Raw genomic sequence first — 461,373 nt, forward strand, 5'->3', positions numbered from 1 at the left:
GCTGCCGGTCGGTGCGGTTAGATAGCCGACATCCAAATGAATCGCCGCCAATTCCTGTAAATCCTGGATTTTCTGTACTTCTTCCGGCGTCAAGGCCTTGATCGCAACCTGAGGCACGGTTTCGCCGGGCGGATGCGCCAAACGCCAGTAAATGCTGAATCCGCCGGACAGCGCCACCAGCACCGCCGCGCCCCACAACGCGAAGAAGGCCGCCGAACGCGGCGCCAACGCCGCCAAAAACTCGCGTATCGTCGCGGTGCGTTTGTCCTGACGCAAGGCCAAGGCCTTTTGCAAGCCTTTCCACTGCCGCCGACCCAGCTTGGGAATGGCCTTGGGCTGCAAATTGACTTCCAGTACTTTCTCCGCCGACAGTTTGCCGAACGGGTGTTTGCCGGTCAGCAGCTCGTAACTGATACAGGCCAGCGCGTAAATGTCGTCGCGCGGGTCCGGATCGCGGTTTTGCAATTGCTCCAAACTGGCGTAAGCCGGCGTCAGCGCGCCCAAGTCGCGGGCATTGAACACGGTCGCGTCCTCGCCGCCGGCTTCGGAACGGCCGATCGCGCAGGCGATACCGAAGTCCAACACCCGAATTTCGCCGTCGTCGCCCAGAAACACGTTACCAGGCTTGAAATCGGAATGAACGATCTTCTTCTTGTGCGCGTAACCCAGCGCTTCGGCCATCGCGTGAATGATCGGCCAAGCTTTCTTGAAGGGCAAACCGCTATCGACATGATCCCTGATCAAATGGCTGAGCGGCCGGCCTTGCAGATATTCCATCGTCATAAACACGTGGCCGGCGTCGTCGCGGTCGAAGTCGTAGACTTTAATGATATTCGGATGAGCTAGGGTCTGAGCACGCTTGGTCTCGCGCTGCAAGGCCACCAAGGCCATCGGGTTGAACTGAAAATCCCGGTTCAGCACCTTTAGCGCGACAAAGGGATCCTTATCGGCCGCCTCGACCTTGCGCAGGTCGGTGGCCTTGAATACCATCCCCATCCCGCCGACGCCCAGCAGTTCCTCGAGCACGAAACGTTTCTTGACGGTATCGCCGACCACCAGATCGGTGCGCGGCAAATTGGGGTCCAGACCTTGCAGCAAGGACTCGGTATTCAAGGTCGGCGTCTTGGTGGTCGAAGCCGGCGCGGCTTCCGGCACCACGGTCTCGCCAACTCGAGTCGCGTCGGCGGTCGCCGCCGGGTTCAGAATTTCGGTGGCGTCCCCGTCGCCGGCCGCTGTTGCCACCCACGTCGGGTCGTCGCCCGCCTCCGGTTTTTTGGCTTGGGCGAGTTTCCGGCCATCCGCCGGCATCGCCACCAAGGTTGCATCGTCGGCCGCGGTCGGCGGCGTACTCGTGCTCTCGGCCAATCGGGTCCGGTCATCCCAAATGCCGACAAGTAGTCGGTAGGTCGCGCCTTCGAGTTCACCCTCGGCTAGCGCTTGCTCCAGGCTCAGCCGGGCGGCGGCCAAATCCGCTTCCGGTCCGGCGTTTAAGGCCTCGGCCGCCGCCAGCAATTGCGCTAAGCTGATTTGCGATTGCCGAAAGGCGGTGAATGCGTTATCAAAGGCAGACATGACAGTATGCAAAGTTTAAAGACGATGATGGATTTTAGCCTGTTTGGCTCAGGCCGTCGGCAAACCGGCGACCGCCGATGCCGATAAACCTTGCGCCATTCCGCCGAGCTTGCGCGATTAGGCGGCGGCTGGCGGCACTGCTGTTGACGGTCGTCACGGCCGCTTGCGCCTCGCCCACCGCCAAGCTCCAAAATCAAGCCCGCCAATTCGGCTTAACCGCCGAAACCGTGATCGCCAACGGCTTCCGGCTCGATACCTTTTCCCGGCCCGGCTCGACGGCATCGGAACCACTGCACGTTTACCTGGAAGGCGACGGCCGACCCTATGAAGCCGGCATCCTACCCAGCGCCGATCCCACCACCCGCGCCTCGGTGGTATTGCCGTTACAGGCGCTCGATTCGGCCCCCAGCCTGTATCTCGCCCGCCCTTGCTACAACGGCCATGCCGCCGATCCCGGCTGCGCGCCGCCGCTGTGGACCGACGCCCGTTACGGCGAGATCGTGGTGCAAACTCTCGCGGACGCCTTGCGCGACTATACCGAACGGCGCGGTTTCAAAAAACTTCTACTGATCGGCCATAGCGGCGGCGGCAGCTTGGCGCTGCTATTAGCCGAACGCCTCCCGCAAACGCTGGGCGTCGTCACGGTCGCCGGTAACTACGACATCGACGCCTGGACCGATCTGCACCATTACCAAGCCTTGACAGCTTCGCTGAACCCGGCGCGGCGGCCGGCCAGCGGCTTGCCGGAATGGCATTTTCTGGGCGCCGCCGACCAAAACATTCCGCCCGCGCTAGTCCAAACGGCCTTACGCCGACGTCCGAACGCCCGCGTCGAGATCGTCGATGCCGGGCACGCCCAAGGCTGGCCCGGACTTTGGCCCGGCATACTCCGGAAAATCGCCGACGATTTGGCCGCCGGCGGCCGTTGATTTGCAGCGCGGGGGTTTTCTGCTATGGTTCCCGCACCGTCCCCACACCCGATAGGTGTCCGCATGAAAGCATCGCATCTTCGTCACCGCGGCTTGGCCCTGGCCATCGCCGGCATTCTGCTCGGCGCCTGCGCCCGCGACGTCAGCCAGGAAGAAATGGCCAAGGCGACCGAAGGCTACATCGTCGCCGACACCAACAAACTCCTGGTCGTGGACTGCCTACTGCCCGGCCAAGTCCGCAAACTCGGCGCCGAAATGACCTATCTGTCCGCCCGCCGGCCGGTCCGCACCACCGCCGCCGATTGCGAAGTGCGCGGCGGCGAGTATGTGGCTTACGACCGCGCCAACTACGCCAGCGCGTTGAAAATCTGGCTGCCCAAGGCCCAGGAAGGCGATGCCGCCGCCCAATTGACGGTCGGCGAGATCTTCGAAAAGGGCTTGGGCACCACGGCCGATTATAAGGCGGCCGCCCAGTGGTATGAAAAAGCCGCCGCCCAGGGCAATTTTCAGGCGCAACTGAATCTCGGCCATTTGTACGAGAAAGGCTTAGGCGTCCCCCAGGACAAGGATGCGGCATTGCGCTGGTACCGCAAGTCGGCGGGCCTCGATCAAACCGACATCCAGTTCGCCCCGGCGGTCGATGCCAAGGAACTGGAAACCCTGCGCGGCGAAGTCGCCGAATCGCGCAAGGAAGCCGAGGCATTGCGAAGCCAGTTGCAGGACATCCGCCAGCAGGCGCTGGACCAGCAAGACAGCCTGCGCAAGGCCCAATCCGAACTGGAAACGCTACGCCATAAGCTACAACAGCAAAAAGCCGCGCCGTCCGGCGGCGACACCTCGGCGCTGGAACGGCAGTTGCGCGATAAAGAAGCCCAATTGAAGGAACAGCAAGCGCGACTCGGCACGCTGACCGAAACACTGAAGCAGGAACGCCAACGCCAAAAATCGGACGATGCCCCCCGGAGCGGCAAAACACCGGAGGTCATCAAGACCAACGATGTCGAAAATCGATTGAACGAAAAGATCGAAGCCTATCAAAAACAATCGGCCGAATTGACCGCCTGGCTGACCTCGCCGGACAAACTGGACCGCGCGCGCATCGACGCCCGCAAACAGGCGCTGCAACAACAAGCCAAGGACATCGCCGAACTGAAACAACAATTGGAACAGCAAAAGTCCACGCTGCTGGCCTCCGGCTCCGGACCGAACATCGAGTTGATCGAACCGGCCGTCACCGTGACGCGGGGCATTCCGGCGATCCAATTCAGTAGCGGCGAACGCAGCAAGCGCCTGGTCGGCCGCATCGACGCCATCAAGGGCTTGAGCAAACTGATGCTGAACGACAAAGCCATCAAGGTGGATAGCGACGGCCGCTTCGAAACCGACGTCAGCCTGCAAGGCGACGAAACCCTGGTGCAAATCGTCGCCACCGACAAACGCAACCAAAGCAGCAACCTGAATCTACGCCTGCTGGCCGGCGACAATCAGGCCCAAACCAGTTATCCGAGCAGCAACGCCAACGAAATCAAGCGGCCCGGCGACATTCAGTTCGGCAAGTTTTACGCGCTGATCATCGGCAACAACGATTACGGCGCCTATTCCCCACTAAAAACTCCGATCGCCGACGCCAAGAGCGTCGAACTGCTGTTACGCGAGCGCTACGGCTTTAAAACCAAATTGCTGATCAACGCCAATCGCCACGCGATCATGTCGGCGTTCAACGAACTCAATCAAAAGCTCACCGACCAGGACAATCTGCTGATTTATTACGCCGGCCACGGCGAAATCGACGCCAAAAGCCAGACCGCCTATTGGCTGCCGGTCGACGCCGAAGTCGGCAACAGCGCCAACTGGATTTCCAGCCAAAGCATCACCGAATTCATCGGCATCATGCCCGCCAAGCACATCATGGTCGTCGCCGATTCGTGCTACTCCGGCGCCTTGACCGGCTCGGCGATCGCCAAATTGCCGGACGGCATGGACGAAGCCAAGCGCGAACGCTGGCTGAAAGCGATGAACGCCCGCAAAGCCCGTACCGTACTGACCTCCGGCGGCGTCAAACCGGTGATGGATCAAGGTGGCGGCGATCATTCGGTATTCGCCAACGCCTTCTTGAAAGTGCTGCGCGGCAACAAGCGCATCATCGAGGATTACGACATCTTTCGCGACGTCGCCAACCAAGTTCGCACCTCGGCCTCGCGCGGCGGTTTCGAACAAACGCCGCAATACGCCCCGCTGCAACACGCCGGTCACGAAGGTAGCCCGTTCTTTTTCGTACCGGAGGCTTGAGGCCGGACCGCCTTCCATTGCCGGGGCGACGCGGCGGTTCACCGCTGGCTGAGCGAAGTCGAAGCCAGCCATTTCGCTTCGACTCCGCTCAGCGAACGACATAGCTAATATCGAGGTGTTTATCCCCCGCTCCGTCGGGAGAGCAAACGCCGCAATACGCCCCGCTGCAACACGCCGGTCACGAAGGTAGCCCGTTCTTTTTCGTACCGGAGGCTTGCGGCCGGACCGCCTTCCATTGCCGGGGCGACGCGGCGGTTCACCGCTGGCTGAGCGGAGTCGAAGCCAGCTTTTCGCTTCGACTCCGCTCAGCGAACGACATAGCCAATATCGAAGTGTTAATCCCCCGCTACGTCGGGAGAGCAAACGCCGCAATACGCCCCGCTGCAACACGCCGGTCACGAAGGTAGCCCGTTCTTTTTCGTACCGGAGGCTTGAGGCCGGACCGCCTTCCATTGACCGGGGCGATGCGGCGGTTCAGCGCTGGCTGAGCGGAGTCGAAGCCAGCTTTTCGCTTCGACTTCGCTCAGCGAACGACTTAGCCAATAAGGTAGCCCGTTCTTTTTCGTACCGGAGGCTTGCGGCCGGACCGCCTTCCATTGGCCGGGGGCGATGCGGCGGTTCACCGCTGGCTGAGCGGAGTCGAAGCCAGCCAGTTCGCTTCGACTTCGCTCAGCGAACGACATCACTAATATGGAGGCTTACGCTATTCGACATCGGTTGCGGCTCTCATCAGCGACCGACATAGCTAGCATCGAGGTGTTTATCCCCCGCTACGTTGGGAAAGGGCGTTTTTAGTTCGCGCTGAATAATGACCGCTCTTTTTACTCTGAACGTCGTTAGGCAAAATCAGGACATCCCTGTCGTTCAAACCGCTCCCTATCCCCTCTATTTCATTGTTCCGAGTGAAACCTCCACCATGATCGTTACCTGATATTCCCGCTATCGACCTATACTTCGCATTCCGCTTGGGCAATACCGATTCTCGATCGACCCACCGGCTATTTATTCCAAAAACTCATAAGCCACGGAATTTATCCGTAAGCTCGGTGACCGCACCTGAGCCGGCCACAAGACCGATTGCGGCATCGCAAGCGGCCACACGGCACCGCAATTAAACTGTGGCATTTCACACACATGTCAAACGTTTTACACCAGTCGCCTTTAGCAACCGACCGCGCGCCAAAGTGGCCCGCAACCTCGGTCGAACGTGCAAACCAGGCCAATAGAACGTCTCAAACTCCCCACCGACCGCGTCTGCTTTTTTCACTAACGCCGAATACTTGGCGGCTGCGATTATTTCTCTAATTGTTCTACGTTATTTGCACAGCGTGATTCAAATCACATAATTTTTTAATGGAAATTAGCCATTTAACATAGCTGCAATTTTCAGGTTTTCCATTTAATTGAAAACTATAGCTTTTATGAATGGCACACTTCTTGACTTTATCCAGAATGCCGATCACCGGCCATCGCGCCAACCACTTGCCGCGATGGCCGCCGAGGCGCCGGAAATGGGCGATCTCGGCTGTTCTGAGGGGGGCAGACGTTCGGCATTTACGATATCGCACCACTTACAAGGAATACCCATGTCTTATACCAAAACCAAATTTTCCTCCACCCGCAAAACCATGCTGGCACTCGCGGTTTCGCTAGCCGCATCCTCCGCCGCGCAGGCGGCCGTGGTCACCGGCACGATTCGCGCCGCGACCGACGCGACCTACGGCGCCGGCACCACCATCGATTACTGGGCGTTCGATTTAAGCGCCGACGCCAACATCGTGATCGATGTCCGTGCTAACGAAGGCTATTCCAACGGCTGGGGTTCACATCCGAACGCTTACGTGGACTTGAACGGCGACGGCGAAATCACACTGGCCGATACCCAGTTCCGTCTGTATCAGGATACGGTGTCTATCGATACCGAGATCACCAGTGCCGACGACGGTTCCAGCTACACCCCGCCGGGCGACAGCAACGGTTGGGCGGACGGCACCCTGATGTCGCGCGACTCCTATCTATCCACCGCGCTGGGCGCCGGCCATTACATCATTGCGTTCGGCGACTACAAACTGGATTCCAACGATGGCGCGCAAGGCTTCAACTCCGGCGACACCATCACCGCCGCCACCGGGATCAACCCCTTTACCGGCGCTACCGGCCAAGACCATTTCGACTACCAATTGACCTTCCTGGCCAGCGACTTCACCACAGGCGACAGCCTGAACGTCAATGCCTTCCAAGTCAACCTGAACGGCGATCCGATCGACCCCGCGCCGGTGCCGGTTCCCGGCGCGGTATGGCTGTTCGGTTCGGTCCTGGCCGGTTATCTGGGTTCGGCCAAACGTAAATCGGCCTAACCATCCCCACTCGGAGTAACCGCAACCGGGCGAATCGCGTCGATTTGCCGTTGGCGGTTACTCCCGCACCCTTGGAATCATTCCGGCGCCGTTCGATTCGGCACCGAAACAGGAGACTGTAAGCATGTCTATCAATAAATTATTCGAAACCACTTTACTGGCATCAGCGTTGACCCTGGCGTTCGCGCAACCGGCCTCCGCCGCGTGGACCGGCAACGACAACAGCGTCGAATTGGGCACGACCATTACCAACCCTGCCTTCAACGGCAGCACCGTCGGTTTTTCCGGTAACCCGGCGCTGACCAACGACGCCTGGGGGATGCAAGCCGCGTTCACCAATTTCTATCTACCGACTTCCGCGCAAAGCGTCATCATCGACGCGCGTTCGTCCGCCGGCAATTACCCGGCTTTCTCGATCTTCCGCACCAACGTGGCCTATTCCGGCGACACGGTCGGCGTAGACACACCCGCCGAGGTCACCGGACAAATCCATAAATTCAACTCGGTCGGCCAAGCCGGCGATCCCGGCATCATCTGGGCCACCGGACCGGACGGCATCGTCGAAACCCTGGGTTACGTCAGCTCTTCGTCCAATAACTACGTCAACTCTTACGGCGGCGTCATCGACTCGGGCGCGCACGACATCAGCAACGACGACTTGTACGAAACCGGCGTCACCGGTGCCATCGGCGTCACCGGCAACCCAGCCTTCGCCACCACCAAACGCTACGCAACCTTGACTTTGACCGACCTGCAAGCCGGCTGGTACGCAATATTCGTCGGCGGCGCGGACATCGCCGGCACCGGCGGGGATATCACCGTCAAAGTCACCGCCTCGGCGGCGGCATCGACCTACACGCCACCGGCGGCCGTACCCGTTCCGGCCGCGGTTTGGTTGTTCGGTAGTGCCCTGGTCGGCTTCCTGGGTCTGAATCGCAAATCGGTACGCGTCTGACCGACGGCTGCCCCGCCAACCTTCGGTTGGCGGGAAGTCGGCAAATGTAGCGCTAACAAAATGTCGCCAAGGATGGCGGCCCTTCAATCGGCTATCTGAACCTTCAGACACGCCGCCGTAATGAATTCCGGGCGACGGCCGATCGGCTCAGCGCCTATTCCTCTTGTTTAAATTCGCAGAGTAAGACCATGCGCATAATCCGCACTATCCGTTTATCAGGCTTGATGGCCGCCGCAATCGTTTTCAACACACCGCTGTCGGCGGCGGAATTGGCTCTGGGACCGATGCCGATCAGCCTGAAAACGCTGCCGGTGCCGCCAGTACCAGGCCTGGTGGACGGTAGCGCCCCGATTGTGGTCAATAAAGCGGCGGCCATCGCCCTCGGAAAAGCCTTATTCTGGGATAGCAACGTCGGCAGCGACGGCATGGCTTGCGCCTCCTGCCACTTCCACGCCGGTGCGGACGGCCGCACTAAAAACCAAGTTTCGGCCGGCGGCCAATCGGCCTCGATCGCCGAACAAATCTTCGACGCCACCGCCGACGCCACCCCGTTGGGTCCCAACCGGCCGCTCAGCGTATTCGACTTTCCGCTACACCAGCGTGAAAACCCGTTGGCCGATTCGACGGTGATGTTCGATACCGACAACGTGGTCGGCTCCGCCGGCACCTTCGCGGGCGATTTCAAAGCGGTCACCCGCTATAGCAGCGGCATCGACACCTGCGACCGCGCCCCCGACCCAATATTCCGGGTCGGCGCGAACGGCACCCGGCGGGTAACGCCGCGCAACGCGCCGACCGTCATCAACGCGGTCTTCAACCACCGCAGCTTCTGGGACGGCCGCGCCAACAACATTTTCAACGGCAGCAGTCCTTGGGGCGACCGCGACCCCAATGCCGGCGTCTGGGTGCTGACCGGCAGCCGAACCGTGCAAAAACAACGCTTGCGTTTGATCAATTCGTCGTTGGCCTCGTTGGCGGTGGCACCACCCACCAATCACACCGAAATGAGCTGCAACAATCGGACTTTGCTGGACTTGGGCCGAAAACTGCTGTTCCGCCAACCGCTACAAAACCAGTCGGTGCATGCCTCCGACAGCGTGTTGGGTCCCTATAGCTTTAGCGATGCCGACAAGTTGAGTCCGGGACTGAACACCACATACGCCGGCCTGATTCGGCAAGCCTACAACGCCAAATATTGGTCGTATTCGGGTAGAGTGCCGGTTAGCCCGCCGGTCGGCCAATCGCCTTACACCCAGTTGGAAGCCAACTTTCCGATGTTCTTCGCATTGGCGATTCAGCTTTACGAAAGCACTTTGATCTCCGACGAAGCACCATTCGATACCAGCGCCCGCGATGCCAACCATCAACCGATAGACCTGAGTGCCGAAGAATTGAACGGTTTGAAACAATTCAGAAGCAATCAATGCGGGCTATGCCATTTGGGGCCGAACTTCAGCTCGGCCTCGATCGCAGCCAACGCCGCCATCGCCCAAACCCACCCCGAAGCCTTCGGCGAACCGACCTTCCGCATCAGCGCCAGTCCGAACGTGGTCAACCGTATTCCGCTGATGGTCGGCAACCAAGCGGTCACCGCGTTCTACGACACCGGCTTTTCATCGAACGGCGCCGCGCGCGAGGCCAACGACATCGGTGCCGGCGGCGTGGACGACTTCGGCAATCCATTGTCTTTCAGCAGCCAATATTTACAATTGTTGGCCGGCAATACCGCCGCCATTCTGGACAGCGAAGTCAATGCCGTGCGCGCTTGCGATTTTCAGAATGCGATGGCGACCAATATGACGCTCCGCTATTCCCTACCCAATTTGTTTACCCAAACCGACGGCCTGCTGCCGCAACCGCAAACCACCGCGAATTGTTTCCTGCCGTTAAGCAACGCCTTCATCCCGACGCCGGCGGCGGCGCAAGCGGAGCTAAACAAAGCGGTGAATAAACGTATGGTCGCGGCGGTCGCCGCCACGTTTAAAACGCCGACGCTGCGCAATATCGAATTGACCGGTCCCTACATGCACAACGGCGGCATGGCGACCTTGGAGCAAGTGGTGGAATTTTACAGTCGCGGCGGCAATTTCAACCTGGACAGCAAGCACGTGACCCGGGTATTTCCGCAACCCACCTTACAGTCCAATCCGCAAAACCGGGCCGATCTGGTTGCCTTCCTGAAAACCTTGACCGACGAGCGCGTGCTTTACCAACGGGCGCCGTTCGATCATCCGGCTTTGAAAATTCCGCATGGACAGGTCGGCGACGAAACCGCGACCGTCAGTGGCAATCCGCTCAACGCGGCCTTGTCCAAGGACGAATATCTGCAGCTCCCGGCCGTCGGCGCGGACGGCGTCGCCGAACCGCTGACCAGCTTCGAACAGCGTCTGGCGCATTGAGGAAATCGAGAACCGCTTGAGCCTCGCGCGTTACCGGAGCGTGACCGCGACCCTGATTTTCGGACCGCGACACCGGCATTGCGTCGGGGCGGCTTCAGCCGCGATCGAAAGCGTTTGGCGTGGGACACGTTTCAGTCGCCGCTAAAGCGCCTCCCACAACTTGATGTTTGCGCCGGCACATTCCCGCGCCACGCGCGGGAATGGCCGAACGGCTTGACTTACTTCAAACCCATGCAACTGGCGTAATAGCTGACGGTGCCGGACCAATCGGAAAAGATGCCCAAAATACCGACTTCCCGCGCCAACACATCCAGCGTGGTCATGATATCGCCGTCGTTTTCCAACGCATCCAGCGTGGATTGATAATAAAACGACGGGCTGGCCGTGCCTTTGGTCGGCAACACTTCCTCGACGATACGGCCGGAACGCTCCAAGGTCCAGGTAATGATGCCCAAACCGGCGGCCTTGGCGTCCTTGGCGTATTGCGAAGGCACGATTTTGCCGGCGGCGTCCACGCTGAGCAACATCCACATCGGCGGCGCGACAATCTTGATGCCTTGCGCGGCGTATCCCTTCAGATCCGCTGCGGTCGGAACGTCGGCCGGCGTGTTGGCGTCGTCCAGATAAACCGCTTGCTGGCCGAAAGCCGGTTCATGCTGAATCCAATACAGCACATCTTCCTTGTTAAACGACTGCGCCCAAACGGTTTTCGGCGAAACGCCGGCCGACTTATATTCGTCGATCATGGCTTGCGCATACGCGGCCTGACTGCCGAAAACGTCCTCGACCTGCAATTTGGCGTTGCGGTTGGGGCTCTTCAATTCCGGCGTATATTTACTGCCTAGCTTTTTCAACAGCGCGATACTCTCCTGGTGCGTCAGCAGCGTGCCGCCGGTCGAGTAAAGATCGGTCCGCCAGTTGGCGGTACCCGCCAAAAACTGTTCCGGCGTCACCGCGTTGGGGTTGGACGCATCCATCTTGCCTTTCAGCGACTTGAACTCGGACAAGCTCAAATCGCTGGTGCAGCACAGCGCCGACGCGGCCTTGGTGCGCTTGCCGGTCGCATCGAACTCGGCCGGCGAAAACGGCTTGGAGCAGGCGGCTGCCAACGGCGTGACCAAGATATTGGTCGTGGTATGCAAATCGCATTGGTCGTGACGGCACACTAGTTCGCCGTCCTTGGTAAAGGTCACGTCGCATTCCTGCACGCCCGCGCCCATCCGCGAGCCGGCTTCATGGCTTTCCTGGGTGTGTTCCGGAAATTGCAACGTGCCGCCGCCGCGATGGCCGATCGAAAAATGGGTTTTATGGAATGGCCCGTCGCCGCAGCTCTCCAGTTTGGATTTCAAGCGGCCGGGGCTCATTTTATCGATCAAATAATAAGGCCGCGGCCCCACTTGCACGCTTTCGTCTTGCTGCCAGCGATCGGCATCGCGCCCCAAATCCTTACCGTCCGCGCCGGCCAAGGCCGACCACAGACAACCGCTTAACAGCAGCATTCCGGCTGCATGACGCGTCAATCTCTTGCTTATCAACATTGCAATCTCCCAGGGTTCTCGAATAGTTTGCGCCGGCCCCGCCCCGTTGCCGCGACAGCGAACGGGCGCTCTAAAACAGATAGCCGGCAATGCGTTACCGCGAACACTGTGTATCACGCCAATATTTCAACCGCGTTAATCGCAACGATCAGCGGACCTATCGCGCGATGCGCGCGATGGCGAACGACCGCGACGCGACGAGCCGCGCTCACCCTTTGCCCGCGCCAACAGACAGACGACAACAGCCCAGCTCGCCGGAGCAATAGCGAGCGTCCTGTAATCGACACGGAACCTTCTCTGGCGAACATCGAGCGATCTCCGATCAACACCGGACGTTCTACGATCAACACCGGACGTTCTCCAATCAACACCGGGCGTTCTCCGATCAACACCGGACGTTCTACGATCAACACCGGATGTTCTCCGATCACCACCGGGCGTTCTACGATCAACACCGGAAGTTGTACGATCAACACTGGCCTCCGGCTAAAAATCACTGTTGCTTGCCTGACAAACAATCGACGTTGCGTGTCCGCGCTAAATGCGTGCGTCTTCAGAATAAAAACCCGGCTGCTAAAACAGGATTGCCGGATATTGATCGGCCGACGCCCGATGTTCACCACACACCGTTGCATGTTCAAAATAGAATGCCGGCTGTTCGGCACGGAGCGCCGGAGAATGCGCGGTGCGTCTTGCCGCTTTATCTGATCAGTTCGCCGAACTCGGGCAAATCGATGTCGTTCGAAACATGCCAAGTCGCCCGTGCGACAACGCACAACCCGGTGCCTGAGCGAAGCCGAAGGCCATCCGGCTAAGCCGCCCGTGCGCTGGCGGACGACCCGGTGCCTGAGCGGAGCCGAAGGCCATCCGGCTATGCCGCCCGTGCGGCGGTGGACGACCCGGTACCTGAGCGAAGCCGAAGGCCATCCGGCTATGCCGCCCGTGCGGCGGTGGACGACCCGGTGCCTGAGCGAAGCCGAAGGCCACCCGGCTATGCCGCCCGTGCGGCAGCGGACGACCCGGTGCCTGAGCGAAGCCGAAGGCCATCCGGCTAAGCCGCCCGTGCGCGGACGACCCGGTGCCTGAGCGGAGCCGAAGGCCATCTGGCTATGCCGCCCGTGCGCGGACGACCCGGTGCCTGAGCGGAGCCGAAGGCCATCTGGCTATGCCGCCCGTGCGCGGACGACCCGGTGCCTGAGCGGAGCCGAAGGCCATCTGGCTATGCCGCCCGTGCGGCGGCGGACGACCCGGTGCCTGAGCGGAGCCGAAGGCCATCCGGCTATGCCGCCTGTGCGGCGGCGGACCAAAAGCAGCACCTATGCCTGGTTGACCCAATTTTCTAAACCGCCTGTGCGGCGGCGGACAACTCAACCAATTTTTAACCAGGATTCATCATTTTCTAAGCCGCCTGTGCGGCGGCGGACGGAATCGGCATGCAGAAACTGGCCTTGTTCCATTTCTAAGCCGCCTGTGCGGCGGCGGACCGCCAAAGCGGGATAAGCGCCGGCGAGGTATTTTTCTAAGCCGCCTGTGCGGCGGCGGACGATATTCTTCGTGCGTTGTTCTGGAACCCTGATTTCTAAGCCGCCTGTGCGGCGGCGGACGGCGCTGGAGCACCAGCGCCGGGGGAGTTTGGTTTCTAACAGGCTGTTGAAATTTAAAAAGCTGCTCCACTTTTGCCCCAAAAAACGCGTTTCCCTTAAAATAAAACTTTGTAAGTCCTTGATTGTTCGTTGCAGCCAAATGACTTTTAGTAACAAATTGGAGGATTTTGGAAGATTTTTTCCACCGAGTTTCATTTTTCAACAACCTGCTAAGCCGCCTGTGCGGCGGCGGACGGGATCTGGAAGCGCTGATGAACATGCCGGAATTTCTAAGCCGCCTGTGCGGCGGCGGACTGCTGAGCCCGTTCCATCATTTTACCGCTGGCTTTCTAAGCCGCCTGTGCGGCGGCGGACAGCTGTAGCTTGGCTATTTGCTCGTCTGCGTATTTCTAAGCCGCCTGTGCGGCGGCGGACCAGACCGCGCCGACGCTTGGATTCTGACATTCTTTCTAAGCCGCCTGTGCGGCGGCGGACAAGGCCGGCCAGCTGGGTTCCCTCGCTATTACTTTCTAAGCCGCCTGTGCGGCGGCGGACCGCTTCGACGGGCTTCGGCTTAGCGTATTGCTTTTCTAAGCCGCCTGTGCGGCGGCGGACTGAAAAATAAAGAAATGTCTATTTATTTTTCATTTCTAAGCCGCCTGTGCGGCGGCGGACTGGCCACAAGGCATGGCTTTGGCCGGCGGCAATTTCTAAGCCGCCTGTGCGGCGGCGGACTGACATGTCGCCAATACGTGTTAACCGATGGCTTTCTAAGCCGCCTGTGCGGCGGCGGACAAGCGTCGGCGCCAACTGGAGCATTTCCCCTTTTTCTAAGCCGCCTGTGCGGCGGCGGACGCGAATTTTCAGCTTGTTTCGACGACCACGCCTTTCTAAGCCGCCTGTGCGGCGGCGGACGGCAACGGCGGCCAAGAGTGCCGCTATTCGCTTTTCTAAGCCGCCTGTGCGGCGGCGGACGCATCGGCCACTCATCGGGTGTATCAAAACGGTTTCTAAGCCGCCTGTGCGGCGGCGGACACCGTCGCTAACTTCACGTTGATCACGCTGCTTTTCTAAGCCGCCTGTGCGGCGGCGGACTAATTTAGCCGCCGCCATGACGGTCGCGCGTTTTTCTAAGCCGCCTGTGCGGCGGCGGACACATCATTTGCTCGGAGAAGGCGTTTAAATACTTTCTAAGCCGCCTGTGCGGCGGCGGACATGTTCTGCTCGGTTTGTTGAGCGTTCATGCCTTTCTAAGCCGCCTGTGCGGCGGCGGACGAGGATACGAACACCGAGAGCGGTAGCCAATCTTTCTAAGCCGCCTGTGCGGCGGCGGACAAAGCTGATTGGCTGGGATCGTGTTTGACGATTTTCTAAGCCGCCTGTGCGGCGGCGGACGGTTTAGGCGTTTCGCCGACAGACCCCACCGATTTCTAAGCCGCCTGTGCGGCGGCGGACCGCCGCGCGGTGGGCTGCCGGCGGATTATCAATTTCTAAGCCGCCTGTGCGGCGGCGGACATATGGCCGCCAACCTAGCGGCGTCCGGCCTTTTTCTAAGCCGCCTGTGCGGCGGCGGACTAAAACGTCGCCATTTTTGCGAAATCGCTTTCTTTCTAAGCCGCCTGTGCGGCGGCGGACCGTTATCCATATTAGAGCCGTTGGTATCGATTTTTCTAAGCCGCCTGTGCGGCGGCGGACTCATCATCGGCGAGGCGCTGGCGCTGATGGGCTTTCTAAGCCGCCTGTGCGGCGGCGGACTGGCCGCGGGCCCAGCGCTTGAACCAGTGCGCTTTCTAAGCCGCCTGTGCGGCGGCGGACTGACGTTGACCGCGCCGTTGCTGATATAGCTGTTTCTAAGCCGCCTGTGCGGCGGCGGACGGTGCCTATCCGCGAGACACGCTCGGCGGGCGTTTCTAAGCCGCCTGTGCGGCGGCGGACTGGGTCATGCCGGTGGTGGGCGGCGAGTTGCCTTTCTAAGCCGCCTGTGCGGCGGCGGACATCGGTTGCCGCCCCGCTAACGCGAAACATCCTTTCTAAGCCGCCTGTGCGGCGGCGGACGTGGGCGGCGAGTTGCCGGTAGCCTTTGTAGCTTTCTAAGCCGCCTGTGCGGCGGCGGACGTGCTGATCAGCCCGGACGGCGGCACTACGCCTTTCTAAGCCGCCTGTGCGGCGGCGGACTTATCGCCGGACGTGCTGCGGGAATGGTTATCTTTCTAAGCCGCCTGTGCGGCGGCGGACAGATACGGCCACTTAGAGACCGTCAAAAGAATTTTCTAAGCCGCCTGTGCGGCGGCGGACAATTATCTGAGCTGCGGCGTGGCGAGTTGCAATTTCTAAGCCGCCTGTGCGGCGGCGGACACGCCTGTCCAAATTGGGGCTTGGGACATATTTTTCTAAGCCGCCTGTGCGGCGGCGGACGTAAACCGGGCAGCGCGCACATCGATCGCGCCTTTCTAAGCCGCCTGTGCGGCGGCGGACGACACACCCTCGAAGTTCAGCGAGCCGTCGGCTTTCTAAGCCGCCTGTGCGGCGGCGGACCGCAAGCATTGGCTCTGCTGGGCGGGGCAATGTTTCTAAGCCGCCTGTGCGGCGGCGGACTGATTATAAATAAACGGGAAGCCGGTTGCGACAAGGGTAGCGGACGGATTAACCCATTTTTACCATCCGTAAAACCAATACCCGTAACCGGCTGATTTAGTTCACATTGTTAAAGAGCGAAAAAAATTGGGTCAAAACTCGGGGACAGTGGCCGTCCGGCTCAAACCGTAAGCGCTGAAATGACCTGCCAGCGGCGCCGCGACGGCCGATTTGCCAATCCACAAACAAAAGCTTTGGCCGTTGCTGAGACTTTGCAAGCGAATAAACGGCGTGGCGTGGCGATACGCTCGGCGCCTACTATATTGCGCCACCGAAAGCGGGCGTTGGCGAGATTGGCTGCATAACGTTTGGCGGCTGCTAAGCAATTCTCGGGATTACAGCATCTGCCGACATTATTAGCAGCGTTCAGCGATAAGAATCATGAATTCAAGAAATGGCCTTTATTCGCAATAACTTACAGATACAATACTTCCAATCATCAGTAGGTAAACCATGAAAACCAACGCCGACAACCGAAATGTTATTCAGGTATTCATAGCCTCCGCTATTCAGTGGATTAAGCGCTTTGTTAGATTGGACCAAAGCAACATCAGCCCCCAAATTACCCTGACCGCAAAAGACTTGCAGGCGCTTTTTGATTTGGAGGATCATCCACCCGAACCGACCGAGCGCATGAAAAAAGCCTTGCAAACTTACAAAAAAATTGTCGCTGAGAAAATATGAGCGGCAGCGGTTGCTAACCATGAGTTAAAAGTACCGGTAACTCTATGCCCAAATTGAACGACAAAAGGCAAGTAACCTTGCCGAAAGCCATTTGCACAGCTATTGGTTTGCATCCTGGCGACTACATCGCTGTGTTCGCCCGCGATGGCATGGTTCACGTCGTCAAGATGGACGCCAGCGAAATCTCCGGAAAAATTCTAGCCCCCATCCAAAGCGAAGTTTGCTCGACCAATGAAAACATCGAGACGCCGGGCAAAACACGCGTAGCCGACGACCGTTTATCCGATAGCAACGGCTAGGCCGAGCGCGCATTTAGCGCGACACTCGGCCGGTGTTCCCCTAACAGCGTTTGACGCATCGAGGCGACGACATCAACAGTCAGAACTCAGGCACGGTAGCGGTCGCGCTAAGCCCGTAACTACTAAATTCGCCGCTCGACGACTCAGCCACCGTGACCTTTTTAATCCACAAACAAAAGCTTTGGCCGTTGCTGAGACTTTGCAGGCGTATAAACGGCGTGGCGATGCGCTTATCCGACATGTCGCAATAGCGAAACGACTTGGGATAAGTCTCCCCACCCTTCGAATCGGAGCGAAGTTCCACCACGCCGTTCCATGCGGCGTCGAAGTCCAGGTCGTGCCGCTTGGCATAACGCCGCGCCAAGCGCTCCGGGTTGGTTTTGGCATGTTCGCGCCGGTAAATCGCATAACCCGCCACCTTGTCCGGCACCGGGCGAATACTGGTGCAATGCACGTAATCGCTCAACCGCGCCAGCCACTTCGGCGCGTCGAAGCGGGCCAGCGTGGCTTCGTCTTGGGCAAACAACCGGCACTTTGCGCCGAGCACGCTGTATTTCTCGCCGATCACATATTCCGGAAACGACACGCCAATCGGCACTTGCTTTTGCTCGTCCTGCATTTCGACTAAGCCCAAGTGGATTTGCTGGACGACTTTGAACCACAGAAAATTCAGCCCGACCTCGGGATTGGGCAGCAAGGTGATTTCCAAATAAAACCGCATGGCTCAGTCCTTGCCGCTTTGGCCGAACACGCCGCCGCGCACCAATACCGCCATCACGTAATGCTCTTGCTCCTTGCTGGCAAGCGCTTCGCCGAGTGCGAAGCGGTCGAACAGCGTGTAAAAGTCGGCTTTGTCTTTAGGGGTACGGAAGGCTTTTCCCAGGTTGGTCACCGCGCCGTAAGGTTCGATGGCGATTGGGCCGATGCCAACGGTGCCATCGTCGTGGCCGGGATACCAGGTGTCGATGGTGCGCAGCGCGTTGCCGATTTTTTGCGAATGCAAGGCAGCGGTGCCGTTGACGGCATACAGGATTTTGCTTTTGTCGCCCTTGCCGTTGCCGAGGATCAATTCCTCGCTGGGGTAAACTTCCTGCGCCTTGCCGATTAAGGCGTAGGCCTCGACGCTAATCAATAAATACGGCAAGCGACCGCACAAGGCATCGGCGATTTTTCCGGCCAGTTTTTGCAAATCCGGGGTATCGGCATTGAAATCACGCAGGGAAAATTGCTTGGCGTCGAAAACCAATGCGTCCCCGTCGCCGGTATCGACCACCACTTCGATTTTTTCCGCGCCGACTCGATTGCGCCATAAATAGCGGGCGTTGGCGATGTTGACGGCGTAACGTTTGGCCAGTTCCGCAAAGCCTTCCTGTTCGATGTAGGCTTGGGCGACGCCTGGATAAACCGCGTTGAAATTCGGCCCATTGCTGGCCGACGGTTTATCCACGCCGCCCAACACTTTCAGGGTAAAGCTCAGTTTTAACGTGTCTTGATCCTCGGCCAACGCGCAGGCGTCGACGGTTTGCAAGTTGGGTTTTTCGACTTCGGCGTTGAGTTTTAAGGGGTCGTTTTGCAACGCGGGTTTCAAACGATTGGAAATCGTGCCGCGCACGGATTTTGGTGTTAAACCAAGCGGCTTGGGTTTGCTACGGTCGTCCCATGTAGTGCCATATAGATAACCGTCGGAAGGCACCAATTTTTTTTCGAAAGCCAATACGGTTGCGTCGTTTTTTGCTGCCATGTTTTAGTCTCCAATAAGATTTGCTGCTGTGAGGGTTCGGCAAAGGTATAGATTGCGTCCGGTATCGACGTGGTATTGCCATAGCACGTCGTCCAGATTGGTAATGCGGTACGGCATTTTGAATTCGCCCAGCGTGACCACGCTTTCGGCGAAGCGGTGCGGTGTGTCAAGGTCGCGTTGGTTGGCGGCTTGGCCCAATTCGGAAATACCCTGAAAGCCCACCGCAATCGGCACCAGCCAACCCGGCGCCTTGCGTTGACTGCTCCATGTGACTTTGCCGCTTTCGTCCTGCTCGCTGCGGTGCATGACTTTCAGATAATCCAGCAAGGCATCCAGCGCGTCCCGCTGCTCGTCGCGCATGGCCTGCACCATCAGTTCCCGGCGCTCGACTAGCACGTAACCGAGCATCAGCCGGTTGAGTAGTTTCCTGACGCTGCGATCGTCATCTTCATCGACGATATGAATTTCCACCGGCTTAACGGTCAGCACGTCGCCACCGGCCCATTTCATCCGCCGCAGTTGCTGGTTAAGCGTGATTTCGAGACGCTCCCGTTCGTCGGTATCGAAGCCTTGTAATTCCACCAACAGCGACACGTCCAAGTGACAGCGGGCTTCTTCGACGAAGGCTGGCCTGCCACCGTCTTTATCCAACGGATTGGCGGTGCCGACAATGGAATGCACGAAATCGCCTTGGCCTTTGTAGGTCTGTAAATCGAAGCGATGGCAGCTTAACGCCACGCCGGTCAGCTCGATGTCGGTCAATCCCTGTTGTTGTAAATGGCGTTGGACGGCATGCACGCCACCCAACCAAGCGGTCATGGCCGGAAAGCCGATGGTGTACGGACTGCTCATCGCGTTGGCGTTGTGAATGCGCAGATGCGGAATTAACAGAAAACGGCGCGTCATTTGAAAAACTCCTGGTCGGCGGCAACGGCTTGCTCGGCCAACGCTGCCAACTCATGGAATTCGTCGTCGCCGAGCTTGGTGCGGCTGTCCTTGCACAGGTATTCGTAAGTTCGAATGATCCAACGGGCAAAATCGCCGGCCACCTCGTCCAGCCATACTTCGGATTGCTCGCGCTGTTCCAGATAGGCGTCGTCGAGCCAAATCCGTTGCGCTAGCGGTAAGTCGCGGTAATGCTCGGTTTGCGACCAGCCGGGACCGGTGGCGCGAATGGCGAAGGCTAGTCGCAAGACTGCGTCGATCAGGTATTTGAGGGTATGACGGATGCCGTCGCGAACGTGCATGTTGTTGACGCCGCTGCGCATCAAGCGGTCCAGGGTCTGGAAGCTGTCTTGGAAACGGCGGGCGGATAGCGAGTTTCTGAAGAAATGTCGAGTCGGTAATCTCACCTGCCGCTGCTCGAAGATTGGCGGCACACTGCTTAACAGATATGCCCGGCCGGCATTTTGATTGTTCAGGACACTGATATTCTGCGGCTTGGTGCCGCCGTACAAGGTAACGGTCAATCCCAGCATGTCGTCGAAACCGTCGGCGTGGTGTTCATTTTTACGCCGGCTGTCCTTGGCCTGTTTGGTGGCTTCGGAAAAGCGCATTGCATCAATGCGGCTTTTGGTTTGGGTTAGCATACCAGCTGGAGTCAGGATAGACAGCAGGTGATAGTCGGCATCGACCGGAAAATAGACTTGCTTGACCAAGCCGTCGGTCCGATTGCCGTCGTCGCTTTGTTTAACCGTCAAAAACCCGGAACGCAGACTGTCGTAATTTGCAGTCGGCACCGTCAACAGGCGCTTCGCTTCCTCGCTGTCCCGTTCCAGGTGCTGCAACAGCGTTTGCCCGTCATTCAGCGGCAGAGTCAAAAACTTGTAAACATCCATCGCCGCCGCGTTGCCGAATACGTCCAACTCGTAATCCACATTGCCGGTACGCAGGTAGCCGTCGTTCGCCTGTTGGCCTTGGGCGATGACCGAACTGGTTTTGGCGCTGGGATGGCTGAATTTGCCGGGATGGCTGACCATGGATAACCAGGCGGCCCGCCGCGCAGCATCCGGCAACCAGGTCGGTAAGGAAAATTTGTCCTCGGCTTCTTGTTGGATGGCGGCTTGTTGATCCGGGTCTTCCGTGGTTTTTAATTTGGTTTTCAGCCAAGCTGCTTTGCGGTCGGCGAAAAACGTTGTGATCGATTCGTGCATTGGCAATAGCCTCCTTTGAAGCGTGTTTTTATGGTTCCTGCTAATTCATGTCTTGATACAAGCCGAATTGATCCGAATAAAACCAAGGATTGTCGCTATTCGGACGAATCATGATTTCGCCGTAACGCTCGGATGCGGCTTGTAATAGCTGTTCGGGATCGACGTCGGCGCCGGCCGCTACGCTATCGGCGTGTTGGCGCAATATGCTTTGGTAATCGCGCGTCATCCATGATCGGGCCTGGGCTTTAGCCGAAAAGGGTTCCGCCGGCACGATGTTGTATACGGATTGGCGAGGGATGAATTGCCCGCGTTCGTCCTTCTCGCAAAACACCGCTTTACCGTCTCGCCAGACCAAAAATAGCGATGTTTCCGGATTGCCGGCTCGAAACGGGTTGATTTGCTGCGGCACGGCGGTTAGCCACCAATTTTCGTGCAGCCAGGCCTGCAAGGCTTGCGGGCCTTGTTGCCGGTAATCGGTCAGGCTTTGATGTAGGGCTTGGTGTTCCAGGTCAGCTAAGCGCTGTTTCGGCTCCAGCTTTTCCGGGCGTTGAATGCGCGGCACGGCATTAACGACTTTGTTCAATTCGGCTTCGTCCACCAATTGAGCAAAGTCGTGGCTGGTCAACCTTAGACTTTTGCCGTTTTCGTAACCCGGTCGGCAATAGGCCGGGCCGCCCGATTGCCGCAAGGCTTTCAGGTTGTATTGCATCACGGCGATATTGGCGTGTTCGATATCGGCCGATAGTCGACGATGGCGTAGCACCCGGCCTGCCAACTGGATGATGGAACGAAACGACGACGGTTCTATGACGGCCCAATCGAAATCGTGGTCGCGCCCCACTTCTTCCACCGGCGTCGCCACCAGTATGAACAATACGTCATCGGCTGCTGTGGAATCCAAATGCCGGCGGATTGCGGGGACCTGAAATGCTTTCGCTGTTTGGCCTGGTTTTTCCTTGCGTTGCAAAATTTCATCCAAATGTTTTTCCTGTTCATGACGTATTAGCAGCACTTGCCGGCTATGGTAAGCCATGATTTTCGGCTCAATGCTGCAGCCCCATTCCGCTTGCAACATGTAGCGTGTCAGCGCGACGCAAGGCGGAATGTTCGCCATCCGCACTACGCCGAACGATACGCGCTTTCCGGTTTTGGCATCGATGCTGTGATGATCAGCGTGCAGCCGTTCGGCGGCTAGCCGAATTTTGGCGAAATACTGTTGCCGTTGCTCAACAGGCTGGCTTTTCAAGGCAAGCAGTTCGTCGCATCGTTCGATAATGGCTTTACGTTTGACAAGTTGCTTGTGCAGATGGCCGACCCGTTTGCCAATGAACTGCCGGTGTAGCTGCGCGTATTGCCGGCAACGGCTATCGGAATCCGTGTTGTCCAGTCGCTCGACTTGCGTACCGAACTCGTCGATCCAGGCGCAGGCCACTAGCGGATGGGCGGTTTTGAAATGGCTGTGCAATTGCCAACCGGCTTGATACGCATGGAAAAAACCTTCCGCCAAATCCGGTGGAATCGTGGCGGAGGAAATCATCACCTTGCGGCCCAACATGCCGGCCAAATGGATCAAACGGCCGATGGCAATCAAATCGGTGCCGTCAAAGTCGTCCACTTCGTCGATCACCAGATCGGAGGACAACAGGCGCAGACAAGGCAGGATGAATTTGCCGCCGCGCCGGGTTTCGGTGGCGACGATGATGTGGTCTATCGTGCAAGCTAACACCGGCTTGTATAAAAATGCCTTGTGTTTTTCGGTCAGCCGGGGTTGATGCTTGGGAAACAGCACGTCGAGAAATTCGGCATGCGGCATGTCGCCAAAATCCAGATCTTCCGCCAATAGTTGTTCTCTGGATTCGGACCCGATGTCTTCGTAGCCGGGCGGCTGGTCTTTTTTCCGCGCGGCTTTGTCGTAAAGCTGTTTGATTGCCGCCGAGCCGATCAAAACCGCCAGGTCCTGGTCGGTCAAACCCAATCGATTGCGGTATTCGTTGCCGGTTTGCAAGGTCAAGGTCCGCAAACCCAAGGCCAGCACGTAGCGCAAACTATCGCCGTCGTCCGCCAGTGCGCGCATGACTTTGGCATTAGCCACGGTTTTGCCGCAGCCGGTGCTGGCCATATTCACCACGAACCAGCCGTAGCCTTGTTCTTGCTGGGCTTGATGTTGGGCTTTGAAGCGGGCGATGCCGTCCACGGCCTTATCCTGCCATTCGAAACCGGCGGGACTTTTTTGCTTGAGGCTTTTAATGTCGTAGGCGGCATCCATCTCGCTACTGAAGCGCGACAGGGTTTGGCTGATTTTCAAAGCTTGATCGCCGACGCGGACCAAATGCTCGTCCAGTTTTTGTTTGAGCCGTTTTTGGCTATCAGTGTTAGCGTAAAGATCGATTACCGACTGCCAATTGCCGTCGGCTTGGCAGGACGAGTAATAGTGATCGCCCAGCATCAGGCACAAACGCGCATGGTGCAGCAACAGCCGGTAGGCGCCGTTGTCGAGCAAGGCTTGGATCGGCACTTGGTTCTGTAGCAACTTGGCCGACCATTTTTTCAGTTGTTTGCGCCATGGATCGGATTGCGACAACAAACCGTCTGGAAATTCGAAGCAGGCTTTCAGGCGCTTATCGTCGTCGTTGGGATTTTGGTAGCCCCAGTCCGCGTTCAAGCTTTTCAGCATGCGCGCCAGACTTTCTCGATTCTGTCCCGACTCGTCGTTCGGTTTGAAGCGACTCGGCAAGCGGTGATGACTCATGATCAACCAGCCGACGAGTTGTGCAATCGGCGGTAAGTCGGCCAATGGATTTTTCAGGTTTTCGGCGGTCAGATTTTTTAACGCTGCTTCGTCCCAGTTGTCATCGCCCAACAGCCTCAGCCAAGTTTTGTCTTCATCACCCGCAAGCCGTACCAAACCATTCAACAACAGACAGGAAATCCATTCGTGGCGTAGCGGATCGCCTACGCAAGAGCTGGATTTGAGTTTGCTTTGGAACAAAGCAGTTGCCTTGCCCCAATCGTGTAGTAACGCCGCAACTGCGACCAAGGCTTTGATGGCCGGCAAATAGGTCCAGTTGTTTTCCCATTGGCTGTTCAGCAGATTCTTTTGCGTGCTGTTGACCGGCACAACCCCCTCGGCATTGAAGCGCTTGCGATTGCCGACTATCCAAACCAATTCGCTCCGGCTCCGTGACCTAATCCAATGGCAACTAACCGCCGTATTTTTGGTGGCGGTCTTGCGCAGCAGGGTTTTGACGGCGATCAGGCCTTCTTCGGTAATCACGGTTTGCCAGGTGTTGTCGCCGATGCGGTTGGCGAAGGCGTCCAGCACGCGGCGGGTGCGGGCCAGGGCTTTTTTCTGGCATTGGCTGACGAAGGTGACCATCATGGGCGGTCGTCCAGTTGATGTGTTCGTGGTTCGACTGGCTCACCACGAACGGTTTTGTTTACGTCATCAGTTTGTGGTTCGACAGGCACATCACGAACAGTTTTGTTTACGCCGTCAGTTTGTGGTTCGACAGGCTCACCACGAACAGTTTTGTTTACGCCGTCAGTTTGTGGTTCGACAGGCTCACCACGAACAGTTTTGTTTACGCCGTCAGTTTGTGGTTCGACAGGCTCACCACGAACGGCATTGTTCACGTCGTCGGTTTGTTGTATGGCGGCTCGCTTGACTTGCTCGAACATAAAATCCAGCGCTTTGTGGTCGGTGAATTTTTGCAGGATTTGCTGGCGGAATTCCTGTTCGCTCATTTTTTCCTTGGCGCAGACGAAAGCCCAGGGCAGGACGATGGCGTCCTTGACCAGGTCGGCAACGTCGAACACCAGCGCGCCGCGCCGGGTTTTGCCGTGCATGACCGCGAAACCGTGCGGGATGCCCAGTACCCATAAGGTGGTGGCGGCCAGGCCGTAGGCCAGGTAATTGCCGTGGTTAAGGAAACCGTTGGCAAGGTCGGTGGCGTCGTGGTCGCGGCTGAAATCGCCGTGTTGGGTGGCCTTGGCGGCGTAACGGTAGAGCTGTTTGGTCAATAGCGCTTCGCGTTGCAGCAGGTCGCCGGTTTTTTCGGCGCTGCCGAGCTTGCCGGCGTAATTGTCCAGCGCGGCAGCTATGGCGCTGTCGTCAGCGAAGATACCTTCAGCCTGCAGTTCGCGGTCCTTGCTCCATACCTTACGAATGTAATCGACGCGGGCTTGTTGAAAAGCCTTGGCGACTGTCAGACGTTGCGCGTCGTCGAACCAGAATTTCAGCCAGCCCTGGATGTATTCGGTGGGGCGGTATTCGCTTTGCGGGGTGAGCCATTCGATTTCGCAGCCGCTAAACAAGGGCGTGCCTCCGCCGCCGCAAAATCCCACCAGCACGCCGGCGCTGGCCAGCATCCGCATCGCTGCCTGGGTAATCGAGGTGCCGGTGCCGAGCAGAATCACCGTGGTATTGGCGATGGGGATGTTCCAATACAGGTTTTCGTCCTTGGCTTCGGTCAGGTACAGCACGCGGCCGTCCTTTTGCATCACCCGGCATTTTTCCAGGTAGTAGATGTTGGCGCGCTTGGAGTGGAGGATGGCTTTTAGGTCGGTGAGTTGTTCCATAACCGTCGGATGATTGTTCCAAAACGGCCCGGATTATTGCCGCGTCGGCGCGCCAGCGTCAAGGCTAGACAAAGGAAGGGAGAACGGCCTGCCGTGCCGGAATATCAGCCATCACGGTTAAAGCCGTTGCAAAGGGTCGAATTTGCGTCGGGGCATCGGAGCGGCGGGAATGCGTAGCTGTCGGTCGAGTCGAGTGCCGCGCCTATTATAACGGCCCTTAGTTACCGTTCGCCCTGTGCCTGTCGAAGGGCTCGCCAGCGGGTTTCGACGAGCTCGGCCCGAACGGACTACCCGTGGTCAATAGGGCCGAGTTTGCGTTTGACGATACCGATTCGGAACGCGTTCCAGTGCTATTGAAGCCGTTTCCACGCCGCGAAATTTTTGCCAAAAAAAGCCCCACGAAGTCAGTGGGGCTTTTGGGGGACTGGGCGGACCGGAGCCGCCCTATTTTAGGTAGCAATCAGCGATTAATCCTCGCCGCCGAACACGCCCAGCAATTGCAACAAGCTGGTAAACAAGTTGTAAATCGAAACGTACAAGGACACGGTGGCCAGAATATAATTGGTCTCGCCGCCGTGGATGATTTCACTGGTTTGGTACAGGATCATCGCCGACATCAACAGGATGAACATTGCCGATACCGCCAAGGACAAGGCCGGAATCGAGAACAAGACCGCCGCCAGACCGGCCAGGAAGGCCACCATGATGCCAACCATTAAAAAACCGGCGATGAAGCTGAAATCCTTGCGGCTGATCAGCGCGTAAGCCGACAAGCCCAAAAAGATCACTCCGGTACCGCCCAACGCGGTCAAGACCAATTGATGACCGTTGCTGTAGGCCTGGATGTACATGTTTAAAATCGGTCCCAGCGTCATGCCCATGAAGCCGGTCAACGCGAACACGAATACCAAGCCCAGCGCGCTATTGCTGAACCGGGTGGTCAGGAACAACAAGCCGAAATAGCCGACCATCGTCACGATCAGGCCGGGATGCGGCAGATTCAGCATCATCGCCAACGCGGCGGTGCCGGCGCTGAACAATAAGGTCATCGACAACAACAAATAGGTATTCTTCAAAACTTTATTGGTCGTCAGAATGCGGGATTCCGAACGAACGGTTGCAGTGTTTAAACGCATGATTGGTTATCCTCTTGAGTTGAACAAGTGTCGCTGTGACCGTTTAATCGCGCCGGAGTTTCCCGGCATCGGCAGCGCCGTCTGCTAGTATACCTAAACAATTTGCAAACTAGAGGCTAAAAGGTGATGACAAGCACCACCCCCTACGAACTGGCCGGCGGCGAAGCGGCGCTGCGCAGTCTGGTCGACCGTTTTTATTTCTACATGGACATTCTGCCCGAAGCCCAAGGCATACGGGCGATGCACGCCGAGAATCTGGCGTCGGCCAAGGACAAATTGTTCAAGTTTTTCTCGGGCTGGCTGGGCGGCCCGGATCTTTTCATGCAGGAGTTCGGTCATCCGATGCTCAGAGCCAGGCATCTGCCGTTTCGAATCGGCGAGTCCGAGCGCGACCAGTGGATGCTGTGCATGAACAAGGCGTTGGACGAAATCGCGATGGACCCCAGACTCCGGGACAATATCCGCGCGGCCTTGCAAAATCTGGCCACGCACATGATCAATCAGGACACCTAGGAAACCCTCCCATGTCTTTATCCAAACAATTGTTAATCCTGATCTCGGCGCTGTTTTTGATGATATTCAGCGTCAACTTCGCCCTGAGCGTCGGCAACATCAAGGATTATCTGGAAGGCGAGTCGAAAAGCCATGCCCAGGATACCGCGACCTCGCTGGGCTTGTCGCTGAGCCCGTACATGACCAACCCGGACGATCAAGTCATCCAGTCGATGGCCAGCGCGATTTTCGACATGGGCTATTACAAGGAGATTCGCATCGTGGACGCCGAAAACCGCGAACTGGTCGAACTGATCAGCGAAAAGCGCGTGGAGGGCGTGCCCGATTGGTTCATCGACCGGCTGCCGATGACCTCCGCCACCGCCGAAGCCGAGATCAGTACCGGCTGGAATCTGGCCGGCGTCGTCTACGTGACCGTCAATCCCGGCTTTGCCTATCTGAAACTGTACGAGCAAGCCAAATCGGCATTTTACTATTCGTTGGCGGCATTCCTGGTGTCGATCAGTCTGCTGGTGTTTGTGTTGCGGATGACGCTGGCACCGTTGAACAAGATCGACTGGCTGGCGCGCCGTATCAGCGAAGGCCACTACGAGACGATACACGCGCTGCCTTGGACCCGCGAGGTCCGCAATGTCGCCGCGTCGATGAATACGATGTCGCAAAAAATCAAAACCGCGATCGCCTCGCTGCAAACCAAGCTGGATCGGATGGGCGCCAGCCTGTTGCGCGACGATTTGACCGGTTTGTACAAAAAGTCGGTGTTCGAAACCGACTTGAAACCGCTGTTCGCCGAGCACGGCGACGCCCACGTCGCCTTGATCCGCCTGGACAGTCTGTCCGAATTGGTCAAGGAACACGACAGCGCGGCCATCGACGATCTGCTGAGCCGCTTCGCCAAACTGCTGCAACACACCGCGGATAGCGCGGCCCATCCGGTCAAGCCTTACCGGTTCTACGGCGCCGAATTCGCGCTATTGATCGAAACCGCCGACCAAGGCTTCGTTGAAGATTTGTTAAGAAGCTTGGCCGTCGATATCGCGCAATTGGGGGAACAGTACCGTAAACCCGACTTGGTCCACATCGGCGTCGCTCGCCTGAACCCGGTCGGCAGCGCCGAATCGCTGTTGGAAGCCGCCCACGAAGCCCACGAACAAGCTCAGCTGATCGGCGCCAACAGTTATTTCATTCGGGCCGGCGACAATATCGCCCGCGACATCACGGCCTGGAAGAGCTTGGTGTTCGATTGCGTGGACCGCTGCGACTATTCCGTGTGGTATATCGGCCAGACCGCCGCGTTCGCCACCGGCGCGCTGTTGATGGAAGAAGCCTTTATCCAGGTCCACGACCGTCACGGCGAACTGGTCGCGATCGGCCCGTTCATTTCGATTGCCGAGAAGTTCGCCAAAATCGTCGACTTGGATCGCGGCATCATCGAACAAGTCGTACACCACATCCGCGACGGCCACCTTGCCCATAGCATCGCCGTCAACCTGTCGACCCGCACCGTCAGAAACGGCGAATTTCGCCGTTGGCTGGAAATTTTGTTAAAGCAAAGCCCGATCGCCGCCAAGCAACTGGTCTTTAGCCTGTCGGCTTACGCGGTCGCCAAGGATGTCGAAGCCTACCGGGATTTTATCGCCGACGTGCATAGCCTGGGCGGCCGGGTCATGATCAAACGCTTCGAAACCCAATCGCTATCGGCCGAGACCGTCAAGCGTTTGCGGCCGGACTTCATCCGTTTGGCCCGCGACCTCGGCAACGGGGTCTGCGACTCGGCGCAAAAACACGTGTTCGTACAGACCGTTCAAGACATCGCGGCCCTAATGGACATTGCCGTTCTTGCCGAAAACGTTCAATCGGAAGCCGACTACCAAACCTTGAAGGCGATGGGTCTCGCCGGTGCTAGCCGTTAGTATCCGGGCGCCGCGCGGTCTGATCGGCGCGGTATTCGCCGCTTTTTGGCTGGCGTGTCTGGCCTTGGCCCAGGATTTCGGCCTCGATCCGGAAATGCTGGCGGCGGTCGAAAAAAAATACGGCGCGCCGGCCAAGCAGCGGCTGTTGGACTGGCAGCAACTGATCGCTTCCGGCCGCGACCTTTCCGAAGATGAGAAAATGCGCCGGGTCAACGACTTCTTCAATCAAAACGTCGAATTCGTCGACGACATCGCGCTGTGGCACAAAACCGATTATTGGGCCACGCCGACGGAGTTTTTGGTCAAGGGCGCCGGCGATTGCGAGGATTACTCGATCGCCAAATATTTCACGCTGGTGGAAATGGGCGTCAGCGACAGCAAATTAAGAATCACCTACGTCAAAGCACTGGAGTTGAATCAAGCGCACATGGTACTCACCTATTTCGAATCGCCGCGCGCGGAGCCGCTGGTCTTGGACAACTTGAAAACCGCCATCCTGCCGGCCGGCAAGCGCCGCGATCTGCAACCGGTCTACAGTTTTAACGGTACCGGCTTGTGGCTGGCTAAAAGCAAGGGCTCCGGCCAGCGCGTCGGCGGCTCGGACCGGATCAGCCTGTGGACCGAGCTGAAAGACCGCATGATGGAGCCGCCACTGTGACCGCCGCCACCGAATTTCATCTGCGCCGCAGCAGCCGAGCCAAACGCACTCGCATTGTCGTCAAGCCGGGCCGGGTGGAAGTGGTCGCTCCGCCCAAGGTTCCCGAACGACAAATCCAAGCCTTCGTCGCCGCGCAACAGGATTGGATCCGCGCGGCGCTACGACGGGTCGCCGAAAAAACCCGGCCGGCGCCGGCTTGGGCACCGGCGCTATATTCTGACGGCGCGGCCGTCCCGTATTTAGGCGAGCGGATTCCGCTGCGGATCGAAACCGCCGCCCGCAAAACGGTTGGCGTAGAGCTACGCGACGGTAGCGGCTTTCACGTACGCATGCCGGCCGGCGAGACCGGCGACGAATCCGAACGCATCCGACTGGCGCTCGGCGACTGGATGAAACGCCAAGCCCGTATCCAAGCCCTGCATTGGATAGAACGCCACGCCCCTCGTCACGGCTTGATGCCGCGCGCCGTCCGCATCAAAACCCAAAAAAGCCGTTGGGGCAGTTGCGGACCGAAGAACGACATCAATTTGAACTGGCTGTTGATGCTGGCACCGCCCGCCGCGCTGGAGTACGTCGTGGTCCACGAACTGTGCCATATCCGCCATAAAAATCATTCGGCCGATTTCTGGCAATTGGTCGAAGCGCATTTGCCGAACTACCGGGAGCAACGGCTTTGGCTGAAGCAACACGGCGCCGCGATCATGCAAGGTTTGTAGCATGCGAAATTCGGTTTTTTACTTGTTCGCGGCCGTGTTGATCTTCGGCGGCCAATTTTTGGTCAGCCAGGATTTGGTGACCGGCAAACCGCCGGCGATCGAACAACGCACGTTGCAAAACCGCGACGCGCTGGCCGGGGTCGCTCAAGGCCCGGCGCTGATTTATTTCTGGGCCGGTTGGTGCGGAGTCTGTCGCGGGATTCAGACTCAAGTGGATAAGGTGTTGCGCGATTATCCCGGCCTGACCGTGGCCGAGCGCTCCGGCGATGCCGCCGAGGTGGCTCGCTATCTCAACGAACGCGGTCTGGATTGGCCGGTGGTCAACGACCCCGACGGCGAGTTGGGGTTGCGCTACGGATTGCGCGGGGTGCCGGCGCTATTTTTTCTAAACCGTACCGGCCGAATTGTGTTTACCACGGTGGGTTATACCAGCGAATGGGGCTTGCGCGCCCGTTTATGGCTGGCCGGACTGATCTAGCGCGATTTAGGAAAAGTCGCCGAGCGCCGCCAAATCGCGCTCCAGCAATTCGCTGTCGCCGAGATTCAATTCGACCAAGCGGCGCAAATAGGAAATGCTTTCGATGTCGATGTGCTCGCATTTGAAACCCACTTGCCCCTCTTCGGCATGGGTGGCGCTGACGGCCATCTTGATCGCCGCGTCGTCGGACAATTCGAAACTCAAGGTATAGTCCCCCCCCAGACCGGCGGTCCAGGCTTGATCGAAGCGCAACAGACATCCGCGCAGGCTCAAATCGGCAATCTTGCAAGCCAGCGGACCGTCCGGACCGGTCAACACCGCGCCGGCATGGTAAAAAATCCGTTGAAACCGGCGTTTGTCTTCGCTTTTTTCGAATGCCATGGCGCTATTCCGGGAAAAATTTCATTTCGACATTGTCGACGACAATCACATCGCCGGCGTTTAATCTGACGATCCGGTCGCCCAGCGGCTCCCGGTTGACGGCCAAGCCGTCGTGACCCTGCAGCGCCGACACGAAATAACCGTCCTTGCGACGGGCGATGACCACCACGCCAGCGCCGTCGTGGCCTATCCGGGTCATGGCTTTTCTAAGCCGCAACACCCGACCGATATGAATACCGTTCATCACCTGCAAATTCGCTTCGGTACTTTTAGCGGCCTCGTCCAAGCGGCGATTCAAGGCTTCCACGCCCGCGTCCGGATTGGCGACCGGCGCCGTGAACACCGCTTCCTGAAACCGGCCGGTGGTCTGATAAAGAATGTAATGCTTGCCGATGTTGACGATATCGTTATTGCGCAAATTCCATTCCTTGGCGCGCTGATTGTTGACGACCAGCGGAAACTCCTCGTTCAGCTGCTTGATCACGCAGTCGTCGCCCTTGACCACCGCCACCGCATGGGCCGGCGCGACCGCCAGACTGTCGACGACCACGTCGTTGGTATCGTCGCGGCCGATATGCACGATGCCGGAATCGAATACGCCCGCCTGGATCGCCTTGTCTTTAAAATAAACGGTAAATTTCGCCATCGTCGATAGTCAATTAGTCCCTGCGCCGGTTACCTAGTATAGCCACTATCACTTCCGTTGCAGAGCAAACCGGAATTTGAAAGCGATCCGGCCCGTTATTGGAAAAAGAGATGTTTTACAACAAAATGACTCGGGATGTTTCCCGATTCCGCGACGGCACGAATAATCGCCTTTCGGTCCGCCGTCGCGTTCTGCGCTAAACTTGCCCTATCACCCAGTCAACCGCGACGACCGCCATGCCAGATCTATCCGCGCTCCCGAATCCCGAACCGTTGATTGCCCAGGACATCTATATCGCCGGTACCGACGAGGGCAGCGGCAAGTCCTTGATCATGCTGGCCGTGATGGAAATGCTGTCCGGTTTCGCCGGCCACATCGGCTTTTTCCGGCCTATCATCCAAACCAGTCCGGCCAAGGACGACATGATTCAATTCATCAGCCACCGCTACGCGCTGCCTTGTCCGCCGGAAGCGATGTACGGCTGCAATGCCGACGAGGCCCGCGAGCTGCTGGCCGCCGAACAATACGACGAACTGCTGAAATTGATTTTGGCCAAGTATCGAGCCTTGAAGGCGCGTTGCGAACACATTCTGTGCGTCGGCACCGCGCCGCGCCGCGACAACGCGGCCTTCGCCTTCGAATTCAATCTCGACGTCGCCAACAATTTGGGTTGCTTGCTGATGCCTGTCATTCAGGGCTCCCATCGTACTCAGGAGCAAATCCTGCATAGTCTGGTCAGCCTGAAACACACGTTGCACGAACACGATTGCGAGTTGCTGGCCACCGTCGTCAACGGCGCGTCGCCCGAGCTGACCGACACCTTGCGCCACACCCTCCCCCACGATCCGGAATTTCCGGTTTACATCGTTCCCGGCGATCCGGCCCTGGAGAAACCCAGCGTCGGCGACATCGCCTGGGCCATCGACGCCAAGGTATTTTCCGGCGAGAACGGCGCGATGGGCCGGGAAGTGTCGCATTACAAGGTCGCGGCCATGCTGGTACCGGACTTTCTGGATTACGTCGAAGCCGGCGATCTGATCATCACGCCCGGCGACCGCTCCGACATCGTCATGGCCAGCCTGATGGCCTACCATTCCAAAAACTACCCGCAAATCGCCGGTTTGCTGCTGACCGGCCACCAGGAGCCGGCGCCACAAGTGCGGAAATTGATCGACGGCCTCGGCGAAACCCCATTCGCGGTACTCGGCGTCGATTCCGACACCTTCACGACCGCGATGCAAGTCAGTCAGATCGGGCCGCGCTTGCATAGTCAAAACGAACGCAAAATCGCCAAGGCCCTGGGCTTGGTCGAAGCCAATATCAACATGGTCGGCTTGCGCCTGCGGCTAAGCAGCAAAGTCAGCGGCAAGATCACGCCGCTGATGTTCGAATACGATTTGTTGCAACGCGCCAAGGCCAAAAAGCAGCACATCGTGTTGCCGGAAGGTAACGAGGAACGCATTCTACGCGCCGCCGAAATCCTGCTGCTGCGCGATGTGGTCAAAATCACCCTGCTCGGCAACGAAGCGGAAATCCGCCAAAAAATCCAAAGTCTGTCGCTGAAACTGGACGGCGTCGACATCATCGATCCGATGACTTCCGAACTACGCCGGCTCTACGCCGAAACCTATTACGAAGCCCGCAAGCACAAATGCATCGTCTTCGATACCGCTTACGACTTGGTCGCCGACGTCAGCTATTTCGGTACCTTGATGGTCCACCTCGGCCACGCCGACGGCATGGTATCGGGCGCGGTACATTCCACCCAGCACACGATCCGCCCGGCTTTCGAAATCATCAAAACCAAGCCCGGCGCCTCCATCGTCTCCAGCGTGTTCTTCATGTGTCTGGAAGACCGGGTACTGGTTTACGGCGATTGCGCGGTGATCCCCAACCCCAACGCCCAACAACTGGCCGATATCGCCATCAACGCCGCCGATACCGCGCGATCCTTCAATATCGAACCGCGCGTGGCCATGCTGTCCTACTCGACCGGCGAATCCGGCAAGGGCGAGGCGGTCGATAAGGTTCGCGAAGCGGTGCGCATCGCCCAATCCTTACGCCCCGATCTGTTGTTGGAAGGTCCCATGCAATACGACGCGGCGGTCGATGCCAGCGTCGCCAAAACCAAATTGCCGGACAGCCAAGTCGCCGGCAAAGCCACCGTGTTCGTGTTTCCGGACCTGAACACCGGCAACAACACCTACAAAGCCGTGCAGCGCTCGTCCGGCGCAATCGCGATCGGCCCGATTCTGCAAGGCTTGAACAAACCGGTCAACGACTTGAGCCGCGGCTGCACGGTGACCGACATCGTCAATACCGTCGTGATTACCGCGATCCAGGCCCAGCAAGCCGCGCCGGCGTGACGCTGCCGATGAATTCCGCGAGACTAACAATCTGGGCCTGGCTGCTATGGGCCGCGCCGCTAACGGCGGAAACCCGCATCGCGATTCTGAACTTCGAGCTCAAGGATATGACGCTGGCCCCCGGCCTACCGGCCGAAATCCAGCGGACCGCGTCGTTAAAACCGTTGCTGGAACGCGAATTGGCCGGCGCCGGTTATCGCATCGTCGATATACCGGACGCCGAACAACACGGCGCCGACAGCGGCGTCGGATATTTGTTCGATCATGCCGACGCGGCCGCTCAACTCGGCTCGCGCCATGCCGCCGATTACGTGCTGGTCGGCCGCTTGCATAAACCGTCATTTTTGTTCGTTTACTTGATGGGCCACTTGGTGGAGGTCAAGCAGCAAAAAATAGTCGGCAACTACATCACCGAATCCAAGGGCGGCGACGCCAAATTGACCGGCAAGGCCGTCGAGGCGCTGGCCGCCAAAATCGATCAAGACCTGGAGCGCCGCTACTCGCCGCCACCGCCCGATTCGGCGCGCCGAAGCCAGCCTGACGATGACGAATTCGCGTCCGCGCCTGGCCGAAAATGAAGTGGCCGTGGGAGCGGCCTCAGCCGCGATCGGCGGCGCTTCACCGGCAAATGACTTTAAACCATCGACCGCCATCCAATCACCGCAAACCGCCAATTACTCGCGATGAAAATTCTGGTTCTAAATGCCGGCAGCTCGTCGGTTAAATACAGCGTCGTCGAAACCGACGACCATTCCGTCTCGATTTCCGGCTTGCTGGAACGCATCGGCAACGCCGATGCCCGCCATGCCTACCGGATCGGCGCCGACAACCGGCAAATCGACACCGCCATCGCCGACCACGGCCAAGCTCTTGGCTTGTTGTTCGACACGCTGACCGCCAGCGGGGTCGTCAATGGTCAGCCGCTGGCCGGCATCGGCCACCGCGTAGTACACGGCGGCGAGAAATTCCGCGAACCAGCCCTGATCGACGCCGACGTCACCCGGCAAATCGCCGAAACCATCCCGCTGGCACCGCTGCACAATCCGGCCAATCTGTCCGGCATCGAAGCAGCGTTGCGGCAGATGGGCGAGATTCCGCAAGTCGCGGTATTCGATACCGCCTTCCACCACACCCTGCCCGACTACGCCTTCCGTTATGCCCTGCCCGGCCAGTTGTACCGCGAACACGGCGTGCGCCGCTACGGTTTTCACGGCACCTCCCATGCTTATGTCGCCAAACAAGCCGCCAAATTGCTGGGTAAGCCGCTAGCCGACACCCACTTGATAACCCTGCACTTGGGTAACGGCGCCAGCGTAGCGGCGATCGCCGGCGGCGTCAGCGTCGACACCTCGATGGGCATGACGCCGCTGGAAGGCCTGATGATGGGCAGCCGTTGCGGCGACATCGATCCGGCCATCGCCTTTTATCTGGCCCGCACGCTGGGCATGGACTTGAATGCGATCGACCAGCTCTACAACAAAGCCAGCGGTTGCCTGGGCGTCTGCGGCGAAAACGACATGCGCGCCATCCACGCCAAGGCCGAGCAAGGCGACGACTCGGCCAGGCTGGCCTTGGCGATGTACGCCTACCGAATCAAGAAATACATCGGCGCGTACTTTGCGGTGCTGGGCCGGGTGGATGCGCTGGTCTTCACCGGCGGCATCGGCGAAAACGACGCCTGGCTGCGCCAAACTTGCTGTGCCGACCTAACCGGCTTGGGCATCGCCGTCGATCCCAAGCTCAACGCCGCGCCGGTCAAGCCGACCGCGATCCACCCGGCCGGTACGCCAGTCGCGGTGCTGGTCATCGCCACCAACGAGGAATTGGAAATCGCGTTGCAGACTGCGGACTGTCTGGCAAAGCGGGCAACGTAAAGAGCGATAGTCCGGCAGCCTTTTCGCCTGCCGCGTTTCCGTCACTGGAAAGACCGTGAATTTGACTCGGGCCGGGGAATACCGCCGACGCTTTGCTCCCCCGGTTCCACGCTGGAACCGCTAGCCGGATTGCGGATCGGCCGCCCCCTCCAAATCGTCCAGCGGGGAGACGACGCCTTGCCCACCCTGATGCAGCACATGGGTGTAAATCATCGTGGTTTCCAAATCGTTATGCCCCAACAACGCTTGAATCGTGCGAATGTCCTTGCCGCGTTGCAGCAAATGCGTGGCGAAGCTGTGGCGGAAAGTGTGCGCGGATACCCGCTTGGCGATACCGACTTGCCGCACCGCCACCCGAATCGCCTTATTGATGAGCGACTGATCGTAATGATGCCGCCGTGTCGCAGCGGATAAAGGATCGGCCGACAACGAACGCGCCGGAAACACGTATTGCCAACCCCATTCGCGCTCGGCATTCGGGTATTTTTTCGCCAACGCATAAGGCAGATAAACCGCCCCGTAACCGTCGGCTAAATCCTGATCGTGAACCGCCTTGACCTTGTCGAGATGGTTCAGCAACAACGGTGCCAGCGAGGCGGCAAACGTCGTCACCCTGTCCTTGTCGCCCTTACCGGAACGCACGGTTATTTGCTTGTAGGCAAAATCGATGTCCTGCACCCTGAGGCGGACGGCTTCGCTAATTCTCAAACCGCTGCCGTACAACAGCTTGACCACCAGTTGCGGTAAGCCCTCCAGCCGCGCCAAGACTTGCTTCACTTCGTCCACCGACAACACGACCGGAACATGGCGGCGATGCGTTTTGGAGCGGATCGCGTCTATACGCTTGGTCAAGGGCTTATTCAGGACATGCTTATACAAAAACACCAAGGCATTCATCGCTTGGTTTTGCGTTGCCGGCGCGACCTCACGCTGAGTCGCCAAGTGAGATAAAAAAACTTCTATCTTGGCCTCGCTGTCATCGAACAAAGCCTGCCGTTCCGTCATCCGATGAAACTTGACGAACTGCTTGATCCAATCGGAATAACTACGTTCGGTATGCAAGGAATAATGTTTCAGCCGCATCACGCGACGCACATCGTCCAATAAGGTTGGCGATTTTGTACTTGACATAAAACACCTACCTGATAAAGTCAGTTGCAACATAATACGCAGGCAAGATTGCCTGATTTCCAGGCTAATAGCGAGTTATCGAGGCAAACATGCCCACTTTTCCGGATACGCAGGCAAAAGTGCCTGAAAAGGCGGTTAATATCAACTTATACGGGCAGATTTGCCTGATAATCAATAGTTAAATGCGGGGCCAATCTCGAAAGGCTTGGAAAGCAATTAATTTATCGTAAAGAAATAGCAAATAATGGCTGAAGAAATCATGAAAATATGTTATTACCTGGAGGGAAAAACCTTGCAGGTTAACATGCGTTCAACCAGACAAGGTTTTTCCCTCCAGGTTAAGCCATGATTTTCAGCGTCATTCGTGTTTCTTTGCTTGAATCAAAATTATTGTTTGGAAATGTCATCAAGGCATTTAACCAGTCGTTAAACCTGACCAAAACTCCGCTTCGCTCCGTTTTGGCAGGTTAACTCTATTCGTTATGGCTCAATAAAAAATATGCGTAAATTACACCTAATCGCCTTATTTACCCTTTCGCCCGTGGTATTGGGGGAAAATATAAAGAATTTCAGTACGCCAGAGCAAGCCATTCAATTTCTTGAGGAAGCGTACCGAAGAAAGAGCATTGATGACGCCGTCTCAGCAAAAGATTTTTTCGAAGAAGGCCGCCTCATGTTACAGAATATAAATCCGGAATTTTCAAAAGATGGAGGGCTAGTCAAGCAGGCTGCAGAAACGCTTGAATTAGCCTATCGGAAAGAAATGGAAACGAAGGGGTTCCCCGATTTAGAAGGCCTTAAATGTTCTTTCCCTGCCAAAGAAACACTGGAAACCGATCTTGTGAAAGTCACAGAAGTGTGCATTTTTCCGGACGGACGGAACTCACGTCAGAATATACTCGTTAAGAAAGGAAATAATGGATGGCGTGTCCTAAATGTCACCGACTAAACCATAACGATTGCGTCAACGTGACCGGTTTTCCGCTAGCGCTCCAAACCGGCTCGTTACGCTGGCGTTAGGCCGAACAACACATGAGCCTCTTCCCCGAAACCGATGATCCCGAAGTCGTCCTCGCTGCCGCGCTCGAACGAGCGATCGAGAGCCATCGTGCGGGTGCTTTCGACCAGATCGGCGCCGAGTACGATGTTATTGAGTGCGAGGTGCTGCCCTTCTGGCACGTGGCTAAGGAGAACCTAGCCCTTGGGTTTCGCTTCTGGGACGACTGGATCGATGCGAGCAATCATCGGTGGCAATATCATCCCGGCATTTCGGAGGCCGACTGGCCTCTCCACGCAGCCGTGGTCGTAGCGGCCCTTCGGTCTCACTCGCTCCCAACTGACCCCTTCATTCTCCAGGCATTCACTCCGCCTCCTCCATCGTGGCTTCGGCGCTGGCTAAACCGTGTTCAGGGCCTCTGATCCCACGGCGCAGCCTGGCCTAAGCAGCGGGGCCGACGGTCCAGCGGAGGCAACCGTAATGAGGTCACCCACAGCGTTCGGCCTAATCGGGTAAGGGCGAGTATCTCTCCCGCCCTCCCCACACCACCTAGCATGCGGGTCCGCACTAGGCGGTTGAAACAGGGTAATGAAAACGTACCCACTGGTCTTTGATCGACACCAAGCCCTGCGCTTTTAACCACTCGTTGTTCATCGCCATTTGCGTGATCGGTGTCCGCGACATGGCGTAAGGCCCTTTCGAGCTGACGCCAGTTTTAATCGCTTCCTTTAAGCTGACGCCCAAACTGACCAGATGGCTGATCTTGGTGCGCGGCCACCGCCACTGTTTGATCGCCAAGGATGGCGTGAATGCAGATATTGCAGGAGCATATATCTGTCCAGTAGCAGCAACGCATTCGCCGCCGTAGCCATTCATCCAATTCAGGGATTGGCCGGTAATATTCCGATAACGCAAAGTAGTTCATCCAACCCACGATATAGCGGCGCAGTTCGCGGTAGCGATAAACCAGGCTGACGCCCCACGAACGCCCTGTGAGTTGTTTGATACGACGTTTAAAGCGGTGTAGCGCCTTGTCGCTCCAGACGATTTTGTTGCCTCGGAAGCAAAACCCGAGAAACTCCAATTCGTTGCTGGTACAGATACGACTTTTGTTGAGATTGACGTGTAGTTTCAACCGCTGCTCCAGAAACCGGGTGATGTTGGCCTGCACTCGTTGTGCCGCCCGTAGGCTGCGCACACAGATGACGAAGTCGTCGGCGTATCGGGCAAACCGATGGCCGCACTGGTGCAGGTAAACGTCCAACTCGTGCAACACGATATTAGCCAGCAACGGCGATAGCGGACCGCCTTGGGGAACGCCCTTAGTGGTCGCTTGCCATTGGCCGTTTTCGATAACGCCGGCGCGCAAATAACGACCGATCAGTTGCAGCACCCGCTTGTCGCTAATGCGTTGACCGAGCAGTCGCATCAACACGTCGTGACTGACGTTGTCGAAGAAGGCGGCCAAATCGATGTCCACCACCATCCGGTATTTCGCCCGGATATAGTCGCGCACTTGCCGGATGGCTTGGTGGGCGTTACGTCCGGGACGGAAGCCGTAGCTGTTGTGGCTGAACTCGCGTTCGAAGTGCGGCGCGAGTTGTTGCGCGATGGCTTGCTGGATCACGCGGTCGGCGATCGTAGGTATGCCCAAAGGTCGTTTATCGCCGTTGGGTTTGGGTATCCACACCCGCCGAACTGCTTGCGGTTGGTAGTCGCCGCTCATCAATTGGGTCTTGATGGTCGGCCAGTGTTGTTGCGCCCAGGCCGGAAAATCCGCCACGGAAATCGCGTCAACCCCAGCCGCGCCCTTGTTCGCCTTCACGCGCTTCCAAGCACGTTGCAGGTTATCGCGGGCGACGATGGTTTCCAGTAGTGGCTGGTCCAAAGCGTGCACGGTTGTCATACGCCGGTAGCTACTTCCCGCGGGCGCGGGCTACGTCAATACCGAGTCTGACAAGGCGCTGCCTTGTCCTGTTTCTTTGGTCCTTCGCGCTGAGGGCACTCCCGCCGCCAAGACTACTATGACCGCTGCTGACTTCTGAAACGTCACGCATCGCATTGCTACGCTGCGCGCGGCCCTTCACGAGCCGCCGGCGTTTCAGATCTCCCCAGATAAGAACATGAACTGTCACGACACCACCGCCGGATTTACTGTATAGCGCGAATTCATGGCCTTCGTTGTCCTGTGTCAACTCGGCCCTGCTGCTCAGCCTTATATCCAGTTTCTGTTCGTCGGCTCGTCGTTTTGCACTTAGGCTTCCTTCAGACAATCCCTCACGGGCTTGCCTTTGCCTTCGGCTAGTCGTTATGATCGCTAACATGATTAACGTTGAATTCTCCGACAGGGGACTTGCACCCCATAAGTTCATGCCCATGCTGGGCGTACACCCTGCGGTCAACCGGACGCCCGGCAAGCTGCGCTTGCCGGTCCCCTCCGGCCTACGGCCTCCGGTCGCCGGTTACCTTGAACGCTAGGCATTATATGGGAAGCTTGTTCACATGAAATATCTGTTCTTGGTGCTCATCGTCATTAACAGCTCGGGGATTGCGCGGGCCGAAGGATATGGCGTTACAACATCTACGGATTTAAAAGCTGAAGGTGCGAAGGGCTCACAATTTCGAGCTCGTGTGCTGCAATTGGTAAGTCTCGTCAAATCCAAGCACTTCGATGAAGCGGAGACTTTTGCAGCTGAATTGCGACGCACCTTTGAGTCCTCATTTGATCGATCGTTAAAACAGTACGTATTTCAATCCAATATTGAGTATCAAGAATTCTTAAAAAATTCTAGTGAGTCATTCGAATGGATCGATTGGGGATACAAGGAGTGCATTCAGATGCAAGCGTTCATTGCTTCTGACAAACGGTTATTTTCTGTGGCGATAGACCGCCTGAAGGAATTGCAGTCTATAGCCCCAATGTCTGCTGATACCTCAGTGGAACTTGGATTTGCATTTAATCAATCTCACCACCCAGATGACGCACTTGCTGCTTATGAACGGGGGCTACAATTGGCAAGAAGGTACCCGTCACAACGGTCTTTTGAAGGGGCAGCACTTCGAGGAAAAGGGTATTCGCTGGTTGAGCTTGGAAATCTGCATGAAGCAGAACTGGCCTACGAAGAATCCCTTATGGTTGAACCAGGTAACAAGGTCGCACTTAGGGAACTGGAATACATCAGGCAATCCTATGCTAAGCAATAGGCCTAACCAGCGGGTGAACTTGACCGGCAAAAGCTTCGCCACTATCGTGGCTACGCTTTCGCCGTCAAGTTACCCTTATCGTTATAAAGCTTAAGCATGAAGTACGACGCTAAAGTTGAACATAGTCACGAGAAACATACTGAATTCACGCAATGGTTAATTCGGGAAACGGTTTCAGGACTACTCAAATCGAAAGGCAATCCTGAAGAAATTAAGTCATGTGTGTTTTTATTTCTTCATAGGGCTTATGAAGCACATTTCGATCCTGATGAAATAGTAGATTTGCTGGGAGCCAAAAAACCGAGCATTATTGATAAAGCTGAGTTATTTGGTGCAGATGAGGAGGCGGTGCTTGCTGCGTATGAATTATTGGATCCAGTCATTAGTCAGATGTATGAATAATCGGCTTTATAACACGTCGCTCAAAGGACGCTCCGCTTCGCTGCGCGCCCCTTAGCTCTGCGTTATATGCTCAAATTACCCGGTCTAAGAAATGAATAAATTTGAAGAATTTGAAAAGGCTCAAAGCAAAATCAGAGAGCTCGACTTTCAAGGAAAAGACCAATTTAATAATGAGGTACTTGAACAGTACAAGTTAAGGAACTCATTTGGTTTAGACCCATCGAAAGAAATACATCGAATTTTCCAAAAAGATTATTATGAAAAAGATGTATCCGAAGGATATCTAACCCTGCCAATAGCATCTTCTACTGTATGGAACGATCCTCTCGAGAACCCGTTAGAAGATGTAACCGGTATCGACACGGTAACGGGCGGGAAAATCGACTATGGCACTCTTGTCAGATCATTCTATGCATTATGCTGGACGGAACGATCGAATCCAAACACTGCTGAGTGGGCCAGCTTTTCTCATGGGAAAAAGGCAGTAAGAATATCTACTACGGTAGGTAAGCTATTAGATCGCTTGATGTTGAATAACGACCGTCTTTACATGCATAGAATTTGGCTCACAAGTGTCGAATACACGAACCCATCTTTGATTCAAGCAATGAAAACGCCGGCCGTAGTTCTCAATCACATGGAGAGCACCGGTTCAATGCTTGCGGCTAGCGCAGCCGTTGTTCGCACGCAATTTTCTGGGGAAGATGAGGTAAGGCTTTTATTTGATGCCTCGATAAACCCAGAATTGCCTGGAATTGTATATTTGAATAATAATCAATTGTTACGCATCCCTTTTAACTGGAATGGCTTCGTTGATGGCCAGATTGAGAATTAGCTGGTTCACATATAACAATGCAAATCAAGCCGACGCAAAAAACATCACGGCTTATTTGCGGCGTTAGCCAGCGAAACAGATAACCATGCAACAGTTCTTTGAAACCAACTGGCTGTCGATTTTTTCGATTATCATCGGTATAGTCGTAGCGTATTTCTTTTACCGTTTGCAAAAGAAGGACGCGGCTTCCGCATCCTTAGAGCGCAAAAAGCACGCGACAGCAGAGCTACTTGATGTTGTAGAGAGTTACATCATTAACAAGCGGCGAATATCTGAGCAGGTAATTGAAAACTTAATCCATGCCTCAGAACGCGACCATTCCGTCGCGCTGCGCCCTGCCTGTACTGGAGTTTCCCTTCTACAAGATGTTGCCCTGCGACTTCAGCGTAGCCGTCATCTGGATATTCCTCAAAAGTCTGAGTATTCAGAGAAAATTGAACAGCTGATTCTGGAAATTCGGGAACATCGCGAGCCAATTCGGTTGGATGAATTGAATTCCGAAATGGCAGAAAAATTTGCTGAGATTGAAAGGTTATTGCAGCCAGAGCGTAGAGAACAAGGGAAAGATATTTTGGAATCAATCGCCAGCCTCGGAGAACGAAAACGCGAAGTTTCGCTTCGAACTGAGGAAAGTAGGGAGCGAGTAATGGCTGTTGTAACAACTCTTCTTGGTGTAACTACCGCGCTTGCAACATCCCTTATCGGAAGTAAGTTTTTCGACACAGTGTCTAGCTCACCGGTTACTTTAATTGTTGGCAAGCTCTTTCCGCTGATGGGTGCGCTTTTAGTTGTGGTAGTGGCACTTCAGTTTTTACTTACTACGCTGCGGATAAAACGAAGAGCAGCAGATAGCACATTACGCCAGGGAAAGTCCGATGGCTAACCTTGCGTTCGAAGGGACGCTCCGCCTATCGGAGGCACGCCCCTCAACTTCACGTTAGCATCAAAATGGAACAAGCCACTGCGCCAACACTCGATGAATTCAAAGCGGCCTGTAGGGATGAGTTCGGATTCCTACAGAAGGAATTTGGATTTATTGAAATTGGGCCGACTAGAGAAGAATATTCTAATTTGTATGAAGCTAATTTCGAAAAAGATGGCTGGCGCATCGTTGTTGCTGGATATTCGTACGGTTTTTCCGCAGGCATAGATATAAGAAATAAAAAAGGGATTTCCGTGCCTTTCCATCACTTGGTGCCTGATGGATTTTGGGAGGCGAATCGGCAAGGCTATGGACGCGGACAAATAGGAGATATTCGGTTTCAAGCGCTGTGCTTGAAAAGATTTGGAACACGTTTTCTCAATAATGACTGGAGCCAATTTCAGTTATTAAGAGATCTTGAAGAAAAATGGAAAGAAGAAAATACAAAGGCATGGGAGGAAGATGAACGAGAGTGGGCAATGAAAAGAGCTATTGAGAAGGCTGATAAGGCATTCAAGGCAAAGAGGTATTCAGAGGCGGCGGATAATTTAAGCGAATTTAAAGAATATTTGCCCCCTTCCCAAGCAAAGAAGCTTGCAATCTGCCTGAAACGAAGAAATGCTAACAAATAGCTTCAACGGACATCAAAAAGCGTCGCTCTGCTTTTTGCTGCCGCTGAGCATGGCGTTATATTTTTTCTCCGGTTTATGAAATTTTGAGAAAGCGTCGATAAACTGTTTTTGTAAAAATCTTAGTAGTACTAATAATCTTATAAGGGGATAGCCATGCCTACTGGAGTTCGAGGTGGAAATAAAATGTATCAGATGTATCGCGGAGGTTGCGCCGGAAAATTCGATCTTGACGGGATTAAAGCGGGGTATTTGATTTCCAAGTTGATGCGAGAGTGGCAACAGGAGGATGACCAAGCTTCAGTTGCGTCTAGTTTGCCAAGTGAATCATTGGTTAACGTGGGTAAAATTATCTATAAAAAACCCGTATTACTCGAAAGCTATGCAGACATGTCAATAATTAATCTCTCTATGAAATCTCTAGCTGCGGCGGACGAATTTGCCCGAAAGCAGCATAGTCAATCTAGCAGTAAAACAGATCTTACAAATCCACCTTGTGGCAATAGTGCGTATGTCGGGATGACTGACAACCTTAAGATTGCTAAAGCATTTGCAAGCAATCCTGAAGGCTGGGTATGGAGATTCGATATTCCAGGTGACAAAATATGGAAGGGAGGGACTGAAGACGAATGGCTCGCTCTTGGGGGAACCAAAATATACAACCTCTTTTTATCGAAAGATTCAGGAATTACTTTTACCCCTTTCTAACGATATAAAATATAACAAGGTTTTTGTGTGTGAAGGCTAGGGTATTAACAAAGGATTCAGAAATCAGGCATTGATTAAGTGCTTGTCAGATCGGAACGTATCCCTGATGTTCTTCTATGAAGAGGAATTGGGAGAGGGAACTCCCCATGAAAAAGCTGGCAAATTCATAACATTAGTTCGTCCCCCATACAATTACGGACAGTTCGAAAAGTGGCTTTATCTTGGTAATTGGCAAGCCATTTTTCCAGCCAACAAGAAATATCAGCCTTTCAATACTTTCAAGACGAAAGGTCCAGAAATCGAGAAACGAATGAATGAAGCTAAAGTAACTCTTATCATCGATTCGTTCCATGATGACATCGAGTGGAATGTTATCGAAAAAACCTAACCAGGCGCTTCACCCGACCAAAAACCGTGATGCGGTTTTCGTCGGCTGAGCTTTACGTTATGCGCTTTAGAGACAGTTCGGCATGGAAGATCTTACAAATAGGTATCTAGCAAGTTGTTCACCATATATCAGCAGCTTGGTCTACGATATTGGTAACAGAACACTGGTCCTTGAATGTGTACCGGACCCAAATAGCTTAAAGCCGCACACCAAAGTAATTTTTACCGGTATCCGCTCCTACTCCGAAGAAACTATCGATGATGAATACGACGACATGTGTATGGATGGTGTTGTAGGCATGCATTGGATTCGTGATCATATTTTTTGTCTTCGTACAGATACGAAAGAAATCATCCTGGAATTAGAAAATGAGCCGCACAGGTTATGCACCGCATACCCTATTCAAGGTTTCCGATGAATCAAACTCCCAAGAAGGTACGCGATGCGTACCCTACATCGCTTGCAGCTCAGGCCATAAAATGCGTGCCATCTACGTTCTGTTTGCAATCGCTGCCGCCTTGAATTCGGCGATTGCGGCTACGGCAATCGAAACGGATGATCCATTGAAAGCGTTTGTGTTGGATCTATACCCCCGTGGCTCCGATTACTTCATCAACGGTAAGCACGATACCACCTTGTTCCGTTGCGTCGCCGACTTCAATAGCGACGCGCGACTTGACATCGCTTTATCGGAATTGAGCATTTGGGGAAATCGAACGGGGCCTTTTGATATTTTCGCCCGAGAGCCGAACGGTCGATTCAAGTATCTTCGCACATCCGATTATGAGTCAAAGCTCAAAGCGCTCTGCCGCGAACGACTCGAATCGTGTTTCTCGAACGATTACCTGTCAACCGAGAAGTGTCAATGGAAAAAAGAATTTGCAGAATAAGCACAGCCCTGCAATCAGAAAGATGTTTTATGCCGGTTCAAATCCAGCGGAGCGTTCAATGGATTTGACGGGTTACCAAACTCCAACTTTCAATCAAATCAACGAATACCGAAGTTACTATTTCTGCTCGCCGGTAACGATGTCGTTCATGGCGGGCGAATTCGACCGTTCCAAACGGAGGCGGATTTTATGTAAGCGGTCCTTTAACAGCATCTGTATAAACAGCTCGAAAGGAACGAAGATAGTGTCCACTTATAATCAGGTGGACACCTATGAAGGAGCATAACACGCGATTATCGCGGCCATTAATCGTGGGGCACGGGCGAGACGGCCGTTGCCTTTATGATCCGGAAGCCAAGCGGGAGCTAGTGAAAGTTTGCTTGCATTCGGGCACATCGGTTGCCAAGATCGCTCTGCAATACGGTATCAATGCCAATCTGCTGCGCAAGTGGATGGGGCATTACCGAGAAACAGGACATCCGAATCCGAACAGTCCATTAACGTTGCCGGCTTTTGTGCCCGTTCAGTCGCTGAGCGCAGAGAAACCGGCTGAGTCAGCGCTCAGTGCGGAGTTGCCCAACGGCGTTAAACTCGCGTTACAGCCTGTCGCACTGAGCGACCTGCCGGTGATTTTGAAGGCGTTGGCCGAGCTGCCATGTTTCGTTTCGACGCAGGATTGAAGGTCTACCTGCACCGCGAGCCGGTCGACGGCCGCAAGGCCATCAATGGTTTAGCGCTGCTGGTTGAGCAGGCATTAGGCTTGAATCCGTTCGAGCCGGCCATCTACGTGTTCAGCAACCGCCGGCGGGATCGGATCAAACTGCTGTTGTGGGACCGCACCGGTTTTTGGTTGATGCTCAAGCGGCTGGAAGCCGACCGTTTTCACTGGCCGAAAGAGGCAGCAGTTGTGATGTTGACGGTCGAGCAACTCCACTGGTTGTTAGCCGGTATTGACTTGGCCGCGATGCGGCCGCATCCGGCACGAACCTATACCCAAGTGGGCTGAAACGCGGATGTAAAGCCGGTAAAATAACGGCATGACGCCCACCATCACGCTGTCCACCGAAGACTACCAAGCCTTGCTGGCCGAGCAGCAACGGCTGGCGAGTCAACTGCGGTTGGTGACGGTCGAGCGGGATTTATTGAAAGAACGTGTGGATGCCTTTCTGCATAGGCTGTATGCCGCAAAATCCGAGGCGCGGGCCAATCCGGCCCAGCGCGACCTGTTCCTGAACGAAGCCGAAGTGTTGGCGCCGAACGGTGCTCCAATCGCCGAGGAAGCCACGCCCGAAGCGGTCGAGGTGGCCGGTCACCGCCGTAAGAAACGCGGTCGCAAACCGCTCGATCCGCATCTGCCGCGTGAGATCGTGCGCCATGAATTAGCGGAAGCCGAACGCATCTGTGCGCATGACGGTACTCGTCTGGTGGAAATCGGCGCTGAAATCAGCGAGCAGCTCGACATCGTGCCGCAACAGGTGCGAGTCATTCAACATCACCGCGTCAAATATGCCTGCCCGTGCTGCGATGAAAGCATTCGCGTGACGCCGGCACCGGTTCGCATCATCCCCAAAGGCTTACTCACCGAAACGGCATTAGCCTGGGTCGTCACCGCCAAATACCAGGATAGCCTGCCGCTGTATCGGCAAGCCGCGCTGTTGAGCCGTTTCGGCGGCGATCTGTCGCGCAACACGCTGGCGGCTAGCATGGTGCGGGTTGGCGACGCAGTGCAACCCATCATCAACTTGCTGCGCGACCATCTGCTCGATGCCGATCTGATCCTGGGCGACGAAACCGTGGTTCAAGTGCTCAAAGAATCCGGCCGAGCCGCGCAAAGCAAAAGCTATCTGTGGGCACAAATGACCGGCTCCGGACCGCCGATTCGGCTGTTCAGCTACACGCCGGGGCGCGGCGGAACGCATGCGCAGCCGTTGTATGAAGGCATCAAACCCGGCGCGGTACTGATGAGCGACGGCTATGAGGTGTATAACGCCATTGCAGCCAGCCGGGGTGCGATTCACCTCGGCTGTTGGGCGCATGCGCGGCGTTATTTTGTCGAGGCCGAAGCCGCCATTCCTAAAGCCGCGCGTGGCCCGGAGCAACTGGCGACGCAGTTTATCGCGGCGATGGGTGAACTGTACGCGATTGAAACTCAGACGGAAGACCTGAGCGTCGAACAGCGTGGGCAGCGGCGCCAGGAGCAAAGCCGACCGGTTTTGGTCAAAATCGAAGCCCTGCTGCTACAACATCTGCATGCGGTAATCCCCGGTAGTTTGCTGGGCAAGGCTTTGCATTACTTGTCATCGCAGTGGTCCAAACTGATCCGCTTCGTCTACAACGGCGCTTGGCCCATCGACAACAACCTCTGCGAAAACGCCATACGCCCCTTCGTGGTGGGCCGCCGCAATTGGTTGTTTTGCGATACGGTGGCCGGCGCCCGTGCCAGCGCTAATCTTTACTCGTTGATCGAAACCTGCAAGGCCAATAGCGTCGACCCTTACACCTATCTGGTCGATCTGTTCCGAAAGCTTCCCACCGCAAAAACTGTCGAAGAGTTCGAAGCGCTGTTGCCTTGGAATCTCGACGCCCTAACGGACTAATCGTACGCCAACGGTTAAGTCATTGTCCGTTTCAGTTCTAGTGCGTCCTTCAAAGATCGCTTACGATTTTATGGCGGGGTTTCTACCGCCTGCCGTCGAATTGTTAGGCGATATGCCGAGTTACACCGATCGAATAAGGTATGGCTTTGCTCGAGGCCGGGCGGCGAATGTTAAACGGCTAGTGGAACGCGGACGTATGATCGGCTTGGTCGCCGCCTGCCGGGGATAGCTCGTCTGATAGGCCAGCCGTCGGCTGTTCTACGACCGCATGCGCCGCACGTAAATCGACTATGCTGACCCGATGATCGACTCTCCTTTTTTCAAAGTTCAGCCTGACGGATCGGTCGATATTGGCGCGATGAACGTCAAATCAGTCACCAAACAGGACTTCCCTCGCTTGAGGCGGCCATTCGCGGTTTGGTTGTTCTTGGCGTTTGCGCTCGGCACGAACGCGGCGGCGAAGGATAGCGGTGCGCCCTCGGGGAGAAAAGCCGCCCGCAATTTGCCGGATATTGATGCGACCGAACCCGATGCCGTCGATATTGAACACGAAACCAATATTTTCCATAATGCGGCTGTCGCCAATCTTTCCGCGAATATCGGCCTGGCGCCGGGTTGGGATGCGGGCCTCAGTGTGTTGAACGCGCAATTTGCCTCGACGGCTTCCTCGGCGGCATCGTTCCAGCCGGATATTTTGGTGAATTTGGAAAAACATTGGACGGCTGAAAACGTACAAGTGATCGCGGGGATGCAGAACGGCTTGGGCATTGCCGCGTCCGGCAACGCTTTCATGAATCTTGCCTATCTGGAATATCAACGCCATCTACCGGATTGGGATGTCGATATCGACACCGGTCTTTATTACGCCAACGCGGCGCTCGCCAATCACGATAGCGCGGGTTTGCATCTGAATGTCGAATTGCCGGTATCGGGAGAACTGAGGTTTGACGCCGATTATTGGTCCGGATTCAACGCCTTGGGCGGTACGACTTTCCGATTGTTGTATCCGCTGTACCGGAATTGGCGGGTCGGCTTGGGCGTGCAGTGCCCGACGCTGGACGCCGGCGATCCTGTCGTCGGCATATTGGGTGTTTATTGGCGATAATTCCGACCTTGGCCAACGTTGATTGGGATTCGCGCGTTTTTCCGGCTCGGTCGGTGACGGGAATGACAGCTTTAGTCGCACTGGGATCGAACGGCCGTTCCGCCGTCGAACTAAAATATCGGGCGTTCGTTACCTGACGATGCTCCGACCCAGCGGCTTTCGAGCCGACCGAAGGACTCTTTCACAGCTTTTGTTAACGTTGGTATCCATTAATCTCTACCCACCATTTCACGATGACCGAATTTATGTACGACATTGACAGCGTACTGATAGCCGGGGTGCTATTGGTTTCCATGCTTTTGGCCATAGAAAGCGGTTATCGACTGGGCTCTCGCTCCGAGCATGTCACCGGCGAGGATTTCAAGCAACACGTCAATGCAACCTCGGCGTCGTTGCTGGGGATATTAGCGCTGTTGCTGGGATTTACATTTTCGTTGTCGTTACAGCGTTACGATAGCCGCAGCGAGGCGGTGGTCGACGAAGCTAATGCGATAGGCACGACCTACTTGCGTTCGCGGATGCTGCCGGCCGGCGTGCGGGACGAAGTCGGTAAGTTGTTGCACGAGTATGTCGATCTGCGGGTGAAGGCCGGGGAAATCAATTTGACCGCCCACCAAACGCTTAGCGAGATGGCCGCCGAAACCGGCAGGCTGCACTCGGCGTTGTGGGACTATGCGCGGCGTGCGGTGGAACTCGACCCAAGGCCGGTGACCAGCGGTTTGTTCGTGCAAACCTTGAACGAATTGATCGACAATTACGGTAAACGCGACGCCGAACTTGCGCGTCATGTACCCGAATTCGTGCTGTTCCTGCTCTACATCACGTTCATCATGACCGGGGCGGTAGTCGGCTATGCCACCGGGCTCGCCGGACATCGTCCTTCGTTCGTTACCCACATTTTGGTGGGATTGATCGTGATTTTGGTATTTATCATCCTCGATTTGGACCGTCCGCGCCGCGGCTGGATTCAAGTGAGCCAGAAAAGCATGCTCGATCTGCAGACCGATATTCGCGAACTCTCCGGCGTCGGCAAGCAATAAGGCAATCCAAGCCAAGGTCATCGCCGGACCCATACGCCAGATTACCGGTTTTTGGATGCTTCGTTTCCCGACTTCATCGACAAGCGTGCGGCATCAAGCCCGCCTCCAAACAGGCGTCGGAACCACGCTTGATCTCCCGAATAATTTCTAGTAGTGTTCCTGAGTCGAAAAAATGTGCCCCAGGTCCGTTTGCGTTGTTCGGCGAAACCTCTAGGAAAACCTATCAACCGGGAGTTTTTATGAACCAGAATGTTTTAAGAGCAGGTGTGTTGCTGTTGGCGAGTTTATCGAACGCGGTCGGTGCCGCGGTGTTGGATTTGTCGACCGACGGTTCCAATCCTACTCCGCTCAGTTTTTCCGCGGGCGACAACGTGGTCGACGTGAAATTGGACCCTAGCGCCGGCGCGGATTCGCGTTTTTTTAGGTTCGACATCGGAGCTGGCTATCGACTGACTTCTATTCAATTACAGGCTTTCACGTTTAGCCAGATTGGCGGCAACCCCACCGCTACCGGCGTGGCGTTTTTCGGCTTGAAGCAAGGTACGACGATCACGCCCAGCGTTGTCGACCCGTCCGCTGTCGATGGCTACGCGCTGCTGGGCGCTCCGGTCGGAACAACCCCGATCAACGGCGTTATTCCCACGAATGTCGGGGAAGATGTGTTTCCAAGTCTGATCGCTACCGGGGCCTTTACCGGCACCCAATTGCCCGCCACCTTAGGGGTGGGCAGCTACACGGTTTGGTTGCGTGAAAGCAGAACCATGGACACGTTTTCGTTGAACTTTAAAGTCGCCACCGTTCCATTGCCCGGCGCCGCTTGGTCGATGGGGTCGGTGTTGCTTGGCTTGGTCGGTTGGGGAAATCGACGCTCTCCCCGCTCGAACTCGGTTGCGGCTTAATCGCGGATGGGTTTACCCGTTCGTTAACTATTCTCGAACCTCGTCCCATCGGCTATCGCGCCGATGGGTTTTCAAATATTTCCCAGCGTGCCTGAATTCGGAAAGGTTCTGGTCGTTCCTGATTGGGGTAGGCGTCCACGCCATCGAGCGAAGCCGGAGCCCGGTTGATGTGGCCAATCGCTGCTGGCCAGCCACCCGTGACGGCGTCCCGACGCGCGGTTATGGACGTCAGTGTGGCGAACGGCTTTTCAGCAAAATCAATGCCTTGCCATATTAAACCGCGACCAAGCCCCGGTTTCGCGGAATAACTCGCCGCGCGGCCCCAAAAAGCCCTATCATATTAGCTATCTCTTATGTGAGACGGACTGAAAGGCGGTAGGGATTGCCGAAACTTTATTTCTCAATTGGAAATAAACAATGTATTCAGCATGGTATTGTAAATTAATGCCTGAGAGTTATAGTGAAGCCGTCTTCACTAACTCTGCGACTGAATTCAGTCCGGGATGTAAATATGAATGCTTCAAACAGCTTCTATAAAGATATTACCACCGGTTTATTGTTTATTATCGGTATGCTCGGTTTTCTGTCGGGCCAATTCGTAATCTCTACATTGATGTTCGGCGCGGCTTCAATTTTCAGCAATCTAACCTAAGTGATGCTGTCCGGCCGTTATGGTTTCAGTTACACAACTCAAGGCGCTGGCGGTGAAAGTCCATGTCTTTCATCATCGGGTTGGGCGCCAATTCGCGTAAGGAGTATCACATGAAAATTCGAAAGGGCCGCGCAACGGTTAAAGTGAATGGGCTGGATTTTTTTAGGGCGTTGAGTATCTGGCGAATACCGACGCGACATAAATTAAACGCGGCGATGCTGGTTTTGTTTGGCTTATTGCACATCGCCGATGGCGTGATTACTTATCTCGGCTTGAGCTTTACCGATGTCGACGAGGTCAATCCCATTTTGAATTACTTTGCCGGCTTGGTGGGTTTGGGACTGGCCATTACATCGCTGAAAGTGGCGATACTTCTGGTGATTGCTTTTATCTTCTTCGACCGTCACTCGATCAAAGGGCGTTGGGGTACGGCCACCTTGGTTTGGGCTGATGCCTTTTACAGTTGGGTGGTAACCAATAATTTTACATTGGTCATGGGTGCCTGATTCCATCCTACGCATCCGTTTGAAAAGCGTGGGCTCGGTTCTTTAGGCTCACGCGGTGTTGATGTAAACCCCGTATTTCTATCGTCCGTTGCCTCGAATCCCGTTTCCCGCTCTGGCGGGAGGGGGTTCCGGATTCGAAATCCCGCTTTTATTCCGATTCGTTAGCCACGACAAGGCAGCCCTAAACCGTTCAATGTTGGACGCGGCAACCTCTTGCTCCTATACTGCGAACGCTGAACCGCCTGTCCAATTGACGGCCATTTCGAAACGCCGCCGGCTACGAAAAATCCCACATGAAAATTCCGTTCCTGACCTTGTTTGGCCGATTTTGCGCGGCCCTGTTTATTGCCGGCTTGACCGGATGCGCCTATGTCACCGAAGGCAGCAAACTGCGGCCGATCACGCCACAGGCTAACGCGATGAGGCCGATGATAGAACATACGGTCGGCGACTTCGCGTTTACGATGGATGGCGGTGGTCTGGTGACTGACCATCTGGCTGGCGTGTTGATCAACCAGAACGTGCTGAATGCCTGGGTGGACAAAGCGTATATCCGCGATCACGAAGCGGTGGCGCCGGGCGAGTTTACCGAACGGACCGATTATCGTCTGACCTTGTCCGGCAGCCAGCATGGCGAGTCTAGTATCGCTATGCAAATTATCAGCGGACTGACGTTGTTTATAATCCCTTATACGGTTACCCAACATTACGATATTCGCTTTACGTTGGTCGATGCGAAATCCGGGATGTCTTACGCCGCTAAGGTCGAAGAAGCGAATAAAGCCTATATGGAATTGTTTTTGTGGCTGGCATTGCCGTTTGCCGCACACAACGAGCAGACCCTATTCGAGCGGATAGCCGACCATCTTTACGATCAGCTTTACCGGCAAGGCGCGTTTCAAACGACCAGAGCCCCGGTCGGCTTACCGTGAGGGGATTCGATTCCTGGACACTGTTAGGTCAATGCGAGCGCTATCCCATCGCCCAAGCCTCGTCGGATTTGAATCCACGTTGGCGCGAAAGTCCACGCTCGGACTGGATTTATCGTTTAGCCATCCATTAATACTAAAGCCACTATGCATATTTGGGTTGACGCGGACGCCTGTCCGAAGCCGGTCAAGGATATCTTATTTAGAGCAGCCGAGCGTTGCCGATTAGGGACGACCTTGGTGGCCAACCAACCGATACCGGTTCCACCGTCGCGCTACATCAAAATGCTGCGCGTCAGCAGCGGCTTCGACGTGGCGGATAACGAAATCGTCAAACGGCTGAAACCTGGCGATCTGGTGATAACCGCCGATATTCCATTGGCTGCCGAAGTCGTCGCCAAGGGCGGTCACGCCATCGATCCGCGCGGCGAGCGCTATTCCAACGAAAACATCGGCGAAAGACTGCAAATCCGCTCGATGATGGACAGTCTGCGCGCCAGTGGTATCGACACCGGCGGTCCAGCGCCCTTGCATCCGCGAGATATTCAAGCATTCGCCAATCAATTGGACCGTTTTTTGGCGACCTTAAGCCGCGCCTGAAGGCGGTAATCATCCGCCACGCCGTTCGGCGAGGTGTTGTCGCGATCACCAGCAAGCCCCTTAGTGTTTCCGTGTCTAAGCGCTCCAACGTACCGACGTCGCGTATCGGACGCGCTAGTCTGTCGTTGGCTTTATGCCAAATCGTGTTGATCGCTGCCGGTATTCGGGCTGAATTGCCGTCGAATTGCCGGGAAGACATTAACATTTCGATGTTCCTGATTTAGCTTCAACACCAAGGACAGAAAATGGAAAAAAAGACTTCGTTGACCATTGTAAAAGCGGGATTCTGCTTATCGCTGCTTTCGCCGTTGCCGGCGTCAGCGACAAACGTCTACATCGACGTATCGAGCGGAACGCCGGTCGTATCCAGCAACGATATTTGGTTTGCGCCGCTAGGTGGCGGCACGTCGGTGACGCAAATCATACCGGGCGGCTGGGCAATATCGTTTAGCATGGGAGGGGTATGGAACGGCTTTGGTGGTCCAAACAGGGGATTGGAACTGACGGATCTTTATACCGGGAAGTTAGTCGACAGTTTTGGCGTCGATTCGGTATCTTGGTCGGGTTTCCTGGATTACACCACGGTTTATTCTCAGTTATACATCCAGGACAGTGCCGGCGACGTCACAGGACGGACCCCCAGGATCAACAACGCTCCGGTTTCCTCCGCAGTTGAAATTCCCGGGGAATTTCAACTGGCGATGTCGAACATGCACACCGCCTACACCACGTTTGATGTTTATCTGAAAGGTTTCACCGTCAACGCATCGCCGATACCGCTACCGGCGGCTGCATGGTTGTTCGGTTCGGCGGTTTTCGGATTCGTTGGTTTGTCGCGCGGTCGCGTGAAACGTTCCGCCGGGTAATCGGCGAATAACCGCATTTTGAAAAGTCGCTCGGTAGCCTCGCGACGAACGCACCATCGTTGATGTTCATTCGCGGTTTTACGGTAAGTTTGCCGGCATATCGGCGCGACCTTGGCGTCGCCGTCGAGAGATTGTCCAAGCCGAGCCGATTGGCGAACGGTATAGGTTAACGGCGTTAGGCCGTGCCCGGAATGGTTGTTACGATCCCGTTCCATGCGTTGAAGCGGGATCGAGCACCGTGCGGTACTTATTTCTTGGTCATGAAAAAGTAGATGGACTGACATTTCAAGACCATTTTCGCGCCGTCTTTCTCGACGGCGGTGCAGGTTTCCATTTTAGAGCGGCCCGGTGCGGCTTGCTTGTTGAGTTTGCCGTTTTCCACCGAATAATTCAGTATCGCCTTCAACTGGTCGATTCGGGCATGAGAGTCGGAGTCCTGGGTAATGCCTTCAAGGGTGCCGTCGTTTTTGAACGTCCAGGTGGTGTTCAGGCCGCGGGCGCCGCTGCCGTCGGCGTTCAAGGATTCCTTATCGATCTGCCAGGTGCCGAGCAACTCGGCTTGGGTCAATGGCTGTTCCGCCGCGCCGGCACCGAAAGAAAGAGTCAACAGCGCCAGCGCCGCCAGTTTGCGATAGGACATGATAAATTCCTTGAATTACTTGTGGGAAAGGCTGCGATTGTAGCACGCTGGGTGCCGCTCGCTCAGTTGGAATGCCGCCGAAGCGTCGGTGGCGGGTCGCAATCGGCGAACAGCGCGCCGAGCGTCTCGGCCAGCGCATCCGCCGGACCGGCACCAATGAAAATCAAGCGGCCGCGCCTATCGTCGTTGGCGCGGGCCGGCAGCGGCGTTGCCGGGTAAAGCCGACCGGAAGCGGCCTGGATCGCGACCGGCCCGCCGAGATCGGGCGGATACACGATGCCCTTGATTCGGGGCAGCGTCGAACCTAGTTGGACGATAAGTCGCTGTAATGAGCTTTGCAATCGCGGCCAGTCGGGCGTTTGTTCGAAGTACAACGATACGCTTTGGAAGGCATGTCCGATCGGATCGGCATTTGCGGGCAGGCGCCGAAACAGCGGCAACGGCGCATTCAGCAAGTCGCCGGTATCAAGTCGTGCCAAGGTCCCGGTCCGGATTGGCGTGGCTGGTGCCAGGGTTTGCAGGTGCGCTTCGAGAGCGCTGATCTGCGCCGGCTCGGCCAGATCGGCATGGGTCAGCAGCAAGGTGTCGGCCCAGACCGCCTGGGCTTTGGCTTCGGCATAGCGTTGTAAATGCTCGACGGCCGATGGAATCGCCAAGGTCGCGATCACCTGCCGGAGCCGGTAGCGTTTGCTCAGCCACGGTTCGCGCAGCAAGGTGTCCAGAATCGGCTCAGGGCTTGCGATGCCGCTGGTTTCAATGATGACTCGCTCGAAAGGTTTGACCGTCGAACCGTCCCAGGCCATGCGCAAATTTTTCAAAGTTGGCGCCAACGCACCCTTGATCTGGCAGCACAAACAGCCGCCGGACAGTACCGTCATTGGGATGTTCTGGTTTTCCAACAAATCCTGATCGACCGGCGAGCCGCCGAATTCGTTGATGATCACCGCCGTTTTCACGCCGTCCGCCAGCAACCGGTTCAGCAGCGTGGTTTTGCCGCTACCGAGAAAGCCGGTGAGGATCAGGACGGGGATGGGTTGGGGCATATTGGCTGGCATGATCGCGGAAGACGAAAGTCAAAGAGGAATCGGTGGAGTACAAACCTAGGTTTGTACTCCGGCTAACGCTAAGAGCTACCCCACGGTAACTAGATAGCAACCGCCCTCAAACCGCATCCAACGCTTGCTCCAAATCTTCGACCAGATCGTCGATGTGCTCGATACCGATCGACAACCGCAGCATTTCCTCGCTGACCCCGGCCTTGGCCAGTTCTTCCGGATTCAACTGGCGATGGGTGGTCGACGCCGGGTGAGTGGCCAGCGATTTGGCGTCGCCGATGTTCACCAGCCGGGTGAACAATTTGAAGGCGTCCAGTACCCGCGCGCCTGCCTCGCGGCCGCCTTGTTTCAAACCGAAACTTAAAATGCCCGAGGCCCTGCCGCCCATGTATTTTTGCACCAAGGCGTGGTCGGGATGTTCCGGCAGGCCGGCGTAATTGACCCAAGCCACTTTCGGATGGTCTTGCAGCAGTTTGGCGATTTCCCAGGCATTCTCGCAGATGCGGTCCATCCGCAACGGCAGCGTTTCGATGCCTTGCAATACCAGGAACGCATTCATCGGCGCGATCGACGCGCCCATGTTGCGCAAGGGCACGACCCTGGCTCGGCCGATATAAGCCGCGGCGCCTAGCGCTTCGGTGTAGACCACGCCGTGATAGCTAACATCCGGCTCGTTCAGACGCTTGAAGCGGGTCTTGTGTTCGGCCCACGGAAATTGGCCGGAATCGACGATGATGCCGGCCACCGAGTTGCCATGGCCGCCCATGTATTTGGTCAAGGAGTGCACGACGATGTCGGCGCCGTGCTCGATAGGTCGGCACAAATACGGCGACGGCACGGTGTTGTCGACGATCAGCGGAATGCCGTGGGCGTGGGCGACCTCGGCCAAGGCCGCGAAATCGGTAACGTTGCCCAGCGGGTTGCCGATGGATTCGCAAAAAATAGCCTTGGTGCGGCTATCGATCAACGGCGCGAAACTACCCGGCTGACGCGGATCGGCAAAGCGCACTTCAATGCCCAGTTGCGGAAAAGTATGGGCAAACAAATTGTAGGTACCGCCGTACAAGGTCGAGGCCGAGACGATGTTATCGCCGGCTTCGGCGATGGTTTGGATGGCATAAGTGGTGGCCGCCTGGCCGGAAGCCAGCGCCAGCGCCGCCAAGCCGCCCTCCATCGCCGCCACCCGCTGTTCCAACACGTCCTGGGTCGGATTCATGATGCGGGTGTAGATATTACCTTGCACTTTCAGGTCGAACAAATCCGCGCCGTGCTGGGCGCTATCGAAGGCATAGGCGACGGTTTGGTAAATTGGCACGGCGACCGCCTTGGTGGTGGGGTCCGGCGCGTAACCGGCATGGACGGCCTGGGTCTCGATTCTCATACACACTCCTGTTGTTTATTATGGTTTGCTAATCCTCGTCGAGGAAGGCGGGATTATACAAGCCGCCGCCCCCCACGCCAGCCCGGTTCTCGCGATTTGCGGACGATAGGAAAGGCATGGCGGTAGCTCGGACAACCCGAACGACCGTTCGGGGAGCGGGATAGGCTAGACGGGACGCGGGCGGGCGCTCGATAAAAATCGGGACTTTCTCACCTGCCGGGTTAGCGGTTTATCCTAGAAAAATCAGTTGAGCATTCCAAACCCCGTTCGCCCCGAGCCCAGTCGATGGGTGGGCAGGATTGGAAATGCTCGCCAAATGCGGGAGGTTTAACTTCCGCACAGTCTTTGGAAAGCCCGACGAGAACGGATTTACGCGTTCGAACTGATTTTTTAGGTTTATTTGCGTTTGGCCTTCTTGGCCGGCGCGGGCGCGGGAGGTTCGGAGACGGGCGGCTTGGTTTCCGCATTAGCCGAACAATCCTTGGGTTTAGGCTCGACGTAGGGAATTTTGACCGACAGATCCTTGCCGTCCACCGGATAATCGCTTTCCAAGTACTTACCGCAACTGACGTGCTTGGGCGAATAATTGTCCACGTAGATTTGTTGAGTGTTGTTGGCCGGATAGAATTCGCCGCTCGGGCAGCGCGCCGACTGGGTGGGGCCGATAGCGATCAGGGTGCCTTTCTTCAGGGTACATTTGGCGACCCATTTGAGTTCATTCCAAGCGGGGCAGATCGCATTCTTGGCGCGGTAGTCCTGGTCCGTGCCGGACGGGCGTTCCGCAGTCCACCAAGGGCCGAGCCGGTTACTGCCGCCGTAGGCGTTCAAGCCGCCGTCCGGGCCATTCCACATCCGGTAAACTTCGACGTCGTCGGTAATGCGGAGCAGATAAGCCGACGAGATTCCGCCTTTTTCCGGTTCGGCGACCGCGCTGGCGAGAACGTCGTTGTCGCAACTTTCGACGCAGTCCTCGACCAATTCGACCTTGCCGGCCATCGCCGCCGGCAGAAAAATCGGCTTTTGCTGACATTCGCAGCCGGCCGCTAATAACACTAACGCCAACAAGCCGATTTTCGCGCCGGCGCCGATGCCGGCCGCGGTGCCGCCGAGTACGGGATTGGCGGCACGAGGATTTTTCATGAGTCGAGGAGATTGTTCGGTCATCGCAAGTTGTCCTGGATTTGGCTGAAGTTAACGGGGAAGAAAGCGCTTATTTATCCGCGTCGGCAGCGGGCGGTTTGCGGCCGGAGCCGCGAATCGCAAACAGTTTGGAGATCGCGTCGAACCAAAACGGCGCGCCCAAGGTCCCGGTCATCGCTGTGATTAGCCAGCCTAGCCAGGGAGCTTTTTGGTCGTCCAAGCGTTGGATCGCGCAAGGTGTGCCCTGGCTGTCGTATTTGACGTTCCAACCGATCGGTAACGACAGTTGCCGAAAATGATCGAGGTCGCGGCGCAAGGCTTCGATACTTTGCCGCAGTTTGACTTGCGCTTCGCTGTCGGCGCCGTCCGGATTCAGCGGCCCGGCCGCATTGTCCGCCCGCTGGGCGGTTTCGACCAACGCCGAGACCATGGCCGGATTCGAGCGTAGATAATGGGCGATGTGCAGAGTATCGACATTCAGGGCGGCGGCCAATAAAAAGCCGACCGCGAACATCACCGCCTGACTGCGGCGTTTGTACCAACCGCCGACTCTGTCCATCACCAGCGAAAAATGTTGCTCGACCTTGGTCTTGAAAGCCACGAGATCGCCGCCGGCGGTTTCCAGCATCGGCCCGAACAAGGTTTGCAGATGCGGACTCAGTTCGGCCAGGCTGGCGGCAATCCGTTCCGGGGTGCGCTCGCCCTTGGCCAAAAATTGCACGAAGACCTCGGCGAAGCAGGCCGGCTCGATGTAGGACGGTTTGGAGCCGGGCTGCGACAAGGTATCGATCAAGGGATGGGCGAACAGCTTTTGGGTCAATGCCGGCAAGCCGGGCACCGCCGCCAAATCGGCGGTATCGTTCAGCACCTCGTGGATTTTGCGATCCACTTGTCCCAGCCAGCGCCGCCAGCGGGCGCTGCCTTCCAGTTCGCCCATCAACAACGCGACGCCCTCGAACAACACCTTGCCGCGCATTTCCAGCAATTGGGCGACCACTTCGTTGACGCTGCTCACCAAGCCGGCGAACATCGCGAATACCAAACATAAGCCGATTAAAATGTCGATCATGCGCTTTACGTCCCCCTAATTGAAAGGGTGTCGGAATGCCCCTCTCCTCGCGAAAGAGAGGTCGGGGCGCGGGGAAATGCAAGGTAACGCATTGTTTTTACCCCCTCCCCCTGCCCTGTCCCGCGAGGATAGGGTTCTGTTTTGACTTTTACGACAGCCTGTTGACGCTTCAATGACGAATTTAGCCGCCGAACACGATCGGCTGACCTTCGGTCCTCGCGGCATCGCGAGTATAAGCCACGCCGTCCACCTTTAGACCGCGCTGGTCCAGCAACGTGATGGTACCGCCTTTGTTGGACAATTGCGCGCCCTTGCCGCTCAGCATCACTGTCAAGGCGCGGCCGGGGTCGATTTTGCCGGCAATCGCTTCGGCCTTGTCTTGCTGATCCAGAATTTTCCAGCCGGCCAGATCCAGCGTATGCCCGGACGCGTTCAACAACGTCACGAATTCCAGGCCGGGATCGGCGCCGGGCGGATTGACCATCGCCGCGACGATACGGGCCAAATGATAGGGCGAATCCGGCGCGACCACCGGCCAGGGATCGACGCCGCCGGTATCGGGAATCGGTACTTCGGGCACGGCAGGCGCGTCGCCGATCGGATCGGCGGTCTGGTCGTCGGTATGCCAAACCTGGTTTTGAAATTTGATGAACAGCCCGACCGCGCCGCCGGAGCCTGAGAAATCAAAGATCAGACCGCCGTCGTGGAAAGTGCCGTTGCTCTCGCCGGCGCCGCCCTGATTCATGTGGATCAAATGCACGCCGTTGCCGGGTTCGAAATGGAAATACTGGTCCGGTTTGCCGGACTCGGGACCCCATTTTTCGCCGAAGGCGTAAACCACCGCGCCCGGATCGGCGATTGCCCGCTGCGCCAAGTCTTCGACGAATTCGAACAAATCGTTGTTGGGGCCTGGCGCCAGATGCGGGATGGGCTTCATGTCTTGGCCGCGAAACAGATTGCCGCGGATGTAATCGATCGCCGCGCCGTCGGCGACGCCATCCGCCAGATTGCTCCAACCGTTCGGCAGTTCGCGGGCCCGGTCCAGCACCGGATGCTTCAGATCGTGCACGATCAGGTATTCGACCAAGCGCTGCGCGACCGGACCTCGGCTGGAACGCACATTGATCGCGATGCGGTATTTGACGCCGCCGACGCTGACCAGCAGTTCCGAGTGCGGATCATCGTCGCTATCGCGTTGGTAGTCGATGGCCTTGGCTTTTAATACGCCGTAATTCTTCATTGTCATCTCTCCTGGAGCATGCCGGCTATGTTTGGGGGCTCGCGTGGGTTCTATTCGCCGTCCAACGGCCCAAGGGTTGCGCCGGTATTCTCGGCCAAGTTCCGCCATGGGGCAACGGGGATTTCGTACTAGTACAAATGTACTGGGCTCGCCGAGATTCGCGGCGAAGCGGGCATATGATCGCGCCGAGCGCCCCAGCTGGACAAACCAAACGCGGAACATTTTTCCCGCCCGACCCGGCTCCTCGGCACACTGCCGGACATCCGTGCCGACCGGCATCGTTGGGCTTGGCTCGGAGGCAATGTCGGGCGGCCTGAGGCGAGCGCTTCCAACCCGGCAACCCGCTCGAAAGCGAGTACCACGAAAACGATATTTCGTAAGCCAGACGAAATATCGTCTCCAAACTCCCCGGCATTTGCCGCGCTTGGGCTTGAGCGCCAGGCGTCGATTCGTGCAAATTTGATTGATATCAATCCTTTGTGAGGTTCTAAGCGGTTGACTTCCCAATTGGCACGCTATTTGACTGAAGTATGCCGTCAGCCGCCGAGCGGCTTCCTGTAACTTTGGCTTAATCAGGATTTTATCTATGAATATCGACTCCGTAGGGACCAGTGCCGCCCCCATGTCCAGCCGTCAATCGGCCGCGATTTTGCGGTCGAATCTGTTTGCCGAGCGCCGGACTCGGCCGGAAGCAACACAGGTGTTCGCCCCCGACATCCCGATCGCTTGGAACGACCGCGCCGGTACCGAGTCGGTGGCCAATGCGGAGCAGGCTGGCGGCGAACGAAATTGCGCATTGCATGGCGATTGTTTGCATTTGCATCAAGTCAACGCCGAAGTCGCCGAACTGAAACGGGCGCTAGCCATCAGCCAGCAGGAATTGGCCGCCGCGCGGCTGACCATTGCCGAATTGACCAAAACCGAAGCGAATTTAAGCCGGCAATTGCAGCAAATCGCCGAAAGTTGCGAGCAAGCCTTGCATCTAGCCCACCATGACGAATTGACCGGTTTGGCTAATCGCAGCCTGCTGCTGGACCGCTTGCAACAAGCCTTGGCGCAGGCCGATCGCCAGCAAAAACCGGTCGCCGTCTTGTTCATCGATCTGGACGATTTCAAGACCATCAACGATAGCTTTGGTCACGATGCCGGCGACCGTTTGTTGCGCGAAGTCGGCCGGCGTTTGTCGGCCGATATTCGTTGCGGCGACACCGCCTGCCGCTACGGTGGCGACGAGTTTTTGTTGCTGTTGACCGACATCGACGGCGAGGCCGGCGTCAATGCGGTGATCGAGAAAATTCACGCTTGCCTGGCGGCCCCGTATCAATTGGCCGGTCGGGAAATCTCGGTCAGCGCCAGCATAGGCGCGGCGCTGTATCGCAGGGACGGCCTGAACGGCACCGAATTGTTGAAACAAGCGGACCGGGCGATGTACCGGGCCAAACGGCGGCGGGGTTTAGGCGATTCAGTGTGTTAGTCGGAATGACTTTCCCGTTTCGGCAAGCCGGCGAAACGGGAATGCGTCGCTAGCCGGGGCGGCAATGTACTCCGGCCCCGGCTTTACTTGAACACCTTAGCGCGCAGCTATCCAGCCGCCAACCGTCGCCGGCCGGTCAACCAGCCCAGCAGCATCGTGCCGAACAACCAAGCCGAAGCCGGCACGGGGACTGGGTTAATCGGCCCGGAGTCTTCGGGACGGCTGATCATCGTCCGGGCTGACGCGGTGGCCCCGAAAGATCCGCTCACCAAATGCTCGCCGTCGCCGGAAATCACGAAGACAAAGCTGCCGTTTCGCGTTTGCGGTACCGCATCGTAGCTGTTGGTGGACACCAGAACCGACTTGTTGGCGCCCGCGCCGTCGCTGCCGTAATAGTTGGCATAAATACTGGTCGTCGCGTTCGCCCAATTGTAAATATCGCCTTCGCCGCCGCCGCTGACCGAGTGTTGCCAGTCCAGCGTCAGTATGGCCAGACCGTTACCGCTCAATTCGAAGTCGCCGTTGTTGCCGGCAGTCGCAAAGCCATTGGTATAGTAATCGGTCGCGCTTTGCGAATGGCTGTCCAGCGAGTCGGCATTGCGAGTCGCGCGGCTTTGCGAAAGCGTGGTGGCCGTGTCGGTAGTCAATGCGCTGCCGAAATCCGCCGCCGTAACACTTTGGTTCGGATAATCGTTGCTGGGTGGATTGGTCCACACGAAGGCCCAGGAGTTGGCGACGCCGCTTTGGGCGGTCCAGCGAAACGCCGGCGCGTTAGTGCCGTTCGATAAGTCGATAAGTTGGATGTTGAAACTGCTCCAGTCTATCGTCGAACTGGCGACGACCGATGCATTGGCGCTAGGCAGGCTCCCGACCGCGCACAATGCGTATAGCGCCGCGACGGCGGGGATAGATAAACATTTCATAATGATATTCCTTGAATAACGAATGGGGTTGAGCAACGGGCCAACGGCCGATCCGCGATGGGATGGTCAGCGCCGACCGGCGACGATAAAAGAGTCGGTTGGGCAAGGCCGCCGGATCGCACGTCGATGCGTTGGTGATCCGGCCTTCGGGGCACGCGCACTAACATGAAGCCGATAGCGATTTGCGCTTCAGGCCGCCCCATGCGGCAACGACCGTGCCGCCGAACAGCCAGAACGCCGAAGGAATCGGCACCGTACTGACCGTGCTGGTATTGACATCGGCCATGACGCCAAAATTGCCGATGACCACATTGACGCCATCGCCGGTGACGGCAAAGCGAAACCTGCCGCTTTGGCTATCAGAACCCTGAGAGAGACTGATGGATGCGCTCTTGCTACCGCCGCCGTTGGCGCCGTTTTGGTCGGTATAATTGCCGGACAGATTGACGCTGGCATAGCCGTATGCCGACAAATGGTCGGTGAGTTCGGCGCCGCTGACCGCCAATGTCCAATCCAGCGTGATCAGCGCAACGCCTTTGCCGCGCATCTCGAAGCTACCTTGGTTGTTGGCCTGGGTCGCCGCGAAATTGTTGCCGAGCGCATCGCTTTGGGCCTGGGCTTGCACGATCTCGTCGCCGCGTTCGGCGTGGCTGCCGGAGTGTGTGCTGTTACTCGCGGAGCTTAGCTGAGTCGTGAAATCCTCGACTCTTTGGTTGTCGGAGTTGCCCTCCACCAGATCCGTGTAAGCACTGCTATTCACACTGCCAAACGGCGAAATCCAACTAAATTGCGGCGTATCGAATCCGCCGGACAAGTCGATAATTTCCACGTCTAACGGGTTCCAATGAACGGTGGCGGTGGCGACGACCGTCGCGCCGGCGGTTTGCGGGCCTACGCTTAGTGCAAGCAAGCCGAGAGTCAGTAAGGGCTTGAAACTAAAAAATGTCATACGATGGTTCCTGAGGGTAATGTTGGGGGTATGCGGCGCTTGTTCCGCGCGATTTAACGCGCATTCGGACTTAAGCGTTGCCGGCGCGAAATGCCCATTAGACCCAGCATGGCCGAGGAAAACAGCCACGCGGCGGCCGGCACGGGTACCGGGCTGGTCGGCGTCGTCAGTGACGGGTTGAGCGAGAAATGGCCGATGACGCGGGTGTCGCCGTCTAAATTAAAAAATATTCGCGAGTACAGGGAGTCGCCGAATTTTAAATCGGCGTCGATACTCAACAAGCCGTTATCCGGATTTACGCCGATAACCGGATCAATCAGTTCGAAGAATGCTCCGCTTGCTGGACCGGCATCGTTGCCGATATACCAACTCTCGGTTTCGCCGCGATGCTCCAACGTCAAGCCCCGCATCCACAGCACGCCGGAAGGCGAGTTGAAATCGCTATGCAGGCGTAGCGAGCCGCCGAGCGCAATCTTGCCGACCCCGGTGGTCGGGTCGAAATCGGTCGGGTGATAGCCTTCCGCCCAGCCGGGGTCCAGGCCCTCGTCCAGCGAATCGACCGCCATGGCCCAACCGCCGGCCGGTTGCGCCGCCGGAACTTGCTGCGCGGGATCCAGCACCCGCCATTCGGCAAGAGCCGCCGCAGTCGCGGTACCGTTGGCAATCGCGGCATTGGTGGCCAACCACCAGGGTTGCAATTTGGCGGGCACGCTGTTGTCGACAAACAACTGCGGATAAGCCCACCGCCGCCCGGCTATGTCGGCGGTGGGTATCCGCTGACCGCCGTAGAGCTCCTGATAGTTCATGTTTTTATAGCTTTCCAGCGGTTTCAGCGTCGCCCAGGTTGCTTGATCGTAACTGAGATAGGCTGTGCCGCCGATGGAGCCCTCCAGCGCCACGGCGTTGGCCGACACGGCGATTGCCGCCAAGCCGCAGAGAGAAAGTTGCCGGACCCTGCTCGACGGTCCGATACGTGAAGTATGCATTGTCATCATGTTTGCTCGAGTAAAGACGTTTTTAGGAAAAGTCGTGAATCGCTAACGGGTATTGCCATCAGCGTATTAACCCGGCCCTATTGATCACGGGTATTCCGTTCGGGCTGAGCGCGTCTCAGCCCCCGCTGGCGTGGCCTGAGACAGGCTCGCGGCGAACGGTATTTAAGAACCGGGTTAATAATTCAATAGGCATTAACCATGCCGTTAGAAATAGATTCTGAAATTTTTAGTTCGCCATTTGTTAGCAACTGATTTGATTAGGCAATTTTTCTATTTAGACCGATGGGTCTCGACGAGTATCTAGGCGTGATTGCTGTCTAGCGGAGACAAAGTGCGGCATTTCACGTTTGATGCGGGATATGCCGTATTTTGGGCGATTCCCGAAGGTGCGCAGGTATTCGCCGGAGACAATGACGATCATCGGAGAGACTTGCGGGGCGGTTGCGGCGCTTGAACGCCCCTAGCATTTAAGGTTTAGCGCCAGGTTTTACCGATTAGTGCTTTAGCGAAGTAGAGCGCGATAACTCGAACAATCAGCGCAATCCCCCTGCCCGTGATGCAGGCGCTCGCATAGGCTAGGCGCGGCATTCAACCGGCGCACAGGGCTTTGCAGGAAAATCGAAAGATCAACAGAACGATCCAAATCAGCGCTAGGCTTGGCGGGAGAATGTTCAACGGCAACGCGCCGGCCCAATGGGTCCAGTGCAAATCGGCTTGGCGGTTGGGCCGGCTCGCGCCTATCAGCGGAATGGAGCTGCCCGCGACCGCATTGATTCGCCCGGTCAATTTGGCCCGTTCTTCCGCCAACGAACGGACGACCGATTCGGCCGCTTTCGCCGAGAAGAACACGATAACGCTCGACACCAGTCCGAACAGCGGCATCGCCCAGAGCAGGAACTTGAAATCTCTTCGCACGTGTGCGCTTTGGGCCGTGACCAGCACCGCGTGCGTCGCCAAGCAAAAAGTCTGGGACATATAAAACCACGACAGCCGATTGGATATCCATTGATGCTCCGCGGCGATAATCTGCTCGACATATTGAGCGACCGCGCATAGATCGGCTATTTCGGTTCGATCGGCGTTGTTGGGCTGATTTGGAGTCATGGCGCTAGTCCGAGTTTGGTTGCTTAATACCGAATCGTTGGCGTTCCGATCGGATCCGCGCCCAATATAAGCTACTCCGCCACCCAGCCGCATCGCAAAATCCAACCAATCACAGCGGCCAATCGCGCGCCGGAGTACAAACCTAGGTTTGTACTCCAATCAGCAGCACTCGGCCGAGTCTTAGGCTAGAAAGAAAACCGACCAAGCGGTTTAGCCGGAGTGCAAACCTAGGTTTGTACTCCAATCAGCAGCATTCGGCTGAGTCTTAGGCTAGAAGGAGAATCCAAGCGAGCGCTGAGGTTTAAATTTGGCGGAGACCGCGAATCAGACCGCGATCTGTGACTGTTTGCGCCGCAAGCCCAACCAGCCCATCAGCGCCGACAACATCAGCCATGCCGACAGCGGTAGCGGGACGATGGCGGCTTGGCGGTAATCGAAACTACTGGAAGCACTTAAGCTAAAGTCGGAAATGGCATTTCCGTGATCGTCGAACAAGCTGTCGATGCCACCCCACAACAAGGTGTGCGATAGATCGGCCACGGCATTGACGCCGCCGCTGCCGGCGGTTTTGAAGTACTGAACATCAGACAGCGCATGGCTGGACACCGATAGACTGTAACCGATGGTTTGGGCGATGCCGAACCGAAAATTTATCGTGACGGGTATTGTGATTGAGGCGGTGCCGCGATGGTAATCGACATTGGGAATCGGACTGAACCCATAAGAGGTATTGGCGCATGCCAATTGTCCGCCGCCGCACGCGTCGTCCCAAGTTTGAGTGGGCCAATTCAATCCGCTGCCGGCCAATGAAACCGACGACCGGCCTTCATTGGATGCCAACAGCAGGCCGCCATCCGGGCTCTTAAGCATCACGCCGGGGTCGGTGTGGACCAGCGCATTGCCCGAGACGACGATACTCGCCGTAAAACTGCCAAGACGGCCGTTCATGCCTGGCGCGTTGATTGTCAACAAGTCGTACCAATTGGCGCTGGCATGGGTATCGGCGCTGCCGCCGCCGGCTCCACTAAGATTGCCTTGAGCATCTTGGTGTTTGGTACTGTACATGCTATCGCTAGCGGCATAAACCCCAAGGTGGCCGGCCGAGGCATGAGCGGAGGCGGTCGAGCGCGCGTAACCCGATTCGCCGTCGGCCGACAAGGTATAACTGGCAACCGCCGAGGACGGCGTGTAGCCAGAGTGATTGTCGATGACATTCTTCGTCGCGTTGGTTCCTGGATTGGGAACGCTGTACTTGTTGGTTTGGGCAATAGTCGTACTGACCGAGGCGTTGGTGGACGCGCTTGCGATCGGGCTGGCCAGCACGACGCTGAATATAGTTAAATAATTTTTGATATTCGGCATAGTCGTTACTCGTCGGATTGGATTTTAAATCGATTGTCTTTTAAAACGGTTGTTCTATTCGGCCTAGATTATTGTTTCTGGGTTTCCAATTCTGGTTTTGGTTCGGGTTCGCGTCGCACGAAAAATAGCCCAAGGAATTATTGGCTACTTGGGTCAAGCAAGAAAAGTTATTGACGTTTCTAATGACAAAAGCATTGTCGTTTGGCACCGGCATGGCTTCCCAAAGCTGGTTGCGGTCGGTCGAATCGCAGATAGCCAAGTCAATTTGATTCGAGTCGCCCACGCGTAGGCATAAGCAGGCGTTATCGACGCTGGCGATCATGCCGATCTGTTGAATGCTGTATACGGTCATAAAATCCCAACGGCTAGCGGGCGAACCTGAGTCGGCGGTCATTTCCAAGCCATCGTTGGCGGTTTTTCCCATCACCGCACCGCTCGCTTCGTTGATTAACGTGTAATTTTTTTGTCCGGCGGGCCAGGTTTCCGGGGCGACGCAGATATTCGCTGTGTCGACGAAATGCGTCGGGTTGGGAGAGCAATACCAGCAGGGAACATCCGCTTCGGCGGTTATGGTGTGTTTGCCGGCCGGCAATTGCATACTACCCGTGCGTTCGCTGTCCGAAATATAAGGCACTTGATGGGTAATATCGATCTCTCGAACCGTGCCGACGTCCAGTTTTACCGAACTTCGGTCGATACTGGGTGTTGCTTTAATATCGATACGGGCGGCGGCGGGCAGTTTGATAGTCGATAGATCCTTGGGAGCATATATTCCAAAACTGGCACAGCCGTTCGCTAATATCGAGGCAACCAAAAATAGCAGAACGTATTTTATATTCGGCATATCCGCAATCTCCGTTGATTTGGGACTTTCATTCACGGCCGAGAAACCCAATGGAAAACCCATTCAATACAAACGATACTGGAATTGAATTCTATATCAGGCTAAATCGGGTTTTTGAGGTAATTTTTCACAGCCATGATATTCGTGTCGATTCGCCAATCTGCACGGAATTGCCGAACTGAATCTCTCTTGGACTTACCCACTCTTTCCGAATCATTGGTTTGCGGCCATCGGTTGTGGCCGCCATTGCGTTTAGCGCATGCCTCATGCCGCCATTAAGCTCGTTTCCGGACACGGAATTGAGGTTTACCGCCGAATTTAAAACGCCAATCATCGCGCCATAAACACTCACAACGACTTCGGGAACCTTCCTGGCGAGTTCGGGGACATTTTTTTCGGCGCCGGGGTGTCCCCAAAAACGGCCGGGAACCTCGCCAAGACTTCTGGGAAAGCCCCCAAGATGGCTGAAAACACGGATGAGAGCGCTGGGAACGTTGCTAAAAGTTCTGGGAGCGTTCCCTGAGTCATGGTGAACGTTTCCGACGGCGTAATTCGCATTTATTTCGCCACCGGGAACCGCAAAAAAGCCAACCCGCGCGGTTAAATTGGCGCGAAGTACACTTTAACCGCCGTAAATCGCAAGCCTGGCCGTTTTGGCGGTCTGGCCCCGGCGCGCATCGTCAACGTAACCGCTCGCCCTCTTCCCGCAATTTGCGCCGTTTCCGCTCCCTGGCTTTGTCTATGACCGGCCGCAACCGTTCGGACACCCGACACCAGGCTTGGTCCGGATTGGCGGCGTTGCCGATCCATTCCTCCGGCGCGCCCTGAATCTCGGCCAGCGGCAAGCCTTGCCAATCGGTTTCCCGTAAGCGGATCGGCATGACGAATTGCTCGCCGCGCCGGTGCGCGGCCAAGGCCGCTTCGAATTCCTGCAAGTAGCAAAAATCCGATGCCACGAAGTCGGGGCTGACCAGACATAGCACGATGTCGGCCTGGGCCAGTTGCTGCAAGATCTCCGGCCGCCATTCCTCGCCGGCGTCGATGTCGCGGTCGTGCCACAGGCTGAGCTTTTGCAGGCGCACCAGCGGCGACAAGGCGCTTTGCAGGGTTTTGACAAAGGCCAAATCTTTGTGCGAGTACGAGACGAAGGCTTTGACCGGCAGTTGCAGATCCTCATCGCGCATCGCCGCTTCCTCGACGCCGTCCAGCAGATCGGCGATCGCAACGCGGGTTTTCAATTCCTTGACGAAAATGCTCGTTTCGCCGGCTTTTTCCGCTTCGACCAATTCTTCGTAATCTTTGTACGCGCCGCAACCCGGCACCGGCACCCATTCTTCGAAAGCCAAACCGCTAAAGTCGGCGACGATTTCCTTGATGGTTTCCCGGATAAAACTTAGCAAGCGCCGCCGCTCGTCACCGCAAATATCGATCAACAGCTTTTGGTCTTCCTTGTCCCAACGCACCCTGGCCAGCGCATCGAACACCGAAGGTTTGTGCAACACCATGCCGGTGCGCCAGCGCTCTCCGCCGCGAATGAACGCATGCAGTTTCACCATCAGCCGCGGAAATACGCTGTTCGGCAAAAAGCTGGGAAAGTGCACGACAAAACGCAGCAGCGGGCCGTCGGCCTGAAATTCCGGCGCGTTGGCCGGCAACAATTGCGGCACGATGAAATCGCCGGGACCGGCCGGGAAGCACAGCTCGAATTCCTGCATCACCCGCACGATGTACAGCAATTTGGCTTTGGGATACACGAATTCGCGTTCGCCGGTATTGTGCTGTTTGTAGCGCGGATCGTTGATCACCGCGTCGAAGTCCGCTTCCCGCAGCACGCCGCCTTGGTCGGCGACCAGCGCGGAATTGACGATGCGGTAAACGCCGTTGGTCAACCACAGCGGATTGAGGATTTGCGTGTCGAAATTCTGCAGGTTGCGGAAATTGATCAATACGCCCAGATCGTGCAGAAACTGCAGCAGCACGTCCTGGCTCAACGGCCGGTTGACGCCGAGTTCTTCGCAAACCCGGCGGTAGGCGTCGGATTCGATAAAGTCGTAATCCTGCTGCATTTCGACGAAGCGTTGCTTGACCGCCAGCCAATGTTTGGGGAACGGCGTGCGGCGGGTGTCGGCGGCTTCGATCTGCCGGCGCAAGGCTTCGCGAAACTCGATAAAGCCAGGATGTTCGGCCTCGGCGCAGGACAACCGGTAAAAACCTTGGATGCGCGGGTATTTTTCCTGGAGGCTTTTGCGTTCGACTTCGAACGACGGGTTCTCGTCGATTTTGTTCAACACCACCAACACAGGCGAACGGCCACCGAAACTGTCGGCGTGCTTCAGCCATTTTTCGGCCTGGTCGTCGTTGCGGCTGTTCAGCAGCAGCACGTAGACGCTACGCTGCGACAGAAAAAACTGGTGGGTGGCGTGCATCACTTCCTGGCCGCCGAAGTCCCATAAATGCGCGGCGACTTGCTCGCCGTCGCTCATCTCGAAGTTGGCCTGGCGAATGCGAATGCCGTGGGTCTGGCTTTCATGGTCATCGAACGGCTCGTTCATCAGCCGTTTGACCAGCGAGGTCTTACCGGCCGAGGCCTCGCCGAGAAAGATCACCTTGACCTCGTTGAGCAGCGCGCCGTCGTCGCCCAATTCCTCGAAATAATCGCGCACCGCCTGCGGCGAGTCGCGGGCGATTTCAGCCGGTGGGCAGACTAGCGGACAATCTTCGATACAAATGACAGAGCTATTCTCATAAAATTCTCCAGAATTCCAAGATACATCTATTCGATTTTGAATAAGGCCAAGAAGCGGCCAAAGATCGGTAATTTCAGTAAAACCGGCATCCAGCTTTTTTAAATTATTTAAGCCGGTCAAAGGCGTCAAATCGTTGATTTGGGTGCGGTAGCAGTCAAGTTGCTGTAGCTGGGTCAAGCCTTTCAATAGCGTCAAATCGTTAATTTGAGTGGCATAGCAGCGAAGTTCCTGCAGTTGGGTCAAGCCTGCCAGCGGCGTCAAATCGCTAGCTTGGGTTGCGGAGCAATCAAGTTGCTGCAACTGGATCAGGCCCGCCAGCGGCGTCAGATCACTGATTTGGGCCTCGGAGCAGTCAATTTGCTGCAATTGGATCAGGGCCGCCAGCGGCCTCAAATCGCTAATTTGAGTCTCGGAGCAGTCAAGTTGCTGCAACTGGATCAGGCCCGCCAGCGGCGTCAAATCGCTGATTTGCGTCGAGGAGCAGCCAAGTTGCTGTAGCTGGGTCAAGCTTGCCAACGACGTCAGATCGCTGATTTGGGTCCCGGAGCAGTCAAGTTGCTGTAACTGGGTCAAGCCTGCCAACGGCGTCAGATCGCTGATTTGGGTCCCGGAGCAGTCAAGTTGCTGTAACTGGGTCAAGCCTGCCAACGGCGTCAGATCGCTGATTTGGGTCCCGGAGCAGTCAAGTTGCTGCAACTGAATCAGGCCCGCCAGCGGTATCAAATCGCTGATTTGGGTCCCGGAGCAGGCAAGTTGCTGCAACTGGATCAGGCCGGCCAGCGGCGTCAAATCGCCGATTTTGGTCGCGGTGCAATAAAGTTGCTGCAGCTGGATCAGGCCCGCCAGCGGCGTCAAATCGCTGATTTGGGTCCCGGAGCAGTAAAGTTGTTGTAGCTGAGTCAAATCTGCCAACGGCATCAGATCGCCGATTTGGGTCCCGGAGCAGTCAAGTTGCTGCAACTGGATCAGGCCAGCCAGCGGCGTCAAATCGCTGATTTGGGTCTTGAAGCAGTCAAGTTGCTGCAACTGGATCAGGCCCGCCAGCAGGGTAAAGTCGGCAAGTTCGTAATTAAAATTTAGATTTAACGACTGCAGCCAAGTGCATTCTTCAAGCTGGTCCGGCAAATGGACTAAATCGCAGTTACTTAAATCCAGCTCCGGATTTTGCGTCAACTTATTCTCGGCAATTCGCTTCAGGGCTTGTTCGGACATTCGGGCAGTTCCTTTGATAACGGTGCCGATAATCTAACACGGAAGGCAATGGGGTTTGTCGACTCAGACGAGGATGATCTAATCCAGACAGACCGCAATTTCCGGGAAAGCGCGCAACCGCTTCGTTCCGGAACCGCAACGCTCGCGGGGTGGGACTTTCGCCGCGACCGCCGACGTTTCGATAAGCCCGTGACTTTAAGACCGCCGCCCAGCCCCAAAACTGGCGAACCTTGGCAAAAGCGCGGCGCCGCCCGGCGGCTTGCCGAGACCATCAAACCTCGGAGTACAAACCTAGGTTTGTACTCCAATCAGCGGTGCTCCGCATATCCGACCCCGACGCCCGGCTACTGTATTCGTCAGGTCTAACCAATCCATTACCGCCGGTAAGCATGCGGAAAGTTCCGGCTGGACGGCGGCGGCCGATCGCCGGTCATTGCAACCGCTGAACGCTCAAAACTTGAAATTCCAAACCGGCTTGTTCGGTCGCCGAACGAGCCGTCGATATTGCCTAACGGCGGGTAGCGGCAAGCAAGACGGCGATGCAGATGCCCAATCAGCGGTGTCCAAACGCCGGAGTACAAACCTAGGTTTGCACTCCCGGTTGTGCCCGCTCAGGCGACTTGGCAGGAGGCCAGTGCTTCCAACATCTCTTGCCTGGGCAGGTTGCGGCCTATGAATACCAGCCGCGAGGCGCGGGTTTCGCCGGCGGGCCAGGGATTGCCGAAGCTTTCGGTCAGCAGCATGTGTACACCTTGATAGATGACTTTCTTGTCGCAGCCGGCGATGTGCAATATGCCTTTGTAGCGCAGCAGGTCGTTACCGTGATCGCGGACCATGATGTCGAGAAAGGCCAGAATCCGCGCGGCGTCCAGCGCGCGGTCGGTTTCGAACACGAAGGAAGTGATGTCGTCATCGTGTTCGTGGCTGAGGTCTTCCAAGAAATCCGGCTCGATATTCAGGATGTCGTCCAGTTTGAAGCCGTCGATGTCCAGAATGTTGCTCAACTCGGTTTCGCCGAAATGTACGCGCTTGATCGGTGCCCTGGGATTCATCGCCCTTAGCCGGCTTTCCAGGTCGGCGGCGATTTCGGCTGCGACCAAGTCGGTTTTGGACAGCAAGATTCGGTCGGCGAAGCCGACTTGTTCCTGGGCTTCGTGGTGTTCCGCCAATTGTTGATGGGCGTGCGCGGCATCGACGACGGTGACGATGGCGTCCAACTTGTAGTTTTCGGCGATATCCTGATCGATGAAAAAGGTTTGGGCCACCGGCGCCGGATCGGCCAGACCGGTGGTTTCGATGACGACTCGCTCGAAATACAGCTCGCCGCTTTCCCGGCGCTCGGACAATTCGCCGAGGATGCGTACCAAGTCGCCGCGCACCGTGCAGCAAATACAGCCGTTGTTCATCGTGACGATTTGTTCGTCGGCTTGCACCAGCAACTCGTTGTCGATGCCGGCCTCGCCGAACTCGTTTTCGATGACCGCGATGCGCCGGCCGTGGTGTTCGGTGAGGATGCGGTTGAGCAACGTGGTTTTGCCGGCGCCGAGGAAACCGGTCAGGATCGTGACCGGTATCCGGTCGCTGTGTGTCAACTTGGTTTGCATGAGGCCTCCGGGATTAGAGCCGCGGCTTGCGACGCTCGATCAACGCGTAAGCCGAGTGGTTGTGGATCGATTCGAAGTTTTCCGATTCCACGGTGTAGGCGCTGATACGTGCTTCGGCGTCGAGGCGGGCCGCCACGTCTCGAACCATGTCCTCGACGAATTTCGGGTGGTCGTAGGCGTATTCGGTGACGTATTTTTCGTCCGGGCGCTTCAGCAGGCCGTAGATCGGCGACGAGGCTTCGGTTTCGACCAATGCAATCAGATCTTCCACCCAAATAAAGCTGTCGGTCGCCACCGTGACCGTCACGTGGGAGCGCTGGTTGTGGGCGCCGCGCTCGGAAATTTCCTTGGAGCACGGGCACAAGCTGGTGACCGGCACCACGACTTGTACCTTGGCGCGGCAGCCGGCAGCATCGATTTCGCCGATGAAACCGACCTGGTAATCCAGCAGGCTGCGCACGCCGCTGATCGGCGCGGCTTTCTCGATAAAGTACGGAAAGCGCATGTCGATATAGCCGGATTCGGCTTCCAGCCGGTCCAGCATTTCGCGGAGCATGGCCGGAAACGAGGCGATGCTGATTTCCCGGTCGTGGCTATTGAGGATTTCGACGAAGCGCGACATGTGAGTGCCCTTGAAGTCGTGAGGCAGATTCACGTACATCGCGAAGCGAGCCACGGTGCGTTGTTCGCCGACGCTTTTGTCCTGAACCCGCACCGGATGCAGAATGTCCTTGATGCCGACTTTGTCGATGGCAATGCGGCGATTGTCGGCGCGGGCTTGGATGTCTTCGATGGGCGTCATGGGTTTGGTTTACAGGTAATGAAAACGTGGCCGCTCGCCGAAATCGCCGTCGTTGACCGCGTATTGATCGAGTTTCAGGCTGTAGAAGCGGTCGAAATGCTGCTTGACGGTGCGGGCGATGCCGGCGTCGTAATCCGGCGAGACGGCCTGCGCTTGCCCCTCCGGGCGGTCGACCACCACGCCGTCCTTGACCACCACTCGACCGTTTTTGAACACCAATGCGGCATCGGCGAACATGGCCCGGTAGTCGGGACGAGCGCCAGCAATTTGGCCCGGATTGTAGACGGCGATGTCGGCGACCGCCCCCGGTGCCAGGTTGCCGCGGTCGTTTAGGCCCAGCAACTTGGCGGCGGCGGAGCGGGTCATCGTGGCGATTTCGGTCAGCGTCAATTCGCGTTTCAGACTCGGCAACAAAGTCAGGGCCAGGGCCTCCTGGTTCAGGTGCGCCATGCATTCCCGCCGGTAATCGGCGTCCATCAACAGGCGGATTAATTCCGGGTAGGCGGTGAACGGCGCGCCGTTGGGGTGGTCGGTGGTGAAGAACAAACGTTCCGGCGCGTCGGCCAGTAAGAACAATTCCAGGCCGATCGCCCATTGCAAAGTGTTGACGAAACTGGCTTCGCGGTAACGATACGGCACCACGCCGCCCGAGCCTTCGTTCTCGGCGTCCCACATCACGTATTTGCTCGGGCTGGCATCGGCGTGGCGGCTGTATTGGGCGATCACGTCGCCGGAGATCGTCACGGTTTGGCCGAACAGGACTTGGCCGACATCCATCGTGATATTGGGATGGCGGTTGAAGGCTTCCAATAATCGCGCGGCCGCCGACGAAAAGCCCTTGGCGCCTTCCGCTCCGTAAGCGTAAAACTGAATATGGGCCAGATGCATGGGCAGGCCTTGCGCGGCCTCCATCGTGGCGACGGCGGTTTCGACGTTGCCGGGCGTGCCCAGATTGTTGCAGTGCACGTGTACCGGATGCGGTACGCCCAATTCGCAGGCGGCGCGTTGCAGGGTTTGCAGAATTTGTCGGGAACTGACGCCGTAATCGGGCACGATGTCGTCCAGATCGAACTGGCGGACGTTGCTTTTGAAGGCGTTGGCGCCGCCGGCATTGATGACTTTCAATCCCAAAGCCCTAGTGGCATTTAAAGTCCAGGCCACGTAATCGTTGATTTGATTTTGGCCGGCCTTGGCACGCATCAGCCGCAACAGCAGATCGTCGTTGCCGAGTATCGCCAGCGCGGCGGTGTCGATGATTGGGATGTCGGCCATTTGCAGATGCACGTCCAGCGCGCCGACCGGTAGCATGGCCGGTTCGGCCACGCAGGTGTAGCCCATCCGGGCGTAGCGATAGCCGATGTCGGTACTGGACCATTTGGCAGTGGAAAACGGATGATTGAGCCGCCGCACCATCCGGTTGCGGTGCTGCTCCGGCAGTAACAGTCTGGCGGTGTTGACGTTGCCGCCGGCGATGTGGCTGTGAATGTCGATGGCGCCGGCCATGACGATCTGGCCGGTGGCGTCGTAAATCGCATCGAAACGCGCGTTCGGACCAGGGTCGGCGACGATGATGCCGTCGCGGATGAACAGGTCGCCGATTTGGCCGTGCAGATTTTGCGCCGGGTCGTAAATGGCGCCGTTGTGGAGCTTAATCAACATAAGATGGTAGGGTACTCACCGCGTACCAAGCTTGAGATTCCCAACGAATCAATGGCCGAAAGCCGGGTATAGCCAAACACGGCTGGCTTCGACTCCGCTCAGCCACCGGAGATTGGCTCCGCTTGATCAACAACCATAGACTCCGCACAGCCAACGGAGATTGGCTCCGCTTGGTCAACGACCATAGACTCCGCTCAGGCAACGGAGATTGGCTCCGCTTGACCAACAACCATAGACTCCGCACTGCCAACGGAGATTGGCTCCGCTTGGCCAACGGCAATGGATTCCGCTCAGCCACCGGAGATTGGCTCCGCTTGGTCGATGGTGATTGGCGCCGTTCGAGCCGCAGCCTTCGACGACGATAGGCCGGAAAGCGAGCGGCAACGCCCCGGCGGCTCACAACATATCCAAGGTCAACAACAGCCGCCGCGGCTGGACCGCGGTTGGGGTTGGCGAACGGTGGACCAAACCGCGGCCTTCATTGCCTACCCAGTGCTCGCCCTTCATCAAACCGACCGCGTAAGCCGGCATTTGCCGAATCGCGGTGGCGTCGGCGATCAACCCGGATACTTGATCCGGTACGCCGCACCCACCCATGCCCAGTTTGTCGCGATCGACCGCGTATTCCGGCAGCCATTCGGTGCCGATGCCGCCATAACTGCAAATCATCCGCGCCGGCACCCTATCGACGTGAAAACGCGGGCACATCGCGTTATCCAGAGTCCGCAAGCGCAGGCCGGCTTCGCGCTGGCCGAACAATTCGCAAAACGCCGAGGTCAACCAGACCACGTCGTCCAGCCAAGCCTGGAAGCCGTCCAGAGCGGCAACTTGCGGCCAAATGGCCCCAAAGTCGTAACGGCTGGGATCGACAGCCTGGCTGATTTCGATTCTGGTCTTGTTGCTTAGCGCGGCGTAGACGAAGCCTTCGATCTCGAGCGGTAACGGTCGGTCGATCAAACACAGATTGACGTCCTCCTCGTAGATTCGGGCCAGATCGGCAAATCGATCGGACATCACGGTTTTGGTCGCGGGGCGTCGCTCCAGCGGTTGAAAGCTGTTGGGCGGTACCCGTGGCGATCCGACCGTTTGAGCGAAAGGTGCGCGGGCAAACATGGGTCACTCCTTAGTGGGCTAACAGGGATTGTTCGAAAACGACGATACCTTGCATGAAGGCAATCCCGAGCGCGAACGACGCGCTTTGGCCGCCGAGATGGCGCAAGGTCGAGCGCTCGTGCAGCACCGGAATCAGGTCGGAAGCGGCAATGTAGATGAAACCGCCGGCGGCGATCGGCAACAACACGACCAAGGACGATGCGGCGACCTGACTGAGCAGCAAGGTAAACAAGGCGCCGGGCACGACGCTCAGCGAGCAATAAAAGTTGTACAACACCGCCTGCCTAGGCGCATAACCGCCGCGCAGCAATGCGCCGACATCGCCGAGTTCCTGAGGCACTTCGTGGGCGACGATGGCCAGCGTGGTGGTCAGGCCCAGCGCCGGATCAGCCAGGAAACTGCCGGCGATCAGAATGCCGTCGACGAAGTTGTGGATGGCGTCGCCGATCAAATTCATTTTTGCCAACGGCAGGATTTCGCTACCGGCAGGCCGGGTGTCGACGTTGTGGTCGTGGCGCCAGCGCACCAGCTTTTCCAATACGAAAAAACCGAACACACCGATCAACGCGGTCATGCACACCGTACTCACCGAACCTTGGCGGGCGACCGCGTCCGGAATCAAGTGAATGAAGGCGTCGCCCAGTAAAACCCCGACGGCCAGTGCCACCAGGAACGGCACGATGCGCTTCAAACTTGCCGCCGGTAGCCACAATGCAAACGCGCTGGATAGCGAGCACAGGCTGACCGCGAGACTGGCGGCGATGGTGGCTAAATAAGTATTCATGGCGGCGCTACCCCCGATGTGGAAACGAAAGGTGTTGACGGTGCGGGTGGTCGATAAAGTCGGCGACCCGCCGGGACTGAGCTTGAAAGAGCACCCCTGCGACGGTGCAACCCAGTATCAGCAGATAGGCGGAGATCAACGCGTCTCGCCGCGAGGCTTGGTCGCGCAAGCGCAGCACGACTCCGAGCATCGACGGCAGTTCGCCACCGGTCAACGGCGGAAAGCCATCAGTGTCCGCCATCGCTAAACCACCGTGGGAAATCGTCCCGAAGTTTTCGCCACACATCCGGCCCCGCCGCTAATTCGGCGTCGGTCAGCAGGCAAGCGTCCAGTTCGCGACGGAGCTTTTCGGCATCCACATTCTGACCGATGAAGACCAGTTCCTGGCGGCAATCGCCGTAGGGCTCGACCCATTGTTCGCGGATGTCGTCCAGATACTCGGCCGGCCATTGCTCCTCGGGTGCCGAGGCCCACCAGCGCCCGGCCAGGCCGTGGCGCATGATGCCGCCGGCTTGCGACCAGTTGCCGGCGTATTCGGGGCGCGAAGCCAACCAGAAAAAGCCCTTGGAACGCAGCAAGGTGCCGTTGTCCCATTCGCCTTCGTGCAAGTGGCGGTAAAAGCGCTCGGTATGAAACGGCCGGCGGGCGCGGTAAACGAAGCTGGAGATGCCGTACTCCTCGGTCTCGGGAACGTGCTCGCCGCGCAACTCCTTCAGCCAACCCGGCGCTTGCTCGGCTTTTTCGAAGTCGAACAGACCGGTGTCCAGCACCTTACCGAGATCGACTTGGCCCATGACCATCGACACGATTTCGGCATCGGGATTCAGACTGCGCAAAATCGCTTGCAGATTGGCGATTTCGTCGCCGGCGATCAAGTCGATCTTGGAAATCAAAATGACGTTGGCGAATTCGATCTGGTCGACCAGCAGGTCGGCGACATTGCGCTCGTCGTCTTCGCCCAAGGCTTCGCCGGCTTCCTTCAAACTCAAGGCTTCCTGGTATTGGCGCAGGAAATTCACGGCATCGACCACGGTCACCAGCGTATCCAGCTTGGCGATGTCGGACAGGCTGATGCCGCTGTCGTCGCGAAAGGTGAAGGTCTCTGCAATCGGCAGCGGTTCGGCAATGCCGGTGGACTCGATCACCAAATAATCAAAGCGGCCGTCCTTGGCCAGTTTGCCGACCTCGATCAGCAAGTCCTCTCGCAGGGTGCAGCAAATACACCCGTTGCTCATTTCGACCAGCTTTTCCTGGCCGCGATTCAGTTGCACCTCGTTCTTGACCAGCGCGGCGTCGATATTTACCTCGCTCATGTCGTTGACGATCACCGCCACTCGCCGGTTTTCCCGGTTACCGAGAATATGGTTGAGTAGTGTGGTTTTACCGGCGCCGAGAAAGCCGGACAAGACCGTGACGGGCAGCTTGGATGGAATTAGTGTAGTCATGCCGATGTTATACTATAACAATTGCAGTCCAAAAAAAGGGCGCCAGCGAATCGCGGCGCCCTTGCTTATTAATAGCTCAGTCTAAATCCGACTTCCGCGCCGCGACCGGCCTCCGGCGCGAAATTGCGCAAATACGACGTGGCGTTGCGGATGTTTTGATCGAGCAAGTTGTTGCCCTTGGCGAATACCAACAGCTTGGCGTCGCCGGCGGCTTTGATTTGGTAGTTGACGCCAGCGTTCAGCAAGTAATAGCCGGCCGTCGAAGTCTCGAACTCGCCGACGTGGGTCTGATCGTCGGCGCGGGTCAGGCGCAGGTAGCTGGAGACCTTGTCTTTGTTGTAGTCCAGTTGCAGCCCGTAGCGTAGTGGCGGCATGCGCGGCACGTCGCCACCGGTTTTGAATTCGCCCCGGGTGTAATCGCTGAACAAGGTCAGCTCCACCAAACCCAGGTGATTTTCGACGACCGGGAAAATCAGCTTGGCCTCGTAGCCTTTGAAAATGGCGTCTTGCTGGCTGCTTTGCACCACCGGTTTACAGTCCACGGCGCAAGGGTTGCCCTCTTCGTCGACGAAGGCGCCGGTGCGGTGCTGGTAAATGTAATCGCCGGCCCAGTTGTGGAACAAATCCAACTCCGCGCGCAGCCAGTCGCTTTTAAAACGGTAGCCCAGGTCCAGGTTATAAGCGGTTTCTTCCTTCAAGCTCAAGCTGCCCAGTTCGAAGCTGCGGGTGGCGTCGTGATAGCCGTTGGCCAGCAGTTCCTGGACATTGGGCGCCCGCGACGAGCGGGTGATTGCCAAATTCAGACTGTTGCGGCTGTCCAGCTTCCACAGTGCCGACACCGAGGCGCTAACCGGCGTGTAACTTAATGGGGCGAAGCCGTCAGGATGTATGTCGGTTTGCTCGACACGGGTGCCGAGTTGGTAGGTGACCGGGCCCAAATCGAAGGCCTCGACGCCGAACACACCATAGCTATAGGTGTCCGAGCGCGGTACGATGCTGGCGCCGGTCAGTTTCTCGACGGCGTTGAAATCGCTGACCTGAGCTTGAAAGCCGACCGCGCCGCGCAACGGGCCGATGTCTTGATGGTTGAGTTCGACGCGGCCTTCGTAGCTTTTATTCGTGAAAAAAGCGCCGGGTTCACCGTTGGCGATTTCGGTGTGTTGGTAATCGGTGTAGCCCAGCCGGGTGCGCAAGGTTTTCGCGAACGGTAGCGGATTAGTCAGTTCGCTCTTGAAATCGTATTTGTTCTGGCGCATCGCGATGCGCACCGTTTCCGTGCCGGTGCCGTCCGGGGCAATGCCGTAGCTATTGTTCAAGTTGTTGATCGACGCGCCGGCGAAGCCGTTGTCGCCGACCCAGGACAAGCCGGCCGAACCGCTGATCGCCTCGGCACCAGTGTTGTTCAAATAGCCGCGCGGGTTGTCCACGACTTCCAACGAAGGGTCGGTGATCGCTACCTTGGCGGTATCGATACCCTGGCCGCCAATGTCCAATTTATTGCGATGCCGATAAAAGCCGTCCAAGTGATAGGCAATGTGATCCTTGCTGCCTTCGACTTTCATCGTGGTGCTGGTTTCGTCGCTGGTCGAGTCGAAGCGTTGCTCCAGCGCCGCGTTCAAGGCTTTGTCGAAGGCCTTGCCGGGAATCCGGTTGTCGATCACGTTGACCACACCGCCCATCGCACCGCTGCCGTACAGCAGTGTCGCCGGGCCGCGCAGCACTTCGATGCGCTCGGCCAACAGCGGCTCGACGCTGGTAGCGTGGTCCGGACTGATCGCCGACACGTCATTGCTGCCGATGCCATTGCTCAACACCCTGACCCTCGGGCCGGCTTGGCCGCGTATTACCGGCGTGCCGACGCCGGGGCCGAAAGACTGACTGGAAATGCCCAGTTCGTTTTTCAAGGTATCCCCTATGCTGTGGCCGGTTTTCATCCTCAACTCGTCGTCGCTAAGCACAGTGACCGGCGATCCGGCCTCGGCTTTTGTCACCGGCAACGGCGCGGTGACAATAACCTCGTCCAGCGGGATGTCGGTTTGGGTTTCCGCGTGAAGCAAACTCGCGGGCAGCATCAACAAGAAAAAAGCAGTTTTATTCATCGGTGGAACAGGAAAAGGGAGCCGGCAAAAATGTTATATTATAACGAATGCGAATGCAACAATATAACACCCAGGTTTCTCAGGTAACGCCGAGTGAGTTCCTTACCATGCAATAAAGGTGCTCCGTAGATCGTTACGAAAATTATTTGAACGGGCCAGTCGGAGGCCCAAAAACGTTGAAAAAGCGGCTTGAGCTAACAATGCCTTCAAAAGCGGGAGCTAGCGAGTAGCAGATTCAATACACCGACACATCCGTCCGACTGGGGCCGACCGGATAGGCTTTGCCGAATGCTTAGTCCGGTTCAACGCCGGTCATTTCATAACGCGACTGTTCGGCGACTTTCGGCCATCCTGGTGTAAGCCGCTATACTCTAACCGCTAGCCGAACTCGCCGTTCATCGGCCAGGCTTCTCGCGTTATTCAACCCAAAGTCATTCGATGACAAGGAGACCACATGCCCCAAAATCCGTTGGTTTGCATCCTGTTTGCCGCAACGTCGCTTTTCAGTTGCGCTGTCGCGGCAAGCGATCCCGCGCCGGATACGCAAGCGCTCAGTAATCCGGCTATCCCGGTGGGCGTTTACTCCATGCCCTCCACGAACGAATGGTCGCTGCTCAAATCCTTCAACGCGACGCTGATCAATCGTCTGGCCGGACTGGCGGTGCCGGATGCGCAAGGCGCGCTGCAGCGAAATCGTCCGGGCTATTTTTCGGTGCGCTTTCAGGACGGCGTGACCTGGACCATCGTTCGCGGCTTGTATCTGCGCAACGCCGCCGTCCTCGAATCCGGCATCAAAGCGTTGGAATACGCCTTCGACCATCAAAATCCCGACGGTTCGTTTCCGATCGTGGTTCCGCCGACGCTACCGGCCAACTTGATACCCTATCCGCAAGACTACGCCGACGCGACGACATTCTTTTTCAGCGAACTCGGCCGCTCGCTGATTTTGCTGGACGGCAACGCGTGGTTTCGAAGCAGCGTCGACACCGCCGACCTGCGTCGCAGGATAGACCTCATTAAGGAACAGGCGGACCTATCGATTGACTGGTTGTTAACCCAGCAGGACTTGTTGATCGATTACGATACGCCGCTCTCCAATCACCTGTATTACGACGGCGCCGGCTTCTATTTGGTGGGCCGCGCTCTGAACCGCCAGGACGCGATCGATGTCGGTATCGCGTTTACCGAACTGGGCTTGAACGCCCAATGGCCGAACGGCGTGTTGCCGGAACTGGATGGCTATGACAGCAGCTATCAGGGCGTAAGCTTGTTTCGTTTGTTTATTCTGTATCTGAATGCCGATCCGGCGGACCAGGCGATCAGGCAAAGGCTGTGGGATGCAATAAGCTCGGGAATCGCTTGGGAACAAACCCGCATCAAGCCCAGCGGCGAAATCCTGTCCGACGGCAATAGTCGGGTCTATCCCGGCGGCGACAAATTTCTCGGCGTCGAAAAAGGCATTTCCTACGTGAACATCGCGCTGTCGTTCTATTACTACGCGGTGCTGACCGGCGACGCCGGCGCCAAGGCCGTCGCCGACAAAATCATTGCCTATTACACGACCGCGCACTGAAGCAGGAGCATCGGTGATGTCGGTAAGTCGAATCGCTCAATGGATCGCACGATCATGAAAGCACTGCCTCCCCCCGGAGAATGAAACAGCTGGGCTGGTAAAGCTTTAACCGCGATCGATGGCATTGCGATTCGATGACGACCGGACTTTGCCCAACGCCTTTTTGAGTGAACTGAATCATTCGCTTCAATTCCACTCGCTGACCGACCCCAGCTACGATATTTCGTCATCACTACTGAATATCGTAGCCAGAATCCGCAATAATATCGATTTTGTTCAACAGCGAACTTAACTATTCCAAGGTAAATCAGTTATTTAAAATAATCTCGCCAAACTGGCACAGCGTTTGCCCCTCATATATCGATCGTTTCACTTAAATATCTTTTTTAAAACATCAATATGAGGATCCAACCATGAAACTAAAATCCACTTTCGCTGCTTTAACATTTGCCGGTATAGCTTGCTTCAGCGGCAACGTATTTTCGGGTATCGATACGGCGGCCTATTCTCACGATGCCTATATTGGCGTTTACAATAACGAGCAGTGGATGAAGACGCTACCGGATACGTTAAAACTCAGCGAACTTTCGCTGCCGGGGACACACGATTCCATGGCTCGTTACGGTGACGACGATATACAAACCCAATCAATGAGCGTCGCCGATCAGTTAAACTCCGGAATCCGCGTGCTGGATATACGCTGCTGGCATAAAAACGATAATTTAATTATTTCTCGCGCAGGGGTTACCCAAAATGCCACCTACCAGGACGTGTTGAACGCTGTGGATGACTTTTTGGCGGCTAATCCCAGCGAGACCGTGATTATGCGAGTTACTGAAGATGTTGTCGGCGTGAATAATACCCGCAGTTTCTCCGATACCTATAATTACATCGTCGGCAAGTTCCCCGGCCTGTTTTTGGATCTGCAAGGTACTACTAATCCCACGCTAGGCGAGATACGGGGTAAGGCGGTATTGTTACAAAATTATTCCGGTTCGCCCATTGGTATTAACTATTCCGAAATCTACAAGCAAGGTACCGTACAGGACAATTACAAATTGAAAACAAACTGGGATTTGTACGGCAAATGGGAACAAGTCAAAGCGCATTTCATGGCCGCTTCAACCGGCGATGCCAATAAAATTTATATTAACTTCCTGGATGGCGGCAACGGCTCATTCCCTTATTTTGTCGCCAGCGGCCACAGTTCGCATGAAACCAATGCAGCGCAATTATTGACCGGTTTAACCACGCTAACCAGTCCGAATACCTATCCGGATTTTCCTAGAGTCGGCTGCCTGGGTAAATTGTGCTCCATCGCTTTCCTGGGCACCAATCAACTCAGCAGCAAATTCCTGGCGGATTTGGCGCTTAATTACCAATCCATCAATCAGTTGTATAAAAACTTGAATATCAATCTCAAACTGACCAAACGGATGGGTATTGTCATGATGGACTTCCCGGGTAGAAGTTTGGTGAACAACATTATTGCAATGAACGAAGTGCTTCTGAAAAAAACCAATTAACCCATAATACACGGATCGCCCCTCGACTCTCCGCAATGAGAGAAAACACGAGGGGCGGCTTTATTTTAACAGCTGATTATGATGAATATTTTGGCTTCGCCACCGAAAATTAAAGTCAGCTAGTGTTTTTACGAAAGTAGCGACTTTCCACTATCAAACCCGAGGTGTTCCATGAACGGCAATAACGCGGCATTTCGTCTCAACCCGGCAACCTATATGGGCCAAAAACTCATTTACAGTTATAACGCCGGAAAAACCATGGATGGTAAAGACAGCTTAAACGAAACTATTAATGCCAAACATTTGGCTAGTCAATTTAGCGATAGTAAACGAAAATGCCGGATTCCATTGGAGTTCGACTTAGTACCCATCGCCAAGTATCCGGCCGTCGTCGATTTAAAAATACTTGGCGCACAAGGTGCGTACGCGCAAACGTCGCGCAAGGGCGCGCCGATCATCGCGGGTTGGATACCCTTCATCAACGAAGACACCAACGACGCCAGCAAATTCGGTTACATACCGGCCAACAGCGTGCCGGGAACCGTTCAATATATCTTCACGGTGGGCTTGGGCGGCTGCACCATCGTCGCGGTCGATCGCGGACCCAAAGGCATTTATTTTTATCACGAACCCACCAAGGCGGCGTGGAATAACTTACCCGTTTACCCCGACGGCAATCAGGTGTTGGTCCGAGCATTGCCCGCACTGGCCGGTAGCGCAATCATTCGGCGGAGCACAACGGCCGCACACGGATGGGAAATTTTGGTACAGGACGCCAACGGCTTCACGTCCGGCGGCGTCACCGCGTATCCTGTCTAGTCCGGCGGCCTGCTAGACAAGGCCGACCCTGTCTTAACGAAGCAAACTTTTTACGATCGATTTCTCTCGAAATGCTTTAAGGAATATTCAGGCATCTCTACGCAAACCTCCGAGCAATAAACGCAGAGAGCGGCGATTCCCAAACGCCAGTTTGGGAATCACGCCTTGATAACTCCAGCTTTCATTGATTTGACCGGAAATCTGACGCTTCCAAAATCGGGTAACCCAGCTCAAGCTTGATTACCAATCGAAATCAAGCATCGCGGCAGCCTGTCGGCGAACCGGCATTCAATTGATCTTAGCGATAGCGAAACAATATCCTGCCGTTTTAATTCCGCGCGGGCACATAAACCGTGCCCACCCTACCCTGCTGGTGGCGCAACAGTGATACGTAACTTAGGGCCTTCTAAAATTTCAGATTCGTTTTCCATCGTTACAGAAATATATTTGCAATCTTCAGGTAATTCAACACCTAATATATTCATGCCAAACATCATCAACATTGTTTTTGCATCACCAATATCACCTAATTGTTCCGCCATATTTTTACAGTTATCTATTTTCATTTGAGCTAAAACAGTCCCATCATCACGAGCCACTTTAACATCTATTTTTTGGAATGGTTTCTCAATACAGGTAGATGCCCAGACGTAAGCGCAAAGTTTTGGTAGAAAAAAAGGCAAAATCGGCACGGTAATTCCACTGACATAAGTACCCATGAAAGAAGGCTTGTTACCGATCTCTTGTCGAATATCGTCGCACCAAATGGCATGTAAATATCGATCAGTCATAAATTTTCAGCACGTTGCTGTATTAACACTATTTGTTTTTGGCAAATTAGTTGGATTGACAGGCCTAAAGCTGTCAGTAGAATTTCCGCAATAAATTAGGATGGCTCTATTAGCACTCTCTAAGGGTGTTGGCTGATAATTTTTGAGTTTCTGTGGAGCTATATCAATATGTAATTGACCATCAACCGCTCTAGCTAGCTTAACCATAGTTTCGATAGTAAAATTAGCATCACCTCGAAACACCTTAGTAATATAAGCAGGACTGGTATTTAGTTTGCTCGCTAATTCTTTTTGAGTTTTACCGCTACGCTCAAAAAATTGGTTAAGGGCGATGGAAAAGTCTAATTTAGCTTTTTCCACCCAGTAACTATCACGGAGTTTCGCTTGCAGTACTAACTTTTTGAAAGATTTAATAGCCATTTCATATCCTCCTATTCATCAACCAGCTCGATATTGCATGCATCGCAATCTTTTTGATACTGTTTTTTACGGCGGATTGCTTTATTTTTTTCATTATCTGGGGTCTTCTGAGTTTTCTTAATGAACCCGTGTGAGGCAATCACTAATAAGTCGCCTGGACCTTTAAAAAACAGTAACCGCAAATCACCCTTAATTAGTTCATAAATTTTGTTATCTTTGTCTACTAAATGCCAAACATGAGGTGAAAGGCCATCTAATCCGTCTTTTGCAATGCGTTCGATCAATACAAATAAACCTTCAGCACTAGCTTCGTAGTTAGAGTTCGAAATCGACTCTTCAAAGAAAGCTTCTACCTCACACTCTGTACCATTCATAGTGGCGGCAATTTTGAATTTGTCGTGATGCAGCACTTTCAGCTTCATATGTTAACTTATAGGTTAATTTTTGCAACCTTGCTAATTTTAAAATTGGAGGTAGTTCATCAGCGAACGTGTAACCCTAGCAGTTGTGGGCTCAAATCACCGTCACAAGCAACATCACCCACACTTCGACTCCCCACAATTCAAACAAGTCATACACCCATCCATCAACACCATCGCCTTGGTCGAACACTTGTTACACAGCACGGCCTTTTCCGGAAACGCCTGCCCCTCGCTGGAACCGTGCAAAGCCTCGAATTCCCGGCGTTTCTCGTCCAACAACTGCTGGTGATGGTCGCTGAGTTTTTCCGGCTTGATCATGCCGATGTGCTTCAGATGCGACTCGATGGCATGACCAATTTCAGCGACCAAGGACGGCATGAACACCCCACCCTTTTTGAAATAACCGCCGCGCGGATCGAACACCGCTTTCAGCTCTTCGACCAGGAAACAAGCGTCGCCGCCCTTGCGGAACACCGCCGAGATGACCCGCGTCAACGCTAATACCCATTGAAAATGCTCCATATTCTTGGAATTGATGAAAATTTCGTAAGGCCGGCGCTCTTCGTGGGCGGTGTCCTGATTAAGGATGATGTCGTTGATCGTGATGTACAAGGCGTGCTCGGATTGCGGCGTCTTGATCTTGTAGGTGGAGCCGACCAGCATTTCCGGACGCTCGACGTTTTCGTGCATCGATTCCAGCGACGGCTTTTCCGCTTCCGCTTGTTGAACCGCTTCGGCGCTGTCCTTGCTCAGGACTTTGTAGCCGACGATTTTTTTGCTGATTTTGTGTAGGGTCATGTTGCTTGCCTTTAAAATTTTGTCTGTTGAATTCGTCAGTTACCGAGCTTGACTAAACAAGTTGCCAAACAGATAATGCTTCCAAGGATTGAGGATACTCGGTCGACAGAAAGCCTCGGTGGTTACATCGGGGCTTTTTGTTTTTTAGGGGTAGCATTTCAGTCCGTAACCATGCTTGTCGCCCCGAGCGTTGGTATAAAATTTTTCGTTTACGATTTCGAATGCTCTATTGCCTTGCTCCGGCCGTAAGTAATGCAGCCCGATGGGGCGTGCTACCAGATCTGCCAGTTGCAAGCCGGCGGAATTACTTTTCTTGTCGGCAAATACCAATTGAAACGGCAATGGCTTGTGCAAATAGTTATCTCCCGCGCAAATACGTCGAAACTCTAATTCCAATTCATCGTCTTCTACTTTGCCGCGTTGTTCTACAACGATATGGGTCAAAGACGGTTGTCGCAAACAATAAAAAATCCTTTCCAAACCGAAACGCAGGCCAATATGGTAAGGGTTCTCCACAGCCTGATGTTTTTGCCGGTAACGCTGCTTATCGATCACGGAACTGATTAAGGTAAAAGGTGATTGTTGAATGATTAACGTCAATTCGTTCAAAAATTCGGCTTTCAGCTGCCGACTTTTCAAGAAAGCAAAGCTGCCGCGATCCCTGCGAATATCGGTTTCGTGTAAAACAACCTGATCGTGACCAAAATGCTTGAGTTTGAATTCTTGAATCAACGGCACGACGGTACGCACATAATCGTTCTTCTTAAAAATACAAAACACCAATACGAATATCGGATAACTCGGGTCGATACTATTTAGACCATGATCACCGCTTTCATCGACATAAACGATGTAATCTGAAAATGAACCGTTCATGTCGATTCGTTTATTTAATTAAAACTTGCCGTAATAACCTTCCTTCAAAGCATCGAACAAGTTGGCTGCGGTATGGACTTCGCCGTCGTATTCCACGTCTTCGTTGCCTTTAAATTCCACCACATGGCCGTCTTCCAACGTGAACTGGTAGGTGGTGTTTTCCAGATCGGACTCTTTCACCAACACGCCCTGGAACACTTCCGGATTGAAGCGGAAGGTGGTGCAGCCTTTCAGGCCTTGTTCGTAGGCGTATTCGTAGATCGACTTGAAGTCTTCGTAGGGGTAGTCGGTCGGCACGTTGGCGGTCTTGGAAATCGACGAGTCGATCCAGCGTTGCGCGGCGGCCTGAATGTCGACGTGCTGTTTCGGCGAGATGTCGTCGGCGGCGATGAAGTAGTCCGGCAGTTGTTGCGCGGGATTGTCGCTATAGGGCATCGCGTCCGGGTTGACCAAGTGGCGGTAGGCCAGCAATTCGAACGAGAACACGTCGATTTTTTCCTTGGACTTCTTGCCCTCGCGGATCACGTTGCGCGAATAGTGGTGGGCAAAGCTGGGTTCGATGCCGTTGCTGGCGTTGTTGGCCAGAGACAGCGAGATGGTGCCGGTCGGCGCGATCGAACTGTGGTGGGTAAAGCGGCAGCCGGTTTCGGCCAGTTGCGCCACCAGTTCCGGCTCGACTTGCGCCAGCTTTTGCATGTAGCGGCTGTATTTGGCGTGCAACACCTTGCCGGGCACCTGGTCGCCGAGCTTGTAGCCGTCGGCTTTCATTTCCGGGCGTTTGTGCAGCATTTCGCCGCTCACTTCGAACAACTGCTCCATGATCGGCGCCGGGCCTTTTTCCTTCGCCAGTTCCAGGCCGGTTTTCCAGCCCTCCACGGCCATGACTTTGGTGACTTCCTCGGTGAAGTCCAGCGACTCGGCGTTGCCGTATTTCAGACCCAGCATCGTGATCGTCGAACCCAAGCCCAAATAGCCCATGCCGTGGCGGCGCTTGCCGGTGATTTCGTCGCGCTGTTTTTGCAGCGGCAGGCCGTTGATCTCGACGACGTTGTCCAGCATGCGGGTAAAGATGCGCACGGTCTTGCGGTAGTCGTCCCAGTTGAAGCGGGCTTGCTCGGTGAACGGCTGCTCGACGAAGCGGGTCAGATTGATCGAGCCCAACAGGCAGGAGCCGTAAGGCGGTAGCGGTTGTTCGCCGCAGGGGTTGGTGGCGCGGATGTGCTCGCAGAACCAGTTGTTGTTCATCTCGTTGACCTTGTCGATCAGGATGAAGCCGGGTTCGGCGTAATCGTAGGTCGAGGACATGATGATGTCCCACAGGCGGCGGGCCGGCATCACTTTGCTGATCCGGCAGGCCACCAGACCGGCCTCGTTGACCACGTAACCTTTCTTATTGGGCAGATCGCGCCAGATCACTTTGGCGCCATCGTTCAAATCCAACTGGTCGGCGATCTGTTCGCGCTCGGTAATCGGGAAAGACAGCGACCACGGGCCGTTGTTTTTGACCGCTTCGACGAATTCGCTGGTAATCAATAACGACAGGTTGAACTGACGCAGCCGGCCGTCCTCGCGCTTGGCGCGGATGAAATCGACCACGTCCGGGTGAGCGACATCGAAGGTCGCCATTTGCGCGCCGCGCCGACCGCCGGCGGACGACACCGTAAAGCACATCTTGTCGTAGATGTCCATGAACGACAGCGGTCCGGATGTGTAGGCGCCGGCGCCGGACACGTAGGCATCGCGCGGCCGCAAGGTCGAGAATTCGTAGCCGATGCCACAGCCGGCTTTCAGGGTCAAACCGGCTTCGTGGACCTTATGCAGAATGTCGTCCATCGAATCTTCGATGATGCCGGACACGGTGCAATTGATGGTCGAGGTAGCGGGCTTGTGCTCCAACGCGCCGGCATTCGACACAATCCGCCCGGCCGGAATCGCGCCCTGGCGCAAGGCCCACAGGAATTCCTTGTAATGCTGTTCGCGCAAGACCTTGGTTTTCTCGACATCGGCCAACGCGCGGGCAACCCGTTTGTATGTGTCGTCGATACTGGCGTCGATGGCCTTGCCGTCCTTGGTTTTCAAACGATATTTGCTGTCCCAGATGTCCAGGGAAGCGCTTTGCAGCGGAATATCGGTATCGGTGGACGGTACAACGGAAAGTTTTGCGGTCATGCGCGGATTCCCTTTTGGTCTGATGGTTACTGGACGAACCCGCTCGTCGGAGCGAGTTTCACAAGCCGACAAACGCGCCGCCGCGAACCGATAGTGTCCGAACCGGCGAACTCGGCGACGTTTGTGCTTGTAAGATATTGATGTTTATTACGAATTAAAGCGAAGACACTGTGCGGGCTTGCGCCACTGCATGTAGTGCCATTGGAAAAATGTTAGCACAATATATTGTGATACCGGCAGAACTTTTTACGCTACGCCCAAGGAAAAACGCGCAGCCTTTTCAGTTCAAGGAGTTAGCGCGCGCAGTTGAAACCGAATCGATTTCCCGGTTAGCCGGCAGGGTTAAGAAAGGTTTAATGGTAGCGACTAAAATGGGCCCGCCGGCTTGAAGCAAGCCGGCGCCCGGCCGATACGCCGAGCTCACTCAACTCACGAGGAAAACCACCGATGAACAACATCGCCAAGATTGTTAGCACGACCGCCCTGTTGGCGGCGATCGGGTTCTGCCAACCGGGCGTGGCCGGCACGCCGGGCATCGATCAGCGCCAAATCGATCAAGAACGTCGTATCGAACAAGGCGAAGCCTCCGGCGCGCTGACCACCCGCGAAGCCAATCGTCTGGAACATCAACAAACCCGTATCGAACGCCAGGAAGCCAATGCCAAGGCCGACGGCGTGGTGACGAATACGGAACGCGCCCGCTTGACGCATCAACAGAATAAGGCCGATCGGGCGATCGCTCGCAAGAAGCACAATCTAAGGCGGCAATAAGCCGCTATGCGACTTCGGCCTTCATCAAATCCAGCAATTCGTTGGCCGTGACCTTGCCGCTCAAGTCGGCGCCATCCAACAGACTATCGGCCAGGTCGCGCTTATGGCCATGCAGCGCGACGATTTTTTCCTCGATGGTTTGCTTGGCGATCATCCGGTAAATCGTCACCGGCCGCTGCTGGCCCATCCGGTGGGCGCGGTCGGACGCCTGATCCTCGACCGCCGGATTCCACCACGGGTCCATGTGGATCACGTAGTCGGCGGCGGTCAGGTTCAAACCGACGCCGCCGGCTTTCAAACTGATCAAAAACAGTTCTCCTTCGCCGCGTTGAAAGGCATCGACCCGCGTCTGGCGTTCCTTGGCCGGCGTGGAGCCGTCCAGATACTGGTAACGAATGCCGCGCCGCTCAACGTATTGCTTGATTAATTGCAAATGATCGACGAACTGGCTGAACACCAGCGCCTTGTGTTTGTTATCCAGCAATTCGTCGACGATCTCGCCGAAGGCGGCCAATTTACTGCTGGGCAGTGCCAGATCCGGGTTGACCAACTGAGTGTTGCAGCAACTGCGCCGTAATTTGGTGATCGCGGCCAGGATCTGCAGATGGCGTTGGCCGGCCGGTCCTTCCGCCGCGCTGAGCACGCGCAGACTGTCGCGGCGCAAGGCCTCGTAATAGGCGGTTTCTTCCGGACTGAGTTCAACGTAAATCGGGATTTCGGTGCGCGGCGGCAACTCCTGCAACACCTGAGTCTTGGTCCGGCGCAGGATGAAGGGCTGGATCAATTTCTTCAAGCGGAAGCGCGCTTCGGCGCTGCGTTCGCGTTCGATCGGTCCGGCGAAGCGCTGATTAAATTGTTCCAGCGAGCCGAGCAGGCCCGGATTGATGAAGCGAAACAGATTCCACAGCTCGCCCAAATGATTTTCCAACGGCGTGCCGGTCATGATCAACTTGAAACCGGCCTGTAAATTCATCGCGCCTTGCGAGCGGCGAGTGGCTACGTTTTTAATGGCCTGCGCCTCGTCGAGAATCACGGTGCCGAACTCGATTTTCGCCAGCATTTCGGCCACCTGCTCCTGCTGCAACAAGCCGTAGCTGCAAATCAGCAGATCGAAGGCTTGCAAATTTTCCAGCAAGCGCTGGCGGTCGCCGGTACCGAGCACGATAGGGTTCAGAGTCGGCGCGAAGCGGATCGCTTCGTTCTCCCAGTTGGCGCACACCGAGGTCGGCGCGACGATCAAGGCCGGTCCCAGCGGCGCGCGCTCGACCAGCAAGGCCAGACCCTGCACGGTCTTGCCCAAGCCCATGTCGTCGGCCAGACAGGCGCCCACACCCCATTGCGCCAGCCGCGCCAGCCAACGATAACCGTCCATCTGATAGTCGCGCAATTCGGCCTGAAAGGTGGACGGCACTCGCGGCTGGTAATCGCGGGACGCCTGCAAGCGCTGCATATGCGCCTGCCAATGCTGATCGGCCTTGAAGCCGACCTCGTCTTCCCAGTCTTCCAAGGTCAGCGCCGCCAGCGGATTGATGCGGACCTTCTTGCCGCTAAGATCGGCGTAGGCTTTCAAATCTTCCAGCCGGCGGCGAAATTCGTCGGTCAACGCGATGAACTGGCCGTCCTTCAGTTGCAGAAAACGGCCTTCGCGGTTGTCGAGCAAGCCCAACAATTGCTGCATGTCCAGCACGGTGTCGTCGCCGACTTTCAGCTCGCCCTGTAGGCTGAACCAATCGTTGTCGCGCTTGATTTGCAGGCTGAGGCCCTTGCCGCTGGAGTGACCCAACACCTTGAACCGCACGCCTTCCGGCCACTCCAGAATCGCCTGACCCTCCGGCAAGGCCTGGATTTGCAGCAGCAACTCCAGACAGGTTTCCGGATGATCGAGCAGCCAGTCGCCGGCGCTGTCGCGCTCGCCGTCGCCGAGAATCGGACAGGCATCCAGCACCGCCTCGGCCCGGCGTTTTTCCAAGCGCAGATTGCGCGCGGCCTGCAAGGCCTTGCCGTCGATCTCGGCCAGCACGCTTTCGCCGCCCTGGCCGGGCTGAAAATAGGCGCCACCGTTGGCGAAGGGCCGCACCAGCAAGGCTACCCGCAATCCTTCGCCATGCGGCAACAAATGTAGGCGCGGGGTCGGATCGGCTTCGACCTGCTCGGCGCTGCTGGAACTGCCGCCGATGTCGGAATGCACGGTCAGCAACCCGGAAATGCCGGTCAGGGTTTGCAACACCCGCTCCTGGGCGGACATCGGCACTTCCAAGCCCTTGGGGCCCAACACGCCGTAAATTTTGTGGTGCTCGGCGGTAAATTCCACCACCTTCAAGCGGGTCGGCGCTTCCTTGGCGATATAAAACTTTTGCTCGAAACCGGGCGCCGGCTCCAGACTGATTTTGATTCGGTCGTCCTTGCCCAATTTCTTGACCCGCAATTCCGCCTCGCCCTTAACGATTTCGACTCGAACTTCCGACGCATCGGCCCAAAATACCAAGGGATGGCCGATCAAGGCTTGCGGCGTGCCGGCGTCGAACGCGAAAAAGGTGTTGCTGCCGTACCAGCCGCTGTCGCGGTATTCCTTGATGTGGGCGCAGATTTTCAGGTCCTGGTCGGTCAGGTAATCGAAACCGGCGGTTTCCTGGGCCAGGCGCTTCAACGCCACCGCCCGGCCCTTGCTCCAGCCGCCCTTGCCCTGCTGTTTTTGCTCGCGCGGCTCGATTTCGATACGGTGATTTTTCTCGTCGTGACTGATCAGCCAAACCAGCCGCAATGCCTTGTCGCTGGCGGCCGAGTCGGGCTTTTTGTCGGCCAGCGGCAAATTCAGCAGCGCATCCAAGGCCACTTCCCAATCGGCGCGACTGACGAACAACGTGCTCAGCGCGGTCCGACCTTCCAAGAAACCCGCATCCCATTGCTTGGCGCGCGGCAAGTCGATACCGGCGAAGATCTTGGCCAGCTCCGCCGCCGGCCAGCGATAACCGTTGGCCAGCAAATGACTGTAAAGCTTCTGCTCCAACGGATCGACCTTATCGACAAAGTCGGTTTTGACCCAGGACTTGATGACCAACAACAACACGTATTGAAACAGCGACGTGGCGTGCACGCCGTCCGGCGTGCCGCTGTCGCGAAAACCGCCGCTGAGCCGAAACGGCAGCTCCAGCCGCAACAGTTGATCGCGAACCGACAGGTCGCCTTGCAAAAACTGGTTGAAGACCGCCAGATAGTGATAGATGCCTGTCCAAGGACCGCCCAGCTTGCCGGCCTGATTCAGCAAGGTCGCCAATTTGGCGCGCTGCTTGGTGTCGCCGTATTTGAGAATGGCCAGCGGATAAAACACCCCCGCCAACCCGTAAAAGTAAATGTTGCGTTGGCCGCTGAGCTTGCGAAACGCCGCCAACGCCTTATCGTAACCGGTCAGCGCGGCGGAAGCTTCGCCACGCAAAAAAGCCAGCATCGCCGCGACCGCCTGCAACTCGGGATCTTCGGTACCCCGCACCGCGCCGGCCACGCCGTCCCAGTCGCCCTCCAACAACTTCAACTCCAGTACCACCCGCGGCAACAAGGCATCCTCGCGGCCCTTGTCGGTATCCAGCAAATGCCGGTAAAGCTGTTGCAAGTCGGAGTTGGCGTAAAGATAAACCAACTGGTGCATCGCCGCGAATCCGGCCATTTCCAGTAATAGCGGGCCGTGTTGGCGGGCGAATCCGGCCAAGTCCAGCGGATTCAGAAACCAGGACAGGTATAAATCGATCGGGTCCGGAATTTTGCCGGGATAGTGATCGCCGATCTTCAAACATTGCGCGACTTGCGCGTAATCGCCGCGATGAAAAAACAGTCTGGCCTCGCGGATGCAATCGTCGACGCTGTTATAGCGGTAATAACCGTGACCGGGCGGATTATGGGTGGTAACGACGGCCGCGTAGCGTTCGAATTCGTTGTCGTCGACCATTTGCCGAACGATCACTTCCGCCAGGGCCCGCGAACAACGGGTACCGCCGGGCCGGGGGTTTTCCTCGAGCAATCCGGCGGCGATCAGCGGCTTGATCCTGGCCTTGACCGACTCGGACTTCAACACCTTGCCGCCTTCCTTGATGCCCAGACTCGCCAGACATTTAGCCAACGTGGTTAACGAGCAGTATCCGTAATACATCGCCAGCAATTTCACGATCGTCTGGTGTTCGGCCGGCAGACGGCGGTAATGGTCGAGACACTGGCCTCGTTGCGATGCGGATGTCATAACTCGGATCTAGGCAAAAGGAACATTGGAAATAAAAAAGCCCGCATCCCGCGGGCTTGGTGGCGGCTGGCCCGGCCGGATTTACAGCTTGGCCAGTACTTTGGCGATCGTCTCGCCCATTGCCGCCGGTGTCGGCGCGATCGTCACGCCCAGTTCTTTCAGCCTTTCGACTTTCTCCGCCGCCGACTCACCGGTCGAGGAAATAATCGCGCCGGCATGGCCCATGCGGCGGCCTTTCGGCGCGGTCAGACCCGCGATATAGGCCACCACCGGTTTACTCATGTTTTCCTTGGCGAATACGCCGGCTTCGACTTCTTGCGGTCCGCCGATCTCGCCGATCATCATCACCACCTTGGTCTCCGGATCTTGCTCGAAACGCTCCAGAATGTCGCGGTGCGAGCTGCCGTTAATCGGGTCGCCGCCGATACCGACCGAAGTGGACACGCCGATACCCAGCGCCTTCATTTGGTCGGCGGCTTCGTAGCCCAGCGTGCCGGAACGGCCGACGATGCCGACGCTGCCGGGAATGTAAATGTGGCCCGGCATGATGCCCAGCATCGCCTTGCCTGGGCTGATGGTGCCGGCGCAGTTCGGTCCGGTCAACACCATGCGTTTTTCCTTGGGGAATTTGCTCAGAAAGTTTTTGACCTTCATCATGTCCTGAGTCGGAATGCCGTCGGTAATCGACACGCAGTATTTAATACCGGCGTCGGCGGCTTCCATGATCGAATCGGCGGCGTAAGCCGGCGGCACGAACACGATGCTGGCTTCGGCGCCGGCCTGCTCGACCGCTTCCTTGACGGTATTGAACACCGGCCGGCCCAAATGGGTTTGACCGCCCTTGCCCGGCGTGATGCCGCCGACCACGTTGGAACCGTAGTCGATCATTTCCTGAGCGTGAAAGCTGCCGATCTTGCCGGTAAAGCCTTGAACGATGATGCGGGTGGATTTATCGATGAAAATTGACATAGTGTTTCCTTATCCTTGCGCGGCCACGACTTGGTTGCGGGCGGCGACGGCTTTTTCGGCGGCTTCCGCCAAGGTATCGGCGGTAATGATCGGCAATCCGCTATCCTCGATGATCTTGCGGCCCTGCTCGACGTTGGTACCGGACAGGCGCACCACCAGCGGCACTTTCATGTCGATGTTCTTGACCGCTTGCACGACGCCCTCGGCGATCCAGTCGCAACGGTTGATGCCGGCGAAGATATTGACCAGCATGGCTTTGACGTTTTTGTCCTGCAACACCATCCGGAAGGCTTTTTCGGTACGCTCGGCCGAAGCGCCGCCGCCGACGTCCAAAAAGTTGGCCGGCTCGCCGCCCGCCAGTTTGATCATGTCCATCGTCGCCATCGCCAGACCGGCGCCGTTGATCATGCAACCGATGTCGCCGTCCAGGCCGACGTAGCTCAAGCCGCGGTCGGCCGCCGCCATTTCGCGCGGATCTTCCTGGGTCTTGTCGCGCAACTCGGAAATTTTTTGACGGCGGAACAAGGCGTTATCGTCGAAACCCATTTTCGCGTCCAGCGCGATCAATTCGTCGTGACCGGTAATCACCAGCGGATTGATTTCGATCATATTGGCGTCCAGATCGCGCATCGCCCGGTAACAACCTTGAATCAATTTAACCGCTTGCGGCACTTGGTCGGCGGTCATGCCCAACGCGAACGCCATCTCGCGCGCTTGAAAATCTTGCAAGCCGACGGCCGGCTCGATGTGGATCTTCTTGATCGCGTCCGGGTTGGTCTCGGCCAGTTCTTCGATTTCCATGCCGCCTTGCGCCGAGCCGACCATGACGATGCGCTCGTGGGCGCGGTCGATCAGCAGGCTGAAATACAGTTCCTTGACGATGTCGGCGCCGGCTTCGACATACAGGCGCAAACATTGTTTACCGGCCGGACCGGTTTGATGGGTTACCAAACGTTTGCCGAGCAAGGCTTCGGCGGCGGCGCTGACGTCGTCGTGGGTTTTGCACACCTTGATACCGCCGGCCTTGCCGCGCGCGCCGGAATGAATTTGGGCCTTGACGACCCAGACGTGGCCGCCGATTTCGCGCGAGCGTTGCACCGCGTCTTCCGGACTGTAAGCCAGACCGCCCTCGGCGATTTTCACGCCGTATTCCGCGAGCAACTGTTTTGCTTGGTACTCATGAATGTCCATGGGTTCTCTCGTGATATTGGAAAATGTAGGTTGGGTTAGCGAAGCCTAACCCAACATTAAAGCCTTCGTGTTGGGTTAGGCCCTTAGCCTTCGCTCAGGACTTACCCAACCTACAAGAATTGAATTATTTAGTTTTCGCGGCGATCGCTTCGGCGGCGCGCACAATGTTGTTGGCCATCCGTTCGGACGCGGCGTCGATCAAACGACCGTCCAGCGCGGCGGCGCCCTTGCCTTGGGCGGCGGCTTCCTTCAAGGCTTGCAGGATACGCTTGGCTTTTTCGACTTCGGCCGGCGGCGGGGTGAACACTTCGTTGGCCAACGCGATTTGCGACGGATGGATCGCCCATTTGCCTTCGCAACCCAGCGCGGCGGCACGGCGGGCGCCGGCTTTGTAGCCTTCCGGGTCCTTGATGTCGCCGAACGGACCGTCGATCGGCCGCAGGCCGTAAGCCCGACAAGCCACGGTCATCCGGCTGATCGCGAAATGCCACTGGTCGCCCGGATAATCCGGATTCAAACCGCCGATGTTGACGGTACGGGCGCGATTGCTGGCCGCGTAATCGGCGACACCGAAATGCAGGGCTTCCAAACGGCCGCCGATGGCACCCTGCTTGGCGATGTCTTCGACGTTGGCCATGCCCAACGCGGTTTCGATCAAGGCTTCGATACCGATTTTATTGGTCAGGCCCTGCTGCATTTCCAACTGGCTCAGCATCGCATCGACCATGTAAACGTCGCTGTAAACGCCGACCTTGGGCACCAACAGGGTTTTGATTTTAGCGCCGGCCTGCTCGACCAGATCGACCACGTCGCGCACCATATATTGAGTGTCCAGACCGTTGATCCGCACCGACAAGGTGATGCCGTGGCCCTCCCAGTCCAAATCGTTGATGGCTTGGATCACGTTTTTACGGGCTTGCAGCTTGTCGTCCGGCGCGACCGCGTCCTCCAAATCCAGGAAAATGAAGTCCACACCGCTTTTCAGGGCTTTTTCGAACATGTCCGGATTGGAACCCGGCACCGCCAGTTCGCAGCGTTGCACGCGTTGCGCGTTGGCTTGGTAAAGAGTGTGGCTCATGAATCAATTCCTAAGGTTAGTGAGAGAACGGCTGTTTTTGCTGTTCCGGCAATGATTTAAATAGCCAGCCATTTTACTTTCGGGACGTGCAAAGTCAACGCTTGCGGACGGATGCGCGCACTATCATGGAGCAAACGCCGACGCCCTAGCCAGCGGTCCGTACGCACCGACTGCAGGTAGAGTAAATGGCTTAGCCTGAAAATCGTCGAATAATACGCCGGCTAGCGGTGCCGCGATGCCAGCGATCGCGAGTGACGTGGAGATGGCGGCGCCGATAGGCTTAGCGCCGGCCGGGATTTCGTATGGCCGAGGGAAGTCGAACGGGACTACTCAAGACCGACAAATTCATTTTAGGATGCACGACGAACCACGAGTCATGCCTGGGCCAAACGGCGCGCATGGCCCAGGCGACTTAAATACCCCCGGCGCTCATGGCGCGCAATTCACCACCAGTTCCTGACTGTACTGGCCAACTTCCTGGTCCTTGGACATGAACACGGCGGTGTAACGGCGCAGTTCCGGCTTGCCGGGCGTCAGCAGCGGCCGGCGATCGACGAAGGGCGAGACGGTGGCGCGGCCCAGCAACACCCAGTCGGTGTCGATGTCGCGCTGGCAATAGAGATTCACGCCATCGCTGCGGTGCTTCACAAAACTCAGTACCACCACCCCACCGGTTTGATCGTTGCCGCTCAATTTGGGGTTGGCCGTGGACAGATCGCCGGTCCGGCTGCTGCTGTCGATACCCAATTGCGCACCGATACCGTCGGTGTAATTGGCACGCGCCTTGATGCGCCGCACTTCCGCCCGAATCAGGTTTTCGGATGCTTTACGACTGTCGCTCTTATCGGCGGTCGCCTGCTTGGCGAGCGCGGCGGCATTGCCGGCCAGCCGCGACTTATCGTGAAAATCGGCGTTCGCCGCCGTCAGCGCCGCCAAGTCGGCATCCGCCACGCCGTGTTCGGGTTTCAGATTGGCCAGGAAATGGTCGAACCAGGCCAGAAAGTCGTGATCGGCGTTCGGGATAAACGTGGATTTGGGCATGTTAAATTCCTCGATGAATGAATTGAATCCGCCCACCTACTCCAGTTTCGCCACCGGCAACGCCCGCGACGAGGGTATCGGCGTTTCCATGCCGTGTTTTTATGTTGGAAACGCGTCCTTCCGCTTTCCAGTGACGTGCTTCCAAGGTTCCGTGACGTCCTTCCAACCTTCCGTGACGTCCTTCCAGCGCTCCGCGACGTGCCTCCAGCCTTCCGTATCGTCCTTCCAACGTTCCGTGACGTCCTTCCAGGCTTCCGTGTCGTGATTCTACAGCTCCGTGAAACCCGAATCGCCGGAAGCCTTGCCAGCCGTAGCCTGCAGCGGTTTTCCCCCAACGTTGGAAACACGTGTAAAAACCGTTCAGGGACGGGCAAGCACAGAGGCTTACCGCCAGCCGCGTTGAGATGCGCGCCTATTCGCTCGCCAGCGAGCTAACTTATGCAGAAAAGCTAGTGGATTAGCAGAGGCGCGCACTCCTTGAGCGTTCGAAAGAATAGTCTATAAATTGATAACAGCATAGAATAGCCACTAACGACTTCGCACGGACATTTTTCCACGCGCTATGATTGCGGCTCGTTGCGTTTGGAAAGTTAGCGGGCGGCTTACGACCCTTTGCGGAATGTCGCTCGATCTGATTAAATGGCAACAGTCTGGCCGTTACCGGTCATTGTTTCTCTGTCGAATGACAGATATACAGAAAGGAAGATCATATGCAGTTCAATAAATTATCTTGTCTAAGATCATTTTTCGGTAGATATATGGAAACCATCTGGTCAAATAAGGAGCGATAGCGTGACAAAACGAAGAACACGATTAAACGTAACGCCATCAATCAGATCAAGCAGACGCTTAGACGCTCCTTATCTGACCAGTTAGGTCCAACGAAACCCATTGAACCGCGTCCCAGATCAGGAGCACTCTTTGTCAGAAACAAGCGAACTGCCAACAGCAAAAGTGCCGCCTGCGTCAGATCTTGTTTTCGGGGCCTCCGCTGACCTCGAACGCATCGTTCGACAAGAGGTTGAGATCCAACTCGCCAAAGAGCAAAAGATATTGAAGGAATCTGTTGCCATTGCTGCGAAGATTATTGGGGCAGCGGCTGCTTTGTTCCTCGCGATATTCACCGTGTTCGGTCTGACGACTTGGCGAGACATCAAGCAAGAAGCAACGCAATTGGTAAAGAAGCAGGCAGAAGAACTAATTCAACAGGCAGACTCTGAAAGCAACATAAAGGATACGTTAAACGACCTTCTGAACAAGACCATTGTGACGTCGCATCTCGCGAGTCACACCAATGTTAACAGTCGCGAAGTCGAACTCGCATCTAACGATTGGGGACGACTGAGGGGATGGATAAAGAAGGAAGAACTTCCGTTGCAGGATTTCTTGGACACCCTGGCGCTGCTAAACCTCCAATCGGATGAACGCAAGAAGGTCGACGCCAATCGACTCATAGCCGAGATGCTAAATCCTCCTGAGAAATCCCCCTACCGATGGATCACTAAGCAGCCAGAAAAGACTGAAGCCATCCTAGCGAATTTCAAGCATAAGGATTTGGGCTCATCAGCCGTTGAACTAGTTGCCTCTGCCGCCCTCACTGATTCCGTTAAAGCTCAAGCGGCGAGGTATGTTGGCGAAGTTAGCTATGACGAGGGTGTAGAGAAATTGCTCACCACTTATCGCACCTTGCCCTGGGGCATGGCGAAGCAGAGCGCGTTGAAGACCTGCGTCGAATTGCGCCCCGATCAATCTGAGGTAATTGAGGAATTGAAACGCCTGATCGGAGAGGAGCCGCGTAGAGAAAAGATAGATACGATTGTGAATATCTTAGCCGCACTACCTCATATCAAATCGACCCTTGATTTGTCGATAAACCAAGACGAACTAAATACCCTTTCCAAGGACTTACTTCGGTACGCCGCCAAGAATGGCCTCTACTTTAATTTGGAGTACCCAAATGTCGATCTGTGGTCCAGGAGCAGATTGTCAGAAGACGATGTGGGGCCAGCCAATCAGGTGACCCCGAGGCCTTTCATTTCGTGGATGGTCACTACCTCCAAGCATTCAGCGTCTGGCGCAGGCAGTATGTCAATCCGCGAATTTCGCGAGTTTGAAACCTACTGGCAACTGCTTGCTGAGTGGGCCAGCGCCAGCGACATAGAACGGCTTCGCTCGTTTTTCCTTAGGGCCGGTTTCCCAGTTAGATCAAACCCGTCAAGCCCACAGCTAAGAGTTATGGTTTCTGCTGACTCCGGCGCATCAATAACCGTGAAGAGAAAGGGGCAGGGGCTCAAGGAGCTAGATCTCCAGTCTCTTAAGAGCGCACACATCATAGCGACTAGTGAAATTTCCGATCCTGAGGTTCGAATCACATGGCTCGACGACAGGAACCAGCCAGTTACCGCTGAAGTTGTAGGCTTTAAGGGTAAGGGCTACAAGTTCGCTCTAACAATGGTCAACGACGTGAATTAAGAGGGGCCTAACTTACGCTTGGAGGGGACGCCTAACGGCGCCCTTCAAACGTAGCGTTGATCGACTGCTCTGAGACCATAACCTTCCATTGATTTAAAGGGCGTGGTGGTCGGCTTTTGGCCGATTTTTACTTTCAGCCCGGAAGTGTGTGCTGCGGTACGAACCGCATCGATCAAGAAAGTGAAGTAGGTTGCAACGATGACAGACCAGCAACCGGCCTTATTCAAGCTTTCATCGTTACGTGAAATTAGGTGTTTATTCCGAGAATGGGGACATGAAATCGATTTGCCTAAGATAGCGGCTAGAGAATTACGCGATCGATGCGGTTGATTTTAGCCACCGTATCTACGTGCTTACGATTCTCGTCACCGGTGTCGGCAGTCCCGCAGGGTGAATCCGTGCAATTCCCTTTGCGCCATCCCTCCATCGCTCGGCAAACCGGCTTTAGCGGGCGAACCTCAAGCAGCCAAGTCCAGAATTATTAACCCGGCCCTACTGATCTGGTATTCCGCTCGGGCTGAGCTCGGCTAAGCCCCGACCGGTGCGCCCTACGACAAGCTCGGGGCGAACGGTTTTTAAGGGCCGGGTGAATAGAAGATACGCAAAAATCGGAAAATACCGGTATACCAGTCCGTGGCGATTTTGGAAAGTCATGACAATTCCAAAGCCTCCCAGTAACGAGGAAACATGCTGATGCGCCGCTTCAGGGCCAGCGGCAAGGCCTTGTGTATCCAGCCTAGCCGATACCCCAACAATTTCAGCGCGGAACGCAAAATGCATTCGGGTATGCGCCAAGTTTGCCCCAACTGCATGATGTGCTTGATCTCGGAAATCACAAAGCGCCGCCCTTCGCCGCGCGCCTTACCGAATTGGCGCTCAATCCAGTCTTCCTGCCCGTAAAACACGCCGATATCGAAATAGCGCCGAAATTCTTGCCAAAGAGAATAACTGTGCGAATGAACGACGAGAGCGTCGGCTTCATAACGGACGCTCCAGCCGGACAGCAGCATTTTAGCGGCAACATAGGCGTCTTCGCTGCCGATCACGTCGAGTGGAAATCCGCCGACCGCATCAAGGGCCGTGCGTCTGTACGCCGCGAACGAGTCGGAGCTGAAGCAAGTCTTGATACCCAAGCTGGCGGAATCGGAAAGTTTCTTGGTTCTGCTTCGCGCGGGGTAGTTGAAATAACGGGCGTGCGCTTCAAGAGTGCCGGCTTCCGGGCGCGGCAACTGCCGCCCGTATGCCACGCCGACATTGACATCCAACAACACCGCATCCCGCAACTTACGCAAACTTTCCGTATCGGCCAAGATCGCATCCTGCGTCATAAAGATCAGTATGTCCGCAGACACCAAGTGGCTGGCCCAACGCCGAGTCCCGCCATGGTTGAATGTTCCCGGCGGAATCGTTTCGACTCTAGCGCCCGCCGCTAAACAACGTTGTACGGTGTCATCCGTCGAGTGACTATCGACTATCAGCCATTCATCGGGTTGCAAAGACTGGCTCGCCAGTGCCGGCAACAGCCGATCCAAGTGCTGACTGGCATTCCAAACCGGAACAATGACTGCGGTTCGTACTAATTCAGTATTCATCTACTTACTCCTAGGGTTCAAAAATAAATTCAAAATTTCAACGACGTCTGTGATGGCTCAATGCCGGGCATTTGCGTGACGTCCAAAACCAACTGCTCGCTTCTCGCTGAATGCAAGTCGCTGCCTATCTGAATCCGTACTCCCGCTGACTTAAACGCCTCGCTCTCATCGAAAGAACTCGTGCTGTAATAGCAAGACCCTGGCGACGAATTACCGAGATCGTCGAGATCTTTGGCCAGGTTGAGTGCTTTCAGTAAGGTGATCGGCATACGCAGAGTCCCACAATTTGTTTGATTAATCTGTTAACTGCGACCTCTAATCGAGGTCATGACGACGGTGTCGTTTATGCCCGCCGGCCGCTGACGAAATCATTGGTTGAGGCGTTTCCGACCCACTTGTTAAAAACAACGCAAACCCCATGCCGATTTATTTGAAATACATAAGCAGTTGAATTTAAATAGACAAATTGATCTTTGTAGGAAAGATAAGGCTTATGACAACATCAAACCGAGACGACATGTCGTATATCTGCGATATTTCGCCCCGGTTTGTCATGACTACTGTCATCGGTGTCAAACCGCTTCGACAGGTCACTCAACCCAAACAGTGAAGGCGCGTATATTTGGGCGGCTCTATTGGCCGACTTTTACCTTCAGTCTAAAATCGCCGCGATAAATCCAATTCAATCCTGCCATGGACACACCATCCCATCCGTTACCGCCGGCTGACCGCGCTCAAACCCGGCTGTACTATTGGGTCTTGGCGGCGATTGTATTGGGTGGATTATTCGGCCATTTCGATGCGGCGCATGCGGTGGCATTGAAGCCGGTCGGCGACGGTTTTATCGGCTTGATCAAAATGCTGATCGCGCCGGTGGTGTTTTGCACCGTGGTGCTGGGCATTGCCGGGGCGGGCGACATGAAGAAAGCCGGGCGCGTCGGCTTTAAAGCCCTGGTGTATTTCGAATTGGTATCGACCTTTGCGTTGGCCTTGGGTGTCATAATGGCCAACGTGCTACGGCCGGGCCAGGGCTTTAACGTCGATCCGGCCAGCCTGGATGCGCCGGCGGTCGCGGGTTTTGCCAAGCAGGCCGATCAACAAACCGTCGCCGAGTTTTTCTTACACATCATCCCCAAAACCTTTACCGACGCCTTCACCGGCTCCGGCGATTTGCTGCAGGTGTTGCTGGTCTCGGTGCTGTTTGGGCTGGCGCTGCATAAAATGGGCGAAGCCGGGCGTTTGGTGCATCGCTTTGTCGAGGAATGCGCCCATCTATTCTTTGCGATGATGAATGTGGTCATGAAATTGGCGCCGATCGGCGCGGGCGCGGCGATGGCCTTTACCATCGGCAAATACGGCATAGATGCCTTGAAACCCTTGGCCGCGTTGATGGGCTGTTTTTATCTGACCTGCGCGCTGTTCGTGGTGCTGGTGCTGGGCGGGATAGGTAAACTGACCGGTTTCAACATCTTCAAGCTGCTGCGTTACCTCAAGGAAGAGTTGCTGCTGGTGCTGGGAACCTCGTCGTCGGAATCGGCACTGGTGCCGTTGATGAATAAACTGGAGCGCTTGGGTTGTTCGCGGTCGGTAGTCGGCTTGGTCGTCCCTTCCGGCTATTCCTTTAATCTGGACGGGACCAATATCTATCTGACGCTGTCGGCGCTGTTCGTCGCGCAGGCATTAAATGTCGATTTGAGCTTGTCTCAGCAATTGACCTTGCTGTTGGTGGCGATGTTGACGAGCAAAGGCGCCTCCGGCGTGACCGGCGCCGGCTTCATTACGCTGGCCGCGACGCTGGCGGTGGTGCCGGCGGTACCGGTGGCAGCCTTGTCGCTGATCTTGGGCATAGATCGCTTTATGTCGGAAGCCCGCGCCTTGACCAATCTGATCGGCAACGCCGTGGCAACCATCGTGGTGTCGCAGTCCGAGCGCGAGCTGAATCAGGCCCAACTGCGGGCGGAATTGGAGGGCGGCGTTCGCGGCTAGAGCCGCTTAGCCTGCTTCAGGCCGGCGCCGAACGCCGGTTTTCCCTTCGGTAGAAGTGCGGTCTAGGGCCGATTTACCGAATCGCGCCTTAAAATCTCCATCGACTGGGGCTGCTCAGAACAACAGGAACGAAGCCGAAGCCAAGCCTGGAAACTAGACCGTTACTTGCGTACCGACTTGCTCAAAACCCGCTTCTGTGGCACTATCCGGCGATTTTTCACGAAACAATCAATCCCTTTAAGGAGTCAGCAGATGGCGGGTCGCAATCACCTTTTTGTCCCAGGTCCAACCAATACCCCACACGAAATCTTGAGCGCGATGCACGTGCCGATGGAAGACCACCGCTCGCCGATCTTCCCCAAGCTGCTGGCGCCGATTCTGGAAGACCTGAAAAAAGTGTTCCGCACCGAAACCGGCCAATGCTTTGTGTTCCCGGCCACCGGTACCGCCGGCTGGGAAGTGGCAATGACCAACTGCTTGAATCAGGGCGACAAAGTGTTGATTTATCGCTTCGGCCAATTCGGCCATTTGTGGGCGGAAGCCGCGCGCAAATTGGGCTTCGACGTGGAAATCCAGCAAGTCGAATGGGGCAAGGGCATTCCTTTGGACCACCTGGAAGCGCGCCTGAAAGACGACAAAAACCACGAGATCAAAGCCGTGTTGGCGACGCATAACGAAACCTCGACCGGCGTCACCAGCGACATCCCCGGCGTGCGCAAAGCGCTGGACGCGGCCGGCCACCCTGCCCTGCTGTTCTCGGACGGTGTCAGCGCCATCGGCAGCATCGATTTCCGCCAAGACGAATGGGGCGTGGACGCCAGCATCGCCGGTTCGCAAAAAGGCTTTATGCTGCCGGCGGGTTTGGCGATTTTGGGCTTTAGCCAAAAAGCCCTGGCGGCGATCGACAACAGCAACTTCCCTCGCTCGTTCTTTTCGCTGAAAGACATGGCGGCCTCCAACAAGGATGGCTACACCCCTTACACCCCTTCCACGCCGATGTTGTACGGTTTGCGTAAAGCGCTGGAATTGTTGCTGGAAGAAGGCATGGAGAACGTTTACGCCCGCCACTATCGCTTGGGCGAAGGCGTGCGCCGCGCGGTAGCAGCCTGGGGCTTGCAAACTTGCGCCCAAGCAGGCTGGGCTTCGGATACCGTCACCGCCATCGTGGTACCGGCCGATAAAGATGCCCGCCACGTGATCAGCACCGCTTACAGCAAATACAACATTTCGCTGGGCGCCGGTTTGAACGAAGTCGCCGGTAAAGTATTCCGCATCGGCCATGTCGGCGACATGAACGACGTATCCTTGCTCGGGGCGATTGCCGGTGTGGAAATGGCGATGCTGGACAACGGTTTCGATATCAAGGCCGGTAGCGGCGTCGCGGCCGCCGTCGAGTATTATCGCTCGACCGCCAAATAAGTCGGCCACGCCTGGGCGACCGAATCGCCGCCCAGGTTGTTAACATGGTCAGGCTATGTTGCCGGTTGCGGAGTGTCGCAACCGGCACCAAAACGCGACAACACTGCACCAAAGTACAACCCACTGCCGGACTGGCGCCAGCTCAGCCGACACGCGATACTGATAACAATCAATAACTTATAAAACTGGCACCTGAATTGCTTGATGCTTTGCAACGTAAAACAGGAGCATGCCATGAAACTCAAGCAGTTATTGATAATGCTGTTCGTCGTTACACCCGCGATTACCCAGTCCCGCGCCGATTCCCCGTACAGCCCGTTCGCGCCGGAATTCGCCGACACCGTACACCTGCCAGACCAATCGGCATGGCAAGCAAAGTCCAGCGGCTGGACTGCCTTCTGCGCATCCTCGGCCTGCCGCGGCGAAGACTCGGTGTCATCATACTTGCCGAAATCGTCCGCGCGAACCGGCGTTCCCGCCGGCGCAACCGGTCGGTCCTTCGAAGTCGATTGGTTCGATTACCCGGCCATCAGCAGCGGTGCCTGGGCCTTACTCCCGGATTTCAGTTACCGCCTGACGATAGCCGAGTCGGCAAACCCGCCTCGCCAAAACCGACTGGCCGCGCTACCCAATTTGCCGATTGCTACCGCCTGGTTCGGTTTAGGGAGCTTGCTGGGCTGCCTGGCCTTACAGCGCAGGCGCTACCAAACTTCGCGCAGCCGTTAAGCTTCCTGTAGCCCCCGAATGCGCTGAGCGCGGGGCAATGGCGACTAATGATAGGTAATGGGCCATAACACCCACGAGGTTTGCGGGTTTCTAAGCACCTGTTAAAGCTAACTCAAGCTCCGCGGGCTTCGTCAGCCGGACCGACCGAGGTTATACTGAAGACTTCTCCAGTAAACTCAAGGTGTCCCGCATGCCCAAGCCCAAGGTATTGATCAGCCGCCGCTGGCCGGCCGGCGTCGAAGCGAAGTTGCTCAGTCTATACGACGTGACGCTGAACCCCGAGGACCAGCCTTTGGATGCCGACGCATTCCGTGGCGCCATGCAAACATACGACGCGATTTGTCCCAGCGTCTGCGACACCCTCGGGTCCGACATTCTGAATGCCGCCAACCGGCGTTGCAAAATCATCGCCAACTTCGGCGTCGGCTACAACCATATCGACATCGATGCCGCCCGCACCAACGGCTTGGTCGTCACCAACACGCCGGGCGTTTTAACCGAAGCTACCGCGGATATCGCGATGACCTTGCTACTGATGTCGGCGCGGCGCGGCGCCGAGGGCGACCGGCTGGTACGGAGCGGGCTATGGAGCGGCTGGTGTCCGACCCAAATGATGAGCAGCGACGTCACCGGCGCCACGTTGGGCCTGATCGGCTTCGGCCGTATCGCTCAAGCGATGGCCCGCAAGGCGCACCACGGCTTCGGGATGAAAATCCTCTATGTCAAACCCACTCCCGCCGATCCCGAAGTGGTCGACGATCTGCATGCGGAACGTTGCGCCAGCATCGAAGAGCTGCTGCCGCGCTGCGATTACGTCTCCTTGCATTGCCCCGGCGGCAATCAGACCCGTCATTTGATGAATGCCGAACGTTTGCGACAGATGAAGCCAACGGCGCATTTGATCAATACCGCGCGCGGCGACGTGGTCGATAGTCGCGCCTTAATCGACGCGTTGACCGAAAAACGCATCGCCGGCGCCGGCCTGGATGTCTACGAAAACGAACCGCATCTGGATCCCGGCTTCTTGAAGCTGGACAATGTCACGCTGCTGCCGCATCTGGGTAGCGCGACGATCTCAACGCGAACGGCGATGGGGGAAAAAGTGCTGCGCAATCTGCAGGCGTTTTTCGCGGGAGCCGAACCGCCGGATCGGGTCGTCTAAACGCTGGCCGCCGCGCCGACTCCGTTTAGCGACTTATTATTGGCAAGCCTCGATCGCGGTGGCTTGGAACGTCAAATGTCCGTGCAAATTGGATAGGTTAAACGTACCCGGATTAGTGCCGTAACCTTGGGCACCGAGCGCGCCGGACGCGGCAATGATGTAATTGCCTGGCGCCAGTTTAATGGTCAAACTTTCCAAGGTGTCGTTGGGATTATTGGAGAAGCCATCGGCTGGATTATGCGAATTGACCGCCGCGACGAAGGACACCGCGCTCCAATTACCCGCTTGGTTGCCGCAGCCCCAATTGTCGAGCGCGTTGAATTGGCCTATGTAGTTGCCGGGACCAGATGCGGTGGTATTCCGGTAGGCCGAGGCGATTCCCTGCGCATCCCGCACGGTACCGGTATCCAGCGCGCTTTGCACCTTGCCGACGCCGAACGTCGTCGGATTTAAGCGTTCGCTGGAGTCGTCGTGAGTTTGGTAATTCATCACGCCGCGAAACACGCTAAAACCGTTGTCGATATAGTTTCCGTCGGCGTCGTTGACATTCCAGGTGATCGTCACCAACGACGCCTTGGCCAGCCGAAAATTAAAGAAATCTACCTTATGAGTATCGCCCAAGGTGCCGATAGGCCCGGTCGCCAAACTATGGGTACCGTCGCCCCAGCCCCAGTCGGTGACATCGTCGACATCGACGGTCGCGCTGCTAAGATCCGCATCGTAATGCACGTTACTGAAGGTACCGACACCGGTGTAAGACTGGTAGGTGCCGTTCCAGTAAGCCGGATCGTTTAGCGGCCGACCGGAGGTCGTATTCAAGGTCACCCCCGGTCCGGTGACGGATGGATTCGCGCCGTATTGCGCCGTGGACTGGGTCTTGCCGGCCACCGTTAAGTCGCCGATTTGCGCCCCTTGATTCAAATCGTAGTACTCGACATGCGCAAGCGCCGGCGTCAACGATCCGCTCGCGCCAAGCCACAAACCCAACAAAATTCTAGATACGTTGGCGCATCCGCGATGCCGCCCTTGTCTGCCATCGGAATCTAACACGGTATTCTCCGTTCTTGCTTCATCATCGTTTACTTGCAAACAGCCCGCTCGGGCCGGCATTCGATCGGCCAGCCACTGCCTCAAAACATATAGTTCCAGCGCGCCGAAAACGCGCCGGTGCGCTCCAGCTGATAACCGTTGACATAATCCTGAATCGGCTGCAGCCATTCCAAACTGAAGGTATGCCCGGCGAATTTGCCGCCCGGCACAGCCACCTGAAGCCCCAAACCGATGTCCCAGTAATGGCCGCCGGAATTTTGCGGGTAATCGACGGTGGAGGTCAGATTATGCGCCAGTTGCGTAGTCTGGCCTTGCAGCAAAGCGGTCGGATTCAATTGGTATAAATCGCCCTTCAGCTTGTTCTGTTGGGTGTAAACGCCTCGTACCGTACCGGACAGCCAAGGCGTGACTTTGTAGCCGGCCCAAGTCGAACCCTGATAGGTATCGCCGAGCGCATAACCCGATTTGTTTTTATCCTGCAAGCGTTTGACCGCGCTAAATTGAGCGCCCCAGAACACGTCGTCGTGCTCGCCGGTGTAGGTCAGCGTCGGCTTGAAATCCCAAGTACCGCTGCCCGATTGCATGCCGTAATCTTGCAAGACCTTGATATTGGCTTGATAGAAATGATCCGCCCCCAGGCTGTCCGGCACGTTGACCGTGCTCAGCGTCGTATGCGGAATCGCGACATTGCCGGTCGGCGCGCTAACGCCGATACCGGCGTGCAGATGGTGGGCCGTGTCGTCGAACAGCTTGACCAGCGCGATCAACGAGGTATCGCCAAGATCGAACACGGTGTGATGCATGCCGGCATAAAACGAACTGGTATCGGTGACGTAATGCTTTTCGGTGTAGGTCGAGTTCGGCGTGTAGTTCGCGGCACGCAGGTCGTCGCTCATGGTCATATCCATGTCCATTAGCTGCGGCATCACCATCAAATTCAGCCAGTCGGTCGGCGCATACATGATGTCAAGCATATGCATGCCCATATGCATCGACGCCGGCTTGACCAAACAGCCGTTGAAGGCCGGTACGCCGGAACCGTAACCGGGGCAACCGCCCGCGACGATTTGGGCGTCGGATACCGCCTGGCTGCCGTGCAGCATGGTGCCGGCTTGGCCGTTGTACATATACATGTAGCCGACCATGACATCGTCGGCCTTGGGCATCATATGCCCGAACATCACGCCGGCCGGCACCGGCGCGCCGTGATGATGATGGTGGTGATGCGCATGCGGATCGCCATCGCCAAACAAGCTGTCGATCAAACTGCCGTCGCCGCTCAGTAAACTGCCGGGCGCCGACAAATTGATGTTGACGCCGGCGTGGGCGAGATAGTAGCTGTAGTCCGCATAATCGCTGCCGCCGCCTCCGCCCAGCTTGAAAGCGCTGGCACGCTGGTAATATTCGAAGCCGGCTTCCAATTTAACCGCCTTGCCGATTTGCTTGGACAGTATCACGCCGCCGCTTAATGCGCCGAACCCCGATAAGCGAAAATCGCTGGAATAGAAGCCGTCGGCCCGCGGTGCCAAGTAATAAGGCGCGAAGAAATCGGCCTTAGATTGCGAGTAATAACGAACGCTGGGCGTCACCGTGATGCCGAACGGCAGCGATTGCAACCATTTCATCTCGAAGGTATGGGCGTCGATTTTCCAATCGTCGTGGTAGTAGCGGTAATCAAAATGCAGCGCCGCATCCAGCGCCGGAAAGTAATGATTGACGCCCCCCGAAAACGAAAACAGATTGCGCTGACCCGGCCGGTTTTCCCTGAACAATTCCGGGCCGACGATTTCCAGCTTGCTGATAGCCTTCCAATCGATTTCGGAATTGGCCCCGGTATTCGACAAGGCCAGATATTCTTCCGGGGTGATTTCACCGCGCACATAAACCGTCTTGTAGGCATTACTCAGAAAGCCGGACTGGTGCGTGAACGAGCCGGCCAAGTTCAGCAAGGTATTCTTGTCAAGCACGTGCGAAATCGCCAAGTTGACGCCGTGAAACAGGCTGTTGGCGTTCAGACTGGAATAATCCGTACAGGTACTGATTTCGCAATCGGCCGGGTGAATGTGGCCCAGGCCCAAGCCGGACGGGGTATGGGAATGCCCGCCATTGCGAAAAATCGCATTGCGAGTAACCGAATATCCGCCAGACACGGTAGTCAGTTTGTCGTTGAATTCGTGACTGAAGTTCAGGCTACCGAAGTTGGACTGAAAGTCCGGCTCTTCGGACTGACCGCCGGTAATGCCCAGCGTGGTGTCATCGAAATAGTATTTGAGCCCCAAAACCGGCTGGGTTCGCGTTTCCAGCGGCTGGGTCTGAAACCGCTGCACGGCTTTGTCGTTGGCGGGTATGAAATTGTTTAAGGCCGCGTCGAAACCCGCCAAGCTGGCGATCTGTTGATTGTTGGCCAATACATCTTGCGGAATGTTATTACCGTAGATCGCCGCATCGGCGTCGTTCAGCGACGTCAAAATGCTGTTATAGGCCTCTTGATAGAACGACGAAGTTTGTAACAGACTCTCCGCGCCGGACAAGGTGGCCGCCGAAACCGCCGATGCGGCGGATACGACGTCCGCGTAGTCCTTGCCGTTTTCGGTGGTCTTGATCGCTACCGGCTGGTTGGTCATCGCCGACGGCAAACTGTAAGCCGGCGACGCGCCGGTGTAGGTGTCGCGGTCCAGGCTAAAGTTGAATTCCAACCGGTCGTTCAACGGAATAAGGCCATCCGCGTGAAAGATCTGGACGTTCATCCGCCCGCTGCTTTCCTGATAATAACCGTACTCGGTATTGCCCTCGGCCTGAGTGGAAGGCACGCCAGCCGCGCAATCCAGCCCCGGCAAACTCAACGCGGCGGTCGTCAGAGCCGCCAGCGCCTTGGATTTTTCAGTACTAATTACAGCCACAACCGCCTCCCGATCCTGAACGGCCGCCTTGCGCGGCTTCCCTGCTGGTAAAGATATGGTCGCGGATGTGATTCAGATTGGGGTTCGGGTCCAACGACATAATGTCCTTGGCCATCACTCCTCGTTCCCACGGCGCCACGTCCGCACAAGCTTGGCAGCCCAGCCACGCTAGGGCCAGGTACGCCGCCCGCTTTAATTTCCGCTGCTTATCCATGAATACTACTCCGCCAACAAACCGGCAATCTTTTCCGAGAGCGCCGTTTGATCCTCTTCCCTAAATCCCAAATGTACATAACGAATCTTGCCGGTTTTATCGACCAGATAGGACGACGGCATGGCCTTGACTTGAAACGCACTCGGACAAGCGCCTTCCGCATCGAAGGCAATCGGATAGCTCACCGGATGTTGCTCGATAAATTGCCGCGCTTGTTCGGTGTCTTCATCGACATTGATCGCCACAATTTGCAACCCTCGTTGCTGAGATTGACTGAACAAGCGATCGAAAAACGGCATCGACTTCAAGCAGGGTCCGCACCAAGTCGCCCAAAAATCGACCAACACCACTTTGCCGCGGTAGGCGGAAAAATCCAACGGTTCCTTGCCGGCAAAGCTCGCCGCGCAGGACGGTAGCGCTTGCCCTACTTCTGCGCCAACCGCGTTTAGCGACAGCGCGATGCCCAACACAAAAATCAACACGGACGAACAATAGCTCTTATTCATAAATTACAACAATGCCCAACAAGCCTTAGCGAAAGTTAACGTTTAATTTGCGTCGCGAACCAAGCGAACGTAATGTGCGGACGTTTTGGCGTTCAAGACATAACCGCCGTCCTCGAACGACACCCCCCACGCGTTGCCGTCGGACGAATCGGAATTGGACCAATAATCCGCCGTTTGGCTATTCGGATAAAAATCGTAGTCGATCAGGCGCGTGACCCGCGCCGATGCATCGTCGGTTCGGGCGCCGACTAGGCTGAGCAATTCCTCGGCGGTCGGCAAGCGCCAATCGAAAGCACCGCACAAACCTTGGGCGTTCACCGATTGCACATAGGCCTGAGCTTCGCTCCAGGTGTACACGTTATCCTTGTCGCGTAATCCACCATCATCGCTTTTTACCTCCCAAATCAGGCCGCTGCTGTTATCCTTGACGCAAGACCAACTGGCGCTACTGGCAATCGCCGCCACGCCGTTCGTATTCAATTTGGTCAAACCAACCAGGCTTGGGCTAGCGCTGACCTCGCAAGACAACGGCGCGGTCGTCAGACTAAAACTCACAGTCTGATTGCCGTCCAAATTTAGCGGATTGCCATCGAGGGCCAAACTCCATACCTTGCCGTGACGGCCCGACAACACGCCGGCACCGGCGGAAACGGCAACCGAGAAGGTTTTGGTTTCGCCTATCCCCCAAGTATTGGCCACCGCGGGCGAAATGGCGCCTATCGTCAAATTGCCGGTCGCCGAACCGGGCGACAAGCTAACATTGTTCAATACCACGCTGCTGTCGTTGCGGATATCCCATTTCACGGTACGGCCGCCCCCCTGAGCGATCTGGCTACCGTCGACCACGGCGGCATTGTTTTCAAAATAGCGCCGCACCAACACCAAATGAATATTCGGATTTGGCGTTTGCAAGCTGAAACCGATTTGCTGGCTATTATCCAACGTCAACGCTGTACCGCCACCGTAACTCAAATTCCAGTTTAACGCATGACTTCCACCTAAATCGTCGGCGGGCGCGGTCACCGTGACCGAAAAGGTCTTGCTTTCGCCGCTCGCCCAACTGGCGACCGACGCGGGCGAGATTGCCGCGACCTGCAAGTTACCGGTCGCCGTACCCGCCGCGAGCACGACGCTGTCGAGCGAGGTGTTGCTATTATTTTTCACAACCCAATTCAGCACCTTAGACGTGCCTTGAGTGATCGAATCGCCGGCATGGTAAGTGTCTGACGCGTCGCTACCGTAATACGCGTTCAGCAACGAAACGCTGACGATGGGCGCCACCGAAAGTTGCGCCGACAATCCGCTGTCGTTGCCGGCGATCGGTAAACTCTGGCCGCTGTCGTAACTGAAGGTCCAAGCCTGTTGATAGCTACCGGCCGGTATCGTCGCCGGGGCTATCGCGCTCACCGAAAAGTCCTTGGTAACGCCGTTCGCCCAATCATCGGTACTCTCCGGCTGAATCGTTGTATACGTCAGACCACCGGTGCCGTTCGCAGCGACCAACGCAATTTTACAAGAACTGATGCCGCCTTCCCTCGCGCACAAGGTGTAGCCGCTGTCGTTGCGCACGCTCCAAGTCAACACCTGGGTCTGACCGGCGGCTATCGCCTGATTGGCGTTAAAATTTTGCGAAACCAGGGTCAAACCCGGCGCACTCGGCACGACCGTGACGCTGACGACCGCGTACGCCTTGGGCTTGGCTTTGTCGGTGACGGTCAACATGAATTTCAGCGTCCCGGCAACCGACGGACTAACGAAAGTAGCGGACGCGCGATTGGCGTTACGCAACTTGACTTTCTTGCCGCTAATCTGCCGCCATTGCCAGCGCTTAACGGCCTTGGTCACATCCCATGCGCTGCCGCTCAGCGTGACGGTCGCGTTGTAGAGCACGGTCTGATTCGAACCCGCACTGGCGGACAGAACGGCCCAACAGTTCTTCACGGGCCCCACCATCAAAAACAGAGCGAGCCAGATTAAGCGAAACCAAACTTTACCAGTCAAAAATCGATTCATAGTCACCACGGCCAAGCTTACTTTATGCTATCGAAGCGTCATTCCTGCGGACGATTCGGCGAGATCAAACGGTTATTCGGTATTAAAGCAACAATAATTCGGGTGCGATTCGTTCCATGAAAATTTTCCGGTAGCTCTCGGCCTTCCTGACCTGCATGCTTTCCATCGGATTATAATCGTCGGTAATCAGAATACCGTTGGCATCGGTCATCGCATATTCGTGCTCCGACAACCATTGAATCGGCCGAGCGAGTTCCGGCTTATTGCGATCGAATTCGATGCCACCCCGCGAAGCCAGAAAAATAAAATCGGTGAATTCGCCTTTTTCGGTGGTGAAAACGCGAATATTCGGGAACAGACTGGCCAACGTTTTATAAACCGAGGTCACCGCGTTCGCGCCTTCGCCTTGCGTGAAGCCGACGTAGTTCAGCGCCAGAATACCCTGCTCGTTCAACATCGCTCTCAAGCCGCTCAACATCTCGACCGTCAGCATATGTGTCGGCTCTGAACCGCCGGTAAAACAGTCGTGGATGATGAAGTCGTAGCGCTTATTGAGCTTTTTGACTTCGTAACGCGCATCGCCCACCAAAAATTCGCCGGTCGGCTGAAAATTGAAATACTGCTTCGCGGCATCCGCGACTACCGGATCGATTTCTATCGTGTCCGTCGCCAGTCCCTTAGCCTTTAAATCGCGAGCAACATGGCCGCCGCCCAAACCGATCAGCAAGGCTTGATTGGCCTCGGGTCTGAACAACGGCGGCACCAAACCCAATATCACCTGATACCCCAGCAAACTGCGACCTTGGGCTTTTTCGACCGCACTCAGCACCGAAGAATCGGACAACAGCAAGCGAAAGCCCTTGCGCTCGTCGTCGACGACTCTAACCCAGCCGTAGATGCTTTCCTGTTCGTGCAACACCTTAAAGCCGCCGACCGATTTGACGGTCTTCGCATAGCCGTTCGCCGCCAACGTACAAGTCAGAGCGGCCACCAATACCACCGAAAACGTCGCCCCACCCGTTGACGGCGCCGGCCTGTCGAAAACCAGTAAACCGATCACCACCACTAATAACGCCAGACTCAAGCTGAACACGATCGCGCGGGTACCGAATTCCGGCAACAAATAGAAAGCCAGCAACAGTGTGCCGATCACGCTGCCGACGGTGCTAACCGCATACACCGAACCGACTGCCCTACCCACACCCCGCAAGTCGCGGGTGGCCATTTTGATCACATAGGGACCAACCATCGCCAACGAAGTCAGCGGCAGCGTAAACAATAACAACGCACTGACAAACGCGCCGCCGCGTATTCCCAGTGGATTGGTCCACGTCATTACCGGACCGCCGAGAAACGGAATCAGCGCCGTTGTCACCGACGCCAGCGCCAAAATATGCGCCAGCCGCAAGGCCGGATAACGATCCGACAAATAACCGCCCAGGTAGTAACCGATCGCCAACGCAATCATCGTTACCGAAATCAGCGCGGTCCAAACGTATAAACTGACCCCATAAAACGGCGCGATAATCCGCGTCCCCAGCAGTTCTAAGATCATCACGGCGCCGCCGCTAAGCGTCACCAGGGCAAACAACGCGGCGGTGCTCAATGCGCCGCTCCGCGCTTTAGAATCTGTTAAACCGTTTTCAGACATGACTGACCAAACTTTGAGTAAGAAGTAAAAACCTATTGATCGCCGCGAACTTCCTAACAAGTACTCGATCGGTAATCGGGCCGGGCATTATAAGCGCGAAAAACCAAATCGTCCGTTGCCGGCATCGAATCGACAGTATGCCGGCGACTAAAGAAAAACGCCTCGGCCATCGAATGTCATTTAAAGCGGCATCCTTAAGCGTCACAAACCGGCCCGATGGCATCAAAACAAAAACGAGCGCTTGCCCCAATTCCTGGGGCGAGCGCTCGCGAATGGTTGGCATCCCGCCAATACGTTATCGAATCAATCTGATAACCTTCCTTGAATTAAGTGCTACGCGCGCGGCGTTTCATGCCCAGGAAACCCATCAATGCGCTACCGAACAACCAAACCGCACCAGGAACGGGAACGGTGGTTACGCTGAAGTTGCTGATAGTCAAACCGCGGGCCAAACGGTCGGCTGTGTAGGCTGCCGCGTACTGGCTACCGGCGGTGGCGCCGCCGTTGACGATGTCGTTGAACAACTGGGTGTACTCCGCGACATTGGCGCCGCCGATTGCCAGGGTATAGACGCCGGCGTGCAAAAAGCCATTCCAAGACACGCTGTTATCCACCGTACCGTCGGCCGCTAAAACGCCAGTAGTTCCGCCTGATGAGTTGGTGAAGCTGGAACCCGCCACGGCGTCCGCACCCGATTTGCCGGTATAGGTAATCGTTGCGATCTTAGCAGTATCTAAATTACCCAAATAGTTTGGTCCATGGGTATCGGTCGCGCCGGCAGTGCCATTGTTGCCTGTGGTAATACTGCCGTTGGTATCGAACACGCCCCACAAACCGGTAGGGTTAGCGGCTGTGCCGGCCGCCGCGCCACCGCGAATGTCATTGACACCCGCGAACGGCGACCAAGAAGCAAAATCAGGCGCTCCCGCCAAATAGGCGGCGGTATCGGGATCAGCCGCGGTTGAAGCGACATCGCCCACGCCGTCGTGCGAGGAAGCTGGAACCACGCCGTTGTACAACGAGAAGCCTGGGTTCAAGGTGCTTGCACCATTGGCATTGGTTGTACCGGTAATGGTGAAGCTAACATTCGCGTCTTTTTCCAGAATGAAATAACGGAAGCGGATGTCGTGAGTATTACCCAAGGAATCCGGGTTCAAACCGGCCAGATAACCGCCGTTGCTGGATACGGTGGGTGTAAAGTTTGCCGCAGCGCCATAGGTACTTGTCGCGCCTTGGGTGTTACCTGTCAACGGATCGTAAGTGCCCGCGCCCCAGTACAAAGCGGAACCGTAACCCACGTGCGCCATCGCTTGACCGGACATTAATGCCATACCGCCAACTAACGTTAAAACCGAAGCTTTTAAAGTCATTTTTTTCATAGTTATTTTTACCGTAATAATTATTATCCCTCTGACAGACCTTGAATTCGCAGTGAACCCCAAATCCGTCCCTTACATCGATTGCAACCCGGCCGTCCCTTCCCCCTAAGAGGACCCGTGGCTTTCCGGCTTCGCCTCGCGGCGAATGTGGCGAACCATCCCTGGCAAAACGTCCTGTTTTCTCCTCATTTCCCAAAACGAAAGTCAACCTTTGGCGCTATTGCGTTTCCTTGCCGTTGCCGTCAAACCCGCCAAGACCGGAGCGAACAACCATACTGCCGCCGGCAAAGGCACCGCCGTCACGCTTAAGGAAATCTGGCCGTCCAAACCCTCCAGCGCGGTTGCAGCGTCATAAACCGTTCCGCCGCCGGCCGCGATCGTATAATCGCCGGCGCCCAACAGATAATTCACCAGCGACACCGAATTGCCTCCCGCAGGACCCACGTGAGTCAGATATTGAATCACCGCCCATTCGCCGCTGTTATTGGCCATGCTCCAGGAATCCAGCGCATCGAACTGGCCGCGATATTCGACGTGCTCGGTATCGCGAAACGGCGACAACACACCGTTATCCACCGGCGAAGCCAACTTGACGACATGCGGCGTTGGTGTGGAAACCAATACTTTAGGGTTCAACGGGTCTACCGTCGTATCGTCGTGCGCTTCAGCCGCGAAAAGCCCCGAATACAAACTGAATGCCGGATTCAACGCATCTGTTCCACTGATATCGCTAAAAGTGATGGTCACTAACGAAGATTGGTCCAGATGAAATTTAAAAAATGTCCCGCCGGCCAACGAATGACTATCGCCCAACACCGCCTCGGTACCGTTATGCCAACCGAAATTGGTAAACGTTCCACCATTGATGCCACCCGGCGACGAAATCGGATCGCTTAAATCCGCGTAATCGACATGCGCCTGCGCCTGTCCGGACAAACCGCACAGCGACACGACAGCTAGCGCCGCCCAATTAAACCTATTCATATTCAACATAAATCCCCCAAGTAAAAAGATCCAACGTCCGTGCCGATGAAAACCAACTTTCATCAATCGTCCGACAACACAATAGCCAATCCAAAAATCTTTTCTATACTTCGTCGGCTAAGCTAGCCTGTACGGATGCAAGTCGTATGCCATGCATTTTTCCCGCATAGAGCCTGGGGAAGACACAGGTAAAATAATTAAACTATGTTATTTACAATAATAATATCGGCAAATCGCACAACTTTCCTTCCTCGACAAGCTCCCGCTCAAGAACAGCTTTCATAGGCAAAAAAAACGGCCCTTTCGGGCCGTTCACAACCGATAACACATCCTTGTGTCTTTTATTCATCGGTTACATATCGAGCTTTCCGAGTCGGAAATTTAGGCAAATAATACTTTGCGGCGATTCAAACCCACGAATCCAGCCAAGACAGTGCCGAACAACCAAACAGCACCCGGCACCGGCACGGCGGCTGCGGTAGCAACAGCCGAGAACTCCAAATGACCATGCAGATTTGACAGACTAAAATCGCCTGGATTCACCGCGCCGGAAGCCCCAATTGTGTAATTGCCGGCACCCAGAATTAAGGTCAGAGTCTCTATAGTCTCGCTGGCGGAAGTACCGGCACCGCCAGCCGGGTTATTGTCGTTCACGGCTTGTCGAAACTCGATATTACCCCAGTCGCCCGAGACATTAGCTTGCCCCCAGTTCGCCAAGGCATTGAATTGACCGACATAGTTGGTAGCCCCCATCGTCGCGAAACTGGTATCGCGAAATGAAGAAGCGATACCCTGAGCATCGACCGGCGCATTCGCCGAGTCGAGAGCGTCCTGAACCTTGGTGCTATTTGCCAAACCGGTCTTCGGATTCAACTTCTCATTGGCATCGTCGTGCGCTTGGTAGTTCAGTACACCGTTATATAAGGTAAAGGCCGAATCGATGTAGTTACCGGTACCATCATCGACAGTCCAGGAAATCGTCACCTTCGATTCCTGATCCAGGCGGAAGTTAAAAAAGTCGACTTTGTGACTATCGCCGAGCAGCGCCGTCGTACCGTTGTACCAACCATAAGACGTCACATCGTCCACATCTACCGTCGCCGAACTAGCAGCGGATGAGTAATTGACGTTGGTAAAGCTGCCAACCCCGGTATAGGCCTGATTAGCCGCATTCCATTGAGAAGGGTCGTTCAGGGGACGGTCGCTTTGGCCGCTAAGCGCGGAGCCAATACCATTAGCGGAACGCTGCGCCGGGGTAAGCCCAGCACCGCCCAACGCCAATACCGCCGCCGGCGTGCCACCGTATTGCGCGGTTGAAAGCACCTTACCGGCCGCCGTCAGATCGCCAATCTGCGCCCCCTGATTGAGATCGTAATACTCGACATGCGCTTGAGCTTGCTGAGCCACGCCAGCCAGCGCCAGCGCAATGCCCAGACCCAATTTAGATGCCGATTTGGCATTCGATTTGTAAAAAATTTTATTTTTCATGTGTTCTCCACTGAAGGATTGATAAATTTCAACGATTCTTGCAAGTAAGGACGTAAGCAACCCAGTCCTAAAACTAAAGCAAATAGCAAGCCAACAACACCGCTAGAGAATTCCGGCCCGACAACACCCGAGCAAATCTAAACTGTGTTAAATACCGCATCTATTAGGGCATTTAACGCACTCCTTGCGTATCCTGCTGACACAGCCGACTCACTTGGTTCCTGAAAATTTGCCAAGACCGGGCGGTAAGCGATTCCAATCCGCACCCTTTAACCGAGTTCGGCTATTGAATGTGACAGGATTGCGCAACCCTGTTATCGGGACTGATCCGCGCCGCCCCATGTTCGGAACGGCGTTTTTTTATTCCGAGAAGCCCCATCAAACCGGCCAGAAAAGACCATGCCGCCGCCGGTAGCGGGACTGGCGACGCTTCCAAATGACTTTCGATCACAACATCCGCGAACAGCCCCTGAGCTTCGCCCGCCGCCAATTCGAAATTGAAGACGTCGGATTGGCCGATACTCGCCGCGATCGGCGCGCCGAGCCACGCGTCCGCTCTCTCATATCCCGCTAGCGTTTGCCCGTCCGAACTAAAATAATCGACACTCACCGAACCGGTACCGTTTTCACCGGTAACGGCAACCTGCAAGTCGTAATCCAGTCTCACGCTGATCGAATACACATCGCTGCCGAGATTCGTAAACTCCAGCCCATACCAGCCCAAATGATGGGAATTGAGTGCTCCGCTGTTCAAACTGGTGTCCACCGCAAAACGGTAAGAAAATGCACCGGCAGCACTCAAGCCTGGATTCTGTGCGCTAACACTTCCGTCTCCAACGATATCGGACCATGAGTAATCGCCGCCATCATACACCGGCGTATCGATCTGTTGAAACGAACCCGCAATTTGTAAACCCGATAAATCTCCCGGATTGGTCAGATTCACGATGCTCGCCACCGAGTAACTCAAATTCGCCGATGCGTTTTGAGTGGCGGCCGCCATGACGGGTTGCGCCCCGCACAACCCGACCGCGACGGCAACCCAAGGAATTGGACTGTATTTATTCGCTATTTTCATTGTTAGAACCCTATTTAGACGGATCGTCAAGACGACCGAGACCCGCTGCCAATTCACTATTCCCTAGCCGCCGGCCCAATTTACACTGGCGGCGGCCGGCTATTTTTATTGCGCTAATAACTGATCGAAGCGCAAGGTCGGCTCGGTCGATCCGCTCGCCCCAACCGCCGGGACGACCATGACCTCATCCTTCGCGAAATTCGCCAACAATGGATTGCCGGCCGTTACAAGGCCCGCATCGCCAACATGACCGTTCGGCACCACCACCTCCGGATGATCGAACGGCGCTTTTTGGTATCGCACCCTCTCGTCGGTGAAGGATTTCAAGAAAGCGATCAAATCCGCGCGATTGGTAGCCGTGTTCAAGTCCGATGCAATCGTATTGATTTGTTCGTGCAAGTTGTCGTTATAAAAGTTGCCGTGTCGCGTGTAAAACTCGATCACCTGCTCCAGTGTCGCCATGCCGCCGTTATGCATATACGGACCGGTCAATTCGATATTCCTAAGAGTCGGCACTTTGAACGCGGCGTAGGTAGCCACAGCTAATTTAGGACCGCCAACCGCCGCCCGAGCCGCCGCCACCGACGGCAAGTAGGCCCACGCGGGGTCTGCGCAATTGACGTTTCGTAACACGCCTTCCTTGCTGCCGTCGGCGATCAGGTCATCAACGGTCGTGAAATAGCTTGGAGACACATAACTGGTATTCACCGCGAATCCGGCGAGAAAATCGCAAGCCCGAGTGGTTGTAACCACGGCATCTTTAACCCCTGCCGTCTCACCCAATACGTAATTGACGTATTGCGCGCTAAACGACAGCGGATTCCCGAAATCATCGACGCCGCCGACACCGGGATCATCGTCGGGATCGGCAACGCCGGTGTTAACAAAACCCAAATCCATCAACGTCGGCGTGGTGTTGGCGGCGTAATCGCGCGTTACCACGTTGACATAACGTGTCAACCCTGCGTATCTGACCGCGTTGTTGGGTCCAAAGGCGTTCGGACCGTAAGCGATAGGCGTCGCGTCCGGCCCAAAGGTTTTACCTTCGGTCGGCGTCAACAAGGCCGCGCTAGACGCCAACGCCGCCAAACTCATGGTCGGCCCGGTATGGCACAGATTGCAATGGTTATTGAAAAACACGCCATTACCTCTCGTCAGGGACGCGCGCAACGCGGTCGTCTCGGCGGGCGTGGCACCGTTCACGTTGGTCCAGGTCGGCCGCAATTGCGCGTTGAGCGGACTCAAGTCGAACGGCGATTGGTCGGAGATCAAAGTCGACTGATAAAGCTGCAAGGCCAAGCCAAAAAACATCGAGAAGTTGGCTTCCATCTGGCTGTAAGGCGTCTGCCCGGTTGGCGCGCCGAAAGGACCTGTGCCACTGAACGCCCAATATTTCGCGTTAAACGCTTTGATAATCAGGTTTTTATACGTCGTGTTCAAGCCGGGTTTCAAGTTACCGGCACTACTCAGACTCAACGGCCCAAGCACGCCATCCTCGGGATGAACCTTTTGATTTTGCAGCGGCTGCCGTTGAAGCAACTTACGACCGATATCCGACCATTTGCGCTTCTGGCAACTCATCTCTGTATCGCTAAGCGCCGGACCGGTCGCCAGCGATGCCAACGAGGAGTTTACCAGGCGAAGTTTTTGCTTCTCGACGCTACGCGCGTTTAATTTAACCCAAACGCCGGCATCGGGGTCGCGGTCGCCCCACGGGCTGCTACCGTTGAAAATATTGTTGGCCCGGCCGTCCCAAAAATTTCGGAAATTAAACACCGAGTTAATCACGGTCGGCGCATTGCGCGGTTCCACCCGCCGGGTACCGACATGATTGACGTTAAACACCGGATCGGCGCCACGCGCGCAATCGTCGTTACCGCCCGTCAGCCGGGAAGAACCTTTGAACGTGCCGCTAAAAGTACCCGACGAGGCAACAACATCGTCGGTCGTTGAAATCACGTCACTGAATTGATCGGCCGGATTGCTCAGTTGATGCAGCGGAAAATCGCTAAGCGACAGGGTATGATTAGGACCGCCGCCGCCGGAAGCTAGTGTATCGAAAGTCTGCCCGCTAGGCCTGGTACTCTTGGCACCGGGATTGATCTGGTTTTTAACCCGACCGTCGGCGCCCGCATGAAAATGACAAGATCCGCACGCCATGCCGTCGCTGCCCAAGTTGGTATCCCAAAACAAGGCCTTACCCAACGCAATCGCGGCGTTTTTATCGACGACGATGGGGTCGCCGCCATCCAGCAAGCCAGGCACTGGCGGCACCGGTACGTTGCGCAACGAAACCGGCACCGGACCGTGCGCCAGCGCGGGCCGCACCATCGCTCCGAGCAACAGCGCAATCTGTAACTTAACAAAAAACTTCATGGAAACCTCGTAGGAACCCGCTCAAGTTCCAGTAAAACCGACCGGAAAGCGGCACGGTGTTTAGCAGCGATAAAAAACCGGGTTTGCCCGACATGCGATCAGCTCGCGTCAGACCATCGACCATCCGGCAACTCTGGCGGAATACTCTTAAAACAGCTAAGTTCAAACGTCGCCAAGCAGTTCCCCGTCAAACAACGAGGCGACCGCCTGGGAAAGCGAGTCCAGGCTCCGCCATGCCTGGACTCTCGGTAAACGATCGCGAATCAGGCAACTCGCGACTTGCCGCGCCGTATACCTAAAAAGCCGGCTACCGCCGAACCGAACAACCAAACCGCGCCCGGCACCGGCACCGTGGTAACACCGTTATTGCTGATCGTCAGTTTATAAGCGTTACCCGCGCCAAATTCGCAACCCTGACCATTGGCGTTGTTGTCCGGGCAAGCCCCGGCGTAACCGATCAGATAGTAGCCGGCTTTCAGGCCGGTCAAGTTCAAGATGGCTTCGCCCAAACTCAAAACCGCCTCGCCTGAACCGACATAGGGCGAATTTTGGTTGTAGTTGTATAGCGCCGTACCGTTCAACGGGTCGCTAGCGCCACCGCCATATTCGCCGAGATTCTGCGGATTGCTGGCACCGGCATACAAACCCTGAATCTTGTCGCCGTCACCGTTGGTAAACGAGTAGCCGGCGTTGGCGTAGCCTATCCAACCGTCATGCCCATCCAGAATGTTACCGACACTCCCAGTACCCAACCAACCGTTACTGCCCAGAGCGCAATCGCCGCCCTGACCGCACGGATCGTCGGCAGTGCCGCCGTCGCCATAACCGCCGCGCACTTGGTTCCAGGAATGACCGTATCCGTTGTTTGCTTTTCCTGTCACCAACGGATCGCTACCGCTAGTCCAGATCGAAAACGCGGGGTAATTCATCGGAGCCACCGAAGTAGGCCCGGTCACCACGCCACCCGTTTTCTTGTAGGTCACAACGCCGGACTTCGCTTGAAGGTCCACGGTCACGTTGAAACGAGTACCGGCGGCAATGTCGGCCTCGTTGCCGACCTGAAAAATCTGAAATCCCGCCGTGTGCGTCCAACCATAGTTAAGATTTGTACCGTAGTCCGACCACGCGCGGTTTGGCGCGGTATTCGTCGCCGCGACACTGGATGCCGCTGGGTTGCCTGACGCCGACTCGACCGTTGCGACGGCACCCGCCGTCAAAACCGGCAGCGTCGCGGGGCTAATAGCAGCGGCCTGATTGGAATACGCCGCCATGCCGGCGACACCCAGCGTGACCATAATCGATCTACGTAATACGTTGTGTTGTTTCTTCATTAAATTTGCCTCGAATGACATTGGTAACTTCCCATCCCAAATCTGTTTACCGGGGCAGTCTGGCAATCTTGAGGCAAGATCCAGATTTTCCGAGGCCCGCTCACACAGGCATTGGCTTTTTCCTGGTAACGACTAGGGTATTTTATTTCAATGAGTTTCAATCAAAAAACATGCCACACTTTAGCGCTATAAAAATTAATGGATTAGCTAGAAAGTGTATTTAAACTATGTTATTTAAAGAATGTGCTACGTCATATGCCTTACTTGAGCGTTGGTAAGCGATGTTCCGGCGAACTTGCAGCCAACCCACGAAAAACTCAAACATGGCAAAGCAATCGCCCTCCGCGCGTTTAAGCCACGCTCCGCTAACGACTCACCGCCGCGCACAGTCAATCAGCCATTGACGCTCAATCACGCGGCACTCACCGCCCTAACGCTCAAACCTATACGTCGCTAATAATCCAAGTTCGCCGTCAACTGATACGCTGTCTTCTGACGATTGAAATACCGGCGATCGCGGTCGCGAATAACCAAACCGCCCCAGGCACCGGCACCGTCGTAACGCCGTTGTTGCTGATCGTCAGTTTATAAGCGTTACCCGTAGCAAAGTCGCAACCCTGGCCATTGGCGTTACCGTCCGGGCAGGCACCCGCGTAACCGATCAGATAGTAGCCGGCTTTCAGACCGGTCAAATTCAGGATGGCTTCACCAAAACTCAAAACAGCGTCGCCTGAGCCGACATAGGGCGAATTTTGGTTGGCGTTGTACAGCGCATTACCGTTCAACGGGTCGCTAGCGCCGCCGCCATATTCACCAAGGTTATCCGGATTGCCAGCACCGGCGTACAAACCCTGAATCTTGTCGCCGTCGCCGTTGGTAAACGAGTAGCCGGCGTTGGCATAGCCTATCCAAGCATCATGCCCATCCAGAATGTTGCCGATACTTCCCGAACCCAGCCAGCCGTTGCTGCCCAGCGCGCAATCGCCGCCGGCCCCGCAGGGATCGTCAGCGGTGCCGCCGTCGCCATAACCGCCTCGCACTTGATTCCAGGCGTGACCGTATCCGTTACCGTTTGATTTTCCCGCCACCAGCGGATCGCTACCGCTAGTCCAGATCGAAAACGCGGGATAATTCAACGGCGTTACCGGCGTGGGCCCAACCAAAGTGGTCACACCATCATCTCTTTTCCTCGTGTAAGTCACAACACCCGCCTTGGCTTGCAAGTCGACTGTTATGTCAAAACGGGTGCCGGCGGCAATGTCCGCTTCACTGCCGACCTGGAAAATTCGAAACTCCGCGTTGTGCGTCCAACCGTTGTTGTGTATCACTGTGTCGGACCACGCGCGGTTCGGCGTGGTATTGGTTGCCGCAACACTGGATGCCGCCGGATTGCCGGACGCCGACTCGACCGTCGCGACGGCACCCGCCGTCAGCGTCGGCAGCGTCGCGGGGCTGATCGCCGCAGCCTGATTAGAATACGCCACCATGCCGGCAACGCCCAACGCGGCCAAAATTGATCGACGCAAAACGTTCTGTTGTTTCTTCATTTAATTCACCTTGAATGAGTTATTCACTTCACATCCCAAATCTCGGTACCGGAGCCGTCCGGCAATCTTCGGGCAATATCCAGATTTTCCACGACCCGCTCGCGCGGTCATTAGTTTTTTCCTAGTTAAAGATTGCGACCTTCAGTCTAAAAATATGCCGATGGCTAGTGCGTGCAATTCAATGGTTTACCGAAAGCGCGGTTAAATAGATCCTAAAGGATTGTCGCGCGACATCCCTGGGCTGAAAGTTCGCAAACCAATTTTCCGGCGGATTTTCAGCCAGCCCATGGCAATCTCGAACGCGGAGGAACAATTAGCCACCGCGCGCAAAGCCACGATCCGTTGACAATCCAACGCCACAAGCAATGCCGCGCCTGCGGCTCTAACGCCAAAACCTGTACGCCGTATAACAATACAAGCGCGCCATCAACCGGCGCGCTGTCTTCCAACAATCGAAATTCCGGCGATCACCGATCCAAATAGCCATACCGCCCCAGGCACCGGCACGGTGGTTAACCCGTTGTTGGTGATGGTCAATTTATAGGCATTGCCTGTGGCCAAATCGCACTGCTGACCATTGGCATTACTGTCGGGACAAACACCCGCATAACCGATCAGATAGTAGCCGGCTTTCAGGCCGGTCAAATTCAGGATGGCTTCGCCGAACCGCAAAGTTGCCTGGCCGGATTCGACATAGGGCGAATTTGCGTTGACGTTGGTGACGGTCTTGCCGTTCAACGGATCGCCAGCACCACCGCCGTATTCGCCGAGGTTATCCGGATTGCCGGCGCCAGCATACAAACCCTGAATCTTGTCGCCGTCGCCGTTGGTAAACGAGTAACCGGCGTTGGTATAGCCTATCCAACCGTCGTGGCCATCTACAACATTGCCGCCGCCACCGCTCCCGAGCCAGCCATTACTGCCCAGCGCGCAATCGCCGCCGACGCCGCACGGGTCGTCGGCATTCCCGCCATCGCCGTAACCTCCGCGCACCTGATTCCAGGAGTGACCATAGCCCAGGCCATTCGGTTGGCCGAAAACCAGAGGATCGCTGCCGCTGGTCCAGATCGAGAATGCAGGATAATTCATCGGCTCTACCGGATTGGGTTGAGCACTTCCGCGTCGGTAAGTCACAACGCCGGCCTTGGCTTGCAAGTCGACCGTCAAATCGAAACGGGTGCCGGCGGCAATATCGGCTTCACCGCCAACCTGGAAAATACGGTACTGAGCGATATAGGTCCAACCGTAGTTGTAATCTGGGCCGTAGTCAGACCACGCTCGGTTCGGCACGATATTGGTTGCCGCGACGCTGGAAGCCGCCGGATCCCCGGAGGCCGACTCGACCGTCGCGACCGCGCCCGCGGTCAAAACCGGTAGTGACGGCGGACTGATCGCCGCCGCCTGACTGGAATATACCGCCATACCAGCGATGCCCAGCGCCGACGCTATCGACCGGCGCAATATGACTTGTTTACCCTTGTTCATCAATTTCCCTAACACCATTTTGATATGTTGAAAATACCCAGCGAGCAATAACCAAACCGACGCCAACTTATCGGTGACCCAATTCCTCGAACGCTCCACGCGCCCTCGGACGTTAGAACATCCTAACGCAAATGTTAATTCAATAAATGTGCCAGATATTTTTAATATACAAATTAATATCTTATAAAAATAAAATAATTAAACTATGTTTAATCGCCATATTGCTGCGGCATATCCCTTAATTTACAATTCGGTCTATCAATTTTAACAATTCTGTTTTCTCTGCAAAGCCTCTAAAAGGACCATCCTTTCTCAAATAAGCATCGATTCGACAAAATTAGCTCGTCTTTTGCTCGCGTCTCTATTTCTCTAACTTGATAATCGGCCTACCATCGAGTGCTTCAGACAAGCGGTAATGCAAGATAAAACTCAAACTTAAACCGTACCGCACACTAATTTATAGATTGCGGCGCTATAAGCGATCGCAAGGCCTATTTACGGCCTTTGTAATACTCCATGAAAATGGGGTATATCAATTACCAAGCAACAGGGGCAATGCATCGGTTAAGAAAAATTCACAACTAAAACCATGAAATTCACCCAATGGATTTGCAATACTCCCTACCCTAAACTTCGACCAACCTTAAGGAACCTCTGATTATTCAATTTTTCAAGACAAATTGATGTTTACGTCATTGATTTAATTGACTCTGAAATTTAAGGTTACGAATTAATCAGATGATCCTTAACGAGTTCCCAGCACATAACGGCAAATCACCCAAAACCGTTACCTTTCTAAGCTATTTAACAAAGATAACTTTCGCGACACTCATACAGCACATGATCCACGCCTATTCTCAGGTGGCATAAAACCTGCGTCAACTCTCGTGACTATTCAGCATAGGCTTCACAAGTGACCTCAAACCAAGTTTCCCCCTTTGAAAAACGGGGACTGATGGGGTTATTTCAATAATCCCTCTATCTCTCTTTTTCTAAAGAGGGGCGACAAATCACTGAGCACTCTCTGAACAGTTACCAAATATATAGCCTATGGCACGGAGATTAAAAATATAGTCGCACTTTAGACACAAGAGAGTAATTTAGCTATATACACCATCAAAAACGAGAGAAAAACCCATGAGATTTGAAACATACAAAAACCGTTTAATTTTCAATCGATCCTTGATAACGGCAGCCTTGCTAATATTGATTATTGCCGAAGCGGAAGCAGCACTTGTAACTCTGACAGGTAACGTTGCCGCTGGTCAAACTTACACTATCAACAAAGGAGATACGTTGATCATTGGAGACATGGCCGACCCCACCAAACAGGGTAGAACCATATTGGGATCTCTGATTAACAATGGCTACACAATTTCCAATGCCGCGCTTGCTGTACTTACGAATGGCGAAGTCCGCAACAGGGGCTTCATGCAACTCAACGGATCATCGTGGACATCAGGCCTTGGCTCCCGAAAAATCGTCAACGAAGCCGGCGGCATCATGATTGTCTCGGGTTATTTCGATTCCTATCATTCCTCGGGAACCGGTCTCGAGAATTTCGGAACACTCCGATTTGTCGATAAGCTATATGGCGGTATTGACGGCTTCCCGCTCATCCGCAATACCATTGCTAACCACGGCAGCTTGACGATCGAAGCATCCGCCGACAACTGTCAATTCGACGCCACTCCAGAAAACCCGAACCCCGGCATTCTGAACGATGGATATTTCGAGGTGCACTCGTCGGGACACTGCTTAACAAATGATCCCGACAATTATCCGACTTTTACCCAAACCGGGGGTAAAACCGTCATCAATGGGACGTTCGGCGCAAAGAATCTAAACCTGCAAAACGGCGTATTATCCGGCAACGGTACGATAACCTTAACGGGAGACTACAATACGGTTCAGTTTGGCGGCACAATATCCCCCGGCGACGACTTAGGCACGCTAACGGTGGTTAATGATTTGACCATCGACGGAGCGATCGAAATGCAGCTCGGCGGCGCGGCCGGTAATGACAAACTGGTCGTCAACGGCAACCTGAACCTGGATCGCGCCCGACTGTACGTCTCGTTTCGCGAACAATATATGCTGGGGTTTGGCCAAGAAGTCACGCTGATCACCGCCGACAACATTACCGGATACCCGGTTTTAGCGAGCTATCCAATATTGCCTGGGAACTTGGGTTACGAGCTGGTGCAAACCGCGACATCGATAAAAATGCGTATCAGCACCAAGCCTCGCTGATCGTCCACCGTTAGCCTGAAACCGCGCCATATCCGTCCGCGATATGGCGCGATCGCTTACCGCGTCGCGCGCTAGGCGCATCGTTCGAGCCAACGCTGGCATCGCCGCGCAATGGGCTCGGCAGTCTCAAAAATCAACGCTGATCCACCGCGCGGCAAATTCCATTCACACATCCCACTAATCCAATTTAAACTTGCGGTTTTTTTTGCGAATTCGAAATGGCGTCATTCATGGAACGCGGCCAAGCCGCAGTGCAACAAAAAGACTTCGCGGCCGCGGCCGAATGCTTCGGCAAGGCCCTGACCGAAAGCCCTAAAGATCCGCAAATCGCCGCCTGTCTCGGCCAGTCCTTATGTTGGTTGGGCGATCGCGACGCAGGGCTGAAATACTTGCGCCTATCGGGCCAATGGCTGCTGAAAAAAGCCAAAAAAAGCCGCGACACCGGCTTAGCCTTGGACTTGGCCGATCAGCTACAGCACTGGAGCGACTACGACGGCGCACTCGAACTTTGCAAACAGGCGGTACAAATCGCGCCCAACCACGTTCGCGGTTTCCAACTGTTGGCTCTGAGCCATTCCCGGCTGAATCAAAAAAAGCCGGCACTGGCCGCCGCCAAACAAGCGTTGAAATTGGTGCCTGACAATCCGATGCTGACGATACTCGTCGCGACGCTGGAAATATCGGATGGCCAATACCACCCGGCGCGCGAACGTTTAGCCAAGGCCTTGAGCCATCCCCTGTTGAAGCCGGAAGAAAAATTTCGCGCCCACAAGGAGATGGCCCGGTTGCTGGATAGGCTGGGCGAGTTTTCCCAAGTTTTCGCCCACTTGCGTCCCGCCGCCGATATAGCGCCGCAACTCGTCGAGGTCAAACGGCAAGACGCAACCTTGGTCCCCACGATGTTGGCTGACTATAAAACAGCCTACACCCGCGACTTGCTTGGCCGCTGGGCCGGCCGCGAGTTTCCGGCCGACTTGCCCCCACCGGTCTTCGTGCTGGGTTTCATGCGTACCGGAACCACGCTGACCCAGGAAGTGCTGGGCACTCACCCCGATTTATTCGTTGCCGACGAAACCAACCTGATCGCCGCGACGGTCAAGGAGCTCAGGCGCGTCAACCCGCAAAGCACCCGACAGACCGAATTGTTGGCCGGTTTGGATTGGGACAGCGTATTGCATCTGCGACGGTTTTACTGGGATCGGGCGCGAGCACTGTTCGGCGACCGGATCGGCACGAAGCGCCTGCTCGACAAAACCACGATGAACTCCATCGATCTTGGCTTCATCAACGCGATCTTCCCGGATGCCAAGCTGGTGTTTTTGCTGCGCGATCCGCGCGACGTTTGCCTGAGCTGCTTCATGCAAACCATGGTTCCCACGCCGTCCACGGTGCCATTGCTGACTTGGCTCGGCACGGCGCGCTTTTACGGCCAGGTGATGGATTGGTGGCTGACCGTCAAGCCAATGTTGACGATGGACTTCGTCGAACTGCGTTACGAAGATGCGGTATTCGACTTCGAAGCGAGTTTCCGACGGGTGTTCTCGCTGATCGGTCTGGATTGGAACCCCGCTGTCGCCGAATTCCACCAGCGAGCGGCCGGCAAATACATTGCCAGCCCAAGTTACGAGCAAGTCGCCCAACCCTTGTATTCGTCGTCGGTCGGCCGTTGGCGCCATTACGCCGATGAGTTCGAGGAAATTGAAGCCGAACTGAAACCCTTTCTGGCCGCGCTGGGCTACGACTGAAGAATCGGCCGGCGCATCGCGGGCGCTCCGGCCAACCGCAATCGCCGGACGCGACAGCGATGCGTTACTAGGGAATCGTTGAGCAAATGACATACATACCGGTGTCGGCACACCATTGATCGCGACCGAAGCCGCTCCCGCCGAAATTTTCCGCTCGGGCAATACCCGCGCGTTAGGCCAGGCCGACAAAAGCCAGTAATTCCTGCAATTCCTTGGCTTCCAGTTCGTAGAACGAATGGGCGCGCACCCGCTCCGGCAGTACGATATCGCCGTAACGCACCCGTATCAGGCGACTGACTTTGACCCCTTGCGATTCCCACAAGCGGCGCACCAAGCGATTACGGCCCTGCTTGACCGTCGCGTAAAACCACTTGTTGGCGCCCTCGCCGGCATAGAAACTCACCTCCTCGAAATGAGCGGGGCCATCTTCCAGTTCCACCCCGTTTTTCAGGCGTTCCATCATGTCGTCGCCGACCTCACCGAGGATGCGCACCGCGTATTCGCGTTCGACCTCGCGCGACGGATGCATCAAACGGTTGGCCAGCTCGCCGTTATTGGTGACCAACAGCAGGCCGGAGGTGTTGATGTCCAAACGGCCAACGGCAATCCAGCGGCCGACGGCCAAGCGCGGCAACTGGGTAAAAATCACCGGCCGGCCTTCGGGATCGCGACGGGTCACCAATTCGCCAACCGGCTTGTGGTACACCAACACGCGGGTCGGTTGCTCGGCATACTTCTCCCACTTGACGATGCGGCCGTTAACCGCCAAATGATCGCCAGGTTTCAAGTGATAACCCGGCTGGATACGGTTGCCGTTGACCGTCAGCTTGCCTTCCTCGATCCAACGCTCGATTTCTCGCCGCGAGCCCAAACCGGCCCGCGCCAGGAACTTCTGGATGCGTTCGCCGCTCGCGTCAGTGGAGAGTGCGCTCGGGAGTGTCGCCGGACCGGGTTTCGTCGAGCCGGGCTTCGTCGGACTCGGCTTCGGAAGGTTGGTTTTGCGCTTGGGCGGTTGGGCCTTCGCCGACTGGGGTTTGCTCGGTTTGCGGTCTTTCACGGGGTTCCTGTGGTGCTGGCGGTTGAGCGGACGAGCCGAGGTCCATGTCGACAATCTCTTCCAATGGCGGTAATTCGCTCAACGACGTTAAATTGAAATAATCCAAAAACTGCTTGGTTGTGCAGTAAAGCGCCGGCCGGCCGGGCACTTCCTTATGGCCGACCACCTTGACCCACTCGCGCTCCAGCAGCGTCTGGACGATGGAGGTACTGACGCTGACGCCGCGAATGTCTTCGATCTCGCCGCGCGTCACCGGTTGCCGGTAGGCGATAATGGCCAGCGTTTCCAGCAGAGCTCGCGAATAACGCGCTGGGCGCTCCTCGAACAGCCGGCCGACCCAATGAGCCAAACCTTCCCGCACCTGAAAACGGTAACCGCTGGCCAGGTGTTTCAGGCCGACCGGCCGATCGGCGTAGTCGCGGGCGATTTCTTCCAACGCGATCTGAATCGCCAGCGTATCCGGTTGTTCCAGTTCGGGAAAGGTTTCCTGAATCTGTTTGACCGTCATCGGCCGATTGGCGGCGAACAGAATCGCTTCGACGATGCGCTTGGTATTCACATTGGCCTCCAGCGGATAGTCGAAGACCGCCGGCCTTGGCTCGCTCCGCTCGGTAACCGCCACCCGCCACCCGTCGGCCAAGGCCAACGGCAATCTCGGCACGTGCTTGCGCGGGCTAACGGCGGGCGCGGCCGGCCACTGCGTCCGCCAGTCACCGCGCCGGTTGGGCGGCAAGCGCGCCGAGGACTTATTGCGCCCGACCGATGTGGCAGCGGATGTCGGGCATCGCCAATCGCCGCGCCGGCCGGCCGCCAGGCGCGCCTTACTGGGTCTGAAACCACGCGAAACGTCGGCATCGATCGCCGCCGGCTCCACCGATTCGACGTTTGCGATTGCTTCGGTCGGCGCGGCGATGCCGACATGGCGCTCGACCGACCAACCTCGCGGAAAACGCACGGCTCGGCGCCGGACCTGCACATAGATCGTGACTGGCTCCGGCTTGACTCTGGGCTTGCGCGGTTTGGCTCTGACTGGAACATCGGCGACGGTAGCGGCGAACGACGGCGAATCAGTCGCCTGTAGCGGTATTGGCTCTAAGCCGGACGTGGATGCCGGCGTAAGGCTCGGGCTGGAAGATGTCGAGGAGTCGCTCCTTGGAGAGCTCAAGGATGGCAAGAAACGCGACAACCACCCCGTTTTTTCCTTCACTTCGGGTAAAACACGCTGAGAAATGGAGCTGATCTGCTCCGTCAAGTTTTTCCAAAATGGCTGCCATTCGTTCACGGACTGATAAAGGCTCTTTACTGATATGGTGGTGACTAAGTCGTTCGGCGCGCTTCAAGACATCCTGGAGGGACAGTAACAGCTCGCCGAGCTCGATGTCCGGCAGAATCTGCCTGATGCCGATCGTCGAAACGTCGACAACCGCTTCGAACGTATCGCGTTCGTGGCGCGGCAAGCGGTCGATTTCCTCGGCGACTTTTTTGATCGCTTCGTATTCCTGCAATTTACGGATCAGGAAGGCGCGCGGGTCCTCCTCCTCTTCCTCGCTTTCCGGCTGGCGCGGCAGCAGCATCCGCGATTTGATTTCCGCCAGCAGCGCGGCCATCACTAGATATTCGGCCGCCAGCTCCAGACGCAAATTGTCCATCATGTCGATGTAGGCGATGTATTGCTTGGTGATTTGGGCGATCGGGATATCGAGAATATCCAGATTCTGTCGGCGGATCAAATACAGCAGCAAGTCCAACGGCCCTTCGAACGCATCCAGAAACACTTCCAGCGCATCCGGCGGGATGTACAAATCGTCGGGCAAGGTTTGGAACGGCTCGCCGAGCACCAGCGCAATCGGTTCCGGCGCCGTTTCCACCGGTAACTCCACCGCATTCATCGGTTTAAGCGAACATCCGCTCGGCGCTTAAAAAACCCATCCGAAACCGCTTCACATGCCGGCGAGCGTGAAAAACAATTGCTGCGCATAAAACATGGGATAGGCCAGTAAAAAGCTGAGCACGTCGGTCGCCAGTAAAATCAGCAACACGATGAAACCATAACGTTCGAATTGGTTATAACGCCATGCCCAATAATCCGGCAACAATCCGGACAATACCCGGCTGCCGTCCAACGGCGGAATCGGTAGCAGGTTGATCATCATCAACACCAGATTGATGGTAATGCCGGCCACGCCGCTGTAAATCAACGGCATCGAGACGAATTCGAACTCCAGCGCGACCCCTATCCTAGCCAGCAAGGCCCAGGCTATCGCCATGCACAGGTTGGCCAACGGACCGGCCAACGCCACCATCATCATGGCTTTTTTGGGCTGCTTGAAGTTGCGGGCGTCGATCGGTACCGGCTTGGCCCAGCCGAAGATAAAACCGGTAAACGTGATTAACAGCAGGCCGGGAATGATGATGGTGCCGAGCGGGTCGATATGCCGCAACGGATTCAGCGTCAAGCGGCCTTCCCGTTCGGCGGTTTTGTCGCCGTAGCGTTTGGCCATCCAGCCATGGGCGACTTCGTGGCCGGTAATCGCGAAGACTACCGGCAAACTCCAAACCACGACACGTTGCACCAAGGTCAGTTCTTCCATCATAGTCTCAAGCCTCCAGCATCGGCGCGATGCCTATGCCCTGTCTGACGATTTCGATGCCGTTGTCGCCGCAGGCGATCACAGTCGTGGCGCGCGCTTCGATAGTTCCCGTGCTCATCACCAAATCCAGTTCGTGTTCCAGGCCGAGGCGGATTTCGTAAGGGTCGCTCAGCGCCTCTTCGTCGCCGGGCAAAATCAAGGTTGCCGTCAGTAGCGGTTCGCCCAGTTCTTCCAACAACATCGCCGCCACCCGGTTGTCCGGAATTCTGACGCCGATGGTTTTTTTCTTGGGGTGTTGCAAGCGCCGAGGCACCTCACGGGTGGCGTCCAACAAAAACGTAAACGGTCCCGGCGTCAACTTCTTGATCAGCCGATGGGCGTCGTTACCCATCTTGGTGAAGGTCGACACCTGGGTCAGATCGCTGCAGCACAGTGTGAAGTTATGCTTGTCGTCGAGCCGGCGAATCCGGCGGATGGTGTCCATTGCCGCCTTGTCGCCGATATGGCAACCCAGCGCGTAGGAAGAGTCGGTCGGATAGGCAATGACGCCGCCCTTCCGAACGATTTCCGCCGCCTGCCGGATCAAGCGCTGCTGCGGATTGTCCGGATGAATCTCGAAGAACTGTGCCATTGACCCGATGAAACTGCCGCGTAAGGGCGGCATTGTACCTTATCTTTCCGATTCCTTTTTCGCCACTTTGTCGCGCAGGTAGACCGGCATGGCCTCCTCGACCGGCACGGCCAGCCCCTTCATAAAGTCGCGCACGCCCAATTGAGCGATACAGGCGGCCCTCGGCCAAACGTCGATTTCGACGCCTTGCACCAGTTCGCCCAGGCATTCAGCCAACTGGGCACAATACACGCCCCAGCCCGAACCGACGCCAAAACCGACGGCTTCGGGAAACGCCACCTCTCCCGCCGGCGTCACGACTTCTATGCCAAGCAATTTGGCGAAATGTTCGGTATCTCGCTGATACACCGCCCAGTAAATTTCATCCATCCGGGCGTCCATCGCGGTAAACGCCAACTCGGCCAATGATTGTTTGTTGAAAAAATCCTGGGCGATCGCGGCCAAGGTCGATACCGGCACCACCGGCAGATCCGCGCCGAACGCGATGCCCTGAACGAGGCCGCCGGCAATTCTAACCCCGGTGAACGACCCCGGCCCGCGACCCACCGCGACCGCGTCGAGTTGCCGAGGTTTTAGTTCGGCGTCGGCCATCAGCTCGTCTATCATCGGCAAAATCAGTTTGGTGTGGTCGCGCGGCGCGACGGCGAAGCGCTCGACGATCTCGCCGTCGAAAAACAAGGCGGCCGAACAAGCATCGGTGGAAGTTTCTACTGCCAGTAATTTCATAATTCAGTTCGAGTAACAGAGTTGATCAAAAACGCGTCCGATGCTTCGCTGGCCCGATCGGGCCCCAGTATCGAGCTAATCCGATACTTCGTTAAAAAACCGCCGCACATCTTCGATGTCGCGACTACGCCGCATCGCCGGCACGCTATCCAAAAACATCTGTCCGTAGGAACGCTTTAACAAGCGCGGATCGCAAACCATCAGCACGCCGCGATCGTTGACGTCGCGAATCAAGCGCCCGACGCCTTGCCTGAGCATGATAATCGCACTGGGTAATTGGTGTTCGAAAAACGGGTTGCGGCCCTGCTTTTCGATGGCGCTCATCCTGGCCTTCAACACCGGATCGCCGGGCGAGGCAAACGGTAGTTTGTCGATAATAACGCAAGATAAGGCATCGCCGCGCACGTCCACGCCTTCCCAGAAACTGGCGGTGGCCAATAGTACCGCGTTGCCCAGTTCCTTGAACTGGTCCAATAGGGCAGCCTTGGACCGGGTACCTTGCACCAGTAGCGGATGATCGATCCGACCGTCCAGTAATTGGGCGGCTCGTTGCAAAGCCCGGTGACTGGTGAATAGAAAGAACGCCCTGCCCCGGCTGGCTTCCAGCACCGGCAGCGCGAATTCGACGATTTTGTCGGTGAAATCCTGATCGTTAGGTTGCGGCAAGCCCTTGGGGTGATAAAACAGCGCTTGATTCGGGTAATCGAACGGACTTTCCCAGCTCTGGCTGTCGGAGCCGCCCAAACCCAGACTGCGCGAGAAATGCGCGAAATTGTTGGCGACACTCAACGTCGCCGAGGTGAATATCCAGGCCGCTTTGTGGCGGGCCATGAAGCCTCGAAACTCCTTGGCGATGTCCAGGGGTGTACGGCTGAGCGTGAACGATTTGTTATAGGTTTCGTACCATTTGATCCACTGCCCGTCCCGGTCGTTGATCAACGTTTCCAGCTGCGCGTCCAAGGTTTCGGCGCGATCGAAACAAGACTCCAGCCCTTTGCTACGCACCGAAGCGCGTTCGAGTTGATCGGTCAAGCGCGCCAGTTGCTTTTGCAAGGACTCCAGCGCGCCGGCGATTTTCGGGTTGGTCTCGATATCCTGCCAGTCGCCGCGCCGCAATTCCAAGCCGAAGGCCAGACGCATGTCCTTGACCTCGTGCTGCAAATCTTCGCAAGCGGTGCGTAGATCCGGCATATCCTTGGCGTCGGTAAAATATTCGGCCAACGCATCGTCGGCCAGATCGGTCAACTGTTTGCCGCTGATCGTCACACCTAGGAAATTGGATGCGGTATCGGCCAACTGATGGGCTTCGTCGATGATGACGACTTCGGCGTCCGGCAACAATTCGCCGAAACCGGTTTCCCGAATAGACCAATCCGCGCACAACAAATGGTGGTTGACCACGACGACGTCGGATTCCTGGGCCTGCTTGCGGGCCTTGACCAAAAAGCAATCGGCGTAATCCGGGCATTCCTGGCCAAGGCAATTGTCGGCGGTCGAGGTGGCGTGAAACCAGATCGGATCGCCGTCCTGGACGTCGGCGACTTCGGAAACGTCGCCGACCTTGGTGCGCTTACCCCAGGCATGAATTTTGGCCAGCGCCGCGGCGTCTTCCTGGCTGTAGCCGAAGGCCGAATTCAAAGCCTGATCCAGACGGTAAGTGCATAAGTAATTGGCGCGTCCCTTCAGCAGGCTGGCTTTGAACGGGGTGCGGGTCAGCGCCTTGCGGATAACCGGGATGTCCTTGTTGAACAATTGGTCTTGCAGATTCTTGGTGCCGGTCGAAACAATGACTTTCTTGCGCGACAGGATGGCGGGAATCAGATAAGCAAAGGTTTTACCGGTCCCGGTGCCGGCCTCGGCAATCAAATGTTGCCCGGCGGAGATGGCGTCGGCAATGGCTTGCGCCATTTCGATTTGCGCGGCACGCGGCGCGTAGCCGGGGATGGCCTCGGCCAACGCGCCGGCATCGCCAAAGATGTCGGCGAGTTCGGCCATTTGCAAGTCAGCGCGGCGCGAAAATCAATGCCCGAAAAAGCTGTCCGCCTTGGCCTTGGCTTCCTTGGCACCTTGCGGATTTTGCTGCATCTGCCGGGCTTCGGAGATCAGCAGCCAGCTTTTGCGTTTCAAGCTCAAATCGCCGCCGGCCAACAATGCGGCCTTACCAGCCAGCTCCTCGGCTTGCGGCGCCTTATTCTGCTTGAGCCGCAACAAGGCCAATTTGTAAGTCAATAGCGGATTACGCGCATCGATGCGCAAGGCCCGCTCCATCACCACCACCGCGGCATCCAGGTCGCCGGCATTACGGCTACGGTCGGCTTCGCTAACCAGCGCGACGACGGCCGGCGACGTGCCGCTGGGAATCTGCGCGTCTTCGATATTCAGGCGCACCGCCTCGGCGGTCGGCGCCACCGGCGTGGTGGCGGCCGATTCAACCGGCGGCGTCAACGGCTCGGCTCGAAACGCCGGCAGATTCGGTTCGTCCTTAAAATTGGTGGTTACCTCTTCGATGGCGTAGGTACCGGTACCGGGCACACTGGCTTGCGCTTTCTTGGCGACCGGCGGTATCGGCGCCTTATCCTTGGCGGCCGGATTTTTCTTGGACTGGGCTTTCTTGGCGGCGACCTGGCCCGCGGTCGGGCTGGGCCGTTCGGATTCCGAAACGCCGGCGCAAGCCGACAACAACAGCACTAGCGGGAACAGGACGAGCAAGGATGATTTCTTCATTAAACCTTATGCAATGGAGGTGTGGATTTAAAACAACTGGATGTCCGGATCGCCACCGGTCTGATTGGCGGCCTCGAACAACGCCAGCGCTTCCTCTATGGATTTGCCTTGATGAATCGCGTCGAACATCACCTTCTCCGCCTCCATCGTATAACGGCCGCGAATCGCATCCTGCAATGCGCACCATTCGGCGGGATTATACAACCTGTGCGGGGTTTCGATCATCGCCGACAAATCCTTCAGGTTGGCCGACACATGCTGGAGGCATTGTTGTAGCCGATCGTAGAATTGGAATTCAACGATGGCGTCGTCGATCTTGCGGCGAGCGGCATCGCACTGCGCCAAGGCGTTTTCCCGATTTTCGCTCTCCGCCAAACCGGTCAATTGTTCGCGAATCGCGGCCAGATTTTCGACCATGCCGGTAAACGCCGTGGCCAGCGCATTGACCGATGCGTCGCCGTCTTTCATGCTGCCGTCCATCTGCGCGGCGGACACGGTCAACAGTTTGATGGTTTCTCTAATCTGGCTCCAATCCAAGTCGGGCCGGCTTGCGTCTGAATAGGTCATAGTCATGGGTGTAGCGGACAAACCGTAATGAAAGTGCGGTGTTGGGATTCTAGTTGAATCGCCGAAGCAACACAAATCACGCCAACCGACGGACGCGGCGGCGACACTCAAAAAACGTACGCGGCTTCGTGAAGAATTTGACGCTGGCTCGGCGGATGAGTTAGAAAGGTAGCTGAGCGGAAAGCCGCCCAACGTTACTTCACCCCATCGTTCAAGGACTCCATGAATATTCAATCTTCGGGCAAAAAATTGTTTGTGCTGGACACCAACGTTTTGATGCACGACCCAACCGCCATCTTTCGCTTTCAGGAACACAATATTTTCATTCCGATGGTGGTCCTCGAAGAACTCGACCATGCCAAGAAAGGTTTATCCGACGTTTCCCGTAATGTCCGCCAAGTCAGCCGTTTCTTGGACGAACTGATCCGCGACGCCAATCAACAGACCATCAACGACGGCCTGCCGCTGTCCCGCATCGAACACGGTTTAGCCGTGGACGCCGATTACGACGGCCGCCTGTATTTCCAAACCAAGCAGTTGTCGCATCTGCTGCCCGATAATCTGCCCGGCCAGATTGCCGACAATTCGATTTTGAGCATCGTACTGGCCTTGGGCAAGGAATACCCTGACGTCAACGTCATCCTGGTGTCCAAGGACATCAATATGCGCATCAAGGCCGCCGCGCTGCAACTGAACGCCGAGGATTACCACAACGACCAGACCATCGAAGACATCGATCTGCTATACAACGGCACGATGGCGCTGGAAGCCGATTTTTGGGAAGAAAACGGCGGTAAGATGGAGTCCTGGCAGGAAAACAACCACACTTACTACAAAGTCAGCGGGCCGGCGGTGGCCGACTGGTTTCCCAACCAGTTTGTGTATATGGACGACGAATCCGGCTTCGAAGCCATCGTCAAAACTTGCGACGGCCAGAGCGCGGTCTTGCAACTGGCCCGCGATTTTCGCACCAAGCACAACAGCGTTTGGGGCGTGTGCGCCAAGAATCGCGAACAAAATTTTGCATTGAACGCACTGCTCGACCCCAATATCGATTTCGTCACGCTGCTCGGCACCGCCGGCACCGGCAAGACGCTGCTGGCGCTGGCCGCCGGCTTGTCGCTGACGATGGAACATAAGCTCTACCAGGAAATCATCATGACCCGCGAAACGGTGCCGGTCGGCCAGGACATCGGCTTTCTGCCGGGCAGCGAGGAAGAGAAAATGGCACCCTGGATGGGCGCATTGATGGACAACCTGGAACTGTTGGGCAGCCGCTCCGGCAACACCGAATGGGAGCAAGGCGCGTCGCAAAACGTGCTGATGAACCGGGTCAAAATCCGCTCGCTGAACTTCATGCGCGGCCGGACCTTTCTGAACCGTTTCTTGATCATCGACGAGGCGCAAAACCTGACGCCCAAGCAGATGAAAACCCTGATCACTCGCGCCGGTCCCGGCACCAAGATTATCTGCATCGGCAACCTGGGACAGATCGATACACCCTACCTGACCGCGACCAGTTCCGGTTTGACTTACGTCGTCGACCGCTTCAAGGCCTGGGCAAACAGCGCGCACATCACGTTGCGGCGCGGCGAGCGTTCGCGGCTGGCGGATTTCGCGTCGGACAATTTATAACCACGACCAGGATTGACCCTGACCCTGCTGCGGAGCCAGGCAGACGCGGTTTTTATCGTCGCGGCGCGGATTGTTTACCCAAGCCCCGACCTGGGTGACCGCCATCGCCATGTCGGCCGCACCGGCAACATGGCGCACGCCCGCGCCGGGTCTATCAATGGCTTAAACCAATCGGCATAAGCTTCCGGCTGAATCACGACCGGCATCCGGTCGCGTATCGGCGACACCGAGGTTTGCGCGACCGTGGCTCGACAGCCGGCATTAAACGTCGACGCTTAAGCCGTCCGAATTGGGCCAGGCCGTCAATACCGCATTGACCACGGTCGCCAACGGGATTGCGAAGAACACGCCCCAAAATCCCCACAAGCCGCCGAAAAACAGGATCGCGACAATGATGGCGATCGGATGCAAATTCACCGCCTCGGAAAACAGCAAGGGCACCAGAATCACGCCATCCATCGCCTGCACCACGGAATAAGCGACGAACACGTACATAAAATGGTCGCCGTTCGCCAAACCCCATTGCAAATAGGCCACAGCCAGCACCGGCAGCGTTACCAGCGTGGCGCCGATATAGGGAATCACCACCGACAGGCCCATCAAGACCGCCAGCAGCATCGCGTAATTCAGATCCAGCCACCAAAACACCAGAAAACTGACGGCCCACAAAATGAAGACCTCAACGAATTTACCGCGCACGTAGTTGGCAATCTGCCTATCGACTTCCCGCCACACCCGCAGGCTCAAATGCCGGTCTTTCGGCAAAAACTGTTGAAACCAACTCAATAGGACGGCCTTATCCTTGAGCAGAAAAAACACCATCATCGGTACCAAAAACAGATAGATCACCAACGCGACCAAGCCGACGAAGGACTGTGCCGAACCGGAAATCAGATCCTGGCTGTATTTGAGTAAATCCTGCTGAACCGAAAACATCAATTGGCGAATCCGCGCCTCGGTAATCAACTCCGGATGGCGCTCCGGAAACCGCATGATTTCGGCTTCCGCGCTATGTATGAAGTCGGGAATGTGCTGGACCAATTGCACGGTTTGTTCCGAAACAACCGGAACGAGCACGAACAACACGAAGCCGAAAACGGTCAGAAACGTGAAATACACGAGATGTACCGCCACGATGCGACTGACGTTCCGCTCGACCTTGACCACCATGCCCTCGAGCAGATAGGCCAACACGATGGCAACGAATACCGGCATCAGCAAACCCAACAGACTGTAGATCAAGACCGAGCCGACCAATAAAATAATGGCCAACGATACGGCTTGCGAGTTAGGCAAAATCCGCTTAATAAGCCGCGTCAGCAATCGGGAATTGGCGTGGTCGCCGTATAGCATCATTCAAAGTCTCCAGACGACGGCCGCAACCGCCACCGCGATCGGAAACCGCCTAGTAATGCGGAAAAGAAACAGTACGGCCTGTTTGGCGCCGGTCGAAACTCGATCAACGCGTCAAGGCCAAGATTTGCGCGGCGATCCGTTCCAGCGGCACGACGTGATGAGCCGCTCCTAGCCGATAAGCTTCGCCGGGCATCCCCCAAACCACGCTAGTCGCTTCATCCTGTACGATATTGACGGCGCCGGCGTCTCGCATTTCCAACATGGCCTTGGCACCGTCCGCGCCCATGCCGGTCAACATCACGCCGATCGCGGCCGAGCCGGCCTGCTCCGCCACCGACTTGAACAAGACTTCCACCGACGGCTTATGCCGATTGACCGGCGGCCCGTCCAACAAGCGGCAAACCCAGCCGTGCCGTTCCAGCGCCACGGCCAGATGGCGATCACCGGGAGCGATATAGATATGCCCCGCCATTACTGGTTCGCCGTCAATGGCCAGACCAGCCCGCATCTCGGTCGCATCGTTGACGTGTTTCGCAAACGACGCGCTGAAGGCAACCGGTAAATGCTGTACGACCAGAATCGCCGGCGCGGTACTGGGCAAACCGCCGACCAGCAAGCGCAAGGCTTCTGTACCGCCGGTCGACGAGCCCAACGCGACAATTTTGCGAGACGACGCCGTAAACCGCCGGCCGGTCTCCGAGGATAGCGCCGTCGCGGGCTCAGCCGCGCGCGCTCGATTGACATCCCACACCTTCATGTTCGCTTTTGCAGCTGTTCTTATTTTGTTAACGATTTCATCGGCGTATTGCCGCAGGTTTTCGACACTGTTCAATTGCGGTTTGGTAACGAAATCCACCGCTCCTAGCGTCAGCGCCGCCATGGTCGCCTCCGCGCCTTGCGCGGTCAAGGTCGAAATCATCACTACCGGCATCGGCCTGAGCCTCATCAAATTACCCAGGAAGGTCAAGCCATCCATCCTAGGCATTTCAATGTCTAACGTTAACACATCCGGATTCAGCGTCTTGATTTTTTCCCTGGCTTCGTAGGGGTCGCCGGCGGTACCGATCACTTCGATATCGTCGACTTCTCCGACGATTTTTGCCAATAGCTGCCGAATCAATGCCGAATCGTCGACGATCAATAATTTTATTTTCTTCATCCGATCACCCTGTGAACAGTTCGACACTACCTTCCGGCGCCATGCCGTTGACAATTTGCTGGTAACTGGATTCGCGCCGCACGATCGTATCGTTGGTCAATTGCTCGAGATTTTTCAGCTTCACCGAGCCGGTACGCGGATCGAAAACAATCTTGCGCGGAAACACGCCGCCCAAATCGTAGGACACCAATGCCATGCCTTCCCGCTCGACATAGGCCAACACGAATTCGACATTGCTAACGCCAACGCCGCCAAGATTGGCGACGACGCTGGCACCGCCGAACAGTTTGACTTGCAGGTCCCGCCGACATCCGCCATGGCGCAATACCCCATTGATCAAAAACTCCATCGCGAAATTGCCGTAACGCGAGGCGCGGCTGAGACAACGTTCTTCGGGAGAGACAAAGCGAGCATGGTCGGTGTGCGGCAACATGAAATGATTCATACCGCCGGCGCCGGTGCCAGGGCAGTAAACGCAAGCCGCGACGCACGCCCCCAAGACCGTCGTGATCAGCTCGGCCCGGTCGGTAACGTAATAATCGCCGGGCAGCAACTTGGCGGCTTGTATCCCGCGCTGGCGGTCCCAATAGCGATTGATGTGTTCGAACCCTTGAATCGGCGCCAACGCCAAGGTGTCCGCCGTCATCGTTCCGGCTTCCGGTAAACCGTCTGTCCCAACGCTTCGAACCCGGTATCGAGCTGGTGTAACGACTCGGAATGACCGATGAACAAATACCCACCGGGGCGTAGCGCTTGCCAATAGCGTTTTGCCAAGGCTTCCTTGGTGCTTCGGTCGAAATAAATCAGCACGTTTCGGCAAAAAATCAGATCAAAGCCGCTCAGCTCCGGCCAATCCCGCATCAAGTTGAGCTGGCGAAACTCAATGGCCTCGCGCAACTCGGCCTTGACCCGCACTCTACGATCTTGCCGACCGACCCCTTTTTGAAACCACTGCTTCAATCGTCGCTCGCCCAAGCGCGCGACCGCTTCGAGCGGATAAACTCCGGCGGCGGCCGTCCGTAAAACCTGGGTATCCAAATCGGTCGCCAGCACTTGAAACCGCCAATTGCCCGGTAAATGTTCGTGCAGCGTCATTGCCAACGAATACGCTTCCTCGCCGGTCGAACAGCCGGCCGACCAGGCACTCAACGTTTTACGCCCCACGGACTGCTTACAGATTTGCGGTAGGGCTTGTTTAGCCAGAAATTCGAAATGATGGTTCTCGCGAAAAAACGCCGTGAGATTGGTCGTCACCGAATTTATGAATTCGGTAAATTCGAGGTCGGGATGGGCGCTCAAATAATCCACGTAAGACCGAAACGTCGACAAGCCCAAGGCCCTCAAGCGTTTGGCCAAGCGCGAATAGAACATATCGAACTTGTCGTCGGGAACCTGGATGCCGGAATGATCTCGAGACAACTGCCGGAGTCGGTCGAAATCGGCGCGCGTGTAGGCAAATTCGCGCTGGCTATCGCGCACTGGCCATGGATTATCGGTCAAATCCAGCTCCCGACCGGTTTAGAAAAAACCGGCGTAAGCCTGGTCGACCTCCAACAACTCGGCAACGCCGAGCAATCGAGCCGCCTCGACAAAACGGTCCGACGGAAAATCGAAACTGACTTGCTTGCCGGCATCCAGTGCGGTCCGCTTCAACACCAACAGTAGTTGCAAGGTCGCGGTATCGACCATACTCACCGCCGACGCGTCGATTTCAATGGCCTCGGCGTCCGCCAGCGCCGTCAAAAGCCGCTCATACAAATTGCAAACGTTCTGGATGCTTTGCACCGCCTCCAATGCAATACGCGTGGCATGGGCCATCGACATTGTCGCGCTATCGGCAACGCCGTCGGCGTCGGCTTCCGCCAAAACCGGCTGCTTGGGTTCCGGGATAGCCAATACCTCGCTCGGTTCGGACGATTTGGCCACGCCGGGCTCGCGCAACCAAGCCAGAGGGTCGTAACCGATCAAACTGGGTTCGTGTTTATCCGCCATCAGATCACCGTTCCGCTCAAAAAGTCACGCGCCAACGCGTTAAAATCCCGCGCCGAGCGACAACCCGGCCGGTACTCGAAGATCGTTTTGCCAAAACTTGGGCATTCCGCCAAGAATGCGGTCTCGCGTATCGGCGTCGCCAGAATCTTGCCGCTGAAATACTCGCCCAAGGTCCGCAACACATCTTGCGACAAACGCCGCGTCGGCACGTAGCGGGACATCACCAAGCGCAGCAAGTAATGTTTATTTAACGCCGCCTCGAATTTCAGCAAAGTCCCCATCAAGTGCGACAAACCCTGCAAGGCCAGATAATCGCTGGTCATCGGTATCAAAATCTCGTCGGCGGCCATTAACGCATTCGCCACCAGAATGCCGGACGACGGCGGGCAATCGATGAACACCGAGTCGATCTCCGTCAGGCTATTCGCCAGCGCGATCGCCAGCAAATCGCCACGGTGAGTTTCACCCTGGCTGAGCTGTTCGATTTCTTGCAAGCGCGGCCCTGGCGGTATCAACCACAAATTTTCCCGCGCCTGGACCGCGCAACCCTCCAGATTAGCGCCGCCCAACATCGCTTCATCGACGCCTGACCGAGTGTTGGACCTGACGCCCAACGATACCGAGAGATGGCATTGCGGGTCCAAATCGATCACGGCTATCCGTTGACCCATCCGAGCCAAGGCGTGGCAAAGATTAACCGCGGTCGTGGTTTTGCCGACGCCACCTTTTTGATTCAGGATCGCGACGATGCGCCGACTCATGACGCGGCGCCGAGACCGACGAATTCTTCCGGGTCCAGTAATTTATCGACATTCAGGACCATCACCATGTGCTGCTTGGCCACGTAGATTCCGCGCATGTAGCGGGTATCGATCCTCGCGCCCAGATTCGGCGCTGGTTTGATCTCGGCGGGATCGACATCCAGCACATCGGAAACCGCATCGGCAATGACGCCCATCACCACTTGGTCGTGCGCGGCGGTCTCCACGCATGCCACAATCACCACCGTGGTCGGCGTGTACTCCGCTCGCTCGATTCCGAAGCGAATCCGTAAATCGACGACCGGCACGATCATGCCGCGCAAGTTGAGCGCCCCGACGACGAAAGCCGGCGTATCCGGCAGTTTGCGCACAGGTTCCCAACCGCGAATTTCCTGGACCTTCAAAATGCTCAGCGCATAGGCATCGCCGGCCAACTCGAATGTCAAAAATTGTTCGATATTGCGGTCGGTCGCGTTACTGTCGTTCATATTGAATTGGAAGGTTAAGGCCGCGATGACAGGCTGCAATTAGAAGTCTTGCCATTCGTCGTCGTCGCTCGCCGGTTTAAACGCCGGAGAAATCGGACGCTTGCTGAAAGCCGGCGCGGCGTTATTCGCAATGTCGGGCGTTACCGCGGACTTTTGCGGCGTGTTCGCCTGCCGCTGCTGGCGCTCGTCCAGCTTAAAAAACGACAGCAGTTCTACCATGTTCATCGACAAATCGCTCATCGATACGCTGGCCGCCGAAGCTTGCTCGGCCAACGCGGCGTTTTGTTGAGTGATCTCGTCCATTTGCGCCACGGCTTGGTTCACTTGAGCAATGCCGGCCGATTGTTCGGCACTGGCATTCGCTATTTCGGCGACGATATCGCCAACCTTTTTGACGCTGGCGACAATTTCGACCAGAGCCTTACCGGTTTGATTGACAAAATCGGTCCCGACCCGAACTTTTTGCACGCTGGACTGAATCAGTTCCTTGCTTTCCCGCGCGGCGGTAGCGCTACGTTGCGCCAGATTTCTAACTTCAGTCGCGACCACCGAGAAGCCACGGCCTTGTTCGCCGGCTCGGGCCGCTTCCACCGACGCGTTCAACGCCAGTAGGTTGGTCTGGAACGCAATTTCGTCGATAACGCCAATAATGTCGGCGATTTTATTGCTGCTTTCGTTGATATCCTGCATGGCCTTGACGGCCGCGGTCACCACGTTTCCGCCCTTCTCGGCGAGTTCTCTGGCGTTGTCCGCCACCAAATTCGCCTGCTGGGCGTTCTCCGCGTTGTTTTTGACGGTACTGGTCAATTCTTCCATGCTGGCCGCGGTTTCCTCCAGGTTTGCGGCCTGTTGTTCGGCGCGTTGCGACAGATTATTGTTGCCGCTGGCGATTTCCCGCGACGAATTGTTGATGAAGTTCGCCGACTCGGTAACTTCGCCGAAGATGTCGCCCAACTTATCGATCGTGCTGTTGATGTCGTTCTTACAGGTCAGGTAGACCCCCTGATAATCGCTGGTAATCCGGTTACTCAGATCGCCTTCGGCCATGCTTTTCATCGTGCTGCCGACTTCTTCGAATACCCGTTCGATCACATCGGTCAGGTCGTTGATTTCTTGGCTTAACTTGGCGAAAAAACCTTGTTTGTCGTCGAGGGCCAAGCGCTTATCCAGTTGTCCGGTCTTGACACTTTGAACGATGGCCTCGATCTCTCGTTCGACCTTGACCTCGCGCGTGCGATCTAGCCATTCGACCACGACACCGATACGGGCGCCTTCGTCGTTAACCACCGGATTCGCGACGATATTCATATGTCGGCCACCGATGACCAATTGCGAGCTAAAGGTTTGCACCAAGCCGGCCATTAATCCGCGCTGGTGCGCCGGGTGTTGGTGGAACTGATCGATATTGGCGCCCAGCAAGGCGTCCGCGTCGAAATTCGGCAATTGCCGACGAATATCGGCCTCCGCGTTTTTGAACATCGCCTTGACGGTGTTATTCATATAGATGATGTCCAAATCGTTATTGGCCACCATCACGCAAGACTCGACATTGTCCAAAGCCTGTTTGATGCGGGTGGCTTCGTAGGCGACCTGCTTCGAGTAAGCCAAATCGGCGATCAGTTTGACTTGGGTGGTATACAAAGCCCGGTTGAACGCGCCGATCTGATCGTTGCGGTTCAACTCGATCTCGTTCCGGAATTGGTCGTCGGCTAGGCGGTAACAAATCCGCGTCGACTCGCGTAAATGTTCGAGAATGCGGCGCACCGCCGATACACCTATCCAGCCGCCAACCGTGATCATCGCGCCTGCCGCGGCCGCCATCGGATATTTTTGCTCGGCAATCGCTTGCGCAAGCCAAATCAGCGTGGGCAAGGCCAATAGCAGCCCGGCGATCGCCAATTTAGTACCGATACCGATGTCGGCCAATTTCGCCCGCGCCGCCCGCAAGCCAACCGGCCGGATCGTGGCCTGCTTGTTCGCCAATTTTTCATAGAACGCTTCGGCCTGATTGATTTGCTCGCGACTGGGCGCATAGCGAACCGACAAATACTCGTGGACTTTACCGTTCTTCCGGACCGGCGTGACATTGGCTTCGACCCAATAAAAATCGCCGGACTTGGTGCGGTTCTTGACCGGCGCGGTCCAGGGGAGGCCCGCTTTCAGGCATTGCCAAAGATCGGCGAATGCCGCCTCCGGCATGTCGGGATGGCGAACCAGATTGTGGTTGGCACCGATTAATTCATCCCGACTGAAACCGCTAATTTCAATGAACGCTTCATTGGCGTAAGTGATGATGCCTTTCAGGTTGGTCCGCGTCACCAGCACCGTACCCGGTGTCATCGTGACTTCGCGGTCGGTCACAGGTTGGTTCACTCTCATTGCAATTTCTCCGTTGAAATTCGGCCTTGCGCGTCACGGGGTCCGACCATCGTCGGCGTCTTCCAAACCTTCAAGCTTTAACAATCGATCGACATCGAGCAACATCACCATCTCGTTACGCACCGACGCGAGTCCTGCGATAAATTCGGTACTGACCTTGGTGCCAAAATGCGGCGCGCTTTGGATTGCATTTTTTTCAACGTCAACGACATCGGATACCGCGTCGACGACCACGCCCATGATTTTTATCGCGGCCCCTACATTGACCTGCAACACGACCACGACGGTCATCGGGCCGACTTGGCCGGTACCCAGCTGAAAGCGCTCGCGTAAATCGATAATGGGTACGATGGCGCCACGCAAATTGACGACGCCTTTTTCGTAAGACGGGACGTTGGGTATCCGCGACACCGGCTCCCAGCAGCGCAGTTCCTGAACCCGCAAAATATCGACGCCGTAACGCTCGTCGCCCAAAACGAAAGTCAGAAATTGCCGAATATCGCCGGCCTTATTGGCGACCGCTAGCGCTGCATCGCTCATATTGCCTCCATTAGCATGCGTAAGTTTCGCTCATTGATTGGCCAAGGCGACCAACCCCGGAATATCCAGAATGAGCGCCACGGACCCGTCACCCAGAATCGTCGCGCCGGATACGCCGTCGATCCGCCGATAATTGGCTTCCAGGGACTTAATCACCACTTGTTGCTGGCCGAGCAGATCGTCGACAAACAGACCGCAGCGCACGCCATGACTTTCCACGACCACCAACAACCCGTCGGTCAATTTGGTCGCTTTGGCGCCCGGCACCTGAAAAATTCGATGTAGGCGGATGATCGGCAGATATTGGCTGCGCAGGTGGAAGGTCTCGCCTTTGCCGGCTACCCGATTGACTCTGTCTTCGCTGATATTCAACGATTCGACGATCGCACCCAGCGGCAGGATGTAAATCTCGTCGCCGACCGCTACCGATTGACCGTCCAGTATCGCCAAGGTCAGCGGCAAATAGATTGCGAAGGTGGAACCCTTGCCCAATTCCGAAGCGATTTCTATATTGCCGCCCAAGGCTTGAATATTACGCCGCACCACGTCCATACCGACGCCCCGCCCGGAAATATCGGTCAACTTGTCCGCTGTCGAAAAGCCGGGCAGGAAGATCAGGTCGTACAACTGCCGTTCGGATAGCGCGGCGTCCGCGCCAATCAATCCTTTCTCCACCGCTTTGGCGCGTAGTTTGGCGCCGTCCAAACCTTGGCCGTCGTCTTTGACTTCGATGACAATATTGCCGCCGCGATGATAAGCCTGTAGCGTAACGGTGCCTGTCTCCGGTTTGCCGGCCGCCAGACGAACCTGGGGCATTTCGATGCCATGGTCCAAGCTGTTGCGAACCAAATGGACCAAAGGATCGGCCAATAACTCGACCACGGTCTTGTCGACCTCGGTGTTTTCGCCGATCAGCTTCAATTCGATTTTCTTGCCGAGTTTAGTGCTTAAATCGTGTACCAGGCGCGGAAAACGGCTGAACACAAAACTGACCGGCAACATCCGAATGTTCATGACGCTTTCCTGCAACTCGCGGGTATGGCGTTCGAGTTGAGTCAATCCGTTGCGCAATTGGTCCAGTTTGCCGGCCTCGAAGCGCTCGCCGACCAAACTGAGCATCGATTGGGTGATGACCAATTCGCCAACCATGTTGATCAAATGATCGATTTTCGCGATATCCACCCGAATCGAACCCGCGCTCTTCGCGGCGGGCTTAGCGTCTTCGTGAGCGGTCGGCTCGGCGCTGTTAGGGATGATTTGGAAAGGCGCCGCTTGGATCGTCTTGACCGCCTCCGCTTCACCCTGCCGCTGCTCGGCCACGACAGCAGCCGAATCGTGTTTTAGTAACGGGTAGATGGCCAGATCGCAATCATTTTCCACCCAATCGAAAACCTCGGCGACATCATCCCGCCCGACATCGCCGGTTAACGTCAACTTCCAGGACAGGTAGCATTCCTCGGGGTCCAAATCGAAAAAATTTGGCACGCCCTGCAAATCGACGGCAACCTTCAAATCGCCCAAACCGGCCAATTCGCGGAACATCCGTACCGGTTCGTTGCCGGTTTTCAATAAATACCGATGCGGGCTGAACGCGATCGCCCAAGCGCTCCCCGGTAAATCGGTCGCGTCGGCATCATTGGGTAGAGACAAGGCCGGTAAGCCACTGCCAGCGTTTGGATCATCGGAATGCGAACCGGCCAATTCGGCTTCCAACACGGCTTTGGTTCGAGCGATGCGCGCTTGATCCAACGGCTCGGCGCCTTTCAAGCGGCCCAGCATGTCTCTTAGGCAATCGACCGATTCCAACAATGCCCTCACCGTCCCATCGGCGACTTGCCGACGACCGTCGCGCATTTCGTCCAGCAAGGTTTCCATGACGTGAGTAAAGTCGGAGACTTCGGTGAAGCCGAATGTGCCGCTACCGCCCTTGATCGAGTGGGCCGCCCGGAATAGAGTATTGATCGATTCGGCGTCCGCCGAACCAACATCAAGGCTTAACAACCCGGATTCCATGACATCAAGCCCTTCGAAGCTTTCTTCGAAGAAGACTTGATGAAACTGGGACATGTCGATAGTCAACGGCGCCTCGCAGACAGCGGCTTAACCCAAAACCTTTTGGATCGTTTTCAACAACTGCTCCGGATTGAACGGCTTGACGATCCAGCCCGTCGCCCCTGCCTCCTTACCCAGTTGCTTCTTATCCATACCGGCCTCGGTGGTCAGCATCAGCAACGGCGTATATTTGTAGTTCGGCAGGGCGCGCAAATCCCTGATCAGCTGGATACCGTCCTTGTTCGGCATGTTGACATCGGTGACAACACAATCGAAGGCTTGGCTCTTGGCTTTATTGAGTCCGTCGACGCCATCAACCGCTTCCACGACGTCGTAACCCGCCCCTTTCAAGGTAAAACACACCATTTGGCGCATGGATGCGGAATCGTCCACAGCAAGTATCGAGGTCACTGAGATTTCCTCCAAATTAAAGATTTTGTCATCCGCCGTTCGCAACCCGGCGAAACGTTTTATCGCCTGGAATAGGCGAGCAGGCGATCTTAGAAGTCGGTTGACAGTATAGTTAACCGAAACAAAGTTTCCGGCGAAACTCATGGGCGCTCCTGATCATTAGCTGAATTTTGCGAAGATGTCGCCAGATAAACAAACAAAACCGGCTATCGGCCTGATTACTCGAATTGGGAAAAAGCCCATTCGCCATCGAAGTAAGTACCTGAGCGACCGTAGGCGTTGACGCTCGCAGTCGCTAAGGTCTTACCGTTTTGCCTCAAGCTTGAGGACAGTTCCGCTTGCGAACGGACCTTAGGGCCAGCCAAGCCTGTATATTTCTGTGATCGACACCGCATTTAGCCGTATCAATCACGCCACCCAACCTACTACTCTGCATCAAGATCAAGCATTAACTAACTGATTGAATTAACGTTACAAATTCACCACTTTTGTTGCGAATAAACATATTGAAAATCTTATCGAAAGTCTTGACACTTAGCGCCCGCCGACCTGATTGGCGGTGATTTCGAGTCATAACCCTAAGTAAGTGGAGGACAATATGAAAGTCGTGTTGATGCTGTTTGCCGGATTCTCGATTGGCGCCATATTAGCGGTCGCCGCGATTCAATTGGTGCGCGCACTCTATCTGGAACTCTCGGCCTTTTTCTCTGAAGCTTGGCACAGCGCAGATACGCGTTAGCCACCCGCACTGACTTGAGATAGAATTCGATTCGGCAGGCCTGCTCACCGATATGCCGGCCGCCCTCACCCCCTAGCGGGCGTCGTATAACGGCCATTACCTTGGCTTCCCAAGCCAAAGACGTGGGTTCGACTCCCATCGCCCGCTCCAAGCCGCCTAGCTCAATAGATCGAGCGCGTTGACTTTTGAAACGCTAGCGTTCGAGGTTCGGCATTTTTTACGCGGAAATGTCGCTTTCGTTGGACCGGTGCGGGTCGCGTACCGAACTCCTCAAATCATTCTCCGCTTCATCTACGCGTAGCTTGGCAACCACGGATTCGCCCACGACACTAGACGCTAGCGAGTCGTGGCAACTATTCTCGGTTTGCTCGGAATTGCCGACAAGCTTACACATTCTGATGCGTTCGAAATAAACCGGCGCCTTACCGCCGTCGGACTTGATATCAACGCCCCATTTTTCGGGGGCCTAAATCTGCTCCCCGCGTTCCCTAGCTCTCAACAGCGTCGGGGCGTGACGGATGTTCCAGCCCTTTGCCCCAGTAATTTCCTCCAAAAACCTCGGCTTGCCGACAATCCCCTTGCTCGGAGTGGTAACGCGTAACGAAAGTCTTGCCTGGAAAATCGCTGGCGGCTCGCTGGCAGACTCGTAGCGAAACGTCCTTGAGTGCCCCAAAATCTCTACGGTCTACTGAGCTATTATTCTTGTTAGAATCGCTCCAGCCATCGCCACACCGGGAGACTTCGGGATTGTTATCGACACTGCGCTCCAATGCGAAATGCCTGTCGCTGTTGTTTGTGCTCTGGTGGCAGATGGCCGCCGGACAGCCGCGCATTGCGGTCATCGTTCACCCGGACAACGGTTTCGCCGACATGTCGCGCAAGCAAATCGTCGACATCTATTTAGGCCGGTTGGTGAGCCTTCCCAACAACCGCATCCCTCTGCCGTTGGACCAGCAAGGCGGCTCGCCGTTACGCGAGCGTTTTTACGAAACGCTAACCGAAAAGCCGTTGGCGCAAATCAACGCCTACTGGGCCCGACTGATGTTCAGCGGCCGCGCCACGCCGCCGCGCATGTTGCCGGACAGCGCCAGCGTGTTGGAAACGGTATCCCAAAACCGCGACGCCATCGGCTATGTGGAAGACGACAAAGTCAGCCCGTCGGTACGGGTTCTGTTTTATCTTGAATGATCGGGAGCCCAGAGATGAAAACCAACACGCTACCCCGAGTCGCGGCGGTCGGACTACTGTTCGCGGCGGGTATTCGAGCGGAATGGAATATCGACCTTAGCGACGAATCCCGACTGCGCATCAGCGGCTTCGGCACATTGGGTCTGGCGACCAGCGATCAATCCCAAGCCGAATTGACGCGCGACATCGCCGATCGCGAAGGCATCAGCAGCAACAGTTCGCCGCTATCGGCCGATAGCCGTCTGGGTCTGCAGATCGACGCCATTATCAACCCGCGCTGGTCGGCTACCGTGCAGGCGGTGTTGAAGGACAGACCCTCGCAAAGTATCGAGGAAAGCCTGCAGTGGGCCTTCATCAGTTACCGCCCGGACAGCCATTGGCAGTTGCGGGTCGGCCGGGTCGGCCTGGATATGGGATTGGTATCCGACCAACGCAACATCGGCTACAGCTACCTATGGGTAAGGCCGCCGATCGAATTTTACGGTCGTTTGCCCTTGTTTCATTTCAACGGCGGCGATGCCAGCTACAGCTTCGACGTCGAAAATCTGAATATCAGCATCAAGGCCTTTGCCGGCGAAGCCTCGCCGTATTACCCCGCCCGGCCGGATTACAACATCAATATCGCTCCGCTGTGGGGCGGCAACGTGAATTTGCGCTGGCAGGACTGGCACGCTCAAATGTCCTACGTGGGTACCGAATTGCATAGCGACCATCCCGGACTAACCGAATTGCGGCATGCGATCGATCAACTGGGCGCGGCCGGTTTTTATCCGGACGCCAACAATTTAAGCAGCCGCTATATCCTGCGCGGCACCCAGAATCACTTTCTGTCCGCCGGCTTGGGTTACGAAGGCGATCCGTGGCGGGCCCAACTGGAATTTGGTCATCTGTTTCACGGCAACGGCTTTGTTACCGACCTTTACATGATTTACGCCACCGTCGGTTATCGGCTGGGTTCGGTCACGCCGTTCATCGGCTACAGCAGTCTGTGGCCGTCCGAGAAACGACCGCAAGTGCCCAGTCCTCTGCCCGATCCCCGTCTGCAAGCCGCTGCCGAAACCCCGTTCTTAGAAGCCTATTCCAACCAGGAAACCTTATCGCTAGGCGGACGTTGGGACTTTTACAACAATCTGGCTTTGAAATTACAGTACGATCTGGTTCACGTCCGCAATCATAACGGCATTGGCCTATGGCATACTCAGGCGGCCGGACTGCCGGCCCCCGCCGAATTTTCCAATCTGTTTTCGGCGACACTGGACTTCGTGTTTTAACGGCGAAGCGCCTTCGCCCCACTTTTCAAGCCTTCGCCATGAAAGGTCACGTCGTCCACAGCCTGAAAACCCGTCTGTCGATTCGTGTATTCCTTGGCATGTTGGTTCTCAGCGCCGCGATTGTGTTGGGGGCTTATATCCTGACTTTTGAAGGCGCCGAACAGGACGCCAGACAACAAACCGGCGAATTGCTGGACGCCATGGAATATTCGGCCGCGATCGCGTTGTATGCCAGCGATGCGCGCATCGCCGACGACGTGGTGCGCGGCGTTCTGCGCGGCAGCTTCGTGGCCTCGGTGCGCTTAGCCAACGACACTGGTCTGGATGTCAAGCTGGCCAAGGCCCCGGACGCCCCAAACCAACCGATAATCGCACGGGCATTAAAATCGCCGTTCGATAACAACGAAACGCTAGGTCAGTTGCAAGTCGCCCTGCATCCGCCGGCGATTCATCAGCGTGCCGCCGCCACCGCCAGAAACATGGCACTGGCGCTGGGCGGAATCGTCTTTTTCCCCACGCTGCTGTTTTGGGTGGCAATTAGCCGGCTGGTCACCACGCCTTTACTGAAATTGTCGGCGCAACTGGCCGCCATCAAGCCCGGCGACCAACAATGCTTGAGCCTGAGCGGCGACCGCCAGGACGAGCTCGCCGGGCTAACCCAAGACATCAACGCCTTGTTAAGCGCCGTATCGGTTTCGATGCGGAAAGAACGCCGGCTCCGGCAACACGTCGAAGCCCTGGAAAAGCAGTACGAAGCGATTTTTACCCAAGCCTCCACCGGCATCCTGCTGCTGAACCCGGACGGCCAATGTCTGATCGCCAATCCGGCGGTCAGTCTTCTATTCGAAGATTGGCGGCATGCGGTGGACAGCGTGTTCTCGCTGTTACCCAACTGGGAAGTTCAATTGTTTTCGGAACCCGACGAATTTCGAGCCTTGCTGGTGCAAGCCGCATTGACCCAAATTCCGCAGGCCATGGATTTACGCTTGCAACGCCAGAACGACGAAGTCCGAGAGTGGATGCATTTGCTGGTGTCTTGCTATCCGCATCCGGAACACAAACTGGTCGCCGAATGCCTGTTTATCGACATCAGCCAACGCAAACAGCAGGAAGACGAAGCGGTATTTCAATCGCATCACGACATCTTGACGCAACTGTTGAATCGGCGCGGCCTGGAAGCCCGCCTAAACCTGAATTACGCGGCCAGGGAAAACGACACGCTGTCCTTGCTGTTGCTGGACCTGGACCGCTTCAAGCAAATCAACGACCGCTGGGGACATATGGCCGGCGACCGGGTGTTGATCGAAGTCGCCAAGCGCATGAAGAATTTGGTGCGCGGCGCGGACCTACTGACCCGTTTGGGCGGCGACGAATTTTTGATTTGCTTGCGCCGGTCGCGCAGCGAACCCGCCTTGCACCAGTTTCTGTTGCGCTTGATCGAAAGCATCAGCGCCGACATCGAAATCGAAGCGACCGCTCGAGATTACGTGGGTGCCAGTATCGGCGTCGTCGAATACCCCAGGGACGGCACCGATTTGGTCAGCCTGTTGCACAAAGCCGATATCGCGCTGTACGAAGTCAAACGCCTGGGCCGTAACGGCTACTGCCTGTACGGCGACTGCGGCTTGTCGCCGGTAATCATCGCTCGAGAAGACACTGCCGAATAAGCGCCCGAGAGCGGTTAAAAGGGGTCGTGGGTTGGCCGTCTTTGGACCAAAACCCGCCATAGCCTTTGACGGGTCGGCGGATGTACCCGAAATCACCGCCAACCGAATCGGCGAGCGGTTTTCGTGTTTACCGACGGTAGCCGCTATAATGTCGGGCTTTTTCGACTTGTCCCAGCCGAAATTCGTTACGCGACCGACGCCCATGAATTTATTACTAAAATACCTCTCATCCTGCTGGTTTCTGAACGACCCGACCGAACTGACGCCGCCTAAGTCGTTCATGTGGAAGAACGTGACCTTTTACTTTATCTCCGGCTGCATCGTCGAAGGCTTGATCGCCGATCCGGCCGACGGCACCCTGGAAGTGACCGGCCGCACCATCATGGCGTTTAGCAGCGTGGCCCTGCTGCTACTGAAGGAAAAGCAATGGCCGCGCTTCAGCCAGTTGTACACCTCGATTTTCGTCTGCGAAAACTTCATCATGACTCTAGCGGTGGCGGCCGAAGGCCTGGACTTTTGGTTGGTGATGAAACATTACCCCTACCGCGAGGAAGTCGGCATCGGCCTCGCGGTATTTTTGGTCATTTGGTATATCGCCATCGTCAGCTACATCTTCCGGCGCTTTTTTACCTACCCCACCGGCACCAGTGTGGCCTTCGCGTTCAGCTATTTCGTGATGACGTACGGCATCCCGATGTTGCTGATGGACATCTAGGATTCCGAGTACTAGACCTCGGTTTGGCGCCACACAAACGCCGTCATTTATTCGCTTGGCGTTAGCCTGGCAAAGACAGGATAATGCCGGCCTTTTTCATCTGATTTGCGGTTCATGGAATTCAAACTCAAAACCCACGACGGCCAAGCCCGCCGCGGCCAATTGACCTTCGCGCGCGGCGTGGTCGAAACGCCGATCTTCATGCCGGTCGGCACCTACGGCACCGTGAAAGCGCTGACCCCCGAGGATTTGGAAGCGCTAGGCGCGCAAATCATCCTCGGCAACACTTTTCACCTGTTACTGAGACCCGGCATGGAGGTGATGAAGGCGCACGGCGATCTGCACGACTTCATGCGCTGGCAAAAGCCGATTCTGACCGATTCCGGCGGTTTTCAGGTGTTCAGCCTGGGCGCGCTACGCAAGATCAGCGAGCAAGGCGTGACGTTTAAATCGCCGGTTAACGGCAGCAAGATTTTCATGGGACCGGAGGAGTCGATGCAGGTGCAACGGGACCTGGGGTCGGACATCGTGATGATTTTCGACGAGTGCACGCCCTACCCGGCCACCTACCAGCAAGCCGCCGATTCGATGCGTCTGTCCCTGCGCTGGGCGGAACGCAGCAAGCGCGCCCACGAAGGCAACGATTCGGCCTTGTTCGGCATCGTGCAAGGCGGTATGTTTCCCGAACTGCGCCGCGAATCGATCAACGGGTTGACCAACATCGGCTTCGACGGTTACGCGATCGGCGGCCTATCGGTCGGCGAACCCAAGCACGAAATGCTGGCGACGCTGGACGCGATCATGCCGAATATGCCGCAAGATACGCCGCGCTACTTGATGGGCGTCGGCACACCGGAAGATTTGGTGGAAGCGGTGCGGCGCGGCGTGGACATGTTCGACTGCGTGATGCCGACCCGCAACGCCCGCAACGGCCATCTGTTTACCCGCTACGGCGTCATTAAAATCCGCAATCAGCAATACCAGTTCGACACCCGGCCGCTGGACGAGAATTGCAACTGCTACACCTGCCGCAATTACTCGCGCTCGTACCTAAAGCATCTGGACAAATGCAAGGAAATGCTCGGCGCGCGCCTGAACACCATCCACAATCTACATTACTACCTGGAATTGATGCAGGGCATCCGTGATGCAATAGAAGCAGGCCGCTTCGACGAATTCGTCAGGGCGTTTTACGAGTTGCGCGGCGTAACCATGCCGCATTGATTGCGGTGTGTAGGGGCGGCGTTTGCCGCCCCTACTCTCGGTGTTTGCTCTGTCAGAGCACGGACCGAAACGGCCCGGACCAACCTTATCTTATTCTTGATCCAGCCCGAACGCGGTGTGCAGTGCACGCACCGCCAGTTCCAGATATTTCTCGTCGACCACCACCGAAATCTTGATCTCCGAGGTCGAAATCATCTGAATATTGATGCCTTCGTCCGCCAGCACCTTGAACATGGTGCTGGCGATACCGGCGTGCGAGCGCATGCCGACGCCGACAATGGAGACTTTAACAATCGTGTTATCGCCGATGACGGCGGTATTGCCGCCCAGTTCGACACGCAAGCCCTCCAGGACTTTTTGAGCGCGGGCAAAATCGTTACGGTTGACGGTAAAGGTAAAGTCGGTGGTGCCGTGCGCGGAAATATTTTGCACGATCATGTCCACTTCGATGTTTTCGGCGGCGATCGGTCCCAGGATTTTCGACGCCACGCCCGGCAGATCGGGTACACCGGTCAACGTCAGTTTCGCCTCGTCGCGATTGAAGGCAATACCTGAGATTAACGCTTTTTCCATTTCTGATTCCTCGTAGGTGATAAGCGTGCCGTTGCCTTCCATGAACGAAGACAACACACGCAGTTTGACGTTGTATTTACCGGCGAATTCGACCGAACGGATTTGCAGGACTTTCGAACCCAGGCTAGCCATTTCCAGCATTTCCTCGAACGTGATCCGGTCCAGCCGGCGGGCCTTCGGCACCACGCGCGGATCGGTGGTGTACACGCCATCAACGTCGGTATAGATATGGCATTCGTCGGCTTTCAATGCCGCCGCCAATGCCACGCCGGTGGTATCCGAGCCGCCGCGGCCCAGCGTGGTGATATTGCCGTCCTCGTCCACGCCCTGGAATCCGGCGACGACAACCACCCGGCCGGCGTCCAGATCGGCGCGGATATTGGCTTCGTCGATCTCGCGAATCCGCGCTTTGGTGTGAGCGCTGTCGGTCAGAATCCGCACCTGCGGACCGGTATAGGACTTCGCCTCGACGCCCAGGTGGTGCAAAGCCATCGCCAACAACGCGATCGTTACTTGCTCGCCGGTGGACAGCAACACATCCAACTCGCGGTCGGTCGGTTGCACCTGCACTTCCTTGGCGAGCGCGACCAAACGGTTGGTTTCGCCGCTCATCGCCGAAACCACGACGACAATCTGATCGCCCTTGTCGTGGGCTGCTTTAACTTTCTCGGCCACCGCCTTGATACGTTCCACCGTACCAACGGAAGTGCCGCCAAACTTATAGACGTACAATGCCATGTTTTCTTAACCTTATTGGCTTTTTGAAATCGAATTTCTTGGCGAACCCTAAAGTCCGCCGCTTGATTTATCCGAGTTTGGTTTTGACCCAATCCGGCACCGCCGCCAACGCCGCGCCCAAATTAGATGGATCGTTACCCCCAGCTTGGGCCATATCCGGCCGGCCGCCGCCTTTGCCGCCGACTTGGGTCGCGACGAAATTGACCAAATCGCCGGCCTTGACCTTGTCCATCGCATCCTTGGAAACACTCGCGATCAGGCTGACTTTATCGCCGCTGACGGCAGCCAATACCAGCGCGGCGCTGCCCAGCTTGTTTTTCAACTGATCGGCCAAATCGCGCAAAGCTTTCGGATCGACGTCGTCGAGTTTGACGGCCAAAACCTTGACACCATTGACGTCGACGGCCTGGCTGGTCATCTCGTCGCCGGCCGAGCTGGCCAGTTTGGATTTGAGTTTTTCCAGCTCTTTTTCCAGGCCGCGAGTTTTTTCCAGCAACTGATGGACTTTGTCTGCGGCTTTATCCGGCGCGGCTTTCAGCAGGCCGGCGATGCTGAGCAAGGCTTGCTCGCGATGGGCGATCCATTCCAACGCGCCTTGGCCGGTCACTGCTTCCAGACGGCGGACGCCAGCGGCAACGCCGGTTTCTCCAACGATTTTGAACAGACCGATGTCGCCGGTACGTTGCACGTGAGTACCGCCGCACAGCTCGGTCGAGAAATCGCCCATCGTCAACACCCGCACTTCGTCTCCGTATTTTTCGCCGAACAATGCCATCGCGCCAGCCTTGACCGCCTCGTCTTTCGCCATGATTTGCGCGCAGACGGCGTTGTTGCCGCGGATTTGTTCGTTGACGATGCGCTCGACGCTGGCGATTTGTGCGGCGCTCATCGGCTCGAAATGCGAGAAGTCGAAACGCAGCCGTTCGGCATTGACCTGCGAACCTTTCTGGGCGACGTGTTCTCCCAACACCGCGCGCAAGGCCGCGTGCAGCAAGTGAGTCGCGGAGTGGTTACGTTCCGTGGATTTTCGGATGTCGGCGTTGACACTGACTTCGCAAGCCATGCCTTCGGCAATCACACCTTTGACCACTTTGCCCTTATGCAGGAACAACTGGCCGCCCTGCTTTTGGGTGTCGCTGACTTCGAAGGTGCCGCCGGTGCATTCGATCACACCGCTGTCGCCGACCTGACCGCCGGACTCGGCATAGAACGGGGTTTGGTCCAGTATCACGACGCCTTCGTCACCGGCTTCCAGGCTTTCGACCGGCTGGCCTTTTTTGAACAAGCCGATGACTTGCACAGAACCGTCCAGATGCGAGTAGCCGGTAAATTCGGTGACGCTGTCGTGGCGAATGTCCTGGTCGTAATCGGCCGCGAACTGGCCGCCGGCCCGAGCCCGGTCGCGCTGGGCGCTCATTTCGATTTCGAAACCGGCATGGTCCACGCTCAAGTTGTGCTCACGGGCAAAATCGGCGGTCAAATCCACCGGGAAACCGTAAGTGTCGTACAGCAAGAACACCACGTCGCCGGGAATCACATGACCATCCAGCTTGGCGACGCAGTTTTCCAGGATGCGCATGCCCTGGCCCAGTGTTTCGGCGAAGCGCTCTTCTTCCTTCTTCAACACCCGCTCGACCTGATCTTGCGCCTTGACCAATTCCGGATAGGCTGCGCCCATTTCGTCGGCCAGCGGAGCGACCAGTTTGTAGAAGAAGGTGTCCTGGATGCCCAGGCGATAACCGTGGCGGATCGCCCGACGGACGATGCGGCGCAACACGTAACCCCGACCTTCGTTGGACGGCAACACGCCGTCGGCCACCAAAAATGCGCACGAGCGAATGTGGTCGGCGATCACCCGCAACGAGCTGTTGGTAAGATCGGTCGTACCGGCCAATGCGGCGGCGGTTTTGACCAGATTTTGGAAAATGTCGATCTCGTAATTGCTATGCACGCCCTGCATCACCGCCGCGATCCTCTCCAAACCCATGCCGGTATCGACCGACGGCGCCGGCAGCGGCGTCAGGTTGCCGTCCTTGTCGCGCTCGTATTGCATGAACACCAGGTTCCAAATTTCGATGTAGCGGTCGCCGTCTTCGTCCGGACTGCCCGGCGGGCCGCCGGCCACGTGCTCGCCGTGGTCGTAGAAAATCTCGGTGCACGGGCCGCACGGGCCGACATCGCCCATCGACCAGAAATTGTCCTTGGCGCCGATGCGCGAGAAGCGGGTCGGATCGATTTTGACCTCTTCCAGCCAGATCGCTTCGGCTTCCGAGTCCTCGTCGAACACCGTCACCCACAACTTAGTCGGCGGTATGCCCATTTCCTGGGTCAAAAAGTCCCAGGCAAAATGGATCGCATCGCGCTTGAAATAATCGCCGAAGCTGAAATTGCCCAGCATCTCGAAGAAGGTATGGTGGCGGGCGGTATAGCCGACGTTCTCCAGATCGTTATGCTTGCCGCCGGCCCGCACGCAACGCTGGCTGGTCGCGGCGCGGCTAAAGTCGACTTTCTCCCTCCCCAGAAACACGTCCTTAAACTGAACCATGCCGGCATTGGTGAACAGCAAGGTCGGATCGTTGCCCGGCACCAAGCTGCTGGATGGACGCACGGCATGGCCGCATTGGCGAAAGAATTCCAAAAAGGCGGCGCGGATTTCAGCGCTGGTCATGTTTTTCATGGTGGTTAGGTCGTTAATGTTTATATTCTTCAAAAATATTCGTTCGTTGGTCGAGTTTGATTCTCGCATTTAGCCTTTCGAGGTTTACCCTAGGACTAATCTAAGGCTCGCTAATATGATTCAACGTTACAAATTCAACGGCTACGCGATCATTGACTCTGCCGCCCATGTCGCTCATTGTCCAATCGGGTTTGAATATTGGTCGGATTGCGGCGACAATCCAATACCGCAAAAACCGAAACAAACTCGCTATCGAAGGTATAGTAAATTGCATAGGGGAAGCGCTTGGCCAACAGCCAATAAAAATCGCCAAACTTTTTGGGATGCACGCCGGCATATAGCGCCAAAGAGTCGATATCAGCAGACAGCGAGTCTAAAAAGTACTGACCGACACCCTTTTGCTGTCGTTCGTAAAACTCGAAACCGTCCAACAAATCAAACTTGGCATTGTCAAAGATGCGAATTTTCATCGAATCCTATCTTGAATTTCCTTTTTTGCCTCGTCCCAATCGGTAAACCCCACCAAGCCGGCTTTCGCCAAACGCGTTCTCTCCATCAATATTTCACCATGCCAATCAGGAGATGAATATTCAGCGGCCTGAATGGATAAGTCATTCCATAAAGCTTCCATCGCGGCAATTTTCTCGGCGACCGACATTTCATTTAATGGTAGCGTCACTTTCATATTCTCTATCCTTTAATGCAACAACATACGGTCGTACTTAGTTACCAACTTCCGTTATCCGAGCTATTACCATCGCTCTTCAAATTTCGGTTTTTTGATGCCCTCACCCCGTCCCTCTCCCGGATGGCGAGGGAGCGGATGCGCAGAAATTTGAAGTGCGAAAGGTATCGCTTCACTATTCGGAGTCAAGAACTCCGCATTTTAATCTTCAACACCACAAACACCCGCTTAATCGTCTCGCCGCTAAAGCCGCGCTGTTGCAAGAACCGGCTGCGTTTGGCCCATTCGTTGGGCGGCAGCGAGGTTTCATCGCCGTATTTGCCCGCATAAACATCCAAGGCCAGATTCAGCCAACCGCCTTGTTCCTCGGCTTGCGCATCCAGATCGGCGTCGGCGATGCCGCGCTGCTGCAATTCGTAAGCAATCCGCAGCGGTCCGTAGCCCTTGGCGATCCGCTCGCGGATGTAGCATTCGGCGTAGCGCGCGTCGTTTTGCCAGTTTTGACGGCTCAAATCGTCGATCACCGCCGCCACCTCGTCGCGCGCGAAGCCGCGCATGGCCAGTTTGTCCAGCAACTCGCGGCGGCTGTGCTCGCGGCGCGCCAGCAAGCGCACGCAGATGGCTTCGATGCGTTGGCGGCGTTCCAGCGGGTTGGCTATCGATTCGTCCGTCATTCGGCGCGGGCCGCAAAATGCGGACATTATCACACAGATAGCCGCCCCCTTAAACCGGCATACCGGCCCGATGCGCGCGGGCGCGGCGACCGGGCAGCGGCTATAATCGCGCTAGCAAACTCCGGGAGGCGGCTGATGAAGCTGAAAGATTGGTTCGAACAATGGGGCTTGACCAAGATCAAGCTGACGGCCGGCTTTTTCGAATCGGAATGGCAGGCGCAAACCGCCGACCGGGACGCGGCCTGGGAACTGTACGTGGAACTGCTGACCCGCATCGTCACCCAGCCCTTGCCGGACCGCGACGGCGACGAGCAAGCGGCGCTGAACAGCGTGCATAGCCTGTTCGGCATCACCCGCGAGATTCTGCGCCGCCAGGGCCGCAACTGCGAACAATTCAGCAAGGTGGCGATCGTGGTCTTAAACCAGGTCGTCCGGCCGTTTACCGCGAAATGGCACAAACTGGCCTTGGCCGGCGCCTTCGAACAACCCCAGCATTGCCGGGAGTTCCGCGACGAATTAAAAGCGCTGCAACTGGATTTGCTGATTTACGCGAAAGCGCTGGCGGCGATTGCCCAAGTGGAAGACCTGACGGCGGCGGCCTTCGACAACCCGGCCGACCGCTAAAAAATCGCGAGCGGCCTGCCGGCCGCTCGACAAGCAGAAAACCAAAGCCGAAAAGGGTAAAAGCACCAAGGGCTTAGGGTAAGTCCTGGGCAAGACGGAAGCCGAGGAAATTGAAACGGTATTCCGGACTGCTCCAGAGGCGGTGAGCCGAGCGGAGAGCGGCCGAGCTATTGCCACAGGAACCGCTCCGGATCACTCGCCGGCCGCCGTAGCCCCCTATCCGGGCCGAGCCGTCGTTCGGCGCGCCTTGATAGTCTTCGTACCAACCATCTTGCAGCCATTCCCAGACATTGCCGGCCATATCGTACAGACCGAATAGATTGGCGAGCTTTAGCCCAACCTCCTGGGTTGTGCCTGCGGCATTTTGGTCGAACCAGGCATAGTGTTTAGCCAGGCCCGCGTCGTCGCCCCAGAAAAACTCGCTTTGGGCCCCGGCGCGGCAGGCATATTCCCATTCCGCTTCGCTGGGCAGCCGGTAGGCTTTGCCGGTCGTTTCGCGCAGCCAGACGGCATAATCGACGGCGTCTTGCCAAGTAACATTGATCGCCGGTCGCCGCCCACGACCCCAGCCTTCGTCTTCGGGCTTGACACGCGCGGTTTGTTCGACAAAAACGTCGTATTCGGCGAAGGTCACCGGGTATTTACCCAGCTTGAAAGGTTTGGCGAAGGTGACGGTGTGAATCGGTTTTTCGTTGTCGTATTGATCGCCGCCCATAGCAAACGAGCCGGCGGGGATTGCGATCATTTCGGGTTCGATGACCCAATCGGGGCTATGTGCCGTCCCAGGGAGAACCGATGGCAGGGGTTCGAGCGCCACCGTCGGCAGCAAATCCTGAATGACCTCGCATAACAGCTTCAGCCCGGCTGACTCGTTATCGCCGTGCCAATCGAGCAAGTTGGCGGCTTGAATGCTGCGAAAACCAAAAGGTGGCTTCACGTCGTCCAGCAAGCACGGCACCAATATTCCCCGCTCGCGCCCCTCGTCGGCCTCCTCCAGCACCCAGTGCGAATCGATCGAAGACTTAGACCATGCCACCACCATGCAAGAGCAGATACTCAATTCGGTTTCTATCTTCTGCCGCCAGGTTTTGCCCGGAGGTGTGGTGCGGTCATAAAACACCGACCAGCCGCGCGCGCTCAATGCGGCCGCCAACGGCTTGATTCTTGCCAAATCGTTCTTCTGATAGCTTAAAAAAATGTCGGCCACGTCGTCCTTAATGTTTCTGATTAAATTTTCTGTCAAATCCTAAAGTATTGCGAATACCAACCCGAAACATCCAAATCACAGGTGAAGTCGCATTAGTAAAGTAGTAAAAATCGGCGCGGATTTTCGTCCAGTCTGCCAAGCCCGCGCGTGGCTAATATCTCGGAAAACCGGAGCGACCGCAAGACCGGGCGATGCGTTGGGTGTGGGATGGAAGTTCGCCTGGCTTGCGGCATTGGTGCTGTCGTGGGGGTGGCCTGTTCCCTTCGACTCCGCTCAGGGAACGGCGCTCTAACCGGGGAACGCCCCCAACCAAAACCAACCAAAACCAACCAAAACCAACCAAAACCAACCAAAACCAACCAGGACAAACTAGAATCAACCAGGGTCAACCATAATCAATCTGTACCGCGTTACGCAAGGGCGCTCAAGTCGGCACGCTTCCGCTAGCCAATCGAGCACGTCGCATTTTCGCCGCCGGCTGCTATCCGCGCTTCTCCGACTACTCACCGATTCAGTTTCGGTCTTCCGACACTCCGCAACGTTCTCCGCCCGTTAGCAGTGCGGAATCCAGCTTTTCAGGTCGCTCAGACCTCGCCGGCTGAGTGGAAAGCAAACTTGCAGATCGTTTGGAGCTCATCGGCTCAACGGAACTCAATCTTTCAGGTCGCTCGGACCTCATTTGGCTGAACGCTGCCCAATATTGCCGGTCGTTTGAGCCCCATTGGTTAAACGAAGTCCAATATTGCAGATCGTTTGGAGCTCATCAGCTTAACAGACCTCGATATTTCAGGTCGCTCTAGCCTTATTGGCTCAACGGAGCCGAAAATTTCAGATTGCTTAGAATTTCTTGATTTAACGGAACCCGGCGTTTTACGTCACTTGGAACCGTTTGGCGAGACGGCACCCTGTATTTCAGGTTCTTCGGAACCCGTCGGCTGAGCGAAGTGGGATGTTTCAGGTTGCCCGGAACTCGTTGGCTGAGCGGCGCCGGGCTTTTCAGGTTGCTCGGGAGTCGTTGGCTGAGCGGAGTCAGGGACCGTTGGCTGAGCGGAGTCGAAGCCAGCGTTTTGGCTATGGCTCGCATTCCGGCACTCGGCCAATCGGTGCAATAAGTTACTGTCGCCCGCCATCAGCGCCTGCTTCTTGTTGCGGCTCCAGCCTTGAATCTGTTTTTCCCGGATATAAGCGTCTTCAATCCGCTCGCACATCTCGCAATAAACCAATTGGACCGGCAATCGCTTTGCGGTGTGCTTGGCGCCCAAGCCGTTTTGGTGTTCCCACAAGCGGCGCTCCAAATCCCAGGTACTGCCGGTGTAATAGCTGCCGTCCGAGCATTGCAAAATATACAGGTAAGGCATTGAGTCGCCCCCCCAAAAAAGATTCGGCTAGGTTCGCCGAGTTGAGCGGCGAACTGCGTTAAGCCGGAAGCGCCGTTCGCCGTGCAGAGTCGCGTTCGCTGAGCGGAGCCGAAGCGATCGCCGCAGACAGCCAACCCGACTCCGCTCGGCTTCGATTCCGCTCGGCTTCGGCTCCGCTCAGCCGACGGAGTTAGTCGGCGTCGTTGAACTCGGCGTCTTCGTCGTCGGCCGGCGCTGGGGCGTTGGTCACCCGGCTGACGAAGGCTTTTTCGCGGATGGCTTTTTCCAATTCGGCGGCGGCCTCCGGGTGTTCGCGCAGGAATTGCTTGGCGTTGTCCTTGCCTTGGCCGATTTTGTCGTTGTTGTAGCTGTACCAAGAGCCGGATTTTTGGACGAAGCCGAATTCGACGCCCAAATCCACCAATTCGCCGAAGAAGGACACGCCTTCGCCGTACAGAATTTCGAAGTCGGCTTGCTTGAACGGCGGCGCGACTTTGTTTTTGACGATCTTGACGCGGGTTTCGTTGCCGATCACTTCGTCGCCTTTCTTGATGGCGCCGATGCGGCGAATGTCCATCCGCACCGAAGCGTAGAATTTCAGCGCGTTGCCGCCGGTAGTGGTTTCCGGGTTGCCGAACATCACGCCGATTTTCATCCGCAGCTGGTTGATGAAGATCACCAGCGTGTTGGAGCGTTTGATGTTGGCGGTGAGTTTGCGCAAGGCTTGCGACATCAAGCGCGCTTGCAGGCCCATATGCGAGTCGCCCATGTCGCCTTCGATTTCGGCTTTCGGGGTTAACGCCGCCACCGAGTCGATGACCACGATGTCGACCGCGCCGGAACGGACCAGCATGTCGGTGATTTCCAAGGCCTGCTCGCCGGTGTCAGGCTGAGAGACCAGCAGATCGTCGATGTTGACGCCGATTTTCTGGGCATAAACCGGGTCCAGCGCATGTTCGGCATCGACGAAGGCGGCGGTACCGCCCAGTTTTTGCACTTGCGCGATGGTTTGCAAGGTCAACGTGGTTTTACCGGACGATTCCGGACCGTAGATTTCGATGATCCGGCCGCGCGGCAAACCGCCGCAGCCCAGCGCGATATCGACCGACAGCGAGCCGGTCGAGACGACTTCGATGTCGCGGGTCGCGGCGACGTCGCCCATCCGCATCACCGAGCCCTTGCCGAATTGTTTTTCGATTTGGATCAGCGCCGCGCCCAGCGCCTTTTTCTTGTTCTCGTCCATTGTTGCCTGCCTTGGTTTGGCTACTGAAAGCCGGCGATTATCCCATAGGCCAGGGCCTTGAAACAGCTTTTCTCGCGGCCGGCTCAGGCGAACAACGCGGCCGCCTGGCATGGATTGAACGGAAAATACAGATGTAGATAGGAGGCTTGCAAGCGGCCGACCCGGTAAAACGCTTCGGCTTGACCGTGATGGCGGCGGGTAGTGGATTGGGTGTGCGGCGCCAGCGAGGTTTGCAAGGTCGAGAAATGAAAGCTGTGGCCGCGTATTTCGCCGTGCTCCAGTTCCAGACTGTGCATGCCCAGATTAGCGAGTTGGGTCTGCATCCGGGCCTGGCCGGGCAACAGGCCGACCATCTCGGCGGCCTGTCCGTCGCGGTCGGCCAGGCTGTCCAGCAAATACAAAAAGCCGCCGCATTCGGCGTAGATCGGCTTGCCGGCTTGGTGATGCTGGCGCAAGGCCTGTTTCATTGCCTGGTTGCCGGCTAGTTCGGCCAAGTGCAATTCGGGATAACCGCCGGGCAGGTAAACGGCGTCGGCCGCCGGCAAGTCGCTGTCTGCCAACGGCGAGAAGAAGGTCAAGGTTGCGCCCAAGGCTTGCAGGCAGTCCAGGTTGGCTGGATAGAGAAACGAGAACGCGGCATCCCTGGCGACCGCAATGGTCCGGCCGGCCAACAGGCGCGGCGGCGGCTCGCTCGTGACCTCGGCGAACCCCACCGGATCGGGCAAGCGGCAATCGCTGAGCAGGTCGGCGGCGCGGGCCAAGCGCTGATCGAGGTCGGCAATTTCGCCGGCTTGGTGCAAGCCCAAGTGACGCTCTGGCAAACCGACCGAAGCGTCGCCGCGCATAGCCGCCAACAACGGCATGTCGTCCGGAAGGGCTTCGGCCAGCAGATTGGCGTGGCCGGCGCTGCCGACCTTGTTGGCGATGACGCCGGCGAAGGCCAAGCCCGGCCGGTAGTGGGCCAAGCCGTAAGCGACCGCCGCAAAGGTTTGCGCCATGCCGTGAGCATCGATCACCGCCGCGACCGGCACAGCAAGCGTTTGGGCCAGATCGGCGCTGCTGCTGTCGCCGTCGTACAAACCCATCACCCCTTCGATCAGGATCAAATCGGCTTCGCCGGCCGCGCGATACAGCAACTCGCGGCAGTGGGCCTCGCCCATCATCCACAGATCGAGCTGATAGGCTGGGTGTCCGGATGCAAAGGCCAAAATCTGCGGATCGATGAAGTCCGGCCCGGTTTTGAATACCCGCACCTCGCGACCAAGCCGCCTATGGTAATAGGCCAGCGCGGCCGTCACCGTGGTTTTACCCTGGCCGGACGCCGGCGCGCTGATTAGGATGGCCGGACAGGATCGCGCCGGCTGGCTATTTGCATGAGTCAACGTTCAATCCCGACGATAAAACCACATCTGATACACGCTGAGCAGGATTTGCACGCCCATCGACAAGCCCATCAGCGCGCCGCTCAGCACGACGACGTAGGCGAACTCGCGGACATGTTTGGTGACGAACCAGGAGCCTACGTCCAGCAGCATCGCGACGAACGGAATCACCACCGCGATCCGTTTGACGTAAATATTCATGTCGCACAATAAAAAGATTTTGCCGATGAAAAACAGGATGAAGGCGATGCCGAACAAATGGATGTGCGATACCCTGACCAAGGCGGGAATCGACGCGCCGCCGGTGTGGGCGACTTCGGCGACGCCCGTAAAGGTAGTCAAATCCGGCAGCGACGGATTGGCGGCCGGATTGTGGCAATGTACGCAATCGCGGTTCAGAATCGGCGCGATTTTTTCGTCGTAGCCGTCCTTTTCCGCGCCGTCCTGTAACCATTTTTGAATAACTTCCTTGTCGCTCTTGTATTTCAGGTTAGGTTCCATGATGCCGTTGATCGCCGCGCCCAGGCGGGTTTGGCTGTTGGAACCGTGGTACATGATGACGATGTCGTCGATCGACAAGCCGCGCTTGCCGTCGCGGCCCTGGTGGGTGTAATACATGTTGACCAAGGCCATCAAATAACCCAGGCCTATCGTCAATAAAAACACGGTGTTGAGGATACGTTCGCTGACGGAAATATCCTTGAAACGGGTGTATTGCTTGCCCATGCGATCCCTCGGAGATTGATTGGATGGATAGTTTAACTTGGCAAAAAAAGACCGGCACGCAAAGTGCCGGTCAAGCGGGAGCCACGAGGTTTATCGAGGTCTTTAAGGACGACTTTAAAAACTTAACCAGGTATTGAAATACAAGGTGTTGTTGTCGCTGGCGTTACGTCCCGAGCCGTCGTAATTCTTGTCGCCGCCGTCGAAACGCGTGTAAGCCACATATTGGGCCGCGAAACGCAGATTCAAGTAGGACTCGGCAACACCCGCCGTTTTACCGAACGGGATGTAATTCAACTCGAAGGTAAAGTAGTCCGAATTCGGCCGCCTGTTCGGCGATGCTTCGTACAACACCGCGTCCTGATTACCGTGGATATGGTTGTATCCAACCGTCAAGCCGTAGGTTTGCTCGAAGGTGTAAGCGCCGTTCAAGCCCAAAAAGCCTAATTGCTGGTTGCGCTGTGCCGCGGATGCCGCGGCCGCGCTGGCCAGTAGATCTTGAGATTCGCGGATGTAGCTGGCTTTGAATTCATAGATATGCTTGGGGTTGGCCAAGTATTGGTAATTAAAATCCACGCCCAAATCGGTGTAGCGGTCGCTGACAGTCAACGTGGGGTCGGGCTGAACGTTGGCCCTGAAGCCGAAATGCCCCAACGATATATAGTGGCCTTGCCAATCTTTTTGCAAACCGATCCGCCAATACGGCGCTCCGCCATCCACTTTGACCGCGCCGTCGTCCCACTGCCCCATACCTTTTTGGGCGTACTTGGCAAAACTGGTATAGGCACCGGCTTCGAGGAAAACCGTATCGTCGATCATGCTGTACAAGGTGGCCCCGCCGATCTGGCCGCCCAGCGCGGCCAACGCCGGTTCGGCGCCGGGCGTACGCGCCAACGGCGATCCGGAATACGGGAATCCCCAAGCCGGCGTGGTGTTCCACAAATCCTGAACGGTCGGACTGTTATTGAACGACACGCCGTAGACAAAATTGCGCCCCAGCCAATCCGCTTCGTCGGCAATCCGAATATCGGTGTTGTCCAACGCGAAACGACTGGCCACGCCATCGTAGGTAAACTGCACGAAAGCGCCCATGTTGCCGTAAACCTTTCCGCCGTAAAACAACGAGGCCTGATCTAACGCCAGGTTGTTGTTGCTGTTAAAGTCGCGCCGCGCCAATACCGGGTCGGCGGGTATATCGCTATCGTTGCGCTTGGTATTGGTCAGCGAACCGACGGCCATGCCGCCGAAACGGCTGATGGCCGAATCGTTGTTACCCCACACGTAACCATTTAATTTGAATTGCCGGCCGTAAGGCGTCAAATTCGGACCGAAAGCTTGCGTATGACACATCGCGCAGGCCATGCCAGTTTGCCTGGCAAAACTCGGCAGGGCTTGCGCCTGACCGACGAAACCCCAGTACAAAACCGAACAAAACAACCAAAAGAAACGCCGAATCAATCGTCTCGTTATAATATGTTTTTCCATAAGTAACTCCATTAAAATAGAGTTTAAATTATAGCCAAGCCAAGATTAATCCAATATTAAAAATACGTTAATTTACGTTAAAAAACAGCAAGTTATAAATACGAAAAGCAAATAAAACCCCAAGCGCCGACAAAAATCAACGCCTTTCCAATTTTATAAAATTATTATCGACAATTCGCTGAAACAGTGACGGAACTAAAGCTGGTATAAACAGGCAACCCCGTTTATCTTTTAATAAACGACATTAAAACCATTAAAAATTAATAAATACGGAAGCCATCCCTAAATGATGCATCGTCATATTCACGTGCTTGGCATCTTCCAGATATTGATTCATATAGCCGATTTCGGTACGGACATGACTGTTGAAATTCCAGCCAAACCCGGCGAATACCCGGTTCTGATCGAAACCGGATTTGCCGCCCCAATCGGTGGTGTTGACCCGATAAAACGCTTCGTCCCAAGCCACCAGACTAAAACGCGGCTCGAACTCGAACGGATGCACGAATTTGATCATTTGCCGGGGGCGTTCGCGGACTTGGTTGCCGCGCAGGAAGTTGCTTTCCCACATGGTCCTGAAGGTAAAAGTACCGATGTCGGTCGGCAGCACGTAACGGAATGCCGGCCAGAAATCCTGTTGGGCGATGTACGGCTTGTTTTGGTTTTGGGTCGGCAGCCAGGTGTAGCCCAGCCAAATCGTGGCGCGATCGCTCAACGAGTAGCCCAGCGCGCCGCGCACCATGCCTTGGTACCAGTGCTCCCAGTTACCGTCGAAACGCGTCTGACCTTCCACCCAAACTCTGGCCTTTTCCAAATCCGGGTTGACGGCTTTCAGACTGCCTTCGCCAACCATTTGCAACCAGGCCCCGGTATCCTCGGCCAACTCGCCGGCTTGCGCGCTGGAGATACCCGGTCCGGCGACGAAAAACGCGGTTAACGTAAGCGTTGCCAATATCAATCGATTCGATGTCATTTCGGTCCTCCGACGACAAAACTAAAGTTTCAATACCCGTCTCGCGGGCATGCCTCCGGCCTGGGCTGCATGACTGCGCCTTAGGCGGAAAAGGTGATTATTCGAGGTGGTGTCGGCGGCCGGCCCGCACGCCGACCGGCCACCGGTTAAGACCGCTCAGACACTCAATTTTCGGCGCGCGGCCAAGTGGTGATCCGAGTAGGAATGGTGATCGTCCAATCCGAGGATCTGGCAACGGCCGCCCGCATGATTGTATTCCTCGGTGTAGTGATGGATGAACTCCATCACGGTATGATCGATCAAATCGACGTCCGTCAAATCAAAGAACACGTTTTGTTTTTCCGGAAAATCCGCAAGCAAACTCTTCAGGCTGATGAAGTTCGAAAACACCGCCGCGCCGCTGACCGCGATATGGTAGGTATCGGCGTTGGTTTGATTGACGTGGTAAGCCATCGAGAAGATATTGCCGGGTTTCAAGCCGCGGCTGACGTGGATCAATAACTCGACAACGATGCCGATTGCCACGCCGACCAACAAGTCGGTGGCAATCACGCCGATAATCGTGATCACGAAGACCGCGAAGTTGTCCAAGCCCACGGTCAGGGTTTTGGCGAATTCCTTCGGAGAGGCTAAACGAAATCCGGTAAATACCAATAAGGCCGCCAACGAGGTCAACGGAATTTCGTGTATCAAGCGCGGAAACAAGGCGACGAAAATCAGCAAGAACAAGCCGTGGAAAAAGTTGGCCCAGCCGGTTTTAGCGCCGTTGTTAATGTTGGCGGAGCTACGGACAATTTCGGCGATCATCGGCAAGCCGCCTATCATACCCGACACCAAATTGCCGACCCCAACCGCCGCCAAATCGCGGTTCAAATTGGAGTTGCGTTTGTAAGGATCGAGTTTATCGACCGCCGAGGCGCTCAACAAACTCTCCAAACTACCAACCAGCCAGATCGTGACGACCGAAATCCAAAATTCGTGGTCGGCGATTTTCGAAAAATCCGGAAAATAAAACCCGGACATGAAGTTTTCCGGTACCGCCACCAAAAAGGCCGGACCCACGGTAAATTCGTGGTGCGGCAAAATTTCCGCATCGGGCAAGAACAGGTATTGATGGATATGATCCAAATCGAAAAACTGGCCCAGGGCCAAACCCAACATCACCACCAACAGCGGCGCCGGAATCATTTTCAAAGTCGGCTGTTTGATGACAGACCACAGGATTAATAAAGCTAATCCGCACAAACCAATCAACGAAACTTCCGGGTTCATTTCGACGATCGAATGCGGGATTTCCGCTATGGTCCCCAATAAGGTCTTGGCTTCGGGCTTAACCCCCAACAAGGTATGAATCTGCTTGGCCATGATGATGATACCGATCGCGGCCAGCATGCCATGCACCACCGAGGACGGAAAAAACGCACTCAGCTTGCCGGCCTTGAATACACCGAGCAACACCTGCAACACGCTGGCAACGACAATGGCCGCCAAGGTGTAGCGGTATCCGGCCATCGCATCGCCTTGTCCGAGCGATTGCACTGCGTCGACGATGACGACAATCAAACCGGCGGCCGGGCCATTGATCGTCATATAGGAGCCGTTGATCCGCGAGACCACCACGCCGCCGATAATCGCGGAAATAATGCCGGCCATCGGCGGAAACCCGGACGCCATCGCTATCCCTAAACATAGCGGCAGCGCAATCAAAAACACCAAAAAACCGGACAGCAAATCGCTACGCCAGTTTTCGACCAACCCCGGTATACCTGTTTTAGGTAAAGCTACAGTGGATGCTTGCGACATGGTAAATCTCAGCTTAATGGAAAACCTTTGTTAAGCCAGAAATATGCCAAGCACCTCAACCTCCCGCAAATACTAGGTTTGCACGGCTTTGGTTCGCGTCCAATCGCTTGGCATTCGACCAGGCTGGTTTATTAAAACCACGCACCTTGGTTGAAATCCACCACGCGCGCGATTTGCACCACTCGCGGTGCAAACTCTTGCTGATTGCCGGCGAATCGCCCGGTCCACGCCCCTCAAATCCACGCCAACAGAGCTCGCTGCACGGCGTTACGAAAACGCTCCCTATCATTCGGGACAAGACGGTGCGCGCGCCGCACCAAACCGAACAAACGCTGCCTGGCTAGCGGTCTATTCAAGCCGCCGAACTGAGGCCGGCGTCCGGTTGAAATCAACCAGCTACCCCGGCGATTTGCACCGAAGCCTATCGATATTCTAGAATTAGATATTACGATTCAATGATTTACGAACAGGCATGACTTGTGCATTACTAAATTAAAGTCCGGCATGCCCCGAGGTAAACCGGACCGCTTACTCGTGGTCGCCCACCCGCGCATCGGGCAACCCACGGAACTCAGGTTTGCCGGCTCTTTTCTTTTGATACGAGGTTGATGTACCCATGACGGTTTCCAAACCCACTACACCGCTAAACGATCAGCTTCTCGGCAGTACCGGAGGCTTCGATCTGGATGCGGCGATCGAACACATAGCCCATTGGCTGCCTACACAAGGCCCGCTAAAAGATTTTATCCACCACAATACGCTGCACGCGGTGCAGGACAAGCCCTTCCATGAAGGCGTGGCGATTGCCGCTCGCATCTTTGGCGCCCGCAGCTATTTGCCGTTAGCCGATTATCAAAGCCGCTACCGGCAAGGCCGTATTCGCGACGATGCGATCGACTGGGCCTTGGCGCACTGCGATTGCCCGGAGGCCGAACGCGCCGCGCTACGCGAACGCCTGTTCGAAGACGACAAGCACAGTCACTATCCGCCGATTTCGCTCGCTAACCACGGCATACGCGCGCATTGGATGACGGCTCTGGAAGTCGATTTGAACGCGTTGGCCCATCCGGTGGTATTCCGCCTGCTGGGCAATTTTCTCGACCAAGGTATCAGCCGCTGGACCTTGGCCAAGGACGGCGAAAGCTTCTGGGATTGCGTGCTGCGCTTGACGCAAAACAGTTTGCTGCCGCTCTATCCTTTTCATATCGCCGAAGTGCGCGAATTGTTAAATCAAGGGCCTGACGGCGTCACCGCTCATTGCCTCGAACGCATGGTCGGCGCGGAGTCCTGGTACGAACAATATCTGTTGGAGTTGCTGCTCTCTCACCCCGGTTGGGCCGGCATGGTCAGGTTGATCGAGCTCAATCCGCAAGCCTTGCTGGCTAAACGGACGATTTCGTTGAAGCAGTTGATCGCTTTCGAAATGGCCTGCGAGCTGGCATTTCTGACCAAAAAACGCGGCAAGCAGTTTAGCAACATCGCCAAGCTACCCCAGTTGGACACCTTACCGCGCTTCGAACACCAGCTTGCCGATTTGGCGATCCCGTTGCGTTTACGGGTCTGGCACGAAGCGATGGAATGGTCCATGCACAGCGAGTTGCTGGCCGCATTGGTCAACCAGCCGGTAACGCGAGCAACTCCAAATACGACCAAAGTCAGCCCGACCGCCCAGGCCCTGTTTTGCATCGACGACCGAGAATGCTCGCTGCGTCGGCATCTGGAAGAAATCGATCCAAGCATCGAAACTTTCGGCGCCGCCGGTTTTTTCGGCATCGACTTCTTATATCAGGGTTTGGACGACGTTTACCCGGTCGCCCAATGCCCGGCCGTCATCACCCCCAAGCATTTGATACGCGAGGAAGCCCCCCATCAACACCGGAAAAAAACCAAAACCAAAACCAAAAATCTGGCCGGCATGCATTTCTCGGCGCATTCGATGTTTCGGGGCTGGCTATTTACCCAAACCATCGGCTTGGGATACGCGATTCGTTTGGCCTGGAACGTGTTTCGTCCCGGCGCCGGCGTTCCCAAGGTCCAACAACTCAGCGAAGTCGAAGCCCACTCGCATCTGCACCTATTGCGAGAAAACGACGAGCCGACCGAGGAAGGTTATTTGCTGGGTTTCTCGTTTGCGGAGATGGCCGACCGAGTCGGCGGTTTACTGCGTAACATTGGCCTGACCCAGGGGTTCGCGCCATTGGTAGTCATCGTGGCTCACGGCTCCAGCAGCGTCAACAACCCGCACTTCGCCGCCTACGATTGCGGCGCCTGCTCCGGCAAGCCGGGCGCGCCGAATGCCCGCGCCTTTGCCTGGATGGCCAACCATTCGTCGGTACGCGACATTCTGCGCGAACGGGGCATCTCGATTCCGGACGACACCTATTTCGTCGCCGCACTGCACAACACCAGCCGGGACGAAATCAGCTACTTCGATCCGAACGCCTACCGGCACCGCGATCTAAGCAAACTGCATACGTTCAAGCATGCGATGCAACATGCCTTGCTCAGAAACGCCCGCGAACGCTGCCGTTGGTTCGAATTGGGACCGCAATCGCATTCCAATAAGGAGGCCCACCGCCACGTGGTAGCGCGCGCCTCGTCGATTTTCGAGCCGCGTCCGGAATACAACCATTCCAACAATCTTTACTGCGTGGTCGGCCGCCGAGAACTGAGCCGCCAATTATTTTTGGATCGCCGTTCATTTTTGCATTCCTACGTGCCGGACAGTGACCCGCAAGGGGAAATCCTGGCCAAAATCCTTGGCGCCATCATTCCGGTGTGCGGCGGCATCAACCTCGAATACCTATTTTCCCGCGTCGACAATTCGGTCTATGGCGCCGGCACCAAACTACCGCACAACGTGATCGGCCTGCTGGGCGTCGCCAATGGCGTCGAGGGCGACTTGCGTACCGGACTGCCGCAGCAAATGATCGAAGTTCACGAACCGGCCCGACTGCTGATGGTGATCGAGCAGCGCCGGGACATCGTCGATCAAGCCCTGGCCTTAATCGGCGATCTGAAGGAATGGCTGGACAACGAGTGGATACGCTTTGCCTGCCAAGATCCGCTCAGCCACGAACTGTTTTATTACTCGGCGCGGGGCTGGGAAGCCGTACGCCTACCGGCGTCGTTACAGCCGCCCGCCGCGCCGCATTCCGAACGGATTATCGTCGGTAAAACCGAAACGATACCGGTCCATCAATTGCTTGGGAGACCCGCATGAATGGCTTGATACTCGCCAGCCTGTTTTTACCGATGCTCGGCTTTTTGCTGATTCTGGCATCGGCGCCGAACGAACACCGCATCGCCAGAATCAGCCTTTGGACCGCGCGTCTGATGGGCTCGTGCGTTTTGACCCTGTTGGCGACATGGTCCGCTTACGGCTTCCCGAACCACGAATTCATTTGGTTCGATCTGTACGCTCGCGGCGACTACCACTTCCCGATACTGTTCTATTTGGACGTGGTCGGTGCGACCTATCTGTTCTGCGCCTGGGCGATATTCGCGATCATCGTCCGCTATTGCCGGGTCTACCTGCACCGCGAATCCGGCTATAAGCGCTTTTTCCTGACCATCTTCGGCTTTAGCTTCGGTTTAAATCTGGTGATTTTGTCGGGCTCGATCGATATGTTGTTCGCCGGCTGGGAAATTGTCGGCGTTTGTTCGTTTCTGCTGATCGCCTTTTATCGACATCGGCCGCAACCGGTCCGTAATGCGTTGCGCGCCTACACCATCTACCGGTTTTGCGACGTCGGTCTGTTGCTGGGCGCCTGGATGAGCCATTTGCTGTTTCACGAGAGCCAACACTTCAGCGAGCTGGCCAACTTGTTCGATCACGCGGCCATGCCGCCGGCCGGCTATGCCTCGTTGCTGTTTTTGTCGTGGTTGATTGTGATCGCCGCTTCCGGCAAATCGGCGCAGTTTCCGTTTTGTTTTTGGTTGCCGCGGGCGATGGAAGGTCCGACCCCATCCAGCGCGATATTTTACGGTGCCTTGTCCATCCATTTGGGCGTGTTTTTGCTACTGCGGACGATGCCGATCTGGAGCTACCATTATTTGAGTCGTCTGGTCGTGTTGGCGATCGGCTTGCTGACCATCGTCGTCGCCAGCTTGTCGGAGAAAACCCAATCCAACATCAAGGGTCAGATCGCCTATGCATCGATTACCCAGGTTGGCTTCATGTTCGTCGAACTGGCATTCGGTTTGGAACCTCTGGTTTTGATGCATTTTCTCGGTAACGCCTTCTTGCGCTGCTACCAATTGCTGGTCTCGCCGTCCATCGTCGCTCACCTGTTAAGGGTCGAGGGATCGGTGGATACCGACTTCGTCATCAAACCCAGCGCGATGCGCGACCGTTTGCCCTACTCGATTCGCGACACCCTGCCGGGTGTGCTGCAAAACACCTTGTACGTGTTCGCGTTGCAGGAAGGCAATCTGGAGCGGCTGGTGAGAATGAGTTTGTGGGACCCGTTGAAGGCCATCGGCAGTCGAGCGAACGCCGTGCGGCCGGCGATTAAATACTTGGTGCTATTTTCGGTACTGGCGCTGATTCCGGTGTCGAAACTGCAACAATCCGTCGATCCGGCGTATTTGTCCATGCCGGTCTCACTGGCCATGGTATTGGCGACACTGGGCGCATTCAGTCAAAACCGCAATCCGCTGCGGGTTTGGCACGCAATTGCGCTAAGCTGCCTACTGGCCGGCGCGGCGGTGTGGATGATGACGCCGGAGGCCGCCCCCGATGTCCTGCTGTTTGCCAGCGGCATTGTACCGTCCTGGCTGCTCGGCATTTTCGTCCTGAAACGCCTGCTGCGCGACGAAGATTTCGCGGCGATGCCGTTCCGGTATCGGGCGTTGGCCGAAACCCAACCCGGCTGGTCCTTGCTGCTGTTTTTGAGCTTTTTGGGCTTGGTCGGTTTTCCAATCACGCCGGCCTTTTTGGGCGAAGACCTGTTACTCGCGCACGCCACCAATCAACATCCCTGGTTCGCGTTACCGATCACGATCGCCTTCGTCGTCAACGGCATCGCCGCCGCCCGCGTTTTCGTCAGATTATGCATGGGCCGGCCCGCCGAGGTTAGACCGTTGGAAACTTGATCCGACAGTGTGGCCGAAGCCATGGGAAACGCTACAGTGTGGCGGCCAGCGCCGGATAGAGCTGAAACAGCGTGAACAGACAAGCACCGCACACCAGCAAGGCCAGTAGGCTGAGCTTGGCGAGTCGCCGCCACAGTCCGTTGGAAACCTTGCCGGCCAGCAACACGCCGGTACTGAACACCCCGCCCATGACCGCGGCGGGCAGCCCCCAAATGCCGAGGTAAGCGGGCAAGGCCAGCAATAACACCGCTTGCACGCCGCTGCCCGACAATTCGCACAACAACGGCGTGCGGGTATCGGCGCCCGCGTAAAAATAGCGGGCCAGCAAGGCGTTCCAACTGCCGAATACAATGGACAGCGCAAACAAGGCCAGCAATAACGGCAACGGCCCTTGACTCAAGCCGGCCGGCAATAATTTGGCTACCAATAGCGGCGAGATCAACATCAGTCCGGCCACCGGCAACAAGGTCAGCCGGGTGCAAATCGACAAGCCTCGCTGCATCAGACGTAAACGGCTCTGTTCACCTTCGCCGCTCATTTTGCCGAGCAGCACTTGGTTCAAACCCATTAACGCAATCAGCGGAATATTGACCAATTTACGCGCCAGATTGACCAGCGTCACCGAGCCTTCGCCGAGCAAGGACGCAGTCAGCCGCTCTAACAACGCCAAACCTTGGCTGGCGCCGCTACTGAGCAACAAGGGCCAAAGCTGGCGCCAAACCTGAGCAAACTCGCCTTTCGCGCCTGCCAACCAAGGCCGCCAGCCGAATCCCCAGGCGGAGGGAAACAATACCAGCGCCATCAGCGCACTGCCGACCAGAAAACTCTGCGCCAACCAAATTTCATCGGCCTGTTTACCGGCCCACCCCAAGTACACCACCGGCGGCAAATTGAACAACAGAGAACCCAAGCCCGACAGTAGAAAACGGCCGGCGGCTTGCAGCGGCACCGTCAACACCGCCTGCGTCAGAAAACCGGGAATCGTGAAAGCCAGCCAGATTAAAACCTCGGTGCCGCGTTCGCGGTCCGCCGCCGCCAAACCGGGACCGATCCAGCCGATCAATAGCGGAGCGGCCGCCGCGATCGCCAGCGCCAGGCCAAGGCCGGCCGCCAGCCAATGGGCGATTTGGCCGCTCAACCAACGCGGCTGAATCTGAGTATCCGCGCGTTGCCACAACGGCAACATTGCCGCCGACAATAGGCCGCCGGCGAGCATGACCCGAATCGCCTCCGGCAAAAACATCGCCACCAGAAAGGCATCGGTCTTGGCGCCCGCGCCCCAATCGGCGATCAATAGCCACTCCCGACCGAAGCCGGCAACCAGGCCGGCCAGCGTGGCCAGCGTCAATAACAGCGTGGATCCCAGCATTTAGTAGAACAGGCAGAACAGCCCCTTGCCGCCGACCTTATAGGTGAGATCGTGAGGCCGTTCGCCCATCGGTTTGGCCCCCATACCGCCGACGATCTTATACGGTGCGATTTCCTTGCTGACCACGGTGTTGGCGGTCACGACCGCGCCCTTGCCGATCTTGGCACCGTGCCCAACCAAAGCTCCGGTAGCGATCCAGACGTAGTCTTCGATGTAAATCGGCGCCGATACCGACCAAAATTCCGGTGCTTCCAAATCGTGGGTGCCGGCAATGATCTTGGCGTGCGAAGCCACCGCAACGTGATTACCAATGATCAAACCGGCGCGGGCATCGATCTGGCAATGCCAAGCAATGCAGGTATCGTCGCCGATCACCAAGTTTTCGACGCCGATAATTTCGGTATTCCGCCAAATCGACGATCCCTTACCGATCTTGGCGCCCCCCAGCCTCAGCCAAGCGATGCGTAGATGGTGACTGGGAATCTTGTTGATCAAAATGTTGTACCACTGCTCCCAGGCCCGCAGCCAACGGTCCTTTAACGTCGGCCAATTGATGCCGTAGGCCGGCACGAAGGTGGTCGGAATTTCATCGCGCAATAAGGCGTAAAACCGCCGCGCCAGCGGTTGCTCGATCCGCATTTCAATGTTGACCGAGCAAATCGACACCCGCGGACGGTCAGCGTCGCCTTCCTCGAAAGCAACGTCGTTAGCCAACATCCACTCATAGGCCACGAGTAACTCGCCGGCGTCGACCGCCAGTTTTTCGGCGTAGTCCACCAGACGATCGCGAACGGCGTTGGAATGGTAAATGCGGTGTTTCATTGCGTATCTCTCCTGTTTTGCCCGGTAAATAACAAAGGATCGCCCTCAATCGCCAAGCGCCGCGCCGAATGCAGGCCGAGGGCCATGATCATCCAGAACAGAGCGACTAAAACCATCGTAAAACTGTAATAGTGATCGAACAGACCGGTCAGCAAGGCCGACAGCAAGCCCGCGCTGCTGCCGATCCAAACCGCCCGTTCGCGGTTCAACAGATTCAGCCAACCGCGGGGTTTGATCTCTCGCCACCAGGCCACCGTTACCGCGATAAACAGCAACATGCCGGGAATGCCGGTTTTATAAATAAAATTGAGCCACAGATTGGAAATGCCGAGTAAACCGGTATTCGGCGGCGGCGGATCGGTTTTGAAGCCGATGCCCAACGGATAGCGGGCCATCGCATCCGGAAAACGCCGGTACTCGTCCATCCGAATTTCGGTGCTGGCGTTGGTGGACGAAAAGGTGGTCGACAAACGCTCTTGCAGCGGCGGATAAAACAACACCAAGCCGACGACCAATACCGTCGCAGTGCCGATAATTCGCCCGGCGCCCGGCACTCGCAGCCAAGTCAGCCACAACAAGACTAGCGCCAGACTGACAATGGCACCTCGGGACATGCTGAACAACAAACCGGCCGCGCCCATCAGCGCCACCGTCCAACCCAGCAGGCTACGCCAACCGTTTTGAAAACGGGCATAGAAATAGGCCAACGGCAAAAATAACACCAGTACGCCACCGGTCAGATTCGGATGCACCCAAGGCGAAGCCATCCGGCTGAAATTGGCCGAGAAAATGTCCTTGACCGCCTCGGGATGTGCGTATTTGAGTTTTTCCAACACCGGAATGAAAGTATTGGCGTTGCGATCCTTCAAAAAATAAAAAATCGACAATGTCAGCATCGCCAGCGTCCCCAGCAGCAAGGCCACCAACAGTTTGTCGCGCTTGCGATCGTCGTCGATCAACATCGGCACCAACAACAACGTCGAAACGTTCATCAGCCAACGTATCCAGTTGACCAGTCCGCTACCCTCGGCCTGGATGGTCAGTTGCCCGACCGCGAACGGAATCGTCGTAAACAGCATCAGCCAAATCAGCTGCCGCTCGGTGCTGCCGACTACCCAGCGGCAGCGGCGTATCGTCAATTGCCAGAAAACGCCGAGCCAAGTCAGCGCCAGCAAGGCTTCGGACACCGTGATCCGTATTCCCAACTGAACCGTCGTATAAGGAATCAAGGTGGCGAAGAACGCAAACAGCAACAGGCCCAGCAGCGGACGACGCATGACGGCAATCGTCATCGCCAGCGCCACCAACGCCAAAACGGTTTTCGCCGGATCCAACAGCGTCAGCAAGCCACCAAACAGCAAGCCCAACGCGACGGCCAGGAATTTGCCCTGTACGGCCATCAGTGGTTGGCGTTGATCAGGTCGTCAACCAAGGCCCAAACCCGCCGGGTGTATTCGGGCATGGCGTAGCGGGCCGCCCATTGCCTCGCGCTATCGGTGTCGCGACTAGGCGCGTCGCCGGCCAAACCCCGCATCATAATTTGCAGGGCCTCGCCGTCCAACGGCGAAAACCTCGGCGCGGACGGCGGCGCCACTTCATCCAGCGCGGAACCGATCGCGACAGCCACCGGCGTGCCATGGCCCAATGCTTCGACGACAGGCAAGCCGAAACCCTCCGCCAGCGACGGCTGCCAAAGGCGATCGGCGTGCGCATAAAGCGCCCCCAATTGGCTATCGCTCAAACCGCTTATAATCATCAAACCAGGCAAATCGCGCTGGTCGGCCGGTATATCCTGGGGATGACCGACCAACACCAATTCCGGGATTACCGCATCGCTACTCCTAGCCAGCCGCCAATTTTCGATGAACCAAGGGATGTTTTTTCGCGGCTCGCGCGTCCCAACCACCAGCCAATACCGATCGGGCACACCATCCGGCGGGGCATCGGCGGCATTCGCCGATGCCGGCACGGCATTCGGCAATACGGAAATACGCCGCGCCTGTTTGGGAAACAATCTCGCAACTTCGCCGGCGGTAAAAGCGGAAGGCGACCAGATTACATCGGCCAGTCGCACTGAATGAGCAATCCCTACACGGTCTATCCACCGGTAAACCAGCGCTCTAACGCGGCTCGCATGATAGTTTTGCATCGTCAATTGAAACACGTCGTGCAACAGTAACGCGTAGAGGGTCCCCGCCACGCGTTTGACCGGCAAGCCGGTGTTCGCGGTCGCGACATACAAATCTAAACACTGAGCTTCGACAGCTTTCGGTAAGAATGCCCATTCGAACTTGAGGCGCTCTCGCGGCCGGTGCAAACCTTCGGCTGGGCTAGGCTCATCGGGACACAGCAACCGTTGCCGCAACGGGTGGTCGGCCGGAGCCGGACTAAAGCGGAAGACTTCGGCTCCGCCGTCGATCAAGGCTTGCTCCAAGGCCAACACCTGTCTGGCGATGCCGGAATACGGAGCCGCCACCACCGGACGATAATCAATTCCTACGCGCATCGGTCATTTTCCGGTAAACAGATTCCAATTGATCGGCGGCAACTCGCCAGTCATGATGATTAGCGGCATAAAGCCGCCCTGCCTTCCCCATGTCGCCGGCCCGATCCGGATCGCGCAAACTGTCGATCAAGGCTGTCGCGAGACCGTCGGCATCGTCGCCGCGCGCATACTCCACATCGGCTTGCAAGCTCAATCCGGACACACCCTGGCTGGTACTGACCAACGGCAAACCCGCCGCCAGCGCCTCCAGCACCTTGAGTTTGGACCCGCCGCCTTCGCGCAACGCGGCCAGAAACACCGCCGAGCGCCCTTGCTCCAAGGTCAAATCGTTAACGAAACCGCACCATTCCACGCGGGGGTCCGGCCATTGTCCAGCCCATTTCTCGGGCATCGCGTAACCGCAGACCGCAAGCTTCGCCTCCGGCATGCGCGCCCAAACCTTGGGCATGATGTCATTCAGACACCATTCCACCGCATCGCGGTTAGGCGGATACTCGAAATTGCCGACAAATAAGATACGCTGGCTAGTCAAATCCGGGACGACGCTAGCGAACCCTCGAGTATCGACGCCGTTAATCACCACGTCCACGTCGCGCCCGGCAATTCTACCCAACTCGGCGGCATCACTCTCGGTGACCGCGATCAAACGGGCCGGCGACTTCAATGCCGACTTCTCCCAACGCCGGTAGCGCCATTGATCGTAAACCACGAAAGGCCAAATCCATTTGGGCAAATGCTGATAGGTTGCCGCACCGAGCGAGGACTCGACGTTGTGCTCGGTCAATACGAAATCTTGCCGACGATCCCGCAAGGAGTGCAAATAGGGTTGCAGTGCGTAACTGTGTTCAATCTGGACGACATCCCAAGGCTCTTTCAGCAATTGCGAGAACTGATGCTCCAATGCCGGTGCCAGTCCGTTAACGCTGGTTAGCAACGGATAAGGAGCGAATGCGGCGGCCGCCAGCGAGTAGGGATGCTTCAACGGTCGCCTGGGCAACACGATCAATCTTTCGACGACCGATTCCAACTGCTCCCGAGCCGATTCCGACAAGGTCTCCTTGCTTTGCACCAACAAGGTAATCCGATGGCCGCGCTCACTCAGGCTACGCAGTAAATGGTACTGGCGCACCTTCCCGCCGCTGGTGGTCGGCCACGGCAGATACGGTAAGGTCCACAATATTTTCAGTGCTGGCATCGTTGAATTTGCTGAGGCGATCATGGACTAAAGGTCGCAGCGATTAGCGCCACTCCAAAATTTGTAACTGCTGGGCTACCGGCACGGACACTTTGCCGCCATTCACGGTTAATGCTTTCGAGGTCTGCTTGAGCGGTTGATGCAAGATCGCCGACTGGATATTCGCCAACTCCATCGTGCCGGCATTCTTCGCCCAAAACATCAACAACTGCGTGCCGTCCGGTTTCATCCAACTGACGCTGAACGTTGCCAAGTCCTTGGGCAAACTGCTGACTTTCGGCATGGTCCCCGGATTAAGACGCGGTCCGGTAATGGCCAGAAATTTGGCTAATGCGGTATAGGCCGGCTTGGGATTGCCGTTCAGGTCCAGTAGACCATAATAGCGATCCCGGTAACTGGCGCGCTCGTCCAGGTCGGACAGCGCAAACAAAAATACTCGATCGAAATCGACGGCGCTGATCAACGCCAAACGCCGCAATAGATAGTCGGCTTGGCCATCCACGCCGATCAAGTCCTGCTCTTCCTTAGGACCGTCATAGCTTGACCATCCCCATTCGGTGGCCCAAATCCCAAGCGGGCTGGTAGCGCGTAAACGGGCATTCAGAGTTTTGGTGCGGACGACAAAATCCGCAACGCTCGGGTCGTCCCCTTCCGGGGACAAACTGTAAGGGTGATAAGCGACTATCGATCCTCGCCACGGCGAACCGATCTTCTGAGCCAACTCTTCCAACATCAAACCGCTGCGCAACGGCATTTGACTGTAATACGCCATGCCGGCCATCACCACCGTCTTGTCCGCAGCGCCGCCGCGCAGAGCCTGGTAAGATGCGTTGAACAATTTGCCGTAGTCGTCCGGACTGGCCAAGGGTTGCCAGAACGCCGGCAAATTCGGCTCGTTCCAGACTTGCCAGGCATTGACTACAGGATACCGTTTGGCCAGGGTCACCATCCGATCCGCAAAGACATTGACATCCTTGGGCGGATACTGATCGGACTGCCCGAACGGTAAAATAGAGCTACTGGCGAACGGTGCCGAACCAACCAGATAAACAACCGATTTAACCTGCTGTTGTTGCAACGCATCGGCAACGCCGTCCAAGGGTTCCCACACAAATTTTTTCTCTTCCGGCTCCAGGCGATCCCAATGTACATCGATCCTGACCCATTCCAGCCCGAGCGCCTTCAGTTGACTCAACTGTTGGCTGTATTGCGCCTCATTGAACCATAGCAGGTGGGCATTAACACCCAGGAAATCCTTCCAGACTAATGGCTTGGGCGGAATCAAATACAGGTCCGCGGCCCTTGGCTGGTTAAACGCCATTCCCGCAAACAAGAAGACCAAGCCGATTAAACGCCAAAATTTGCTAATCATGACTTTTCCCCGAAACTGATTTAAACATCGCGCTGAAGGCAGACGCGATCCGCGGCCAAGCCCGAGCTTGGCCCATTGCCGTCGCCGAGCGGCTCCACGCGCCAATCGTTTCCGGCTGATCCAATAATTTGACCAATTCGGTCGCCAACGCCACACTGTCGCCTTGCGGAAACACGGCACCGTTGCCATGGGAAACTTCTTCGACGAATGCGCGGGCATCGGAGCTGATCACCCCCCGACCGCAAGCGTTGGCCCAGGACAAAGCGCCGCTGGTGCCCAACATGCGCCCCAAAAAGGCGAGTTTTTTCGACTCCTTATAAGGCAGCACCAACACATGATGCGCCTGGATGATATGGGGAATCTCGGCAGCCGGCACATCCAACTGCCAATGAACATGGCTTTCCGCCAAGCCCGCTTCCGTCAATTGGCGTTGCAGCCCGGCAATGTAGGAATTATCGTCGCCGAATGCGATGTCTGGCGCGGTTCCGCCAGCCAAGGTCAAACTCAATTTCTGCTGGGCTTCCGGTCGTTGCCGAAACAGTAAGGCAATCGCATCGATCAAGTCCTCGATCCCTTTGCCTTTATAAATAAAACCGAAATACAACAGCTTTAACGGCCCGTCCGGTGGCGCTATCGGTGGAGCTTGCTCGTCGATCGTAAAGTTGCCGTGCGCTATCGTCGTCACCGCGCCGCTGGCGAGCTTCATCCGCTGCTCCAAACAACGCGCTCCAGTTTCGGTCAAGGTGACAATTCCCGACAAACGCCGCGCCAAGCGCCGCTCCCTCGCTAACGTCAACGGATCGGCTAGCAATACCAAGGCTTGATAAACGGCGCGCGGTAGTCGGGCCGCCATCGCCAACGGCCCCGGCAAACTGGCGGGCTTCCAGATTAAGCGCTCGGGATCGTGCACGGTGGCGGTTAACGCCACCGTCGGAGCATGCGCGGCTAGCCATTCCAATGCCAGAAACTCTCGTATCCGTCCTCCGCCCAACTCAGCATGCACCACGTCATAAACCGCCCAATCGATTGCCGCCATGTACCGGGCCACGCTTTCCGGCGTACCTGCGATAGCCATCCCGGAAAAAGGCACGTCGACAGTGACGCCCTGCCCTTCAAGCGCATTTTTGAACGCGGCCGCGTAATCGGCAATGCCGGTTTGCTCGGGAGGCAATGGCGAAATCAGAGCTATGCGCATCAGATTGCTCGCTTCAAATTTTCGAACCGAGCCAATAAGCTGGCCGGAACCTCATAACTGCGACGATTGACGATCACGCCGTCCACCTTTTGGAACGCGGTTCTCAGGATCGACAACGCATTTTCGATGACGGGCACCGTTGATTGGCCAGCTTGAACGACCAGCAGAATCAAATTGGCATTCCTAAGCATCAGAAATGCCGCTCTGTTGCTGGACAGGGCCGATGCTTCAATCAACACGACTTCGCCGGGTTTCGCGACATCCGATTCGTTTACGGCGATTCGGGCGCCGATTTTGCGGTCAGCCAATACCTGCAGAAACGCATGGGCGATAAAACTGACGCCTTCGCCATGCCTAGCCGAGGCTATGCCTATCGTCAATCCTTCGTTCGCAAGTCTGTCCCTGGGTAGCAAACTATAAAAGCGGTAAATGGCGGCGTCGAAAATCGCGGTTTGGCTATCTTCCGCACGCTGATCCGGTATCGAGCACCAAGTCGGTACGCCGAACGCGGTTTCGATCGAACTGCCGTCATGGATGCGCTGGTCGAGCAGATAGCTCAGATAAATCACCAGAAAACCAACCGCGATACCGGCCGGAAACGCCGCCAGCAGTATCGTCAAACTTTTGGGAAACACTCTGGCCGGACTAAACGTAGCCTCCTCAATGACCGCTATGTTGCTGATCCGGCTTTTATCCAATTCTCGGTCGATTCGGGCTTTTTCCAGACTGCTTAAATACAAGGCATGGCTCTTTTCGGCCTCTGCCAAGGTGCGTTCCAATCGGGAAATTTCCGGTTCCATGGTCAAGATGCGTTGGTAGTCGCCTTTCAGTTCGGCCAGTTCGTTGTCGTATGCGGCAATCCGCGCGGCAAGCTCGTGGACCCGCGTACTGCTTTGCAAGGAATTCCGTTGCAATGTCGTAAACAACTCGTTGGGCGCGCGATTTTCCATATTCTGGATGGAATGGTTTTCCAAATCGATTTGAGCCTTCAGCGAATCGATGGCCGCATCCAGATCGTTGATTTGCGGAGCGTCAGACTTATAAACTTTCAGCGCCTCTACCCGATCAACCTGCATTTGATTCAGTTTGATCAACAAATCCTGACGAACCGGGTTCAAACTCAATTCCCGCAGAGTGGTGACTTCCTTAGGCAAGCCCATCGCCAATTGATTGGCGCTGGTTACGCCTTTTTGCAGGCCGGATTGTTCCGCGATGGCTTCAGACCGTTCGGCATTCAACTTGTTTAAGCGGTTACTAATGGCTTCCAACTTTTCCTTGGAGCTGATACCGTCGATGCTCATCAGCAATGTCGCCAACGTATTTTTATCTTCGGCGATCTGTCTTGCCAATTTCCGGCTCTCGGATTCGTAAAATTCGTAAAGACTCTTGTCCCCGAGCGCTCGCGCGCGCTCTTCTTGATAAAACTCAATCCACTTGGAAACCACCTGCTGGGCTATGTAAGGGTCGTCCCAGGTAAAACCCACTTCCATCACGTTCGAACCGGCGGCGTGAGTGACCTCGAAGGCTTTCTCCAATTTTCCGACCAATCGATCGACTGGCGTTTGGTCTTCGGACAAACCCACCGAGACCAAGCCACTTCGCAGTTTGTCCAATACCCAACCGGCGGCTTCCTTCATATGATGCTTGAGGGTTTTCCAGAATCCCTGTGGCGCTTGACCTTCCATCTGGGTCAAATAATATTCCGCGACCTTACGTATGATGGGCCGGCCGGTCAGCATTTTTTCTTCGTCGACCACCGGATCGCGCTGCGTGCTGGGCGCCACCAAGGTTTGCCGGTCTCCAAACTCGATCGGTAAAATACTGGTTTCACGGCCCGGCTTGACCAATAACCGCGCTTCGGACTCGAATCGGGACGGCAATAAAAACGCGCCGAGAACGGCCACGCTAACCGTAACGACGACAGCCAGCCGAAATTCGTTGTAAAAAATGAAAAATAGCCGTGCGATGTCTCTAAATGAGCGGATCTCAATCATGGCGTCAGAAATTAATTTCCATTGGAATTGTTAACGGCGTTTGTCGTGTTGTTGTTGGCCGGCGTCCAACTGTAGCTGGCGCCCAACCCGATGGATTTGGTGAAGGGCAGTAACTGATTCATGTACAAATCCACGACTTCGATGGCATTGCCCAACGCGGATTTGGGCACGAACACAATGTCGCCGCGTTTTAACATCAACGGACGACGCTGGGCCTGAATTTCCAAAAGCTGACCGAAATCGGTAAAGTACGCTTTGTATCGATTCGTTGCGTCGAGCCGCAACAATGCGACGTGACTAGCATCGGCCGTAGAAAGTAGTCCGCCGGCACCGACAATGGCTTGGTCGAGGCTGGTTGGCGTCGTAATGTCGATCGATACCGGATTCTGCACCGCCCCACCGACTTGTACCCGGTTTCCCGGCGCGCTCATGATGTTCACGGTAACCTTGGGATAACGATAAATTTTGGCAAGCCTGCTGGAAATATCGTCGGCAATTTGTTCCGGAGTACGGCCAACGGCTACTATGGTACCGGCGTCCAGATAGGAAAATCCACCGTCCGGGCGGACTTGGAAGCGGGTATTTTCTTCAGGCTCGACCTTTGGTGCGATGTCGCGGACGATTTGCAACACGTCTCCGGCCATGACGTGGGTTTCCGATTCGGGTAAATCTCTGATATCAGCCACTTGCAATTCCATGGCATCCAAAGCTATTTCTTCGGGCAGTGGTATTTGGCTGGGTGAACTACAAGCAGTCAAACCCATACCGCTTAGGCAAAGCGCAAGGAGTAAGGTTTTCGGAAATAGTGGGATCAACAACTGCTCGAATGCCTTCTCGCCCACACAGATCGAAGTCCGCCGCCTCGATCCGCCAATGCCGGCTAAGGTCGGTCGGCTGGCGTCCAACCAGGCGATTTGGATGGAACGGTATCGGTTTCCGTGAATTGTGCTCATTTTAAAATTCGCGGCCTATTGGATGTAGCCGTAACTGAAGTAACTCAGCCCGAGGCCGACGGACTTGCTAAACGGAATCAATTGTCTGAAATACAAATCCACCACTTCTATCGCGTTGCCCAAATCGGATTTCGGTGCGAACACGACGTCGCCGCGCTGCAACAATAAACGCCGTTGCCTGGAGGGGTCGTCCAGCAACCGAGCGTAGTCAATAAAGTAAACTTGGTAAAGATTGTCCTCGCCTATCCTGAGCAATGCGACGTGTTCACCATCCGCCGCCGCTTGCAATCCGCCGGCGTCCAGTATTGCTTGTTCCAAACTCGTGGGCGCGCTGACGTCAATATTGGTGGGTTTGGCGACGGCCCCACCGACAAACACCCGATTGCCCGACCCGTTAGCAATGTTGACCGCCACCAATGGATAACGATAAATTCCGCTTAGTTTTTCGGTAATTTCGTTGGCAACCTGCTCGGGGGTTCGGCCCACCGCTTGGACTAAACCCACATTCGGATAAGCAAACTTACCGTCCGGACGCACGAGGAACATCGTTGGTTCGCTTTTTGAAATCGGCGTTGGAGACTGCCTGAGGACACGTAGGGTGTCCCCGCTTACGATCCGGGTAACCGGAACCGGCAATTCACTAAGATCGATCCTTCGCAAATCCCGTTCCGCCATTGCTTCCTCATCAGGTAAACCGACTTTAGCAGGCGAACCGCAAGCAACCAATCCCAGAGTTAGAAGATATGCAAGAACCGGAAAATGCCGCCGTACCCGTCCGTAGCGGTTTTCAAAAGTCATGATAGATCCAGAGACTCCCAATAACGAGGAAACATGCTGATGCGCCGCTTAAGGGCCAGCGGCAAGGCCTTGTGTATCCAACCTAGCCGATACCCCAACAATTTTAGCGCGGAACGCAAAATGCATTCGGGTATTCGCCAAGTTTGTCCCAACTGAATGATGTGCTTAACTTCTGAAATGACAAAACGCCGCCCTTCCCCGCGTGCTCTGCCGAATTGGCGTTCAATCCAGTCTTCCTGCCCGTAAAACACGCCGATATCGAAATAACGCCGAAATTCTTGCCAAAGAGAATAACTGTGCGAATGAACAACGAGAGCGTCGGCTTCATAACGGACGCTCCAGCCCGCCAGCAGCATTTTAGCGGCAACATAGGCGTCTTCGCTACCGATCACGTCGATCGGAAATCCGCCGACCGCCTCAAGGGCCGTGCGTCTGTACGCCGCGAACGAGTCGGAGCTGAAACAAGTCTTGAGACCTAAGCTGGCGGAATCGGAAAGTACCTTGGTTCGGCTCCGCGAGGGGTAGTTAAAATAACGGGCGTGCGCTTCGTGAATATCGGCTTCCGGGCGCGGCAACTGCCGCCCGTATGCCACGCCGACATTGACATCCAACAACACCGCATCGCGCAACTTACGCAAACTTTCCGTATCGGCCAAGATCGCGTCCTGCGTCATAAAGATCAGTATGTCGGCGGACACCTGCTGGCTGGCCCAACGCCGAGTCCCGCCATGATTAAATGTTCCCGGCGGAATCGTTTCAACCCTGGCTCCCGCCGCCACAAAACGTTGAACGGTGTCGTCCGTCGAGTGGCTATCTATAACCAACCATTCATCGGGTTGTAACGACTGATTCGCCAGCGCCGGCAACAGCCGATCCAAGTGCTGACTGGCATTCCAAACGGGAACGATGACTGCAGTTTGTACCAAATCAGTATTCATCTGCTAACTCCTACGGTCTTAGGTAACATAAGGTTTCGACGGTGTTAGGCGGCCTTAAATTGAGCCCGAAATTGCTCTAATGCCGGCATCTCCCGCCAGCCTCACCCTGAACACGAGTTAACAGTCTAACTAGGTATTCAAACGAAGCCGCGACTTTTAACTATGTTATTTAACTGAATCACACAATACCGCCTTGGTAATTTCTTTAGCAAAAACAAAGCCACCTATAAAAGTTCTCCAGGCTTGAACGAACAATCCCGGCTGCACTGCTTCCAAAACCACGGGTTACCGAGCGCTTGAAGTGAATATCGTAGACAGGAGGAACGCAATGCGGCGCGAGATGTCTGACCGTCAAAAGTCGCGTATTAAACGATTGGCATTTAAAATGTCCGGACACAAACAATCACCACAGGAGCACACATGCACCAACTTGTAGCACCCCTCATCGTTGCCGCGCTAACAATGTGGATCACCAACACTTCCGCAACGGAAACCATAACCGTACCAGACAAGGTCCGGACCAATGTTCTGAAACGGCACCCACAAGCCGAGGAATTAAAAGCCACCGGCAATGAAATCCATTTCAAAAACCAATTGCTTGCCATCAGCTATAAAACTGCGGAAGGCGACACTAAAATGGAGCTGTTTCGTAACAATGGCGCCCTGTTCACGAATAAGATGGCATTAGAGGCGCCCAGCGAAGGCCTCCCGCCTGAGTTGAAAAAGGCACTGACCGAGCAATTTCCGGGAGGCCAGATTAAAAAGGCCGAACTCATCGTCAATCCTAACGGCATCGGCGAGGAATACGAAATTCATGTCGATGTCGGCGGAACTCTCTGGCACGTTGCTGGTACCGATAACGGTGAAATCACAGAAAAAATTAAGGATTGAGTGAGTTGCCGCTAACCGAAATCCTTACCGGTATTTGGGAGATGGAAAGTGCCTATCCCTCATCCGCGGCGCCACTAGCCCCGCCTCCCACCAGAGTCGAGGCGGCAGGACTTGCACCGGGTTTTGACCACTTTTGGATAAACGGCTATTGGGATTGGGTTGGTACCGGGTATATTTGGCGCCCCGAATATTGGCAAGCCCCACGAGCTGGTTTCGAGTGGCAACCCCATCGCCGGGAACCTGCGGGGCCGCGTTGGCAAGGCCGCGCCGGGCATTGGCGGCAACGCTAAAGACCCACCCCAGCCGAGCGTCCTCCTACATTTAACAGGTGCAATTGATGAAATTTCGAACCTTACTGACGCTGTCGTTCGTTGTCGTCGGCTTTGCCTTTCATCAAATCGGCTGGACTCATGGCAGAGGCGGCTGGCATCCGCACGGCCATTCCAGTTTTGGGTTTTACTTTGGCGGCCCCGTGTACCCCTTCCCCTATTACCGTTACCCCGACCCTTACTATTATCCACCAGCAATTATCTCTGTCCCACAGACACCACCCGTATATATCGAGCGCTCACAACCCTATGCGCCCCAGTATCCGGCAGGTTACTGGTACTATTGCCACAACCCGGAAGGCTATTATCCTTATATCAAGGAATGCCCCGGAGGCTGGCAACAGGTGGAACCGACACCACCTCGCTGAGGACGACCGCAATGTACCGTTCCCCACAACACATACTAGCCTGCAAGCAGGACGGCAGAAACAGCACCGGTCAACTTGCGGCCCATATGCGAAATAACGAAAACCGTCATCCCGAATCGAATTTGCAGACCATGGCTAAGATTTGCCCGATACTCGTGATGCTTACCTTTAGCGGTTGTGTCAACCTACCTACGATTCCGAGTGTAATGGCTCTACCAGGCACCAGCCTATCATTCGAACAGTTCCGCGACGATGATGCAGATTGTCGCCAATACGCTTACATTCAAATCGGTGGGACCACGGCAACTCAAGCCGCAACCGAAAGCGGCGCAGCCAGTGCCGCGATCGGTACGGCCGTGGGCGCGGCGGCCGGCGCGGCGATAGCTGGAGGCGGCGGCGCGGCGATAGGTGCCGGGACGGGCTTGGCAGTCGGGAGCATAGTTGGAAGCACGACCGCCGAACAATCGATATACGCAACACAACATTACTATGATATGGCCTATATCCAATGCATGTATGCCAAAGGACATAGAGTCCCAGTCTCTGGCGAATTCCGTGACAACTTCGGCCAACCTCCCATCACGCGGGCCGTCAATATTCCACCCCCGCCACCTGGATCGCCGCCGCCTCCGCCCACTCGCTGAACGATAGCTTTCGGCACTAGGGTTCCGGGCTGATTCGACTTCATAAATCCTTTTCCAATTGAATATGAGCGAACACACAGAGCTGGCGCTATCTCTGTTCCCTGATTTTACAGGCGATGATCGCCTCCGTATTGCCGACGCACTCAACCTGGTCGACGAATTGGGCATGGCAACTCCCGCTGACGCCTTGCCTCCACGCCCGAAAGGTATCGATGTCGCGGCGATTCTGACTTCAGTACATATCGATCTTGAAACCATTCTGGCGGCGGTTCTCAGCGATTCTCGCCTTACCGGCCTATTGAGTGATACCAAGTTGCGCCGACGCTTCGGCGACGTCGTTGCAGACTTGGTTAAAGACGTGCATTGGCTGAATAACGTCAGCATATACAGCCCGGACATGGCGAACGAGCCGAATCAGACCGAAACGCTGCGCCGCATGCTGTTGGCAATGACCCACGACGTCAGGGCGGTATTAATCAAGCTGGCCTATCGCATTCAACGCCTGCGCAACTTATTCCGCGAACAAACGGAAATCCGCCATTTCATCTCGCGGGAATCCCTGGACATCTACGCACCACTCGCCAATCGTTTAGGCATTAGCCAATTCAAGTGGGAGCTCGAAGATCTGGCATTTCGTTATTTGGAACCGGAACAATATCGTGCAATTACCGAATCTCTCGCGAGCAAGCGCGAGGAACGCGAGGCCTGCATCGAAGCGTTTCTGGCAATGTTGCGCCAGACATTGGACCGGGAGGGAATCGCCGCAAAAATTTACGGGCGACCAAAACATATCTACAGTATCTGGCACAAAATGCGCCGCAAGCAGTTGGCCGTCGACGATCTTTACGATTTGCTGGCGGTCCGCGTCATCGTGGACACTTTACCCAGCTGTTATACCGTACTGGGTGTGGCACACAGCCACTGGCGCCACATTCCCAAGGAGTTTGACGATTACATCGCCAACCCAAAAGAAAACGGCTATCAATCACTACATACCGTGGTTTTGGACGAAGCCGGCAATCGGATCGAAATTCAAATCCGTACCCAAGCCATGCACGAATTCGCCGAACTAGGGGTTGCCGCGCATTGGCGTTACAAGGAAGGCAGCAAATTTAACGCAGCCACCGAGAAGAACATTGCATCACTTCGTCAGTTGCTGGAAGACAAAGACAACGGCAATCTCCTGGAAACTTTTCATACGGAATTGTTTTCCGACCGAGTGTTTGTTTTAACGCCAGCCGGTAAATTGATTGACTTGATAAAGGGCGCGACACCACTGGATTTTGCTTATGCGATTCATACCGAAGTGGGTCACGGCTGTCGTGGCGCCAAGATCAACGGTCAAATCAAACCGCTGACCTATAAGTTACAATCCGGCGAACAGGTCGAAATCATCACAGTCAAAAACGGCAACCCTAACCACAATTGGCTAAATCCCAACCTTGGCTATCTGAAAACGCCGAGGGCAATCAGCAAGGTGAAGAGTTGGTTCAGATACCAACAACAAGCGGCGAATATCGCATCTGGAAAACAGACTCTGGAAAAGGAAAGCAAACGACTGGGCATTAAAACGATCGATATCGACGAATTGATTAAGCACTTCAAGATGCAGGACACCGAGCATCTATACGAAGCACTCGGGCGCGGCGATATCAACAACAGGCAATTGGCCGGCGCATTGAAAATTCCTGAGTTGGAACCAATGCCGATAAAGCTTGCATCAGCCCAAAGTGCTCCACAAGCTGCGGTGATCATTGAAGACATCGACAATGTCGTCACCACGCTGGCCCAATGCTGCTCGCCAGTGAAAGGCGATGAAATCGTCGGCTATATTTCCCATAAACGCGGAATCACGGTTCATCGAAGCGATTGCGAAAACATTCGCCACTTGACGCCGGAACAACAATTGCATGTGATTAAAGCGGATTGGAGTGGTCACCACAAGGTTCGCCATAACGTGCCAATCCTGATTCACGCTTATAACGCGCCAAATTTGCTGGGTGACGTTTCGCAAATATTGACTGCTTCGAAAGCCCACATCAGTAACGCATCGTTGAAGACTCACGATGATTTGTCGGCAATTCTGCAAATGTCGATTCAGATCGAAAATACCGCGCAACTGAGTTCTATATTGGCTCGAATCAGTCATCTGCCCAACATTGTCGAAGTCAAACGCAAGGTTTGAAGTACTGAAACCCTTAAACGTCTTATCGTTAGCCACAGCACCTCTCACCGTGCTAACATAGGCGTTTTAATTTAAGGGCTTTTACTATGGCGAAAGAAGATCAAATCGAAATGGAAGGTAAGGTCATCGATACTCTACCGAATACGATGTTTCGAGTCGAGCTGGAAAACGGACACATCGTTACCGCACACATTTCCGGCAAGATGCGCAAGCACTATATTCGGATCCTAACCGGCGATAAAGTTCGTGTTGAGATGACTCCGTACGACCTGACTAAGGGGCGCATCACGTTCCGCAATCGCTAACCCGTTAGGGTCAGCGATTGCTCTGTCTTTATAACACCTGATTCAACTCCGAAACCATCATCTGTTTGCCCTCAATCGCAAACGCCAAAGCTTCATTCTCAACATAGATACGCACATGCCCACCGTTGGCTAAGCGACCAAATAACAAATCCTCGGCAAGTGGTTTCTTGATTTTTTCCTGTATCAATCTGGCCATGGGTCTGGCTCCCATTTTTTCATCGTAGCCACGTTCCGCCAGCCAGGCTCGCGCGGTAGGCTCGAGCGTCAGGGTGACGTTCTTATCCGCCAGAACAGCTTCTAGCTCGAAAATGAACTTATCGACCACACTGCCAACCACAGTCATATCCAGCGACTTGAATTGTACAATTGCGTCCAACCGATTTCGAAACTCCGGCGAGAAACCGCGCTCGATCACCTTCATGCTGTCGGAAGCGTGATCCTGCTGAGTAAATCCGATAGAAGCCCGACTACCTTCCTCCGCACCTGCATTCGTGGTCATAATCATTATGATGTTACGAAAATCTGCCTTACGCCCGTTATTATCGGTCAACGTACCGTGATCCATCACTTGCAGCAACAAATTAAAGACATCCGGGTGCGCCTTTTCTAACTCGTCCAGCAACAACACAGCATGGGGATGCTTGGTAACGGCTTCGGTCAACAAACCACCCTGATCATATCCAACATAACCGGGAGGCGCGCCAATCAGCCTCGATACGGTATGCCGCTCCATGTATTCAGACATATCGAAACGAATCAACTCTATACCCAATACCTTGGCCAACTGTCGAGTTACCTCGGTTTTACCAACACCAGTGGGCCCGGCGAACAGGAAGGAGCCAATGGTTTTACTGGTATCGCGTAATCCAGCACGGGACAATTTAATCGCGGTTGCCAACTCGCAAATCGCTTCGTCTTGGCCAAAGACCAACATCTTCAAGTTTTTCTCTAGATTGGCTAGTTTTTCTATGTCGCTGGACGACACCGACTGGGCCGGTACTCTAGCGATTTTAGAAACGATTTCCTCAATTTCCGGGATGTCTATCGTATCCTTGCGCCCCTCGCCAGTGAACAACCGCTGCCTGGCACCCGCTTCGTCAATCACATCGATCGCCTTGTCTGGCAGGTGTCGATCTGTAATATACCTCGCCGACAGTTCAACGGCGACTCGCAATGCTTCCTGGGTGTATTTCAGGCCATGATGTTCCTCGAAGCGCGACTTCAAGCCTTTCAAAATCAGCACCGTATCTTCAATAGAAGGTTCAACGACATCGATTTTTTGAAAACGTCGGGCTAGCGCGTGGTCCTTCTCGAAGATACCTCGGTATTCCTGATAGGTAGTCGACCCGATGCAGCGCAACTGACCGGAGGCCAGCACCGGCTTGATCAGATTTGATGCATCCATCACGCCACCGGAGGCCGATCCGGCCCCAATAATCGTATGTATTTCGTCGATGAACAAAATCGAATCGGGTTCCTTTTTTAACTGATTGATCAGGGATTTTAGGCGCTTTTCGAAATCCCCCCGGTATTTGGTACCGGCGACCAAAGCACCCATGTCTAATGAATAAATAACGCTGTTCAGTAGAATATCGGGAACGCTTTCCTCTACGATACGTTTCGCGAGCCCTTCGGCAATCGCCGTTTTCCCAACACCGGCCTCGCCAACCAGTAGCGGGTTGTTCTTCCGGCGACGGCATAGCACCTGTATTGTGCGCTCGACTTCCAACTCCCTACCGATCAGCGGATCAATATTGCCTTTTAGCGCCTCATCATTGAGATTGGTTGCATATTTTTCTAACGGACTTCCCATGGCTTCAGAACTGCCACGCTCGGCTTCCGGCTCCTCAGTATTTTCCTTTTTATACTGCTCGATCTTCGAAACGCCGTGAGCCAAATAATTGACGACATCCAAACGGGTAATGTCCTGCTTATTCAGAAGATACACCGCATGCGAGTCCTGCTCACTAAACAACGCGACAAATAAATTCGCGCCTGTGACTTCTTTTTTATCGGACGCCTGAACGTGGAAAACCGCCCGTTGAAGCACCCGTTGAAATCCCAAAGTTGGCTGTGTTTCTCGCTGAACGCCTTCCGGTATCAACGAAATCGTTTCGTCGATAAAGCGAGTCAACTCAGCCCGCAGGGCATTCACATTACAGCCACAGGCAATCAGTATCGGTATCGTTGTCACGTTGTCCAGCAAAGCCAACAGCAAATGCTCGACTGTGATGAATTCGTGCCGCTTGGCATGCGCCACGGTAAACGCGGAGTTCAAAGTTACTTCAAGTTCTTTACTTAACATGACTACCTCTTACGCCTCTTCCATTGTGCACATCAGCGGATGATGATGCTCTCGGGAATATTCGTTGACAATATGTACTTTAGTCTCGGCTACGTCTTTAGTGTAGGTTCCGCAAACCCCGACACCTTGGGTATGAACTTGTAACATGACCTGCGTCGCCTTCTCTTCGGTCATGTTGAAAAAATGGGTCAATATTTCAACGACGAAATCCATCGGCGTAAAATCATCGTTCAACAAAATCACCTTGTATAGGGGCGGCCGCTTCAACCGCGGCTTGGCTTCCTGTAGCGCCGTGTTAGCGTCGTTATCTCTAAAGGGTTCAAATTCGGACATAAGCTCTGGTGCTACAAGTATTACGTATGTTTCTAAAAATAGCGTCTTCAAAAGCAAATTTCAATCTTTGCGCAGTTAAAAAACATTTCGAGTAAAATGCCGGCCTTTTATCGTCAAATGTCAACAGGATGGTCTGGAAACCACACGTTACCGTTGCCGCGGTTATCGAGCGAGACGAGCGTTTTCTTCTGGTGGAAGAGACAACAACACGCGGGCTTGCGTTCAATCAACCAGCCGGACATCTGGAAAACGGCGAAGACCTGATCGACGCCGTCAAACGAGAAGTCAAGGAAGAGACTGCCTGGTGCTTCGAGCCTGAAGCCGTCATCGCCGTGCAACTCTGGCGGCGAGCCCCCGAAACACCGAGCTTCGTGCGCTTCTGCTTCAGCGGTAGCGTTAACAATCACGACATGGACCAAACGCTGGACGACGGCATTATCGCGACTCACTGGCTCAGCCGCAACGACATTTACGCTCGACAACAGCAACTGCGCAGCCCGCTGGTACTGCAAACCGTGGACGAATACCTTAAAGGCACCCGGCACCCGTTGACCCTGTTGCAATCATTTCTCGATTTCCCATGAACAAACACATCATCGTCGGCATGTCCGGCGGCGTCGATTCTTCCGTTACCGCTTTAGCGCTGCAAGAACAAGGCCACAAAGTCACGGGCTTGTTCATGAAAAATTGGGAGGAAGACGACGGCACCGAATATTGCACCGCAATGGAAGATCTGGCCGACGCACAGCAGGTTTGCGACACACTAGGCATAGAACTTAAGACTGTAAACTTCGCCGCCGAATACTGGGACCAAGTCTTCGAAGTGTTTTTGTCGGAGTTTAAAGCCGGTCGCACACCCAATCCCGACATTCTTTGTAATAAACACGTCAAATTCAAAGCGTTTTTGGATTACGCAATCGAAGACCTGGGTGCCGAATATATTGCCACCGGCCATTACGCCCGCGTTCGCGAACAAGACGGCGAATTCCAATTATTAAAAGGCCTGGATCCCAACAAGGAACAAAGCTATTTCCTGTACGCAATGGGCCAGAAAGCTTTGTCACAAACCCTGTTCCCGATCGGCCACCTGCACAAACCAGAAATCCGGGCGATGGCCGATAAAGCAGGCTTCGCCAACAGCCGTAAGAAAGACAGCACCGGTATCTGCTTCATCGGCGAACGTAAATTCAGGGAATTCCTGGAACGCTATTTGCCCCACCAGCCCGGCGAAATGCGCACTCCGGAAGGTAAATATATAGGCAAGCATCACGGCTTGATGTATTACACGCTGGGCCAGCGACAAGGCTTAGGCATAGGCGGGGTCAAGGACGCGCCGGACGAGCCGTGGTTCGTGTTGGAAAAAGACCTGATCAACAATGTGCTGATCGTCGGCCAGGGCCACGATCACCCTTTGATGCTGCACAGCATATTGGAAGCCGGCCAACTCGACTGGTGCGGCATCAAACCCTTGACCGAAACCCTGCGTTGCGCCGCCAAGACCCGTTACCGTCAGCCCGACCAAGATTGTGTCGTCGAACCGATAGATGGCGGCCGCCGCGTCAAAGTCCGCTTCGACGAACAACAACGGGCGATTACGCCAGGGCAATCGGTGGTGTTTTATCAGGGCGAGGTTTGTTTGGGCGGCGGGATTATTGAATCGAAGTACAATGAATCGAATTGAATGGCAGCCTAAAGTGGTCAAGCAACTACGAAAAATAACCGATAAAGTATTGCGCGAGCATATCTACGATTCCACTCAAGTTTTGAAAGACTTCCCCGATTGCTCCCAAGTAAAAAAGCTGACCAAACACGCCTACAGCTATCGCTTGCGTATCGGCGGCTATCGGGTATTCTTTGAATTTGACGGCATCGTCAAGGTTGTTTCGATTGAAGAGGTGAAAAAACGTGATGAGCGCACTTACTAACGTACAAATTATCAACGGCATCGACGGCAACCCGGCTTTTGTGGTGATTCCCTATGCCGACTATCTGAAAGAACACGCGGCCAACAATGCCACTATTCCTAATGAAGTCGTTGGCGCCGTTATTAAACAAGACATTACCCCCATTAAAGCTTGGCGGGAATATTTGCATTTATCGACAGCCGAGCTAGCCACGGACTTAGGTATCTCAGAAGCCGAATATATTGATATTGAAAACCAAGATAAACCTCGCAGAAATATATTAAAAAAAGTCGCAACAGCATTAAGGATTACCGTTGCACAATTGACTGTTTAACAGGCTGTTGAAATTTAAAAATCTGCTCTAATTTTGTCCCCAAAAACGCATTTCCCGCAAAATAAAATTTTGTAAGTCCTTGATTGTTCATTGCAGCCAAATGCCTTTTAGCGACAAATAGAAGAATTTCGGAAGATTTTTTCCACCGAGTTTCTTTTTTCAACAACCTGCTAATGCATGGTTTGGAAGGCATTTCGAAGTGGCGTTTTGATGAAGTAATTTCAAATACGTAAAATTAATTTTTAAGCTTTATTTTTAGGATATACCAGCAATGACCCATTCCGCCCTCACCGCCATCTCCCCCATCGACGGCCGCTATGCCAGCAAAGTCGACGCCTTGCGCCCCATTTTCAGCGAATACGGCTTGATCCGTTACCGGATCGAAGTGGAAGTGCGCTGGCTGCAAGCTTTGGCCGCCGAAGCCAAAATCGTCGAAGTCCCAGCCCTTTCGGCCGATGCCATTGCCGTATTGAACGGCATCGTCAGCAATTTCTCCGAAGCCGACGCCCAAGCGGTCAAAGACATAGAAAAAACCACCAACCATGACGTCAAGGCGGTCGAGTATTTCCTGAAAGAAAAGATCAAACACAACACCGAACTGCACGCCGTCAACGAATTCATCCACTTCGCCTGCACCTCGGAAGACATCAACAACCTGTCTTACGCCTTGATGCTCAAAGAAGGTCGCGGCCTGATCCTGGCCGAGATTGATGCGACCATAGACGCGATCAAAAAACTGGCGCTGGACAGCGCCGATCAACCGATGCTGTCGCGCACTCACGGCCAATCGGCGACACCCACCACGGTCGGCAAGGAATTCGCCAACGTCGTCGCCCGCATGCAGCGCCAACGCGAACAACTCGCCAAGGTCGAACTTCTGGGCAAGATCAACGGCGCGGTCGGCAATTACAACGCACATAGCGTCGCTTACCCGAATGTCGATTGGGCAGCGTTTGCACAAAATTTCGTCGAGTCGCTGGGTTTGACCTTCAACCCTTACACGATACAGATTGAACCGCACGATTACATGGCCGAGTTCTTCCATGCCCTGTCGCGCTTCAACACCATCTTGCTGGATTTCGACCGCGACGTCTGGGGCTATATTTCGCTGGGCTACTTCAAGCAGAAAACCGTGGCCGGCGAAGTCGGTTCCTCGACGATGCCGCACAAGGTCAACCCTATCGACTTCGAAAACTCCGAAGGCAACTTGGGTCTGGCTAATGCGATCTTCGGTTTCCTGGCCGACAAATTGCCGGTATCGCGCTGGCAGCGCGACCTGACCGACTCGACCGTGTTACGCAATATCGGCGTCGGCATCGCCCACACCAGTATCGCGATACAATCCACCTTGAAAGGCATTTCCAAGCTGGAAATCAATCCAGCATTGATTGATCAAGATCTGGATCAAAACTGGGAAGTGCTGGCTGAGCCGATCCAAACCGTAATGCGCCGCTACGGCATCGAAAAGCCTTACGAAAAACTGAAAGAACTGACCCGCGGCAACCGCGTCACCGGCGAAGGCATGCGCGCTTTCGTGGAGAAACTGGAGATTCCAGCCGCTGCCAAGGCCGAATTACTGGCGCTGACGCCGCACAGCTATACCGGCTACGCAGCTGATTTAGCCAAGAAAATCGGCTAATCATTAGGACAGGTTGTTGCTGAACTTCATCTGGATATTCTTCTTCCTGAGCGCCTTCGCCACCGCCGCCTTCAAACTGCTGGTGCTGGGCGACACCCAGGTGTTTTCCGAGTTGATGAATGCGATGTTCAGCCTGGCTAAGACTGCGTTCGAGATTTCGCTGGGGCTGAGCGGCGTGTTGGCCTTGTGGCTGGGCCTCATGAAAATCGGCGAGCATAGCGGTTTCATCGACTTGCTGACCAAAGCGCTGAATCCGCTGTTCAACCGGCTGATGCCGGAGATACCGAAGGATCATCCGGCACTCGGCGCGATGGCAATGAACATCGCCGCCAACATGCTGGGCTTGGACAACGCCGCGACGCCGATGGGCATCAAGGCCATGCAGGAAATGCAGAGTTTGAATCCGCATCCCTACAAAGCCAGCGACGCGCAGATATTGTTTTTGGTGATCAACACCTCGTCGGTGACGCTGTTTCCGGTGACGATCTTCGCCTACCGGGCCCAACTCGGCGCCGCCAATCCGACCGACGTGTTCATCCCGATATTGATCGCTACCTATATGTCGACATTTACCGGCTTACTGGCCGTGGCCGCCGTGCAAAAGATCAATCTGCTGGACAAGGTGGTACTGGCCTACTTGGGCGGCATTACCGCCTTGGTCGCCGGCATACTGGCTTATTTCGCAGGATTGGATCAGGCCGAAATGCTGAAACAGTCGGCGCTGGTCAGCCATGTAATTTTGTTCAGCTTAGTGATTTCCTTCATCGCCGCAGCAGCTTACAAGGGGTTGAATGCTTACGAGTTGTTCGTTGAAGGCGCCAAGCACGGTTTTCAAACCGCGATCAGCATAATCCCCTATCTTGTGGCGATGCTGGTAGCCTTTGGGGTGTTCCGGGCCAGTGGCGCGTTGGAATTAATCACCGATAGTGCCCGACTGTTAATCAATGTTGCCGGCATTGACAATCGCTTCATCGACGGCCTGCCGACCGCCTTGATGAAGCCATTCAGCGGCAGCGGCGCGCGAGCGATGATGATAGATACGATGCAAACGCATGGTGCAGATTCCTTTGCCGGACGCTTGGCATCGGTGGTGCAAGGCAGCACCGAGACCACGTTTTATGTGTTGGCGGTGTATTTCGGTGCGGTCAACATCAAGCAGATACGCCATGCCGCCGCCTGCGGCATCGTCGCCGACCTCGGCGGGATGATTGCCGCGATTTTGGTAACGTATTGGTTTTTTGGTTAGGTCGACGCTCGATGCCATTTATTTGATTTTGTTGGATTACGTTTCACTAACCCAACCTACATTTTTTGATATTTCATGCAGATACATTTAAAAACCCTCGGTTGTCGCCTCAACGAAGCGGAACTGGAAACCTGGGCTCAAGCCTTTCAGGCCAAGGGCCACGCTATCACCCGCACTCTGAGCGACGCGCAACTGGTAATCATAAATTCCTGCGCGGTGACCCAAGACGCCGTGAAAAAATCCAAGCAAATGATACGCCGCATTCACCGCGACAATCCACAAGCCAAACTGGTGGTTAGCGGCTGTTATGCGACGCTGAATGAGGAAGAAGCCGCGCAATTGATGGGCGTGGACTTAATCGTAGGCAACCAGGACAAAAACCAGCTGGTCGAAAAAACCCTGACCGAATTGAATCTGGACAGCATGCCGACGATGTCGACCGAGCCCGGCGAAGTGTCCTTGTTCAGCCGTGGCCGGCAACGCGCCTTTGTCAAAGTACAAGATGGTTGCCGTTACCGGTGTACTTTCTGCATCGTTACGGTTGCCCGTGGCGAAGAACGCAGCCGACTTATTCAAGAAGTGGTCGACGAAATCAATGCCTTACATAAACAAGGCATCAAGGAGGCCGTGCTTACCGGGGTTCACCTTGGCGGGTACGGCAGCGACATCGGCTGCAATCTGGTCGAATTGATTACAGAGATCCTGGACAAAACCCAGATTCCACGCCTGCGCATGGGCTCCCTGGAACCGTGGGAATTACCGGACGGCTTCTTCGAATTATTCAAAAATCCAAGATTAATGCCGCACCTGCACCTGCCCTTGCAAAGCGGTAGCGACAGTGTTCTGAAACGCATGGCGCGGCGCTGCAAGACTGAAGAATTTAGGCAAATTGTCGAGCTGGCCAGAACAACGATCCCTCACTTTAATATTACCACCGATATCATCGTCGGCTTCCCGGGAGAAACCGAGCAAGAATGGCAGGAAAGCTATGACTACATAGAGCGCCTCGGCTTCGGCCATATTCATATCTTTAGTTATTCTCCCCGCGAAGGCACGGCAGCAGCGAATTTCCCAGGCCCGGTCGCCCAAGACCTGAAAAAACGGCGCAGCAAGCAATTGCACGATTTGGCAATGATTCTGAAAGAGCAATTCATCATCGAAAACATCGCCTCTCTGGCGGATGTACTTTGGGAAGGTCAAACGCAAACACTAGACAACGGCGATATCCGCTATTTCGGTTACACGCCGAATTACTTACGGGTAGCTTGCGATGTCAACGCCGATACGGCGTTGGAGAATCAAATTCAAAAAGTTCGGTTATCTACAGTTGAATCCGATTTTATTCGGACTGAAATAAACTGAAAGGCTAGGGACGGCGTTGTGCCGCACCCAGCCTTTTGTAGACGCACTTCAATAAGGATTCGGAGCAAGTGGACCAAAACCATCGTCTTTTTGTTCCTCAAACTTCAGCACATCGTCTTCAGGCACATTGCCATCCTTAATCAAATAATTCCGATTCGAGAAATATGCATCTCTGAAAAACTGGTACCGATCAATCGCTGCTTCGGACGCTACTTTTTCCATTCCCAACAAATCAGCACGGGCATCTATAACCTTCAATGTCCCAGCGCCGGTGGAAACGGCGGCACCTATCCAGTTCGGATTGATATAAAAACCAACGTACGTGAAGGGGTTCATCGCCGCATCGCCCACTAACCCAATGACGCCGCGCGGGGAACTAGGGCCAAAGAACGGCAGCACAACATAGGGTCCTGTTGGAACACCCCAGACCCCAAGAGTCTGATCGAAATCTTCGTTATGTTTCTGCAAATCCAACATACTTCCAACATCGACAAATCCGGCGACGCCTACCGCGGTATTCACCAGAAACCGCGCGCTGTCCTGGCCGGTTTGCAAAAACTTACCTTGTAACGCATCGTTAGCGATCACCCCGATATCGTCAATATTACTGAAGAAATTCGTCACCCCCTGATCGACGAAACTCGGCGTAATCCACCGATATCCGTTAGCAACCGGTTTCATGACGTAGTCGTCGACGCTATCGTTAAACGATTGGACGTTTCGATTCCATCCTTCCCAGGGATCCTTGGGATCTTTGCTATTGGTAGCCGCGCATCCGTTCAGCAGGGCAAGCGCCACGGCAGCCAGCCAAACTGTTTTCCCGTTTTGCATAATATTTACCTCGTTAATTGAATATTGTTTAAATCTATCCAAAACTCACGTAACATAACACACAACAGACTTATTTCGCCATTCACGTTCGATGGAAATTACTACCAACCCGCTAGGCAATCGGTTTCGCGGCTATCTGCCGGTCATCGTTGACATAGAAACCGCCGGGTTCAACCCCAAAAAAAACCCGCTACTTGAAATTGCCGCCATCATAGTAGAACCGGATGAGCAGGGTTTGCTTCGGATTACCGAAAAACACCAGAGCAATATTATCCCTTTTAAGCATTCTGAATTAGATGAAGCGGCTCTCAAATTTACCGGCATCGACCCATATCATCCGTTTCGGATGGCGGTGGACGAAAAAGAGGCGCTCACAAAACTGTTTACGCCGATCAAAGCCGCTGTAAAACGTAACGAATGTAAGCGGGCCATTTTAGTGGGCCACAACCCATCTTTCGACGTCAATTTTCTCAATGCCGCGATTGAGCGCACGAATTTTAAGCGTAGCCCTTTTCACCCATTTAGTAGCTTCGATACCGCTACGCTTGGCGCTTTGGTTTATGGTCAGACCGTTTTAGCAAAAATAGCACAGGCGGCCGGACTAAGTTGGGATAACGAAAAAGCCCATTCCGCACTGTATGACGCCGAACAAACGGCCGAACTTTTCTGCTTGATAATTAACCGATGGAAGCGGTTAAGTGAACTTGAAGTGATTTAGAGTGATGGAGTCTGCCAATTCCTTCTCCGAAACCGGCAGATTTTAGAAAATCTCGACTACTGCACCGCACCAGCATTAGCCAACATGCTAGTCAGTTCCCCTCTCGTATAAAGGTCGGTTACAATGTCGCAACCACCGACCAGCTCGCCCTTAATGTACAGTTGTGGGTAGGTTGGCCAATTAGAATAGACTTTCAAGCCTTCACGAACCTCTGGATCTTCAAAAATGTTGATATACGTGTATTTTGCGTTGCAGGCACCCAAAATCTGAACAACCTTGCTCGAAAAGCCACACTGTGGAAACTCTGGCGAGCCTTTCATATAAAGCACGGCCGCATCGCTAGCCAATTGATTTTGAATTCGTTCGGTAACACTCATAGGAACTCCCTTGCTTATCAATTTAAGTTAGGTAATTCTATCAACCTACAGGCTTATTACATAGTATTGTTGACGCAACAAATTGTATTCGAAAATCGAATTACGCAAACGCAAAAAAAGCCCGTCTATTAGATTAATAAGCGGGCTTTTGGTATAGGCGCTTGGCGATGACCTACTTTCACATGGCAACCTGCCACACTATCATCGGCGCTAAGCGGTTTCACTTCCGAGTTCGGGATGGGATCGGGTGGTTCACGCTTGCTATGTTCACCAAGCAAACTGGTTAAGTCGGTTGTTGACCAACTGTCATGCAACAGGTCGGTTAAGCCGTTTGGCTTAGCCTTCAGGCATTATTTAATCTAACCACAGCTTGTGCGGACATTCGCGCTTACGTGGTTTTGCCTTTGACCTGCTTTTCATGGAAATCTGTATCGAGTTCGTTCTCTTGCGTTGTTTTCAGCGATTGTCTTAGACAACCCAAACGCATTGGGTGTTATATGGTCAAGCCTCACGGGCAATTAGTACACGTTAGCTACGCCCATTACTGGACTTCCACACCGTGCCTATCAACGTTGTCGTCTCCAACGGCCCTTCAGGGGACTTAAAGTCCCAGTGAGATCTCATCTTGGGAGGGGCTTCCCGCTTAGATGCTTTCAGCGGTTATCCTGTCCGAACGTGGCTACCCAGCAATGCCCTTGGCAGGACAACTGGAACACCAGAGGTTCGTCCACTTCGGTCCTCTCGTACTAGAAGCAGCTTCCCTCAAATCTCAAACGCCCACGGCAGATAGGGACCGAACTGTCTCACGACGTTCTGAACCCAGCTCGCGTACCACTTTAAATGGCGAACAGCCATACCCTTGGGACCTGCTTCAGCCCCAGGATGTGATGAGCCGACATCGAGGTGCCAAACACCGCCGTCGATATGAACTCTTGGGCGGTATCAGCCTGTTATCCCCGGCGTACCTTTTATCCGTTGAGCGATGGCCCTTCCATACAGAACCACCGGATCACTAAGACCTACTTTCGTACCTGCTCGACTTGTCCGTCTCGCAGTCAAGCACCCTTATGCCTTTGCACTCATTGCCTGATTTCCGACCAGGCTGAGGGTACCTTCGTGCTCCTCCGTTACTCTTTGGGAGGAGACCGCCCCAGTCAAACTACCCACCAGACACTGTCCCTAATCCAGATAATGGATCGAGGTTAGAACTCCAAACATACCAGGGTGGTATTTCAAGGTTGGCTCCACAAGAACTGGCGTTCCTGCTTCAAAGCCTCCCACCTATCCTACACAAGTAGGTTCAAAGTCCAGTGTCAAGCTATAGTAAAGGTGCACGGGGTCTTTCCGTCTAGCCGCGGGTACACTGCATCTTCACAGCGATTTCAATTTCACTGAGTCCCAGGTGGAGACAGTGTGGCCATCGTTACGCCATTCGTGCAGGTCGGAACTTACCCGACAAGGAATTTCGCTACCTTAGGACCGTTATAGTTACGGCCGCCGTTTACTGGGGCTTCGATCAAGAGCTTCGCTTACGCTAACCCCATCAATTAACCTTCCAGCACCGGGCAGGCGTCACACCCTATACGTCCACTTTCGTGTTTGCAGAGTGCTATGTTTTTGCTAAACAGTCGCAGCCACCGATTTTTTGCAACCGCCTTACGCTCCATCCGCGAGGGACTTCACTTATCAACGGCATACCTTCTCCCGAAGTTACGGTATCATTTTGCCTAGTTCCTTCACCTGGGTTCTCTCAAGCGCCTTAGAATTTTCATCCCACCCACCTGTGTCGGTTTAGGGTACGGCCACTTGTAACCTGAAGCTTAGAGGTTTTTCCTGGAAGCAGGGCATCTATCACTTCGCGTTTCTTTCGAGACACTCGTCATCACGCCTCAGCATATAGCATCCCGGATTTGCCTAAGATGCCTGCCTACACGCTTAAACGGCCACTTCCAACCGACCGCTGATATAGCCTTCTCCGTCACCCCATCGCAGTTACAACTGGTACAGGAATATTAACCTGTTTTCCATCGACTACGCCTTTCGGCCTCGCCTTAGGTGCCGACTAACCCTGCGTCGATTAACGTTGCGCAGGAAACCTTGGGTTTACGGCGAGGGGGTTTTTCACCCCCTTTATCGTTACTTATGTCAGCATTCGCACTTCCGATACCTCCAGCCGACTTCTCAATCGACCTTCGCAGGCGTACGGAACGCTCCTCTACCACTCACGCAAAGCGTGAATCCGTAGCTTCGGTACATAGCTTAGCCCCGGTAAATCTTCCGCGCAGACCGACTCGACCAGTGAGCTATTACGCTTTCTTTAAAGGATGGCTGCTTCTAAGCCAACCTCCTGGCTGTCTGTGCCTTTCCACATCGTTTCCCACTGAGCTATGATTTGGGGACCTTAGCTGACGGTCTGGGCTGTTTCCCTTTTCACGACGGACCTTATCACCCGCCGTGTGTCTCCCGTGCTGACACTTGCTGGTATTCGGAGTTTGCATCGGGTTGGTAAGTCGGGATGACCCCCTAGCCGAAACAGTGCTCTACCCCCAGCAGTGATACACGAGGCGCTACCTAAATAGCTTTCGAGGAGAACCAGCTATCTCCGAGCTTGATTAGCCTTTCACTCCGATCCACAACTCATCCCCTACCTTTTCAACGGGAGTGGGTTCGGTCCTCCAGTGTGTGTTACCACACCTTCAACCTGGTCATGGATAGATCGCCCGGTTTCGGGTCTACACCTTGCGACTCAACGCCCTATTAAGACTCGGTTTCCCTACGCCTCCCCTATTCGGTTAAGCTTGCCACAAAATGTAAGTCGCTGACCCATTATACAAAAGGTACGCAGTCACCCCACGAAGGGGCTCCCACTGCTTGTACGCATACGGTTTCAGGTTCTATTTCACTCCGCTCTCCGCGGTTCTTTTCGCCTTTCCCTCACGGTACTGGTTCACTATCGGTCAGTAAGGAGTATTTAGCCTTGGAGGATGGTCCCCCCATATTCAGTCAACGTTTCACGTGCGCCGACCTACTCGATTTCACTAAAAAAAGGTTTTCGTGTACGGGGCTATCACCCTGTATCGCCGGACTTTCCAGACCGTTCCACTAACCTTATCCTAGCTTAAGGGCTAGTCCCCGTTCGCTCGCCACTACTTAGGGAATCTCGGTTGATTTCTTTTCCTCCGGGTACTTAGATGTTTCAGTTCTCCGGGTTCGCTTCAGTGAGCTATGTATTCACTCAAAGATGACGAGGTTATCCTCGCCGGGTTTCCCCATTCAGACATCGCCGGATCACAGGTTGTTTGCCACCTCCCCGACGCTTTTCGCAGGCTACCACGTCTTTCATCGCCTCTTACTGCCTAGGCATCCACCGTATGCGCTTATTCACTTGACCATATAACCCGAATACGTCTGTATTAAGGTTTTTAGTCGCTGACATGTTCGCTGATGTTGCTTGAGAACGTTTTACGGAGGTTTTGGGCCGCTTTCTTTCGAAAGCCGCTGGCTACCGCCCGCAACTCGTTTTTAAGTATTGATCGTTAGCCGATCAAGACTTAGGTTACAGATTTCCATATTGTTAAAGAGCGTATTGATACGAATATCAATGCTATCGAGCCTTGGGTTATTAACCGAAAAGCTGTATAGCGTTGATGTTGATATCTTGGCTTAAGATCGACGTCACGTGATGGTGGAGCCAGGGAGGATCGAACTCCCGACCTCCTGCGTGCAAGGCAGGCGCTCTCCCAGCTGAGCTATGGCCCCGAATAGATTCAGACTTTCGCCTTTTCGTTAGTTGGTGGGTCTGGGAGGATTTGAACCTCCGACCTCACCCTTATCAGGGGTGCGCTCTAACCAACTGAGCTACAGACCCAGGTGCGTCTTTCAATCGAAATAATTTGTTGTGAGTACGTGTGACAGTGTTCTGTCTTTGTAAGGAGGTGATCCAGCCCCAGGTTCCCCTAGGGCTACCTTGTTACGACTTCACCCCAGTCATGAATCACAAAGTGGTAAGCGCCCTCCCGAAGGTTAAACTACCTACTTCTTTTGCAACCCACTCCCATGGTGTGACGGGCGGTGTGTACAAGGCCCGGGAACGTATTCACCGCGGCATTCTGATCCGCGATTACTAGCGATTCCGACTTCATGCAGTCGAGTTGCAGACTGCAATCCGGACTAGGATCGGCTTTTTGGGATTTGCTGGCTCTCGCGAGTTTGCTGCCCTCTGTACCGACCATTGTAGCACGTGTGTAGCCCTACCCATAAGGGCCATGATGACTTGACGTCGTCCCCACCTTCCTCCGGTTTATCACCGGCAGTCTCCCTAGAGTTCCCGACTTGACTCGCTGGCAACTAAGGATAAGGGTTGCGCTCGTTACGGGACTTAACCCAACATTTCACAACACGAGCTGACGACAGCCATGCAGCACCTGTCTCTCGGTTCCCGAAGGCACCAAGTCATCTCTGACAAGTTCCGAGGATGTCAAGGGTAGGTAAGGTTCTTCGCGTTGCATCGAATTAAACCACATGCTCCACCGCTTGTGCGGGCCCCCGTCAATTCATTTGAGTTTTAGCCTTGCGGCCGTACTCCCCAGGCGGTCAACTTAATACGTTAGCTCCACTACTAAGTTCTTTAAGAACCCAACAGTTAGTTGACATCGTTTACGGCGTGGACTACCAGGGTATCTAATCCTGTTTGCTACCCACGCTTTCGTACCTCAGCGTCAGTTTGAGTCCAGAGAGCCGCCTTCGCCACTGGTGTTCCTTCAGATCTCTACGCATTTCACCGCTACACCTGAAATTCCACTCTCCTCTACTCAACTCTAGTCTTCCAGTATCAAATGCAGTTCCCAGGTTAAGCCCAGGGCTTTCACATCTGACTTAAAAAACCGCCTACGCACGCTTTACGCCCAGTAATTCCGATTAACGCTTGCACCCTCCGTATTACCGCGGCTGCTGGCACGGAGTTAGCCGGTGCTTCTTGTATAGGTAATGTCAGTCTATCGGGTATTAACCGATAGGTATTCCTTCCTATTGAAAGTGCTTTACAACCCTCAGGCCTTCTTCACACACGCGGTATTGCTGGATCAGGCTTTCGCCCATTGTCCAATATTCCCCACTGCTGCCTCCCGTAGGAGTCTGGGCCGTGTCTCAGTCCCAGTGTGGCTGATCATCCTCTCAGACCAGCTACGGATCGTCGCCTTGGTAGGCCTTTACCCCACCAACTAGCTAATCCGACATAGGCTCATCTATTAGCGCCAGGCCCGAAGGTCCCCGGCTTTCATCCGTAGATCGTATGCGGTATTAGCGTGAGTTTCCCCACGTTATCCCCCACTAATAGGCAGATTCCTATGCATTACTCACCCGTCCGCCACTCATCCGGGTGCAAGCACCCTTCAGCGTTCGACTTGCATGTGTTAAGCATACCGCCAGCGTTCAATCTGAGCCATGATCAAACTCTTCAGTTTAATAATGCTTGATACTAAATAAGATTAGTATCCAATCTTGGCTCGACTACAGAACGTCGTTTCTTGCGAATTGACGTGGATTCTCTGCGCCGATAATTTCTAACAGAAACGTATCGCCACACATACCCACACAAATTATTTCGATTCATCTTGTTAAAGAGCCAGAGCATCTCGCCCTGTTGAGCCGACATATTCTACAGAACTTTCAGAAAGTGTCAACACTTTATTTTCGAAGCCAGAAACCAACAACTTCCGAAAAACCAGCCACCACAACACTACCGCAAGCCCGGCAAATCTTGCCGCTCTTCGTCGCTAACTCAGTCAGTAACGAAGAGCCGCTCATTATAGCGGTTTTCTAATTCGCGTCAAGCGTTATTTCTGCTCTGATTTAGATCAGCTCAATCAATAGGCCTTAAACTGCCCTTGATTTTCCACAAACCACTGATAAGTCGCTTTTAATCCGACTTCCAAGTTGAATTTTGGCTGCCAACCCAATGCTCTGATCTTGGAATTGTCCATCAACTTGCGAGGTGTTCCATCAGGTTTGGTTGTATCCCAAACGATCTCTCCTTCGAAACCGACAATCTTACCGACTGTTTCCGCAAGTTCACGTATCGTCACATCGACCCCGGTTCCCACATTGATATGGGACAACATGGGTTCGGTAACCGATTGGTAATGCTGCTTGTCCAGCCCCATGACATATATGCAAGCCGCCGCCATATCCTCGACATGCAAAAATTCACGCATTGCTTTGCCTGTTCCCCAAACGGTAACGCTAGCGTCACCGTTGACCTTCGCGTCATGGAATTTACGGATCATCGCTGGAATTACATGGCTATTGTCCAGATGAAAATTGTCGTTTTCTCCATATAGATTGGTCGGCATAACTGATCGAAAATCCGTGCCGTATTGTCGATTGTAAGACTCGCAAAGCTTTATCCCTGCAATTTTTGCGATAGCGTAAGGCTCATTAGTCGACTCCAATATGCCAGTCAGCAATGCGCTTTCAGCCATTGGTTGTGCGGCAAACTTCGGATAGATACACGAACTTCCTAAAAATAGGAGCTCTCGGCAGCCGGCACGCCACGCTTCGTGGATTACATTGGCTTCCATCATCAAATTTTGATAGATGAACTCCGCTGGATATTCATTGTTCGCGTGGATCCCACCCACCTTAGCCGCCGCTATAATCACCAGCTGCGGACGCTCTTGCCCCATAAATCTGCGAACCTGCTCCTGGTCGGTTAAATCCAACTCAGAGTGGGATTTGACAATAACGTTTCGATAGCCACCATTCAGCAGTTGCCGATGTATTGCCGACCCAACCATGCCGCGGTGTCCGGCCAAAAAGACTTTTTTATCCACATCGGCCACCGCATTACTCCCGACTTACCGAAACGTTGTAACCTTGATCTTTCAACAAAGCGTGTTTGCGAGCTTGCTCCAGATCGTACGCCACCATTTCCGCCACCATTTCCGAGAGCGTAATTTGAGGCACCCAACCTAGCTTTTCTTTGGCCTTGGTCGGATCGCCCAGCAAAGTTTCAACCTCTGCCGGCCTGAAATATCTCGGATCGATCGCAACTATATTCTGCCCAACTTGCAATGCGGGTGCCTTGTCGCCAGCGATAGACTCAACATAACCTTTTTCTTCGACGCCACTACCCTCCCAGCGAATCGTCACGCCCAATTCGCCGGCCGACATTTCAATGAATTGTCTTACAGAATATTGAACCCCAGTAGCAATAACAAAGTCGTCTGGCTGTTCTTGCTGCAACATCATCCACTGCATGCGGACATAATCCTTCGCATGCCCCCAATCCCTAAGTGAATCCATATTTCCCATGAATAAGCAACTATCCAAGCCAATAGCGATATTACTGAGACCGCGCGTGATTTTACGCGTCACGAAGGTCTCACCCCGGCGCGGGGATTCATGGTTGAACAAAATACCGTTACACGCATACATGCCATACGCTTCACGATAATTTACGGTGATCCAATAGGCATAAAGCTTGGCAACCGCGTAAGGAGAGCGCGGGTAAAATGGCGTAGTCTCTTTTTGTGGAATTTCCTGTACCAAGCCGTAAAGCTCGGACGTCGAAGCCTGATAAAACCGAGTCTGTTTCTCCATGCCTAAAAAGCGAATGGCTTCGAGCAATCTAAGCGTGCCGATCGCGTCGACGTCCGCAGTATATTCGGGCGATTCAAAAGATACCGCGACGTGACTCATAGCCCCCAAGTTATACACCTCATCTGGCCTAATTTCGCTCAAGATTCGAGTTAGGTTGGAACTATCGGTCAAATCGCCGTAATGCAGAAAAAACTTCGGATCGCGAATATGCGGATCCTGATAGATATGGTCGACCCGCTCGGTGTTAAACAACGACGACCGCCGCTTGATCCCATGCACTTCATAGCCTTTTTCCAACAAAAACTCTGCCAGATAAGAACCGTCCTGCCCGGTAATCCCAGTGACCAATGCTTTCTTTCTATTCACTATTGCTCCTCTACCATGTGGGGTACTGTTACAAAACCTTTAACGAAACTTGATATTAACCTGCCGACCGAACAATCGGAACGACATTTTTACCCGGCAAGTACTCGGGCAACACCGGCAGTAGTGACTTCATAAAATCCTGCAAGCGCCTGTCCGCGAACGAGATATCCTCGACTTTATCGACCGGAGTGACCAGACGAATCAGCGCCCCATCGGTGCGATTTAACGTAATCGCATCGTAAAACAAATACCATTTGACCAGAAACTCGTTAGTGACCTGCCGGCCTCGTTGATGAAACCAAAAATAGACCAATTGGCGACTATCGCCTTTTTGAATGATCGCGCGGCTGAGCTTGATGGAATCATCGCCTATCCGCATTTCCGGAAATTCGCGCTGTTCAAAACTAACGATCTGCCAACCGTCGCCCGGGATACAACTGCGCGGCGAATGCACAACCGCGCCTTTACGTTGCGATTGATAATAGGCACTATAAAAGTTGATTGAATTATGGGTGCCTTGTTGAACAAAGTTAACGATGACGTAATCCGTTAACTTCAATTCGTTCAGGTAATATTGAGTCAAATAGTCATTATGTCCGCGCCAGTCGCCTAATTGCGTCGGGAAATGCAGAAAAGCTTTACGCTGAGGGATAATATCCTCCCTACCCTTGAACTTCTCCGAAGCGAGCCCTCCTAAAACTACTAAGCATAGCACTGCGTAGACTGAGATATTTAGCACTGCGGGCGGCATTCGAGATTCGGCCCGCCCCCATTCTTCAGGGATTTGCACCAACTCGTTCATCGACAGGCGACGACCACTAATTCGGCTAAAGACCCACATTTCGACGAACAGCAGCACCATACACAACAGAAACACAGCCCAACCTTCGAAATCATGCAAAAAACCCTCGGCCATATCAGTCCCCCAGTTATCGACTAGCACGCCAATAACACCGATGCGAAAACTGTTCATAAAAATGGTCAGCGGCATGGATGACAAAAAGATCAGCAATTTTTGCCAAAACGGCCCCTTAAAGAGATAGGCGCATAAAAACGCCAAACTAGCCAGCGGAAACAGATAGCGCAAGCCGCTACAAGCATCAACCACTTGTAGCTTATAGACCCCTAGATCGATAACGTTTCCTTCTAAATACACCATGATGTCGCAGGCACGGATAAATTCCACGCCGAGCCAGGACGAGATCAATTGCAATTTAGAAGACAAATTGTTCAGGATGAAGTCCGGAAACGGCACCATGAAGATTAAGAACAACAGCGGCACCGCGCCGGTGCGTAAGCCCTGTGTTCCGAATGCCGCCGTAAAAATTGCGAACAAGGCCAGAATCAACCCGTACTGTTCCAGGGTTTTCACGGTAGCCAGGCCGCCGAGTACCAACAGCAATAAAGCGATGACCAACAAACCCAATCCCGCTAGGGACTGCCGAACTTCGCCAACCCAGGTCAGCTCATGCCGGCGAATCCATAACAGATAAGCGGAAATACAGGGGATAAAAAATCCATGACTGTATTCCTCCCTTTTCGTCCAAGTTGTCATCATTTCGTCGATACTGCCGCGAAACGCCAAACCCAGCAATAGAAGAGCTCCGCCCCATAACGCCCAGACCAATATTGGTTTATTTGTTTCCGTATTCATTCCGTTTGAAATTCCAAAAATTAAAAAAGCCACCGTCCGTCAGGGCGTCCAGCTGAACATCCACCATTTTCCCAGCTCAACGTGAATCGCGGATGACATCCGGATTAATCTTCCGCAGTCTCTGAAAAAATGGGATTGTTTTTATCGTCTTCGTGCAATTTCGCCTTTTCTTCCGGATAAATATGCCAAAACGATTGATCGATCGCACCGTTCGTGTATCCGTTTTTGCGATCGTGGGTGAACGGGCACCACCAATTTTCGACGACTTTGACCATGTAGGCGTGCCATTCGAACAGCGCAACGCTGTAAGGGCAATACCAAGTGCAATTCAAGATCCAAAACAATTTGGACTGGGCCAGGCTGAACTTAAACGACCCATCCATTGTAATTTGGTTTTTTAAGTTATAACGATGACTGGCCCGCTCCGGCAAAAAGTCACTCCAAGATTTCACGTTTTCGGCGCCGACCAGTTTTAAACTCCAGTAGGTCAGGTAGGCACTGAGAATCACAAATGGGAGCGTCAAAATCGGCAGATAAATGAATAGCAAACCAATCGCTCTGGAAATAACAGGCATTTGCTGGTGACGGCATCCGATGTTGACGCGCTCCGCGCAGGATTGGCAGGCTTTCATCTAAGTTTCTCCTCGGGTATTGTTGTTATGGTTTGCTCGGCATTGAGCAATTGGAAAATACTGCGACAACCCTCGCAGCAAAACCGTTTCAGCCCATCTCCGGTCAGCAGTTTAAAACCGCCAACCTTTACCGGTTGGCCGCACAAGGCGCACGGGTTAGGCTTCGCTGATGGCATCGCTAACTCAAAGACTCGGCGAAACAGCGCAAAAAAACGTTTTTAGATATTCTGTTTCCGGAACGGCCGGATGTATTGGGTGGTCGCTTCCCTGGCCATCCTCACCGAAAAACACCAAATGTCGATCAATATGCCTGGCCGAAGACCTCAGAATCTCGTGTAGATTATCCCGGCTCAAATGGTGAGAGCAAGAAGCGGATACCAGAATGCCGTCGGCTTCCAACACTTGCAACGCCAGATGGTTCAGCCGGCGGTAGGCCTCGTAACCGGACTTGAAATCTTTTTTGCGCTTGATCAACGCCGGCGGATCCAGGACGATGGCGTCGTAGTGCCGCCGTCCTTCCCGAGCTTGCTTGAGAAATTCGAAAACATCGCTTCGGACAAAGCCCATCTTATCGGCAACTCCGTTCAAGCCCGCACTGGCGGCCGCCAAAGTCAGGGCAGAGTCCGAGCTATCGACGCAACACACCTCGGCGGCGCCGGCCACAGCGGCCTGGATTCCCCAACCGCCGGCGTAACTGAACAAATCCAGCACTCTGGCGCCTTTGACTAGCGAGGCGAAGCGCGCCCTGGCATTGCGATGATCGTAAAACCAACCGGTCTTTTGCCCGGCCGCCACATCGATCAAGAAGCGGGTACCGTTCTCGACAATTTCCAACCGGTCGGGCAGCACCCCAAAAGCTAGCCGCGCTTCCGTGTTCAATCCTTCCAACTCCCGTTGCCCCGTGTCGTTCTTCAGCAGGACTGCTTCCGGGGCCAAAAATTCAACCAACAGCTTGACCAAAAGCTCGATGTGACATTCCATACCCACCGTGGTGATTTGAACCGATAAAACCGAACCGTAGCGATCGATCACCAAACCGGGCAATCCGTCGCTTTCGCCGAACACTAACCGGTAATAAGGTTGATCGAACAGACGTTCGCGCAATGTCAATGCCTGCCGCAAGCGTTGCCTAAAAAATTTCTCGCCGATTTTGACATTGGCTTTCCGAGTGAGTAGCCGAGCGCAAATCAAGGCATTCGGATTCAAATAGGCTGTACCCAAAGCATTGCCCGCATGATCGACCACGCAAACCAAATCGCCGGCCGCGAAGCCGTCCATTGGTGATTTTTGGCTGTCGATTTCATTACTAAACACCCAAAGGTGGCCTTGCCGCAGGCGCTTGTCTTCGTGCTTTTTTAGAAAAAGTTGCGGGTAAGTCATGCAGAGTCAAAGTAAATTTAATGCATAACCAGCGACGGATGTCGTTGGCGCGGCAAACTGTAAACGAAACGGCTTGGTCTGATCCGGATACAACATCCCCGACTCGAAATATTGTTCGGCCCAGAACACCCGCTCCGCGATCACGTTTCCGGATAAATCGGTCAACGTCAACCGTAAATTTGGCACCGCTTGCGGAAAGAGCCCATGATTGGAAAGAGCCCCGCTGAGCAAATAACTGCGGTCCGCCCCGGCTTGCAAATTCAATTGACGAAAAGTCATTGCCTTAAGGTTTCGATATGCGGGCAGCTGACAATGCACTGCCGAACATACGGCCGCCAAAATACTACGAATCGAGGGCCGATTGCTCAAGGCGGCGCCTTCGAAATAGAACATTTGCCCAATCAACAAGACCAACATTGCCAAAGCAGCATAGCCCCAAAAGCTAGGAGACCCGCTCCGCCCCGCAGTCACTTCGGAAAACCGCTCCGACCCAATGCCCGCGCCGCCATCCGAAGCGACTGCACTCAGCCGCGGTAACGCGTCGAAACAGCGGCCACACCCGCTACAAACCAGCAGGTCCCAGCAATTTCTTAATTCATCGATACTGATCGCTTGACTAAACTGGCAATGCGGGCAGCGGACGAACATGCATCACCCGACTTTGCGGGCATCCAGCCTACACCAATCGTCTTTGCTAATCGGCATCCCAACCTCCAATCCTTGCTGCCGATAGGCTTCGGCTACCGCCTCCGCCTGTTCATTCAAAATCCCAGACAAGATCAGCACTCCGCCCGGCCGAACTAGGCTTGTCAGTAACGGCGCCAGTTCGATCAGCGGTTTCGCCAATATATTGGCGACGACCACATCGCCGATAACGCCGGAAAACTGCTCGGGCAAATAATAATTGATTCTGGCTTGGACAGTATTTTTCTCGGCATTGTAGCGACTCGCTTCCAGTGCTTGCGGATCGATATCGACGGCGTGAGCGTACTTACCTCCCAACAACAATCCGGCAACCGCCAAAATCCCCGATCCACAACCGTAATCGATCAAATCCATGGCTTCGACCGAATGCGTGGCCAACCATTCGAGACACAATGCCGTGGTCGGATGCGTACCGGTACCGAAGGCCAAGCCGGGATCCAGCGTCATACACACCGAGCCGGATTCGCTCCGTTCCTGGCCGCTAGGACAAACCCACAAGCGTTCACCGAACTTCATCGGTTGAAAATGCTCCATCCAGGCCCGCTCCCAAACCTGATCTTGCAACACTTCCGCTACCCATTCCTGTAGCGGCCGCCCGACAAACTGGTTAAACGTCAAGGTATGGACGATGTCCGGATCGGTGTCCAACTCAAACAGACCGGTCACTCGGGTACGAGTCCATATTTTAGTTTGATCGATGGCTGGTTCGTAAACTGGCTCGTCTTCGGCGTCGCTGTAAGTCACTGAAACAGCGCCCAACTCGCTGAAGAAGTCGGATACTTCGGGTGCGGTGACTTCGTCGGTCACGACGGAAATTTGATGCCAGGCCATAAAGACGTCGAAGCAGGAGCTTCCGGCCTGTCATCGTCAAGCGATAACAGACCGGAAAGCGGTTTAATGGATACCCAGTTTCTTTTCCAGATAATGGATGTTCTGGCACCCTTGCGCAAATGCCGCGTCCGCCATGATACTCTGCTGCAACGGAATATTGGTTTTAATACCGTCAATCACCATTTCGCTGAGCGCGGTCTTCATTCGGGCAATGGCACTAGCTCTATCGTCGCCGTGAGCGATCAACTTCCCTATCATGGAATCGTAATACGGCGGCACTTTATAACCGTTGTAAATATGCGTTTCGCAACGTATCCCCGGGCCACCCGGCATATGGAATTGTTCTATCACGCCAGGACAAGGCATAAAAGTCTTGGGATCCTCGGCATTCAAGCGGCATTCGATCGCATGGCCGGTAAACACGACCTGTTCCTGAGTAATCGAAAGTTTCTCACCGGCCGCGATCCGCAGTTGTTCCTTAACGATATCGAAGCCGGTGATCATTTCGGTCACAGGGTGCTCGACTTGAACCCGCGTATTCATCTCGATAAAGTAAAACTCGCCTTTTTCGTATAGGAATTCGAAAGTGCCGGCACCCAAATAACCGATCTCACGACACGCCAATGCGCAACGTTCACCCATCTGTTTGCGCTGCTCCGGCGTAATACCCGGCGCGGGCGCTTCCTCCACCACTTTCTGGTGACGGCGCTGCATCGAACAGTCGCGCTCGCCCAGATGTATGGCGTTGCCATGGGAATCGGCCAAAACCTGAAATTCGATATGCCGAGGATCTTCCAGGAATTTTTCCATATACACCGTACTGTTGCCAAATGCGGTCCCAGCTTCGGCTTTGGTCAGGTTGATGGCGTTCAACAACGCGCTCTCGGTATGCACGGTACGCATGCCGCGTCCGCCGCCACCGCCCGCCGCCTTGATGATCACCGGATAGCCGATTTCCCTGGCCATTTTCAGGTTGGTGTCGTCATCGTCTCCCAACGGATCCCCGTTGCCCGGCACGCAGGGAATCCCGGCTGCCTGCATCGCTTTTTTCGCGGAGATCTTGTCGCCCATCATCCGAATGGTATCCGGTTTAGGGCCTATGAACACAAAACCACTCTGACTGACTTTCTCGGAAAAATCGGCATTTTCCGATAAAAAACCGTAACCCGGATGTATCGCCTCGGCATCGGTCACCTCCGCCGCGCTAATGATGGCCGGGATATTCAGATAGCTTGCCGACGACGCGGCGGGACCGATACAGACCGCTTCGTCGGCCAAGCGAACGTGTTTCAGATCGCGGTCGGCTTCGGAATACACCGCCACGGTTTTGACGCCCAGCTCTCGACAAGCTCTCAAGATGCGCAATGCGATCTCGCCGCGATTGGCGATAACTATTTTTTCGAACATAGCCCCCCCTATAGTCCGTTATTCAATAATGAACAAAGGTTGGCCGTATTCGACCGGATGGGCGTTTTCAACCAGAATTTGCTTAATCTTGCCGCTCTTGTCCGCTTCAATCTGATTGAGGATTTTCATCGCCTCGATGATGCAAAGCGTTTGGCCAACGCTGACAGTTTGTCCGAGCTCGACAAAGGCCGCGGAGCCCGGCGACGCGGAGCGATAAAAGGTACCGACCATCGGCGATTTGACGACATGGCCGCTCACTTTTTCCTCGACCGGAGCAGAAACCGGCGCCGATGCGGCTGCAGGCGCGGCGGCTACCGGAGCCGGAGCTTGGGTAAACACCGGTGCCGGTGCCGATGAAGAATAACGGCTGATGCGTACCGACTCCTCGCCCTCGCTAATTTCTATCTCAGCAATATCGGATTCTTCGATAAGATCGATCAATTTTTTTATTTTTCTAATATCCATTGTTCTGAGTTCTCGTTAATAAAATCTGATGGGCGGCTTGCAAAGCCAATTCGTAACCGTGCGCTCCCAATCCGCAAATCACACCGACGGCGATATCGGAAAAGTAAGAGTGACTCCGGAACGGCTCGCGGGCATGCACATTGGACAAATGCACTTCGATGAAGGCAATCTTGGTGGCTAACAAGGCATCGCGGATTGCCACGCTAGTATGGGTAAAAGCGGCCGGATTGATCAATATAAAGTCAACGCCGCGCTGGTATGCCTGATGAATATGGTCGATCAGTTCGTGTTCGGCATTGCTCTGCATGAAATCCAACTCATGGCCCAACTCGGAGGCCAACCGATCGAGTTTTTCATGTATGTCGCTCAAGGTTTGCTTGCCGTAAATTCCCGGTTCCCGGACACCTAACAGGTTCAAATTGGGTCCGTTTAGAACGGTGATGATCGCCATGCAAAGTGAAAACGAAGGTTGATCGAATAGGCGGGAATTCTGCCTAATTTGTGTGTTTTTGTCCAGATAAACTGATTTATATCCATTAACACGACATTTTCCGGACAAATCGCTTATTTTTTCGACAGCATTCCTTCCAGCACTTCCAGCGCTTGGGTTCGAGTCAATTCGCCGAGCTGACGATGCACGATCCGGCCTTGTCTGTCGATGATAACCGTGAACGGCACGGTATTAATCACGTTACCGAGTTGATGAGCCAGCGCGATACCGTTATCGCCGCCGATTAAAATTGGATAGTTGACCGGCCGGCGCTGCAAGTACTCGAGTACCGGCGGCTTGTCTTCGATCGCGACACCGACAAAACGCACGCCGCGACCGCCAAATTCCTGCTGAATTTTGACGAATTCCGTCATCTCCTTTAAGCAGGGCGGACACCAAGTCGCCCAAAAGTTGACGATGACAATATCGCCGCGCCATTGACGGAGGGCTTGCGGCTTGTCATCCAAATCCGGCAACGTGAAATCGGCCGCCAGGGGAACCTCGGCTTCGGCCCCAGGCTGAACCGAGCGGAAATACCAACCGCCGCCCAAGGCCAGAAGCCCGATTAGAATTCCAACCGACACCATCGCGAATTTTCGGGTCATAAGCCTTTCAATGTTTGTAAAAAAGTCTCGGCATCTTGATATCCGATCACTCGGCGATCAGCTTTCTCGCGACCGTCGGCTCCGAAAAATATAATGCCGGGCGGCCCGATCAAGTCGAAGCGTTTCAGCAAAGCCTGATCGGCATCGCTATTGTCGGTCACATCCGCTTGCAGTAACACGAAACCGGCCAACGTTTGTTTCACAGCCGAATCCGCAAAGGTATAGGCTTCCATTTCCTTGCAGGAAATGCACCACTCGGCATAGAAATCCAGCATGACAGACTTGCCGGCCGACGCCGCTTGCTGGATACGCTGCTCAAGTTCGGCCAGCGTCTTAACCCGTTCGAACAGCGGCTTGGACGCGGCTTCTGCCCTACCGCCCGCAAATACGCCCCGCATCGGCTGGAGGGGATTAGTGTTACCGGCGCTCAACCCGATTAACTCCAAGATGCCCAACACCAACAAAATGATGCCGACGCCCTTCCACAACTTGCGCCAACCCGACGCCGAATCGGGCAACGGGTCGATGGCGTTCAAGAAGATCGCGGGAATGACCAACAGCATTGCATACAAAAACATCGACGCTTGGGCTGGAATCACCCGCGCCAACATCCAAACCGCCACCGCCAGCATTAACACGCCAAACACGCTTTTGGTCGTATTCAGCCAGGCCCCGGCCTTGGGCAACAAGCGGCCCGCGGATGCCCCCAGCAGCAACAGCGGCATTCCCATGCCCAAACCCATCGCGAACAACGCCGACCCGCCCAGCCAGACATCGCCGGTCTGACCGATATAGATCAACGCAGCCGCCAACGGTGCGGCAACGCACGGGCCGACCACCAGCGACGACAAAGCCCCCATGATCGCCGCGCCCCAATACGAACCGTCTCGATGGCGGTCGCTAGAGCGATGCAAGCGTTCCTGCAACGCTTTCGGCACTTCCAGGTTGTAAAAACCGAACATCGACAACGACAGCAACACAAACAAACCGGCGAATACCGCAATCACCCAGGGCTGCTGAAAAATTACCTGCAAATTGCTGCCGAACTGGGCCGCCAACACACCGAAGACGGTGTACATCGTCGCCGACGCCAAAACATAGCTCAACGACAGCAAGAACGCCTTGCGTGTACCGATGTCGCCATGACCGACAATAATGCCGGACAAAATCGGAATCATCGGAAATACGCAAGGGGTAAAGGCCAGCAATAGACCAAAACCGAAGAAACTCAGCCAAGTCAGCGGCAGACTGTCGCGGCGCAGGGCATCGACGATACGATCCTGCTCCGACACCACCGGCGGCGTTGACGCGACAACGGCAGAAAGCTCGGCCGATTCGGCGGCTTCCGGCAACGCCACCTCGACGACTTGTTGCATAGGCGGATAGCAGACGCCGCGATCGGCGCAACCTTGAAACTTGGCCAGTACTTGCAAGGTCTCGGCGGCACGATTGTCTCGCGTCAGCGGGATATCCACACTGACATTCCGTCGGTAAATTTGCACCTGCCCGAATTCCTCGTCGTGGTACGCCTCGCCTTCCGGCAATTGCAACGGCGTCAAGGCGGAGTGGGCCGGCGTTTTAAGTTGCACGGCCAGCTTATCCTTGTACAAATAATAACCGTCGGCAATCCGCCAATTCACCCGTAGCACGTTGGCGCCCACCGCCTCGGCAAAAAACTGAAAGGCTTGCTCCGGCGGCAATAATTCGCTGGAAAACAATCCCGGCGTCAGACCTTTCAGACCTTGCACGAATTGATTTAAGCCACCGGTCGCCGAGGCCCCGACAGTCGCAACCGGCAAGTCGATATCCAGCACCACTTTCTGCGGCGGATAACACACCCCGACATCCGCGCAACCTTGATATTTGACCAACAACTTCAACTGCCGCTCGTGCGTGCCGTTGATCAACGGCAGTTTGACGTCCAGATTGTCCCGATAGACCACGACATCGCCGAGTGTCGCGTCATGCTCTTCCGCGCCGGTCGGTAATGGCACCGTAGCGAGGGAGATTGACTCGGTCCGCGACTGAATCTTAATTTTGTCGCGGTACAAATGATAGCCGTCGGCAATCCGCCAGTTCAGTGCGACATGCTCCGTATCGCTGGCGGCGACAGTCAAACGAAAGGCTTGGTCGGGAGGCAAAAAATCCTGACTGTCCAAGGCCACCGCGTGAGTAAAAAACCCGAACAGCAAAAACAGCGAGATCAATCGATAGCAAGGCATGAATTCATCCAATGTAAATAATCCGCCGAACCGCGTTCGATCGGCAGCGCGATAATTTCGGGCACGTCATAGGGATGCAGTTGCTTCAGCAAAGCCTCCAATTCGGCGTAGCGTTCGCGATGACTTTTAATCAGCAGTAAATGTTCCCCGGCCGATTCGATGGCACCCTGCCATGCGTACACCGAGCGAACGCCCGGCAAGATGTTGACGCAAGCCGCCAATTTAGCGGCAACCAGTTCGCGCGCCAGATGCTCGGCGATGTCGGCATCCGGGCAAGTACAAAAGATTAACAATGGCATATCGATATTATCCTGGAAATCCGCCGGATATGCTTTTAGTATTGCTGGTTTTTTCGCTGATCGAGACCGCCATGAAACCCTTGCCCTTTCTGTTAGCCGCCATTTTGATCGTCCCGTTCGTGGAAATTTATCTGCTATTGATGGTCGGCGGCATCATCGGCGTCTTGCCGACGATATTTCTGGTGATTTTTACCGCCGCACTGGGGACTTGGTTGCTGCGTACGCAGGGGTTCGCCACCTGGCAACGCTTTCAAGCGGCATTGCGGCAAGGCGAGATTCCGGCTTATGAAATGATTGAAGGTCCGATTTTATTGGTTGGCGGCGCACTGTTGCTGACACCGGGCTTTTTCACCGACGCGATCGGCTTCGCCTGCTTGGTGCCTGGATTGCGCCGAAAAATTGCTCAATACGTGTTGGAACGCTATTTGGTACCGATGGCGGGTAGTTCCACCGCCGGTGCTCAGCGGGTGGTCATTGACGGCGAATACAAAAAACAGGACTAAGCCGGCGACCCAGGGCTCTCGCCATCGGCCGCCGGAACAATATTATTGGCTGTCGGCGTTTTGGTTCAATGTGTTTTTATCGAAGCCGGAATAGGCGGGACACCAGCCGAAATAACTGGTCGCGATCAGAACGCCGCCGACCAATAACATCAGGATGCTGGCGGTAAACAGGGAAACAAACACCAGTACGATGCCGGAAACCATGCGGACTTTCTTATCTTTGTCGCCGATATTGTGTTCAAACTTGATCAAACGTTTATAATCGAAGCTCATCTCCAATCCTCTCTGTGTAGTATTTATTGTTAGTCCTGACGCAAGGCTTTCCCTCAAGAGCTCGCAAATATACACAGCTCCCCAAATTCTGCAAGTTATTAAAATGGACGTCTCAACGATAATCGCGCCGCTGAACGACGATCAGCGCCTGGCCGTTTCCGCGCCGATGCAGGCCATGCTGGTCCTGGCGGGAGCCGGCAGCGGCAAAACCCGAGTGTTGGTACACCGCATCGCTTGGCACGTACAAATCAACCACATATCGCCCTATCACATCCTGGCCGTCACGTTTACCAACAAAGCCGCCAATGAAATGCGCCACCGCATCGAGGAATTGCTGAATACCTCGGCGCGCTCGATGTGGATAGGCACCTTTCACGGCCTGGCTCACCGCCTGCTACGCCAACACGCCAAGCAAGCCAAATTGCCAGACACCTTTCAGGTCATGGACAGCGACGACCAATTGCGCATCGTCAAACGTTTGCTAAAAAGCCTGGAGCTGGACGACAGCAAGTGGCCGGCCAAGCAAGTGCAATGGTTCATCAACGCCCAAAAGGACGAGGGCATCCGCGCCCGCCACATGTCGCAAGCCGACGACTTTTACCACCGGCAAATGCAACGCATCTATCTGGCCTACGAAGAACTCTGCGACCGCTCCGGCTTGGTCGACTTCGCCGAGCTGCTGCTGCGCGCCCACGAACTGTTGCGCGACAACGAAGACTTGCTGGCCTTTTACCGCGAGCGCTTCCGGCAAGTCCACGTCGACGAGTTCCAAGATACCAACACGATCCAGTATGCTTGGCTACGCCTGCTGACCGAAGGCAACAACAATCTGTTCGTCGTTGGCGACGACGACCAATCCATCTACGGCTGGCGCGGCGCCAAGATCGAAAACATTTTCGCCTTCCAAAAACATTATCCGGAACACGGCATCGTCAGACTGGAGCAGAACTATCGCTCCACCGGCCACATTCTCAAGGCCGCCAATGTGTTGATCGCCAACAACGAAAACCGGATGGGCAAGGAGCTGTGGACGGCGGCCGGCGACGGCCACGCAATAGGGGTTTACGCGGCTTTCAACGAACAGGACGAAGCCTATTTTGTCGTCGAAAAAATCAGACAATGGGTACGCGACGGCGGCCTGCGTAGCGAAGTCGCTATTCTTTACCGCTCCAACGCCCAATCCCGACAATTCGAGGAGCGCTTAATGACCACGGCCGTGCCCTACCGGGTCTACGGCGGCTTGCGCTTCTTCGAACGGATGGAAATCAAGAACGCTCTGGCCTATTTACGCCTGTCCAGCAATAGGGACGACGAAGCCTCATTCGAGCGAGTAGTCAACACGCCGACGCGCGGCATCGGCGCGAAAACGCTGGACGACATGCGTATTCTGGCGCGGGAACGCGGCGTTTCGCTTTGGCGAGCCGCCGAGTGCATGCTGGGCGAAAAGCAACTGAGCGCCCGTGCCGCCAATGCCCTGCAAGGCTTCATGAATCTGATCGAGGCCATAGCCCTGGCGACCGACGGCATGAACCTCTACGAGACCGTCAAATACGTCGTCGAGGCCAGCGGCCTGATCGAACTGTATAAAAAAGAAAAACAGGACAAGGGCGAAGCCAGGGTCGAAAACCTGGAAGAGCTGGTCAACGCCGCCAAGCTGTTCGATTACGACAGTGAAAACGCCGAAAACCTGTCGGAACTGGATATGTTCCTGGCGCATGCCGCGCTGGAAGCCGGCGAAATGCAGGGAGAAGCCGACCAGGACTGCGTGCAATTAATGACTTTACATTCCGCCAAGGGCTTGGAATTCAAACTGGTCTTTCTGGTCGGCATGGAGGAAGGTCTGTTTCCGTCGCAGCAAGCGGTTGACGAACCCGGCCGTTTGCAGGAAGAACGCCGGCTGTGTTATGTCGGCATCACCCGCGCGATGCAACAACTTTACCTGACCTATGCCGAGTCGCGCCGCTTATATGGCAAGGACAGCTATCCGAGACCGTCGCGCTTTCTTCGGGAAATCCCCCCGGAAGCCCTGACCGAAATTCGCCTGCGCGCCAACGTCACCCGCCCAGCCTCATCCAGTCCGGCCACGCTAGGCTCGATGGTCGATCAGAACGCCAGTTTTCGGCTGGGTCAGGCGGTCAGGCACGAGAAATTCGGCGAAGGCGTGGTGTTGCAAACCGAGGGCAGCGGCGACCAAGAAAAGGTACAGATCAATTTCCGCAACGCCGGCATCAAATGGCTGATGTTGGCTTATGCCAAATTGGACAAGGCATAAAAAAGCCGCCGTCCGAAAACTCTCGGACGGCGGCTTAAGCAGTAACGTCGATTAACCGGCGAAATCTTCGTGCACGGTAATGACTTTCAACGAGTTGGTACCGCCGCTATGACCGGTGGCATCGCCCTTGGTGATGATGAAAGAATCGCCGTCGGCAACTAAACCACGATTTCTTAATTTTTCGATGATGTAACGGTTGACCTCCGCGTTCGCCATTTTTTCGTGCGTGAACGGAATCGGGAACACACCGCGATACAGAGTAACCCGGCCCAAGGTTTTCTCGTGACTACTGAACGCGTAGATCGGAATGCCCGAGCTGATCCGCGACATCCACAACGGCGTCGAGCCGGTTTCGGTCAACGAGGCGATCCCGCTGATCTTGGTGTGGTTGGCCATGTACATCGCCGACATCGCAATCGCTTCGTCCACATGATCAAAGCTATCGGTCATCCGATGCTTGGACTTGATCACCGCAGGCTGCTTCTCGGTTTCCATGCAGATGCGCACCATCGCTTCGACCGTTTTGACCGGATGTTTGCCGGATGCGGTTTCCGCCGACAACATGATCGCATCGGTTCCGTCGACGATCGCATTCGCAACGTCGAAAACCTCGGCGCGTGTCGGAATCGGGTTTTCGATCATCGACTCCATCATCTGAGTCGCCGTGATCACCGCCCGGTTCAATTCGCGAGAACGTTTGATCAAATGCTTTTGTGCCGCCGGCAGATTGGCGTCGCCGATCTCCACACCCAAGTCGCCTCGGGCCACCATGATCACATCCGAGGCCATGATGATTTCGTCGATGACCTCCATGGCTTCTGCGCGCTCGACCTTGGCCACCAAGCCCGCGGTAGAGCCGGCGGCCAACAGCAAGGCACGCGCTTCGTGCATGTCGTCGGCGGTACGCGGAAAGGAAATCGCCACGTAATCGGCCTGGATGATCGCGATGGTCTTGATGTCTTCCTTGTCTTTGTCGGTCAATGCCGCAGCCGACAAACCGCCGCCCAACAAGTTGATGCCCTTGTTGTTGGATAGATCGCCGCCGACGACGACCTTGGTATTCACCCGGGCGTTGTCCACGACATTCACGACGTCCAGCACCACCCGACCGTCATCCAGCAGCAAGCGCGTGCCCGGCTTGACTTCCCGAGCCAGCGGCTCGTAGCTGATGCCGACCTGGGTGTTGTCGCCGTCCAGTTTGCCGAGGTTGATGTCCAGCGCAAAGTCCTGGCCTTCTTCCAGCCAAACTTTGTTTTCCTTGAAGCGCTCGATACGGATTTTAGGGCCTTGCAAGTCGGCCAAAATGCCGACCCGGCGACCGCTTTTTTTGCTCAACTCGCGAACCCGGTTGGCGCGATCAATGTGATCTTGCGCCGAACCGTGCGAGAAATTTAAACGGACAACATCGATGCCTGCCTTGAACAAATCTTCAAGCACGCCGGGTTTGTCCGTGGCGGGTCCCAGCGTCGCCAGGATTTTTGTTCTACGTAACTGCATGTATTCCCTTTATTTGGCGTTGTACAAAGCGACGGTGGTGTCCAGCATCCGGTTAGAGAAGCCCCATTCGTTGTCGTACCAGGACAGTACTTTGACGAAGTTTCCGCCGGTGACTTTGGTCAGACCCGCTTCGTAAATCGAGGAATGCGGATTGTGGTTGAAGTCGGAAGACACCAAAGGCTCGTCGTTGATCGCCAAAATACCTTTCAAGGAACCGTTGGCCGCTTCGCGCAAAATGCCGTCGATTTCTTCCTTGGTGGTATTGCGAGACGCCTGGAAGCACAAATCGACCACCGAGACGTTGATGGTCGGAACCCGCATCGCGAAACCGTCCAACTTGCCTTTCATTTCCGGCAACACCAAGCCAACAGCGGCGGCGGCACCGGTTTTGGTCGGAATCATCGATTGGGTGGCGGAACGCGCGCGATGCAAGTCGCTGTGATACACGTCGGTCAGTACTTGGTCGTTGGTATAGGAATGAATCGTGGTCATCAAGCCATGATCGACGCCGATGGTATCCATCAGCGGTTTCACCAGCGGCGCCAAGCAGTTGGTGGTGCAAGAAGCGTTGGAAATGACGGTATCGCTCGCTTTCAAGCTGGTGTGGTTAACGCCGTAAACAACGGTCGCATCGACATCGTTACCGCCCGGCGCGGAAATAATGACTTTTTTGGCGCCGGCGGAGAGGTGGGCGGACGCTTTGGCTTTGCTGGTGAAAAAACCGGTACACTCGTGCACGACGTCGATACCCAACTCGGCCCAAGGCAATTTAGCCGGATCGCGTTCCGCCAGAACCCGGATGCGATCGCCGTTGACCACAATGTAATCACCATCGACGGAAACATCGAACGGGAATTTACCGTGCACGGTATCGTACTTGGTCAAGTGTGCATTGGTTTTGGAATCGCCCAAATCGTTGATCGCGACGATTTGAATCTCGTTGGTGCGACCAGATTCGTACAACGCGCGCAAGACATTGCGACCGATACGACCGTAACCGTTAATTGCAACTTTAATTGCCATAGAGTTTTCTCCGGGATGAGTGTGAAGGACTAACTTCAAGATGTGCGGAAAGCACTAAAAATAGCGCTGATTGTAGCAAACCCCGACAAACAACGTCTACCGCGCAACCGCGCGGCAAAGCCGGAACCGGCGTTGGCTTGCGTTACAATGGGCGCCGATTCCGCAAATAAGACCCAACCATGAATATCCAGTGGTACCCCGGCCACATGCATAAGGCCAGCAAAGAGATCAAGGAAGCCCTGCCCGACATCGACCTATTGATCGAAATTCTCGACGCCCGCATTCCCTACAGTAGCCAGAATCCGATGCTAGCCCGGCTGCGCGACGACAAACCGACTATACGCATCCTCAATAAGACCGATCTGGCCGATCCCGAGGTCACCAAACTTTGGCAGGACTACCTGGAACGCGAACAAGGCGTCAAAACCCTGGCCCTCACCAGCCAGCAAACCGACAAAGTCAGGCAAATCGTCGATCTGTGCCACAAAATGCTGGCCGACAAACTGGCCGCCGGCAAAGTCCTGCGGACCATGATCATGGGCATCCCCAACGTCGGCAAATCGACGATCATCAATATCCTGGCCGGCCGCGTCATTGCCAAGACCGGCAACGAACCTGCCGTCACCAAGCGCCAACAACGCATCAACCTGAGCAACAACTTGGTGCTGTCCGACACGCCGGGCGTGTTATGGCCCAATGTCGAAAACCGCCACGGCGGTTACCGCTTGGCCGTGACCGGCGCGATCAAGGACACCGCCTTCCAGCACGACGACATCGCCCTCTATGCGTTGGAGTACCTGACCCAGGCATATCCCGAGCAACTGAAAACCCGCTACCGGTTGGAACCACTGCCGGGCGAAGCGCTGGCCGTGCTGCAAGCGATCGGCGCCAAACGCGGCTGCCTACGTAGCGGTGGCATCGTGGAACTGGACAAGGCCGCCAAACTGCTGTTGACCGAACTCCGAGCCGGCACGCTGGGCCGCATCAGCCTGGAAACCCCGGACATGATCGAGCGCGAACTACTGGACGTCGCCGCATTGCGGGAAGAAAAAGCCGCCAAGCAAGCGGCGAAGCGGCGCGGCAACCGACCGCAATAGGCCGCTAGGCCCCGCGCCAGCGGAAACTCGAGCGGCTCGATCCAGCTAGGCCTTCATCACCTTATAAATATAATGCTCGCCGGCATGATTAACGGTGCTTTCCTCCAATGTCACCGAAAAACCGAATTCCGGGGCGATGTGTTTCGGATCGTGTTCCTCGCCGACGAATTGCGAATAGGGAATATAGATGCGGGTATGTTCGCTAATGTAGTCCTTCACTTGATGAAAAAACCGTTTCAATATCTCGCGGCCACCGTCCTCGTTCAGGCCAAAAGTGCCGTCGCACGGGTAATAATTGAAATTGAATACGATCAGGTCGAACAGCCGGTGCGGCACGTCGGCGAATAAATCGCTGTGCAGGAAATCGATAGGCGCCAGATTGGGATTCAAGCGGGTATTTTCCAAGGTACACAGCACCGCGTCCCGATTAAAATCCACACCCAACACGTTCTCGCAACCCATCTTTTTCAATAAAAACGCGAAATAGCCGCTACCGCAGCCCATGTCCAACGCCGTTTCGGCGGGCGGCTGCCGCTGCATGAAATTGCCGAAAAACGAGCTAGTCAGTCCGAAATCGGACGGAAACACGTTTTTGGCGATTTTCAAGGTAATGCCGTCCAACTCGGTGATGTACGGCTGTTTGTCCAAGTAGTGGGAAAGCTCTTGTTTGCGAGCTTCGATGCTCATATCCAACGGATTCATAGGCGGCAAAATTGGGTAGTTGAAGGAGACTGTCGATTACTTGGGCATGCTACCGCAATTCCCGGCGCCAGCTCAAACCCGAACCTACTCGCCGTTCCGCCTCGAGCCCCGAATCGAAACACCTCCGCCACCTCCCGCGCCGCTCGCGTCGGGCGCCAATCGACTGCGGGCAATTTGCCCGGCAATTTCGGGCAAATCTCGGCTTACCGCGCGCCGCTAGCCCCTTAAACTCCGCGGGTCTCGACCGCACGCCGGCCGGACGATCTCCTTCAACCCCTATTCGAGAACATCCCAATGAACACCCATTTATTCGACGACAGCCGTATCCGCTGGCAAACCCTGGCCGGCTTCGACCACTTGCACTATTTCATTCTGCACATCGATAGCGAAGCCCAGATTATCGATGTGCTCTTTAAATTCGCCGCCGGCCAACAAATCGTGTTGCATCGCCACAAGGCGCCGAATTACATTTTCGTCATTCAAGGCGAGCATCGCCTATACCACGCCGACGGCAGCTTGAAGGAAATCCGGCCGACCGGCCGCTACACCGTCAGCCCCGCCAGCGACGAGCCGCACCGGGAAGGCGGCGGCGACATCGACGTGGTACTGTTGTTCAGCATACGCGGTAGCGGCGTGCTCTACGAAATCCTCGACGACGACGCCAACGTGATCGGCACGCTGGCAATGGCGGACTTCATCGCTTTGCACAATGCGCAACCAGCGTTAACCGATGGATAAGCACCCTGCCACCAGCTCCCGAGGCCGGGCGATCTTCGCGCGGCCATTACGATTCGGCACTGCTCAAGCGGCCTTCGTGCTAGACTCGCGCGAATTTCCAACACCGCCGAGATTAACGCCATGGCCGGAACGCGGACCAGCCACACCCACCCGCTGCAAATTGCCGAAGTGCGCGCCAGCCCGTCGCACGGACGGATCGGCATCACCTTTTGCCCCGGCAAGCACGACCGCTTTGCCCACACCGGCGTCTGGGAGCGCGATCTCGGCGTCGATTTGGATGCCATCGCCGCCTGGGGCGCCAAACTGATATTAACCCTGGTGGAACCGGCGGAACTGACCGCGCTTAAGGTTCCGCAACTCGGCCACGAAATTCGTAGACGCGGCATCGAGTGGCTGCATTTGCCGATCGCCGACTATTCGGTTCCCACCCACGCTTTCGAGCAACAATGGCTAACCCAAGGCGCCGACATCCGCCGGCGCTTACGTAAGGGTGAAGACTTGCTGGTACATTGCAAGGGTGGCCTGGGCCGGGCCGGCATGATCGCCGCGCGGCTACTGGTGGAACTAGGCATGAACCCGGAAGCAGCAATTCATGCGGTGCGCCACGCGCGCAAGGGCGCCATCGAAACCCCGGCGCAACTGGCGCTGGTCCGCCGCACCCAGCCGATTCCCTAACCCGCCGACATGACTGCCCTCGATACCGCCAAACTTTCACGGGTAGGCGGACAACTGGGCAGCAATCCGGCCGGCGTTTTTCAAGAGGGTAACGGCCAACGCTATTACGTGAAGACGCTAGAATCGGCCGCCCACGCCCGCAACGAATGGCTCGCCGCCCAGCTCTACCAACTGGCTGGCGCACCGACCCTACGCTACGTAAGCACCTCGGCGCCAGACCAAATAGCGACCGAATGGGTCACACTGGAAAAGAAATGCCTGGCCCATTTCACCGACCGCGAGCGCGAACAAGCGCGGCAATGGTTCGGCGTGCACGCCTGGACCGCCAACTGGGACGCCGCCGGCTTCAACGGCGATAACCAAGGCGTTGCCGGCGGCCAAGTCCTGACGCTGGACGTCGGCGGCGCCCTGGCCTTCCGCGCCCAGGGCGACCCCAAGGGCAAGGCGTTCGGTATCCGCGTTGACGAGCTGGACGTCTTGCGCCGCGACGACGCCAACCCTCACGCCGTCAAGCTGTTCGCCGAGATGACATCTGAACAAATCGAACAAGCCATCCTGGTCGTCGTTCGCATTCCGGACGATGAGATTCGTCAGGTCGTCTTAGCCAGCGGCGGTTCGCCAGCGCTAGCCGACAAGATGCTCGCCCGCAAAGCCGATATGGCTCGGCGTATCGCCTGGAATGAATAACTCAGGGATACCGGAATATCTAGCGGAGACGGCGTAATCGGAGCAATTTCTAAGCCCGGTGTAAAAAGGTCCGATTAGCGGAATTACTGAAATAGAGGAAGGCATCCTGGGTCAGAAATCGGCCAATTTCTGCCTGTCGCAACCGGCTGCTTTATGGCGAGAGATTAGCCCGGAATAAAGTAATTATCCCAAGAACGGTCAGTCGCGTATTAAGAAGGTATGTAGCTACCCATCCAGAAAAATAAACAGTTAAAATTCGTAAAAAATGCCTAGATTACTGCGGTAAGTGATGATATACAGAAACCATATAAACAATCGTTAGATATTTTTCCCATGCAGACGAACGAAATCATTCGTGCTCTCGGCAATCCGAACACTCTTGAGAATCTATATCAGACCAAACCAACTGAATTCATAGCTTGGTTAGTCGAAGCAACGGAGCAATATCCCGAATCCGAAACTCTACGAGTTTGGAATGCTCGCGTAGCTTATTCGGAATATCCATCTTCGGATAAGTCGGGAACGAAAAAGTTTTACGTTTTCCTCATCTCTATTCTCGCAGGTTCTTTGGTAAAACTACATGCTCTCCCATTCATAGATGCGGATTGGTATCTGGCACGATTCGTTCCTGTCATCTTGATTGGGTCATTAATAAGCTACTTCTTATCTTCGGAGCCGAATCAAAACAAGGCTGTTCCTATATTAGGGATTCTGGTTTGTATAATTGTATTGTTATTTCTACCAGATATAAAAGGATCGGCATCGATAAAAATGTCGCTGATCCATATGCCTCTAGTTTTATTGTCATTGTTAGCATTGACTTTCATGGGTAGTGATTGGCATTCCAACAGATCAAAGGTTTTATTTGTGGCTTACCTCGGTGAGGTGCTGATTTACGCATCCGTAATTTTGCTGGGTGGAATGGTTCTTACCTTTCTGACTTTTGCACTATTCTCGCTGATCCATATTGGAATGGAGCAATGGTATCTGAACTACGTTGTTGTCTTCGGCTTGGTTGCATCACCCGTTGTTGCGACTTATCTTTACGATGTTGTATTGGGAAGAGGGAGTCGCTTGGCAACCACCATCGCTAACATTTTTTCGCCATTGGTTCTTGTAACGATTTGTGTGTACTTGCTGGCAATCATTGCCCAAGGGAAAAGTCCGTATTCCGACCGAGATTTTCTGATCACAATTAATGGGCTTTTGCTTGTTGTTCTGGCGATTACAGTTTATTCGGTGTCAGGAAAAGACTCGATGGATAACCGACGTATAATCGATTTCGTAAATATTTGTTTAGTTACGGTAAGCGCTTAACAACAAATCACCATGCATTAAAATAGCGAGATTTCAGGTGTGGTGGTAGCGACAGAATGCGGGCAAGAGCAATAGAATTGAACGAAAGCGAACGAGAGCAGCTCCAGCAAATTATCAAAAAAGGGAGCGATTGGCGAGAACGGGAGCGGGCACAGACCATTTTGATGTTAGCCAATGGCCAGACAGTCATTGCGATTGCAGAACAGCAAGGCGTGAAACCGGAAGCTATACGGGAGCGGCGGCGGAAGTGGTGGAGAAATGGGCTGAACAGTTTACCGGATCAACCCCGCAGTGGTGCACCAAGTAAATTGACTGACGCGCATCGATGCCGGCTCAAAGAATGGATCGATGCGGAACCTTTAAACTGCCGGGCATTGGTCAGTCGTCTAACGACGGAATGCGACGTGACGATTAGCGCCAGCACCTTGCGGAACGAGTTAAAACGGATGGGCTATGTATGGAAGCGCACCCGTTACAGTTTAAAAAAAAGCGTGATCCCGAGCGCTTCGAGCGGGCCCAACACGACATTGCCGCACTGATTCAGCAAGCGCAAGCCGGCGAAATCGAATTGGCCTATGTGGATGAGGCCGGATTTGCACCACAACCACCGAATCGTTCGGCTTGGACCAAAAGCGGAGAAGTTCATGCCATTACCGCTAAACGCGCGCAGCGGATGAACGTCATTGGCGCTTTGCTTTCATCGGGTCGATTAATGCTGACTAAGCTGTGGCAAAGCGTCAATGGTCTGTGGTTTTTTGGCTTTCTGATGGCATTGGTCCAACGCGTCAGCAAGCCATTGGTGGTGATTTTAGATAATGCGTCCATTCATACGGCCAAAAAACTGAAGCCGTATTGGGATTTGCTGGAAGAGAAAGGTATTCGATTTTATTTCCTGCCGCCCTATAGCCCTGAGTTGAATCGGATTGAATTGCTGTGGCATAAAATGAAATATGAATGGCTGCCATTCAAAACATTTATGCCGGATGAGCTTGAGCAGGCTATTGACGAAATTGGCCGAGGGTTTGGCTCACAATACACGCTAACTTTTTGCTAAGAGCTTAACACTCGTAATCAATACTTACGCACTTTCCGCAATACTTTTCAGGTGGGCGGAATATGGTGTAACTCCCAATCGCGTATCTGTAACTGGCGCTAATATACTCATATTTTGGCATTTAATCTTTATTCTGAGGGATTACATTGCGCAAATCAGGCAGCAATGCTCATCAGAACGATTGCTCAATACTGTTACTAAATATCTTCCACTTTATACCGGTTGGTCTATCTTAATGGTTATCGGGTTACCTCTGGCATTTAGCTTCGAATGAAAATACTTATTACCCCGGCCAACACATGGCGGCTTTGTTAACATTAGAAGTCAATATTGTACTGATCCGCTTTCAGCATTGAATAGATAGCGTTACTTTGTAAATGACCGATATTAGGATGTTTAAATCCATATCCGAATGTCGCTTCTGGGTCGGTAACCGCCCACCAACTCCTCCTCGACTCATCGTAACAACTCTAACGCGTAGAAAAAATCTCCGCTCGAATAAGTTGGCCAGCATGGCGTTCGGAGAGATTACAAACCGCGCGAGTCGCAAACGGTGCGGCGGTTGTTATTTTCCAAGACCCCGAATTTGGCAATGCCGCGCGCTGGTTGTGTTTGCGGTAACGGCTAAATCCAACAACGATTTGCCAGGTTTTTATCGCCAATGCGGATGCGTTCAGTCAAAGGGCGGGAACTAGTGTTTCTGGCTTTAGACGCTTTAGTTCCCTTCGGCTCCGCTCAGGGAACGACCGGCTCCGCCCAGGGAGTGATCGACTTCATTCGGGGGAACAATCGCCTCCTCTCGGGGAACAACCTGCGCGCTCTCCGAACGGAGTCGAGGCAAACGTCCTGCGTTCTCGGAACCGAATCGAGGGGGATCGCGCCGGTCGGTTCAATCATTGCAAGCCCGAATCAATACTATCGGGGCGATACGCGTTAAAAACTTACCCTGGCGGTAATTCCCGCCCTCTAACGAAACAAAATCCAATCGCTAAATATGCCTGCTACCCAACCCGCCCGCGCCGTTTTAGACCCAACAATCCCACCAGGCCACTACCCATTAACCAAACAGCCCCCGGTATCGGCACGGCCGACAATCGTCCGGGAGTCACCGCCCATACGTAGTGTTGATAAGTCTTCCGGTGGTTGGCCTGACTACTGTAATAGGCTTCAAAAAACCACGCGCTACCGGGGGAAGCCGCATTCTCGGTACCTGACCAGTACGAAGAGGCTTGCTCGTGGTCGAAGCTACTGGTATTGGGAATGGAATTAGACGCCGAACCGTCCAATTCGCCGTAAACCAATTGGCCCAGTTCGTTGCCGGCGCTGCCGTCGTATCCGTCGGTGGCATTACTGGTTGGCAAGCGCCATTGCGAGCTGCCGCCATAGTTGACGCGATTCAGTAAGCCAACGAAAGCTTGCGCGCCAAACCAGTTGGCTCTACCGTCCGACGAAAAATCGGTGGTTTTCACGGTGTAAGAACCGGTGTAACCGTCGAAGCTGTTGGGCGTGTCGCTAACGGTAGGGCTAGCGGCGATAATGGCTTGGATGACGTTTCGGAAACCGTAAGTGCTTTCCAGCGTAGCCAACAGATTGGCGTCTTGCGTCCAGGTCACGTTGCCGACGCTGCTGTAGACCAAACCAACGTCATCGGCACCGGTAAAGCTGGTCAGCGTGGCGTTGGCGTTGAACGCGGCGGCGCCGAGCAAAACGCCGAAGGTAAGTAGCCTGTGTGTCATGAGTAAACTCCTTGGATATGGGTTGCGCGCGACAGTTAGAGTTCATATCGACCCAGCCCAACGATCGAAATACATAGGGCGTCAACGTCGCGATTTTGGGATTTAAGTGCCTAAAAAAGAATTGGATTCACTGCCGTATTACCAGAGACGACGGAAAGTCATTTTCTCCGCAAACCCAGCAATCCCATCAGCCCAGTTCCAAACAACGCTAACGCGCCCGGTACCGGCACCGAGGTCACTTGCCCAGGGCTAACGAGCCAAACCAGATGCCCGCGACCCTTTTCATCGTAGCCCTGGGCACCTTTTCGAGCGTCAAAGCCCCACGCCGCAGCCTGGTTGGAAGTGAACTCAATACCAGACCAGTAGGCTACCGGCGATTCGTTGTCGAAGGCTGGGGTGTTGGGAATAAACTTGCCGGCGGTACCGTTCAATTCGCTATAAAACAATTGGCCTAGTTCGTTACCGGCGGTGCCGTTAAAACCGACAATGGCATTGCTGGTCGGCAAGCGCCATTGGTGGCTGCCGCCGTAGTCGATGCTGTTTAAGTAATTGGCGAAGGCGATAGCCCCCCACCAACTTAGGAAGCCTGAAGAGGGAATGTTGACATTGAAACTGCCGAAATCGCTCGCCGTCAAGGTTACTTGCGGCCCGGATGAGGCGTAATAATTCGTTGTAGGCGTCAACGCGATAACCCGGCTGATTAGCGAATGGTCGGCATTGGACAGGGTTTTGAACAAATTGGCGTCTTGCGTCCAAGTCACGTTGCCGACGCTACTGTAGACCAAGCCAGCGCCGTCGGTACCGGTGTAACTGGTCAAGCTGGCGTGGACGTTTAACGTCGCGCCGCCGAGTAACAATCCCAAGGCAACTAAAGTTTTACGGGTATTCATGAATTTCTCCTTTCAATCAATGAGCAAAAAATGACAATCGACTATTGCTTAGAGGCTATCTTGAGTCAGGACAAACAGGTTTCGAGCTCGTCCTCGTCCTCCGCGCCTCAATTTCAGAGCCCAAATCACGCGGTACTTGCGAGTGGATATTCGAGTTATCCCAACAACAGCGCCACTCCTCGTCATGACGCGAGTCGCGGCAACCGTAGGCGATAAAAACCGGCCTAACGCTCCTCCGGCGCGGCTTAATCATAGCGCGCGAAAAATATCTCCGCTCAATTAATTAGCGCCCACCATATGCTGTTTTAGCAATACAGACCAACTCTACAGGCAGTCAATGAAACTGCGACACTGTTAGGGTGCTAGGTTAATTGCTTAATATTACAGTTGATCGCGCGGATCGGCGCGCAGCTTTAGGGTAATGGCGGCACGACGACTTCGACGCCCGTCCCGGAACCGTTTTTACGCGTGTTTCCAACGTTGGGGGAAAACCTCTGCAAGCCACGGCTGGCGAGGCGTACAGCGATTCGGCAGTCACGGAATCGTGGAAACACGGCACGGAACGGTCTATACCCTTGCTGTCGGCATTGCCGGTGGCGAAACTGGACTGGGAGGGCCGATTGATCGCTGATCGACCCCGTCTAAGCCTTTGGTGTTACGCCCTTCTACTTACTCGGGGCCAAAGGGACCGGGTTAAAATTCAGTAACTATTCAACACAGGCTTCAAGCGGCCCCAATCCAAGTAACCTCTTTGAAAAAGGGAGCTGAGGGGGATTTATTCAAATAGTCTTCCCTGCTCCTCTTTTTTCAAAGAGGGGCTACAGATCGCTGAAGACTTACTAAATCAGAAGATTGGACGCTAAGAAGCACGGCGGCTGGACGGATAACCATTCGCGAGGACCGAGCGCTTACCGCCGAACCGGCGGCAAACGCCTAGCCCGCGCGCTATCAACGCATTAAGACGCCAGCAGCATATTATCCAGCGCCAACTTAGCCAGCGCGGCCTCTTCGGCCGGGACCGACACTCGGTTGACGACATGGCCGGCGGCCAGGTTTTCCAACACCCAGCATAAATGCTGCGGATCGGTGCGGAACATCGTCGAGCACATGCTCAAGGTCGGCGCCATGAAATGGACCTGCTTGCCCTGCGCCTTGGTTTCCTGGGCCAGCCGGTTGACCAGATTCAATTCGGTGGCGACCAGCCAGCGGGTATTGGGCTCGGCCTCGCGGACAATTTTTAAAATCATCTCGGTGGAACCAATGTAATCCGATTTCTCGCACACTTCGAAACAAGCTTCCGGATGCGAAATCACGATGGTTTCCGGATATTTTGCCTTGAAATTGTCGATTTGCTCGGGTTGAAAAGCCTGATGCACCGAACAGTAACCCTTCCACAAAATCATTTTGGCGTCGCGGATTTGTTGCTCGGTCAGGCCGCCTTGCGGTTTGTTGAAATCCCAGGTGACCATGTGTTCCAGCGGAATACCCATCCGGTAACCGGTGTTGCGGCCCAAGTGCTGGTCGGGGAAGAACAGGACTTTTTCGCGGCGCTCGAAGCTCCAATTCAGGATTTTTTGCGCATTGGACGAGGTACAAACGATACCGCCGTGCTGACCGCAAAAGGCTTTCAAGTCGGCGGCGGAATTGATATAGGTCACCGGCGTCACCGAATTTTCGACGTCGATGATCTTAGCCAACTCGTCCCAACATTGCTGGACCTTGATTTTATTGGCCATGTCCGCCATCGAACAACCGGCGGCCATGTCCGGCAAAATTGCGATCTGCTCGGGCCGGGACAGGATGTCTGCCACCTCGGCCATGAAATGCACGCCGCAAAACACGATGAATTCGGCCGCCGATTGCGCCGCCTCTCGCGACAACTTCAGCGAATCCCCATAAATATCGGCATGCTGGAATACTTCGTCACGTTGATAATGATGGCCCAGCACGATGCAGCGGCCGTTTAATTGGGCTTTGGCGGCGGCGATACGTTCTGCGCATTCGGCGTCGTCCAACAAGGCGTAATCATGGATAGGTAATGCGGCAGTCATGTTTCAACCCGGCAATCAAAAGAACACATTGTAACGGCTTGGGCCGCGAAATCGGTAGCCGGTTCCCGGCGTTGGCTAACCCGATCGTCAAACCGTTCGAAGACGGTGGCGGAGCGAGCCAGGATGCGGGCGTCGTCTCCGCTCAACCGGCGCCAAACGCCGACGAAAAACGCAAACCGTAGCAACGCCGAGCGGCGACCAACCCGCCGAAACTAACGGTACAAAGCTTGCTCCAGCAAGGCCATCGCCGAAGCCCCGCCTTGATTTTGCACGTATTGCAACACCACCGGCACGAATTGGCCGATCATGCTGCTGTTCATCCCCAAGCTCTGAAACGACCCGGCCAAACCCAGCAAACCGCCGGCCGTGCCGAGTAGCGACGACCCGCCGTCATCGCCAAACTTGGGCTGATTCGAAACCGCACCGAGATAGCGGTCCATATTGGGCACATTGGAGCTGAGTAGCGAAAAGTCGCCCGGATTCAGGCGCTGTTGCGCCAACGAGAATATCGAACCCACTCCGCCCAGCGCTTGCTGTGGGGAGATACCCAGTTGACCGACCAACAGGCCCACCAAGTCCATCTCGGCGCCCAGGTTTCCCGCGGCAGGCACCGACGGCAGCGCCGGGGTTTGCGCGAACGTTTGCCCGGTGTAGGGCTGCGGCGCATTACAACCGGCCACAGCGACCGCCGCGGCTAGAAAAAATCCTTTGCTGAAATTGAGTTTGCTCATTGTGACTCCCGTGAAAAAGGCGATTCCGGTTGGCGTTCGCGGCCTTTCGCGTTGACAGCGCCAACCCGGTGCCGCGCGCATGATACCGAAATCGCAACGGTTTTCCCGGCATATTTGCCAGGGGCTAGGCAAATCCGCGAATTACCCGCCGACAACCGGAGCGACGAACCTCGGCGGCGGCGGTTAATTCAGTATAATCGCGACTTTACACACCCTCACCTTCGGATAATAAAAAATGCAAAACATACAAGCCAAGCTCGAGGAATACTACCTCCGTCTCCAAGCCCATCCACGGTATCTGAAAATCATGACGCTGCCCACGCTACAACGCTGGGGCGTTCTGGCTGGTTTGTTTTTGCTGTCGCAAGTCGTGGTGTTCGGCGGCTTGTACCTAATATTCGACGGCGTGGTCGTGATCGGCTTTATGGCCAGCATTCTGGCGGGCTTGGCGACCGGCGTCGGCGCATTGCCGGCGTTGTTTTTCAAGGACATCTCAGAGCGTCTGTTCAACAGTATGCTCGGCGCCGCCGCCGGTGTCATGTTGGCCGCCACCGCCTTCTCGCTGCTGGTGCCCGGCATCGATTTCGGCGACCAGATCTGGCCCGGCAAGGGGTTGTGGATCGTCGCGGCCGGCATGCTGCTGGGCGCGGTGTTTTTGCATTTTGCCGACGAGCGCCTGCCTCACCTGCATTTCGACGCGGTCAGCGACGAAAGTTTGAATTCGCTGCAAAAAATTTCGCTGTTCATCATCGCCATCACCATCCACAACTTTCCGGAAGGCATGTCGGTGGGCGTCAGTTTCGGCTCGGGAAATATGAATAACGGCCTGGTGTTGGCCATTGCCATCGCGCTGCAAAATTTGCCGGAAGGTCTGGCCGTCGCGCTACCGTTGGTCGGCTTGGGCTACAACAAATGGAAAGCGGTTGGGATCGCCACCGCGACCGGCTTGGTCGAACCGGTCGGCGGCCTGCTGGGTATTACGATGGTGACCGTGTTTTCGTCGATACTGCCGATTGCGATGGGCTTTGCGGCGGGGGCGATGTTATTCGTGATCAGCGAGGAAATCATTCCAGAAACCCATGCCAAGGGCCGCTCGCGCATCGCCACGTTTTCGTTGATGGTCGGCTTCATCATCATGATGATGCTGGACAAAATCCTCAGCTAAGCGCACCAACGCCATGGATCATCTGATCGAGTTTATCAACCGATTGGCGCCGGCCGACCCTGCCGGCTTTTCGGCCGCCGCCGGCACCAGTCTGGCCTTGATCGCCGCCGCCGAAATCGGCGACAAAAGCCAATTGGTGTGCATGACGCTGGCTTCGCGCCACCGGGCCGCACCAGTCTGGTGGGGGGCGCTGGCCGCGTTCGCGCTGCTGAATACGCTGGCGGTGGTGTTTGGCGTCGCCATCGCCAATTGGCTGCCGGAGTACGCGGTATCCGCCGGCGTCGCCTTGTTGTTCGCCGGTTTCGGTTTACACGCCTTATTCAATCATGAAGACGAGGACGACGACGACGCTGTCGTCGAAAAAAGCGGTCACGGCATTTTTCTGACCACGTTTTTATTGATTACCGTGGCGGAATTCGGCGACAAGACCCAGTTGGCGGTGGTCGGTTTCAGCAGCAGTGCGCCGGCGGCGGCGGTTTGGCTAGGCTCGACGGCGGCGCTGGGCTTGACCTCGTTGTTGGGCGTGGTCGCCGGCCGCACCGTGTTGCAAAAAATGCCGCTGGGCTTACTCCATAAGCTCAGCGGCGGCTTTTTCCTGATACTGGCGGCGGTCGCCGGCTATAAAACTTATCTCGGCCTGAACGCGGCCGGACTGATCGCTCTATGAATCGCCGCCGCATCGCGCTTTAACGCGACGGGAAACGGCGGCTTTACGATCTAACCGGTTTGGGCAACCCCACACCAACGTTAAAACCGGCAACGAACTTGTGAGTTTCATTTTCGACAGTTTCCGCTTCTTTCTATTCTGATTCGATGGCGACACCTCTTAACCGCCGACGCGATTTGCCGGGCATCCTTAGCTTGGCCCTGCTATACGGAGCAATCGCCAAAATCACTTTGAGCTACTTTTCGACCAGCGGCAACGTCACGCTAGTCTGGTTTTCCGGCGGATTGGGACTCGCGGTGTTGCTGTTGAAAGGTCTAAGGTTTTGGCCGGGCATTTTCTTGGGCGCGCTGGCCGCCGGTTTAATGGTCAACGATTCTCTCTGGCTTTCGGGATTGATCGCGGCCGGCAATACCTTGGAAACTTTAACCGCGGCGCGATTGCTCGGCAACAATCGCAATTTTTCAGTCACCTTATCCGAACCCAAACATTTTTTAACACTGGTGCTGGTTGGCGTGGTTTGCTCCGCTATTAGCGCGGCGATCGGCCCGGCGGCACTGTTGGCAAGCGGTTACGTACCCGCCAGGGAACTCGGCGAATCGATGCTGCACTGGTGGATGGCCGATGTGTTTGGCATCGTCTTCGCCACGCCGGCCACGTTGATTTGGCGACGCTGGCCAAGCAATTGGTTTCACGGCAAACGCTGGCCGGAAACCGTGATTTTCGTCGGACTCTCCTTTCTGGTCGGCCAGATTCTGTTTTTCGACTGGTTTACCGACCATCTGAAATTCGCCCCACACACTTATTGGCCATTTTTCTGCGTCCTGTGGGGCGCCCTGCGGTTTGGGCGGCACGGCGTGGTACTGGTGATGGTCCTCACCGCCGCGCAGGCCTTGCTGGGAGCCGCCCAGCACGTGGGCAAGTTCGCCCACGATTTCGAGCAAAGCGATCTGTTCAATTTCTGGCTGTTCATGGCCGCGTTGTCGACCTGCGGCATGGCTTTGGCGTTGACATTACACAGCAGCCGACGCATCGCCGAAGAACTACTCGACAGCGAACTACGCCTACGGCATATCGTGGACGCTTCACCAGTACCACATATCCTTTACGACCGCCACGACAATGTGGTCTTCTTCAACTCGGCCTTTTCGGCGACTTTCGGCTACACCCAAGACGATATTCGCTGTCGCGACGATTGGTGGCGCTTGGCCTACCCCGATCCGGCTTACCGGGATTCGATCATGGCCGTTTCGCGACGCCATCTGAGCGCCAGTCTAAACCGGCAAGACATCGCACCGGAGAAAGTCGATATTCGTTGCCGCGACGGCGCTACCCTTACGGCCCTTGCCAATACCACCGCGCTTAGCGACTCTCTTCAGGGCGGCTATCTGGTCACCTACTTCGATATCACCGAAAGGATGCGCTACGAAAAAGCCTTGACCGAATCCAATTTATTGCTGCAAACCATCCTGGAAACCTTACCGGTCAGGGTGTTTTGGAAAGACCTCAACTCGCGATATCTGGGCTGTAACACGCTGTTCGCCAACGACGCCGGCCGGCGGCGCGCCTCGGAAATGCTCGGCAAGGACGACACCCAAATGACTTGGCGAGACCAAGCCGATTTATACCGGAGCGACGACGTGGCGGTCATGTCTTCCGGCACGCCTAAGTTGAATTTCGAAGAACCGCAAACCACGCCGAGCGGCGATACCATCTGGCTGCGCACCTCGAAAATGCCGCTAATCAACGGCGACGGCGTCACCATCGGTATCCTCGGCTTATACGAAGACATTACCCAAAACAAGCAGAGTCAACAACAACTGGCCGAATCGCTATCGATGCTGCAAGCCACGTTGGAAGCCACCACCGCCGGCATTTTGGTGGTTAGCCTAGACGGCTACATCCGCGGCTTCAACCAGCGCTTTCAAGCGCTGTGGCAAATTCCGAGAGACATGTTACGCGAGGGCGACCACTGCCATGCCTTGCTGGAATTCATCCTGAAGCAGATGAAGGACCCGGAACTGACGCGCGCCCAAGTCAACGAATTGCGCGAGCATCCCGAACGGGAAATCAAAAACCTGCTGGAACTCATCGACGGCCGGCTGTTGGAACGTTATTCTCGCCCCCAACGCATCGGCGATCGAATTATCGGCCGGGTCTGGAGTTACACCGACGTCACCGAACTGCGCGGACTGGAAAAGCAGTTGCAATGGCGCACCGCTTTTCTGGAGGCGGTATTGGAATCGACGCCGGACGGTATCGTCGCCGTCGACGCCGAAGGTCGCAAGGTGCAGCAAAACCTGAGGATCGGCGAATTGTGGCGGATGCCGCCGGACCTGGCGAACCAGGACTGTATTGCCGCGCAGTTGGAGATGGCACGGCAACAAATGAAACACCCGGAACAGATGACCCGGAGCATCGCTTTGGTTCAGGCTCAACCGGATGCTATCGCCCGCGACGAAGTGGAACTGCTCGACGACACGATACTGGAATTCCACACCGCGCCGATTTGCAGTAAAACGGGCGCTTATCTTGGTCGTATTTGGCAATTCCGGGACGTTACCGCAACCCGCCACGCGGAAAGAACATTGCGGCAAAAGGAATACTATCAACGCGCCTTGCTCGACAACATTCCTCACGCAATCTGGCTGAAAGACCGCGACAGCCGGTTTCTGGCGGTCAATCAAGAATTCTCCGCCATCTTCGACGCCGGCACGCCGGACGAATTGGTCGGCAAATCCGATCTGGATATCGCACCGCCGGAACTGGCCGAACGCTATCGAGCCGACGACCGCACCGTCATGGCAACCCGCGCCAATCTGGTCGTCGAGGAAGAAATCATCGATCGCGGACTTCGCAAGTGGTACGAAACCTATAAGGCCCCGGTCATCGATCAGAGCGGCGAATTGCTGGGTAGCGTGGGCTTCGCTCGCGATGTCAGCGAACGCCGCAAGGCCGAGGAAAATTTGCGGCTGGCCGCGCTGGTCTATCAGAACAGTAGCGAGGCGATGGTCGTCACCGACGCGGACAACAATATCCTCAGCGTCAATCCGGCCTTTACCTTGATGACCGGCTATGCGGCCGACGAAGTCGTCGGCCGAAATCCACGGGTGTTAAAATCGGATCAACACGATGCCGGGTTTTATCGGGAGTTGTGGCGGGCATTGGAAGAGACCGGCACGTGGCACGGCGAAATCAAGAATCGCCGCAAGGATGGCCGCATTTACGTGGAAGAATTGACGATCAACACCATTTACGACGCCTCCGGCCATCCGCAACGGCGGGTGGCGTTGTTCTCGGACATTACGCAACGCAAGCAATCGGAGGAACAAATCTGGCGGCAAGCCAATTTCGATCCGCTCACCGGTCTGCCGAATCGCCGGATGTTTCGCGACCGGCTGGAACAGGAAATCAAAAAAGCCCACCGCATGGGCCAGATGTTCGCGCTGATGTTTATCGATCTGGACCGCTTCAAGGAAGTCAACGACACTTTGGGCCACGACATCGGCGACCAATTGCTCAAGGAAACCGCGCAACGGCTGCAGCTTTGCGTCCGCGAATCAGACACCGTCGCCAGACTGGGCGGGGACGAGTTCACGATCATCCTGGGCGAACTCGACGAACCGCGCAGCGCCGAACCGATAGCCCGGCATTTGCTGGAGCAATTGAGCGCGCCGTTCCAACTGGCCGAGGACACCACCTACGTCTCGGCCAGCATCGGTATCACCTTCTACCCGACCGATAGCACCGACCTCAGCGAGCTGTTGAAGAACGCGGACCAGGCGATGTACGCCGCCAAAAACCGGGGCCGGAATGCCTATAGCTTTTTTACCAAGGCTTTGCAGGATGCGTTGCAGGCACGCGCGGCGCTACTGGCCGATTTGCGCAACGCCTTGAGCGAGCGGCAACTATCGCTCCACTACCAACCCATCGTGGACTTGGTCAGCGGCGAAGTCCATAAATCGGAAGCTTTGCTGCGTTGGCGACATCCGACGCGCGGCGTCGTTAGCCCGACGGAATTCATTCCGCTGGCCGAGGAAACCGGCTTGATCAACAAGATTGGCGATTGGGTGTTCGAAACCGCCGCCCAGCAGGTATTGGAATGGCAAAGCCGCTTGCACCGCGAGTTTCAAATCAGCATCAACAAATCGCCGGTGCAATTCCAAAGCGCCGGTCAAGCACCCCGTCATTGGTTCGATTATTTGCACTCCCTCGGCCTGTCGGGACAAAGCATCGTCGTTGAAATTACCGAAGGCTTGCTGCTGGACGCCAATACCAACGTTCAGGACCACTTGATGGCGTTCCGGGACGCCGGTATGCAAGTCGCGATCGACGACTTCGGCACCGGCTACTCGTCGCTGTCGTATTTGAAAAAATTCGACATCGACTATTTAAAAATCGACCAGTCCTTTGTCCGCAACCTGACCGAGGATTCCAGCGACTTCGCACTGTGCGAAGCGATTATCGTGATGGCCCACAAGCTGGGCCTGAAAGTGATAGCCGAAGGCGTCGAAACCGAACGCCAGCGCGATTTGCTGAAATCGATCGGTTGCGATTACGGTCAGGGCTATTGGTTTTCGCCGCCGGTACCGGCGGAACTGTTCACCCAGCGTTTCAGTTTGGGTCGAGACCGCGAGAACTAAGCGGAGACCGGACTAATCTCGACGGCATCGTCGCGCAAACGCAAACTGTAATCACCGCGCAGCAAACCTTGCAATTCCCGTCCGGCCATGTTGTAGCGCCAACCCTGTAGCAGCAGACAATCGTCGTCGCCGGCCAGCAATTGTTCCAGATCGTTGCGGGTCGCCAAAATAATCGGATTCAGCGAGTTTTCCTCGGCCCGAATTCTGACGACCGCGCCCAGCACATCCAGAATGGCTTCGGTTTGCTGGGTTTTCTTTTGAGGTTTGCCTTTTTCGACCAGCGGTTTAGGCGGCCGTTGGCGAGCGACATCAATTAGTTCGCACAGGGTTTTACCGTAGCGGTTGACGGTGCGTTCGCCGATATTGCGGACCTTGGCCAGATCGGCGACCGTCACCGGCTGCAATTTAGCCAACTCCAGCAACATATCGTCGGCCAACAACCAGTTGCGCGGTTTGTTTTCCTGCTGCGCGGTACGTTCGCGCCATTCGGTCAAAGCCTGCATGATGGACAATTGCTTGCCGGTCAATTTGTTCTTGCCGCGTATCCGCAACCAGGCATTTTCCGGCGATAGTTGATACAACTCCGGATTGTTCAACAACGCGAAATCGGCATTTAGCCAATCCAAGCGACCTAGTTTATCCAACTGCTCGCACATCAAGGTGTAGATCTTGCAGAGGTAGATCACGTCGTCGGCGGCGTACTCGATCTGTTCCGGACTCAAGGGACGCACCGACCAGTCGGTGCGGGTATGGGCCTTACTCAGGTTAACGTTGAGGAAGCTGGATACCAACATCGCATAACCGGGATTTTCCTGAAACCCCAGCAACGGCGCGGCGATTTGGGTGTCGAACACCGGCATCGGAATTTTGCCGCTCAGTTGATAGAAAATCTCCAAGTCCTGGCGACAGGAGTGCAATACCTTGACGATGGCGGGATTGTAAATAGCCTCGAACAGCGGACTCAGATCGGCGATCGCCAGCGGATCGATGCAGGCCACCCAGTCCGGCGTGGCAATTTGCAACAAGCAGAACTTGGGGTAATAGGTTTTCTCCCGCAAAAACTCGGTATCCAGCGCGATCCAGTCGTGACGGCCGATCTGTACGCAGAGAGCCTGAAGTTGTTCCGGAGTATCGATATATTGAATGGTCATAGTGTGTTATTGCGTAGGGGAAAAGAAAACCTGGGCGGTATTAAGGGAGCTGGCGCACGGTCCGGCATTGCCTGAACCGCCAACAAAAGCGACCCGCGATCTTCCTCGTGAATCCGTCGGGCCGCCAGGGTAGACACTCGAAGCCAGCATCCGAGCTTCCAATCCCAGCTGAATTCGCACAATCGTCCTTAAAGCCGATCATTTTACCGTGCCACGCGCCGAATGGCTCACCGAATCGGCGGCGCCTGGCCATTAGCCGCTTATCGGGAAATTTTCCTTTTTCCGTTTTCACCTCCCCCACCTGTAAGCTGTTAGGTATCATCCGTCGGCTGAAGCTAACTTGAGTCGATCATGAAAAAACTTGCGCTTGGCATCCTGCCTTGCTTCGGTCTGTTGCCAATGGCAAAGGCCATAGCCGAGGAAGTGGCCCCCGCCAATCTGGACAGCGTCGAAGTCGTCGCGGTGACCCCGCTACAATTCGGCGGCGTCGATATCAACAAAATTCCCGCCCACGTTCAAACCGCGACTGCCGAGAAACTTCAAGAATCGCAGGCCCTATCGTTGGCGGACTACATGAATCGCTATTTGGGTAGCGTCAACGTCAACGACGCCCAAAACAATCCGTTGCAACCGGACATTCAATACCGCGGCTTCAGCGCCTCGCCGCTGATGGGCCTGCCGCAAGGCCTGGCGACTTACGTGAACGGCATTCGCTTTAACGAACCGTTCGGCGACATGGTCAACTGGGATTTAATCCCCAACGGCGCCATCGACAATATGAGTCTGCAGCCAGCATCCAACCCGGCCTTCGGCTTGAACGCACTGGGTGGCTCGATCAACATCAACACCAAGACCGGCTTTTCGGCGCCCGGACACAGCTTTGAAGCGCAAGGCGGCTCCTGGGACCGGCATTCCGAGGAAGTCACCAGCGGCTGGAACGATGGCACCTGGGGCTATTTCCTGGACTTTAAATATTTTAACGAGAAAGGCTGGCGCGCCCATTCACCTAGCGAAGCCAAACAAGGCTTCGGCACGCTGAGTTGGCGCGGCGTCAAATCCAGCTTGGACTTGAGCATCGCCGGCACTGACAACACCCTACGCGGCAACGGCGCCCTACCCCAGCAAATGCTGGCTTACGGACGTGATCAAATCTTCACGCACCCGGATATCACCCGCAACCGGATGCTGCTGGTTTCTCTGGACGGCGATACTTGGCTGAACGACCATAACCAGCTGTCCGGCACGCTGTACTACCGGCGCAATAAAATCAGCACCTACAACGGCGACGGCAGCGAGTTCGCGCCTTGCAGCGGCGACCCGACCGCCTTGTGCAACGGGGACGACGAAGCTCTACAGGCGTTGGGCGGCGGAGGCATACAAGCGGACGACGCCTTCGAGGGCGGCACCATCAACACCTCCAGCACCTTGCAACAATCGTTCGGCTTCGCGTTGCAGGATGCGATCGATCACAAAGTTTTCGGCCGGAACAACCACTTGATCGGCGGCGCCAGTTTCGACCACGGCAACGCCCGCTATCACGCCGACACCGAATTGGGCGCGCTGACCGGCGATCGCGGCGTCGCGGCCGGCGGCGTGCTGCTGCAGGATTCGCATGTCAGACTCACCGCCGAAACCGATCATTACGGCCTGTTCCTGACCGACACGTTGAATCTGGCCGACAAACTGGATGTCACGGTGTCCGGCCGTTACAACCAATCGCACGTCAAGTTACGCGACCACTTCGGCGAAGATTTGAACGGCAGCCATTCCTACGACCGATTCAATCCGGCCGCCGGCCTGACTTATGCGTTCATGCCCGAACTGACCTTCTACGGCAACTACAGCGAATCGTCGCGAATTCCGACACCGATGGAATTAAGCTGCGCCGATCCAAGCGCACCGTGCAAATTGCCCAACGCCTTCGTCTCCGATCCGCCGTTGAAACAAGTCGTCGCCAATACCTGGGAAACCGGCTTTCGCGGCCGCTTGAGCCGTCTATTGGAAGGATACGTCGATTGGAACGCCGGTTTTTTCCATACCATCAACAACAACGACATCATTTTTCAAAGTTCGGGCAGCGTGATCGGCAACACCGGCTATTTCGCCAATGTTGGTCAGACTCAACGCCAAGGCGCGGAATTGGGATTATCCGGTAAGTTTTACGAACGCTGGCGCTGGTCGGCGAACTACAGCTACATCGACGCGACCTTTCAGACGCCGTTTCTATCCAGCAGCCCCAACAATCCAGCCGCCGACGCAGACGGCAATATCCGGGTGGATGTCGGCGACCGGATTCCCGGCATTCCGGCGCATCAATTCAAATTCAGCAGCGATGTGGACATTCTGCCGCAATGGACCCTGGGTTTTGACATGAACTACAACAGCTCCCAGGCGCTGCGTGGCGACGAAGCCAATTTGACCGGCAAATTGCCGGGCTTCGTCGTGTTCAATTTGCGTAGCGAATACCGCTTCAACCAACATGTGACGCTGTTCGGCCGGGTTAACAATCTGTTCGACCGCGAATACGCCAATTTCGGTACTTGGGGCAATACCGGCGAGGTGTTGGATGGCGTCAATTCCGGATTTAACGACGTGAACGCTCGCTTCGTCGGCGTTGGCGCGCCGCGGGCGGCCTGGATAGGCGTTCGTCTGACGATGTAGAAATTTGCTTGGTGGCGCCAGGGAGGCGCCGCTGCGACACAAGGTCGTGTCGCCAAAATCGGCGGTTAAACCGCCGATTTGCAAGCCAGGGATTAGCCAGCCGATTCCGCCGAGGACTTACCCCGCGCTTGGCGAAATTTATTGGGCCTGACCCGGCGAATATTCAATTTGTGAGGCCCAATCGCAGCCTCGGTCAACAACTGAAAAATATCGGTCGGCATGCCGTCCGGCAACTCCACCAAGGTATAGTGCTGGCGAATATCGATGCGGCCGATGCGGCGCTTATCGACGCCGGACTCCTGCACCAGTATGTCTTGAATCTGCTCGCGCGCGACCTGATGCTGCAAACCCACGTCCAAACGGTAACGCACCATCTTGTAATCCAGCCAGGGCAGCTTAGCCGTGGACGTCTCGACCGCCGTCGATTTAGCAGGCACTGGCGCCCCGGCGGCAACAGACCCGCCGAATAGTTGGGGATGACTCAGATAAATCAACGCAGCCGCGCAAGTCAAAGCGTCCATGCCCTGTTCGGCCATCGCTCCTGCCACGAACTCGCGTTGCTGGGTCAAATCCTGCTCTTTTACGATGCGCTGCAAACGCCGCTTCAGTTTTTCTTCTCTGCGTTTTTCGGCCGACATCGTTGCCCTCGTTACAGGCGGTCGGAATCGATTTCAACGTAGGCTTCGTCGCGTAAGCGCCGTAACCACAACTCAGTCTCTTCCTCGATTTTACGTTTGCGAATTTCCTCGCGGATCTTGTCCTTCTTGAATTGTTCGCTATTGTCCTGATTTTCGCGCCCCAAAACCTGGATCATGTGCCAACCGAACTGTGTTTGCACCGGCGCGCTGATTTCGTTGATGCCCAACTTATTCATCGCCTCCTCGAACGGCGGCACCAGCGCGCCGGGACTGACCCAGTCCAACGAACCGCCGTTGATCGCGGAGCCCTTATCGTCGGAATGCGCGCGCGCCAATGCGGCAAAGTCGTCGCCGTCGTTGATGCGTTCCTTCAACGCCAGCAAACGTTTTTGCGCCTCGGCGTCGTCCACCAGTTCGTTGGTCTTGATCAGAATATGTCTGACCTTAGTCTTGGTCACGATGTGCTGCGCGCCACCCTCGGTTTCCAGCATTTTAACGATATGAAAACCGCTGGGGCTACGAATCGGCTCGGAAACGTCGCCTTGCCCCATCGTCGGCACCACATCGGCGAATAAGGACGGAATCTGCCCAAGGCTACGCCATCCCAAATCGCCGCCTTTCAGCGCGTTATTGTCGTCGGATACGCTAACCGCGGTTTGCTTGAAATCCTTGCCGCCGCGCAAATCCGCCACGATTTGGTCGGCCTTGTCCTTGGCTTTCTGAATCGCACCGGCCGACGCGCCCTCGGACACCGCCACCAGAATATGGCCTAAATGGTATTGCGACGAGACTTGACCGGCCTTGCCCTGGGTTTCGAGATAGTGCGCCACTTCGGCGTCGGTGACCTTGACCCGGCTGCCGATTTCCCGGCCGCGTAACTGGTTAATGACAATTTCGTTCCGCAGATTGTCTTCGAAACTCTTGTAATCCATACCCTGCCGCGTCAGCTCGTCGCGAAAGGCCTCGACCGACAATCCGTTCCGCGAGGCAATGTCGGCGACCGACGACCTGAGCATTTCCTCGCTGATCTGCACCCCGGAGCGGGATGCCAGTTGACGTTGCAACTTGTCGACGATCATTCGTTCCAACACCTGCTTGCGCAGCACGAATTCCGGCGGCATCGTCACGTTATTGCTGGACAGCTTGGCGGTAATTGCCTCGACTTCCCGGTTCAGTTCCCGTTCCAAAATCACGTCGTCCTCGACCACCGCGACGATCCGGTCCAACACCTGCGTCCAACCGACCGTCACGTAAGCCAGCAAGGCCAGTATCCAAAATCCCTGTTTGATCATAGGCAATTTACTCGAAGAAACTGGCTTTACGATAGCCGTTCAAGTTGGTATTCAAGAAAGTATCGACGCTATCGCCGAAACTGCTTAGACCTTTCAACTCCAGTTGCACGAAGAATGCGGTCTCGGGCTTGGTACTCGGATCGTTCAGCACCGTAATGTTATTGGCGGCATTGATGTACCGGCGACCGATAATCCTGAAACGCCAGCAGCAATTTTCCTTCTCGATGCCGATGAAACTTTCGGTCGTCTTGTCGAAATTCAACGAGTATTGCCAACGCCCCAAACCGTACCATTCGCCGAATAACGGCAAACGGAACGACACGTCGGTTTGCGAAATCGTCTGCAAACTATCCAGCGGGTTACGCCGATACCGATAGCCTAGGTTCAAGATTTCGTTGGGCTGATTTCTGAATTTCAGCACGGCCTGACCGCGGGCTATACCGTTGCGCTCGGGATCCCACTGCGCACCGGTCGAATAGGACCAATTCCGGTTCATCTGGCCGCTGATTTCGCCAATAAAGTTTGAGGTATTGCTAGTCAGAGCCGCCGTGTTGCTGTTCAGATAATCCAGATCGACGTTTCTATCCTGAAAATAGAGGATTTGTCCCAAATTCAGTTTCAAAGGCTCCAAACCGGTCGTCGAATCGATAAACCGCGAAGTAGCCGCCAAGGTCACTTGATTAGCGTCTTGCACTCGGTCTGCACCGCTGAAACGGTTTTCCCTGAACAAGCTATAAAAGTTGGTATCGAACAAATTGGTATCGAATATCGGAATGTTGCTCTGGTCTTTACGCGGGATGTATAGATAGAACAGACGCGGTTCCAGCGTGTGAGTATAAGGTGTTCCAGCCAAATTCATTTCCTTATCGAACATCAAGCCGGTATCGACCGAGAAGATCGGCAGAAACCGACTGACGCTAGACGGTTGAGCCGAATTGGTAATATTGTTCAACTGGTACTGCGTATATTGGCCGGTCAACTTGGGTATCAAGAACCCCGCGCCGCTCTCAAGCGGCACACTCACCGAAGGCGCAATGTTGTAGCGCTGGCCGTTGACCAGGGTATCGTGGCTGAAATACACGAATTGGTTGTCCAGCGCCAAGTTGACCGGGAGATTGTCGAACTGATGCGCGTAATTTAAATTGATTCTAGGCAGCATATCGTAAGGCATGCCGGCGTCGGTTACGGTTTTGTCCACCGACTGATAGTGCTGCACACCGGCCTGTAGCGAGACGTCGGAGATACCGTAGTTTACGTACGCGTTACTCGACAAAAACCGGGTATCCTGAAAGCCCAGCGCATTGTTCAAGTCGTTGAAATAGGTTTTGTCGGATACGTAATTCAAGTTAACCGAAGTCCGCAGATTCTCGGCCAGGACGCTCTGATCCTGCCACGACCCCGAATATCTGGATTTGTCGGCGATTTCGTCGTACGGCAGCAGTTCCGCCGAAAAAGTCCCTTGCGAGGTTTCAGTCAAATACCGGAACTTGTTACGAATCTGCTCGCCACGCTTGCTCATGTAACGCAAGGTGATAATGTCGTCGAAGTTGGGCGCGATGTTCCAATAAAACGGCACCGAAGCGTCGAAGCCGTTCCGCTGGGTAGTACCCCAGTTTGGTGCCAGCAGGCCCGACAATCGCCGGCTGTCGGTCGGAAAAGAGATGTAAGGGGTGTACAACACCGGTACTCCCTTGAATTCCAGCCAGGCATTCTTGGCCGAGCCTTGCCCGGACTCGCGGTTAATCTTTACCCGCGACGCATGCATGATCCAATCCTGATTACCCGGCGAACAACTGGTAAACGCCGCTTCGTTGTAACGCGATAAACTTTTACTATCCCGGTATACCACATCGGCGCTACCCCGGAACGGCGCCTCGGGAACGACGAATAGGGCCTTGCGCAAGCGGGCCTCGTCCTTGCCCAGACTCAGGGAAGCCGTTTCGCTGAACAGCGCCAATTGATCCTCGCTATACAAGACGTTGCCTTGCGCGTCCAGGGTTTCCGCGACGGTATCGTAGCTGGCCTTATCCGCGATCAAGTGCTGATCGGCCCTGGTCAAATCGACGTTACCGGCAAAATTGAGCACCTCGCCGTCGTACACTTCGGAAAAATCGGCGGTCACATCGGTGGTTGCCGCGTCGCGCGCCTCTTGCGACGTAGCTTTGATTTTGCGTTTCTTGCTGCCCCAAGTCGAACAGTTCTGCCAGGGATCGCGGTCGAACTCGCCCCGCAAGGTCTGGAAGGATCGCTCTTGCTGATATGAAAAAGTCGGCGTCAGCCAATAGGTCGCGGCAAGCTCCGTCTCGACTTCGCTGACGGGCCTGGCCTCGCCTTTCGGGTCGGCACCAACCAGATTGCAATTCCAACCGCTTTTATCGTCGCCGGTCTTACAAGTCCAACCGGGAACCGTTCCGGAAGATGCCATCTGGCTTTTCGCTTGCACTGGCTCGGCGGCAGGCTTTTGCGGCTCGTTAACCTTAACCCGAAGTTTTTGGGCCTCGCTGACCGCTTTTTCGACCACTTTGACTTTTTCCCGTTCAGGCGGCACGGCCGGAACAGGCTGAGCGACTTGCGGGATCGGCGCCGGTTCCGTCTCCACCGGCTTGGGCTCGGCTTGCCGAACCGGCGCGACCTCTGGCTTGACCTCCGGCTGCGCTGGCTTGGCTTGCTGGGCCGGTACCGGCGGCGCGGGCTGGGTTTTGATGACCTGAGGTTGAGGCGGCGTGGCACCCGCGGGGGTTTGATTCAAACAAGTCCATTCGCCGCTTTGCGACTGCTCGCAATTCCAGGCGCCGTTGCTCGCCGCGGAAACCGCACTGGCGGTGTACAAGGACAATGCCAACGAAATGGAGTGAACCCGAAAATTCATGAAGTGGCTTGAGCGGCTAATTGGCTTAGCGGAACGGAAATCGAATAAAATGCATGCCCATCATTTTACCTTAGGTTGCTCGGCAATAAGTAACTAATGTATTTTTCCAGTTCAGACTCAAGACTCGCGGAGCTCAATGCCTGGCTAGTCAACGACTTGGCATTGGACGTGCGCGGCATCGCCCCCGCTTCCAGCGACGCCAGTTTCCGGCGCTATTTCAGGGTCAGCCACGGCCTTGGCAGCCAAATCGCCATGGACGCTCCGCCGGACAAAGAAAACACCGAGCCCTTCGTCAAGGTTGCCGAGTTGTTCGCCGGCGCGAACATCCACGTGCCGAAAATCTATCGCCAAAACCGCCAGCGCGGTTTTTTACTGTTGGAAGACTTCGGCAGTACCAGCTATCTCGACGCGCTGACTCCGGACAACGCCGACACGCTATACGGCGATGCGATCGACGGCCTACTGACGCTGCAAACCCGCCTTCACGGCACCAACCTTGATCTACCGGCCTACGACGCAACACTGCTACGCCGGGAACTGGGCATTTTCCACGAATGGTTCCTAGCCGGCTTGTTGAACCTGACGATGGCAAGCGATCTGGCCGACGCGACGCACAGCCTGTTGATCGATTCGGCACTCGAACAGCCGCGGGTATGCGTGCACCGCGACTACCACTCTCGCAACTTGATGTTACTGGCGCAAGCGTCACCCGGTGTCATTGACTTCCAGGACGCGGTGATTGGCCCGTTGACCTACGATCTGGTTTCCCTGCTGCGCGATTGCTATATCGCCTGGCCGGAACAGCGGGTTGATACCTGGGTCGATCACTATTACCAACAGGCGCTGACGCTGAACTTGACCGACGCCGACTTCGGGCAATTCCGGCGCTGGTTCGACCTGATGGGGATGCAACGCCACCTGAAAGCCATCGGCATCTTCGCCCGCCTGCACTTGCGCGACGGCAAATCCGGCTACTTGCAAGACATTCCCCGCACCTTGAACTACGTGGAAGAGGTTTGTCGCCGATATCCCGAGCTGGAAAAAATGGGGCACTTCCTGCAACAACACGTCCTGCCGCGTTACGCCAAAACCCTATGAAAGCGATGATTCTGGCCGCCGGCCGCGGCGAACGCATGCGGCCGTTAACCGACCACACGCCGAAACCCCTGCTCAGAGCCAACGGCAAACCGTTGATTGAATATACCATTGAGCACCTAGCCTCGGCGGGCTTTAACCAAATCGTGATCAATTTGGCCCATCTTGGCGAGCAAATCGCCGCCTACTGCGGCGACGGCGAGCGCTGGGGGGTGCGAATACGCTATTCCGACGAAGGCGACACCGCTCTCGAAACCGCCGGCGGCATTGCCAAGGCGCTGCCCTTGCTGGGCGAGGCTCCGTTCGTGACCTTGAATGCCGACGTCGCCTGCGACTTTCCGCTGGAAAAATTGCGGACGGTCGATGTCGATCTCGCCCATTTGGTGATGATACCCAACCCGCCGCACCACCCCGCCGGCGACTTCGCAGTCACGCCGACCGGCCAGCTAAGCGAGGTCGGTAGCGGCAAACTGACCTACAGCGGTATTGGTGTATATCGCCCAGCTCTGTTCGCGAATCTTGCGATCGAACCGTTGAAATTACGCCCGGTTTTGAACGGTGCCATTCAGGCGGGCCGAATCAGCGGAGAACGTTATAACGGCTACTGGTTGGACATCGGCACGCCCGAGCGGCTACACGACTTATCGGAGCGGCTGACCAAAGCCGCGGAATCGGCCGCCTGAGCCTAAAAAGGTTTAAGTACTGCCAGCCAAACGATCGAGAACAAAAACAACACCGGAATTTCGTTGACCCACCGAAAGTACACATGGGAATGGCGGTTGCGGTCGAGTTTGAAGTCCAACAACCACTTACCGCACCAAACGTGATAGATAGCCAATAGGCCCAACAGCGCCAGCTTGGCATGCAACCAGCCACTACCGGAATATAGTGTCCAGGCATAATCGCCCAACATCCAGATCCCGAAACCGAAGGTCGCGACCATGCCGGGGGTCATGATACCGAAGTACAGCTTACGCTCCATAACCTTGAAGCGCTCGCGGCTTACCGCATCGTCGCTCATCGCGTGATACACAAATAAGCGCGGCAAATAGAACAAACCGGCGAACCAGGTCACCATAAAGATCAAATGTAGTGCTTTCAACCAAAGCATAGTCGTGTTCCTGTGTCGCGAGATGATGAATGGTCCAGCAGCAAAGCCTAACCCACAAACGAAACGACCGGCACTTAACGGCCGCCAACTTTCCCCCGCCGCTCGGACGAGGGCTTAGCGTCGACATCGTCGACCGGCTGATTGGGAGCCTCGCCGGGCCGCCGGTCATGTTCATGGTGATGCTGCTGGTCGCCCGAATATCCCGGAGAGCCGCCTAACCCAGGCAATCCGGGAATACCGGGCATCGGCGCCACCGGCGCATAAATTACCGGCGCGCCGATATAAGAATTGCGCCGCTCCAAGGCCTCGGCCTGGCGCCGCTGCGCATCGGCTTGTTGTTGCTGGGCCAGCGCGCTACGCTTCATGGCCTCGACTTCCTCGATCTGGCGTTGCTGTTCGGCTTGCTGCTTTTCGGCCTCGAGCCGAGCCGCTTTTCTGACCTGATTTTCCTCACGCAAGGCTTCTAATTTCGCTTTGGCTTCCGCCTCCCGCGCCGGATCGGCATGTATGTCGAGTTGCCGGCCACCTTCTTGCGAGCAAGGCTTTTGCTGGTAAACCGTTTTGCCGGACTTACCCGAGCATTTAAACACCTCGGCTTGCGCCGAAACCAAACCGCACAGACCTAACAACAGCCACGCTAACCGCATATCCACCTCGCAAATCGAATTTTTGGCGGCGACGATAATTCCTCCGACTTAAACCGGGATTAATGGCCGCTCGCCAAGCGATCCAATCTAGGCCTGACCGGAGTCGTCGCCGGCGCGCGGATGGCGCAAAACAAAGTACAAGTTACGAAAATAGATCAACAAGCCCATACCCTGCCCTAGAATGAAGACCGGATCCTGCTTATGGATCGAATACACCAGTAAAGTCACGCCGCCAAAAATACTGAAATACCAAAACATGGTCGGTATTACGCTACGCTTTTGCCGTTCGCTGGCCAGCCACTGCACCAGAAACCGCGCGGAAAACAGACCCTGCCCCAGAAATCCGACGATTAGCCACAACGTATCGTTATCCACGCGCCACCTCGCTAACTATTGGCCGACTGTAACGACGCTTTAACCACACCACACCCAACAAATCGACGATCCCCGCCAACAGGCGATCCAAGGTGCCGTATTTCGACGTTCCGTGGCTACGCGAGCGATGATTGACCTTGACTGAAATCACCCGACCGCCGGCCATACGCACCAAAGCCGGCAAAAACCGGTGCATATGATCGAAATAAGGCAAGGCCAAAAAGCGGTCGCGCCGGAACAACTTCAGACCGCAACCGGTGTCAGGCGTTTCGTCGTGTAAGATCGCCTGACGGACCGCGTTGGCAAACTTCGATGAAAATCGCCGCCAACCGGTATCGTTGCGCCGATGCCGAAAACCGGCCAGCATCCACAACTGCTCGTCGTCAGCCTCCTGTTGCGCCGCCGCCAAACGGGGTATGTCGGCGGGATCGTTCTGACCGTCGCCGTCCAACGTAGCGATCCAAGCGTAGCGAGCCGCGGCCACGCCGCTGTGCACGGCGCGGCTTTGACCACAACCGCGTTGATGATTCAACACTCTCAAGCTGGGATAACGCGGCATCAGCGCCCGCAAACTAGACGCGGTGTCGTCGGTGCTACCATCATCGACAAAAATCATTTCGAAGGCAAATCGCCCTTCCAGCGCCTGCTGTATCTCTTCGATCAACGGCCCGACATTGTCGGCTTCGTTGTGAACAGGGACCACCACGGAAATCTCCATAACACCACTTTCTCTACTAAAACAATCGATTATACCAAACCATGCCTACGCCTGGCCGGTCTGTTAAAGTGCCTTGATTTCGCCGGCCCGATCGGCGCGACGCACCACCAACCAGTATTCCCGATGGCCTTGCACTAAAAACTCGCCGCCGGGCGGCTGATTTTCCAACGAAACCAAATAACCGTCCGGATGTTCGGCGGCCCAAGCCTTGGCCCGCTCGGCGGGAATGACCGGCAGCGGCCGAGTCAGCTTACCCAAAAAATTCAACTGGCCTTGATAGTTACCGACATAGGCGCACGGCACCCCGGTATCGGCGAAGTTCTTGACTTGTCGAGCCGTTGGCGACAAGTCGTACGCGGCGCCGTTATCTCGAAAAAAGCAAACGAAACCGACGGCGACCGACAACACCAGAGCCGCCGACGCCGCGAACGGCGACAACCGCTGGCGACGCCAAGTCCAAAATCCCAAACCGCCCGCGATCAGCAACACGCTTGCACCCCAGTCGGATTGCAAGGCCCGAACCCAGCTCCACTTCGCCAGACCCGGTATCGTCGGCATCGCCAATAAAAATACGCCGACCGCTAACAGCAGCCCAGGAATCACCATCTCCGAATACCGCGACCGCATCTGAGCGGATTCGTCCCAAACTCTGGCGGCAAACAGTGCGAACGCCGGCATGGCCGGTAACAAATAGTGGATCTGCTTGCTGGGCACGGCGGAAAACACGACAAACGTCGCGCCAAACCAAACAAGGCAAAACCGCGCCCCGGCATCTTCACCGAGCCGCATCGCGCGCAAATTACGCCAAAACCGCGGCGCATAGCCCCACGGCAACAAAAATAGCGGCAGAAATAGCAGATACCAGAACGGCGAGCGAGTATGAATTTTGGTGCCGACGGTCCGGTCGGCAGTCTGATGCCAAAGTATCGCCCGGCCGTATTCTTCGCCGCCAGCCTGAGCGGCTGGAATCGCCCAACTTAAAGCCAGCGCCGCGCCGACCAATACCGCGCCGATCACTCCAAGCGACCAGTTCGAATAGGTCGGCCGGCGCCGGTCGGCCCAAAAACCCACGGCCAACGCGGTCGGCAAAACATGGAGCAACACCACCGGTCCCTTAGCGAGGATGCCCAAGCCCAAGCCCAAGCCGGCCAAGCCCCAAGCTTGCCAACCGCCACCGCGTGCCGCCGCTAATACCCCCAGTAGAACCAGTAGCACGCAGTCGGTCAACAATACGTCGAACATCGTCGAACTGGCGAACAAGGTCCACAACAAGGTCGAGATCAAAATCCAAGGGGCTAAACCAGCGACCCCGCGCCGCTCCGGCCACAACGCTTGCGCCAGCCTCCGCAGCAGCACCAAGTTCGCCAACGCCGCCAACGGTCCGACCAACCGCGGCCACCAATCGTTAACGCCAAACACCGCCCAGCCGGCCTGCATCAGCCAAAACAACAGCGGCGGCTTATGGCTGTAGCTTGCACCGTTCAGATGTGGCACCAGAAAATCGCCGCGCAACCACATTTCCCAAGCCACGCTCAAATAGCGGGTTTCGTCTATCGGAATCGGCGCGCGAAAAAAAACCGTAACGGTCAGCACTAGCCAGAGCGGATACACGCCCCAGCGAGCGATAAGCAAATGTCGATCAGTCATGTGATTGGAATGAGTTTGAAAATGCCGGCACTTAGAGAACACGAACCGGCGAGTGGAAATCGGCAGGGAAGCGAATATTGTGCCGCCGAGTCCGACACCGGAAACCGCCGGTCAAACCGAGCCGATACCTTGAAACGCTCCGGTTCAAATCCCCCACCAGCCCGGTGGATTTGAACCACGCGTCAGTCAATCCGCGACGCGCCAATTCAAGGTTTCACCGGCCCGCAACGGTGTCAATGATTGCTCGGCTTCGCCGTATTGTTCAGGCAGTGCCCAAGTCCGTCTTTCCAGCGTGATAGTACCGACGTTACGCGGTAAACCGTAGAAGTCGGCGCCGAATTGGCTGGCAAACCCTTCGAGCTTATCCAGCGCACCGATTTGCTCGAACGCTTCGGCATAAAGCTCCAAAGCCGCATGAGCGCTGTAACAACCCGCGCAACCGCATGAAGTTTCCTTGGCGGCGGTCGGATGCGGCGCACTATCGGTGCCCAGAAAAAATTTGGGATTTCCCGAGCCGACCGCTTCCAGCAAGGCCTGCCGATGATGTTCCCGCTTCAAGACCGGCAAACAATAAAAATGCGGACGAATGCCGCCGGCCAAAATTGCGTTACGGTTGTACAGCAAATGCTGTGGGGTGATCGTCGCGCCGACATGAGCCGGCGCTTCACCGACAAACTGAACGGCTTCGCGAGTCGTCAAATGTTCGACAACAATCCGCAAGGACGGAAAGCGGCGCACGATCCCGGTCAACTGGGTATCCAGGAAAATCTTCTCGCGATCGAAAATATCGTACTCGGCGGCGGCGACTTCGCCGTGAACCAACAACGGCACCGCGAACTTTTCCATCGCCTCGAATAAGGGATAGGCGGCTTCGATATTCGCCACACCGGCGTCGGAATTGGTGGTCGCCCCGGCCGGATACAATTTGAAACCCTGGACGTGCTCGCTCTTCGCCACTTTCTCGACTTCGGCGATCGGCGTATTACCGGTCAGATACAAGGTCATCAACGGCTGAAAGTCGGCGCCGGCCGGTAGAGCCTGCAAAATTTCGTCACGATAGCGCAGCGCCTGCTCGACAGTAACCACCGGCGGCTTCAGATTCGGCATCACGATCGCGCGGGCGAATTGCCGCGCGGTATGACCCACCACGGTCCGCAACATCGCACCGCTACGCAGATGCAAGTGCCAATCGTCGGGCCGGCTTATCGTCAATTTGTCCATTTCCAGCGGGATTTCGATTAAAATGCCGGCAATTCTATCACTGCCGACCTTGAAAACTTCAAGAGTCGGCCCTATAGACAACTTGATTTCGATTTTTTGGGAGTAGCTCATGCCTATCTACGAATACCAATGCAATGCTTGCGGTCACGAACATGAAGCCCTGCAGAAACTGGGTGCGGAGCCTTTGGTGATCTGCCCGGCCTGTAACGAAGCCGAGTTGAAAAAGAAAATCTCTGCGGCCGGCTTTCGCCTGAAAGGTGGCGGCTGGTACGAAACCGACTTCAAAAGCGGCAACAAGAAAAACGTCGCCGGCGAAAGTGGCAACTCCTCCAGCAGTAGCAGCTCCGGCGGCTGCGGCGGCAGTTGCGCCTGTCATTAACCCTGTCCAACGTCGCTAGAAAGAACGCGCCGGACGCCGGTCCGCGCCTGGCGCTTTCCGTCCTTATTTTTTGAAATATTCCTTTTCCGATCAACTCGAGAACCATTATGCGTAGCCACAAATGTGGAGAATTGAACACCCAACATCTAGGCCAGACCGTCGCGCTGTGCGGCTGGGTCCATCGCCGCCGCGACCACGGCGGGGTCATTTTCATTGATCTGCGCGACCGCGCCGGTCTGGTGCAAGTGGTGTTCGATCCCGACGCGGCGGAAAGTTTCGCGACCGCCGAACAGGTGCGTAGCGAATATGTGCTGCGCATCGAAGGCGTTGTTCGCGACCGGCCGGCCGGCACGCACAACCCGAACATGGCCACTGGCGAGATCGAAGTACTGGGCAAGCATATCGAAGTGTTGAACGAGTCGGAAACCCCGCCGTTCCCGCTGGAAAGCGACATAGAGGTCAACGAGGAAACCCGCTTGCGCTTCCGTTACATCGACCTGCGCCGCACCGCGATGTTGGAGAAGATGAAAGTGCGCCGCGACGTCACCCGCAACCTGCGCCAGTATCTGGACGAACACGAGTTCTTCGAAATCGAAACGCCTTATTTGACCAAGGCCACCCCGGAAGGCGCGCGCGACTACATCGTACCTAGCCGGACCCATCAAAACTCGTTCTTTGCGCTGCCGCAATCGCCGCAGCTGTACAAGCAGTTGTTGATGATTGCGGGCATGGATCGCTACTACCAAGTAGTCCGCTGCTTCCGCGACGAAGACCTGCGCGCCGATCGCCAACCCGAATTCACCCAATTGGATATCGAAACCTCGTTCATGAACGAGGAAGACATCATGGCGGTAATGGAAGAAATGATCCGCCGCCTGTTCAAGGACATCATCAATGTCGATCTCGGCGACCCGTTCCCGGTAATGACTTACGAGGAAGCGATGCGCCGTTACGGTTCCGACCGTCCAGACCTGCGCATCCCGCTTGAACTGGTCGACATCGCCGACGAAATGAAGAACGTCGAATTCAAGGTGTTTTCCGGTCCGGCCAACGATCCGAACGGCCGTGTCGTGGCGATGAAACTGCCCGAAGGCGGCGAGCTGAGCCGTAGCGTCATTGACGAACTGACCAAGTTCGTCGGCATCTACGGCGCCAAAGGCCTGGCTTACATTAAGGTTAACGACCTGGCGGCGGGTATCGACGGCTTGCAATCGCCTATCGTCAAATTCGCCCCGGCCGACGTTTGGGCTAAAGTGATGGACAAAGTCGGCGCCCAAAACGGCGACTTGATCTTCTTCGGCGCGGACAAAACCGGCATCGTCAACGAAGCGATGGGCGCGTTGCGCGTCAAACTCGGCTTGGATCGCGGTTTGTTGACCGGCCCGTGGAAACCGCTGTGGGTTATCGATTTCCCAATGTTCGCCTGGGACGACAAAGCCCAGCGCTACACCGCCATCCACCATCCGTTTACCGCGCCGAAATGCGGCATCGACGAACTGAAAACCGATCCGGGCGAGGCGTTGTCCCGCGCTTACGATTTGGTCCTGAACGGCACCGAAGTCGGCGGGGGGTCGATCCGGATCAACCGCACGGCGATGCAACAAACCGTGTTCGATATTCTGAGCATAGGCTACGAAGAAGCCCGCGAGAAGTTCGGTTTCCTGCTGGATGCGTTGAAATACGGCGCGCCCCCGCACGGCGGCATTGCTTTCGGCTTGGACCGTCTGGTGATGCTGATGACCGGCGCCAGTTCAATCCGCGACGTCATCGCCTTCCCGAAAACTCAAACGGCGGCCTGCCCGCTGTTCAACGCGCCGGCTCAAGTCAGCGAGGAGCAACTCAAGGAGTTGGGCATCCGTTTGCGCAAACCAGCCGGCAAAGACGAAAAAACACAGGAATGACCCACACCAAGGCGGACAGGTTATCGTACGTACCGGCCCGCCAAAACGACCACAAAATTTGCCGAATTAAATTCGGCAAATTTTGCCCTGCTTTTCCGCCGCAATCTTCTAAAAAAGCCCATTGACATCGTTTCGGCGATGTTGCACCCTGAAGACGTTATCTTCGATAACAGGACTCGGGAGCGAGTCCTCCGCCGTTCAAGGATTGCTGTCAAACACTCATCTCCGAGAGGCTTGCCATGAATAAAATCACACCTCGTCTGATCCGCGATTTAAACGAAACCTTGCCGGAAGGCACGGAATGCTATTTGTGCGAAGCGGTTAGAAACGCGCTGTTCAATTACCGCAAGGGCCGAGAACCGTCAAATTACATTGATAAAGAACAAGCCTTGCCGATGCTTGCACAAAGGCTGGGGCGTGGCTTGAAAAATTTCTTTGTCGACGATGTCAGGCAAGCGCTGGACGCCTATGAAGACGCCCGCGTGGGTAGAAAATTCAGCTGGCCGACATAAGTTCCCTGAACGGTGATTTCGAACCGACCGAGAACACCGAGTTACGACGTGCTCCCCCTTCCGGAGAGGGGGACATTTTAACGATCGAGACAACACGGTTTTCAAGCATGCGCCACTGGAAACGCAAGAACTTGGTCGATGGCTTTGCAGTCCGTCAATAACATCAACAACCGATCCAAACCCAAAGCGACCCCGCTACAATCCGGCACCCCCTCTCGAAGCGCTGCCAAAAACCGCTGGTCCTTGTTAACGACCGGCAACTCCTGGCTTGAACGATATGCGATCTCCCGATCGAAACGCCGCTCCTGCTCGTCGGCATCGGTCAGCTCGTAAAATCCGTTACCGAGTTCGACGCCATCGACAAACACTTCGAAGCGCTGGCTAAGCCTCGCGTCGTCCGCTTCGATCCTAGCCAACGAAGACTGAATCGCCGGATAGCCGTGGATTAGATGCACTCGGTCGCCAATCAACGCCGGCTGAACATAGAGACTGAATATAAAATCCAACCACAACGAATGATCGTCGCCGCACAACTCGCCGGCCTCGCAAGCTCCGTGAGCCGCCGCGAAAGCACGGTAGCCGGACAGGTCGAAAACCAGGGGATCCAAACCGGTCCGAGCAGCAAACACCTCTCGGTAGCTCGAGCACTCGATAGCCAAATCGGGGCGCGCGGCTGAAAACAGCGACAACAAGAGTTCGCCAACCTCGGCCATCAGTTGTTTCATATCGAAACCGACCCGATACCACTCCAATATCGTGAATTCAGGATTGTGATAACGCCCGGCCTCACCATTTCGAAACGCTTTGCAAATTTGATAGATGCAGCCGCTTCCGGCCGCCAGCAAGCGCTTCATCGCAAATTCCGGCGACGTTTGCAAAAACAGATCGCGCGATTGTGGAGGGAAATCGAATTGGCTACGAAAGAAATGCAGTTGCGGATCGGTGCCGGTTGCCCCGCATAGCAGCGGCGTTTCCACTTCCAGCACTTGCCGATCCGCGAAAAACCGGCGTATATCGGCCAACATCGCCGCCCTCGCGCGCAACTGTTCGAGAGAGCATGTCGGCCGCCAGATGTTCGACACTATTCCTTGACGCGGGAAACGTATTCGCCGGTGCGGGTGTCGACGCGTATCACCTCGCCGATTTGTACGAACAGAGGTACCCTTACCACCGCACCGGTTTCAAGCGTCGCTGGTTTGCCGCCGCCACCCGAGGTGTCGCCTTTCAAACCCGGGTCGGTTTCGGTAATCGCAAGCTCGACGAAGTTGGGCGGCGTCACCGACAGCGGCGCGTCATTCCACAAGGTCAGGATGCACATATCCTGCTCTTTCAGCCATTTCAAGGCTTCACTAACGGCGTTCTTGTCGGCTTGGTATTGCTCGAAGGTATCCGGCACCATGAAATGCCAGAATTCGCCATCGCTATAAAGATATTGCATGTCTTTATCGACGACGTCGGCACTCTCCACGGTATCGCCGGACTTGAAGGTACGCTCGATGACGCGGCCGGTTTTCAGGTTTCTGATCTTAACCCTGTTAAACGCCTGCCCCTTGCCCGGTTTAACAAATTCGTTTTCGATAATCGAACAAGGGTCGTTGTCGAGCATGATCTTCAATCCGCCCCTGAATTCGTTGGTGCTGTAAATCGCCATTTTTTCCTCGTGAAACAAACAATAATCCGCCGATTATAATGGATTGGAATTTCAATCGGAAACCGGAGCTAAATTGACACCCAAAACCGCCCGTTGGCAACGGTCGCTGGCCGATGCTTTCGACAGCGTCGATGCCTTGTTGACATACCTGGAATTGACTCCGGACGAACTTCCGATACTTCGCGACTACCCAGCCTTCCCACTCAAAGTACCGCGCGGATTCGCCGCCCGCATGGAACTGGGCAATCCCAACGATCCGCTGTTGCGTCAAGTTCTTCCGCTTGGCGCCGAATTGCACGCATATCCTGGTTATAGCCGCGATCCGGTCGGCGACTTGCACGCAATCGCCGCTCCCGGCGTCATCCACAAATACGCCGGCAGGGTGTTATTGGTCGCCACCGGCGGTTGCGCGGTACATTGCCGCTATTGCTTCAGGAGAAACTTTCCTTACGCCGAACAGCAGTTGTCGCGGAGCAAATTAGCTCTGGCGCTGGACTATATCGCTGAACGCCCCGATATACACGAAGTTATTTTGAGCGGCGGCGATCCGCTGTTATTGAGCGACGACAAACTTTTCAATTTGCTGACTGCGTTAGCCGGTATCGGTCATATCCGCCGACTCAGAATCCATAGCCGTATCCCAATCGTACTACCGGAACGCATGACCGATACATTATTGGACTATTTAAGCGGACTGCCCGTTTCTATCGTTTTGGTGGTGCATGCCAACCACGCCAATGAGCTGAGTTCCGACGTTGGAGCGATTTTAAACCGCTGGCGACGGCGCGGCATAACACTGCTAAATCAAAGCGTACTGCTCGCCGGTATAAACGATAATGTCGATGCGCTCTGCAATTTAAGTGAAAAACTATTTGGCTTCGGCATTTTGCCCTATTATTTACATCTGCTGGATAAAGCCGCCGGCGTTGGTCATTTTGAAGTGGCCGAAGACACGGCCAAACAGCTGCTACAACGAATGCAGCGAACCCTGCCGGGTTATCTGGTTCCGAAACTGGTTAAGGAATGCGCCGGCGAACCCAATAAGACCTCGATTCTTTGACAAGCGCGATCCGCTGACAACCATTTCGGCGAATTACGCGAATTCGAGTCTCGTCAGCGATCAATATCCGCCTCATCCGCACCGATATGCAAGAGCCGTCCGCCAACAATGCCAATCCGATTTCCAGGCTAGCGCTGATAGTAGTCTGCCTGCTGTTGCTAGGCAATATCGCATTGACGTTTCTTCACCACCTGCGGACACCGCACGAACTACCCGTATTCGGCACCGATGTCGCGCTACCCGGCTTGGCGATTCTGCTGCTATTGATCTTGATGCTGAAAGACGACCGACGTCGCGGAATCTCCACCGGTTACGACATTCAGGATGCGTCAAGCCAAACTTTGATTGTTGTCGATACCCACTGCATTATCCGTTCGGTCAACAAAACCGCTGCCACTACGGTCAACTTGCCAGTCGAAGAACTGATTGACCTACCGGTGCACGAACTGTTTCATCCCGCCCAGTTCAGCGAAAACGCCTGTCCCATCTGCCAGCACATCCGGGCTGGCCAGGAAATGCCCGCTACCGATTTCAGATACGCCAACGGCCATTGGCAAGAAATTTCGCTAACTCGACTGCCACGACCGGCGTATCCTCGATTGTTGCAAATCCAGACCGACATTAGCTCTCGCAAACAGGTCGAGGAGCAATTAGCCCTTGTGATTGACGGTGCCGAACTCGGTTATTGGGATTGGGACTACCTGACCGGCAAGCATTCGGTGAACCAACGCTGGCTGGACATGCTGGGCCTGCGCGCCGCCGACCTCGACCATTACATCTCCGACTGGGCAAATCGGCTCCATCCCGACGATCGCGAACGCGTTCATCGCATCATTTCCCAACATATCGAATCTGGCGAACCCTACGTAATCGAATTCCGGATGCAACACCGGCAAGGACACTGGGTTTGGATTCAAGGCGCCGGGGCGGTGGTCGCTCGCGATCCGGCAACCGGCAAACCGACCCGATTGTGCGGCACTCACCAAAACATCAGCGCCCGCAAGCAATCGGAAAGCAGCCTGCAAGCGGCCTACCAAATCATCAGTCACAGCGCGGCGGTGGTGATGAAATGGAATAATGCCGAAGGCATGCCTATCGAATTCGCCACCGAAAACGCTCGCCAATTGTTCGGCTATAGCGCCGAACAATTGGCAACCGGTGACATTTTCTACATGAACTTGATTCACCCAGACGATTTGGACGGTTACATTCGGGAAATTAGCAGCTGCGGCAACGATGCCAATTGCCGGGAAGTGGTCCATCAACCCTACCGGATCATCGCCAAGAACGGCGGCGTCAAATGGGTGCAAGATCGCAAAGTTCTGACCCGCGACGAATTCGGACGCGTCGTCGACTACCAGGGCTTGGTGACCGACGTCACCCAGCAACGCCAGCAAAGTAGCGCGATTCGGAACATCATCACCAGCTCCGCGCAGCATGCCGGCGGCTCGATGCTGGATAACCTAGCCCTACTGGCGCTGGAAACCCTGGGCGCCGATTACGCACTGATCGCGGAGCAGTGGGAACTAGGCCGTGCCCGCAGCCTATCGCTGTGCGCTAAGGGTCAAATCGTCGAAAACCTCGAATTGGACCCGCGGGATTTTCCAAGCCCAGACCTTCAAAACGGCACCCGGTGCTGTTACACGCAGGCGGTCGCGGACCGTTTTCCCAAGTCCGAGTGGTTACGCGATCGAGGGATCGTCGGTTATCTAGCGATCCCGTTGCTCGACAACCAGCAACACGGCTTCGGATTCGTGGCAGTCGCCTATTGTCGTCCCATTCCGGACGTAAATCCGGCAAGCGACATATTGACGCTATTCGCGGTACAAATCAGCGCGGAATTGGAGCGTAGCCGGGCAATTGCCGCGCTCAAGGATCAAAAACAGCGCCTCATGGACGCGCAAGCGCTTTCCCACATCGGCGACTGGTGCTGGCATTTGCAGGATCAACACTTTAGCTGGTCGGACGAAATGTATCGGATCACCGGCACCGGCAAGACCGGGTTTATTCCCAACTATGCCAACCTCTGCGAGCAACTGGTACATCCAGACGACCTGAATCTGTTCAAGACGGCAATGGAGCACCCCGAAGCCGAGAACGGCATCGATTTTCGCCACCGCATCGTGCTTGGTGACGGTCAAATTCGCCATGTTCACCAACGAGGGAAGCCGATACTCGCGCCAGATGGCCGCTGTATTGCGATACAGGGTACGATGCAGGACATCACCGATCGACTTCAAACCGAGCAGCGCCTGCTGGAAGCCAAACATCAGGCGGAACAAGCGACCAAGGTCAAATCAGAGTTTCTGGCCAACATGAGCCACGAAATCCGCACCCCGATGAACGCTATCATCGGCTTGGTCGAACTTTGCCTGAACAGCGCCGTGACCGCCAAGCAACGCGATTACCTGGAACGCGTGGAAACCGCGGCGCGCTCTCTTATGACGATCATCGATGACATTTTGGATTTTTCCAAAATGGAAGCCGGGAAGATGCATTTGGAATCGCTGCCGTTTTTATTGGAAGAGATGTTGGACCAAGTGTTTTCGACGATGTCCGAGCTGAGCGCGCGCAAAGGGGTCGACTTGATCCGCCCCAACCTTCAGGGCGCCAGTTACGCGGTCATCGGCGATCCGCAACGGCTCAGGCAAATTTTCATCAATTTGATCGGTAACGCCATCAAATTTACCGATTTCGGCGAAGTGCGAGTCACGCTGACCGAAATCAGCCGTAGCACCCAACACGTCTGCCTGCAATTCAGCATCGTCGACACCGGGATAGGAATGAGCCAGGAGCTACAGTCCAAATTGTTTCAAGCCTTCAGCCAAGGAGATAGCAGCGTCACGCGCCACTACGGCGGCACCGGACTGGGCCTGATCATTTCCAAACAACTGGTCGAACAGATGGGCGGATCGATCAGCGTCAGCAGCCAGGAAAACCTAGGCTCGACTTTTACGTTCACCGTGAACCTGGGTGTCACTAATCTTGCATCGATACGTTTGGCCCAGCACCAACAGCAAAACCCGGTCGATACCAGCAAGCTTCAATACATTCGCGGCGCGCGCATCTTGTTAGTCGAGGACAACGAGGTCAACCGCATCGTCGCGATCGAATTACTAGAACAAGCGCATTTGTGCGTCGATATCGCCGAACACGGCGAAATTGCTCTCGCCAAACTACGTGGGCAAAGCTATGACTGCGTATTGATGGATATTCAAATGCCGGTATTGGACGGCTACGAAACCACCCGTCAGCTGCGCAAGCTGTCCGGCTGCCAAACACTGCCGGTCATCGCGATGACGGCTAATGCAATGAGCGACGACCGCAATAAATGCCTGCAAGCGGATATGGACGATTTCATTAGCAAACCGATCTTGCCCGAAACGCTGTATGCGATGTTAGTAAAGTGGATTCCGCCGCGCCACGACGAGTCGGCCGAGAGTCCCACCGCTTCCGCGGAGGCCTTAATTCCCTATCTTTACGGCATAGACAGTGCAACCGGCCTATTACATACGGCCGGCAACCACGCCGTATACCGAAAAGTTCTGCAAAAATTCGCCGAGAACCATGCCGATACGATGCTGGAAATCGCCCATGCCTTCTCCTCCAACGATTACGACAAGGCCTACCAACTGGTTCACACCCTGAAAGGCTTGGTCGGATCGCTGGGCGCCCTACAATTACAAAGCCAATTGGTTCGTTTGGAGGAATCGTTGAAAGATCACAAGCTCGATATTGCGCACGTGCCGAATATCGACAGCAATATCGCGACGATTACGCTGGAAATGGCCAAGCTCGTCAACAGCATCAAAATCACGCTCCCCCAGGAAACGTCAATGGAAATAGCGCCTTTGCCGTTGTCGTCGCTGGAAACTCGTCAACAACTGGCAATCCTGATCAATAAGCTTCAAGTGTTCGATTCGGACGCCGATCAGCAACTGGACCATATTTTGGCGCACATTGACGATAGAAACCTAATCTCCGCGCTATTGCCCATTAAAAAACAAATCGCCAATTACCAATTCATCGACGCGGCGCAGGCGATAAACCATCTTCTCGATCACGGGATTTAAGTTCATGGAAAACATCAATCAACACAAGATTCTGGCAGTGGACGATAGCCCGGAAAATCTCGACTTGATAAAGAACATCCTCGAACCGCACTATCAAGTCAAAGTGGCCGTGCGCGGGGATTTGGCGTTACAAATCGCCAATACGCAGGATCTCGACTTGATCTTGCTGGACATCATGCTCGACGACATGGACGGCTATGAAATCTGCAAACGTCTCAAATCGCACGACAAAACCCGCAACATTCCGATTATTTTTTTAACCGCCAAACGATCCGAAGAAGACGAAGTCCACGGTTTTCGGATAGGCGGCAACGACTACATCACCAAACCGTTTTCGCCGTCGATCGTCCTGGCTCGGGTCAAAACTCAAATTCAGTTGAAAACCAAATCCGATTTGCTGGAAAAACTGGCATCCTTGGACGGACTGACGGAAATCCCCAATCGGCGCGCCTTCGATGCCGCGTTGGAACGCCAATGGAATCAAAGCAAACGTAACGGCATGCCATTGTCGTTATTGATCGCCGACATCGACCACTTCAAGCAATTCAACGACTACTACGGCCACCCGCTCGGAGACGACTGCCTTAAAAAAGTATCCGCGTCGTTGCGGACTACAACCCATCGTCCCGAGGATTTGGTGGCCAGACTAGGAGGCGAGGAATTTGCGATTCTCTTACCGAACACCGATGCCATCGGAGCGATGATCCGGGCCGATCAGTATCGTCAAGCGGTCGAAAACTTGAAGACCCCGCATATTCTCAACGAACCCTATCGACTGGTAACGATTTCGATCGGCGTCGCCACCCTGCAACCGCACGCGCGCGACGACGTTTCGACATTACTCGGCGCGGCCGACAATGCACTATACCAAGCCAAACACCAAGGCCGTAATCGAGTTTGCGGTCACAATAAACAGACGTTCGACACGCCGAGTGGCGACGTCAACACTTAGTCCCAAATAAAAACGACTATAATCGCGCGGTCGCCTGTCTCCGGTTTCATCATGCACCTCTATCTCGATTTCAACGCTTCGTATTTCGCCGCCTTTGTCATGGGATTGCTCAGCAGCCTGCATTGTATCGGCATGTGTGGCTCGATTATCGGATCGTTGACTTACAGCCTGAAGCCCGAATTACGCAACGACAAACTCAAATTATTTAGCATCGTCCTGAACTACAATCTCGGCCGAGTGTTCAGTTACACCGTGGCGGGCGCTCTGGCCGGCATGCTCGAGACCTTTCTAAGCCTGCCTTTAAGTCAAGGCGATGCTCACCGGGTATTGCAATTGCTGTCGGCGATCATCATGGCCGGCGCCGGTCTGTATATAGCAGGCTGGTTCCCGCGCTTCGCCTATATTGAGAAAATGGGCTCACGTTTCTGGAAACTGATAGAACCCTTCGGCCGCCGTCTGATACCGGTAAAAAACCGTACTCAGGCCTTCCTATTCGGGATGGTCTGGGGGTGGCTACCTTGCGGTTTGATATATACGGCGCTCGCTCTGGCCGCGACGACCGGAAATGTTATCCATAGTTCCTTGACTATGCTCACTTTCGGTCTAGGGACTTTACCTGCGGTGATGGGTGTCGGTATAATGACTACGCTCTTAACAAGGCTTTACAAATCCCGACAATTAAAACATCTCGCGGGCACCTTGTTTATCATCTTCGCTTTGTTGGCGGCCTTCCCCTGGCTTAATCCAATGCGGGTTGAACATATAACGACGTTTTGAGAGGTTAGCAGTGGATAATTTCGATCCTATTATCGGTCAATCTCCGGCTATCGAGGCGCTAATCCGTAGCGCGCGCATCGTTGCGGCAACCGACGTAACCGTTTTGATCAAAGGCGAGACCGGCACAGGCAAGGAAGTACTTGCCACCGCCATCCAAAAAGAAAGCCCTAGAGCCAACAAACCGTTCATCACACTAAACTGCGCGGCATTGCCGGAAGGTTTGGTGGAATCCGAGATCTTCGGACATAAAAAAGGTGCGTTTACCGGCGCGGTGGGCGACAAACAAGGCCTGTTTCAAGCGGCCGACGGCGGCACATTATTTCTTGACGAAATCAACTCGTTGCCCTTTTCGATTCAGTCCAAATTGTTGCGTTTCTTGGAATCCGGCGAATGCCTTCCGGTCGGAGGCACTAAACCCTATAAAGTCAACGTCCGTGTCATCGCCGCTTCCAACGCCGATCTGAGCAAACTGATAGATTTCGGCGAATTTCGGCAGGACTTGTATTTCCGCCTGAATGTGGTTCCTCTTGAAATTCCGGCTCTTCATCAACGTACCGACGACATTGAGCTGCTCGCCAATCACTTCTTTACCCATTTCTCGGCGGCCCACAGTCTGGAACCGCCAACTTTCAGCCGGCACGCGTTAAGGACCTTGAAATCCTACAAGTGGCCGGGCAATGTTCGCGAGCTGCGCAATCTGTGCGAGCGCCTCAGCATTTTGTTGTCAGGCAAGGTCATCGAACCTGAAAACCTGCCCCATGAATTTAATCGCGGCCCCGCCAATCCAAGTTCAGCATTTACCTTACCCGAACTTGGCCTGCAATTGGACGCATTGGAAGCGGACATGATCTTACAGGCACTGCGCCGAACCAAGGGCAACCGCAGTAAATCGGCGAGGTTGCTGGGCATCTCTCGCGATACATTACTTTATAGAATTCAAAAACACGGATTGGCAACACATTAAGCGTCTGCCTATATTATCCGACCAACCGACAAGGCCGAACCGCTCAGCGAGCGGCTCGGCCTTTTTCACGCCCTAAGGCAAAATGCCGCACGACGTTTGCCTTAAAGCTTGCGCACCCATTGAACAGTGACGTTATCGCTGTGGCCTTGCGCGCGCAACACCGCCATTTTCGCCATTTTCCTAAGCTCTGCTTTTCCGCTGTCCGGTTGCGATAAGGTCAGCATCTCTTGCTCCTTGACGAACTCCCAAAACCCGTCGCTGCACAATACGAACGTCTCCCCTTCCAACATCGGCGGGCAACGCACTACGTCAACCTGAGCCGGCATCAACACATTGATACTGCGGGTCAATTTATGCTGATCGGGATGCGCGCCCATTTCCCACTCGCTAATTCTGCCCTCGTCATACAATTGCTGCGGCACCGAATGATCCTTGGTGCGCCAAAGCACCCGCTCGGGATTGATCCGGTAAATTCGCGAATCCCCGCAATGCGCGGTGATGGCCTGACGCGGGTCCAGATACAAAATGGCACAGGTGGTATGGGCGTTGCTACCGTCGGGATCGCCGGCGAACAATTCGCGCATTTTACCTATCGTGTCGGCGATCCAAGCCTGCACGGCCGATTCGCCGCGCAGATGAATCTGCGGCTGGTATTTGTCGGCCAACGCCACCAGTAAACGGCAAAAAAACTGCGACGCCTTTTCACCGGCATGGTGCCCCCCTAAGCCGTCGGCCACCACGAAAACCGCATAGTCGGCGCACACCCGGTGCGCCATGCAATCCTGATTGACGTCGCGATTGCCTATCGCGGTCAATTGATAAAACTCCAGCTCTGTCAGCATCGGGCTAAACTTGGGCGCGCGCCTCACGCATAACCCGCTTCATGTCGCCGACCGCTTGCGCCAATCCGCCAAACAATGCTTGGGCGATCAACGCATGACCGATATTCAACTCGACTATGGTTGGAATTCGACAAATCGCCTCAACGTTGTTCAAGGTCAACCCGTGGCCGGCATTGACTTGCAAGCCCTCGCGATAGGCGTACTCCGCCGCGACCGTTATGCGCTCCAATTCCGCCAGCCGACTATCTCGACTGTCGGCATCGGCGTAACGACCGGTATGCAATTCGACAACCGGCACGCCCGCCTGCACAGCCGCATCGATCTGCGCCAGCTCGGGATCGATGAATAGCGAGACTTCCACGCCGACGTCGGCCAAGCGCCTACACGCCCCTCGCATCCGCACCAAGGCTCCCGCGACATCCAAACCGCCTTCGGTCGTCAATTCCTCACGGCGTTCCGGTACCAAACAACACGCTTGCGGCCGCACCCGGCAAGCGAGATCCAACATCGCATCCGTGACCGCCATCTCCAGATTCAACTTGGTCTGCAACACCTGCTTCAGCAAGTCGATATCTCTATCCTGAATATGGCGTCTATCCTCGCGCAAATGAGCGGTAATTCCGTCGGCTCCGGCCTGCTCGGCCATCAAGGCCGCATGCACGGGATCGGGATAGCGGGTACCGCGGGCTTGACGCACCGTGGCGACGTGATCGATATTGACACCCAGTAGTATCGGTTGCTTAGTCATTCGCTGCAATTACCCATCCTATCGTGAATTTATTCATAGATGTTTCAACATCGTCGCCAGCACTTCGCGACTCTTCAACGGCCGCCCTCGCAGATGACCGTCCAGAAGCTGGCGCAATATCACCTTGGCTTCGGCGGCAATGCCGTCCTGAAGCCGATCTCGCTTGGCCAAGGCCAGCAAGGTTGTCCCGCTCGCTCGGCCACCGGCATCAAGTACCCAGCCCTGATCGGCGCGATAGTCGTAGCGCTCGCGCGGCGAAATCGGCGCACGATCCGCCGCGACCGCCAACTCAACCTCGTACCCCGCCTCCCTGAGCAAATCCAATTCGAAATAACGCAAGGTTTGCTCGATACCGACACCCAAGGTCAAATCTCGCAATGCTGCCCGGTAAACCGCAAACAATGCCGGGTGCGGGTCGTGGCGATGTAAAAACAATTGGACCAGTTCGTTCACATAAAAGCCGCAATACAACGCCAAGCGCTCGAGGGGATACTGGCGGACAAACTCGCTACCCACCAGAGTCTTCAATTCACCGCGATCGGAAAACGACAATTTCAACGCTGTGAACGGTAGCAAAAGCCCGGCTGATTTGGATTTTTGCTTGCGTACGCCTTTCGCCAACATCGACACGATGCCATAGTCCCGGGTGAAAACCTCGAGCAGTAGACTGGTTTCCCGATACGGCCGGTGTTGCAGGATATAAGCCGGCTGCAAATAAACCGTCGAGTCGGACATCACTCCGCGCTGTCGAGAAATCCCAAACTTTGCAAGGCGCGTTCGTTGTCCGACCAGCCTTTTTTGACTTTGACCCAAAGCTGCAAAAACACTTTTTGGTCTATCAGTTTTTCGATGTCCACTCTCGCTTCGGTACCGATTTTTTTCAGGTTTTCGCCCTGTTTACCGATAACGATGCTTTTTTGACTGCTACGCTCAACCCAAATATTGGCGTAAATCTTCGTCAGACTGGGATGTTCTTCGTATAACTCGATTTCAACGGTCAATGCATACGGCAATTCGTCACCCAATCGGCGCGTCAATTTCTCGCGGATGATCTCGGCGGCAAAAAAGCGTTCCGAGCGGTCTGTAATTTGATCTTCCGGAAAGATCGGCTCGGCCTCCGGCAACAAAGCCATAATTTGGCGCTCCAGTTCTTCGAGATTGGTGCTTTTCAACGCCGACACCGGCACAATGTGCTTGAACGGAAACTTTTTGGCCGCCTCGTCAAAGAAGGCCAGCGCGGCCTGCTTGTCCTTCACCTTGTCGATCTTATTCACGACCAAAATCACCGGTAAACCGGCCTGCTCCAGCTTTCTGAAGATTTGTTCGTCGTACTCGTGCCAATACAAACCGTCCAACAGCCATAACACCAAATCGACACCCAGTAAGGAGCTGTCGGCGGTTTTATTCAAATAGCGGTTCAGCACTTTTTTCTCATCACGGTGCATACCGGGCGTATCGACGAAAATAGCCTGCCCGACACCGGTGGTCTTGATGCCGAGGATACGATGACGCGTGGTTTGAGGTTTACGGGAAGTGATGCTGAGCTTTTGTCCCAGCAAGTGATTCATTAACGTGGATTTGCCGACATTCGGCCTACCGATTAACGCGACATGTCCGCAGTTCATTGATCCGTATTCAAAAGTAAATTCAACATTTTCTCGGCCGCGGCCTGTTCGGCTTTCTTACGGGAAATACCGCTAGCCTGGGAAACCTGATCGGTGACGGCTACTTTACACCTGACCTCGAAGGTTTGCGCGTGGTCGACACCCGACATCGCGACCAATTCGTAAATCGGCAAGGGTTTGCGTTTAGCTTGCATCAACTCCTGCAAACGGGTTTTAGGATCCTTGACCCAATCGTCGGCTTTCAGCTCGGCCAATTTGTCGGCGAACAAGCCCAATATCCAGGTCCGGCAAGCCTCGACGCCCTGATCCTCGACCAAAGCGCCCATAATCGCTTCCAGCGCATCGGACAGTATCGAATCGCGGCGAAAACCGCCGCTTTTCAGTTCGCCGGACCCCAGTATCAAGTACTCGCCCAGATTATGCTCACGCGCCAATTCGGCCAGTGAATTCTGATTGACCAGGCTGGCACGCAAGCGGCTCAATACGCCTTCGCCGGCCTCGGGAAACGATTCGTACAACTTTTGCGCGATGACAAAACCGAGCACCGAGTCGCCCAAGTATTCCAGACGCTCGTTATTCTTGGCACCGACACTGCGATGCGTCAGGGCCACGGCCAGCAATCCGGGATTTTGGAAGGTCAATCCCAATTTTTTCGCGAGTATTTCCGGCTTTTTTATCACTTGTTCCCGGCTTCGAATCCTTCGTGAAACTCCACCAGCACGCTTAAGTTCCCAAAGATGGGTTCCACTCGCTCGTAATCGATCTCGACGCTGACGTAACCGGGTTGGGCAACAATCTTGACATCTTCCGGCTTAACGTATTCCACGTAGTTCAAGTCGAAACGTTTTTCCAAACTGGACTTGATCTCGGCTTTGGACTTGCTGGCGATATCGGTGGTCGCTTCCACAGCCTTCAAGGCGTTCATCACCCGACTATGATTGATATAAATTGGCGCGATTTTCAACACCAATAGCGTAAAGAATGCGATCAGCCCGAGAATAAAAACGATGGAAATAAACGTCAGCCCGCGCTGATGCTTGATCGATGTCGGCATAGGATGTCCCCAAACGAGTTAAATAGGAATCGACCGTCGGTCGGCTTAGCGTAGCCTAGTGCCGAGTCGATCGAAAGCAATGCCCTTATTTTCCCAATCCCAATTCATCCAGATAAAAAACGCCTTGCCGACCAAGTTAGCTTCAGGCACAAACCCCCAATAGCGGCTGTCGTTACTGTTGTCGCGATTGTCGCCCATTACAAAATAGTGACCTTCGGGCACGACGAATACGTCTTGTACCGTCGACACGCCGCGGCTGATCAAAATCGAGTGTTCGACGCCCATTAAATCTTCTTCCAGACGCTCGGCTCCACTCATGCCGACACCTTGACCGACGCCCTGATAACGCCCCAGCGAGACTTGTTTGATCGGCTGGCCGTTCACATAAATCACTTTTTCGAAATAACCGATGCGGTCGCCCGGCAAGCCGATCACGCGCTTGATGTAATCGACCGACGGTTGTTTCGGGAAGCGGAACACCACAATATCCCCGCGTTTTGGCTCGTTCATTTCGATGATTTTTTTATTAATCACCGGTAAGCGCACGCCGTAGGTAAATTTGTTGACCAAAATGAAATCGCCGACCAACAGCGTCGGCATCATCGAGCCGGACGGAATCCGGAACGGCTCGAACAAAAACGAACGTAGCAGCAACACGATCAACACGACCGGGAAAAACGAGCGGGCGTATTCCACCAACACCGGTTCTTTCTCGACCGGATAGGGCTGTTGAGTCTGGCGCAGATACAACCAATATCCGCCCCAAATCACACCGGTAACGAAGGTTGCCGCCACCAGAAAAAAGGAAAAATCGTAATCCATGCTAATAAACCGTCACTATTCTTTGTTGACCTGCAACACCGCCAGAAAGGCTTCCTGCGGAATTTCGATACTACCCACTTGCTTCATCCGCTTTTTGCCGGCCTTTTGTTTTTCCAACAGCTTTTTCTTACGGGTGATGTCGCCGCCGTAGCATTTGGCGGTCACGTTCTTCCGCATCGCCTTGACCGTGGAGCGGGCGATGATTTTGGAACCGATCGCGGCTTGGATCGCCACTTCGTACATCTGGCGCGGAATCAGGTCTTTCATTTTCTCGACCAGATCGCGGCCACGATTCTGAGCCTGATCGCGATGCACGATAATCGACAAGGCATCGACCTTGTCGGCGTTAATCAACACATCCAGTTTCACCAGAGGCGCCGGCTCGAAACGGACAAACTCGTAATCGAACGAAGCGTAGCCGCGACTGACCGACTTCAGACGATCGAAGAAATCCAGTACCACTTCGCTCATCGGCAGTTCGTAGTTCAAACTCACCTGACCGCCGACGTATTGCATATTTTTTTGTACGCCGCGCTTTTCGATACACAGATTGATCACGCTGCCCAGATAGGCTTGCGGCACCAGAATGTTCGCCAAGATGATCGGTTCTCGCACTTCGGTAATGGTGCCTGGATCCGGCAACTTCGCAGGATTATCCACCATCAACACTTCGCCGTTATGCGTCTCGACTTCGTAAACCACCGTCGGCGCGGTCGTGATCAAATCGATATCGTACTCGCGCTCCAAGCGCTCCTGAACGATTTCCATATGCAGCATGCCCAGGAAACCGCAGCGAAAACCGAAACCCAAGGCTTGCGAGGTCTCCGGCTCGAAATTCAACGCCGAATCGTTAAGACGCAACTTGTCCAGCGCCTCCCGCATCGCGCCGAAATCGTCGGAACTGACCGGATACAAACCTGCGAATACCCTAGGCTGAACTTTTTCGAAACCGGGCAAGGCTTCCGCGGCCGGATTGTCGGCGCCGGTAATCGTGTCGCCGACCGGCGCTCCGAAGATATCCTTAATCCCGGCAACAACGAAACCGACCTCGCCAGTCCCCAAATCCTGCTTTTCCAGTTGTTTGGGGGTAAACACACCCAGTTTTTCCGCCAGATAGGACTTGCCGGTCGACATCACCGTGATCTTTTGCTTGCGGCGCAGGCTGCCGTTGACGATGCGCACCAGCGACACCACCCCCAAATAGTTGTCGAACCAGGAGTCGATGATCAAGGCCTGTAACGGCCCTGCTTCGTTGCCGCTGGGCGGGGGAATCTTGTGAATCAACTGCTCCAGCACCGACTCGACATTCAAACCGGTTTTGGCGCTGATCCGGCAAGCCTCGTCGGCTGGAATACCGATTACATCCTCGATCTCGGTCATCACCCGCTCGGGTTCCGCCGACGGCAAATCGATTTTGTTCAACACCGGCACGACTTCCAGGCCTTGTTCGATCGCGGTATAGCAATTGGCGACGCTTTGCGCTTCGACACCCTGCGCGGCATCCACCACCAACAGCGCGCCTTCGCAGGCCGCCAGCGAGCGGGAAACCTCGTAGGAAAAATCCACGTGGCCGGGCGTATCGATGAAATTCAGTTGATAGGTTTCGCCGTCGCCGGCTTGATAATCCAATGTGACGCTTTGCGCCTTGATCGTGATGCCGCGTTCGCGTTCCAGATCCATCGAATCGAGCACCTGCGACTCCATCTCCCGGTCGCTCAACCCGCCGCAAATCTGGATGAAGCGATCCGCCAACGTCGATTTACCGTGATCGATATGGGCGATGATGGAGAAATTTCGAATATGTTTCTGGTCCACTGAGTCAGGTGATTTCGTTTGAGTTATTTCGGTTAAAGAGCAGACCGCCGTCGCGGCGAGGGCGGAGCGTTCAGGAAGCCTTAATCATCAGTTGTCGGAAATGATCGACGGTTTCGGCGGTCAGCGGTTGGCGCTGATTATCCCAAACCACGCCGTCCAATTCTTCGGCCAAGGTGTCCATGGTTTCCATGAAGTCGTCGAAAACCGCCAACGGTGCCTCGACCTCGCGCGGCTGCATGAAGAACACAATACCGGGACAATAAAAGTTTTCCAGATCGTCGTCGGGGAAGGTACCGGGATCGACCATGCTGGCCACCGCGAAATCCACCATCCGGTTCTTATCGACGCGCTCGAAAACCTTAACGCTGCCGTATTTCAAACCGACGCGTTCGAAAGCCTCGAACAAGTCCTCTCCCTTGAAACCCTCGTCGGCGCGGGCAACGATGCTGAATTCGATCAGCGCCGGCAACTCGGAACGCTTTACGCTAGGTTGCGGTTTTACGCTCGCGCTCGGCTCCGGCCGCGACGGCGTGCTCTGCTTGGGCGTCGGCTGAATCGCCCTATCGTCGAGCAAGGCATCGCCATCCACCAGATCTTCGCCGACCCGGAACAAATCCATTTCGTCTTCATCGGCTTCGACCTCGAATTCGTCGTCTCTTTCGTCGTAGCGATCGTCGTCGTAATAATCGTCGGCCGCGCGTTTGTCGCGCAAACCCTTGACGAAATGCCACAACACCATGCCGATCATCACCAGCACGCCGATCAAAATAATCACGACTCTGAGTAGTTCTTTATCCATTAGCTTTCCGCCATGCTTACCGCTTCATCGATATCTACAGCCACTAAACGGGACACGCCCGGTTCCTTCATGGTAACACCTGCCAGATGTTTTGCAATTTCCATAGTGACTTTGTTGTGTGAAATGTACAAGAATTGGACGGTAGACGACATGTCCTCGACCATCTTGGAAAAGCGCACCACGTTGGCGTCGTCTAGCGGTGCATCGACTTCGTCCAGCAAGCAAAACGGCGCCGGATTCAGGTCGAAAATCGAAAACACCAGCGCGACGGCGGTCAGCGCCTTCTCGCCGCCGGACAACAAATGTATCGAGCTGTTGCGCTTGCCGGGCGGCCGGGCAATGATGTTGACGCCGGCCTCCAGTACGTCGTCCTCGGTCAATTCCAGATAAGCCTGGCCGCCGCCGAACAGGCGCGGAAACTTTTCCTTCAGTCCGTCGTTGATTTTGTCGAAGGTTTCCTTGAAACGCTGCCGACTTTCGCGATCTATCTTGCTGATGGCCTGGTCCAGCGTGTTCAACGCGTCGACCAAGTCGTCGTGCTGCTCGTTCAAAAACTTCATCCGTTCGGATTGGGTTTTATATTCCTCGATCGCGGTCAGATTAATCGAACCCAAGCGCTCGATTTGCTCGGCCAGATCGTCCACCTGGCGTTTCCACTGACTCTCGCTGGCTCCGTCCGACAAAGCTCTCAAAATAACTTCTGGGTCGGCATCGACTTCGGCCAATTGTTCGGCGACGGTCTGTTGCCTGACCTTGCTGTCCTGCTGCTCGAAGCGCACCTTGTCCAAGGCTTCTTTCTGCTTTTCGAGCTCGCGTTGGTTGCGGGAATATTGCTCGGCCAGCTCGCTGACAGTTTGTTCGCTGGCTTGTTGAGCCCGGCGTTCCGATTGCAACAGATCTTCGATCTGGCGTTTACGCTCCAGCAATTCCTCGAGCTGCATTTTCTCGTCGTCCATCGGCTCCAGTGCGAACTGCAATTTGCTTTCCAGTTCGGCGATGCGATCGGCCGCTTGCCGATGCTGAGACTGTAAACGCTCGATTTGTTTGACGGTCAGCACTTCGGACGACTTCATCGACTCGATCTGCGCATGCAAGCGCTGTAAATGATGCCGGGCCTCGCCGACCGAGGCATCGGTATTTTGTTGTTGAGCCTGAATTTGCCGGTTCAACTCTTCCAGTTGCGCTTTCTTCTCGCCCAAATCGCCCAGTGCCTGCTCGGCATCTTGTTTAATCAGCTCCGCTTCGGAAATACTTTCGACAATTTCGCCTAGATGCCCGCTCAGCTCTTCGATTTCGTGATCGAGCTGGGCGGCGCGGCGTTGCTGCTGTTCCAGACGAGCCGATTGGGCGCTGAATTCGGCGCTCTTGGCCGAATGTTCCGCACCCAGCAGTTTATCTTTTTGTTGATATTGTTCGCGATGGCTCTCGGCGGCCTTCAATGCTTGCTCGCAGTGTTCCAATTGCTGCTCATCCTCGGCAATCGCCATCTGCAATTCGCCCTGGCGCAGCTTCAGTTCTCGCAACTCTTTTTCGCGATGCAGCACCCCGGCCTTGCTGTCGCTACCGCGACTGATTTTGATCCAGTCCCGGCCCAGCCAAGTGCCGTCCGCCAACACTACCGACTCGTGCGGCTGCAAGGCCATTTGGCGGGCTTGCGTCATCGAATCGGCACAGTAGATGCCGCTCAACAAACTATCGAGGCACCAACGGCTGTTTACCTTGCCGGCCAACGCGTTTAAAGCGGCGACCGACGGCACGGTGTGAGTTTCGAACACGATCAGCGACTGCTTGCTCAATTCCTGCAACTCTCCAAGAATCGTTTCGGTGCTGTCGACGCAAATCGCTTCCAGATAACTGCCCAACACCGTTTCGACCGCAGTTTCCCAGCCCTCATCGGCCTCAAGAAACTCGGCCAGCCGCGGTTGTTGCTCCAATCCGACCTGTTCCAGCCATGCCGACAAGTCTTTTTTGTCCTTGCCCATGGCGTGTTGCTGCAGCAATTCCAACGAGCTGATCTTGCCGTTGACTTTCTGCAGCTCGGCGCGATTGGTGTGCAAGCTATCGTGTAATTGCTTAATCTCCGGGCGCAGTTCGGCGATGCGCTGCAACACCGCTTCCAGTTGCCGCTGTAACTGTTCGCGTTCGGTTTCGATCAGTTCGATACTGCTATCCAGCGTATCCAAAGCCAGTTGCAACTGGGTATCGGCCAACTCACCGCGCTCGCCGCGCAACTTATCCAAACGGGCCTGCAACTGACGATTCTGATTTTCCAACTGCACCAATTTGGTCCGCTGGACTTCGGCCTGCTCGCGGTAACCGGCGTTCTCGGCCAAGAATTCTTCCCAACGCAACTGCCATTGCTGTTTTTGCAGATGCGCGTCCTGTTGGATGCCGAGCAAGTCTTCCTCACGTTCCTTGGCGACGATCATCGTCTCCTCAGCTTCCAGCAAAGTCTGGCGGATTTCTTCCAGTTGTTGCCTATCCTGCTCGCATTCGATGTTCGCCTGTTCCGCTTGTTGTTTTAAGCGCTGGATTTCGATCAAGGTTTCTTCGTGGCTTTTTTGATTGTGCTTGATCGCCTGTTCCAGCCGGCTGACTTCGGCCACGACGGCGGTATATTCGGCCTGAGTGCTATCCAGATGTTGTTGCTGGGCTTTTTGCTCGCCGCGCTTCAGCTCCATCGCCTTTTCGGTATCGCGCAGCGACACGAACAAGCGGTTATGCTCCTCGGCGATCGTCTGTAGCTTGGCTTCGAGTTGCTGAGCGTTGCGCTGAAAGCTTTGCCAACGCATCGCTAGCAATTCCTGCTTGAAGCGGCGCTCCTGCTTTTTGAGTTCGGTGTATTTTTCGGCCTTTTCCGCCTGCTTGGCCAAGTTCTTAATTTGCTTGTCGACCTCGTCGCGTAGGTCGTTCAACCGCTCCAGATTCTCGCGGGTATGGCGCATCCGGGTTTCGGTTTCCGAACGCCTTTCCTTATATTTGGAAACGCCGGCGGCTTCCTCGATATGCAGCTTCAGATCTTCCGGCTTGGCTTCCACCATCCGCGAGATCGTGCCCTGCTCGATGATGGCATAGCTGCGAGAACCCAGGCCGGTGCCCAAAAACAAGTCGGTGATGTCCTTGCGCCGGCATTTACTGCCGTTCAGCATGAATTGCGACTGGCCGTCGCGACTCACCTGGCGCTTGATCGAAATCGTCGCGTATTGCGCATACTCGCCGCCGGCCTTGCCTTCGGCGTTGTCGAACACCAATTCCACCGACGCCACGCTCACCGGCTTGCGCCCGGACGAACCGTTGAAAATCACATCGGCCATATTGCCGCCGCGCAGATGCTTGGCCGAACTCTCGCCCATCACCCAACGCACCGCGTCGATGATGTTGGACTTGCCGCAGCCGTTAGGCCCGACGATCGCGGTCAGGTTGCCCTGAATCGGAATCGTGGTCGGATCGACAAAGGACTTAAAGCCCGCGAGTTTGATTTTTTCCAGCTTCATGACTGGGATTTAGAGGTCCGGCGACAATGACAAAGCCGGATATTATCGTCGAAATGGCGGCGAGATGGGAATCCGATTTCAGTCGCCAAACTTCTGCAAAGTGTGTGCGGGCAATGTCGCTAGATAAACCTGCCCAAGGCATGCCGGCAATGTCGCCGGCATGCCCGAGCGCGCTTGGCAATCAAATCGGCGATCAAAACCGCTGAAAGTGCTTTCGAAGCCGCGCGCCGCTCAATCTGGAACATTTACAACGCAAACAGCTCGCGCAACAATTTCAGTAATTTCGGGCCGACGCCCTTGACATTGGAGAGGTCGTCGAACGAGGCGAACGGTTGCGCAGCGACAATATTTTCGACGGTCTTTTTCGGCACGCCCTTTAGCGCGCCCAATTCGTCCAGGGTTGCTTGGTTGATCGACGCTCTCGACGCCTGCTCCGCGCCGGCAAGCGCTACCGGCTCGACTGGCGTGACTGTCGATTTTTTGGTGTCGCCGAACTGAACATTGATGACATTGTCCGACTCTTTGCGAACCGCGACCGGTTTCGGCGCCACTGTGTAAGGGACCGCGAAATTGATGCAATCCCGAGTTTCGTAAGCCACTCCGTTCCATTCCCGCAACATGAGACTCAAATGCCAGCGACCGACCGGCGGCTCGCAAAATTCGGTTTCCAGACTCAGCTCGCGCAAACCTTGCCGACCGGCCAATTCGCCGACCCGGACGCCGGCCACCGCGTAACCGTCGAAATGCCCGCCTTGATAGGCTTGATCGAGCGCCCATAACTCCAACGCCAAGGTACCGCTGATATTGTCCGCGCCGCGCCGGTTGGCAATTTCACCTACATTCAACCGAATCCGCCCATTTTGAACGTCATAACCGCAATTGCCCAGTAACAACAGTTCGGCGGCCGCCGGTTTGAGCGCCTGGGCTTGCAAGAAGTAGTCGTTCTCGACAAAGCGTCCCGATTGGTTATCGCTGGCTTCGGCATGCTTGTACTCGATGAAACTCACTTCGATGACATTGTTCGAAGCTTGCCGGACGGCGGTTTTAACCGGACGGTACGGTGCCGCGAAATTGACGAAATCGCGCGTCTCGTAAGCCATGCCATTCCACTCGCGCAACATCAGCGTCAGTTGCCAGTATCCTTCGCCGGGCTCTTGGAACGCCAGATCCCACGAAGCAGGCCCAATCGCATGTTGACCATGCAATTCGCCGATAACGACGCCAGCCAACGGAATGCCGCTGAAACCGCCGCCCTGATACGCTTGATTCAGCGCCCAGAGTTCCACCGAAAGCGTGCCGCTTAGATTCCCGAACGACCGGTGGTTGGCAATTTCACCAATATTCAGCGTAATACGGTCGCCTAGAATGGAATAACCATTAATACCGCTTAACCGCAACTCTGGAATATCGGTATCAAAAACAGGGTTTTGTAATGCATACATAGATTATGACTCAGTGATTAAGGAAGGAAAATTATATATCAAGCCTAGAATATACCGCCATTATTTCCAACCTTTTACTGCTTATAAAACAGCCGCTTAAGCACCAACTAGGTGCAATTAAGCTGAATTTAACGCTCTATTTTGGTGAATACCGCAAAACTCAAACCCCGCCAATTCGAATATACTGGATCCGGAACGAGCGCACAGGCTTTTAAGAGAACACAAAACTCGCAAAGCGTCGATACGAACGTAGGTCAGCCGACCTCGGCGCATCGGTCGCCTGGCCAAATCGCGTGCTTCATGCGCGACCCTCAAATGCGCCCCGGCTACGGACGTAAACGATAATCCCGGCATGGATGGCAACGGCAACCGCGATGCCGGTCGCGTGCGCCACAAATCCCGCGACCCCGGCCATATGAAACTGCCAAATACTGTAAGCACCTACCGGCAAGAACAGCGCCGCGCCGGTCGCAAGTCCGGGATTGTACATTTTGAAAGCCAAGGCGTGACCGATGTGGACCAGACCGTTGACGACGGCCAGATAGACTGCGATCAAACCCAGACCCGGCTCGTGGAGCACCGCCAAATAGGTGGCAATGACGATGACGCCCCAAACGCCGGGGACATTGATGATAAACACGGCCAACGACGACAGCACGGGCTTGCCGCCGCCGACGGTCCGGTTGAAAAAAGTTCGGAAGCGGTCTTGATCGTGTTCCTCGTACTGATGCAGCATATACATCGGCAGATGCAGAAACGTCAGCGCGAGCGGCATCGACCACCCCGCGGTCAACAACGGGAATAACATCAATAATAGTAACCCGGCCAACGCGCCGCCATAAACCCAATGCGTTATCAAGCGCTCGAACATGAAATGTTTCCGACAGTCGATTAGAAGTCGTTAACTCTAGTCCAATTCGAAAGTTTCAGCGCCGACAAACGGCCGATTTCCGTGTTGGAATCGCCAAGTAAACAACGCAGCCCCCCCCCGACTGGTCGTATCCTTGGAAGACCGCAACAAAATAAATAGCGAATAGCGTGACAAATGTGGAAAGTAATCAGCGAATAGGAACCCATCCCGCCCGAACCGGACAAACTGGATCGAAAGTTCGCGCAACGCCCTTCGCTGAAACGGCTTCGAGACCTCTTGCTCCCAGTTTAATTCGCCATGCATCGCTTCATGACGATCGACCCTAAATTGCAGTGTCGGCAAAATCCAAGCGAAACCCTGGGTTTTCCTTGACGAAAACGACCAAAGACAGTAGCTTATCCAACCTTTTTTGTAAATCCGTATCCGTGCGATCCGTATTGTTTTCGAGGGCTTAAAATTGGAACTCAGTGGCGGGCAAATTCTTGTCCAATGTCTTAAAGATGAAGGTGTCGAATTCGTATTTGGCTATCCGGGTGGCTCTGTATTGCACATCTACGATGCCATATTCCATCAAGACGACGTGAAGCACATCCTGGTCCGGCACGAACAAGCCGCGGCCCACTCGGCGGACGCCTACGCCCGCGCCACCGGCAAGCCCGGCGTGGTGCTGGTGACTTCCGGCCCCGGCGCCACCAACGCCGTCACCGGCATCGCCACGGCGTATATGGATTCGATTCCGATGGTGATTATTTCCGGACAAGTGCCGTCGCCGGTGATCGGCAGCGACGCGTTCCAGGAAGTCGATACGGTCGGCATCACCCGCCCCTGCGTCAAGCACAACTTTTTGGTCAAGGACGTCAACGATCTCGCCGAGACCATGAAAAAAGCCTTTTACGTGGCAACGACTGGTCGCCCCGGCCCGGTATTGGTCGACGTGCCGAAGGACATCACCGACCCAAACATCAAGGTACCTTATAAGTACCCGAAAAAAATCGTGATGCGCTCCTACAACCCGGTGGTGACCGGCCACAAGGGCCAGATTAAGCGGGCCGTCGATATGCTGCTGGCCGCGCAACGCCCGATCATTTATTCGGGCGGCGGCGTAATCCTGGGCGAGGGCCATCAAGAATTGACCGAGCTGACTCAATTGCTGGGCTTTCCGATCACCAACACCTTGATGGGTCTGGGCGCTTATCCGGCCACCGACAAGCAATTCGTCGGCATGCTGGGCATGCACGGGACTTACGAAGCCAACATGGCGATGCACGAAAGCGACGTGATCCTGGCGGTCGGCGCGCGCTTCGACGACCGGGTTACCGGCAAGTTGACCGAGTTCTGCCCGTACGCCAAGATCATTCATATCGATGTCGATCCAGCCTCGATTTCCAAGACCGTGAAAGTGGACGTGCCGATTGTCGGCGAAGTCAAACCGGTGCTGAAGCAAATGCTCGAGTTGATCCGCGACAGCAAGGACAAACCGTCAAAGGCCTCCCTGGAAAACTGGTGGAAGCTGATCGACAGTTGGCGCGGGGTACGCTGCCTGGAATACGACCGGGAAAGCCGGATCATCAAGCCGCAATACGTGGTCGAGCAATTGTACGAAGTCACCAACGGCGAGGCCTTCGTGACCTCGGACGTCGGCCAACATCAAATGTACGCGGCGCAGTATTACCATTTCGATAAGCCGCGGCGCTGGATCAACTCCGGCGGCCTGGGTACGATGGGCTTCGGCTTGCCGGCCGCGATCGGCGTAAAGCTGGCGTTTCCGGAAGCAGACGTGGCCTGCATCACCGGCGAAGCCAGCATTCAGATGTGCATACAGGAGCTTTCGACCGCGTTGCAATACAACACGCCGGTCAAGATCGTTAATCTGAATAACCGTTACATGGGCATGGTCCGGCAATGGCAGGAATTTTCCTATCAAAGCCGCTACTCGCACTCCTACATGGACACGATTCCGGACTTCGTCAAACTCGCCGAAGCCTACGGCCATGTCGGCATGCGCATCGAGAAACCGGAAGAAGTGCGCGACGCACTGAAACAAGCCTTTGAAATGAAGGACAGAACCGTGTTCCTGGATTTCATTACCGATAGAACCGAGAACGTATATCCGATGATAGAAGCAGGCAAGGCCCACCACGACATGAAATTGCGCGTCGCGCCCGGCACTCCGGTCGACAGGGAGTTATCGTGATGCGGCACATTATTTCCATCCTGATCGAGAACGAAGCCGGCGCGCTATCGCGCGTCGCCGGACTGTTCTCGGCGCGCGGCTACAATATCGAATCGTTGACCGTGGCGCCGACCGAAGATCCCAGCCTGTCGCGGATGACCTTGGTCACCAGCGGCAGCGACGAAATCATCGAGCAGATCACCAAGCAACTGAATAAATTGATCGATGTCGTCAAATTGATCGACCTGGCCGAATCGGCGCATATAGAGCGCGAGCTGATGCTGGTCAAAATCAAAACCAGCCACGACACCCGCGAGGAAGTCAAACGCATGGTGGATATTTTTCGCGGCAAGATCATCGACGTCACCCACAACAGTTACATCGTGGAAATGACCGGCCAATCCAATAAATTGGACGCCTTCATCCACGGCTTCGAGGAAGGCTGCATCATCGAAGTGGTGCGCTCCGGCCCGACCGGCATTTCCCGCGGCGAAAAAGGCTTACACCTATGAGCGTCGCCGGAGTACCGCGCTAGATTGGTACTCCGCGTGACGGCGACTCCCAGAAAGTCGATAAAATTTTTAATTCACACCAGAGTAACGAGAGAACCTATGCAAGTTTATTACGACAAAGACGCCGATCTTTCGATCATCCGCAGTAAGAAAGTCGCCATCATCGGCTATGGCTCGCAAGGCCATGCCCATGCCAACAATCTGAAAGACTCCGGTGTCGACGTCGTCGTCGGCTTGCGCGCTAGCTCCGCGTCCGTCGGCAAGGCCCAGGCCAGCGGCCTGACCGTCAAGGACGTACCGGAAGCCATCGCCGGCGCCGACGTGGTGATGATTCTGACCCCGGACGAATTTCAATCCAAGCTGTACAAGGAAGAAATCGAACCGAACATCAAACAAGGCGCGGCCCTGGCTTTCGCCCACGGCTTTGCGATTTTATACAACCAAGTCGTGCCGCGCGCAGACCTGGACGTGATCATGATCGCCCCGAAAGCACCCGGCCACACCGTACGTTCCGAGTTCGTCAAAGGCGGCGGCATCCCGGATTTGATCGCGATTCACCAAAATGCGTCCGGCATGGCCAAGGAATTGTGTCTGTCCTATGCCTCGGCGATCGGCGGCGGCCGTTCCGGCATCATCGAAACCACTTTCCGCGACGAAACCGAAACCGACTTGTTCGGCGAACAAGCGGTATTGTGCGGCGGCGCGGTCGAACTGGTCAAAGCCGGTTTCGAAACCCTGACCGAAGCCGGCTATCCGCCGGAAATGGCCTACTTCGAGTGCTTGCACGAACTGAAACTGATCGTGGACTTGATGTACGAAGGCGGCATCGCCAACATGAATTACTCGATCTCCAACAATGCCGAGTACGGCGAATACGTGACCGGTCCGAAAGTCATCAACGAAGAAAGCCGTTGGGCGATGAAACAAGCCCTGGAAGACATCCAGCAAGGCAAATACGCCAAGCAATTTATCCTGGAAGGCCAAACCGGCTACCCGGAAATGACCGCGCGCCGTCGCTTGAACGCCGAACATCCGATCGAACAAGTCGGCGCCAAATTGCGCGCGATGATGCCGTGGATTAAGGCCAACCAAATCGTCGATAAAAGCAAGAACTAAGCTGATCGACTAGACTTAAAAGCCCATCTTCTCGATGGGCTTTTTTTTTGTCCGCTAGATCGAATGAGCATGCCCGAGTCGCTGCGTTCGCATACGCTGAAAACCGTCATCGCCGCCGCGGCACTGGGCGCGCCGACCGCCAGCGTGGCCGAACGGCTGGACTGGAGCACCAGCGAAATTCAATATTTGCACGGCCCGACCTACTCCGAACCGTTTAACGCCAACGATATCGCTCGCTCCATCGTCACCGTGACCCATACTCACGGCTGGCGTTACGGCCGCAACTTTTTCTTCATGGACACGCTGTTCACCGAAAGCGGTCAACCGGCGCAAGTCAACCTATACGGCGAAGCGTACAGCACCCTTAGCTTCGGCAAAATCAGCGGCCTGGATCTGTCGTTCGGCATCATCAAGGATGTCGGCGCCACGGCGGGCATCAACCTGGGCGAAAACGTCAATAGCCCGCATAGCGGCTATCGGGCCTGGCTGTATGGCATTAGCGTCGATTTCGATTTGCCGGGTTTCGAGTACTTCAATGTCGATTTTTTACGGCAACGCGTCACCGAACCCGCCGACATCGGCACTTCTTGGCAAATCACGCCGGTGTGGAAACTGCCTTTCGAAATCGCCGGCACAAAATGGAGCTTCGAAGGCTTCGCCGATTTCATCGGCCGCAACCAAACCGCCGCCCGCCAAGCCCTAGCCCAACCACAACTGCGCCTGGACCTCGGCGATCTATGGGGCGCGGGTAACCATTTGTTTATCGGCATCGAATATCAATACTGGCACAACAAATACGGCATCAAAGGCCTGCATGAAAGCCTGCCGCAGGCGCTGGTGGTTTGGAAGTTTTGAGGAGCCCGTGACATCAACGATTTGCACGACAGACCACGCCGGTTTGGAATCCTCCGTTTAACCGGCCAAACCGCTGATGCGTCGATGCAGGCCGAGATCGTTTAACTGAACGGCCCGCAATCGGCATTTCCTCAAGCAACCGTCATATTCACCATGTACAATGCCGCCAAATCGAATTTCCCGTCCGACCGAGATGATAAAAAAACCAGCAATTGCGCGTCACAGAGGCATTTATCTGCTGCCCAACTTGTTCACCACCGGTGCGATGTTCGCCGGGTTTTACGCGATCACGTCGGCGATCAACGGTCGCTTCGAAACCGCCGCGATTTCGCTGTTCATCGCGATGGTGCTGGACGGCCTAGACGGCCGAGTGGCCCGGCTGACCAACACCCAAAGCGAATTCGGCGTGCAATACGACAGCTTGTCCGATATGGTTTCGTTCGGCGCCGCGCCGGCCATCGTCATGTATTTGTGGACCTTGTCCAGCATGGGCCAGGCCGGCCTGTTCGCCGCCTTCGTACACATGGCCGGCGGCGCGTTGCGCTTGGCGCGTTTCAACACCCAGGTCGAAGTCGCCGATAAACGTTATTTTCAGGGCTTGCCCAGCCCGGCGGCGGCGGCGATTCTGGCCGGCGGCCTGTTGTTTTGCATCGAAAACGGCTACGACGTCGAGAATTTCAAATATCTGGTGCTGTTTACCACGATCAGCACCGGGCTACTGATGGTCAGCAACTTCCGCTATTCCAGCTTCAAGGAACTCGATTTCAAGAACAAAGTGCCGTTCATCGTCGCGATTATCGCGATGCTGGTGATCGGTTTCGTGATGGCGCAACCGCAACGCATGCTGTTTTTGTTGTCGGTCGGCTACGCGCTGTCCGGCCCTATCGTCACGCTGGTGGTGCGCAAACGCCGGCTGCAAAGCCGCAAGGGCTAAACAGTCATGGCCGGGGCCGGCAAGTTCTTACAACACGCCCTGGACCGCCACTGGCAACTGTATCGCAAACGCCTGCAAACCTGCCGACAAAGGGCCGACGAAGACAACATCCACAAATTACGCACCGGCATCCGCCGGCTGGTGTCGGTGATAGACCTGATCCGCGCCTTGGCGCCCTGCCCCGCGTTACGCAAAGCCCGCAAAGTGCTGAAGGCGCAACTCGACCGCTTCGACGATTTGCGCGATACCCAAGTCATGTTGCTGACCATCGACGCGGCTATCGTCGAACTGCCGGAATTGCGCGATTTCCATGAGCACTTGCGTCGCCGGGAGAACCGATTGCTTGGGCGCCTGGAACCCGAGATTGCCGCTTTTAGCACCGGCAATCTGCGGCGCAAACTGAAAAAGTCCGGCCGGCGAGCAAACCGGCGCGCCGCCGACATCGATCTCGCCCAAGCCATCCCGGCCGTCGTCGATCGGGTTTATGCCGATGCGCTGGAGCGCCATGCCGCAATAAATGACAGCCATCCGGCCACGATCCATCAACTGCGGATCGCGCTGAAAAAGCTGCGTTACATGCTGGAAGCCGCGCCCGATCAAATTCCTGGACTGAAGCCGGACTTACTGGAACGCTTGCAACGCTATCTAACCGCGATGGGCGATATTCAGAACGCGGAAGTGCTGGCATCGGCCTTGGCTGAGTTCTATCGAGGCGCGCCGCCCGCACCGGTCGCCGACTATTTTCAGCGGCAACATCGGCAGCTGATGGCCGAATTTATTGCGGACCGTTACGAGATCTTTCGATTCTGGCGAGCCGCGCCCGACCAAGCTCAACCCTGGCAACACGACCTCGCCGTTTAGGCGCAACGCCGCACTTGAGCCGCGTGGCGACTATGCAGTATAGTGCGGCCCCATGAACATCAAGACGACTTTTCCGCAGCCTACCGAATTCGCCCGACCAGTATCCGGCCATCTTGCGCTCGCCCCGTCTCCAAGACTGCTGCCCTGAGGGGCTAGCAATCATTCCACGACGACTTCAATAAACACCACTTTTTCCGCTTTCTCGGCGAGATGCCGAACGTTTCATGAACGGAGCCCTCATGAAAGATTCATTGATTATTTTCGATACCACCTTGCGCGACGGCGAACAAAGCCCCGGCGCGTCGATGACCCGCGATGAAAAAGTCCGCATCGCCCGCGCCCTGGAGCGCATGAAAGTCGATGTCATCGAAGCCGGATTCCCGGCCGCCAGTCAAGGCGATTTCGAGGCGGTGCAGGCCGTCGCCGATGCGATTAAAGACAGCACGGTCTGCGGTTTGGCCAGAGCCTTGGACAAAGACATCGACCGGGCCGGCGAGGCTTTGAAAGGCGCGAACAGTTCCCGCATCCATACCTTCATTGCCACTTCGCCGATCCACATGGCGAAAAAGCTGAACATGCAGCCGAACCAAGTGATCGAGTACGCGGTCAAGGCCGTCAAACGCGCGCGGCAGTACACCGACAATGTCGAGTTCTCGCCGGAAGACGCCGGCCGCTCGGAAGAGGATTTTTTGTGCCGGATTCTGGAAGCGGTGATAGATGCCGGCGCGACGACCTTGAACATCCCGGACACGGTCGGTTACAGCATGCCGCAGCAATTCGGCGCGATGATCGCCAATTTGCGGCAACGGATTCCGAACGCCGACAAGGCCGTCTTCTCGGTACATTGCCATAACGACTTGGGACTTGCGGTCGCTAATTCCTTGTCGGCGGTGATGAACGGCGCCCGTCAGGTCGAATGCACGATCAACGGCCTGGGCGAGCGCGCCGGCAACGCCTCGCTGGAGGAAGTGGTGATGGCAATCCGCACCCGCCAGGATTTTTTCCAATGCGACACCCGCTTGGACACCCGCGAGATTGTCACCTGCTCGAAGCTGGTGTCGTCCATCACCGGCTTTCCGGTACAGCCCAACAAGGCTATCGTCGGCGCCAACGCCTTTGCCCACGAATCCGGCATTCACCAGGACGGCGTTTTGAAAAACCGCGAGACTTACGAAATCATGCGGGCCGAGGATGTAGGCTGGACCACCAACCGGATGGTGCTCGGCAAGCATTCCGGCCGCAACGCGTTCAAAACCCGAATGGCGGAACTCGGCGTGCAGTTCGATAGCGAAGCCGATTTGAACGATGCCTTCTTCCGCTTTAAGCAGTTGGCCGATAAAAAGCACGAAATCTTCGACGAGGATTTACAGGCGCTGATTTCCGAGCAAAGTTTCGAGGCCGAAGACGAACACATCAAACTGGTGGCGCTGAAAGTCTGTTCCGAGACCGGCGAAGTGCCGAACGCCACCGTAACCATCCTGGTGGACGGCAAGGAAGTCACCGGCAACGCGACCGGCGGCGGGGCGGTCGATGCCAGCCTGAAGGCCATCGAAAGCCTGGTGCAAACCGGCGCGACCTTGGCTTTGTACTCGGTCAACAATATCACCACCGGCACCGATTCTCAGGGCGAAGTGACAGTCAGACTGGAAAACGCCGGCCGCATTGTCAACGGCTCCGGCGCCGATACCGACATCGTCATCGCCTCTGCCAAGGCTTACATCAACGCGGTCAACAAACTGCAAAGCCCGGATCAGCGCCAGCATCCGCAAAAGGGTGACGTGTAACAGCTCGCGATGGAAAAGTCGGTCCGCTTGCAATACCTGGAGGCGATGGGTATCGATGCCTGGGAACTTCGGCATCCATCTATCGTCACCGAGCAAGCGGTTGCCGCCCCTGTAGGGTGGGCATCGCAAAGCGAAGCTCACCACTTCGACGCTGCCGATAACGAAGCCGCGCCAACAGCGGAATATCCGGCCGTAGACGAAACTACCACCGATCACCGGCACGCTGAACCGGCACTGCAAACCGCCGCATCCGACTCGTCTTGTATATCCGAAAGCGATGCCTTCGCACCATTGCCGCATCACCCCAAGTCTCACACCGACGTCCATGCCTGGAAAGACCTGCAGCACGAAGTCGCTATCTGCCGCGCCTGCGCTCTCTGCGAGACCCGCACCCAGACCGTATTCGGCGTCGGCAACAAGCATGCGACTTGGCTGCTGATCGGCGAAGCGCCGGGCCGCGACGAGGATCTGCAAGGCGAACCCTTCGTCGGGCGGGCCGGCCAATTGCTGAACGAAATGATCCGGGCTATAGGCATGCGCCGCGAGCAGGTCTACATCGCCAACATGCTGAAATGCCGACCGCCGAATAATCGCGATCCGCGGGCCGAAGAGGTCGATGCCTGCCACGATTTTTTAAAACGCCAGATTGAACTGATTCAACCCAAGCTCATCGTGGCCGTCGGCCGCATCGCCGCGCAAAATCTGCTAAAAACCCAGCAACCGCTGGCGCGGCTGCGCGGCATCCGCCACGAATTGGCCGGAATACCGTTGACGGTGGTACACCACCCCGCTTATTTGCTACGCTCGTTGCCCGAAAAAGCCAAAGCCTGGGAAGACCTGCAATTCGCGCTTTCCGTTTATCAATCGCTGGAAACCTAACCCCATGTGGAAATTGCTACACAAGCTGAAAGATGCCGTGATTTACGACGCCGACCGCGAGTTTTACGCCAAGGTATTTCCCGATTCGGTCGCGCCGCGCGACTTGCTGAGGCTGCGCAAGATGGACCACGCCGATTTACCGCGCGTGCTGACCATCGAAAATGAAAATTACGAGTTTCCGTGGTCGGAAGGCATTTTCAAGGATTGTTTTCGCGCCATCAATTACACCAACTGGGTCTGCGAAGCGCCGGACGACAGCATCGTCGGCTATTGCATCATCTCGGTGATGGCAGGCGAGGCCCATATCATGAATATCAGCGTCAGTCCCCGCTTTCAGCGCCAGGGCGCCGGCCGCAAGATGCTGGAGCATTTGATCGAATACGCCCGACCGCGCGCCGAAAAAATCTTTCTGGAAGTCCGCCCCAGCAACCCCGGCGCGATCGACCTGTACCGCAAAACCGGTTTTCGGGAAATCGGCGTCCGCAAGAATTACTATCCCGCCAAGCAGGGCCGCGAAGACGCCATCATGTTCGAACTCGATCTGGTGCCGCGACTCTAACACGGCCGCTTGACCGGGCCGGAAACGATGAGGTAAAACCCCGCACCAGGGTATCCACGAGACTTTCCGATGACTGTTTCAGAAATTGACGGCCTGCTGTTCGATCTGGACGGCGTTCTCTACGTTGGCGACGCGGCGATTCCCGGCGCGGCGGCGGCGCTGGCGCACATCCAGTCGTTGGGCTTGCCCCGCCGCTTCGTCACCAACACCACGACCCAATCGCGCGCGCAATTGGCGGCCAAACTGCAAGCCATCGACTTGCCGATCACCGCCGACGAGATATTGACGACTCCGCACGCCGCGCGCCTCTACCTCAAACATCGCGGCTACCGCAGCTGCCATTTTCTGGTCGCCGACGCGGTCAAGGATGAATTCGCCGAATTCAACGCCGCCGCCCAACAGCCGGACGCCGTCGTGATCGGCGATATCGGTTCGGCCTGGAATTACGACATTCTCAACCGGGTGTTCGAAATGGCCATGGCCGGCGCCGAGCTAATCGCCTTGCACAAAGGCAAATTCTGGCAAACAGCCGACGGCCTCAGGATGGACATCGGCGCTTTCGTCACCGGCCTGGAATATGCGACCGGCAAGACCGCCGCAGTCATGGGCAAGCCATCGCCGGCCTTTTTTGCGCTGGCCTTACGACAACTTGGGCTGCCAGCCAGCCGGATCGCTATGATAGGCGACGATATCGATTCCGATGTCGGCGGCGCTCAGCGCGCCGGACTGCAAGGTATCCTGGTCAAGACCGGCAAATACCGCGAGGCCTATACCCTAGCATCGTCAGTGCAACCCGATCTGATACTGGATTCGGTCGCCGAGCTGCCTCGGCATTTAGGACGTTAGCAAGCTTGCTGTGCTGAAACAGAACACTCGATTGCGAGCCGGCGTTTGGAAACGCAGGCATTGACGCGTGCAGCAAGCCGGGCTCGGCGGACAAGCCTCCGCCTTCACGGCCGGCGTAAGTCGCAGAGGTACCTAAACCGACTGTTTTCATCACGGCCACCCCTCGATTCTAACAAACTGAATTCGTTTTAACTCCCCGCCAAAGCCCATCGGCGCCGATGCCGATTTCCACACTCTAAAACCGGAAGGATTCCGTTTATTTGGGATTTCTGTTTCATCTAAGGCCATTCGAAAAGCCGAGGCCCGAACAGAATGCTGTTACCGAAAACGCATCCGATAATATAACAAGTTATTGACTTACCAATCTTTTAAACCTGCTCATTATTATTAACCTGGATTCGCGCCGAGATACGCAAATTTAGCGCGCTTATTCCCCTGAATACACATGCTTTAAGGCACTAGAAAAATCAACAAGGAATTTTCCCAAGTGATGCCGGGAATTATTCTGTCTGGACCTGATAAGTTTCGTCCATTTTGACGAAAAATATTATCATCGACGGAAGAGCTGTCAGCGTGACAAATTGTCGCATTTTCAATAAATAATCGGAGTGCTATATTTTGGATTGGTTAATTTTTACGAAAAAAATAACCTCGCCCCTGCGGCTGATCACTTTTATTTCAACACCCTTGATAATCAACAGGAAATTTCAAATGGAAAAAATTACAGCACTATCTCTGAGCATCGGCATTCTTTCTGGAGTCGCCACGTATTTTGCGGTGGGCCCCGCGGCGGGCGTGTTTTTTATTTGGGCTGCAACGATTGCATGGGCGGCTTATTTCTTATTAGGCGCGGACCGAGAGGCGGCAATTAACACGATAATCAATGGAATTTTCGGAGTGTTCATGGCCTGGGTCACCGCATTATTGCTGCTGAAAATAGATCCGGAAATCTCATTGGGCGTCGAAATTACCACGGCATTAATCGTGGCGGGCGCGGTGATTGTACTGTGTCTGTCTGCGAATTTACCGCAATTCGCGATTATACCGGTTGGCGTTTTGGGTTACTCCTCCACCTTCGCTTATTTACTACAAACTCCCGATAAATTGAATCAGGAAGTTCTTTTAGGCGCATCGCTGAATAACCCGCTGTTGGTCATATCGATTTCGTTTATTCTCGGATCGGTATTTGGACATCTTTCGAATCAATTGGCCGGAAAACTTAGCAGTATTCCAAGCCCTCTGGTTAGAAAAAGATAAAACAGGATTAGCACCACCAGGCAAGGATGCCGAAACGCTTATACATTCAGCGAAGTCGAACAGCGAATTTGCATCCGCCCGCCGACTTCGCTCGAAGCTTTCCCCGCAACGATAGCCATCACGGCTTAGCATTGCTCAGCTCGAGGCCCTAGCACTCTGATGTGCTTGCAGGCGCTTCGACATCGTTGCCGCGAATATCCGCAAACATTGATACGCTTCGGGTAACGTCGGCAACACGGCAGCAAGAATCCGTTCGTCGCTGGCGCCTCCTTCAATATTACTGCCGATCCGCGACTTCAGTTGTTCCAAATTATCCAAATAACTAAGGTCTTCGGTCACCAATGCGGTAATAATATTAATACTTCCCTTGACCAGATCGTAACACTGCCCGGTTTCCTTGGCGATAATACCGCTTTGCCAGAAAGACCAGCGCAAGTTAATGCCCCTCAAAAATCCATAACACCAATGCCAAATATCAGCCATCGTCTCTTCGTCAATCTCGGAAAAATCGTACGGAAACTCTAGTTTATCGGCCAGCATCGACTTATTTGCCGACTTAACCACGGCGACTACCGCTTTTTTCAAGCGCTTAACTTGTCTTCCGTTTAAATCGGGTCTATCCCCCAAAAACAACTCCGCCATCCACTCGGATGGATCGATTATGCACGGCGTGATAGTCAGCGCATAAAAAAAACCGGTTAATCCGGCTTTGTTCAAATGCAATTCCGGAAGAACGCATTCATTTAAAGAGAATACTAGCGTGTTTAATGCTTTATTATCGATCATAGCCTTAAATTTACTTGAGATCCCAAGAGGATATTGCTCAAAACTAGCGGTCTTGAAAGGACTTTCGTCCCTGAAAATGAAGGTAGCTGGAGCGGCTTTAGCCGAGATCAAGGCGTTCCTGACCTAGATATATCGGTGATTTTCCTAACGACTTTCATAGTAAAAGACAGCATTGTTAAAATGACTCGCCACGATTGCCAAAAAACCTGGATATGGTTTGTTTGACTTGCAACAGTAAAATCAATAAAACGTCCAAATCCGGATAAATCGGACCAACGACAGGCTCACAAATTTCACCGTCTCTTGAATAACCTCGATTTGCTCTATTAACTAAACAGGCGATGCTTTCGCCAGCCAATCCGTGGACAAAACGACTGTTTACCGCCGGCATCTATCGTTCGCCCTAGTCGTTAATTTGCCGGGATAAACTCGGTCGATGAAAATATCACAATCGGACGAAAGTTCGCGGCAGGGTAGCGGGGATCAAACTCGCCCTGATTGGCGGAAACTTCAGTTGTTTGCGCTTGTTGATCGCTCTCGTTGCCATCGGCGCTGTATATCAGCTTGGGCTGAAAGTAAGCCGCCGGATAGCTTTCAGAATGCACTGAAAAACTAAAGCCCAGCAGTACCAAACCTATCGCAAACCTCATCAGAAACCTCGCCATCGTTAATCCAAGAAACCCAAAACCGACATATTACGCCGGAGAATCAGCGCTTAAACGGCGTCAATCAGCCTAGCGTCACGGCCCGCCCGATCCGAACGCCGAGTAGAAACGCGCCGCCGTGCGGCCAAAGCGCCAGTACCCAATAACGCCGCCATACCAAAGCAGGAAAAATGCCAGATCCCGCCAGCACCTATAGCATTGATTTTTATATTTTTTTAAAAATAGAACAATCCAAGCCCGCAATCCATCCGTTTATTTTTTATGCACCTGTTAATTTTATAAACAATGATTTGTACAGTTTGCACGATGCCTTTGGCAGACCCATCTCGAATCCGCCGTGCGCCATACGCAACTGTCACCTTGGCGCTGTCGCAGCGACTCGAGGTTGGACACACGGAAGGCTCCCGAGTCAAATGAATCAACGCAAGACGAATTTGGACTGCGACAGGAGTGAATTTCGGTTCGGGAAGAATTCGAGCGCAAATTGACCAGACACCGACTTCGCCTCACACCGAACGACGATGATCCGATGGAATTTACGGCACGAGCGGCCGCGCCGCCTGCTAAAACGACGTGAACGGCGATTTGATTCGCGAGAACGTAAGCCGCGAACCGGAAACCAATCCACCCGGCACACCGTTCGCCCCGTCGATCGCCAACGCGTAAGCATGCGGGTCCCAGCGGACAGTTCTGTTGGGGAAAATATCGAGGCCGATCTCGGCGCGCTGAACAGCCGGGACGCTGACAACCTTAAATTGCCGCAAAATCTCACGCTGGGCGGATCCGAGTCCGGCGCGTCCGACGGCGCTCGTGTTATTGGCGGAGGGGGAATAGCGACGTTTGCCGGCAATCACCGGAAGACTCGTCGCCAAGCGGTTTAGTTGACGTCCAATGATTTGGCTGCGCCGCCTTGGATTTGACGATCGCGGCGGCCCGAAGTCCGCCCGACGGCAGGTTGCATACAACGGAAGCCAGCGACGCATACCCTCCAACAAGGCGTGTCCGCCAGCCCAATTGGCTGGCGGAGCGGCGTCTAAGGCCGATCCCAAGCTAATCGGCCGAGCCGGAGGATGGGGCTTATTCAGCCCTTTTTGCCGAATTTTCCGAACAATCCGCGCAATTGGCCCTTGGCCTTTTCGGCGGCCTGCATCGCGTCGGCGGTGACGGCTTCGAGTTGTTCGATCAACGGTTCCGCTTCGTCATCGTCGGCATTCGCTTCGCTTTTGCCCTTGCCGAGCAAGCCCTTGAACTTGGACATCGCGCCGCCAGCGGCCGGTTTTTCGGCGGGCTTATCCGCCGCGAGAGTCGGCGCGATTGGTTCCGGTGCCGGTTCCGCGCTCGGGGCCGGTGTCGGTTCGGCTTCAGCTACCGCGGGCTTCGGTGTCGAACCGCCGAATTTTTCGTCCAGCTTGGCGAATTTCTGCATCGTGCTGCCGAACAGCTTTTTCAAGCCACCGCCGGCCGGCTCGGCTGGTTTGCCAGAAGCCGGTTCGACGGCGATCGGACGCGGCGGCTCCACCGGTTTGGCGACGACAATCGGTTCGGGTGCGCTGATCTCGACGGGCTCCGGTGCCGGGATCGGTGCGACCGGACTGGCGACCACCGCCGGCTTTTCAGGCTCCACGGCCGCTCTAACACTATCGCCGATACGCTCGCTAACCGGCGCGGGGGTTTCCGATTTTACGGCCGTCACCGGAGCCGGAGCCGGCGCGGGTACCACCTTGACCGCAGTGGCGGTGGCTAGCTTCGCTTCCAGCTCGGCGACGCGCGCGGCGTCGATCCGCTGTTGTTGCGCTTGACGTTGCTGTTCGGCCAAGGCCGCTTCCAGTTCGCCGATTTGTTGAGTTTGCGACTCGACGCGCGCCCGCAATGCGCCGAGCAAGGCTTCCTTCTCGCCCACCTTGGCCGCCTCGTCCTCGCGGGCCTGTTCCGCGTCGGCCTTGGCTTGACGCTCGGCGGCCAGTACGCCGTTCAATTGCTCGGTAATTTGCCGATGCTGATCCCAAACCTCCTCGGGGTTGCCGCCGTCGCCGCCGGGTACCGGCAATCCAAAGTTCGCCGCCAGCGCCTTGTTGACGTCGGCGAGCCTTTGGTTGGCTTTAAGCATTTGCTGCTCCAACGCGTCGATTAATTGTGCCCGATTGGCGATTTCGGCATTGGCGGCGGAGACTTGCTCGCCGCTCTCGGTCAATTGCTGCTGTAAGCCTTCGATTTGCAGTTTAGCTTCGGCCAGTTCGGATTGCAGTTGTTGCAACGCGGCGGCCAGCCGGCGAAAACGGCCGTTCAGAAAACCGATTCGGATGCTGTAAAAAATCGCGGTCAACAGCCAGACCGCGACGATCAGCGTGATCGCGTATTCCTGATTGGCCAGCGTCAACCGGTACCAGTCGGCGGCGATGGATTCGAGCATCGGCAAATAATCTTGCATAAAATATCCCGGTAGTTGTCGTTATTATTAAAAGGCGGGAAGACCGCGATGACTTCCGAATCCGATCGGGCCGGTTCGGAACCGGCGCAGTATATCAGTTTGTCGCGGTACCGACGCGGAGCGCCCGTCCGGTGGCGGCCTTCAATATAGCCAAGGCAACAGGCGCCAGCGCACCGCGCAATAGTCGGCGTGAGCCGCGCCGAATTCGGCCGCCAACATCGCTTCCTCGATCGCGATTCGGCCGCGCACGGCCAGGCCGATCGGCAGGGTTGCCGCCAATATGGCCAGACCATCGCCCATCGCCAAGCCGGCTCCGGCCAGCGCCAGCAGTAAACCGGTATAGGCGGGATGGCGCAGCCAGCGGTAGGGCCCGTCGACGATCAACTCGTGACGGGGCTGTATCGTGACGTCGGTGGTAAAAAATCGGCCTAGACGCTGGACCGCCAGATAGCGCAAGCTCAGACCGGCCGCGAAAATCGTCAGCGCCAGCGCCTGCCTGGGCAAATAAGCCACCGGCAGCGGCCACCACCATAGTTGTTTGGCGTACAGCGCCGCAATCAGACCGGCCGCGCCGGCCAGCCACAGGCGGCGTTGCGAATCGCGTTCGGCGGCGACACCATCGGTTCGGCCGCGCGCGGCCTGGGCCAAGCAAATTTCCGCCGCCAGCCAAGCCAACGCCAAAACCAACCATAGCAAGCGTACCGCCAACATATTTTCTCTCCAGAGACTCTCGAAAACCGGCGCGCGCCCGAAAGCCGCGCGTCGTGTACCATACCCTAATTTGACGGCCGCCATGCAACCCATCATCCGACTTCGCCAGGTTTACAAAGATTATCCGCAGGCCGGCGGCTTGCAGACGGTGTTGCACGGCATCGACCTGGACATCGCCGCCGGAGAATTCGTCGCGATCGTCGGCCCGTCCGGCAACGGCAAATCGACGTTGCTGAATCTGTTGACCGGCATCGATCATCCCAATCGCGGCGAGATTTTCGTCAACGGCGCGGCGCTACACCACCTGAGTAACGCAAAGCTCACCGCCTGGCGCGGCGCCAATGTCGGCATCGTGTTTCAATTTTTCCAATTGTTGCCGGCTTTAAATTTGTGGCAAAACGTAGTGCTGCCGATGGATTTTCTCGGCAAGCTAGACAAACGCCGGCGCCGGGAGCGGGCCATGTCTCTATTGGAGCGAGTGGGTCTGGCCGATGCCGCCGACCGCCTGCCCAGCCAGGTTTCCGGCGGCCAACAACAGCGGGCCGCGATCGCCCGCGCGCTGGCCAACGACCCACCGTTGATCGTCGCCGACGAACCGACCGGCAATCTGGACATGGCCACCGCCGATGCGGTGTTCGAACTGTTCGCCCATCTCAACGACCAGGGCAAGACGCTAGTGATGGTCACCCACAACGAAGCGCTGGCCGACGCCGCCAGCCGTAAGTTGGAAATTCGCGGCGGCCGCATCCATGCCGACGTGACTTGGCACGCGGCCGAGCGGAACGGATCGGGCTTGGAAGCACCGGACGATCCAGCAGCGGACCGCGGAGCCGAAAGCGCTTGAACGTGTTGCGTTACAAGATCCTGGCCGACTGGCGTGCCGCCAAGGCGCGCAGTCTGTTGGCCGTCGTCAATATCGCGATCGGCATTTTTTGCGTCGGAACGCTGTTCGGGATGGTCGCATTGCTGCTCGACCGCATGGACGCCGCTCATCGACGCTCGCAGCCCTCGCATATCAACCTGATTCTGCGCGGCACGGCCGAGCCCGAACTGCTAAGCCGCTTACGCGCCGTTCCCGGCGTGGCGGGTATCGACACGCTGACACCGCTGTCGGTGCGCTACCGCCAAACCGGCAGCGGCGAATGGCAAAACGCGACCTTAATCGTTCGCCCGGATTACGCCGCCCAGCAATTCGACCTGACCACGCTGGAAAGCGGATCTTGGCCAGGCTCAGGCCAAGTCGCCGTCGAAAATCTGTCCCAGCAAGCAACCGGCTTGACGACCGGCGCGATGCTGGAGTTCGACACCGCTAACGGCCCGACCGGTTTTCGGATCAGCGGCGTCGTCCGCCATCCTTTCGTCAAACCGCCCAAATTCGGCGGTCAGATACATTTTTTCGCCGACCGTTCCAGCGCCGCGTCGTTCGGCGTAGCGGACGGCTATTTCCGGCAGTTGCTGGTGCGCATCGTACCGCCGTACGACGCCGAAACCGCCCGAGGCGTCGCCGCCCAACTCCGAAACTTGCTGGCCGAGCGGCATCTGCCGGTCAGCGTCACGTTGCTGCAAGACCCGGAAAAGCATTGGGGCCGTCCCTTTGTCGCCGGTATCAACTCGGTATTGCAAGCGATGGCCCTGGCGTCCCTGGCCTTGGCCAGCCTGTTGATTTTGAATACGGTATCGGCCCAGATTACCCAACAAACCGACCAGATCGGCGTCATCAAGGCGCTGGGCGGCGGCGGCGCGACCGTGGCCGGGTTATATCTCAGCGAAGTTGCTTTGCTGGCGGTGGCCGCGACTTGCATGGCGATTCCGCCGGCGCTGTTCGGCGCCGATTGGGCCGCTCGCAAGTTGCTGGCCTTGTTCAACATCGCCGGCGGCGCGTTCTCGGTCGCACCCGACGCACTGGCTTGGATGATCGGCGGCGGTCTGATTGCCCCGCTACTGGCGGCGTTGCCGCCGGTGTGGCGCGGCGCGGCGATGACGGTACGGACGGCATTGGCCAGTTACGGCTTGGGTGGCGACTTCGGCGGGAACCGCTTCGACGCCTGGATCGAAAAACTCGGCGCGCGATGGTTGCCGACGCTGTATGCGGCGGCGCTGGGCAATTTATTCCGCCGCAAGGCCCGATTGCTATTAACCCAAGGCGTGTTGATCGTGGCCGGGATCATGTTTTTGGTATCGACCAGCCTGATCGCCTCCGTGAACCTGACGCTGGACAACGAAATGGCGCGTAGCCGTTACGCGGTTAAATTGGGTTTCAGCGTCGACCAGCCCGCGGCTAAGGTCGCCGAATTGGCCAAGTCTCTGCCGGCCACCCGCGATCTGGCGGTTTGGCAACGACTACCGGCGGAAATCAGCCATCACGGGCAAACCTTGCGGCAAACCGGCAGTCTGGGCTTGCAGATGCTGGCGGTACCGGCGGCGTCCACTCTTTACCGGCCGCTGATCGAAGCCGGCCGCTGGTTAGCGGAAGACGCCGGCGAGCGGGAATTAGTCATCAGTGCCGACACCGCCGCGCTGAACGGTCTAAAACCCGGCGACAGCGTGGACGTTAAGCTGGGCGGCCGCCATGATTCCTGGCGAATCGTCGGGGTCTACCGCTGGCTGGCCGGCAACAATCCGGCGGTCGAACCGGTTTACGCGCCACTGGCGACCGCCCGCGAACTGGCCGGGACCGGCGAACTCGCTTCGTTTGCGCTACTGGATGCCGACATCGCCGACGCGGCCGGCGAAGACAACTATTTGCGCCGACTCAAGGACCGCTATGACAGTGCCGGCCTGACCTTGGACGTCTACAGCACCGAAGCCAAGCTGGCACAACGCCGCTATGCCCGCAACCAGTTCAATTCGGTATTGGGGACCTTGGCGGGATTGGCGGCGATGGTCGCGGCCATCGGCGGCATCGGCCTGTCCGGCACGCTGACGATCGCCGTGTTGCAACGCACTCGCGAAATCGGCGTGATGCGCGCCATCGGCGCGCCGACGCCGGCGGTGTTTCGGCTGTTTGCGATGGAAGGTTTGTTGCACGGCGGCTTGGCGTGGCTAATCAGCGTGCCGCTGGCCTGTTGGCTTGCCCAACCGATCGCCGAACGCTTGGGCACCGTCATGCTCGGCATTCGGCTGGATTACCGCTTCGACTATACCGCAGCGTTCTATTGGTTGGTATTGGTACTGGCAATCGCCGCGATCGCCGCCTACTGGCCGGCGAAATCCGCCGCCAAATTGACGATACGCGATTGCCTTGCGCATTGACGCGCTTGGACGCCGGCTAATAGCGCACGAATTGCCCTTCGTTCGGTAAAAAATCGGCTTCGAAGCGATCGCGCGCCGGCTTGGTTTTCGGCGGCCGTTCCGTAGCGAACTGGCGGGGGCTCGGCGGCTCTTCGTCCGCCAGCCGGAAGAAACTCATCAGATTTTGTAATTGCTCGGCCTGTCCGCTCATTTGTTCGGCGGTCGCCGCTAATTCCTCGCTGGACGCGGCGTTTTGCTGGGTCACCCGGTTCACTTGATTCATCGCCTGGTTGATTTGCCCGACGCCGACCGCTTGCTCGTGCGAAGCCGCCGCGATTTCCTGCACCAAGGCCGAAGTCTTGCCGATGGTGGGGATAATCGAATCGATCATCCGCCCGGCCAATTCGGCGTCTTGCACGGTTTGTTCGGCCAACTTGCCGATTTCCTGGGCAGCAGTCTGGCTGCGTTCCGCCAATTTACGCACCTCGGCCGCCACCACCGCAAACCCCTTTCCTTGATTTCCGGCCCTGGCGGCCTCGATCGCCGCGTTCAAGGCCAGCATATTGGTTTGATAGGCGATGTCGTCGATGATGCCGATCCGGGTCGCGATTTCCTTCATCGCCTCCACGGTTTGCTTGACCGCCGCGCCGCCCTCGACCGCCTCCTGGGCGGACTTGCCGGCCATCGCGTCGGTGACGGCGGCGTTCTCGGCATTCTGGTTAATACTGGCCGCCATTTGCTCGACGCTGGCACTGGTCTGCTCGACCCCGGCGGCCTGCTCGCTGGCCGACTGGGCCAAGACTTGCGACGTGGCGCTGACTTGCTCGGCGGCGTCGCTCAATTGGTCGGCCGCGACCGAAACCTCGTTAATCGTTTCCGACAAACGGATTACCGTTGCGTTGGCGGCCAATCGCAATTCCTGCAATTGGCCTTGATAATCTTCGTCGATCCGCCGGCTCAGATCGCCTTGCTCGACACAGGTCAACAGCTCGCGCACCCGGTCCAACGGACCAACTACCGCGTCCAACGTGGCATTGACGCCTTCGATGATGCGCCGGTATTCGCCGCTATGCGCGTTGGCGTCGGCCCGCACCGCTAGTCGCCCCTCGACGCCGGCGGCGGCCAAGGTCATCGCATCGGCCGCCATGCGCCGTAAATTGACGACAACCATTCGCAAATTGGCGGCAATGCTCAAGGTGTCGCCGGGCACGACCGGCACGTCTTGGCTTAAATCGCCGGCCGAAACCGCTTGCGCCAGTTCCGCCGCCGCGCTGGGTTCCATGCCGATCTGGGCCTTGATCGAACGGCCGACTTTCAGTGAAAACCAAACGCAAACCACCAAACCGGCCAGCAACATCACTGCGGTCAGATTGCGAACCGTCGCGTAATTGGCCTCGGCCAGATCGTTTTGCTGCTTGGCGACCCGCAATTGCAAATCGACCAGCGCGGATATTTTTTCGGAAATCGGGTCTATGGCCGGATACAGGCGTTGCACGGTAAACGCCGCCAGCGCGTTGCGGTCTTCGCGCTGCAAGATGGTCAGCAAATCGGCGAGTTCCCGGTTGGCGTTGGCAAATAGCGGTTCGATCTGCTTGATCAAATCACGCTCTTCATCCACCAGAGACGTCGACGTATAAGCCCGCCAAGCCTTTTCGACGACGGCGCCGGACTCCTCGATGTTCTTGCGAGCCTCTGCCCAACCGATGTTGCCGTTGCGGGCCTTGTGCGCGGTATCGACGATATTAACGGCATAGCGGTCGGCGATGGTCTTCAAGCTTTGTAGCGGGACGACCCTGTCGTTGTAGACGCTACTCAAGACCGCGTTGACTTCGGCCAGATTGCGAATGCCGAAAATGCACAACAGGACGGCCAATAGGGCCATGATGCCCGGCGGCAACAACAGCCGGGTATTCAGTTTCAACTCCGACAACGGCATACGCATCTCCAATAGTTCCGGTCAAATCAACCATCATGCCGTCTAACCGTGCAGCTATTCGGCGTGAACGAAGAGTTTAAAACCGACGACGGAACTGAAAGTCCTATGTAAGCCTGGACTTACAAAAGGTTTGCGCAAGTTCGAATAACCTGGGCCTTACCGAATCCGCCACCCGCAACGCAGTCATAATACTAGCCGATTTGAAGCTTTTGTCAGCAACATCGCCGAGCCTCGCCAGGCATTCAGTGCCGGATTTCGCGAGCGGCGACGGCACGAATCCAGCCAACGGCGCCGGACAAGTCGGCATGACCAGGCGTTGATGACCTATACGGCGGCGCTCCCCGGTAGTGGTAAAATCCGTTATCCCGTCTTTTTTGGAATCGCCGCGATGCTGGAAATTTTGCTGCTGCCCGCCCTGACCGACAATTACATTTACTTGCTGCACGATCCCGCCGACGGCGCGACCGCCGCGGTCGACCCCGCCGAACCCGAACCTGTCGAAGCCGCCTTGCAAGCACGAGGTTGGCGTCTAAATTACATTTTCAATACCCACCACCACGGCGATCATGTCGGCGCCAATCTGAGCTTAAAACGCTCTAGCGGATGCCGTATCGTCGGCGCCGCGGTTGACCGGACCCGCATCCCCGGTCTGGACCTTGCCGTCGAAGACGGCACGACCTTTACCCTCGGGCGCGAGCAAGTACAGGTCATCGCCACGCCTGGCCATACCAGCGGCCACATTGCCTTTTATTGTCCGGACAGTTCGGCGCTGTTTTGCGGCGACACCTTGTTTTCGCTGGGTTGCGGGCGTTTGTTCGAAGGTAGCGCCGAGCAGCTTTGGCAATCGCTGCAACGATTCAAAACGCTGCCGCCGGAGACGCGGATTTACTGCGCCCACGAATATACCGAAGCCAATGCCCGTTTCGCGGTGGAAGTCGATTTCGACAACCCGGCCCTGCGCCGGCGCCAGACCGAAGTCATCGCGCTCAGACAAGCCGGACAACCGACCCTGCCCAGCACGATGGCGCAAGAACTGGCCACCAATCCCTTTCTGCGCGAGCAGGATCCGGCGATTCAACGACACTTGGGCCTGACCGGCCGGCCGGCGCCCGCAGTGTTCGCCGAACTGCGCGGCCTGAAAGACCGGTTTCGCTAAGCGCCGACGATGTTAGCCCGCGCGAATTTCTGCTAGACTCGCCGTCGATTCGCAGCGTACCCCACCGCGCCGCCACCGCCCAAACCCGCCGTTTTTTACCCACCCGCGCCCAACATGACCGCCCAACCATTGCTCAGCATCGTATTGCCCGCCAAAAACGAAGCCGAAAACCTGCCGACCTTCTTGCCGAAATTGAAGGCGCTGTATCCCGACGCCGAAATTCTGCTGATCGACGACGGCTCCGACGACGATACGGCCCAAGTCGCCCGAGCGGCCGGCGCCAAGGTCGTCTCCCACCCCTACGGCATGGGCAACGGCGCCGCGATCAAAACCGGCGCCCGCCATGCTCGCGGCGACATTCTGGTATTCATGGACGCGGACGGCCAGCACGATCCCGCCGACATTCCGATGGTGTTGGCCAAACTGGCGGAAGGCTACGATATGGTGGTCGGCGCCCGCTTGTCGAGCAGCCACGCCTCCTGGTTTCGCCGCACCGCCAACCGCTTTTACAACAAACTGGCGTCGCTGATGACCGGCCATAAAATCGACGACTTGACCTCGGGATTTCGCGCGGTCAGGGCCGACAAATTCCGCAAATTCCTGTACCTGCTACCCAACGGCTTTTCCTATCCGACCACCAGCACGATGGCCTTCTTCCGCTCCGGCTTCCCGGTCGCCTACGTCTCGATACACGCCGGCAGCCGGATGGGCAAGAGTCACATTCGCCTGCTCCACGATGGCTTGCGATTTTTCATCATCATCCTGCGCATCGGCGTGTTGTTTTCGCCGATGCGTTTGTTTCTGCCGATCAGCGGCTCGATCTTCGGCGTCGGCGTAGCCTATTACGCCTATACCTACCTCACCGAAAATCGCTTCACCAACATGAGCGCGGTGTTGTTTCTGTCGGCACTGTTGATCTTTATGATCGGCATCGTCTCCGAGCAAATTTCGTCCCTGCACTACAAAAACATCGAATGAACCGCGCCGGAACTTGGTCCAGGCGCCGGCCAAGCCGAACGCGCCAATCGGCTCAAGCCCGGCGGCGGCGCGAGATTGAGCCAGCCTAATACTTTGGTACTACGTTGGCTGGCTCGATTTATGTTAGAAATTAATCGACACTCGACAGTCTAATCGACCGAGCTACCGACTGACTTCTACCCCGATCCGACCATGTATATACAAAACCGCTCCGAAACCTACTTCGACCCCTACTGGCGTACCGCCGCCAGCAAAATCATTCCCGGCGAATATTGCGTCGCCCAAGCCGGCGCGGTCATCGTGACGGTGTTGGGCTCTTGCGTTACCGCTTGCATCCGCGACCGCGTCAAAGGTATCGGCGGCATGAACCACTTCATGGTAGCCAATCTGAACGAAGACCAACCGGTCGGCGAACGCCTGACAAATCTGGCCAGCGAGGCGATGGACAAATTTATTCAGCACCTGCTCGACATCGGTGCGGAAGCGCACCAGTTGGAAGCGAAAGTGTTCGGCGGCGGCAACGTGCTAAACCGCCTGAGCCGTAACAATGTCGGCGCCCGCAGCGCAGACTTTCTCCGCGACTACTTGGACGAACGCAATATCCCGATCGTCGCCTCCGACACCTTGGACATTTATCCGCGCAAAGTGTATTTCTTCCCCGCCTCGGGCAAAGTCCTGGTCAAAAAACTGACCGACGTCAAAAACGAAACCATCCTGATCAGAGAACAGGAATACAGTAATCGCCTGCTCGCGGGCGCTCTGATTTGATTCGCGGGGGGCCGACCGGGCTCGCGATAACACGGCAATGCCGTGACGGTTACCGCCTAACCCGGCCTAGCGGCGAACCCCAGCTCTTTTATCCCGCCGATTCAAGTACTCGAAGGTTAACGCGATTTTTTTCGCAACCGGCAATCCCCCTTTCCGCAGGGCATACCGGCATCGTCGCCTGCGGCGAGATCGGAAAACCAACACCATGCGCGCGGTGCCGCTAAGCTAATCGTATTTGCCAGGAAACCGCCATGCGAAACTTGAATCTCGCCGTGCTCGTGCTATTCGCCACCGCGACCTTCACCGCCCAAGCCACCCCACCCGCCAGCCGCACCCTTGCTCTGGAGGACATCAGTCTCGAACGCATCGAAATTCAAGGCCAAATCCAGACTTGGAAACTTAACAAAGTGTGTATCGACCAGCAGGCTTATCTATTGCTGCTCAGGGGCCTCACCGAGCAGGTCGGCATCTCGCCGTCGTTCAAAAACGGCAAGCCGGAACAGTGTCGGCAAACCCTCAACGACAGCCCAATCGACGAATAACCGCGATCGAGCTACCGGACTCGGCATCGAGAATGCGTTAGCGGCTTCGCGATCCGCAAAGAAACCACGTCACCCCAGAACGGTTTTCCGAACGAAGAAGCCGTTCCGGCTATCGGTCCGAGACCCGACATTAAGCCCATCACGCGATTTAAATGCCACGCCCAGGATTAAGCAACACCGCGCGTGCTCGCAAACCGGGCTCTCCGGTTAAATACAATAGAGTAATCGATCAAAGCCGAAAGCACCTCAAGCTTGCTCGTTGGCAACCGCCGGATGTGATAAATCGAACTATTCTCGACCCAAGCTTTCAGCTAGATTGTACGTGCAGTTGTTGAGTAATCAACCTGTTCCGCCGCCGACTGCGGTTAGCGGCAATCTTCCGAGCCTTACTTCTTCCAAGCCTTAATAAGGGGGCCATATGATCGCTAAATCCCGATATCTTCTCTACCTGTCCGTGGGATTATTCCTGAACAACACCAGCTATGCCGCACGGTTAACCGAACCGGGCATTAGCGTGTCCGGCAGCGGCACGCACTGGTTTAAGGTTTGTTCGACGTGTCCGGACGACGGTTCCAGCGCGTCCGATTCAAAGGGCGGAAATGGTTATCCAACGGCGACGACCGAATTCAACGACATTTATTCTTGGTTTGCCGAAGGCTCCTTAACCGGGGCGCAATCCTTACCCATCCTGAAGGCTTACGCTAAAACGGACGTCCCCAATACCATCGGCTATGTCTCCGCGACCGCCACCGCTCAGGGCCTGCAAGCCTACCACTACGCCGGAACCGAGTCCCAAACCTACACCATCACGTTCTCGGTCAGTGGCTTGCTTAGCGGCGATACCACCGAATCCATCACCGCCGGCATGAACGTCTGGGGGGGAATTTTCGACCCTTACGCAGAACTTCCCGGCTCAATGCTTGGCGGAGACTTCGTCAACGCGCACGCCGATCCCCTGGTTAACAGTACCGCGTTGAACGAAAGCCGAGCTATCAGTTTCGATCTGGTGCCCGGTCAAGACTTCTTCATCACCAGCTATATCACCGCCAGTGCGTTTTGGGCGGACGGCAGCGATATCGCCGGCACCGCGGACGCGGCGCATAGTATGACAGCGCAATTCACGGCAGGCGATTCAACGATGCTGAATACCCTGACAACCAGCGTTCCGTTACCGCCTTCGGCTTGGCTTTTGCTCAGCGGCATCGCATTCCTCACCTTTTCACCGAACAAAAATCGCAAAGACTCGAAAATCTAGGCCGTCTAGGGCTAACGCCGGTAAACCCCGGCCATACCGGGTTTTACCGGCGTTAATAAAAATGAATCATGAAAAACCCAGTGCCGCGCCCCATGATTCAGCCAATTCGCTGGTCACAAAGCCATTTCTACCCTCGGCTAACCTCCAGCCACACGTGGCGTCGAGCATTTTTGCCTAGCCGACCAATGGCGATTCGACCCCACCAGCCGGAGCGACTCACTCCAATCCGACGATTTCCGGACGTCACACTCCGTAACAAGAAATTGAGAGGATTGGCTTAACAACGTCTCAGTCAGGGCCTACGCCGCCTATTCGAATGCGTTTTTTGGACGATTCAGGGACAAGCTTTACTCGCAAGTGTACCGTTTCCAAGGTTTCACAGTAAAAGCTTGCAAAGAAAAAAAAAACCGATATAATGATCGAATTGATTGGGGTCGTTAGCTCAGCCGGTAGAGCACCGCACTTTTAATGCGATGGTCGTGCGTTCGAATCGCACACGACCCACCATCAAACGCTATATAAATCAACCAGTTAGCTTTCGCGGGCAGCTGGTTTTTTTATGCTCAAAATTTCCTTGCGTGACTTTTGCGTGACCTGGGATTTTATCCTAGCCAGTTTTTGCTCTTTTCAGCACGGTAAGCGAAACACCACTTCCCATGTCGCAAATACTGTTTACCGCATCAATCAATTCTTTCAGCTCAGCCGAAGAATAGTGCGTGGTAACATCCCCCGTCGTATGATGCAAAAGTACTTTACGTGTTTCAAATGAAACCCCTGCGGCTCTTAATCGTCTTCCAAAAGTGTGCTTCAAGTTATGAGGCCCCTTATTGAAAGAACCATTGCAAGGCAGACTTGCATTTTTCCAGGCATTTTTCCATGCCGTGGTGTGCATACGTTCCAAACGTTTTTCTTTATAAGGAAAAACATACCTCGAATTAAGTCCTCGCTGCCCATCCACGACCGACTGGGCGATACGGTTTAAAACCACGATTTGATCTTCCTTATTTTTTTCGCCCGGCCAAATACCATCGTCATAAGCAACCGGTTTGCCGGGTGTTATGAAAATCGATGTATTTAGAGCTGGAACCTTAACTTCCCAATCCCATCTCAGCCAGCAAACACCCTGTTCTCGCAGACCTGTGTTTACTTTAAAGAGCGCCATCTTGTGAAGATAATCAGGCATCAGCTTGAAAAATCGCCTCTGTTCTTCCCAGGTCAATGGATAAGGTTCGGCAGAATCTTCCCAGTCCGGTAGTTGTAACAGAGGCGGCGTATCAATCCAGGGTAGATTATTTTCATCCCTCCAAACTCGCGCTGAAAGCGTGAGAATTCGCCTAACAACAGCCAAATCTCGTGCAACTGTTCCGCTTTTTATCCCCTGCGCCTTTCTAGTTTCGATGTAGGGTTGAAGCGTACCCATATGCACTTTACTGATGTCCATATCGCCAATGAATGCATCCAACTGCTTAAGGCAATCTGCATCCCGATCCAAACTGCGCTTGGTTGATTCATTGAGGAATTTCGTCGCCGCCATTCGAAAAGTCCTGACAGGCCTTACGCCGTAGACGGAGGCTTGCCGGATTTCTTCAATTTTGCGGGCGAGATACTCTTCCGCTTTGCCAAGGTCGCTTTCTCCAGTGCTTTCGCAAAGGCGTCGACCTCGGACTTGTTTGTCGATGTGCCAGCAATCGCCACGTTTGACGAGTCCCGGTGTTTTTTTGCGTCCCATGATGAACCTCCATCAGGTTGATCAAGACGCCCGTTGCGGGCGATATAGTCGTCTGCCCAGGCGTCCAAGTCAAGCCTATCAAATGCAATACCCTGCTTGCCGATTGGTATTTCGGCAAGCAGGGGACGCACAAGGTTATTAAATCGATTTCTGTCCATGCCTAAATAAAATGCCGCATCTCTTAACCTTATGAGCCTCGGCAATAATTTAGAGATTTTTGGAACTGATTTGCCCATAAACCAGATACTTAAAAAATGCTCGCCATATGCATGTTGGGAGTTATTTGGCTTTTATAAGCTCTTTACAGACGCCACACCGCTCAATATGATTCGGGCGGGCGCGCAGCAAATTCCAGCAATTACAAACAGGACATCGCGTCAGTTCAATCGTATTGGCTTTAAGCTCTTCAACAATCACACCGGTTTCGGAAAAACCAAGTTGGCTGATCGGGTGTATTTTTTTGAACGCATCAAAAGCATTGATGACTTTGTAAATTTCCACCTGTTCAACAACTAACTCAGCATGCCTATAACAAACTGCAAAGGCTGTCGCCTCCTTGTATTGCTTGTTAGTTCGCGTGAGCGCGTGGATCGATTGCTTGTTATCACCGGATCGCGCAGAAATCCCATGATATTCACGATAAGCTTTTCGCAGCCATTTGATTGAAAGGGTTGTTTCTTGATGAATCATGGTAATACGGGCCTTGCGCTTGATGAGTTCAAGGGCCAGTGTTTGTTGCTTGTAGTTATCTAACATGACCAACCCCCCTTTACGCTGCCGTGAAAGCCAACAACAAATCCACCAGATCATGGCGCCGCTGTCCAAATCCCTGAATAAATTGCGAAGTAAAGCGTGGCGCAAAACATAAGCAGCCAGATCGAGCCAGTGTTTGCATCTCGTCCATGGACAAATTCGCAATTGCCAGACGCAATTTTTCATCGGCAACCCCCATGATCAACAGCGCTTGTAGGGCATTCTCTCGGGCGAGTGCCCGCACCTTTACCAGCCAAGCCAAATTCAGATCGTAGAGCTCTTGATCAACCACGTCCTGTTGCCGGCTCATCAATCGCTCAATAAATTCATCCACATGGGTCAAATCATCTTGCATGATGGCTTCAACAGCAGAAGTCATATTGACCACCCGCAACTTGCTTTTTAGGAAGTCAGCCCCGAATTCGTTTAGTAGTGTGAAGATAGCTTCCTGAAAAAATCCTGTGGCGATGGATTCGACCGCTTCAAAATCCAGCGTCAGGCATTCGTTGCGTAAAAAACATTCTTGCGCCCGTTGCACCAACTGCTTGCCATGGCAGGCTTGGGGTGTTTTCAGTTTGGTGAGGTGTTTGATTACGACATACATAACAGTCTCCTTGTCGGTTGTTAAGATGTCGATAACCGTGAATCTGAGGCTGAGGTGCGTTGACAGCCAAGACAAGCCGCCTTGTGGCGACGTATGTTTTTTTCAGCCCAAACCTCACATATTGGGCAGCGTTGATAAAATTTCGGCAATGTATTCAGCACGATATGACGGGACTGACAGGTTGCACACAGCACAAGTCGACTTTCACGACTATTAACCTGCTGAATAAGATGCCAGGCACGGTTGATACCCAAGAAATTACCCTGGTCACTGCTAACGTCTAATCTATCGTAATTAAAAACACGCCCAACAGTCTCACGGTACAATCCATAGGCCGTCATGAATCGGGTGGCGTGGATAAGGTTCTGACTGACGAGTTCGGCGATGTCAGCAAAAATACTCAGAAAAATCGAAGCATGCAGTGCATTCATCGATGATCGCGCAATCCAATAGGAATCGTAAGGCAACATGCCAGATTTAGAGGGGCCGTGATGGACTTCCTTGTACAGGCGGATCGCCACTTTTCGACCAATGCCGCACAGATGCTGAACAACTGGCGGCCTAGCGCCTAATCGAATGAGTTTGTTGGCCATGGAAAGGGTTTCCAAAAACTCAGGCAACGCAGTTTCGCTGGGTAACCGGTACATTTAGGCATCCTCCCCGTTGTTATGAGTGGGCAATAACAATGCGCTATGCAGGGAAAGCGCTATATGCTGTGGCGTCTTTAGGGGTAATAAGCGAATCATTGCCCGACTGTTACTCGCCAATTCCCGAATCTTTTCCAGTGTCAGTGTTTCCATGATACTGAGTTGTTTCTGATTCAAACCAAAACGCCAAGCGGCTTCCAGCGCATTGCTGCGGACAGCCTCGCGGGCCAGCATCAGATATTCAAAATTGAGTCGGGATAAATCCTCTTCCAGTGTCGACATTAGCGTTATCTCTGCGTCAAGTGGTTGCTTTAGGCGATATGCTAGGGGGATCAATTGGAAAAAGCTCACACGGAAAGTGGTCTGTTTTGGGGTACCTTCCTCGCAAGGCTTTGCGGGGCGTTGGCTGGAAGACGGGGGAAAAACGGGATAAAACGCAAGGCGTTAGCAATATTTGTGAAATATTTCACAAATATTGTCTCGTGATGGAGAAATGCGCCACCGTCTCAAGGACGGGGCGCTGTTGTCAGATTTTTTTAGATAGCCTATTGGGCAGAGACCCACGTTCTGTGACGTGTAGACCTGCCTTGATTGCCTATGCGCAAGCTCACAACAAGCTATGTTCAGCGAATGAATACACGGTTTCGCCGACGATGAAGTGATCAAGTACGCGAACGTCAATCAAGGCCAAGGCTTCTTTAAGTTTTGCTGTAATCACGCGATCGGCCTGACTGGGATCGCTGATCCCCGACGGGTGGTTATGCGCCATGATCAGAGCCGCGGCATTGTAGTGCAGTGCAGTTTTGACGACTTCGCGTGGATACACGCTTGCGCCATCAATCGTACCCCGGAATAATTCATCGCAAGCGATGACCCGATGTTGATTGTCCAAGAACAGGCACACAAATACTTCGTGCTCGTATGGCGCCAATTTCAATTTGATACAGTCCTTCGCCTTGTCCGGACTGGTCAAGGCTTCCCCTCGACTGAACGTGCGGTTGTAGATCTGAATGGCCTCTAAAATGACATCCTGTTCATCGGCCATACGGTAACGATTATTGGTTCCTCGAATGTATAACATGGGCTTTCTCCCGTAATCTTAAAATGTGGAGAAAGCCGTCCCCTTCCGGGGTGGACTTTCTCCGGAAGGGTTATCAAAAATGTGCAAAGCCTCGTCAGCGATGTCTTCCGACGTTGACCGTCGGCAGAACACATTTTGCTAAAGAGGCTTAAGCTGAGGCCATGATTGCGTCAGTGTTTTGGGTTAATGCTTGTTACGTGGTCGTTGGCCAGAAAACCAGCCAAAAGCCACGCGCTAACACAGCCGCAGCCATCGGCCCGATTGGGTTTAGACTACATTTCCGCAACGGTGACGACATCGCCATCATTGCCGAGCACGATTTGAAAGGTCCTGGAAAACAGCGCCGGACAACTGCCAAATGTCGGCAGCAGTCGTTGCAATGCGTCCGCAGGCTTATCTGCCGTATTGGCCACCACGAAGTTATGAAAATCCCATTCATCGGCTTCCTTGGCGGATTCCATGAAGGTATCCCATTCGTCGTAGTAGGACGATGCCTGGCAAACCACCAACCCGGATGACTCCCGATTAGGTACGATGAAGCCGTCCTGATCCTCGTCATAGACGGCATCGTGATCGATGTCGACAGACTCGCCATTCAGGGTTAACCGGTACTGCTCACAGAATACCGCCTGACCACTCACCCATTGCCCTGCAAAAAACGCGCGGTGCGTTTCGTTGACGATGTCCAAGGTGATGGCCGGTGCATTCAAATCGACCAGGTACGAAAATAGCCAATGCTTGGCATCCAACCCCGGCCGAAATACCCGATAATCGCGGTGCCAAGCGAACATCCAGCGTAGCGCACCGACCTCATCGAGATCATCCAGATCGGCCACTTTGACAAGGCCGTTTTCCACATCGCTTCGACTGACCGGTTGTGAAACCGCTGTCAAATTCACATTGTTGCAACCTTCCTTGATCGGATAGTCCTGAATAATCGCCAATACCTGTTGGGGCAATAACGGTACGTCATTCAGTAAATCCAGGCAGCGGTAAGTTTTCAAGGTGTCGTAGCCAAGGACAAATTTCTCAGCAGACAGTTCGCGTTTGATCGCTTCCAGTCGTTGTCTGGCTTCCCGTAGCAGAACGTGCTTAACCTCAGCAATCACCTGCGCTTCATCGATCAACTTATCCCGATCCGGCAGCCGCGCGAAAAACCGGCTTGAATCCAAGTGGATGACATGACCCGGATCGCGTTCGTGATGACTGTGATAGACCGGCAAGCCTTGCAGATACAGATGAAAATACTCCGATTGCTGCAACCAGTCTTCGCCCTGGGATAAGCCATACACATACAGATCACCCAGTTCGGTCTCGATGAACGGTAATGTTGAGTTAACCGCTCGCGGCCTATCCAGGCTGGCACCGTTAAAGCGTACTTCAATCGGAAACCCCCGCGCCAAGCGACGCAACTCGGATTCAATCCGATCTACTTCCGGTTTGAACTGGGTCAACGTCAAACGCGTGATGCCTTGCCAGTCAACTGGCTCGATCGCAATCGGTTGGAAGGCCAATAGCTCAGCCGTATCCACCGAAAAGCGACCGCCCTTGCTGTCGACGCTGATGGCTTCGCACGAAAACAGCGCTGATAAAAAGCCAATCCCAAACGCATGTTCGCGATCAATCAACTCTATATCCCAGCCGGACTCGGCTACGGTCAGTAACGTTTCCAAACAGGCGATGCCGCAGCCATCGTCACACACCGTCAAGGTTCGAGTGTCTTCAGCATACTCGAAGCTGACGAAGGTAGCGCCGGCGCGGCGGGCATTTTGCATCAGCTCTCCCAGTACCGTGGTGGACTGGGTAAAGCTGAAACGCAGGTTGTTGATCAGTTTCTCGGGGTTGACCGATAATTGTGTGGTGTTCATGTGAGTTCCTCGAATAAAAAAGCCCCGAGGAAACGACACAGTCCAACCCCGACGGAGAGAACGGATCATCTCCCCGAGGCGGGTAGTACTGGCTAGGCCAGTGGTTAAGTTAAAGACCTGTATAACACCGGATTACGATGCCAAAGCTAGGTCTGTAGTCGATGGTAAAGACCCCGTCCATTCCAGCAAGCTGGATTGTTCGTTTTCCAATACCGCATCGGGATCGATGCCATGATTCGCCAATACAGTGTTCATTGCTCCGGTGAGCATGGCATTGCCACGCTCCCGTTCCGACTCGCCGCCGTATTTGACTGCCCAAAAGGGATCAAAGTGGACATGCCGGCCATCCCGTTTACCGTGTTTATTGACTTCGGTACGGAAGGCTTTATCAAGTTTTTCCGCTTGGTCGAACTGCTGCCAAAAACCGTTTCCTGCTTTGGTCTCCGCCGGCGGTAGCCAACGGCGATGATTGCCAACCAGACGATTCATCCGATCAATTAGCGTTTTGTTGGTTGGAAAGAAATGAATCGTGCCCACGCCGGGATAGTAGCGAACATCAAAATAGCTGCCGCTCATCCGTTGCCCAGAACGCAGGGCATGGAAGTGATTTCGGAAAACCGATTCCAGCCCTATAGCCGCTTCATACTTACCATCCAGCATCGCAAACACTTTGTCAAAATCCGCCAGCATCCGTTGGGATTCCCACGGTAAATCGTTTTGATACGATTCGGTGGCATGACCAGGAAGGACAAAGCGGGTGGTTTTGATCCGCATGCCTAACGTGCGATGTTTATCGTTCGACTTCCAGCCCATATAGAAGACGGTATTGTCACTATGGTAGCGGGTGATCAAATCGAATATGTCGCACGCCATGCTCAGCTGAATATCCCCTTGCTGATCGATGATGCCTTGCAGAAAGCCGTAGATATTCGGCACGGTAAATTCCAAGGACTTCACTGTTTCGAAATCTGACTCCAGACGTTTTTGCGCCGCCGATGACAAGCGCGAAGTGACCTGCGTGGATCGCAAAATACCGGACCAAGCACGATCTTTTAGATCGCTGTAATCGGTATACAGCTGAGTTTTTACCCAATCCAGCGTGGTGCCAGAGGATTTGACTGCCGCATCGCCATTCAATTCACCGAGCGTTTGTCCTAGCATCTTACGATAGCGCATGGCACGGGCCTCGCTAAACACCGATTGCCGGGCCGCTTCGACGGCGGCATTGAACATCAGCACCGCATTGTCGATATAGGCATTGGCTAACGCCAGTTCATGCATAGGCTGGCAATCGCCCGCCAAATCCTCGGCGCTCACTTGGTCGCGACGTAAGTCGTCGAGGATGTTGCCTAACAGCGCCTCTTCAAAGGTTGAGGTTTTCTTCAACCAGACCAGGGCGATGTCCACATCCGTTTTGCGCTCGGCATCCTGGCTGGCAAACATGTCCGATAAGTATTCCACTTCGCCAAACTGTTCAACCAATCGAAGCAAATGCTTTCGTTCCTTGGAAAACGGGTTTTTCAAGGTTTCAGCATTGAGAATAGCCACGATCTCACCGTCGAACAAAATCTCCCACGCCTTCAGCACATGCTGTACGCCGTCGGCAAACGGGGGATTCATCAACACATGGGAATACAGACTGCCACTTTTGAACTGCATAAAATCCATACCCACTACCGAAAACCCAAGCGAACGCAAGATCGGGTGTTTACTGATATCGATTTCAATGCAATCGACTGGAATTTGCTGCCAGCGGTTATAAGGCCTGGGTTTTAATAAATGACCTTCCCCGGCAGAGGGTTCCAATACACGCACAAAATTCTTGTTCTTGAAGGTTTCCCAAGCCTTGATACTTAACGCTTCCGGCGTTGGGTAATATTGAAGATTGTCTATCATGGTGATCTCCGATAAGACCCCTGACGACCGATGTATCCCTGGCGGGATAAAATCATCCCGCAGGGGTAGTGTGAAAAACCCGGCTTAACCGAGTGTCAAAATCAAAACGGTGCGTCAGATCAACGCGAACCGCTTGCCTTGTATGAAGTCCTGATACTGCCGGGCTTCGGTTTTTACTTTGAACCGGGCATGCACGCTGCCGTCGATCCAGATTTCCCACGGCAAGCGGTTAAGCTCACCTCTAACCAAATCCACCTCGCCAACCCGAAAATCATCGTGTTGGTAAAGCACTTGGCGAGGACTATCAATGCGAACGATGCAATGATCCAATAATGCTGGACCACCAACATCACCCGGTTCGATCAACAGCGGCACTTTGATGGTGCCGGTCGAGCGGCCGATCCAGCCGATGACATCATGCTCATCGTGCCAGGACTGGCCGGTTTGGATATCGCCGTAATACAGCCGGATTTTGCGTCGGCTATGGCGAAGCTGTTCCAATAACTCAACCACCGGCTCGGGTGTGTCGGCGTGGTAACAGGTGCCGGACGGTAATCGCTGATAGTGGATGCAATGACCCGTGCTAAAGGTGTGTTCAAAGATTTGATTCATGATGTTGTCCTCAATGAAAAACGGAAACATCACGATTCCCCAGCGGGAATAGGACATTCCCGTGTGGGTGGATAAAACTGAGCGCCGAATCGAGTGACTTGGCTAACTCAGGCATTTACATATTGCGCACATTACTTCCTGTGCATTTTTAGGCATGAATTTCCAGCGCAGGTTTTCCTAAGGCTTCGGGCATGGCATTGGCCAAGGACGGTCCATCGCACGGCAACTCGGTTTCCGCCGAGTCACCCGCGATCAATGCGCTTTCATAAGGCTCGATTTCCTTGTTGCAATCCGGACAGCGATCGTTACAGCCGCAATCCCAAACATCCTCCCATTCGGTCTGGCAGTAGGGACAGCGGTAATGATTTAGATAGCGAACCGCGCTGTTTTCGGCAGGGGTTGTGCCACTGCTGGATAGGTTGATTGTTTTCATGGTCATGTCCTCCTAAAAACGCAGGAACGACCACCCGTCAGGATGAGGTTCCCGCAGGTAAAAAACGCTGCTCAAAGCCGAAAATAGGCTCGCACAGCGTGGTTGAATTCACACAAAAATCGGTATATGGTGACTAAAACTCATTTAAAAGCAGAGAAATAGCCATGTTTGACGATATTTTGCGCATTTTTGATTTCCTAAGTCCTAAGCGGACAGAGGAGCCGTATCCAAGGCGAAAACCGATGGCGATTCCGGTCGACGAACCATTGAAAGTCGTTCGACATTGCCAACAAATTTTCCAAAAATTGGATGTTTTGGAAGCCGACGTGCTCAAGCGGGTTGATAACCCTGAACAAGCCTGGCCGTTTCTAAACAAGATTCGACAAATTCGCCGAGAAACCCAGAACGATTTGTTGTCGTTATTGCCCGAAGGCAGCTGGGTAATTGCCGATGAATCGAATCAACACGAGATTCCAGTTCGCCGTATCAATACGGCAACCGGAACCACGTTGCGGGTATTCAATGGCGGGCTTGCGGATTAACCGGTAACGCGTTGGCATTACCTTTCAGCGCTTCCCGCAATTGAAAAACCTGTTGGGCAGTTTTAGCGGATTTGTTGTCCACCATAGCTGGTCCGCTCGCTTTTTTTGTACGCCGACGCGGTTTAGGCTCGATTTCGACCGCAACAGTCATCGGTTTGATTTTAAATAGCTCCCGCTCCAGTTTGGCGATTTCAATATCCGCCTCGTAGAGTTTGATTGTTTTCTGTTTGGCTTGATATTGAAGCTCCAATCGCTCCAGCTCGCGATTCGTTTCACGATTGCGACTATGAATTTCCTGACGCACCGAATCCGATATCACCAACCAATCCATATCCTCGCGGCTACGTGGCATGATGACCGGTAGCCGTTTACTTGCCAAACGCTGCGCACGATATCTGTGAAACGTTTGAGTTGTGTGTTTCAACGCACCCAGCAGTTGCAACGCCGTTACCCAAATCACCCGCAAGGCGAGGATAAACATAGCCAGTAGGATGATGCCGAAAATAAAGTTCATTGAAGTTCTCCTTTAAAATTTAAGAAAACACTTCGAATGAACAGCACCCGGGCGGGCGATGGTCGCCCGAAGCGGGTTTTAGATTTGCAGCAGCTAATACCACTGCGATTTACATCGGGCTTAACGCACCCGACACGATCACGATTTAACGTGCTCGCCGCCTAATGACGGAACGCCGACCGAGGTCGGATTCAGCATTCATAAAAGAACGCATGAAATGTCTGTTTGTCGAATGGACTCCAGTAAGTGAGTACATTCGACAAACGGCAGTTGCAATCAGCTACCCATAGCCACAATCCAAGGCATTAAGCCAAGGATTGGGCTACGGATAATTGACTGGTCGATACTTACGCCGCCAACAACACCGCTTTCGAGAGTTCGAACAATTGCGCTCTCAGCTCTGAAAGATCGTTAATGGTGATGGCAACCGGGAATAGATGACTCACATCCAATCCCAAACCGACACCGACCGTTTCAATACCACTATCGCGGCAACGCTGTAACAGTTCCAGCGTGCTCAATGTATCGTTGGGCTGACCATCGGTCATCACCATCAATACTTTGCGCGGTTCCCGGCATCGCAGCAGTGACGCCGCACCAAACCAAATCGCTTCAGTCATTGGTGTGCTGCCGGCGGCGGCCAGCGAAAAGGCACCGGTTCGGGCATTGACGCGTTGGCCATGTTCCAGCAACCGAAATACCGAGTCATCGTGAGAGCCAGGGAACGCGGTGACGCCAGGATTGACTCCGGGTATACCTTCAAACGCCATCGCCAATGCCAAGGTGGCTTCCAACGCAATCGGCATTCGCGATCCGATGGGTTGGCCTTGGCTATCGGTGACCTGATAACCCATGCTTTCGGATTTATCGAGTAGCAGATGGATGGCCGTATTGGGTGCCACCTTGGACTGTTTGCGTTGAAACACCTTGGTTTCGCCCAGCGGAAGTCGATGTAAACGCTTCCCATCCATCCGCCGACCACGACTGGCGTGTTGTGAGCGGTTGAGGGTTTGCGATTGCACCAGGCCTTGCAATGCGGCACGGATTTTTCCCGATTCGCTTTGCACCTTACGCAGTAAAAACTCACCGGCTAGCTCGTCCATGGGTGGCTCGTGGCCACTGGGCATCAGCAATTCCGAACCATTTTCCGCCGCCAACGACAAGGCCGATTTCAGCGATTCAAACACATCCTGCTCGATGTCACTGTCACCAGCGGACAACAAGGTTTGCAAGACACCCATCGGATCGGCAATCTCCGCAGTTTCTTCATATTCACCTTGCGGGGTGGATGTCGAACTGTCGGATAGCGTTGCCGGTTCATCGTCAGGTTTTTTGGAAGCCGAATCATCGTTACCGGCTGGTTCTGACGACGTTTCGTCATCAGTGTCGTTGGGTAACTGTTCATCGGGCTCCATGTCATACTGGGAATCCAAGCCGCTCGAATCGTCCGAATCGGTTGATTCAGCATCCTGATTCGTATCATCCGGTTCAGGCGTGGTTTCCTCATCCGCCGTTGGTTGCGCTTGATTACGCTGCCGTTGTTGTTCGAATTCCTGCTCAATCATGGTCAGGATGCGATCAGTCAATTGCAAACAATCACTCTCCGATTGCAAGTCATCCGGCACTTCGTACAACAAGCCTTTAAGTCGCGTTACCGCACCTTTCGGAAACGTTGCCTTCAGTGCCGCTTCGGTTTGCTCGACCAATGGCAATAACGCCGATTGACCCAACACCTTGGCCCGCAAATATTTCAACACGAAGCCGTACAGAATATTAGCCGGATGATCATCAATGCTGTTGGCCACAAAGTCGCCTTTGGCAATCATCTTTTCAATCATGGTGCGAATGGTCAGCCGAGTACCTGGAAAGTCCTTGGCCAGTTCGTGCTCAATGCGAACATCTTCGATGGCATTACATAAGCGCCTGCGTAATACCGAATGCCCAAAGCGCAGCGTAAAATCCGAATAACGAATATGCGCCGCCTCGTGGGCCAACAGTCCCCAGGCGACATCCTGATAATCCGCATCGTCGCCCTCATAGGCCGGCAGCCAAATGGTTTGGCCATCGGTTTCGGCTTTATCACCGCCGACACTGACTTTGACGCCAAAGCGATTGCCAATGGCCGCTGCGACGATGGGAAATGCGTTGTGTAAGGTTCTATTTTTCATGGTGTGCTCCAAAAGTTGGGGCAAACCACGGCCCCAGCGGGACATGAATTTGCCCCAGTGGGTGAAGTGTTAAATGGCGTAGGATCAGAACCAGTAATCCTGGTCGTTATCGTCCGCCTCCTCATCGTCTCCTGCCGTCACCGGTTCCGGTTTCGCTGCGTTTTCCAAATCATTGGCTCGATCGGCATCGTTACCGGTTTCCAGATTGGTCTGGCTTTTGTCCAGCAAGACCTCAAGCGCCCAGTCATCCGATGCCGATTCCGCGTCCAATTCATCATCAAAGATCCCGTCAAACAGATCGGTAAAATCGTGGCTGTCTGAAACGGTTTCAACAATGACAGGTGGAGGTGTTGTTGGTAGAACTGATGGCTCGGCCTCCGCTTCATCATCATCAACATCAACGTCAGTGTCTGCATCCGTTGTGACCTCCAGCGCTTGCGCCGCCAACAAACCTTCACCGTGCCGCCGGGTTTTATCCGGATCGGCCAGCAACATCGCTGTGGCGAGGATTTCTTGCAGTAAACCGCCCTCGATCGATCCCCGAATCGGGATTTTGCCGAGCAAGTCGTCAATGGTGGCGACCACCGGTGCCACCCGATGATCCAGAAAACTCAAGCCATCGAGTTTGTCGCGGATGCGTTTGATCGGCCTGAGCGCGTTGCGGGTGACTTGTTCCTTGCCGAGTAACGAGTGCTCGACCAGCAAGTTGGCATCCACCGCAATTTCATGGAACATCTGCTCGCTCAACGAACCGATTTTGTTTTCCAGCCGTTCGACCTCCTGTTTCGGCAACTGTTCGGGCAATGCGACCGAGACCACCAGGTAATCAAAGGTCAAGCGAGTGGCAACCAAGGCCACCGAGTCGATGGCTGTTTCGATGATGCCGGCAAATTCCGGATGTTTGACCATCCAGTCTTGTACCGCCGCATCGTAGCCATCCAGAAACTCGGCCCGTGCCTGGGCAAAATCCCCGGCGATACGATCCAGTTCCGCCGTGACCTGCGCGGCTGCCGCGACCGGTACGATGAAGCCGCCGAGAAAGCGGGTACCGACGCGTAAACAAATGCGTTCAGCTTCCTTCTTTAGACGGTTGAACACCGATAACCGGTCAGGATCGAGTAGGCGCTTCGACCCCAAACTGGCCAAATCCTCCGGCGGCAACTTGCTACCGTCGGCCAGTACCAGATCCTCCTTGTTGAGCTTCTTACGCGCGCCGTAAATCGTGGCGTCGACTTTGATCAAGACCACTTGATCTAAAATGAGTTGGGTGTGTGTCATGTGTACCTCCTTTGGAAGCAGGCACACCGACCCCATGGGGGCAAATGGCCCCTTCCGGGTGAATGTTAAAAATACCTGCATCGAACCCGATACAGGACTAAACGGTTTGGCCGTCAGTCAATCAAAACCAGTGATCAGTTTGATCGGACATGGCCAACGCCAGATCAAGCCGGGGTTTCAGTAGCCCCAAACTTTCCGCCAGCGGCCGTATGGCCTCGACGTCGGTATCGAATAATGCTAATACCTCTGTTTCGGCTTTCAGGTTAGCCGACACATCTCGACCGCTTTCGGTGGCAATGTCTACCGAAACACCAGGAAAAGCGGCCCGCTTCAAGGCCATCAGCCACAGCCAGGGCAATACTCCGTGTTCGAGGTGGATTTGCCCGCTGAGATCGAAGGCTTCGTCGCCCAGACTGGCATCGACCAACCGCTGCCAACCGGACCAGTTGCTTGTGGCAAGGCCTTGAGCCTGAGACCAGGCTTCCAAATCGCCCAACCAAAGCCGTAGCGCGATCCCCATGTCAAGCAAGGTCGCGTGGCCGGCACGACAATCGACATGCCAATACAGCTTGTCGACCGTGATCGGTGGCGTTTGGGTCAGCATGGGCCTGGACTGGGGTAACCGGATATTGCCGTCATCATCGATTTCGACTTCTCCGACAAACACATAGCCCTTGGCCTGTTTTTGCTGTTCGATATCGTGCTGGCGTATTCCCGTTCGCGTATTGATGCTCGGCAGACGAGAAGCTGTCTTGCCCCAACGCGTCGAGATCGAGCCGTCAGCATGGGTGGTAACCGCCCAGTCTTTGGAACTGCCGTCAGTATTACGATGACGATAGAGATTCCAGGCAGCCATGACTAGATCTGCCAGTCATCGCCAAACACATCTTTGGCGATGCGATGAATCGCTTCGCGTTCGGCGGGTTCGGCTCTAAAGGTCAAGGCCCGGTCCAGTGAATAGGCCAGGGCATTGGGCGCACTTTTGAAGGTGGCCACCAACGATGCCCAGCGCACTAAACCGCGCGTCGATAACGTGACTGACAACATACCGCCGCCATCCGCGCCGCCGATGAAGACTTTACGAATCTGATTGGCCACTTTGATCATGCTTTCTCGCACCGTTTCCGGCATGGTCGGCACCACATCGGCCAGCAGTTTCATTTCGTCTTCCGGTTCGGGGTAACCGACTTCCATCAAACGGAACCTGTCTAAAAACGCAAGGTTTTGCCGCAACACCCCTTGATACAATCCCGACTGATCACCAGATCCAGCACTATTGCCGGTGGCAACCAAGCGGAATTTAGGGTGCGGCGTAATCACATCGCCGGTTTGCGGAATTGTTAGAGGTTTCCCTTCAACAATTTCATTCAGGCCAATCAGCTCGGCAGGATCAATGGCATCGATTTCGTTGATCAACAACACATGGCCCAGGCGTACTGCCAGGGTCAAAGGTCCATCGATCCACTTCATCGCGCCGCCGTCGACCAGCATGTACTGACCCAACAGATCGTTGAGTTCCAGCCGACCGTGACCGGTGACCGAATGCACGCCCCAATGGAGACGCGCCGCGACTTGCTCCAACAACGAGGTTTTTCCGGAACCGGTGGGGCCGGTCAGGTATAAGCCGTCGCCATTGTGTGCGCCTAAAAACGCCAACACATCGCGCAAGTGATCCTTGCGAAACACATAGGGTTTTTGCGCCGGTACATAGGCGTTTTGTCCTGGTTTGAAACCTTCCACTTTCATGGACGCCGGGGCCTGAATGCCGAAGGTGTCAGCAATGGAATAGTGTTGATACATGGTGAGCTCCTCGAGGACTAGCCTCAGAAAACAAGGGGCGCACCGGCCCCGAGGGGTGATGAGCCCCAACGGGTGATTAAAACCCTGGCAAACCAGGGTAGATAAAGAAATTAACGCAACTGCATCACGCAGTACATTGCCCATTCGGCGCGGGCCAACAGCTCCCGATCCATCAAACGCAGGATGCGCTGAATGTCGCTTCTCAAACCGGGGTCCGCGATTTGACGGTGCATCTCCAGCAGCAACCGCTTTTTGGCCTGGATGTCGTCGCTATGGGCAACGTTCAGCCAGCCGTGCAAGGTTTTCCAAAAGTCGTGATTCATAATGACCTCCTTCAAGAGTTAAAAGGGGTCACCGAGTCCCGTGAGGGTGATGAACCCCAACGGGACAAACTAAACACACCAGGCTTGACGCACCTGGCACACGAGGCAAACGCTCATGCCGCTTAACAACGGAACGCCGGTCGAAACCGGATTCGGGATTCCACGAAGGGAATACCTGAACGATGCGGGTTTTGGGTTGGACTTTTTTATAAGTCCAGCCTAAAACCGACATGCGTAAACTGAAGGAGTCCATGAGGTGTCCGGCGTCAACTCTCTTAGCCGACCATCATCAATGAACACCCCGTAACCACTAGGGTTACAGGATGTCTTGAAACGAACCCTCAAAACCAAAAGTCCACACCCGCCAGGTCTTTCAAGGCTTGTGCATCGAACGGTACTTCGGCATGTTTACCGTCGTCATCCCGGCAGGTCACGCGAACTCGCGTGGCAGACGGTTTACGATAGAGTTCCAGTGCCGCAGCCTGAACATCCGGTTGCAACGCTTGCAGTGCCGCCTTGTAATCGATAGCACCCTGGCTTTGAAACCGGCTGATCCGCAACCCGGAATGTTCCGCGGCCACGTAATCACCCATTAGCAACACCAACGTGTTTTCAATGGCCGCCTGATTAGCCTCCAAGGTGGCTAGCTCCGCTTTCAAATCCGCGATTTTCACGGCTCGATTGCGATAACTCGCCGCCAGTTGTTGCCATTGCTGCTCCGCATGACCTTTAGGTAAATACAAATCACGTTCGGGATCCTTGCTCGGCTCCTTTTTGGACTTGACCGCCGACCAGAAATCCATCGCTGTATCGACCAGCTCGGTGAGAAAAATCTCATCGCGCTGAATTTCAAACTCGATGTCCTGGCCTTGGTGGTAGAAAAACAAAAAGCCGCGTTGCGCTTCGGACACCAGCAGCTGCTGTTGCACCTGGCACCAATACAGTTGATAGGCCTCGGACGCTTCCCGATTCAACAGCACATCCAAAAACGTGGTCTCGTACGGACATTTGATTTCCACGGGCTCATTCGCGTCGGACAAGCCGTCGAACGATGCCCGCATCAAGGGGTACTGTTCCGACTCGCCGCACAGCGGCAACAACATCAGCTCGTGTTTATCCTCGAAGCGTTGTAAAGCCTCGGGCTCCTGCTGGATGCCGGCGCGGATCAAGGGGTTGTTGTCCAGGCTGGCTTCCAGTACCAGGCCGATTTTCTCAGCCCAGAGCCGCCAAGGGGTTTTGTAAGGCGAGCGGTTCATGACGATGGCCGCTTCACTGGCACTGACGCCTTGTGAACGCCAGTGCCGCCATGCAGCGGACCGTTGCGAAACGTCGACGACGTTCATTGCCAGGCATCCGGCAACTGAATGTGGCAGCCTAACCGCAACGAAGGCACGCCGCGTTGGGTTAAATGCTGTTCACAGCGCTTGGCCCAATGGAAATCGGCAAATAGCAACAACACGGCATCCGCAGTTGGCAATACCAAGCCGCCAAAACTTTCCACCAAATGGTGTAATTCCGCTTTGGAGGGTTTGTCGACCTCTGCCACGGCTACGCCCGGTTTAAAGCTGCGTTCTAAAAAGCCGCGCCCATGTCGGCGAATTACCGTGGGTGAGTCGTAACGCCGCCAATCGGTATGACATGGCAGACGATTTAATGATTGATCGATTGCATTCATGATCTCTCCTTAACTAAAACTCAGAGCATCATGAATCCCCACACGGGCGAGTCATGACGCCCTGAAAGGGTGGTAGTTGAATGTGATGGATGCTGAAATCCAGCACACATCAATATGAAAATGGCCTAGCCGATTGCGTGATTAAGCAACAGGACAGCCCTATACAGTGAAATGACTAACGGTTGGCATTCAAAGCCTGACGCGCCTGCGTCATGGCCATGTCTTTCGGTGTCAATGGCGGCATGGCCGTCGCTTCAGATTGTTCCAATGCCGGCGTAGTCCTGGGTTCAACCTCCGATACCTTGTCCAACTCGGCTAAGGCAAACGTCAGATCGATGCCTTTGAACTTCTGATGGGCATAGTCGTAGGCCGCTTTCCAGGCTCCTGCCGCCGCAGTACGTCTAACCAGTTCAGCGACCGCTTTTTGCACCTTGGGATGGATTTGCGACAGATCGATAACGCGGTTTGTATCAACGCCAGCATCGCCCATCACATCATGATCATTACTGCCAGAAGCAGCATCATGTATATAAGTGGCACTGCCATCGATCACGCTACCGTCGGCAATATCGTCAAGGGTTTTGCCATCCATTTCCTCGGCGGCATAACCGCATTCCTCTGGAAAAGCTGCACGTAGCGAGGCGGCTTTACCGCATTTGGATAATTGCCCCTTAGGGCGTTTGATCCACATGGCGGTTGGCACTTGCGAGTGTTTACCGCCGGCCGTGCTATAAGCCTCCAGCCAGTAGACCTCCTCGGTAAAGGCGCAACGTTTGCCGCCGACAATCCGGTACACGGTGACTGCTACCCATTCGGGAAAGGTCACGGTGATACTAGATTCTTGCCATTGCTCGTTGTCGTCCTTGTAGCGGCCGGTAAAGGTTTTGGTGACATCAGGGCCCCAGACGGGTCTGTCCATGCCGGCCCAAACACCGGTTCTGGACGCGGTCGTCTGGATTTCCATGATGGACGGCCAGACGGTTTCGACATTACGGCCTAAAGCGGCACTCCACATCGGTACGATATGCACCGGCTTTTTAAAGATGTCGAGCTTGCGGGCCTTGCAATAATCCAGCGCCATCAGGATGGCTTCAGGGGTTTTTGCCGTCGGAAAGGTGACTTCGGTCAATACCTTCCAGGACTGCTCCGAAATACCATAGCCTTGCTGGGCTGCCATCGGCATGGGTAAGTCGCGCGACTTAGGTTGATAGTTTCGGTTTTGATTGCTCATGGTGGGTCTCCTTATCAAAATGGGGACGCCATGGCCCCAACGGGGATAGTCGTCCCCTTTGGGTTGAAAAGCCGTCACCGTAAAAACGGGTCGGCAGTCCGTTAAAATTTACCGGCGCTTGCGGCAGCTCATGTAACGCCTGGATTTAGTTGAGCGGCATGTCGGCATACTCGTCGTCCCAATCGGCGTCTTCTGATGCCGGGTTCGATGATGAACCGTTTACCGATGCAGGCGCTGTTGGGCGATCGAGTAGTTGCAACTCATGCACAACCACTTCCGTGCGGTAGCGCTTTTCGCCGTTCTTATCCCATTGCTGGGTGCGAAGAGCGCCTTCCACATAGATCTTGCTGCCTTTCTTCAAAAGATCGCCGGCGGTATCGGCCAGTTTTTTAAAAAACACGACCCGATGCCATTCGGTACGTTCCTGTTTGGCGTTTTTTGCATCTTTCCAAACCTCACTGGTTGCCAAACGCATTGCCACGACTTTGCCGCCGTTATTCGGTAAATAGCGAATATCGGGATCGGCGCCGAGACGGCCCAGTAAGATGACTTTGTTTACACCACGATTGGCCATGATGATGTCCTCCTATCGGCCGCGCCCGACAAGTGAAAATAAAACCCACCTGCGCGGCGATGGGTCACATCCGGCAGGCACATTCCCGGCTAGGAATACGCACTCCCAGACAGGATGAAAATCTAAAACACAACCATTACATCAGGCTTGACGCACCTGACACGCCGATGGTTAACCACCGTCGCCGCTTAAAAACGGAACGCCGACCGCAGTCGGATCAAGGCAATCCTGAAAGATCAGCCGAGAAAATTAGAAAAATAGGCAAGCAAAAAGCTAACCGATTCAATTGGCAGGCATTGAAACAGAAAAATTTAAGGGTGCTCGTACAATAAAGGTCGAATTCGACCTTTATTGTAAAAAGGCCAAAAAAAATTTGGCTTACGATCATGGCTCATTTATCCAACAGGGGAAACGGTCATGTCCGAAGCAGCTCCACAGTCCAAACCAGCCCAGCGTCGCGCCATTAGTCGGCCGATATTTGAGCGCACGTTTAGTATCAACAGCGAACAAGCCATTCGGGTCATCAGAGATAGCTATCACCGACTGATGGTGTCCTTGTATGCGATTGACGTGATCCTGCGCATTATCGGCCGGGAGGAAACGGTCGACGAAATCGAAAGCATCGTGAGTCAGATGATTGCCGAATGCGCGGAGCAACTGCAGCAGGAAAAACTACGGTTAGAAAAACTCAAGGCTGACAACGGTATCAATGAAACGCCGACTTACACACATCCCAGGGAGTTTGTCGCCAAGATCGCCTCGCCACAGATTGCCCAATTCGTCGAGTTAATTCGGTTACTGGATCAGTTGATGATTGTCATGGACACCTTGTGGCTATGCCAAGTTATCTCCAACAAACATTGCATTGCCGCCCGCCTAGAGTGGCAGCAGCGATTGCAGCGACTAGCCAATAAAATTGTAACGATGGAACGGCATGCGCATCAGGCAGCTTATGAACAGGGGCATGGAGAGGAAGTTAGATTGGCCCGACAGGAATCTGGACTAATGGATGAGTCAGCTAAACTTTCCAAGGATGATGACTCATTGGTTGATGAGGCCGACCCTGATAAAGCGGGTTTACAATAACAATTATGCACTAATTAACTCTAGCGATTCAGCATTACTGACGATAAACAATATTGATTTTGCTCTTGAAATACCCACATACATTAGGGAATCATTTGACAAAGATTGTTGATCCAACCATAAAAAAATAACATCGCGTTCTAGTCCCTTAAATCGCTTTACCGTATCCATCAAAACACCATTGGCAATAAAATGTTCCTCCCTTGACCACTTTGCGGGTTTGGGTAAGGTTTCCTTTTCGAGCAAGTTGTAAAATGATTCCTTTGGTTGACCGGCTACGAGTACGGCGATTGATTCAGGCATTAACCTCTCATCATGAATAAGCTTTGTGATATGCCTAGCGACCTGCTTAGCTTGAGTTTCGATTGTCGGGGACGGAATCAGTGTAGGATTTAAGCCTTCGATACCTGAATCGTCAGTTGGCTCTCCCTCGTAGTATCGGTACGCAAGGGCATGAACTGGCTTGGAGTTTCTACAATTCTTGGTAAGTGGGTAAGTATCTGGCTCAGGGATTGGGAAAGAGGATACGCGAGAATAAAGACGTTGGTTTTCATCATAGAAGATGTATAGCCAAGATTTCTCGGAATTCCGCAGTGCCATTTCGACTGGCAACCAGTATTCTTCACCGAAGTCCTGGCCTTCATCAATTATGATTGCATCAAATTGCAATTTATCTCCAAGCTCTTCGATCGCATAGAACGCTGCCAACGGAAGCTGAACTTCATAGAGATCATCATTTGGTACTTCCGCCCGAACTCTATCCAAAGGATTCTGCCAACCATTTTTAACAACCTCATGGCAACAATGGTGGCAAAACTGGTGGAAGGTAAATACAAATAGAGATTCCGATTGCGGAAACTGGCGACGAAGAGTGACACCTAAGGCCTTGTTGTAACACAACAGCAAAACCTTAGCGCCATTTTCGAGCATCATACGGGCTTTTTCGACGGCAAGTATTGTCTTCCCAGTGCCGGCAGCTCCTACGATAGCAGCCCTTTTATGGCGGCTTAGCGTTCGTAGAACAGAGGCTTGTTCATTGGTCAATTTGATGCGAAGCTGCTCATCCAAGTTAAGAATATCGCGAAGCAAAGGTCTCACAATGACTGGACTGCATAATACTTGCTCGACGACTTTGAGCCCATCAAGACCCAGAGGGGTGTCATTATTTCCCGTCCAATAATCGTAGATCTGATCTAACCAAGCAGTCATGTGATCAAGTGCAGATTTGCTCCCAATAATCTCATTTGGGCATTCCGATAAACCCAGCTCTTTAACTGACTCGATATCAGGCAGTAAAACCGCATGTCCCGAAGGCATTCGCTTACGCAGATCAGTCCATGCGCGATTAGAACCAAGCTGATTGAGGATGGCGTATTTTTGATTTTTAGCCTGTGCTACAGGGTTTTTGATCTCATGAATTTCGCCTGCCCTGTCAATTGATTGCCAGCCTTTCGCCGGATCAAAACGAATGCCGCCACCCTTAATCTCAAGAACAAGAAGTCCATGTTTCGCTGAAAAAATTACGAAATCGGCTTCACCATCTTTGTGACCACCGTTTTTTCGAGGTGCAATAAATGATTTTCCGTGGATGACAAGATAATCATCATTCAGACAGTCTCGAAAACATCGATATACTTTTGCTTCCGCCTGAGAGGACAACTCAAGCAACATAGATTCTGTTAGCTCAGGATATATGCGGGCCATCACGCCTGCCTCGGACGAACCGTAATATCTGCCAGTAGCTTTCGCTGCTGAACACCATTTAAGTCTCTATATAACACCAGTGGAAACTTTCCAAATGGGCGAGTGGCTTCGACCATCCCAACAAAAATACCATTTAAGTAAACTTCGTCCCCGGGCGAAGGTTCCACAATTTCAAGTTGCTTAGCGTTATCGCTATCTGCAATTTGCTTCCAGCCACCATCAAACACAAAGCGATCGACCAATTTACTTGGGTTGTGGATCAGGTGAATCTTGGGGGAATTTGAACGTACACCTTCTACAACATATAACCAATGATCTCGATCAGGATTTTCTCTAGCGTAGAAAAACTGAGCCGGAGTCATATAAACCCCGCGCTCACCCCACGCTGCTTCAGTACCTTTCACTTCTATAAATCGCTTTCCATCTTCGCCTTCAGCTATGACGTCAAATCCAGCATTTTGATGGGCCATGGATCTGGCATTACGACCTTTACTTCGTTCATACTCAATGACAAGTTCCACAGCAATCTCTCCAGTCTTGAGCTCCCGCTCATTAGCCGCTGCACTTGATCGCTCCGACAATTGGTCCAAATTGCTATGCGATACGTAAGAAACGAGCCGGCGTTGCCCTGAAGATTGATGATTCGAACTAGTTGAGCTTTGAACCGTTTGACGAGTAATATCGCCAGAGTATTCCTTCTCCATATCAACATATTGTCTCTTGCTATCGCCAATATCGGATATTAAAGATCGGGTTGATTCATTATTTTCAGGGCGTTCCAAATGACGAGCTTCTGCTGGCCTGTCATTCAAAGGCGCTGCTGTGAATGACTTGGCGGACGAGGATGTAGTTGATTCATATGAACGGTTAGATTGCGAAGTATTGTTCTCAGTAATTAGAGCTGACTCTGTCTGATCTTCATGAGGATTTTCAATATAAATATCTAAACTTGGGCCAGGAAAGACTTCACTTTCTTGCAATAATGCTTCATTGCTAATCGCTGCTGAATCTAAATCATATTCGGGGAAGTTCTGAGGGGTTATTTCAGCCCGTTCTCTAGGCCCTTCTTCAATATCCAATGCATACCTCCTTATTTTTAGCGCATCCAGTGTCTCGGATATCTCGTGTGCACAACAACCCAGTATGCGCACTAAAGGGGCTAGATTTCTAAGAGAATTTTCCTTCAGCGTCCGGTTGATTTGATCGGCTAGGTCATCACTAAAATATTTCCCACGGTGTTCAGCAAGCATCGCTACCATGTCATCTTCATCAATATACGATTCGGCTTCTGCATCGCCTAAAAAGCGCTCTCCGTCATCCGTTTCTAAAGAAAGGCACGTTTGGATAGATTGTACGCATCGAACTTCTAAATCTTTGAGGAAAGCCAATGACATACAGGACACCTCAAGTCCCTCATGACGGAGCAAGCGTTGCAAACCAATAATAAAATCATCAGAACGTAGCAGAGATTGAAGACGGAAACATTCGGAAGACTCCCTTTCTAAAACGCTTCCAACAGGATATTTAGTAAGTCGCTCCTTTATGGAAGCGGCAAGGCTAGAAATATTTAACAAACTCTGTATACGAGATACTCCAGATACAGAATCAGAAAGAACTGGGATGTCCCAGGAATCGAGCATCGCTTCATACCACGGCGCATCGGCAATATAGACTGTCTTTGCAGCCAAAAGTATGCCGCTTCGAGTCGGAACCAATACTTCGTCATCTACGATTTTTTCATCATCCAGGTCGTCGACAATTCGGCGTATAACCTCCCGAACAACACGGCTTACCTCGCTTTGTGAGATGTCAATCTTGCTATCGGAAATTTCCTGCAGTACTTGTTTCCAAACGGAAATTGAAGGTGATTGTCTTCGCCCAAGGGCGGTGTAGCCTCTCTCAACGGCTTCATCGCTATTTCGAATTGTCCTCCGCCAAGGTTCCATGTAGCGAACATCACCTGAAAACACATGGTCTGGTCGCCAAAACCGTTTTTGCTCTTGATCCCAAATGCATGGAGTGTCGAAAAATTTGGTTTCCAGGTTTAAAGTACCATCGCTATATGTGGCACCAACAATTTCGTCGGTTTCATCGACCTCTTTCGGAATGACGCCCCCGAAAAATCGATAAATCTGAGGAAGTGCCTTGATGATTAGCGATTCCTGCGGCGAGTTTGCCTCGTGAGCGCATTGTGCAAGAACTTCTTCAAAGTGGTCTACGACTAAGTCAAGTGGTGGCTTGATTGGAAATCCCATCGCTTCGCGAGCCAATTTGCTTGGTTCGGTTCTGAGATCAGCAATTGGAGCTTGGCTTGCTACCAGTTGTCCGACCCTAGGGAAATAGACTTCTATTGGGTAACCATACGATTCTTTCGGAGCGGAAAAGCAAAGGAGGTCTTTTGACTCATTTCGGAGGGGAATCCAGGCTATGTCTGATAAGTCATTGATTGCATCTGAAAGCTCATTAGAAAGCTCTTTATTATGTTTAAGATCAACATCAACGCGTTCTTTAATATATTCGAATACTGTCCGGAGTCGGTCAAAGATCGCTTTTTGGGGCGGTTCATCAACCAACATTTGAACGTAAGAAACTACATCCCGAATTCTTGGTTCAATCGGCATATTGAGTTGACGGAAAAACTCAAGCCATCGTTCTTTGTTTTGCGCATAGGCTACGGTCATATCAGGAAATGACGCTTGATCCCCAAGTATGTCGGCAGCGAGTTTACTATCAGGCTGGTACACATTGTGTGGTGGACGCAGTGTTTGATCATCACAGATAATTATCGGTGCCCCTTGCACAGCCTCAAAAAGGCTGGCATCTGTTCCTTGCTCATCCTCACTTTGTGCAATACTCAAATTGTCCCTTAGCCAAGCAGTTGCAATGATTCTGTCGGTTGAATTCAGAGTATCGAAACTTGGGAGCAATAATTCTCTGATAAGACGGGAGCGAGACAATTCTGGAATTTTAAGCAGCAAAAGAAGTTCACGCCAATGATGCTTGGGACCGTCATCAAGTAAAATCACATCTAAATCGATTCGCGGAAACGTAAACTCTTGGGGTATGTAAGCGGTGGTTTTTAAGTCTACAAGCAGGTCCGTTCTAGATGGAAAGATTTTTAGCTTTTTAAGGGTATCTTGCCTATCGGTATGCTTCTGGAGTACTGTAATAGACTCCTCTTTACTTAAGTAATCAAGCAAAGCTCGGTGTATGTCAGTTAAGCGGTCATACGATTGAAGAGTTTCGTTACAAACACAATCAAGAGTGTCAATTAGGTCTCTTGGGGTTACATACCAAATGCAATCTTCTTTTCTTGAAAATTCACCAATCAGCTGGAATAACTCATTGCTGACACCCTGAACCAAAGGAATATTTAATTCATTGAGTGCATTTCTTAATTCTTTGGCTCCGACTAATAAAAGTGGTGTGGCGGCTGAACCCATCTCATGAAGCTCACCCTGTTGGTCAGGGATTAGGGGAATCGACTTTAATTCATCTTTGAGCCATCCAAGTTCACAATCAAGTAGCCGTTTAAATACCGTTCTTAGCCAGGAATCACTTAGAGTCCCTACAGAACTCCTTTTCAAATTTGTCTGCCCATTTTGCGAATTTTTAGAAACGTATTTTCCTAATTCCTGGACAAAGCACTCGTCATCCATATCAAGCAGCTTTGCATCATCTGTTGCGGACAAACCTACTGCATTAGCGAATTCCATGTCGACAAACCAATCTTGACAATCCCAAAAGATTTGGAGATCCAATGAGTTCTTCGCCAAATACAAAGGTAATTCGGTAAATCCAATTGTGCGAAGATGTCCTCGACAATCAATCACTAGCGGTAAGCCAGTTATCTTCTCGCCTGGTTGGTCTTTTAAACAGAAACGAAATATCTTTTCAACGTTTTCCCGTTTTTGGAGACAGGCTCTCGGAGCCAAATGAAGGGGGGCATCAATATCATGTCGTACCTTAAGTTGCGTTCTTAATTCCGAGGGTTGCAACGGAGTAATTTCAATATCGCATTCAGCAAATCCGTTTACCACGTGAGCAGGCAATTGTGGTTGTTGTATTGGAAGGAACTGTTCTGAGATCAACAAATCGCCAAGTGATATTAGCTCGTCAGGCAAAGATCGAGTTTCGGATAGTTCTAACCAAGGAATATCACCTGCAGCCCTAATCATCGGAACTATTGCGGCTTGCTGATAAAAGCCGAAGGTAAGCCATTGTTCCCAGTCATCTTCGCTAGTAACTGCTAAAGGAAAAGCTCGGTAATATGAGTCAATACCTACCAATTCAAGATCAAATCTAATCTCTTCGATAAGTTGAACATAAGCAAGGGTAATCGAGGTCTCCAGTAATATTTGGTTCCATTCAACGCGAAGACGGCTAGCCCCATGGGTCGATTGATCCAGAAATATATTTTGTCTTGAATCATCCAGATCAAAATAACCATTGATCATTGCAGGCAGAGTTGTCTGCATTGGAATTGGCAAAAAGCAGAAAATGCGCCCTGATATCTTTTTATTTGGGTCAAGAGGCCAAGCAGCACCTGCATAGGGAATTGCTTTCTCGCCTTTCTCTAACATCTCACGACAAGTGCTAATGACCCTTTGGTCTTCATCGATGAAGAAGCCGTCGATCACCCTCCAGGTTTCTGTTCTCTGAGCGCCTTGGTTTACAACCTTATATTTGTGGAGACAGCTAGAAAAGATGCTTCCGAGTTCCGTAAGTTGATCCAATATGAAATTAGGGTCTGCATTATTTAAGATCGCATTGACCTTTTCTCTTTCATGAACGATTTCATTGGAATTGGTAGCTTGTATAGACAACAGGCACAGTACAGAGCCGTCACGCCTTCTGTGTTCAACTTTCAAATGTCGAACGTATTTCAAAAATAAAAGTATCGCGGAACCCATTTGGGCTAGTTCCTGCACCGCCTCAAGCGCGTCCGCGATTGTATATTCTTCCTTTTTGATGCTGCTTGCATTAGCCTGCTCCGCACTACGAAATGGCAACCGAAAAACCGTCCCTTCAAAATTGCTGCCATCACCGACAATTGCGGAAAGCGAATCTAGAATTGGCCATCCAGCCTCTATAAGTTCGGTAACGTAAAAGCTTCGTCCGGGGCTCTCGATTGATGCTCCGGGAACAGTGTAAAAATGTGGATCAAAAAAGAACAGTTCGTTCCTTGTAAAAAAACATGGAACATCAGTTACGTTGTAACAACCGTTAAAACCCAAGCCAAAACGACCGGCTTTGCCAACTGAGCGGGATTTACCGCTTTGGCCAATGTTCTGAATCCCTGAAATATCGCGGTCACTAAAGGACTTATTGTTATATACCAGCAATGCAGGGGTGGTATGTAACCAACACATACTGTCAGGCAACCCCCTAATGTCGTATTCGTGTTCGTCAATGACGAATACTATTTCACTGGCCTCCGCATCGTCAGCATTCTGGATGAACTCCTTGAGGATCCCCAGGCCTTTAGGGTAACTCCGTACCAGATTGTGTAAGCGTGTCGTTAACGGTTCATGCTGACCAAATTCTCTTCCAATCGATTTATTGTTCACTGGTGTAAATCCTTAAGGGCTGTATCCGTTTTACATTGGGCATCATAAGAAAGCGCAAGCCATACAGATGGGGGTTTTCGAAGTTGCACTTCGATTTATCACATCAAGTTACGATGGTTCTAAAACATTCGAATCCATCTTATGTTCTAAAGGCTAAAAAACATTCAAGCAAGATAGTACATCATCATTATGATGATGTCAGTTATTCATTAGTGTTGCTTTATAAGGCAAACGCTTTAGAATGCCTAATCATGAATAACACCAAACAAATCCAGTCAACGATTGATACGCTGAATTATGCTCAGCGTGAACGTTTGCTGTTTATCGAATTTCGATTGTATTTTTTGGGCGATGTGGGCCGACAGGATTTAATGCAACGATTCGGTGTGGCACCGGCTGTTGCCACGAGAGACTTTGCACAATATCGAGAGTTGTTCCCGGACAATATCCATTTCGATAACAAATCCAAATGCTATGTGATTGGAAAAGCTTTCTCGCCGGCGTTTACTCACTCCGCAGAACGTGTATTGACAGCATTAACACGTGGATTCGGTGAAGGTAGCGTGGCAGGTAGCGAGTTTTTGCTGACTTGTGAATTACCGAAACTGCTTAACCAGCCATCCGTGGCGATACTGGCTCCGATTACCCGTGCGATACATCAACAAAAAGTCGTCAGCATCGATTACACCTCTCATAGCAGCGGATTGTCGACGCGAGAAATTATCCCGTTCGCCTTGGTGAACGATGGTTTGCGCTGGCACGTCCGCGCATTTGATCGGAAGCGACAAACATTTTTGGACTTTGTCATTACGCGTATTTTGAGAAGTGATCTCGTCGAAGACAGTCCGGTTGTGTCGCATGAACAATCGGGTGCAGACATTCAATGGAATCGAATCGTCGAATTGGATCTGGTACCACATCCCAATCAGGAGCATCCTGAGATCATCGAAAACGATTATGGTATGGCGGGCGGTTTGTTACATCTCAAGTTGAGAGCAGCAGTCGCCGGATACGTATTGCGTCAATGGTTGGTGGATTGCTCGGCCGAACATAAGCTACCAGGAAAGGAATATCGATTATGGTTGAAAAATCACTTGGCCCTGTATGGTGTATCCAGCGCAGAGTTTGCTCCTGGTTATGAGGCACCGAAGAATTAATGAGTCAGCCAGCATCAGGATAAGACAGTATGAGCAAGCTAGCAACGATTGATGCAGTGATCAACAATCTTAAACAAGAAGCCATGACGTTAGAGCAAATATGGCAAGACTATGGCCTGGCCTGGCAGCAACTTGGCTGGAATATGGCGCAAGTTAAACTTTGGCTGCTTTGCCAACCCAGCGTGCATATCAAGCTGGCTGTGAACGGCGAACAAGCCTTTCAAATAAATTGCGCCCAAACTAACGAAAAAACTAATTTAGGTGACGAATTGGTCGCCTTATTAGAAAAAGCCGGTCGCCCAATGCCCCTGTCGCAGCTGATCAGTAAATTACCAGCTGGCAGAGTGGTTACCGAACCGATGTTGCGCGCCGCGGCTCAACACGATGCACGACTGGAATTAAAAGGCCCGCTGTTGAAGCTGGCTTAATGGACTATCACAGGATACAAAATACATGGCAACCGAACAAACCCTAGATCAACGCTACCAAGCAATTCGCAATCAATACCTCAGCTATACCGAACACACTCCGCTCAATACTGATCATGACTTTTTAAAAGCTGGTCTTATTTGGGGTGAAGATCAAGGTAATCAAACGCCATCGGTATTGCTGGTTGCGCTGGAGCCAGGTCATTGGGACTATTCCCGCGAAGACAAGCTGGACCAACTGGCTTACGAATTACTGGCCAGTGTGAATGGTGACTGGCCAGTGTTTGCCCACTTGCAAGACGACAAGAATGCCCGCTGCTACAGTCTGTTTGGCGTCGATGGTAGCGATGGCACGCACTCGGTTGACGAGGTACCCTCAATTGAGCTGATCCGTAATTACGAAAAGTTAGAAAAAGACCCTACCTTTCGCTGGTCGATGAGGATTTATACTCGGCTGATGCATCGTTTTGATATGTTTCACGAACAAGTGTTTCATACAGTCAAAGATCGGCTAGACGGCAAAAACGAAATTATTGAAGAAGTCGCCAAACTGCTGTTTCTGGAAACTTTCCGGGTCCATCATGGCGAAGAACTAAGCTTTACCGATCATGAGGGTAAAACACAGCGCTTTCGCGAAGTGTTTGACTTCAATTACGTTGCCAAGCACGGCAGTGTCGCCGTAGAGCAGATCAAGGCTGCATTTGAAGCTTTTAAAGGGCATGACGATTATGTAGTGGTTAGCGACGACGGCCAACGCAATGCCATCTTCCCCAGTGACACGCATTTGAGGATGGCTCAGCCCAAAAACTACGAAACCCTGCTGGAAGCCATGCAAAACCTGGGGCCAGTCACCGACAACCAAGGTCGTATGATTGCTGGTAAGGAAGTGGGCACTTTGGCCGATGTTGCCGGTGACTTATTGGGCCGTGTGTTTGACGTCTTTCTGCGGGCCAATTTCGAGTCCAAGGGTGGCCTGGGGGTTTACCTCACGCCCAACCCCGTCAAGCAAGCGATGCTCGAAATCGCCATGCATGATATCCAGCAAGACAACGAAATGATGGAGCGGCTGACGTCCGGGGCTTTTCGGTTCTGTGATGCCACCTGCGGCTCATTTGGCTTTGGATCAGTCGCGCTCAGTCATATTGAACGAGTGGTTGATCATCTGGGCGGTATCAGCGATGCGCAAAAAGCCAAACTCAAGCAGACCCTACGCGATAACGCCTTTACCGGTGCCGATGCGGCACCGCGGATGGTGATGTTGGCACGGGTCAACATGGCCTTACAAGGCGCGCCCAAAGCGAAGATTTTCTACACGGACAATTCGCTGACTAGCCAAGCCTTCAAAGCCAACAGTTTTGATTTGATCTGTACCAATCCGCCATTCGGCACGCCCAAGTTCAGCAACGACAAAAAGGGCAAGGAATCCAAAGAACATTATGAAGCGCAGATGGAGCAAGTGCTCGGTGGTTTTCGCCCCACGGAAAAAGTGGTGGATAGTTACAACGCTTACTACGACCATCTAAAAATGAAATGGCAGGATACCGGCGATTTGTATTTGGATGACAACGGTACACCCAAGTGGCCCGGCTATCGCACCGATTTACGCAATGTCTCCACCGGCAACAAACCGCAATACCATCTGTATCCCAGCACCTCCGGTCTGGCTTTAGGCAGTAAGCCGGATGGCAAAGGCCATTGGAAGCCGGTCGGCGCCACCATTGATCCTGCTGTATTGTTTATCGACCGTTACCTGCAACTCTTGCGCCCCGGCGGGCTGTTGCTGATCGTATTGCCGGACGGCGTGTTATGTAACTCCGGCGACCGCTATGTGCGCGAATACATCATGGGCAAAAAGGACGAAAATACCGGCCAATTTGTCGGCGGCAAAGCCATCGTCAAAGCAGTGATCTCGCTACCGGCCGACACCTTTAAGCTGTCCGGCACCGGCGCCAAAACCTCGATATTGTTTTTGCAAAAACGCCACGCCAGCAAGGACCATCCCGAGCAATTCCTTCCCGAACCGCAAGGCGATGTGTTTATGGCCGTGGCCGAAACACTTGGCTACGTGGTGAAAAACAATATCGAGGACTATTCGGTGGGTGTGCCCAATGACCTTGACAAGATTGTTGGCGCTTATAAGCGGGGTGAGTAATGCCGACTATTTATCGAATCAAAAGTGAAAATCTCTCAACAAGAAGGATAGATCCCTGGCATTACCAGCCGGACTTTTCCAAGCAAATTTCTAAAATTACTACTAGGTTGTGTGGTAATGAGCTTTATTCATTGATAGATCAGAAGCGTGAAGTTGCTGGTGGAGCAACTCCACTTGGCGCTAACTATCTAGAAACTGGCAGAGTGCGCTTCTATCGGACCTCTGAGGTTGATGAGCTTCAATTGGATGCAGATGGTGCTGTTTTTATAACAGATCAAGATGACGAGAAATTGGCGAGAAGCCGACTTGCTGCGGGGGATGTGTTACTTACCATAACGGGAGCTAAATTCGGAAAATCTGCGGTCGTCACCGATAAGCATTTGCCGGGCAACATAAGCCAACATTCGGTCAGATTCTCACCAAGGGCAGATAAGCTTGATTCTTACTTTCTTATTGCTTACTTGAATGGCCCCACTGGTCAGATTGCAATCTGGCGAGAAGCATATGGAGCAACGCGACCCGCTATCGATTTTCCAAGTGTTCGGTCGTTGATTGTTCCGTCAGTTTCAGACTTGGCACAAAAATACATCGGCGACAAAGTCCGCCAAGCTGAGCGGCTGCGAGCTTGGGCGAAGGAGACTGAATCCTCAGTCACTCGATACCACCAAGCCCTTGTTCCGTCTCAGTCAACACTTAACTTTGCCAAAAGGGTGCGCCTTGTATCTCCTGCTCGCATGAGCGAGCGCTTGGATGCACATTTTTATCCAGGTGTCGTCGACGACTATCTACGATTACATCAACAGAAGTTCAAACCCCTTGGAGAGCTTTGCACAACCATTTACAACGGCCAAACACAATCGGAAACAAGCTCCGCTATTTCGTGTAAGCAAATCACGGTCACCAATCTTTCTTCATCATTTTTGGGTGGTACACCTAGAGATGTCGAGATGCCCGGCAAGAAGGAGAAATTCCTCAAACCCTATGACATCCTGATGTGCAATGCGGCACACAACAAAACCTATATTGGCAAAGACTTAACCTTTGTCCATTCCGATTCCGCCATTTTGCCTTCAACGGAGGTTATGACGCTTCGCGTGGATCGCAATCAGGTTCCTGCCTCGTATATTCGGGCTTATCTGCTTACCAAGCTCGGATATGTACAGATTCAATCGACCATTCGCGGCATCACTGCCCATTCGTACCCAGACGACATGGCGCTACTCGATATTTTTGTGCCAGAGCTTCAAGATAAAGATAAGGACGAATGGCTTGCCTGCGATGAAAAGCTCGCTTTAGCCGGTAAGGCTTGCGAGATTGCAACTCAACTGACCCATGTTGCTAAGTCCCTCGTCGAAGCCCTCATTGAAGGCCAGGTCACCGAAGTTGAGCTGATCGCCGCCGAACATGCGCTGCAAGCCGGAAACGACCAACCCGACCGCCACATCCTAAATCGCCTGAAAACCGACGGTGTCGATGGTCAAGGTCAACCGTTATTAAGCGATCTCGATCAACTCTACAGTTTGCTTCAACAAGCAGACCATTCCTGATTTTGTACCCGGGCAACATGGATAGTCTTTCTTCTCGCAACTATTCTAAATTCGGCTTGCCGCCCCGGCTCGATCATGATTTGCCCACCCTGTTTGCGTGGTTGCAAGGCAACGGCTTGACATATAACGGCGAGCGTTTCGACCGTCCGTCCAATGCCTCGCTTTTGGGGCCGGAAGAGTTGGATAACAGTCTAGCGTTTGCACAGGCCACCGGTCGGCACGCGTCGCAGCCACTGACCAGCGAAGAACTCAAAAAACTGAAAGACTCGTTCAAGGATGTTTCTCCGGGCGTTAGCCAGGAAGCCCTGTGGGGAGCTTTGCTTGATGCCTCTTCAAGCATTCGCAGTTTGTCGTGGCAGAAGCTACCCGCTGAAGCCATGGCGTTTTATCGGCCGTTTCATTTGCCACCGGTAGATCAGTGGGGGATTTACTTATTGATCGAACCCTTGCTGAATTATCACAACGAACTGTTGCGCTTGAGTCAGCCGCTAAGGTTGTTTTCTGCCGAAACCCTGATGCACCTGATCGTGTTTGAGATATTCAATCACGAATTTTTTCACCATCTGGTCGAATCGACGGCTACCACGCTGGAATTGATTCTGGCGACCCAAGGCGAGCCGCAACCGGTTTATCTAAGGCATTGGCATCAACAAGCCAATAATCATTTTGAACATCCTCACGCGCCGTTGGAAGAAGCCCTGGCCAATGCGTATGCTTACAACGCCCTGGGTTTTATTAGCCGAATGAAGGTTGGTTGTAAGACGGCCAGTGTTAAAGCCTATCAACAAGCCATTATTGAACATTGGCATTTCGAACCTGCGGGCTATCGCGATGCCTGGCACTACAAAGGCGGCGGTTACATCGATGGCGGAACGCAATTATTGGAACAGTTACTCGACCAACCGTCCATCGCGACAAAGGTTCCAATCAGTATCATCGCCAAACACGTCATGCCGACCGGATTTTCGGCATTGATGGCAAAACCGTATATTCCCACCTGGCTGGTCGGTTCCCCTGAGCAATTGAAATTATTTTATCAGTTAGTGCCAGCGCCCAACGAGGCCTATACCCAGTTATTTTGGCCTTACAACACGGACGCTATCGATACCTATATCGCCAAAAAGAAGGAAGAGGAAAAGGCGCGCAAGGCAGCATTAAAAGCCGCGCAAACGCTGAGCAGACAACGCAGATGAGTATAGGGATGAATAGTCAGGTCGTCGCAGCATTATCGCGGGTGGTGGCTCGTGGCTACGTGGCGGATGGTGAGCAGGCGTTGACCGAAATACTGACGAACATCGCGCATTCGACGGCGAGCGGTTGGGTGTTGAGTCGACCATTACTTCAGCAACGCCAATTGTTGAGTGATGATCAAGAGCTGGTATTGGCGCTGTTGGGGCTTTTAGCAGAGGTTCGCAAACCGTGGTTGTCGATCATGGCAGCCCGTTGTCAAGAAGCCGGTCAAATGCCGGATAGCGGTGTTTTAGTGCAGTTGATTACGCAGTTGCAAGGCGCGGCCGCCTGGGTGGAATTGGCATTGTCTGATGCCCAACTGGCGACCAGCCCCCATGCTGCCGTGGAGCGGGAGTTGTTGGGCGTCAGTCTGGAACAGGCGGCGGCCACGCCCAGATTAGCGCGGATACTGGCTGCGAGTTTTGCGCTGCAGTCAGGACGAGCGGGCCCTTTGCCAGCGATGCCACTAATTGATGCGAGTGGTATGCAAGCGAACGAAAATTGGACCGGTGGCCGGTTATTGGCGTTGCCGGGTGTATCAGCCGATGCGACGTATGTCTTGGCTAATCCCATGGGTACGCCGGATACAACTACCACGATGAATTGGGTGTTTAGCCAGCCTTGGGCATTATTGCTGGCCATGGTGACCTATGCCCAATATAACTGGGCGGCGGAAGCACGCGGTGGCTTATTGTTGGAATTGTCGCCGGGTCAGAATGCGGTTCAACCCAGTCAGATCAGCGTTTTGGTTCAAGGCCCTGAAGGCGATGAAATGTATTGCGGTAATCTGGCGGAATTGATTCTGAGGGTGCTGGATCATTTAGGGATGCATTGTTTTCCTGAGCGCCCGACGCCTGGATCCCTGGATACAGCAATTGCCAGCATGATTGGGCCATTGCTGGTAAAAACGGTTTGGCGCTATCAGGATGGCGCGAGCGGGCAAAATGGCCAGTATTTGATTCACCCCGATTTTGCCGATGCCTGTTTTCGGCTTCCAGGTAACAAAGTCTTCAACCGTACAGGCAAGCATATTTGGCAAGCCATTAGAATAGTGGCTGAACAATGGCGTGATGAATTGCGCTATTCATCACGCGAGGGAGCATTTAATTGAATTCGAACCAAAGCATTCTGACGGACGATCAGGTCATCAATTTAAGCAAACGCCATGCTTGGGCTGCGACCGGTGTGTCTGATTATCCACCGCGCGACCCGTTGGTGGGACAAAGCCGTTTCTTTAAACGCTATCGCACCTTTATTCACACCGTCGATCAAGATGCCGATCATTTCGCGCATGTGTTTGCCGTTGAGGCTGAATGGGGGCGCGGTAAGTCGCGGTTAGGGCATGAATTGATTGCCCAAATCAACGGCTGCTCCAAAGGCTGGTACATTCGTGACGAACATAATCAGCTAAAAGATGAGGCATTGTTCGACCAAACGACCCAAGATAACTATCTGGCGTTGTACATCCGCTATTCACAAGTGGCATCCGACTACCAAAACTCAGACAACTGGTTTGGTTATGGTCTTTACAAGGCACTGTTGCCACTGGCAACCGGCAAGTTTGATGGTTCGATCCAGAGCAAAATTGCAGAGCAGGCGCTACATCGTTTGAACCCGGCCGGATTTGATGCCAAGCAGCTGGCTCAATGCCTTGAACTTCACCAAAACTACAGCGAAGAAGCCCTGTACGAAGAAGAAGGCCTGGTGGTGCGCTTGGTGCAAAGCGCCTATATCTACTTGCAAAAATTTGGCATCGAATACGTGCTGGTGGTGTTGGACGAGCTGGAAACCGTAGCCGAAGCCGCGACCTTTGGCTTGGAGCAAGACGATGCCAAACGACTGGATGGACAAGCCATCCGCTTGATTGGCAAAGCCATTAAAGAAGAAGATCCGCGCCGCAAGCTGCCATGGCTACGCTATGTGGCGCTATGCTCGCCGCTTTTGGGGCAGCAATTGCGCGAAATTCAGTCGGTGGCACGCCGTTTTGAATTGGTGGAACTCGAGCATAACGCCTTTGCCGATGTGTCGGATTACGTAGGGCAGCTCAAAACCGAGCGTAAATTGGCACACGATTACCCCACCGGGTTGGTGGAAGCTGCCTACGCCATGAGCGGCGCTAACTTTGGCTGGTTTAATGTGATTATGGCCAATGTGGATGCGGTGTTGGCCCAGTTTGAAATGGCCGGTAAGCCTTTGCCTGCGATTGGTGAGTTGTTCGATGCAGTCACGGAAAGCTCGGGCCGGGTGGCTGAGCATGTCTTGGATAAACACGCCATTGAAGGCATCAAAACCACGGATCACGATCTGCGCACCGTGGCACAAGCGCTGCTTTATGGTCAGCTACCACTGGCATTGAACGCATGCCCGCCGCGTTGTAAAGAGCTGTTATCGCTGGCCAATGAAGATGGCGAACCCGTTGCCAGTCTGTATCGCAAAATCCCCTACGATGCTCTGAAGTGCCGCCAAGCCCTGGAGGACGCCAAGTTCAAGCGCGAGAAGGACGAATGGTTATACCCCGCTGTAGAACAAGCACTGAGTTTGACTGCCTTGCTGCAAAACCTGCGCACCTTTGCCATCAATGAACCCGAGAAAGATGTTTTGTTATTGCCACTATCACGGGGCGAATTCAAGCATCTGTTGAGCTTGTTGTATGACCATCCAGCAGTGGAATTTGCCGCCGATGCGCTGTGGCAAAAGCTGATTGGTAGTGATCCGTTTGTGCCGGATGATGAGGCGACGCACATTGGCCCCAGTGTGGCCATGTTGTTGCGGCTGGACTTACGCTATCGCAATCAGCAGCACAACTCGATGATTTTCCGCGACCCGGCTGATGCGGATGTGCATGAAACTGCGATGAAAGCCTTTTTGCAGGCCAGCAGCCACAACCCTGGGCTGCGCTGGACTGCACGCTTGATCGGGCTGATGCGTTTGCTGGACAAGAACTGGCAATACGCTCAACCTGCACTCAGCAACAAAGAGAACCTGAGTATTCAAGCCAGTTCACGCGGGCAAGGTGCCGGTCAAAAGGGTGGTTTGGTGTTTTGTGATGCTTTGAAGCTGCATCCGGATAATCTGGCGTGGTTTGCCTGGGTGAATAAGCGTGACGAACTGGATCGTTTGCATCAATACGCGGCGATGCGCCACGCCGATGAAGGGCGTTTCCCCGTAATGGCCTTTACGGCATCGACGCACTTGATGGAGCAATACAATCGGGGCGATGTCAGCGAGAAGCTCAAAGACGATCTCTTACTTTATTACCTGAATCCGAGCGAAGTCGATCAGCTCGAACGCATTGGTCTATTACCGGAACAGTGTAAGGGCTTGTCGCTGGATGAGTCTCGATTTACCAGCAAGTTTAAAAACAAGCTCAATGCCCTGCGCGACTTTACTTATCAGGCCATAAACCAATGGCGCGGCCGCTTGAACGAACGCGGTTTGATTGCCTGGCCGTTGAGGCCGACAGGCAAGATCAATATGCAAGATCGTGATCTGTTGTTGCGAGCCTGGACATTATTCGCCGTTCGGGAGCCTGGACTTTCGAGCTTGAACGATTTGGAAACCCGGCATGGCATCGATGGCGAAGAAGTTGCGTCCTTGATGCAGCGTTTGGCCTTGCCAAATAAATTCCTGAGCCTTGGTTATGGCAAGGATGAACACGCCGGTTTATTCTCCGATTTGGCGAATCCACAACAAGCGCAAGTGCAGTTACCACACTTTTTGGCTCGCATTGCCAATCCGGCCATCTCGCAGGACTGGACTTTGGAGAAAGCCAAGCGAGATTGGTATTGGGGTTATCTATCGCATGCCGGGGTGACACCGAAGAATGTATTCGATGATTGGATGTGGTGGTGTGGGGAGTTGCATCTGCTGCAACTTCTGGATGCTACCGCCAGTGTGGCCAAGTGGCAAACCTTGCCGCGCGCGAAACTGGACAATGCCATTGTCGAGGCAAAAAACTGGTTTGATGGCAATGCAGCCGATGGCTACAAGGCCACAGTCGTAAAATTGGAGCGGGTTTTTGGTTATGACCGTATCCCTGGTCTGTTTGCACCCTTGGGCAAGTCGCCCATCGGTACAGAAACGGTGGAGGCGAACGATCAACTGCAAGCAGCACGCACTGCCTTCGAGAAACTCAAGGTCGATGAAGAGGCACTGAGCCAGGTGGGTGGCGATGCTCTGGATACCATTGCCGAAAAATTACCGGCTCTACTTGCCGGACGTGCCGAAGTATTGCAACGGGTGGCCCGAGTCAAGCCAGAGATTGGGCCTGTCATCAGTTTGGGCAACATCAATACTTTACGTCTCGACGATAAGGAGCAATCACTCTATCTGCGCATTGAACAAGCTCGATTGTTTGCGGAATACGTGGATAAGGCGGCGTCGCAAATCAAGCAACGCATCAACGACCTGATCACGGATATTGACTCGGATGCGCAGGGGCTCGTGTTATTTCCACGTAGTCTGTTTACGCTGTCTTTACAGACGGTGGCCAACATTCTCGATGGCGCCCTGCAACAGCAGAACGACAGTGGCACCACAACGACCGAAAGCACTGCCAGTTCGGACACTTTATTGCACTACCTGCGTTCTTTGCAGTTGGATAAGGCTGCCGAGCGCTTGCACCTGCTGGCCGAGGAAGCTGGCGTCAACATCGACACTGGCTCCCAACTTGGTTTTACAGAAAATGTCGGGCATATTCTGAGTGCCTACCGTGCGGGCAAGGAAAAGTTTGTCAAAGTCACAGACTATCTCGCTGATCTCAAGGCGCGCTGTACCGAAGCTGGCCGTATGCTAGATCCACTGCCCCCTGACTATGCCGAATCCGACCACGCAAAGGAAGCCAGTGACCTGTCTCAGAAGCTGGTGTTAATTGGCGATGCGTTTGAAGATTTGGCGGATTTAGCCAAGAGTGAACGCGAGAAATTTAGAGAACAGGCACGCAAGGGTCAGTTCAGCGCTATCCGCGATGTACCGGATCGTTTGCTCAACCCGCTGCAAACTCAGTTGAATGTTGTTGGCGGTGCGATTAACAAGATCGAAAACGCGATCCAAACACACCGTGAAACCATGGTGACGGCGCTGAATTCGCAATATATTCCGGTTCTAACCCCTTTGTTTGTTGCCTGCAAAGAAGCCAAGCCAGAACCGGTTGCACTAAATGCAGTGTCGACTCTTAGTCTGCACGATCTGCAGATGACACTGGATGTGCGACGCACTCAATGGGAAAACAAAGCAACCCAGTTATTGAGTGGCACCGGGCTTGACTATGCGGACTGGCAGCTTTTGGCGAAAGCAATTTCTGAAGGCAAGAGCCCAACGCTTACGCCATCTGTACAAGAAGCTCTGGTTAACAAGGGTATCTTGAAAATGCAGCTTTATTTTGGGGCCGGTGCGTGAATCTCTATCTGACCCCGGAACTGCAAGCCAATCGCCGAGGCCGATTCTTAACAAGCCTGTTGGCCATTTCGCCCTCATCGGAGCAGACATTTCCCAAGGAGGGGTTTGTTTTAATGACGGGTGAGCAGTTGCAGGCATCGCCAGAGCAGCAAGCGGAAAGCATAACGTGGGGACGTCAGCCCGGCTGCACACTGCTTTTGCTGCCACCCTACAAGGAGGGGAGTATTTTCCCTTTTCTGGATTGGGTGATTGAGTTTAAGTCTTCCCCGCTTGCCAATGCCGATCAAACGTCTTTGGAGACGATTCTCGCGGGAGAGCTATCGCACCAACTGCTGGGTTCTGATGGTGACTGCATTACCAACTCGTCATTAGATAATCTGGCTTGCCATACTCGTTATTGGAAAGCACATTCCAACAGTGGCTTGATTGCGGTTACGACACTGCCCCTTTGGTCCATTAGCTTGCTGGATCACGCGGACAAGGTATTGGCTTTCCTTGCCGAACTCGATAAATACACAGGAAAACCGTCTGCCACCATAGCAAGGGACGAGCCGCAGACAGAGCCCTTACATCCCGAAGATATCACCGTCTTGGTTTGCTGCTATGGGTTTGGTCTGGCTACAGCAGACGGCTTGTCGGATAGACTGCTTGGGTATGCGGTACCCTTGTTGAATTTGGCTAGTTTTGATTTGCCGGAAAGTCTTCATCGTTTACGGTGTGAAGGTTTGATAGACGACATGGGCTTAACCGAGACCGGCTTGGCATTTTTGCGTGCTTCGAGATACTGGCCATTTGCAGAAAATTTGAAGGGAGAGGCCTAGCCTATGAAGACAACCAATCTCGCACAGGCATTGGCTATCGATAGCCAATTGCGATTGCCTGGCAGCGCAGGTCGCCTGCTAAAGCAGATTCGCGATATTGAACAGGTAGCCCCCTTGTTCCGAGACGCCGGGCTAATTAAAGCAGTGAAAGCACCGTCGGTGGTAAACCTGACCGTTTCAGGCATTGCCAGTCATTCATGCATTCACCGGGCGTTGGGTGGTTTTATCTACGCGTCTGCAGCGGTACGGACTGACCTTGCAATACAGGATAATAAGGTTAGCACCACCGGATCTGATTCAGTCTCCGAGCTGGATGATATTGACTTTGAGGCCCAACGAAAACGCTTGGATTTGGTCGAGATGCGTCACTGCTATGCCCTCGTCGAGCGGCTATTGCAGCAAGGAGCAAGTGCCAATCTGATCCTGATCGATACGCCGCTATTTATTGATCGCGATATGGTGCCGCTGAAGCGGAATGTGCGGCATTGGGCCGAATATGAGAAGACGCGGGATGCCATCGAACGCTTTTGGCAGAACCACCGAAAGGATCTATTTCCTTGGAATCCGGATGGTCCGGTGCTCGCCAGCATTTTGGCGGAGCGGTTTTCCGCCATCGTCAGTATTGCGCGGCAGGATTTACGCACCGAAGACGGTCGCAAGCACATTTTGACGGCAGATGGGTTTGTACCGGAGGCCACATCAATGTTTGAGGGATTGGAAGACCGTTTGATGGGTATTGGCGATACTCGGTTTATCAACGGCATATTGGGCAATTTTGCTCGGACCATCGCCTTTCGGATGACTGAGAACCGATCACGGATGGAACCCGCGAGTGAAGTAGGCCAAGGTGTTATTGGATTTCATTTCCGTAGCGCACGCGCAAGCCAAATCAAGATGGCCCAATTGGCAGGTGAAGAAGCAGATTGGAACGCCTCTTTGTTGGATACCGTGGCATCAAGACTGATGATTCTGGACATGCAGAGCCAGAAGAAAGCCATGCCGTTGCCACAGCTGCTCAGTCGACAACAATTGAATATTTTAGAAAAGTTCTCCGCCTACTACCGGCAGGGATTAAACGAAGCACTACGGAATAATGACGTCGAGAGCACGTGGTTGTCCGGTCTCGACGAAGGATTTGAATCATGAAACATAAAGTACTTGGAAAACTGGTTGGCAACACCGGTGATGCTTCACAACTGACGATGGTTGTTCAGAATTCATTTTCGGTGCGCCGTGGTGAGTTTGTTCGCATTATGCATCAGGAGCGTGCTGATGAAGGTGTGGTGCCTGTACTTGGTCGAGTTACTCGGATCACCCGAACTAACATGCTTTTTAATGCGGGCTTTGGTGACGGCGTGACCGAATTGGAATTGCTTCCCGGTGCCAGTGTTACGGGGGAGAACCTCTATGCCAATGTCGAACTGGTTGGCTATCGAGACCCGGTTTCACGGCAGATCAAAATTCCGCGACGTCCACTTGACCCCGGCGCTGCCGTTGAAACGGTGGATTTTCAGTTTTTAAGTGACTTTTACGAGTTCAATGAACACACCAGTTTGCACTTGGGAAATCTCGTTGGTTATGAACGTGGTGAAAACACGGTACCGGTCTTTCTGGATGTAAACAAGCTGGTTACCGAGCATATGGCTGTATTGGCGATGACGGGGTCAGGTAAATCGTACACAGTTGGCCGGATTATTGAACGTTTGGTTGCACTGAATAATGGGACCGTTGTGGTTTTTGATCCGCATGGTGAGTACGGCAAGGCCCTATCCAAGGGGACATTGAATTTTTCCGATGGTCTTACCAATGCTGAGGATAGTCGTGATCGGACTGTGCTTCCCAAAATCCGCGATACATTAGAGCGCTTGCAAAATGCAGGAGCAGGGATTCAGGTGTATACACCGCAAAACGAGTCGTTTAAACACAAGTATGCCGGCAAGAACACCCAACTTGCCTTACAGTTCGATCACTTTGAAATGGACGATGTTGCGGAAATTCTGCCCGGCTTAACCGAGCCACAGCAGCGGGTCCTTGATGTTGCGCTCCGCTATTGGCGCACTGCTGATAAGACGGAGCCGCGAGACATCAATCGCCTTCGCCACTTATTGGGAGACGGAATTGATGAACTAAGGGAATGGGATGACCTGTCTGAAGCCGAAGGCAAAGCGTTGAACGGTCGCAGTGCGGCGGTGACCTCAATGAAATTGTCGCGGGTACTTAATGAGGCGCAGAGTTTCTATTCAGCCGCTATGTCTGAGCCTACCGACATTTACAAAATGGTCGGACGTCCTTCGAATAAGCAAGGCCGGCTTGTTGTCATTGATCTGCAAGGGTTGAGTGATACGGCCAAACAGGTCATCTGCGCACTGCTCTCTAGCGAGATTCTTCGAGCAGCTTCTAGTAAGACTGATCCACTCCGTCCTTGTTTTCTGGTTTATGAGGAAGGACACAATTTTGCACCTGCCGGTGGAAATGCTGTCAGCCACCGTATCATCAAGAAAATTGCTGGCGAGGGCCGAAAATTCGGCGTTGGCTTTGCCATCGTGAGTCAAAGGCCATCGAAGCTGGATGCGGATGTGACTTCGCAGTGCAACACCTTGATCACCATGCGACTAAAAAACCCCGATGATCAGCGCTTCATCGCAAAGGCATCCGATATGGTCAGCAAGGCCGATTTGGATGAATTACCCAATCTATCAACCGGTGAGGCGTTGGTTTGTGGCCGATCTATTCCAGCACCGCTTTTGGTTAAAGTTGGTGGTAAAGCTCTAATTCACGGTGGTGAATCGCCCGAGGTTCTGCGCGTTTGGGGAAGTTTTGGTGACTGATCTCCCTGCGCGTATCTGCGCCGAAATGTCGTCGTTGGATTTTGTTGATCACAGCTATCCAATGTTAAGCAACTGGGGCGTTCGCGACCAAGATGTCTTGGTTCATAGTCTTGGCTGCAGTGCCTGGAATAAGCTTGGTTCTGATCTTGGCTTTATGGCTGTGACTGAGTGTCCTGTACCTATGACGCATGGTGCGGATATTCGTTCCGACTCTACCTGGTTTAATCGTTCTCAGCGAACACCGGATGTATTAATTGAATTCGAACGCTTCGATGGAACTGATCGGGGACAGAAAAAACTCGACGAAAAGCTTTGCAATCTACTTGAAGCATCCATGAGGTGGGGAAATGTCCCTTCAGTGCTGATTCTTTCGGCATGGAGCAAAGGTGTTGTCTCTGCACCGGACAAAGAGGTATTTCTGCAGAGATGTCGCCAAGGCTTTAAATCTTCGGTCGGCGCCCAGGTGCCTGCAATACGTAACACAGCAGTGCTGTTTAGTCGGTTTATTTTTGATATTGAACGCAGTGGGGTTTTGCTTCTGAAACAGATCCGTTGTGAGAGGTTGCTGTGAATATAAAGTCTGCGCATTTTTTGCCCGGTACCAACAAACGTCTGGGCGATAAATATCTTTTGCTGGAATGTCTAGGGGATGGCAGTCATGGCTGGGTGTGGCGGGCCGAAAGACTGGCTGATGGCGCGATCGTGGCGGTGAAGATACCCAAGGATCTAACAAAAGACGACCGCCTGCTTGCTGAGGGCAAAGAACTCCTGACAATAGATGCCCATCCCAATATTGTTCGCATTTACGATATGGGGCGAATTCCGCCAGAGAACGAGTGGTTCTTTATCGAGATGGAGTATTTTCCAAGCCAAAGTTTCGCTCAAAAACTGGAGCAAAGGAATCAAAACTTTGGCAACACATTCGAGCGATTGTTTGGAATGTATGCACAAGTTCTTGATGCGGTCGGATTTCTGGCAACGTTGCCTACGCCCATCTCGCATGGCGATATAAAGCCGCACAACATTTTAGTGGGTGCAGCAGATTTGGTGAAATTAACCGACTTTGGAAGCTCCGCGCTGCCAGAGGAAATTTATGTCCGTACCAGAGAAAATGGCGGCACGGTTTTGTACGCCGCGCCCGAATTCTCGGATAGCGTATCGCGTAAAGGGTCGTTTGAAGAATTGCTGAGGGGCGATATCTACAGTCTTGGTGTTCTTTTGTACCAGTTACTGACCGGACAGCTTCCCCATGACACGCCGTCCCAAGTGCGGCGCCATGCACCATTTAAGCGTCCAAGCGAAATCAACGCTAATATTGTCATTTCAGTTGACGAATTAATTCTTCGCTGTATGGCAAGAGAGCCATCGGACAGATTCCCTGATATTGAAACCCTGAGCTCCGCTTTTGAGTTGGCAAGACAGCACCAACTAAATAACCCGCAATACGCAATTTCACCATCTAGTGGAAATGTAATTACTGATTGGTCGACTTCAGTAATTAATGCCTTGGAAACGCAGGATTACCTAAAAGCGGCAAAAATAGCTGAGTCAGAATTCTCCCGTACGCACGACTTTGGCGCGCTGCTTCAGCATCTGAATGCACTTTATCGTGCGAATAGGTTGTTTGAGTTTCAGGAAACATTTGATCGCGAATTTAAGAGCAACATTGAAGGCACCGATTTCAAAGCGATACGGTTGCTCGCTATCAAGGTGTTTTTGACCCTTCGAAAAACTGACCGCGTAAAAATACTCTTAAAGGAAGCTAATGCGTTGGATGGCGAATCATTGGAACTGGATTTTTTATTGGCAACCTTGTTTGGCTTGGAAGCCAACTTCCCCGCAGCACGTGAAACGCTAGAGACAATCAATCGTAAGTCTCCGAGCAAACCACAGGTTTTGATCCGACTAATTCAAGTTTGCGAGCAAATGCGTGACTATTCTGCCGCCGTCGGATACTTAAAACATGCTCTGCGTGTGACTAGAGAATCAACAGAGTTGGAAGCCAAACGGCAGCGCTATCAGGAATTGGGTTTGTGGTAATAGGATCAAATTGCCGCAACAAACTGGATCTGGGTTGTGAGTACCGGGTTTAGTTTGGAATGGGTCTAAATTCTTTACGATTTGCCTGACGCTGCCTGGCAAATTCGAAGATGCCTGCTCGAATTAAGGTACTAATCGCCTCTCAGATAATTTAGGCCACATCCAGTTAATGGAATTAATATTCGTTGGAGCATATAAATGATTATTCAGGAAGCAATCGTCCATCGGTTTGATAAGGACAGGCACAAACCGTCGGTAGCTAAAATGCGGGATGAGATCTTACCAAATGAAGACAATCTACAAAATTTGGTGGGTGGGATTCGAGATGTATTTAATCGAACCATGACTCGTGGTTATGGTGCCTTCATAATCGGTGAGGTTGCTTACCCCTTTCCGGATTTGCTCGATAAATACCTAACAGACCAACAAGGGCTTGGGGTATTCACTCTGGGGCTGAAAACCTGCTATCAGAAAGCCATCGACAGTGCGTCACTTGCCACTGGGGGCTACCTATTTTTTGCTCGTTACCAAGAAAATGGCCATGATTTCATGTTCGTGGTGTCACTCAAATTAAAGGCTGGCACAGGCATAGACGACACCACGCTAACTATTAATAAAACGGTCAATTTCGATATTGATCATCTTCATGAAGCGGCAAGAATTAATATAACAGCATGGAAAGCCGGGAGCGAACGGTACGTGACATTTATTAAAAAACGACGTGGTGGTGAAGATAGTAAAAGTGCTACGGAGTATTTTCGGGATTTTCTTGGTGTCACAGAATTAACCGAATCGGCCGAGCAAACCAAACTTTTACTCCAGGTTGTCAGGGACTATTGTGAAGAAAAGCAATTTGATGTCGACAAAGCGCGAGAAATACGCCAAAGGGTTCATGCCTACTGTGTCGAATGTACCAAGGAAAAGAAAGGCATTAGTCTGGACGCATTGTCTATGCGGCTCGACGACCAACAGCCTGCAAGATTCTCTGAATTTGTTACGAGTAAAGAATACCCGCTTGGCGATGGCTTTGAACCGAATAGTCGAATCTACCGCGGTTTGCGACGCCATCGGATTAAGGATTCAAAGTTGACATTGGATTTCGAAGAGTCGATTCTAGGCTCGCGTGTCATCTATGATGACCTTACGGAAACGCTGATTATCAAAGATTTGCCTTTGGAATTTAAACAACGCTTGAAACCGACATCAACTGAAAGCGATGACCCAACTTGATTTGGTTGTAAGACTATGCCGAGAATTGACTGCTTCCTATGTGGAGGACGCGTTACTTCATGGTTGTATCGATAGTCTTACGGCCGAAACACTTACAGTTCTGAGGAAATTAGATGCTGACGGCCATTACATGTTGCCAACAGCCTTTGATGAACAGCGAGCGCTTGGTCAGCCATTTAAAGTTAGAGACGTTGCGGTTCCACGTCTACCCGAGATGTTTTTTGCGAGTACTTGGGATGAGCTTTTACAACATCATAGCTTTCGTTTTGTTAAGCCGAAATCATATTTTGTCCTCGAAACAAATTTCTATTCGGCCGACGCCATTCAGGATCAATCTGCCGATCGATATTCACAAGTTGTCGATTTAATAAAATTGCTGGAAGAGATTGCCGATGTTTCTAAGCCTAGTGCAGGTCGCCTTGCATTAGTTTTCATGGTCAAGGAGAAATTCGAGTTAATTATTGATTATGGGGCAGCCGACCTTAGAGAGCTTTCCGAGTTAGACAGCGTGCGTAACGAATTTATCGTTGACGATGCTCATACTGAGCAGCGTAAAAGTATTCTCAAGTCTGCGCTGGTGGAAATGCTGAAAAATGTACCCGGTGATGAGCGATTTAGGCATCTACTTACCGTGTTTGACGAACTCAAACGGCGGGCTCGCGATAACTACCAACTTTATGTTGCCGGATTTTCTTTTGAGAAAGTGCGAGAGGAAGTTCAGGAAAACCGCTTGGAATACACCTTGAAATTGAACAAGGTGTTTGCGGAGATTCAAAATCAGCTTTTAGCCGTTCCTGCTGCGCTGTTGTTAGTGGGGTCTCAGATGGACGAGAAAGCGGGAGATTCATTAAAAAATTGGGCTCTTTGGTTTGGAGCGCTAATTTTTACTGGCTTTATGAATATGCTTTTAAGGAATCAGCGTCATAGCCTGAAAGCGATTAATGATGAAATAAGCGAATTAAAAGAAAAGTTGACAGTTGAACACGCCGCGTTGGCTACTAAATTGATGCCAATGTATGGCGAACTCGACAAACGCTATAAACAACAGAAAAACTCCTTGTTATTTGTGGAAATTTTGATAGCGGGAGTTTTGCTCTTTTGCACTTTCTTGTTTGGTCGATACAGCAAATTTTGGTAAAAATGCCGATCAAATTAATGACAGAACAAATCTATTTTTATATCCCTTAGGAAATTATTCAATGAACAAATCCGACCTCATAGACGCCATCGCCAGCCACGCTAACCTGACCAAAGCTGACGCCGGCAGGGCCTTGGATGGTATTACCCAATCTATCCAAATCGCATTAAAAGCCGGCGACTCCGTGGCTTTGGTGAGCTTCGGTACCTTCGAAGTGAAAGAGCGTGCCGAGCGTTCGGGTCGTAATCCCCAAACCGGTGAAGCGATTACGATTGCCGCCGCAAAATTGCCATCCTTCAAAGCCGGTAAAGGCTTGAAAGATGCGGTTCAGTAACTTTTAGGCCTCTCATTGCGGCCCCATGCCCCAGCCCTCCAGTTCCGATTGCCGTTTGACCGTGGGGACATCCAGATCAGTCATGCGGCCTTGGGTGCGGGTTAAGGTATCCTGTCGACCACTGGAGGCTGCACCGTATTTCTGCGGATTGAGTCGGCTGCCGGTTCCGGTGAGTTGATCCAGATTGAGCATGGACGCGGCATTGGCGGCGGATGGCAAATGCCCTGTCTGCGCCAGAATTGCCAACCATTCGTCGAGATTAACTTGAGTCCAGTCCACGCGGTCCAGGTCCGTGACTTTGATGCCGGTACAACTGGGACTTTCCGGCGCACCAAAGTCCATGCCCAGCTGCGGTTTGATTTGTTCGTTGAGGATACGTGCTAGCGGTGAGTTGTAGCAGCAGTAGCTTTCCTTGCGGACCATGCAAACGCCCAATACCTTGCTTTCACAATAGGTACCCAGATCCTTGCAGACTTTCAGTTGCTTCTTGGCCGCCAGTTCATATTCGGGTTCCTCGCAGGCATACACCATCTGGATAATCATGATGATGATCATCACTACCGTATAAGCTGTCATCAAGGTGCTGAGCAGTTGTCCTGCCACTGCCGCGCCGCCGCCTAATTGCACACCACCCGATTGTGCGGCGGGCGTCAGATTGCCTGCAGCATCAAAGGCTGCCTGGCCACCGGCGCTGAACAAGGCATTACCGGCGGCTTCACCAAAGGTCTGGCCAATCCATTCTGCAACGGACTTCATCAATTCACCTTTGAGTGAATCCAGTAAACCTTGCGAGGCAATGTCGCTGGTACTGAGCATGTCGGTACCGACCAAGTCATTTACCGTCGAGGCAAAATCCGCCTGAAAGCTGTTCCAGGCATCGCCGGCCAACGTGAATGGGGTACGCATAGTTTCCCAGGCGCCGCGAATCGCCGAGGTACTGTCCATGGCCATTACCGCGCTGTCCATTTGACTAGTGGCGATCAATAAATCGATGTAACGTCCCAGCCCCATCGCACCCGAGGGCGTTTCGCAGCAATCGACCAGACTGAGTGCGCCGCCGACCATTTTGCAACTGGCGGGTTTGCCTTGAAATACCTGACAGGTAGTCGGATCCTTTTGCTGCAAATCGGCATTGGCATAGTCACAATGTAAATCCATCGCCATTTGCTGGGCGCTATTGAGTAAGGCGACCGCCTTGCTGAAATCCTGGCTTTGTGTGCGATTCACGCTGATGCACTCTTCGCCCATACAGCGGATCGGTCCGGCGCATTGTTGTTGGGTGTTGCTTTGAATGCCGGGAATGCCCACCGTTTGCCCGCAATCGTAGGTATCGACGCTGTCCCAGCAAGTGCCTGAAGCCAGCACACTGGTACATTGGCTTTTGATGAACGAGCAGCCTTGGGTTTCCAACGACGCGCAGGTTTTGTTGGGTATCCCGTTCGCCGGCGGCTCCAAACAGTGGGTGCCGGCGGTATCGGTCCAACATTGCCCATACTGATTCAAATCGCAATGCCCTGAGGCCTGAATAGCCATGCAAGTATTGCGAATCCCTGACGAACTGGCCACTGGGGCTTGCGCCAAATCCGAGCCGCAGACCATGACTTGCGACGTAGGATCGACGTAACAACCCGACGCATTGGCCGGATCGTTCGTGCAACTCAATTGGCTGCCAGCCTGGCAAATGCCATCGCTAATCGCATTCGCCAGATTCTGGCAATTCGGTCCGTTCCAGCTCCATTGATCCTGGGTAATCAGTTTTGACAGGTCATAACGCAGCCGAATCCGCGAATAACCTTCGCCGCGTCCGGACACGCGGGTTTCTTCCTTGAACACCTTGATGCCGCTACTGTTGAAGGCATACAGCACATTGGTGTTGGGGTATTCGTTCCAACTGGTGTAAAGCTCGCAATCGCCGAACCAGCCGCTGGCACCGGTATAGATCAATTGATTGTCGTAATAGACACGGGTGTGGTCATCGTATTTGACGTACTCCAGCGTGGCACTGGTGATGGCTTCCGGATGCAAAACCTCGTATTTGACCTGCCAGGTAAACAAGCCACAATCCGATTCCCAGTAATTGTCACCGACCCGGCCGACATACAAATCCATGCAGCCCGGCCCGCAACTGGAAAAACCGCCATCCCCACTGACAAAACGGATCAAGGGCTGTACATTGACTTGGTGGGTAGCGGTACAGCTTTGCGGTACCGTCGGTTGCCGCAGACAGAGCTGATAATCCGGGACTCGCGCCGATTGCAGGGTGTCGGTTTGGGTCGTGGTGGTCGTGCAGTCCGAGAACGACTGTGCCCATGGGGTAAAATCGGCAAACACCTGATCGCCGGCTTGCCAGATCGGATCGGCATGTAAGTCCGGATGCGACTGGTGAGCGTTGTCGATCAGGGTACGGTAGGCTTCACCGGTGAAGCTGGTTTCGCCGTTCAGAGCAGTCTGTGCGTCCAACCCGGCTGCGATCGTTCCGGGGTTGTTGCCGTAGAGATTAGCAAAATCGCTGGTCGTGGTAGATGCGCTATTTGTATCCGGAAACAGCGTGCCAATCGAAATGGCGCTTTCCTGAGCCGTCCCCGGATTCAAGGTCAGCGTACCGTTGCCGGTATCGAGCGGGAATGCAAAACCGCCGATGACTTGCTGACCCAGTTGCTGGCCATCGCGCCCAGCCGCCTGAATCGCATCCGCCCAGGAAACACCATATGGTGTCCAGGCCATGGTTACGCACAACACGGCAGCCAGGCTTTGTATGGCGAATGCTTGGGGATCAAAGAATTGTTTCATCGCCTCATAAACCCACGCAACAGTTTCTATTGGACGAAGGTGTCCACGAAACACCTGTATCCCTTGCAGAGCATGGGTTACAGCAGTAAGTGCCGGATCTAAACTGTTCATGGGCCAATCCCAACATGGGAACTTGCCGAGACCGATGATAGCCGGTGGATCGGTGCCGGCGGAAGCCGGTTGATGCTTTATATGAGATAAATAATTGCACTCACTCCTCCTGGGGTGTCGGAAAAGGTAAAATTTCGCCGCGTTCAGATGGAATGCTCGCGCCGGCAAGCTGATCTGATGGTTTTTCGGATCGGTTGGCCATGCGTTCGGCTTTGCGCAGCGCCCGTTGGGTGTCGATTTCCAATTGACGGAGCCGGACTATCAGCGCAGCATTTTCCGTGTCGCGTTGACCCAGTTTTCTCCGTAGCTCGGCGTTCTCTTCGCGCAGGTGCCGGATGACCATTTCGGCGTTTGTTGTTGGCGCAACTGGTGCTTTCAATGCCATGATGCGTGTCCTGATGCGAGGGTATTTGCAACCGTCGTGTCCAATCAGGGTTCGGCTGTGACCGGCTTCCTGGGCAACCACCGAAACGTTGATTTTGAGCGTGCCTAACTTGGCTTGTTTGGCGAGCTTTGGGTCTAGCGGTGCACCTCCCTCCAGGCGTTCAAGCGCATCCTGGAAGTCTTGCTCGATCGGGTCGATGGGGGGTGGTGTTTTGGCGTTACGCGTCATGGCCGTTCTCCCCGATGTCTTCACCTAGTACGTGCAGAATGGCCGCCGCTTGCCGCGCCCGCTGACGAGCGACATAAAACTCGTCACCACGGCCGATGCGTTCGGCATTCTCCACGGCTAGTTGATTATCCAAATAGCGTTTACGCCAGAACCCAGCGCTTTCCCGGTCGATCAGGAAACATTCGCAACCAACGCAAACCGACGGTTCGCGGTATTGGAAATTCGGATTCGAGTCCTCCCAATGTGTAGTGCCGGCGATCTGATGGCAACGTGCCGATTCCGGTTTCAACTCGATCAGGCATTTCCCATGGTCAGCGAACCAAATTCTAAAATCGTGCTCGACGACTTCGTGTTCCAGGTTGCTAAGGATTCGTTCCGGAGTCTTGTCCTGCATGGATGCTCTAACCGACTTTCGATGGGCTTCGAGCCATGGTGCCATGTTGCCGGCATAGGTCGCATCACCCGTTGCGGCTTCATACAGCAACCTTACGGTCAAACGAGCCCGAGCATCGGACATGGCTTCAATGATTTCCGGATCGCGACCGATGTAGCCTTGCTCGGTCATGGCCAGAGACAGGTGTTTGAAATGCTGGCTTATGTGCGGCAGCATGCGGCTATCCACCTGGATGACATACAGCGCAAAGGTTTTCCGCCACTGGTGCGTGCGTAGCGAACGCCCATCCCGGTACGCGTCTAGCTCAGGGCTGGGCGGTAATGCTTGCCAATCGACATAGCGGCGCAGAAAATCCTTTTGGCCGAGATTGACATTCTGACTGAAGGGACGCCCAACCGATCGTTGGTTTTTCGGCAGCCCGCGGCTAGCGCAAAACGACACGATCAGATGCTGGCATTCGCCTAATTGACGCCATGGGCGAAACAATCGTTCGAGTACGACTAATGCCCTGACCGGGGGCGGAAGATATTGACTGTCGGTGGGGCGAGCGCCGACGATCCATTCCACCGGTCTGCCATGGATTTTGGCGGCCAGGCTTTTGAGATAAAAAATGGTATTCAAGCCGGTTTTTGACGGGCGTTGTTGCAGGCAGGACGGCAATCCGCTGTCGGGATCGATACCGGCTTTTAGGCCCATCACTTCACTGATGCGTAAACCGACATGGCTTTGTAACACGATGATGCAGGCAATCCGAATATCCAGGATCAGCGATCGGATGGCGGCAACGAAATCAACTTGCCCAGCGCCTCTTCGCGGTTGAGTGTCGATGACGTCATGCCAAGGTACTGATTCACCAGCAAGCACCGAAAACTGGAATGAATGGACGGCCCGGCGAGCGGCATCGGTTCTAACCGGCAAACTGTGGCCTGGCCCTTTGTGATTGCCAGGTCCGCCTTGTGCATAAGCTGCAAGATAAACTTCCTGCAGCTTGATCACGTCATCGGCAGGTACCCCGATCAACCGCTCTGCTGCTGTCATGATCGGCAATGCCACTGCATCCGGTAAGGGCGGAATGAAATCACGCTGGCGATTCGTGATGCGTTTGGCAACATCGAAGGGATTGCGGCCGTCAAACGGCGGCTCCGGCATCGGGCTGACGCCGGATTCCCGCAATGCGCCACTTTGCTTATACAGCAGCGTCAAAATATGGAGCCGTTGCCAGACCCAACCCTCATGCAAGGAGGAATATTGCTTATCGCTCCCCGTTATGGCGACGTGTTCGACGTATTCCCAACTGGCATGGTTGTCCAATTCATGGATAGCTCGAAAATCCTGTGTGGCCATCCAGTTGACCAGATAAGCCAACATCCGACTAATGGTTGCCATCGACGTGGTTTTCAGGCTTTTACCTTCACGGGGATCGGTCAGCAAACTCCAGACAAAGCGTCGTAAGCTGTCTAGTAACTCGGCCCATTCCGGATCCAGTAGGCTTTGTCCGTGAGGCAGTTTGATATTCCAGTTTACGGTCGCGCGATGGTCGGATTGCCCTGGGGTCGGATTATCCAGGCGCCATTGGGCGTCACTCCAGAGGCTGATGGGGGAAACACGTTGCGCGGTCAGATCATCGGCCGATAGCAAATGAATCTGGGGGTTGGTGAATGAATTGAGTGATGTCATGACGATTACTCCAGTTCAGGCAGGTCGTCCAAATCCCATTGGGCGGCTTCGTGGATCACCGTTTCATCCTGGAAACGCGGGAGCCAGTATTCGATCAGGCGTTGCAGTCTCGGTGACCACGCCGTCAACCAGCGTGCAGCCGGTAATTGGGTTTGGGCCTGTTCGATTTTGACTTTGAGCTGTAGAACACGGGCCAGCGCGTAGCCGTCCTGAAGATTCAAATGGGCTAACGCACAGCCTGGACAAGCGCCGTAAGCACTGCACAATTTGCCTTTGTCCTGACCAGGCACCGGGCTGTCATAGGGATCAAAGCAGCGCCATCCCGGTGTTGCGGCTGCCAAGTCCTGTTTGGGCGGCAATGTGCGTGGATCGATAGTGCCGTCGCTTTCTCGCCAACGGCTACGCAAGGTCATGACATCGCCGAGTCGCTCATCCTGGCGCCTGCGCGCCGCATCGGAGGTGTAATGCGAGAGTATGACCTCAGGGTGTTGATGGCCGCTGACGGCTTGTAGTGCCAGCAGATCGCCGTCAAACCAGGTATGGACATTATCCAGGCCGGTTGTGCGAACTTGCCTGAGTGTCAGATGGGGGAGTTCGTTCTCGATCAAAAAGGCTGACAAATGATTTTGCCAGGCCCCTTTGCTACCTCCCGACTTGGATTCGAAACCATGAGGCACAGACGGTTTATTCACGGGAATCCAGATGAACAACCACTCTTGCAAACGCGGCGTTGCTACTGGACGAATCCGCGCTGTCCATCGCTCGATAAACGGAATCAATACCGTCGGACTGTCTGGGGCATCCGAGATCGGAAAACTGCGATGCTGTCGGCGTCGGCTTCTCGATTTATAGGGGCGCCAAACCAAGCGTTTGACACCCTGGATTTCGATATAGGACACGTCACTTCGGCGTGTTGCAAACAGAGTTTCGCCACTGAAAAAGCTCACCATGGCTAATAACAGTAGGAACGGAACCAGATCCCTTGGCGAGGGGTGAAAGTTGGTTCTGAGTGCCGCCAGTGCTTCCGGCGTGCCGATTTGGCGGGCCAATGGTGCGTCGAGTTGCTGAAGTTTGACGAAAGACCCAATCACTGTCGGAAACAGTGTGTCCAGTCTTTGCATATGGCTTGCCAGGCTATTGGGTTCGGGGGATTCTTCGGCCAACATCATCCAGCCCTGTTCGACGGTTTGCATGATTTGCGTACATGCTTCGATACAAATGCTGTGAAGATGGACCCAATCTGCTGGCTCGATGATTTTTGTCGGATGTGCGATTTGCCGAGATGCCCCTGGCCAGGGATTGCGGCGAATATGTAAATCCTTGCTTAACTGGGATCGGTACTGCGCAGATTTCTTCAGGAAGGTAACCACGCTGCGAACCGCACCTAGGTAATGCAAACGGGTGTATGCCGCAAGCACATAGGCGCCGTCTTCCATACGGCCCAGCCATTCGATAAAACCATTGATGAATGCCGTGTTAAGGGTTGCCAGACTGGGCGCTGGCCTATCGTTGCGAGTCAGATACTGGAAAAACCCATGGTTAAGATCGTTGATAAACGTTTGCCGACTTGGTTCGGATTTATCCCCGCCCCATACGACGACCATCTCGGCAAAGGCAACGGCCAACTCCGGCGCCATCAGCCAGTTTGAAACCTCCAAGGTTTGAATGGATTCTCGACTGTGTGGTGTCGGGAAACGAATGAATAACCGACGTTTGCCATCCCCATCGGTTTCTTCACTGATCGAGGATAGGCGTTCCCGGCGAACGGCGTCGAGATCCGCCACGGTCGTACCCACGAGTTGTGCGTAGCGACTGGGGCGTGTGGAGGGGCGATCTGAAAATGACTCAGCCATGACGCATCGCCTCGAAAAACTTCATGGTGGTATCGCTGACTTGAGCTTCAAAATCCGTCACGGCGCGCAAGTAGAGATTGGTGGTCGTCGCCAACGCGGTATGCCCCAAGCGTGCCTGAATCTTTTTCCAGGGTTCCACATTGCCCTGCGACTTTTCAAACCAATACAGCCAGGTCGCAAAGGTATGTCTGAGGTCGTGGAAAACATGACGGGGTGCTTGCGTGGTATATGGTTTCCCTGTTTCCGGATCCGTTTTATGTACGGCATGCGTCAAGCCGGAGGCAAACAAAGCCTGCCGAAAATGCGCATCGATACTGCCATTTTGAATCGGTTTTCCGACATGCCGCCCGGTATGGATACCGTTCAAAAATAATGCACTCGGTTCTTTGAATTGGCCTTGCTTTTTGGCGGCTTGCAGCGCGTCCTTGCGCTCATGCTCGATGTACCAGTGCAATGCCGTTACCAGCCAATTGGGCATGAACACGACACGCGGCCTGAGACCCTTGGTTTTACTGAGCCGCAGTTTCACCACACCGAAAGGTTGGGATGCATCAGGTCGCAGATCTAGAATTTGCCAACGATTCAGTGATGAAATTTCATCCCGTCGCATGCCGGTATGGAGGGCAATTTCGGCAATCAGCCGGTCCAAGGTTGGTCGGCAATCATCGCCAGATCGTGTGCTGCCTGGCGGTAGCGGCCCAAGACAATGTGCAACCGTGCGATATTCCGTTTCAGTCAATGGTCGAACGGCATCATCGGCGCCCCGACGCGGTAACGGTAGTAAATCAGAGGTGGTACGCTGTACGGGATTTGAATGCAAATGCGCCAACGCATCGTGATCCATCGATCTGACGATTTGGCGAGTGGATTTTGAATCAAAAATCACTCCGAAAAACCCCGCCCGTCGGGCCCAGTCATAGAACTGTAATACCGTGGTCAGTCGACGGCGGACAGTGCCGACCTCATAGGGTTGATGGGTTTTGGGTGACACGGTCTGCAGCATGGCATCCCGGTAAAAACGAAGATCATCCTCACTGACTTCGTTCCAGGGTTTGGCAAACTCCGCCAGAAATGCCCACCAATCCTTCAGGTTGTAGACTGTAGCCCGCAACGTATTGGGCCTGGTATTGCCGTAACGAATGAGGAATCGATCCATTAAATAGAGTAATACCGGCTCTATGACACGTCCCGTATCATCGTCAACCAAAAATAAAAAGCCCGTTGGCAACGCACAGGATACCAATACCTCCGAGGACATGGCCGGATGCTGATCAAGGTGAATGGCTGATCGGACAATAGTGTTCACGGTGCACCTACTGATCGACAAATGACTGTGAACAGATGTTCATTGGACAATCCCGGCTGACCAATGGATAAGGCCATCGTGTGAACACTTTTATGATCGGGTTGATACCACTTGCTTTGATGAATACTCTGTTCATAATTGATCTCACATTTGTATTTTTAATCAATGTGTTAGACTGATTTATCGTGAACAGTTCGCCCTAGAATAGACAGCAGTCTTGCCACCTAAACAGGATGTATAGATGATCTTCACCCGGCCCCGGATAAGTGCGACCCGCACCCCATTTGAAAGTAGTCTCACCAATGGCGTGATTGGACTCGGTTTCGGCGACCGGATAAAACATCGACAATCGATACTGCGATTTGGGGATGAAGGGATAGATATAGCCGCCGCACAAAGCATCGTTGCCCGAGGTTTTCCAGGCCAGCCCGCGTCGATGCAAGGAGGCCGTTGCCCGCGTGGCCAATAAGCTGGTAATTCTGGGATCGGTCCCGTAACTGGTTGGCGAAATGCCAGAAAGTGGATACATATGCCCCCAGGCACCAGCACACCAGAACAACGCATCCAAAGGATTGCCGGTGGCTGCCGCTGCCGCATCAGCCACACACGCTGAAATGGCCACCGGATTGGCAAACAATGCTGTTTCCGGACTGGTGAAGAACGCCAATAAGTCGCTATTCCAGGTCGGATCCAGTTCGGAGACATACAGCAAATCGAAATCCCGGTAGCCATCGCTGTTGCAACGGCCATCCCAGAACAAATCCAGCAAAATGGTCAGCGGAAAGGCGAAATAGTGGTAATTGAAAAACGACATCTCGCTGGCATCGAAATCCGCCTTGCCGGTGGTGGCGATTAAGCGCACATTCGAGGCACTGAACTTATGACCGCTCAAGGCTGGCGAACACCAGGGATTGCGGACGATCTCGATCAGCCGAGCAGGATTCCATAGGCCCATGGTCATGCCCAGTTCCGGAATACCCATCGGATCGGTACAGAAACAAAACTTCTCATCAGTCGCGATGTTCGGTACGTTGCCACCGCCCAGCGAAGCTCCCGCCGCCCGAATCGGAAATAAACAGCTCCAGCAAATATCGGTGACCAGCTTGCCAGACCACAGTTCGGCGTCGGAGCACAACGGATCGACGCTATTGGTGGTGGTGTCGGCATAAAGCGGGGTTGCCAGTGTTATCAGACCTCCCAAAACCCAAGGGAAAACGAATCGTTTCATGACCGCTCTCCCGATGAAACAGGCAGTTTTCGTTCATGAACAATCAGACGGTTACCGGATTGTTCGATGAAAGACGGAACATGCTGTAACTGAAATCGACTGCGCACATCCGGCGTCAGCAGATACACCGGTGCCTGCAACGCGGTTTCCAAACGCTTTAAACTGTCCCAACCTTCCTGACGCGGCAGAGACGTGGCCAAATACATCACGTGGGCCTTTTTGTCCTGGCAGGACTGATGCTGAATCAGCTCAACTTGCGCCGGCACCGTGGCATCGAATACCATCAGGCATAAGCCAAACGGCACCTTGTCCAACGGATTAACGGTTTGTCCGGCACGGATGATCAGCTGACCGCTCGGCGCCGCCAAATCGCGCGGTGCGGTAATGGTCAGATCCACGCTCCGATCACGATCCTCCAGAGCCGTGGGCAAGTCTTCAAATTTTTGCTGTTCCCAAAATCGAGCGATGGCCTGTCGCTGCTTTTGCTTCCAGTCGATGGCCGCCATCCGGCGTTTGAGTTCTTCCAGCAAGTCGATTTCAGCAATCTCGCCGACATCACCCAAGGTTCCCAAATCACCCTTCTTGCCGGCTTTGAGTTGCTCGTCCAGCCAGGACAAACTACTGACGCCATGAACGTGGAAACGGGATTTCCCATCCTGTTCGACGACGATGTCCGGTACCGCCGTCACCGACCAGCGCTGAAAACGGGTGGGATCGATGACGATGTTGGGCAGTGGCTCGATACCTTTTAGCAAGCGCTTGAGGTCCGCCATCAAAGCCGGCAGTTTTTGGCCGGGTTTGGGGCCGCGAAACACCAGCAATATGTCGTCCCGGCCAGCCGCTTCTTCGAAGATGCTTTTCAGCAGGGACTCACCCAGAGAAAACGAGACGAACAACAGCGTCACTTGTTTGTTCGAAGGAGCTGTCGGCAGACCGCCTACCACTGTTGTCGATCGTGTCGATAGCGTATCTGCTCGAATTGCTTGCGAAGCGTCCAAAACTTGTTGCGCTTGGCGCTTCACGTCCAACTGTTCAGATTGGCCATTCAACCAATCTGGCCTAGTCTGGCCTTCCAATGCCTGCAAAATGGCTTGAGAACGTTGCAGCCAGGCTTCTTCAGCCTGAACCGTCATAACACCGCCGAAACAACTGAGCAAACAGACCGCCGCTTGCCGCCAAGCAAATTGAGGTGGCTCAAAACAACGCATAGGCCCGTCCAATCACTTGATGGTCGTAGACATAGCCCCAGTATCTTGAATCGAAGCTTTTGTCTGTTTTCCCGGTTACCCAATAGGCAGCGGGTGGAATGGTTTCATGACGTTTGAATTGTGTCGCCGGCTTTTTGAGTTTCTCCGTTAAAGGCAACCCGTCGATGATTCGTTCGCCGTTGATCGTGGTGTGCTGCGGGTCGACGTGAATGGTGTCGCCCGTGACGCCGGCGGCGATTTTGACGATGATCTGCCCATCCTTGAAAAATGGCGCCATGCGTTCGGCGCGAAAGGCAATCAAATCGCCGCGCCAGATGTCTTTGTTGTGAGTGTCAATCAGGTAAACCCATTTGTCCGGCAGGCAGCGATCGACCTGATCGTCGCCGCCGATGAGAAAGCGTTGGCCGATATAGCGCTCCGCGGCTAATACCAGCAACAGAATTGGTATTGCCTTGAGTAGAAACTGGCCTAATCGTTGGCGATTGGCACGGGGTGACGATGACGAATGCAACCGAGGCTTCTTCATACCGTTAGCGTCCGGCTTGTCGAACATAAACATCCTCCGGAGCAGCCACCACCGCAGTAGAATCGATCACCAGATAGCCCGCATCACTGAGCTTTCTGGCCTGAGCCTGCCAGTCATCGACGATCTTGGTCATGTGTTCCTGGCTAGCATTGGGTGGAATGCTTTGAATCAGCTTGCCGCGATCAAGTACAAACACCGGTGTGACCATATTTAATCGAGCGATGGGCTGTTGTAATTGTTGTTGCGCAGCCAGCCAGCCGCCGATGCCGCCCAGACAGACTGAAATGAAAACGGTGCTAAGCCATTGCGATTTAGGATCCATAACTATTTTCCCTGGGTTTGCTGCTGCGGTTGTCGATGAGGTGTTGAATGGCATCACCCAGGCTCAAGCCTTGCCGACGCAACTGCTTCAAGGCGTTGACGTCTTCAGGTTTGGTGGAAAACAAAATGCGTTTGTAAGGATCGACTATCAGCCGGCCGATGCCGGAACCCATCTCGGTAATGAAAAAGATTTCCGAATACGCACCGGGCAAGGTATGCACAGTTTTGAGCAACTCATAGCCACCGTCTGATAATGGCAATCGCCGATCCTGCTTCATACCTTCGATGACTTCAGCTTTTTGACCGAGCAAATACATATTGGCCGAGTTCTCAACAATCGCTCGCCCGGCGGCATTGCGATACAAGTCGTTTACCGATTGAGTGATAGTCACCGCCGCACCACCGTATTTACGAAACCGCCGATAGCCGTGCTCCATAAACTTTGCGACATCGCCTTCAGTCAGCAAATCCCAGGCTTCGTCGATGATGACGATCTTCGGTCGGTTGCGTTCACCGAGATACATTTCCTGCTGGATTTGATAGATCAGCTGCAGCAAGACCACCTGTTGCAGATGTTTGCGGCCTTTGAGTTCTTCCAGTTCCAGCACGGTAAAGTCATTGGTGAATTTGGCGTTGTTGCGGCCGTTGAAGTAACGGCCGTATTCGCCTCTAGTGGTAAAGGGAAACAACTGCTCGCCGACATCTTTTAAGCGTTGGTCGGTTTCTGCACACAGACATTTTGCAATGTCGTCCACCGACATGGATTGGGATTTTTCAGTCCACAGTTGTTTTAAGATCCGCTTGAGACCGGCGGTTTGAAAATCGGTCAGTTTCTCGGTTGGTGCGGCCATCTGGCTAACCAAGCCGGCCAGCATGTCGGCTTCCTCTTCGAAGTTCTGCACAATCTCGAAGGGGTTCATGCAAATCCCCGAACCGTGGGTGAATTTCACGAAATCGCCTTCCAGCACTTCGCAGAGGTTTTCGTAGGAACGGCCGACATCGATCGCCCAGATTTGCGCGCCTTCGGTCAGGTAGCTGACGATGATTTCGTTGGTCAGAAAAGATTTACCCTTACCGGATTCGGCGGCGATACACAGGTTGTAGTTGCCGGTGGTATCGAACAGCGATACGGCCATGTGCTCCCCGTTCCTTGAGACGAAATTCAAGGTCGGCGTGCCAGTACCGGCCCAATCGCCAAACAGGGGCAATAAAGGAATCGCATGCCGAGTGGCCAAGGTGCGATAGCGTTTCAAATCTGCAATCGCCGAACGTTCAGGACCAAAGGGTAAACAGTTCAGGAAAAACGGCAGGCAGAAATACTTGTCTTCCAACAGCTGAAAACCCAGCTCTCGAAAATAGACGCGGGCATTGGACACCGCCGCCGCTTCTTCTTGTTCGTCGCAAAACAGCAGCACCCCGAAATAAGCCCGAATCGGCCGGTCGCCGTCACGGTAGGCATCGAACAACACGTCGAAATGGTGTTTACGCTGCACCAACACCGGCAAAAACCGGGCAATCGGCGTATTGACCTGGTTGGTAATGAATTGCCGTACGCCTTCTTGTTTGGAACGTGTCGATTCGGCATCCGGGTAATGAAGAGTCAGACTGAGCAAAGCATTCTGCCGAATCCCACGCGTGCCGGAGAGAATATCGCCCAAGTAACTTTTTGCGCTGCCAAAGTAAAAATGATCGGGTGTGCGTTTGGCGGATAGGGTCTTGACGCGTTTTGTCCCTAGCCACAGACCTTTTTCATCGAGCTCGAGGGCGTTATCGTAATCCAGCAATTGGTCGCGGATCAGTTGGGTCGGATCGCACTCGGGTACCACCCGATCTTTCCAGCCGGCATCGGGCTGCCAGTTGAGAATCGTGTTCAGTATGCGAACATACTGATCGGCGCCCAATAGTTCCGGATACAGGCCGATGGTCGACAGCGATTGCTGGGTAGCGAGTTGCAATTCACTGGCACGACGGATGTCTTGTTCACTGGGTCTTGGATAGGCCATCGGCAATTTGACCGTGACCAGAATATGACTGCGCCGGAGGCGTGCTCCGGAAATCGCTTCAGGCGGTTTGGTGGTGCCTTGCCGCAAGAACTCGATACTAGCCTGGGTCATGGTTTTATAGGTCGGTTTTTGCTGTTTCAATCGCCGGGTTTGCATCACGGCCAGTGACTCTTCGATATCCGGCGAGGTCCACAGTGAAACTTGCAATAGCGTTTCGGGCGGCCAGTCCTGATTCAGTAAAACGTTGACCCGCGCGGAGACACTGGCATCGGCGCCGGTCATCGGTCGGCACAGAAAACCAAAGCCAAGGCTGCTATCGGCCATCAAAAACAGATGATGGTCGTACTCATAAGCCAGTACCGGGAACAGTTGGTCGGCACGGGGACGTTGGGCGTTGGTCATAACAGGAAATCCTCTTCGGAAAACAGCAGCACTTCGACTGGACATTCCGGATCGAGACGAATCGTAAAGGGATGCCGGCACACCAGCGATACGCGGTGGTTGCGTTTCAGCTGCCGGGCTCTGGCCGGATGGCAGGGGTTGATCGGCTGGCCATTGGCGTCTTGAACCCTAACGGTCCGCGAAGCAAGGCGGCGGTTGCCCGCCGCAGTCTCGGTATCAATCGTTGAACCGGTCATCGTGGTGAGGCCTAAATTGTGGCGGTCACGATGTTGGTGATAATGGTTGGCGCCGCAAACAGGCCGACACCACTGGCAATGCCCAATACAAAGCCCATGATGCTACCGCGCACGACACCGGCGACTAAGCCAACGATGACAAACACGATAGCGATAATGCGGCCGAGCAAGCCTTCCACCCAGCCGGTCAGTAAAGTCCAGATGGTACTGAACTCGGTACCGGCGGTACCGGCCATGGCATCATTGGCCATCAACATAAACAATAACGATGCCAGGGCCATCAAGACCCCGCTTCGATATGACGTTTTCATCAAAAATATCCTCATTCAAGTTAAAAGACGGTTGCCCGTCGAATCTCGGACGGTTAGTCCGGCAGGTTTTTAAGCGGTTGCCCGCTCAGTCTCGCAGGGTGTGTGGGACCTGCGGTTAAATGGGTTGCCCCATCAAGGCAATGATTTGCTCAATCCATTGACTGGACGCTCGTCGTCCCCGGTATCGACATTGGCGCGTCTCTCCGGTGGACGTTGTTCGACTTGCAGCGGGATCAACGAAGAACTGGCTGTCGAAGCCGCCTTGCCGATCATCCAACGCCGAGGTTCCAGTTCGGTGTAGACATAGTTGGACACCATCAAATCGCCATCGGCATCTTCCCAAGGTGCGATCCAGATGCGCATGACCTGCGAGGGTGTGCGTATCGGGGTGGGATCTTCGATCTTGGGCATGGGTTGCTGTAACGGCGGAACGATTGCCGGTGTTGAGGTTGTCTCCCAACTGGGGTTATTTTCCGGAGGCGCTTCGGTTATCGCCGTATTAGTGACTTGATAAGCCTGTGTCGTCGACAGACAGCTGGGTTCGTCAGGCATACCTTTGCAGCCGTAATCGGTGGTGGCGCAACCGGTGGCGATAGTAATCAGCAAGACATTGATGCCGTAACGGAAAAGGGAGTAAATAACTTTCATTGTTTTTTCTCCGTGGCGTTTTTGCTTTGCGTATCAGGTGTCGTTGCCAGACTGGGTGACGGTTTCGGTTTGTCCGCTAACCAATCGGCTAACGATTCCGGCGCGCCACTGTGGGTGCGTCCGTCAGGCGCAATCAGAAACGGCACACCCTTCAAATCGAATAACTTGGCAGTGACGATGGCTTTTTGCAGTGGCTCTTTGTTGCACTGAACGGGCTGATCGGTCGGCAAGCCGGCGAAATCCTGTTTCAACAAGCGGTCGCGCACGGCGTCTTTGGTTTTGGCATCGCTCGCGCCCAGCTGACAGGCCAGTTGCACGACGATGTTTTGCGATTCGGGGCCGAGGATGGGGACCATCACCAGTTTGAAGGTGTACTGGTCCTGCAAGGCTTGAAGGTCTTTCATGACCTTACCGCAATACGGGCAGCGCGGATCGATGAATACCAGTACTTGGGCTTTTCCATTGCCGACGGTCACCGGGCCCAGATCGTCGGCTTTGAGTTTCATCCGCGACAGGTCGATGCGGTTGGCGATTTTGTCGATATCCGCCAGTTCCTTGATCTCCTGTTGAGTCCAGATGTCCATCAATTTGCCGCCGTAAAAGGCAAAGCGACCGTTACTGGATATAAACACCGTCTGCTCGCCGGACTTGACCATCTTCAGGCCTGAGATCGGTAAGTCCTGCATGCCGTCGATCTTGATCGATAGCAAGCCTGCAGCAATATCCGAGACCGCTGGTTTTGCTGGATTCGCGGCCAGAGCAATCGATGTAATGAATAGCGTGGCCAGTAATAAAGGTATGTGGCGGAATGTCATAACGACCTTTGGGTTGGGATTAAGGAATCAGCTTGGGGTTTTCAGCTTCAATGCCGCGCCTTTTTGCACGATGAAATTAACCTGGCGGGTGGCATCGACTTCGATGACCGGGTAAATCTCTTCGGCCATGTCCATGTAAAAGTGCGACAGCCGTTCCATGGCAAAACCTGCGCCTCGCAAAGCACCGCCTTCCATCGACTGCGAGGAAAAGGCGCTTTGAAACGGTGTGGTACCAGATAGCGCACCGATGCCGCCGGTCATCAGCACCGGAATCTGGTTACGACCGAAGGCATCAGAAAAGCCGCGCAGGAAACCGGCCATCATGGACTGGGCGAGTAACGCACCTTGTTTGGAGACCACGCGACCACGCACCCCGTTTTTGCCGTCTTCGCCGGTGGCGTAGGCATTCATCGGCACTTCGATCACGCCACCGTCCTGGCGCACGCAGGAAAAGGTCTCGCCGCGAAAATAGGCGCGCTCAGCGCTCAAATCGCCAAAGCCGGCGGCCAACAAAAAGCACTCGCGGACATCGGCATGGAAACGGTTGGGCAAGATGGCTTCTTTCTTGATCCGGAACAGCACTGGCATCGGTTCTTTCTTGGCTTTGCGGCCAGTCGGGGCATCCAGACCATTCAGCAATACGCCAGTTAAAATGCTGCCGGCCGGGATGAAGACGTCGCTGTTTGCGTGGCCTGGCTGAGACTGGCCGTGAGCTGTGGTCTGCGCGGCGTCTTTATCTTTACCGTTGGAGTGCTTAGCGCCCTCCTGGATGACGCGAATCTGCATCACCGCCGGCGCCTGGCTATTGGCTCGTCCTCCCGAGACGCCGGTATTGCCCGGTGTCGGTCCAGGAATAGCCGCTTGCTCGAAGACGCGGTTGAGATCGTCTTGGCTGTTATCGAAGGGCGCACTGTTTGGACGGAGAGTTGACAGTCTTCCTTGTTTCGATGGCTCCAGTGCGTTTTGACTGGCATCGCCTGGGTTACCGGTGACTGCGGGTGTGACCGCTTTGTTCTTCAACGACTCGACTTCACCGGTGACAGCTTGCAATTTGGCTTCATAGGCTTCGCGCTCAGCGGTGGTCCATTGTTTGAAACGAATTTCGTCGGATAGCCGTTCGCGCTTTTGTTGTTCTTCGATCGCAGCTAGTCGGCGGGCTTGTTCGTCGTTTTTCTGTAGCAGATCGCGCAATTGCGCGGAAATGCCGTCGATGCCCAGTGAACGTGGATCGCTATCGGTCAATATATGTTGGATGGTCGCCTGTTTGCTCAACGGTTTACTGACGTCCGGGGTGACAGTGGCTAACGCGATGATGACCGCCAACAGCACGGTACCGATGCTGCCGACGGCCAGATTGCGTTTGGCTGCCGGACTCAAGCGTGTCCACCAGGTATCGACGACCGCCATTACCGTTGCCCTCCGCTCAATAATGAAGGACGCAAACTGACTGACCCCTCTGGCGATTGTCGGACCACGACATACAATTCGGTGGCTTCCTGCGGCTTCAACACCACGTTGGGCCAAACTGAAACGGCCAGTACGTCCTGTTGCGTCGTGGCACAACTACGTTCGTCGAACTCGAGCATGTCGCCGCCAGTATTCTTGGCAAGTCCCACCAAGATCAGCCTGTCCTGACCTTCCAGAACTTGACCGGTTTTGATCTGCACCCGGTCTTGCAGGCAGTGAATCTGTTCTTGCGGCTTGGGTTCGCGCAGGGAATAACCAGGCGGGGTCTTTTGCAAACCCAAATCCCGGAACAAGGTTTTTAGCTGGCTGATGTAGGCTTGTTCCTGTTGGCCAGAATTTCGATTACCGGCATCCGAACGTTGCCATTGGTTCAGTAGTTGGTAGCTGTCTTTATCCAGATCAAGGTGAATTTCCCGCGCAGGAATCCGTTTGGGGATCAATGTGAGCGACAAGGCAATATCCTGATTGTCACCAGGGGTGATGTATAAGGTCACCGGCGTTTCGTCGGCGGTGGCGACATAGACGATTTTGCCTTTGGTGCTGGTGGTGGCCTGGCTGGTGGTCGTGACCACCGGATGTTCGAACGGTGTGACCAGCCGATTCAAGTGGCCGACGGCAATCGGCATCAGTTCGTTGATGCCGGGTTTAACCGAAATATGCTGTGGGCCGATGGATGTGGCTGAGACTGCGTTTGACGCTGCCGCTTGCTGTTTGGCGGCTTTCAAGACACTGGCATCGACCGGGGGTAACTCGATGCCTAAATCCGGCTGAGACGTGGCAACGGGCTGTGATGGCGATGCGGACGACTCTTCGGCTACGGTGGTGACCGGTGGCAACACCGTCACCGGTAAATCATCGGCGGCCCAAGCGCCATTGGCGAAGCAAAACAATAACCAGGGGTGCAACAATCGTTTCATGGTTGAGCCTTATGCGGTTGGCCTTGGGTGGCTTTCAAATGGGCTAGTGTTCTGGGGGAATCCGGATACACGTCGATGTATTCCAGCCGGGGCCGATAGTTTTTAATGGCGATGATGAATTCGTAGGTACGGAGCTTCACGTCCGGTTTGGAACTGGGGCCCTGGCTTTTCAGTTCGCCGCTGACGAAGACTTTGTTGCTCTCGGCTTCGTAATCGACATGACGCGGCGTAAAACTGATCGCGACCCGGTCCATCTTGATGGCCTTGATTTGATCGCTCATGGCATCCAGGACACTGCGGTAAATATCCGGCGCCAATAACGGCTCGACTGCGGTTTTCAGAAAGTCGGCATTGGCTGGCGTGGTGTTGCCAAGCAATTCGGCCAGGAACAATCCCCAGGACTCTTTGAACTCGCTGGATGCCTGACTGCGTGTGACTTCGACTTCCTGCGTCAAGCTCGGCGGCACCAGAATGATGCTACGTTCGGTTCGCCAGGCAGCCAGCGAGGTAATCACGCAAATGACTAACAAACCAATGATGACGACGCGGCTAAACCGATTTTCGGTTTCGTGGCCGTCCCAGGTTTGCAGAAAATCCGACCATCTCATGGCAGGAACCGGCGGATGTAGGGATTGGGTATGGTCTGCGCGCGACTGGGCAACAGGCCCAGCCAATACAGCGCATGCAAGGTATAGCCGTCAGGCCGATTATCGCGAAAACGCCGGTAAAACTTGACCGCAATCAACCCGAGCGCTAAGCCCGGAATGAATTGATCGATCAACATGCCGGTCAGCATGCTGACCATGAAGGGTACGATCTCGTCCGCGCTCCACAATAAAATGTGGATCGGATCGTCGATCGATTGGGGGATGGCAACGGGTTCCATAATGACCTCCGGTTGGGATGGCCATTATTGTGAGCAGGATTTAGGGCGAGTTGCGTACAATAAAAGTCAAATACGACTTTTATTGTACGAGTGAAGATTTTTTTTAAAAAAAACGGAGCGAAAGCAATCCAGTCAGTGGGTAATATGCCTTTAACTGCAAATTACCCTGATTGCCTTTAGGCATGACGGAAGGTGTTTTGTCTAATCATCCGTGATGGGAAACGCGGTTCTCGACTGTTCAACACGCTCACGTAAATTCAGCCCCGGCTTAAAGTGCGAGGTATACCGAATGGGCAAATTCACTTGTTCGCCTGTCTTAGGGTTACGCCCCATGCGGGCAGCTCGCTGATTGACTGAAAATCCGCCAAATCCCCGAATTTCAATTCGTTCGCCTCGTGCCAGATGATGGATCATCGCATCAATTATTACGTTAATTGCTAATTCGATATCGCGTTGCATCAAATGTGGCAATTTAAGACTGGTGCGTTCGATAAGTTCAGACTTTGTCATTCTAAGGTGTATGTCCAATCGGTGATTTGTAAAAGTGGGTGTTGGTGATTAGATCATCACAGCGCTGGCAATGTCTTGCCACCCTGTTCGACGATCACGGCCTGCTTGAGCAAATCACTGGCAGAGGGATATTGATCGTACAGGCTGCCAATGGCTTGATAATAGGCCATCGTATCGAATGGCTCTGCGGATTGTTTTCGGATCAACTCAGCCAGCCTTGACCTGAAATCCGGTGAAACGGTCACTATGCGTAGACCTTTGACAATTTTGTTGTCGGGATCCACCAAGACCAGATTAATGGGCAAATAAGCATCACCCTCATCAATCGTCTCATCACCGGCTAGATGAATGGTAAACGCCAAATCTGACCAATCCAGAAAACCCTCGATTTTGAATAAAAACAAAATGAGTTCGGCTTTTGCGAATAACGCAAACGAAGTATTCCCATTCAGAAAAGCTTGGATTTCTCGAGGGGATGCCGAAAAATTAAACGTCAGCAAAGGCGTGCCATTGGCTAGGATTATGCTCATGCCTTCCGCGGGCATGTCATGATCAAAGCGTTCACCCACGCATAATTTCAAATATCCCATTTCGTTTATGTTCATGAGGCAGAGAGGCTTGAGCCTAGGAATAAGGGAGAGGCAATGGCTCACCTAAAAGCCGCACGTTTTCATCAATATCAACGGCAACACAACGATTTTCTTGAATCGCCTCGGCTAAAGTGTATTCGTCCTGGCACAAGTAAACATTCTGTTCACAGGCTGAACAATAGCGAACGTCCTGATTGTCCGTTTGAGTCAACTCGGCCCATTTTTTATCGCATTGTTTGCCAAAAATGCAGTTTCTGATTACGCCCACTTCGAATTCCTTGAAGCAAAAAATTGGTATGTCGGTTTATTCAGCCAGTACAGGTTTTTAGCTTGACTGAAAAATCCGCAATCCCCAGTTTGAATAATTGTTTGGCTGCCGCGTCCAAGGTTTTAAATTCCTTGGTTTCACGTTTGGTCGTTTCCAATGGTTGTCCGTTGATGACCACCATGTAACCTTGTGCCATCACGGCATAATGAACTTGGACTTGCTTCACCGCATTGGCATCAAGCAAAACCTTCACCTCGCGCTCAATCATACGCCTCCCTTGATTTTCGGTTCGCTGGGCTGAATGGGCTGTTCCCACGATTCAAATAGATCTTGTTGGTCGACCAATACCAGTAGATCACCCGGCTTTACCTGCAAATAGCGACACAACTTGGCAAGCACCTCGCGATCAAAGCTTTTTACCTGATCGTAGTAATAGCGATCTACCGTCGCCCGCGCAATGCCTGTTGCGTGACAAACATCGGCGACTTTAAGGCGTTTGGATCCAAGGATCGTTGACAGTCGACAGGTGATCATATGCCATATTGAGTGAATAATTAATCGATCTCGATGAATTTTTATAATGATAAAGCGAAGGAAAACTCATGGCAAGGATTGCTTATTAATGGCATTTTATAGGGTGCTCATGACCAGCAGCCTAGCTGGTCACTCCAGGCCAGGATTAACTTTTGTTACAGCCATATGGAATTAACCAGCTGGTGGCTGGCTTGTCATGTTTTGCATAATCCGCAACTGGAAATTGGTCTCCAGTAAGTTTTTCCAGTTCGTCAATCGATACCAGAAAGTGATCCAGATTGCGTTTCGTGGCCTCAGTGGAATTCGGCACTACCCAGGCAATTGCCCGTTCATCTGCGCCAGTGCCCCGTACGATCACTTTGTAAAAGTAGTCGGGGGTGCGTACGCCATGACTGGAAGCAAAAATATCGTTGTTGGTATCCTGACCCCAGATTATGCCGCCTAGGACTAAGAGATCATCAATATCTCGGTAACACTCGATGATTTCCTCCGTAAGCAACCAGGCACCTCGATTCATCTGCGAGGTTTGAGGCAAGATGTTCGCCATATAGTTCGATTGATGGATCGCATTGACCGAGTCGTCAAGATGATTTGCGGGCACTTGGTGACCACGGTCATAGCCATTGCCGTAGGCCTGGCTACTGAACTGTTGGCACGCTGCTGGTGAACCTGGCCCCAACTCGAAATGATCGTAGCGCTTTACATTGCCATTGTCTCGCTGGGCGGTATAGCGAAATCGGATAGCGGCTCGTTCTTTGCAATCAATCCAAAGGGTGAATCCTTCGTAATCAAGCTTAAGAAGCTCTTTCGACTCCATACTGGCTTGAACTTGAGCAGTTGGCTGCGCTGTTTCACTGGGTGGCACGACCGGCTCCACTTTTGCCTTGATGCGATCTTCATGGCAGTGGTATTCACTCGTCTTTCGATGGGTATGGCAACCTTCGGTATTAACCTTACCGGGGTGAGCATGCGCACCGCTCCAGCATAGAACGATAAAAAATCCAAAGGTAAGGCGTAACGCAGGCAATCTGTTAATCCGTAAAGTGGTTGTTTACTGTAGCCGTTGCCACAGAGCATGGATTATGAGAAGTGCAGCATCATCAGGATGGGACGTGTCACATTCAATCAGTAACGGATTATCCGGATTATGAAGGTCGTAGGCATTTCGAATCGCCAGTCCAAGCCCGAAATGCAGGTCTATCAGGTTGTTCGGTTCCATTGCCGCTATTGTCAGCTGGTCCTTCTCTTCCAGAACCAGTAACAACCGAGCGACAGCTTCCGCCACAGTAACTGGTGACTGTAAAACGTCACGGTGTATTGATGACCAATTATTGCCCAATTTGATAAGCCTTTAAGTAGAACAGCGGGTTAGATGAACTAACCCTATATTTTAAACAATGTTATCCACAGAATTTGGGGATAACGATTCAGCGGCAGTAAGATTAAGGCTATTGCGCTGCAGTGTTTTAATCTGCTTTGAACAAACCTAGGATTTTTAAACCTCATGTCACCATCGATTAGTTCGAATTTTTATGCTTACCTTTCCCGCTTGAGATGGATTAAACGCTGGGGACTAAAACGCAACGCCCATGAAGAAAATGTCATGGAGCACAGCTGGGAAGTGGCTGTCATTGCCCATACCTTGGCGCTCATCAAAAACCGCTATTTTGAAGGTCAAGTTGATGCCAATGCCGTTGCAACCGCAGCCCTTTACCATGACATCACTGAAGTCATTACCGGTGATATGCCCACACCCATCAAATACCATTCGTCAGCAATTCTCAGTGCCTACAAGCAAATCGAGCAGCAAGCGGAACAAGAGTTATTGAATCTACTGCCTGAAGCATTACAACCCGATTTCCGGGTTTTGATCGATCACCAGCAAATGTCTGAAGCCCATCAGAAAATCATCAAAGCGGCTGACAAGATATCCGCCTACCTGAAATGCCAGGCCGAATTGAAAGCCGGCAATGCTGAATTTGAAATGGCTGCCGAACAACTCGAACGGGATATTGAAGCAATGGATCAGCCTGAGGTCAGATTTTTTATGCTGTCCTTCGCGCCCAACTGCGGACTGACGCTCGATGACTTGATGAAAAAACGCAAGGGATAGCGTACTGAGTATGGATTTCCAACCCAGCCCGTCACATTCTGCCGACAATCCTGTTGAGAAACTACACGGTTCGATTGAGCGCGTGACATTCCATAGCGAGGCCACGGGATTTTGCGTGTTGCGGGTCAAGGTCAAAGGTTATCGGGAATTGATTACCGTGATCGGTTCGGCCGCCAGTGTCACTGCGGGTGAATATATTGAATGCCTGGGTTGCTGGGTCAATGATCGCCAACATGGCCAGCAATTCAAAACCATTTCATTAAAAATCGTGCCGCCAACCACGTTGGATGGCATCGAAAAATACCTGGGATCCGGCATGGTCAAAGGCATCGGTCCCCATTTTGCCAAGAAGCTGGTCAAAGCCTTCGGCGAACTGGTGTTCGATGTGATTGAGCAAACACCCGAGCGTCTGTTGGAATTACCGGGGATTGGTAAGAAACGCCAGGAGCGTGTGACCAGTGCCTGGGCGGAACAGAAAGTGATTCGGGAGATTATGGTCTTTCTGCAATCGCATGGTGTCGGTACTTCGCGATCGGTGCGAATTTATAAAACCTACGGCGAGCAGGCTATCGAGAAAGTGCGTGAAAATCCCTATCGCCTGGCACTGGATATTCACGGCATCGGCTTTAAAACCGCCGATACTCTGGCGCAGAAGCTGGGCATTGGCCCGCAATCGCTGCTACGCGCCCAAGCAGGAGTCAGGCATGTCTTGCAGGAATGGTCCGGCGAAGGCCATTGCGCAGCTATTCGGAGCAATCTGTGCGAAATGGCGGCGAAACTACTGGAAATTCCAATGCCGATCATCGACCAAGCGATCGCGGCAGAATTAACCGAAGGCAATTTGATCGCCGAAATCGACGGCAGCGACGAATTCATTTTTCTGACGCCTTTGCACCGCGCTGAAATAGGTTGTGCAGCCAACCTGAATAGATTAAATCAAGGTGATGCGCCATGGGGTGTGATTGACGTGGATAAAGCCATTCCCTGGGTGGAAGAGCAAACTGGCATGACCTTGTCGCAGTCGCAAGCTACCGCCGTACGATTGGTACTCCAGCATAAAGTCTCGGTGATCACTGGCGGCCCCGGTGTCGGCAAAACCACCCTGGTCAACAGTCTGCTTAAGATTCTCAAAGCCAAAAGGGTGCGGATCGGTTTGTGCGCGCCGACGGGACGAGCGGCAAAACGTCTGACCGAATCGACCGGCATGGAAGCAAAAACCGTTCATCGTCTTCTGGAGTTCGATCCGACGCAGTTCGCGTTCAAGCATAACGACGAATACCCGCTGGACCTCGATTGCTTGGTGATTGATGAGTCGTCGATGATGGACGTGGTGTTGATGAATCAGCTGTTAAAGGCCATACCGACGGAGGCTGCGGTCTTGATCGTCGGTGATGTTGATCAATTACCCTCGGTCGGACCCGGATCTGTGCTGGCCGACATCATTGATTCTGGTCAAATTGCCACCGTGCGTCTGACCGAGATTTTCCGCCAGGCCAGTACTTCCAAAATCATCACGAATGCTCACCGGATTAACCACGGGCAGATGCCGGTAGTTGATAAGACTGAAGCTCTTAGCGATTTTTATTGCCTCTACGCCGAAACACCCGAGGAGATTTTCGCTAAATTGATGCAAGTCGTCCTCGAACGAATTCCGCAGCGCTTCAAATTTCATCCGGTCAACGACGTGCAAATTTTGACGCCCATGAATCGAGGTGGCCTGGGCGCACGGTCGTTGAACGTCGAATTGCAAGCACGCTTAAACGGACACAGTGAACCGAAGATTACCCGTTTCGGTAATACCTATGCGCCGGGTGATAAGGTCATTCAGCGGATCAACAACTACGATAAGGAAGTCTTCAATGGCGACATTGGCGTGATCAAAGCCATCGATCTTGAGGACAGCCAGGTCAAGATCTTATTCGACGATCGGGAGGTCGACTACGAATTCAGTGATCTGGACGAAATTACGTTGGCTTATGCCACCAGTGTGCACAAATCGCAAGGCTCGGAATATCCGGTGGTGGTGATTCCGTTGGCCATGCAGCATTTTATGCTGCTGGAACGTAATCTGCTGTATACCGGCGTCACGCGTGGCAAGCAATTGGTTGTGGTGATTGCTCAGCCCAAAGCGTTAGCCATGGCTGTGAAAAACCAACAATCACAACGCAGAATCACTGATCTGGCGGCTAGACTGAACAAAAATCCGTGACAGTCTATTAGCTAAAACTCTTTTGAATGAAGTCAATTACTGGACTGTCAGCCATACCATCCAATTTCAAGAGTTCATGTATACGGTGAATCAGCCGAATGGCAGGTATTCGGTAAGCAAATCGACTTTATGGCCGAGTCACAACGGCCAATACCCGCCGCTCGGAGTAGCTATCCAATTATAATAATTAAGGCATCATGTAACCCGATCGGCTGTCCGGTATTCGGCGAGTAAATTGAAGTTATCACTGCAAACAGATTTTGGGTAAAGCTGATGATTTTTGATGATCAATCCGTTAAGAAATGCCTCATTTTAATTTTATTAATTGGAAAAGAAAGAGATGAAATTTTCAGCGTATAAGACTGATGTTAGTCTTATTAAAGAACTAGTTTTTTTTGCTTTGTGTTTGATAGTGGTGGATTCAGAAGCTTCTAGTTACACCATTACAAATCTTGGTACTTTAGGATCAGATAACGAAAAAGGCTCAAGTTGGGCTTATGACATAAACGAAAAGGGACAGATTGTTGGAAATAGTTCTATTGGCGGTATTACTTATTCGTTCTTATATGAAAACGGGGTAATGACAAATATTGCACCACAAGAAAAATCATATAACACCGCCAATGCCATCAATAATCATGGAGAGATCGTTGGACAAAAAAACATAAATGTTACTGGGGCGAATTATGAAGCCTATCTATACAAAAATGGTCAAATGATTGGATTGGGCACAAATAAGCTAGATTACAGTTATGCTACCGATATAAATGATAACGGTCAAATTGTTGGTGTGTCTGGAACTGGTAATGGCAGTTTGACAAAAGGATTTCTATACCAAAACGGAGTTATGTCTGACATAGGAAGCCTTGGTGGTGTTTATACAAATCCTGAAAGTATCAATAATAGTGGTCAGGTTGTTGGATATAGTCAAAACAGCAAAAGAGGTACAGAAGCGTTTCTTTTCGAAAATGGCAAAATGACAGGAATTGGCTCCCTAGTTAGTAATGCCAATGATAGCAGAGCTAAATCTATAAATGAGGATGGAAGTATTGCGGGAAGTACTCAAGAGTACTATTACTCTCCTAGGCAAGGTTTTTTAATTCAGAATAATCAGGTCTCAGATTTTGATAGCCATAATTATCCATTTTCAATGGCTTATGATATTAACAATCTAAATGAAGTCGTTGGTATCAGTGGAAATAGTATTCCAGAAGCATTCGTTTACAAGGATGGTAAATTGAATTTTCTTTACAGCTTACTGATTGGTGATGTAACTGGCTGGACTGAGCTTAGGTATGCGAATGCAATTAATGACAAAGGTCAGATTGTAGGAATGGGTATTTTTAATGGGCTCGAACGAGCATTTCTTTTAACGGAGATTCCTACTGCTCCGACTATTTGGCTTATAGGCTCCGGATTGATTGCATTTTTAGGTATTAGAAAATTGAAGTTTTTAAATAATATGTGAATATATAACAATAGCTTATCCAACATATGTCCATACTATAATCGATCTCACTGGCATTAAAGGCTAGCCTAAAATTCTCAGACGACATTAACCTGAACTACAGGCCATATGAATATTGAAGCTTTTTTTATAACATTTACTAAATCAGATTTGTTTAACCAAAAGACATAATTACATATTATTCTTCGATGGTGGGGTGATGATTATCCATTTCACAAATAACCTTGAAAATATTGTTTCAATCTTAAAGTCAAGCTCATTTAAGCTTGGATATTGTTGTGAATATTTCGGAGAAAAGGACAAAATTATATCCAATGCTGCTCATCCAATGGTCTGCTTTAGTGAATATACTGATTCTGAACTTGAGTCAAAGCATATAACGTATGGTGAATATGCTATTGCCATGAATAAAAAATGGGCCGTACATAAAGGTCTAAGTCCAGTTATGTATGTTGAAAAGAATTCACAGGCAGCAGTGGGGATAGCAACTCTACTCAAGGCGCGTCAAAAACATGGCAAAGATGCTATACCCAAAAATCTCCGGTTGCCGATCATGCAGGTCAAGTGCTTTACAAAGCACGAAACTGGTTACAACAGTTATTTTAACTGCAATGATTTCTGTTTCAAGAATGAAAATGAGTGGCGTTATGTACCAACTAAAAAGCAAATTGAAGGAGCCTATATATCTTTGAATAAAACTACATTTTATTCAGATAAAGAAAAACACAATAAAAAACTAGAGCCATTCCCGCTAATTTTCGATTATTCTGATATAAATTCAATTTATGTCAAAACAGATGAGGACGTGAAAACCATAAATACCGAATTTAAGCAGTTACCATTCGAGGTAAAACTATCAAAATGGCAAACAAGAGCATAACTTACCCATTAACCCAACCCTGCTCCGCTACAAGGGTTATACGCAGCGTTAAAACTCGTATTAGCCAACACTTGTGTTTTTTCCAAGTAAGGTAATAAACTCTATTTTTTTCTTATTGCAGGTCATGGCAGACATATTTTCATCAATTAAGAACTGTTTTTTCGAATCTCCTTCATTACCACCAAAAACGGAAACACAAGCAGAGAAAAACACTCGCCACCAAAGAGAAGCCCTAGCATTTGTTAAACATAAGCATCGGGAAGCTCATGCGAAAAACATGCAGCAAGAGGTTTGGCATCGCCAATACGGAAAACAAAAAGCGGCGGAACTTAGTCAACTGAGCGGCGCAGAATTTGAGGAATTTTTAGCAGGGTTGTTCCGTCAACATGGCTTTCATGTCGAGCTCACGCCGACCACTGGAGATTATGGCGCGGACCTGTTGTTGTCTAAGATAGGCCAACGTATCGCCGTTCAGGCTAAATGCTATACCGGCAGCGTTGGTGTTTCGGCTGTGCAGGAGGCTTTGGCTGGCATGGCGTATTATGGCTGCCAAAATGCCTGGGTCGTCACTACCGGTAATTTGACGCCAAATGCCATCGAACTGGCGAAAAAATCTCATGTACGGTTGGTGGATACCACGGAATTAGGGAAATTGATACAGCAATTGGAAACTTAGGAATAACGGGTTGTGGCGAATAATTTACCTTCATTAGCGGGCAATCGGGAACTATCTAGCCAACCTACGGTGACTTCGACATTGTTGGGGCGAGGTCTTGCAGCCATTCACAGTAAGCAATTTGTCATTGCAGACCAAAATAAACGCTTTCGAGAAGCCCGTGACGTGTACGAGCATATCACTGATTATGGATGGGAGCGACGACCTGAAGCTCATTGGGTTGATGAGATTGACTATAACGTTCCATTAGTGAGCGCATATGTAACACTTAAGCAATTAGCTGATGATGGTTATGGCAAAGCCTACTTTCTGCTTGCAAGAATATATGAAGGCAGTCAAGGTGTTTCGGAGAATCTTGAACAGTCTCAATATTTTAATGAACTGGCATTTCGTTGGCTTTCTAATCATAAGGCATTAAATGACCCAGAAATTTGGCGAGACTTAGCTTGGATGTATGGAAAAGGCCTTGGCGTCCTACAAGATCAAGGTCTTGCATTATCTTTGTATCAAAAAGCTGCAAAACTAGGTTATGCCGACGCACAATTTAATCTCGGAATATTGTATAGAGATGGGCATATTGTCGAGCAAGATTATGATCAATCCGTTTTTTTGTTTAAACAGGCTGCAGAACAAGGTCATTGGTCAGCTCAAGGTATGCTAAGTTATTTCTACAGAGATGGAGTCGGCGTAGAGCGTAACATTGAGCAATCCATTTTTTGGGATAAGCAACGTGCTGAACAAGGCCATATAAATAGCCAAGCTAACTTAGGTTATAGATACTACGATGGCCGTGATGTTGAGCAAGATTATGAGGAAGCAATATATTGGTTTGAACTAGCTGCTAAAATTGGCTATGCGCAAGCTCAATACGAGCTTGGTAACATGTACCGAGATGGCCTAGGCGTTAAGTGCGACTATGAAAAAGCCTTGTTTTGGTATAAAAAATCTTCTGAACAGGGTTATTTTTGGGCTCATTATGATCTTGGTTACCTGTTTCTGCATGGACTAGGTGTTGAGCAGAATTATGAGAAAGCAAAATATTTGTTTGAACAAGTTGCTGAAGATCATATCGCAGCGCAATACGATCTTGGTTATATGTATTTTTATGGTTTAGGTGTTAACCAAGACTATGACGAATCAAGACATTGGTTCGATCAAGCTGCCGAACAATTTGATTTTCAAGCTTATTATTATCTTGGCGAAATATATCAAAATGGTTTAGGTGTTGATCAAGATTTACAAGAAGCCGATTACTGGCTTCAGGGGGCGGCAGAAGCGATGGAACATGCTGTTGAACAAGGTTGGGAGCATTGCCCACAATACTATTTGGCCTATACCTATCTGCGCGGTTTAGGTGTCGCGCAGGATTATGAAAAAGCTAAATGTTTGTTTGGACAAGCTGCCGAGCAAGGTCATGAAGGCGCTCAATATTATCTCGGCTATATGTATCAAAATGGCTTAGGAGTAGAGAAAGACGCTTTATTAGCTATGTCTTTGTTTCGAAATGCTGCGCAAAAAGGCCATTTATTAGCAAAGGAATACTTGAACAAATACGGCTTGAACAATGGAAATATAAATGCTACCTGAAGAACAAGAACTAGTAAGATTAGAAGCCGAGCAGGCCGAGCTCGAAGAACAAGTTACAACTGCCGAACTAGCGCTGGAAACCCTTAAAGTTGAACTGGTTCAGTTTCAATATCGTTACTATCAAGGTCCAGGCCGCTTATATGCAGAACTAGATAGCTGGGATGCGCGTATTGCTATGAACGAAGCTGGAATGCATCCAAATGATGTGGACGTTCAATTACGGGCTGTGGCCGCCGAAGAGCAAGCTAAATGTTCGGCTGAGGAGGCTGGTATCATTAAGAAAAGCCCTCCACCGCCACCAGAAATTACTCAGGAAGCCAAACAAGCTTTTCGCAGAGCTGCGAAGCTTATGCATCCTGATCGCGCCACTAGCGACGAAGAACGCAAGCGTCGCAACGAGATAATGGCAAAGGTTAATATTGCGTACGAAAACGGTGATCAAGATGCCATAGAAAAATTGATCATTGAATTTGGACAAGATCCTGAAGCTATCCAAGGTGATGACATAGGCTCTCGAATGATAAAAGCTTTACGCCGAATTGCTCAACTACGTGGACGTTCAGTAGAAATTGAAAAGGAACTCGCCGAAGCTCAAAAACATGAATTATTCGAGTTATTTGTTACTGTTAAAGAGTCCGAGGCGATGGGAAGTGATCCGATCGGAGATTTGATACAGGAAATTTTAAAGCAGATTTCGGAAAGAAAAATTCAGTTAGAATTGATGAATGAAAGTGTTACGTACTGAAAAAATTACTATTTAATTGGACAGCTCACTAAATTAAAAACTTTTGGAATATCATGTCGACACCAGGCTCTAGAACAATAAGAGAATGTCCAGAGTGTAAAGGCCCCTGTTCATTTTACAATCCTGACTATGGTTCTATATATATTTCAGGTGATGAGGATTATTTTGATATGGCTTTTTCTTATGAGAAGAATACTCTTAAATGTCCACATTGCTCAAAAGACTTTTATCTCCCTGATTCTGAAATAACGTGCATATATTTTCTTGATGAGTACAAAGCTAGTTTACTTAAAAGTGGAATGGAAATTAATAGCTTTATGGGTTTTTTGGGTATTCCTACTTATGGAAAAACTTACACTAAATACAAAATTTTTCAAAATCTGTATGGAAAAAAGCATAATGAATATGATGCTTATTATGTGGCATTTAAGGCGCTACCGATAGATTATTTTAGTAAGATGCTTAATATGGGTTTGTAAGTAGGGCCGTAGTATTCGCTTCACGCATTTGCTCTAGCAATAAGCGCAATACGGAAACTTTCATAGAATGATAATTCACAGCTTTTTAGGTTATCATCATTTATCTATTTTCCTTAAATTTGAACCAGGAACATGCGCATCATTATGAAACCCCTGTCTCTGATTTCTCTCTCTAGCTATCTGTTCTTCGTTAGTAAGCACTAATTTTTTCTTAATTTTTTTAAATTTTGGTAAAGTGCTTATTAATTTTCTTTTTGATTTTTTATATTTGGCTTTATTTTTTGTCTCATCTGAATTAGTGTTTTGTTTGTTATTACAGTGATGACATAACACAAGGGGATGCTTTAAAGCCCCACATTGTTGACACTTTTTAAATTTCACTTGATAGCTTATCCTTTTCGCTTAAGGGCCGAGCTAAATGATAATGTTTCAATCATCTTCTGGAAAGCAGCCAAGTAGGGTTCACTACGCGCACAATTCGGCTTGTACCACAATTAACAAGTAAGCGGGATCAGGTCTTGCAATCAAGCCTTCTTGGCTAAACCAACAGGCGGGTACTCATTCTACTGCCGTCACTGAAAATCCAAACGCAGTCGTCCCGAAATTGGCCGTTCAGTGAAGTCACCAATGACTACTTTTTGGCCATCCAGTTCGCAGAATCTAGATTTGGCTGACTGGCCGGTTTCGAGAAACGCGACAGGCAGCAACGGGTCCAGGCCGTGTAAAAACGCTTAATCTGGTAAAATAAGCTCGCGGCCAATCCACCGGGAGTGCAGATGAAACGCTTCATTCAAAGTACGGATCGAACTCAGGCAACCCTATTTCCAGAGCAACTGGAAGACTTTGTGGCTGAGGACAATCCTGTTCGCGTGGTCGATGTCTTTGTCGAGCAGCTCGATCTCGGTAAATTAGGATTCGATGGGGTTACCCCCATGAAAACCGGACGCCCCGCCTATCATCCCACTGTACTTCTCAAACTATACATCTATGGTTACTTGAACCGCATTCAATCAAGTCGCCGACTGGAGCGCGAAAGCCAACGCAATCTTGAACTCATCTGGTTAATGGAGCGATTGGCACCCGACTTCAAAACCATCGCCAATTTCCGAAAAGATAATGGAAAAGCCATTCGTAAAGTCTGTAGCCAATTTGTGGCGCTGTGCCGGAAGTTGAATTTATTAACCGAAGCAACTGTTGCCATTGATGGTAGCAAATTCAAAGCGGTGAACAATCGCGACAATAACTTCACAACGAATAAGATTAAACGCCGCCGCGAGCAAATCGAAGCCAGTATTGAACGTTATCTATCGGCATTGGAGACGGCGGATCGTCAGGATCAGGTCGATTTTACCGAAGCCAAAATCCAACGTTTGCAAGAAAAGATCGCTCTGTTGAAAGAGCAAATGGCTAGACTCGATAACATCGAAACTGAATTAGAAAAGACGCCGGACAAACAAATCTCTCTAACCGATCCGGATGCACGTTCGATGGCAACCAGTGGTCGAGGCACCGGTATCGTCGGCTACAATGTTCAAACCGCAGTCGAGACGAAGCATCATCTGATTGTGGCGCACGAAGTCACCAATGTGGGCCATGACCGTAATCAACTGGCCAATATGGCTGAACAAGCCAAAACGGCGATCGGTGTCGATGAACTGACCACCATTGCGGATCGCGGTTATTTTAGCAGCGAAGAAATCCGCAAATGCCATGAGAACGGCATCATTCCCATCGTGCCCAAATGCACCACATCAGGCGCTAAGGCTGATGGTCGATTCGATAAAGCCGACTTTATCTTTGAAGCCGAAAAAAATGAATACCAGTGCCCGGCGGGGCAACGTCTGATCTGGCGATTTTCTGGGGTTGAACATGGATTAACCTTACATCGATATTGGAGTTCATATTGCCCTCAGTGTCCGATCAAAGCGCAATGTACGCCGAGCAATTATCGACGGGTAAGCCGATGGGAACATGAAGACATTCTCGATACGATGCAGGCCCGCTTGGATAGGGCACCGGACAGCATGCGCATTCGCCGGCAAACCGTGGAGCACCCCTTTGGCACCCTGAAAGCCTGGATGGGATTAACTCACTTTTTAACCAAGACTTTGGATCGAGTCAGCACCGAGATGAGTCTGCATGTGCTGGCCTACAATCTCAAAAGGGTAATGAATATATTGGGAACCGCAGCCCTGATGGAAGCAATGGTGGCCTGACGGCCATCATTTATTTTTCTTTACCCCTATCGCCATGGCTAACAGGATGCTTTAGGCGAAAACAAGTCGGATAGCCCAGAAAAAATCCTACCGTTCCAGAAGCACTCACCGGATGGCGGAAATTCAGCAGAATTCCTTTTAGTCCCTGACTATTTCATTTTCTTAACGTTTTTACACGGCCTGGGTCGGTTGGGTACAGTGACGAACGGCAGCTTTCGGGAATCGGAATTCAATGTCAGCTTTCCGGCGATGAATCTGATGAGCGGACGGTCAACACCCGACCCAAACCGGTCTGTCGCGTTTCTCTAAACCGGTCAGGCACACAAATCCAGATTCTGAGAACTGGAGTGCTACAAAGCAGTCATTACAAAGCTTTGCGTAACGGCCATTAGCAACCTTAACAAATCAGCCACACTTCACTTTTCAAGTCAACGAAAGTCCTTGATCAGACATTCAACTCGGGATTGAGACGTGGGTTCGCCGTTGGACAGTTGTTTAACCAAAAATATAAACCAAAAGATTCTAAAAATTTATCGCAGCCGATGTTGTTAAATGCTCCATTAAGATTCGGCGAACCTCTTCGATAACCTCGGGTTGACCTTGGCAGGAATGGTCCCAGTTAACTACTTTCTCTGAGACTGCTTCTTCAATGTGAGCGCTTTTATAAGCCACCACGCCATCATCTCCTTCTTCCTTAGGCCCTTCTCCTTGCACGGCAATGATGGAATGCGCGGGAATATTAGCCGAGACGGGGATGGATGCCAGTACTTGCAATCCGGGGTTGTTGGGGTTCATATTATCAGCGGCAGTGGGTGGCCTTTGCAGTTTTGCCAATAACTTCTGGTCTCCACTGATTGCCGCTGCTTGAGCCAATCCATTCATCATGCTCTGCGGCAGCGAGACCAGCCTGGAGACCAAACCTGTTACCAACTCATAAGCGGCGGCCATGGCGCCATGTTGAGGCGTCGAGATAAAAATGACTCGCTTAACAAACGGCAACGGCTTGAAGAATACTGAGCGCTTGAGCAGTAACTCAACGTCTGGACTAACTTTGATTTTGTCAAAAGGGGTGTCGCTAACTAATTCCCAAAACCGGTTGCCGGTGTCAACAGCCATCAACTTGGTCAACAAACCACCTTGACTATGGCCGACGATGACCATCTGCTGCAGAGCTGGATCTTTGCGATCGGGATCGAATTCATTGAGGGCATTTTCCAGTGCGCTGCGCAAGACGCCTGCTGAATAGGGCACTGGATTCGCGGAGTCATACATAAAAACCCAGACTTGATAGTTATCACGGATGCTAGCATCGCCTTCGATCTCATTGATTAATTCAGCCCAGCGTAGTGGACTCGATGCAGTGCCATGTACCAATACTAGGGGAATCTTACCTGGACGATAGGGAAATAGCGTAAATAAGCCATCTCCAGCTCGATCTTTTGGGATAGCGCCGCTGAAAAGTCCACCCTTTAGAAAATTAAGAACCTCCATACTGTAAATCGGGTTATGGTCTAGTCGATAGGCATAGGCGGCCGTGGGATCGAATTCCACTGATTCTTCCTGCCCCTCTATTTTCACGATTTTGCTTTGATCGTCAGCATACAGCTCAAACTGCCCTTTGATTTGCCCAGTTCCCAAATTGGCGCGAGCCTGTTGAAGGCGAGCGATCGCGGTGACTGAGACTTTGGTGCGCGGCCCGATGCGTTCCGCGCCTGCTAGTTGTTTATTTGAACGTTCTTTGGAAATACTGGCAGCCAGAGTGGCCCCCAATCCCGGGATACGGTAACGATTTCTAAACCCTCGTACATCCATGAACGCCGTCGAGATAAAGTGCTCGAGCGTATAGCCTCCCCAGGCTAATTCCCCCTCGTTTAGCGATAGCTCCAACGTTCCGAAAGGCAGTTGATAGATTCCCGGTTTCAACTTCACTTCTACTTCATCGTCATCGCTGTCATCCTGAATAGCCAAACCTTGAGCCAAAGCATGGTTATAAAGATCGTAAGCCAGTCGATAACGGGGATCGGAGGGTTTAATGCGCATTGTGTGGTCATCCCCAGGGAACAACAAAGCCCAGGCATAAACCACCGTTGCCAAATAATAGGCATGGTTGTTGGTTCTTTGACCATGCAACAATGACAGCTCCGCCAGCGCAAATAGCTTATTGTCGTCACCAGTCGGTTTAAGTTCCGCGTGGAGTTCAGCCAGTACTTTTTCCGGTTCGGTTTCGAAACGATCCATCAAGCCATTTCGTCTGAGCACCTTTTTTGATGCTTCCGAGGGTTCGCCCGCCGAGAGAGCATTCTCTGTATTTAAGCGATAGCCAGTCTGAATATCTACTGGAGCAATACTTACCGGCGTCGCACATCCTCCAATGCCTAAGACGATCAAACCCCAAAATATCGATCTTGGAAAGGCAGCAAAAAAACGCGTCAGTAGTACAGGTATAAAAGATTTTGCCATGAATTTATTCATCTGAATGGTTTATCTGGCAGCCGACAATTCTTCCACCAACCGTTTTAATTCAGTATTGCCCGGCATGACATCGGCAGCTTTTTTAGCATATACCAGCGCCGTTTTCCCATCGCCCATTTCCAGATTCATAGAAATCAAGGCATTCAGGATTGCCATGTTAAACGGATGAAGGAAGTCAGTGTCTTTGAGTAGCGATATGGCTTGCTTCGACTTGCCTGCCGAATTCAGTGCAATGGCATACACATAGGCGTATCGAGCATTATCCGGCGCGAGTTTGGCGGCTTCGGCCAGTTCGGCTAATGCCGAGGGTTGATCGGCTTTACGAATCAAGGTTAGGCCTAGCGCATGATGTAAATCCGCTGCATTCGGTAACAAAGATAAGCCCTGGCGTAAGTATTTTTCACCTTCGATGTCTTGCCCCAATTGCCGATATGCATCCGCTAGATTCACATAGGCACCAGCAAACTTAGGGTCTAGCCGTAACGCTCTTTGATAAGCGGAAATGGCAGCATTCGGTTGACGTTGCCGTAATTCGAGATTCCCCAGATTGACGTTTTCCGATGGCCAATCAGCATTCAGAGCCAAGTAATCGCGATATTCCTGTAGGGCGCTGGCTCGCGCCTTGAGTCGATCAGCCGGGAATTGAGTCTCTGGCACATCAGCCAGAATCCGGGCTGCCTCAATGCGCACACCCCGAATAGAGTCGTTTAATAACGGTGCGGCTGCCAATACTCGATTAACCGGATCTATTGCTTCAATCAAACCTAATGCAGCAATGCGCACAGACGGATCGCTATCCTTTAGCCATTGTCTGGCCGCCATCAACAAGTCCGGATTCATCATGGGTTGGCTGAGCTCAATCGCCGTGGCTCGGATAAGGGCTGGTTTGGCCAAATCCTGCGCTAATTCTATCAACGACGGCAATGCCTTAAGCCCTTGTGTTAAAGCGCTCTGGAGAGCGGTACCGTAATGCGGCCGCTCACGCCAGCTCCTGCCGTACCATTTATCCATGGCGGCTGCCGCCCACTCAGGTTTACGGTTTTGATGGCATAGATTACAGGCATTGGGGCTACCCAATGTCTGCGATAAATCCGGACGAGGCAAGCGAAAACTATGGTCGTGCCTGCCGTCTATGACCATGTAATTCTGCTCCGGCGCATGACATTCCATACACTGCGCACCTTTGGAATTGACCGGATGAAAGTGGTGCTTCTCGGTATCAAAGGCTTCGGCATTGTGGCAACGCGTACATAAGGTATTGCCTTCGGCACGCAGCTTTAATGCATGCGGCTCATGGCAATCCATGCAGGTCACCCCGTTCTGAAACATTTTGCTTTGCCGAAAAGAACCCCAGGTGTAATCCTCATCCCGCTGCTGTCCGTCAGCATGATAGGTCGGTTGCGTCAACAGGGCTGGGCGGTGGGTATTTTCCAGCGGTAAACCGGGGGGCTCATCTTCGACTAGCGTCGAACGGCGGGCATGACAGGCCCAACAGGTATTCATCGCAGACTCATCGACCGCTTGCGTGCGATGGGCAAATTTGGCGTCATGACTAGCAAACACCCAACTATTCTGCCATTGGGTTTGCAGTTTTACCGCCAAGCCTTTGTCGGCATCGGCGTTATAAGGCGGTTGCACCTGTTTTGCCCAGGCAAGATGTTGTGAAGCCGGGCCATGGCAGGCTTCGCAGGCGACGTTGATTTCATTGAATGTGGTTTTATAGCTATCAGTGGCTGTATCGTAACCTTTCCTGAGATTGGTCGAGTGGCATTCGGCACATTGCATATTCCAATTCTGGTAGCGGCCGGTCCAATGCAGTTGGTCTTGATGGTCGACATTTTCATCAGAATAGAGATGAAACCAGCGCTGGCCGCCATCGGCTTTGAATCGGCTGTCCCAGGCAATACTTAGCGCTTGATAGCGGCCGCCGGGAAATTCGATCAGATATTGCTGCAAGGGTGTCATGCCGAAAGTATAGGCAATCGGGTATTCGGTCAATTTACCATCCGGCCCATCCGTCCGTATCATAAAGTGACCATCCTGCTGATAGAAGGTCGACGTCAGCCCATGGTATTCGAAAGTTGCGTTATTAAAGTCACCGAGCACTGTCTGTTCGTTCGCCACTTGCATGGCCAGCGCATGATGAGAGCCCTGCCAAGCTGCAAATTCGGCAGAATGACATTGCCTGCATTCGTTCGCGCCGACATAGTGTTTGGGGGCGACAGCTACAGGCGATGGCGCAGGTGTTTTAACCGGATAGACCAGGGCGCTGTGTATGTTTGGCCAGAACCAATAAAGTCCGGCTGCCAACGAAGCCAGCAGGACTATCAACATTAAAATACTTAGGCCTAACTTGCGTTTGCCTACCACCCAAGAAAATTTGGACATTAATAAACGATACGAGTTGGCTGGCCCTTATCGGCATGAGTTTAAATCAACATCATGCCGTTGGTGGATGGGCACAAGACTGAAAGGTAAATCAGTGAGTTTTTTCATTCTGACTGGGCCAAGATTCAAGCGCCATCCAGAAATCGGACGCGTCCGCTGTTTAGCTCATAGACCGCGCCCACCAAAGTAACGGATTTTTCGCGGGTCGCTTTCGCGGCCCCCGGAAGCGCCAGCAATTGTTGCATTGACCAGCGAACATTGGCTTCAACAGCTGCCTGTATCAGGGTCGTGCGGTCGAGACTAAAATCCAATTTTCTTAGTCCCGGTTTGATCAGTGAAATCAACGCTTCGATATGTTGAAGTTCCTCGGCTTTGCCGAGCATTTCCTCGACAGCCGCCGTGACCGCGCCGCAATTTTCATGGCCCATGACCACAAACAGTGGCGTATGCAGATGTGCTACGGCGTATTGCAGGGATCCAATCACATCTTCGTCGATAATGTTGCCCGCCAACCTGATGGTAAAAATATCGCCAAAGCCCACATCGAAAACCATTTCCGGTGGTACTCGCGAATCACTGCATCCCAGCACGGTGGCATAAGGCTTTTGGCCTTCGACTAGCAGATTACGCCATGTCGCGCTTTCATGGATATGGAAAGGCTTGTCAGCCATAAAGCGTTGATTGCCGGATTTTAAGCGCTGTAATGCTTCAGGGGCATTACGCGGATAAGGCGGCAGATCAATTTGTTCATCGCGGAGAGTTGGTAAGCCACAACCTGAAAGTGCAGCCAAACTGAAACCACTGACGGTTGTAAGCCACTGTCTGCGGGTAATAAGCGGATTTGCCATACTTTTCCAACCTCAAGTGTCGATCTTACAAAAGTTTGCTGTTAGCCAAGGCGGTCATAAAGCAATGCACGATGCGATAGTTTCAACGCCTTGGGCAGACCGAACATGTATATCAGTCCAATACAAAGGTCTCCGAGGCCCAAGGGAACAGCGATCAATCCGATATCGCCGAAAAAACCGGCTGGAATTAGCAACAGCGCGGCAACATAACGCAACAACGCCTCCCAATACACCAGGGATGCCCGACGAGCTAGATTACGTGATGCCAGAATCAATACCGCACTGGTAAAGCCGAGAAATCCCGCCAACAACCATCCCCAAAGCGGAGCAGGAATATTTAGCCCGAAAGTGCGATACAAAGGTGGGAACAACAAAAATAACGCTAATCCCGCATTGTAAACACCCGACCAGAAAACAAATTTATCTATCGAAATCGACATCGACATGCCCCTAATAAGCTGAATAAATAGTGATGACGTTAGTTAACAAGCTTAGGCGTATTCCATTTTGTTATATTTCCGAACCTTGCAGTGGTGTAACAAATGAAAGGCCGCACTCTTTGGGTGAATGAGGCCTTTTACCTTCAATGTCTACGGACTTACTGCTTGCCGGAGCTACCGCTAGTCACTGCTTCCATGACATTGTCAAGGTTGAAGCTGCCGGGTTTCTGACGGGGCGGGAATTCCTTGAAGCTTTGCAACCACTGCCCCACGTAACCCGCAGCAGGCGCGATCAGGAACATGTGTTCGACAAACCAGCGCTCATAATCCATGCCAATTTCATGAGCGAGTTCAAACGGATCCATGCGCAGGTTGGTCAGCATCGGCGCGCGCAGTTTCACGAATGGTTCCTGCCAAACGCTCAAACCTTCGTGATCCTGGCGCAAAAAGGTCGCCTTATAGTTACCATACCTCAATGCTGCAACACTGCCGTCATCGGTCCAATAGATAAACTCCTGGCGTGGCCACTGCCCATCGCCCTTCAGTGCAGGTAATAGGTTATAGCCGTCGAGATGGACCTTGAATTTACTATTCCCAACTTTCTTACTTTTCAACAGATCGTCCTTGACAGTGGTGTCGCCTACGGCAGCCAGCAATGTGGGTAGCATGTCCTCGTGCGCTGCGACCTCATTGATGACCGTACCGGGCTTAATGACGCCGGGCCAACGGATGACGGTCGGAACCCGATAGCCACCTTCCCAATTGGTGTTCTTTTCACCGCGGAACATGGTGGTGCCGCCATCCGGCCAGGAAAATGATTCCGCGCCGTTGTCGGTGGAATACATGACTATGGTATTGTCCTCCAGGGCCAGTTCCTTCAGTTTGGCGAGTACCTGACCGACATGACCGTCATGCTCGACCATGCCATCGGCATAGGTTCCCAGGCCGGTTTTGCCTTGTGACTCCGGTTTGAGGTGGGTAAAGATATGCATGCGGGTGGAGTTCCACCAGATGAAGAACGGTTTGTCAGCCTTCTTGGCCCGTTCCATGAAGTCCAGGGTTTTGGCGGTGACTTCATCATCCACTGTTTCCATGCGTTTTTTGGTCAGTGGGCCGGTGTCTTCAATCTTGCCATCGGCAAAGCTGTGAATGACGCCACGCGGCCCGAATCTTTTCTTGTAGTCAGGGCTCTTCGGATAGTCTGGGTTCTCTGGTTCTTCCTCGGCGTTCAGGTGATAGAGATTGCCGAAGAATTCATCGAAACCATGGTTACTCGGCAGCATATCGTCGCGGTCGCCCAAGTGGTTTTTGCCGAACTGGCCGGTCATATAGCCTTGTGCCTTGAGCAATTCGGCAATGGTGGGGTCTTCCTTCTTCATGCCCTCCGGCGCGCCCGGCAGCCCGACCTTGGTCAGGCCGGTACGGATTGGCGACTGTCCGGTGATAAAGGCTGCGCGCCCGGCCGTACAACTTTGTTGGCCGTACCAATCGGTGAATAATGCACCTTGATTGGCAATGCTGTCGATATTCGGCGTCTTGTAACCCATCATGCCCCGGTTATAGGCGCTGACATTGAATTGACCAATGTCGTCGCCCCAAATTACCAGAATATTGGGTTTTTTGTTGTCGGCAGCCTGCACCAAAGTGCAAAAGCCAAATGCCAGCCCTAGAGCTAAAACCAGGGACTTTTGTTCAAGGAGAGAAAGTTTCATGGGTATCCTTGGGCTATGTGCGGGTTGATCGAAGAATTTACGGCCATCAAAGGCAGCAATCGAACCCAGCCATTGGCGAAATGCGCTGGGTTCGATTGCTTAAGCCAATTCAGACCGACGATTAAGGCTTTTCAGTGCCTGAGGTCCAGGCGGAGAGACGCTCAGTCAGCAGTTCACTCCATTTAGTGATGGCGTTTTCCGCATCGCCCCATTGCCATTGAAAGCCTGTTGTGAAACTGCCACCACCAATCCGTCTGTCCAAACCTTCAAACAGCGTTTTGCCTGTCACGGAATCGGTTACTCTAATTTCGCCTTGCGCACCGCCGACAAACGGAAAGGTACCCGTGGCCAGATATTTGAAATTCGAGATCATATGCGCCTGTGGCACGATCATGGTAACGCTGCGTAATAATGGCGTTGCGGTTTCGGCGTCGGTCATCGCCACTTCGATTTTCAAGACCCCTGGGCCGGGTTGTTGCGCAATAGTGAATTTTTTGCCCAGTTCTTGCTGTAATTGCTGATTAAAATAGTTGACCAGCGCTTGTTGATCAGCGCTAGATACTTGAGTGCTATCACCTCCCCAAAAAGTGACCGGGCTGATCATAACCTGCTTGTAATTCGTCCATTGCGCAGCCGGGTTGACATAGCGCATGCCAATCTGGTCTTTGTTACCCGCCACCAGTCGGCTACTGCAACCATGACCCAGCAGACCGCAGTTGAGGCCGGCTGAGGTATCGATGCGTGCCTTTTCGGTCGTGGTGCAAGCCGCTAGTGTTAACAGCCCCAAAGCCATTAGTGGATGAGCTAGTTTGATGTTGTTTTTATAATTTACAGTGACAATAGACTTTGTCATGTCTTGCTCCTTTGTAAGTGTGTGGCTAACAAATACGGTTTAGATTAACAAAGAAGATGCGTCATCGCATCAAGTTTCAATTCAGAGTTTTGCAAAGATTGCAACCTTCGCTTTCGACCTGCTAATCCTGTTGCTGCTGAGGGCTATCCGTCGTATCGATATGAATGGTTCGTTTATAGATTTTGAATATGAGCTGGATCAAAGACTACCGGCAGCGATCATGGCCGTCCATTCTTAATGGGAAAATGAATTTGAACAGTTTCAGTCCTGTTCGCTTGCAAAAACTGCAAGGGATGCGCGTTTGCAAGATGAGGCTACAGAGGGATAGAGTAAATCAAACCTAATTTGAGTGATTTGGCGATGTGAAGCGATTATTATTCCCAATGTCTGCTTTCTGGCGACGAATTCTTACCTATGAATGTCGCAAAGTGGCCGTAGTGAAGTAGTCATAATGTCAATTTGCTTGCCGAATACCGGACATTCGGCTGATTCACAGGATACCTGAACTATTGAAATTGGATATTTAACCCGAGCGGCGGGTTATGGCCGATAGGTTGAGATCGCCAACGGCGGCTTTGTGGCTCTGCGGCTCACAGAGTCTAACTTCGCCGACTGGCTGCCTTGGAGAGGTGCGAGAGGCAAAAATGGGCTGCTGCTGCCGACCATAATGCGGAGAACTACATTTCGGCTAGCAAAGTCCGGAGTGGGCTTTCGCTACTACCCGCATTAGCACTGCAAGCTTTCAATGGCTAGCTTCCTCGCAATTTCCTCAGCCTTACAAGCAGCCTCTAGTCTAGCCAGTTCACCGCTTTTCTCCATTAGCTCGTAAGAATATGCATCAACTGGTCCGTTATACTTCATCTCGCGATGGGCTGCTAAACCGTCTTCTTTTGACCACAGCGCACCTTCAGTGTTGATCCCCCGGTCTTGGCTCATTTGCAAAATTGCCAGCAATTCTTTTGGCGACTTGTAAAAATAAGAACACTTGTCTTGCACCCATTCCAACGTATAAAAATCGGCATCTTCCGGGTCATGCCGTTTATAAATATCAGCTATCGCCTGTAAAATTTCACGGGACACAATATTTACTCCAACTTATTTTGATCGGTTTTTTTCAAAGGCATAAATAAGGATAGCGTAACCCAACTCAGGCTATGTTTACGTGCTATCGGAGAATCGCAGCTGATCAAAGGTTCGAACATAGGTACCGATAGCGACGACCATGGGCAGCGTCACCAATACAATGATTGTTCGATGCCTCATGTCCGTGTGTGACGCCCAACGTAAAGCTAACCTGTTAACTGTCACCACATCCCTAAGTCAGGCGTTCGAGTCATCTTAATCTTACGTAATATTCCGTACATAACGCTTGGGCTTTCAATAATAGATTAGATTTTTGACCCAACACCAAGCCAAATCATTGGTGCCAATGAGCTAGTTTGCAGTCAAAGATCATAGATTATTCTTCGGCAACTCTTGGCCTGCTGCCGGAGGCCTAGATAGATAGTCGTCTTCGAAGAAGCAAGACTCTTAGATGCTTGGGCTTGCGTCTGCATTGGCGAAAAACGTATGTCGGGTGAGGATCGAAATAGCGCTTACAAATGCATAAGATTTTCTTCAAATTTGAACCGTCAGCAGTTCCTTGATATTGGTGGTGTAGGACGGCGATTTGAATTCCTGCCGCATCTGCCAGCGCTTGCTAAGCATTTCACTCGCATAGCAAACACTACGCTTACCATGTTTGCGGTTAATGTCGTCCAGTGCGGTCATCAGCTGATCAGATCGCAGGTTGTTTTCACCGCTGTCAAATAACGACAGCTGCGCGACATTTGCTGACCATAAGTCAGGCAATAGAATACCGGCACGTTGATAAGAAAAGCCGCGTCTAAAAATCCGCTTCAAACCTTGTTGAGCGGCTGCAATCAATTGCGAGGTATCATTGGTTGGACGATCAAACGCTATGGTCGCACTGTTGGAGTATTGCGGATTGCGGGTATCAAACGGACTGGTATGAATAAACACCGTCAATACGTGCGTGGTCAATCGCTGTTGTCGGCATTTTTCCGCAGACCGTGTGGCAAAGTGCGTGACCGCTGCGCGTAAATCATCATAATCAGTCAACCGTTCACCAAAACTGCGCGAGGTCAGAATCTGTTTTTTCGGTGCGGGCATTTCTTCTAAGGCAATACAGGAAATACCGTTCAACTCGGTCACAATCCGTTCCATCACTACACCAAAATGTTGACGTAGCTGTTTTGGATCAGATTGTTTCAGTGTTAGCGCATGATGAATACCGATTTGATTGAGCTTATCTTTCCAGCGCCTGGAAATACCCCAAAGGTCATCCAGCGCAATGGTTTTTAACACTGCATCGGGATCAGCAATATCGCGCCAGTCCAGAGCGGGCCCATGTTTGGAATGACCTTTTTTCGCTAACCGATTGGCTAACTTCGCTAAGGTCTTAGTTGGCGCAACGCCAATGGAAATCGGTATACCTGTCCATTGCTTTACAATCGCACAAATATCTAAGCTATATTCCGTCAGGTTTTGTGGCAGTCCGGTAAAATCCAAAAAGCATTCGTCAATGGAATACACTTCAGATCGCGGTGCAAAGCTAGATAAAATCTGCATCACACGCTGACTCATGTCGCCGTATAACGCATAGTTGCTAGAAAATACCGCAATGCCTTCTTGCTTGGCATACTGCTCAATCTTGAAATAAGCGGCACCCATTTTGATGCCCAAAGCCTTGGCTTCATTACTTCTGGCAATCACGCAGCCATCGTTATTAGACAGCACGACCACTGGTTTGCCGTTCAGTTTTGGCTGAAAGACTCTTTCACAGCTGGCGTAAAAATTGTTGCAATCCGCAATCGCGAATATGGGTGCTGAAGTCATCTATACCGGTAGCGAACGAATCACGTTTTTGACCACACCCCAAATATGTAACTCCATGCCTTCTTTAATCTGGAAATCAGGATAGTCGGGATTTTTTGATCGCAACCAAATTTCATCGGTAGTCGTATCTAGCGCTTTAACGGTGACTTCACCGTCGATCACCGCAACCACGATACTATTGTTGTTTGGACGTAAAGAACGATCTACCACCAACATATCACCATCATTGATGCCTGCACCGGTCATGGAATGACCTTTTACTTTAACGAAGAAGGTGGCTGGTGGATTGCTGATGCAATGTTGATTGAGGTCTATCGTCGATTCCAAATGATCATCAGCCGGTGATGGAAAACCCGCAGGCACTTTAGACGTGAATAACGGCAATTCAATCGTACTCAATTGCTGTTGAGGTTCCAGAATCGGCAGTTCCAGATCGTCAGACCATAGTGCAGCACTAATCAATGGCTTCGTATTGCGTGGTTGATAGCTTGATATAGAAATGACGCTCATGCTTATATCCCAAATTCGTGGTTCTGATGAGGGCAAGCAGTGTACCTCAAAAACGGAATTGTTTTGTATTTGTTCTTATTGCTCAATGAGTTTGGTTGTTACGCATTTCTGACGTTTAATAACGTCAGTCATTTATCACGGAGGCATGGGCAATGTGCGGTCGTTATCAGCTCACAGCAACCCCTGAAAGCATTGCTGAACATTTTGAGTTGCCACGCTTGCCTCGCTTTCAAGCTAGCTACAACATTACCCCTGCGCAAAAAATCCTGTGCATCGTTGAGCTAGACGATAAATCGCTAAAATCGGTAAACCTGTTTTGGGGGTTAGTGCCGTCATGGTCAAAAGATGATAAACACAGCCATCACCTCATCAACGCACGAGCAGAAACCATTAGAGAGAAACCCAGTTTTCGTGCTGCCTTCCATAAGCGACGCAGCTTAGTCGTCGCAAGAGGTTTTTATGAGTGGCAGAAATTGGAAACGCATAAACAAGCGTTTCATATCCACCGGCAAGACAATCAGTTATTTGCCTTTGCTGGACTTTGGGAACATTGGGAGCACGAAGCGCAAACACTCTATTCCTGTACCATCATCACGACCGCTGCAACGCAACTGATGCAACCGATTCATGAACGTATGCCGGTGATCATGCCTGTAAACCATTACCGGGATTGGTTGGATAAATCCGCCACTGACAATGACGTGTTTCAATTACTGGATAATCAGGCGTACGCTGATATGACTACAACACCGATCAGCGATTATGTAAACAATCCAAGGCATGATGATGAGCGGTGTATTGAATAACTTCTGGTCATGTAGTTTGGCCGTTCAAAGCTGAATCTTATTCATTCTGCTCTACTGAAATTAACGGAGGTGTTATCGGTAGACAAGGCTAATAAAACACGCCTTTTTATTTCTTAGGAGCCATTTAGATGCTGAAAAGATGCTGGTTTGGTATTTATGTTGTATTGCTACCCAGTCTTGGATGGTCGAATGATTTCTCGACTATCCAGGACAATATCAAACCCGGCAACATTGTCATCATCGGCGAAAGCCACCAAAGACCGGAATCAACACAGCTTTTCGCGCGTCTGGTTGATGCGACCCTGGAAAGACATCAATGCTTGACTGTCGGACTCGAAATTAACCGCAATCAACAACCCGTCATCGATGCTGTAACCCAGGGTGAAACACAGGTAGCGGAGATTAAAATACCGTATGCCATCGATCATCCTGGACTGCGAAAACTGATTGATTATCTGGTCACGCTCAAATCGAAATTTCCATGCTTGGGCATCGAGGCCATTGACGCCGATCAAGACCGCGACGTAAATATGGCCAATCGGTTGTCCGAGTTCTCGCGCGAAAAGCCGATATTGGTTTTGCTGGGTGGACTGCACACATTGAAAAAGGTTAAGTGGACGGTCAAAAGCGGAGAACCCTTTGTTGCCGAGATACTGGCTAGCCATGGCTATCAAGTTAATTCCTATCCGCAAAATTGGCAGCCTGAGAGGTGCAAGAACGGACAGGGAAGATCAAGCCGATACGTTAATGCCGACGATCCGGAAGCATTGCAGATTCTGAATGAGTCCTTCATGTCGCTGATCAACGCCCAACGTCACCGATCAACGCAGGATGTTGTCGATGGGTTTTTGCTTTGGGAATGCGATCTTTAGTTGTTTTTCCGACGAGTCAATCATGATGCTTGTGGCTGCAGCTCTCGAAGGCGCACTAATCGCACCACTGAGTGACTTTTTAACAAGCAATAATCCTCGCAGCCCGGCTTTTGACCATGACCGCGAGGGTATGCCAGCTGATTCAAGCCATTTCATGTAAATTCTGGGCGCTACATCTGACCCTCTTCAAAGGCCATCAGGCTGCCATCATCATGTTCAACCCAAATCACTCAGCATATAAAGAATGTTTGAGGCTCCTCTGGTTCCAATTGCCTGGACATCGATTCACAATAGTGATCGAAATGTCCCGTGAACTCGATGGCAGGAAGAAGATTGTTGTCAATCACGTGAGGAATATTGAGATTGGTCAGTAGCCCGTTGATGTCTTCGAATACTGACTTAGCGTCATCGGTTGTCAAGAGCGGCCAAACGTAAACGGTTGACAATTCTTTTTCACGATCAAAAAAAGCCGCCCGTATTTCGGTGGGTATGTCATCGACACCGTGTTTACTGAGCACGACTTTTGACACGGGGTATTCTTGGGCTTTCATATTTAGCTTATAGAAGATATCAAGCTCATTGAGTAAATGAATCCCGCGCGAGGCGGCAATACTGAGTGGATTGGGTTTTTCAATCTCCCAGACGTTGTGACCGGTTTGTTCATCCATCTCCTCTTTAAAGGCCTCTGACCATTCTTCGGCAAATTCCCCAAAGTCATCCGATTTGGGCTGTTCACAAAAAAGAGGCGTTAATGCCTGATCGCTAATCACCACACCCACCAGGAATCGCAAAATGAGGTCCCCCTCCGGATTCTCCGAGGGCTTCATAACAAAAGAACGGCGTGATTCCGATGTTGGAATTTCGCCTTCGGCTTGCTCGATCAACTGCTGGTTGATCTGGCGAATTTGGCTAGGTAACCAGTTGATGTCTTCAAGGGTGAATAATTCGTCGTGAATGGCGAGGGCTTGTCTATCGTTGATCAGCCCATGGCTTTGAAGCAATTGTCTAATGCGTTCGGGGTCTTCAATACGCTTAGGTAAAGCCTTTTCAGGATGGGACTCGATGACCATCGGGATGGCGAATACGATCGACTCTGCATTCGGCATAGACGGCAATCTCACCCGAATCCGTTCGGCGAGCGAAACAATGCGCTCATTTAATAGCGAAAATACGTGCAAACCTTCCGATTGTCGTAAAGCGCTTACCAAAATATCGTCCTGGCTATTTGCAATACAGGACTCAATAAACGCTCGAAAAAGTGAATCGAGCTCAGGCGACGTTGGGTACAGAGCGACTTTCTTAGCGGTTAACGTAATGTATTTAACCAAAGGATCCGACGTAGCGGTGTCGTTAATAGAACGGTTTAACATGATAATGCTCCTGGGTTGTGTTGAGGTTGAGGGGTAAAACACGTTTGGGGTTATGCGCCGGATGTGTGTTGATCATGCCGTGCAGAAAACAGATGACATTCATGGAACACCTACACCCGCTTTTGCGTGTTGGCCAACAGTACGTTGACGGCGTAGGTGACGACAAAGACACCTACTGGCACAGCTTGCGGTGGAATCGGAAACGGCAGTGTCAAACTGACCAGCAGCAGATACAGCGCACCCAGAATCAGATAAAGGCTGTAGCGATGCGCCATGGGGCTGGGGTAATCGAAGTTGGTCTGGCTGATCTTGCGCCGCACCAGTCCGTCGACGACAAACGGCAGCAAGGCAGCTGCCAAGTACGGTAACCAGATGCAGGCGGTGGTCAGGCGCTTGATCATTTGATAGATCGTGTCCCACAGTACGTTGAGCCGGCTTTCGATAAAGGGAAACAAATCGTTACGCCCCACATCCTCGAAGCCTTTGGACATCTGCCGTTCGCGCTCGGTGGGGATGAAGTAGCGGAACACGCTGTCGCGGATGCCGGTGGTGACGAACAAGCGATCAAACCAGCGCTGCGCGGTGTGGCTGATCTGTGATTCTTTATCGGCGCCAAAATAACCGATCATCATCTGATCTTCGGCACGCTGCAGTTCGCGCGTCCAGCGGTCGGACACAAAACTGGCCACCAGGATCACTTCCAGTAGCCAAAGCATCAGGCTGAACAACAGATTGCGGGTCATGAGCTCGCACCTTGGCGATTCTGTTGTCGGTCCAGTTCCGATTGCAGTATCGGCAAGCGACCTTTGACGATGCGGCCGCCGGATAACTTGGCGATGTAATGCAAGTCCGGCAGTTGTCCGAGTAACTGCGGTGCGAACAAATCACCTTCTTCCTCCATCAGGCGTTCACCAACATTGCCGGAAAACACTGTGGGATTGGTCGCGCTAGTCGCTACGCCTTGGGTGCGCATGATGTATTTCAAGCGGGTTTTTGGCAGGTTGTCGGTGATGTACTGCTGTGTTTCGCTATCCATGATGCGCAGGGCAATCAGGTTGTTGACGTTACCCAGCACTTGCCGGGCTTTGTCCTGAGAACCGGTGCGGGCGGCAAAGTCGGCAAAAGTCTGGGTGGCGATGAACAAGCGAATCTTGGCACCGCGGCCTTTGTTCAACACCTGAATGAAGGGATCGTTGATGACTTCGGCGGCTTCGTCGACAAACACATTCACGGGTCTATCCGAGACGCCGTAGTTGTAGCGATCGCCGGCGACAGCGGCCAAGTCGGCTAACAGAATCGATCCAATGGCGCTACCCACCATGCCGTCCGATAACGAATCCAGGCCGATGTAAGCAACCTGGGCCTTTTCGATGATATGGCCGGTATTGGTGATGGGACGCAAATCATCCACGTCGTGGGGATTGGGTGACAGCAAAGGCCCCAAAGAACCCGAGGTCAGCATGTTCATGATCGGAATCAAGGAGGCGACCATCTTGCTGAAGTGCGCTCGGTCGTGTTCGAACAAGGACAACAAGCCTTCCAAATCCAGATTCGGCAATTGATATTGCACGACCTCTCGGTAAAACCGCACCAATCCCAACGCTTTGGAATCGATGTCCTTGGCATTCTTCAGGTAAGGTCGCGCCTCGTGTCGCCAATGGCCCAGGTTGTTGTCGAAATAGCGTTCCAAGGCTTGAATCACCAGTGTCGAAGGACCGCCTTCCAGGTAACGGCGCAGTTTGACCAGGGTTGGCCGTTCCTCGATCACCATCAAACCCTGAATCACGTTATCCAGGGATTTTTGACCAAAGGCCTTGAAGGGATCGTTACTGCTTTCGCTAGGCGAAATGGCGCTGATGCGACTGGCGATTTCCGAAGGCCGGTTGAAATTGTGTAAGGGATCCAGACGCACGCTGTCTTCCGGAAACGCCGGGTGGAAATACACGAAGCGATCCGGGCGCTTGGCCAAGGCACAAGCCCGTTTGGCACAGGCCATCAAATCCTTGTCGCCTTTGGGATCGATGATGATCACCGCTTCGCCCCGCAATACCGCTTGGGTCACCAACACATCAAAGGCGCGCGTTTTACCGGCACCGGTGGTACCGACTAGTAGCGTATGGCCGGCGGTATGCTGCAAGGGCTGACGAATGTCGCCTTCGGACACTTCCAGGCCATGTATCCAGGCCGAGCCCATCCGTTGATGATCGCTGGGAATCAGCGTCGAGACATCGCGTTTCAAAATCTCATAGGCCAATTGCGCATGCTTTTGCACCCAATCGAATCCCCAACCGAACCACAAGGCCTCGGGGTTGCGATTCACCAGGGTGACAAGCTTTTCGGCATCCAGGTATTGGAACCGAAACTGTCGCAACCGGCGTTTGCGGTACCAAAGACTCAAGGCCGGCGACAATCGCCAACACGCCATGACCCCGCACGCCGTCATCAACCAGTCGAAGGGTTCGCGTGGCAAGCCCGACCAGCGACTCGTGAAATGCGCCAAACCGGCACCGCCTAGCCAGCCCGAGATGGCATACACCTCGAAGATGGGCCGCCAGGGAAATTGGTAGTCGTAATCGGATTTCATGGTTTGATCCGTACTTTGATGCCTTGCCCACGTCCCAGCACTTGGCAGTCAGGATGCTGACTGATTTCGCGTAGGAACTCGTAGCGTTTCAAGTCGGGATGTCCGTCCAGGTAGACCCCAAGTTCGTCATCAGAAACAGTGATCCAGGCGTCTTGCTGATCGGGATGGGTGCGCAGTGTCGAGATCCACACGCCCACTGCCGGAAAATCTTGCCCAGGTTGCACACTCGGAATGCCGTCGTTAATGCTTGGTTTGACTGAATCCATGACTGTTGTCGACGTTACTGGGGGTTCTGCTGGTTGCTTGTGACTGCGTGGTTTGGCTTTTGTGTTTCGCTGCTGGGTGGGCTTTTGAAGGGTCGATGGATTGACGGGATCGATACGCTTGTCTGGTTTGACTTCGACATTTTCAGCAGGCAATGCAGTTGGTGTGGCATTCGATGCTTGAACCGGTAAAGCGCCTATCATGCGCAATAGCCTCTGCGCAGGTTCCTCAGCCAGTTGTACGACGCGTTGCTGCCCTAAGGTTTGCACTTTCCGCATCGGAGACAGAACATCGGTCACTAACCAGTTTTGATCGACCAATCCTTGAATGAACACATCGCTTTCAACTTGAAGCTTTAGCGGAACATCTGGAAATAGGCATAACCATTTTCCTTGTTTTTCGAAGATGTCGCCGTTCCATGACCACTGCCCCTGACTAATCCGGTTCGCGATTTCGATAAGCCACGCGCCGGCCTGTCCATGATTGCGGAGCCATAAGACTTCTGGGTCTTGGATGGATTGGGATTGGGTATGCTCAGTCACGATGTCCGCTTGAGGGTCGGCTAAAGACTTGGTATCGCCATCCACGCTCGGCGTGCATCCGTCATCGACAAGGGGGGTGGGTTTGTCGGTATCACCGGTATCCGATTCAACCTGCAAGACTGGGGATAACGGGACCTGCTCTTGGCTAGTGCCATCGGGAATGGCCGCCAAGGTTGGCATCTCGTGGTCGGTTGATGGTGCCTGCGAAACCGGCTTAGGCTTGGTCGGTTTGCGAGATTTGACTGCTTCAGTCTTTTCCGGCAATGCCTGGTCTTTGGTTCCTGGTTGGGTTGGTGTAGTAGATTCCTCGTCCTCAACTTCAAATCCTTCGATCGCGGCCGGCGGCTCATTGCTGAATATCGACTCCAACGATGCCAAACGCAGCATGTAAAACACGGCGTCCAAGCCATCCGGTCTCATACGCCAATAGCGGTACTGGCGGCCTGCGGCATCGCGTTTGGGAATCGCCAAACCGCGTTCGATCAAAATATCCGCCAAGGTATCTTCATCGCGCGGAATACCGGGCACCTTGTCTTTGGCCAGCAAACCGACGATGTCTTGCGCGCCAGTCCGCCAAACAATATGCACACCGGATTGAAATCGCCATACTCTGGCGCCTTTGTCGTTGACCAGCCACTGGCCTGATTTAATCAAGCGCCGCATCGCATCGAACAGATACCGCTCGACCGGCATCCCCAACGCCGCATCGACCGAATGCGCATGGGTTTTCAAATCGCGTTCCACGCTTTTGCAGTCTGCGGTAACCACTAACTCATAGAGCTTGCTACCGCGATCCAGACCATGCAAGGTTTCCAGTAGCGCTTGCATGATTTCTGGTCCCGGTTCCAGCAGGTAAGCACGCGACTCACGCGTTAACACCCGCTCGATAACCAGTGCCGAAAACTGTTGGTGGCGTTTATGACGGTTCTCTCGCCAGCGCAAAAAATAACGATCGATACGGTGTTGTGCCGCCCAGTCGATCAAATTTTCGTCACAGGGATTCCAGGTGTGCAGCCCCTGACTGTCGGTAACAGCGATATCGGAGACAGGTTTACCAATATCGTGCAATAAGCCGGCAAAACACACGGCCAATCGCCAGCGCGGCTCCAAGGTTTTACGGGATTTGGGTGTGGCGTCGCTTGCAAATAGGCAGCCGTGCGATGCCAGGGTCGCCCAATGTGCGACTTCAAGGCCATGCCTAAACAAACCACCGGCGCCGCGATGGTGATGTGATTCGGAGGCCGGCAACAAGTGACTGAATGCGGCATAGCGTGTAATGACCGGTAGTGCAATCGCCTGATATAACGCATCGGGCAATGCCAATGCCTGCTCTATCGATTGAATCAGCTCGCTTTGGGTGGCCAGAACACGCTCTACCGATGCCGCCGGCAGCCCCTTCATGAATGGTGGATAACGTGGAATCTCCTCGCCAGACGATGCCGGTGGTGCACTGACCAAAGCCGGTTTATCGCCCCAAAGACGCTGACTGATACGTTGGATGAAAGATGACGTGGCGTTTTCCATGGCGCCGCATCGTGACATAAAAATTTTGGACCCTTCGTACAATAAAGGTCAAATTCGACCTTTATTGTACGAAGAGCAGAAAAGTTTGTGATTAATGTACTGCGCTTTCTGATTCGTCTGGAGGCAGCATGAACATTGACACCATCCCCCCTCATATTCGCTCGTTTATCCCGATTGTAGGCTTGGCGCTGTGCACGGCTTGCGCATCGCCGAGTGCAGTGGATGAACACATTCACGAAATCGTCATCGGATCGATGATGCTTGATTCCAAAAAGCCCTGGCACCTGGATAGTGCCTGGCAGACTGGCGGAATAGGCGGTTCGGCGCTACGGACCGCGTCGATAGAGCATGTTGTCAGGCAAGTGGATCAGCCCTGGCGGGCCGTAAACGATGCCGATACCGTTGCAAAGCCCAAACACCCTGACAACAGCTTTGCGGATTCAATCGAATTCACGCAGATCGACGACCCATCCCAGTTGGAACGCGCCTGGCGAAAATACTGCCATCATCAGCTCGACCTGTCGCTTGAGGAACGCGCGCTGATCGACTCGACAGACATGCGGGCTGCCTTACAGCATGCCTGCAACCCCAGTAGTCTGCTGAAATAAGGGGGCGTCATGACTATCACAAGCAACGACGCGTTAGGCAATCTCGACAACCGCTTTCAAAAACTGGTGGCCCTTAAAAAATCCAAACCCACAAAAGTCGAACCCTTGGCGACTTTACCGCATTGGCCTGCCGGTATGCGCGGCACGCCGAATGCCTGTTTGCGCAGCGCCTTGTTTGCCGGGGTGCAGGGCAATGAGCGGATAGCGTACAAAAAACGTACCCTATTGGCCGCAGTCGAGGGGATCGAAGTCCGTTATCTCGGCGTTCAGCTCAATCAGTCCGATCTGGACGTCTGGATGCAGATCGTGCATCTATCCAGAACGCAATTGCCGGGCTTTAGCGTGACCTTCAGTGCGCATGCGTTGCTGATGGCTTTAGGCCGATCGACCGGCAAAAGTCAGCACGAATGGTTGAAGGAATCCATGGCGCGTTTAGGCGGCGCCTTTGTGGAAATCACCTTTCAAGGCCGCGACACCTTTGGCGAAAAAGGGTTCTTACGGTATCACCGTGATGAAGTGACCCATCGCTACGTGGTGGAAGTGACCGAATCCATGCTGCGCTTGTTTGAAGACGGCTACACCTACATCGAGTTCGAGCAACGTCGTAAATTACGTAAACACCCCTTGGCACTCTGGTTACAGGGATTTATGTCGTCACATGCAGCGCCCTATCCGTTGAAAATCAACACCATCCACCGTTTGAGCGGCAGCAGTGCCACGACCCTGCGTGACTTCAAATACCGTTTACGCAAAGCATTGGAAGCCTTGGTCGACTGCGGTAGTCTGGAAAGCTTTGAGATCGGCGAGGATACCGTCAAAGTTAAAAAACACCCCACAGCGAGCCAGCAACGGTATTTACAGGGCAACAGCGGTTGAAAAAAAGCACGGCATTCGACCGACGCTATTTTGGCTCGGTCGATACGGCATTCGGCCGACGCACTAACGGCATTCGACCGACACGGACACGGCATTCGACCGACGGTGGCACGGCATTCGGCCGACAGACACGGCATTCGACCGACAAAAAGCACGGCATTCGGCCGACGTTTTACACGGCATTCGACCGACGCTCAGTGCGTTTTTTGGAATCGCTGCAAGTCACGATTGGCGTGGCCTACAGCGATTTTCAACGACCTAAAAAATCGGGTGCTAATCTATTTATAATCTTTTTTTAATCTAAATATAGGGCCGCTGCCCTGTGGATAACTTTGGGCCTTGGTCTGCCCATCAGCAGCGTCATCGACACTCAGTGCGAGCCCGTTGCCATGGCTTTTTGAAACTGCCAATAGGCATCGCGCAGTGTACCCAGCAGGGCCACTTGTTTACGGATATCGGCGAATTCGTTTTCCAAGGTTTCCACCAGTTGCTGCTCCCAGTCGGGTTCACCCTTCAGGATCCGCTGCAGGGGATAGCGATAGCCAGGACCTTTTTTCAGGTATTGGCAAATCGGTTTAGTTTGACCCTTTTGGCGCAGGGTGGCCATCCGGTACCACTCGATGCTAAACGACAAACGACTTTCACGACGACGAATCCGAACGCCAATATGCCCGCGCTCTTGGGTGGTCACATGTTGATGTCGCTGATTCATTTGTCGCCAGTAATCATCCACCAACATCCGCGCGTGGGCATGCAATTGCTCCGCTTTACTCTCCAGCCACACTGGGATGGCTGCATCAGTCGGCAGTAAGGATTCTTTCTCGCTATCGTCGCTTTTCATGAATTTTCCTAATACTTAACTTCAGGGATTTAGAGTGGTCGTCCCTGAGGGATTTTTTTTGGGGGGGTCCGGTTTGACACAGGGCTGAGGCCAAAAACCTGTACAGACATTTAGACGCCGCGTCCCTGAATACTTAGGGATATGTTCTGCGAAACATGGCCAGGTTGACATCGATGTTCCCTGATAACCGGTTTATCGGCCTGTCCCTGTTTAGACACGGCACATTGCCAATGACTGAAAATGTTCGCTGAATGTCCCTGATAGATCAGGGAACCGCCGAACGGAAATCCTGCACAGGTTTATGCGCTGAGTCTGATCAAAACCTGCCGCGGATTCTAGGCGAGGTAAAAACCGATGGACTGACAATAAAGGCCAAAATCGGCCTTTATTGCAGCCAAGGTAAAAAAAATTGCCCTGTCGTACAAATTAGGTCGAATTTGACTTTTATTGCACACGAATAGCCAGGTGACTGGTGTAACAATAGGGCTATGAACCCATATCCCTTCGTACTGTTGATGTTAATGACGTTATTGCTGCAGGCATTGACCGCCTCGGCTGATGAGGCTGTCGACAGACCGGTTGCGTCGTATTTCGAAGACAAACAACGCGGCTGGTTTTGGTATGAGGTATTGCCGGAGCCGGTAAAAAAAAACCAACCGGAAACTCAAGCCGATCAGGAAAAACCCAAGCCTGACAGCAAACCACCCAGCGTCGTTCAAACTGAAATTGAACCCAAAACACAAGTCCAGCCTTCTGCAGAACCCCAGCCACTGTCCTCAGCCTGGCTGAAGCAAAACTTGGAGCATTACCTGAACCAGGCCATCGACGATCCGAGTCCCGAGAATGTGTCGGCGTTTTATTACCTGCAGCGGGTGATGATGGATAAAGCCGAGCGGTTTACCAACGCTGCGCGCTACGTGGTGATGTCCGATCCGCAACTCGACGAAACGGTGCGCCGACCGGTGGCAACCTATGCCGCCAATGAAGCCAATCATCAGGCCGGCGTGGTGGCCGAACAAGCCTTGAAAGCGATTGCCGCCCAAGCCGGTATTTTGTTTTTCTTCCGATCTGATTGCCCTTATTGCCATGTACAAGCACCGATTCTGGCGATGCTGGAAAACGCCTACGGATTCAAGATTTATCCTGTGTCGCTGGATGGTTTACCGATGCCGAACGGCTTTTTCAGTCAGTTCAAACGTGATAACGGTCAGGCTGCAATGTTGGGCGTTGAACAAACCCCGGCACTGTTTCTGATGAAACCGCCCAAGCAGATTGTGCCGTTGGCGCAAGGCGCGTTGTCGTTAGAAGAAGTTACCGGTCGGATTCTGCTGGCGGCCAAGGAAGCCGGTTGGATCGATGCCTCCCAATACCAAACCACTCAGGGCATCCGTAACACGCCGATGTTGTTACCGGCCGCCGGTAGCATCAGCCCTGCGGTCACTCAAGATCCACTATCGCTGATCCAGGCATTGCAACGCAGTGCGCATCTCGGGAGTACGCCATGATGTCGTTTTCATTTCGCTATCGTTACCCATATCGCCAGGTATTAGTATTGATTCTGTTGGTTGAGAGTGCCGTTCCTGCTTATGCCGACCTGCAACAGGAAATGGATAGCATGTTCGGCACCATGACCAATTTTACGGCGCCGACCGCCCATTTAGGACAGCGCCGCGGCGTGATTACCGGCGGCAGCCTGGTGGCGCGCAACGGCATCACCAATACCAACCTGGTTTCCTTCGTGCCGCCGTCGTTCAGCGCCGGCTGCGGTGGGATCGACTTGTTTGCCGGTAGCTTCAGTTTCATCAACTTCAACCAGTTTGTGCAATTGATGCGTAATGTGGCTGGCAATGCCGCAGGGTATGCGTTTCAGTTGGCCGTGGGTGCCATGTGTCCCTGGTGTGCGTCGGTGATGACCGACCTGCAAAAGAAAATCCAGGAAATGAACCAGATGTTCAGCAACTCATGCAGGTTGGCTCAGGGTTTGGTCAACGACACTGTCAAAGCCTTCGATCTGCAAAGTAAAACCAATCTGTCCAATGCCTCGTTTACCCAAGGCATTTCGGATGTGTTTTCCAGTTGGACCAATACCAGTACCTTGGGCGATCCGGTGCAACAAATCAAACAAAACGATCCCACCGACATGACCAAGGTCATCCAAGGCAATCTGGTTTGGCGGGCTTTGGTCAATCAAAATGCCGGCGGTTGGTTTAGGTTTGGTGGCAACAGTTTGCTGGAAGCGGCGATGAGCATTTCCGGTACGGTGATCGTCGATGCGCCGCAAGCCGCGCCCGACGGCAAAGGCGAAAACAATGCCATTAGCGCGCCGCCGCCGGTGTTGCGTATCAAGGATTTGATGTACGGCAACGACGCCGGCAACAGTTATCAAACCGTCAGGATGTATACCTGCAGCGATGGTCATGATGCCGATCAGTGTCTGAAACCCATCGTCCAGAACGTCAATCTGGTGGGCTTGAAGCAACGGGTGATGGAAATTCTGCTGGGTTCGGCCAATACCGGCAACGGACTACTCTACAAATTCTCGACCAACAGCGGTCAAATCACCGACAGCGAAAAAGCCTTCATGCAAACCGTGCCGGATGCCATCGGCGGCATGATCCATAACCTGGCTAGGGAGGATGCCGGCATTGCCAAACTCTGGGCCGAAGAAGCGGCACCGGTGATTGCCCTGGAATTGGCGCAGCTGATTGTCAACGATTTGCTCAACGCTGTGCAGACTGCGGCACATATGAATGACCACGCCTATGCCAAGTTGTTGATGGACGCTTTGAAGGATGCAAGGGAGCAAATCCAGGACGAATACGTCACCATCGCCGGTCGCTACGGTAATCCGCAAACCCTGATGGCGTTTTACCAACAATTGATGACCACCGTGAAGCCTAAACACTATGGCACCGTGGCGCAATTGCCGGCGTCTGGCACCGCTTGGCCGACGCCTTAATGGAGTCAACCGCATGAGCCTCTGTCCGAACTGCACTACAAGACTCGCTTACTGGTGCTTTCTATCAATCGTAGGCGTGTCTTGGTTTTACCCTATTTCTTTAAAGGCAATCGCCCATGTTTGAAATCTTTTCCGTGGGCGATTCCGCCTATTTGCAAGCTGTCCTCAATGCGATTGCGATGATCTCTGGCACCGGCGACTACAGTGCCGCGGCGGCCGTCGGCGGTTTGATCGGCGTCATCATCGTCATGCTCAGGGCGTTGTTGCAATGGGATGGCCGAGGCATTCGCTATCAGGATTTATTGCTGGCCTATGTGTTGTGGTTGATGCTGTATGCGCCGTCGGTACGGGTGTCGATCGAGGATGCTTATACTGGCAGCGTGGTAGTGGTCGACAACGTACCGTTGGGGCCGGCGGTCGTAGGCAGCGTGATGTCGAACATGGGTTATCGTACGACACGGTTATTCGAACAAGGCTTTGGAACACCGTCGATGACCGGCAATGGCTTTGCCGACAGCTTGCAGACCCTAACGGCGGTACGGAAGAATCTGTTGTCGCGAGTGAATTTAGGCGCAGCCAACGTGCCGAATGCCGGTAGCGACATGGAAACCTCGTTTGCCAATTATGTGCGTGAATGCACGTTGACCGGTGTTGATTTAAACCAGAAATCGGTGGATGCCATCTTACGCGATGCGGATCCCCTGAATGCCATCCGCTTCGATTCCGACATCTACATGACCCAAATCTATGTCGGTGGCCAACCGCAAACCAAAACCTGTACCGATGCCTGGGCCGATTTGAGCGTAGTGGCCAATGGAAATTTTGCGACGGCGCTGGAAGGGTTGTTGCAACCGACCTTGGGCGTACCGGCGGCAGGCGATACGGTGCCGAAAATCCAGGATGCCTTCGATGCGTTGGCCGGACCCGGCGTAGTCGATGCCGCCGATTACATGCTGATGTCGGCGATCCTGCCGATGTTCGAGAAAGGCGTGATCGGCCGGCATGAAGACGGTTTGCATTGGAACAAAGCGGCGATGGTCGAGCAAGCCATCCAGCAACGCAACACCCAATGGGCCGCCGAACAAACCCTGTTTGCCAAGATCGTCCGACCGATGATGGCCTTCATCGAAGGCTTGAGTTATGCCATCGCACCGATCATGGCCTTTGTGGTGATGCTGGGCAATGTCGGCATCCGGATGAATATCGGCTACTTCTCGATGTTGCTGTGGATCCAATTGTGGATGCCGATTTTGGCGGTGATCAATCTGTTCATCCAAATGTCGGCCGCAGGCAAAATGGCTGCACTGACTACGGCGACTTACAATTTGCCGTCAATGATGGGCATTTACCAGCTGGATATGGAGTTGCAACAATGGCTGTCGATTGGCGGCATGTTGGCCGCGTCGACGCCGGCCATCACCTTGATGCTGATTTATCGCGGGGCAGTGACTGCTACCCATTTTTTGGGACGGATGGACGGTGGCGATTATGTGAACGAGAAAATCGCTACGCCGGATGTGGTCAGCCCGGCGCCGGTCTTGAATGCGCAAGCGCAGCATCAATACAGTCCATTGTCGGCGGTTACTCAAACCGGGGTCGACAAGGTGCTGCCGACCTTTACCGCCGGGAAGGACATGAGCGCGGCCGTTTCATCTGCCTATTCAGCGTCCGAGCAAGCCACCAATAGCTTTATGCATAGCGTGTCGTCCACGGCGTCGAAGTCGGCGAGCATCAGCAGCGATGCGTTTGATAGTCGTTCATTGGGCAATCAAATCGCCAGCAGTTCCAGTTATACCGATGCCTATAATCGTCAATTTGGCGAAGCTTTTGCCAAGAAGCATGCGGATACTGGTATTTCTGCGGATCACTTTTCGGCGCTGGTGGCTGGCAGTGCCAATGCCGGCGGCAAGACCTCAAACGATAAATTGAATGCAGCGATTTCGGGGCGACTACAAAATGATTTTAAAGTCGGTCAGGATAAGTCCGATGCCATCGCCGCCGACATCAGTCAAACCGTCAATGACAGTCAGGGTTATCAAGCCGGCTTGGCTAAAAGCCTGGCACTGGATGCGCAGACCGGTACCCGAAACGTCGCCTCAATGGGGCTACAAAATCAATCGTTGTCCTCGTTGCAACACAGCGCAACCGACGCGGTATCCGCCAGCGAATCCTATCAACAAACTTTATCGGCTCAACAACGCTTCGGAACGCAAGCGAGCTTCGGTGCGGCGGAAACGGGATACAAAATCGCGCATGATCCTGGCTTGATGGAACGCCTGGATCAAACCCTCGATCAATATGGCTTGCGAGGTGATACGCAGCGACTGGCCTCGCAATGGAAAGCCGCCGGTTGGATTAGCGATGCCGATCAGGCCTATGCCGCCGCTGGCATGTCGTTATTGACCGGCTTCTCGTCACCCAGTTACCGCACGCTGGATGATCAACAATCGCACCAAGCACACATCTCGGGTTACCAACTGTTGGGCGATGCCTTTAATGCGCCGCAGGCCGATCAAAGGTGGAATGCCAACCGGAACGAAACCTTGAAAACCAATGCTCCTGAAACTGGCAAGGTTCAGACATCAGTCGAACAGGCTCAGCTTAAAGACCCACGCGTTGAAACCGAATCGCTAGAACAGCGTACGCAGACACGGATTCGTTCAGCGACGGGGAAAATTGCCGGCGGCGAGGCCAGTATCGAAGCACAACATGATCGTAACCTGGCTGAGCGTGAACAAAACTCAAAAGAAGGCTTTGGGAAATTGGCGAATGTCAAGGCAGAGCATTTTAGGCAATCGATTGCGGCTGCGGCCAATGACACGCCTTCTGCTGCAGAGTTGTCTTACAACTACATAGGCGGTGGAGTCTACAGTACTGCTAAAAATCTTGAAGCCATGGGAGCTGCTGGACAGGAGTACTTGAAACAATTCAATAATAGTTATGATGAAGCGCAGTCAAGAGGTGCTGGAAATTGGGACGCTTTTAAACACGCGGCATCCCAGTCCTATCCTGGTTTCGCTCAAGCTACGCAAGCCTGGGCTGATCAAAGAGTCAATAAAGTTGCCGACAAGCTGACATCAAGTCAGCAAGCTTATTATCGTGCTGCTATGTTTGAAGCCTTTGATGGGATCGCTGTGAGTAGTGAAAACACTGGTGGATTGGGGGAAGCGAAGCAGAAGATGATAAATGAAGAAGGCGAAAATGAAGCCAATACTATCGCTAAATTATTGAGAAGTGCAGCTGGCCAAAACAGACAGGATCTGATCGACCAGATAGGACAATATAATCGAGCCCGTGGGCTGATCAATTATTGAAAGGTGGATTTTACTGGTTTTTTCCAGGCTAGGATAAAGACAGCAACAAAGCCACGAGCAATAATCATAAAGAAAAATAGAGCAACATAGCCAGCTAGCGCCGGGAACTCATGGGCAATAAACATGGAAACTAATACCAATATCGCCCAATAGTAATTACTTTGATGAAGAAACTTGGCTGCCATACGCTCGACTCCCTGAAATACTAATTCAGCCAATATCAACGCAAGAAAGAACACCGTTCCGAATGCTGCAAACAAACTGATGTTATCTGGGAGGTTTCCCCAGTCAGCAACAAACCATAGCACTACAAGACATATCGTTATAGTTACCAGCTTTTGAAGAACTAAAAAGGAAAGAACATCTGAATATCTGGATTGGATAAATCGCGTAAAACCCGATGGGAACGATGCAAACGTGCTTCCGCAAAACGGGCAAATCGATTTCAGTGGCTGGCCATAGTAAGTGACAACTCGTGGCACCATAGAGCGTTTACAGTCATGGCAATGTACAGTGGCATGATGTCCGCTAAAAACTGAATGGACGTTCGATTGCTGAATCGTGGCTCGGCCTTTAAATCGGTTTGATAGAGAGGATGACATCATTAGCTCCCGAATATCTTGGTGCGATTATCGTACGTCGATATTGCAGAATTTCCAAGTCATGATATTGAAATTATTGGATTATTTTACCTTAAGGTTGATCTATTTACACCCTCAGTCTGACTCAGACTGAGGGCTCATTTATATTGTCTCTAAGCGCTGAGCACGCCTTGCTTCATTTGCAATTTGTCAGAAACGAATTTAGATTTCTGACACTCGATTTATGAATCAGAGTTTGCAAACAAACTCATTCTTTAAGAGTGGTACTTTGCTGTCTAAGGCTTTAGCATCAAAATCTAGTGGGTTTCGATTCATGTCCCTCAGCCCGCCAACAAATCGATATAGGACTGGTAACTGTAACTGCGGTTTTTTTTAAGCCCGGTAAATTCCACTACGATACCCAGCTCCTCCAAAACCTTGACCGCCGCCGTAGCGGTTGGGAAGGTTGTGTTCAGTTTCTGGCGCACCTGTTCGATACTGAAGCGCGGCATCATAGGCAAAAGCTCGAACAAACGATAACTGGCCGGACCGACTTTCGTCGCAGCCAGCAGGCGCCGCCGATCCGCCGTGATCAGGCTGGCAATTGCCACAATATTGCGTTCGGCATCGGTCGCGGCCACCGCCACCGCTTCCAAAAAGAACGACACCCATCCTTCCCAGTCACCCTCGCTACGGATGGCAGACAAACGGCGGTAATACTCGCTCTGATGTTGTTTCAAGTAGCCGCTAAGATAGAGCAAGGGTTCTGGTAATAAGCCCCAATGCTCCATTAATGCCGCAATCAGCAAGCGACCAATCCGGCCGTTGCCATCTAGAAACGGGTGAATGGTTTCAAATTGGGCATGCACCAGGGCAATTTTTACCAATGGCGGTAACCCGTCAGACGGTGTTGCATGAATGAAACGTTCTACATCAGCCAACAAATCCGCAACCCTTTCCGCCGGTGGCGGCACAAACGCCGCATTGCCGGGCCGGGTACCACCAATCCAGTTCTGCGAACGGCGCAACTCGCCGGGTTGTTTACCCGTACCTCTCGCTCCATCCAGCAGTAATTGATGAGCATTGCACAACAATCGGACACTGATCGGCAAGCCATCGGCAGCGCGCAGGTTTTCCTGCACCAGACGGAATGCTCGGAGAGAGTTGGTCACTTCCTCCACATCGTCGGTATTACTGACAGCAAAGCCCGCTTCATCGTCAAACAAGTCGGTTAACGTCGCTTGTGTGCCCTCGATTTGTGAGGTCAGTAACGCCTCCTTTCGGATCGCGCTATACAACAACCAATCTACCGATGGCACTAGGCCGGAAACCCCCGATAACCTTGCCAAGGCCAACTCCGCATTATGATTCAGCCCCGCAAAGCTTTCGACGGCCAAAGCGGGATTGATCGGCGGTAAGGCATGCGGGACAAACGCCCGCACCGGCTCGCCCAAAGTTGTAGAGGTGATGTAATCGCCAGTGCTGCGCATGATATTTAAATTCTTTTTAATTATTCGCCAACATATTAAAGCATTCTTTAATATAAGGCATGGATTTCAAAGAATTCTTGAATTTGCAAAGTTTGCTTTACTGGGTTATCAAACGCTATAAAAACCTTACATCAGCGAAGGGTTGCGCCATAAGATAGAGAAGACGATCTCAAATCGATGTCCCAATGTCTCGAATGCTCATGCCAAGCATCATTCAAACGGTTGTCATGTACTTGATACGTTTTTCATGGCACACACCTGGCAGATGGGCTGATAATTGCTGTCATAGAAGATCACGAAATCATGATGACATCGACTGCAGTATCGCAATTCTGCCATGCCAGTTTGGATAGCCTCAGCAATCACCCAGGCCTCAGTGAAATTAGCGGGTCTGATTTTACTGAAAGGTCGTCGCTCACTAATATGACCAGGAAAGGTTTTACAGAAACAATCCCAGGCAAACATCACAGCATTGATATCAATGCCGGTTTTCACGTTACGTTGACTGGCACAACGATAAATAGACGCAAATACGGCCACATACAAAAATGCTTCGCGGGACCGGGTGATCGAATCGAGGCTAGGGATCTTTCCGGGCAGAGGTCTTTCTCGGTGCAGCTTATAATAAATGTACTGTAAATCTTTGTCGCCCAGGCATGAAATGATTTTTTTGACGATCGAAGTGCGTAATTTTCGCTTTAGCAATTCATATAACAGCCAATGCTCGTACCACTGCAATTGGTAAGGGTGCGAGCGCCTCATGATGCGCCATCCTGGGCTAGTATCGATAATAATTCTTTGGCCCGATGTTCTGGAGAATCTGTGGCAAATGTTTGTATTTCAATAAATTCTCGCCAGTGACTGGGATTGATTCGAGGACTAAATTTTAGATAGTCGCTTCCAGCCAATGCTTTCAGCTGTTTGATCGACATATTGCGGAGTATTTCAATGGCGTCTGTCGGCAAACCAAGATAAAACTGAGCCTTATACGCATCGCCGGCGGCAATCATCCCTTTGGCCACCAGCAAGTAATCCAGGTTGAGGTTATACAAATCATTGTCCATTCAAATGACCTGTCTAAATGATCGTTCTGATATGCGCTGCTAGGTTAATGACATTTTGGCCATACTCAATGGCGGCAGGAATATTCTTCCAGTTGTAATAACGCCCTACACCCAAGGCGAAGTTATCTGGCGATGATTGAATCGCTTTGGCGAGCAACTCAGCGCCTATCTCGAGGTTGGTCGTTGGATCGAGCAACTGTTCGGGCTTATCAACCCGGTGGCCATGCCAGCGCAGATTGACTTGCATAATGCCGATGTCGACATTTCGGTTACCTTCCTTCAGCAGCTGTTTAAGCTGGATAATAGCGTCTTGTTTATTCGTTGTAATGATGGCTTTGCCGGCATGATTTAGCGCCCAGGGCCAAGGTGTTACTTTGTTTTTCTGATGATGATTTTTCGACTCGATCAACGCTACTGCATACAAGACATAGGGATCCAGTTGATGTCGTGCAGCGACGTCCCCCCATACCGTGGTTTGCAGTAAAGATTTGGCAGAAAGGATGCTGGCCGATCGCTCACTTGACTGGTTTTCAGCCGCCCAGCTTAACTCGTTTGAAAAACTGGATACGATGCCAATCAATAGCGCGATATGACTGGGTATAAGTGGTATTGGTCTGCCCCGACCTCGCGCCGGTGTGACTTTGGTTAAACTCAATAGCATGACACGCTCTCATTCAATGAAGATTAATGAAAGTGTAAAACCTGCAGCCGGAGAAAACTGGTTTAAAAAATCACCCGTAGGGTCGATATTCGTGGATTATGGATAGGGCATCATCAACAAAGCGTTGGCAAACGCTTGGTGATTTCCGTGTGATCAACGCGATAGCATGACAATAAGTCTCCTTAAACAAGCATTAGGAGTTCGTCATGAATCAGGAAAATCCAAGCAATCGGAATCGGCACGCCCCTTGGAACAAAGGTAAGTTGATTGGCCAGAAATCGCCTTTAAAGTTGAAAGAAATCTGGGCCATACGCATCCGTTTGCAGATGACCAAAAACACACGGGAACTAGCGTTATTCAATCTTGCCATTGACAGCAAACTCCGAGGGTGCGACTTGGTGAAGCTTAAAGTCTGCGATGTGGCTCAAGGCGGCCGGGTATCATCTCGCGCAATGGTCATGCAACAGAAAACCCATCGTCCGGTGCAATTTGAGATAACCGAACAAACCAGAGACTCATTAGCAAACTGGATTAGCCAGGCTCAATTGAAATCCGATGAATATCTTTTTCCTAGTCGAATTCATGAATCACCACACATTTCAACCCGGCAATACGCTCGCATTGTTGAGCATTGGGTGACGTCAATCGGTCTTGATCCAGCAGCATACGGAACCCATACGATGCGCCGGACAAAGGCAACCTTGATTTACCGTCGGACAAAAAACTTGCGAGCTGTCCAGCTATTGTTGGGTCATACCAAGCTTGAAAGTACTGTACGTTATCTTGGAATAGAGGTTGATGACGCACTAGAAATTTCGGAACAGACCGAAATTTAGCGTTAAATAATGAGGTAGCAGTCGTTTATTTTTGACTGCTACCGATTTTGAGCCGGCTAATTCCCACCCATTTTTGACTGTCACGTTGCACCAATAAGGTCAATAGTTAGGGGTGCGGAGTTACTAAGAGTTATATATCCAGTGAATCAGCCGAATGGCAGGTATTCGGTAAGCAAATCGACATTATGGCCGAGTCACAACGGCCAAAACCGGCCACTGAGGACGCCGGCGAAATTTTCCATCCCTAAGTTCAGCGAATGGCAGCTTTTCGGCAAGCAGCCTTACGCCCTTTTTGGCTCGACCCGGCCAAAACCCGCCGCTCGGAGTAGCTATCCCATTTTAATAATTAAGGCACCATGTAACCCAATCGGCTGTCCGGTATTCGGCTTCGTTTTTGGTCGTCGTTTGATGGCTCTAGGCTCAATACGTCCAGGTCGGTTGTCAACCAACTGTTCAGCCACTAAAAGGAGCAGGCAGACCCGAGAGGAATCCGGGTGACCGTTTGCTTTCGGGTTTACCTTTGCATCCATTACGATTCATATAGAGCCAATTTCACTTTGCCCGTGGGCTAACTTGAGTCGCTGACACAAAAAACTCGACGATATCCTGACTTCGCTCGGGCCAATGTGAATGGATGTTATCACCTTCACAGTACAACGTTTTTACGCCCCCGGCACACCCTGAATAAGAGGAGCAACCATTTGCGATTTTATCCGGAATAGGGTCACATTTATTACAAGCTGCCCACCAACCCACCGCTTGCTGACCATAACCAGGAAACAGGCGATCCTTGCTGCTGTGCATGATCATAACCGGCAAGGGCTCGGGGCATTTGCGGTCGCGTAAATCATCATACGCAACCCCTGCTGCGCTCGGCGCAATGGCACGTGGGATGTGTCGTGTGCCAGTCATAAACGCTAATGCCATTGCCGAAGTTCCTCCATCGGAATGTCCCGTAACATAGACCTGTTTTTCATCAATACACCACTTTTTGGCCATTAAACTGGGAATGGTGCCTAATTCTACGGTAGTGCTGGGCGATAATTCCGGGTGATCCGCATAGGCCACGATGAAACCGGCTTGGGTAGCAGGAAAAGTGAACCCAGTTGTTTTTTCGGTTTTAGCCCGATTCGATCCGGCCGGAGAAAATACCAGTAATAGTGGGTGGGCAACGGATGCATCATAATTGGCTGGTGTGCGGACATTGTATTTGATGCCATTTTCGGTTTCTTCGCCATAAGTCTCTCCAGCGTCTCCACTGAGTTGACCAGCTTTGCAAAGACGTTGCAGCATCTCAGGTCGATACACGGCCTGCCCCAATTCTACTGATTCGCCGCTATGATCCATCAAAAGCATGACAACCATTGCTAATATCGGTAAACCGAATAGCACTTTCTGCCAAGAATTGGTTCTTAAAAGATAAACCTTTAATTGAGCCATATTCATAGTCATATTCCCCCTAAGTACGTTTGACTCGCCTGTACCATTCGATCATGCCTCAGGCGAGTGATTGGGCGCTTCCTTATTCGCTAACTTCATTACAATATAAGCCAGCAACAACAAGCTTCCGATCATCACAATCTGCAGCATATAGCCTTTTCCCGGAACCGATTCCAGGCCAACAGAGAACGGAATATGAGTATCAAGACGCTTATCCTTGTCGACAATAGCGATGTGTGCCAAATAATTACCAGCACCATATTGACTAAAATCGACCATACTATCGAAAGTACCGTTTTTAACTTTTTTCGGCTGCTGATAAAAAACCCTTTGCCCTTCAGGTTCTTTGGTGATTTCGAATTCCACGCTGACATTGCGCAGACTTTTACCTTCGTAGTCGAACACCAAATTAGTTGGGCCGATTTCGGGAATGATGCTGCAATATTCCCGATCCCCTGACAGAGTCGGGGTATAGGCCGTGAAATGGACTCGTTCAAAACCAACCCTCGTAACGCAAGCATCGGCCTCGTCAGGCGCACCTCGATGCGCTTGGGCAATAGTTGGCATTAATCCGACCCAAAAGACAACAGGCAGCAAACCCAGCCACCTAATGCGCTTATAAGCCGCCTTTTTTAGTTTGTTGATAGAGTTAGGCATTGATTTGCCTCCACAGTGATTATGTTAAATCCGATGGTCGGATTAGAAATCAAAGGTTTCCACCTCGGAGATCAGAAACAACGGCTCACCACCGCTAGAAATCTCAACGGCATGCTGAGCTGTTTCTTGACCGCCTGGTGAATTCAGACAAGCCTGTAATTCGGCGAGGGATGGAAAATAAACCTCGGCAATCCGATGAAACTGCGCTGCAGATTTGTCTGCATTGGAAAGAATCAATGAGGCGACAAATCGTGTTTTGCCGGCCAGCTTTTCGACAGCCATCGGCACATGCTCATCAGCATAACGACGTTCAAAAGTTTTTAAATCTGTTGGTGTAGGGTACATTACGATTAATTTTGCTGTTTTCATAGGGATATTGAATATTTAGGTGACTTGGTGTTTATATTAAATAATGAGTTATGTTAATTGTAAAATACCAATTTTCTATGAAATAATAGGTTTTTCCTATTCAAGAAAGGAGGCAAGCTGTGGAAATGCAACAAATTCGCTATTTTCTGGCCGTCTGCGATAAAGGCTCATTCACTCGCGCTGCACAAGCAACCTATGTGGCCCAACCCTCCCTGACGCAAGCAATTAAAAAATTGGAAGATGAACTTGGCGGTGAGCTATTTAGCCGAGACCGCAGCGGATGTCGGTTGACGGCTTTAGGACGTTTGGTCGAACCTTCTATACGTGAAATAGTGCGCAAGACGCAAGCTGTCAAAGCTGAGGCTGTGCGTTTCAGCCGCTTAAATACTGTGCCACTTCGCATCGGCGTGATGACGACAATTGCCGCACACCATTTAAGTCCATTCTTCACTGACTTTCAGCAAGAACGACCCCATGTAGAACTGGAATTAGTCGTCGACAGTGAATGCAATCTATTGAATCAACTTGATGAAGAGGGCCTGGATTTAGTTATCAGCGCACCAACATCCTTACTGGCAGAGCATTACCAGTCTTTAGAGCTTTACGAAGAACGCTATGTCGTTGTCTTCAACGACAAACACCGTTTCAATCAAATGCAACAAATTGATTTAGCGACCATACAAGCTGAACCTTACTTAGATCGCCTGAACTGTGAATTGCGTGAAACACTGAGGAGTGTGTGCCAGGGGCGGCAGGTCAATCTTTATGCTGCCTATAGAAGTAATAGCGAAGAGTGGATACTGAGTATGGTACGCGCCGGAATCGGTGTTGCGCTAATGCCGGAATTCACCATCACCAAAAATGCAGATCAGATTCGAGTTCGTTATCTGTCAGATCCGGAAATTCGTCGCACCATCTGCGCTATATTCCCACCCACATCGGCCGCAAAACCCGAAGTGGCAGAAGTATTGAAAAGTCTGCGGATGGGTTTTTAAAAAATCACAGGATAGGCAAAACTAAATCAAAAGTCCGATTATGGCGTTTAAAGGGGTTAGGAAACCTCTGATTATTGCAGTTTTTCAAGAAAAATTGACGCGCAAGCCATTGTTTTAATTGGTGATGAACCAATCGGCCAGAAAGCCGCCATACATGTTTCTCAATAGCTGACCTTCAAATAGGCTTGAGCAGAACTTCACCAACTCAATTTATTGTTGAAGGTTACAATGAAAAGCCCAGTTTTATTTGGTCATTTGCTTGGCAAATCAAAAATCCTTTTAATATGGGGCAGTCACAGAATTCGGAAAAAATAGTACGCTAAGCTTTTATGGTAAGAGTTTAAGAGTTGTAATGGCAATCAATGCACTAAGTGGGCAAAACCATGTGTTAGAGTCTAGTGCGGCCAAACATTTATTGATATGTTTGGCCGCAAAGGGGCAATCGGCCTTGCTGTAGCGTACATTTACTTTAGAAAAATACATACGCTTAGATCAACAATTGAGTCATCGTGATCTTCCACAGAATAATTTTCCGCTTGCATAATTTGTTTATCACACTAAGATAGTAATCAATTACTATCTTTTGAGTGCAACCGTGAATACCCATGTAAAACATCTTCCTGCGGATGAACGACGGGCCGTAACAGTCGAGGCGGTGGTTGAATTGGCGGGTTCGCAAAACCCCAGTGAAATCACAACTGCGGCTATCGCCAAGCATATGAACCTGACCCAGGGCGCGTTGTTTCGTCATTTTCCGACCAAGGACGCCATTTGGCAGGCAGTCATGGAGTGGGTGGCGGAACGCCTTCTGGCCCGGATTGATTGCGCCGCGCAAGGTATTGAATCGCCTCTAGCCGCGATGCAGGCGATATTCATGAGCCACGTCGAGTTCGTGGCCGAGCATCCAGGGGTTCCCCGAATGATGTTTGGTGAATTGCAACGTGCCGAGCAGACCGCGCCCAAGCGCATAGTGCAAGCTTTGATCCGGCGTTATGGAGAACGCCTGCACCGGCTGATCGAGGCGGGCAAGGCCTGCGGCGAGCTGTCCGCCACACTCGACACCGAAGCGGCGGCCACCCTGTTCATCGGCACGATCCAAGGCCTGGTCATGCAATCGCTGCTGGCCGGCAATGTGGAGCGTATCCGCCACGATGCACCACGCGTCTTTGCCATTTATCAGCGTGGCATCCGGAGTGCGCAATGAATCGCATGCCTCTACAAAAACGCACCTTGGCGCTTATGGCAGTTATTGTGCCGTTGCTTGTGCTTTTCGTCTACGTCGCCTTACGATCCGGCCCGCTAGCACCGGTAACCGTGACGGTCGCGGAAGTAAAGTCAAAGTCAATTGCCCCTGCGCTATTCGGTATCGGCACGGTGGAGGCGCGCTATACCTACAAAATTGGTCCCACGGTTGCCGGTCGCGTGCAACGTCTGGAGGTGCATGTGGGCGATCGGGTGAAGGGCGGTCAAGTGTTAGGCGAGATGGATCAGGTCGATCTCGATGATCGCGTCCACTCGCAGGAATCGGCATTCAAGCGTGCCGAAGCGGCTTTGCGCGAAGCGAAGGCTCGGCAAGCGTATGCGAAGGCCCAGTTGCATCGATATGAACAATTGTTTGCAGTACGCTCGACCAGCGAAGAAATAGTCGACACCAAGCGACAGGAATTGCAGATAGCGGATGCTGTACTTACGGTTGCCCATGAAGACGTCGCTCGTGCCCGATCTGACCGGGAGGCATTGATTACGCAGCGGGGCAACCTGCGTCTGATCGCGCCGGCTGATGGCTTGGTCAGCTCCCGAGATGCTGATCCCGGCACAACTGTCGTTGCTGGTCAAGCTGTGGTGGAAGTGATCGATCCCGAAAGTTTATGGTTGAACGTGCGCTTCGACCAGATCAGTGCCGCCGGACTTGCCGCCGGACTACCAGCCCGCATTGTGTTGCGCTCCCGCAGTGGCCATGTGCTGGCCGGCCGTTTACTGCGGGTGGAACCCAAAGCTGATGCCGTAACTGAAGAAATGCTTGCCAAGGCGAGTTTCGATTTGCCTCCCGATCCATTGCCGCCGCTGGGTGAACTGGCCGAAGTCACAGTCGACTTGCCTGCCCTACCAGTTGCCCCGGTGATTCCCAATGCCGCCATCCATCGTGAGAATGGGCAAGTGGGAGTCTGGCAAGCTATGGACGGCGACCTGCACTTTACCCCCGTTAAATTAGGTGTTGCTGATCTTGATGGCCAAGTGCAAATACGCGATGGACTCAAGAACGGCGATCGGGTAGTGGTATACAGCGAAAAGGCGCTGACCACTCGCAGCCGAATTCATGTGGTTGAACACATTCCCGGTGCCGCACGATGATCAGCTTGGCGGGCCGCGATATTCTCCATTCCTGGGGTAAATTCGTGTTCACCGGCGTCGGATTAGGCTTATTGATCGGCGTGACGCTGAGTATGGCCGGCATCTATCGGGGCATGGTCGACGATGCACAGGTGATGCTGGACAATACAGGCGCGGATCTGTGGGTAGTGCAACAGGGCACTCAGGGGCCTTATGCCGAATCGTCCAGTCTGTACGACGATCTGTATCGCAGTCTGCTGAATATGCCGGAGGTAGAATACGCAGCCAATGTCACCTATCTGATTATGCAGGTAGGCCACGGCGAGCAGGATGTTAGCGCCATGGTAGTTGGCGTCACGGCCGGCAAGCCGGGTACGCCGGGACAGCCCCGGTATCTCGTCACTGGACGACATATCACCCGTAGTCACTATGAAGCCATTGCCGATATTTCCAGCGGATTTCAGCTCGGTGAGCGCATCCGAATCCGCCGCAATTTTTACACGGTCGTCGGATTATCCAAACGCACGGTGTCTTATAACGGTGATCCGATGGTGTTCATTCCGCTCAAAGACGCACAAGAAGCGCAATTTCTGAAAGACAACGATGCTCTGGTTCAGCAGCGCCGCCGCAATGCCGAGAACCCGGACTTCAATCGCCCAGGCATTCCCGATCTGCTCGCTGTGGTGAACGCATCGCAAAGTACCAACACCTATGTTAATGCGGTACTTGTTAAGCTCAAACCCGGCACACTCCCTGAGGATGCAGCCGAAACGATTCGCCGCTGGACGCGCCTGCAGGTTTATACCCGTGCCCAGATGGAATCGATTCTGATGGACAAAGTAATCGATAAATCAGCCAGGCAAATCGCCTTGTTTTTGGTGATTCTGAGCATCGTCAGCGCGGCCATTGTTGCTTTCATCATCTATACCTTGACCTTGGGAAAAATCCGGGAAATCGCGGTGCTTAAACTGATCGGCACCAGGAACCGCACCATTGCCGGCATGATCATGCAGCAGTCGCTTGCGCTTGGCACTATAGGTTTTGTGGTGGGGAAAATCACCGCTACCTTTTGGGTGCCGATTTTCCCCAAGTATGTGCTGTTGGAGCCACTTGATTCCGTCGCCGGTTTTTTCGCTGTGCTGGCAATCTGCGCATTGGCCAGCCTTGTTGCTATCCGTATGGCGCTCAAGGTCGATCCGGCCGACGCCATAGGAGGCTAAGGTGAGCGGCAAAGGCATTCACATTGAAGGTTTAAAGAAACGCTACGGCGAGGGCGATACCGCTGTTCATGCCTTGAGGGGCGTGGACATGCAGGTTGCTCCGGGTGAAGTGGTAGGACTCATCGGACCATCAGGTTCCGGTAAGAGCACCCTGCTCAAGTGTCTGGGGGCGGTGATCGATCCGACTGCCGGTCGCATGGTTCTGGGTGATGAGGTGATCTTTGACAACGATTGGAAAGTACGTGACCTGCGAGCCTTGCGGCGCGACAAGATCGGCTTCGTATTCCAGGCACCCTACCTGATTCCTTTTCTCGATGTGACCGACAACGTTGCACTGCTGCCGATGTTGGCAGGGATTCCCAATAGTAAAGCGCGTGCGAAAGCACTGGAGCTTCTCACCGCACTGGATGTACAACACCGCGCCCGTGCCATGCCGTCGCAGCTTTCCGGCGGCGAACAGCAGCGCGTTGCAATCGCGCGGGGGCTGGTCAATCGCCCGCCTGTGATTCTTGCCGACGAGCCCACCGCGCCGCTCGACAGTGAACGGGCCATGGCCGTTATCCGTATCCTCAACGACATGGCACGCCAGTTCGAGACCGCCATCATCGTTGTCACCCACGATGAAAAAATTATTCCCACCTTCAAACGCATCTACCATATCCGCGATGGCGTGGCCCATGAGGAAGTCGGCGAAGGACGAGGATTTGAGTGAGAAAACAATTAAATTCAAGGTGCTTTATGACATACCAAAACTTCCCGAAAAATCTATTGACTGTCATTGCAGCCAGCGTATTTATAGCCGGCATCTACTCGCATGCTTGGGCTGATGGAGATACCGAAGTTAAGCCGTTAGAACTAAAAAGGATCATGCAAGAACTCGGTAGGAGTATGCAGGCCATCACAGACGCTATTTCTCGTGAAGATTGGGCTTTGGTCGCCAAAATTGCGCCACAGATCGCCGAGCATCCAGAGCCGCCCGTTATCGAGAAGATGCGTATCCTGACGTTCATTGGCACCAATATGGGCACATTCGAAAGTCATGACGAAATAACGCATCAAGCTGCGCGGGCGCTGGAACAAGTTGCCGCTCGGAACGATGGACAAGGCGTGATCACAGCCTTTGCGAATCTGCAAAGCAGTTGCCTGGCTTGCCATCAGAGTTTTCGTCAATCGTTCGTGGAACATTTTTATGGGCAATGTTGAAGGAATACACCGTCACGGCATTGATCGATCGAAGACCGATCACATGACGGTTCGGACCTATACAGCCATCATTTTTGCCGGATTGCTGGCAGGTTGTACCGTAGGGCCCGATTTCAAACCACCGGCCGCCCCCGATATGCCAGCCTACACCGCAACCCCTTTGTCAACTCAAACGGCATCCGCAGCCACGGCTTTTGGGGGGGCACAACACTTTAGGATCGGCTCAAATGTGAGTGCACAGTGGTGGCGTGATCTGGGATCTTCCAAACTCGACGCGCTGATAGAACAGGCTTTTCAGGCCAGTCCAACGCTGGCTTCTGCAAGAGCCACGTTACGTCAGGCGCAGGAAATCCGTGCGGCGCAGGAGGGGGCGATGATGTATCCTCAAGTCGATGCCGGTTTCAGTGCTCAACGACAACGCTTTAATCCCATCGTATTGGGGCAAGATGACCAGGCGCGGGAATTCAGTTTGTTTAACGCCGGTGTTAACGTAAATTATCAACTCGACCTTGCCGGCGGTAACCGCCGCGCATTGGAAGCCTTAGTCGCTCAAACCGAGTATCGTCGTCACGAAGTGGAAGGTGCGCAGCTGACCTTGGCGGGCAACATCGTTACCGCCGCGATCACCCAAGCCAGGCTTGCGGCACAAATACAGACTACGGAGGCCATTCTTCGCGCGCAAGATGAACAATTGCACATTACCCAAGAACGCGTGCGTCTTGGCCAGGGCGCACCGGATGAGGTATTGGCACTGCAAACCCAAGTGGAACAGACTCGCGCCGGACTTCCTCTGTTGCGCAAACAGAGCCAGCAGAATGAACATTTGCTGGCCGCACTCACCGGCCGTGCCCCGGGAGATGGGCGATTACCCACTTTCACTCTGGAAGAATTCACCCTACCGTCCGATTTACCCTTAATCGTACCTTCCGAGTTGGTGCGCCGCCGCCCCGACATCCTGGGCGCAGAAGCGCTGTTACACGCGGCCAACGCGGAATACGGCAGCGCAATCGCCAAGCTGTATCCGCAACTTAATCTCAGCGCCGATCTCGCTACGCAGACCTTGGTTGCAGGCGCATTGTTCGGCCCCGGTTCGGCAATATGGAATGTCCTTGGACAACTTACCCAGCCGCTCTTTAATCCCGCACTGCCCGCCGAAAAGCGCGCGGCATTGGCCGCGTTCGATGCCGCGGCAGCCAATTACCAAAGCGTGGTGCTCGAATCCCTGCGCAATGTGGCCGATGTCCTGCGCGCACTGGAGAACGATGCCCAGGCATTGGCAGCATTGGCCGGCGCCGATGCTGCGGCACAGGGCTCTTTGCAATCCGTGCAGAGGCAATATGCACTGGGTGCAGCCAGCTACGTTCAGCAACTGATCGCACAACAAGCGGCGCAACAGACCAGAATTAACTTGATCGCGGCTCAGGCGCAGCGCCTTGTCGATAGTGCGGCTCTGTACCAAGCTATGGGTGGCGGTGTCAGTTAAGACTATACCCTAACCTGATGTCAGGCAATGTGTCACTTTAGCGTCAGTATAGAGTGTATTTTTACAATTATTGACACATGCCACCAAAGGCTATAGATTTTATCCTGACACTTTTGGTTATTTGAGGGCTGTTCATTTGCAAGGGCATCGGATTGGTTACATCAGAGTCAGCTCGTTCGACCAAAATCCGGAACGGCAACTGGAACAGGTCGAGGTCAGTAAGGTGTTTACCGATAAGGCTTCCGGCAAAGACACCGAACGCCCCGCCTTGGACGAGCTACTTGCGTTTGTTCGAGAAGGCGATACGGTCGTCGTGCATAGCATGGACCGCTTGGCGAGAAATCTGGATGACTTACGGCGCTTGGTGCAACAGTTAACCAAACGCGGCGTGCGCATCGAGTTCGTCAAGGAATGCTTGACTTTCACTGGCGAAGATTCGCCGATGGCCAATTTATTGCTTTCTGTCATGGGGGCGTTTGCCGAGTTCGAACGGGCGCTGATCCGCGAACGGCAGCGCGAAGGCATTGCGCTGGCCAAACAGCGCGGCGCTTACCGGGGGCGCAAGAAAGCACTATCGACTGAGCAGGTAGCAGAGTTACAAAGCCGGGCCAGTGCCGGCGAGCAGAAAGCCAAGTTGGCCCGCGAGTATGGCATTAGCCGCGAAACCCTATACCAATATTTGAAGACCACTGAGTAATCATGTCCAGGCGCTTGGTTTTGTCCGCTATGGAACGAGGCAGTTTGCTGGCCTTGCCTGATACTCAAGACGACCTGATTCGCCATTACACTTTCAATGAATCCGACTGGGCTCTGATTCGACAGCGCCGGGGCGATGCCAATCGCCTTGGTTTCGCGGTGCAGCTTTGCCTGCTGCGCTACCCTGGTTACGCTTTAGCTGCGAATGCAACTGTAGCGGAATCGGTAATCCACTGGATCGCCGGCCAAATCAAGACCGATCCCGGCGCTTGGCGAAAATACGGCGAGCGCGATGAAACGCGGCGCGAACATTTCCAGGAACTGCGCGGCTATCTTGGAGTATCGGCCTTCGGATTATCCGATTTCCGGTTTCTGGTGAAAACACTGGCCGAACTCGCCATGCAAACCGATAAAGGTGTAGTGTTAGCGGCTCATGCTTTGGAAGCACTGCGCCAACGCAAAGTGATTCTACCGACGCTTACCGTGATTGAGCGAGCCTGTGCCGAAGCTATCACCCGCGCGAATCGCAGCATCTACCGGGCGTTGGCCCAGCCGCTCACGGCGTTGCATCGACAACGGCTCGACGAACTGCTGAAAATCAAGCCGGATTCCAACACGACTTGGCTGGTTTGGCTACGTCAATCGTCTTTGAAGCCCAATTCCCGCTATATGCTGGAACACATCGAGCGGCTGAAAACCTTTCAGGCAATTGCCTTGCCGGACGGCATTGGTCGGCACATTCACCAGAACCGGCTATTAAAAATCGCGCGCGAAGGTGGGCAAATGACGCCGCAGGACCTCGGCAAGTTTGAAAGCGAACGCCGATACGCCACGCTCGTGGCCGTAACCTTGGAAAGCACAGCTACCATTATCGACGAAATTATTGATCTACACGACCGTATCCTGTTGAAGTTATTCAGCGCTGCCAAGCACAAGCATCAACATCAGTTCCAACAACAGGGCAAGGCGATCAACGACAAGGTACGATTACTTTCAAAAATCGGCCATGCCTTGTTGGATGCCAAGCAATCCGATAGCGATCCTTACGCCGCAATCGAGTCCGTTATTTCCTGGGACGATTTCCAGCAAAGCATCATCGAAGCGGATCAATTGGCCAAGCCCGCCGCATTCGATCACTTACACTTGATAGCTGAGCAATTCAGCACCCTCCGCCGCTATACGCCGGATTTCCTGGACGTGCTGACATTACGAGCGGCACCGGCGGCGCAGGATGTGCTGGATGCCATTGCAGTGATCCGCACTATGAACAATGCCAGTACGCGCAAAGTCCCGATTGATGCGCCGACGGCTTTCATCAAACCGCGCTGGAAGTCGCTGGTACATGCCGACCCAGGGCTTGACCGCCGTTTCTATGAAATCTGTGCGCTCACCGAACTGAAAAACGCGCTCCGTTCCGGCGACATCTGGGTACAGGGTTCCCGGCAATTTCGCGACTTCGACGAATATCTGTTGCCTTCCGTGAAATTCCAAGAACTCAAACAGGCAAAAGTATTGCCGGTCGCCGTCAATCCGGATTGCGAACAATACCTGCATGATCGGTTGCAGTTGCTCGAACGACAACTGAGCACAGTAAACCGTTTGGCATTGGCCAATGAACTTCCCGATGCCATCATCACCGATTCCGGGCTGAAAATCACCCCATTGGATGCCGTCGTCCCTGAAGCGGCACAACAAATGATCAACCATGCAGGTATGTTACTGCCCCGCATCAAGATCACCGAATTATTGATGGACGTGGATGACTGGACCGGCTTCAGCCGGCATTTTGTGCATTTGAAGGATGAGGAACCAGCTAAAGACCGCACTTTGTTGCTATCGGCCATTCTGGCCGACGCAATTAATTTGGGACTCACCAAAATGGCCGAGTCTTGCCCCGGCACAACTTACGCCAAACTGTCATGGCTGCAAGCCTGGCATATCCGGGACGAAACCTATTCCGCCGGATTAGCCGAGTTAGTGAATGCCCAGTTCAATCATGCGTTTGCCGAAAACTGGGGCGATGGCTCGACCTCGTCTTCCGACGGACAGCGTTTTCGGGCTGGCGGCAAGGCCGAAAGTTCGGGTCATGTCAATCCGAAGTATGGCAGCGAACCGGGCCGATTGTTCTATACCCACATTTCCGACCAGTACGCCCCTTTTCATACCAAAGTCGTGAATGTCGGTATCCGCGATTCGACCTATGTGCTCGATGGTTTGCTGTATCACGAATCGGATTTGCGGATCGAAGAACATTACACCGATACCGCCGGCTTTACCGACCATGTTTTTGCACTCATGCATCTGCTGGGCTTTCGCTTTGCGCCCCGTATTCGCGATTTGAAGGATACCAAGCTGTATGTACCGAAAAACGGCCAAGATTACCCAGCGTTGCAGAGCATGATCGGCGGTAATTTGAATATCAAAAGCATCCAAACGCATTGGGACGAGATACTACGGCTTGCGACGTCAATCAAACAAGGCACTGTCACCGCGTCGTTGATGCTACGGAAACTGGGCAGTTACCCACGGCAGAATGGACTGGCTGTGGCCTTGCGCGAACTGGGCCGTATCGAGCGCACCTTGTTCATTCTGGATTGGTTGCAAAACGTAGAACTGCGCCGACGTGTTCATGCGGGACTGAATAAAGGCGAGGCCCGCAATGCCTTAGCCAGAGCGGTATTCTTTAATCGCCTGGGCGAAATCCGCGACCCAAGCTTCGAACAACAGCGTTATAGTGCCAGCGGCCTTAATTTGGTAACGGCGGCCATTGTGTTATGGAACACCGTCTATCTGGAAAGGGCTGTCGAAAAACTGCGGGGATTGGACAAGCCTATTGATGATGCGCTACTGCAATACTTGTCGCCGTTGGGTTGGGAACACATCAATCTGATGGGCGATTACATTTGGCGTCAGAATAGAAAGATTGAAGAAGGGCAATTCAGACCGCTGCGAACTACTGAAAAGTCTTAGCGTACTATTTTTTCCGAATTCTGCGGCTATCCCTAATACAGTGACCGAACATGAATCGTACCCTCGTTAATGTAATCATCGATTTGGTTGCGGCTCTGCTGTTTTTAGGAATGATTGCCACAGGCTATTTGTTACGTTTTCCCTTGCCGCCAGGTAGTAACAAGACCCTGACTTTATGGGGTTTGAGCCGGCATCAATGGGGCGATATCCATTTCTGGATCAGCTTGGGGCTTTTAGCTATCCTGATGATCCATCTGGCACTCCACTGGAATTGGATTGTTACGGTTATCGGTAAGCGTTGCCACCTTCTAAAAACATCGCAGCCTTCGTTGGTTCGTAGCGCGATCTGGACCCTTGGCGTACTTATAGTGCTGTGTGTCGCGTTCGGCTTGCTTGCCCAACGGGATGTTAAAGCATTACCTCAGCCCATCTGTTCATCTGTGTCTAGTAATGATCAAGTCGAAACACAGAATCCTGATTTACATACAGCTGAGTCAATCTCACCTCAAGCTAAAACCTTGGTTTGGGACGATATATACCCAATTTTTGCAACTAACTGTCTAGATTGCCACGGTCCACGGAAGCAATACGCGGGGTTTAGAGTCGACCGTTTAGATAATTTTTTCAAAAATGACGTTCACTCATATTTAGTTATGCCAGGACAGAGTAGCCAAAGCACTCTGATTCCTATCATTTCGGGTACGAGAACTAATATGGCGATGGCTGAAAGCCATAAGCTTTCTGAATCAGAAGTATCTCGTATCTCAACCTGGATTGACCAAGGGGCGAAATAACAAGACGTTTCAAGTAAAAAACCATCAAATTTGAAAAGTCCAACCATATTGTCTTATTAAGACGTGAACCGTATCTTTCTTAGAGATGAGCTTGGGTAGTGTGGCACTATTAGCGGATATTGCCGATAAACATCCCGCTCAAACCCGTTTTTCGAAGTTTAAAACTTTAAAAAGCATCAAACCCAAAGGGAAAATATCTGCAAAGTACAAACAAATTATGCCTTGTTTATCATTGCTATCCCAGCGTGAGCGTTTATGCTGATTCCCACAGTAACCGGCAGCTTCCAAGTTAAAATCCGCCATTTGTGACTGAACTTTTTCAGTTACTTGAATGGCTCAAAGTGGCCGACTGCTGGAGATCACGAAAGGCTGCTTCGTAGAAGCAAAACCCGAAAAACGATGTTTGGGCATGCGGCCGCTTTGGAGAAAGTCGTATGACGGGTTAGGGTCGGTTGGGTACAGTGACGAACGGCAGCTTTCGGGAATCGGAATTCAATGTCAGCTTTCCGGCAATGAATCTGATGAGCGGACGGTCAACACCCGACCCTAAGCGGGCATTGCCTTGGAGATGTATTGCCGAAGCAAAGAAGAGCCTTGTTTGCGGTAGATGCTCATCACTCAGTAAATCATCCTCACCTTGAAATTTAAAATTATCACCCAATATCTTCAAATTTAATACTTTGGAAAACCTATGGACTTTTTAACATCAAGCATTCTGTCTGGTATCGCTTACGACGTAATTAAACACGGAATGATGTTGACCGCAGACAATTTGAAAGACCGTTTACGAGATTGGCTTATCGATGACTCCGTGTTATTGAAGCTTTCTTCAGAACTAGAAAGACTGAGTTTAACAGATGATATGAGTGAATCGGCAATCGAAAAAAGAATTACCGCATCTCCTGAACTAATATCGATACTTGGTAATATAAAGCCAGCAGTAGAAAGCAATACTATTATACAGTCTCACAGCGGTAGTGGTGATAATGTAGGTAGGGACAAAATTAGTTTTTAAGGAAGAAGTCCTATGAGTTCAATTGAGCAGAACATCTACCAGTCACATAGTGGACCAGGTGATAATGTTAGAGATAAATATGTTTATCAAATTCAAAGCATTGCTCCTGATAATTTGCAAAAACCTATTGAACTTATATTGTCTGATATTAGAGAGAAGAACCCTATTTCAGCTAAAATTCGATTAGAAACCATTAAGGCCGCAAACTCACTAAATAAGGATAGTGAAATGCTCCTTGATAGTCTTTCGTTTCACCTTGATATTTTGGAAGAGAATGAAAAAATACGGCTTCATAGCGCTCTAATTTCATATACCAGTCATCCCCCCATAAATTCAATTTATGATTTATGCTTTGCAACATTAATTCGATTAGAAGCAGAAAGAAATCTAAGTGATGATGCTCGAGAACGATATAAACGAATTGAACAACCTGGACCTTTTTCTAATGAAGCATTTTATGAGCTTGTTGCAGATATTGATGAGCTGAAAGGTGTATTTGACAAAAATATAATTAATTTAACCGAAGGCGAGCTTAATGGCTTAATTCGAGGCTTTCTTAGAGCAGAAAATTCTTCATTGGCACTAACGTCAGCAAAACGACTTGAAAGTAGATTTCCTTCATTTAACAGCAGAGTGTTACGGTTCATTGCAGAATCATCGATACTTATTAACGAACAACTACAAAAAACTTGTTACTGGACAATCACAGCTACACTGAAGAGAAATCTTCTAGCATTAATTAAAGAGCTGGTTAGTTTAATTAATGAATCAAACGGACAGGATAAACGACTATTTGATGTTGCAGCTGTCTGCTTAAAGTATACTTTTGGCAGTGACAAGAGTTTGGAGGGTATATGCTGGAAATATGTTGATCAACTCGAAGAAAAGCATCAAGATGTAGCGGCCCAACTTCATAATATATATGCAGGAAACCCATCAAAAATTAAAGATGAGTTTTTGATTAACTATGTTAAGGCTGAACGCGATAAGGAGTATCGTGAACAGCTATTAACTGAAATAACTTCCGCAAAAGAAATTTCTACCGAAAAGTTTATAATTTTAAAGAATTTTGAACGCAAAAGAATTAGCCAATGGGCGAAAAAAGGCGGTGTGGTCGTTGCTGAAGATGAAATAGATGCTGATTTATGGAATTTGCAACTTAGACTTATTGCGCTTTCAGAAAACAATAATCGAACTGATATTGAAAATACAAGGCTTGAAGCAGAAAATTTTATCGAAAAAAACAAAGATAAATTGACGCTTGTCAATCCGGTAATACTTGTCGAGTTAGCTGATAGTTTATTACTTCATCCTGAGCTTACTTTGATTGCTAGTAATTTAGTCAAGCCGCTCTTGCCAGTAGCTGATTTCTGGGCCTCACCAATAGTTAAATCCTACCTTAATTCCTTGTTAATTAGTGAGCAAACTGCAACACTTACAAGTGAATTGAAAAATATCAACGAATCCGAGTGGGACTGTGACATATGGCTAATTCAAAGTCTGTTACAAGAACAAACAGGCAACTATGCTCAAGCGACAGAATCTGTTGATATAGCACTTGAACTAAATTCTAACGACTTAGATGCATGGTATTGTCTCATTAGGTTGCATCGAAAACTTGATCGCCCAGATGATACATTGCGTGAGCGTTTAAAAAAGATACCAGACAAAGCTTTATTAAAACAATCAAAGACCGCATTTTGTCTATTAATTGAAATCGCTAAAACTGGTGATTTTAGCCGCTCTGAGAGGATTATTCTTTCCTGGTTTATTGAAAATCCTGATGCTTGTGCAATGGCAATGAGCAATTTTAATTTTGCCTTGACCTTAAATGAGAAACTCGATTTAGAGGGGTGCGAAAAAGTTGGTGACTGTGTTGTTGGTGTTGTGTATACAGAAGATAACGTTAAACATACCAAACTGTTAATTGATAACCAATCAATAAAACATAATTGTCTGTTGGACATAAACTCCCCTTTGGGAAGTATTCTTTACGAACTTAGGGTTGGTGAAGAAAGGCAACATGGCATGCATGATTACAAATTAATCGAACGGCTACCTGCATATGTAGCGGCTTTTCGCATTTCATTAGATCTACGGCAAATACAAAATGATGGAACAGATAGTTTTTATGGATTTCAAGTGCCTAATGACCCCGATGAGATGCTGGCAATTTTTGAGGAAAAACTCTCAAGAATGCAGAGAAGCGATAATGCTGACATATTCGAAAATCCTGATATTCCAATATACTTTAAGGGTTATCTTTCACATCGGAACGATCCTTTAAAAGCAGCATTTGAGTTACTATCAACAAATAATATCGTCAAAAATCCGTTGCCTAACTTTGGCAATAGCTCCCCAACAAAAGCTATTCTGGATGTTTATGGAATTGCGTATTTGGCACTCACTGGTTTTGCATTTGGAATTAACAATACGTCAACAAAGTTTATAATTAGCGCTGAAACGAAATATTTTGTTGAAGAGTGGATCAAAGATATAAATCGGGAAGACTATTTAACTTTAGGTATTAGGCCCGGAGGTGGTCTTTTTCGTGTTACGGCAGAGGATATAAAAAACTCTGTACAGCATCGCATGATTGAAGATGCAATAGAACTAATTCTCTCTGAATGTGAAGTTATTAATCCTGGTTTAACTGATATACCTCCATTACTTCTTCGTATCCATGGCATCATTGATGACTCAGTCTATTCAAGCATAAAATTATCGATAAGCAATAACATTCCATGGCTGAGTATTGATGGAATACTGCCACAATTTATTCACGATTCTGATCTTGAAGTTGTCAATGCCTTAGTATGTTTCACCCGATTGGGTGAAACATTAAGCTTTGAACATAAGAAAGAAGGGTTGTATCTTCACGCGATGGAGTGCCTTCCTTATGCAATTACATATCAAGATTTAATAATGATGAGTGGTTCTAATGATGAACATGCACATTACTTTCTGTCAAAATTGATAAGGTTATATCCACATGCATTTGCAGACACAGTGAATGCGGTTGGATTTTATAGTGATTTATTGGTGAGAGTGTTGGGAAAGGCTTATTTTGATGGTGAAATATTAAATGGCTTAAGGATACAGAACCCAAGAAATAACGGTTACGCTGAAAGAGTGTTTAATGCTTGCTGTTTTGTATCTATACAATGCAATGATGATATAAAGGCAGAGGCTGCGTTTGCAATGCTGATCTGTAAACTAATTGAAAAACTGCCGAACATACCGCGTTTGATTCGAATAATTTCTTCAATGGCTACAGCATTTGCGAATGGGCATTTTTTAAGTATCCCAACAATAAATCAGAATATTTCAAACATAAATTCAGCTTAGCTTGAGTTACTTAAATAATATTCATAAGACTGCTGAATCCATTTTTTTACATCTACAAATGACTGCTTATGGCCGGTTGGTTGATGTCGCCAAGGTCTCCTTTATGGACATCCAATTTCCAGGCCCAGGATTTTGCTAACTGGACACTTTGGATAAATGCAATCGGCAAAATCGGTTGTATTACTTTCAGTCAAAAATTTACCAACGCCCCTTTTAAACAGCCGCCTGATTGTCCGCTATTAATCGCTTTAGCTCCGCTTTACACGCTGCCATACTTTTTTCGCGATAAGCGTTGTAATCGGCTCGCCACCAGTCCTGCCTCGCTTCGTACTGAGGCATCAGTTTATCTATGCTGAGCAGATCGTAAATATCGACCCATTCGCCTTCCACCTTAATCGCCAGCTTGGGATTGAAAATGTAAGCACCACGCATCACGCGATAAAACAGCTTGCGGTTGTGCTTGTCGTCTTTGTCGATTTCATTTTTGGCCAGAATGCTGGACAGGTAGGCTCTTTGCTTGCGGCGTTCGGGTAGGATGCTGACCGGCAAATGCTGAATTGCGTCGATGAAGTCCTGTGTGGTGAAGCCCTCGATACGGTAACGGAGTTTGTTCGGCATGACCCGGTAGAACAAGGTGATCATCAGATTCAGCAGGAAAAACTCCATGGTGTGTTTATCCAGTTTGACCAGGCGGCCATCGACCTGAATGCTCATGCTGGTGGGTTCCAAATGCGGATAAATGTCGGCCAGTTTCTTCCTGGCGTAAGCTTCGCTACGATCACTTTGCGCCAGGGCGATTTGAAAGGCTGTCAGGCCGTTGCTATCGACTTTTTCGGTATCGGCGCCGAGCGCTTCCATGGCCTTGATGACTTCGGCATTGCCCATCCAGGCGGCCACCATCAACGGCGTTTGGTTGAAGATGTTTCGAAAATCGGCGCCGTATTGATCGACTTGTTTCAACACCGCATCGGGTTTTTTGAAGCTGTAAGCGCTGTAGTGCTTTTGTTGCAGCAGTTGCAGGCCTTTGTCGGGCTGTTTGGCGGCCTTGAAATCGGCTTTCAACAGACTGTTGATGATATCGAGGTCTTCGTAGACCAGCGCGTACTCGAACAACATCATTTTGGCCTGCTTGTCGTTGCCGGCCAGCGCTTTCTGCTTCAACTCAGGCAATGCTGTCGCATCGATCACTTGCCAGGGCGGCGTTTTTTGCTTGAGTATTTCGCTGCGGATGCGCTCGGCCTGTTCCTGCTTGCCCTGTAATTCCAGCTTATGCGCTTCCTGTCGCCAAGCGTCGAGACTGGAATTCTGGCTGGCTAGTTGCAGACTGGCCTGGGCTTCGCCCAAGCCTAATAAGTCCAGCAGCGCCTGTTTGGGTTGACTTTCGATCCAATACAAATTCTTGATCGCCCGCGTCAGCGCGACGTACAGTGCATTGATGTAAAACTTGTAAATCTCCAGCGATTTGTCAGTCTTGTCCTTACCGCGGGCATATTTGAGATCATGCTGCAAATCGGCAGCGTCTACACCCTTGCTGATGTCCCGATAACGGGTTTCTTCCTGGCTGAGGAAGTTGTAGAGAATGATGTTTTCGTATTCCAGGCCCTTGGCTTCCTGGATGGTAAAGATTAACGGCGTGCCGAAATGCTGTTGGGCTGCCGGTTTTTGCTCGGCACTCATGACGATCACTGCGAAGCGGGTCGACGCCTTGGTCTTGTTGTCAAGTTCCCGGCGAATCTCTGTCGTGTCCTGCAAAAACAGCACTTCACCCTGATTGTGGCCGTTGCTTTCCACCAAGTAATGGCTTTCTTTGTCAATGGAGCCGAAGCGCAAATTTTTGATCTTTAAAATCCGGTTGGCAATTTCGGTTACTTGCGGTGAATTGCGGTAGTTGGTGTTGAGGATACGGATCAGCTCATCGCCGGTTTGTAAATCGTCCTGCCGGTAAAACAGGCTTTTGACCTTGGCCCAGGAAAAGAAGTTGGGATGCACGATCTGATTTGAGTCCCCGCACAGTAAAAAGTCCCGGCTGTGGCGCAGGGACTTCAGGATCAGATACAGCTGAATATTGGTCAGATCCTGCACTTCGTCGACCACCACAAAATCGTAACGGGTTTGAATGGATTGCAGATAGTGGTGACTGACGATGTTCGGGTCGTATAGTGCGTTATCGGCAAGAAACTGCAGATATTTTTCGAATACGTCGTAAACCGCGTCACGTTCTTCGGCCAGGAAGATCGATTCCTTGACGCCCAGGGCGCGATAATCCTCGCGGCTCAGCCAGCTTTTGTCGGTGGCGGGGCCGGTAATGACGCCGCGGAACTCCTCGAACAATTTGTGCGCGTCTTTCAGCCCATGGCCTTGGCTAAAACGGTTGAACCAGCTCTGAAACGCCGCAAAGCTGACCGGTTTGCCCGCCGGCACCTGGATGCTCTCCAGAAACTCCTGAAACGATAGGAAATCGATCTGTTGCTCGGGGTTGTCGTACTGGTGAGCGTAATACAGGTCGCGCGCGTTGTTGACCAGATAAGCCGACTGGGTGACATACAACACATCGCCCACCGCATGTTTCATTTTTTCCAGCGTCAGCGCAGTTTTACCACTGCCGGCCGAACCGATCACGATCAACGGCGCGGGCAAGTCATAAATGACTTGTTGACGGTCGTCGAAAGAGATGATTTTATCCAGCAGGTTGAAACGCGGCTGCTGGGGGTTGAGATAAACCAGTGCTGCGGCTTCGTCGATGGATACTGCCGAGATGTCGGGGATTTTGCTTTCATCGATCGTGCTGACCTGGCGCAGAAAGCGCGAATCCTGGTAAGCGTGGTTTTTGATGAATTCCAGAATCAGCGCATAGCGTTGTTCCTGATAACGATAGATGGCAAACAACAAGCGATCGCGCTGATTAAGCCGGGCCCGGTAGAGATTGTCACCGACCTTTTTGACCTCTGCCGATTTAAAGTCGTCTTTTTCCAGATAGCCTTGCAGTTTGGCAAAACCGGGGATGGTTTTTGGATCGAGTTCGTTATAGATCAGGACTTTCATGAATCATCAAAGTGGCAGACAGTGTTGTTGCGATGCGGGAATGAGGCCATCCGCTTCAGACATTGAAATCGGGCATGGCGCGGCGCATGAATTCGTCGAACAAGGGTACGGTAAAGGCCATGTCGCCGTGGGACGGACTAAAGACCATGCCCTTTTTGATCAGACTGGCGCGTACCGGCCCCAAAGTATTAATCTTAACGTTGAGCTTATCGGCAACGTCACCCGTCCGGTAAGGACCTTGACCGAGTTCTGCCATGGCGCGCAAATAGTTTTTCTCGCGCGGCGTCAATCGATCAAAGCGCACGCGAAAGAAGTTTTCATCCAGACGTTTGGAAACCAAGGCACTGCTTTCTCTGACATCCTGCAAAGTGATGGGCGATGTTACAGCGTGGTTCCAGGCCTGATAGCCCCATTCCTGGAGAAAATACGGATAACCTTGCGTCATGCGGTAAATTTCCTGCAAGGCTTCTGGTTCGATCGATTCACCTGCTGCGCGTATCGGCTCCTGGATGGCGGTAAAGGCATCGGGCTCCGGCAATGGCCCAACCTCCGGAAAACTAAATAGCCGTTCCGCATAGGATTTGGACTCTCCGGCTAGGCCCGGCAAAATCGGCAGACCCGCGCCAATCAGCACCAAGGGCAATTGCCGCTGTTGCATTTTATGCATGGCCATAATCAAAGCGCTCAATTCATCCGTACTGAAATACTGAATTTCGTCGATGAGTATCGCCACTGCAACCTGACGTTCTTCCGCCGCTTCGGCGACAGCCGTGAATAAACTGGGAAGATCGACTTCCAGGTCACCGCTGTCGGCCGATCCTGATTCGGGTTCGATATCCAGACCAATATCGAAGTCGCCCACTTTGATATTGATGGCGCCGATGAAGCTTTTTAGAACGGCAATGCCGCGTTTAGCTTT

Annotated in this window: 395 protein-coding genes, 4 tRNA genes, 3 rRNA genes, 1 pseudogene, 1 CRISPR repeat array and 1 riboswitch (2 of these 405 running past the window's edge); of the genes and pseudogenes, 161 read left to right on the top strand and 242 right to left on the bottom strand. The window is 53.9% G+C overall.

What is annotated here, in order from left to right; all coding sequences use genetic code 11:
* A protein-coding gene (locus ACQE3D_RS15885) for a serine/threonine-protein kinase (protein ID WP_281020862.1) crosses the window boundary here: on the bottom strand, positions 1-1,572 show its 5' portion. The gene continues 219 nt to the left of window position 1, outside the view; only the first 1,572 of its 1,791 coding nucleotides appear in the window; the start codon lies at positions 1,570-1,572; the stop codon falls past the left edge of the window.
* A 77-nt stretch (positions 1,573-1,649) separates the two neighbouring features.
* Between ACQE3D_RS15885 and ACQE3D_RS15890 the strand changes: the two genes are divergently transcribed.
* The 5 genes from ACQE3D_RS15890 (at position 1,650) to ACQE3D_RS15910 (ending at position 10,501) form a co-directional block, all read left to right on the top strand.
* Complete coding sequence (locus ACQE3D_RS15890) at positions 1,650-2,501, top strand: alpha/beta fold hydrolase (RefSeq protein WP_281020863.1); 852 nt, start codon at positions 1,650-1,652, stop codon at positions 2,499-2,501.
* A 63-nt stretch (positions 2,502-2,564) separates the two neighbouring features.
* Positions 2,565-4,790 (top strand): caspase family protein, encoded by a 2,226-nt coding sequence (locus tag ACQE3D_RS15895; protein ID WP_281020864.1) that lies wholly within the window; start codon positions 2,565-2,567, stop codon positions 4,788-4,790.
* Between the two features lie 1,586 nt (positions 4,791-6,376).
* A complete protein-coding gene (locus ACQE3D_RS15900; protein ID WP_313729772.1) occupies positions 6,377-7,147 on the top strand; it encodes a hypothetical protein in 771 nt (256 codons plus the stop codon).
* A 124-nt stretch (positions 7,148-7,271) separates the two neighbouring features.
* Positions 7,272-8,102, top strand: coding sequence for a hypothetical protein (locus tag ACQE3D_RS15905; protein WP_281020866.1), 831 nt, complete (start codon positions 7,272-7,274; stop codon positions 8,100-8,102).
* Positions 8,103-8,290: 188 nt separating this feature from the next.
* On the top strand, positions 8,291-10,501 hold the full coding sequence (locus tag ACQE3D_RS15910) for a cytochrome-c peroxidase (RefSeq protein WP_281020867.1): 2,211 nt from the start codon (positions 8,291-8,293) through the stop codon (positions 10,499-10,501).
* Between the two features lie 218 nt (positions 10,502-10,719).
* Here the strand turns inward: ACQE3D_RS15910 and ACQE3D_RS15915 are convergent, their stop codons facing one another.
* From ACQE3D_RS15915 to ACQE3D_RS15930, 4 genes and pseudogenes are all read right to left on the bottom strand, one after another.
* Entirely contained in the window at positions 10,720-12,039 is a 1,320-nt protein-coding gene (locus tag ACQE3D_RS15915; RefSeq protein ID WP_281020868.1) for a glycerophosphodiester phosphodiesterase family protein, read from the bottom strand.
* 113 nt (positions 12,040-12,152) lie between these two features.
* Positions 12,153-12,512, bottom strand: a complete 360-nt coding sequence (locus ACQE3D_RS15920) for a hypothetical protein (protein WP_313729771.1) — start codon at positions 12,510-12,512, stop codon at positions 12,153-12,155.
* 1,337 nt (positions 12,513-13,849) lie between these two features.
* Positions 13,850-16,217: direct repeats of the CRISPR family, unit length 28 nt; unit sequence TTTCTAAGCCGCCTGTGCGGCGGCGGAC.
* 131 nt (positions 16,218-16,348) lie between these two features.
* Positions 16,349-16,528, bottom strand: coding sequence for a type I-F CRISPR-associated endoribonuclease Cas6/Csy4 (gene cas6f, locus ACQE3D_RS15925; protein WP_409521111.1), 180 nt, complete (start codon positions 16,526-16,528; stop codon positions 16,349-16,351).
* Positions 16,507-16,626, bottom strand: a pseudogene (locus ACQE3D_RS15930) (type I-F CRISPR-associated protein Cas7f/Csy3); the annotation flags it as partial. The gene cas6f (ACQE3D_RS15925) and the pseudogene ACQE3D_RS15930, both read right to left, overlap by 22 nt.
* Positions 16,627-16,709: 83 nt before the next feature.
* Here ACQE3D_RS15930 and ACQE3D_RS15935 point away from each other — a divergent pair.
* A complete protein-coding gene (locus tag ACQE3D_RS15935) occupies positions 16,710-16,940 on the top strand; it encodes a hypothetical protein (protein ID WP_064024391.1) in 231 nt (76 codons plus the stop codon).
* A 44-nt stretch (positions 16,941-16,984) separates the two neighbouring features.
* A complete protein-coding gene (locus ACQE3D_RS15940; protein WP_064024393.1) occupies positions 16,985-17,239 on the top strand; it encodes an AbrB/MazE/SpoVT family DNA-binding domain-containing protein in 255 nt (84 codons plus the stop codon).
* Between the two features lie 79 nt (positions 17,240-17,318).
* On the opposite strand, the gene cas6f (ACQE3D_RS15945) is transcribed toward ACQE3D_RS15940, so the two are convergent.
* The 7 genes from cas6f (ACQE3D_RS15945) to ACQE3D_RS15975 form a co-directional block, all read right to left on the bottom strand.
* Positions 17,319-17,960 carry a type I-F CRISPR-associated endoribonuclease Cas6/Csy4 gene (gene cas6f, locus ACQE3D_RS15945; RefSeq protein ID WP_064024396.1) on the bottom strand — a complete coding sequence of 214 codons (642 nt, stop codon included), beginning with the start codon at positions 17,958-17,960 and terminating at the stop codon, positions 17,319-17,321.
* Between the two features lie 3 nt (positions 17,961-17,963).
* On the bottom strand, positions 17,964-18,980 hold the full coding sequence (gene csy3 / locus ACQE3D_RS15950; RefSeq protein WP_064024398.1) for a type I-F CRISPR-associated protein Csy3: 1,017 nt from the start codon (positions 18,978-18,980) through the stop codon (positions 17,964-17,966).
* Between the two features lie 3 nt (positions 18,981-18,983).
* Complete coding sequence (gene csy2 / locus ACQE3D_RS15955; RefSeq protein WP_064024400.1) at positions 18,984-19,886, bottom strand: type I-F CRISPR-associated protein Csy2; 903 nt, start codon at positions 19,884-19,886, stop codon at positions 18,984-18,986.
* Positions 19,883-21,133, bottom strand: a complete 1,251-nt coding sequence (csy1, locus tag ACQE3D_RS15960) for a type I-F CRISPR-associated protein Csy1 (protein WP_064024402.1) — start codon at positions 21,131-21,133, stop codon at positions 19,883-19,885. Before csy1 ends, csy2 begins: the two co-directional genes overlap by 4 nt.
* A gap of 40 nt (positions 21,134-21,173) precedes the next feature.
* Entirely contained in the window at positions 21,174-24,512 is a 3,339-nt protein-coding gene (gene cas3f, locus ACQE3D_RS15965; protein WP_064024403.1) for a type I-F CRISPR-associated helicase Cas3f, read from the bottom strand.
* Positions 24,509-25,711, bottom strand: coding sequence for a type I-F CRISPR-associated endonuclease Cas1f (gene cas1f / locus ACQE3D_RS15970; protein WP_313729770.1), 1,203 nt, complete (start codon positions 25,709-25,711; stop codon positions 24,509-24,511). The genes cas3f and cas1f overlap by 4 nt, the downstream gene beginning before the upstream one ends.
* 467 nt (positions 25,712-26,178) lie before the next feature.
* Entirely contained in the window at positions 26,179-26,847 is a 669-nt protein-coding gene (locus tag ACQE3D_RS15975) for a Bax inhibitor-1/YccA family protein (RefSeq protein ID WP_139306118.1), read from the bottom strand.
* Between the two features lie 126 nt (positions 26,848-26,973).
* Between ACQE3D_RS15975 and ACQE3D_RS15980 the strand changes: the two genes are divergently transcribed.
* Genes ACQE3D_RS15980 through ACQE3D_RS16000 form a run of 5 tightly spaced genes read left to right on the top strand, consistent with a single transcriptional unit; the run spans position 26,974 to position 31,125 of the window.
* Positions 26,974-27,360 carry a group II truncated hemoglobin gene (locus ACQE3D_RS15980; RefSeq protein WP_313729769.1) on the top strand — a complete coding sequence of 129 codons (387 nt, stop codon included), beginning with the start codon at positions 26,974-26,976 and terminating at the stop codon, positions 27,358-27,360.
* An 11-nt stretch (positions 27,361-27,371) separates the two neighbouring features.
* Positions 27,372-29,273 carry a bifunctional diguanylate cyclase/phosphodiesterase gene (locus ACQE3D_RS15985; RefSeq protein ID WP_071155674.1) on the top strand — a complete coding sequence of 634 codons (1,902 nt, stop codon included), beginning with the start codon at positions 27,372-27,374 and terminating at the stop codon, positions 29,271-29,273.
* The gene (locus tag ACQE3D_RS15990) at positions 29,260-29,931 is read left to right on the top strand and encodes a transglutaminase-like cysteine peptidase (RefSeq protein ID WP_313729768.1); all 672 of its coding nucleotides are present in this window, start codon (positions 29,260-29,262) and stop codon (positions 29,929-29,931) included. Before ACQE3D_RS15985 ends, ACQE3D_RS15990 begins: the two co-directional genes overlap by 14 nt.
* Positions 29,928-30,647 (top strand): M48 family metallopeptidase, encoded by a 720-nt coding sequence (locus ACQE3D_RS15995; RefSeq protein WP_313729767.1) that lies wholly within the window; start codon positions 29,928-29,930, stop codon positions 30,645-30,647. Before ACQE3D_RS15990 ends, ACQE3D_RS15995 begins: the two co-directional genes overlap by 4 nt.
* Before the next feature lies 1 nt (position 30,648).
* A complete protein-coding gene (locus ACQE3D_RS16000; protein ID WP_313729766.1) occupies positions 30,649-31,125 on the top strand; it encodes a protein disulfide oxidoreductase in 477 nt (158 codons plus the stop codon).
* 6 nt (positions 31,126-31,131) lie between these two features.
* Here ACQE3D_RS16000 and ACQE3D_RS16005 read toward each other — a convergent pair whose 3' ends face one another.
* Together ACQE3D_RS16005 and ACQE3D_RS16010 are read right to left on the bottom strand one after the other, a co-directional pair.
* Positions 31,132-31,506 (bottom strand): PilZ domain-containing protein, encoded by a 375-nt coding sequence (locus ACQE3D_RS16005; protein ID WP_313729765.1) that lies wholly within the window; start codon positions 31,504-31,506, stop codon positions 31,132-31,134.
* Positions 31,507-31,510: 4 nt separating this feature from the next.
* The gene (locus tag ACQE3D_RS16010; protein ID WP_064028012.1) at positions 31,511-32,152 is read right to left on the bottom strand and encodes an FHA domain-containing protein; all 642 of its coding nucleotides are present in this window, start codon (positions 32,150-32,152) and stop codon (positions 31,511-31,513) included.
* 236 nt (positions 32,153-32,388) lie between these two features.
* Between ACQE3D_RS16010 and pta the strand changes: the two genes are divergently transcribed.
* The 3 genes from pta (at position 32,389) to ACQE3D_RS16025 (ending at position 36,392) form a co-directional block, all read left to right on the top strand.
* Positions 32,389-34,518, top strand: coding sequence for a phosphate acetyltransferase (pta, locus tag ACQE3D_RS16015; RefSeq protein WP_064028010.1), 2,130 nt, complete (start codon positions 32,389-32,391; stop codon positions 34,516-34,518).
* 8 nt (positions 34,519-34,526) lie between these two features.
* Positions 34,527-35,096 (top strand): DUF2380 domain-containing protein, encoded by a 570-nt coding sequence (locus tag ACQE3D_RS16020; protein WP_313729764.1) that lies wholly within the window; start codon positions 34,527-34,529, stop codon positions 35,094-35,096.
* Between the two features lie 105 nt (positions 35,097-35,201).
* Positions 35,202-36,392: an acetate/propionate family kinase gene (locus ACQE3D_RS16025; protein ID WP_313729763.1), complete on the top strand. Its 1,191-nt coding sequence runs from the start codon at positions 35,202-35,204 to the stop codon at positions 36,390-36,392.
* Positions 36,393-36,512: 120 nt separating this feature from the next.
* On the opposite strand, the gene ACQE3D_RS16030 is transcribed toward ACQE3D_RS16025, so the two are convergent.
* A complete protein-coding gene (locus tag ACQE3D_RS16030) occupies positions 36,513-37,523 on the bottom strand; it encodes an integron integrase (protein WP_313729762.1) in 1,011 nt (336 codons plus the stop codon).
* 499 nt (positions 37,524-38,022) lie between these two features.
* Between ACQE3D_RS16030 and ACQE3D_RS16035 the strand changes: the two genes are divergently transcribed.
* On the top strand, positions 38,023-38,472 hold the full coding sequence (locus tag ACQE3D_RS16035; RefSeq protein ID WP_281020882.1) for a hypothetical protein: 450 nt from the start codon (positions 38,023-38,025) through the stop codon (positions 38,470-38,472).
* 83 nt (positions 38,473-38,555) lie between these two features.
* The gene (locus ACQE3D_RS16040) at positions 38,556-38,942 is read left to right on the top strand and encodes a hypothetical protein (RefSeq protein ID WP_168033308.1); all 387 of its coding nucleotides are present in this window, start codon (positions 38,556-38,558) and stop codon (positions 38,940-38,942) included.
* 293 nt (positions 38,943-39,235) lie between these two features.
* Here ACQE3D_RS16040 and ltrA read toward each other — a convergent pair whose 3' ends face one another.
* Positions 39,236-40,426, bottom strand: coding sequence for a group II intron reverse transcriptase/maturase (ltrA, locus tag ACQE3D_RS16045; RefSeq protein ID WP_313729760.1), 1,191 nt, complete (start codon positions 40,424-40,426; stop codon positions 39,236-39,238).
* A 596-nt stretch (positions 40,427-41,022) separates the two neighbouring features.
* Here ltrA and ACQE3D_RS16050 point away from each other — a divergent pair.
* From ACQE3D_RS16050 to ACQE3D_RS16135, 18 genes are all read left to right on the top strand, one after another.
* On the top strand, positions 41,023-41,724 hold the full coding sequence (locus tag ACQE3D_RS16050; protein ID WP_313729759.1) for a tetratricopeptide repeat protein: 702 nt from the start codon (positions 41,023-41,025) through the stop codon (positions 41,722-41,724).
* A gap of 96 nt (positions 41,725-41,820) precedes the next feature.
* The gene (locus ACQE3D_RS16055; protein ID WP_313729758.1) at positions 41,821-42,126 is read left to right on the top strand and encodes a hypothetical protein; all 306 of its coding nucleotides are present in this window, start codon (positions 41,821-41,823) and stop codon (positions 42,124-42,126) included.
* Positions 42,127-42,217: 91 nt separating this feature from the next.
* The gene (locus ACQE3D_RS16060) at positions 42,218-42,961 is read left to right on the top strand and encodes a hypothetical protein (protein ID WP_313729757.1); all 744 of its coding nucleotides are present in this window, start codon (positions 42,218-42,220) and stop codon (positions 42,959-42,961) included.
* A gap of 85 nt (positions 42,962-43,046) precedes the next feature.
* The gene (locus tag ACQE3D_RS16065; RefSeq protein WP_313729756.1) at positions 43,047-43,844 is read left to right on the top strand and encodes a hypothetical protein; all 798 of its coding nucleotides are present in this window, start codon (positions 43,047-43,049) and stop codon (positions 43,842-43,844) included.
* Positions 43,845-43,909: 65 nt separating this feature from the next.
* Positions 43,910-44,515 carry a hypothetical protein gene (locus ACQE3D_RS16070; protein WP_313729755.1) on the top strand — a complete coding sequence of 202 codons (606 nt, stop codon included), beginning with the start codon at positions 43,910-43,912 and terminating at the stop codon, positions 44,513-44,515.
* 153 nt (positions 44,516-44,668) lie between these two features.
* Positions 44,669-45,220, top strand: coding sequence for a hypothetical protein (locus tag ACQE3D_RS16075; protein ID WP_313729754.1), 552 nt, complete (start codon positions 44,669-44,671; stop codon positions 45,218-45,220).
* 106 nt (positions 45,221-45,326) lie between these two features.
* Positions 45,327-45,608, top strand: coding sequence for a hypothetical protein (locus ACQE3D_RS16080; protein WP_313729753.1), 282 nt, complete (start codon positions 45,327-45,329; stop codon positions 45,606-45,608).
* A 368-nt stretch (positions 45,609-45,976) separates the two neighbouring features.
* Entirely contained in the window at positions 45,977-46,498 is a 522-nt protein-coding gene (locus ACQE3D_RS16085; RefSeq protein ID WP_313729752.1) for a hypothetical protein, read from the top strand.
* A gap of 272 nt (positions 46,499-46,770) precedes the next feature.
* A complete protein-coding gene (locus ACQE3D_RS16090) occupies positions 46,771-47,178 on the top strand; it encodes a transposase (RefSeq protein ID WP_231883784.1) in 408 nt (135 codons plus the stop codon).
* Positions 47,154-47,504, top strand: a complete 351-nt coding sequence (tnpB, locus tag ACQE3D_RS16095; protein ID WP_313727828.1) for an IS66 family insertion sequence element accessory protein TnpB — start codon at positions 47,154-47,156, stop codon at positions 47,502-47,504. The genes ACQE3D_RS16090 and tnpB overlap by 25 nt, the downstream gene beginning before the upstream one ends.
* Before the next feature lie 31 nt (positions 47,505-47,535).
* Complete coding sequence (gene tnpC, locus ACQE3D_RS16100) at positions 47,536-49,095, top strand: IS66 family transposase (RefSeq protein WP_427550982.1); 1,560 nt, start codon at positions 47,536-47,538, stop codon at positions 49,093-49,095.
* Positions 49,096-49,396: 301 nt separating this feature from the next.
* Positions 49,397-50,200, top strand: coding sequence for a hypothetical protein (locus tag ACQE3D_RS16105; RefSeq protein ID WP_313729751.1), 804 nt, complete (start codon positions 49,397-49,399; stop codon positions 50,198-50,200).
* A 233-nt stretch (positions 50,201-50,433) separates the two neighbouring features.
* Complete coding sequence (locus tag ACQE3D_RS16110) at positions 50,434-51,240, top strand: hypothetical protein (RefSeq protein ID WP_168031387.1); 807 nt, start codon at positions 50,434-50,436, stop codon at positions 51,238-51,240.
* A gap of 239 nt (positions 51,241-51,479) precedes the next feature.
* On the top strand, positions 51,480-52,139 hold the full coding sequence (locus tag ACQE3D_RS16115) for a hypothetical protein (RefSeq protein ID WP_313729750.1): 660 nt from the start codon (positions 51,480-51,482) through the stop codon (positions 52,137-52,139).
* A 762-nt stretch (positions 52,140-52,901) separates the two neighbouring features.
* Positions 52,902-53,297: a DUF5658 family protein gene (locus tag ACQE3D_RS16120; RefSeq protein ID WP_139306396.1), complete on the top strand. Its 396-nt coding sequence runs from the start codon at positions 52,902-52,904 to the stop codon at positions 53,295-53,297.
* A 293-nt stretch (positions 53,298-53,590) separates the two neighbouring features.
* The gene (locus ACQE3D_RS16125; RefSeq protein ID WP_313729749.1) at positions 53,591-54,229 is read left to right on the top strand and encodes a hypothetical protein; all 639 of its coding nucleotides are present in this window, start codon (positions 53,591-53,593) and stop codon (positions 54,227-54,229) included.
* Positions 54,230-54,373: 144 nt separating this feature from the next.
* On the top strand, positions 54,374-54,826 hold the full coding sequence (locus ACQE3D_RS16130; RefSeq protein WP_313729748.1) for a YaiI/YqxD family protein: 453 nt from the start codon (positions 54,374-54,376) through the stop codon (positions 54,824-54,826).
* Positions 54,827-55,236: 410 nt separating this feature from the next.
* Complete coding sequence (locus ACQE3D_RS16135) at positions 55,237-55,692, top strand: hypothetical protein (protein WP_313729747.1); 456 nt, start codon at positions 55,237-55,239, stop codon at positions 55,690-55,692.
* Positions 55,693-55,939: 247 nt separating this feature from the next.
* On the opposite strand, the gene ACQE3D_RS16140 is transcribed toward ACQE3D_RS16135, so the two are convergent.
* The 6 genes from ACQE3D_RS16140 to ACQE3D_RS16165 all read right to left on the bottom strand — a co-directional run bounded on the left by ACQE3D_RS16140 (position 55,940) and on the right by ACQE3D_RS16165 (position 62,217).
* A complete protein-coding gene (locus ACQE3D_RS16140) occupies positions 55,940-56,332 on the bottom strand; it encodes a hypothetical protein (RefSeq protein WP_168031381.1) in 393 nt (130 codons plus the stop codon).
* Between the two features lie 62 nt (positions 56,333-56,394).
* Positions 56,395-57,375 (bottom strand): CobW family GTP-binding protein, encoded by a 981-nt coding sequence (locus tag ACQE3D_RS16145; RefSeq protein WP_313729746.1) that lies wholly within the window; start codon positions 57,373-57,375, stop codon positions 56,395-56,397.
* A 118-nt stretch (positions 57,376-57,493) separates the two neighbouring features.
* Positions 57,494-58,768 carry an O-acetylhomoserine aminocarboxypropyltransferase/cysteine synthase family protein gene (locus ACQE3D_RS16150; RefSeq protein WP_313729745.1) on the bottom strand — a complete coding sequence of 425 codons (1,275 nt, stop codon included), beginning with the start codon at positions 58,766-58,768 and terminating at the stop codon, positions 57,494-57,496.
* Between the two features lie 396 nt (positions 58,769-59,164).
* Positions 59,165-59,932 carry a hypothetical protein gene (locus tag ACQE3D_RS16155; protein WP_313729744.1) on the bottom strand — a complete coding sequence of 256 codons (768 nt, stop codon included), beginning with the start codon at positions 59,930-59,932 and terminating at the stop codon, positions 59,165-59,167.
* 46 nt (positions 59,933-59,978) lie between these two features.
* Complete coding sequence (locus ACQE3D_RS16160) at positions 59,979-60,977, bottom strand: hypothetical protein (RefSeq protein ID WP_313729743.1); 999 nt, start codon at positions 60,975-60,977, stop codon at positions 59,979-59,981.
* Positions 60,978-61,158: 181 nt separating this feature from the next.
* Positions 61,159-62,217, bottom strand: a complete 1,059-nt coding sequence (locus ACQE3D_RS16165) for a DUF2278 family protein (RefSeq protein WP_313729742.1) — start codon at positions 62,215-62,217, stop codon at positions 61,159-61,161.
* A 586-nt stretch (positions 62,218-62,803) separates the two neighbouring features.
* Between ACQE3D_RS16165 and ACQE3D_RS16170 the strand changes: the two genes are divergently transcribed.
* On the top strand, positions 62,804-63,691 hold the full coding sequence (locus ACQE3D_RS16170) for a diguanylate cyclase domain-containing protein (RefSeq protein ID WP_313729741.1): 888 nt from the start codon (positions 62,804-62,806) through the stop codon (positions 63,689-63,691).
* A gap of 107 nt (positions 63,692-63,798) precedes the next feature.
* On the opposite strand, the gene ACQE3D_RS16175 is transcribed toward ACQE3D_RS16170, so the two are convergent.
* From ACQE3D_RS16175 to ACQE3D_RS16245, 15 genes are all read right to left on the bottom strand, one after another.
* Positions 63,799-64,614, bottom strand: coding sequence for a hypothetical protein (locus tag ACQE3D_RS16175; RefSeq protein ID WP_071160869.1), 816 nt, complete (start codon positions 64,612-64,614; stop codon positions 63,799-63,801).
* Between the two features lie 160 nt (positions 64,615-64,774).
* Entirely contained in the window at positions 64,775-65,563 is a 789-nt protein-coding gene (locus ACQE3D_RS16180; RefSeq protein ID WP_313729740.1) for a hypothetical protein, read from the bottom strand.
* A gap of 53 nt (positions 65,564-65,616) precedes the next feature.
* Positions 65,617-66,558, bottom strand: coding sequence for a hypothetical protein (locus ACQE3D_RS16185; RefSeq protein ID WP_313729739.1), 942 nt, complete (start codon positions 66,556-66,558; stop codon positions 65,617-65,619).
* Between the two features lie 588 nt (positions 66,559-67,146).
* A complete protein-coding gene (locus ACQE3D_RS16190) occupies positions 67,147-67,662 on the bottom strand; it encodes a hypothetical protein (protein WP_313729738.1) in 516 nt (171 codons plus the stop codon).
* Between the two features lie 324 nt (positions 67,663-67,986).
* Positions 67,987-69,024 carry a hypothetical protein gene (locus ACQE3D_RS16195; RefSeq protein WP_313729737.1) on the bottom strand — a complete coding sequence of 346 codons (1,038 nt, stop codon included), beginning with the start codon at positions 69,022-69,024 and terminating at the stop codon, positions 67,987-67,989.
* Between the two features lie 40 nt (positions 69,025-69,064).
* On the bottom strand, positions 69,065-69,868 hold the full coding sequence (locus ACQE3D_RS16200; protein WP_313729736.1) for a hypothetical protein: 804 nt from the start codon (positions 69,866-69,868) through the stop codon (positions 69,065-69,067).
* A gap of 680 nt (positions 69,869-70,548) precedes the next feature.
* Complete coding sequence (locus tag ACQE3D_RS16205) at positions 70,549-73,827, bottom strand: leucine-rich repeat domain-containing protein (protein ID WP_313729735.1); 3,279 nt, start codon at positions 73,825-73,827, stop codon at positions 70,549-70,551.
* Positions 73,828-74,438: 611 nt separating this feature from the next.
* Positions 74,439-75,431: a CobW family GTP-binding protein gene (locus ACQE3D_RS16210; RefSeq protein WP_313729734.1), complete on the bottom strand. Its 993-nt coding sequence runs from the start codon at positions 75,429-75,431 to the stop codon at positions 74,439-74,441.
* A 13-nt stretch (positions 75,432-75,444) separates the two neighbouring features.
* A complete protein-coding gene (folE2, locus tag ACQE3D_RS16215; RefSeq protein ID WP_313729733.1) occupies positions 75,445-76,233 on the bottom strand; it encodes a GTP cyclohydrolase FolE2 in 789 nt (262 codons plus the stop codon).
* 9 nt (positions 76,234-76,242) lie between these two features.
* On the bottom strand, positions 76,243-77,892 hold the full coding sequence (locus ACQE3D_RS16220; RefSeq protein WP_313729732.1) for a formylmethanofuran dehydrogenase subunit A: 1,650 nt from the start codon (positions 77,890-77,892) through the stop codon (positions 76,243-76,245).
* Positions 77,893-78,288: 396 nt separating this feature from the next.
* Positions 78,289-79,005 carry a DUF1826 domain-containing protein gene (locus tag ACQE3D_RS16225; RefSeq protein ID WP_071160880.1) on the bottom strand — a complete coding sequence of 239 codons (717 nt, stop codon included), beginning with the start codon at positions 79,003-79,005 and terminating at the stop codon, positions 78,289-78,291.
* 10 nt (positions 79,006-79,015) lie between these two features.
* Positions 79,016-79,789, bottom strand: coding sequence for a ZIP family metal transporter (locus tag ACQE3D_RS16230; RefSeq protein ID WP_313729731.1), 774 nt, complete (start codon positions 79,787-79,789; stop codon positions 79,016-79,018).
* Positions 79,790-79,796: 7 nt separating this feature from the next.
* Complete coding sequence (locus ACQE3D_RS16235; protein WP_313729730.1) at positions 79,797-80,030, bottom strand: hypothetical protein; 234 nt, start codon at positions 80,028-80,030, stop codon at positions 79,797-79,799.
* Positions 80,017-81,234 carry a zinc metallochaperone GTPase ZigA gene (zigA, locus tag ACQE3D_RS16240; RefSeq protein ID WP_313729729.1) on the bottom strand — a complete coding sequence of 406 codons (1,218 nt, stop codon included), beginning with the start codon at positions 81,232-81,234 and terminating at the stop codon, positions 80,017-80,019. The genes ACQE3D_RS16235 and zigA overlap by 14 nt, the downstream gene beginning before the upstream one ends.
* 68 nt (positions 81,235-81,302) lie before the next feature.
* A complete protein-coding gene (locus tag ACQE3D_RS16245) occupies positions 81,303-83,333 on the bottom strand; it encodes a TonB-dependent receptor (RefSeq protein ID WP_313729728.1) in 2,031 nt (676 codons plus the stop codon).
* A gap of 454 nt (positions 83,334-83,787) precedes the next feature.
* On the opposite strand from ACQE3D_RS16245, the gene ACQE3D_RS16250 reads away from it, so the two are divergent.
* The 3 genes from ACQE3D_RS16250 (at position 83,788) to ACQE3D_RS16260 (ending at position 87,251) form a co-directional block, all read left to right on the top strand.
* Entirely contained in the window at positions 83,788-84,906 is a 1,119-nt protein-coding gene (locus tag ACQE3D_RS16250) for a hypothetical protein (protein WP_313729727.1), read from the top strand.
* Between the two features lie 413 nt (positions 84,907-85,319).
* Positions 85,320-86,432 (top strand): phosphatidylinositol-specific phospholipase C, encoded by a 1,113-nt coding sequence (locus ACQE3D_RS16255; RefSeq protein WP_313729726.1) that lies wholly within the window; start codon positions 85,320-85,322, stop codon positions 86,430-86,432.
* 171 nt (positions 86,433-86,603) lie between these two features.
* Positions 86,604-87,251 carry a hypothetical protein gene (locus ACQE3D_RS16260; RefSeq protein WP_168028906.1) on the top strand — a complete coding sequence of 216 codons (648 nt, stop codon included), beginning with the start codon at positions 86,604-86,606 and terminating at the stop codon, positions 87,249-87,251.
* Positions 87,252-87,613: 362 nt separating this feature from the next.
* Here ACQE3D_RS16260 and ACQE3D_RS16265 read toward each other — a convergent pair whose 3' ends face one another.
* The 6 genes from ACQE3D_RS16265 to ACQE3D_RS16290 all read right to left on the bottom strand — a co-directional run bounded on the left by ACQE3D_RS16265 (position 87,614) and on the right by ACQE3D_RS16290 (position 92,727).
* Positions 87,614-88,042, bottom strand: coding sequence for a hypothetical protein (locus ACQE3D_RS16265; protein WP_313729725.1), 429 nt, complete (start codon positions 88,040-88,042; stop codon positions 87,614-87,616).
* A gap of 6 nt (positions 88,043-88,048) precedes the next feature.
* A complete protein-coding gene (locus ACQE3D_RS16270; RefSeq protein ID WP_313729724.1) occupies positions 88,049-88,462 on the bottom strand; it encodes a helix-turn-helix domain-containing protein in 414 nt (137 codons plus the stop codon).
* Positions 88,463-88,473: 11 nt separating this feature from the next.
* Positions 88,474-88,884, bottom strand: a complete 411-nt coding sequence (locus ACQE3D_RS16275) for a type II toxin-antitoxin system RelE/ParE family toxin (protein ID WP_313729723.1) — start codon at positions 88,882-88,884, stop codon at positions 88,474-88,476.
* A gap of 114 nt (positions 88,885-88,998) precedes the next feature.
* The gene (locus ACQE3D_RS16280; protein ID WP_064024982.1) at positions 88,999-89,682 is read right to left on the bottom strand and encodes a hypothetical protein; all 684 of its coding nucleotides are present in this window, start codon (positions 89,680-89,682) and stop codon (positions 88,999-89,001) included.
* A 144-nt stretch (positions 89,683-89,826) separates the two neighbouring features.
* Complete coding sequence (locus tag ACQE3D_RS16285) at positions 89,827-90,558, bottom strand: DUF3800 domain-containing protein (RefSeq protein ID WP_313729722.1); 732 nt, start codon at positions 90,556-90,558, stop codon at positions 89,827-89,829.
* Between the two features lie 18 nt (positions 90,559-90,576).
* Positions 90,577-92,727 carry an adenosylcobalamin-dependent ribonucleoside-diphosphate reductase gene (locus tag ACQE3D_RS16290; protein WP_313729721.1) on the bottom strand — a complete coding sequence of 717 codons (2,151 nt, stop codon included), beginning with the start codon at positions 92,725-92,727 and terminating at the stop codon, positions 90,577-90,579.
* 447 nt (positions 92,728-93,174) lie between these two features.
* Between ACQE3D_RS16290 and ACQE3D_RS16295 the strand changes: the two genes are divergently transcribed.
* Positions 93,175-93,498, top strand: a complete 324-nt coding sequence (locus ACQE3D_RS16295; protein ID WP_313729720.1) for a hypothetical protein — start codon at positions 93,175-93,177, stop codon at positions 93,496-93,498.
* Positions 93,499-93,502: 4 nt separating this feature from the next.
* Here ACQE3D_RS16295 and ACQE3D_RS16300 read toward each other — a convergent pair whose 3' ends face one another.
* From ACQE3D_RS16300 to ACQE3D_RS16320, 5 genes are all read right to left on the bottom strand, one after another.
* The gene (locus tag ACQE3D_RS16300) at positions 93,503-97,726 is read right to left on the bottom strand and encodes a DEAD/DEAH box helicase (protein ID WP_313729719.1); all 4,224 of its coding nucleotides are present in this window, start codon (positions 97,724-97,726) and stop codon (positions 93,503-93,505) included.
* 81 nt (positions 97,727-97,807) lie between these two features.
* Positions 97,808-98,695 carry a succinate--CoA ligase subunit alpha gene (gene sucD, locus ACQE3D_RS16305; RefSeq protein ID WP_064024975.1) on the bottom strand — a complete coding sequence of 296 codons (888 nt, stop codon included), beginning with the start codon at positions 98,693-98,695 and terminating at the stop codon, positions 97,808-97,810.
* 9 nt (positions 98,696-98,704) lie between these two features.
* Positions 98,705-99,886: a malate--CoA ligase subunit beta gene (locus tag ACQE3D_RS16310; protein ID WP_064024974.1), complete on the bottom strand. Its 1,182-nt coding sequence runs from the start codon at positions 99,884-99,886 to the stop codon at positions 98,705-98,707.
* Positions 99,887-100,010: 124 nt separating this feature from the next.
* On the bottom strand, positions 100,011-100,964 hold the full coding sequence (locus ACQE3D_RS16315; protein ID WP_064024973.1) for an HpcH/HpaI aldolase/citrate lyase family protein: 954 nt from the start codon (positions 100,962-100,964) through the stop codon (positions 100,011-100,013).
* Positions 100,965-101,393: 429 nt separating this feature from the next.
* Complete coding sequence (locus ACQE3D_RS16320; protein ID WP_064027690.1) at positions 101,394-102,005, bottom strand: hypothetical protein; 612 nt, start codon at positions 102,003-102,005, stop codon at positions 101,394-101,396.
* A 921-nt stretch (positions 102,006-102,926) separates the two neighbouring features.
* On the opposite strand from ACQE3D_RS16320, the gene ACQE3D_RS16325 reads away from it, so the two are divergent.
* Positions 102,927-104,477, top strand: a complete 1,551-nt coding sequence (locus ACQE3D_RS16325) for a hypothetical protein (RefSeq protein ID WP_313729718.1) — start codon at positions 102,927-102,929, stop codon at positions 104,475-104,477.
* Positions 104,478-104,521: 44 nt separating this feature from the next.
* Here ACQE3D_RS16325 and ACQE3D_RS16330 read toward each other — a convergent pair whose 3' ends face one another.
* The 3 genes from ACQE3D_RS16330 to ACQE3D_RS16340 all read right to left on the bottom strand — a co-directional run bounded on the left by ACQE3D_RS16330 (position 104,522) and on the right by ACQE3D_RS16340 (position 106,338).
* Positions 104,522-104,704: a hypothetical protein gene (locus ACQE3D_RS16330; protein ID WP_313729717.1), complete on the bottom strand. Its 183-nt coding sequence runs from the start codon at positions 104,702-104,704 to the stop codon at positions 104,522-104,524.
* Positions 104,705-105,127: 423 nt separating this feature from the next.
* A complete protein-coding gene (locus ACQE3D_RS16335; RefSeq protein ID WP_313729716.1) occupies positions 105,128-106,069 on the bottom strand; it encodes a glycosyltransferase family 2 protein in 942 nt (313 codons plus the stop codon).
* 29 nt (positions 106,070-106,098) lie between these two features.
* Positions 106,099-106,338 carry a hypothetical protein gene (locus ACQE3D_RS16340; RefSeq protein ID WP_313729715.1) on the bottom strand — a complete coding sequence of 80 codons (240 nt, stop codon included), beginning with the start codon at positions 106,336-106,338 and terminating at the stop codon, positions 106,099-106,101.
* 424 nt (positions 106,339-106,762) lie between these two features.
* Between ACQE3D_RS16340 and dctA the strand changes: the two genes are divergently transcribed.
* The 4 genes from dctA (at position 106,763) to ACQE3D_RS16360 (ending at position 111,362) form a co-directional block, all read left to right on the top strand.
* Positions 106,763-108,055 (top strand): C4-dicarboxylate transporter DctA, encoded by a 1,293-nt coding sequence (gene dctA / locus ACQE3D_RS16345; protein WP_313729714.1) that lies wholly within the window; start codon positions 106,763-106,765, stop codon positions 108,053-108,055.
* 252 nt (positions 108,056-108,307) lie between these two features.
* Positions 108,308-109,474, top strand: a complete 1,167-nt coding sequence (locus tag ACQE3D_RS16350; protein WP_071160900.1) for an aminotransferase class V-fold PLP-dependent enzyme — start codon at positions 108,308-108,310, stop codon at positions 109,472-109,474.
* A gap of 234 nt (positions 109,475-109,708) precedes the next feature.
* Entirely contained in the window at positions 109,709-110,200 is a 492-nt protein-coding gene (locus tag ACQE3D_RS16355; RefSeq protein ID WP_313729713.1) for a hypothetical protein, read from the top strand.
* Between the two features lie 190 nt (positions 110,201-110,390).
* Positions 110,391-111,362 carry a 2-hydroxyacid dehydrogenase gene (locus ACQE3D_RS16360; protein WP_313729712.1) on the top strand — a complete coding sequence of 324 codons (972 nt, stop codon included), beginning with the start codon at positions 110,391-110,393 and terminating at the stop codon, positions 111,360-111,362.
* 36 nt (positions 111,363-111,398) lie between these two features.
* Here ACQE3D_RS16360 and ACQE3D_RS16365 read toward each other — a convergent pair whose 3' ends face one another.
* The 14 genes from ACQE3D_RS16365 to ACQE3D_RS16430 form a co-directional block, all read right to left on the bottom strand.
* Positions 111,399-112,412 (bottom strand): hypothetical protein, encoded by a 1,014-nt coding sequence (locus ACQE3D_RS16365; protein WP_313729711.1) that lies wholly within the window; start codon positions 112,410-112,412, stop codon positions 111,399-111,401.
* Positions 112,413-112,492: 80 nt separating this feature from the next.
* Positions 112,493-115,312: a DUF3570 domain-containing protein gene (locus ACQE3D_RS16370; RefSeq protein ID WP_313729710.1), complete on the bottom strand. Its 2,820-nt coding sequence runs from the start codon at positions 115,310-115,312 to the stop codon at positions 112,493-112,495.
* Positions 115,299-115,526 carry a DUF4266 domain-containing protein gene (locus tag ACQE3D_RS16375; protein WP_064025112.1) on the bottom strand — a complete coding sequence of 76 codons (228 nt, stop codon included), beginning with the start codon at positions 115,524-115,526 and terminating at the stop codon, positions 115,299-115,301. The genes ACQE3D_RS16370 and ACQE3D_RS16375 overlap by 14 nt, the downstream gene beginning before the upstream one ends.
* Before the next feature lie 5 nt (positions 115,527-115,531).
* The gene (locus ACQE3D_RS16380) at positions 115,532-116,032 is read right to left on the bottom strand and encodes a TlpA family protein disulfide reductase (protein WP_313729709.1); all 501 of its coding nucleotides are present in this window, start codon (positions 116,030-116,032) and stop codon (positions 115,532-115,534) included.
* A 42-nt stretch (positions 116,033-116,074) separates the two neighbouring features.
* The gene (locus ACQE3D_RS16385) at positions 116,075-117,973 is read right to left on the bottom strand and encodes a DUF1566 domain-containing protein (protein WP_313729708.1); all 1,899 of its coding nucleotides are present in this window, start codon (positions 117,971-117,973) and stop codon (positions 116,075-116,077) included.
* A 154-nt stretch (positions 117,974-118,127) separates the two neighbouring features.
* Positions 118,128-119,651 carry a fused MFS/spermidine synthase gene (locus ACQE3D_RS16390; RefSeq protein ID WP_313729707.1) on the bottom strand — a complete coding sequence of 508 codons (1,524 nt, stop codon included), beginning with the start codon at positions 119,649-119,651 and terminating at the stop codon, positions 118,128-118,130.
* 371 nt (positions 119,652-120,022) lie between these two features.
* Positions 120,023-121,075 carry a hypothetical protein gene (locus ACQE3D_RS16395; protein ID WP_313729706.1) on the bottom strand — a complete coding sequence of 351 codons (1,053 nt, stop codon included), beginning with the start codon at positions 121,073-121,075 and terminating at the stop codon, positions 120,023-120,025.
* Positions 121,076-121,154: 79 nt separating this feature from the next.
* Positions 121,155-121,237: riboswitch (cyclic di-GMP riboswitch) on the bottom strand.
* Between the two features lie 42 nt (positions 121,238-121,279).
* A complete protein-coding gene (locus tag ACQE3D_RS16400) occupies positions 121,280-122,059 on the bottom strand; it encodes a VPLPA-CTERM sorting domain-containing protein (RefSeq protein ID WP_313729705.1) in 780 nt (259 codons plus the stop codon).
* 381 nt (positions 122,060-122,440) lie between these two features.
* Positions 122,441-123,547: a PEP-CTERM sorting domain-containing protein gene (locus ACQE3D_RS16405; protein ID WP_313729704.1), complete on the bottom strand. Its 1,107-nt coding sequence runs from the start codon at positions 123,545-123,547 to the stop codon at positions 122,441-122,443.
* A 283-nt stretch (positions 123,548-123,830) separates the two neighbouring features.
* The gene (locus tag ACQE3D_RS16410) at positions 123,831-124,625 is read right to left on the bottom strand and encodes a VPLPA-CTERM sorting domain-containing protein (RefSeq protein WP_313729703.1); all 795 of its coding nucleotides are present in this window, start codon (positions 124,623-124,625) and stop codon (positions 123,831-123,833) included.
* Positions 124,626-124,730: 105 nt separating this feature from the next.
* Positions 124,731-127,001, bottom strand: coding sequence for a cytochrome c peroxidase (locus ACQE3D_RS16415; RefSeq protein WP_313729702.1), 2,271 nt, complete (start codon positions 126,999-127,001; stop codon positions 124,731-124,733).
* Positions 127,002-127,264: 263 nt separating this feature from the next.
* On the bottom strand, positions 127,265-128,332 hold the full coding sequence (locus ACQE3D_RS16420; protein WP_313729701.1) for a hypothetical protein: 1,068 nt from the start codon (positions 128,330-128,332) through the stop codon (positions 127,265-127,267).
* A gap of 473 nt (positions 128,333-128,805) precedes the next feature.
* Positions 128,806-129,879, bottom strand: coding sequence for a hypothetical protein (locus tag ACQE3D_RS16425; RefSeq protein ID WP_313729700.1), 1,074 nt, complete (start codon positions 129,877-129,879; stop codon positions 128,806-128,808).
* Positions 129,880-130,305: 426 nt separating this feature from the next.
* Entirely contained in the window at positions 130,306-131,364 is a 1,059-nt protein-coding gene (locus ACQE3D_RS16430; protein ID WP_313729699.1) for a hypothetical protein, read from the bottom strand.
* A gap of 1,137 nt (positions 131,365-132,501) precedes the next feature.
* Here ACQE3D_RS16430 and ACQE3D_RS16435 point away from each other — a divergent pair.
* Together ACQE3D_RS16435 and ACQE3D_RS16440 are read left to right on the top strand one after the other, a co-directional pair.
* Positions 132,502-133,617 carry a hypothetical protein gene (locus ACQE3D_RS16435; RefSeq protein WP_313729698.1) on the top strand — a complete coding sequence of 372 codons (1,116 nt, stop codon included), beginning with the start codon at positions 132,502-132,504 and terminating at the stop codon, positions 133,615-133,617.
* Between the two features lie 218 nt (positions 133,618-133,835).
* Positions 133,836-135,362 carry a tetratricopeptide repeat-containing sulfotransferase family protein gene (locus tag ACQE3D_RS16440; RefSeq protein ID WP_313729697.1) on the top strand — a complete coding sequence of 509 codons (1,527 nt, stop codon included), beginning with the start codon at positions 133,836-133,838 and terminating at the stop codon, positions 135,360-135,362.
* A gap of 172 nt (positions 135,363-135,534) precedes the next feature.
* Here the strand turns inward: ACQE3D_RS16440 and rluB are convergent, their stop codons facing one another.
* The 9 genes from rluB to ACQE3D_RS16485 all read right to left on the bottom strand — a co-directional run bounded on the left by rluB (position 135,535) and on the right by ACQE3D_RS16485 (position 143,664).
* On the bottom strand, positions 135,535-136,260 hold the full coding sequence (gene rluB, locus ACQE3D_RS16445; RefSeq protein ID WP_083386234.1) for a 23S rRNA pseudouridine(2605) synthase RluB: 726 nt from the start codon (positions 136,258-136,260) through the stop codon (positions 135,535-135,537).
* A 16-nt stretch (positions 136,261-136,276) separates the two neighbouring features.
* Entirely contained in the window at positions 136,277-137,374 is a 1,098-nt protein-coding gene (scpB, locus tag ACQE3D_RS16450; RefSeq protein WP_313729696.1) for an SMC-Scp complex subunit ScpB, read from the bottom strand.
* 112 nt (positions 137,375-137,486) lie between these two features.
* Positions 137,487-138,308 carry a segregation and condensation protein A gene (locus ACQE3D_RS16455; protein WP_064025837.1) on the bottom strand — a complete coding sequence of 274 codons (822 nt, stop codon included), beginning with the start codon at positions 138,306-138,308 and terminating at the stop codon, positions 137,487-137,489.
* A gap of 51 nt (positions 138,309-138,359) precedes the next feature.
* Positions 138,360-139,013 carry a site-2 protease family protein gene (locus tag ACQE3D_RS16460; RefSeq protein ID WP_064025835.1) on the bottom strand — a complete coding sequence of 218 codons (654 nt, stop codon included), beginning with the start codon at positions 139,011-139,013 and terminating at the stop codon, positions 138,360-138,362.
* 4 nt (positions 139,014-139,017) lie between these two features.
* A complete protein-coding gene (locus tag ACQE3D_RS16465; RefSeq protein WP_064025833.1) occupies positions 139,018-139,641 on the bottom strand; it encodes an L-threonylcarbamoyladenylate synthase in 624 nt (207 codons plus the stop codon).
* Between the two features lie 39 nt (positions 139,642-139,680).
* Positions 139,681-140,367 (bottom strand): tRNA (adenosine(37)-N6)-threonylcarbamoyltransferase complex dimerization subunit type 1 TsaB, encoded by a 687-nt coding sequence (tsaB, locus tag ACQE3D_RS16470; RefSeq protein ID WP_168028970.1) that lies wholly within the window; start codon positions 140,365-140,367, stop codon positions 139,681-139,683.
* Between the two features lie 75 nt (positions 140,368-140,442).
* Complete coding sequence (locus ACQE3D_RS16475) at positions 140,443-142,362, bottom strand: ATP-dependent DNA helicase (protein WP_313729695.1); 1,920 nt, start codon at positions 142,360-142,362, stop codon at positions 140,443-140,445.
* 24 nt (positions 142,363-142,386) lie between these two features.
* The gene (locus ACQE3D_RS16480) at positions 142,387-143,091 is read right to left on the bottom strand and encodes a tetratricopeptide repeat protein (protein ID WP_313729694.1); all 705 of its coding nucleotides are present in this window, start codon (positions 143,089-143,091) and stop codon (positions 142,387-142,389) included.
* Positions 143,092-143,118: 27 nt separating this feature from the next.
* Positions 143,119-143,664 (bottom strand): hypothetical protein, encoded by a 546-nt coding sequence (locus ACQE3D_RS16485; RefSeq protein ID WP_331710111.1) that lies wholly within the window; start codon positions 143,662-143,664, stop codon positions 143,119-143,121.
* Between the two features lie 216 nt (positions 143,665-143,880).
* Between ACQE3D_RS16485 and ACQE3D_RS16490 the strand changes: the two genes are divergently transcribed.
* Together ACQE3D_RS16490 and ACQE3D_RS16495 are read left to right on the top strand one after the other, a co-directional pair.
* On the top strand, positions 143,881-145,293 hold the full coding sequence (locus tag ACQE3D_RS16490) for a PhoH family protein (protein WP_064025823.1): 1,413 nt from the start codon (positions 143,881-143,883) through the stop codon (positions 145,291-145,293).
* A gap of 12 nt (positions 145,294-145,305) precedes the next feature.
* On the top strand, positions 145,306-145,473 hold the full coding sequence (locus tag ACQE3D_RS16495; RefSeq protein WP_313729693.1) for a hypothetical protein: 168 nt from the start codon (positions 145,306-145,308) through the stop codon (positions 145,471-145,473).
* 81 nt (positions 145,474-145,554) lie between these two features.
* Here the strand turns inward: ACQE3D_RS16495 and ACQE3D_RS16500 are convergent, their stop codons facing one another.
* The 11 genes from ACQE3D_RS16500 to ACQE3D_RS16550 all read right to left on the bottom strand — a co-directional run bounded on the left by ACQE3D_RS16500 (position 145,555) and on the right by ACQE3D_RS16550 (position 156,431).
* Positions 145,555-146,649, bottom strand: coding sequence for an AI-2E family transporter (locus ACQE3D_RS16500; protein ID WP_064025821.1), 1,095 nt, complete (start codon positions 146,647-146,649; stop codon positions 145,555-145,557).
* Positions 146,650-146,752: 103 nt separating this feature from the next.
* Positions 146,753-147,808, bottom strand: coding sequence for a protein-glutamate methylesterase/protein-glutamine glutaminase (locus ACQE3D_RS16505; RefSeq protein ID WP_071160925.1), 1,056 nt, complete (start codon positions 147,806-147,808; stop codon positions 146,753-146,755).
* A 4-nt stretch (positions 147,809-147,812) separates the two neighbouring features.
* A complete protein-coding gene (locus ACQE3D_RS16510; protein WP_427551004.1) occupies positions 147,813-148,454 on the bottom strand; it encodes a chemoreceptor glutamine deamidase CheD in 642 nt (213 codons plus the stop codon).
* Entirely contained in the window at positions 148,451-149,308 is an 858-nt protein-coding gene (locus ACQE3D_RS16515; protein WP_313729691.1) for a CheR family methyltransferase, read from the bottom strand. The genes ACQE3D_RS16510 and ACQE3D_RS16515 overlap by 4 nt, the downstream gene beginning before the upstream one ends.
* A gap of 18 nt (positions 149,309-149,326) precedes the next feature.
* Positions 149,327-149,800 (bottom strand): STAS domain-containing protein, encoded by a 474-nt coding sequence (locus ACQE3D_RS16520; RefSeq protein ID WP_313729690.1) that lies wholly within the window; start codon positions 149,798-149,800, stop codon positions 149,327-149,329.
* Positions 149,800-150,561 carry a ParA family protein gene (locus tag ACQE3D_RS16525; protein WP_313729689.1) on the bottom strand — a complete coding sequence of 254 codons (762 nt, stop codon included), beginning with the start codon at positions 150,559-150,561 and terminating at the stop codon, positions 149,800-149,802. Before ACQE3D_RS16525 ends, ACQE3D_RS16520 begins: the two co-directional genes overlap by 1 nt.
* The gene (locus ACQE3D_RS16530; protein WP_064025845.1) at positions 150,558-151,049 is read right to left on the bottom strand and encodes a chemotaxis protein CheW; all 492 of its coding nucleotides are present in this window, start codon (positions 151,047-151,049) and stop codon (positions 150,558-150,560) included. The genes ACQE3D_RS16525 and ACQE3D_RS16530 overlap by 4 nt, the downstream gene beginning before the upstream one ends.
* 39 nt (positions 151,050-151,088) lie before the next feature.
* Positions 151,089-153,428, bottom strand: coding sequence for a methyl-accepting chemotaxis protein (locus ACQE3D_RS16535; protein ID WP_313729688.1), 2,340 nt, complete (start codon positions 153,426-153,428; stop codon positions 151,089-151,091).
* Between the two features lie 33 nt (positions 153,429-153,461).
* Positions 153,462-153,968, bottom strand: a complete 507-nt coding sequence (locus ACQE3D_RS16540) for a chemotaxis protein CheW (RefSeq protein ID WP_313729687.1) — start codon at positions 153,966-153,968, stop codon at positions 153,462-153,464.
* 30 nt (positions 153,969-153,998) lie between these two features.
* On the bottom strand, positions 153,999-156,035 hold the full coding sequence (locus ACQE3D_RS16545) for a chemotaxis protein CheA (protein ID WP_427551006.1): 2,037 nt from the start codon (positions 156,033-156,035) through the stop codon (positions 153,999-154,001).
* A 33-nt stretch (positions 156,036-156,068) separates the two neighbouring features.
* Entirely contained in the window at positions 156,069-156,431 is a 363-nt protein-coding gene (locus ACQE3D_RS16550; protein WP_064025843.1) for a response regulator, read from the bottom strand.
* Positions 156,432-157,029: 598 nt separating this feature from the next.
* Between ACQE3D_RS16550 and ACQE3D_RS16555 the strand changes: the two genes are divergently transcribed.
* From ACQE3D_RS16555 to tgt, 7 genes are all read left to right on the top strand, one after another.
* Complete coding sequence (locus ACQE3D_RS16555; RefSeq protein WP_157197760.1) at positions 157,030-157,170, top strand: hypothetical protein; 141 nt, start codon at positions 157,030-157,032, stop codon at positions 157,168-157,170.
* 75 nt (positions 157,171-157,245) lie between these two features.
* Positions 157,246-157,320, top strand: a tRNA-Gly gene (locus tag ACQE3D_RS16560).
* Between the two features lie 597 nt (positions 157,321-157,917).
* Positions 157,918-158,358 (top strand): hypothetical protein, encoded by a 441-nt coding sequence (locus ACQE3D_RS16565; RefSeq protein ID WP_231883571.1) that lies wholly within the window; start codon positions 157,918-157,920, stop codon positions 158,356-158,358.
* Between the two features lie 14 nt (positions 158,359-158,372).
* On the top strand, positions 158,373-159,629 hold the full coding sequence (locus ACQE3D_RS16570; protein ID WP_313729685.1) for a hypothetical protein: 1,257 nt from the start codon (positions 158,373-158,375) through the stop codon (positions 159,627-159,629).
* Between the two features lie 38 nt (positions 159,630-159,667).
* Positions 159,668-161,296 (top strand): diguanylate cyclase domain-containing protein, encoded by a 1,629-nt coding sequence (locus ACQE3D_RS16575; protein ID WP_313729684.1) that lies wholly within the window; start codon positions 159,668-159,670, stop codon positions 161,294-161,296.
* Between the two features lie 202 nt (positions 161,297-161,498).
* Positions 161,499-162,011 carry a hypothetical protein gene (locus ACQE3D_RS16580; protein ID WP_064025797.1) on the top strand — a complete coding sequence of 171 codons (513 nt, stop codon included), beginning with the start codon at positions 161,499-161,501 and terminating at the stop codon, positions 162,009-162,011.
* 114 nt (positions 162,012-162,125) lie between these two features.
* Positions 162,126-163,235: a tRNA guanosine(34) transglycosylase Tgt gene (gene tgt, locus ACQE3D_RS16585; protein ID WP_064025795.1), complete on the top strand. Its 1,110-nt coding sequence runs from the start codon at positions 162,126-162,128 to the stop codon at positions 163,233-163,235.
* Between the two features lie 90 nt (positions 163,236-163,325).
* On the opposite strand, the gene ACQE3D_RS16590 is transcribed toward tgt, so the two are convergent.
* From ACQE3D_RS16590 to ACQE3D_RS16610, 5 genes are all read right to left on the bottom strand, one after another.
* Positions 163,326-164,546 carry an aspartate kinase gene (locus tag ACQE3D_RS16590; protein WP_064025793.1) on the bottom strand — a complete coding sequence of 407 codons (1,221 nt, stop codon included), beginning with the start codon at positions 164,544-164,546 and terminating at the stop codon, positions 163,326-163,328.
* A gap of 67 nt (positions 164,547-164,613) precedes the next feature.
* Positions 164,614-167,223, bottom strand: coding sequence for an alanine--tRNA ligase (gene alaS / locus ACQE3D_RS16595; protein WP_313729683.1), 2,610 nt, complete (start codon positions 167,221-167,223; stop codon positions 164,614-164,616).
* Positions 167,224-167,372: 149 nt separating this feature from the next.
* A complete protein-coding gene (locus tag ACQE3D_RS16600) occupies positions 167,373-167,693 on the bottom strand; it encodes a hypothetical protein (RefSeq protein WP_064025791.1) in 321 nt (106 codons plus the stop codon).
* Complete coding sequence (locus tag ACQE3D_RS16605; protein ID WP_064025789.1) at positions 167,690-167,908, bottom strand: addiction module protein; 219 nt, start codon at positions 167,906-167,908, stop codon at positions 167,690-167,692. Before ACQE3D_RS16605 ends, ACQE3D_RS16600 begins: the two co-directional genes overlap by 4 nt.
* 185 nt (positions 167,909-168,093) lie before the next feature.
* Entirely contained in the window at positions 168,094-168,582 is a 489-nt protein-coding gene (locus tag ACQE3D_RS16610) for a regulatory protein RecX (protein ID WP_313729682.1), read from the bottom strand.
* Between the two features lie 135 nt (positions 168,583-168,717).
* On the opposite strand from ACQE3D_RS16610, the gene ACQE3D_RS16615 reads away from it, so the two are divergent.
* A complete protein-coding gene (locus tag ACQE3D_RS16615; protein WP_313729681.1) occupies positions 168,718-169,206 on the top strand; it encodes a hypothetical protein in 489 nt (162 codons plus the stop codon).
* A gap of 73 nt (positions 169,207-169,279) precedes the next feature.
* Here the strand turns inward: ACQE3D_RS16615 and ACQE3D_RS16620 are convergent, their stop codons facing one another.
* The 8 genes from ACQE3D_RS16620 to ACQE3D_RS16655 all read right to left on the bottom strand — a co-directional run bounded on the left by ACQE3D_RS16620 (position 169,280) and on the right by ACQE3D_RS16655 (position 179,380).
* Complete coding sequence (locus ACQE3D_RS16620) at positions 169,280-170,449, bottom strand: SUMF1/EgtB/PvdO family nonheme iron enzyme (protein ID WP_313729680.1); 1,170 nt, start codon at positions 170,447-170,449, stop codon at positions 169,280-169,282.
* A gap of 839 nt (positions 170,450-171,288) precedes the next feature.
* Complete coding sequence (locus ACQE3D_RS16625; protein ID WP_313729679.1) at positions 171,289-171,771, bottom strand: GIY-YIG nuclease family protein; 483 nt, start codon at positions 171,769-171,771, stop codon at positions 171,289-171,291.
* A 190-nt stretch (positions 171,772-171,961) separates the two neighbouring features.
* Positions 171,962-173,014, bottom strand: a complete 1,053-nt coding sequence (gene recA / locus ACQE3D_RS16630) for a recombinase RecA (RefSeq protein ID WP_064030604.1) — start codon at positions 173,012-173,014, stop codon at positions 171,962-171,964.
* A gap of 83 nt (positions 173,015-173,097) precedes the next feature.
* The gene (locus ACQE3D_RS16635; protein WP_313729678.1) at positions 173,098-174,396 is read right to left on the bottom strand and encodes a cobyrinate a,c-diamide synthase; all 1,299 of its coding nucleotides are present in this window, start codon (positions 174,394-174,396) and stop codon (positions 173,098-173,100) included.
* 3 nt (positions 174,397-174,399) lie between these two features.
* Entirely contained in the window at positions 174,400-175,122 is a 723-nt protein-coding gene (locus ACQE3D_RS16640) for a hypothetical protein (protein WP_313729677.1), read from the bottom strand.
* Between the two features lie 114 nt (positions 175,123-175,236).
* Positions 175,237-176,604, bottom strand: a complete 1,368-nt coding sequence (locus ACQE3D_RS16645; RefSeq protein WP_071160939.1) for a hypothetical protein — start codon at positions 176,602-176,604, stop codon at positions 175,237-175,239.
* A 253-nt stretch (positions 176,605-176,857) separates the two neighbouring features.
* Positions 176,858-177,577 (bottom strand): DUF2490 domain-containing protein, encoded by a 720-nt coding sequence (locus tag ACQE3D_RS16650; RefSeq protein ID WP_313729676.1) that lies wholly within the window; start codon positions 177,575-177,577, stop codon positions 176,858-176,860.
* A 156-nt stretch (positions 177,578-177,733) separates the two neighbouring features.
* Complete coding sequence (locus tag ACQE3D_RS16655) at positions 177,734-179,380, bottom strand: SulP family inorganic anion transporter (RefSeq protein ID WP_071160941.1); 1,647 nt, start codon at positions 179,378-179,380, stop codon at positions 177,734-177,736.
* 616 nt (positions 179,381-179,996) lie between these two features.
* On the opposite strand from ACQE3D_RS16655, the gene ACQE3D_RS16660 reads away from it, so the two are divergent.
* Both ACQE3D_RS16660 and ACQE3D_RS16665 read left to right on the top strand, forming a co-directional pair.
* Entirely contained in the window at positions 179,997-182,603 is a 2,607-nt protein-coding gene (locus ACQE3D_RS16660) for a YbcC family protein (RefSeq protein ID WP_313729675.1), read from the top strand.
* A complete protein-coding gene (locus tag ACQE3D_RS16665) occupies positions 182,600-184,477 on the top strand; it encodes a proton-conducting transporter membrane subunit (RefSeq protein WP_313729674.1) in 1,878 nt (625 codons plus the stop codon). Before ACQE3D_RS16660 ends, ACQE3D_RS16665 begins: the two co-directional genes overlap by 4 nt.
* A 31-nt stretch (positions 184,478-184,508) precedes the next feature.
* On the opposite strand, the gene ACQE3D_RS16670 is transcribed toward ACQE3D_RS16665, so the two are convergent.
* The 11 genes from ACQE3D_RS16670 to ACQE3D_RS16720 form a co-directional block, all read right to left on the bottom strand.
* Positions 184,509-185,846 carry a lipid II flippase MurJ gene (locus tag ACQE3D_RS16670; RefSeq protein ID WP_313729673.1) on the bottom strand — a complete coding sequence of 446 codons (1,338 nt, stop codon included), beginning with the start codon at positions 185,844-185,846 and terminating at the stop codon, positions 184,509-184,511.
* Positions 185,847-186,668: an acyltransferase gene (locus ACQE3D_RS16675; RefSeq protein ID WP_281020981.1), complete on the bottom strand. Its 822-nt coding sequence runs from the start codon at positions 186,666-186,668 to the stop codon at positions 185,847-185,849. It abuts the gene before it with no gap.
* Positions 186,665-188,068 carry an O-antigen ligase family protein gene (locus tag ACQE3D_RS16680; protein WP_313729672.1) on the bottom strand — a complete coding sequence of 468 codons (1,404 nt, stop codon included), beginning with the start codon at positions 188,066-188,068 and terminating at the stop codon, positions 186,665-186,667. The genes ACQE3D_RS16675 and ACQE3D_RS16680 overlap by 4 nt, the downstream gene beginning before the upstream one ends.
* The gene (locus ACQE3D_RS16685) at positions 188,068-189,174 is read right to left on the bottom strand and encodes a glycosyltransferase family 4 protein (protein ID WP_313729671.1); all 1,107 of its coding nucleotides are present in this window, start codon (positions 189,172-189,174) and stop codon (positions 188,068-188,070) included. The genes ACQE3D_RS16680 and ACQE3D_RS16685 overlap by 1 nt, the downstream gene beginning before the upstream one ends.
* On the bottom strand, positions 189,158-190,369 hold the full coding sequence (locus tag ACQE3D_RS16690) for a glycosyltransferase family 4 protein (protein WP_313729670.1): 1,212 nt from the start codon (positions 190,367-190,369) through the stop codon (positions 189,158-189,160). The genes ACQE3D_RS16685 and ACQE3D_RS16690 overlap by 17 nt, the downstream gene beginning before the upstream one ends.
* Before the next feature lie 43 nt (positions 190,370-190,412).
* Entirely contained in the window at positions 190,413-191,741 is a 1,329-nt protein-coding gene (locus ACQE3D_RS16695; RefSeq protein ID WP_313729669.1) for a cellulase family glycosylhydrolase, read from the bottom strand.
* Positions 191,734-192,936: a glycosyltransferase gene (locus ACQE3D_RS16700; protein ID WP_313729668.1), complete on the bottom strand. Its 1,203-nt coding sequence runs from the start codon at positions 192,934-192,936 to the stop codon at positions 191,734-191,736. Before ACQE3D_RS16700 ends, ACQE3D_RS16695 begins: the two co-directional genes overlap by 8 nt.
* The gene (locus tag ACQE3D_RS16705) at positions 192,936-194,930 is read right to left on the bottom strand and encodes a GumC family protein (RefSeq protein ID WP_064027088.1); all 1,995 of its coding nucleotides are present in this window, start codon (positions 194,928-194,930) and stop codon (positions 192,936-192,938) included. Before ACQE3D_RS16705 ends, ACQE3D_RS16700 begins: the two co-directional genes overlap by 1 nt.
* An 11-nt stretch (positions 194,931-194,941) precedes the next feature.
* Entirely contained in the window at positions 194,942-195,616 is a 675-nt protein-coding gene (locus ACQE3D_RS16710; protein WP_281020984.1) for a polysaccharide biosynthesis/export family protein, read from the bottom strand.
* A gap of 282 nt (positions 195,617-195,898) precedes the next feature.
* Positions 195,899-196,681 (bottom strand): polysaccharide biosynthesis/export family protein, encoded by a 783-nt coding sequence (locus ACQE3D_RS16715; RefSeq protein WP_427500862.1) that lies wholly within the window; start codon positions 196,679-196,681, stop codon positions 195,899-195,901.
* A complete protein-coding gene (locus ACQE3D_RS16720; RefSeq protein ID WP_313729667.1) occupies positions 196,678-197,619 on the bottom strand; it encodes a glycosyltransferase family 2 protein in 942 nt (313 codons plus the stop codon). The genes ACQE3D_RS16715 and ACQE3D_RS16720 overlap by 4 nt, the downstream gene beginning before the upstream one ends.
* A gap of 420 nt (positions 197,620-198,039) precedes the next feature.
* Between ACQE3D_RS16720 and ACQE3D_RS16725 the strand changes: the two genes are divergently transcribed.
* From ACQE3D_RS16725 to ACQE3D_RS16735, 3 genes are read left to right on the top strand one after another with little or no spacing between them, the layout of a single operon-like run.
* On the top strand, positions 198,040-198,510 hold the full coding sequence (locus tag ACQE3D_RS16725) for a hypothetical protein (RefSeq protein WP_157197808.1): 471 nt from the start codon (positions 198,040-198,042) through the stop codon (positions 198,508-198,510).
* Positions 198,511-198,551: 41 nt separating this feature from the next.
* On the top strand, positions 198,552-198,800 hold the full coding sequence (locus ACQE3D_RS16730; protein WP_368086622.1) for a hypothetical protein: 249 nt from the start codon (positions 198,552-198,554) through the stop codon (positions 198,798-198,800).
* A gap of 47 nt (positions 198,801-198,847) precedes the next feature.
* Entirely contained in the window at positions 198,848-199,207 is a 360-nt protein-coding gene (locus tag ACQE3D_RS16735) for a hypothetical protein (protein ID WP_083386230.1), read from the top strand.
* A gap of 230 nt (positions 199,208-199,437) precedes the next feature.
* Here the strand turns inward: ACQE3D_RS16735 and ACQE3D_RS16740 are convergent, their stop codons facing one another.
* Positions 199,438-199,737 (bottom strand): hypothetical protein, encoded by a 300-nt coding sequence (locus ACQE3D_RS16740; protein WP_175463788.1) that lies wholly within the window; start codon positions 199,735-199,737, stop codon positions 199,438-199,440.
* Positions 199,738-199,915: 178 nt separating this feature from the next.
* Between ACQE3D_RS16740 and ACQE3D_RS16745 the strand changes: the two genes are divergently transcribed.
* Both ACQE3D_RS16745 and infA read left to right on the top strand, forming a co-directional pair.
* Complete coding sequence (locus ACQE3D_RS16745) at positions 199,916-202,036, top strand: RelA/SpoT family protein (RefSeq protein ID WP_313729666.1); 2,121 nt, start codon at positions 199,916-199,918, stop codon at positions 202,034-202,036.
* A gap of 86 nt (positions 202,037-202,122) precedes the next feature.
* Positions 202,123-202,341 carry a translation initiation factor IF-1 gene (gene infA / locus ACQE3D_RS16750; protein WP_064025941.1) on the top strand — a complete coding sequence of 73 codons (219 nt, stop codon included), beginning with the start codon at positions 202,123-202,125 and terminating at the stop codon, positions 202,339-202,341.
* Between the two features lie 28 nt (positions 202,342-202,369).
* Here infA and clpA read toward each other — a convergent pair whose 3' ends face one another.
* Together clpA and clpS are read right to left on the bottom strand one after the other, a co-directional pair.
* Positions 202,370-204,646 (bottom strand): ATP-dependent Clp protease ATP-binding subunit ClpA, encoded by a 2,277-nt coding sequence (clpA, locus tag ACQE3D_RS16755; protein WP_313729665.1) that lies wholly within the window; start codon positions 204,644-204,646, stop codon positions 202,370-202,372.
* Positions 204,647-204,655: 9 nt separating this feature from the next.
* Positions 204,656-204,979, bottom strand: a complete 324-nt coding sequence (gene clpS, locus ACQE3D_RS16760) for an ATP-dependent Clp protease adapter ClpS (protein ID WP_064025936.1) — start codon at positions 204,977-204,979, stop codon at positions 204,656-204,658.
* Positions 204,980-205,107: 128 nt separating this feature from the next.
* Here clpS and ACQE3D_RS16765 point away from each other — a divergent pair, with 128 nt between their 5' ends.
* From ACQE3D_RS16765 to mtaB, 7 genes are all read left to right on the top strand, one after another.
* Positions 205,108-205,563, top strand: coding sequence for an NUDIX hydrolase (locus ACQE3D_RS16765; RefSeq protein ID WP_064025934.1), 456 nt, complete (start codon positions 205,108-205,110; stop codon positions 205,561-205,563).
* Positions 205,560-206,660, top strand: coding sequence for a tRNA 2-thiouridine(34) synthase MnmA (gene mnmA / locus ACQE3D_RS16770; protein ID WP_281020989.1), 1,101 nt, complete (start codon positions 205,560-205,562; stop codon positions 206,658-206,660). The genes ACQE3D_RS16765 and mnmA overlap by 4 nt, the downstream gene beginning before the upstream one ends.
* A complete protein-coding gene (locus ACQE3D_RS16775; RefSeq protein ID WP_064025930.1) occupies positions 206,647-206,904 on the top strand; it encodes a type II toxin-antitoxin system RelE family toxin in 258 nt (85 codons plus the stop codon). Before mnmA ends, ACQE3D_RS16775 begins: the two co-directional genes overlap by 14 nt.
* The gene (locus tag ACQE3D_RS16780) at positions 206,888-207,217 is read left to right on the top strand and encodes a helix-turn-helix domain-containing protein (RefSeq protein ID WP_064025928.1); all 330 of its coding nucleotides are present in this window, start codon (positions 206,888-206,890) and stop codon (positions 207,215-207,217) included. The genes ACQE3D_RS16775 and ACQE3D_RS16780 overlap by 17 nt, the downstream gene beginning before the upstream one ends.
* Positions 207,218-207,488: 271 nt before the next feature.
* A complete protein-coding gene (purB, locus tag ACQE3D_RS16785; RefSeq protein ID WP_313729664.1) occupies positions 207,489-208,856 on the top strand; it encodes an adenylosuccinate lyase in 1,368 nt (455 codons plus the stop codon).
* Positions 208,857-208,872: 16 nt separating this feature from the next.
* Positions 208,873-210,102 carry a nucleoside recognition domain-containing protein gene (locus ACQE3D_RS16790; RefSeq protein WP_313729663.1) on the top strand — a complete coding sequence of 410 codons (1,230 nt, stop codon included), beginning with the start codon at positions 208,873-208,875 and terminating at the stop codon, positions 210,100-210,102.
* A 75-nt stretch (positions 210,103-210,177) separates the two neighbouring features.
* Entirely contained in the window at positions 210,178-211,464 is a 1,287-nt protein-coding gene (gene mtaB, locus ACQE3D_RS16795) for a tRNA (N(6)-L-threonylcarbamoyladenosine(37)-C(2))-methylthiotransferase MtaB (RefSeq protein ID WP_313729662.1), read from the top strand.
* 48 nt (positions 211,465-211,512) lie between these two features.
* On the opposite strand, the gene ACQE3D_RS16800 is transcribed toward mtaB, so the two are convergent.
* On the bottom strand, positions 211,513-212,295 hold the full coding sequence (locus ACQE3D_RS16800) for an MlaA family lipoprotein (protein ID WP_281020994.1): 783 nt from the start codon (positions 212,293-212,295) through the stop codon (positions 211,513-211,515).
* A gap of 91 nt (positions 212,296-212,386) precedes the next feature.
* On the opposite strand from ACQE3D_RS16800, the gene rnt reads away from it, so the two are divergent.
* Entirely contained in the window at positions 212,387-213,013 is a 627-nt protein-coding gene (rnt, locus tag ACQE3D_RS16805; RefSeq protein ID WP_064025920.1) for a ribonuclease T, read from the top strand.
* 56 nt (positions 213,014-213,069) lie between these two features.
* On the opposite strand, the gene grxD is transcribed toward rnt, so the two are convergent.
* From grxD to cutA, 19 genes are all read right to left on the bottom strand, one after another.
* Complete coding sequence (gene grxD, locus ACQE3D_RS16810) at positions 213,070-213,390, bottom strand: Grx4 family monothiol glutaredoxin (protein ID WP_064025918.1); 321 nt, start codon at positions 213,388-213,390, stop codon at positions 213,070-213,072.
* A gap of 159 nt (positions 213,391-213,549) precedes the next feature.
* Positions 213,550-213,665 (bottom strand): 5S ribosomal RNA (gene rrf, locus ACQE3D_RS16815).
* A 222-nt stretch (positions 213,666-213,887) separates the two neighbouring features.
* Positions 213,888-216,781 (bottom strand): 23S ribosomal RNA (locus tag ACQE3D_RS16820).
* 292 nt (positions 216,782-217,073) lie between these two features.
* Positions 217,074-217,149 (bottom strand) — tRNA-Ala (locus ACQE3D_RS16825).
* A 32-nt stretch (positions 217,150-217,181) separates the two neighbouring features.
* Positions 217,182-217,258 (bottom strand) — tRNA-Ile (locus ACQE3D_RS16830).
* A gap of 60 nt (positions 217,259-217,318) precedes the next feature.
* Positions 217,319-218,852: ribosomal RNA gene (locus ACQE3D_RS16835) — 16S ribosomal RNA — on the bottom strand.
* Together the 16S, 23S and 5S rRNA genes with 2 tRNA genes alongside form the textbook arrangement of a ribosomal RNA operon.
* 402 nt (positions 218,853-219,254) lie before the next feature.
* Positions 219,255-220,229 (bottom strand): GDP-L-fucose synthase, encoded by a 975-nt coding sequence (fcl, locus tag ACQE3D_RS16840; RefSeq protein WP_313729661.1) that lies wholly within the window; start codon positions 220,227-220,229, stop codon positions 219,255-219,257.
* A 4-nt stretch (positions 220,230-220,233) separates the two neighbouring features.
* Positions 220,234-221,355 carry a GDP-mannose 4,6-dehydratase gene (gene gmd / locus ACQE3D_RS16845; protein ID WP_064031511.1) on the bottom strand — a complete coding sequence of 374 codons (1,122 nt, stop codon included), beginning with the start codon at positions 221,353-221,355 and terminating at the stop codon, positions 220,234-220,236.
* 55 nt (positions 221,356-221,410) lie between these two features.
* A complete protein-coding gene (xrtD, locus tag ACQE3D_RS16850; protein WP_427551011.1) occupies positions 221,411-223,009 on the bottom strand; it encodes a VPLPA-CTERM-specific exosortase XrtD in 1,599 nt (532 codons plus the stop codon).
* Between the two features lie 104 nt (positions 223,010-223,113).
* Positions 223,114-223,641 (bottom strand): hypothetical protein, encoded by a 528-nt coding sequence (locus ACQE3D_RS16855; protein WP_313729659.1) that lies wholly within the window; start codon positions 223,639-223,641, stop codon positions 223,114-223,116.
* 183 nt (positions 223,642-223,824) lie between these two features.
* Positions 223,825-225,021 (bottom strand): class I SAM-dependent rRNA methyltransferase, encoded by a 1,197-nt coding sequence (locus ACQE3D_RS16860; RefSeq protein WP_071155502.1) that lies wholly within the window; start codon positions 225,019-225,021, stop codon positions 223,825-223,827.
* Positions 225,022-225,027: 6 nt separating this feature from the next.
* Positions 225,028-225,669, bottom strand: coding sequence for a DUF3426 domain-containing protein (locus tag ACQE3D_RS16865; protein WP_313729658.1), 642 nt, complete (start codon positions 225,667-225,669; stop codon positions 225,028-225,030).
* Positions 225,670-225,672: 3 nt separating this feature from the next.
* Positions 225,673-226,557: a 50S ribosomal protein L11 methyltransferase gene (gene prmA / locus ACQE3D_RS16870; protein ID WP_071155498.1), complete on the bottom strand. Its 885-nt coding sequence runs from the start codon at positions 226,555-226,557 to the stop codon at positions 225,673-225,675.
* Positions 226,558-226,620: 63 nt separating this feature from the next.
* A complete protein-coding gene (gene accC / locus ACQE3D_RS16875; RefSeq protein WP_064031517.1) occupies positions 226,621-227,964 on the bottom strand; it encodes an acetyl-CoA carboxylase biotin carboxylase subunit in 1,344 nt (447 codons plus the stop codon).
* Positions 227,965-227,982: 18 nt separating this feature from the next.
* Positions 227,983-228,429, bottom strand: coding sequence for an acetyl-CoA carboxylase biotin carboxyl carrier protein (gene accB, locus ACQE3D_RS16880; protein WP_168032507.1), 447 nt, complete (start codon positions 228,427-228,429; stop codon positions 227,983-227,985).
* Positions 228,419-228,880, bottom strand: coding sequence for a type II 3-dehydroquinate dehydratase (gene aroQ, locus ACQE3D_RS16885; RefSeq protein WP_168032506.1), 462 nt, complete (start codon positions 228,878-228,880; stop codon positions 228,419-228,421). The genes accB and aroQ overlap by 11 nt, the downstream gene beginning before the upstream one ends.
* Positions 228,881-228,993: 113 nt before the next feature.
* Positions 228,994-229,524, bottom strand: a complete 531-nt coding sequence (locus ACQE3D_RS16890; RefSeq protein ID WP_313729657.1) for a TlpA family protein disulfide reductase — start codon at positions 229,522-229,524, stop codon at positions 228,994-228,996.
* Complete coding sequence (gene dsbD / locus ACQE3D_RS16895) at positions 229,521-231,746, bottom strand: protein-disulfide reductase DsbD (RefSeq protein WP_313729656.1); 2,226 nt, start codon at positions 231,744-231,746, stop codon at positions 229,521-229,523. Before dsbD ends, ACQE3D_RS16890 begins: the two co-directional genes overlap by 4 nt.
* Positions 231,728-232,045 carry a divalent-cation tolerance protein CutA gene (gene cutA, locus ACQE3D_RS16900; RefSeq protein WP_064031522.1) on the bottom strand — a complete coding sequence of 106 codons (318 nt, stop codon included), beginning with the start codon at positions 232,043-232,045 and terminating at the stop codon, positions 231,728-231,730. The genes dsbD and cutA overlap by 19 nt, the downstream gene beginning before the upstream one ends.
* A gap of 71 nt (positions 232,046-232,116) precedes the next feature.
* Here cutA and ACQE3D_RS16905 point away from each other — a divergent pair, with 71 nt between their 5' ends.
* Positions 232,117-232,548 carry an FxsA family protein gene (locus ACQE3D_RS16905; RefSeq protein WP_281020999.1) on the top strand — a complete coding sequence of 144 codons (432 nt, stop codon included), beginning with the start codon at positions 232,117-232,119 and terminating at the stop codon, positions 232,546-232,548.
* 42 nt (positions 232,549-232,590) lie between these two features.
* On the opposite strand, the gene ACQE3D_RS16910 is transcribed toward ACQE3D_RS16905, so the two are convergent.
* Positions 232,591-232,821: a YgaP family membrane protein gene (locus ACQE3D_RS16910; RefSeq protein WP_064031523.1), complete on the bottom strand. Its 231-nt coding sequence runs from the start codon at positions 232,819-232,821 to the stop codon at positions 232,591-232,593.
* 103 nt (positions 232,822-232,924) lie between these two features.
* Between ACQE3D_RS16910 and uvrD the strand changes: the two genes are divergently transcribed.
* Positions 232,925-235,093, top strand: coding sequence for a DNA helicase II (uvrD, locus tag ACQE3D_RS16915; protein WP_281021001.1), 2,169 nt, complete (start codon positions 232,925-232,927; stop codon positions 235,091-235,093).
* Between the two features lie 51 nt (positions 235,094-235,144).
* On the opposite strand, the gene pyk is transcribed toward uvrD, so the two are convergent.
* Both pyk and gap read right to left on the bottom strand, forming a co-directional pair.
* Positions 235,145-236,590, bottom strand: coding sequence for a pyruvate kinase (gene pyk, locus ACQE3D_RS16920; RefSeq protein ID WP_064031525.1), 1,446 nt, complete (start codon positions 236,588-236,590; stop codon positions 235,145-235,147).
* A gap of 9 nt (positions 236,591-236,599) precedes the next feature.
* The gene (gene gap / locus ACQE3D_RS16925) at positions 236,600-237,613 is read right to left on the bottom strand and encodes a type I glyceraldehyde-3-phosphate dehydrogenase (protein ID WP_064031526.1); all 1,014 of its coding nucleotides are present in this window, start codon (positions 237,611-237,613) and stop codon (positions 236,600-236,602) included.
* 179 nt (positions 237,614-237,792) lie between these two features.
* Between gap and ylqF the strand changes: the two genes are divergently transcribed.
* A complete protein-coding gene (ylqF, locus tag ACQE3D_RS16930) occupies positions 237,793-238,710 on the top strand; it encodes a ribosome biogenesis GTPase YlqF (RefSeq protein WP_313729655.1) in 918 nt (305 codons plus the stop codon).
* 45 nt (positions 238,711-238,755) lie between these two features.
* On the opposite strand, the gene ACQE3D_RS16935 is transcribed toward ylqF, so the two are convergent.
* On the bottom strand, positions 238,756-239,397 hold the full coding sequence (locus tag ACQE3D_RS16935; protein ID WP_313729654.1) for a methyltransferase: 642 nt from the start codon (positions 239,395-239,397) through the stop codon (positions 238,756-238,758).
* 309 nt (positions 239,398-239,706) lie between these two features.
* On the opposite strand from ACQE3D_RS16935, the gene ACQE3D_RS16940 reads away from it, so the two are divergent.
* The 6 genes from ACQE3D_RS16940 (at position 239,707) to ACQE3D_RS16965 (ending at position 243,883) form a co-directional block, all read left to right on the top strand.
* The gene (locus ACQE3D_RS16940; RefSeq protein ID WP_313729653.1) at positions 239,707-240,150 is read left to right on the top strand and encodes a cupin domain-containing protein; all 444 of its coding nucleotides are present in this window, start codon (positions 239,707-239,709) and stop codon (positions 240,148-240,150) included.
* A gap of 120 nt (positions 240,151-240,270) precedes the next feature.
* Positions 240,271-240,825 carry a cyclin-dependent kinase inhibitor 3 family protein gene (locus tag ACQE3D_RS16945; protein WP_064031531.1) on the top strand — a complete coding sequence of 185 codons (555 nt, stop codon included), beginning with the start codon at positions 240,271-240,273 and terminating at the stop codon, positions 240,823-240,825.
* A gap of 9 nt (positions 240,826-240,834) precedes the next feature.
* Entirely contained in the window at positions 240,835-241,512 is a 678-nt protein-coding gene (locus tag ACQE3D_RS16950) for a hypothetical protein (protein WP_313729652.1), read from the top strand.
* A 333-nt stretch (positions 241,513-241,845) separates the two neighbouring features.
* Positions 241,846-242,829, top strand: a complete 984-nt coding sequence (locus tag ACQE3D_RS16955) for a hypothetical protein (RefSeq protein ID WP_313729651.1) — start codon at positions 241,846-241,848, stop codon at positions 242,827-242,829.
* Positions 242,830-242,906: 77 nt separating this feature from the next.
* Positions 242,907-243,368, top strand: coding sequence for a helix-turn-helix domain-containing protein (locus ACQE3D_RS16960; RefSeq protein ID WP_427550980.1), 462 nt, complete (start codon positions 242,907-242,909; stop codon positions 243,366-243,368).
* Positions 243,287-243,883 carry an IS630 family transposase gene (locus tag ACQE3D_RS16965; RefSeq protein ID WP_313728407.1) on the top strand — a complete coding sequence of 199 codons (597 nt, stop codon included), beginning with the start codon at positions 243,287-243,289 and terminating at the stop codon, positions 243,881-243,883. Before ACQE3D_RS16960 ends, ACQE3D_RS16965 begins: the two co-directional genes overlap by 82 nt.
* Before the next feature lie 1,001 nt (positions 243,884-244,884).
* Here ACQE3D_RS16965 and ACQE3D_RS16970 read toward each other — a convergent pair.
* The 4 genes from ACQE3D_RS16970 to ACQE3D_RS16985 all read right to left on the bottom strand — a co-directional run bounded on the left by ACQE3D_RS16970 (position 244,885) and on the right by ACQE3D_RS16985 (position 249,291).
* Complete coding sequence (locus tag ACQE3D_RS16970; RefSeq protein WP_313729650.1) at positions 244,885-245,619, bottom strand: DUF1566 domain-containing protein; 735 nt, start codon at positions 245,617-245,619, stop codon at positions 244,885-244,887.
* A 158-nt stretch (positions 245,620-245,777) separates the two neighbouring features.
* Positions 245,778-246,509, bottom strand: coding sequence for a DUF1566 domain-containing protein (locus ACQE3D_RS16975; protein ID WP_313729649.1), 732 nt, complete (start codon positions 246,507-246,509; stop codon positions 245,778-245,780).
* 956 nt (positions 246,510-247,465) lie between these two features.
* Entirely contained in the window at positions 247,466-248,560 is a 1,095-nt protein-coding gene (gene nadA / locus ACQE3D_RS16980; RefSeq protein ID WP_168032480.1) for a quinolinate synthase NadA, read from the bottom strand.
* A 212-nt stretch (positions 248,561-248,772) separates the two neighbouring features.
* The gene (locus ACQE3D_RS16985) at positions 248,773-249,291 is read right to left on the bottom strand and encodes a DUF2780 domain-containing protein (protein ID WP_083385591.1); all 519 of its coding nucleotides are present in this window, start codon (positions 249,289-249,291) and stop codon (positions 248,773-248,775) included.
* A gap of 235 nt (positions 249,292-249,526) precedes the next feature.
* Here ACQE3D_RS16985 and ACQE3D_RS16990 point away from each other — a divergent pair, with 235 nt between their 5' ends.
* The 3 genes from ACQE3D_RS16990 (at position 249,527) to ACQE3D_RS17000 (ending at position 255,763) form a co-directional block, all read left to right on the top strand.
* A complete protein-coding gene (locus ACQE3D_RS16990; RefSeq protein WP_064031538.1) occupies positions 249,527-250,456 on the top strand; it encodes a ZIP family metal transporter in 930 nt (309 codons plus the stop codon).
* A gap of 13 nt (positions 250,457-250,469) precedes the next feature.
* Positions 250,470-251,123 (top strand): TMEM165/GDT1 family protein, encoded by a 654-nt coding sequence (locus ACQE3D_RS16995; RefSeq protein WP_313729648.1) that lies wholly within the window; start codon positions 250,470-250,472, stop codon positions 251,121-251,123.
* A gap of 146 nt (positions 251,124-251,269) precedes the next feature.
* Positions 251,270-255,763 carry an EAL domain-containing protein gene (locus ACQE3D_RS17000; protein ID WP_313729647.1) on the top strand — a complete coding sequence of 1,498 codons (4,494 nt, stop codon included), beginning with the start codon at positions 251,270-251,272 and terminating at the stop codon, positions 255,761-255,763.
* Here ACQE3D_RS17000 and rnd read toward each other — a convergent pair.
* Positions 255,760-256,914, bottom strand: coding sequence for a ribonuclease D (gene rnd / locus ACQE3D_RS17005; RefSeq protein ID WP_071155462.1), 1,155 nt, complete (start codon positions 256,912-256,914; stop codon positions 255,760-255,762). The two genes, ACQE3D_RS17000 and rnd, sit on opposite strands and share 4 nt — an antisense overlap.
* A 351-nt stretch (positions 256,915-257,265) precedes the next feature.
* Here rnd and ACQE3D_RS17010 point away from each other — a divergent pair, with 351 nt between their 5' ends.
* Positions 257,266-259,575: a TonB-dependent receptor gene (locus tag ACQE3D_RS17010; protein WP_313729646.1), complete on the top strand. Its 2,310-nt coding sequence runs from the start codon at positions 257,266-257,268 to the stop codon at positions 259,573-259,575.
* A 92-nt stretch (positions 259,576-259,667) separates the two neighbouring features.
* On the opposite strand, the gene ACQE3D_RS17015 is transcribed toward ACQE3D_RS17010, so the two are convergent.
* From ACQE3D_RS17015 to lptD, 3 genes are read right to left on the bottom strand one after another with little or no spacing between them, the layout of a single operon-like run.
* The gene (locus ACQE3D_RS17015) at positions 259,668-260,213 is read right to left on the bottom strand and encodes a DbpA RNA binding domain-containing protein (RefSeq protein WP_313729645.1); all 546 of its coding nucleotides are present in this window, start codon (positions 260,211-260,213) and stop codon (positions 259,668-259,670) included.
* An 11-nt stretch (positions 260,214-260,224) separates the two neighbouring features.
* Positions 260,225-261,505 carry a peptidylprolyl isomerase gene (locus ACQE3D_RS17020; protein ID WP_313729644.1) on the bottom strand — a complete coding sequence of 427 codons (1,281 nt, stop codon included), beginning with the start codon at positions 261,503-261,505 and terminating at the stop codon, positions 260,225-260,227.
* Between the two features lie 7 nt (positions 261,506-261,512).
* Positions 261,513-264,374, bottom strand: coding sequence for an LPS assembly protein LptD (gene lptD, locus ACQE3D_RS17025; protein ID WP_313729643.1), 2,862 nt, complete (start codon positions 264,372-264,374; stop codon positions 261,513-261,515).
* A 96-nt stretch (positions 264,375-264,470) separates the two neighbouring features.
* Between lptD and ACQE3D_RS17030 the strand changes: the two genes are divergently transcribed.
* A complete protein-coding gene (locus ACQE3D_RS17030) occupies positions 264,471-265,472 on the top strand; it encodes an aminoglycoside phosphotransferase family protein (protein WP_313729642.1) in 1,002 nt (333 codons plus the stop codon).
* A complete protein-coding gene (gene murU / locus ACQE3D_RS17035; RefSeq protein ID WP_313729641.1) occupies positions 265,469-266,152 on the top strand; it encodes an N-acetylmuramate alpha-1-phosphate uridylyltransferase MurU in 684 nt (227 codons plus the stop codon). Before ACQE3D_RS17030 ends, murU begins: the two co-directional genes overlap by 4 nt.
* Before the next feature lie 2 nt (positions 266,153-266,154).
* Here murU and hemJ read toward each other — a convergent pair whose 3' ends face one another.
* The 6 genes from hemJ to pyrC all read right to left on the bottom strand — a co-directional run bounded on the left by hemJ (position 266,155) and on the right by pyrC (position 271,188).
* The gene (gene hemJ, locus ACQE3D_RS17040; protein ID WP_313729640.1) at positions 266,155-266,580 is read right to left on the bottom strand and encodes a protoporphyrinogen oxidase HemJ; all 426 of its coding nucleotides are present in this window, start codon (positions 266,578-266,580) and stop codon (positions 266,155-266,157) included.
* A 74-nt stretch (positions 266,581-266,654) separates the two neighbouring features.
* Complete coding sequence (locus ACQE3D_RS17045; RefSeq protein WP_313729639.1) at positions 266,655-267,227, bottom strand: DUF4124 domain-containing protein; 573 nt, start codon at positions 267,225-267,227, stop codon at positions 266,655-266,657.
* Between the two features lie 87 nt (positions 267,228-267,314).
* Positions 267,315-267,602, bottom strand: coding sequence for a lipid-A-disaccharide synthase N-terminal domain-containing protein (locus tag ACQE3D_RS17050; RefSeq protein WP_064031551.1), 288 nt, complete (start codon positions 267,600-267,602; stop codon positions 267,315-267,317).
* Complete coding sequence (locus ACQE3D_RS17055; RefSeq protein ID WP_313729638.1) at positions 267,595-268,320, bottom strand: glycosyltransferase family 2 protein; 726 nt, start codon at positions 268,318-268,320, stop codon at positions 267,595-267,597. The genes ACQE3D_RS17050 and ACQE3D_RS17055 overlap by 8 nt, the downstream gene beginning before the upstream one ends.
* A gap of 63 nt (positions 268,321-268,383) precedes the next feature.
* Entirely contained in the window at positions 268,384-269,967 is a 1,584-nt protein-coding gene (locus ACQE3D_RS17060) for an ArnT family glycosyltransferase (RefSeq protein WP_313729637.1), read from the bottom strand.
* A 186-nt stretch (positions 269,968-270,153) separates the two neighbouring features.
* A complete protein-coding gene (gene pyrC / locus ACQE3D_RS17065) occupies positions 270,154-271,188 on the bottom strand; it encodes a dihydroorotase (protein WP_313730261.1) in 1,035 nt (344 codons plus the stop codon).
* A 109-nt stretch (positions 271,189-271,297) separates the two neighbouring features.
* On the opposite strand from pyrC, the gene ACQE3D_RS17070 reads away from it, so the two are divergent.
* The 3 genes from ACQE3D_RS17070 (at position 271,298) to ACQE3D_RS17080 (ending at position 273,980) form a co-directional block, all read left to right on the top strand.
* On the top strand, positions 271,298-271,567 hold the full coding sequence (locus tag ACQE3D_RS17070) for an FmdB family zinc ribbon protein (RefSeq protein ID WP_064031554.1): 270 nt from the start codon (positions 271,298-271,300) through the stop codon (positions 271,565-271,567).
* 107 nt (positions 271,568-271,674) lie between these two features.
* The gene (gene aspS / locus ACQE3D_RS17075) at positions 271,675-273,468 is read left to right on the top strand and encodes an aspartate--tRNA ligase (RefSeq protein ID WP_313729636.1); all 1,794 of its coding nucleotides are present in this window, start codon (positions 271,675-271,677) and stop codon (positions 273,466-273,468) included.
* A gap of 239 nt (positions 273,469-273,707) precedes the next feature.
* A complete protein-coding gene (locus ACQE3D_RS17080; protein WP_064031556.1) occupies positions 273,708-273,980 on the top strand; it encodes a hypothetical protein in 273 nt (90 codons plus the stop codon).
* 101 nt (positions 273,981-274,081) lie between these two features.
* Here ACQE3D_RS17080 and epmA read toward each other — a convergent pair whose 3' ends face one another.
* Together epmA and efp are read right to left on the bottom strand one after the other, a co-directional pair.
* Positions 274,082-275,062, bottom strand: coding sequence for an EF-P lysine aminoacylase EpmA (gene epmA, locus ACQE3D_RS17085; protein ID WP_313729635.1), 981 nt, complete (start codon positions 275,060-275,062; stop codon positions 274,082-274,084).
* Positions 275,062-275,631, bottom strand: coding sequence for an elongation factor P (efp, locus tag ACQE3D_RS17090; RefSeq protein WP_064031574.1), 570 nt, complete (start codon positions 275,629-275,631; stop codon positions 275,062-275,064). Before efp ends, epmA begins: the two co-directional genes overlap by 1 nt.
* Positions 275,632-275,704: 73 nt before the next feature.
* Between efp and epmB the strand changes: the two genes are divergently transcribed.
* From epmB to ACQE3D_RS17115, 5 genes are all read left to right on the top strand, one after another.
* Complete coding sequence (gene epmB / locus ACQE3D_RS17095) at positions 275,705-276,691, top strand: EF-P beta-lysylation protein EpmB (protein ID WP_313729634.1); 987 nt, start codon at positions 275,705-275,707, stop codon at positions 276,689-276,691.
* Positions 276,692-276,777: 86 nt separating this feature from the next.
* The gene (locus ACQE3D_RS17100) at positions 276,778-280,764 is read left to right on the top strand and encodes a PAS domain-containing protein (RefSeq protein WP_313729633.1); all 3,987 of its coding nucleotides are present in this window, start codon (positions 276,778-276,780) and stop codon (positions 280,762-280,764) included.
* Between the two features lie 4 nt (positions 280,765-280,768).
* A complete protein-coding gene (locus tag ACQE3D_RS17105) occupies positions 280,769-281,716 on the top strand; it encodes a diguanylate cyclase domain-containing protein (protein WP_313729632.1) in 948 nt (315 codons plus the stop codon).
* A gap of 51 nt (positions 281,717-281,767) precedes the next feature.
* Positions 281,768-282,493 carry a sulfite exporter TauE/SafE family protein gene (locus tag ACQE3D_RS17110; RefSeq protein ID WP_064031560.1) on the top strand — a complete coding sequence of 242 codons (726 nt, stop codon included), beginning with the start codon at positions 281,768-281,770 and terminating at the stop codon, positions 282,491-282,493.
* 10 nt (positions 282,494-282,503) lie between these two features.
* Positions 282,504-283,457 carry a sigma-54 interaction domain-containing protein gene (locus ACQE3D_RS17115; RefSeq protein ID WP_064031561.1) on the top strand — a complete coding sequence of 318 codons (954 nt, stop codon included), beginning with the start codon at positions 282,504-282,506 and terminating at the stop codon, positions 283,455-283,457.
* 101 nt (positions 283,458-283,558) lie between these two features.
* Here ACQE3D_RS17115 and ACQE3D_RS17120 read toward each other — a convergent pair whose 3' ends face one another.
* The 12 genes from ACQE3D_RS17120 to ACQE3D_RS17175 form a co-directional block, all read right to left on the bottom strand.
* A complete protein-coding gene (locus ACQE3D_RS17120; protein ID WP_064031562.1) occupies positions 283,559-284,299 on the bottom strand; it encodes a PP2C family protein-serine/threonine phosphatase in 741 nt (246 codons plus the stop codon).
* Positions 284,300-284,303: 4 nt separating this feature from the next.
* Complete coding sequence (gene pdxJ, locus ACQE3D_RS17125; protein ID WP_313729631.1) at positions 284,304-285,047, bottom strand: pyridoxine 5'-phosphate synthase; 744 nt, start codon at positions 285,045-285,047, stop codon at positions 284,304-284,306.
* Between the two features lie 33 nt (positions 285,048-285,080).
* Complete coding sequence (gene recO / locus ACQE3D_RS17130) at positions 285,081-285,782, bottom strand: DNA repair protein RecO (protein WP_064031564.1); 702 nt, start codon at positions 285,780-285,782, stop codon at positions 285,081-285,083.
* Positions 285,782-286,672 (bottom strand): GTPase Era, encoded by an 891-nt coding sequence (gene era, locus ACQE3D_RS17135; protein ID WP_313729630.1) that lies wholly within the window; start codon positions 286,670-286,672, stop codon positions 285,782-285,784. The genes recO and era overlap by 1 nt, the downstream gene beginning before the upstream one ends.
* Entirely contained in the window at positions 286,669-287,352 is a 684-nt protein-coding gene (rnc, locus tag ACQE3D_RS17140; RefSeq protein WP_071155424.1) for a ribonuclease III, read from the bottom strand. The genes era and rnc overlap by 4 nt, the downstream gene beginning before the upstream one ends.
* Positions 287,349-287,726 carry a DUF4845 domain-containing protein gene (locus ACQE3D_RS17145; RefSeq protein WP_071155422.1) on the bottom strand — a complete coding sequence of 126 codons (378 nt, stop codon included), beginning with the start codon at positions 287,724-287,726 and terminating at the stop codon, positions 287,349-287,351. The genes rnc and ACQE3D_RS17145 overlap by 4 nt, the downstream gene beginning before the upstream one ends.
* Positions 287,727-287,771: 45 nt before the next feature.
* A complete protein-coding gene (gene lepB, locus ACQE3D_RS17150) occupies positions 287,772-288,548 on the bottom strand; it encodes a signal peptidase I (RefSeq protein ID WP_064031568.1) in 777 nt (258 codons plus the stop codon).
* A 15-nt stretch (positions 288,549-288,563) separates the two neighbouring features.
* The gene (gene lepA / locus ACQE3D_RS17155) at positions 288,564-290,363 is read right to left on the bottom strand and encodes a translation elongation factor 4 (protein WP_313729629.1); all 1,800 of its coding nucleotides are present in this window, start codon (positions 290,361-290,363) and stop codon (positions 288,564-288,566) included.
* A gap of 70 nt (positions 290,364-290,433) precedes the next feature.
* Positions 290,434-291,162: a cell division protein ZipA C-terminal FtsZ-binding domain-containing protein gene (locus tag ACQE3D_RS17160; protein WP_071155420.1), complete on the bottom strand. Its 729-nt coding sequence runs from the start codon at positions 291,160-291,162 to the stop codon at positions 290,434-290,436.
* A complete protein-coding gene (gene smc / locus ACQE3D_RS17165) occupies positions 291,162-294,656 on the bottom strand; it encodes a chromosome segregation protein SMC (protein WP_313729628.1) in 3,495 nt (1,164 codons plus the stop codon). Before smc ends, ACQE3D_RS17160 begins: the two co-directional genes overlap by 1 nt.
* A 245-nt stretch (positions 294,657-294,901) precedes the next feature.
* A complete protein-coding gene (locus ACQE3D_RS17170; protein WP_427551015.1) occupies positions 294,902-296,098 on the bottom strand; it encodes a ComEA family DNA-binding protein in 1,197 nt (398 codons plus the stop codon).
* A 298-nt stretch (positions 296,099-296,396) separates the two neighbouring features.
* The gene (locus tag ACQE3D_RS17175) at positions 296,397-296,969 is read right to left on the bottom strand and encodes an HXXEE domain-containing protein (protein ID WP_064026228.1); all 573 of its coding nucleotides are present in this window, start codon (positions 296,967-296,969) and stop codon (positions 296,397-296,399) included.
* A 457-nt stretch (positions 296,970-297,426) separates the two neighbouring features.
* Between ACQE3D_RS17175 and ACQE3D_RS17180 the strand changes: the two genes are divergently transcribed.
* The 11 genes from ACQE3D_RS17180 (at position 297,427) to ACQE3D_RS17230 (ending at position 308,745) form a co-directional block, all read left to right on the top strand.
* Positions 297,427-299,163: an acetolactate synthase 3 large subunit gene (locus ACQE3D_RS17180; protein WP_064026224.1), complete on the top strand. Its 1,737-nt coding sequence runs from the start codon at positions 297,427-297,429 to the stop codon at positions 299,161-299,163.
* On the top strand, positions 299,163-299,654 hold the full coding sequence (ilvN, locus tag ACQE3D_RS17185) for an acetolactate synthase small subunit (RefSeq protein WP_064026222.1): 492 nt from the start codon (positions 299,163-299,165) through the stop codon (positions 299,652-299,654). The genes ACQE3D_RS17180 and ilvN overlap by 1 nt, the downstream gene beginning before the upstream one ends.
* 99 nt (positions 299,655-299,753) lie before the next feature.
* On the top strand, positions 299,754-300,770 hold the full coding sequence (gene ilvC / locus ACQE3D_RS17190) for a ketol-acid reductoisomerase (protein WP_071155408.1): 1,017 nt from the start codon (positions 299,754-299,756) through the stop codon (positions 300,768-300,770).
* 69 nt (positions 300,771-300,839) lie between these two features.
* Complete coding sequence (locus tag ACQE3D_RS17195) at positions 300,840-301,625, top strand: outer membrane protein OmpK (protein WP_313729626.1); 786 nt, start codon at positions 300,840-300,842, stop codon at positions 301,623-301,625.
* 193 nt (positions 301,626-301,818) lie between these two features.
* On the top strand, positions 301,819-302,559 hold the full coding sequence (pssA, locus tag ACQE3D_RS17200) for a CDP-diacylglycerol--serine O-phosphatidyltransferase (RefSeq protein ID WP_064026216.1): 741 nt from the start codon (positions 301,819-301,821) through the stop codon (positions 302,557-302,559).
* A gap of 6 nt (positions 302,560-302,565) precedes the next feature.
* A complete protein-coding gene (locus ACQE3D_RS17205; RefSeq protein ID WP_313729625.1) occupies positions 302,566-303,420 on the top strand; it encodes a CHAD domain-containing protein in 855 nt (284 codons plus the stop codon).
* Between the two features lie 239 nt (positions 303,421-303,659).
* Entirely contained in the window at positions 303,660-305,204 is a 1,545-nt protein-coding gene (locus ACQE3D_RS17210) for a 2-isopropylmalate synthase (RefSeq protein ID WP_168032437.1), read from the top strand.
* Between the two features lie 9 nt (positions 305,205-305,213).
* Positions 305,214-306,083 carry a uracil-DNA glycosylase gene (locus ACQE3D_RS17215; protein ID WP_313729624.1) on the top strand — a complete coding sequence of 290 codons (870 nt, stop codon included), beginning with the start codon at positions 305,214-305,216 and terminating at the stop codon, positions 306,081-306,083.
* Positions 306,084-306,087: 4 nt separating this feature from the next.
* On the top strand, positions 306,088-306,642 hold the full coding sequence (gene rimI, locus ACQE3D_RS17220) for a ribosomal protein S18-alanine N-acetyltransferase (protein ID WP_281021033.1): 555 nt from the start codon (positions 306,088-306,090) through the stop codon (positions 306,640-306,642).
* 69 nt (positions 306,643-306,711) lie between these two features.
* Positions 306,712-307,488 (top strand): TIGR01458 family HAD-type hydrolase, encoded by a 777-nt coding sequence (locus ACQE3D_RS17225; RefSeq protein WP_281021034.1) that lies wholly within the window; start codon positions 306,712-306,714, stop codon positions 307,486-307,488.
* A gap of 711 nt (positions 307,489-308,199) precedes the next feature.
* Entirely contained in the window at positions 308,200-308,745 is a 546-nt protein-coding gene (locus ACQE3D_RS17230) for a DUF1097 domain-containing protein (protein WP_168032434.1), read from the top strand.
* Positions 308,746-308,880: 135 nt separating this feature from the next.
* Here the strand turns inward: ACQE3D_RS17230 and ACQE3D_RS17235 are convergent, their stop codons facing one another.
* The 5 genes from ACQE3D_RS17235 to ACQE3D_RS17255 all read right to left on the bottom strand — a co-directional run bounded on the left by ACQE3D_RS17235 (position 308,881) and on the right by ACQE3D_RS17255 (position 313,335).
* Positions 308,881-309,642, bottom strand: coding sequence for a UPF0149 family protein (locus ACQE3D_RS17235; RefSeq protein ID WP_313729623.1), 762 nt, complete (start codon positions 309,640-309,642; stop codon positions 308,881-308,883).
* Between the two features lie 299 nt (positions 309,643-309,941).
* Positions 309,942-310,181, bottom strand: a complete 240-nt coding sequence (locus ACQE3D_RS17240; protein WP_083385589.1) for a hypothetical protein — start codon at positions 310,179-310,181, stop codon at positions 309,942-309,944.
* Between the two features lie 578 nt (positions 310,182-310,759).
* Positions 310,760-311,050: a hypothetical protein gene (locus tag ACQE3D_RS17245; RefSeq protein WP_313729622.1), complete on the bottom strand. Its 291-nt coding sequence runs from the start codon at positions 311,048-311,050 to the stop codon at positions 310,760-310,762.
* A 227-nt stretch (positions 311,051-311,277) separates the two neighbouring features.
* The gene (locus tag ACQE3D_RS17250; protein ID WP_064026196.1) at positions 311,278-312,624 is read right to left on the bottom strand and encodes a hypothetical protein; all 1,347 of its coding nucleotides are present in this window, start codon (positions 312,622-312,624) and stop codon (positions 311,278-311,280) included.
* A gap of 141 nt (positions 312,625-312,765) precedes the next feature.
* Positions 312,766-313,335, bottom strand: a complete 570-nt coding sequence (locus tag ACQE3D_RS17255) for a methyltransferase family protein (RefSeq protein WP_064026194.1) — start codon at positions 313,333-313,335, stop codon at positions 312,766-312,768.
* A gap of 82 nt (positions 313,336-313,417) precedes the next feature.
* On the opposite strand from ACQE3D_RS17255, the gene ACQE3D_RS17260 reads away from it, so the two are divergent.
* Together ACQE3D_RS17260 and ACQE3D_RS17265 are read left to right on the top strand one after the other, a co-directional pair.
* Positions 313,418-314,179 carry an ABC transporter ATP-binding protein gene (locus tag ACQE3D_RS17260; protein WP_083385588.1) on the top strand — a complete coding sequence of 254 codons (762 nt, stop codon included), beginning with the start codon at positions 313,418-313,420 and terminating at the stop codon, positions 314,177-314,179.
* A gap of 2 nt (positions 314,180-314,181) precedes the next feature.
* Positions 314,182-316,587 (top strand): FtsX-like permease family protein, encoded by a 2,406-nt coding sequence (locus ACQE3D_RS17265; protein WP_313730260.1) that lies wholly within the window; start codon positions 314,182-314,184, stop codon positions 316,585-316,587.
* Between the two features lie 16 nt (positions 316,588-316,603).
* On the opposite strand, the gene ACQE3D_RS17270 is transcribed toward ACQE3D_RS17265, so the two are convergent.
* Positions 316,604-318,502 carry a HAMP domain-containing methyl-accepting chemotaxis protein gene (locus ACQE3D_RS17270; protein ID WP_313729621.1) on the bottom strand — a complete coding sequence of 633 codons (1,899 nt, stop codon included), beginning with the start codon at positions 318,500-318,502 and terminating at the stop codon, positions 316,604-316,606.
* A 388-nt stretch (positions 318,503-318,890) separates the two neighbouring features.
* Between ACQE3D_RS17270 and gloB the strand changes: the two genes are divergently transcribed.
* The 6 genes from gloB (at position 318,891) to ACQE3D_RS17300 (ending at position 323,708) form a co-directional block, all read left to right on the top strand.
* Positions 318,891-319,658, top strand: coding sequence for a hydroxyacylglutathione hydrolase (gene gloB / locus ACQE3D_RS17275; RefSeq protein WP_313729620.1), 768 nt, complete (start codon positions 318,891-318,893; stop codon positions 319,656-319,658).
* Positions 319,659-319,772: 114 nt separating this feature from the next.
* Positions 319,773-320,636, top strand: a complete 864-nt coding sequence (locus tag ACQE3D_RS17280) for a glycosyltransferase family 2 protein (protein ID WP_281021041.1) — start codon at positions 319,773-319,775, stop codon at positions 320,634-320,636.
* A gap of 192 nt (positions 320,637-320,828) precedes the next feature.
* A complete protein-coding gene (locus ACQE3D_RS17285) occupies positions 320,829-321,404 on the top strand; it encodes a chemotaxis protein CheD (RefSeq protein ID WP_064031016.1) in 576 nt (191 codons plus the stop codon).
* 251 nt (positions 321,405-321,655) lie between these two features.
* A complete protein-coding gene (locus ACQE3D_RS17290; RefSeq protein WP_313729619.1) occupies positions 321,656-321,946 on the top strand; it encodes a hypothetical protein in 291 nt (96 codons plus the stop codon).
* 418 nt (positions 321,947-322,364) lie between these two features.
* On the top strand, positions 322,365-323,201 hold the full coding sequence (locus ACQE3D_RS17295) for a hypothetical protein (protein ID WP_168032422.1): 837 nt from the start codon (positions 322,365-322,367) through the stop codon (positions 323,199-323,201).
* 431 nt (positions 323,202-323,632) lie between these two features.
* Positions 323,633-323,708, top strand: a tRNA-Lys gene (locus ACQE3D_RS17300).
* A gap of 100 nt (positions 323,709-323,808) precedes the next feature.
* On the opposite strand, the gene ACQE3D_RS17305 is transcribed toward ACQE3D_RS17300, so the two are convergent.
* The 10 genes from ACQE3D_RS17305 to ACQE3D_RS17350 form a co-directional block, all read right to left on the bottom strand.
* Entirely contained in the window at positions 323,809-324,930 is a 1,122-nt protein-coding gene (locus ACQE3D_RS17305) for a tyrosine-type recombinase/integrase (RefSeq protein WP_171694394.1), read from the bottom strand.
* 279 nt (positions 324,931-325,209) lie between these two features.
* Positions 325,210-325,686 (bottom strand): FlhC family transcriptional regulator, encoded by a 477-nt coding sequence (locus ACQE3D_RS17310; RefSeq protein WP_171694395.1) that lies wholly within the window; start codon positions 325,684-325,686, stop codon positions 325,210-325,212.
* Between the two features lie 13 nt (positions 325,687-325,699).
* A complete protein-coding gene (locus ACQE3D_RS17315; protein WP_171694396.1) occupies positions 325,700-326,287 on the bottom strand; it encodes an STAS-like domain-containing protein in 588 nt (195 codons plus the stop codon).
* A gap of 20 nt (positions 326,288-326,307) precedes the next feature.
* Positions 326,308-326,934, bottom strand: a complete 627-nt coding sequence (locus ACQE3D_RS17320) for a FlhC family transcriptional regulator (RefSeq protein WP_427551019.1) — start codon at positions 326,932-326,934, stop codon at positions 326,308-326,310.
* The gene (locus ACQE3D_RS17325) at positions 326,935-327,216 is read right to left on the bottom strand and encodes a flagellar transcriptional regulator FlhD (protein ID WP_427551021.1); all 282 of its coding nucleotides are present in this window, start codon (positions 327,214-327,216) and stop codon (positions 326,935-326,937) included.
* Positions 327,217-327,541: 325 nt separating this feature from the next.
* Positions 327,542-328,015, bottom strand: a complete 474-nt coding sequence (gene radC / locus ACQE3D_RS17330) for a RadC family protein (protein ID WP_427551023.1) — start codon at positions 328,013-328,015, stop codon at positions 327,542-327,544.
* A gap of 272 nt (positions 328,016-328,287) precedes the next feature.
* Positions 328,288-329,883 (bottom strand): hypothetical protein, encoded by a 1,596-nt coding sequence (locus tag ACQE3D_RS17335; protein ID WP_427551025.1) that lies wholly within the window; start codon positions 329,881-329,883, stop codon positions 328,288-328,290.
* A gap of 132 nt (positions 329,884-330,015) precedes the next feature.
* On the bottom strand, positions 330,016-331,779 hold the full coding sequence (locus ACQE3D_RS17340) for a DUF4942 domain-containing protein (RefSeq protein WP_427551026.1): 1,764 nt from the start codon (positions 331,777-331,779) through the stop codon (positions 330,016-330,018).
* 114 nt (positions 331,780-331,893) lie between these two features.
* The gene (locus tag ACQE3D_RS17345; RefSeq protein ID WP_427551027.1) at positions 331,894-332,391 is read right to left on the bottom strand and encodes a hypothetical protein; all 498 of its coding nucleotides are present in this window, start codon (positions 332,389-332,391) and stop codon (positions 331,894-331,896) included.
* Positions 332,392-332,539: 148 nt separating this feature from the next.
* Positions 332,540-332,824, bottom strand: a complete 285-nt coding sequence (locus tag ACQE3D_RS17350) for a hypothetical protein (protein WP_427551028.1) — start codon at positions 332,822-332,824, stop codon at positions 332,540-332,542.
* 164 nt (positions 332,825-332,988) lie between these two features.
* On the opposite strand from ACQE3D_RS17350, the gene ACQE3D_RS17355 reads away from it, so the two are divergent.
* Entirely contained in the window at positions 332,989-333,366 is a 378-nt protein-coding gene (locus ACQE3D_RS17355) for a hypothetical protein (RefSeq protein WP_427551029.1), read from the top strand.
* On the opposite strand, the gene ACQE3D_RS17360 is transcribed toward ACQE3D_RS17355, so the two are convergent.
* The 10 genes from ACQE3D_RS17360 to ssb all read right to left on the bottom strand — a co-directional run bounded on the left by ACQE3D_RS17360 (position 333,344) and on the right by ssb (position 342,929).
* Positions 333,344-333,880, bottom strand: coding sequence for a hypothetical protein (locus ACQE3D_RS17360; RefSeq protein WP_427551030.1), 537 nt, complete (start codon positions 333,878-333,880; stop codon positions 333,344-333,346). The genes ACQE3D_RS17355 and ACQE3D_RS17360 overlap by 23 nt on opposite strands.
* 347 nt (positions 333,881-334,227) lie before the next feature.
* Entirely contained in the window at positions 334,228-336,048 is a 1,821-nt protein-coding gene (locus tag ACQE3D_RS17365; RefSeq protein ID WP_427551031.1) for a VWA domain-containing protein, read from the bottom strand.
* Between the two features lie 84 nt (positions 336,049-336,132).
* Complete coding sequence (locus tag ACQE3D_RS17370; protein WP_427551032.1) at positions 336,133-337,326, bottom strand: DUF3150 domain-containing protein; 1,194 nt, start codon at positions 337,324-337,326, stop codon at positions 336,133-336,135.
* Positions 337,327-337,447: 121 nt separating this feature from the next.
* Complete coding sequence (locus tag ACQE3D_RS17375; RefSeq protein ID WP_427551033.1) at positions 337,448-338,182, bottom strand: hypothetical protein; 735 nt, start codon at positions 338,180-338,182, stop codon at positions 337,448-337,450.
* Between the two features lie 2 nt (positions 338,183-338,184).
* Entirely contained in the window at positions 338,185-339,126 is a 942-nt protein-coding gene (locus tag ACQE3D_RS17380) for an AAA family ATPase (protein WP_427551034.1), read from the bottom strand.
* A gap of 110 nt (positions 339,127-339,236) precedes the next feature.
* Entirely contained in the window at positions 339,237-339,449 is a 213-nt protein-coding gene (locus tag ACQE3D_RS17385; RefSeq protein WP_427551035.1) for a hypothetical protein, read from the bottom strand.
* A gap of 341 nt (positions 339,450-339,790) precedes the next feature.
* Entirely contained in the window at positions 339,791-340,792 is a 1,002-nt protein-coding gene (locus tag ACQE3D_RS17390; protein ID WP_427551037.1) for a YqaJ viral recombinase family protein, read from the bottom strand.
* Positions 340,789-341,124: a hypothetical protein gene (locus tag ACQE3D_RS17395; RefSeq protein WP_026600260.1), complete on the bottom strand. Its 336-nt coding sequence runs from the start codon at positions 341,122-341,124 to the stop codon at positions 340,789-340,791. The genes ACQE3D_RS17390 and ACQE3D_RS17395 overlap by 4 nt, the downstream gene beginning before the upstream one ends.
* A gap of 175 nt (positions 341,125-341,299) precedes the next feature.
* On the bottom strand, positions 341,300-342,355 hold the full coding sequence (gene bet, locus ACQE3D_RS17400) for a phage recombination protein Bet (protein ID WP_427551038.1): 1,056 nt from the start codon (positions 342,353-342,355) through the stop codon (positions 341,300-341,302).
* A 145-nt stretch (positions 342,356-342,500) separates the two neighbouring features.
* Positions 342,501-342,929 (bottom strand): single-stranded DNA-binding protein, encoded by a 429-nt coding sequence (gene ssb, locus ACQE3D_RS17405; RefSeq protein WP_427551039.1) that lies wholly within the window; start codon positions 342,927-342,929, stop codon positions 342,501-342,503.
* Between the two features lie 32 nt (positions 342,930-342,961).
* Here ssb and ACQE3D_RS17410 point away from each other — a divergent pair, with 32 nt between their 5' ends.
* Positions 342,962-343,261: a hypothetical protein gene (locus ACQE3D_RS17410; RefSeq protein ID WP_427551040.1), complete on the top strand. Its 300-nt coding sequence runs from the start codon at positions 342,962-342,964 to the stop codon at positions 343,259-343,261.
* A gap of 85 nt (positions 343,262-343,346) precedes the next feature.
* Complete coding sequence (locus tag ACQE3D_RS17415; RefSeq protein WP_427551041.1) at positions 343,347-344,015, top strand: hypothetical protein; 669 nt, start codon at positions 343,347-343,349, stop codon at positions 344,013-344,015.
* A gap of 3 nt (positions 344,016-344,018) precedes the next feature.
* Here the strand turns inward: ACQE3D_RS17415 and ACQE3D_RS17420 are convergent, their stop codons facing one another.
* Both ACQE3D_RS17420 and ACQE3D_RS17425 read right to left on the bottom strand, forming a co-directional pair.
* Positions 344,019-345,719 (bottom strand): NERD domain-containing protein, encoded by a 1,701-nt coding sequence (locus ACQE3D_RS17420; protein WP_427551043.1) that lies wholly within the window; start codon positions 345,717-345,719, stop codon positions 344,019-344,021.
* Entirely contained in the window at positions 345,719-351,289 is a 5,571-nt protein-coding gene (locus ACQE3D_RS17425; RefSeq protein ID WP_427551045.1) for a DUF3883 domain-containing protein, read from the bottom strand. Before ACQE3D_RS17425 ends, ACQE3D_RS17420 begins: the two co-directional genes overlap by 1 nt.
* A gap of 251 nt (positions 351,290-351,540) precedes the next feature.
* On the opposite strand from ACQE3D_RS17425, the gene ACQE3D_RS17430 reads away from it, so the two are divergent.
* The 15 genes from ACQE3D_RS17430 to ACQE3D_RS17500 all read left to right on the top strand — a co-directional run bounded on the left by ACQE3D_RS17430 (position 351,541) and on the right by ACQE3D_RS17500 (position 371,591).
* Positions 351,541-352,446, top strand: coding sequence for a helix-turn-helix transcriptional regulator (locus tag ACQE3D_RS17430; RefSeq protein WP_427551047.1), 906 nt, complete (start codon positions 351,541-351,543; stop codon positions 352,444-352,446).
* A gap of 29 nt (positions 352,447-352,475) precedes the next feature.
* On the top strand, positions 352,476-352,874 hold the full coding sequence (locus ACQE3D_RS17435) for a hypothetical protein (RefSeq protein ID WP_427551048.1): 399 nt from the start codon (positions 352,476-352,478) through the stop codon (positions 352,872-352,874).
* Between the two features lie 25 nt (positions 352,875-352,899).
* Positions 352,900-355,026: an HsdM family class I SAM-dependent methyltransferase gene (locus ACQE3D_RS17440; protein WP_427551049.1), complete on the top strand. Its 2,127-nt coding sequence runs from the start codon at positions 352,900-352,902 to the stop codon at positions 355,024-355,026.
* Positions 355,026-356,573 carry a hypothetical protein gene (locus ACQE3D_RS17445; protein WP_427551050.1) on the top strand — a complete coding sequence of 516 codons (1,548 nt, stop codon included), beginning with the start codon at positions 355,026-355,028 and terminating at the stop codon, positions 356,571-356,573. Before ACQE3D_RS17440 ends, ACQE3D_RS17445 begins: the two co-directional genes overlap by 1 nt.
* Positions 356,574-356,590: 17 nt before the next feature.
* Positions 356,591-357,766: a hypothetical protein gene (locus ACQE3D_RS17450; RefSeq protein WP_427551051.1), complete on the top strand. Its 1,176-nt coding sequence runs from the start codon at positions 356,591-356,593 to the stop codon at positions 357,764-357,766.
* A gap of 8 nt (positions 357,767-357,774) precedes the next feature.
* A complete protein-coding gene (locus ACQE3D_RS17455) occupies positions 357,775-358,914 on the top strand; it encodes a hypothetical protein (protein WP_427551052.1) in 1,140 nt (379 codons plus the stop codon).
* Positions 358,911-363,200, top strand: a complete 4,290-nt coding sequence (locus ACQE3D_RS17460; RefSeq protein WP_427551053.1) for a hypothetical protein — start codon at positions 358,911-358,913, stop codon at positions 363,198-363,200. The genes ACQE3D_RS17455 and ACQE3D_RS17460 overlap by 4 nt, the downstream gene beginning before the upstream one ends.
* Positions 363,197-364,021 (top strand): hypothetical protein, encoded by an 825-nt coding sequence (locus ACQE3D_RS17465; protein WP_427551054.1) that lies wholly within the window; start codon positions 363,197-363,199, stop codon positions 364,019-364,021. The genes ACQE3D_RS17460 and ACQE3D_RS17465 overlap by 4 nt, the downstream gene beginning before the upstream one ends.
* Before the next feature lie 3 nt (positions 364,022-364,024).
* Positions 364,025-365,167, top strand: coding sequence for a hypothetical protein (locus ACQE3D_RS17470; protein WP_427551056.1), 1,143 nt, complete (start codon positions 364,025-364,027; stop codon positions 365,165-365,167).
* Positions 365,164-366,849 (top strand): ATP-binding protein, encoded by a 1,686-nt coding sequence (locus ACQE3D_RS17475; protein WP_427551059.1) that lies wholly within the window; start codon positions 365,164-365,166, stop codon positions 366,847-366,849. Before ACQE3D_RS17470 ends, ACQE3D_RS17475 begins: the two co-directional genes overlap by 4 nt.
* On the top strand, positions 366,842-367,420 hold the full coding sequence (locus ACQE3D_RS17480) for a hypothetical protein (RefSeq protein WP_427551062.1): 579 nt from the start codon (positions 366,842-366,844) through the stop codon (positions 367,418-367,420). The genes ACQE3D_RS17475 and ACQE3D_RS17480 overlap by 8 nt, the downstream gene beginning before the upstream one ends.
* The gene (locus ACQE3D_RS17485; protein ID WP_427551063.1) at positions 367,417-368,889 is read left to right on the top strand and encodes a protein kinase domain-containing protein; all 1,473 of its coding nucleotides are present in this window, start codon (positions 367,417-367,419) and stop codon (positions 368,887-368,889) included. The genes ACQE3D_RS17480 and ACQE3D_RS17485 overlap by 4 nt, the downstream gene beginning before the upstream one ends.
* A gap of 198 nt (positions 368,890-369,087) precedes the next feature.
* Entirely contained in the window at positions 369,088-370,119 is a 1,032-nt protein-coding gene (locus ACQE3D_RS17490; RefSeq protein WP_427551064.1) for a nucleoid-associated protein, read from the top strand.
* Positions 370,106-371,257, top strand: a complete 1,152-nt coding sequence (locus ACQE3D_RS17495) for a hypothetical protein (protein ID WP_427551065.1) — start codon at positions 370,106-370,108, stop codon at positions 371,255-371,257. Before ACQE3D_RS17490 ends, ACQE3D_RS17495 begins: the two co-directional genes overlap by 14 nt.
* 13 nt (positions 371,258-371,270) lie before the next feature.
* On the top strand, positions 371,271-371,591 hold the full coding sequence (locus tag ACQE3D_RS17500; protein WP_427551767.1) for an HU family DNA-binding protein: 321 nt from the start codon (positions 371,271-371,273) through the stop codon (positions 371,589-371,591).
* Positions 371,592-371,603: 12 nt separating this feature from the next.
* On the opposite strand, the gene traN is transcribed toward ACQE3D_RS17500, so the two are convergent.
* The 25 genes from traN to ACQE3D_RS17625 form a co-directional block, all read right to left on the bottom strand.
* Complete coding sequence (gene traN, locus ACQE3D_RS17505) at positions 371,604-374,381, bottom strand: conjugal transfer mating pair stabilization protein TraN (RefSeq protein WP_427551066.1); 2,778 nt, start codon at positions 374,379-374,381, stop codon at positions 371,604-371,606.
* Positions 374,382-374,592: 211 nt separating this feature from the next.
* Positions 374,593-375,105 carry a hypothetical protein gene (locus ACQE3D_RS17510; protein WP_427551068.1) on the bottom strand — a complete coding sequence of 171 codons (513 nt, stop codon included), beginning with the start codon at positions 375,103-375,105 and terminating at the stop codon, positions 374,593-374,595.
* Positions 375,095-377,176 carry a hypothetical protein gene (locus ACQE3D_RS17515; protein WP_427551070.1) on the bottom strand — a complete coding sequence of 694 codons (2,082 nt, stop codon included), beginning with the start codon at positions 377,174-377,176 and terminating at the stop codon, positions 375,095-375,097. The genes ACQE3D_RS17510 and ACQE3D_RS17515 overlap by 11 nt, the downstream gene beginning before the upstream one ends.
* Positions 377,177-377,181: 5 nt before the next feature.
* Complete coding sequence (locus ACQE3D_RS17520) at positions 377,182-379,029, bottom strand: hypothetical protein (RefSeq protein WP_427551073.1); 1,848 nt, start codon at positions 379,027-379,029, stop codon at positions 377,182-377,184.
* The gene (locus tag ACQE3D_RS17525; RefSeq protein WP_427551076.1) at positions 379,022-380,335 is read right to left on the bottom strand and encodes a tyrosine-type recombinase/integrase; all 1,314 of its coding nucleotides are present in this window, start codon (positions 380,333-380,335) and stop codon (positions 379,022-379,024) included. Before ACQE3D_RS17525 ends, ACQE3D_RS17520 begins: the two co-directional genes overlap by 8 nt.
* Positions 380,336-380,534: 199 nt before the next feature.
* A complete protein-coding gene (locus ACQE3D_RS17530) occupies positions 380,535-381,563 on the bottom strand; it encodes a TraU family protein (protein WP_427551078.1) in 1,029 nt (342 codons plus the stop codon).
* Positions 381,560-382,696: a TrbC family F-type conjugative pilus assembly protein gene (locus tag ACQE3D_RS17535; RefSeq protein WP_427551080.1), complete on the bottom strand. Its 1,137-nt coding sequence runs from the start codon at positions 382,694-382,696 to the stop codon at positions 381,560-381,562. Before ACQE3D_RS17535 ends, ACQE3D_RS17530 begins: the two co-directional genes overlap by 4 nt.
* Positions 382,697-382,757: 61 nt before the next feature.
* Entirely contained in the window at positions 382,758-383,324 is a 567-nt protein-coding gene (lepB, locus tag ACQE3D_RS17540; RefSeq protein ID WP_427551081.1) for a signal peptidase I, read from the bottom strand.
* Positions 383,302-383,619, bottom strand: a complete 318-nt coding sequence (locus ACQE3D_RS17545) for a hypothetical protein (RefSeq protein WP_427551082.1) — start codon at positions 383,617-383,619, stop codon at positions 383,302-383,304. Before ACQE3D_RS17545 ends, lepB (ACQE3D_RS17540) begins: the two co-directional genes overlap by 23 nt.
* Entirely contained in the window at positions 383,609-386,023 is a 2,415-nt protein-coding gene (gene traC, locus ACQE3D_RS17550) for a type IV secretion system protein TraC (protein WP_427551083.1), read from the bottom strand. Before traC ends, ACQE3D_RS17545 begins: the two co-directional genes overlap by 11 nt.
* Positions 386,020-386,259: an RRXRR domain-containing protein gene (locus ACQE3D_RS17555; protein ID WP_427551084.1), complete on the bottom strand. Its 240-nt coding sequence runs from the start codon at positions 386,257-386,259 to the stop codon at positions 386,020-386,022. Before ACQE3D_RS17555 ends, traC begins: the two co-directional genes overlap by 4 nt.
* Positions 386,260-386,270: 11 nt before the next feature.
* Positions 386,271-386,570, bottom strand: coding sequence for a TraA family conjugative transfer protein (gene traA / locus ACQE3D_RS17560; protein ID WP_427551085.1), 300 nt, complete (start codon positions 386,568-386,570; stop codon positions 386,271-386,273).
* Between the two features lie 132 nt (positions 386,571-386,702).
* The gene (locus ACQE3D_RS17565) at positions 386,703-387,218 is read right to left on the bottom strand and encodes a TraV family lipoprotein (protein ID WP_427551087.1); all 516 of its coding nucleotides are present in this window, start codon (positions 387,216-387,218) and stop codon (positions 386,703-386,705) included.
* On the bottom strand, positions 387,215-388,033 hold the full coding sequence (locus tag ACQE3D_RS17570; protein WP_427551088.1) for a DsbC family protein: 819 nt from the start codon (positions 388,031-388,033) through the stop codon (positions 387,215-387,217). Before ACQE3D_RS17570 ends, ACQE3D_RS17565 begins: the two co-directional genes overlap by 4 nt.
* A 27-nt stretch (positions 388,034-388,060) precedes the next feature.
* Positions 388,061-389,440, bottom strand: a complete 1,380-nt coding sequence (locus ACQE3D_RS17575; protein WP_427551090.1) for a TraB/VirB10 family protein — start codon at positions 389,438-389,440, stop codon at positions 388,061-388,063.
* On the bottom strand, positions 389,440-390,417 hold the full coding sequence (locus tag ACQE3D_RS17580) for a TraK domain-containing protein (protein ID WP_171694448.1): 978 nt from the start codon (positions 390,415-390,417) through the stop codon (positions 389,440-389,442). The genes ACQE3D_RS17575 and ACQE3D_RS17580 overlap by 1 nt, the downstream gene beginning before the upstream one ends.
* Complete coding sequence (locus ACQE3D_RS17585) at positions 390,414-391,025, bottom strand: TraE/TraK family type IV conjugative transfer system protein (RefSeq protein WP_427551092.1); 612 nt, start codon at positions 391,023-391,025, stop codon at positions 390,414-390,416. Before ACQE3D_RS17585 ends, ACQE3D_RS17580 begins: the two co-directional genes overlap by 4 nt.
* Positions 391,022-391,303 carry a type IV conjugative transfer system protein TraL gene (gene traL / locus ACQE3D_RS17590; protein WP_033155943.1) on the bottom strand — a complete coding sequence of 94 codons (282 nt, stop codon included), beginning with the start codon at positions 391,301-391,303 and terminating at the stop codon, positions 391,022-391,024. Before traL ends, ACQE3D_RS17585 begins: the two co-directional genes overlap by 4 nt.
* A 201-nt stretch (positions 391,304-391,504) precedes the next feature.
* Positions 391,505-391,813, bottom strand: coding sequence for an integration host factor subunit beta (locus tag ACQE3D_RS17595; protein ID WP_427551094.1), 309 nt, complete (start codon positions 391,811-391,813; stop codon positions 391,505-391,507).
* A 56-nt stretch (positions 391,814-391,869) separates the two neighbouring features.
* Positions 391,870-392,418, bottom strand: a complete 549-nt coding sequence (locus ACQE3D_RS17600; RefSeq protein WP_427551095.1) for a hypothetical protein — start codon at positions 392,416-392,418, stop codon at positions 391,870-391,872.
* A gap of 19 nt (positions 392,419-392,437) precedes the next feature.
* Positions 392,438-392,671, bottom strand: coding sequence for a hypothetical protein (locus ACQE3D_RS17605; RefSeq protein WP_427551096.1), 234 nt, complete (start codon positions 392,669-392,671; stop codon positions 392,438-392,440).
* A 40-nt stretch (positions 392,672-392,711) separates the two neighbouring features.
* Entirely contained in the window at positions 392,712-392,939 is a 228-nt protein-coding gene (locus ACQE3D_RS17610) for a hypothetical protein (RefSeq protein WP_054758235.1), read from the bottom strand.
* A complete protein-coding gene (locus ACQE3D_RS17615) occupies positions 392,936-393,205 on the bottom strand; it encodes a helix-turn-helix domain-containing protein (protein ID WP_026600320.1) in 270 nt (89 codons plus the stop codon). Before ACQE3D_RS17615 ends, ACQE3D_RS17610 begins: the two co-directional genes overlap by 4 nt.
* 145 nt (positions 393,206-393,350) lie before the next feature.
* Complete coding sequence (locus tag ACQE3D_RS17620; RefSeq protein ID WP_427551099.1) at positions 393,351-394,232, bottom strand: DNA/RNA non-specific endonuclease; 882 nt, start codon at positions 394,230-394,232, stop codon at positions 393,351-393,353.
* Between the two features lie 24 nt (positions 394,233-394,256).
* Positions 394,257-394,490: a DUF6794 domain-containing protein gene (locus tag ACQE3D_RS17625; RefSeq protein ID WP_427551100.1), complete on the bottom strand. Its 234-nt coding sequence runs from the start codon at positions 394,488-394,490 to the stop codon at positions 394,257-394,259.
* A gap of 219 nt (positions 394,491-394,709) precedes the next feature.
* On the opposite strand from ACQE3D_RS17625, the gene yfbR reads away from it, so the two are divergent.
* The 8 genes from yfbR to ACQE3D_RS17665 all read left to right on the top strand — a co-directional run bounded on the left by yfbR (position 394,710) and on the right by ACQE3D_RS17665 (position 403,362).
* Entirely contained in the window at positions 394,710-395,318 is a 609-nt protein-coding gene (yfbR, locus tag ACQE3D_RS17630) for a 5'-deoxynucleotidase (protein ID WP_427551102.1), read from the top strand.
* Between the two features lie 10 nt (positions 395,319-395,328).
* Complete coding sequence (gene recD2, locus ACQE3D_RS17635) at positions 395,329-397,527, top strand: SF1B family DNA helicase RecD2 (protein ID WP_427551103.1); 2,199 nt, start codon at positions 395,329-395,331, stop codon at positions 397,525-397,527.
* A gap of 340 nt (positions 397,528-397,867) precedes the next feature.
* Complete coding sequence (locus tag ACQE3D_RS17640) at positions 397,868-398,995, top strand: DUF3466 family protein (protein WP_427551106.1); 1,128 nt, start codon at positions 397,868-397,870, stop codon at positions 398,993-398,995.
* A gap of 199 nt (positions 398,996-399,194) precedes the next feature.
* Positions 399,195-399,875, top strand: a complete 681-nt coding sequence (locus ACQE3D_RS17645) for an abortive infection system antitoxin AbiGi family protein (RefSeq protein WP_427551108.1) — start codon at positions 399,195-399,197, stop codon at positions 399,873-399,875.
* 124 nt (positions 399,876-399,999) lie between these two features.
* Positions 400,000-400,551: a restriction endonuclease gene (locus ACQE3D_RS17650; protein ID WP_427551109.1), complete on the top strand. Its 552-nt coding sequence runs from the start codon at positions 400,000-400,002 to the stop codon at positions 400,549-400,551.
* Between the two features lie 12 nt (positions 400,552-400,563).
* The gene (locus ACQE3D_RS17655; RefSeq protein WP_427551111.1) at positions 400,564-402,138 is read left to right on the top strand and encodes an SEL1-like repeat protein; all 1,575 of its coding nucleotides are present in this window, start codon (positions 400,564-400,566) and stop codon (positions 402,136-402,138) included.
* A complete protein-coding gene (locus ACQE3D_RS17660; protein WP_427551112.1) occupies positions 402,128-402,883 on the top strand; it encodes a J domain-containing protein in 756 nt (251 codons plus the stop codon). The genes ACQE3D_RS17655 and ACQE3D_RS17660 overlap by 11 nt, the downstream gene beginning before the upstream one ends.
* Before the next feature lie 53 nt (positions 402,884-402,936).
* Positions 402,937-403,362, top strand: a complete 426-nt coding sequence (locus ACQE3D_RS17665; RefSeq protein ID WP_427551113.1) for a hypothetical protein — start codon at positions 402,937-402,939, stop codon at positions 403,360-403,362.
* A gap of 96 nt (positions 403,363-403,458) precedes the next feature.
* Here the strand turns inward: ACQE3D_RS17665 and ACQE3D_RS17670 are convergent, their stop codons facing one another.
* Positions 403,459-403,743 (bottom strand): hypothetical protein, encoded by a 285-nt coding sequence (locus ACQE3D_RS17670; protein WP_427551114.1) that lies wholly within the window; start codon positions 403,741-403,743, stop codon positions 403,459-403,461.
* Between the two features lie 395 nt (positions 403,744-404,138).
* Here ACQE3D_RS17670 and ACQE3D_RS17675 point away from each other — a divergent pair, with 395 nt between their 5' ends.
* Complete coding sequence (locus ACQE3D_RS17675; protein ID WP_427551115.1) at positions 404,139-405,578, top strand: IS1182 family transposase; 1,440 nt, start codon at positions 404,139-404,141, stop codon at positions 405,576-405,578.
* Positions 405,579-406,100: 522 nt separating this feature from the next.
* Here ACQE3D_RS17675 and ACQE3D_RS17680 read toward each other — a convergent pair.
* The 9 genes from ACQE3D_RS17680 to ACQE3D_RS17720 form a co-directional block, all read right to left on the bottom strand.
* Entirely contained in the window at positions 406,101-408,050 is a 1,950-nt protein-coding gene (locus ACQE3D_RS17680; protein ID WP_427551116.1) for an esterase/lipase family protein, read from the bottom strand.
* A gap of 9 nt (positions 408,051-408,059) precedes the next feature.
* Positions 408,060-410,384 (bottom strand): multiheme c-type cytochrome, encoded by a 2,325-nt coding sequence (locus ACQE3D_RS17685; RefSeq protein WP_427551117.1) that lies wholly within the window; start codon positions 410,382-410,384, stop codon positions 408,060-408,062.
* A 179-nt stretch (positions 410,385-410,563) separates the two neighbouring features.
* A complete protein-coding gene (locus ACQE3D_RS17690; protein WP_427551118.1) occupies positions 410,564-411,286 on the bottom strand; it encodes a carbonic anhydrase in 723 nt (240 codons plus the stop codon).
* 41 nt (positions 411,287-411,327) lie between these two features.
* Positions 411,328-411,726, bottom strand: coding sequence for a hypothetical protein (locus ACQE3D_RS17695; protein WP_427551119.1), 399 nt, complete (start codon positions 411,724-411,726; stop codon positions 411,328-411,330).
* A gap of 158 nt (positions 411,727-411,884) precedes the next feature.
* Positions 411,885-413,438, bottom strand: a complete 1,554-nt coding sequence (locus ACQE3D_RS17700; RefSeq protein ID WP_427551122.1) for an arylsulfatase — start codon at positions 413,436-413,438, stop codon at positions 411,885-411,887.
* Positions 413,439-413,559: 121 nt separating this feature from the next.
* Positions 413,560-414,291 carry a DUF3313 domain-containing protein gene (locus ACQE3D_RS17705; protein ID WP_427551124.1) on the bottom strand — a complete coding sequence of 244 codons (732 nt, stop codon included), beginning with the start codon at positions 414,289-414,291 and terminating at the stop codon, positions 413,560-413,562.
* A 726-nt stretch (positions 414,292-415,017) separates the two neighbouring features.
* Positions 415,018-415,371, bottom strand: coding sequence for a hypothetical protein (locus ACQE3D_RS17710; protein ID WP_026600340.1), 354 nt, complete (start codon positions 415,369-415,371; stop codon positions 415,018-415,020).
* Between the two features lie 537 nt (positions 415,372-415,908).
* Positions 415,909-417,189 carry a Y-family DNA polymerase gene (locus tag ACQE3D_RS17715; RefSeq protein WP_026600341.1) on the bottom strand — a complete coding sequence of 427 codons (1,281 nt, stop codon included), beginning with the start codon at positions 417,187-417,189 and terminating at the stop codon, positions 415,909-415,911.
* The gene (locus ACQE3D_RS17720) at positions 417,190-417,699 is read right to left on the bottom strand and encodes a LexA family protein (protein WP_026600342.1); all 510 of its coding nucleotides are present in this window, start codon (positions 417,697-417,699) and stop codon (positions 417,190-417,192) included.
* A 152-nt stretch (positions 417,700-417,851) separates the two neighbouring features.
* Here ACQE3D_RS17720 and ACQE3D_RS17725 point away from each other — a divergent pair, with 152 nt between their 5' ends.
* Both ACQE3D_RS17725 and ACQE3D_RS17730 read left to right on the top strand, forming a co-directional pair.
* Positions 417,852-418,505, top strand: coding sequence for an SOS response-associated peptidase (locus ACQE3D_RS17725; protein WP_026600343.1), 654 nt, complete (start codon positions 417,852-417,854; stop codon positions 418,503-418,505).
* A 128-nt stretch (positions 418,506-418,633) separates the two neighbouring features.
* Positions 418,634-419,377, top strand: coding sequence for a hypothetical protein (locus ACQE3D_RS17730; RefSeq protein ID WP_026600344.1), 744 nt, complete (start codon positions 418,634-418,636; stop codon positions 419,375-419,377).
* 230 nt (positions 419,378-419,607) lie between these two features.
* On the opposite strand, the gene ACQE3D_RS17735 is transcribed toward ACQE3D_RS17730, so the two are convergent.
* The 4 genes from ACQE3D_RS17735 to mobH form a co-directional block, all read right to left on the bottom strand.
* Entirely contained in the window at positions 419,608-420,747 is a 1,140-nt protein-coding gene (locus tag ACQE3D_RS17735) for a hypothetical protein (protein ID WP_026600345.1), read from the bottom strand.
* Positions 420,748-420,857: 110 nt separating this feature from the next.
* Positions 420,858-421,490: a DUF4400 domain-containing protein gene (locus tag ACQE3D_RS17740; protein WP_026600346.1), complete on the bottom strand. Its 633-nt coding sequence runs from the start codon at positions 421,488-421,490 to the stop codon at positions 420,858-420,860.
* The gene (gene traD, locus ACQE3D_RS17745; protein WP_026600347.1) at positions 421,487-423,331 is read right to left on the bottom strand and encodes a conjugative transfer system coupling protein TraD; all 1,845 of its coding nucleotides are present in this window, start codon (positions 423,329-423,331) and stop codon (positions 421,487-421,489) included. Before traD ends, ACQE3D_RS17740 begins: the two co-directional genes overlap by 4 nt.
* Positions 423,328-425,661: a MobH family relaxase gene (gene mobH, locus ACQE3D_RS17750; RefSeq protein ID WP_427551126.1), complete on the bottom strand. Its 2,334-nt coding sequence runs from the start codon at positions 425,659-425,661 to the stop codon at positions 423,328-423,330. Before mobH ends, traD begins: the two co-directional genes overlap by 4 nt.
* Positions 425,662-425,789: 128 nt before the next feature.
* Here mobH and ACQE3D_RS17755 point away from each other — a divergent pair, with 128 nt between their 5' ends.
* Positions 425,790-426,269 carry a hypothetical protein gene (locus ACQE3D_RS17755; RefSeq protein ID WP_026600349.1) on the top strand — a complete coding sequence of 160 codons (480 nt, stop codon included), beginning with the start codon at positions 425,790-425,792 and terminating at the stop codon, positions 426,267-426,269.
* 9 nt (positions 426,270-426,278) lie between these two features.
* A complete protein-coding gene (trfA, locus tag ACQE3D_RS17760; RefSeq protein ID WP_026600350.1) occupies positions 426,279-427,145 on the top strand; it encodes a plasmid replication initiator TrfA in 867 nt (288 codons plus the stop codon).
* Between the two features lie 370 nt (positions 427,146-427,515).
* Here the strand turns inward: trfA and mobI are convergent, their stop codons facing one another.
* Positions 427,516-427,986, bottom strand: a complete 471-nt coding sequence (gene mobI / locus ACQE3D_RS17765) for a conjugative transfer protein MobI(A/C) (protein ID WP_026600352.1) — start codon at positions 427,984-427,986, stop codon at positions 427,516-427,518.
* Between the two features lie 488 nt (positions 427,987-428,474).
* Here mobI and traF point away from each other — a divergent pair, with 488 nt between their 5' ends.
* The 3 genes from traF (at position 428,475) to ACQE3D_RS17780 (ending at position 434,259) form a co-directional block, all read left to right on the top strand.
* A complete protein-coding gene (gene traF, locus ACQE3D_RS17770; protein ID WP_427551127.1) occupies positions 428,475-429,491 on the top strand; it encodes a conjugal transfer protein TraF in 1,017 nt (338 codons plus the stop codon).
* Entirely contained in the window at positions 429,488-430,945 is a 1,458-nt protein-coding gene (locus ACQE3D_RS17775) for a conjugal transfer protein TraH (protein WP_026600355.1), read from the top strand. The genes traF and ACQE3D_RS17775 overlap by 4 nt, the downstream gene beginning before the upstream one ends.
* A gap of 116 nt (positions 430,946-431,061) precedes the next feature.
* Positions 431,062-434,259, top strand: coding sequence for a conjugal transfer protein TraG N-terminal domain-containing protein (locus ACQE3D_RS17780; protein ID WP_026600356.1), 3,198 nt, complete (start codon positions 431,062-431,064; stop codon positions 434,257-434,259).
* Here ACQE3D_RS17780 and ACQE3D_RS17785 read toward each other — a convergent pair.
* From ACQE3D_RS17785 to ACQE3D_RS17805, 5 genes are all read right to left on the bottom strand, one after another.
* Positions 434,253-434,744 (bottom strand): hypothetical protein, encoded by a 492-nt coding sequence (locus tag ACQE3D_RS17785; RefSeq protein ID WP_155931048.1) that lies wholly within the window; start codon positions 434,742-434,744, stop codon positions 434,253-434,255. The two genes, ACQE3D_RS17780 and ACQE3D_RS17785, sit on opposite strands and share 7 nt — an antisense overlap.
* Before the next feature lie 437 nt (positions 434,745-435,181).
* Positions 435,182-436,330, bottom strand: coding sequence for a Fic family protein (locus tag ACQE3D_RS17790; protein ID WP_427551128.1), 1,149 nt, complete (start codon positions 436,328-436,330; stop codon positions 435,182-435,184).
* Between the two features lie 225 nt (positions 436,331-436,555).
* Positions 436,556-437,092, bottom strand: coding sequence for a FlhC family transcriptional regulator (locus tag ACQE3D_RS17795; protein ID WP_026600359.1), 537 nt, complete (start codon positions 437,090-437,092; stop codon positions 436,556-436,558).
* Positions 437,089-437,394, bottom strand: coding sequence for a flagellar transcriptional regulator FlhD (locus tag ACQE3D_RS17800; RefSeq protein ID WP_026600360.1), 306 nt, complete (start codon positions 437,392-437,394; stop codon positions 437,089-437,091). Before ACQE3D_RS17800 ends, ACQE3D_RS17795 begins: the two co-directional genes overlap by 4 nt.
* Positions 437,395-437,407: 13 nt before the next feature.
* The gene (locus ACQE3D_RS17805) at positions 437,408-438,055 is read right to left on the bottom strand and encodes a transglycosylase SLT domain-containing protein (protein ID WP_081733720.1); all 648 of its coding nucleotides are present in this window, start codon (positions 438,053-438,055) and stop codon (positions 437,408-437,410) included.
* Between the two features lie 206 nt (positions 438,056-438,261).
* Here ACQE3D_RS17805 and ACQE3D_RS17810 point away from each other — a divergent pair, with 206 nt between their 5' ends.
* On the top strand, positions 438,262-438,891 hold the full coding sequence (locus ACQE3D_RS17810; protein WP_026600362.1) for a tyrosine-type recombinase/integrase: 630 nt from the start codon (positions 438,262-438,264) through the stop codon (positions 438,889-438,891).
* A 552-nt stretch (positions 438,892-439,443) separates the two neighbouring features.
* Here ACQE3D_RS17810 and ACQE3D_RS17815 read toward each other — a convergent pair.
* Genes ACQE3D_RS17815 through ACQE3D_RS17825 form a run of 3 tightly spaced genes read right to left on the bottom strand, consistent with a single transcriptional unit; the run spans position 439,444 to position 441,357 of the window.
* Positions 439,444-440,337 (bottom strand): alpha/beta hydrolase family esterase, encoded by an 894-nt coding sequence (locus tag ACQE3D_RS17815; RefSeq protein ID WP_313729538.1) that lies wholly within the window; start codon positions 440,335-440,337, stop codon positions 439,444-439,446.
* Positions 440,338-440,382: 45 nt separating this feature from the next.
* Complete coding sequence (locus ACQE3D_RS17820) at positions 440,383-440,988, bottom strand: hypothetical protein (RefSeq protein ID WP_313729537.1); 606 nt, start codon at positions 440,986-440,988, stop codon at positions 440,383-440,385.
* A gap of 42 nt (positions 440,989-441,030) precedes the next feature.
* A complete protein-coding gene (locus ACQE3D_RS17825; RefSeq protein ID WP_313729536.1) occupies positions 441,031-441,357 on the bottom strand; it encodes an EthD family reductase in 327 nt (108 codons plus the stop codon).
* A gap of 119 nt (positions 441,358-441,476) precedes the next feature.
* Between ACQE3D_RS17825 and ACQE3D_RS17830 the strand changes: the two genes are divergently transcribed.
* From ACQE3D_RS17830 to ACQE3D_RS17885, 12 genes are all read left to right on the top strand, one after another.
* Complete coding sequence (locus ACQE3D_RS17830; protein WP_205453082.1) at positions 441,477-442,352, top strand: LysR family transcriptional regulator; 876 nt, start codon at positions 441,477-441,479, stop codon at positions 442,350-442,352.
* 595 nt (positions 442,353-442,947) lie between these two features.
* Positions 442,948-443,556, top strand: coding sequence for a TetR/AcrR family transcriptional regulator (locus ACQE3D_RS17835; RefSeq protein WP_064006681.1), 609 nt, complete (start codon positions 442,948-442,950; stop codon positions 443,554-443,556).
* Positions 443,553-444,704, top strand: a complete 1,152-nt coding sequence (locus ACQE3D_RS17840) for an efflux RND transporter periplasmic adaptor subunit (RefSeq protein ID WP_313729535.1) — start codon at positions 443,553-443,555, stop codon at positions 444,702-444,704. Before ACQE3D_RS17835 ends, ACQE3D_RS17840 begins: the two co-directional genes overlap by 4 nt.
* On the top strand, positions 444,701-445,903 hold the full coding sequence (locus tag ACQE3D_RS17845) for an ABC transporter permease (RefSeq protein ID WP_313729534.1): 1,203 nt from the start codon (positions 444,701-444,703) through the stop codon (positions 445,901-445,903). Before ACQE3D_RS17840 ends, ACQE3D_RS17845 begins: the two co-directional genes overlap by 4 nt.
* Before the next feature lies 1 nt (position 445,904).
* Positions 445,905-446,615, top strand: a complete 711-nt coding sequence (locus ACQE3D_RS17850; RefSeq protein ID WP_027149509.1) for an ABC transporter ATP-binding protein — start codon at positions 445,905-445,907, stop codon at positions 446,613-446,615.
* Complete coding sequence (locus tag ACQE3D_RS17855; RefSeq protein WP_313729533.1) at positions 446,612-447,106, top strand: cytochrome c; 495 nt, start codon at positions 446,612-446,614, stop codon at positions 447,104-447,106. The genes ACQE3D_RS17850 and ACQE3D_RS17855 overlap by 4 nt, the downstream gene beginning before the upstream one ends.
* On the top strand, positions 447,093-448,589 hold the full coding sequence (locus tag ACQE3D_RS17860) for an efflux transporter outer membrane subunit (RefSeq protein WP_313729532.1): 1,497 nt from the start codon (positions 447,093-447,095) through the stop codon (positions 448,587-448,589). Before ACQE3D_RS17855 ends, ACQE3D_RS17860 begins: the two co-directional genes overlap by 14 nt.
* Positions 448,590-448,725: 136 nt before the next feature.
* Positions 448,726-449,286, top strand: coding sequence for a recombinase family protein (locus ACQE3D_RS17865; protein ID WP_064023727.1), 561 nt, complete (start codon positions 448,726-448,728; stop codon positions 449,284-449,286).
* A gap of 2 nt (positions 449,287-449,288) precedes the next feature.
* The gene (locus tag ACQE3D_RS17870) at positions 449,289-452,255 is read left to right on the top strand and encodes a Tn3 family transposase (protein WP_313729531.1); all 2,967 of its coding nucleotides are present in this window, start codon (positions 449,289-449,291) and stop codon (positions 452,253-452,255) included.
* Between the two features lie 50 nt (positions 452,256-452,305).
* Complete coding sequence (locus ACQE3D_RS17875; RefSeq protein WP_313729530.1) at positions 452,306-453,049, top strand: DUF4405 domain-containing protein; 744 nt, start codon at positions 452,306-452,308, stop codon at positions 453,047-453,049.
* A 691-nt stretch (positions 453,050-453,740) separates the two neighbouring features.
* Positions 453,741-454,064: a GapS6a family protein gene (gene gapS6a, locus ACQE3D_RS17880; RefSeq protein WP_427551131.1), complete on the top strand. Its 324-nt coding sequence runs from the start codon at positions 453,741-453,743 to the stop codon at positions 454,062-454,064.
* A gap of 12 nt (positions 454,065-454,076) precedes the next feature.
* Positions 454,077-457,412: a tetratricopeptide repeat protein gene (locus tag ACQE3D_RS17885; RefSeq protein ID WP_427551133.1), complete on the top strand. Its 3,336-nt coding sequence runs from the start codon at positions 454,077-454,079 to the stop codon at positions 457,410-457,412.
* Between the two features lie 213 nt (positions 457,413-457,625).
* Here ACQE3D_RS17885 and ACQE3D_RS17890 read toward each other — a convergent pair whose 3' ends face one another.
* Positions 457,626-460,454: a UvrD-helicase domain-containing protein gene (locus ACQE3D_RS17890; RefSeq protein WP_427551135.1), complete on the bottom strand. Its 2,829-nt coding sequence runs from the start codon at positions 460,452-460,454 to the stop codon at positions 457,626-457,628.
* 55 nt (positions 460,455-460,509) lie between these two features.
* Positions 460,510-461,373 carry the 3' portion of an AAA family ATPase gene (locus ACQE3D_RS17895; protein WP_427551137.1) on the bottom strand. It continues 321 nt past the right edge of the window, so only the last 864 of its 1,185 coding nucleotides appear in the window; the start codon falls outside the window, past its right edge — the gene reads right to left on this strand; it ends in the stop codon at positions 460,510-460,512.

The sequence above is a fragment of the Methylomonas sp. MS20 genome (assembly GCF_050275925.1).
GTDB classification, from domain to species: Bacteria; Pseudomonadota; Gammaproteobacteria; order Methylococcales; family Methylomonadaceae; genus Methylomonas; species Methylomonas koyamae_A.

Bases quoted from the DNA above. Each gene is read 5' to 3' on its own strand.
- ACQE3D_RS15890 (WP_281020863.1), top strand. From the start codon at position 1,650: ATGCCGATAAACCTTGCGCCATTCCGCCGAGCTTGCGCGATTAGGCGG.
- ACQE3D_RS15895 (WP_281020864.1), top strand. From the start codon at position 2,565: ATGAAAGCATCGCATCTTCGTCACCGCGGCTTGGCCCTGGCCATCGCC.
- ACQE3D_RS15900 (WP_313729772.1), top strand. From the start codon at position 6,377: ATGTCTTATACCAAAACCAAATTTTCCTCCACCCGCAAAACCATGCTG.
- ACQE3D_RS15905 (WP_281020866.1), top strand. From the start codon at position 7,272: ATGTCTATCAATAAATTATTCGAAACCACTTTACTGGCATCAGCGTTG.
- ACQE3D_RS15910 (WP_281020867.1), top strand. From the start codon at position 8,291: ATGCGCATAATCCGCACTATCCGTTTATCAGGCTTGATGGCCGCCGCA.
- ACQE3D_RS15915 (WP_281020868.1), bottom strand. From the start codon at position 12,039: ATGTTGATAAGCAAGAGATTGACGCGTCATGCAGCCGGAATGCTGCTG.
- ACQE3D_RS15935 (WP_064024391.1), top strand. From the start codon at position 16,710: ATGAAAACCAACGCCGACAACCGAAATGTTATTCAGGTATTCATAGCC.
- ACQE3D_RS15940 (WP_064024393.1), top strand. From the start codon at position 16,985: ATGCCCAAATTGAACGACAAAAGGCAAGTAACCTTGCCGAAAGCCATT.
- cas6f (WP_064024396.1), bottom strand. From the start codon at position 17,960: ATGCGGTTTTATTTGGAAATCACCTTGCTGCCCAATCCCGAGGTCGGG.
- csy3 (WP_064024398.1), bottom strand. From the start codon at position 18,980: ATGGCAGCAAAAAACGACGCAACCGTATTGGCTTTCGAAAAAAAATTG.
- csy2 (WP_064024400.1), bottom strand. From the start codon at position 19,886: ATGACGCGCCGTTTTCTGTTAATTCCGCATCTGCGCATTCACAACGCC.
- csy1 (WP_064024402.1), bottom strand. From the start codon at position 21,133: ATGCACGAATCGATCACAACGTTTTTCGCCGACCGCAAAGCAGCTTGG.
- cas3f (WP_064024403.1), bottom strand. From the start codon at position 24,512: ATGATGGTCACCTTCGTCAGCCAATGCCAGAAAAAAGCCCTGGCCCGC.
- cas1f (WP_313729770.1), bottom strand. From the start codon at position 25,711: ATGGAACAACTCACCGACCTAAAAGCCATCCTCCACTCCAAGCGCGCC.
- ACQE3D_RS15975 (WP_139306118.1), bottom strand. From the start codon at position 26,847: ATGCGTTTAAACACTGCAACCGTTCGTTCGGAATCCCGCATTCTGACG.
- ACQE3D_RS15980 (WP_313729769.1), top strand. From the start codon at position 26,974: ATGACAAGCACCACCCCCTACGAACTGGCCGGCGGCGAAGCGGCGCTG.
- ACQE3D_RS15985 (WP_071155674.1), top strand. From the start codon at position 27,372: ATGTCTTTATCCAAACAATTGTTAATCCTGATCTCGGCGCTGTTTTTG.
- ACQE3D_RS16000 (WP_313729766.1), top strand. From the start codon at position 30,649: ATGCGAAATTCGGTTTTTTACTTGTTCGCGGCCGTGTTGATCTTCGGC.
- ACQE3D_RS16005 (WP_313729765.1), bottom strand. From the start codon at position 31,506: ATGGCATTCGAAAAAAGCGAAGACAAACGCCGGTTTCAACGGATTTTT.
- ACQE3D_RS16010 (WP_064028012.1), bottom strand. From the start codon at position 32,152: ATGGCGAAATTTACCGTTTATTTTAAAGACAAGGCGATCCAGGCGGGC.
- pta (WP_064028010.1), top strand. From the start codon at position 32,389: ATGCCAGATCTATCCGCGCTCCCGAATCCCGAACCGTTGATTGCCCAG.
- ACQE3D_RS16020 (WP_313729764.1), top strand. From the start codon at position 34,527: ATGAATTCCGCGAGACTAACAATCTGGGCCTGGCTGCTATGGGCCGCG.
- ACQE3D_RS16025 (WP_313729763.1), top strand. From the start codon at position 35,202: ATGAAAATTCTGGTTCTAAATGCCGGCAGCTCGTCGGTTAAATACAGC.
- ACQE3D_RS16030 (WP_313729762.1), bottom strand. From the start codon at position 37,523: ATGTCAAGTACAAAATCGCCAACCTTATTGGACGATGTGCGTCGCGTG.
- ACQE3D_RS16035 (WP_281020882.1), top strand. From the start codon at position 38,023: ATGCGTAAATTACACCTAATCGCCTTATTTACCCTTTCGCCCGTGGTA.
- ACQE3D_RS16040 (WP_168033308.1), top strand. From the start codon at position 38,556: ATGAGCCTCTTCCCCGAAACCGATGATCCCGAAGTCGTCCTCGCTGCC.
- ltrA (WP_313729760.1), bottom strand. From the start codon at position 40,426: ATGACAACCGTGCACGCTTTGGACCAGCCACTACTGGAAACCATCGTC.
- ACQE3D_RS16050 (WP_313729759.1), top strand. From the start codon at position 41,023: ATGAAATATCTGTTCTTGGTGCTCATCGTCATTAACAGCTCGGGGATT.
- ACQE3D_RS16055 (WP_313729758.1), top strand. From the start codon at position 41,821: ATGAAGTACGACGCTAAAGTTGAACATAGTCACGAGAAACATACTGAA.
- ACQE3D_RS16060 (WP_313729757.1), top strand. From the start codon at position 42,218: ATGAATAAATTTGAAGAATTTGAAAAGGCTCAAAGCAAAATCAGAGAG.
- ACQE3D_RS16065 (WP_313729756.1), top strand. From the start codon at position 43,047: ATGCAACAGTTCTTTGAAACCAACTGGCTGTCGATTTTTTCGATTATC.
- ACQE3D_RS16070 (WP_313729755.1), top strand. From the start codon at position 43,910: ATGGAACAAGCCACTGCGCCAACACTCGATGAATTCAAAGCGGCCTGT.
- ACQE3D_RS16075 (WP_313729754.1), top strand. From the start codon at position 44,669: ATGCCTACTGGAGTTCGAGGTGGAAATAAAATGTATCAGATGTATCGC.
- ACQE3D_RS16080 (WP_313729753.1), top strand. From the start codon at position 45,327: ATGTTCTTCTATGAAGAGGAATTGGGAGAGGGAACTCCCCATGAAAAA.
- ACQE3D_RS16085 (WP_313729752.1), top strand. From the start codon at position 45,977: ATGAGCCGCACAGGTTATGCACCGCATACCCTATTCAAGGTTTCCGAT.
- ACQE3D_RS16090 (WP_231883784.1), top strand. From the start codon at position 46,771: ATGAAGGAGCATAACACGCGATTATCGCGGCCATTAATCGTGGGGCAC.
- tnpB (WP_313727828.1), top strand. From the start codon at position 47,154: ATGTTTCGTTTCGACGCAGGATTGAAGGTCTACCTGCACCGCGAGCCG.
- tnpC (WP_427550982.1), top strand. From the start codon at position 47,536: ATGACGCCCACCATCACGCTGTCCACCGAAGACTACCAAGCCTTGCTG.
- ACQE3D_RS16105 (WP_313729751.1), top strand. From the start codon at position 49,397: ATGATCGACTCTCCTTTTTTCAAAGTTCAGCCTGACGGATCGGTCGAT.
- ACQE3D_RS16110 (WP_168031387.1), top strand. From the start codon at position 50,434: ATGACCGAATTTATGTACGACATTGACAGCGTACTGATAGCCGGGGTG.
- ACQE3D_RS16115 (WP_313729750.1), top strand. From the start codon at position 51,480: ATGAACCAGAATGTTTTAAGAGCAGGTGTGTTGCTGTTGGCGAGTTTA.
- ACQE3D_RS16120 (WP_139306396.1), top strand. From the start codon at position 52,902: ATGAAAATTCGAAAGGGCCGCGCAACGGTTAAAGTGAATGGGCTGGAT.
- ACQE3D_RS16125 (WP_313729749.1), top strand. From the start codon at position 53,591: ATGAAAATTCCGTTCCTGACCTTGTTTGGCCGATTTTGCGCGGCCCTG.
- ACQE3D_RS16130 (WP_313729748.1), top strand. From the start codon at position 54,374: ATGCATATTTGGGTTGACGCGGACGCCTGTCCGAAGCCGGTCAAGGAT.
- ACQE3D_RS16140 (WP_168031381.1), bottom strand. From the start codon at position 56,332: ATGTCCTATCGCAAACTGGCGGCGCTGGCGCTGTTGACTCTTTCTTTC.
- ACQE3D_RS16145 (WP_313729746.1), bottom strand. From the start codon at position 57,375: ATGCCCCAACCCATCCCCGTCCTGATCCTCACCGGCTTTCTCGGTAGC.
- ACQE3D_RS16150 (WP_313729745.1), bottom strand. From the start codon at position 58,768: ATGAGAATCGAGACCCAGGCCGTCCATGCCGGTTACGCGCCGGACCCC.
- ACQE3D_RS16155 (WP_313729744.1), bottom strand. From the start codon at position 59,932: ATGACCGAACAATCTCCTCGACTCATGAAAAATCCTCGTGCCGCCAAT.
- ACQE3D_RS16160 (WP_313729743.1), bottom strand. From the start codon at position 60,977: ATGATCGACATTTTAATCGGCTTATGTTTGGTATTCGCGATGTTCGCC.
- ACQE3D_RS16165 (WP_313729742.1), bottom strand. From the start codon at position 62,217: ATGAAGAATTACGGCGTATTAAAAGCCAAGGCCATCGACTACCAACGC.
- ACQE3D_RS16170 (WP_313729741.1), top strand. From the start codon at position 62,804: ATGAATATCGACTCCGTAGGGACCAGTGCCGCCCCCATGTCCAGCCGT.
- ACQE3D_RS16175 (WP_071160869.1), bottom strand. From the start codon at position 64,614: ATGAAATGTTTATCTATCCCCGCCGTCGCGGCGCTATACGCATTGTGC.
- ACQE3D_RS16180 (WP_313729740.1), bottom strand. From the start codon at position 65,563: ATGACATTTTTTAGTTTCAAGCCCTTACTGACTCTCGGCTTGCTTGCA.
- ACQE3D_RS16185 (WP_313729739.1), bottom strand. From the start codon at position 66,558: ATGATGACAATGCATACTTCACGTATCGGACCGTCGAGCAGGGTCCGG.
- ACQE3D_RS16190 (WP_313729738.1), bottom strand. From the start codon at position 67,662: ATGACTCCAAATCAGCCCAACAACGCCGATCGAACCGAAATAGCCGAT.
- ACQE3D_RS16195 (WP_313729737.1), bottom strand. From the start codon at position 69,024: ATGCCGAATATCAAAAATTATTTAACTATATTCAGCGTCGTGCTGGCC.
- ACQE3D_RS16200 (WP_313729736.1), bottom strand. From the start codon at position 69,868: ATGCCGAATATAAAATACGTTCTGCTATTTTTGGTTGCCTCGATATTA.
- ACQE3D_RS16205 (WP_313729735.1), bottom strand. From the start codon at position 73,827: ATGTCCGAACAAGCCCTGAAGCGAATTGCCGAGAATAAGTTGACGCAA.
- ACQE3D_RS16210 (WP_313729734.1), bottom strand. From the start codon at position 75,431: ATGCAAACCAAGTTGACACACAGCGACCGGATACCGGTCACGATCCTG.
- folE2 (WP_313729733.1), bottom strand. From the start codon at position 76,233: ATGACGCCCATCGAAGACATCCAAGCCCGCGCCGACAATCGCCGCATT.
- ACQE3D_RS16220 (WP_313729732.1), bottom strand. From the start codon at position 77,892: ATGTTGATTAAGCTCCACAACGGCGCCATTTACGACCCGGCGCAAAAT.
- ACQE3D_RS16225 (WP_071160880.1), bottom strand. From the start codon at position 79,005: ATGTTTGCCCGCGCACCTTTCGCTCAAACGGTCGGATCGCCACGGGTA.
- ACQE3D_RS16230 (WP_313729731.1), bottom strand. From the start codon at position 79,789: ATGAATACTTATTTAGCCACCATCGCCGCCAGTCTCGCGGTCAGCCTG.
- ACQE3D_RS16235 (WP_313729730.1), bottom strand. From the start codon at position 80,030: ATGGCGGACACTGATGGCTTTCCGCCGTTGACCGGTGGCGAACTGCCG.
- zigA (WP_313729729.1), bottom strand. From the start codon at position 81,234: ATGACTACACTAATTCCATCCAAGCTGCCCGTCACGGTCTTGTCCGGC.
- ACQE3D_RS16245 (WP_313729728.1), bottom strand. From the start codon at position 83,333: ATGAATAAAACTGCTTTTTTCTTGTTGATGCTGCCCGCGAGTTTGCTT.
- ACQE3D_RS16250 (WP_313729727.1), top strand. From the start codon at position 83,788: ATGCCCCAAAATCCGTTGGTTTGCATCCTGTTTGCCGCAACGTCGCTT.
- ACQE3D_RS16255 (WP_313729726.1), top strand. From the start codon at position 85,320: ATGAAACTAAAATCCACTTTCGCTGCTTTAACATTTGCCGGTATAGCT.
- ACQE3D_RS16260 (WP_168028906.1), top strand. From the start codon at position 86,604: ATGAACGGCAATAACGCGGCATTTCGTCTCAACCCGGCAACCTATATG.
- ACQE3D_RS16265 (WP_313729725.1), bottom strand. From the start codon at position 88,042: ATGACTGATCGATATTTACATGCCATTTGGTGCGACGATATTCGACAA.
- ACQE3D_RS16270 (WP_313729724.1), bottom strand. From the start codon at position 88,462: ATGGCTATTAAATCTTTCAAAAAGTTAGTACTGCAAGCGAAACTCCGT.
- ACQE3D_RS16275 (WP_313729723.1), bottom strand. From the start codon at position 88,884: ATGAAGCTGAAAGTGCTGCATCACGACAAATTCAAAATTGCCGCCACT.
- ACQE3D_RS16280 (WP_064024982.1), bottom strand. From the start codon at position 89,682: ATGACCCTACACAAAATCAGCAAAAAAATCGTCGGCTACAAAGTCCTG.
- ACQE3D_RS16285 (WP_313729722.1), bottom strand. From the start codon at position 90,558: ATGAACGGTTCATTTTCAGATTACATCGTTTATGTCGATGAAAGCGGT.
- ACQE3D_RS16290 (WP_313729721.1), bottom strand. From the start codon at position 92,727: ATGACCGCAAAACTTTCCGTTGTACCGTCCACCGATACCGATATTCCG.
- ACQE3D_RS16295 (WP_313729720.1), top strand. From the start codon at position 93,175: ATGAACAACATCGCCAAGATTGTTAGCACGACCGCCCTGTTGGCGGCG.
- ACQE3D_RS16300 (WP_313729719.1), bottom strand. From the start codon at position 97,726: ATGACATCCGCATCGCAACGAGGCCAGTGTCTCGACCATTACCGCCGT.
- sucD (WP_064024975.1), bottom strand. From the start codon at position 98,695: ATGTCAATTTTCATCGATAAATCCACCCGCATCATCGTTCAAGGCTTT.
- ACQE3D_RS16310 (WP_064024974.1), bottom strand. From the start codon at position 99,886: ATGGACATTCATGAGTACCAAGCAAAACAGTTGCTCGCGGAATACGGC.
- ACQE3D_RS16315 (WP_064024973.1), bottom strand. From the start codon at position 100,964: ATGAGCCACACTCTTTACCAAGCCAACGCGCAACGCGTGCAACGCTGC.
- ACQE3D_RS16320 (WP_064027690.1), bottom strand. From the start codon at position 102,005: ATGCCCAAATCCACGTTTATCCCGAACGCCGATCACGACTTTCTGGCC.
- ACQE3D_RS16335 (WP_313729716.1), bottom strand. From the start codon at position 106,069: ATGAATACTGAATTAGTACGAACCGCAGTCATTGTTCCGGTTTGGAAT.
- ACQE3D_RS16340 (WP_313729715.1), bottom strand. From the start codon at position 106,338: ATGCCGATCACCTTACTGAAAGCACTCAACCTGGCCAAAGATCTCGAC.
- dctA (WP_313729714.1), top strand. From the start codon at position 106,763: ATGGACACACCATCCCATCCGTTACCGCCGGCTGACCGCGCTCAAACC.
- ACQE3D_RS16350 (WP_071160900.1), top strand. From the start codon at position 108,308: ATGGCGGGTCGCAATCACCTTTTTGTCCCAGGTCCAACCAATACCCCA.
- ACQE3D_RS16355 (WP_313729713.1), top strand. From the start codon at position 109,709: ATGAAACTCAAGCAGTTATTGATAATGCTGTTCGTCGTTACACCCGCG.
- ACQE3D_RS16360 (WP_313729712.1), top strand. From the start codon at position 110,391: ATGCCCAAGCCCAAGGTATTGATCAGCCGCCGCTGGCCGGCCGGCGTC.
- ACQE3D_RS16375 (WP_064025112.1), bottom strand. From the start codon at position 115,526: ATGGATAAGCAGCGGAAATTAAAGCGGGCGGCGTACCTGGCCCTAGCG.
- ACQE3D_RS16380 (WP_313729709.1), bottom strand. From the start codon at position 116,032: ATGAATAAGAGCTATTGTTCGTCCGTGTTGATTTTTGTGTTGGGCATC.
- ACQE3D_RS16395 (WP_313729706.1), bottom strand. From the start codon at position 121,075: ATGAAAAAAATGACTTTAAAAGCTTCGGTTTTAACGTTAGTTGGCGGT.
- ACQE3D_RS16400 (WP_313729705.1), bottom strand. From the start codon at position 122,059: ATGAATAGGTTTAATTGGGCGGCGCTAGCTGTCGTGTCGCTGTGCGGT.
- ACQE3D_RS16405 (WP_313729704.1), bottom strand. From the start codon at position 123,547: ATGAAAAATAAAATTTTTTACAAATCGAATGCCAAATCGGCATCTAAA.
- ACQE3D_RS16410 (WP_313729703.1), bottom strand. From the start codon at position 124,625: ATGAAAATAGCGAATAAATACAGTCCAATTCCTTGGGTTGCCGTCGCG.
- ACQE3D_RS16415 (WP_313729702.1), bottom strand. From the start codon at position 127,001: ATGAAGTTTTTTGTTAAGTTACAGATTGCGCTGTTGCTCGGAGCGATG.
- ACQE3D_RS16420 (WP_313729701.1), bottom strand. From the start codon at position 128,332: ATGAAGAAACAACACAACGTATTACGTAGATCGATTATGGTCACGCTG.
- ACQE3D_RS16425 (WP_313729700.1), bottom strand. From the start codon at position 129,879: ATGAAGAAACAACAGAACGTTTTGCGTCGATCAATTTTGGCCGCGTTG.
- ACQE3D_RS16430 (WP_313729699.1), bottom strand. From the start codon at position 131,364: ATGAACAAGGGTAAACAAGTCATATTGCGCCGGTCGATAGCGTCGGCG.
- ACQE3D_RS16435 (WP_313729698.1), top strand. From the start codon at position 132,502: ATGAGATTTGAAACATACAAAAACCGTTTAATTTTCAATCGATCCTTG.
- ACQE3D_RS16440 (WP_313729697.1), top strand. From the start codon at position 133,836: ATGGCGTCATTCATGGAACGCGGCCAAGCCGCAGTGCAACAAAAAGAC.
- ACQE3D_RS16455 (WP_064025837.1), bottom strand. From the start codon at position 138,308: ATGAATGCGGTGGAGTTACCGGTGGAAACGGCGCCGGAACCGATTGCG.
- ACQE3D_RS16460 (WP_064025835.1), bottom strand. From the start codon at position 139,013: ATGATGGAAGAACTGACCTTGGTGCAACGTGTCGTGGTTTGGAGTTTG.
- ACQE3D_RS16465 (WP_064025833.1), bottom strand. From the start codon at position 139,641: ATGGCACAGTTCTTCGAGATTCATCCGGACAATCCGCAGCAGCGCTTG.
- tsaB (WP_168028970.1), bottom strand. From the start codon at position 140,367: ATGAAATTACTGGCAGTAGAAACTTCCACCGATGCTTGTTCGGCCGCC.
- ACQE3D_RS16475 (WP_313729695.1), bottom strand. From the start codon at position 142,362: ATGGCCGAACTCGCCGACATCTTTGGCGATGCCGGCGCGTTGGCCGAG.
- ACQE3D_RS16480 (WP_313729694.1), bottom strand. From the start codon at position 143,091: ATGAAGAAATCATCCTTGCTCGTCCTGTTCCCGCTAGTGCTGTTGTTG.
- ACQE3D_RS16485 (WP_331710111.1), bottom strand. From the start codon at position 143,664: ATGACTATGACCTATTCAGACGCAAGCCGGCCCGACTTGGATTGGAGC.
- ACQE3D_RS16490 (WP_064025823.1), top strand. From the start codon at position 143,881: ATGAATATTCAATCTTCGGGCAAAAAATTGTTTGTGCTGGACACCAAC.
- ACQE3D_RS16500 (WP_064025821.1), bottom strand. From the start codon at position 146,649: ATGATGCTATACGGCGACCACGCCAATTCCCGATTGCTGACGCGGCTT.
- ACQE3D_RS16505 (WP_071160925.1), bottom strand. From the start codon at position 147,808: ATGAAGAAAATAAAATTATTGATCGTCGACGATTCGGCATTGATTCGG.
- ACQE3D_RS16510 (WP_427551004.1), bottom strand. From the start codon at position 148,454: ATGACGGCGGACACCTTGGCGTTGGCGCCGATTCAAGGGTTCGAACAC.
- ACQE3D_RS16520 (WP_313729690.1), bottom strand. From the start codon at position 149,800: ATGGCGGATAAACACGAACCCAGTTTGATCGGTTACGACCCTCTGGCT.
- ACQE3D_RS16525 (WP_313729689.1), bottom strand. From the start codon at position 150,561: ATGAGTCGGCGCATCGTCGCGATCCTGAATCAAAAAGGTGGCGTCGGC.
- ACQE3D_RS16530 (WP_064025845.1), bottom strand. From the start codon at position 151,049: ATGAACGACAGTAACGCGACCGACCGCAATATCGAACAATTTTTGACA.
- ACQE3D_RS16535 (WP_313729688.1), bottom strand. From the start codon at position 153,428: ATGAGAGTGAACCAACCTGTGACCGACCGCGAAGTCACGATGACACCG.
- ACQE3D_RS16540 (WP_313729687.1), bottom strand. From the start codon at position 153,968: ATGAGCGATGCAGCGCTAGCGGTCGCCAATAAGGCCGGCGATATTCGG.
- ACQE3D_RS16545 (WP_427551006.1), bottom strand. From the start codon at position 156,035: ATGTCCCAGTTTCATCAAGTCTTCTTCGAAGAAAGCTTCGAAGGGCTT.
- ACQE3D_RS16555 (WP_157197760.1), top strand. From the start codon at position 157,030: ATGAAAGTCGTGTTGATGCTGTTTGCCGGATTCTCGATTGGCGCCATA.
- ACQE3D_RS16570 (WP_313729685.1), top strand. From the start codon at position 158,373: ATGAAAACCAACACGCTACCCCGAGTCGCGGCGGTCGGACTACTGTTC.
- ACQE3D_RS16575 (WP_313729684.1), top strand. From the start codon at position 159,668: ATGAAAGGTCACGTCGTCCACAGCCTGAAAACCCGTCTGTCGATTCGT.
- ACQE3D_RS16580 (WP_064025797.1), top strand. From the start codon at position 161,499: ATGAATTTATTACTAAAATACCTCTCATCCTGCTGGTTTCTGAACGAC.
- tgt (WP_064025795.1), top strand. From the start codon at position 162,126: ATGGAATTCAAACTCAAAACCCACGACGGCCAAGCCCGCCGCGGCCAA.
- ACQE3D_RS16590 (WP_064025793.1), bottom strand. From the start codon at position 164,546: ATGGCATTGTACGTCTATAAGTTTGGCGGCACTTCCGTTGGTACGGTG.
- alaS (WP_313729683.1), bottom strand. From the start codon at position 167,223: ATGAAAAACATGACCAGCGCTGAAATCCGCGCCGCCTTTTTGGAATTC.
- ACQE3D_RS16600 (WP_064025791.1), bottom strand. From the start codon at position 167,693: ATGAAAATTCGCATCTTTGACAATGCCAAGTTTGATTTGTTGGACGGT.
- ACQE3D_RS16605 (WP_064025789.1), bottom strand. From the start codon at position 167,908: ATGAAAGTGACGCTACCATTAAATGAAATGTCGGTCGCCGAGAAAATT.
- ACQE3D_RS16610 (WP_313729682.1), bottom strand. From the start codon at position 168,582: ATGACGGACGAATCGATAGCCAACCCGCTGGAACGCCGCCAACGCATC.
- ACQE3D_RS16615 (WP_313729681.1), top strand. From the start codon at position 168,718: ATGAAGCTGAAAGATTGGTTCGAACAATGGGGCTTGACCAAGATCAAG.
- ACQE3D_RS16625 (WP_313729679.1), bottom strand. From the start codon at position 171,771: ATGCCTTACCTGTATATTTTGCAATGCTCGGACGGCAGCTATTACACC.
- recA (WP_064030604.1), bottom strand. From the start codon at position 173,014: ATGGACGAGAACAAGAAAAAGGCGCTGGGCGCGGCGCTGATCCAAATC.
- ACQE3D_RS16640 (WP_313729677.1), bottom strand. From the start codon at position 175,122: ATGGGCAAGCAATACACCCGTTTCAAGGATATTTCCGTCAGCGAACGT.
- ACQE3D_RS16645 (WP_071160939.1), bottom strand. From the start codon at position 176,604: ATGGAAAAACATATTATAACGAGACGATTGATTCGGCGTTTCTTTTGG.
- ACQE3D_RS16650 (WP_313729676.1), bottom strand. From the start codon at position 177,577: ATGACATCGAATCGATTGATATTGGCAACGCTTACGTTAACCGCGTTT.
- ACQE3D_RS16655 (WP_071160941.1), bottom strand. From the start codon at position 179,380: ATGTCGCAAGCATCCACTGTAGCTTTACCTAAAACAGGTATACCGGGG.
- ACQE3D_RS16660 (WP_313729675.1), top strand. From the start codon at position 179,997: ATGACGGTTTCCAAACCCACTACACCGCTAAACGATCAGCTTCTCGGC.
- ACQE3D_RS16665 (WP_313729674.1), top strand. From the start codon at position 182,600: ATGAATGGCTTGATACTCGCCAGCCTGTTTTTACCGATGCTCGGCTTT.
- ACQE3D_RS16670 (WP_313729673.1), bottom strand. From the start codon at position 185,846: ATGCTGGGATCCACGCTGTTATTGACGCTGGCCACGCTGGCCGGCCTG.
- ACQE3D_RS16675 (WP_281020981.1), bottom strand. From the start codon at position 186,668: ATGAAACACCGCATTTACCATTCCAACGCCGTTCGCGATCGTCTGGTG.
- ACQE3D_RS16680 (WP_313729672.1), bottom strand. From the start codon at position 188,068: ATGGCCGTACAGGGCAAATTCCTGGCCGTCGCGTTGGGCTTGCTGTTT.
- ACQE3D_RS16685 (WP_313729671.1), bottom strand. From the start codon at position 189,174: ATGCGCGTAGGAATTGATTATCGTCCGGTGGTGGCGGCTCCGTATTCC.
- ACQE3D_RS16690 (WP_313729670.1), bottom strand. From the start codon at position 190,369: ATGCCAGCACTGAAAATATTGTGGACCTTACCGTATCTGCCGTGGCCG.
- ACQE3D_RS16695 (WP_313729669.1), bottom strand. From the start codon at position 191,741: ATGATTAGCAAATTTTGGCGTTTAATCGGCTTGGTCTTCTTGTTTGCG.
- ACQE3D_RS16700 (WP_313729668.1), bottom strand. From the start codon at position 192,936: ATGCGCATAGCTCTGATTTCGCCATTGCCTCCCGAGCAAACCGGCATT.
- ACQE3D_RS16705 (WP_064027088.1), bottom strand. From the start codon at position 194,930: ATGATTGAGATCCGCTCATTTAGAGACATCGCACGGCTATTTTTCATT.
- ACQE3D_RS16715 (WP_427500862.1), bottom strand. From the start codon at position 196,681: ATGACTTTTGAAAACCGCTACGGACGGGTACGGCGGCATTTTCCGGTT.
- ACQE3D_RS16720 (WP_313729667.1), bottom strand. From the start codon at position 197,619: ATGAATACTGATTTGGTACAAACTGCAGTCATCGTTCCCGTTTGGAAT.
- ACQE3D_RS16725 (WP_157197808.1), top strand. From the start codon at position 198,040: ATGCACCAACTTGTAGCACCCCTCATCGTTGCCGCGCTAACAATGTGG.
- ACQE3D_RS16730 (WP_368086622.1), top strand. From the start codon at position 198,552: ATGGAAAGTGCCTATCCCTCATCCGCGGCGCCACTAGCCCCGCCTCCC.
- ACQE3D_RS16735 (WP_083386230.1), top strand. From the start codon at position 198,848: ATGAAATTTCGAACCTTACTGACGCTGTCGTTCGTTGTCGTCGGCTTT.
- ACQE3D_RS16740 (WP_175463788.1), bottom strand. From the start codon at position 199,737: ATGTCCTTTGGCATACATGCATTGGATATAGGCCATATCATAGTAATG.
- ACQE3D_RS16745 (WP_313729666.1), top strand. From the start codon at position 199,916: ATGAGCGAACACACAGAGCTGGCGCTATCTCTGTTCCCTGATTTTACA.
- infA (WP_064025941.1), top strand. From the start codon at position 202,123: ATGGCGAAAGAAGATCAAATCGAAATGGAAGGTAAGGTCATCGATACT.
- clpA (WP_313729665.1), bottom strand. From the start codon at position 204,646: ATGTTAAGTAAAGAACTTGAAGTAACTTTGAACTCCGCGTTTACCGTG.
- clpS (WP_064025936.1), bottom strand. From the start codon at position 204,979: ATGTCCGAATTTGAACCCTTTAGAGATAACGACGCTAACACGGCGCTA.
- ACQE3D_RS16765 (WP_064025934.1), top strand. From the start codon at position 205,108: ATGGTCTGGAAACCACACGTTACCGTTGCCGCGGTTATCGAGCGAGAC.
- mnmA (WP_281020989.1), top strand. From the start codon at position 205,560: ATGAACAAACACATCATCGTCGGCATGTCCGGCGGCGTCGATTCTTCC.
- ACQE3D_RS16775 (WP_064025930.1), top strand. From the start codon at position 206,647: ATGAATCGAATTGAATGGCAGCCTAAAGTGGTCAAGCAACTACGAAAA.
- ACQE3D_RS16780 (WP_064025928.1), top strand. From the start codon at position 206,888: ATGAGCGCACTTACTAACGTACAAATTATCAACGGCATCGACGGCAAC.
- purB (WP_313729664.1), top strand. From the start codon at position 207,489: ATGACCCATTCCGCCCTCACCGCCATCTCCCCCATCGACGGCCGCTAT.
- mtaB (WP_313729662.1), top strand. From the start codon at position 210,178: ATGCAGATACATTTAAAAACCCTCGGTTGTCGCCTCAACGAAGCGGAA.
- ACQE3D_RS16800 (WP_281020994.1), bottom strand. From the start codon at position 212,295: ATGCAAAACGGGAAAACAGTTTGGCTGGCTGCCGTGGCGCTTGCCCTG.
- rnt (WP_064025920.1), top strand. From the start codon at position 212,387: ATGGAAATTACTACCAACCCGCTAGGCAATCGGTTTCGCGGCTATCTG.
- grxD (WP_064025918.1), bottom strand. From the start codon at position 213,390: ATGAGTGTTACCGAACGAATTCAAAATCAATTGGCTAGCGATGCGGCC.
- xrtD (WP_427551011.1), bottom strand. From the start codon at position 223,009: ATGAATACGGAAACAAATAAACCAATATTGGTCTGGGCGTTATGGGGC.
- ACQE3D_RS16855 (WP_313729659.1), bottom strand. From the start codon at position 223,641: ATGAAAGCCTGCCAATCCTGCGCGGAGCGCGTCAACATCGGATGCCGT.
- ACQE3D_RS16860 (WP_071155502.1), bottom strand. From the start codon at position 225,021: ATGACTTACCCGCAACTTTTTCTAAAAAAGCACGAAGACAAGCGCCTG.
- ACQE3D_RS16865 (WP_313729658.1), bottom strand. From the start codon at position 225,669: ATGTTCGTCCGCTGCCCGCATTGCCAGTTTAGTCAAGCGATCAGTATC.
- prmA (WP_071155498.1), bottom strand. From the start codon at position 226,557: ATGGCCTGGCATCAAATTTCCGTCGTGACCGACGAAGTCACCGCACCC.
- accC (WP_064031517.1), bottom strand. From the start codon at position 227,964: ATGTTCGAAAAAATAGTTATCGCCAATCGCGGCGAGATCGCATTGCGC.
- accB (WP_168032507.1), bottom strand. From the start codon at position 228,429: ATGGATATTAGAAAAATAAAAAAATTGATCGATCTTATCGAAGAATCC.
- aroQ (WP_168032506.1), bottom strand. From the start codon at position 228,880: ATGGCGATCATCACCGTTCTAAACGGACCCAATTTGAACCTGTTAGGT.
- ACQE3D_RS16890 (WP_313729657.1), bottom strand. From the start codon at position 229,524: ATGACCCGAAAATTCGCGATGGTGTCGGTTGGAATTCTAATCGGGCTT.
- dsbD (WP_313729656.1), bottom strand. From the start codon at position 231,746: ATGCCTTGCTATCGATTGATCTCGCTGTTTTTGCTGTTCGGGTTTTTT.
- cutA (WP_064031522.1), bottom strand. From the start codon at position 232,045: ATGCCATTGTTAATCTTTTGTACTTGCCCGGATGCCGACATCGCCGAG.
- ACQE3D_RS16905 (WP_281020999.1), top strand. From the start codon at position 232,117: ATGAAACCCTTGCCCTTTCTGTTAGCCGCCATTTTGATCGTCCCGTTC.
- ACQE3D_RS16910 (WP_064031523.1), bottom strand. From the start codon at position 232,821: ATGAGCTTCGATTATAAACGTTTGATCAAGTTTGAACACAATATCGGC.
- uvrD (WP_281021001.1), top strand. From the start codon at position 232,925: ATGGACGTCTCAACGATAATCGCGCCGCTGAACGACGATCAGCGCCTG.
- pyk (WP_064031525.1), bottom strand. From the start codon at position 236,590: ATGCAGTTACGTAGAACAAAAATCCTGGCGACGCTGGGACCCGCCACG.
- gap (WP_064031526.1), bottom strand. From the start codon at position 237,613: ATGGCAATTAAAGTTGCAATTAACGGTTACGGTCGTATCGGTCGCAAT.
- ylqF (WP_313729655.1), top strand. From the start codon at position 237,793: ATGAATATCCAGTGGTACCCCGGCCACATGCATAAGGCCAGCAAAGAG.
- ACQE3D_RS16935 (WP_313729654.1), bottom strand. From the start codon at position 239,397: ATGAGCATCGAAGCTCGCAAACAAGAGCTTTCCCACTACTTGGACAAA.
- ACQE3D_RS16940 (WP_313729653.1), top strand. From the start codon at position 239,707: ATGAACACCCATTTATTCGACGACAGCCGTATCCGCTGGCAAACCCTG.
- ACQE3D_RS16945 (WP_064031531.1), top strand. From the start codon at position 240,271: ATGGCCGGAACGCGGACCAGCCACACCCACCCGCTGCAAATTGCCGAA.
- ACQE3D_RS16950 (WP_313729652.1), top strand. From the start codon at position 240,835: ATGACTGCCCTCGATACCGCCAAACTTTCACGGGTAGGCGGACAACTG.
- ACQE3D_RS16955 (WP_313729651.1), top strand. From the start codon at position 241,846: ATGCAGACGAACGAAATCATTCGTGCTCTCGGCAATCCGAACACTCTT.
- ACQE3D_RS16965 (WP_313728407.1), top strand. From the start codon at position 243,287: ATGGAAGCGCACCCGTTACAGTTTAAAAAAAAGCGTGATCCCGAGCGC.
- ACQE3D_RS16970 (WP_313729650.1), bottom strand. From the start codon at position 245,619: ATGACACACAGGCTACTTACCTTCGGCGTTTTGCTCGGCGCCGCCGCG.
- ACQE3D_RS16975 (WP_313729649.1), bottom strand. From the start codon at position 246,509: ATGAATACCCGTAAAACTTTAGTTGCCTTGGGATTGTTACTCGGCGGC.
- nadA (WP_168032480.1), bottom strand. From the start codon at position 248,560: ATGACTGCCGCATTACCTATCCATGATTACGCCTTGTTGGACGACGCC.
- ACQE3D_RS16985 (WP_083385591.1), bottom strand. From the start codon at position 249,291: ATGAGCAAACTCAATTTCAGCAAAGGATTTTTTCTAGCCGCGGCGGTC.
- ACQE3D_RS16990 (WP_064031538.1), top strand. From the start codon at position 249,527: ATGCAAAACATACAAGCCAAGCTCGAGGAATACTACCTCCGTCTCCAA.
- ACQE3D_RS16995 (WP_313729648.1), top strand. From the start codon at position 250,470: ATGGATCATCTGATCGAGTTTATCAACCGATTGGCGCCGGCCGACCCT.
- ACQE3D_RS17000 (WP_313729647.1), top strand. From the start codon at position 251,270: ATGGCGACACCTCTTAACCGCCGACGCGATTTGCCGGGCATCCTTAGC.
- rnd (WP_071155462.1), bottom strand. From the start codon at position 256,914: ATGACCATTCAATATATCGATACTCCGGAACAACTTCAGGCTCTCTGC.
- ACQE3D_RS17010 (WP_313729646.1), top strand. From the start codon at position 257,266: ATGAAAAAACTTGCGCTTGGCATCCTGCCTTGCTTCGGTCTGTTGCCA.
- ACQE3D_RS17015 (WP_313729645.1), bottom strand. From the start codon at position 260,213: ATGTCGGCCGAAAAACGCAGAGAAGAAAAACTGAAGCGGCGTTTGCAG.
- ACQE3D_RS17020 (WP_313729644.1), bottom strand. From the start codon at position 261,505: ATGATCAAACAGGGATTTTGGATACTGGCCTTGCTGGCTTACGTGACG.
- lptD (WP_313729643.1), bottom strand. From the start codon at position 264,374: ATGAATTTTCGGGTTCACTCCATTTCGTTGGCATTGTCCTTGTACACC.
- ACQE3D_RS17030 (WP_313729642.1), top strand. From the start codon at position 264,471: ATGTATTTTTCCAGTTCAGACTCAAGACTCGCGGAGCTCAATGCCTGG.
- murU (WP_313729641.1), top strand. From the start codon at position 265,469: ATGAAAGCGATGATTCTGGCCGCCGGCCGCGGCGAACGCATGCGGCCG.
- hemJ (WP_313729640.1), bottom strand. From the start codon at position 266,580: ATGCTTTGGTTGAAAGCACTACATTTGATCTTTATGGTGACCTGGTTC.
- ACQE3D_RS17045 (WP_313729639.1), bottom strand. From the start codon at position 267,227: ATGCGGTTAGCGTGGCTGTTGTTAGGTCTGTGCGGTTTGGTTTCGGCG.
- ACQE3D_RS17055 (WP_313729638.1), bottom strand. From the start codon at position 268,320: ATGGAGATTTCCGTGGTGGTCCCTGTTCACAACGAAGCCGACAATGTC.
- ACQE3D_RS17060 (WP_313729637.1), bottom strand. From the start codon at position 269,967: ATGACTGATCGACATTTGCTTATCGCTCGCTGGGGCGTGTATCCGCTC.
- pyrC (WP_313730261.1), bottom strand. From the start codon at position 271,188: ATGGACAAATTGACGATAAGCCGGCCCGACGATTGGCACTTGCATCTG.
- ACQE3D_RS17070 (WP_064031554.1), top strand. From the start codon at position 271,298: ATGCCTATCTACGAATACCAATGCAATGCTTGCGGTCACGAACATGAA.
- aspS (WP_313729636.1), top strand. From the start codon at position 271,675: ATGCGTAGCCACAAATGTGGAGAATTGAACACCCAACATCTAGGCCAG.
- ACQE3D_RS17080 (WP_064031556.1), top strand. From the start codon at position 273,708: ATGAATAAAATCACACCTCGTCTGATCCGCGATTTAAACGAAACCTTG.
- efp (WP_064031574.1), bottom strand. From the start codon at position 275,631: ATGGCGATTTACAGCACCAACGAATTCAGGGGCGGATTGAAGATCATG.
- ACQE3D_RS17100 (WP_313729633.1), top strand. From the start codon at position 276,778: ATGCAAGAGCCGTCCGCCAACAATGCCAATCCGATTTCCAGGCTAGCG.
- ACQE3D_RS17105 (WP_313729632.1), top strand. From the start codon at position 280,769: ATGGAAAACATCAATCAACACAAGATTCTGGCAGTGGACGATAGCCCG.
- ACQE3D_RS17110 (WP_064031560.1), top strand. From the start codon at position 281,768: ATGCACCTCTATCTCGATTTCAACGCTTCGTATTTCGCCGCCTTTGTC.
- ACQE3D_RS17120 (WP_064031562.1), bottom strand. From the start codon at position 284,299: ATGCTGACAGAGCTGGAGTTTTATCAATTGACCGCGATAGGCAATCGC.
- pdxJ (WP_313729631.1), bottom strand. From the start codon at position 285,047: ATGACTAAGCAACCGATACTACTGGGTGTCAATATCGATCACGTCGCC.
- recO (WP_064031564.1), bottom strand. From the start codon at position 285,782: ATGTCCGACTCGACGGTTTATTTGCAGCCGGCTTATATCCTGCAACAC.
- era (WP_313729630.1), bottom strand. From the start codon at position 286,672: ATGAACTGCGGACATGTCGCGTTAATCGGTAGGCCGAATGTCGGCAAA.
- ACQE3D_RS17145 (WP_071155422.1), bottom strand. From the start codon at position 287,726: ATGCCGACATCGATCAAGCATCAGCGCGGGCTGACGTTTATTTCCATC.
- lepB (WP_064031568.1), bottom strand. From the start codon at position 288,548: ATGGATTACGATTTTTCCTTTTTTCTGGTGGCGGCAACCTTCGTTACC.
- ACQE3D_RS17160 (WP_071155420.1), bottom strand. From the start codon at position 291,162: ATGGATAAAGAACTACTCAGAGTCGTGATTATTTTGATCGGCGTGCTG.
- smc (WP_313729628.1), bottom strand. From the start codon at position 294,656: ATGAAGCTGGAAAAAATCAAACTCGCGGGCTTTAAGTCCTTTGTCGAT.
- ACQE3D_RS17170 (WP_427551015.1), bottom strand. From the start codon at position 296,098: ATGTATGCATTACAAAACCCTGTTTTTGATACCGATATTCCAGAGTTG.
- ACQE3D_RS17175 (WP_064026228.1), bottom strand. From the start codon at position 296,969: ATGTTCGAGCGCTTGATAACGCATTGGGTTTATGGCGGCGCGTTGGCC.
- ilvN (WP_064026222.1), top strand. From the start codon at position 299,163: ATGCGGCACATTATTTCCATCCTGATCGAGAACGAAGCCGGCGCGCTA.
- ilvC (WP_071155408.1), top strand. From the start codon at position 299,754: ATGCAAGTTTATTACGACAAAGACGCCGATCTTTCGATCATCCGCAGT.
- ACQE3D_RS17195 (WP_313729626.1), top strand. From the start codon at position 300,840: ATGCCCGAGTCGCTGCGTTCGCATACGCTGAAAACCGTCATCGCCGCC.
- pssA (WP_064026216.1), top strand. From the start codon at position 301,819: ATGATAAAAAAACCAGCAATTGCGCGTCACAGAGGCATTTATCTGCTG.
- ACQE3D_RS17205 (WP_313729625.1), top strand. From the start codon at position 302,566: ATGGCCGGGGCCGGCAAGTTCTTACAACACGCCCTGGACCGCCACTGG.
- ACQE3D_RS17210 (WP_168032437.1), top strand. From the start codon at position 303,660: ATGAAAGATTCATTGATTATTTTCGATACCACCTTGCGCGACGGCGAA.
- ACQE3D_RS17215 (WP_313729624.1), top strand. From the start codon at position 305,214: ATGGAAAAGTCGGTCCGCTTGCAATACCTGGAGGCGATGGGTATCGAT.
- rimI (WP_281021033.1), top strand. From the start codon at position 306,088: ATGTGGAAATTGCTACACAAGCTGAAAGATGCCGTGATTTACGACGCC.
- ACQE3D_RS17225 (WP_281021034.1), top strand. From the start codon at position 306,712: ATGACTGTTTCAGAAATTGACGGCCTGCTGTTCGATCTGGACGGCGTT.
- ACQE3D_RS17230 (WP_168032434.1), top strand. From the start codon at position 308,200: ATGGAAAAAATTACAGCACTATCTCTGAGCATCGGCATTCTTTCTGGA.
- ACQE3D_RS17240 (WP_083385589.1), bottom strand. From the start codon at position 310,181: ATGAGGTTTGCGATAGGTTTGGTACTGCTGGGCTTTAGTTTTTCAGTG.
- ACQE3D_RS17250 (WP_064026196.1), bottom strand. From the start codon at position 312,624: ATGCAAGATTATTTGCCGATGCTCGAATCCATCGCCGCCGACTGGTAC.
- ACQE3D_RS17255 (WP_064026194.1), bottom strand. From the start codon at position 313,335: ATGTTGGCGGTACGCTTGCTATGGTTGGTTTTGGCGTTGGCTTGGCTG.
- ACQE3D_RS17260 (WP_083385588.1), top strand. From the start codon at position 313,418: ATGCAACCCATCATCCGACTTCGCCAGGTTTACAAAGATTATCCGCAG.
- ACQE3D_RS17270 (WP_313729621.1), bottom strand. From the start codon at position 318,502: ATGCCGTTGTCGGAGTTGAAACTGAATACCCGGCTGTTGTTGCCGCCG.
- gloB (WP_313729620.1), top strand. From the start codon at position 318,891: ATGCTGGAAATTTTGCTGCTGCCCGCCCTGACCGACAATTACATTTAC.
- ACQE3D_RS17280 (WP_281021041.1), top strand. From the start codon at position 319,773: ATGACCGCCCAACCATTGCTCAGCATCGTATTGCCCGCCAAAAACGAA.
- ACQE3D_RS17285 (WP_064031016.1), top strand. From the start codon at position 320,829: ATGTATATACAAAACCGCTCCGAAACCTACTTCGACCCCTACTGGCGT.
- ACQE3D_RS17290 (WP_313729619.1), top strand. From the start codon at position 321,656: ATGCGAAACTTGAATCTCGCCGTGCTCGTGCTATTCGCCACCGCGACC.
- ACQE3D_RS17295 (WP_168032422.1), top strand. From the start codon at position 322,365: ATGATCGCTAAATCCCGATATCTTCTCTACCTGTCCGTGGGATTATTC.
- ACQE3D_RS17305 (WP_171694394.1), bottom strand. From the start codon at position 324,930: ATGGGACGCAAAAAAACACCGGGACTCGTCAAACGTGGCGATTGCTGG.
- ACQE3D_RS17310 (WP_171694395.1), bottom strand. From the start codon at position 325,686: ATGTTAGATAACTACAAGCAACAAACACTGGCCCTTGAACTCATCAAG.
- ACQE3D_RS17315 (WP_171694396.1), bottom strand. From the start codon at position 326,287: ATGTATGTCGTAATCAAACACCTCACCAAACTGAAAACACCCCAAGCC.
- ACQE3D_RS17320 (WP_427551019.1), bottom strand. From the start codon at position 326,934: ATGTACCGGTTACCCAGCGAAACTGCGTTGCCTGAGTTTTTGGAAACC.
- ACQE3D_RS17325 (WP_427551021.1), bottom strand. From the start codon at position 327,216: ATGTCGACACTGGAAGAGGATTTATCCCGACTCAATTTTGAATATCTG.
- radC (WP_427551023.1), bottom strand. From the start codon at position 328,015: ATGTTATACATTCGAGGAACCAATAATCGTTACCGTATGGCCGATGAA.
- ACQE3D_RS17335 (WP_427551025.1), bottom strand. From the start codon at position 329,883: ATGAACACCACACAATTATCGGTCAACCCCGAGAAACTGATCAACAAC.
- ACQE3D_RS17340 (WP_427551026.1), bottom strand. From the start codon at position 331,779: ATGATAGACAATCTTCAATATTACCCAACGCCGGAAGCGTTAAGTATC.
- ACQE3D_RS17345 (WP_427551027.1), bottom strand. From the start codon at position 332,391: ATGAATCAAATCTTTGAACACACCTTTAGCACGGGTCATTGCATCCAC.
- ACQE3D_RS17350 (WP_427551028.1), bottom strand. From the start codon at position 332,824: ATGAAAACAATCAACCTATCCAGCAGTGGCACAACCCCTGCCGAAAAC.
- ACQE3D_RS17355 (WP_427551029.1), top strand. From the start codon at position 332,989: ATGTTTGACGATATTTTGCGCATTTTTGATTTCCTAAGTCCTAAGCGG.
- ACQE3D_RS17360 (WP_427551030.1), bottom strand. From the start codon at position 333,880: ATGAACTTTATTTTCGGCATCATCCTACTGGCTATGTTTATCCTCGCC.
- ACQE3D_RS17365 (WP_427551031.1), bottom strand. From the start codon at position 336,048: ATGAAAAATAGAACCTTACACAACGCATTTCCCATCGTCGCAGCGGCC.
- ACQE3D_RS17370 (WP_427551032.1), bottom strand. From the start codon at position 337,326: ATGACACACACCCAACTCATTTTAGATCAAGTGGTCTTGATCAAAGTC.
- ACQE3D_RS17375 (WP_427551033.1), bottom strand. From the start codon at position 338,182: ATGGCTGCCTGGAATCTCTATCGTCATCGTAATACTGACGGCAGTTCC.
- ACQE3D_RS17380 (WP_427551034.1), bottom strand. From the start codon at position 339,126: ATGTATCAACACTATTCCATTGCTGACACCTTCGGCATTCAGGCCCCG.
- ACQE3D_RS17385 (WP_427551035.1), bottom strand. From the start codon at position 339,449: ATGAATCACGACTTTTGGAAAACCTTGCACGGCTGGCTGAACGTTGCC.
- ACQE3D_RS17390 (WP_427551037.1), bottom strand. From the start codon at position 340,792: ATGAACGTCGTCGACGTTTCGCAACGGTCCGCTGCATGGCGGCACTGG.
- ACQE3D_RS17395 (WP_026600260.1), bottom strand. From the start codon at position 341,124: ATGAATGCAATCGATCAATCATTAAATCGTCTGCCATGTCATACCGAT.
- bet (WP_427551038.1), bottom strand. From the start codon at position 342,355: ATGAGCAATCAAAACCGAAACTATCAACCTAAGTCGCGCGACTTACCC.
- ssb (WP_427551039.1), bottom strand. From the start codon at position 342,929: ATGGCCAATCGTGGTGTAAACAAAGTCATCTTACTGGGCCGTCTCGGC.
- ACQE3D_RS17415 (WP_427551041.1), top strand. From the start codon at position 343,347: ATGTCCGAAGCAGCTCCACAGTCCAAACCAGCCCAGCGTCGCGCCATT.
- ACQE3D_RS17420 (WP_427551043.1), bottom strand. From the start codon at position 345,719: ATGGCCCGCATATATCCTGAGCTAACAGAATCTATGTTGCTTGAGTTG.
- ACQE3D_RS17430 (WP_427551047.1), top strand. From the start codon at position 351,541: ATGAATAACACCAAACAAATCCAGTCAACGATTGATACGCTGAATTAT.
- ACQE3D_RS17435 (WP_427551048.1), top strand. From the start codon at position 352,476: ATGAGCAAGCTAGCAACGATTGATGCAGTGATCAACAATCTTAAACAA.
- ACQE3D_RS17440 (WP_427551049.1), top strand. From the start codon at position 352,900: ATGGCAACCGAACAAACCCTAGATCAACGCTACCAAGCAATTCGCAAT.
- ACQE3D_RS17445 (WP_427551050.1), top strand. From the start codon at position 355,026: ATGCCGACTATTTATCGAATCAAAAGTGAAAATCTCTCAACAAGAAGG.
- ACQE3D_RS17450 (WP_427551051.1), top strand. From the start codon at position 356,591: ATGGATAGTCTTTCTTCTCGCAACTATTCTAAATTCGGCTTGCCGCCC.
- ACQE3D_RS17455 (WP_427551052.1), top strand. From the start codon at position 357,775: ATGAATAGTCAGGTCGTCGCAGCATTATCGCGGGTGGTGGCTCGTGGC.
- ACQE3D_RS17470 (WP_427551056.1), top strand. From the start codon at position 364,025: ATGAAGACAACCAATCTCGCACAGGCATTGGCTATCGATAGCCAATTG.
- ACQE3D_RS17475 (WP_427551059.1), top strand. From the start codon at position 365,164: ATGAAACATAAAGTACTTGGAAAACTGGTTGGCAACACCGGTGATGCT.
- ACQE3D_RS17490 (WP_427551064.1), top strand. From the start codon at position 369,088: ATGATTATTCAGGAAGCAATCGTCCATCGGTTTGATAAGGACAGGCAC.
- ACQE3D_RS17495 (WP_427551065.1), top strand. From the start codon at position 370,106: ATGACCCAACTTGATTTGGTTGTAAGACTATGCCGAGAATTGACTGCT.
- traN (WP_427551066.1), bottom strand. From the start codon at position 374,381: ATGAAACAATTCTTTGATCCCCAAGCATTCGCCATACAAAGCCTGGCT.
- ACQE3D_RS17510 (WP_427551068.1), bottom strand. From the start codon at position 375,105: ATGACGCGTAACGCCAAAACACCACCCCCCATCGACCCGATCGAGCAA.
- ACQE3D_RS17515 (WP_427551070.1), bottom strand. From the start codon at position 377,176: ATGACATCACTCAATTCATTCACCAACCCCCAGATTCATTTGCTATCG.
- ACQE3D_RS17520 (WP_427551073.1), bottom strand. From the start codon at position 379,029: ATGGCTGAGTCATTTTCAGATCGCCCCTCCACACGCCCCAGTCGCTAC.
- ACQE3D_RS17530 (WP_427551078.1), bottom strand. From the start codon at position 381,563: ATGAAACGATTCGTTTTCCCTTGGGTTTTGGGAGGTCTGATAACACTG.
- ACQE3D_RS17535 (WP_427551080.1), bottom strand. From the start codon at position 382,696: ATGACGGTTCAGGCTGAAGAAGCCTGGCTGCAACGTTCTCAAGCCATT.
- lepB (WP_427551081.1), bottom strand. From the start codon at position 383,324: ATGTTCGACAAGCCGGACGCTAACGGTATGAAGAAGCCTCGGTTGCAT.
- ACQE3D_RS17545 (WP_427551082.1), bottom strand. From the start codon at position 383,619: ATGGATCCTAAATCGCAATGGCTTAGCACCGTTTTCATTTCAGTCTGT.
- traC (WP_427551083.1), bottom strand. From the start codon at position 386,023: ATGACCAACGCCCAACGTCCCCGTGCCGACCAACTGTTCCCGGTACTG.
- ACQE3D_RS17555 (WP_427551084.1), bottom strand. From the start codon at position 386,259: ATGACCGGTTCAACGATTGATACCGAGACTGCGGCGGGCAACCGCCGC.
- traA (WP_427551085.1), bottom strand. From the start codon at position 386,570: ATGAAAACGTCATATCGAAGCGGGGTCTTGATGGCCCTGGCATCGTTA.
- ACQE3D_RS17565 (WP_427551087.1), bottom strand. From the start codon at position 387,218: ATGAAAGTTATTTACTCCCTTTTCCGTTACGGCATCAATGTCTTGCTG.
- ACQE3D_RS17570 (WP_427551088.1), bottom strand. From the start codon at position 388,033: ATGACATTCCGCCACATACCTTTATTACTGGCCACGCTATTCATTACA.
- ACQE3D_RS17575 (WP_427551090.1), bottom strand. From the start codon at position 389,440: ATGGCGGTCGTCGATACCTGGTGGACACGCTTGAGTCCGGCAGCCAAA.
- ACQE3D_RS17580 (WP_171694448.1), bottom strand. From the start codon at position 390,417: ATGAAACGATTGTTGCACCCCTGGTTATTGTTTTGCTTCGCCAATGGC.
- ACQE3D_RS17585 (WP_427551092.1), bottom strand. From the start codon at position 391,025: ATGAGATGGTCGGATTTTCTGCAAACCTGGGACGGCCACGAAACCGAA.
- traL (WP_033155943.1), bottom strand. From the start codon at position 391,303: ATGGAACCCGTTGCCATCCCCCAATCGATCGACGATCCGATCCACATT.
- ACQE3D_RS17595 (WP_427551094.1), bottom strand. From the start codon at position 391,813: ATGACAAAGTCTGAACTTATCGAACGCACCAGTCTTAAATTGCCACAT.
- ACQE3D_RS17600 (WP_427551095.1), bottom strand. From the start codon at position 392,418: ATGAACATAAACGAAATGGGATATTTGAAATTATGCGTGGGTGAACGC.
- ACQE3D_RS17610 (WP_054758235.1), bottom strand. From the start codon at position 392,939: ATGATTGAGCGCGAGGTGAAGGTTTTGCTTGATGCCAATGCGGTGAAG.
- ACQE3D_RS17615 (WP_026600320.1), bottom strand. From the start codon at position 393,205: ATGATCACCTGTCGACTGTCAACGATCCTTGGATCCAAACGCCTTAAA.
- yfbR (WP_427551102.1), top strand. From the start codon at position 394,710: ATGTCACCATCGATTAGTTCGAATTTTTATGCTTACCTTTCCCGCTTG.
- recD2 (WP_427551103.1), top strand. From the start codon at position 395,329: ATGGATTTCCAACCCAGCCCGTCACATTCTGCCGACAATCCTGTTGAG.
- ACQE3D_RS17640 (WP_427551106.1), top strand. From the start codon at position 397,868: ATGAAATTTTCAGCGTATAAGACTGATGTTAGTCTTATTAAAGAACTA.
- ACQE3D_RS17645 (WP_427551108.1), top strand. From the start codon at position 399,195: ATGATTATCCATTTCACAAATAACCTTGAAAATATTGTTTCAATCTTA.
- ACQE3D_RS17650 (WP_427551109.1), top strand. From the start codon at position 400,000: ATGGCAGACATATTTTCATCAATTAAGAACTGTTTTTTCGAATCTCCT.
- ACQE3D_RS17660 (WP_427551112.1), top strand. From the start codon at position 402,128: ATGCTACCTGAAGAACAAGAACTAGTAAGATTAGAAGCCGAGCAGGCC.
- ACQE3D_RS17665 (WP_427551113.1), top strand. From the start codon at position 402,937: ATGTCGACACCAGGCTCTAGAACAATAAGAGAATGTCCAGAGTGTAAA.
- ACQE3D_RS17675 (WP_427551115.1), top strand. From the start codon at position 404,139: ATGAAACGCTTCATTCAAAGTACGGATCGAACTCAGGCAACCCTATTT.
- ACQE3D_RS17680 (WP_427551116.1), bottom strand. From the start codon at position 408,050: ATGAATAAATTCATGGCAAAATCTTTTATACCTGTACTACTGACGCGT.
- ACQE3D_RS17685 (WP_427551117.1), bottom strand. From the start codon at position 410,384: ATGTTGATAGTCCTGCTGGCTTCGTTGGCAGCCGGACTTTATTGGTTC.
- ACQE3D_RS17690 (WP_427551118.1), bottom strand. From the start codon at position 411,286: ATGGCAAATCCGCTTATTACCCGCAGACAGTGGCTTACAACCGTCAGT.
- ACQE3D_RS17695 (WP_427551119.1), bottom strand. From the start codon at position 411,726: ATGTCGATTTCGATAGATAAATTTGTTTTCTGGTCGGGTGTTTACAAT.
- ACQE3D_RS17700 (WP_427551122.1), bottom strand. From the start codon at position 413,438: ATGAAACTTTCTCTCCTTGAACAAAAGTCCCTGGTTTTAGCTCTAGGG.
- ACQE3D_RS17705 (WP_427551124.1), bottom strand. From the start codon at position 414,291: ATGACAAAGTCTATTGTCACTGTAAATTATAAAAACAACATCAAACTA.
- ACQE3D_RS17715 (WP_026600341.1), bottom strand. From the start codon at position 417,189: ATGACTTCAGCACCCATATTCGCGATTGCGGATTGCAACAATTTTTAC.
- ACQE3D_RS17720 (WP_026600342.1), bottom strand. From the start codon at position 417,699: ATGAGCGTCATTTCTATATCAAGCTATCAACCACGCAATACGAAGCCA.
- ACQE3D_RS17725 (WP_026600343.1), top strand. From the start codon at position 417,852: ATGTGCGGTCGTTATCAGCTCACAGCAACCCCTGAAAGCATTGCTGAA.
- ACQE3D_RS17730 (WP_026600344.1), top strand. From the start codon at position 418,634: ATGCTGAAAAGATGCTGGTTTGGTATTTATGTTGTATTGCTACCCAGT.
- ACQE3D_RS17735 (WP_026600345.1), bottom strand. From the start codon at position 420,747: ATGTTAAACCGTTCTATTAACGACACCGCTACGTCGGATCCTTTGGTT.
- ACQE3D_RS17740 (WP_026600346.1), bottom strand. From the start codon at position 421,490: ATGACCCGCAATCTGTTGTTCAGCCTGATGCTTTGGCTACTGGAAGTG.
- traD (WP_026600347.1), bottom strand. From the start codon at position 423,331: ATGAAATCCGATTACGACTACCAATTTCCCTGGCGGCCCATCTTCGAG.
- mobH (WP_427551126.1), bottom strand. From the start codon at position 425,661: ATGGAAAACGCCACGTCATCTTTCATCCAACGTATCAGTCAGCGTCTT.
- ACQE3D_RS17755 (WP_026600349.1), top strand. From the start codon at position 425,790: ATGAACATTGACACCATCCCCCCTCATATTCGCTCGTTTATCCCGATT.
- trfA (WP_026600350.1), top strand. From the start codon at position 426,279: ATGACTATCACAAGCAACGACGCGTTAGGCAATCTCGACAACCGCTTT.
- mobI (WP_026600352.1), bottom strand. From the start codon at position 427,986: ATGAAAAGCGACGATAGCGAGAAAGAATCCTTACTGCCGACTGATGCA.
- traF (WP_427551127.1), top strand. From the start codon at position 428,475: ATGAACCCATATCCCTTCGTACTGTTGATGTTAATGACGTTATTGCTG.
- ACQE3D_RS17775 (WP_026600355.1), top strand. From the start codon at position 429,488: ATGATGTCGTTTTCATTTCGCTATCGTTACCCATATCGCCAGGTATTA.
- ACQE3D_RS17780 (WP_026600356.1), top strand. From the start codon at position 431,062: ATGTTTGAAATCTTTTCCGTGGGCGATTCCGCCTATTTGCAAGCTGTC.
- ACQE3D_RS17785 (WP_155931048.1), bottom strand. From the start codon at position 434,744: ATGGTGCCACGAGTTGTCACTTACTATGGCCAGCCACTGAAATCGATT.
- ACQE3D_RS17790 (WP_427551128.1), bottom strand. From the start codon at position 436,330: ATGCGCAGCACTGGCGATTACATCACCTCTACAACTTTGGGCGAGCCG.
- ACQE3D_RS17795 (WP_026600359.1), bottom strand. From the start codon at position 437,092: ATGAGGCGCTCGCACCCTTACCAATTGCAGTGGTACGAGCATTGGCTG.
- ACQE3D_RS17800 (WP_026600360.1), bottom strand. From the start codon at position 437,394: ATGGACAATGATTTGTATAACCTCAACCTGGATTACTTGCTGGTGGCC.
- ACQE3D_RS17805 (WP_081733720.1), bottom strand. From the start codon at position 438,055: ATGCTATTGAGTTTAACCAAAGTCACACCGGCGCGAGGTCGGGGCAGA.
- ACQE3D_RS17810 (WP_026600362.1), top strand. From the start codon at position 438,262: ATGAATCAGGAAAATCCAAGCAATCGGAATCGGCACGCCCCTTGGAAC.
- ACQE3D_RS17815 (WP_313729538.1), bottom strand. From the start codon at position 440,337: ATGAATATGGCTCAATTAAAGGTTTATCTTTTAAGAACCAATTCTTGG.
- ACQE3D_RS17820 (WP_313729537.1), bottom strand. From the start codon at position 440,988: ATGCCTAACTCTATCAACAAACTAAAAAAGGCGGCTTATAAGCGCATT.
- ACQE3D_RS17825 (WP_313729536.1), bottom strand. From the start codon at position 441,357: ATGAAAACAGCAAAATTAATCGTAATGTACCCTACACCAACAGATTTA.
- ACQE3D_RS17840 (WP_313729535.1), top strand. From the start codon at position 443,553: ATGAATCGCATGCCTCTACAAAAACGCACCTTGGCGCTTATGGCAGTT.
- ACQE3D_RS17845 (WP_313729534.1), top strand. From the start codon at position 444,701: ATGATCAGCTTGGCGGGCCGCGATATTCTCCATTCCTGGGGTAAATTC.
- ACQE3D_RS17860 (WP_313729532.1), top strand. From the start codon at position 447,093: ATGGGCAATGTTGAAGGAATACACCGTCACGGCATTGATCGATCGAAG.
- ACQE3D_RS17870 (WP_313729531.1), top strand. From the start codon at position 449,289: ATGTCCAGGCGCTTGGTTTTGTCCGCTATGGAACGAGGCAGTTTGCTG.
- ACQE3D_RS17875 (WP_313729530.1), top strand. From the start codon at position 452,306: ATGAATCGTACCCTCGTTAATGTAATCATCGATTTGGTTGCGGCTCTG.
- gapS6a (WP_427551131.1), top strand. From the start codon at position 453,741: ATGGACTTTTTAACATCAAGCATTCTGTCTGGTATCGCTTACGACGTA.
- ACQE3D_RS17885 (WP_427551133.1), top strand. From the start codon at position 454,077: ATGAGTTCAATTGAGCAGAACATCTACCAGTCACATAGTGGACCAGGT.
- ACQE3D_RS17890 (WP_427551135.1), bottom strand. From the start codon at position 460,454: ATGAAAGTCCTGATCTATAACGAACTCGATCCAAAAACCATCCCCGGT.